The following is a 461,373-nucleotide window of genomic DNA, read 5'->3' as shown; positions in this document are numbered from 1 at the left end:
TCGCCAATCTCCTTGTTGTCCGTGGTAAACACCTTTAGACTTTTAAGGCTACTGGCAATGTCCATAAAATCCTGGGCCTCGGGGTCATCAACCTCTACATCTATCTTAGCCAACAGATTGAACATGCTTTTATTCACCACCACGGAGGTTACTTCGTCCAAATCCTCATATTGATCAAATAGGGACTGGGAAAACCCGGACAGTGGTATAACAGCGATTAATAAAATTAAAATATTCCTTTTCATTGTTTACGATTTAATTATTGTTGTAAATTTTTTGTTTTGCTACTTCAAACTCCTGTAAATAGGCCACTTTTTCTGTACCTTTTCCAAAATTCTCGGCCAAGAGCTCAAAAGCTTTTTTGGTTTCCTGATAGGCATACTCTGCCTGCTGTCTTTCTCTGTACTGGTTACCAAAATAGATGCCAAAGGTCAAAACGGCTACGGCAGCAACGGAAATCCACTTGTAGTAGTTTTTTCTAGGTTTTAATGGAACCTGCTTGGTATAGCGCTCCTCCTTGGCATTGGAAAAGAAATTGAACATGGGGCGGTATTGCTCCAAATGTGCCGCTACATCTTTTTGCGAAAAATAGGTCTGCAATTCCTGTTCCTCTGCAATGGTAGTGGTTGCCTCAAAATACTTTTCCAATAATTTTTCTATGTTATCCAATTCCATAGCTATGTTTTTTTATCAATTCTTGTCGTACTGTTTTTCTTGCCCTGGAAAGTGCCACGCGCACTGCGGTAGGTTTCATTTCCATTAAGGCACATATTTCGTCAAAGTCGTATTGTTCCACATCCCTCAGCTGTAACACCATTTTTTGTTGTTCCGGCAGTTCTTCCATAATGCGCTCCATCCATCCTATACTATCCTCTGCCTCCAGTTGTTTTTGCAATGATGTGCTTTCATCCTGATAATTACTGTGGACCAATTTAAGGTTACTGGCTTGCTTCGACTTTAGTCGGTCAAGGCAGAAATTTTTGGTCATCGTCATGGCGAAAGCTTCTACATTTTTATACTCCGCCATAGATTCATTTTTTGCCCACAGTTTCAATAAAATCTCCTGTGTGGCATCTTCCGCCTCCTCCCTAGAAACCAATAAGCGCTTTGCCAGTCTATATAGTTTATCCTTAAAAGGCATCACCACACTTAAAAATTCGGCTTGTTTCATTAGGTTTTCTTAGTTGTTGTAAGTTTTATTTCCTTGCTTACATTATCTCGACGACGTATATCGAAATTTGTTACAAAAAATTTGTATTCTGATGATATGTAGCTAATTTGTATGCCAATTCATTGTAAGAAATTTAAAATTAATTCTACATATACCTAAGTATAATTGAAGGTGTGGAATGATAATTGATGAATTAACCCAAAATTTTGCTATGAAAAAACTACTGTTCTTATTTGTTGGAGTTGGACTCTTATTTTCTTCGTGTTCCAGTGATGACAATGGGATTGAAAACCCAAATCCGGACCCTCCGGGTACTATAGACAATGCCTTGGCTCCCCAAGCATTTATGTGGAACGCTATGAATCTATGGTATTTTTGGCAAGGTAGTGTACCCGATTTGGCGGATACACGTTTTACAAACAACGAAGAATTCACCAACTTTCTGGCCCAAACACCCAACCCGGAGGATTTCTATTTTGATGTCCTATTGTTTGAGGAAGACCGTTTTAGTTTCCTCAACGAAAACTATGAGGAACTGGTCAATAACCTGTCTGGAGTGTCCAAAAGTAACGGTTTGGAGTTTGGCTTAGTCCGATTTTCTGAAGGAGACGGCCTCTTCGGATATGTTCAATATATTGTTCCCAACTCTGACGCATCAACAACCGACATAAAAAGAGGGGATATATTTACCCGGGTGGATGGACAACAACTGACCCTTGGCAACTATGTAAACCTTTTGTTCAATGGCAACGACACCTTTACCTTGGGGCTAGCCGATATTGTCAACGAAGAGATTGTGGACAATGACACGGAAATTGAGTTGACCAAAATTGAAAATCAAGTAGAGGATCCCATTTTGGTGGCCAAAACTTTGGATATCAATGGCACAAAAATCGCCTATTTGATGTATAACCGTTTCCTGAGCAGTTTTAACGAACAGCTCAATGCTGCCTTCGGACAATTTAAGGCCGAAGGTGCAACTGAGTTGGTCTTGGACATGCGTTACAATCCAGGTGGCTCTGTAAATACTTCCCGGCTGCTTGCCAGTATGATTTACAGCACCAATACCGATGAGCTTTATATAAGACAACGATGGAACGATAAAATCCAGAATCAACTAAGCGCGGAACAACTCGAAGATTACTTTGCCAGCACAACAGGGACTACCGCCATAAACACGCTAAACCTTAGTAAAGTACATGTGATTGCCACTAACAGCTCGGCGTCTGCCAGTGAATTGGTCATGAATGGTTTGGCGCCCTATGTTGAAATTTTTCATGTAGGCGAGACCACTCGAGGCAAAAACGAGTTTTCCATCACCCTTGTGGATGACCCGGACAATAGCTTCATCTATAACAGTGATCGTGAGAATCAAATCAATCCGAACAACAGTTGGGGAATCCAGCCTTTGGTAGGAAGAAATGAAAATGCCGATGGATTTTTCGATTATACCGAAGGATTGGTGCCCAATGAGGTACTAGAGGAGGATTTGGCCAATCTGGGTGTTTTGGGTGATCCCGACGAACCATTATTGGCGAGAGCCATTGAAGAAATTACCGGAGTAACCAGTAAAAGGAGTTTCTCCGTACAAATGCCGGCCAAGACATTTGTAAGTTCTAGAATTGAAACTCCTATGCGTGATAATATGTATCTAGACAAACCCTTGAACATTGGAAAACAATAAAAAAAAAGCGGCCAACCGGCCGCTTTTTCATTTCTTATCTTTCATCGTTCAGTCAATTGGCAATCCACATGTTGGTACTTGTTTTTTAAGTTTTTGGGGATTGTAATGGCTTCCGGATGGAAAATACCCGCCAATAGTTCAATTCCATTAACCAAGGTATTGGCAGATGACTGGGTAAAAAGGTCGAAATCCGCAAGGTAGACCCTGTTTTCTTGCACCGCCCTAAGTGAATCCCAGTCCTTTTTGGCACTTAATAAATGTAATTCCGTCAATGTTCTTTCCACCGTAAATCCACATGGGGCAATTACCAGAATTTCTGGATCGTACCGAACTATTTTATCCCACTGGGTAACAATACTGTCCCCAGACGGATTAGAAAGCATATCAATTCCTCCGGCCAAGCCGATTTGGTGCGGAATCCAATGTCCACAATTAAAAATTGGATCCAGCCATTCCAAGAGCATGACACGTTTGGGAAGCGCTTTGGCAGTTCTGAGTTTATCTACAACTTTATCTATGCGTTTTTGAAGTGCATCAAGATAAGTATAGGCTACTTCCTCTTTTCCCAAGGCCCTAGCTATGGTAACGGCAGATTCAAAAACATCCTCCAAAGATTCCGGACTAATTGAAATCAGCTCTGGCTGTTTGTCCAATTTGGAAACAGCGGCGGCGGTACAAGCCGTATCTATCTGACAGATATCGCACATATCCTGGGTAAAGATGATATCAGGGGCAATTTCTTCCAATATCTGCTCATCTACGTAATAAAGGTCCTTACCCTGGTGTTTGCTGGCGGAAAAAAGAGCATCGATTTCCTTACTGGACAAATCCTTTCCCTCCAAGATGCATCGGACAACAGGCTGTTTTTCCTTTAAAGCCTTCTCAGGGCACTCGAACGTCACCCCAAACAAATGATCATCCAAACCCATATCGTATAACATCTGGGTAACTGCCGGTAAAAAAGAACAAACCTTAATCATCTTTACAAGGTAGTCAATTACAGGTTCAGGTTAAATCCAGCACTTATATTTCTTCCCCGGGTCGTAAATCCAATTACCTCCACAAAATCCTCATTCAACAAATTGGTTCCATTCAAGAAAATCTTAAGTTTCTGCGGAATCAACTGGTGCTCCACATATAGACCAACAAGAGAGAATGCTTCCAATGACACATCGGAAAACGTGGTGAAGTCGGTATCTACGCGCTGTCCTGTATACGCGTAGGTTAAGGAAAGATTGGTGGTTTCACATACTTGATATCCAAGTGCCAGATTCACCTTATGCTTGGGAATGCGAATTGCATTATCACCTTTGCGCTCAGTGAAGGTATAGTTGGCATCTAAACTGAAGACATTGGATGGGTTCCAAGAAGCCTCAACTTCCACCCCACTGGCGTCAATCTCATCAGCAACATTTATACTTGTAAAGTTTTGATCAAAACCTATGGTGTTCTTTTCATTGCGATTAAAATACAGTGAGCTCAGGCGTAACTTGTTGCTGATATAGTATTCCACCCCGCCTTCTAAGGTTCGATTTTCCTCAGGTTCCAAATCTGGGTTGGCTCCGAAATCCCCAAACAGTTGAATCAAGTTGGGCGTGATATATGAGGTTGCATAAGAGCCCAGCAATTTTATATATCCATTTTCGGTGGAAATGGAATAGGATGGATTCACATTGTAGACAAATTGATTCCCATATTCTGAGTGCGTGTTCAACCTTGCCCCGGTATTTAAATTAAATCCAAAGTCCGAAACATAGACCACATTGGCATAGGGGTCCAAGATGGTAAAGTCAGCCTCATTAGTGAAAACTGCTTCATCCTTGAGATAGTTGACACCCAAAATAGTGTGCCATTTATCAGCAATGACATATTTATTGTATACATCCAAAACCAAGTTTTTTCCATCGGAGGTACTCTCCCCAAAAGTACTAACCGACTCATTGAGGTAATCTGTGTAAGCAGCATTCAAATGGACCGACCCCTTGCCATAGACAATTGAAGTGGATAGCCCTACCCTTTCCTGACTAACCTTGGCACGGTTAGGTGCCTCTGCCAAGGCAGCATCAAACTCTGTATTGAATTTGGTCTGGTTTCCATATACCGATAGTTCAAAGTTTTCGGAAAATTGATATCCCAATTTGATGTTAGTTGCAAAATGGGAAAAAACATCTTCCTCATTTTGGGGAGTCACTGCCGCCGAAAGACCGCTTGAATATCGGTTTGAAAAGTCCACTCCATAAGAAAACTTTTCCAAGGTGCCGCTTATCGATGCTCCATTGGCAAAACTGCCCAAATTGTAATTTTGGTCATCTTGATTTTGATTTGTTCCGATGGTGGATTGGAAGTTGCCCGTGATTTTATCAGAGGATTCCTTTTTGGTGGTAATCAAAATTACCGCGGTTGCCGCATTGGTCCCATACAAGGTACTGGCAGCTCCTTTAATAATTTCTATGGACTCGATGTTGGCTGTTGAAAGTAACCTGATATCGTATTCCTGTGAAAATGAAGCAGGGTCTGAAACACGAACACCATCAATGATAACAAGGGCCTGGCGTCCACGCCCCCCTCTGGCAAAAACGCCAAAAACGGAGCCATCCCTACCACGGCTCCCGGTAATCTCGATTCCGCTTTTGGTATTGATCAATTCGCCAACAGTCCTACCCTGATTGCGTTCCAACTCCTCCGCGGTAATTTTAATTACCGTTTTACCCGAGTTTTCCCGTTTCAAGGCAAAACGGGAATCGCTGACCACAACTTCATCAAGTTGTTGGATTTCAAGGGAATCTTGCTGGGTTTGCTGCGCAAAAAGTCCTTGTCCCGCAAAAACTGCGGTGCATAAAATTAAATTTCTTTTTTTCATTTCGTTTAAGTGAATAAACGGGAGAATAGTATGCTGTCCCATACGTAAACTTTTATCCCGAAAGTTTAACAATGTTTGTTTGCCCTCCTGGGCGGATAAAAATTTGGCAGGTCTCCTGACTTGTTGAATGCCATTTTGCCTTCCCATCCTAAAGGACAGTGGCTTTGAAGAAAATAGCACCCCAAAAAGGTATCAAGATGAACTCGATATCAACTTACAGTTGCGGGAACAGTTCCGGATTTGCACCGGATTCCCTTTTAATTGTTTGGGCCAAAGGCCCAAACAAACCAAAATTCGCAGCGAAATTAATGATTCTGTTTAATCTTTTTTCAAAAAAGTTAAATAATCTTACTTTTGGCGTCATGGGACAAAAACGTTTTTCTAGTCTGGTTTTTACATTGATGCTGACCATCTTTATCGTAGGATGCCAAGAAAAAAAGAAGCCTATATCGGTTAAACAAAATGTGGTTCCAAACCAAATTCAGTACGCTACAGGTTTTAATATCAAATCGGAAGGTATCATAACCGTTATCGAGGTAAGCTCTCCATGGCCCGGCTCCAAAAGCACCTTCACCTACGCCCTTGTGCCTAAGGATAGGTTAGCCAGCATTACCCTGCCCAGAGATGCCTATGATGCCATTGTGGCGACTCCCGTGAACCAAATGATAATCACCTCAACTACCCATATCGCCGCCTTGGAAGCACTTGGCGAACTCGATGCTATTGTTGGATTCCCAAACACGGATTTAATTTCTTCGGTCGCAGCCAGAGTCCGAATACAAAAGGGACAAATCGAAGAACTAGGCACCAATGAAAACATCAATACCGAAATAACCCTGGCTCTCAAACCAGAGGTGCTTATCGGTTTTGGCATCAACGATACCAATAAAGCCTATGAAACACTCCATAAATCTGGAATTCCAATAGTTTACAACGGTGACTGGACAGAGGGCACCCCATTGGGCAAAGCTGAATGGATTAAGTTTTTTGCCCCTTTTTTCAACAAAGAATCCCTTGCAGACGAAGTTTTTGAAGGTATAGAAGCCAACTATAAGAAGGCCAAAAAACTGGCGCAAAATGCAATAGAAAAACCCACGGTGCTCACGGGAGGACTTTATAAAGATGTGTGGTATGTAGCTGGCGGAAAAAGCTGGATGGCCCAATTCCTGGAGGACGCCAACGCCAACTATTTGTGGCAAGAAACGCCCAATACCGGAAGTATTGGCTTGAGCCTGGAAGCTGTTTTGGAAAAGGGTGTACAGGCGGATTATTGGTTTAATCCTTCCTTGCATGGCTCTTACGAAGAACTGCTTCAGGCAAATTCCCATTATAGACAGTTCAAGGCATTTGAACAAAAAACGGTGTTCTCCAACGCTATCAACAAAGGAGAAACCGGGGGGTTGTTGTTTTATGAACTGGCCCCACAAAGACCCGACCTTGTGCTGAAAGACCTAATTTCCATACTTCATCCAAAACTTCTGCCAGAACACCAACCCCATTTTTTCATGCCTTTAAACTAAATGAGCATCAATCGGTCATACTATATCTCTTTCGTTTTGATTGCCCTAGCTGTGGTGTTGGCATTTCTTTTGAACGTAAGTTCAGGTTCGGTCTCTATACCCTTTGGAACCATATTAGCTGCACTGTTTGGTACTGAAATGGAATTGGATTCCTGGAACTATATTTTATGGAACTATAGGGTGCCAAAGGCGTTCACAGCTGTTTTGGTGGGCGGCGGCCTATCACTCAGCGGGTTGTTGATGCAGACCCTTTTTAGAAACCCACTGGCCGGACCATTTGTTTTGGGTATAAGTTCCGGAGCCAGCTTGGGTGCCGCATTGCTCCTTATGGGTTTTTCACTGTTATCAGGATTTACTACCATATCGATTTTTAACGATGTGTCGGTGGCCATAGCGGCCAGTGCAGGGAGTTTTTTGGTACTCCTTGTAGTGATGGTGGTGGCCAACCGTATCAAAGATACCATGGCCTTGTTGATCATTGGGCTTATGTTTGGGAGTATAACCTCAGCCATTGTAAGCGTTATGGCCTATTTTACAAGTGCGGAAAATCTGCAACGATTCATTTTTTGGTCCTTTGGAAGCGTTGGGAACCTCTCCTCTCAGCAAGTAGCTCTATTAGCTGCAATAGTGGGATTGGGTTTCATATTGAGTGTAGGGTCCATAAAGCAATTGAATGCCTTTTTACTTGGGGAGAATTATGCCCAAAGTCTAGGGGTTTCCTTGAAAAAATCGAGATTGGTCATCATTTTAGGAACTGGATTGTTAGCTGGGGGTATTACTGCCTTTGCTGGACCGATAGCTTTTGTGGGACTGGCCGTTCCGCATTTAACCAGACAGATTTTTGATACCATGGAGCATAAAATCCTTATCCCGGCCGTATTCCTCTATGGTGCCATTTTAATGTTATTATGTGATACGATTGCGCAATTGCCCAACTCCGCCAATGTGCTGCCCATAAATGCCATTACCTCCTTGGTGGGAGCCCCGGTTGTTATCTGGTTGTTGGTAAGAAAACGTAAATTGTTGTTTTAATGGTTGGAGAAGCTACAAAATATATAAAGGCACATGAACTCGCTATCGGCTATGGGAAAAAGCTGGTGGCCAATAACATAAATTTTGCGCTTGGAACCGGTGAATTATGTGCAATTGTTGGTGTCAATGGAATTGGAAAATCAACCTTAATGCGTTGCCTCGGGGGATTGCAGCCAAAACTTTCTGGGGACATTTCCATCTCGGATAGTGATCTTGCAGCTTTATCTCCCTCGAACCTAGCCAAAACGCTAAGCGTGGTGTTGACTGAACAACCAGCTTCCAAAAATCTCACTGTTCAGGAGTTAATTACCCTAGGGAGACAACCCTATACCAACTGGATCGGCACATTGACCTCTCAAGATAAAAAGTTTGTGGAAGAAAGTTTGGATGCATTCTTGCTTAAGGAACTTCGTTTTAAAAAATGCCACGAGTTAAGTGATGGACAGCTACAACGCGTACTTATTGCCCGGGCTATGGCACAAGATACCCCATTGATTTTGCTGGATGAACCAACCACACACCTTGACCTTTATCATAAGGTCGAGATTCTAAAGCTTTTACAACGACTCGCACATCGAAACAAAAAAACCATCATTTTCACAACCCATGAAATTGATTTGGCCATTCAACTTTGTGATAAAATATTGATTCTGGACGGAAAGACGAATCCATTTGGAACGCCCTGTGAATTGATCGAACAAAAGCATTTTGAGCGCTTGTTTCCTTCAGAAATGGTAGAATTTGACGCAAAAACCGGCTCTTTCAAGGTGAAAAAGTAAGTGGACTATCCCTTCAACTGTCCATAGGAATCTGTTATCTTTATCCTTAGAAATTCATTTCATGAGCAGCGAATTGATTTATGTAATAATAGGGTTGTTAACCTTGGGGATTGGCCTGTTTCTGGGTATGTATATCCAAAAATTGAAAACAAAGTCCAATGAAAGTGTCTGGAAAGAGAGGGAGCAGCAACTGAAAAGTTCGGTTAATTCCTTGAATGAAAAATTGCTTTATAATGATGAAGAAAAAAAGCAATTCCAGCTCGAAAAGGAACAGCAAAGTAATCAAATTGTGCGCTATCAAGCGGATTTGGAAAATCTTCAAAGGGTAAATACGGAGCAAAAGGAAGAGGTTGAAAAGCTACAAGAAAAATTCACCAAGGAGTTTGAGAATCTAGCCAACAAAATACTGGATGAAAAAAGCACCAAGTTTACCGAACAGAACCAAAAAAACATCAAACAGATTTTAACTCCACTTCAAGAAAAAATCCAATTGTTCGAGAAGAAGGTGGAAGCTACCCAAAAAGAGAATATAAGTATCCACTCTGCTTTGAAAGAACAATTGCTTAATCTCCAAAATCAGAACCTGAAAATTACGCAGGAAGCTGAAAATTTGACCAAAGCATTAAAAGGAGATAGCAAAATGCAAGGGAACTGGGGGGAATTGGTACTGGAGCGGGTACTGGAAAAATCCGGATTGGAAAAGGATAGGGAGTATAGTGTACAACAGAGTTTTGCCCGTGAAGATGGAAGCCGGGTAATGCCCGACGTCATCATCCATCTCCCAGATGGAAAAAAAATGGTGGTGGATTCCAAAGTATCCCTAACCGATTACGAGCGATATACAAACGCGGACGAGGAATCCAAGGAAAAACACCTTAAAGACCATATTAGCTCACTCCGTAAGCATGTAGAACAACTTTCGGCCAAAAAGTATGAAGACCTGTACGAAATGGAAAGCCCGGATTTTGTGCTGCTTTTTGTTCCAATAGAGCCTGCCTTTGCGGTAGCAATAAACTATGACAATTCCCTTTATAACAAGGCTTTTGAACAGAATATTGTCATTGTGACCCCCTCAACATTGCTGGCCACCCTTAGGACCATAGACACAATGTGGAGCAATGAAAAACAACAAAAAAATGCCATAGAGATTGCACGCCAGGCGGGAGCGTTATACGATAAGTTCGAGGGGTTTGTAACCGACCTCACCAAGGTTGGCAAAAAAATGGATGAGGCCAAGAACGAATACAGGGGAGCTATGAACAAATTGGTAGAAGGGCGTGGTAACCTGGTCACCAGCATTGAGAAGTTGAAGAAAATGGGCGCAAAGGCTAAAAAGTCCATCCCAGAACCCATCTTAAAACGTGCCCAAGAAAACGATTACGAAGAACCCAAACTTGAATTGTAGGTAATGCGCAAATTTGTTTTCATCTTAATCGCTACTGTACTGCTAGCCGTTGCTGGATATTTTTCATTCGTTTACTATGTTCCCTTCAGTGAGGGTTACCGTTCGGGGGAATTGATTAAGTTCAGTCGGAAGGGCGTGCTAACAAAAACTTGGGAAGGACAAATCAGTCAAGGTATTTCTGGTACAAACATCTTTTCGTTTTCTGTACAGGACAGTGAATCCGAGGTTATTGAGAAAATGAAGGAATACCAGGGACGTTACGTAAAAGTGACGTACAAGGAGCGCTATGCCACGTTTTTTTGGTTGGGAGACACCAAGCATTTTATAATTGATGTTCAGTTGGAAACCTCGCCACATATACAGAATTAAAATGAAAAAGTTTAAAACGGCCAAAGAATCCAGAGTGTCCATTACGGAGTTAATGCTCCCCTCCCACTCTAATTTTGGTGGAAAAGTTCATGGGGGTCACATCCTAAATCTTATGGATCAAATTGCATTTGCATGCGCATCCAAGCATTCGCAGGCCTATTGTGTAACCGCTTCAGTGAATCGGGTGAACTTTCTAAATCCAATTGAGGTGGGTGAACTGGTGACACTTAAGGCCAGTATCAACTATACCGGTCGCACTTCAATGGTCGTTGGGGTTCGGGTAGAATCTGAAAATGTAAAGACAGGGGAAACTAAACATTGTAATTCTTCTTATTTCACCATGGTGGCCAAAGACGATAATGGGAAAAACCTTGCTGTTCCTGGACTTCAGATTGAAGATGTGAACGGACTTAGACGGTTTGCCCGAAGTAAGGAAAGAAAACTATCTGCTTCCGATCGGGATTCAAAATACAGCCCTAGAAAATTTAAGGTCAACGAATACCTTCATGTGCTGGAAGGTGAAAATGTCAAGCTGGATCTTGATTGATCATTGATGCAGCATCGGTATCCAAAAACCAAATCAACTTACCAGTTTCCGGTTGGACCAACGATGCGGGATAAGCTTCAAAACCTTCGGTTTTTTCGAGCACGGATAGCACCTTTTCCGCCTTTCCTGCTCCAGTTACAAGAAACGCCACTTCTTTAGCCCTATTGATTACTTTTCCATTCAAGGAAACTCTTTTTTGCCCCGATTCTGGATGGGTGGCCACCACACAATGGTCCTCTGCATCCCAAAGATTAATTTCATGGGGGAATATGGAAGCCGTATGCCCATCATCGCCCATGCCCAAGACAACCAAATCGAATTGCGGGATATCATCAACTCTATCCAAATTAATTTCCAAAAGATTGGCATACCGCATGGCCTCGGCAGATGGGTCATTCTCCCCAAGTACACGGTGGATGTTCCCAGTTGGCACATCGATTTTGGAAAACAAATGCTCTACGGTCATTTTATAATTGCTCTGGTCGTCCGTGGGAGGAACGCACCTTTCATCACCCCAATAAAAATGGATTTTGTTCCAATCAATTTTAGTTGAATAGTTTTCTGCTAGGATGTCAAAAATAACTTTGGGCGTACTCCCCCCGGATAGTGCCACATGAAATATGTCCTTTCCTTTCACCAAGCTTTCAAAATAACTTGAAAACGCGTTGGCCACCTCCTGTTTGTCCTTATATATTTTTAGGTCCATTGTCCCTTTAACTTTTATTCGTTCTCGACTACGCTTGAACTGACTGCTGCTAATTGTTAATTGTTAATTGTTAATTGTTAATTGAATCTAGCATATCACACAATAGCCGGGGTCATCGGCCAAATCCTGTCCCGGGTTTCGCCAATAGCCCAGGTCATCAATCAACTCATCTGCATTCTCTGGGCCCCATACCCCAGCGGCATATCCGTACATGCGCACATCCTTGCCATTTTTCCAATAATCCAGGATAGGGTCTACAAATTCCCAAGCAGCTTCCACCTCATCGGCACGTGCATAAAGTGTTGCATCGCCCTGCATGGCATCCAACAACAGGCGTTCATAGGCCTCCATAACATAGGTTTGAGCCAGACTTGAGTAGTAAAAATCCAAATTGGCTCGTTCCACTTTAAAGCCTTGGCCAGGTACCTTTACCCCAAATTTCATGAGAATACCCTCGTCTGGCTGGATTCTGATGACCAATTTATTATCTTTACTGTTGACCCCGGAGTCTTTAAAAATTTGATGATGCGGCGTCTTAAAATGGATAACCACTTCGGTTACCTTGGTCGGCATTCGTTTTGCTGTTCGTACATAGAATGGAACTCCATGCCAGCGCCAGTTATCCACATAAAACTTAATTGCGGCATAGGTTTCTGTGGTGGAATTGGGGTCTACCCCGTCTTCTTCCCTATAGCCTTTAACTTTTTGCCCATTGATTTCAGAAGCCACATACTGCGCCCTAATGGTATGGTTCCAAAGTGTTTCTTCATCTTCCATGATGCGCAGGGATTTCAACGCCTTTACTTTTTCATTTCGAATTTCTTCGGGTTGATCCCCTATCGGAGGCTCCATTACAATCAACGAAACAATCTGTAGCAAATGATTTTGGAACATATCCCGAAGCGCTCCGGATTTATCATAATATCCCCCTCTTTTTTCAACACCCACACTTTCAGCGTTGGTAATCTCTACATGGCGAATGTAATTCCGATTCCAAAGGGGTTCAAAAATGCTATTGGAGAAACGGGTCACCAATAAATTTTGAACGGTCTCTTTACCCAAATAATGGTCTATCCGATAAATCTGGGGCTCATCAAAATATTGATGAAGCCCATTGTTCAAATTTCTTGCTGTTTCCAGACTATATCCAAAGGGCTTTTCCACTATCAACCTTTTCCAACCATTATTTTGGGTATTCAAACCTGCATCGGCCAGATTCTGCGCAATGGTTTCATATAATGTTGGAGGTGTGGAAAGATAGTAGATGATATTTCCAGAAGTATCGAATTCCTCTTTCAAGGCTTCAACACGTTTTCTGAGCCCTGTATATTCGGTATCATAGGTCCCGCCTAAGTCTTCGTAAAAAATTCTGTCGGCAAAACCTTGAATGTAATTTTCTTTAAGATCCTCTATTTTTTCTTTCAAATAAGGACTTTCATATACCACCCGATTACGGAATTGTTCATCAGAAAGGTCACTTCTACTTGCACCAAGTACCACAAAATTCTCCGGTAGTTGTCTTGCCACATAGAGATTGAATATGGCGGGAATAAGTTTTCTGGCCGTTAAATCTCCGGAAGCACCAAAAATAACGAGCATTTGGTTTTCAGTCTTTTTCATCTGCGTATACGGGGTTTAGTCAATAAAGCTCAAAATAAGACCAAAGGAAATCACGATTCCATAAAAAATAGTTTGCCAGGCCTTCTTATTTTTGAGCAAGACGAATATAACGTTTATTTTAGGTTCCTAATTGGGCAGTCGCCTACTTATTAATGTCCTAACAAAAGACTTTAAAAAACGCTAAAAAATGGCAGATACGTACGATTTTGGCCTTGTGGGCCTAGGGGTAATGGGACGAAACTTTATTCTCAATGTCGCAGACAACGGTTTCACGGCTTACGGAAATGATTTGGACCAGGAAAAGGTAAACGCCCTTATTGAAGAGGGAGGCGACCCATCAAAAGTCAATGCCACCACGGAGGTTTCCGATTTTGTAAATGCTTTGAGTACCCCGAGAAAAATAATGTTGTTGGTCCCGGCAGGAAAGGTTGTAGATATCGTTATTGAAAGTCTTCTTCCCCATTTGGACAAAGGAGACATCATCATAGACGGAGGGAACTCCTTTTTTACCGATACGGACCGAAGAGAGGGTTATTTGCAGGAAAAAGGAATCAACTTTTTTGGAGCTGGGGTCTCGGGAGGTGCCAAAGGCGCAAGAAAGGGTCCGAGCATTATGCCCGGAGGTTCAAGAGAGGCCTACCAATACGTAAAACCCATTTTTGAAGCGGTATCTGCCAAATACAAAGGTGAACCTTGTGTTGCCTATCTCGGGCCAAAGTCGGCCGGCAACTACGTTAAAATGGTCCACAACGGGATTGAATACGGATTAATGCAATTGACCTCCGAGATTTATGATCTACTGAAAAAAGCTGGTGGACTTACCAACGAAGAACTTCACCAGACATACGCAGCATGGAATTCCGGTCGTCTACAATCATTCCTTGTAGAGATAACCTCGGAAATTTTTGCCCAAAAAGATGATTTGGGAGATGGACATTTAGTCGATAAAATCTTGGATAAAGCCAAACAAAAAGGTACAGGAAAATGGACTTCACAAAACGCCATGGATTTGGGAATACCCGTGCCAACCATAGATATAGCCGTGAGTATGAGGGAGATTTCGGCTCTGAAGGCCGAGCGTATTAAGGCCGATGAACTCTACGGCAGACCTAAACCAGAATCCGTGGTTAAGGATACGTTGGTGAGTCTTTCAGAAAAGGCCCTTTATTTTTCGTTCATCATGACCTATGCCCAAGGGATGCACCAATTGGCAGATGCTTCAAAAGAATACGGATATGAATTACAATTGGGTGAGATTGCCAAGATATGGAGAGCTGGATGTATTATTAGAGCAGCCCTCTTGGCCGATATCACAGAAGCTTTTCAGGCTGACGGCAACCTGCAGAATCTTTTGTTGTCTCCATCTTTTGTAAGCAAAGTTCAGGAGACTGTGAGTGCTGCCCGTGAACTTGTGTCCTACGGGGCAACCAATGGCATTCCGTTACCGGGCTTGTCCAATGCGCTCACTTATTTTGATGCGTACACCAGTGGCCGACTACCCTTAAACCTGATTCAGGCGCAAAGAGATTATTTTGGTTCACATACCTATGAACGTTTGGACCAAGAAGGGATATTCCATACGGAATGGGAGGATTAAAACACCATATACAATTTAGGCTGGTATGCCAAAGCGATTATTAGCACATTTCAACCAGTATGTATCCATTTCGGAGGAAGAATTTATGGATATTCTTCCCTATTTCGAAAGAAAAACAGCCCGTAAAAAAGAAATGATCTCCCGTGCGGGCGTTAGTTGCGATCAAACCTATTTCGTATTGGAAGGCTGCCTCAACATGTATTTTACCACCGAAAAAGGTAGTGAACGTACCGTGCAATTTGCCATAGAAAATTGGTGGCTCACGGATGATTTGGCCTATATAAACAAGCAACCTACCGAATTCAACATTCAGGCTGTGGAAAAGACTGCGTACCTGGTCATATCCCATGACCAACATATGAAACTGTTGGAGCGCTTCCCAAAACTTGAAAAGTACTTCAGGAGCATTTATCAGATAGCGTATGGCGCTTCGTTGATCAAATTCAAGTTTTTACAAGATTTGAGCAAAGAAGAAATCTATTTTCATTTTACGGAGAACTTCCCTGGTTTTGCCCAAAGGGTTCCCCAGTATCTTATTGCTTCTTTCCTTGGACTTACTCCGGAATATGTGAGCGAAATCCGTGCTAAAAGGCGTTCTTAAACCCGTTTAAGTTTTTTGATGCGAGCCTAAAATACCTTAGCATCAAAATTGAAAACGACAAAAATGGAAGAACGAGTTCAAATTAGCGAAGTTGAGCCCAATGCCTACAAAGCCATGTTCGGCTTGGAAGGATATTTGGAACAAGGAGTGCTTAGCAAATCGCATTATAAGCTTATTAAAATTAGAGCTTCCCAAATCAATGGCTGTGCATTTTGCATAGATATGCACAGTAAAGAGGCTTTAAAGTTGGGAGAAGATCAAGAACGGATTTTTTTGCTAAGCGCCTGGTGGAACTGCGATAGTTTTAGCGAGGAAGAAAAAGTTATTCTCCAGCTCACGGAAGAGGTGACCAAAATTCATGAGCATGGCCTATCCGCAGAAACTTATAAAAGGGCAATGGAATTTTTTGATGCCCACTATTTTTCTCAAATCATAATGGCTATAATTACCATCAATGCGTGGAACCGCATCGCCATAAGCACCCATGTTCCAATTCCAGAGTAAGTGCCAATAGGTCAGTCATAGTGCACATAATAGCGTAAAATAATCGCTTTGAGAATAATTTTCAAAACCTCTGACATAGGGTTGACACACCTTGGATGTAGTTTTGTTATCCAATGAAAAATAAATCAAAAAATGAACAACAATCAGCAAGTCATGGAATGGGCTCCATTCACCATCAAAGAGGACGTATCGGAAACCGAACTGTTGGAGGTCTCCAAAGCTTTGCAAACCGATTTTCTTCAAAACCTAAAAGGCTTTGTTAGAAGGGAACTTTTAATAGAGGCAGACCGGAAGTACATTGATGTAGTCTATTGGAAAAACATGGATGCAGCCCGAAGGGCAATGGATGAGGCCAAGAAAAGCCCTGCCTGCTTCGCTTATTTCTCACTCATGGAAGAGGCAGATAACCAACAGCCCAACCAGGGGGTATTTCATTATCAAATCGCAAGCAGCTATTAATCAACAAAGTCCCAATTATGGGACTTTGTTTTTCTTTCACAATTCAAAATGGTGTCACAAAACAAGGATGGACCTATAGTACATGAGGAGTACTTATTGCAAAAAACGCCAGGTAAGGGAGGTTGGACCTATGCGAGCTTGCCATCTGTGGTTCCCAACAAAAAAAATCCCTTTGGATGGGTACAGGTTAGGGGAACTATTGACGACTATTCATTAAAAAAGTACAAACTCATGCCCATGGGAAACGGGAAACTGTTCCTCCCAGTACGCGCAGAAATCCGTAAGAAAATAAACAAACATCATGGGGATTATGTGCAGATTGTGCTGTTTCTAGACGATTCCCCGCTCGAGATTCCAACCGAAATCCTAGAGTGTTTTGCCTATGAGCCCAAAGAGCTGCTTCAGACCTTTACCTCTTTTCGGGAGTGGGAGCAAAAGGCTTACTTGGATTGGATCTACGCGGCAAAACGAGAAACTACCAAGGCCGACCGTATCGCTAAAATGATGCACAGACTTTCTAAAAAGCTCACCTTCCACCAAAAGGAAGAACAAGCTTAAACCAAAATCTTTTAGCAAAATTTGCGTAACCAAATGATTACATATATATTTGTAACCAAACGGTTACTAATTAATGAGAAGAGATGTATTTCAGGCCATTGCCGACCCCGTAAGACGGGACATTATCCAACTACTCTCCAACCAGCAGCTTACGGTCAACGCGGTTGCCGAAAAGTTTGATGTCAGTAGGCCTGCAATTTCCAAACATTTAAAGATTTTGGAGGAATGTGGGATCATTTCCTTTGATCAAAAAGGCCGAGAACGCTATTGTCTCATCCAACCCAAAAACCTTATCCCCGCCTTTCTTTGGATAGATCAATACCGAAATCTATGGGAAGAAAAGTTGGATTCCTTCGAAAACTACTTAAAACAACTTCAAACCAAAAACAAGAAAAATGAGTAAACTAGACAACCCTGCAAATCGTACCCTGACCCTAGAACGAACCTTTGATGCACCCTTGGCCCTAGTATGGGAGGCTTGGACCAATCCAAAACATATTGCTAACTGGTGGGGGCCCAAAGGAATGCAGACCAAGGTACTTGAGCATGACTTTAAGGAGGGTGGGAGTTGGAAATATGCTATGACCATGCCAGATGGAAACGAGTTCATAGCCGAAGGAACATACAAGGAAATTGTTGCTCAAGAACGCATAATCTCGTCAGCGGATTTCAAACCCATGACCGAAGGCGTAGAAATCCAGGCCATTTTTAAGGCCGATGGCGATAAGACCCTTTTTACCTTCCATTGCGTGCACGAGACCGAAGAATATTGCAAGCAACAAGAGCAGATGGGCTTTTACAATGGCTGGGGCTCCGTGTTTGACCGTCTGGGAGAATTTGTACAATCCGCCTAAACCTCATTACTAGGGAATACTTAAAGGCCGCAGCTTGCGGTCTTTTTTCTTTAAATCCGTGAACCCAAAAGGGCCATTCATCAATCCGAATGCAGCATTCATAAATTCTGGTGCGAAAATTCTCATGAAACATCCCATCTTTCCAGAATAATTTCAAGTCCATTTTTATGAAAAAACATAGCTTACTCTTTAAAATGAGTGCACCCTCCATAATCGCTATTGTCATTATTATGATCTCGTGCAAAAAAGATGATGGCCCCACTCCTATTGATCCCATTGTTGGTACTTGGAAACTTACGGGTGCCTCCGTAAATGGAGTCTCCAAACTAGGGAACATCTATAGTTTTGCGCCCTGCGCCGCAGATGATCAATTTGCAATGGCAGTGGGTGCAGCTTCGGATGAAACGGGTAATCTCAGTGTCAACCTGGGTGATGTGGACTGTTATGAGCCCTCCAAAGAAAATCAAGTTGTTGAAGGTGGTAGTTGGGGCTACAAGGAGAACAAAAACAAACTTACCATTACACTACCGCAGGGAACGGGGTTTCCCATTCCGGTATTGGAAATCGGAAATATACAATTTCCTAATGATGACACGCTCACAGGAACCCTATACGCGTTAGATCTGAATATTTTTGCAGAAGCCGAGGACCTCGATATTATACTCACAAGACAATAATAAACAAGCATATGGGCAGAATCACATTGTTTTCCTGTCCTGCCTTTTTCCTTCATATTTGGTTGTTAAAAAAAAATAATTACATTTGTGGTGTTCTAGTTATCTAATACACTATAAATGCTATCGATTAAAAAACTACATTTTGCTTATTCCAATAGCCCCGCCGTGCTCTCCAATATCAACTTGAATTTCAGCACCGGCAATATCTACGGGCTTTTTGGCAAAAATGGTGAAGGCAAGAGTACTTTGTTAAAATTGATGGCCGGACTGCTGTTCCCAATGACCGGGAGCTGCAATCTTCATGGCGAACCGACCAAAAAACGACAACCCCACATTTTAAAGGATGTTTTTCTGGTACCTGAGGATTTTGAACTTCCTTCATTGCGAATAGGACAGTTTGAAAAAATAAACTCTTCATTTTACCCTAGCTTTTCTAAAACTCAGTTTTACGATTTGCTGGAGGAGTTTGGATTATCACCATCAAATACTATTTCCAAATTATCGTTTGGCCAAAAGAAAAAAGTGCTGATTGCCTTTGGTATTGCCACCAATACACCTCTGCTGCTCATGGACGAACCCACCAATGGATTGGATATTCCCTCCAAGAGTCAATTTAGAAAGGTTATGGCCTCTGCCGTGGACCAAGGAAAGTGTATTGTTATTTCTACCCATCAGGTACGAGATCTGCACAGCCTGATCAACCATGTGGTTATTCTTGACGATTCCAAGGTTTGCATGGACCTACCCCTAGAAACTATATCCGAAAATCTGTGGTTTGGTATGACTCCAAAGAAAAACCTAGAAGATGTGATTTATACCGAAAGTACCTTGGGAGGAAGAGCCATTTTGGCCAGAGGGGAACGCGATGAAACCGAAATAGACCTTGAACTTCTTTTTAATGGGGTAATAGAGGCCGGGGTGAAAATTACTGAAAGTATAAATTCAGAAACTCATGCATAAGGGATTTAGCTTCAATAGAGTGTATAAGCTCATCAAAAGGGATTTGGTGCTGTTAAGAGGAGCCCTCACCACCAGCGTTTTGGTTGCCGTTGTTTTGCTGTTCCTGTTTAGTATTTTCAATATGATATGGGACCAGCAACTCAGTACATCAGAATTTTTCGGGATTTTCGGGATTTTCTATATCCCATTGGGATTACTGTTCACATTTGCCTTGTTCCGTGAATTCAATGATTCCAAAAAGAACCATATGTATCTTATCCTTCCGGTATCCATTCCAGAACGTTTGTTTGCAAAATGGTTGACTTCAACACTGATTTATACTTTCGTTTTTTCAGTGATTGCAGTATTGGTGGGGATGTTTGCCATGATAGTCGGCATCATTGTATTCGGAGCCGATTTCACACCGATATCCTTGGTTTCGGTATCCTATTGGGACCTTCTAAAGACCTACTTTTTGGTACAGCCGGTTTTTTTGGTAGGTGCCATTACTTTCAAAAGAAATCGGGTTGGAAAAACAATACTGAGTTTGGGCGTTCTGGTCTTGTGCTTTGCCCTGCTCCATTTCATTTTATATGCTCTTTTCAATTATAGCTTGGGAGTTTTCGAAACCGACGGTCTTGGTTCCGTTGCCTTTGATAAGGCAGGTTCTGATTTTTCCAGTTTGGGGAAATGGTTTTATGTAATCCTGCTTGGACCAGTAATGCTAGCGGTCGCCTACTTTAAAATGACGGAAAAGGAGGTATAACATGGATTTCGACAATAGTAAACCGATTTATTTACAAATAGTGGACTTCTTTTATGAAAACATATTGACGAAAACTTGGCAGGAAGGTGAGCGCATCCCCTCGGTAAGAGAAGTGGCCATGATGGTTGAGGTGAATCCAAACACCGCCATACGTGCGTTCAATCATCTGCAGGACCTTGAAGTAATTTATAATAAAAGGGGGATTGGGTACTTTGTATCGGATACGGGTTATTCCAAGGTTTTGGAAGTCAAAAGAAAGGAATTCAAAGAGCAGGATTTGCCAGATGTATTTAAAAAAATGAAGCTTTTGGATGTCACCTTTGAGGAAGTCAAAAGTGCTTATAACCAACACCAAAATGAAAAAAAGTAACCTCATATTAATCGGGGCTCTGGTCGCGCTGTTCTTTTTTACGTTGCTATTTCAGTTGACGGTGCACAGTCATGTCAAAAAGGAAAAAGCAGCTATAAAACCTGTTGAAATACTGACAAGGAACAGAGACATTGACGAATTCAGCTTCATTACCGCGGACGGACCCGTCACTGTTGTTTTTACACAAAGTCCAACACGGAATTTACAATTAAAGACACCCAACTACTTTATGGATTCCATAAGTACAGTGGTTCAGAACAATATGTTAAGCATTAACTTGGGTAAGGGGTTAAAAAGCAAGGATAGTGTAGTAATACGGATTACCAACTCATCATTGGCCGGTTTACTGTTGCAATCCAAAGCCGTCTTTAATTCGGATGGTGAATTATCGGGAGATTCCCTTTCCCTCGAATTTAAGGATGAGAGTGCAGCCGATATACAACTGAATTACGGTACGATACATTATTCAAACTCATCTACGGGGCAAATCAGCCTAGAAGGCAACTTATCACAAATCAAATTAAAGGAACACATGAAAGAATAAACCACACATCAAAAAACGAACAATCATCAATCATCAATCAAAATTCATCAATCAAGAAACGAACAGTCATGAAATCAACCACTGTTTTAGGTTCCAGGGAACCTATAAAAAGACCACCCAAGTTTAGGCTCTGGTTAATGCGAGGCCTTTATTTTCTAACCTTTATTGGCTTGGCTTACGAAACTTGGGAATATCTGCTTTTTCCAACAGAACCACTGGATTATCTGAGCGGAGTTGCTTTTAGTTTTTGGGCCGCCTACGCAACTTTAATGGGAATAGGAATAAGATACCCTCTAAAAATGTTACCGTTGATTTTCCTCCAATTGGCATACAAGGCCATCTGGGCCTTAACGGTATATCCGCCCATGAAGGCCGCTGAAACCCTAACACCAGCCGGAGAATCATTCTATAGCATCTGCATTACAGCCGTAATCATAGATATTTTGGTCATCCCCTGGGGATATGTGTTTCAGGCCTACATAAAACCTTTCTTTAAGCTAAAAAGAGAACAGGTTTAATACCGGTGACAATCATCAATCATTTTTATTCATCAATCAAAAAACGAACAATCATGCAAACAAATCAAAAGATTGGAAGGACCATTGGCTTCCTATTGCTCATCATAATAGCGTTGGGCATTCCATCAGTAATTTTTAGGGGCCTTTCTTCTTCCTTGGTAAACTCTTCCGACTTTCTCTCTCTGGTTTCTGAAAACGCCATGGAAATGAGAATCGCAGTGCTTCTCGATATCATCGTCAGTGCACTTTGGATTGCCGTAGCCGCCGTTGTTTTTCCTTATCTAAAGAAATTCAACAATCAGCTCGCCTTGGCCTATATGGCCATATGGAGTGTATACTTTGGTATTATCATCTTCAGCAATATCAGTCATTTATCATTGATTTCATTAAGTCAGGAATTTGAGACAATGGGCCAGCTCAATTCGGAATATTTCACCTTGGTCGGGCGACTAAAAGTGGATGATTACTTTTGGGCCCATTTTTTTGGAATCATGCTCTATGCTTCCGCTGCCTTTATTTTCTATTACTTTTTATTCCACAAAAGATATGTGCCCAGGTTTTTATCGCTTTGGGGCATGATAGCAATCTCCATAGTTTTTGTGGCCTGTTGGTTGAATATTTTCGAGGTCGATATCAGCTTTCACTTTTTTAGCCAAAACGGACTCCACATGATTATTCTTATGGGGTGGCTGGTGGCCAAGGGTTTCTCCGAACCAAAAGCACCCTAAAAGACACCTGGATAATCCCTTCTTCTTTCAATTTAAACTTCAAAAACGAACTATTATGAATTCATCTTCAAATACCATACGAACCCGGACCAGAAGTTATACATGGTCAAATAAACTACTCTCATTTTCTGTCCAATTTTGGTTTATTGTGGCAGTCACCGGTCAGTGGATATTTGCTTTCTATGTGGCCCTGTTTTATGGTGGTGCGGCCATAGATAATGATTTTATGCGATGGAACAGGGTTCTTCCACATGGATATGTGGAGGGAGAGACCATGGGTAACATAGCCGTTGGCATCCATCTTTTGTTTGCCGTAATCGTCATGGTAGGAGGTCCACTACAATTTGTTCCAAAACTAAGAACCAAGTTTCCCGTTTTCCATCGCTGGAATGGCCGATTTTATCTAAGTGCGGCGCTGCTTATCAGTCTAAGCGGAGTTTACATGGTGGTCACCAAAGGAACCATAAGCGGTCTGGTTGGCGATATCAGCGTCAGTCTTAATGGAATCCTGATTATATGGTTTGCCGTAATGGCTTTACGAAGAGCAATCCAACGCAATTTTCAATCGCACCGGAAATGGGCACTTCGCTTATTTTTAGTCATGGCCGGGGTATGGTTTTTTAGAATCGGACTAATGTTTTGGCTCTTCGTTCATGGCAAGCCGGTAGGTTTTGACCCAGAAACGTTCCGGGGGCCATTCTTAGTGGCTTTGGGGTTTGGACAATACTTGATACCCCTAATGGTATTGGAACTCTATTTTGCTGCCCAAAAATCCAAATTGGGGTCCGTTAAAACAAGTATGGCCGCAGCCCTTGTTCTATTAACGGTAATTACCGCTTTGGGAACATTTGCTGCGACCATGGGACTGTGGCTTCCTAGGATAAGTTAAATCCTATTATTTGCTCAAATACATTTTTCTGCGGGAGTATAGGTTGTAAAAATCGTCATCCTTTAAGCTATCGATAAACAAGATGCTTTCTCCCGTACTTTTCATTTCCGGACCTAGATTTTTATTTACGTTCGGGAATTTGTTGAACGAGAATACCGGTTGTTTGATTGCATAGCCATCCAAATGCGGTTTGAAATCGAAATCCTTGATTTTCTTCTCTCCCAGCATCACCTTGGTAGCAAAATTCACATAGGGTTCCCCATAGGCTTTTGCAATAAAGGGAACTGTTCTCGATGCACGTGGATTCGCTTCGATAATGTAAACGGTATCATCCTTGATGGCAAACTGGATGTTAATCAACCCAACAGTATTAAGGGCCAAGGCAATCTTTTTTGTATGGTCCTTAATTTGCTGCATAACGAATTCCCCAAGATTGAACGGTGGCAAAGTGGCATTGGAATCCCCTGAATGAATCCCGCAGGGTTCGATGTGCTCCATGATTCCAATGATGTAAATTTCTTCACCATCACAGATAGCATCTGCCTCGGCTTCTATAGCTCCATCCAAATAATGGTCCAGTAGGAGCTTGTTGTTTGGAATACTTCGAAGGAGATCCACCACATGAGCCTCCAATTCCTCTTTGTTGATAACAATCTTCATGCCCTGTCCTCCAAGCACATAAGATGGTCTTACCAACAACGGAAAATTAAGTTCATCAGCCAGTTCCAAAGCCTCATCCGCAGTTTCCGCCACACCAAATCGTGGATAAGGAATGTTGTTATCTTTTAAAAGGGTGGAAAAACTTCCTCGATCTTCAGCCAAATCCAATGATTCAAAGCTGGTTCCAATGATATTAATACCGTATTTATCCAGTTTCTCAGCGAGCTTCAGAGCAGTTTGACCGCCCAGCTGAACTATCACCCCTTCCGGTTTTTCATGACGGATAATATCATAGATATGTTCCCAAAAAACAGGTTCAAAATAAAGCTTGTCCGCGGTGTCAAAATCTGTAGAAACCGTTTCTGGGTTACAGTTGATCATGATGGTCTCGTAACCACACTCTGCAGCGGCCAATACGCCATGGACACAGCAATAATCAAATTCAATTCCTTGCCCTATTCGATTAGGCCCCGAGCCAAGAACAACAATTTTTTTGCGGTCCGTCACTTCACTATCATTTGCCACAAAACGCTTGCCGTCCGCAGTTTCTATTTCTTCCTCAAAGGTTGAATAGTAGTACGGCGTCATAGCCTTAAACTCGGCGGCACATGTATCCACAAGCTTGTATACCCTGTTGATTCCCAACAAGGTACGCTTCTTATGGACTTCGCTTTCATAGCAATCCAACATATGGGCAATCTGGCGATCTGCAAAACCCTTTTGCTTAGCCTCCAACAAAAGGTCCTTGGGCAGACTTTCCACGGTATATTTTGAAATCTCCTGTTCCAGATAGTGCAGCTCCTCATATTGTTTTAGGAACCACATATCTATTTTGGTAATATCATGGATAGTTTTAAGCGGTATACCCAATTGAATGGCATCATATATAACAAATACCCTATCCCAACTTGGAACTCTTAATTTTTGAATGATTTTGTCGTAGTCCTTATATCCTTTGCCATCTGCACCCAATCCATTCCGCTTAATCTCCAGGGATTGTGTGGCTTTGTGCAACGCTTCCTGGAACGAGCGACCAATTCCCATTACCTCACCAACGGATTTCATTTGTAATCCCAGTGTCCTATCCGAACCTTCAAACTTATCAAAGTTCCATCGTGGGATTTTTACAATGACATAATCCAAAGTAGGCTCAAACAAAGCGGAAGTAGATTTGGTAATCTGGTTGTCCAGCTCATCCAAGGTATAGCCAATGGCCAACTTGGAAGCAATTTTTGCAATTGGATATCCGGTAGCTTTAGAAGCCAATGCAGATGAACGGGAAACCCGTGGGTTGATCTCAATGGCAATAATATCCTCTTTTTCGTCTGGGCTAACCGCAAACTGTACGTTACATCCCCCTGCAAAATCACCTATGCTCCTCATCATATGAATGGCCATATCCCGCATACGCTGATACGTTCGGTCGGAAAGTGTCATTGCCGGCGCCACAGTGATAGAGTCACCCGTATGTATACCCATTGGGTCCATATTTTCAATGGCGCAAATGATAACTACATTATCATTTTTATCACGAAGCAGCTCCAACTCATATTCTTTCCAACCCATTAGTGCCTTGTCTATCATCACCTCATGGATGGGAGAGACTTCCAAAGCCCGACTTAAAAGCTCATCAAAATCTTCAGGATCATGCACAATAGAGGCTCCTGCCCCACCCAAGGTAAAAGAAGCCCTAATTACCAATGGAAAGCCAAACTCCTGGGCAATCTCTTTTCCTTTCAGAAAGGAAGTAGCAGAGGCTTGGGGAGGCATTCCAATTCCAATTTTAAGCATCAGCTCCCTGAACTTTTCCCTATCCTCCGTAATATTGATGGCATCAATATCCACGCCAATAATCTCTACGCCAAAATCTTCCCAGATTCCTTTCTCGTCCGCTTCAATACACAAGTTTAGGGCAGTTTGCCCGCCCATGGTAGGCAATACGGCATCTATATTGGGGTGGTTCTTAAGAATCTCAATTATTGACCTGGTATTTAAGGGCTTCAAATACACATGATCCGCCATGGCGGGGTCGGTCATAATTGTAGCAGGATTGCTATTGATAAGGATGGTTTCAATACCGTCCTCACGCAATGATCTTAAAGATTGTGAACCGGAATAATCAAACTCACATGCCTGGCCAATAATGATTGGGCCAGAACCAATAATTAAAATGGATTTAAGGTCTTCTCTTTTTGGCATTCTAAATAGGGGTTGTATTATTTAAAAAAATCTTTCAAATTTCGACAAAAAAAAAGGTGCTAAACTTAAAGAAGTAGCACCTTTGTAAAAAAGTTATTGACAGTCATTATTTTTTATGACGTGGTTCAGATGAAACTGATATTTTCTTTCTTCCTTTGGCTCTTCTTCTAGCTAGAACCTTTCTTCCATTGGCAGTCGCCATGCGCTCTCTAAAACCATGTTTGTTTCTTCTCTTCCTCTTTGACGGCTGATACGTTCTTTTCATTTCGGAACTGTTTTAATGGATATTATAGTAAGGAGGTAAAACTTCCCTAAAAATTCTGGGCGCAAATATACGAAGAGTTTTTACTTTGACAAGTACATCACAAAAATATTTAAATTAGTTTTTACTACTTTTGCCTGCTCTTGATTTCGCCTAAAATTTCAACATAATTATGTTCCACAAAAATATAAAACTGGTCATTGCCGCATTGATTGTTGGTTACTCAGGATATCAATTCGTAGAAGGTTACATCGGTAATGGTATAGCCCTTATATTACTATCATTAGTATTCATTTTTCTGTACTTCAGAAATGAATTTATTCTCATGGCCTTTCTTCGTATGCGCAAACAGGACATGGAAGGCACCCAGAAATGGTTGGGTAAAATAAAGAATCCGGAAGCGGCCCTGATTAAGAAGCAACAGGGTTATTACAATTATCTACACGGTATTATCTATTCGCAAAAGAACCTTACCCAAGCAGAAAAGTATTTCAAGAAAGCATTGAAATTGGGCTTGACCATGGATTATGATGTGGCCATGGCGAAATTGAGCTTAGCCGGTATTTCCATGCAAAAGCGAAGAAAGCGGGAAGCAACACAATTACTGCAAGAAGCTAAAAAGTTGGATAAGAACAATATGCTCACAGAGCAGATTAAGATGATGCAACAGCAGATGAAGAAAATCTAAGAACTAGATTAACATCTACCTGATAAAATCCAGATTTACATATTTCCGTTACCGTCCAGCTCCCGTTTCGAGGTAATAGCCCTTCATTGGGATTTCCACCACGTATTTTTTTCTTGAGCTGTTATTAAGGTGCGGTTCCCGTAGCCATGGGTTGTGACGTTTCAGAATTTTATAGTTTATTTCGTGTAGCTTGGCAAAATCGGCCCAACTGGTCACTGCAGTATCTACTTCCACTGAAAATGTGGGTACAGCCTTATAAAAGTCCTCCTTACCTACATCGAAACCATATTTATCAGGATTGGACAGAATTTCTTTTAAGGCCAAAATCCTGAACACATAGCGACCGGTTTCCTGCCCCAACAAAAGGTCATAGTAATTATCAGCCTTCTGGATTCTCATATACTTTTGAACACCACCCGGGCCGGCATTGTATGATGCAGCAGTAAGCGTCCAAGTTCCAAAGCGTTTCTTCCATTTGTTTATGTACTCGCAAGCGGCTTGCGTGGACTTCTCAATATGATAGCGCTCATCAACATTGGTATTTACTTCCAAACCATATTCCCTGCCAGTTGCTTTCATAAAGTGCCACATTCCGGCAGCACCTTTGGGTGAGGCAACATCTATAAGGGCACTCTCCGCTACCGCTAGGTACTTAAAATCATCCGGAATTCCATTTTTGGCCAGAATGGGCTCAATGATGGGAAAGTATTTATTCGCCCGTTTCATCAAAAGCAATGCGTTTGACTGCCAATAGGTGTTCACCAAAAATTCACGGTCCACCCGTTCCATTACTTCGGGGTCTTCTATGGGTACAGGCTCGCCCGCAAAGTTCAGGTCGCTAGGTATATCAATTGCACTTATTTTATAGCCATCCGAGACATTTTTATCATCTGAGTCCCCGTCTTTTGAAGTACTCAATTCCTTTTCCGCAGCATTCGGGTCGGATTGGGTCGCAAACACAAGACTACCCAAAACGACTACCAATCCAATAACAGCTAAAATATTTTTTATGTGTTTCATGCTTCTCCTCTTTGTATGATAAAGATACTATATAGAACTGCCTTCTTCTAAAATAATTGCAGGAAGGTGTTCATTAAACCAACGTGCCCGATGTATGATCATGGTATGGGTGCCATTTTTAATTGTAATGCAATTGGAGATATTCGTAATCGGAAAAACAGCATCTTTATCACCGTGAATATGGACCAAATTAGAAGGTATGTCCTCTTGTTTCCAGTTTACAATGGCGTCTATGGCCCAATCAATATAACGCTTGTCGCGTACAGAAAGATACTTCTCATAAAGCTCCAACCTTTTGGTGGCTCGTTCGCCAAAAGCATATTTCGCCAATAGTTCTACATTGTTGACCAAACCTGTAGGTAATAACCTATGCACCTTGGTGTATTTGGCAAACAACATTTTTTTTGGGAGTTCTGAATGATGCTTAACCGCCGAAACCACGATCAACTTTTTTACCTTAAGATGTTTGGACATCTCCTGCACCAGCAGTCCCCCAAAGGACACACCAACAAGCACTACTGCTTCGTGAGCGATGAAAGAAGCCATTTTCTGTGCATATTCAGAAAATGTCATTCCCTTTTCCGGGACAAACCATTCCAATTTATAGGTATTAAAGATTTCTTGATCCAATTCCAGGCCATCAAAAATGGTTGGATTGGCAGCCATACCAGGCATCAAATAAATAGGTGTTTTTTGGTTCGACATTATAGAGCTAATGCAATTGGGGCTAGGAAATTAACAATTTTTTGACTAATTTTGTGTCCCTTTTGCAATAAGCCCCGCTGAATTTTGAACAAATAACCAAAAGGGAACATCAATTACCACTTCGGTAATTAGGCTGTGTCAATTTTAAAACAATACTATATGACAGAAATGGAAATTAATGACAATAGTTTCTTGCGCCAATTTGAAACTAGGGTTGATGGTCATTTGGCTAAAATTGAATACTCTTCTCAAGAGCGTAAAGTTTTTCTAACCAAACTGGTCATTCCGGAAGAGATTACCCAAGAAGGCTTCAAAGAAACTTTTATCAAAGCCGTTTTGCATGAAATTCAGGAAAAAAACCTAAGAGTTGTGCCCACCAGCCCTCATATTGCAGGTTTTTTAAGAAAGAACAGACAATACAAGGAGATGCTTCCGGTTGGAATTCGCATCTAAGTAATCAGGAAAATTTATTAGGGACCTCTCCAATCGGAGAGGTTTTTTTATGCCGTTACTTTTTCCGTTACAAAATTAAATCGAAACAAACCGTCTTCATCGATTTGGGTAAGCTCCACTAGATGCAGGGTGTTTACAAGGTCTGGATTCCAAGGAGCCTTTACTTTTACATAGTTTTCCGTAAATCCATGGATATACCCGGATTTATTCTCCCCTTCAAAAAGCACGGTCCTTAAAGTTCCTTGTTGACTTTCGTAAAAAGCCCTTCTTTTCTTCGCTGACAACCCCCTAAGCATTTTACTACGCTTGCTCCTCACCTTTTGCGGAACCGGATTTTCCATTTCAACAGCGAGGGTATTATCCCGCTCAGAATAGGTAAAAACGTGCAAATAAGAGATGTTCAATTCATTCAAAAAGTTGTAGGTTTCTAAAAACTGTTCCTCAGTTTCCCCCGGAAAGCCCACGATCACATCTACCCCAATACAAGCATGAGGCATCACATTTTTGATTCGATTTACCCGATCTACATATAAATTGGTCAGGTACCTTCTTCGCATTTTTTTCAGGACCTCATCACTTCCACTTTGCAATGGAATATGAAAGTGGGGTACAAAAGATGTGCTGGTTGCAACAAAATCTATGGTTTCATTCTTGAGCAGGTTTGGCTCAATAGAAGAGATTCGTAACCTATGAATCCCTTCCACCTTGTCAAGTTCCCGGACCAATTCAAAAAAGGTGTGTTCGTGTTTTTTGTTTCCAAATTCCCCTTTACCATAATCTCCAATGTTCACACCGGTGAGTACTATTTCCTTGATGCCCCTTGCAGCGATTTCAGACGCATTTTTAAGGACATTTTCCAAGGTATCACTTCGCGAAATTCCCCTCGCTAATGGAATTGTACAATAGGTACACTTATAATCGCATCCGTCCTGGACTTTTAAAAATGCCCGGGTTCTATCTCCAATGGCATAGCTTCCCACATAAAAATCAGCCTCATCTATTTCACAGGAATGTACCTCTCCCCTATCATTTTTTGAAAGGTCGTTCAGATAATCGGTAAGCTTAAACTTTTCTGTAGCGCCCAACACTAAGTCCACCCCATCCACTGCAGCCAGTTCTTCAGGTTTCAATTGGGCATAGCAGCCAAGCGCGGCGATAAAGGCATCTGGATTGCCTTTTTGGGCTTGCTTCACTATGGTCTTAAAGCGTTTATCAGCATTTTCCGTTACAGAACAAGTGTTAATAACATAGATATCCGCCCTATCCGAAAAATCCACACGATCAAAGCCCTCTCCTTCAAAACTTCTGGCAATGGTAGAAGTTTCAGAGAAATTGAGTTTACACCCCAGAGTATAAAAAGCTACTTTCTTGCGCATGATTCCGCTTAAATTTTAAGGGAGGCAAAGATAGGAATAAGTTGGAATTAAACCGTTATAAGTTATAGGGTTGCGCCAATTGGCGGTCTAATAATTCCGCCACTTTTGGGTGAGTTCAAAGATATGTTCCAGAATCCGTGCTTCAACATCATCAAATTCCTTTCCCCTTCTGGCCATCATAACTTTTGCGGCCTCAAAAGCCTTTTTAGGCATATAGGTGCTAAAACCCGAGGCTCCGCCCCAACTAAAACTAGGAATAAAATTCCTTGGAAAGCCAGGGACGTAAATATTTGAGTTGACCCCAATTACGGTTCCGGTGTTGAACATGGTATTAATGGCGGTTTTACTATGGTCTCCCATCATTAATCCGCAAAACTGAAGCCCGGTGTGGTCAAATTTTTCCGTGGCATAATTCCAAATTCTAACCTTGGCGTAGTTGTTTTTGAGGTTGGAGTTGTTGGAATCCGCGCCAATATTGCACCACTCCCCAAGCACTGCATTACCTAAATATCCTTCATGACCTTTGCTAGAATATCCAAAAATAACCGAGTTGTTGATTTCCCCACAAACCTTGCCATGTGGACCAACGGTGGTAGGGCCATAGATCTTGGCTCCCATTTTCACGATGGCATTATCACAAAGTGCAAATCCACCACGGACAAGACTCCCTTCCCAGATTTCTGCATTCTTCCCAATGTAAATAGGGCCTTTGGAAGCATTCAGTATACTGTGCTCCACAATGGCTCCTTCCTCCATAAATATATTTTCCGGGGCTATCAATTTATTGGTATCTGATATCTCCGCGCTTTTCCGCCCAGCGGTAATAAGGTCAAAATCCGCTTGAAGAGCTTCTCCATTTTTGGAAAAAATGTCCCAAGTATTATCTACCGTTAAAAGATGGCCTGTAAAAACCTTTACGCTGTAGTTGGAGAAATCGGGTTCGAGGTCGGTACCCTTGGTGCCGTAGGCAATAATCCTATCATTGAATTCAATAGCTTCTCCAGGTTGAAGCGAAAGCACCCAATCGGCCAATTCCTGATTGGGGACCACCGAACTATCTATCACTGTATTTTCGGAAGCACTAACCGTCGGATATTTTTCGGATAGATAACCTTCGGTTTTAAAGCTTGTTTCGGCCTTAAGGTATCTTTCCCATTTTTCGCGGATGGTCAAAATCCCAATTCGTATTTCAGCAACAGGTCTGGTAAATGTAAAGGGAAGCAATGCCGTCCTTCTAGGACCATCGGTAAGAATATAGTTCATAGTTACAGTTTAGTCTGTATAAAAATAAAAAACGCCCCTGATTAAAAATCAAGGGCGCTGTATTATTTATTTGGAAAACCCTATTCGGATTTCTTATCCTCTTTGCTGAACTTCTTGTATTTACTCTTGAACTTGTCAATTCTACCAGCAGTATCAACCAACTTGGTCTTACCTGTATAGTAGGGATGCGATGTTCTGGAAATTTCCAGCTTCACCAAGGGATATTCAACTCCGTCAACGCTAATAGTCTCCTTTGCCTCAGCTGTGGACTTGGTTATAAATACATCATTGTTGGACATATCCTTGAAAGCTACCAATCTATAATTTTCCGGGTGTATACCTTTTCTCATCTCCTTATTACTTAATCTCAGATTTTTCGAGGTGCAAATTTAATCATTTCTTTTTGATTGTCAACCCAAAAAACTTAAAAAAGAAAAAATCTACCTTTAGCTGTAACAAATCCCATGTGGACCGCACTAACATAACGCTATCAACCCTAAAATAAAACAAATGGAAGGAACACCAATCAAAACAGGAAAATTCTCTTTACGATTTGGCCTTATCGGCGGAATTGTGGGCATTGTATTTGGCATTATGCTCTATGTGGCAGACATGCATTACGATCGAAGTTTTACCGTCCAAGCCGTGCAATTTGGAATTTTGGCCGTATTTGTGGTCTTAGGTATTCTTCAGTTTAAAAAAGCCAATGACGGCTATTTGAAAATTGGCGAAGCACTTAAAATTGGTGCAGGTGTTGGACTCATTGCCGCCGTACTGGGAACTCTTTACTTTTTGGTCTTGTCCAATGTAATAGAACCCGATTATATGGCCAATGCCACAGAATTACAGAAAGTTAAGACATTTGAGCAAAATCCCAACCTTACCCAGGAACAATGGGACCAAGGTGTGGAATTTCAAAAGAAGCTGTTCCCAGTTTTTCTAGTCTTTGGATTAGTGATCAGTGCGCTTTTTGGATTGATCGTAGGCCTGTTTACGGGCTTAATCGTCAAAAAGGATAAACCTGCCTACTAACACAAAAAATGCTACTTTTGAAGGGAATTCGACAACGTGACAATGCAGATTTCCATTGTAATCCCTTTACTTAACGAACAAGATTCATTGAAAGAACTACACGATTGGATTGTAGATGTAATGCAGTCCAATCGATTTTCGTATGAAGTCATTTTTATCGATGATGGGAGCACGGATAATTCTTGGGAAATCATTCAAAACCTATCAAAACAAAATGCACAGGTCAAGGGTCTTCGATTTCTAAAAAACTACGGGAAGTCCCAAGCACTGCATGCAGGTTTCAATACTGCCCAAGGGGAGGTGGTGATTACTATGGATGCCGACCTTCAGGACAATCCAGAAGAAATCCCTGAGCTCTATAACATGATTAAAAAAGATGGCTATCAGGTTGTTTCGGGCTGGAAAAAGAAACGCTATGATTCAGTCATCACCAAAAACATCCCCTCCAAACTATTCAACTGGGCGGCAAGGAGGACATCCGGTGTAAAACTGCACGATTTCAATTGTGGTCTAAAGGCATTCAAAAGCGATGTCATCAAGACTATCGAAGTCCATGGTGAAATGCACCGTTATATTCCGGTTCTGGCCAAAAACGCCGGTTTTTCCAACATCACCGAAAAAGTGGTCCAACACCAAGCTCGAAAATATGGAAGCACTAAGTTTGGGGCCGAGCGTTTTATCAATGGTTTTTTGGATTTGATCACCATTTGGTTTGTATCCAAATTTGGTCGCCAGCCCATGCATCTTTTTGGTGCATTGGGGGTGCTTATGTTTTTGGTAGGATTCGGGTTTTCCATCTATTTAGGTGTTGATAAGCTTTTTATAAATCCTGCCGGACGACTCATAACAGATCGCCCTCAATTCTACATCGCCTTGGTGGCCATGATCATTGGAACACAACTCTTCTTAGCTGGATTTTTAGGTGAAATAATGGTGCGTTCCAGAAAAAATGACACTCGCTACACAATCTCCAATAAAATCAACGTTTAAGGGGGCATAATTTCAGATTCTTCGTACTTTTATCCAGCATTAAACTTCATAAATAACCTATGGATTCCATTACCACGACCGCACAAACTTGGCTTAGCGATTTTTTTGATGCCGATACCAAAAAAGAGGTTCAACATCTATTAGAGAACGATACCGAGGAACTCAAAGAACGTTTTTATAAAAACTTGGAGTTTGGCACAGGTGGTATGCGAGGAATTATGGGTGTGGGCACCAACAGGATCAACAAGTACACCCTGGGCAAGAATACACAAGGTTTAAGCAATTACCTAAGGAAAGTACACGGAGATACCGAAATAAAAGTAGTCATCGCCTACGACTGCAGGCACAATTCAGATACCTTGGCCCGCACGGTAGCGGAGATTTTCTCTGCCAACGGCATTAAGGTGTTTTTGTTCTCAGAACTGCGCACCACTCCAGAACTTTCTTTTGCGGTTAGGCACTTGGACTGCCAGGCTGGAATAGTGCTGACAGCTTCCCACAATCCCCCAGAGTACAATGGTTATAAGGTATATTGGTCAGATGGCTGTCAAATTGTTCCTCCCCAGGATGGAGAAATTATCGCTGAAATCGACGCCTTATCTTTTGAGGATATTGAACTCGATGCCAATGAAGACCTTATACAACTCATAGACAAGGATGTGGATGAAGCTTTTTTTGAAGCTTCGGTGGCAAAAGGCAGTTTTGATGCCAAGGGTAAAGAGAACTTCAAAATCGTTTTCACTTCCCTTCATGGCACTTCCATTACAGCCATTCCCGAAGTGCTCAAAAGGGCCGGCTACAATAATGTAACAGTGATTGAGGAACAAGCCAAACCTGATGGAAATTTCCCTACGGTTGAATCGCCAAATCCCGAAGAACCAGCTGCTTTGGCGATGGCCATCAAAAAAGCGGAAGAAATCGGAGCCGATATGGTGGTAGGTACCGACCCTGACAGTGATAGACTGGGAATAGCAGTTCGTAATTCTGAAGGTAGAATAGAATTGCTCAATGGTAACCAGACCATGATTATGATGACCAAGTTTTTATTGGACAAATTCAAGGAGAAAGGATTACGGGGCAATGAGTTTGTAGCTTCTACCATAGTTTCAACCCCAATGATGCAACAAATGGCGAAAACTTATGGGGTGGAATGCAAAACCTCTTTGACTGGTTTCAAATGGATTGGCAAAATGATTAAGGATTTCCCAGATTCTCAATTTATCGGAGGGGGAGAGGAAAGCTTTGGGTACATGGTGGGCGATTTTGTTCGCGATAAGGACGCCGTTACCTCTACCCTATTGGCTTGTGAAATAGGTGCGGACGCCAAAGCCAAGGGCAGCTCCTTTTATCAGGAACTGATCAATTGTTATGTACAGTTTGGGTTCTATAAGGAAAAATTAATCTCCCTCACCAAAAAAGGAATGAGCGGTGCGGAAGAAATCAAGCAAATGCTCATCGACTTTAAAGAAAATCCCGTGGATTCCGTCCAAGGGTCCAAAGTGGTTTGGATAGAGGATTACAACACTTCCATTGCCAAAAACGTACAGACCGGTGCCGAAAAACCTATTGATTTACCAAAATCCAATGTTCTTATTTACGAAACCGAGGATGGCACCCGCATCGCTGCAAGACCAAGTGGCACCGAGCCCAAGGTTAAATTTTACATGAGCACCAACGCCACCTTGGACAAGACTGAGGATTTTAAATCCGTAAATTCGCAGTTGGATGCCAAATTGGATGGCATTGTTTCGGAATTGAATTTATAGTACATGAACTATTTTAAGAAGATTCTCCGTTTTGCGGTGCCCTATCGCAAATATGGCTTTCTCAATATATTTTTCAATATTCTCTACGCACTGTTCAGCGCCTTATCCTTTGCTGCACTCATTCCCATGCTGAATGTCCTGTTCGATAAGACCAAAAGGTTAGACGAACCTCCGGTCTATGAAGGCATTGGAAAAGCTAAGGATTACTTTATGGATTACATGAATTATCAGGTGACCCAATATTCTGGAGATGAACCCATGAAGGGATTGGTATTGGTGGTAGGGCTGGTATTGGCACTCTTCCTGTTGAAGAATGTGTTCAATTACCTCGCCATGTATTTCATTACGTTTCTCCGCAATGGGGTTCTCAAGGACGTGCGTAACAAAATGTACGAAAAGATTGTGGACCTCCCCATTTCCTATTTTTCGGAAAAACGTAAGGGTGACACTATAGCCCGGATCACCTCGGATGTATTGGAAATCCAACATTCCTTTTTGTCCATCTTGGAGTTGATCGTTAGGGAGCCCCTGACCATTATTTTTACCATCATGGTCATGTTTTTGATCAGCGTGAAACTTACCATTTTCGTTTTCATTTTTATTCCCATTGCCGGCATGTTGATTTCACGTATCGGCAAATCACTAAAGCGAAAATCTGACCGTGTGCAAAAGGAACAGGGAGAGTTTTTGTCCATAGTAGAGGAAACATTGGGTGGATTAAGGGTTATTAAGGCATTTAACTCTGAGTCTCGATTTTATAAAACCTTTCAAAAGTCAACAGATCGATTTTTTAAGTTCTCGAATTCACTGTTGAATCGACAAAATTTGGCTTCCCCTACGGGAGAGTTTTTGGGGATTTTGGTCATCGGCATCCTTTTGTGGTTCGGAGGTCGTTTGGTCTTGATAGAACAAAGTTTGGATGCGGCTTCTTTCATCGCCTATATGGGACTTGCCTACAACATACTTACACCGGCCAAAGCCATTAGCAAAGCGTCCTATTCGGTTAAAAAGGGCAATGCAGCAGCAGAGCGTGTCTTGGAGGTTTTGGAATCTGAGAACCCCATTGCTGATAAGGAAAACGCCATTGAAAAATTGGATTTTGAGTCAGGCATAGAACTCAAGGCTATTTCCTTCAAATATGAAGAGGACTATGTGCTGGAAAATTTCAACTTAAAGGTTGGAAAAGGTCAAACCGTGGCCCTAGTTGGGCAATCGGGAAGCGGTAAAAGTACTATAGCAAATTTAGTGACCCGTTTTTACGATGTCAATGAAGGGGAAATTGCCATTGATGGAACCAATATCAAGGATATCAGTAAAAAATCCCTCCGAGACCTTATGGGATTGGTAACACAAGATTCCATTTTATTCAACGACACGGTAAAAAACAATATTGGACTGGGAAAGGAAGGAGCTACCGATGAAGAGATTATCGAAGCTGCCAAAGTTGCCAATGCACACGACTTCATTATGGAGTTGCCCAACGGATACAATACCAATATTGGGGATAGCGGTAATAAGTTAAGTGGAGGGCAAAAGCAAAGGTTGTCCATCGCCAGGGCCGTTTTGAAAAATCCTCCCATCATGATTTTAGATGAGGCCACTTCTGCCTTGGATACAGAAAGTGAGCGTCTGGTTCAGGATGCACTGGAAAACATGATGAAGAATCGGACCTCCATTGTAATCGCCCACCGTTTATCCACCATCCAAAATGCAGATTCCATTGTAGTCTTGAACAAAGGAAAAATTCTGGAACAGGGCACTCATGAAGAATTGATGAAATCCCAAAAAGGATATAAGAAACTGGTGGAAATGCAGACTTTGGGTTAGGTGCAAACTCAAGTTAAAGTTCAAACTCAAAACATCAAATTCCAACTTCTTTTACACCTCAACTTTCACCTTTTACGCTTCGCCTAAGACTCAAAATCAAGCTCAAATCCCAAACTCAAAATCCCTAATTCCAACATCGAACACCTGTCATCTGACACCCATCACCCCAAAAAAATTAAACCTTTTACCTTTACCATAGTCATAGCATCAAATCAACAAGAAATTGATCGCTGAGGAAACCTTAGTCGCTGAGCTAAAACATAAAGAAAGTCAAGCCAGAGCCTTTGAAGTGTTGGTCAACACCTATAAGGAACGCTTGTATTGGCATATCCGAAGGATTGTGCTGAATCATGATGATTCGGATGATGTATTGCAAAATACCTTTATCAAAGTGTACCGTAACATAGATGGCTTTAAAGGGGATAGTAAACTATACTCCTGGATCTACCGAATTGCGACAAACGAAGCTCTGACCTTTTTAAAGCAAAAATCCAGAAAGGCAGGTATCAGTGATGAAGAGTTGAAGACTGCCATGGTAGAAAACCTGCAGTCCGATGTTTATTTTGAGGGCGACGAGATCCAATTAAAGCTTCAGAAAGCTTTGGCCACCCTGCCCGACAAACAAAAGTTGGTTTTTACTATGAAGTATTTTCAGGAAATGAAATACGATGAAATATCAGAGGTGCTTGAAACCTCGGTTGGAGCCTTAAAAACCTCTTACCATTTGGCGGTAAAGAAAATTGAAACGTATCTTAAAGCCGATTAAACCTTTTTTAGGTCTAGGGGTCAAATAAAAAAGATGGGAAAGGATAAAAAAAATAAATTCAAAACTCCGGAAGGTTATTTCGATAACTTGCATGACCGACTTATGGACAGAATCCAACAGGAGGATTCACAAGAGGAAAAGTCCGTGATTCCTAAGTCTGACGGTTTTGCTGTACCCGAGACTTACTTTGAAAACTTTACTCCAAAAGTAATATCCCAACCGGAACCTCAAGAGGTTAAAGTCGTTCAACTTAAATCTTATAAGAAAATATACTACAGCATAGCTGGAGTTGCCGCAGTATTGTTGTTGTTCTTTGGACTCAATTGGAACAAGGCCGATACCCTAACTTTTGATGACTTGGCAAATTCTGAGTTGGAAGCCTATTTTGATGCTACTGATTTCAATCTTTCCTCCTATGAAATTGCCGAGGTTGTTTCCTTGGAACAAATTGAATTATCCGATATACTGGACCAGAATTTGGGCGAGGAGCAGATTTTGGAATATCTGGATGAAAATGTGGAGGATATTGAGGATTTAAACCTAGACTACAATGATTATGACTAAAAAAATACTCATATTAATTTTCAGTTTTGCCATGGGAACCACATGGTTTTATGCCCAGGGTCAGGCCCGTGAACGCATCAAAACCTTAAAAGTGGCATTTATTACGGAGCGTTTGAATCTCACTAGCCAAGAGGCGCAATCCTTCTGGCCCATATATAATGAACATGAGGAAACTTTGGAGCGGATTCGCAGAATCGAGCGTTTGGAACTTCGTTCCCAAATATCAATCATTCAGGATTTATCAGACAATGAGTCTTCTACCTTATTGACCAAGTTTTTGGACGTTCAAAAAGAAAAGCATGAGGCCCAAAGGGAATTCATCTCTAAGATTAAAAATGTGATTTCTCCCAAAAAAACCCTGCTGCTGCTGAAGGCTGAAGAAGATTTTAAAAAGCGATTGTTACAGCAAATGCGAAAACGTAGGGGTGGCGGATAATCCCCTGTTTCGATGAAATACACAAGAAAGGAGCCAATTGGCTCCTTTTTTAATTAAACCTTTCTATAAAACCATGGTCAAAGAACCAGAAACCATAAAAATCTACATTATGAAAGCGTTAAAAACAATATTGATTAGCATGGCACTTTTAGGGACTATGGTAGCCAGTGCACAAAAAGCGGTGGTACGCATATATCCCAAACACGGAACCGTTGTAACCACTATTAAAAAACCTAGGGTTGTAGTGCATAAAAAAACAAATTTTTACTTCGCCGATGGCGTATGGTACAAAGCCCGCGGAAAAAGATATGTGGTTTGCGCCGCCCCAAACGGAATACGGGTTAAAAGACTTCCAAGAGCGCGAAGGGTTGTGGTTGTAAATGGAAGAAAACTCTACAAATATAGAGGTGTTTGGTATAAAAAATCAGGTCGCCATTATGTGGTGGTCAACGTTTAGGTTGGTTTGGTTAGTAGTTAGAAAAGAGCGGCGATATTCTCGTCGCTTTTTTATTTGAATATCAACCTGGCAATTCTATTTCTGCCTGATGCATAGGCAACGGTATCGTTCAAAAAACGAAGAGCGTAAAAGCCTTCATCGCTGAGCTGTTTCCAGTGCTGCCCAGAATCTTGGGAATAGGAAATTCCGGTAAATCCTACCGCCACCAATCCTGCACCATCCGAGTTGGGCAGATACTGCACACAGCTTTTATAGTTGGGTTCCTCCCCATCGGCAACCAATTGCCAAGTAGCGCCCCCATCGCGGGTAATAATTTTATTGGCTTTGTTGGATTGGGGTTGGGTATAGTCCCCTCCAATGGCGAACCCGATTCTTTCATCGTAAAAATTAATGGAATAAATTCCTTCGGCCGGCTTCTCATTGACAATTGGAGTCGCTGTTTTTGACCATGTTTTACCCTTGTCCATAGATTTATAAACAGCACCAGCCGTTGTAGCTACCCACGCACTGTTACCAACAATGGCAATATTGGTGTTGCTGGCCGCAAAGGCCCCTTCACCTTCATCCGCTTCTGGTAATTGAGAGCACGGTAATTTGCTCCAGGTGTTTCCCCCATCCCGTGTTATGATGATGGACAAGCACCCATCCATGCTATCCCCAATGGCTATACCTTCCCTATCGTTCCAAAACTTCATGGAATCATAAAAAACACCTTCACCTTCCTCTTTGTATACCAACTCCATAGTTCCCGAATCTCCAGTTTTATAAAGCAAGGCAGGATTTCCAGCCGAAAGCATAAAAAAGTCCGATGCCGTCTTTCCCACTGCCCTGAATTCAGGATAAAGAGTATCATAGGCTTGTACATTGGCTCGTACGGTATGGGTGATAACATCCACGGTTCCATACACCCCTCCACTCCCAGCAAAAGCCAATGTTTTATCATCCAAAAATTCAATGGCCCTTATACTTACCGAATCTTCAAAAACGGTCTTGATTTTAACTGAGGAAAAGTGTTTTGGTTTTTCCTTTTTTGAACAGGCTGCAATCAAAATAAATACAGTAAGTAATGGGAAGTATTTCATGTAGATGTGTTTGCCCAAATGTAATTGGAATCTTATTAGAAACCATACCTTTGCATTTCTTAATTTTTAGGATGCGATTACACCGAAACCTAGTTTTTGCGGTTATAGATGCGCTGCATTATATTTTTAATGAACGTGGATACGCCGACAAGGTCATTGAAAAAGTACTGAAGTACGATAAGCGCTGGGGTGCTAGAGACCGTGGTTTTATTGCTGAAACCACATATGACATTGTTCGATGGAAGCGGCTTTATGCCACCATCTCCGAAGTCTACGAGCCTTATACCCGAGAAGATTTATTCCGATTGTTTGCCGTTTGGTGCGTATTGAAAGGAATTCGGATACCCGATTGGAAGCAATTGGAAGGTACTCCCGAACGTAGAATCAAGGGAAAATTTGACGAACTTTCAAAAATCCGAAAGATAAAGGAATCCATTCCAGATTGGATGGATGAATTGGGAGAAGAAGCTTTGGGGGCTAAACTTTGGAGTCAGGAAATTACAGCCCTTAACAAGCAGGCCTCTGTAATTCTTCGCACAAATACCCTTCGAATTAAAAGGGAACAGCTACAGATTTTATTGGCCAAAAATGACATCGAAACTGAGCCTATTGAAGGCTATCCAGACGCCTTGGAATTGCCCATACGTAAAAATGTTTTTGCAACGGAAGCATTTAAAGAAGGGTTATTCGAAGTCCAGGATGCCTCTTCGCAACTGGTCGCCCCCTTTCTTGAAGTAAAACCTGGGCAACGTGTTGTGGACGCGTGTGCTGGGGCCGGTGGTAAAACCTTGCATCTAGCATCCCAAATGGAAAACAAGGGCCAGCTTATTGCCCTCGATATCTATGAGAGCAAATTGAAAAAACTTAAAGTGCGGGCTCGCCGAAATGGGGTTCACAATGTGGAAACCAGGGCTATAGATTCTACCAAGGTCATCAAAAAACTGTACAATAGCGCAGACCGCTTGTTATTGGACGCTCCATGCTCCGGATTAGGAGTCTTGCGGCGTAACCCAGATTCCAAATGGAAGTTAGAACCTGATTTTATTACCAGAATTATGGGGGTTCAGCAGGAAATTCTCCAGAACTATAGTAAAATGGTGAAATCAGGCGGACAGATGGTATACGCCACCTGCTCCATTTTACCCCAAGAAAACGCAGACCAAGTTGCTAAATTTCTTGATTCGGAAGCGGGTAGTGGTTTTGAATTTATCAAAGAGCAGAACATTTATGCCTCCAAAAGCGGATATGACGGTTTCTATATGGCCTTGCTCAAGAAACAATGAGCAATTGGCAATGAATAATCTAATATTCGATCCGTCCAAATTCCTAAAGTTAACACATACCCTCCCCATCAACCTTTAACCTCGTGACCATTTACCTTTCCTGCACGGTATATTTGATTTATGTAAATTTGACACATGGCCAAACGTGTTTCCATCGAGGAGTTTTACAACTCAAGTCAAAACCGTATTCCTGAAGGTCTTAAAACAGGGATAGGTCATTTTAACGTATTTAAGTTGGATGAGTTTGCAGGGCCCAAGCCAAAACCAATGCCTTTCAACAGGAGGGATTACTTTAAAATCAGTCTGGTTTCTGGCAAAAGCAGGGTGCACTATGCAGACAAAACCGTACCTGTTGACAAACATGTGTTGGTTTTCTCCAATCCCCAGATTCCCTATAATTGGGAGCAATTGGACGAGCAACTGACAGGCTTTTTTTGTGTATTCACGGAAACTTTTTTTCATCAATATGGGAATTTATTGGGGTATCCCGTTTTCCAACCAGGTGGACAACCTGTATTTCAGTTAACTGATGACGAGGTGAACAGTTTTGCTCCCATATTTCAGCGGATGTTTACTGAAATAAGCTCTGATTATGCTTACAAGTACGACAGTTTAAGAAATTTAGTTTTCGAATTAATTCACAATGCCATGAAGTTGCAACCTGCCAATTCGGTAAGTCATCTTCATAGTAATGCGTCAGAACGCATCGCCTCCTTGTTCCATGAATTGTTGGAAAGGCAGTTTCCCATAGAAAATCCCAACCAACGAATGGGATTGCGTACTCCTTCAGATTTTGCCGACCAACTAAGTATCCATATCAATCACTTGAATAGGGCGTTAAAGGAATCTGGTGAAAAAAGTACATCGGCCCTCATTGCCGATAGAGTGGTTCAAGAGGCAAAGATTCTTATTAGACACACCAACTGGAATATTTCCGAAATTGGTTTTGCCCTTGGTTTTGAGGAAACAGCCCATTTTTCCAATTTCTTTAAAAAACATACCGGTCTCTCCCCACTTAACTTCCGTAAACAGGAAATTGTTTGATTTTCGCAAATTTTAGATTGACACTCGCAAACCAATCCTGATTCCCAACCAGAACTTTGCAGTATTCAATTTTAAAAACAAAAACTATGGATACTAAAATTGCTTTGATTACAGGCGGAAGTCGGGGTTTGGGAAGGGATATGGCCCTCAGAATAGCTGATCGCGGCCTTAACGTGGTTATCACCTACCATTCAAATGTTTCCGCGGCAGAGGAAACACTGGCTGAAATAGAAAAAAGAGGTGTAAAGGGAATTGCCCTGCAATTGGATACTAGGGAAACCTCATCTTTCGGGGAATTTAAAATTCGCTTGAAAAAAGAACTACTGGCAAGCTTTGACTCCAGCTCATTTGATTTTCTGGTCAATAATGCGGGTTTTGGTTATCATGCGTCAATAGCGGAAACTGCAGAAAAAGACTTTGATAATTTAGTGAATGTCCACTTCAAGGGAGTTTATTTTCTAACCCAAACCCTGCTTCCAGTTTTAAATGATGGCGGGGGCATAGTCAATATTTCAAGTGGGCTGGCTAGATTTTCTTTTCCAGGTTATGCCGCCTACGGGGCCATGAAGGGGGCTGTGGAAGTTTTTACCCGCTACCTTGCCAAAGAGCTTGGGGAGCGACAAATTAGGGCCAATACAGTTGCTCCAGGCGCTATAAACACGGATTTCAACAAAGAACGCTTTGAACAAATGCCCCAGGTAGTAGATTACATTGCCAATTTAACCGCGTTAGGACGAGTTGGTGAAAGTGAAGATATTGGGGGAGTCGTGGCCTTTTTATGTACCGAAGAAGCCCGCTGGGTCAACGGCCAGCGGCTGGAAGCTTCTGGAGGTATGTTCGTTTAACAAAAAAAGGCCCCTTTTGGGGCTTTTTTTATTCCCATTTACCAACTAACACGGGATTAAATCCCACTATCAACATAAAAGGTTGAAAACTGCTTTGACTCAACCCAAAAAATCGAGTATAAAACTGTAAATTTGCACTTTCTCAAACCGCTCAATTGATACATTGATATGATTCAATTCTTTGGGGACCAGACCACAAAAGTGTTTGCTGTCCAAACCGCTCAAGAAATTGCACCAGAAGACATTACAAAACTAACATGGTTGTTCGGCAACCAACCTAAGATAAACGCGGCGTCTCTTGACGCCTTTTTTATTGGGCCACGCTCCGCTATGATTACCCCATGGAGCACCAATGCCACGGAAATTACCCAAAATATGGGCATTCCAGGAATTCTTAGAATTGAAGAGTTCCATACTGTGTATAAAAATCATGACGATTACGACCCCATGCTTTTTCAGAAGTATGAGGGCCTTAATCAAGAAATCTATACCATTGACATAGTTCCAGAATCGATTTTGGAAATTGATGATATTGCAGCCTATAATGAAAAAGAAGGTTTAGCGCTAAGTGGGGAGGAAATCGGGTATTTGGAGGAGCTGGCAAAAAAAATTGGCAGGAAGCTCACAGATTCGGAAGTTTTTGGTTTCAGTCAAGTAAATTCCGAGCACTGCAGGCACAAAATTTTCAACGGTACCTTCGTGATTGATGGGGAAGAAAAACCGAGTTCGCTTTTTAAGATGATCAAAAAGACGTCGGAAGAAAACCCCAATGGTATTGTGTCAGCTTACAAAGACAATGTTGCCTTTATAGAGGGGCCCAAAGCAACACAATTCGCTCCAAAAACGGCTGACCAACCTGATTTCTATGAAGAATCCTCTTTTAATTCTGTCTTATCCCTAAAAGCGGAGACTCATAATTTTCCAACTACGGTTGAACCATTTAACGGAGCAGCTACGGGGTCCGGCGGTGAAATACGAGATCGCTTGGCAGGTGGAAAAGGTTCACTTCCCTTGGCAGGAACCGCTGTTTATATGACTTCATACTCGAGGTTGGAGGAAAATCGACCTTGGGAAAAAGGAATGGAAGAACGGGAATGGCTCTACCAAACCCCTATGGATATTCTGATAAAGGCGTCAAACGGAGCCTCTGATTTTGGGAACAAATTTGGGCAACCCCTCATTGCTGGCTCGGTACTTACCTTTGAACATCAGGAGGATGCTCGAAAATTAGGCTTTGATAAGGTAATCATGCTTGCGGGCGGAATCGGTTACGGAAAAAAAGAGCAGGCACTCAAGGACATTCCTAAAAAGGAAGATCGAATTGTAATCCTTGGTGGTGACAATTATAGAATTGGTATGGGTGGTGCCGCTGTTTCCAGTGCAGATACAGGGGAGTTCAGCTCAGCTATCGAGCTTAATGCCGTACAACGCTCAAATCCCGAGATGCAAAAAAGAGCCTCCAATGCCATTCGGGGGCTTTTGGAAAGTCATGATAACCCAATTGTTTCTATACACGATCATGGAGCAGGTGGACATTTGAACTGCCTATCAGAACTCGTGGAAGAAACCGGAGGAACCATCAATACGGACAAACTGCCCGTTGGTGATCCAACGCTATCGGCCAAAGAGCTTATTGGAAACGAGTCCCAAGAGCGAATGGGTTTGGTGATCGGTCAAAAAGACATGGGTCTCCTGGACCGTGTAGCTGCTAGGGAACGTTCCCCCATGTACGATGTTGGCGTGGTTACAGGTGACCATCGGTTCACTTTCACCTCCAAAAAAACTGGTGAAAAACCTATGGATCTAGAACTTTCAGATATGTTTGGGAGCTCTCCCAAAACTATCATGGAAGATACAAGTATCTCCAGAAATTATCCTCCACTAGCATACTCCCTAGAGCATTTCCATGAATACCTTGAACAAGTGCTCCAATTGGAAGCAGTGGCCTGTAAAGACTGGTTAACAAACAAGGTGGACCGCTGTGTTGGAGGCCGGGTTGCCAAACAGCAATGCGCAGGTCCTTTGCAGCTCCCATTGAACAACTGTGGGGTGATGGCACTGGATTTTAAGGGAAAAGAAGGCATTGCCACCAGCATTGGACATTCCCCTGTTTCGGCTTTGGTGGACCCAGTGGCAGGAAGTCGCAACAGTATAGCCGAAGCACTGACCAATATCGTCTGGGCTCCCTTGCAGGACGGAATGCAATCTGTTTCCCTATCGGCCAACTGGATGTGGCCCTGCAAGAATGAAGGGGAAGACGCACGACTCTATGAGGCCGTACAGGCAGTTTCGGACTTTTCTATAGCTCTGGGCATTAACGTGCCCACAGGAAAGGACTCGCTTTCCATGAAGCAGAAATACAAGGATGAAGAAGTAATTTCTCCTGGGACTGTGATTATCTCAGCTGCGGCGCATTGCAATGACCTTAATACCATTGTGGAGCCAGTACTGCAAAATAAGGGCGGGGCTATCTATTATATCAATATTTCACAGGATGGACATAAACTGGGAGGTTCTTCATTTGCCCAAATTCTGAATGAAATTGGAAACGAAGCGCCTAACGTTAAAGACGCAGCCTATTTGAAAAAAGTGTTCAACACCATTCAATCGCTAATCAAAAAAGGTAAGATTTTAGCAGGGCACGATGTGGCTTCCGGGGGCCTAATAACCACCCTTTTGGAAATGTGCTTCGCGGATATTGAACTTGGTGCACAACTCGATTTATCAGGAATTGGTGAATCAGATAGTATAAAATTACTTTTTGCCGAAAATGCTGGGATTGTATTCCAAGCTTCGGATGATTCCATAGAAAAAGAATTGCAAGAAGCTGGAATCAATTTTAAAAAAATTGGTTCTGTCACAAAAGGAAATGAGCTTACCATTAAGAATCATGGGATCGAAATTGGTTTGAACATCGCTTCCCTAAGAGACACTTGGTTTAAAACATCCTACCTCTTGGATGACCAACAAACGGCCAATGGTTTGGCCAAGCAACGTTACAGCAATTATAAAAACCAGTCACTCCAATACCAATTTCCAAGTGATTTTGACGGCGCTTTACCCCAATTGGAGCAACCCCATGGACAACGACCAAAAGCGGCCATTATTCGTGAGAAAGGAAGTAATTCGGAACGGGAGATGGCCAATGCCATGTTTTTGGCCGGGTTCGATGTAAAAGATGTGCACATGACCGACCTTATCTCTGGCCGTGAGACTTTGGAGGATATTCAGTTTATTGGTGCAGTTGGAGGTTTTTCCAATTCCGACGTGTTGGGCAGTGCCAAGGGATGGGCTGGAGCTTTCAAATACAATGAAAAAGCCAACAAGACATTGAAAGATTTTTTTGCCAGACCGGATACCCTTTCCATCGGTATCTGTAATGGCTGCCAGCTGTTCATGGAGCTTGATTTGATCAATCCGGAACACGACGAACATGGTAAAATGACCTACAATGATTCTGGAAAGCACGAGAGCAGTTTTACCTCGGTCAAAATCCAGAAAAACAACTCGGTAATGTTAGGTTCCATGGAAGGAACTACTTTGGGGGTATGGATTTCCCACGGTGAAGGAAAGTTTAGTTTGCCACATCCCGAAGACCAGTACGACATTGTCGCTAAATATGGTTATGAGGGCTACCCGGCAAATCCGAATGGCAGTGATTTCAACACCGCCATGCTATGCGACAAAACTGGAAGACATTTGGTGACCATGCCGCATATTGAACGTTCCACCTTCCCTTGGAACTGGGCGCACTATCCTAAAGATCGGGATGATAAGGTTTCACCATGGTTACAAGCCTTTGTGAATGCCAGAAAATGGGTAGAGGAAAACAACTAGACAACCTATGAAGTGAAATTCACTACATTAGAAAAGTTCCTGTCAAATTGTAGAACGATATAACATTATAATTGTGCCAAACATCATACGCCAAGCTACACTGGAAGACGTTCCCGCAATTGTTGGAATGCTGGCGAATGATAAATTGGGGGCGCAAAGGGAGGATTTCAAAGACCCACTCCCAGATGCATACCTTGAAGCCTTTGATCGCATCTCCAAGGATTCCAACCAAGAATTAATGGTATTGGAGGATAGCAGAACTATGGTAATTGGAACACTCCAGCTTTCGTTCATTCCGTACCTCACCTATCAAGGAGGAATTAGAGCGCAAATAGAGGCTGTTCGAGTTCATGAAAGCTTTAGAGGCCAAGGATTGGGAAAAATGTTGTTCGAGTGGGCCATACAACGTTCCAAGGAAAAGGGTGCTCATGTGGTACAACTTACTACGGATAAAAAGCGACCGGAAGCCTTGGCATTTTATAAATCCCTAGGGTTTTTGGATACCCATGAGGGAATGAAGCTTCATCTAAAAGCTAAAACCTGAATTATGTCTTTTGGTGCCCTTCTTCAAAACGTATCAAAACATATAGAACTTACTGCCATAGAGCAAGAATTATTTACCACCTTTTTGACAGAAAAGAAACTAGAAAAAGGGGCAATCGTTCTAGAGCAGGGTGGAATATGCAATGCCATTCATTTTGTGAATGAGGGAATTCTTAGGGCTTATTTTCTTAGTGAAGAGGGCAAGGAAACCACCGTAATGTTTGCCATTAGCGACTGGTGGATTACCGATATGCATGCCTTTACCACCCACAAAAAAAGCCTACTCACCATTCAGGCTCTTGAAAAGTCCTCAATTTTATCATTGTCAAAGGCCAACTTCGATAAACTACTTATTGAGATTCCCAAATTGGAGCGTTTTTTTCGAATTCTGATGCAAAACGCCTACATCCGTGAACAACTTCGAGGATTGGACAACCTCTCACTTCCAGCCAAACAGAAATACGCCATCTTTATGGAAAAGTATCCTTCCATTGCCAAATTATTGACACAAAAACAGATTGCTTCGTATTTGGGCATCACTCCAGAATTTTTAAGTATTATCAGAGCTGACTCCTAGATTTGAATTTCTTAAACTACATTATTTGTGTTAGGATTGTTTGGACGTTCCTTTACCCAAAATGATTTATTATGATGATTTTAATAGCCGGTCCATATCGCAGCGGCACCAACAACGACCCGGAATTAATGCAAAGAAATCTTGAACGACTCGAGGCCATGGCCCTCCCCTTGTTTCGAATGGGCCATATGCCCATCATTGGGGAATGGCTGGCCCTACCTTTGTTAAAGTTGGCCGGGGCCAAGGCACCCGGAGATGAAGTCTGGCAAGAAATCCAATATCCGGCGGCGCATAGAATGCTTTTGAAATGCGATGCGGTGCTACGTATCGATGGAGCTTCCAAAGGTGCCGACCAAGATGTGGAAGTAGCCAAAAAGCATGGTTTGAAAATTTATTATAGCCTGGATGAAATTCCTATTTCCAGCAGCTAGTGCGGCCAGGTTATTCCAAAAATTCGTTTCTAAATGGATTGGAAAACTTTTCATCCTGAATGAAAAGTTCATCGGTTAGGGTCAATAAAAAATCTTCCAAGGCTTGAATATCATCCTCCGAAAGATTTAGTCGGCGGACATTTCCACCTTGCACCCTAAGTCGGTTATCCAAAGTTGCACTGTTTTGCACCCCAGTATTATAGTGTTCGATTACCTCCCTAAGGGTGGCAAAACGACCATCGTGCATATAGGGTGCCGTAAGAGCGATATTTCGTAGGGAAGGTACCTTGAATTCCCCATTCTGATTATTGTTGTTAGTTACTCCACCCACTCCCAAATCAGTAAAGGTAGCGTCCAAGCCATTGTTCCGGGCGGCATCCCCGACTTGGGCATTGGTATGATGGCATTCCGAGCAGTTGGTCATATTGCTATTAAAAAGTTGTTTCCCCCTATTCTCGGAAGCAGTGAAATTTGGGAAGTTCTGGTTGGGGTTATTGGATTGGGCCAAACCTTCATCAAATTTTGATTGATAAGACACCATGGAACGCACAAATTGGGCAAGAGCCAAAGAAATCCGATTGCTTGTCACCGTCTCATCACCAAAGGCCAATCGAAACAAGACCTGATAATAAGCCTCATTGGCTAGCTTCGATTCCAATTCCTCAAGAGAAAGGCCCATTTCCACTGCATCCTGAATTGGAAGCAGCACTTGGGCTTCCAAACTGGCGGCACGCTCGTCCCAAAAGAATCTTCCATTGTCATAAAACCGGGCGTTGGCAAGCCCCATGGAGTTTCTGCCGGTAAGTCCGCCCTCAAATCCGGTACTAAACTGGTCGGGGTCCGAAAACCCATTTTCCTGAAGGTGGCACGAGGCACAAGAAATAGTGTTGTTGGCAGATAATCTTACATCATAAAACAATACGCGGCCCAATGTAGCACCAGGGTTGGAAACGGGATTGTTGGCCGGAGTGTTATCTTCCCCGTTAAGATTATTGTTTAGAAAAAAATTGGGCAAACCACCATCGTAGATAAAAAAACTATCAGGAAGATCTAGTGTTGTATTTAAAATGGCCAGGTCCTCTTCACTAATATCGCCAACATCCGTCATGGGGTCTGTCGGTTCTTCGTCATTGTTTTGATCATCATCATTTTGAACTGTGTCAGGTAGATCTAGGATTTCCTCGGAATAATCGCTTGAGCAAGAGGCCAAAACAACCATTAAAATAAATGTCACGACATTAAAATTACTTTTCATAATCAGGGGGTTTAGGAATTCTACAAAAAGTAATTTTCTATATAAGCGATAGTATCTGTTCTTATTTTGATGCTTATTTTTCCAAAAACTTGCGCCCTTGCAAAAAATGGGTTTTTAACAAGTAAATAGGCTTCTAATTGAATTTTCCATTTTAAAATCCGGCATCCTTTCCCTATTTTGCAATTACTTTACAGAAACTTACTATGCAAACAGTTACCAGATTATTTGATTTTCCATATTACCAATTGGAAAAATTCCCCCTTAAAAATTCGCTGGTCACCAAATACAACGGCAAGTGGGAAGCTACTTCCACCCAAGCCTATATAGATCAGGCAAATGCCGTGAGCAGGGCCTTGCTGCGAATGGGGGTTAAACCAAACGACAAGATTGCCGTAATCTCCATGAACAACCGAACGGAATGGAACATCATGGATATTGGCATCCTTCAGATTGGAGCACAAAATGTACCGATATATCCGACCATATCAGCCTCCGATTACGAATATGTGCTCAACCATTCCGAAGCCAAGTACTGTTTTGTTTCTTGTGGTGAGGTCCTGGAAAAGGTTTTGGAAGTTTCTTCCAAAATCAAGAATCTAAGGGACGTGTATTCCTTTGACAACCTTGGTAATTGCAAGAATTGGAAAGAGGTTTTGGAACTGGGAGCTGATGATTCCAACCAGGAAGAGGTAGAAAAACTAAAGGCCCAGGTAACACCCAATGACCTTGCCACCTTAATTTATACCTCCGGAACCACTGGTAGACCGAAAGGGGTAATGCTATCGCACGATAATTTGGTCAGCAATGCCATAGAGAGCTCAAAACGGTTTCCCATTGTGGATGGAGAGACCAAGTCTTTGAGTTTTCTACCGCTATGCCATGTATACGAACGTATGCTGATTTACTTGTATCAATACAGGGGAGTGGCCATACATTATGCGGAATCACTGGAAACCATCAGCGACAATCTAAAGGAAACCTGTCCGCATGTGATGACAGCCGTACCACGACTCCTGGAAAAGGTATACGACAAAATAATCGCCAAGGGTGCTGCCCTTAGTGGTATCAAAAAGAAATTATTCTTCTGGGCCGTTGAAGTGGGATTAAAATACGAACCCTATGGTCAGAATGGCTGGTGGTACGAAAAGAAATTGGCCTTGGCCCGTAAACTCATTTTCAGCAAATGGAAGGAAGGGCTTGGTGGCAACCTCAAGTTAATAGCCTCTGGTAGCGCGGCCCTACAACCCCGATTGGCACGTATTTTCAATGCGGCGGAAATGGGTGTTATGGAAGGCTACGGGCTCACCGAGACTTCTCCTGTGGTTTCCGTAAACGATATGCGTGAAAGCGGTTTTAAAATTGGTACCGTAGGTAGGCCTATTGCAAGAACAGAAGTTAAAATTGCCGATGACGGCGAAATCTGCATCAAAGGGCCACAAGTCATGCAGGGCTATTACAAAGACCCAGAAAAAACGTCCGAGGTGCTCAAAGATGGTTATTTCCACACGGGAGATATTGGCGAAGTGGATGCCGATGGCTTCCTAAAAATAACCGATCGTAAAAAAGAGATGTTCAAAACCTCTGGTGGAAAATATGTGGCTCCACAATTGTTGGAAAACCGATTTAAGCAATCCCGATTTATAGAACAGATCATGGTGGTGGGCGAAGGCGAAAAAATGCCTGCTGCACTTATACAGCCCAACTTTGAATTTTTACACGAATGGGCCAACCGTCATGAAGTGACCATTGGTGCCAATTCGGATATCATTTTAAACGACAAGGTAATTTCCCGCATCCAGGAAGAAGTGGATATGGCCAATGAGGAGTTTGCCAAGTGGGAAAAGGTAAAGCAGTTTAGGCTTACCCCAGATGTATGGAGTGTGGACGATGGCCACTTGACCCCCACCATGAAACTCCGCCGCAAAATTGTTAAAGAAAAGTATTTGGACCTCTATAACAGTATTTATGGAGGTTAGAAGTTACTAACTATCCAACCAAAAAAGGAACCCTCCGCTTTGCGGAGGGTTTTTATTTTCCATAATGGTATCGACAAGAAGCAATCATCAACTTCCCATCCTCAAATTTATAGATCAACCGATGTTCAGAAGTTATTCTTCTTGACCAATAACCTTGTAAATCACCCTTCAATGCCTCAGGTTTCCCTATTCCCTCAAAAGGAGTACGCTGGCAAGATTTAATCAGATCATTGATTCTTTGAGCTATCTTTTTATCGGTCCTTTGCCAATATAGATAGTCTGCCCAGGAAGACGCCGACCAGAGTATTGACATTTATTCGATCAAGTCTTTTTGAACACCTTTTCCAGATTCCAATTCCTTTATGGATTCCAAAAGCACATCGCGATTTTTACCGGAGAGCAAATAAGCGGTCTCTTTAAGGGAGTTATATTCGTCCAAGGAAATCAAAACCAAATCCTTGCCGTTCTTACGTTTAATGACAATATCACTGACATCATTGACCACTTTGTCTAACCAATATTTCAGATTGGCTCTAAAATCTGTATAATTTACGGTTTCCATTCCGTAAAGATAATAAAACGTACGCATATAAGTACTTATTTTTAGGGTTGAGGAGCCCTCCACTTTGCGGAAGGTTTTATTTTCCATACCCACACATCCCTGATTTCGCTGCCCGAAATCTTCCCTTCTCAAGAAGGGAGTTTTCTAAAAGGGATCGAATGGTGCTCCCCTCTTGAGAGGGGTTAGGGGTGTGTTGCTATAATATAGCTCTCAATAATTACTTTACAACAATTGAATAAGCGGTTGCATTCATACCTTCGCCGCCTGCTAAATCGATTGCCGAACTATCTTGTCTGCTCCAAAATTTAGCTACCTTATCTATTTCATGCCAACCGGCATAATAGATTTCACCATCGCCTTCGTAAACATAAATTGACTCCAATACCACCCCATTGGTGTCCGACAACATAACCTCATTTCCGTTTTCCCATATAGAGCCATAAGAACTATTTTGGGAATACTGTACCCCACCTATATATTGGTCTCCAGATTCGGTTATAAAAATAGAAGTTGCATAGGAGCCATTTTCTGATGGCAATTCAAAAGGATTGCCGTTTTCCCATAGGGTGCCCTTGCCTCCTTCACTTCCAACAACGTATACATTCCCGCCCTGGACTTCGATATCGTTTGCATTGGAATAGATGCCTTCTTTAGACCATTGCTCTACGACGCCATCAACCAAAACATAGGCTGTCAAGTTTTCGTCACCTGTGGCATATACTGTTCCACTGTCTTCATCAACGGTTATAGCTCTTAAATATCCACCAGCTCCTTCGACCTCATGTAGGGTATGCAACACGTTTCCATTTCTCCACAATACTCCCAATCGCTCATTAAGATTACTATCAAAGGCGGAACCGACCACAAAAACATCACCCGCTTTTGTCACATAAATGCCATGTGCATCTGATTCCAGATAATCTCCCCCAGCCGTTAACGAAAAATCCAATTCACCATTTTTCCATACTGCAGCTGTACTTTTTTCTTGGTCATTATCGTAAATATAACCAGCAGCATATAAATCCCCTGTATCGGCCAAAACCAACTCATAAACCTCTCCCTCATCTCCATCACCCATTTCCAAGGATAGGTATTCCTTATTATTTCGCCATATCTTGGCCATATAATTATCCATTCCTGCAATGAAAGCCGCAGCATTAACAGTGATTTCAGCCGTTGCCGTAAGCTCTCCAATGGTCGCGGTAATAGTTGCCATACCACCTCCCACTGCTTTTAGATTACCTTCCTCGTCAACAAGCACGGAAGCCTTATTATCAGAGTTCCATGCTACCGTCTGCCCTTCAAATTCAGAGCTGTTGGCAATACTCAAAGTAGCCGTATCCAAGGTTTGCAGATTTAATTCTGTTTGGTCCAATACTATAGATGGTCCGGTCAGTACCGTAAACGTTTGCCCACTTGTGGCCTTCTCCCCATCCACGGTAACGGTGATCTTTCCGGTGATATCCCCACTGGGCACAACAGCTACCAATTGGTTAGCTGTGGCACTGTTCAAGGAGGCATTCACCCCATTAAATTGTACTACATTCCCACTAGTGGTGGTGGCAAAGTTTTTACCGTTGATAGTCACGGTTAAACCTACTTCCTGAGATAAGGGCGTAAAATTGGTAATCTCTGGAACCCTGGTTTCCTCCGGAGGGGTTTCATCATCTTTGTTTTTACTACAGGCCAGCACCAAAATACCTGTTGCGGCCAATACTAAAATGAAATTCCATTTTTTTTTCATCATCTTAAATTTTGGAGCAAGTCTATTTTCTTATGATGAAAAAAATGGCTCTAAATTGACGGATGCCCCTTTTGAATTGACGGATAACCTTTTTATGCAAAACCTGCTTTGAAACTAAATTTAATTTATTATGCATGCATAATAAATTTTTGTATATTTGAGAACCAATCCTGTTCTATGAAAGAATTGACCATCGATTATGCCTTAAGGGCCACATGGCAAGCGGTAAGCAAAATGTACAATGAAGAAGCCAAGCACTACGGGCTTACCATGGCCATAGGTTTTACGCTCTTAAGCATCGACCCAAAAAAAGGTACACCCAGCACTGCTTTGGGACCCAAAATGGGAATGGAGGCCACCAGCCTCTCAAGAATCCTAAAGAATATTGAGGAACGGGGATATATCCAACGCAAACCAAATCCAAAGGACGGACGAGGGGTATTGATTCACCTCACCGCTCTTGGGCTGGAAAAAAGGAAGGACTCCAAAGATGTGGTCCTTCGGTTTAACGAAGTGGTTCGGGAACATGTTGCGGAGGAGGATTTGACCAGCTTTTTTAAGACCGCAATGGTGATCAATAAACTGATCACGGATAAGAAAGTATATATAAAATCAACAAATTAATTCCAACATAATACATGAAAAGGCATATCAATAAAGTTGCCGTCATAGGCTCCGGAATCATGGGCAGCGGCATTGCCTGTCACTTTGCCAATATCGGGGTCGAAGTTTTATTGCTCGATATTGTTCCCCGGGAACTTAACGACAAAGAAAAAGGCAAAGGCTTGAGCTTGGAGGACAAAGTGGTGCGCAACCGCTTGGTGAACGATTCCCTGACAGCTGCCCTAAAATCCAAACCGTCCCCTATATATCACAAGAAATTTGCCAATAGGATCACTACTGGGAATCTGGAGGATGACGTTGCCAAAGTGGCCGATGTGGATTGGATCATTGAAGTGGTAGTGGAACGCCTGGATATCAAAAAACAGGTTTTTGAGAACCTTGAAAAGCATAGAACTCCAGGAACGCTGATCACATCCAACACTTCTGGTATTCCCATCAAGTTTATGAGTGAAGGACGCAGCGAAGACTTCCAAAAACATTTCTGTGGGACGCACTTCTTTAATCCTGCGAGGTATCTCAAACTTTTTGAGATCATCCCTGGGCCAAAAACCTCCCCAGATGTCTTGGATTTCTTGAATGGATACGGCGAGCAGTTTTTGGGCAAGACCTCTGTGGTCGCCAAGGACACCCCAGCATTTATTGGTAACCGAATTGGAATTTTTAGTATTCAAAGCCTGTTCCATGCAGTGAAGGATTTGGGCATGACTGTGGAAGAAGTGGACAAGTTGACCGGACCTGTTATAGGTCGACCCAAATCCGCCACCTTCCGTACAGTGGATGTGGTAGGTCTGGATACACTGGTGCATGTGGCCAACGGAATCCATGAAAATTGTACGGAGGATGAGCGATTGGAACTCTTCCAACTGCCGGGTTTCATCAAGACCATGGTGGACAACAAATGGTTGGGAAGCAAGTCTGGACAAGGGTTCTATAAAAAAGTAAAAGACGAGAAGGGCAAGAGTGAAATCTTGACCTTGGATTTGGATACCATGGATTATCGCTCCAAGAAAAGTGCCAAATTCGCCACCCTTGAGCTGACCAAAACCATTGATAAAGTTGTGGACCGGTTTTCGGTGCTTGTTGGAGGAAAGGATAAAGCCGGTGAGTTTTACAGAAAGAGTTTTGGTGCCCTCTTCGCCTATGTTTCGCACAGAATTCCGGAGATCACGGATGAACTATACAAAATAGATGATGCCATGAAGGCCGGTTTTGGATGGGAACATGGTCCCTTCCAGATTTGGGATGCCATTGGCTTGGACAAGGGTTTGGAACTTATAAAAGCCGAAGGATTGGAGCCTGCCGCTTGGGTGACCGACATGAAAGCTGCCGGTGTGGATGCCTTCTATTCCGTAAAGGAAGGGGCTACTTATTATTATAATATCCCTAAAAAAACCTTGGAAAAGGTTCCCGGTCAAGATGCCTTTATCATCTTGGACAATATTAGAAAATCAAACGAAGTCTTCAAGAACAGTGGAGTGGTGATCGAAGATTTGGGCGATGGCATCCTCAATGTAGAGTTCCAGTCCAAAATGAACACCATTGGGGGCGATGTTTTAGCTGGTCTGAACAAAGCTGTTGACCTTGCTGAGAAGGATTTTCAAGGTTTGGTGGTTGGTAACCAAGCTGCAAATTTCTCCGTTGGGGCCAATATTGGAATGATTTTCATGATGGCCGTGGAACAGGAGTACGACGAGCTTAATATGGCCATCAAATACTTCCAGGATACCATGATGCGGATGCGATATTCTTCCATTCCTACCATATCCGCTCCACACGGTATGTGCCTGGGCGGAGGATGTGAACTATCACTGCATGCCGATAAAATTGTGGCGGCAGCGGAGACCTATATCGGCCTGGTGGAGTTTGGTGTGGGTGTGATTCCCGGAGGGGGCGGTTCCAAGGAAATGGCCTTAAGGGCATCTGATACTTTCCGTAAAAATGATGTGGAATTGAACGTGTTGCAAGAGTATTTCCTCACTATCGGTATGGCCAAGGTATCCACATCTGCCTATGAAGCATACGATTTGGGTATCCTCCAAAAAGGCAAGGATGTAGTGGTGGTCAACAAAGACCGACAAATAGCTACGGCCAAGGCTTATGCTAAATTGATGGCAGAAGCTGGCTATACGCAACCCGTGAAACGAAAAGACGTAAAAGTTCTTGGAAAACAGGCCTTGGGAATGTTCTTAGTGGGAACGGATTCCATGGAAGCTGGACACTATATCTCGGAACACGATAAGAAAATCGCCGATAAGTTGGCCTACGTAATGGCCGGTGGTGACCTATCCGAAGCAAGTTATGTGTCCGAACAATATTTATTGGATTTGGAACGCGAAGCCTTCCTATCCCTTTGTACAGAACGAAAAACTTTGGAACGCATTCAACACATGTTGAAAACGGGAAAACCCTTGAGAAACTAGAATTTAGAAAAAGGAGCCAAGACACCGTCTTGATTCTTGGCTCTTACCTCTTATATCGATAAAAAATGAAAACAGCATACATAGTAAAAGCATACAGGACCGCAGTGGGGAAAGCACCCAGAGGGTTGTTCCGTTTCAAAAGACCAGATGAATTGGCCGCAGAGACCATTGAACACATGATGAAGGAATTGCCCAATCTGGACAAAAAACGCATTGATGACGTGATAGTTGGGAATGCCATGCCGGAAGCCGAACAAGGTCTCAATATGGCACGACTTATCTCGTTGATGGGATTGAACATTGATGATGTTCCCGGGGTTACCGTGAACCGGTACTGTGCCTCAGGTTTGGAGACTATTGGGATTGCTACGGCCAAGATCCAATCGGGAATGGCGGATTGCATTATTGCCGGAGGTTCGGAGAGTATGAGCTACATTCCCATGGGTGGATACAAACCTACCCCTGATTACGCCACGGCAAAGGAAGGGAACGAGGATTACTACTGGGGTATGGGATTGACCGCCGAAGCAGTGGCCCAGCAATTTAAGGTATCCCGAGAAGACCAGGATGTATTTGCATATAGCTCTCATATGAAGGCTTTGAAAGCGCAAGAGGAAAACAGGTTTCAAGATCAGATTGTTCCTATAGAGGTGGAGCACACCTTTGTGAACGATGCTGGTAAAAAAGAAACCAAAACCTATACTGTAAACAAGGATGAAGGGCCAAGAAAAGGCACCAACATCCCTACCCTCAACAAGTTGCGCCCTGTTTTTGCAGCTGGCGGTAGTGTTACGGCAGGGAATTCCTCGCAGATGAGTGATGGAGCTGCTTTTGTGATGGTAATGAGCGAGGAAATGGTAAAAGAATTGAATTTGGAACCTATCGCTCGACTTGTGAATTACGCTGCAGCTGGGGTAGAACCCAGAATCATGGGAATTGGTCCGGTGAAGGCCATTCCAAAAGCATTAAAGCAGGCAGGATTGAAGCAGAACGATGTGGAGTTGATTGAGTTGAACGAGGCCTTTGCCTCTCAATCCCTGGCCGTGATGCGAGAGCTGGATTTAAATCAGGAAATCGTGAATGTAAATGGGGGAGCCATTGCGTTGGGACATCCTTTAGGTTGCACTGGAGCCAAGCTTTCCGTTCAACTTTTTGATGAAATGCGCAAGCGCGACATGAAAGGAAAATACGGCATGGTGACCATGTGTGTAGGAACCGGACAAGGCGCTGCCGGGATTTATGAGTTTTTGAATTAGAGAAAAGACTTTTAGAGACAAGAAACAAGATTTATGGGTAGGCATAATTTCAAGAAACTTAAGATATGGGAAGAGGGAATGAAAATAGTTGATGAAACCTACAACTTCATCCGAAACTTTCCAGATCTTGAAAAATACAACTTGACCTCCCAGTTAATCAGATGTGCTGTGTCCATTCCAAGCAATATTGCCGAAGGAACAAGCAAGTCTTCGGAAAAGCATTTGAACAACTATTTAGAAACCAGTTTGGGTTCAACATTTGAATGGGAAACGCAACTGATAATTGCATACCGAAGAAAGTATATCGGGGAAAATAAATTTCTCCATTTGTCAAACAAAATAGAACAATTACAAAAAATGATTTCAGGCTTCCAAAACGGACTTAACAAAAAGTCTTGATTCTTGGTTCTTGAATCTTTTAAATCTTAGTTATCATGAGTACAGAAACCCTAAATAAAGACATCCTACGAGGCGGCCAGTTCTTGGTCAAGGAAACAGATTGCGAAGATGTGTTCACCCTAGAGGATTTGAACGAGGAGCAAAAAATGATGCGCGAAAGCACCAAAGAATTTGTGGACCGCGAACTTTGGGCACATTGGGAACGTTTCGAGAAAAAGGATTACGCCTACACCGAAGAAACCATGCGCAAAGCTGGAGAACTTGGATTATTAAGTGTAGCGGTTCCAGAGTCCTATGGTGGAATGGGAATGGGCTTTGTCTCTACCATGTTGGTCTGTGATTACATCTCAGGTGCCACCGGTTCGTTCAGTACGGCTTTTGGTGCGCATACAGGAATCGGAACCATGCCGATTACCTTGTACGGAACCGAAGAGCAAAAGCAGAAATATGTTCCAAAGTTGGCTTCGGGTGAATGGTTTGGTGCCTATTGCCTTACAGAACCTGGTGCTGGTTCCGATGCCAATTCTGGAAAAACCAAGGCGGTTTTATCCGAGGATGGAAAACATTACAGTATTACCGGCCAAAAAATGTGGATTTCCAATGCGGGCTTCTGCAACCTGTTCATTGTTTTTGCAAGAATCGAGGACGATAAAAATATCACCGGTTTTATTGTTGAAAATGATCCAGAAAATGGCATCTCCCTAGGCGATGAGGAAAAGAAGTTGGGTATCCACTCCTCCTCTACCAGACAAGTCTTTTTCAGTGAGACCAAGGTTCCCGTAGAAAATATGCTTTCTGAAAGAGGCAATGGGTTCAAAATTGCCATGAATGCCCTTAATGTGGGACGTATCAAATTGGCTGCGGCCTGTTTGGAGGCACAAAGAAGGGTCATCAACGAGGCTGCCAAGTACGCCAATGAACGTATCCAGTTCAAAACACCAATTGTGAATTTTGGCGCGATAAAGGCCAAAATTGCTGATATGGCCACCAACGCCTATGCGGATGAATCGGCCTGTTATCGTGCTGCGAAGAATATTGAGGACAGAATTGCCATTCGTGAAGCAGATGGAAATTCCCATCAAGAAGCAGAGCTTAAAGGAGTTGAGGAATATGCCATTGAATGCTCTATCTTAAAGGTAGCTGTGTCAGAACACGTACAGCATACTACTGACGAGGGCATCCAAATCTTTGGTGGAATGGGCTTCAGTGCAGATACCCCGATGGAATCAGCTTGGCGTGATGCGCGAATCTCACGAATTTATGAAGGCACCAATGAAATCAACAGAATGTTGGCTGTTGGAATGTTGGTAAAAAAGGCCATGAAAGGCCATGTGGATTTATTGGGCCCTGCAACTGCCGTGGGTGAAGAACTCATGGGAATCCCATCCTTTGACACTCCCGACTTTTCCGAGCTGTTCTCCGAAGAAAAAGATTTGGTAGCCCGTTTGAAAAAGGTATTCCTTATGGTGGCGGGAAGTGCAGTTCAAAAATTTGGACCAAGCTTGGAAGAGCACCAAATGCTATTAATGTCAGCTGCGGACATTTTGATACAGATCTATTTGGCAGAATCCACTATCTTACGCACGGAGAAAAACGCCAAAAGATTTGGCGAAGATTCTCAAGCAACGCAAATTGCAATGTCTAAATTGTATTTGTATCGTGCTGTTGATATTATCAACCAAAAAGGAAAAGAAGCCATCATCTCATTTGCAGAAGGAGATGAGCAGCGCATGATGCTAATGGGCCTTAAACGCTTTACGAAATATACAAATCAACCCAATGTCGTGGCACTCCGTACCGAAATAGCGGATAAAGTAGCTGCGGATAATGGGTATACCTTTGACTAATTCAAATAAATGCTGAAACAAAGCTTAATTTGGGAACCGCCTCTTTCGAGGCGGTTTTTTTATGGTTTATTTTGAAGCTTTGGGCAATCCCCATAACTTTATCCAATGGATAATGAATTGCTCAAATCCGCATACAATGCTGAGGATTTTAAGGAAATGGGATACCAATTGGTAGACCTTTTGGCCAACCATATACAAAATACCACTCAGGGAGAAAGCGAAAAAACTATCAATTGGAACGAACCGGACAACGAACTTGAATTCTGGAAAGGGTTTTTGAAAAACGGTTCAACTGATGAATTCTTCAAGGAAGTATTACTTCGCACAACACATACCCATAATCCAAAATATGTGGGGCATCAGGTGGCTGCACCAGCTCCAGTTGGAGCACTTACGGGAATGCTTGGTTCCATGCTCAATAATGGAATGGCGGTTTACGAAATGGGTATGTCCCCCACAGCCATGGAACGCATTGTTTGTGACCTGTTAGCTGAAAAATTGGGTTATGATTCTATATCACGTGGTATTCTTACCTCAGGAGGTACATTGGCCAATCTTACCGCGCTACTGGCGGCAAGAAAAGCAAGGGTGGATAATGATGTTTGGAACAATGGACACAACCAACCCTTGGGAATTATGGTTAGTGAAGAAGCCCACTACTGTGTTGATAGAGCAGCTAAAATTATGGGATTGGGTGAACAAGGTATCTTTAAAATCCCGGTTGACTCAGATTTTAGTATGGATATAAGTCAGTTGGAAGCTCATCTACAAAAAGCCATGGAAAAGGGCATCCAGATTTTTGCCATTGTTGGCAGTGCACCCTCGACGGCCACAGGTATTTATGACGATTTGAATGCCATTGCCGAGTTCGCTTCAAAACATAAGCTTTGGTTTCATGTGGATGGAGCACATGGAGGTGCCGCTATTTTTTCCAAAAAATACAAGCATTTACTACAAGGCATTGAAAAATCGGATTCCGTGGTCATCGATGGTCACAAAATGCTAATGATGCCCACTATTACAACAGCTTTGATTTTTAAGGACGGTGCGCATTCGCATTCCACTTTTGCCCAAAAAGCGGATTATCTGCTCACGGAAACAGAAGAGGAAGATTGGTACAATGGCGGCAAAAGAACTTTTGAGTGCACCAAGTCCATGATGAGCCTGCATTGGTTTCTTTTATTAAAAATGTATGGCAAAGATGTATTCGATCAAAATGTAACTGTCCTATATGATTTGGCCAAAGCATTCGCAGAAATCATTAGAGCTAAACAACAATTTGAACTGGCGTTCCAGCCCATGTCCAACATTCTTTGTTTCCGGTTTGCGGATGACAAGCTCAATCCAAAGGAATTGGATGCTCTGAACGCTTCAATACGGCAAGAATTGCTGGGAGATGGGGAGTTTTATCTGGTGCAGACCAAACTCAATGGTATCCATTACCTAAGAACAACCTTGATGAATCCATTTACCACTACTTCTCATTTGGAACAGCTCTTGGAGCGAATTACCCAAATTGCAGAAAAGAAACTGACACAGCCTATCAGCTAATGGATTCCAAAATCTTTTCCTCGCTCTTTTTGCGGGAGAAATTGATGGCGCATTCAATCAAAGCCAAATGGGAATAAGCTTGAGGAAAATTCCCCAACAAGCGTTTCGTCTTAAAGTCGATATCCTCACTAAATAGTCCCAAGTGATTGCTATAGCCCAACAAGCGCTCAAAATGGGCCAGGGCTTTCTCCTCTTCCCCTATCTTGAACAGGCTGTTGATGAACCAGAACGTACAAATGGTAAACGATGAGGATGGCAGGCCAAAATCATCTTCGTTCTTGTATCGGTATAACAGACCATCATTGCTCAGGTCTTCTTCGATGGCCTTAACCGTACTTACAAACTTGGGGTCTTTGGCGTGAATGAACCCATAGGATTCCATTAGCAACACCGAAGCATCCAAATGATTGGAGCCATAAGACTGGACAAACGCATTGACCTCACTGTTCCATGCATGTTCATGGATATCTTCTTTTATTTCTTGCTCAAGGGCCGTCCATTGCTCAATTTTACGGTGCTTTCCGAAAATTCGCGCTACTTTGATAGCTCGGTCCAGTGCTACCCAACAAAGTACCTTGGAAAAGGTGAAATGCCGATCTTCTCCCCTGAATTCCCAAATACCTTTATCCGGTTCACGCCAGTGTTTATTGACAATCCAAACGATTCCCTTGGTAATGCTCCAAAGTTCTTCCCCATTCTCAATATCGTTGCTGAACTTCACCAGCTGCTCATAAATCACATCCATTAATATACCATAGATGTCATTTTGTTTTTGCTTGTACGCAGCATTACCAATGCGAACAGGTTTGGATCCTTTGTACCCGTCTAGATGGTCCAATGTCTTTTCTGTAAGCGTTTTTTGTTTGTTGATACCATACATGATTTGAAGTTTTTCGTCCTTATCGGGCATCAAATCAATAATAAATTGAAGGTATCTCTTTGCAGAATTCTTATGGCCAAGTTCCGAAACCACTTTGATTACCATGGAAGCATCCCGAATCCAACAGAAGCGATAGTCCCAATTCCTGACCTCTCCAATGGTTTCGGGCAAAGAGGTGGTGGCTGCCGCCAAAACCGCTCCAGTTTTATCGTAGGTGAGCATTTTTAGCGTAATGGCACTCCGCATAATTTCATCGTTGAACTGCTTGTATGTAGGAGTTCTATCTACCCAATCCAACCAATAAATCTTGGTGCGCTCCAACTCCAAAGACATTTTTTGGGTTGTGGGTTTCAAAATCTTCTCGTTATAGCAAATAAGGAAATAACCATCTTCCTTTAACACAATTTCATCCCCTGATATCACACTGTTCTTATTGAACGAAGTGTACAAAAAGAGGGTGTCAAATTTTTGTTTGTTGGTAAGGCTCACAATAAAATTGGCCTTTACATGATTGGTGGTATTCCCTTGGGCATATTCCAATCTAGGGTCGTAGTGTACGCTAAATCTGGGTGCCCCAGATATGTGCTTGACATAACGCACAATCTCTGGCGGGGCATTATATTTACCAGTCAGTTTATGGTAACGCGGCATAAAGTCATGCACCTCAAAGGTGTTTTCGCCATCCGAGTAGCGGGTCACCAATATGGCCGTATTTTTGTAATACTCTTGATGTATTTCGTAATTGTATTTGGTTTTAATCTCGAAGCTTCCTCCCTTTTCGTGGTCCAGGAGTTTTGCAAAGACAGAAGTGGAATCAAACTGCGGCAGACAACACCATTCCAAAGAGCCTGTATCTGAAATTAACGCGGCGCTTCTACAGTTTCCAATTATTCCGTAATTTAGGTTATCCATACTAAGGATTTAAAATTCTGTTGGTTAACGTTGGTTTTTTTACCTTCTATTAAATCGAAAAAATAGGAATTTTATTACATTTTAGTCCTAAAATCACCTTTCATGAGTAAAACTATAATTATTTCCAATAGACTGCCAGTTCAATTACAAATAAGTGATGGCGGTCTCACCGCAATTCCTAGTGTTGGAGGTTTGGCCACTGGCATGAAATCAGTACACAGTGGTGGGGAAAGTTTATGGATTGGCTGGTCCGGGCTTACGGAAGAGGATACACCTCCTGCGCTTGAAAAGGACATAGACAAGGCCTTAAAAGAGCATGGATGTGCAAAGGTGAATTTAACGGCTAAAGAAATTGAAGGGTTTTATTTTGGATTCAGCAACCGTACTGTGTGGCCTTTGTTCCATTACTTTATGGAATACACAGAATTTGAGTTGGATTTTTGGGACGTTTACAAGGCTGTGAACCAAAAGTTCGCGGATGCCATAATCGAAAAATCCGATGAAAATGATACCATCTGGGTCCATGATTACCAGCTAATGCTGGTTCCACAGATGGTTCGTGAAAAACGACCCAACACCTCTATAGGGTTCTTTTTGCACATTCCTTTCCCTTCGTATGAGATATTCAGAACACTTCCTTGGAGGGAAGAAGTATTGCAAGGGCTTTTGGGGTCCGACCTCATTGGTTTCCACACCTATGATTACGAAAGGCATTTTTTGAGTTCTGTACGAAGACTTCTTGGACTCGATGTAAGCTTTAACGACGTCTATCTGGACCACAGGGTAATCAAGGTGGATTCATTTCCCATGGGTATCGATTATAAAAAATTCAGGGACGCTGCCCTCCTCCATGGAAAAAACATACACGAAAAAAGGAGCGACCTACAGGTAAAATTAGACGACCATAAGGCCTCGGCCCCAGACACCAAGCTTATCCTCTCCATAGATAGATTGGATTACAGTAAGGGTATTGCAAAGCGCATAAATGCCTTTGAATATTTTCTCAACAAATACCCGGAATACAAAGAAAAAGTGCGCCTGATTATCTTAGCCGTTCCGTCAAGGTCCAATGTTCCGCAATACCAGTTGCTCAAAAAAGAAATCGATGAGCTCGTAGGTCGAATCAATGGGGAGCTATCCACAGTAAATTGGACTCCAATTTGGTACTTCTACCGCTCCCTGCCCTTCGAGAACCTCATTGACCTCTATACATCAAGTGACATAGCCTGGCTTACTCCCTTACGGGATGGAATGAATTTGGTGGCCAAGGAATACATCGCCACAAGAATAGATAAAACTGGCGTGCTCATTTTAAGTGAAATGGCCGGGTCCGCCTACGAAATGAATGAGGCTTTGCTCATCAACCCCAATAATTTTGAGCAGCAGGCAGATACACTAAAGGCCGCCATAACCATGCCCAAAGAAGAACAAATGGCGAGGAACATGTTCTTACAAAACCGTTTGGAACGCTATAATGTTGAGGTATGGGCGAATGAATTCATGCATGCACTCAATAAAAAGAGCGAGGGGGATGATGATGCCTTTGTTTCACAAAAAATGTCACCATCTATTCTAAATAAAGTCACCAAACAATATTCGGAAGCTAAAAAAAGGCTCTTGTTCCTAGACTATGATGGCACCTTGACCGGTTTTCATAAGGATCCCCAAAAAGCCACTCCGGATGATGAGTTGTACCAATTGCTTGATCAATTGCACAATGATAAGAACACCACCTTGTTCCTCATCAGCGGTAGGGACAAACAGACCTTCACCAAATGGTTTTTGGATAGAAAATATAATATGATAGTTGAGCATGGGGTTTGGATTTCAACCGGAGGGGAAGAATTTAAAATGCTTGAAAATGTAAAAGGGGAATGGATGGAAAAGATAAAACCAGTTTTGGAATCTTTTGTGGATAGAACTCCTGGTTCTTTTATTGAGGAAAAAAACTACTCCATGGCCTGGCACTATAGAAATACCGACCCTGATTTTGGCGAAAAAAGGGCTACCGAATTAAACACGGTCCTCACCAGCCTAATTGGGAATGATGGTATCAGCGTTTTGAACGGAAACAAGGTAATGGAGGTGAAAAGCAGCAATGTCAACAAGGGACGGGCTTCAGTCAGAATGATGGGTGAGGATAATTACGACTTTATCTTTGCAATTGGAGATGACTGGACGGACGAATATATGTTTCAGGAATTACCGGAAACCGCGGTTACGGTAAAAGTCGGATTAAAGAAGACCCAAGCCAAATACTACGTAGAAAACACGAAACGAGTTAGGGAACTTCTTAAGGAATTTACAATGCAATGATTCATAAACTGCCCCACATTTTACTGTTTCTAGGATTTTATGCCACTTCGCAGGTCAGCACGGAGGTATACCTGTTCGATTTGAAGGTGGAAGATGGCAATCCTGTTTTGACCAACCCGAAAAACATTTCCAATAACGAAGGCTACGATAATCAGCCCTCGTTTTTAAATGACAACACCCTGCTTTTCTCCTCCACGCGAGCCGACCAGACCGATATTTTGCGTTTCAATATCGAGGGAGGAAGCACTATCTCTTGGATAAGCAACACGCCAACCGGAAGCGAATATTCGCCCCTAAAAGTACCGGGTAAAAATGCAGTTTCCGCCATCCGCTTGGATTTGGATGGTCTGCAGTTGCTTTATGCATACGACCTAAAGAACGGGGAGTCAACACCTATTTTACCCAATTTGAAAGTAGGTTATCACGTTTGGTATAACCCTGATATTATTGTCTCTTCGGTCCTAGTTGCCAATCGTCTGGATTTGGTCGTGAGTAATCTTATAGATGGTTCCAACCGTACCTATCAAAAAAAGGTAGGCCGCTCTCTTCATAAAATTCCTGGAACCGAGCTCATTAGCTATATCAGCAAGGAAAATGAAACTTGGGAAATCAAATCCCTCAATCCGATCACAGGAGCCACTGGGAAAATCGCTGATGTTCCGGAAAACAGTGAGGATTATTGTTGGCTAAATGGGCATACCCTTTTGACCGGAGTGGGTAAATCCATCATGAAACTGGATACAAAATCCGACCAAGGCTGGGAAACTGTAATGCGATTTGACTTGGATGAAATCAACAATATCAGCCGTATGGCCGTAAATTCCAGCGGAACCCGATTGGCTTTTGCCGCTGAGGAGTCACCTGTAAAATTGATCGACCGCCAAGTAAGTACTTTTAACGCTGGTGACCTTTATGGGTTTGTGTCCTGCTATGCTGAAGATGTCCTTGTGCAGCGTTTTCCTGATGACACCATGTACAGAGGCAGGGAAAAAATGACCGAAAGCTACCAACGATTTTATGACAATACGGAAACGGCCAAGGTTGAAGTCGTAAAGCGCATCCGTATCGGCAACACGGTTATTGACGAAGAAATTACCGATGTTGATGGGCGTAAGGGACATCAAGTGGCTATTTATGAGGTAAAAAATGGCCTAATTGCCACCATGCGGTTTATTTTCCCTGACCGGGAAACCAACGATACCGAGGCGGTTGTACAGGAGCAGTTGGACGCCTACAATAACCGGGATATCGATGCTTTTATGGACACTTATTCGGATGATATCAAATTACTTAATTTCCCAAACCAGGTCTTTCAAGATAGCAAGGTAGAAATGAAAGAAGGATATGGTTCCTTTTTTGAGTCCACACCGGATTTGCATTGCGAAATCAAAAACCGAATGGTCATCGGCAACAAGGTAATTGACCATGAATCGGTGACTATAAACGGTTCCCAGATTACTGCAGCAGCTATTTACGAAGTAGAAGATGGTAAGATCAGCAAAGTGACCTTCATCCGGTGATTGAAATGAAATTCCTTTTTTTAACACCGAACCCCGTCATTTTTCATATGTTTTTGGGTGTTTTTTTTTACTTTCAGAACCTATTAAAATGCTCATTCCTTAGATATGGTTTATTTTATTCCCATAATGATTACGACTGTTTTTTACCAGGAATGGTCAAGTATAAAAGGAACATAAAGATATCCACGATTTTCCCTTTCCATACACGAATTTGAATGGGATGGTTAATCCTAAATTGGGGCGAGACAACATTTCGAGGGTAAGAATCGACCATAGCCAGGATTTGAGAGGAACTGTCTCCGGCTAAGGCGCTTCATGGAATTTTAATAGAACTTATTGAAACCGATAAAAATGAAAACAAAACTCATCTTACTTTGTACTTTTTTGGGCATCTCCGTTGGTATGGCGCAAACGGACACCAAACTATACGACATTATCAAGGCGGTATCGTCGGAACGGATAGAAAATGATGTCACCACTTTGGCCAATTTTGGAACGCGACATACCTTGAGCGACACCATTTCCCAAACAAGAGGGATAGGAGCCGCCAGAAGATGGATTAAATCTGAATTCGATAAGACCTCTGCTGGCTGTAATGGCTGTTTGGAAGTGTTTTACCAAAAGGACCTGGTTAAAAAGGGGGAAGGACAACGAATAGTTAAGGATGTCTGGGTTGTAAATGTGGTAGCCATTCAAAAAGGAACCAAATATCCCAACCGATTTATCATTATGAGTGGGGATATCGACTCCCGGGTCAGCGACCCCAATGATTTTACTTCGGATGCGCCTGGAGCCAACGACAATGCCAGTGGTATGGCCGGAACTTTGGAAACAGCACGGGTTTTGTCAAAGTACGCTTTTGAAAATAGCATTATATACGTTGGTTTATCTGGCGAAGAACAAGGTCTGTATGGTGGTAAAGGACTCGCCGCCTATGCAAAAGAAAAAGGTTGGGAGATTATCGGTATCATGAACAACGATATGATCGGCAATATTACCGGTGTGGATGGGGTGGTAAGCAACAGGGATTTTCGAATTTTTTCTGAACCGGTTCCACCAACAGAAACTGAAGAGCAACGAAGGGCCAGACGTTTTTATGGAGGAGAAGTAGATGGTATTTCCCGCCAGTTGGCCCGTTATGTATACAAAACCACCAAAACCTACATGCCAGAAATGAATCCCATAATGGTGTATCGCTTGGACCGTTTTGGAAGAGGGGGACATCATAGGCCATTCAACGATGCCGGTTTTGCGGGGATTCGTATAATGGAGGCCCACGAAAACTATACCCAGCAACATCAAGATATAAGGACCGAAAATGGAATCGCTTATGGTGATGTGCTGGAGCATGTAAATTTTGGGTATGCCAAAAAACTAACAGCTGTAAATGCCATAAATCTTGCCGCAATCGCCTGGGCCCCACCAGCTCCAGAAAAGGTTGAAATCGGCGGTATTGTGGAACCTTCGGCCAAATTGAAATGGAGCAAGGTTGATGGCGCTACAGGGTATAAAATCTACTGGAGGGATACCACCTCTCCCACTTGGAATCACCATGCCTATGTTGGTGATGTATTGGAATTCACCCTGGACGGCATTGTTATTGACAACTTCTTTTTTGGAGTATCGGCCGTAGGTGCCAGCGGGCATGAAAGTCCCGTGGTTTTCCCCAACGCGGTATTTAGATAATATTGAGCCTTGACCTTGAACTAAATCATCTTAAAATGAAACAACTCTATTTTGCAATTCTTGCCATACTAATTCTAGCAGGAAGTTTGAACGCACAAAATTTCACCAGACAGGATACCCTAAGGGGCAGCATCACTCCCGAACGTGCATGGTGGGACCTAAATTATTACGATTTGAACATCAAAGTGCAGCCGGATAAGGAATTCATAGCCGGTTACAACATCATAAGGTATAAAGTCCTGGAAGAATCGGATGTCATTCAAATAGACCTTCAAAAACCGCTAAAAATAGATGCGGTTTCACAGGACAATCAAGAGCTGGACAGGACTTCTGAGGGAAACGCCCATTTTATCCACCTGAAGAAAAAACAAGTACCGGGCGAATACAATGAACTCTATGTGCAATATTCAGGGAAACCAAGAAAGGCGATCAGAGCTCCATGGGACGGAGGTTTTTCATGGAAAAAAGATGAAAACGGAAAACCTTTTGTGGCAACCTCTTGCCAAGGTCTTGGAGCCAGTGTATGGTGGCCCAACAAAGATCATATGTACGATGAGGTGGACAGTATGCGTATTACAGTGGATGTTCCTAAAGGCTTGATGAATGTTTCCAATGGAAGGTTGAGGGATACCTACGAATATGGGGATTATGTGAGTTATAGATGGTTTGTGGCCAACCCCATCAACAATTATGGGGTCAACGTTAATATTGGGGACTATGTACATTTTGGAGAGAAATTCGAAGGTGAAAAGGGAACACTGGATGTGGATTATTACGTTTTACGTGATAATTTGGAAAAGGCTAAGGAACAGTTCAAGCAGACGTCCATGATGTTAAAGGCCTTTGAGCATTGGTTTGGCCCCTACCCTTTTTATGAGGATAGTTTTAAGTTGGTGGAAGTCCCTTATCTGGGTATGGAGCACCAAAGTTCGGTTACCTATGGAAATAAATACCAAAATGGGTATTTGGGAAGAGATTTATCCGGTTCAGGTTGGGGATTGAAATTCGATTTCATCATCATCCATGAGGGTGGACACGAGTGGTTTGCCAACAATATTACTTATAAGGACATCGCAGACATGTGGATTCATGAAGGGTTCACGGCTTATTCGGAAAATCTATACCTAGACTATCATTTTGGTTCGCAGGCGGCTTCGGAATATGTTATCGGAACCCGAAAAAACATTCAGAACGACCGACCAATTATTGGGCATTATAATGTAAACAAATCCGGATCTGGGGATATGTATTACAAGGGATCTAATATGCTGCACACTTTGCGCCAACTTATTGAAGACGATGATCTTTGGCGACAAATTCTCAGAGGGCTTAATAAAGAGTTCTACCATCAGACCGTGACCACGGAGCAGATTGAGAATTATCTGAGTGAAAAAACAAAAAAGGACCTTTCTGCCTTTTTCAACCAGTACCTGCGTACTACAATGATTCCAAAATTGGAATATAAAAAGGATGGAGACAAGCTATCTTATAGGTATGTCAACGTTGTTGAGGATTTTGATATGCCCATCAGGATTTTTGTAGATGAAAAAGAACAATGGTTGTTTCCCAACTCGGAATGGAAGACCGAAAAACTGAAAGGATCGTCCCTAGTTTTTGACGATAACTTTTATATCGAAACACAGAAAATCTGATTTGCCGAAGTTGAGGGAACTTTATTTCAAAAATGACACTGCATGGCGCGATTGGCTCCATGAAAACCATGAATTTTCCGAGGGTATCTATCTGATTTTTTACAAGGTGGACCATGAAATGGAAAGCATGCGTTGGGAAGAAGCGGTTCGTGTGGCCCTTTGCTATGGATGGATAGACAGTACTGTTAAAAGTCTAGGGGATGGTAAAAGAAGACAGTATTTCTGTCCCAGGAAACCCAAAAGTGTTTGGAGCAAGGTCAACAAAGACCATATTGTTGATTTGACCCGTAAAGGCTTAATGCACAATAGTGGGATGGCATCGATTCAAATTGCAAAAGAAAATGGCTCGTGGACCTCTTTGGATGATGTTGAAAATGCCGTGGTTCCCAATGACTTGCAAAAGGCCTTCAATCGAAATAAAAAGGCGTTTGGCAACTTTCAAAATTTTACCCGAAGTCAGAAAAAAAGTTACCTCTACTGGTTGCATCAGGCCAAGCGTGAGGAAACAAGGCAAAAACGTATCAAGGAGATTATCGAAGCATGTCGAAAGAACATTAAATCCAGAAGTACTAGGTAATACACTAGGCCTCCCTACCGTACATGCGATGGTAAACCATGGAGGCCACACCTCCTACAAAGGCAAACCCCGTCAACATCCAAAATACATTTTGATGTCCCTGCTCCTGACCGGGGTGGGCATCCAATAACATCCCATAGGCCGGTCCGGCAAAAATATCAGGGGTATACCCAATAATGGAAATCAGACCTACCGCAGTTCCCGTTAACACCAAGGGAATTTTCCCCTTTTGCATCACTCCAAAATAGAGTGCCCTAGCGGCGTAAACCCCAGCTCCAACAACAAGCACGGACAAAAAGAAAAGATATGGGGTGACATCACCAATAATACCGGAAGCAAACAAAATTCCTCCTAAAACCAATGTCCCAAAACTAAAAACAAGCCAAAGGGTTATTTTAAATCGGTCTACCAAAAGTCCCACCAAAATTCCTGCGGTCGGCCGCAGAAACTGGAAAAAAGTACCCACTCTAGCCGATGCGACCTCATCGTACCGCATCACCTCATTGGCGTACTGAGAAATAATATCGGTGATTTTGTAACCCACATAAGCACATAGGATAATCACCATCAACAACCAGACCGAGGGAATCTTTAAAACTTCTCCAATCTCTTTTTTTGTAATACGCTCCAATTGAATTTCCCGTTCATCCCTCCCGGATTTCATAAAAAACCAGACCAGGATTCCGATGGTAAAAATGACACAACAAAACGTGTAGAGTACATACTGGAATGCTTCTCTCCTATCAGCAAAAGAGCTCTGTTCCGCCTCGGTAATGAACAGGGAAAAGACAAACACTCCGAGTACTCCAAACAATGCACCAGTAAGTCCACGACCACCGTCCAAAAAACCAAAGGCCTTTCCTTGGGACCCCTCTCCACCCCAGACCCGGGTTGCCTTGATCATGGGTGCCCAAAACAAAAATATAGTGGTAAACCCCCAAAAACCATAAAGTGTCTGCAGCAGGCCAAGGCTTGGGTAGGAAGCAAACACAAAGCCTCCTGAGGCCGTCATCCAAAGGGCTATTGCGATCAATTTTCTTGGTGAATACTTATCGGCCAATGGCCCTCCAAAAAGATAGGAGACCATGGCAACAATGCCATATACGCTAAAGCAAAGTCCTAGTTGCGTGTTGTCCAATTCGAACAAATCCAGAACAGTAGGACGAAAAATTCGGGGAAGCACAAAAGGAAGGATGAAAACCGCCTCTCCTGCAAGAATTAGTAAAACCAGATAATACCAGGGAGCTTTTTTGTCCATTGGTTCCAAATATAAGCATCTATAAATACTTTGGACTTACCTATTCCAACGCATAGCTAAAGGACCTTAAAAAGAAACTTTCCCACTGATGAAGCTTTCCCATTTGGCCCTGTCTCCATCAATAGGCATGGTGATAGATTTTTTACCCAGGTTTGTCAAACCTCCTACCGCAGAACCCAAAACAGCCCCCACTAAAGCGAAACCAACCGCATTTTCGGCGGGAGTGGTTACAAAAAACCCGTCATCGTCTGCGATGATCAACCCAAAAATCCCTCCTACGGAAGCCCCTGCAATAGCGCCTACACCAACATTATGTCCGGCGGACCTTTTGGTCTTTACTTGCTGAATGCGTTCAAAAGGTATGCTTTTCATGGTCTTTCTTCCTTGAAGAACAAGATTTTCCTTGGACCAAGAAACCACCGTGCCTTTTGCAATTTTTGTCCCATTCATGTCATAAACCCTCACGAAAAGATTATCGGCCTTCGGTTCTTCCTGACCAAAAGTGACATTCCATAATACAAGCATAAAAACAATGACGGATTTTTTCATTTCAACGGTGATTATTTAATGAGATCAAGAGTAGGGGGAATAAAATCTTGGCCAGATTCCTATTTATTGTTTGAGCACAATCAATAATTCATGTAATTTACTAAAAAATAGATACTTACATAGAAAAAGGCAGTAATTCGGTATTTGAACGATAGGTCTGTACTTTTCTCGCCAGTAAATTGCCGTTAACAAGTTTTTTGGGATTCCACTAGGTGTTTTTGGTATCTTTAGCTGACTAATTGAACCCATAATGAAATACTTCTACACGCTATTGATGCTTCTCGCATCCCTTACCGTTTACACCCAAGAAAAAGATAATAAAGATGATGCCAAATGGGATGTTTCCAATCCAAAGGGTGAATTCAACTACCAAGACCATCAGTTTTCCACGGATGAAGGCACTTGGATGAACTTGGATGTTAGCCCAGATGGCCGTCAAATTGTGTTCGACCTCCTTGGTGATATTTATACCATGTCAATTACCGGAGGTAAGGCAAAGGCACTTCGTACAGGAATTCCATTTGAAATCCAGCCCCGTTTTAGCCCGGATGGCTCCAAAATATCATTTACCAGTGATGCCGGTGGCGGTGACAATATTTGGGTGATGGATGCAGATGGTTCCAATGCCAAACAGATCACCAAGGAAAAATTTAGGCTGTTGAACAATTCCTATTGGATGCCCAATGGCCACTATTTGGTGGCGCGAAAGCATTTTACCTCCCAGCGTTCCCTCGGAGCAGGGGAAATTTGGCAGTATCACATTACGGGAGGTTCAGGTCTGCAGCTCACCAAGCGTAAAAACGACCAGCAAGATGTTAACGAGCCTTGTATTTCATCAGATGGAAGGTATCTGTACTATAGCGAAGATGTATATCCGGGTGGATTCTTTCAATACAATAAGGACCCAAACAAACAAATCTATGTTATAAAGCGTTATGATTTTGAAACGGGTAAAACCATTACCGTAACCGGGGGTCCCGGTGGAGCCGCCAGGCCACAAGTGTCCCCAGATGGGAAATTGCTTGCCTTTGTAAAACGTGTCCGCACCAAAAGTGTATTGTTTCTTCACGATCTGGAAACTGGGGAGGAATGGCCCATTTTGGACAATCTGAACAAAGACCAGCAAGAGGCCTGGGCCATCTTTGGGGTATACCCCAACTTTAGTTGGATGCCCAATAACAAAGAGCTAGTTTTTTGGAACAAGGGCAAAATCCATAAAATCAATATAGATACCCAGGAGGTGACCAATATTCCGTTCTCCGTGGATGCCAATATTAAAATTGCGGAGACCTTACGTGTTGATTCTCCTGTAGCTCCAGATCAGTTTTCGGCGAAGGTCATTAGGCATGCAGTGACCTCCCCTGACCAAAAAACCTTGGTCTTTAACGCGTTGGGGCATTTATGGAGCAAAAAACTGCCCAACGGAAAACCGAAACGGTTGACCAAAGGAGATGATTTTGAATTTGAACCATCTTTTTCGCCGGATGGGAAAACCATTGTTTACGTAACTTGGAACGACGAAGAACTTGGGACTATCCAAAAAGTTTCCGCTTCTGGCGGGACTCCGGTTAAGTTAAGCACTTCCAAAGGGATTTACCGAACACCTTCCTTCAGTTTGGATGGAAATCAAATCACCTATCGAAAAGAACCCGGCAACAATGACCAAGGGAGAAGTTTCGCCAAAAAGACCGGTATCTATACGATGCGAGCTGATGGAAGTAATGTAAAATGGGTCGTAAACGAGGGAGATTATCCCATGTTCGCAAAAGACGGAAACCGCATTTTTTACCAGACGGGTGGAACCTATTTTGGGAATCTGACCAAGGAATTAAAATCTGTGAATAGCAATGGCAAGGATAAAAGGGTGCATGTGAAATCCAAATACGCGAACCGTTTGGTACCCAGTCCCAATAACAAGTGGATTGCCTTTACCAATCTTCACAAGGCATATATAGCGCCTTTGGTAATGAACGGAACGGAAATTGATTTGGACAACAATACCAAATCAGTTCCGGTTTCCCAGATTTCCAAGGATGCTGGAATCAGCTTGCACTGGTCCCAAGACAGTAAAAAGATATTTTGGACCCTTGGGGATGAATATTTTGCCAATTCCATCAAAGACCGCTATACCTTTTTACCCGGCTCTCCAGAAAAAGCCGCTAAAATGGACAGCATCGGCACTAAAATTGGGCTGACTACCAAAACCCATAAGCCTTCCGGGCGAATAGCATTTACCAATGCCAGAATCCTTACCATGGAAGGAGACAAGGTCATTGAAAAGGGCACCATCATTGTGAACGAGAACAAAATTGAATACCTAGGAAATTCGGATGAAGTCAATGTACCATCGAACGCCATTGTTTTTGATGTGGCGGGAAAAACTATTATGCCGGGTATTGTAGACGCTCATGCACATATTGGTGGGTTCCGTTACGGATTAACCACTCAAAAGCACTGGCAACTGTATGCTAATTTGGCTTTTGGGGTGACCACCTCCCACGATCCATCGGCAAATACTGAGTCCATTTTCGCCATGTCGGAACTCATAAAAAATGGAAATATGATCGGTCCAAGATTGTATTCTACGGGTATCATTCTATATGGGGCGGATGGCGACTTCAAGGCCGTCATCAACAATCTTGAGGATGCCCGTTCCGCTATTCGAAGAACAAAGGCCTTTGGGGCAAAATCTGTTAAAAGCTATAATCAGCCCAGACGGGACCAAAGACAGCAGGTAATGCAAGCCGCCAGAGAACTGGGTATCAACGTGGTTCCTGAAGGCGGCTCCACATTTTACCACAACATGACCATGATTATGGACGGACATACGGGAGTTGAGCATAACATTCCTGTTGCCCCAGTCTATAAGGATGTTGTTGAGCTATGGAAAACCAGCAACTCGGGCTACACCCCTACGCTGGTTGTCAACTATGGCGGTGTCAATGGGGAATTTTGGTTTTATCAAAAGGATAAAATCTGGGAAAACGAAAAGCTCTTGAAATACACTCCGAGAGGTTTAGTTGATTCCCGTTCCAGATATCGGACCATGATTCCCGACGAAGAATATGAGAACGGACACATTTTGGTATCTAAAACGGCGACATCGCTTGCCAACGAAGGTGTAAAGGTAAATCTTGGTGCCCATGGCCAGCTGCAGGGTCTAGGTGCCCATTGGGAACTTTGGCTGTTGCACCAAGGAGGACTTACCAATATGCAAGCACTGCAAGCGGCCACAATTAATGGAGCTGAGTATATCGGTGCCGGGAAAGACATCGGTTCCCTAAAGGTGGGCAAATTGGCAGATTTGATTGTTTTGGACGAAAACCCTTTGGAGGACATCCGAAATACCGAAACGGTGCGATACACCATGGTCAATGGCCGTCTTTTTGACACGCATACCATGAATGAAATTGGCAATACCGAAAGTACACGAAGCCAATTTTGGTGGGAAAACAATAAATACAATGCGGCATTTCCCTGGCATGATGAAGCACAGAGTTTTTCACGACCCGGATGTGGATGCCATATAGGTCACAACTAACCTCCAAAAGAAGTGTCATAATTTGAATCAGATGCGTAAAATTGTCTTATTTGCTTTTATTGTAGCCATTTCGTCTTGTAATCGTGCCCAAGAGAAAACCGCAAGGCATGAACTCCTAATCAGTAATGCCAATATTATAGATGTTAGGACCGGGACCATAGTAAAGGAGCAAAATATTGTTATTGACTCTGGTAGCATCACACAGGTGATTGCCGAGCCACAACCCCCGGAAAATTTTGATAAGCACATTGATGCCTCTGGCAAGTATATCATACCAGGTCTTGCTGAGATGCATGCCCATATCCCTCCTACCAAACCGTCCCAAGAACGTTTGGAGGAAATTCTGTTTCTCTATCTCTCCAATGGCATAACCACAATTAGGGGAATGCTTGGAGCTCCATATCATCTTGATTTGAGAACAGCTGTAGCGAATGGAACCGTTTTGGGACCCCGGATTTTCACCTCAAGTCCTTCCTTAAATGGAAATTCGGTGACTTCCAAGGAAGAGGCGGTGGTCAAGGTGACCGCCTATCAAAAGGAGGGGTACGATTTTTTAAAAATCCACCCTGGTATCAAACGTGATGTTTTTGACACCCTGGTCCAAACCGCCAACCATGTCGGCATTCGGTTTGCAGGACATGTTCCGGTTGATGTTGGAATACAGCATGCGCTGGAAAGTAACTATGCTTCCATTGACCATATTGATGGTTTTTTAGAAGGTTTGGTTCCCAAGTCCGAACAGATAAGTCCTGAAGAAAATGGCTTTTTTGGATTTAATTTCACGGCTCTTGCGGATACCACCAAAATTGAATCCCTTGTGAAGCTTTCCAAAGAACATGAGGTTTGGATTGTTCCCACTCAGAGTTTGTTTGAACGATGGTTCTCCCCCACTCCAGTTGACTCTTTAATGCAGCAAGTGGAAATGCAATATATGCCAGCCACTACTTTAACGAATTGGAGAAACCAAAAAATAGCATTTACGGATCCGAATGCTGGTTTTGATGCTGATCAATGGAATCATTTCATCTCGATACGAAAAAAATTATTGAAAGCACTGCAAGATGACGGTCATGGGATCTTATTGGGATCAGACGCGCCGCAGGTGTTGAACGTTCCTGGCTTTTCCATTCATCATGAGATTGCTGCAATGGAGCGAGCAGGTCTTACTCCTTTAGAAATCATTCAATCCGGAACGCTCAATCCAGCTAAATTTTTCGGAATGGAAAATATATTTGGAGAAATCAAGGAAGGTTTGGCCGCTGACCTGATTATTTTGGATGATAATCCATTAAACAAGCTTTCGGCATTGCAGCAAATCACCGGGGTTTTGGTACAAGGAAAATGGCTCTCCAAGGAAATGATCGATCAAAAGTTATCGACAATCGCTAAAAACGCGGCTAATAATTAACGAGTTAGATAAAAACTATCCAAGACCAAAAAAAATTGGCATTCCTTTCTTTGAAAAATAGCGGTCATTAACAACTCATTAAGAAAAGCCCTACTACTTTTCTTTATCTTTAAATCGACTAATTAATTCCCTGAAAATGATTAAAAAATTACTTGCACTCCTGATGCTAGCCGCATCTACTTTTATGTTTTCCCAAGAATTTTCCATGGATCTTGTCCAGGATATGAAGCCAAGAAACATTGGCCCAGCTGGAATGAGCGGACGGGTCACTTCTATAGATGTGGTTCACTCCAACCCAGATATCATGTATGTAGGGACCGCTTCGGGGGGAATTTGGAAATCTACCTCTGGTGGAATAAAATGGGAACCCATTTTTGAAAAAGAAGTCACGGCCTCTATTGGTGCTGTGGCCATTCAACAGTCCAACCCTTCCGTAGTGTGGGCTGGTACCGGTGAAGGCAATCCCAGAAACAGTCTTAACGGAGGCTATGGCATCTTCAAGTCTTTGGACGGAGGTAAGACCTGGAAATCCATGGGATTGGAAAAAACAAGGCATATCCATAGGATTGTTGTCCATCCAACAAATCCAGATATTGTTTATGTTGGGGCCATCGGTTCCCCTTGGGGAATTCACGCTGAGCGCGGGGTCTACAAAACCGTGGATGGAGGAAAATCATGGGAGAAAATTCTCTTCGTAAACAACAAAACAGGAGTCGCAGATCTGGTAATGGACCCTTCCAACCCCAATAAACTTATAGCAGCCATGTGGGAACACAAACGAGACCCATGGTTTTTTAAGTCGGGAGGACCTGGCAGCGGCATGTACATTACTCATGACGGCGGTGCTAACTGGAAAAAAATTACAGATAAGGATGGGCTTCCGGAAGGCGAACTGGGCCGTATTGGTATTGCCATCGCCCACAACAAACCCAATGTGATCTATGCTCTAGTGGAGGCCAAGAAAAATGCCCTGTACAAATCCGAGGATGGTGGTTCGAAATGGAAAAAAATCAATGATAAAAACGATATCGGCAATCGCCCGTTCTACTATTCCGAGATTTACGTAGATCCCGAAAACGAGAACAGGGTTTATTCCATTTTTACTTACGTAAATGTGTCCGAAGATGGCGGAAAGAATTTTACCCAATTAATGCCGGCCTATCAAGTGGACAACGGTGTTCATCCGGACCATCATGCGTGGTGGATCCATCCCAAAAATGGCCAGTTCATGATCGATGGTAACGATGGCGGAATGAACATTACCAAGGATGGGGGGAAAACCTGGCGTTTTATCGGCAACCTTCCCCTAGCCCAGTTTTACCATATCAATGTGGACAATGAATATCCTTATAACGTTTATGGAGGAATGCAGGACAACGGTTCATGGCGAGGACCAGCCTATATCTGGCGCTATCAGGGAATACGGAATGCCTATTGGCAAGAAATTGCCTTTGGAGATGGATTTGATGTCGTCCCTGATTTGGACAACAACCAATATGGATATGCCATGAGCCAACAGGGGTTTGTATCGAGATACGATTGGAAAACGGGCAACAATTATTTGGTCAGACCTACGCCTCCAGAAGCCGATATCAAGCTCCGCTTTAATTGGAATGCAGGAATTGGACAGGATCCTTTTGACAATAGTACCGTGTACTTTGGAAGTCAGTTCGTGCACAAATCCACAAATAAAGGTGAAACTTGGGAAGTCATTTCCCCAGATCTGACAACCAATGACAAAGAGAAACAAAAGCAAAGTGAAAGTGGAGGCCTTACTATGGATGCCACGGGAGCGGAGAACCACTGTACAATTCTAGTGATTGAACCTTCTACAATTGAAAAAGATATGCTTTGGGTAGGTACAGATGATGGTCGTGTGCACTATACCCAAAATGGAGGAGCCAGTTGGACAGAGGTTACTACTAATATCAAAGGTTTACCAAAAGGAAGTTGGATTCCACAAATAAAGGCTTCAAAAACCAAAAAGGGAGAGGCGCTCCTAATTGCGAATGATTACAGAAGATTCAATTATACTCCCTATGCCTATAGAACCAAAGACTATGGCAAGACTTGGACAAGGATCGTGGATAACAATGATGTGGATAGCTATACGCTTGCCATTGTTGAGGATGCGGAAAATCCCAATCTTATGTTTTTGGGGACAGATGACGGACTTTACATCTCTTTCAATGCTGGTAATAGCTGGAAAAAATGGACCGAAGGGTTCCCTACCGTTTCCACCAAGGATTTGATCATACAACCTAGGGAACATGATTTGGTCATTGGTACTTTTGGCAGGGCCGCCTGGGTATTGGATGATATTAGGCCACTGCGAGCTTTGGCTTCCAATTCCTCATTGCTCCAAAAGGAAATCGGTTTGTTTGATAGTCCAGATGCTTATTTAGCCGCTTACCAACAAGCTACGGGCAGCAGGTTTGGTGGAGATGCCCTTTACAATGGAGAAAACAGAAAACGTGGGGCTATGCTGACCTATTACTTGAAGGAAGGTAAAAAGAAACCAAAAAGCTCTGAAAAAGAGGGGGCAGAACAGGCAGAAGCAGACGAGAAACCTAAAAAGGATTCTATCTATTTCAAATTCTATGATGGGGACCGATTGATGCGCACCTTGGCTATCAAAAGACCTGAAAAAGCCGGTTTTCACCGTACCTATTGGGAATTGGATGAAAAAGGTCCAGACCAGCCCTCCCGTAAAATCAGCAAGGACAAAAATGAACGTGGAGGGGTATCGGTAAAACCAGGAACCTATAAGGTAAAAGTTCATTACGGAGATGCCATGGATTCTACTTCCATCACGGTAAAAACGGACCCCCGAATAAACATATCCAACTCCGCGGTTTCGGAAGTTTATGAAATGGGCAAGAAACTGGAAAAATTCACACAAGTGGCGGCAGATGCTGTAAAACAACTTGTTCAAAGTAAAAATCTTGCCAATTCGTTTCAAAAGGACCTAAAGGAAAAGGACAAAGACGCTTTTAAAGAGCAAATCCAAGCTTCTAAGGATATGGTCGCTGAAATTGATTCTATTGTTGCGCTATACATAGGAAAAGAGGATAAAAGGCAAGGGATAACCAGAAATCCTGAGACGAATGTGGTGAGAAGAATCAACTCCGCAGAAAATTATGTGGCCAGCAGAAAAAATGGTGTAACGGACACTGAACGTAGTTTGATAAAATATGCAGAAGATGATTTGAAAAATGCATTGGACAAAACGAATTCCTTTTTCAATAGCAAGTGGAAATCCTATCGAAACAGTATAGAGGCCATTGACCTCTCTCCTTTTAAAGAAACTCAAGTATTTGGTTTGGAATGATGAGAAAAACACTACTAACATTACTTTTCCTGGGATTGATTGTCCAGGTCAGCGCACAACAGCCAGGTGAAGACGAATTTGGAGCTTGGTATATGTATTTTGGAACCAACAAAGTTTCCGAACGTTTCAGTGTTCATACCGAAGCCCAGTTTCGATTTTATGAAACCACCTCCAATTTTAACCAGCTACTGCTCCGAACCGGATTAAACTACCATATAAATCCCAATGCCATTGCAACCGCTGGATATGGCTTTATCTCTACAGATGGCACTTTCTTTGAAGTTCCTGGAGAGCGAAATAGTAGGGAACACCGTATTTTTCAGCAGTTTATTCTTAAGAACAAGGTCTGGGAATTTTTATTTGAGCACCGTTACAGACTGGAACAGCGTTTTATCAATGTCCTGGATATCACCAGTGACCCCGAGCAGGAAGTAAACCGTACCGAACATCGGGGGCGTTATCGACTTCAGGTAACTTTACCGCTAACCGATACCTTTTTCCTTAATTTTTATGATGAGTTATTCATTAACCTCCAAGATGACCTTTTTGGCCAAAATAGGTTGTATGGTGCTTTGGGGATACATATCACGGAAAACAGTAGTGTTCAGTTCGGTTATCTGAGAAATCAATTCGCTAATGCGGTATTTGACCGCTGGCAGATAGGAATCTTCTTCAATCCCGACTTAAGGGGTGTGTTTAAAAAGAAAGCGAACCCGGCCCCTTAAAAGCAGGGCCAGTTCCTTTCGGTTGATTTTAAAATAAACTTCTGACAGCAACTATGGGCCTTCAAAAAGTAACATTCAAAAATAACGATGGACAGACCTTGGTGGGCAGGCTGGAACTTCCGGTTGATAGACATCCTCACAATTTTGCAATTTTTGCGCATTGCTTTACCTGTAACAAGAATCTCTTGGCGGTGCGGCATATTGGAAAGGCGCTGACCTCACATGGTTTTGGTGTACTCCGTTTTGATTTTACTGGTTTGGGCGAGAGTGATGGGGATTTTGCAGACACCAATTTTTCTGGAAATGTTGAAGACTTGGTCGCTGCGGCCCAATTTCTTGAGGAAAATTATGAGGCTCCTACCCTAATCATTGGACACTCGCTGGGTGGAGCAGCTTCCATTTTTGCAGCTTCGGACATACCCTCCATAAAAGCCGTGGCAACGGTAGGTGCCCCTTCCAATCCAGTTCATGTAAAACATTTGCTGCGCAGCGGTGTTGATGAAATTTTGAAAACAGGTAAAGCTGTGGTTAATTTAAGCGGAAGGGATTTCACCATTAAAAAGCAGTTTTTGGATGACTTGGAAACTAAATCCTTGCCGGAAATCGCAAAAGCATTAAGAAAACCGCTTTTAATACTTCATGCTCCACAAGATGATACCGTAGGTATACAAAATGCCGAAGAAATTTATATAGCTGCACATCATCCTAAAAGTTTTGTATCATTGGACGGGGCGGATCATTTGCTGTCCAGGAAAGAAGATAGCCAATATGTTGGCGAAGTTATAGCGGGATGGGCCAAACGCTATGTGGACATGCCAAGCTCAGTTGACACCTTGAAGACCAAACATCAGGTAGTGGCAAGCTTGGATAGTTCGGATGGCTTTACCACCCAGATGAAGGTGGGCAACCATTTTATGACAGCGGATGAACCCGAAAGTTATGGAGGTAACGATTTTGGACCTTCCCCATACGAATTGGTCTCAGCGGGACTTTCCGCATGTACCGTCATGACGATCCAGATGTATGCCAAACGAAAAGGGTGGCCAGTTGATAATGTGGAGGTTCACACCTCTTATGGCAAATCACATGCCGTGGATTGTGAGAACTGTGAAGAGGATAGTGCCAAAATCTACACTTTTAAGCGGGAAATAAAGCTTACTGGTGACCTGGATGAAAAACAAAAAGCACGAATCATGCAAATTGCCGATAAATGCCCCGTGCACAAAACCTTGCATAGCGCAACCCAAGTGTTGAGTACTTTGGTGGAATAAAGGCGTTTTTAATAACGCATGTGAAGAATATCGAAGTAGTCCAATTCCAATTCAATGGCGGCCCTTCGAATTTTGCGCAAAGATTGCACATAATCGGAGTAGGCAATCTCCCCATTGTACCAAAGCTTCTTTAAACGATGGTATCCCTTGCAAAAAGATCGTCTTTTTTTGCAGTAAACCAAAAAATCGATATACTGAGATGGTTGTTGGACCAGCATAAATACGTTTTAAGCAACCCTAGGGGGAAATTGGGTTATATGAAAATAACGCTTGTTTTAAAAGATCATTACTTTTTAGAGTTGATATCCCTATCTTTTTTCCATGAATCATTGAGGTTAAAATCATCAAGTTTGATAACGCTAAAAACCATTCCAAAACAATTGTAAACATGGAAAGTCGTCCGTTCGAGGTTGTAGTCCAAGGTAGCCATAGCATTCCAATTCCCATGGAAATTGCCATTCCCTTTTTGGACAAAGGACAGAGAAGAGTTAAGGTGAAAGCCACCTTTGAAGGGAAATCCCTAGAATTTTTCGCAGCGCTTCAAAAAAGGAAGGAACAAGTTTTTATCATGTTCAGTAAGAATCACCAAAAAACACTTGGCATTTTTCCCAATGATTACTTTCGACTTCAGTTTTTTGAAGACAACTCAAAATATGGGGTGGACATGCCTGAGGAGTTTGAAGCCGTACTTTCCAGTGATTATGAGGCCTCTCAGGTCTTTGAAAGTCTTACCGCTGGAAAAAAACGTGGGATTATCTACATGATCATTCGCTATAAAAACCCGCAAACCCGGATTGATAAATCCCTTATCCTCTGTGAAAACCTAAAAAGGGGCGTTCGGGACAACAAAGAACTACTGAAACCACTTTAGGTTGAAATCAGATTAAATATTCAGTACCTTAGACCAAAACCTAAAAACCCTTAAGATGAAAAAAATACAAGCAATTGCAATGGGGCTTTTGTTGATAGCTGCGACTAGTTGCAAGCAAGCCAAGAAAGAAGCGGAAACAAAGGCTGAAGAGGTGGTAGAGGAGGTTAAGGAAGAAGTAGTCGAGGTAAAATCCATTACTTTTTCAATGGAAGCCAAGAGTGATAGTGAAGTTAGTGGAAAGGTCACCTTTACCGAAGAAAACGGAAATGTGATCATGAAAGCTATGCTTAGTGGACTTTCCGAAGGTGAGCATGCCATCCATATCCATGAAAAAGCAGACTGCTCGTCCGCAGATGGCAAGTCTACAGGTGGGCATTGGAACCCTACCTTCCAACCACATGCCAAATGGGGTGCTGAAGGAGGATACCATAAAGGAGACATAGGCAATTTTGTAGCCGATGCGGATGGGAGCGCTACGGTTGATTTTGCCACCAATGAATGGTGTATAGGATGCGATGACGAAACCAAAAACATTGTTGGTAAGGCGGTAATCGTACATCAGGGAGTGGATGACTTTACTTCCCAACCCAGTGGTGCTGCAGGAGCTCGTATTGCCTGTACCGGAATCATCCAATAAAATAGAAAGATAGGGCCAATTTGGCCCTATTCTTATATTCTGTTAAAATACGTAACCAGTTACGTAAATTGAATTATATTTGTCCTTTTAGCTACAACCTTCCCAATGGAACAAGACTTTTTACAACAATTACGATATTTGGGTTTTACCGCTCGAATAAAACGTTTGAATGAACGTATTGTCTCCAGTACGGTATCCCACTACTCCAACTTAAATATTGATATTGAGCCCAATTGGCATGTTATTTTTCTGCTTTTAAAGGAGAGAGGAAAGCTTACCGTAACCGATATTGCGAACACCTTGGGTTTCTCACATCCTGCCATGATAAAGATTACCCGAAAAATGAAACAACGTGGCTATCTAAACATGTCGAAGGATTCAAAAGATGGACGTAAAACCCTGATTCAACTATCACAAAAAGGGTATAGAAAGCTACCGACTTATGAGCAAGAATGGAACCGTATTCAAGAAGTTTTAGAGGAATTTGTGGGGAACGATTTTTTAAATCAGCTGAACGAGCTGGAGGGTAAGTTGCTCGACCAGGGTTTCAGCGAGCGTTATCTTAAAAAGTTTGGGAACTCCAATTCCGAATCTGTTTTTAGCATTCGTAACGCATATCCCTCCGAATTCAATGCTATTGGAAAATTAATGGTGCAGGTGTATGGTGGGTTGGAAGGTTTCCCAAAAGCTGACGAGCAGCCCGACTACTACCAAAAACTAGCTGATATAGGCAGTTTCACGCAAAACCCGGATGCGGAGCTTTTGGTCGCTACCTCTAATTCCGGTTCGCTTTTAGGTGGGGTCCTTTATTTTGGAGACATGAAATTTTATGGTTCTGGAGGGACGGCCCCTTCTGAAAAAAATGCTTCCGGATTTCGTCTTTTGGCCGTGGATCCTTCCACAAGAGGTCTTGGCATTGGTAAAGCCCTCAGTATTGCCTGCATCAACAAGGCCAAAAAGAAAGGCCATCCTCAAGTCATCATACATTCAACGGCTTACATGAAACCCGCTATCCGGATGTACAAGGGATTGGGTTTTGTTCGTTCCAAGGATTTGGATTTTTCGCAAAACGGGCTTGAAGTATATGGTTATCGATTAAATCTAAAGTAACTTGGTAAGGTGAAATCAACAGGTTTAAATAAAACCGGAGAACTCACCTCCCATTTTTTTAGGAATGAGTACGGAAAACTTGTCGCCGTAATTACCCGTTATTTGGGCAGTGAGCATGTAGAAACCGCAGAAGACATTGTCCAGGATGCTCTTTTACAGGCTACTAAGCACTGGGATCTTCATGGTATTCCCGACCAGCCTAAGGCTTGGCTCTACACTACCGCCAGGAATTTGGCGTTGAATGCGTTAAAACGCAGAAAACATCAGAGGGCTTACACCTTCCATCAAACAAATGGCACTTTCGAAGTGGAGCAATTACCTTTCTCGGAAGAACTTATTGAAGACAGTCAGCTAAAAATGATGTTTTGGTGTTGTCATGATTCCATTCCTGAACATTCCAGAATTGCCTTAATCTTAAAAATTCTTTCTGGTTTCAGTATATCAGAGATTGCCAATGCTTTTTTCTCCAATAAGGAAACTATCAACAAACGTTTGGTTAGAGGGCGAAAACAACTGCGTAATGTTGAACTTGATTCGCCCAACGAACAAGACTTAAATCATCGATTGCAGACTGTTCTCAAAACAATTTATCTGCTGTTCAATGAAGGCTATCTCCCAGCCATTAAAAACCAAACCATCCGTTTTGATCTTTGTCTGGAGGCCATTCGTTTGGCCCAATTGCTTTCGGACAGCCAACTTATACCAAAAAAAGCAGACATTCACGCCCTTTTGGCCCTGATGTACTTTAATGTTGCACGGTTTAAGTCTAGAGTATCGAAAACTGGCGAGTTAATGGATTTAAGAGAGCAAGATCGGTCCAAGTGGGACAAAGAACTCATCCAGTATGGAATTCAATTTTTGGACAGAGTGGTCCACGGTAATACGCTATCTTCTTATGCACTTATGGCCACTATTTCGGCCAACCATTGTGTTGCGGCAAGTTATGATAAAACAGATTGGGAGAGAATCTTATCCCTTTATGACGAACTGTTACTTCTTGAGCAATCTCCTATTGTGCAGCTGAACAGATGTGTTGTCCTGGCTGAAGTTAAGGGAATACCATCAGCTATTACCAAACTGAAGGATCTAGGTACACAGACAGATATTCATCGCTATTATCTCTATCACTTTACTTTGGCGGAATTTTACAAACGTGATCAACAGTGGCTGGCATCCAAACTGGCCTATGAGGAAGCACTAAAACTATCTGAAAATCCCAGGGATCGAGAAATTTTGAAAAAAAAGAAGCAAGCTCTTGTCCCTAATTCGTCTTCCCAATTGTCTTAGGGGCAAATTTTAACTTAAAAGCAAAGACATGAAAGAATTTCTATTACTGATCAGAAGTGAGGAATCCCCTAAAGCCAATCTCTCTCCAGAACAAATGCAGCAGCACATTGAAAAAGTTGGCGGGTATCTGAAACGACTTAGCGAAGAAGGTAGAATGAAATCGGCACAGCCTCTGGAGATGACAGGCACCATGCTATCCTACAAAAACGGAAAAATTGTTGATGGGCCTTATAACGAAACCAAGGAAATCATATCCGGATATTACCATTTATTGGCCAACGACCTTGATGAGGCCATTAGCATTGCAAAACAGGATCCAAGGTTTGAGGAAGGTATTTGGCGGATGGAGATCAGACCTATAAAGCATGTTGAGGGCATCAACTAAAAATGAAAGCGGCTTGCCATGGCAAGCCGCTTCCCTCATCAAATAAACCTAAAAACCAATTATGGTTTTCACAACTTTACGCCAACCCCAAATCCAATGATCCAAGGGTTAATGTCCACATCGGCACCTACGGTGGCACCCAGAGCGGTGGTAGCATTAACGGTGGCGTCCGTATTTAAAAAGAGCTTTTTCACATCCAGGTTCAAAAACCATTTATCGTTCAACATAAAATCGAATCCACCCTGCAAGGCATAGCCAATTGAGGTGTCATAGTCCACGTCATCGGCAACAGGCCCTTCATCAACTCCGTAAAATAAGGTGAGATTTAAACCGGCTCCGAGATAAGGAACGAAGTCACCTCCAGTAAAATGATACTGTCCGGTCAAGGTTGGGGGCAACAACCATACATGACCCAAATCCAAATCGCCAGCTGCCGTGCCTACGGCTTCAACATCATGCTTTGTGGTCGCCAAAATTAGCTCAGCAGACCAATTTTCATTAAAGAAATAGGTGATATCAAATTCTGGAACAACTGTAGTGGATATGGAGGCATCTCCTCCAATCGCTTCAATATCCGCGCTCTCATCAGGCGTTACCACTATACCTCTTAGTCGAAATTGCCATTTTGAAAAATCATCTGTAGGCGCGTCCTGGGCCATCGCCCAATTGCTAATCGCCAGGATGGCCATACATGCAACTAATACCTTTTTTCCCATTTTTCTGTGTTTAAAATTTCTCCAAAACTAATGTGGGAATTCATGTAAGAACATGATCATTATCATTGTATGTCAGTCCTTGCACACCATCCGTAAAATCTTATTCTATCGGGTTACAAATTCCTAACATATTTTTTCGTTTAAATCGTGGCGAATAACACCATAAGTGGTATAATTTGCTTTATTTTATGATGTAAATCAGTTAACCCAATGAACCCTTCTGCCGCAGGATGGATCAATAAGTTTGGGCATCTTGCCAAAAAAGAAGCCACTTACTTCCCAGACTTTACTAGCCTATACCAAGAACTCAAACAAAATGGGTTTGTATATGGCATACACTTGGATATACCAGATTTTATACCAGTAGAACATAAGCTAACAGAGGATGAGATTGCTAAGATAAATCTACTAACGGCCCTCTATTTCACTTTCAAATTTGAAAAGGGAGAGGTTGATTTTGAGCTGTTCGTAAATACTGTATTTCAATATTACCGTTCCTTGGAGGTAGCCAAAATATCATTCTTGAATAAAATCCTTGGAGGCACCCAAACGGAAAATCAGTTGGAAAAACTATTGGATTCCCGCATTTATTTAGGAGGGAATGCTTTTAACCGTGCGTTTGGAAACAGTATCACCAACTCCCTTTTGTACGTCGATGTGCTTATTTTTAGAATTTACCTGAATGGTCATCCTTCCCTTATGGAACATGCGCAATTATTGGAATATGTAACCATGAACATTGCATACCAGGCATTGAATTCTAAAGACGCACACGAGAAAGATGTCAAATTGATGCAATTGTTAGCTTCTTCTTTGACCTATGTTAATCTGAATGAAGCACATTTTGATGGCTCCTACCGAGATCTTTTGAAACATAATTTTACGGATTGTGAAAAGGATTATTTTTTGGATATGGCCTGCTTAACAATTTGGGAAGACCAACAGGTCAGCTATTCGGAATCTGACTATATTTTAGGTTTGGGAAACGACTTGGACAAGACTGAAAAAGAGGTCCAATCTGCCATTGAAAATGTGTTTGACTTTTTTCAAAAAAATAAAGAAAGGGTAAGCTATTTGAACGATAAAAATTTGGCCTCACAATTCTATGACGGCATGTCCAAAAATGTAAGCAAACTCATTTTACGAAACAGTAAAAGATTGAAAAAAGAGCTTACCGAAAGTAAAGAATTGGTCGGATTGCTTTCCAAATCTGCCGTTAAAGAATTGACTTCCGAGGAGAAGAAAAAAGTGCAAAACCAACTACTTGATATTTTTAAAAGTGTCCCTTCGCTCGCCATTTTTATGCTTCCGGGTGGAGCCGTCTTACTCCCAATTTTTATCAAATTAATTCCTAAATTGCTACCATCAGCCTTTGATGATAACCGAGTTGAAGAAAATTAAGGTTTTTCGGGCATATTAGCTGGTATAAGAAAAATTTATAGTTGTTTTTGAAATGATTTAAAGTTTTATAAATCAGATTTATAAGACGCATCATTCTAACCAAAGCTTAAAATCCTTTACACGCTCTCGACTCACAATAATTTCTTGCTCATTAAATCGATTTAGCTTGATTTGCAGCCTAGAATTAGTGTATGAAATGATGTCGTTTATGTGATTGATGTTCACATAGAACTTTCTGCTGACCCTAAAAAATTTCTTTGGCGAAAGTTCATCTTCAAGATGCTCCAAAGTAGTATCCAACAAATAACTCCTCCCCTCCACCGTGGCGGCATAGGTACCCTTGTTCTCGCTATAAAAACATTCCACCTCCTCAGCGTTAATAATTTTGAGATGCTGCCCAACCTTTACGGTGAACCTTTTTTTGTACTCACGTTCCAAAGGGTTGACCAAAAGCTTTTTTATGTCATCAAAATCAACAGAAATTTTCTGGTTTTCGGGTTTGAAATCCCGGTACTTTTTTACTGCCTTTTCCAGGTCTTCATCATCGATTGGTTTTAACAAATAATCGATGCTGTTCAATTTGAATGCCTGAAGGGCATATTCGTCATAAGCCGTGGTAAAAATAATAGCACTTTTCACCTCCACTATGTCAAATATTTCAAAGGACAATCCATCCGATAATTGAATATCCAAAAAAATAAGATCGGGATGTGGATTGGACTGGAACCACGAAATTGATTCTTCCACACTATGCAAAAGGGTGGAGACTCCGACATCTAAATCGGACAATAATCTACTCAACCTTCTTGCTGCCGGTTTTTCGTCTTCTATAATGATTACATTCATTTGGTCAATGTTGAGGTTTGGTTCTATGGGGCTTATAGATCATCCCCATTGATATATTCTTGAATCTTGCGCTGTTCCCATTTCGCTATTAGAGGTCGTCCATAGAGCTTTAGTCCTTGGATTATCAAAATGACCGCCCAGCTAATAGTTATAGTCCAAAATTGCCAGTGCAGGTAGTTTTCAAAGCCTATCTCATGAATTCCACTTTTCTCAATGATCAATGACATGGTGCTATCCTTGACCGCGTACATAATGATATTGACTACGAGAAATACAGCTAAATGTGTATAAAACCCGCTTATTTGCTTTACCCGTTTCTTAGCCCTAAAAAAGCTTGCCTCCCTACTTTCCATTATCTGTATTTATCTATTTCCTTCTTGTCCTCTTCCATATACTTCTCTATCTGCTTTGCCTCCCAGTTTTTACCAAAAAACGGGTTGTAGGCGAAGGTTTTTATGGCATGAAAGCCCAACCCAATTCCCCATGCGGCCAGGGTAACAAAATGTGGCCACTGCCAAAAATCATCGGTATGGTTGTAAATATTGATCAATATAAAGGTGTTAATGACCAAATACACCATAGAATGGATGTAAAACCCTTTGAGGTCCTCTACTTTCTTTTTGGCCCTCTTGTATTTATCTTCATCAAACTGTTCCATAATTATTTCCATTTTTTTGTTTCTCCTTCTTCGTCCGCCATCAATCGTTTTATTTTTTCTTCCTCCCATCGTTTTCCAAAGAACGGGTTGAGCCTAAAGGTTCCCAGAGCTTGGAAAACCAATCCGACACCCCATCCAAACGCGACCCATAAAAACCACATATATTCAAATCCGATGGAGAGGTAATTGATTAAAGCTAGTCCTGAAATGACCAGGATATAAGTCCAAAGATGGCTATAAAACTTCTTGAGCTCGTCCACCCTTTCCTTGGCTCTAATGTACTTACTTTCTTTATTGAGGTCCTGCATTTTAGTTGGTTTTGTGGGCAAATTAAAGATAAGGATTCATTAGGATTCACTGCCATCCATAAACTCCCTGATTTTACGCTCTTCCCAGTCCCGGCCCAAAATAAGGTTACGTCCTGTGGCGTCCATCCACTTGCAAAGCAATCCAATTCCCCAACCCACTGCCGGGAAAATTACCCAGGGAAAGCTTGTGGTGCTGTAATTAAAATAGGCAAGAAGTGGTATTACCACACAATAGGCAATTAGACTTGAGTAAAATGATTTCAAGGCATTTACCTTATCTTTTGCACGTTTGTATCTGTACTCATTAATATCTTCCATTTTTTGCTTGTTTTTAATTATAGACCAAACTTAGGTACTCCATAGGGCTATAAAAAAAGTGGTTGCGTCAATTGTTGTTTTACATGGATGAATTGTACTGTATGCAAAAATATCCAGTCATTGGAAGCAGAAGATAGGTCCGCCTTGCATTGAGATATTGGCCAGGTTAGATATGCAAAATGGAGCATGGGAACGAGGAATTATACCTATATAGGAACCGTAGCCTAAAAATCCTCATTATCCATAAGTTCTTGGATCTTCCTTTCTTCCCAGCGTTTTCCCAAGAAAGGATTATTTCCAAATGCATCCATACCGTGTGCCAAAAGCCCAAAACCCCAGCCGATCGTAGGAAAGAAAGCCCATAAAAAATCGGTAGTCCTATAATTCAACCACCATAAAAAGGGAATAACCAAACAATAACTAATCAAATGCGAATAGAAGTCCTTAATAGCCTTCACCCGTTCCTTAGCTTTCAGGTATCGTTTTTCAGCTATATGGCTCTCCTGCGTTTCAACGACTTTTATTTGTTGGGTAAGAATGGGGAGGGAGACGCTAAAAGTGGAAGGCCCACTATTAATTTTCACCGCCCTATTGGTTAGAATTGCATAACGTTGTTTAATATTCTGAAGCCCTACCCCACTGCTTTTCCGAACTACTTGTTTCTCTTGCAAATTATTACTTACCACCAACATCCCCGATTCTTCTTTTACCGTTAAATGCAAGGGTCGTGAAGAGGTTACCACATTATGCTTTACAGCATTCTCCAACAACAATTGTAGTGACAGTGGTACTATTTTGGCATCGGGCATGCTACTTTTTTCAGGAATTTCAAAAATGATACTCTCCTCAAAACGCATTTTAAGTAGCTTTACATAGGTTCGCGCAAAGTCGAGTTCCTCGTCCACAGTGACCAAATCCTTGTTCTTTTGCTCCAAAACATAACGATAGACCTTGGAGAGTGAAGTTGTGAATTTCTGCGCCTGAACCGGTTCTTCTTCAATCAAACTGGTCAATACATTAAGGCTGTTAAATAAAAAATGTGGGTCCAACTGGTTTTTTAGAGCATCAAATCGTGCCGAAGCTGTACCAGCAATGATTTTTTGTTCTTTAACTCTTTTTTCCTGCCAATTCCTATAAAAATAAAAGGCATGGAAAAACACAGAAATCACAATGGTGATAAGTAGGGCAACCACGTAGTAAATTGCCTTTTCATTGATTATGAACTCATCCCAACTCTCACCCTCAAAACCCAAATTGATAACGATTCGAATCCAGAATATGCCCAACATGGTCAGCACAACACCACCTAATGCACCAATGAGCAATCGATACTTGGCATAACGTTTCCATACTACCTTGTGGTTCAGGTAATCGAAATAAACTCCATTTAATGAGGCCAATACAATGGAGTAAAAGAGATAATAGCCGATTTCACGCAAAAGGCCGATATCCAATGATACCGACCCCCCGGAAAGTGCTCTAAGTCCAATAAATACCCCTGCAATAGCCAATCCAATAAGAATGGATGTCACTAATAACTTACCAATATATTTTAAGGTGTTTTTCATTCGCCGCATTGCTTAAGAACCACTTCCGCGCGGTCCTTGCCCCAAGAGGGGTAAAAGGGAGTATCCTCGCTAAAATTAGCAAAAAGTTCCAAGGATTTTTCAACGTCCTTGCAATATGGTGTAATATCCTTCCCAAAATATTTGGCACTACCCATATCCCATTCTGCTTTTGCCAGTACCACCCTCGGGTTTTCAGGTGCCATGGCCAAGGCCTTTTCATACAGCTGGAAATTTTTTCCCGATAGTGTCATGCCGTAGGTAGCCCCATCATAGGCAATCCAGGCGGTATTGATCAAGGCTTCCAACACCATAAGTTCTGGATTTTCCGGAGAAATCGCATTGGCCAGATCAAGAAACTCTTTCGCCTTTTCCAACTGCTGTGATAGCTTTTCAAAATCCTTTTCACCAAAGGAGGCCAAGGTATTTACGTGGGCTACGTAATAATGGGGTAGCCAATTATCTTGTTCTGCCATGGCAATTCGCTCAAAGAGATTGGAAGCTTCTGTGGTTTTTTGTTCGCCCCAAAGTTGGAATGCCTTCCCCATACCGTTGGTATATTGATCTTGGGCCTGGATTATTCCGGTTACAAACAGCAATGCTAATACAACTAGTTTTTTCATGATATTCAGAGTTTAATGATTTGTTTATTTGTGTTTTGATCTATAGTGAATTTGGCATCCGTCCATTTTGGTGGGCCATAATTGCCACGTGCTTGATTGCTACATCCGTAAACTTCTTTTGGATAAAACCCTAGATATTTATCCAGCTTTCCATTGTTATTTTCGTCATGGTATAGCGATATGGCATATTCGCCAAAAGGGACATTTTTAAAAACCAATTGGCCCTTTCCGTTTTCAATAGTGGTTTCACCTCCCATAAAAACCTCTTCCAACCAACTGTTGGGAGTGTTGTAGAGTCCTACGCGAATCATACCTTCATCATTTTCGATATTCTCTATGGAAACTGTCAAGGTGGCTAAGGATTGTGCCTTTGTCAGAGTCACAAAACTTACGGTTACCATAAGACTTAGGATCAATGTTTTCATTTTTTTTGTTTTTAGTTATGCCCCAAAATTCAGGATACAGGTAGAGCTACCACAAAAAGAATGACCGAATTGTACGAATTGGGGGATGGATTGTTGGGAATGGACAAAAAAAATACCCGATGACCAAAAAAGACCATCGGGTATTTAAACTCAAACCTAAAGTTTACTCCGTGGAGTAATCCTTATAAATTGCTTCCTCAAAGGCTTCCCAATGTGCATCGGTCATCCTTCCAGGAGTGAACAGACAAATACCTGTTGCTCCGTTTTGCATTGATGCTGCAATGGCGGTGCCCAGTTCCTCAGGAAGGAGTCCGTGGTTTTCTGGGTCTTTTTCACTTGTCTTGGTTTCAGGTGTTGGGCAGATGAACAATCCGCTGTAGACCGGTGCACTATTTTTGGCCGCGGCCACTTCTTCTTTGGTCATTTCCCCCACCCATTCCGGGCCTTCCAAGTAAAAATCATTGTAGTTCATAGGATATACAGCATCCAAATCCCATTTGTTCCATTCCTGACGCACCAGTTTTTTTGAGATGCTTGGTCCTGGAAATACGGCCGCGTTTATCTTTTTACCCTTGGAATGTACCACATCGGTCAAACGATTTACAATACTGGTTATAAGATCATATCTAAACTGAACCCATTCCTCAACATTTGGTGGGTCTTTTTCGGCTTTGATATCAATTCCTGTTTTTTCCTTAAAGTTGGATGTGCATTGATCGCAGTAGCAATAATCGAATTGCGGGAATTCCCTATCCATGACCAAACCATATTTATCCCACAGGCCCCTGGCCAAAATCACATCAGGGAACCGAATATAATCCAGATGGATGCCGTCCACTTCCTCCACTTCCGCAACACCTCCGTACAAATCGGCCAAGAAGTTATAGGTTCCTTCCTTGCTAGGACACAGGAAGGTATAGTGCGATACATAGGCAGGTTTATCAAGGGCAGATTCGCCATTTCTATTGACCGCGTACCAGTCCTCCTCTATTTTGGGACTTTTTCCCTGCACCATGGTCGGAATCCATGTATGGAATTCCATCCCAGCCTGTTTTACAAGCTTCCCAACCCTGGCATAGGTTTGAGGGTCATGGCCACCGTTATACATTAATCCATCTATTCCCTTGGCCTTAAAATCCTGAAATTGCTCCAGAAGTTCTTCATCCGAAGCCTCACCAGGGCCTCCCGTCCAAGCATAAACCGGTATTTTGGTTTTTTCCGTAGACGAATCGGTTTCGGCATTTTTGGATTTACATGCCACCACGGTAACACTCATGAATAGAAGTAATAGTAGTCTGTACATTTTTTGGTTTTTGCGTTATCTAGCCTGAAAGTACCCAAACTTTTTTGTTTGCCCACAGATTCTTAGCTAAACGACGTAGTTCTTGACCTAAACACCGATTTATAATCCCATGTTGGACAATTGCTCTGTTAAATTTTGACCCTTTTTAAAAGTATGGTGCAACCCTCACATTTTTCAAATGTCCTTAGGGCAAACAAATCCTGAAAAGGATAAACCTATTCATTAAATCAAAAAACATGACAGAACAAAAACGAAGTCGAAGACTCCCATGGCTATGGACTGGTCTTTGTCTTTTACTGGGCTCGCTTGCGGTCCAAGCACAACAGAATTTTACCATAAGCGGAAACGTCACCGACAAGACCAACGGGGAAACGCTTTTTGGAACATCAATCTTCTTAGAAGGTACCTCAATAGGGGCCATTACCAACGAATATGGCTTTTACTCCCTAAGCGCACCAGCCGGAAAGTATACCTTGGTCTTCTCCCATATGGGGTACAAAGAGATTTCCGTTCCCATTGATCTTACCCAGAACCAAAAGATGGATATGGAGGTCGAGGAATTCTCCACCCAGTTGGATGAGGTAGAGGTCACCGCTGAGGAACCAGAAAGAGCCATTCTGCGCAAGCCGGAAATGAGCGTTTCCAAACTAAACATCAAGACCGTAAAGCAAATGCCAGTGGTCTTGGGAGAGGTAGATGTGATCAAGTCCCTCCAGATACTCCCTGGAGTGACCAGCAATGGTGAGGGATCAAGTGGGTTTCATGTCCGTGGCGGTGCTGTAGACCAAAATTTGGTGCTCTTGGACGAGGCCATTATCTATAATACCTCTCACCTTTTGGGTTTCTTCTCGGTTTTTAATGCCGATGCTGTAAAAGATCTTAAATTGTACAAGGGTGGTATACCGGCCAAATTTGGTGGTAGGGTGTCATCCGTATTGGATGTACGCCAAAAAGATGGTAACAGTAAAAATTTCGCATTAACAGGAGGTATTGGCGCTATTTCCAGTCGTCTTGCCGCGGAGGGTCCCATGTTCAACAACCGGGGTTCATTCTTGGTGGCCGGAAGAGGATCCTACGCCCACCTCTTCCTAAAATTGGCTGGTGAAAAGAACAGTGTGAGTTTTTATGATCTCAACCTTAAAACCAACTATGGCATCGACAAGAATAACAAGTTGTACCTATCCGGCTATTTTGGGCGGGATGTATTCAATTTTGATGGCTCTTTTAGCAGTAGCTATGGAAATGCATCAGGAAATCTCCGCTGGAATCATATATTTAATGACAGACTCTTCTCCAACCTATCCCTAATTTACAGTAAGTACGATTATGAGCTTGGAATCGATGATTTCGAATTTGATTGGATTTCATCCATCAAAAACTACAATGCCAAATATGATTTAAAGTATTATTTCAGCGATGCCTTTAAATTGGATTTTGGTATCAGTACCATTAAGTACGAATTTGATCCCGGCCAGATAAAGCCTACTGGGCCCAACTCTGCCATCAATGAACTACAGCTAGATCAGAAACGAGCTTTGGAAAGTGCCGCTTACATCAATGCCGAGCATAAATTAACAGATAGACTTACGGCACAGTACGGAATCCGTTTCAGTCATTTTAACCGTATGGGCGGGCAGCCGCTTTCCATTTATGCCAACAATCAACCTTTGGTCTATAACAACACCCTACAATTTTATCAGCGTACAGACCCTGTGGACGAGGTCACTTTCAAAAAGAGTGAAAGCATCAAAAAATTCTCCAATCTGGAGCCTCGCCTCTCCCTAGCCTATCAGTTGAACGATTATTCGTCAGTAAAACTAGGCTATTCCAGAGCAGCGCAGTACATCCACCTCTTGTCCAACACCTCATCGGTAACCCCTTTGGATGTGTGGACACCTAGTGGAAAGTACATTGAGCCTCAGTTATCCGATCAATATGCACTTGGGTACTTCAGAAACTTTAAAGATAAAATGTACTCCTTGGAGGCTGAGGTCTACTATAAGACGGTGGATAACAGAATTGACTATATCGATGGTTCCGATTTGATTGGAAACAACACGATTGAAACCGAAATACTGAACGGAGAATCCCGGGCTTACGGGCTAGAACTATTGATGCGAAAAAATGAGGGTAAGCTCACTGGATGGATTTCTTACACCCTTTCCAAATCGGAGCAACGAACCCCAGGAGGTATTGCTGGTGGACCAGGGATAAATAACGGGGATTGGTACAACACCCCATTTGACCGAACTCATGACGTGTCGGTAACGGGTGCTTATCAATTCAACGACAAATGGAGTTTTGGGGCCAATGCCATTTATCAAACCGGAAGGCCAGTAACCTATCCCAATGGCCAATACCAGTATGAGGGAATTTCCGTGGCCAGCTATTCGGAGCGAAATGCCGATCGACTGCCAGATTATTATCGTTTGGACCTTTCCGCAACCTATCGACCCAATAAAAAACCACACAAGCGGTGGAAGGGAGAATGGGTATTTAGTCTCTATAACGTCTTTAACCGTAAAAACGCTGCTTCCATTTCGTTTGGACAGAATTTTGAGACCGGAGCCAATGAGGCTACGCGAACAGCCATCTTCGGAATGGTACCCTCTTTAACCTATAATTTTAAATTCTAACACCATGAAACGCTATTATAAAATTTTAACTTTCATCCTGTTGATTGCAGCAACCTCCTGTACCGATGTTGTTGAGGTGGATGTCCCAGAAGCACCAAGTAGGCTGACCATTGAAGCTTCTTTGGATTGGGAAAAGGGAACCACAGGAAACAATCAGACTATTTTACTGAGTACTTCTACTCCATTTTATGACAATCTTTCACCTGCACCGGTAACCGGGGCGGTGGTAAGGGTTACCAATAATAATTCCGGTGCTGTTTTCAATTTTCAGGACCAAAACGACGGACGTTATACTACCAATACCTTTATTCCTGTTCTGGGCAACTCTTATACCCTAAATGTGACCTACAATGGGGAGCGCTATACCGGCACGGAGACCCTGTTTTCGGTCACCGATATCTCTAGCATTACACAGTCAAAAGAAGATGGAGAGGACGACGAAGTATTGGAGGTCAATGTATCGTTCGAGGATCCGGAAGGCGTTGAAAACTATTATTTCCTTCGTTTTCAAAGTCGTAACGACCGTCTTCCCGAGCTCTTTGATATCAAGGATGAGTTCATTGATGGTAATGAGGCTACCTTCTATTATGAGAAAATTGAGGATGAAGAGGACAATATCAAGGAATTTGAACCTGGAGATATCGTGGATATAAAACTGCTGGGCATCTCCGAAGACTATTACAATTATATGCAACTTCTTATAGAACAATTTGAAAGTGCAGGAAATCCTTTTAGTGCCACTCCAGTGCCATTGGTAGGGAACTGTATAAATGAGGATGATGCAAACAATGCACCCTATGGTTATTTCCGGGTAACCCAGATGGTGCAGGATACGTTCACGTTTGAGTAGTTAGTGTTAGGTTGGTGTTGATCCCAAGGTGCAAATCTTTTTGGCCTTGGGATTTTTTTTTGGCCACCCGGGACTGTAACACTCCTTGATTTTTGATGTCATTGGAATAGCTAACTTCAAAAACCATCCCTTATGAAATTTCAAAGATCCATTCTTGGCTATTCCGCCTTGCTTATTCTCAATCTTTTTTTAAGCTGCAAACACCAGGAAAAAACCAGCGAGACGGAGCCTCCGACCAAAAGTGAGGAAATCCTTGCTGTAGGTACCATAGCTCTTTCGGGGTTGGATTCGCTACACATACAACGAATGGAAGACTCCATTGTCTCCGGGGTATATCCCAACATTCATAGTGTACTTATCTACAAAAATGAAAAGATGGTCTATGAAAACTACTTTGCAGGCAAAGATGAGGTCTGGGGTGAGGACTTGGGAGTTATTGAGCATTATAAGGACAGTTTGCATGATGTGCGAAGTATTTCCAAAAGCATTGTGGCCACTTGCGTTGGACTTGCCTTGCAACAAGGCAAGATTGATAGCATTTCCCAAAGTATTTTTGATTTTTATCCCGAATTTCAGTCCTATAAAACTGGGCTTCGTTCGCAGATTACCGTTGAGCACCTGCTCACCATGACCACGGGAATGGAGTGGAATGAGAATGTTCCCTATACCGATCCTGACAATAGTGAGATTCAAATGACCTCCAGCCCTGACCCCATTGAGTTTGTCCTAAGCAGGCCCATTTTAATTCCACCGGGCAAGGTTTGGGAATATAACGGGGGAACCACACAATTGTTGGCATCCTTAATCGAAAGGGCAACAGGCCAGAATATTCATGAATATGCCAAAGAGAATCTATTTAAACCTTTGGGTATAGCGAATTCGGAATGGACCAAATTTCCAGATATTGAACTGCCAGCAGCAGCCTCTGGCTTGCGCCTAAGCTCCCGTGATTTGATGAAATTTGGTATGCTATATGCCAACGAAGGCCAATGGAGGGGGAACCAAATTTTACCAAAGGACTGGGCCAAGAGGGCTATGGAGCCCCACGTTTGGTTTGGACGAAATGATAACGTAGGCTATGGTTATCAGTTCTGGATTTTCAAGGCCAAGACCATTACTAAAAACTATGACCATCTCATTCCAGCTGCTGTTGGCAATGGAGGACAGCGAATTTATATAGACCAACCCAATCAAATGATTGTGGTGATCACCGCAGGCAACTATAATATTTGGACCATTGAGAACGATTCGGAGGCACTGCTTGTGGATTTCATTTATCCAGCTTTGGGTAAAAAATAGGAATACACAACCCTATCGGCCATAAACCGGCATAACTGCTGTAGGAAAAATTATCGATTTCAATCGTTTTGTTAACAAAAATGAATTATCCACTCTTTTTAATTCGTTCATTATCAGTTTTTTACTATATTAAGGAGTTGGGGATTTAATTCACTCACCCCTTTTGTTCCCCTTTTGAGTTCCCTCCTAAATGGTTCTTTACTTGCAGCATATATGTTGGAAGATTCATGCTGGTTGAAAATAAAGCAAGTTGCCATCCATTAACTGTGGATTTCTAATTCAACTTAATAGTAACACTTTAAATTTCAACCTTATGAAAACAGTACCAACCAAGGTGTTTGTGGCGCTTGCTGCATTCACAATTTCTTTCTCGGCTTTTTGCCAGGAAAAAACCACGCAGGCTTTTTGGGTCCATGAAGACCGGGTCAAGCCATCAATGATCACTGACTACGAAAAAGTAAGCAAGGAGCTCAACGAAGCTTGCAAGACCCATAACATTCAGACCTTAAGCTGGATTACTTCCCAAACCGATGACTTTAGGTATCTTTTTGTTTCCCCAATCGATTCCCTTTCAGATATCTCCAAAGCCTCCAAAGGGTTTGGCGCATTGCGAGAAAAAATGGGCTCGGATGCATTCGACAAGTTGTTCGACGACATGGACAAATGCTATGATTCCCATGGGGATTATGTCATTGTAATGGACAAAAGTCTGTCCTATATGCCCAACGGAATAACCCAGACCCCAGAGGGAATGGACTACAGACGCTTCTACTATTTGCACACAACTCCTGCAGGGATGGCTCCGCTCAAAGAGGCTATAATGAAGGTGAAGGAAATGTATGAAGCCAAGGGCTCCACATCGTACTATAGGATATACCGAAGTGGTTTTGGCAATATGGGTAGTTTTTACATGGTTGCCGTAGCCGCCAAAGATGGCACGGCCTATGAAACACAAAGTGCGGAAAATGATAAATTATTGGGACCAGAAGCCATGGAGGTTTTCGGAGGTGTAATGCAACATATCACTAAAATGGAAGAGTTCTCAGGGAGAATGCGCGCGGATCTTGCCTATTCACCAAACAACTAAACCAATTCGTCTGGATGCAAGGTCATCCAGGCTTTTATCCATCTAAAATTTGAACGAATGAAACAGTTATTTTTTTCTTGCTTTGCGTTGATCCTGATTATCTCCTGCAACCAGGGTCCCACACGCTACACACAAAATTCACCAGAAATTGATACGGTGAAAAATCTCATTGCCAACTACGACGCGAAGAATTACGACACCAGCATGTATGCCGATAGTTCACAAACCCAATATAATTCTTCCAAAACAATGACCGCGGCAGAAACCATGGATTTCCATAGGCAATCGGATGCCAACTACTCCAGCAGGGGATTTGTTACGGAGGACCAAGAGTATGAAATGGTACTTACAGATGACGGTGAAACCTGGGTGAACTGCTGGTTAGAATGGCAAGGCACCCTGGCTGCCAACGGGAAAAAAGTCAAAATACCCATTCACCTGACTTATCGCTTTACATCGGGCAAAATAGTAAGGGAATATGGTTATTGGGATCCAACCGAAGTGGTGCTAACGCTACAGCAACTTGCGGCCGAAGCCAAAATGGCCGAGGAGGAAAACGCTGAGGAATAGTTAAATGGTTTCTTTGCATAAGACGAAGAGGGGCTTTTGCTCCTCTTTTTTTATGTGTTCCCAGCCATTTGAGCGCAGAAAAATCAGAGATTATTGTACTTTCACATGGGCAAAATACTGTGTAAAAACGCAGTATTAAATGTTAGAATATGTACATACCGCACTATTATAAAAACGAAAATCTAGAGGAAATCAAGTCTTTCTTGGAACACCATAGTTTTGGCATATTGGTCAACCAAGTGGATGGAAAGCCATGGGCCACGCACATACCTCTCGAATTGGACAAATCCCCAGACGGTAAGGATATTCTGGTAAGCCATATTTCCAAAGCCAACCCACAATGGAAGGTCTTTGCCAAAGAACCTAAGGTGCTTTGCATATTTAATGGGCCCCATGCGTATGTATCCTCCTCCTGGTACCAAAAAGAGGAAGTACCAACCTGGAATTATATTGCCGTACATGTTTATGGCCAAATTAAAATATTGGATGAGGAAGCTACCATGGACTGTTTACACAAATTAGTGGACAAATATGAAAAAGGCTCCAAAAATCCTTTATCGTTGAATGATTTATCTTCCAAAACCCTGCGGCAGGTCAAAGGTGTGGTGGGATTCGAAATTGAAATCACGGAAATCCAGGCCGCCTATAAGCTTTCCCAGGGAAGGGCTCATGACCATCCAAAAATCACAAAGGAACTTATGGAACGTGATGACCCTGGAAGCAAGTCCATAGCAAAAGAAATGGAAAATCTAGATTCTTAGATAACTCACTCTTATTCGTTATCCAAAAACTTGGTGTCCGCCCAATTGGAATACCTAGGGTTATCCACATGCATAATCCAGATTTCATCTGTGTAAGCACCTTTCATTTTAGATCGATAAGCGGCATAGGCCTGCTCATTTTGATCGTATTTGGCCAGGTATACATAATTCAGGCCATTATCTGGATTCCTAAAATACTTGACGTTTAGCCCTTTCTTTTTGAGGTCATCCATAAAACTTTTGAGGTAGTGTTCGTTTTTGAATACGTTGGCCACAATATAGTGGCCTTTGCCAACTCCATCTAGGTTGATGAACTTTTCGATAGGTCTAAATGCACCACCGGTAAAGGTACCCTTAGGTTTTTCAACTTTCGTTTTTTCAGTTGGGTTGTCCGCCAAGGCAGTATTTGTCAAGGTCGTATTTGTCAAGGTCGTACTCAAAGAATCCAAATCGGCTGATTTGGCCAAATACAGTTTCTGGGCCTGTTGCTCAATATCCGGTCTTTCATTATTGGTCTTACGTTGCACAAGGCGCATTACCATTTCAAAGCGTTTTTCCAAATCCCTTTCCCTGTGCTGTTCCAAAGAGTCCATCTTAAAGATTAATTCGTTGATGATGGCATAGTTATCTTCCTGCTGCGCCTTAAGTTCCTTTACCTGTTCTTCCCAGAAAGCAAGATCTTCCTTGTTCGTTGGTCGTAAGGTGGTTTTGGCATTCAGTTTATTTTTCTTGGCCTTTTTGCTTTCTTTGATATCACCAACAAAGGTCCCTTCAATGGGCTTTCGCTCTTGATCGTCATTGGAGGCCAAAATGTTTTTGGTCATGGTTGGCACGAAGGAGAAAGCAATGGAAATCTCATGCGTCACCCCCAAGTGGGATAGATTCCGATTGACATTTTTTTCAAAGTTATAGCCAAAGGAAAGTCTACGATTTAAGTTAAAACCAGTACCTGCCGAGGCTCCATAGAACTGATCATATCCGCCCTGTAGCCAGCCCAACTTTGGAAGGTCGAGAATTAATCCTCCACCAAAAATAGGATCTTGGGCACCTTCAAAACGAGCCCTTGCCAAGGGCAATAATCGTCCATCCTCAAAAATACCAGCTCCATTTTTAAATTCGTGGGCAAATTGAATATGTCCAGAAAAGGTTTTTTCATTAAACTCGCTTAATGATTTTCCTGTCTTAATGTTGTAATCCACCAAATTCTGTGCAAAGACTCCAAAATCGAACTTCCCCAAAGAAAGGTTGAGCCCGGGTTGAAAAGAAATGATCGAGTTCTGACTCGCATCGTTCAATAGCGGGTCGTCATCCAAAGTAATGGCTCTGTCTGGATCAAAACTGCTGACATAGTAAGGAACATTGACACCAAAGCTAAGATTGCTTTTTTGCCCAAGTTGAATACCATGGGAATAGTTGGCCATGATTCCAAGGTTGGAAATGACCCCTTCCTGCTGGTTGTATAGGCTCACCCCTAAGCCCACCCTTTCATTGAGTCTTCCGCTATAACTTAAAAAATAGTTTTGGTTGTTGTCACTGAAATCCGCTCCTTGGCTTCGGTGAAAGAGGTTCACATATGATTTATCTTCTCGAACCGCGGAAAAAGTAGGATTAATCAAAAATCGATTGAACTTCAACAAGTTTTGAAAGGGTACATCATAACTTACATAAGGATTGCCATCTTGAGCACTTAGGTCATTAAAAAAAAGACAAGGAAGTGCTAAAAATAAAACCCATCTAGAAGAAAATGTATATATGCCTTGGGAGAACAGGGGTAGTCTTACTTCCATAGCTAAATGGTGTTTGTAGGTTAAAGAGCCTGCTTGGTACAGGTTGGTATTTTTTGTTTGGTCTCATTGCAAGATTTGGGTTCTTGTAAGAGTTTTACTATTAACTTAAACGTAATATTAAGCATTTTATCGGCAAAAAACCAATTTTATCGATTAACTGCATTGTTTAAGCGGTAACTCACTTCTTACAACCTAGAAATGAGGTATTTATTGTTGCTAGTATTCAAAAAAGCTAAAGTCATCCTTGTCGTTTTAGAGGTTGAATTTTGGTATTATTTAATTGTTCGTCTTAATTTTATTCCTCAATTATGAGTAAACCCATAACCATAGTTCCATATACTCCGATTTACGCTGAAGCGTTTCGGCGACTTAACGAGGAGTGGATCAAGAAGTATTTTAAAATGGAGGAAATGGACCGAATTTCCCTCCATCATCCCAACACTTATATCTTGGATAAAGGTGGTTATATCGCAGTAGCTCTCCTGGATGAAAAACCGGTGGGGGTCTGTGCACTGATTCCCAGCACCAAAGTTGAATTTGAATTTGAGTTGGCCAAAATGGGAGTTTCCCCCCATGCGCAAGGCAGGGGTATTGGAAAACTATTGGGGCAGCATATCATTGCTAAAGCCAAGCAGTTGGGAGCCAAAAAGATTTATCTGGAAAGTAACCGGGTTTTACTACCTGCGCTCAGTCTATACAGGAAATTGGGTTTTGAAGAGATTATTGGAGCTACCTCGCCCTATGAACGCAGTGATATCCAAATGAAGTTGATACTTTAAAACTCATTTATCTATTTTGGAAATTGCAAGGGTTCCCCAGTTGGAAACTAAAAAAATGAGTTCTGGAATACTCCCTAGATTAAACTCCTTTTTTTAGTCTAACCCAAACGGGCATCAAAGAGTAAAATTTTTATATCTCATTAAAAATGAGTATCTTATAGAGATTATTCTTAATTTTTTTAGTCATGGGAACCATTAAACGATTGAACAAATGGGCCAATGCCCATACCTATTATCCTTTGGATTTAATTCGGATTGCCCTCGGCGTATTTCTTTTTATGAAGGGTATTGAATTTATGACGAACCATGTACAAATGGCGGAGTTGGTCCGACCCTTCCAGGAAATGCCGGGAGGAATGATTCTTCTGCATTATATTGCTCCGGCTCATTTTGTAGGAGGTTTTCTGATTGTTGTGGGCTTACTGACCCGATGGGCCGTTTTAGCGCAAATCCCGATACTGCTTGGTGCAGTATTGACCAATTTCTTAGGGGTCATGAACAGTTCCAATCTGGTCTTGGCAACCCTTACCTTATTGGTTTGTATCTTTTTCCTGTTCTACGGATCGGGTAAACACTCAGCAGATTACTACTTCAAAATGCAGAAGTAAACATAATCATAGATTGTCCAACTGATTGCTCTTTCCATCGGAACTAATGGTCCAGAAAAAGCCAACAAAAAAGAATTGGTCCGCTGCAGGGGTAATAGCACGACGATCAAACACACCATTGACATTTGGTGAATTGGCGTATTGATAGTTATTGATATTCTTGAATCCGAGCACATTGTTTACCGAGAAATACAAAATCTTTTGTTGGTCAATCAAATAGGCCCAGTTTAAGCTTAGGTTGTTGAAGGACCTTGTTTTTTCTGCCATAAACTCCACAGTATTAGGGTTATCATAAGGCCTCCCGGAACCATAGGAATAGGATAGCCCTACTTGGGAACGAAGGTCACTTATAAAGTATTTGGTTACAATGGAAAGATTGTGTTTCGGCGCAAAGTTTGGAGTTGCCCTCTCCATAAAATTTCGATACTCACGTTCTGTATCCAAGTAGGAGTAGGAAACCCAATAATCCAATGATTTTATACTTTTGTTATCCCTCCAGAACATATCCAAGCCTGCAGCATAGCCGCTTCCCGCGTTTAGAAAGTTAGAGTTGAATTGTGGCAACTCCGTATCATAAGTTATTAAATTATCGTAATCTTTGTAATAGGCTTCTGCTCTAAAAGTAGTTCCGTCTCCCAGATGCTGGTAGTTTAAGATATAATGGGATGTCTTTTCCGAATCCAGGTTCTGATCAAATTTAGCAACCTCACTAAGTGGATTTTGGTAAAAATCCCCATAGGCCAATGAAAATTGACCCTTGTTCCCAGGTTTGTAAGCCAAGGAAACTCTGGGAGCCACCTTAACCTCACCCAATAGGGAACTATGCTCCGCCCTGGCCCCCAACTTCATGGCGAACTTATTACTTAGGAAAATATCCGCCTCCGCAAAACCAGCCCATAGTCGGTCGTTATATTCGTTTGTAAAAGTGGTATCATCAGATGCTGTAAAGTCTTCTTCAAAATCCAAGGTAAAATATTCCGAGCCAAAATTAAGGTTGAATCTGCTGCTGAAGTTTTTTCGAACCTTAACTTTTAAATGGGATGCAACCTCCTTGTTGTCGACTACATTATCCTGCAACCCTATGGAGTTGGTGTCCAACGAAATTGCACCACCTGTGGTGAGGCTCCAGTCATTGTCAAGAAAATACTTGTAGGAAGAATTGAAGTAAAGATTGTTGTTTTTAAGTCCAAACTTCACAAAATCCTCAAAATTTATATCCTCCTGTTCAATGTCAAGATTAGCGTGATTGAATCCGGTGTAGAATTTTAACATGCTTTTCTCCCCTTTACTTCTAAAAACCGCCTCTCCGGCTATTGACTCGTATGGACTATTCCATCGTACACCTTGGTCCGAAGGTATTAAAGACTCATAGGGTGCCAAATTGATATAGGATGTGTTGATGCTCAAGGATTGGTCTCCCCAAATTTTGGTATGTCCCAAACCACCACCGACAGACATTAGGGAAATATCGGTTTTATCCTGTGTGGGAACGTCGGTCGTGTTTAAAAGCAAAACACTGGATAAAGCCTGACCATATTCCGCCGAATACCCACCAGTGCTAAAAGTAATGCCCTTAAAAAGAAAAGGCGAGAACCTTCCGCGCGTTGGGATGTTGTTGGCGGTGGCATTAAAGGGCTGAAATACTCGAAGCCCATCAATAAAGACTTGGGTTTCCCCTGCTTCCCCGCCCCTGACGAAAAGTCTTCCATCCTCATTCACAGTAGTAGTGCCGGGTAAAGTTTGCAGTGCTGCAACAAAATCCCCGGCTGCCCCGGCCGTTGTAACAATGTCCAAGGGTTTAAGTACCGAAACCTTGGAGTTGTCACCAGCTTCAAAGGTTCCAGCGGTCAAGGTAACCCCTGAAAGCGCATTTATTGACTCTTGAAGGGCAACCTTTAGGTTTTTAAAATAGGAGATATCACCCACTTCATAGTGTGGGTCGTAGGATAAAATGGAAATAACCAAAGTTTGCGTTCCAAGCTCTGAAGTTTCAAAACTGAACGTTCCATCCTCGGCTGTGGAAGCACCGTCATAGGTACCTTCAATATACACGTTGGCCCCTACAATGGGAACATTTTTGGTATCGGTCACTATACCAGAAACAGTGCTTTGTCCAATGCCGAAATTGAGGCTCAAAAGAAAAAAGAGGAGAAACAGTTGGTTTTTCATGATCATTCGTTATTTGATACCACAAAATTGTTCTCCCAACCTCAAAGGTGCCAATCCAGAATACCCAGTTGTAGAATTTTAATGATGAGTTGCTGGTTATCTCGGATTCCGCTGATCTTATGGATAGGGCGAACCTGTCCTATTTTGTCCTTAGAACTTTTAGCACTACATTTAAATAACTGCTAATCAACCTTTAAACCAAAACCATCAAAAAACACCCCTATATAGTAGTGGTTTTCTGTCTTTGCTTTTTTATGGCGAAGGGACAGCATCTTATAGATAGCCTGCAACAGCTATATCCAAGGGCCGCATCGGATTCTGCACGTATTCTTATTTTAAAGGACATCTCCTGGCAGTATCTCAACAACCGGGGAAACGCTGACCTGGCCAAAAAACATATTGACAGTTTTCATCGCTTGGGAGAAAGAGCAAATTTTGAGTGGGCGGTTTCTTTGGCCAATTACCAGTATGCCGTTTTGGAGCGACAAAAGGGAAACTACAACAAGGCTTTGGAACATATAGAAAAGTACCTGGACTTCCATCAAGGTAAAAATCGCGCCTTTGCAATGGCCAATGGACTATACCAGAAAGCCATTATTCTTGACGACCAAGGAAAGTCAGACCAAAGTTTGGAAATCTATTACTCCATTCTCGCCATCTACGAAGAGGTTGGTGATTCATTTGGTGAAGCCACCACATACAACGCCATTGGGGAAATACAAAAGAACACGGGAAAGAAATCCAAGGCCATGGAAAGTTACGAGAAAGCTTTGGAAATTTTTGAAAGGCTCGATGACAAAACAGAAATAGCCAACTGCCTTTTCAATATTGGGGACACCCACATGCAAAGTCAGGATTATGACAAAGCATTGGAGCACTTTCACAAAGCCCTAAAACTGGACCAAGAAACCCAAAGCGAATGGGGTCAAGCATACGATTATGAGGCTTTGGGCAAGGTATATGCCTTACAAAAAAATTACACCAAATCGCTTGAATACCATAACTGGGCACTGGCACTTCGTAAAAAGCTAAACCAACAAATGGAGCTTTCCATGAGTTACTCCCAGATTGGGGCAGTACAGCTTCAGCAAAAGGCTTATGCCAGTGCAGAACAAAATCTACTTACCGCAATTCGTATATCTGAGGAAATTGGTGCGAAATCGGAACGGCAAAAAAACTATGGATTGCTCTCCCAATTGTACGAAGCAACGGGAGATTTTGAACGGGCTATACATCATATGAACAAATTTGTCAGTGTTAAGGACAGTTTGTTCAATGAAGCCAAATCAAAACAAATTGAAGAGCTGCAAGTTCGATTTGATACCCAAAAAAAACAGGATGCCATTGCCACTTTACAAAAAGATGCGGAAATCAGCGAACTCAAATTAAAACAACAAAAGACGCTTAGGAATATCGTCATCGGAATTTCCATTGCTGCATTGCTGTTACTGTATTTTGCCTTTAACCGCTATAAAAACGCACAACGGGTAAAACGAGCGCAAGAAGAAAAGAAAAGAGCGGTTGTTGAAGAAAGGAAACGGACCGAAATAGAGAAGCAACGGGTTTTGGAACTTCAAAAAATAGATAAGCTAAAGGACGAATTTTTGGCCAATACCTCCCACGAACTACGCACTCCTTTGGTAGGAATCATTGGACTCACTGAATCCTTGACGGATGGTGTAGCGGGCAAGCTTCCGAAAAAGGCCATGGATAATCTCGGGATGATTGCAACCAGTGGGAAACGATTGGCGCATTTGGTCAATGATATTCTTGACTTTTCAAAATTGAAGAATAAAGATTTAGAATTATCCACTAGGCCCGTGGATATCTATGCGGTTTCCAATATTGTGCTGCAACTCAGCCAACCGATGCTTCAAGATAAAAAACTAAAATTGATCAATTCAATTCCCAAGGAAATTTCCCTAGTGGAAGCCGATGAAAATAGACTACAGCAAATTATCCATAATCTTATTGGGAATGCCATCAAGTTTACTCCAAAAGGATATATTACCCTGCTTGCCGAGACCAAGGGAAAAATGCTTTCGGTTACCGTTTCTGATACCGGAATTGGAATTCCTGAGGATAATTTGGACCGAATCTTCAATTCCTTTGAACAAGGCGATGGATCCACCCAACGCGAATACGGCGGAACCGGTCTTGGCCTTTCCGTTACCAAACAATTGGTTGAGCTCCATGGTGGGGAGATTCGGGCAACTTCCGAACTGGGAAAAGGTTCTATTTTCACCTTTACACTTCCCTTAAGTTCCAAGACAAGAAAGAGCCTAAAGTTGGAAAAGCCATCCCCTTCCGATTTTGTACTCCCCTTGAGCACATTGAACGAAGAAAAGGTTAAGATAGTTGGACATCAGTTATCCGATGAGGCACCCCAAGTGCTTATCGTAGACGACGAACCGGTAAACAGGAGGGTATTGGAAAATCACCTAACCGTCGCCGGTTATAAGGTCACTGAAGTTAGCTCTGGTAAAGAGGCCCTAAAGGTGTTGGATGATGAGCATCAATTTAGTCTTGTTCTTTTGGATATCATGATGCCTGAGCTTTCGGGTTACGAAGTGTGCAAAATCGTAAGAGAACACTCTTCGGCCAGCGAACTTCCCATTATCTTATTAACGGCCAAAAACACTGTTGCTGAACTGGTCACGGGTTTTGAAGCAGGGGCCAACGATTATCTCACCAAACCCTTTTCCAAAAATGAACTGTTAAGTCGGATCAAAACACATATCAATCTTAATACCATCCATAAGGCCACTTCCAAATTTGTTCCTACCGAGTTTGTGCAGTCAGTAGGGAAAGAATCAATCACCGAGGTTAAATTGGGAGATCATATCGAAAAAAATGTAACGGTTTTATTTAGTGATATTAGGGATTATACCAGCTTGGCGGAAACCATGACACCCGAACAAAACTTCAAATTTGTTAATGCCTACGTGGGTCGTATGGGCCCCATAATAAAAGATAACAAAGGGTTTGTAAACCAATATTTAGGTGATGGGATTATGGCCATTTTTCCGAAGAACGCAGAGGATGCTTTGGATGCAGCTATTGAGATGCAGCGAACCTTGGCATTATACAATAAACGAAGAGTTGAAGAAAAGGGCTATCAACCGCTAACGGTGGGCATGGGATTACATACAGGGCCACTTGTTATGGGTATTATCGGGGATTCCAAACGAAACGATCCCGCGGTAATTGCCGACACGGTGAACAGTGGTGCAAGAGTGGAGGGCGTGACCAAATACTATGGTGCCAATATTATAATAAGCGAAGGGTGTCTAAAATCGATGAAGGATTCCAGCGGCTTTAACTTTAGATATCTTGGAAAAGTCCAAGTAAAGGGAAAGCAAAAGGCCATGGGAATCTATGAGTGTATCGATAGCGACCCGGTGGACAGTATTACACTGAAATTGGAGTCCCTAAAAGACTATGAAATGGGAATTCAACTGTTCTTCGGTCAAAAATTTGAGGAGGCTTCCGAAAAATTTGAAAAAATATTATCGCTAAATCCGAAAGACAGTGTGGTGGAATATTTTCAAAACAAAGCTGCCATTTATGCCATTTCGGGTGCGCCCGGGGATTGGCAGTCGGTTACGGTAATGAATCAGAAATAACACCTTGAAAAAAAAATGCTGACAGAGGGTGTTTACATTAGCATCAAGGAATTGGTTTTTTCACCTTTCGCCTGCAAGTCTGCATACTTTGCATAACGCTTATCCACAAAACTTTGTGCTGCGCAAATCCAATCATTTTGCTGAACCCGATTTGCGCTAAAAATCGCACCAAACCGCTCTTCCATTACCAAATAATCCTCAATGGGAATATGTGGTGCCGGCGAATCCAGTTGCAGCATTCTATCCCTAGAATGATTGACTCCTGGTCTGCTTCGGTATAACAGCCATTGCCCTGAAGCTACCGCTGCTTTATGGTATTGCCTTGGGTTTTTCATATCGATTCCGTGGGCAGGGCTGTGGCAATAGGCAATGATCAAGGACGGACCATCATGTTTTTCTGCCTCAATAAAAGCCTCAAGGGTCTGCTGCTGGTCTGCCCCAAGAGCTACTTGTGCCACATACACATCTTGATACCCCATGGCCAACATCCCTAAATCCTTTTTTTCCTTGAAGGTACCTTTTGCTGCAAACTTAGCTGATGCACCAAAGGGTGTTGCTTTGGACATTTGCCCTCCGGTGTTGGAATACACTTCGTTATCCAGCACTAAAATGTTCACATTTTTTCCAGAAGCAAGCACATGATCCAGTCCACCATACCCTATGTCGTAGGCCCAGCCATCACCGCCAACGATCCAAACACTTTGTTTTACAAAATCGTCCGCTACCTCCAATAGTTCTTTAGCTATTGTAAATTCCATTTGCTGTAGCGCTATTTTCAGGTTTAAAATATGCTCTCTTTGTTTTGCAATTGACTCATCTGAGTTTTGGGGTTGTTTAAGAATACCCTCCACCAGTTTTGGGTCTAACTGGGGGGCAAGTTCGTCAAGAAGTCTTTTGGCTCGTTTTTCCCTCTGGTCTAAAGCCAATCTGTACCCCAAACCAAACTCTGCATTGTCTTCAAACAAGGAGTTGGACCATGCAGGTCCCCTACCCTCATTGTTTTTCGACCAAGGTGTTGTGGGTAGTGCACCTCCAAAAATAGAACTCGCCCCAGTAGCGTTTGCAATTAGCATACGGTCGCCAAATAACTGGGACATCAATTTTAGATATGGCGCTTCTCCGCATCCATCCGCACCCATGGCATATTGGAATAATGGTTCTTGAAGTTGTTGTTGCGCAAGGTTGGTTACATCAATTTTACTTCTTTCCATTTCGGGCAAGGTTTCAAAGAACGTCCAACCCTGCCGCTTTGTTTCCATTTTTGCCCCGGAGGATTTCATAACCAACGCTTTAGCAGGGCAGGCCTCTACACAGTGGTTACAGGAGTTGCATTGGTCAGGGTTTATCTGCACAGTGTAGTTCAAAAGGTCGAAATCTTCCATCTGTTGCAAAAATCTAGTCGATTTAAATCCAGATGGAGCATCTTCCAAATTATCTTCTGTATAAGCCTTGGTCCTAAGTGCTCCCTGAGGGCAGGCCATACTGCAAGCGCCACATTGCGTACATAAATCTGTATCCCAAACCGGTATCTGTCCATTGGCTTCTCTGTGGTTGAAATGAGAGGTGCCGGTAGGGTATGTACCATCAACTGGGAGTTGGCTGACTGGAATATGATTCCCCTGTCCAGCAAGAAGTTTACCCAATAAACTGCTGGCAAATTCCTTATCCTCTTCGAGTGGAGACATCCTCTCTTCTAATTCCGGTGTATCAATTTGTTGGATCAATTCCCTTAGTTCACCAAAAAGGTGCCTTGGCAAGTAATCATTTAATGCAAAGTAGCAGGCATGAAAACTGGATACTTCATAACCATTTACCGTAAATGTTTTTGGTATCCTCTCCAAATCAACCATGTAACAACTGACATTCTTTCGGATTATGGCTTGCTGAACTGTAACATCAATTGATTTCCATAGCTCTTTCGGGGAAAGCGTGGAATTAACCAAAAGGGCACCTCCAGACCTTAGATTTTGAATGGCCGAATCCTCTATGGTGTACTTGATGGATTCACATCCTACAAAATCGGCGTTCTTTATCAAATAAGGAGCCTTAATGGCCTCCTCTGCTATTCGAAGATGGGAAACACTTCTTGAATTTGACTTTTTGTAATCACATTCCATATACCCTTGAATATGATAATCGGTAGAACTTCCCAAGAGCTTCAAAGTTCCTGAGAACAAGGATTGCGTTTGGGCTTGTTTTGTTTCATAAAACAGTGCTTCGGAAAAAGATGGATTTAGATTGAGGTCGGACTTGACTTTAAGACTCAAATGTGTAACATCGTCCTCAATGCCCACTGTAAAACTGTTCTTTGGGCATGGTAGTTTTAAATTCTCCAAAATTGCCTTGACCATTCCTGGAGTCAACTCTTTGGAGGAGAGTCCATAACGCCCTCCAATTACTTTTGGAAGTGATTTGATTTTAGTGCTATAGACGTGCATCATGGATTGTACAACATCCAGATACAAAGGTTCCCCGCTAGCCCCAGGCTCCTTACAACGATCTAAAACAGCTATGGCTTCGCAGGTTTCGGGAAGACTGTTCAAAAGATGCTTAGTGCTAAAGGGTCGAAACAATCTGACCTTGACCAACCCGACTTTTTCCCCTTTTTGATTTAAATGTTTGACGGTTTCTTCAATGGTTTCAGTGGCGGATGCCATCGCCACAATGACTTGCTTGGCCGCTGGATGTCCTACATAATCGAAAAGTCGATATTGCCTCCCGGTGAGTTTGGCAAAACGGTTCATCTGCTGTTGAACCTCATCCGGGCATACATTATAAAATGGATTGATCGCCTCTCTACTTTGAAAAAAGACATCTGAACCTTGGGAGGTCCCGCGAAGAACCGGCTGATTTGGGTTTAAGGCTCTTTTTCTATGTGCTTCCATATATTTTTCCGGAATCATGGTCCTTATGACCTGATCCGATACCAATTCAATTTTGGAAGTTTCATGGGATGTTCTAAATCCATCAAAGAAATGAACAAATGGAATTCTTGTTTTTAAAGTAGCTGCCTGGGCAATCAAGGCGAAGTCCATAGCTTCTTGAACTGAGCTGGAACCCAGAAAAGCGTATCCCGTGTTTCTTACAGCCATAATATCACTATGATCTCCAAACACAGACAGTGCGTGCGTAGCGATTGACCGGGTAGCCACATGAATGACATTTGGAGTAAGTTCCCCCGCTATCTTGAACATGTTGGGCATCATAAGAAGTAGTCCCTGTGATGCAGTAAATGTGGTTGACAATGCTCCGGTTTGTAAAGCTCCATGCATGGCCCCGGCCACTCCACCTTCGCCTTGCATCTCGTATACTGCGGGAACATCACCATAAATATTTTCTTGTCCATTAGCACTCCATTCCTCCACTAGCTCTGACATTTCGGAGGAAGGTGTTATAGGATAAATAGCACAAACCTCATTGACCCGATAGGCCACATGGGCTGCTGCTTGGTTTCCGTTTACTACAATGTGCTTTGGATGGTTCATCTTTAAAGTATGCTGTGGGAATTGGATTGCAACTAAAATGAGCAAGCCGCTCTTTAAAAGAGCGGCTTGCTTCAATCTTACTTTTCGAACTCGATGGAAACAGGAGTTGGATTGGTAATGATGTCAAAAACTGGGGAGAATTGGGAAAGAGCTCTCAATTGCTCTTCAGAAGCATCGGACTTCACCTTGAACTTCACCGTAATCCCTTCAAATCCTTTACGTACTTCAGGATCTAATCCCAAAAAGCCGTGAAGGTCAACACCACCTTTTAAGGTAGACTCCATTCCCTCAATCTCAATGCCTTGGGCGGCTGCATGGTAAACCATGGCACCAGTCAAACAAGACCCTAGGGCATGCAATACAGTTTCAGCTGGGTTAGGTGCCTTGTCCTGACCTAGAAGTACTTCAACATGGTCGGCTTCCATGGTAAAAGATTCCTTTGCTCTTTCGGTGTGCTCTTGGCCCACTCCATAGTAATCCTTGATGCTGGTCACACAATGTCCGCCATCAATCCAGTTGTTTTTCGCCCTAAACTCGAATTTAGCCAAAGTAGGGTCTTCCTGTACATGGTTGATGGTGTCTACCAATTGATCCACGTTTACTCCGTTCTTAATGTTTGCTGTTGTAATCATTTTTTTAATTTTTAGATTAATTATTTACGTTTGGTTCTAGAGATGCATTTGGTGTGCCAAAAATCATAAATAATTGAAAATGAGAATATTAAAATGATTATATGTTGAAGGAGGACTTACGATATTTCGTTAATTAACGAAATATCGTAAGTGTATTCATGAAATCTCGTGAATTAGACAGGTCGGGCTATACCCAAGGCCTTAATTTTTGATGTGAGCGTTGTTGGGCGCAATCCCAGAAGTTTTGCTGCACCCCTTTCCCCTGAAATCTTCCATTGGGTCAACTTTAGTGCTCGAAGAATATTATCCCTCTCCATGTCTTGCCATTCGGTGGAAGTATAGATTCGGCTCGTTTCGATATCAGAAAGGTCTTTTTGCTTCCCTTTTATATTGGGAATGATGTTTATCCAATCCACTTCGCCATTTTTAGAAACAATTATGGCCCGCTCTACCAAATTTTGAAGTTCCCTAACATTGCCTGGCCAATCATAGTTCAAGAAGAGCTGTTCCTGTCCTTCGGACAGGATCTCCACTGGTTTGTTAAGTTTTCGTCCAGATCTCGCCATCATTTCATTGGCTATAATACAAACATCCTTCCCTCTATCCCTGAGAGCAGGTACTTGAATAGGGAAAACGTTGAGACGATAAAACAAATCTTCCCTGAACTTGCCTTCTTGAGCATACACTAAAAGGTCCCGGTGTGTAGCAGCGATAATGCGAACATCAACTTTAACCGTTTCCGAACTACCCACAGGATCAAATTCGCCCTCCTGTAGCACGCGAAGTAATTTTGGTTGTAAAGCCAATGGCAATTCACCAATCTCATCCAAAAAAATAGTTCCTTTATGCGCCAGCAAAAAACGTCCTTTTCTACTGGCAGTGGCCCCCGTAAAGGCACCTTTCTCATGACCAAATAGCTCACTCTCAATAAGGTTTTCCGGAATGGCCCCACAATTTACCCTGATAAGGGGCTGTTCACTGCGATCACTCTCCATATGAATTGCACGGGCAACCAATTCCTTTCCCGTTCCTGTTTCCCCCTGAACAAGCACAGTGGCGTCCGTATGTGCAACTTGTTCCACAAGGTCCAACACCTTTTTCATGGATCGGTCCCGGGCAATAATTCCATAACCACTGGTAAGTTCCTCGATTTCCTCCTGTAAATATTTGGTTTGATTGCGCAACGAGTTAATCTTGGACTCTGCCTGGACCCTTTCATTGATGTTTCTTAGAATAAGGGTGTAAAAGCTCTCCTTTGCGTTCCCATATCTGCTTATTGTCCCTTCATTCAATGTCTCCATCTCGTTAGACCCGATAACTTTGACCGTTGAGGGTAAATAGGTGTTCATCCCATTATCCTCCCGAGTCAGATCGGATTTTACCAAACCTTCTAACAACTGGGCGCTATCTTCATCCAGAAAAAACAAGATATTCCGCTGTTGCACATCTTCATTTTCCATAATGGCTTGGGCGGACGCATTGGCTAGCACGATACGAAAATTATGGTCGAACATCACTATAGCATCCATGGCACCATTTATAAGGCCCGACATCTTGGAATTGGCCAACTCCAATTCTCTTTTAGAAACGGTAAGGCGTTCCTGTATAATGTCCAATTCTCTATGCCTTTTGATCAGGACCGATAAAATACCCTTGGCAAAACCTCTGTCGCTGCTGATGAGTTCAACGAAATGGGTCGTTTCGATTTTCAATACCGTGGTGTCCCCCATGGCGGTTACCGATGCGGAGCGAGGTTCATCATCAATTAAGGCATACTCTCCGAAGCAATCTGTTTCATTCAATATGATGTACAAATGGTCCTTGTCATGCACCCTCACTTGTCCCTTTAGGATAACGTACATAGCATCCCCAACATCACCTTTACGAATTATGGCATCGTTTATTTCAAAATGCTCTTGTATTAGGTTCTTGGAAAGTTGCATCAAGGAGGTTTTGGACACTTCTGAAAAGAAGGAAACCCCTTTTAGGAAATCTACGAGCTGATGTTGGTCGGAAACGGACATGAAGTACCAGTTGGTTCGGTTTCAACTAAATATACAGAATTGAAAATTAATTGAATTCAGCCCACAACGGAACTTAAACCAAGCTTAGTTTAGAAGAGCAATCTTTCTGGTTCTTATCATAAATTTAATTGATGGTTTTTTATATATTTATTTTAAAAATTTATATTAATGACCATAACCCAATTACAATATGTCCTAGCTGTAGCCGAGCATAAAAATTTCACCTTGGCTGCAGAAAAAAGTTTTGTCACACAGCCTACATTAAGCATGCAAGTGCAGAAATTAGAGGACGAACTGGACATTCTCATCTTTGACAGGGGAAAAAAACCAATCACTATAACTGAAGTGGGCAAAAAGATTGTGGCCCAAGCCAAAAACATCGTTGCCGAGGCAGAACGCATTAAGGATATAGTAGATCAGGATAAAGGGTTTATTGGGGGAGACTATACATTAGGAATCATACCTACCGTAATGCCCACATTACTTCCGATGTTTTTGAATACATTCATTAAAAAATATCCCAAGGTCAACCTTATTATAAAGGAGCAGCCCACAGAAGCACTCATTAGAAATATTTTGGATGGACATCTAGATGCAGGAATCGCGGCTACTCCCTTGGAAATTGAGTTCATCAAAGAGCGTCCACTTTACTACGAACCCTTCATGGGGTACGTTCCCAATAGTCATAGACTAACCGGCCAACAACAATTGGGCACCGAAGATTTGGATGTCAGCGATATCCTGTTGCTTCAGGATGGCCATTGCTTTAGGGATGGGGTCATCAACCTTTGTAAATCGCCAAAAAATCTTCAGGATGAGCATTTTAAAATAGAGAGCGGTAGTTTTGAAACTTTGGTAAGTCTAGCGGATGAGGGTATGGGAATGACCTTGTTGCCCTATCTGAACACTTTGGACCTGGACGATAGAAAGCGGAAGTTCTTAAGACCGTTTAAAAACCCATCGCCTGCCAGGGAAATCAGCCTTATCTATCACAAAAGTGAACTGAAAATTCAAATTACGGAAGCTTTGAAAGATGTGATTTCAAGTATCGTAAAAGGAGCAATCGCCTTCCAAGATGTTAAAATAATTAGCCCATTGGCCAAGAACTAAACATTGAAGGAAAGTAAAAAAAAAGTGCCGCTTGAAGCGGCACTTTATGTTTAAGATTTTATAAGCAGTAATGTGGGTTGCAACTCTGGTTTGTCCAATATATAATATTGCAACCAGATTTTAAGTTCTTCGATTTCACTTGGTAATAACCTTGAAACGGCTTTTTTTAATTCTTTTGCGAATAGCTTAGCATCAAAACTAACTTTTTGGAGAACAGTTTTGGTGTAGTCTAACATTGCTCTGGGCATAGAAATTTTGATTTGGATTAAAAGGTTGTCCTATAAAATTAAGAAAAATCACTTTCTTGTACATGAAGCCGTAGTTAAAAATTAAATAATTTCGTGTTAAAATCGATAACCCGAAAGATACACAAGCAACTAGAAATGAGACTTAAGTTCTTCTTTTTCATTATTTTACCTATCTATTTTGTTGTATCAAGCTGTAGTTCATCCCGTGTGAGGGCCATTAATGAAGTCCTGTGGAGCGAGCCTCTGCAAAACTCCTTTCACGGACTGGTGCTCTACGACACCTCCTTAAACAAAATCGTTTACAATATGAACGGAGGTCGCTATTTTACCCCGGCCAGTAATGTCAAAATAGTTACTCTTTTTACTGGCATGACTTTACTAGGGGATAACGTTCCCACTTTGCGTTATGTTGCCTCAAAGGACTCCATTTTGTTCGAGGGAACAGGTGACCCGGCTTGGCTTCATCCCTATTTTATGGATAGTACGGCCATCCACTTTCTGAAAAAACACAATACGATCACCTGGTATCCCCATAACACGGTAGAAAACAAATTTGGACCGGGATGGGCCTGGGAAGATTACGACGCCTATTTTTCACCTGAAAAAGGTGCACTTCCCCTCTATGGTAATGTGGTAACCGCTTTCCATACAGAGGAACTGAATATTTCTCCACAGTATTTTTTGGAAAAAGTGACCGTAAAGGACAAACCATTTCGTAGGAAAAAGTCGGAAAATCAATTCTACATACCGCCCAATCGAAGCGACACTTTAGAAATTCCGTTTGTTACAAGTGAAGCGCTCACCCAAAAACTCTTGGAAAAGAAATTGGGCAAACCCATTGCTTTGACCACCCATTTTGATGCCGAGGAAAAACAAACACTTTACGGAAAACCATCTGATTCCATTTATAGGCGTATGATGTACGAAAGCGACAACTTTCTTGCGGAGCAGATACTGATGATGGCCTCTTCCACCCTATCCGACACGTTGAGCACTAAAGCTTCCATCGATTTTATGTTGGAAAACCATCTGGCCGATTTGGAGGAGCAACCCAGATGGGTAGATGGTTCTGGGCTCTCCAGGTATAATCTATTTACACCAAAATCTTTGGTACAGATTCTCCAAAAACTCTATCAACAAATGCCCCAAGATCGTTTATTCCATCTTTTTCCATATTGGGACACGAACGGCACTTCAGAAGTTTGGAAAGATGCGGAAGTACCAGCTTTTATCTGGGCCAAATCCGGTTCATTGGGAAACAACTACAACCTAAGTGGCTACCTGAAGACAAAATCGGGGAAACTGCTCATTTTCAGTTTTATGAACAACCATTTCAGAAAGCCATCAAGCGAGATTCGTTCCCAGATGTACCACATTCTTAAACAGGTTTATCAGAAGTATTGATTTTGGACTTGTCCAGTTTTCCTGAAAATTTTTCCATCAGCACCTGAAGTTTTGGTGAAATATGCGTCTTGCAAAAGGGTTTTTCAGGATTTTTATAGTAGTAATTCCAGAACTGATCCTGGGATGGTTTAAAACCTCCAAAACGATACCCTTTGGTCACCAGACTGTTGTTAAAATCCGCTTCTGAATCCTCTATGGATTTTTGGGCCTTTATTAAATCCTTGTCATTAAACGCATAGACCGCCGAACGGTATTTATTTCTGAAAGAGTGATTCCTGGAACTTGCATGGGTGTGGAGATGGATGGCTACCAAATCCTGAAGGGAGATTACGCTTGGATCGTAGTAAACCACCACCGCCTCGGAGAAAGAATCAACTTGTTCTAGTGGTGTTATGAATCCCTGTTCCACCTTGACCACACCTAACAGGGATTGATAAACCGCTTCAGTGCACCAGTGACATCCTCCGCCCAAACCAATTTTTTCAATCTTCATGGGGTATTGGTCGTAAAAGCATTACTCGAATAACGCATGCAACTGGGCATATTGTAATAGCATAATGGTTTTTGCATCCTTGATTTCTCCAGTCCGTATCATTTCCAGAGCCTCTGGAAATGACATTTCCAATACCTCGATATTTTCTGTTTCATCTTCGGCTCCACCCCCATCACCAATCCGCATTCCATCATGATATTGCCCAATGAAAAAATGAAGAATTTCCGTCACCGAGCCCGGAGACATATACGACTCAAAAACTTTTTCAACATCCTCAATCCTATAACCGGTCTCTTCCTCCACCTCCATTTTTATAGTCTCCTCAGCATTCCCCTTTTCAAGAATACCTGCGCAGGCCTCGATCATCATCCCGTCTTCGTTACCATTTAGATAGGTAGGCATACGGAACTGACGTGTAAGCACCACGGTTTTCTTTTCCTTATTATAGAGTAAAATCACTGCTCCATTTCCCCGGTCATACGCCTCCCTTATCTGGGTTTCCCATGCTCCATCCTCCCTTTGGTACTCAAAGCTGACTTTTTTTAAGGTATACCAATTGTCCGACAGGAGCTCTTTTTTGATATTTTTTACGTTTCCGTATTTCACAGGTATTGATTTTTATTGTGGCTTAAATCCCTCCGAACAAAATAATGCAATTAATCCTTAGAATGCTTGTCCAACATGTTTAAAATCTAACAAAATGAAGCTTTTTTCAGGAAGGGTCCTTTGATTTCCTTAGTATCTTTAGGGCAACAACCTTACGCAACTTTTCTTATGCAGTTTATATCGAAGTCATATAACCTTTGTTGTCTACTCGTCTTTTCCCTGGCTTTTTTGGGATGTAATTCAGCCAAAAAAAACGAATCCGATCAGGAAACAATTCCCAGAATTGCAATTGCTGGTCTTGGGATTGAATCCAGCACCTTTTCACCGGCACAAACCCATGAGGAGGCATTTCATACCAGGGTCGGAGATGCGATTTTTGAACGATATCCATTCTTAGCTGCTGATTCCTTAAATAGAAATCGCGCAAACTGGATTCCAACCTTGGTCGGAAAATCCCTTCCGGGGGGCATTGTCACTCGGGAAGCTTACGAATCCTTGGTAAAAAAGACATTGAACATGCTCAAGGAAAATGGCCCTTACGACGGCCTGTTTTTTGATATTCATGGCGCAATGAGCGTCGTGGGTCTTGAAGATGCAGAGGGAGATCTAATTTCTAGAATTAGGGAGGTTATTGGGACCGATGTTCTGGTTTCAACCTCCATGGACCTACATGGTAATGTGTCCCAAAAACTGGCCGAGCATTCGGATTTGATCACATGTTACCGCATGGCCCCACATGAAGATGCCATAGAGTCCAAGAAACGTGCAGTGGATAATTTATTGGAGCGATTGGAAAAAAACTTGGGCAAACCTAAATACAAGGCCTGGGTCCCAGTTCCCATTCTTCTGCCAGGAGAAAAAACAAGTACCCGTATTGAACCAGGGAAAAGTTTATATGCCGAAGTGCCTGGTGTTGCCAATCAGGAGGGTGTAATTGACGCTGCGATTTGGGTGGGTTATGCTTGGGCAGACGAGCCTAGAAATCATGCAGTGGTGATGGTCACTGGTGATGATAAGGAAAAGGTAGGTGAAGGAGCAGAAAAACTGGCCCAGCATTTTTGGGACGTAAGAAACGAATTTGTATTTGTTGCCCCTACCACAACCTTTGAAGAAAGCCTAAAACAGGCCCTTGCTAGTGACAGGCAACCCTTTATGATCAGTGATATGGGCGATAATCCAACCGCCGGAGGCGCTGGTGATGTTACCTGGACCCTCCAACAACTGTTGCAAAGGGAAGAGTTTAAATCCGCAAATGGACCGTCATTGATCTATGCGTCCATTCCTGGTCCAGATTTTGTTCAAGAAGCACTTGAGCTAGGTGTAGGCGGTAAAATTAGTGCTCTAGCTGGTGCAGAAGTGGACAATCGGTTTGCCCCGCCGCTTCAACTTTCCGGAACAATTACCGCCATCAAGGAAGGGGATGTACATGCTGAAACGGAGGTGGTGGTCAAAGTTGGTAGTATGCATGTTATTGTAACCAAAAAACGAAAGCCCTATCATCGGGAAAGTGATTTTACCGAATTGGGACTCAACCCCAGGGAAGCGGATATCGTCATGGTAAAAATTGGTTATTTGGTACCCGAACTATACGACATGCGAGCTGATTGGGTAATGGCCCTGACCCCAGGTGGGGTGGACCAAGATTTGGACCGCTTGGGTTATCAAGATATCAAAAGACCCATGTTTCCGCTGGATAAGGATATGGACACTCCTGATCTTTCCGCGCGATGGATTCGTCTAGCCGACGATTTGGAGTAAATGAATCAAACAGAAACTGTGTTGTTCAGATACCTTCTAAATGGGAGCATCTCCTGATAAACGGAAATGATCTTATCCTTGAAATTGGGCTGAAAGACGTCTTCCCTTTTCAAAACGTGTTCCACGCCAAAAGTCTTGTTCCGGAGGAGCGCTATATGGGGGTGATTATTTGAGAATCCCTTGGGGGCGTTGGTCAATTTTTCATCGTCGTAAAGACCACCAAACAATTTCTTAAATGATGGGCGGTCCAATATAGCCTGAAATTCTTCGCCGTTGTAATCTATCCCTTCCCGTATGCTGCGCAAAGTTTTGGGATCAGGTCTCCAAAACCCACCGGCAAGCAGGCATTGCTTCAATCCCACCTCAACATAGAAATCAGCGGAATTTGGTGCTTTGTCCAATCCAGCTCCAAAATGATCCTTATAAATGGGCTTGTGCGGATGAAACATCAAATTGTTATTAATCCGATTTATACCCTTTTTCCCCGGTGTCGGATAATATTCCTCATCCAGTTCCGCCAAGGTATAATCCAGGTCATCCAACCATTGAATAAATTGAGCTCTTAGGGATTTATACCACTTCCTGTTGGTATCCATCCATTCCTTATTGTTGTTTTTTTGGAGCTGTTCAAGAAAACTGAAAAGTGCTTCGAAATCCATGTTTCGAAAGTAAGAAGTACCCAGTTAGAAACATAGTGAATTGTGCTGAAAACAACTCAGCCTACTTCGTTTAGAACTTATTATCCCCCATCACAATATCTCCCAAGCCCCCCAAAATGCTTCCTTCTCCCTTATCTTTTCCGCCCCTTGGAATGGATGCCAGTACCCTTCCTGCCAAACGACTGAAAGGTAGAGATTGCACGTAAACCGTACCTGGCCCCCTTAAGGTGGCAAAAAACAGACCTTCGCCACCAAAAATGGTGTTTTTGATTCCACCAACAAATTCGATATCATAGTCCACGGTATGCGAAAAACCTACGATACATCCAGTATCTACCTTTAAAACCTCTCCTGGAGCCAACTCCTTTTTGGCCATGGTTCCACCGGCATGGACAAATGCCAGTCCATCACCTTCCAGTTTTTGCATAATGAATCCTTCGCCCCCGAATAACCCCCTTCCCAAACGTTTGGAAAATTCGATACCTACCGAAACACCTTTGGCCGCACATAAAAACGCATCCTTCTGGCAAATGAATTTTCCGCCTTTTTCCGATAAGTCTATTGGAAGAATTTTTCCAGGATAGGGGGATGCAAAACTCACCTGTTTTTTCCCCTGTCCCACATTTAAAAATGCGGTCATAAAAAGACTTTCACCGGTAAGCAATCGTTTCCCCGCGGAAAACAACTTGCCCAATACACCGGAATCTTGATTGGAACCATCTCCAAAAATCGTATCCATTTGGATATCGGTATCCATCATCATAAAACTGCCTGCTTCCGCAACCACAGCCTCTTGTGGGTCCAGCTCTATTTCCACATATTGCATTTCCTCCCCGTAAATTTCGTAGTCTATTTCGTGTGCGTTCATTGTATTGTAGTTTTTATTGACAGTTATTTGTTGAAGAATTTAAGTATTTGTTACAAAACTGTGTCTTTTATAAATGCTATTTTAAATCAATAGAATAAACTCTTACATAGCCAATTTAATTCACCAGTATACTGCTATTAATTGATATGGGCGTGCCAAGCGAAGTGAAACCTTCCAAACGAACATCATAAATACCCGGAACATCTGAAGCAAAGAGCTCTAGGTCCAGGTTTTTTGTTTTGAAATCCAATTGGGGTACCCAGAGTAATTGCAGTCTAAAATCTGGGATTTGTTCCATTTTTGGATCTCCTTGGCCATCGTATCTGGGATGGAAGTATTCTTTTTTGGCCTTTGGGGGGTCCAACATTATGGTTTTCAAAGTATTACCCAAATGGTTTTTGAAAAAATCACCTTCTTTGGTCTCTATTGAAATAATTCCTTTGTAAACCACGGAATTGATTACGCATTCTTTTCTAGATAGTTTAATTCTTTCGACCTTTCTAGCATCATAGGCGATTACCTGCGTGTGATTTTGGACCATTACACCATCAATCAAAATTAGGGGTAACAGGTCAGTCCCGGTGTTATAGTCATCCTCCCTGACCTTAAGCTGCTCCTCACCGTCAGCGTTCCTTTCCACCCATGCGTTGTCCACGATCTCCAGCATTGTCTCCTTGATCGTGGGGAATCTGGTAAAATCATTTAATTGATAGGTTTGGGAAAATTCACGATAAACAGGAGTGAAAGAATTGCTGTTTATTTTATTGTCCAGCTTAACTTCTACAAATGCGTTTTCAACCTGATTGTAAATGTTTCGCTTAAGAATGATTTCTTTCATTTGCGGGGTTATCCTCAGTTTTCCAAATTTGAGCTGATCATAGTTGAAAATAGCCTCTTCCTCAATCTCAATCCCATAGTTTTCTGCACGTTCACCCACGACCTGTAAAAAGCCAGACTCACTTTCGTAGGCTTGCTTCAAATTGAAATAAAATTCCCCTTTGTCATTGGTTCTGGTCATTTTAAGGACAAACTTTTTATCAGGTATGGATAGACCAATCTTTTCTTCCTTGAACAAGCTATTTCCATTTTTGGGTACAATCCTTCCCGAAATAAGTTGCCCTCTTAGTTCTGGTAAAAACTTTTGCCTTGAAAGTTGTGCCGAATTACTTTTTTGGCGAAAAATATGATTCCGGGCTGTGGGCATCAAAGGCCTTCTCAAGGAATCCCTTTTACGAACAGAGATTGAATAATTCCCGCCCAATACAGCTTTGTCCATTGCTTCCAAGGACAGGGTGATACCTTGGCGCCTTCGGTATGCAATTTGATCAAAAGTCATCCTTATCTCTTCCCTGGAAGTGGGTGATTCCGATGTTGCACCTATAGAGTCTTGGACTACTTCAGCTTTCCCTTCCAGCAGCGTGTCTTGATTACTATGATATGGATTTACTATACCAACATCTCCTTGAAAAAAAGTTGCTATCCCGCTATTTAACATCCATTTGGTATAGCCCAACAATTTATAGTTTCCAGAGGGGGTATCTGCAGGCACAAAAAAATCTCCTTGACCACGACCATTGGTCAGCAGTATTTTATGGCGGAACAAAATCTTACCGTCCTCTCCAACCAATTCCACGTAGGCAAGTTTACTTAAAGAACTGGGAAGATTGGTCCCCTTTACCAAAGAATGGACATTATATAAAAGAGATTCCCCAGCAAACAAAAGCGAGGTATTGTAATGAACGAACACCTCTTCTTGGTTTTCCAAATAAGCGGCGCCTTGCTCAGTTTCAGCATCAGTGGATAGTTGTCCGTTTAAAATGGTAAAACCCAATACGGAGCATACGATGATTATCCTATTTAAAATCTTCATTTTTCTATTCTTCCCAAAATTCTGGTATTTCCGTACTTCCCAATACCGTACAATCCCCACATACCCTTGGAACCACGGCAAACTTTCCAGTTGCAGTTATACTATGGTACCTTATGGCATTGGCATCCATAAGCTCTCCAATACTAGGTTCCTCCTCATTAGGCTCCAATGGTGGAACAAAAGGAAAACATTTATCCACATAAGGTGGAAGAGCTTCTTCCGGATAAAAATCCACATAATCAAAAAACAATCTTTCCGATGATATAGAAGCTACATGGAAAAAACCGAGCACGTTTTCTTCAGGTTTATTCACAGAAAATACGTTACCCCTAAAAAACCCTGGTTGTGATGGTGAAAATACATCGTCACCCTCGTTGGCTTCTTGCAATTGCTCAAAATAATTATATGATGCTTCGGTCAGTACCAACTGTTTTACCAAAATGCTATATCTGTGCGAGATGATATAGTTGTCTTTCTGAATAAACCGAACTGAAAACCTAGGAACGCTGTTAGATGTTGTTAGTCTTGGGTTGTTAATATTTATGTTCTGGCTAAGGTTAGTGTTAAAGCAGGTTTTCTCATCCAATATCCGGGCCTTCAGCACCAAGACCGGGCCTTCAAAAGCAAGCATTTGACTGTTCCAATCCGGTGCTATGATTTTATAGGTTTCTTCATATTTATAACGAAAATATTTAGCCGCTTGCGATGGCTCATAATCGACAAATATGTCAATCCCGCCACCATTTTCTTCTGTTGCCCCGGCACTTATTTCACCTATCGGGAAACGCTCGGGTGCCACAACCTGTTCAGAAGCATATTCATCCCCGCTGCTTGTGGTAATCAAAAGTTGGTAGCTTCTACCCTGCTCCGCCGCAAAATCGACATTGGAGGTATACCTACCGGCCGTCGTTTCTTCAAAGGCAAATTCATTTCCCGAGTCATCCACCACCATGACCTTAGCACCTTGCTCTGGTTCGGGGACAAACTCCTCAAAACGAAAGGCCCTACTCAACACTACCTCTTGTCTGCCCATTTCATCAGTAATGGTGGATTCTATGACCAAAGCATCCTCAAAAACCTCTGTTCCCGGTTCAAAGGACTCCACGCAACCGGCCAAAAAAGCTAGCATCAAAATCGCTTTAAAAAACCTAAACAAAACCTGTATTGGGCTCAATCTCATTGCTTCACAAGTTAGAATTTGAAGTTATAGGTGATGGTTGGTATGGGTATGGCAAAGATGGAACTCTTATATGCCTTTATCTGTCCATTCTCGGTCACAAAAAAAACCGAATAAGGGTTGTTGCGTCCCAAAACGTTGTAAATGGAAATGTTCCAAAAACTATGGGCAAACTTCTTGATCTTGTGGTTTCCTTCCACATTAAAACTCAAATCCAAGCGGTAATAATCCGGAATTCTAAATTTGTTCCTGTCCGTATAAAAAGTGTATTCTTGCCCTTCATATACATAGTTGCCCACGGGATAGGTCACAGGTCTTCCAGTTTGATAGACAAAATTTGCAGAAAGGCTAAAACGCTTGCTAAATTTATAATTGGTAACAAGGCTTAGGTCATGGGGCTTATCAAAATTGGACGGAAAAAACTCGCCATTGTTTATTCGTTCCTCTTCGAGTAATCCATCAAACTTTATCAATGACCTGGAATAGGTATACCCCAACCATCCATTGAGTTTTCCGTTGTTCTTCTTGGCCAAAAACTCTATCCCATACGATTTACCCTTCCCTTGAAGCACTTCGGTTTCAACAGTTTCATTCAACAAAAGGTCGGCCCCGGTCTTATAATCAAGGATATTATCAAACTTCTTATAGTATGTTTCAAGGCTTAACTCAAAAGCGTTTTCATTTATATTTTTATGGAGGCCCAGGGCAAATTGGTCGGCTCGCTGAGGTTTTATATTGATGTCGGACAGTTTCCAAGTATCCGTGGGCGAAACTGTTGTATTATTTGAAAGTGTATGAACGTACTGAAATGAACTATTGTATCCCAATTTCAAGGAAGTATTGGGGGCTACAAAGTATCGGGCGGAAACCCTGGTCTCAAGGCCTCCATAGGTTTTGATAACTTCGTTTTCATCAAAGATTTGGGTTTCTATCAATGTGTTTTCGTTTCTGGGCGAGCCATTTTCATATATCCGTTGGGAAGATTCCCCCAAGGCTGCAAAGAGGGAATAACGAAGTCCAGCATTTAAGGATAACTTCTGGTTCACCGCAATGTCATCTGACAAAAAAAATGCCGTTTCAATTCCTCTTTCATCTGGAATAAATACAGACTCGATCACCGTTTCAGAGTTTAGAGGATCTATACTCCCTGGTTCCACATTGTACAACTTTCCTGAAATACCATAATCAATGTTATGGGCATCGTTGTGCAGGTACTTCATTTTTAGTTTCAAAAGGGTTTCGTTAATGCTATAGGCTAGTTTAAAATCGTTGACCGAGTTCACATCGAACTCAATATCAAAATCGTAACCACTATTTGCCAAGATGAGTTCTCCTGTGTTCTTATCATTGAACTTATGGGCCCATTCCAGCGAAACGGCCCTGTTGGTGTACCCGTACAATGAATCCCGAGTGATATTAAAAGCATCATCACTGTAATAACCCATTAGCCTTAAAGTATTGCTTTGGTTTATCTTATGGTTGTACTTGGCGACCACATCGAAAAAAGAAACCTGATTATTTCTCAATTCCTCTTCTTTCAAAGAGCGTAAAATCCATTTTGAATAGGTTGTCCTTCCGCCAACCAAAAGAGAGGCCTTGTCCTTGGCAATTGGTATTTCCAGTGCCAAGTTGCCAGTTACCGGTCCAATTGAAGCTTCTCCAGACAACTTTTTGTCGTTGGCAGTTTTGGTTCGAATATCAAATACCGAAGACAGTCTACCACCAAATTCGGCCGGTATATTGCCCTTGAACACCTCAACATTATCGGAGGTGAAAGGGTTGATGGCCGAGAAAAGACCAAAAAAATGGGTTGGGTTGTAAATAACGGCATGATCCAAAAGAATAAGATTCTGATCGGTTCTCCCCCCTCTAACATTGTACCCGGTGGCCCCCTCGCCTGCACTTGAAATTCCTGGCAAGGTGGTGGCCACTTTAAAGATGTCCCGCTCCCCCAAGACCAATGGAATTTTCTTGATTTCCTTCATCTCAATTTGTACCGCTCCCCCAATGGTCTGATTGATATTCCTATCGCTATTTCCCTGTAAAACCACCTCATCCAACATTTGAAAACTTTCTTCCAACTCAAAGTTTAGGCGACCATTTCCATAGAGGATTATTTTCTGTTGCCTTCCCTGTATTCCCAAAGCACTTACTTCAATGGTGTGGGACCCCAAGGGTATTTCTATGGAGTAATACCCATTTGCATTTGTGGTAGTCCCCTTCCCTGTCCGTTGCACCAATACAGCCAAATCCGATATGGGTTCGTTGGTACCTGCGTTGACGGCAAATCCCTCCAGGGTGGCGAACTGTTGTGATCGGTCCCTTTTTTCCCGACCAATTTTAACAGGCACCTCACCTTCCCGATTTGGCGCTACGTCATTTTTGTTGAAAATTGGCAAAGCATCAGGAATTTCAGGAATTTCGGCGATTGCGGAATCCGTTTTTGAGCTTGTAAAAAAACCTTCTGGAAGCGTATCATAAATGGTATTCCCTCGTGTGAGTATTACCTTATATCTATCCATCAAGAAATAATTGATATCAGTATTCCCTAGCACTTCTTTCAGCACATTCTCCAAAGGGGTATTAGAAAAACTCCCCGAGATGGTATCTTGGACCAACCACTGATCTACATAAAAAAAATGGTAATCTGTAGTTTCCTGTATATGTGATGCAAGCTCTTTTAATGTCCAGTTTTCAAACGTTACCGTTATCCTCCCTCCCGAAGTTTGGGAAACTCCCCAAAAAACGCAAAACAGAAAACAAGTGCTCATTAGGGATTTCATTCTGGAATGGTTGTTTTTTCATTCGAAATCAAATAGTCGACAGTTTGCAGCAATCGGGTAAGGTATGCTTCGTTGCTGGCCTTACTTTTCCGTGGGGAACGACTGTTAAGTTCTGTTCGGAACTGCGGAAATATTTTGAATATGTCTTTTTTTGACTTTATGGTGTAGCAGCTGTTCTTATAAAACAGAAAATACTTGGTCTTATCCACGAATTTGTGAAAAATTCTGTTTTTTCCATACTTGGAAAATTTTTCCTTGTAGTGCTTCTTCAAAAATGAAAAAGATGCATTTTCCTGTAGCACCTCATAAAAACCAGAACCTTGAACTTGTTCGTCCATCCCGCAGCCCATGCTTCTAAACCTGTGCCCATCAATCGTAAATCCTTTTATCCTATCCTTAACAAGCTGCAGCAGTTTTATTCCGGAATCGCTTCGAAGTCCAAGTAACAGTTCGTCTTCATAAATATCATACTTCATGGATATATTAAAATAGGTCTCGTCATCATAAACAATGCTTCCCACCAAGTAATTTGGTGATTCAAAAAACCTATGTGATCCTTTTTCCAAAGCATAGTTTTCCACTGTCAATGTTCCTTCGTATAAATTGGAATTTTCAACTCCGGTAATTCCGTCAAACCAATTATAGTAGTCCTGTTCCTCTTGTTGTAGCTGAGCCATAGAATCGAACCATGTGGCTAGCCACAAAATTGTCAATAACAATTTCTTTTTTGGGAAATGATGGATATATTTTGAAAAACATATGGGCATACAACACCTCTTCTGCACGTGAAAGTTGGAAAATCCACATTTAAGTTAGTGTTTTACCATCCAAGGGCCGTCCTAAATTAGACGAATAACCCTACGGCATAGGATTTCGACAAATCTACAGGCGTAGAAAGATTTGATAAATGAGATAAATCAGTTCTCGGCTTTTGCAGCCAATTGAGAGGATTTATTCAGATTACTTGCCTTTGGCCTTCACGGTCCACTCAAAATTAAACGTGGAGACCTGCACCCCGTCTTGGTTAACTCCCACCGACTTCATCCAAAAGGTCTGCCCCTCCCCTGTTGCTATGGTTTTTTGGATGGCTTCATTGATGAGATGGCCATCTTCGCAGGTAAATGTGATTCTGCCGGTCGCTTTTTTGGTAAAAGTGGCATTGTTGTTGGCCACCAACATGGAAATTTTCTTCCCACTTTTTTTTATCTGTGTAATGACCATGGCCCCGGTACTTAACTCCGCTGCCATCCCTTGAACTGCCCAAAACATGGATTTAAATGGATTCTGATTGAACCATTTATGTTTTACCGATGTAACGGCTTTGTGCTCATCAATATAAGTGAGTCGTACACCGCACCACCATGCCGATGGTAGTTTAAAAAAAGTGAAAGTGTTGAATTTACTGGGTTTCAACGCCATAATGGAGATTTAGTTCATGCTAAAATAACCAAATTATTCTCTACTTCAATTTGTTAAATAAATGTTAATATTTAGTACTTTGTTTTGCATAGTACCATCTTTTGGACATATATTTGCATTGTAAGCTAATAGGTAAACCCGTCTTACAAGTAAAATCATCAGTCAAAAATGGCAACAACCTTAACTAAACACGAACGAAATTTATCAGCGATCATACACGCGTCGACTTTCTCAAAGTACTTTATTCCTTTCGGGAATTTTATACTTCCATTGATTTTGTGGACAGCCAACAAAAAGGACTATAAATTTGTAGCTTACAACGGCAAGCAAGCATTGAACTTCCAAATCAGTATGCTTTTGTACTCCATTATTGTAGGCCTCATCAGCATTCCTTTTTTCATTGGCTTTTTACCGGACTTGTTCGACTGGGATTTCTTTGGATTCCATAGGCTAAGTGAGCTCAACAATCTTAACATTCATCTGAACAGCGATGATTTTAGATTGGGCCGAATTTTCTGGCCTGTAGGCATTACGGGTTTTTTACAAGGCGTATTGGTAGTCGTGAATATCGTTTACACCATTTTGGCCACCATAAGAACCAATGAAGGGGAAACCTTTAGTTACCCCTTCACTATAAAATTCATCAAATAAAAAACATTGGGTTTATTCATCAATCAAAAAACAAAACATCATCAATCAAACATCATCAATCAAACATCATCAATCAAACATCATCAATCAAAAAACGTTTCCACTCCCCTGCTCATCACAGGGGGTCGGTGGGAACAAAGTCGAAATCGATTCGGCATATGAAAACGAACAGTTAATAGGACACCGGATTTGATCCGGCAAAATTAGAACCATGAAATTATGAACATAGAAAACACAAAGGCACAAATGCGAAAAGGGGTTCTGGAGTACTGCATCCTGTCCATCCTCAGTGATAAGGACAAGTATGCCTCCGAGATTCTTGGAGCCCTAAAAGACGCAAAGATGCTAGTGGTGGAAGGCACGATATACCCTCTTTTGACGAGGCTAAAAAATGCGGGATTGCTCAACTATCGTTGGGAAGAATCCACTTCCGGCCCGCCCCGAAAATATTATGCCCTAACCGAGACAGGAAAAGTATTTCTTACCGAACTCAACGGTACCTGGGATGAACTTAGAAATGCAGTCAATCTGGTAACCAACACAAAATAAATCAAGAAATGAACAAGACAGTTAATATAAATCTCGCAAATACCCTCTTCCATATAGACGATGAGGCGTATAACAAACTAAGGCGATATCTGGACTCCATAAAAAGGTCTTTCTCCGGTACGGCTGGGAGCGATGAGATCATAGCAGATATTGAAGCCAGGGTAGCCGAGCTCTTCTTGGAGAAAATGGAGAATGAACGCCAGGTCATCACCCAAAAAGAGGTAGATGAGGTAATCAACATCATGGGCCAGCCAGAAGATTATATGGTGGATGAGGATATTTTTGAGGACGAACCCAAAAAATCATATTCCGAAACACCTCGCAGAACCAAAAAACTATATCGAGACATAGACCAAAAGTATATCGGTGGGGTATGCTCCGGATTGGAATACTATTTAGGTATAGACGCACTTTGGATACGTCTTATTTTTATCCTTTTAGGAGTATTCACTGGCTTTGGAATCATTGCCTATATCTTGCTCTGGATATTGGTGCCAGAGGCGGCCACAACTTCCCAAAAGTTGGATATGACGGGGGAGCCCATCAACATCAGCAATATAGAACGCAAAGTTAAAGAGGGGTTTGATGATGTTGCGGACAAGGTAAAAAACGTTGACTACGAAAAAGTGGGCAACAAGGTCAAGAGCGGCTCCAAGACCTTTTTTGATACCATAGGGGACATCATTATGTTCTTTTTCAAGATCATTGGAAAATTTATTGGTATCCTTTTGATCATTATAGGCGCATCAACACTAATTGGGTTGTTTATAGCCATGTTCACAGTTGGTATATCCAATGCTGTAAATATCCCTGGAATCGATTTCTACGAAATTGTGGGGACAACGGGAGCACCGGTTTGGCTTATGTCACTGCTTATCTTTTTGGCCATTGGTATACCATTTTTCTTCTTGATGTATCTCGGCCTAAAGATCTTGGTGAACAATCTTAAATCTATTGGCAACATTGCCAAGTTTTCACTCCTGGGGCTATGGTTGATAGCGATAGGTACCTTATTTGCCCTGGGAGTTCGCCAAGCTGCGGAATTTGCCAATGTTGGTAGTGTCAACATCAATGACGAGATTGTCATGGAGAGTCCCTCGGATACCCTTAGCATTAAAATGAGAGGTTCCGATTTGGAATTCAATATGGATGATGTGCATTTTGGGCGCATGCGCTTTACCTACGACGAAAATGACAATCGAATCTTGATATCTGATGACGTAGATGTACGTATACGGAAATCCGATGATGAATCTGTTCGTTTGAATATTCGTAAAGATTCCCACGGCAGCACCACATTATCGGCAAGAGATAGGGCCAAACAAATCAATTACGGCTATGAGTTGCTGGCCGGAGAGGTAATTTTGGATGACTTTCTCACTACGGAAACTTCCAATAAAGCCAGGAACCAGGAAGTTACCTCTACGCTCTATATCCCCGAGGGACGGGTCATTCGCTTTGAGGAATCTACAAGGGGACATATTGGGAGAGGTATTAAAAACGATAGGGACTATTACAGAAGTAATATTATAGGCCATACATGGATTATGGGCGAAGATGGAGAACTAAAATGCCAAGACTGTCCAGAAGAGTTACCAACCGACGAAGAAGACGAAGAAGGCGGTAAAATCATTATCGATGAGAACGGCGTCAATATCGATGTAAAAGATCGTAACGACCAGTTTCAAATGAAAATTGACGAAGATGGCATACAAATCAAAACGGGGGACAATTAATACAATTGAAGGTTCCGTTTTGACAATTGAGCAAACATTTTTATTAGACAATAATCAAAAACACGAATTTTAATCAATCAAAAGAAAACAATCATGACAACACTAGCTAAAATCGCAATCGCATTTTTATTGGCCATTTTTGCCTCATCGTGCAAAATGGACATCAGTTTTGGAGATGGCAAACGAGGCAACGGAGAGGTTGTTGAGGAAACCAGAAAAGTAACAGATGAGTTTACCGTGGTATCCGCCTCGGAAGGTCTGGACGTATTTGTAACCCAAGATCAGGATTTCAAAATTTCCGTTGAAGCCGATGAAAACGTTATTGACCTTATCGGAACGGATATTAAAGATGGTAAACTTAGAATCCATGCCATTGAAAATATTGGAAGAGCCACCAAAAAGATTTATGTCTCCTTACCTGTAATTACAGCTTTAAAAAGCTCCAGTGGAGCAGATCTTATTGCCCAGAACATTATAGAGGCTAAAAAGATTGAACTGGATGCCAGCAGTGGTTCGGATCTTCATATAGAACTTAGGGCCATCGAGGTGTCGGCTGATGCCAGCAGCGGAGCTGACATTAAAATTTCAGGAAGCACGGATGCACTTTACGCGGATGCCAGCAGTGGGGCCGATATCAGGGCGAGGGAATTAATTGCAAAAACATGCAATGCCGACGCCAGCAGCGGTTCCGATATCTCAGTTAACGTAACCGATTCCCTAGTTGCTGATGCCAGTAGTGGAGCGGACATCTCATATACCGGTGAAGCCTCCGTGCAAACCAAAAAATCGGTTTCCGGAAGTGTACACAAATACTAAGGATATAGCGATAAGCACAATAACTAAATAGACCAAGCCAATTCCATAAAACCCTAGCAATTGCTAGGGTTTTTTAGTTTTATTCTTAAATGTTTGACAGATAAACAATTAATAAGGTCAAATATTGATTAATTGTTAAAAAAACCATACCTTATATGTGACAATGAAACTTCAACTCTAAACACGCCACAATGAAAAAAATATTCGGATTGGTTTTGTTGATGCTCCTTCTGGTCTCTGCCACAGAGTTTGCGTCCCCAAAACCTGAAGCTATGCACTCAATTGAGGGAACATGGGAACTTCAAAGTTTCTATAACTACGATGATGGAATCAATATTTCAGATACGGTACCGAAGGCAGAGGGATACCGTCAGGTAAAAATGTACTATAATGGGAAAATCATGTGGAGCAGACATTCTCCAAAAGATTCCCTGGATTGGTTTGGTTACGGAACCTACAGAATAACTGCGGATTCACTTATAGAGACACTCGAATATGGCTCCGCACCTATGATGTCTGCCTTGGACACCTTACGCGTATTCCGTTTTGAACTGGAAATGAACGACGACTATTACAGCCAAATAAGTTTTGATGAAGAGGGCAACAGAACCTTTTCGGAAAACTACAAACGTATAGATTAATTGAATTAGCACTCCACTAAAAAAGGCGTCCAAGCTATTGCAGGACGCCTTTTTTACTTATAGGATTGTTGGTTTTAGGAAACCAAAGCTTCTTTACTTTCTATGGCCGCAAGGTAACGTTCCGCATCCAGGGCTGCCATACATCCTGTTCCTGCTGCTGTTACAGCCTGTCTATATTCTTTGTCTTGAACATCGCCGCTAGCAAAAACTCCAGGCTTGTTGGTTTTGGTAGACTTGCCTTCCGTAAGGATATAACCTGTATCATCCATGTCCAGCTGTCCCTTGAAAATATCGGTGTTGGGCTTATGTCCAATAGCGATGAAAAGACCGGTAATCGCTATATCCTCCTTCTCACCTGTTTGGTTGTTGACCATTCGTAATCCTTCCACCACTTGATCGCCCAAGACCTCATCGACTTCCGTATTATATCGCACTTCGATGTTATCCAAGCTGTTTACGCGATGTTGCATGGCTTTGGAGGCCCGCATATAATCTTTTCGAACCAACATGGTCACCTTCTCACAGATGTTGGCCAAATACGATGCTTCTTCAGCAGCCGTATCACCAGCCCCAACAATTGCAACTTCCTGACCTTTATAAAAGAATCCATCACATACGGCACAGGCAGACACGCCTCCACCCCTTAGGCGCTGCTCGCTGGGAATATTTAAGTATTTAGCAGAAGCACCCGTAGAAATAATTACGGTTTCCGCTTCTATCTGCTTACTATCATCCACGGTAATCTTGTGGACACCTCCAGGTTCATCGCTAAAATCTACGGCTGTTACCATTCCTATTCTAACTTCTGTGCCAAAGCGTTCAGCTTGTTGTTGCAATTGCACCATCATAGTTGGACCATCAATACCCTCAGGATATCCAGGAAAGTTATCAACCTCCGTAGTGGTGGTTAATTGACCTCCCGGCTCCATGCCCGTATACATTACAGGTTTAAGGTCTGCTCGTGAAGCATAAATTGCCGCAGTGTAGCCAGCTGGCCCCGACCCAATAATCAACGTCTTAATTCTTTCTATTTGTTCTGACATAATAAAATCTTCAGTTCTCGCATAATTTCCAATACAAAAGTAGGTTTTTTGTGAAGAAACTTACACTTGCCCATTTGTTTGATGGCACCAAGTTGTGCACAAAAATTGTTAGGAACAGGAAGAAGGAAGGGCTTGGTCAAAAAAGGAAAAGAGTCCGGGCTTCGACTCTTTGTCCATGAAGTAGGTCAAGTAAATGTAAAAAGAAAATCTTGTCAAAAACCGCAGGCCAAGGGGCTCAACCTCAACACCCCTCAGCACAACGGATACCTCTTTTGAATTGGGTCAGGTAAGGAACGCTAAAAGTGTTCTCTAAATACTTTTCACCAAATTCTTCGGAGGTTTTATCTTCAGATGTTTTAGGAACGTCATTATTTCTGCAACAAACATACGGTCATGGGGTTTGAAAATACCCTTCCAATGGACGGATGACCCTTTTGCATCCATGGATGCCCCATTTGGATCAACGATTGCACAAATGATCGCAGTATATTTATCATCATTAAATCAGAAAAAATCTCCAAAATAATATCTCAAAGTTCCAGATTATGAAAGAGCACACCTATACGATACATTTAAAATGGATAGGAAGTCAAGAAGTTGGCACCAAGAATTATCACTCCTACAACAGAGATTTTGAGATAACCGCTGAAGGAAAACAACATAGCATAGCAGGTTCATCTGACCCCAGTTTTCGGGGAGATGGTACTCGATACAATCCAGAGGATGTATTTGTTTCATCGTTGGCATCCTGCCATATGCTCTGGTTTCTGCATCTGTGCTCGACCCATAATATTGTTGTGTTGGAGTATACGGATAATGCAATGGGCACCATGACGGAGTCTAAAGATGGAAGTGGAAGGTTTAAGGAAGTTACCCTATATCCTGAAATTGTGATAGATCAAGCTGTCGATGATAACCTAATTCATGAGTTGCATAAAAGAGCCAATAAGATGTGTTTTATTGCTAACTCGTGTAATTTTCCCATTTATCACAGGCCAAAAACTTCGACCAAACAGAACATTCAGTGAACTCCCAGTATTTTGTCCTCTAACCCGGGCATATTTTTCAAAAAGAAAACAAGCCAATACATAAAACGCAAAATGACCTACTTTTATACGAAATCCTCTTGATGGGATCATAGATTTACAAAGTGACTATCCTAAAAAAATATATTACAATTTTCACAAATCGAGAATTCAGGAAGGATTGTAAAGTATCCTTGATAAACCAATTCACTTCCGAAAATGGCTTGGCACTGCAGCTAATATCCTTTCTGATGTTGCTCTTCTGTTTTGAAACGGGGATTGCTCAAAACCTTCTACCTTCTGTTTACAACTATAAACTATCCGAGTATCAAGGAGCTAGCAAGAATTGGGGATTGGACGTTAATTCCCGAGGTGAACTTTTTGCTGCAAATAACAAAGGATTGCTTCACTATGACGGTGAGAAATGGACTCTGAACAAATTACCTAACAATACCATAATTCGATCTGTCGAGATTGTAGGGGAAAGAGTTTTCACAGGGTCCTATGAGGAATTCGGATATTGGACCAAAGACGATTTAGGGATACTGAAATATACCTCCTTGACCCATCTTATTGAAGATCATGAGTTCACCAGTGAGGAATTCTGGGAAATAATTGCATTTGGAGAACAGGTCATTTTTAGGTCTTTTTCCACCATCTACATTTATCAGAATAATAAAATTAAGGTCATCGACCTACCGCAGATTATTTCTGATTTGGTCATTCACAATTCCAGCATAATTGTGGCCGCGGGAACCGAGGGGCTTTTCGAGTTAAAAAATGATAAGCTTTCGCCTTTAATGCATCAAGATGCATTATTGGATAAAAACCTTACCGATATGGTTTCTCTAGGAAACCAATTGTTGATTGGTACAAAACTCGATGGTTGTTATCTGATGAACGATCAAGGCCTAATGGTTTGGGACACTCAATTAAACCAAGAATTAAAACGGCATCAGCTTAATAAAATTTTAAAGTTTAGCGACAGTCAGCTTGCCTTTGGCACCATTAAGAATGGTGTTTATCTGTGGGATACCACCACCGAAACTTCCAAACTACTTAATCGTGAAGCTGGGCTTCTGAATAATACGGTATTGTCCATGCTCCAGTTCCAAGATCAGCTGTGGATGGGGTTGGACAATGGTTTGGCCCGCGCAAAACTGAACAATCCCATTACCTACTTTACAGACTTCTCAGGGTCACTGGGAATGGTATATGACATTGCCCTTTTCAACAATCGTCTTTATTTGGGAAGTAATACGGGGGTATTTTATTTTGAAAACGACAAACTACGTTTTGTGGAGGGATCCCAAGGCCATGTTTGGGACCTTGAGCTTATAAACGGCGATTTGCTTTGTGGGCATAATACAGGCACCTATCGTATCGTAAATAACAAATTTGAGAAAGTATCCGATTTTTCCGGAGGTTATGCTTTTGCCAGGATTCCCCAACAGCAATCTACCCATGTGCAAGGCACCTATAACGGTTTGGTTCGATATAATATGGATGCCCAAGGAAATTGGGAGGTGGTTAAAATAGGTAACTTCGATGATCCCATAAAGCACCTATGTTTTGAAACACCTTATGTGCTTTGGGCTGCACACCCATATAAGGGGTTTTATAGAATTCAATTGGATGATTCCCATGAAAATGTGATATCGATTACCCAATATGAAGATCAGCAAGAACCCAGCGCTTACAATGTAAAGCTTTATAATATCAAGAACCAGATTGTCATTCGGGGCGAGAACTCCTGGTATAAATACGATCCTATTTTGGACCGTATTGTAGCTTTTGAAGAATTTAAAAAATTCAATGATCATGAACTTCTTTCTTTTAACAGGGAACATTTCTGGTTTGTTAATAGGGAGGGCAAAAAGGAAGTTATCCACACAGACCTTAAAAAAGATAGCCTCACCATTTCGGATTTTTCGTTGAATGAAAGACTGGCACCCGACTCCCAGAATATCATAAAAATCAATGATTCTGTTTCCTACATTACCTTAACCGATGGATTTGCAATGGTAAACACCAATATTCTTGATGGTTGGTTAGAAAACATGAAGCTTCCGATACCGCATATTCAATTACTTCAAGATGAGGGGGCTTCCCATCCTGGTTCTGGGCAGAATATAGAAATACCTTACAAGGACTCTCAAGTCATAGCGCTTGAAATATCAGCCTCGGAGTTGATGCAACCCCGCTATCGGTATGAACTTTTAGGCCCTACTAGGTATTCCGAGATAATTGAGGAAGGTTTCGTTCAGTTCCAAAATCTTCCCCATGGAGACTATACCTTTAAAGTATACACTGTGGGCCAAGATAATCAAACCTCCCTGCCTAGAAGCCTTGACTTTCAGATCGCACCACCTTGGTACCTATCCAAACTAAGCCTTTTACTTTATTCGCTTTTGGGTATTGGGATTGTTTTTATGATACGTTTTTACAACAAACGCAAATTCGACAGAAAACAACTGCAATTGGAAGCAACGTTAAAAAAAGAACAAGAGGAACAATTGGCTGTGCTTGAAAAGGAAAAATTGGCAAGAGAGATAAAACTGAAACAAAACGAATTGGCCAGCACCACCTTAAATATCGCAAAAAAGAACGAGATGATTTTGGAGTTCAAGAATATGCTGGTGCTTAATAAGGACAAATTTTCCAACTCCCAACGGTACCGCTCCTTTCTGAAAAAACTTAACAATTCGATTAAGGATAATGATGATTGGAAACGATTCGAAGTTAATTTTAAGGAACTTCACGAAGACTTCTTTGAGCGATTGCTAAAGGCCTACCCCAATCTCACTCCAAAAGACCTCAAGTTGTGCGCTTATCTCAAAATGAATTTATCCACCAAAGAAATTGCCCCATTAATGGCCATATCAGTTCGCGGCGTAGAAATACATCGATACAGATTACGTAAAAAACTGGAAATTGACAGCTCAAAAAGTTTATCAAACTTTTTAATAACCTTCTAAGAAGCTAAATTCCAGAACTTTTCTTACAAATTTACCCTAAAGTCCAATACATCATTACTACATCAAATTTGAATTATTCTTTCTCATTTGACAGCTAGGACTACTGCAATACCCATTAAAATGGACATCTTCAGCCTTTTAAAAAGTGATGTATTTTTTATGTAGCCCGCATATCCCGGTAAAACACCCCTCATTGTTAATTTAGCAAAAACACAACTCAACTTTTAAACGATTATGAAAATTAGAAACGTATTTTTAACAATATTGCTTTTATCGCTCCAAATGGTTGCGTATAGTCAAAGTGATATTACAGTTTCAGGAACTGTTACAGATGCTACTGGCCAACCGTTGCCCGGGGCATCGGTAATTGAAAAAGGTACTACAAATGGTGTGCAAACCGATTTTGACGGGAACTACACCTTAGCCAACGTTGATTCCGAAGGTATTTTGGTCATCAGTTACATCGGCTACCTGGCGATGGAAATACCTGTAGACTCAAGGGCTGTTATCAATATCAGTCTTCAAGAAGACACGCAACTCCTGGACGAGGTGGTTGTTGTAGGTTATGGTACCCAGAAAAAAGCTGATTTAACAGGATCCATTGCAACTGTAAAATCTGAGGACATTGTCCGCACACCTTCTGGCGCTGCCATGCAATCCCTTCAAGGTAAGGTTGCCGGTCTGCAAGTGGTTAGTAGCGGTGCTCCGGGTACAGGTCCGACAATCAGGGTCAGGGGTTTGGGCTCTTTTGTTAATGGTGCTTCGGACCCACTTTACGTGGTAGATGGAGTTTTCTTTGATGATATTGACTTCTTGAATCCCGAAGATATAGAGAGCATTTCACTTTTAAAGGATGCTTCCGCAACTTCTATTTATGGGGTAAGGGCCGCCAATGGGGTGGTTCTCATTCAAACTAAATCCGGTAAGGCAAACCAGAAACCACAAATCACCTATAATGGATACCAATCCGTTCAAATAGCCCAGAATTTGGTGACACTTTCCAATACGGAACAGTTTGCCACCTTGGCTAGGGAGTCTGGTTCGGATGCCGAGGCTCAGTTTATTGAAAACGCTATTCAGCGCTACGGAAGAAGCCGTATAAACCCTGATGTGCCAGCGGTGAACACAGATTGGTACGACCTGATTCTTCGTCATGCACTTCAGCAAAATCACAGTTTTGGCGTCTCTGGGGGAACCGAGGATATTACCTATTCCGTAGGATTAAACTATTTTGAACAGGAGGGTATTCTTAAAATGAAGAATGATTTTGAACGATTCAATATAAGAGGCAAACTGAATTTTGATGTAAGTGATCGACTCAATATTGGTCTGTCAACTCTTTTCAGTAATTCTACAAGATACCGGCCGGAAGAAACTGCATTTGCACTGGCTTATTTTGCGGTACCCGTTATGCCCGTTCTAGATCCTTCCAAAACGGACGCATTTCCCAGACCGTATGCCAATGCGCAGGATTTGGGATACAGGGCCACTCAAAACCCTTTCCCTATAATGGAAAACACCGAGAACAGAAACAAAGGAAGAAATTCCTTGATAACCCTTGATCTTAGCTACCAACTTGTACCTGACAAGCTCACCTTTAAAACGGCTTATTATCACAACTTTGAAACCCTTGAAGTTAGAGAAGTACGACTTCCATTTTTCTTCGGTAACGGAAACGCATTTAGAGAAAATGCCACTTTGATAAAAAGAAATGAAACACTGTCCGAACAGACCTGGGACAACACTTTGACCTATACGGACAGTTTTGACAAGCACAATCTAACCCTTTTGGGAGGTACAGCATTTAGGGATCGCTCTTTTGAACAATTGGAGGTCACGGGCTTGAATTTCCCCAACGGCCCAGGTATAGGAGAAGAATCATACTTTATTGATTTATCGGATACCATAGATGTCAGTGAAGGTGGCGATGGGGATAGGGCCACCGGAGACGATGGATCTAGGGAATACTTCTTCTCCTACTTTGGAAGGGTGGCATATAATTTTGACGACAAGTACCTTCTTTATGGAACGTTTAGAGCGGACGGCACCAACAAGTATCAGGAAAAATGGGGGTACTTTCCTGCCATAGGTGCAGGTTGGGTCGTTTCTGAGGAGTCCTTTTTTCCTGAAAGTAAGGTTTTCAATTATTTAAAATTGCGGGCAACTTGGGGAGAGTCAGGTAACGCCAACGTAGACTCAAGTTCTGGTGGAATTACCTCGGAGGAGGTCACCGCAGCTTTTGGGGATACCCAGTTTTCAGGTTTGGTAACAAGTAGTGACTTTGAGGCCCTAAAATGGGAAGTGACGGAAAGCACAAACTTTGGTGTCTCCGCCAGATTGTTCGACAATCAACTGTCTTTGGAAGCTGATTATTTTCAAAGAGACACCCGAGACGCAGTAATTCCGGTTTCCAGACTTCTGGTACCAGGAACTACAAGACAAAATGTTGGGGAAATAAGAAACACAGGGTTTGAAATTGTACTGAACTGGAACAAACAGGTTTCTGACGATTTTAGTTATACCATAGGAGCAAACTTTGCAACCTTGGACAACGAGGTACTCGATTTGGCAGGTCAGGAGAATTTGACCAGTGGAGGTGATCTTGCCCAAAGAACTGTTGTCGGGGGAACCATAAATCCGTTTTTCGGACTTGAAGTCGCTGGAGTATATCAGACACCAGAAGAAATACAAAATGACCCTGCCGCGCAAACGGCAATAGCAAATGGATTAACGGTTGAACCGGGTGATTTCAGGTTTGTGGACCACAATGGGGACATGATGATAGACGCACAAGATCGGGTCGATTTAGGTTCGTATATCCCGACCTATACTTTTGGGTTCAATCTAGGGCTGAACTATAAAGCATGGGATTTTTATTTGAATGTCATTGGTCAGGGCGGAAATGTCATCGCCAACCAAAGACGCTTTGCAATCAGACAGACACCTGATCCCAATATTGATAGGGACTTTGCCATCAACCGATGGAATGGCGCGGGTACTTCAAATTCTTATCCTTCGGCAAGAGGTATAAGAAATCCTTGGAGCAATCAGTTTTTGAGCAGCTTTTTTGTTGAGGACGGGGATTTTATTCGATTGCAAAATGTCACCCTTGGGTATACCCTGCCAAAATTTGGTGGTGATTTCGATCCCAAGATTAGATTTTATCTAACTGCTGAGCGTCCTCTTACACTATTTGACTATAACGGTTTCACACCAGAGGTTCCAAATGGCAGGGACAACCAAACCTATCCCATACCGGGAGTATACACATTTGGCGTAAATATTACAATTTAAAACAACAGCTATGATATATATGGAAACAAAAAAACTTTGTATGCTTCTTGCCTTTTTGGGCGTCTTAATTACGAGCTGCAGCAGTGAACTAGATCAACCAGAACTCAACAATAACTTTGCAGGAGGCACCGACTTTTCAAAAACCGACGACATGATTTTTTCACTAATCGGTGTATACCAGTCGGTTACCTCCAGGGGCTGGGAACAGCCGTTAGTGGTTTCCACTCGGGGAGACGATGTAAATGCGGCCGGGGACCAACAGGGACTTATCAACCAAGACCGGTATGTCTATGACAATTCATTTTTTGGATCACGAACCTTTTGGGAAACCTACTATGGTGACATTATCACCGCCCATACCGGAATGGAGCAGATTGAAAGGTACCAAGAGTTTGCAGACGAGGATGGGGTAGCCTTAGGCAACCAATATATTGCAGAAATGAAGGTGTTAAGGGCCGTATTGCTTTTTCATCTATCACAGGTCTATGGCGCAGTATTTATTCCGACCTCTTCAGACCTTAATGAATTTGCAAATGTAACCTCCGTACCTACCAAGGATGAAGTTATGCAGCATATATCGGATCAGATGGACGAAGCACTGCCATTTTTGCCTGATATGCGGCCCAATGAACGTACCGATTTACCTGGTGGGGTAACACGTTATACCGCTTTGATGATCAAGGCCGTGGCAAATCAAGAGCTCAAAAATTATCAGGCTGTGGCAGATGCAGCCGGCCAAATTATTACCTCTGGAAAATTCAGCCTATTCAACGATTACTATGAATTGTTCAAAACACCGGGAAAACTCAGCGATGAAAGCCTGTTTGAATTTCAATATTCAGATTTTGGCCAAGGTGAGGGAGATCGCGTTGGTCACCTTTACAATCCCTACGGACCAAATAGTTGGGACCCCTCCATAGCAGGTTCGGGCAGTGGTTGGGGCTTTTTTGAACCCACCATTAAATTTGTTGAATTCATGTTGGACCGTGAAGAGAACGTACGTTTGGAGACCTCGGTATTCTTCTCCCAAAGAGGTATAGATAGTCTAATCGCCTCAACACCCTATACCGAAGCCACTTTACCAGCCTTCGTTTCGCCTACCACCAGGGATGGGGATACCAACACCGCTGATGTACGATCTATATTTTCAAGTGGCAAACACTATTTGCCAACCAATCAACTGATTCCCGGTCGTACGGGATACGGCAGCAATAAGCATTACATCGTTTTTCGCTATGCCGAAACTCTTTTGGTTTATGCAGAAGCACTCTTGCAAGGGGCTTCACAAACTGCCATATCAGCAGATGATGCAGTAAACATAGTTCGATCTAGAGCCGGACAAGACCCATTGAGCGGGGTTAACCTAGATCAACTTGTGGATGAAAAGTACGCTGAACTCTCCATGGAGTGGGGTAAACGTTTTTTCGACATGGTTCGGTTGGAACGGTATGACGAACTAAGTTTTGGTGGTAGAACTTTTACACCCGATAGGACCTTTGTTACCTATCACCAAGATCAAATAGACGAATTTCCAATATTGGGCGATATCGTAAACAATTAAAAATTGTAATGATGAGAACTACGAAAATTTTAGCACAAAGTTTGTTGGCCATACTATTGTTTTATAGCTGTGACCAAGGTATAGATGGACTCACCCAAGTGGATCCCGGAGCGGATGCTTCCGCCCCACAGGTGACAATTAATTATCCCCTGGAGGGAACTACCATAAAAGTATTGGAAGCTGTCACCTCCATCACGGTTGATTTTGAAGTAACCGATGACATTGAAGTTGCCAGCATTCAGGCCTCAATAGATGGCAATCAAATTGCAGCAATGAGCGATTTTTTAGATTACCGCCGAGTCTTGGTCGATAATGTAACCTATGACAATTTAGCTGATGGTAATCATACTTTTAACGTTAGCGCCACGGATTTGGATGGTAAAAACACATCGGTCACGGTCAATTTTGTAAAGGAACCGGCATATGTTCCCTTATACGCCGGAGAAGTCCTTTACATGCCTTTTGATGGGGATTATTTTGATTTGGTAGGACTAAGACCTGCAAACCAAGTGGGTTCCCCAGGATTTAATGGGGAAGGTTTCGTCGGACTCGACTCCTATGCCGGGGCATCAAACTCGCATTTGGAGCTTGCCTCGGAAGGTATGCTTTCAGATGAATTCAGCGCAGTGTTTTGGTACAAAGTAAATGCAGATCCAGACCGTGCGGGTGTTTTGGTCATCGGACCACCGGATACTGAAAATGCTGGCTTCCCGGAAACCCAAAACCTAAGAACGAATGGTTTCCGCTTCTTTAGGGAAAACGCGGGAGGTGAACAGCGATTCAAGCTCAATGTTGGCACAGGAGCCGGTGAAGCATGGTTTGACGGGGGAGATGCAGCAGACCTACCTGCAGATGCCGGTTGGAGTCATATGGCCTTTACCATTTCCCAAAGTAGGGCCACAGTGTACATCAATGGAGAAATTGTGAGTCAAGGAGATTTTGCCGGAGTGGATTGGACCAATTGTGACTTAGTTTCCATTATGTCAGGAGCTCCAAGGTTTACAGGGTGGGGCCACTTATCCGATTTAAGCAATATGGATGAGCTCCGGATGTTCAATAGGGAGCTTTCGCAAAACGAAATTCAAAGCATTATGGCCACCGAGGCCGGAGGTTTTGTGGGCTCTTTTGAAGGTGAAATGTTCTATATGCCCTTTGATGGAGACCTCACAGAAAAATTCTTGGATATCGATGCTTCCACTGTGGGCACTACAGGCTTTGCAGGGGAGAGTGTTGCGGGCAGTGATGCCTACGCCGGTGCTGCAGATTCGTACTTGACTTTCCCTACCAACGGCTTGACAACAGAAGAATTTAGTGCAACCATGTGGTACAAAATAAACGCAGACCCAGATAGAGCAGGAATTCTGGTAATGGGCCCTCCAGATATGGAACGTGCCGAATATCCAGATATCCAAAACCTAAGGACAAATGGCTTCCGTTTCTTCAGGGAAGCGGGTGGTGATGGACAAATCTTCAAATTAAACGTGGGCCGTGGTGACGGAGACTCTTGGTTTGATGGTGGGGCCACCGCTTCCATTCCGTCAGATACTGCGGATTGGGTTCATTTGGCATTTACCATTTCAAATTCGGAATGTGTGGTATATATAGATGGCGAGGTGGTTGCTCAAGGTGATTTTACCGGAGTGGATTGGACGGGCTGCGATATCCTGTCCATTGGTTCGGGAGCTCCCCGATTCAATCAATGGAACCACCTATCCGACCTGAGTTACTTGGATGAGTTAAGGCTTTTCAGCAAGGCCCTTTCACAATCCGAAGTACAGTCGGTAATGAATTTTGATCAATAAAAACGAACAGTAATATTTGAGTTAGTTAGTTTTCAATGAGGTTAGTTTTAATTTCAGCAGTTGTTCTGGCCATTGCATTCGGAGTAGCGGGATGCAATGGTCCCAGGGCATCCAAAAAAGAACCCATAGCCCAAAACGTTTCCAAAAACATCCATTCGGACGCAGAGCTGTTGGATATGGTTCAGCAACAGACCTTCAATTATTTTTGGGATGGTGCAGAACCCATTTCAGGCTTGGCCCGAGAACGCATTCATTTGGACAACATTTATCCCAACCACGATAAAGATATTGTTACCACAGGTGGATCTGGCTTTGGCCTTATGGCCATTCTGGTTGGAGTGGAACGTGGTTTTATTACCCGTGGCCAAGCGCTGGAGCGTTTTGAGAAAGTGGTTGGTTTTCTTGAAAAAGCGGACCGTTTTCATGGTGCATGGCCCCACTGGCTATTGCCCTCGGGTAAAACTGCCCCATTTAGCACCAAAGATGATGGTGGGGATTTAGTGGAAACCGCTTTTTTGATTCAGGGCCTGCTTACGGTAAAAGAATACTTCAAAGATGGGAATGAAAGAGAGGTAGAACTTTGTGCCAAAATTCAAAATCTTTGGGAAGGAGTTGAATGGGATTGGTATACCAAGGGAGGTGAAGATGTACTCTATTGGCATTGGAGCCCTAAATACCAATGGGAAATGAACTTCCCGGTAGGAGGCTATAATGAGGCATTGATCATGTACGTTTTGGCGGCAAGCTCTCCTACCCATCCGATTGGCGAAGAAGTTTATAAGAAAGGATGGGCCAAAAACGGTGAGATCTCCAAGGATACCCTGTATTACGGTCTTCGGACCGAATTAAACCACTACGAACATGATGATGCTCCTGTAGGTCCCCTATTCTGGGCCCACTACTCCTATCTAGGCATGAACCCTAAAGGGTTAAGCGATTCATATGGGGATTACTGGAAGTTGAACGTGAATCACGCTCGAATCCACTATAATCATGCCGTGGAGAACCCAAAAAACTTTAAGGGATATGGTAAAAATTGTTGGGGATTGACGTCAAGCTACTCTCCAAAAGGCTATGCTGGTCATAGACCAGATGAAGACCTTGGGGTTATTTCTCCTACGGCAGCTCTTTCCTCAATGCCTTATACCCCTGCAGAGAGTATGCAATTTCTCCGGTTTATGTACCAAGATCAGGATAGCCTAATTGGAAAATATGGTCCCTATGACGCTTTTAGCTTTCAAGATGATTGGTATCTCCCTAGATATTTGGCCATAGACCAAGGGCCCATCCCAGTAATGATCGAAAACTATCGCAGTGGGCTTCTTTGGAACTTATTCATGACCAACAAGGATGTGCAAAATGGATTGGACAAACTTGGTTTTACATACCCTGAAGCCTCCCAAAATGATTAAACACAACTGCTTTTTTCTACTCACTTTGATAATTGTTTCATGTGGGGGAAGCGATGAGTTTACCTATACCCCCATTGCGGTCCCCGATGATGAAGTTCCACCACCACCTGAACCTGTCATAAGTGATACCGAGTTGCTAGATCTTACCCAGCGCGAAACCTTCAAATACTTTTGGGATTTTGCCGAAAGTAATTCAGGTGGCGCAAGGGAAAGATATCATCCCAATGAGCCTAGCAGGGATGCCCAAGTGGTCACCTCTGGTGGAACCGGGTTTGGATTGATGTCCATTTTAGTAGGAATCGAAAGGGGATACATCTCAAGAGTTGAGGGAGAACAGCGTCTCACCCAACTTTTAGATTTTTTGCAAAACGCAGACCGATTTCATGGCGCATGGTCACATTGGATCAATGGTGCAACGGGAAATGTAATTCCATTTAGCCCTATGGACAATGGTGGGGATTTGGTGGAAACCGCTTTTTTGGTCCAGGGACTTATTTGCGTCAAAGAGTATTTCAAAAATGGCTCTGAAAGTGAAAAAACACTGGCACAACAGGCTGATGACCTGTGGAAAGGGGTAGAATGGGACTGGTTTACACAAAATCAAAATACCCTCTATTGGCATTGGAGCCCCAACTTTGGATTCGACATTAATTTACAGCTCAAAGGGTACAATGAGGTGCTGATAACCTATATATTGGCTGCAGCCTCTCCCGATTATGGCATTTCGAAAGAAGTTTATACATCAGGATGGACATCTGATGGGGATATTACCTCTTCCAATACCCAATATGGATTTCCTTTGTTGGTGAGACATCCGGGCGCACAACAATTTGGAGGACCACTATTTTGGGCTCACTACTCCTATCTCGGCTTAAATCCGAAGGGCTTGGCGGATGATTTTGTCAACTATTGGAATGTCAACCTGAACCATACCAATATCAATTATGCCTATTGCGTTGAAAACCCTAAAAACTTTGAGGATTACGGTGAGGAATGTTGGGGTCTTACGGCAAGTTATTCAAGAAACACTGACGGCGGAATTGGATACAATGCCCACCATCCTGCCAACGATATCGGAGTTATTTCACCGACAGCAGCGGTCGCTTCCATCCCATATACTCCAAACGAATCCCTTAGTGCTCTTCATTATTTCTATCGCCACAAGGACAAATTGCTGGGACCGGCCGGATTCTATGACGCTTTTAGTCCCGAGCATGATTTTTGGGTAGCAGAGGCTTATTTGGCCATTGATCAAGGTCCACAAATTATCATGATAGAAAACTATCGGTCGGGGCTTCTCTGGAACTTGTTCATGCAAAATGAAGATGTCCAAAGGGGGCTGGATTTGCTGGGCTTTCAATACACAAAACCATAATCAAACTGCATCCAATTGCTGAATTGGATAAAAAATCACATGGGCCTCATGAAAATAAATAAATGGTATTCACAACTTTTTTTGGCTGTATTCCTTGTTAGCAGCAGTTTATCAAGTCAGTCTATTTCAGCTATTCCTGAAGTAGAGGCACTGCTAGCCAAAATGACCCTTGAAGAAAAGATTGGGCAACTCAACCTTCTTACCCCTGGAGGTGGCGCTGCAACCGGGGCAGTAGTCAGTAAAAATGTGGAGGCCAAAATAAAGGCTGGTCAAGTAGGTGGACTTTTTGGCGTAGCAGGTCCAAAAAAAGTGAGGCAAGCCCAAGAAATGGCGGTCCACCATTCCCGTTTAAAAATCCCCTTGTTAATAGGTTCGGATGTAATCCATGGCTATAAAACCACCTACCCCCTACCTCTTGGACTATCCTGCAGTTGGGATATGGCTTTGATTCAGAAAGCAGCTCGAATGGCAGCCTCGGAAGCCACTGCGGATGGTATCATGTGGAACTTTTCTCCCATGGTCGATATTGCCAGAGATGCAAGATGGGGTCGAATCGCCGAAGGGGCTGGCGAAGATCCTTATTTAGGGTCCGCCATTGCCAAAGCCATGGTAACAGGCTATCAGGGCAAGGATCTAAAAGCCTCAAACACCATGCTCGCCTGCGTAAAACACTTTGCCTTGTACGGAGCTTCCGAAGCTGGCAGGGATTACCATTCCGTTGATATGAGCAAAATCAAAATGTTCAACCAATACCTTCCACCCTATAAAGCTGCAGTGGATGCGGGTGTGGCCAGTGTCATGACCTCTTTCAATGATGTTCACGGTGTTCCCGCCACAGGGAACAAATGGTTATTGAACACTTTGCTTCGCGAACGATGGGACTTTGAAGGTTTTGTGGTTTCCGATTACACTTCTCTCAATGAAATGATAGCCCACGGGCTGGGAGATTTACAAGCAGTTTCCAAATTGGCCTTAAAGGCCGGATTGGATATGGACATGGTAGGTGAAGGTTTTCTGACCACCTTATCCAAATCGGTTAAAGAAGGAAAGGTCTCGGAAGCTGAAGTTACCCAAGCCTGTAGGCGGGTACTCCATGCCAAATATCAGGCCGGCCTTTTTGAAGACCCTTTCAGATACTTGGATGCCGATCGACCAGAAAAAGAGATTTTAACGCCCAAAAACAGGGCCCTGGCTCGAAAACTGGCAACACGTTCCTTTGTTTTATTAAAAAATCATGCGAACATTTTACCCATAAAGAAAACCACTAAAATTGCTTTGTTAGGTCCCTTGGCCGACAGTAGAAACAATATGCTGGGTACCTGGGCACCAACCGGTAATCCTGAGTTCGCGGTAACGGTCCTTGAAGGGTTCAAAAATGTTGCCCCACAAGCTACGCTTCTTTATGCCAAAGGCGCTAATATTTCTGATGATACCGACTTTGCGAAAAAGGTGAATGTATTCGGACCTAGAATTCAAATAGAAAAACGTTCTTCTGATGCTCTATTACAAGAGGCACTTGAAGTTGCGGAAAAAGCTGATGTTATTGTTGCTGTTATTGGAGAAGCCACCGAAATGAGTGGGGAGGCCGCAAGCAGAACCGATATTTCAATCCCGGAAAGCCAAAAAAAGCTCATCAGAGCCCTTGTGGCCACCAGCAAACCAGTTGCCCTGGTGCTTATGAGCGGTAGACCCCTTACCATTCCAGAGGAGTTCGACCTTCCCGTTGCCATACTACAAGTTTGGCATCCTGGAGTAGAAGCCGGTAACGCCATAGCAGATGTGGTTTTTGGGGATTACAATCCGGCTGGAAAATTGACAGCTACCTGGCCCCGAAATGTAGGTCAGATTCCCATTTATCACAGTATAAAGAACACGGGCAGACCTGCACCCGAGGGAAACTTTGAAAAATTCAAGTCCAACTATTTGGATGTCCCCAATACTCCCCTTCTGCCATTTGGCTATGGATTGAGCTATACCACTTTTGAGTATTCCGACCTAATCTTGGAAAAGAACGAGATTGGTCATGGAGAGCGTTTGGAACTAACTGTAAAATTGACCAATACAGGTAACTTTGATGGAGAAGAAATCGTTCAGCTGTATCTGCGCGATGTGGTCCGGAGCATTACTCCCCCAAAAAGAGAGCTAAAAGGATTCCAAAAAGTCTTTCTAAAGAAAGGGGAACAAAAAAAAGTAGTGCTAACGCTTAAACCAGAAGATTTAAAGTTCTACAATGGAGATCTGAACTTTGTCTCCGAACCAGGTGAATTTGAAGTTTTTGTAGGTACCAATTCGGACTGTAGCCTAAAAAAAACCTTCACTTTAAAATAAAGTAATCATTCTTTAATAATTTGGTTTCATGGGATATAGAATCTTAGTTGCAGGTTTGATGTTATTTTTGGGGTGTAAGCAAAAGGACTCCGCCCAACATACTGACAATAGCGCGCCAAACATCATTTTTATCATGGCGGATGACCATGCATTTCAGGCCATTAGTGCCTACGGTCACGAGCTGTCCCAACTAGCGCCCACACCTAATATTGATCGTCTGGCCAAGAATGGTGCCCTTTTTCAAAACAGTTTTTGTACTAATGCAATCTGCGGTCCCAGCAGGGCAGTGATTCTTACAGGAAAACACAGCCATGCAAATGGGTTTAGAATGAACGGTGAAAAGTTTAATTCAAATCAGGCTACACTACCAAAATACCTTCAAAAGCTTGGATATGAAACGGCCATTGTAGGCAAATGGCATTTGCACGGCGAGCCCAAAGGTTTTGACCACTGGGAAATCTTAAATGATCAGGGTAATTATTACAACCCTGAATTCATTCAGGGGAAGGATACCACCATTATGGAAGGATACGCCACTGATATCATAACGGAAAAAAGTTTGGACTGGTTAAAAGCTCGAACCAATACCAAAAACCCCTTCTTTTTGATGGTGCACCATAAAGCTCCCCATAGGAATTGGATGCCGGCCTTACGCCATGCAAATAGATACGATTCCATTCGCTTTCCGCTACCGGAAACCTATTTCCATTCCTATGAAAATCAAGAGGCAGCGAAACAACAACAACAAACCATTTATAGGGATATGTATGAGGGACATGATCTTAAAATGACCAGAGAATGGGGTAATCCGGAGCTTGCCCATAATCCCTGGACCATTGATTTTGACCGTATGACCCCTGAGCAACGAAAAGCTTGGGACAATGCATATGAAAACAAGAACAATGCTTTTCATGAGGCCCGACTTTCTGGTGAGGAATTAGCACGATGGAAGGGTCAGCGCTATTTGCAGGACTATTTGGCCACTGTAGCAGGGGTGGATGAAGGGGTTGGTAAACTGTTAGACTATTTGGAAGAACATAACTTACACCACAACACCTTGGTGGTCTATACCTCGGATCAAGGCTTTTACCTGGGAGAAAAAGGCTGGTTTGACAAACGATTTATGTATGAGGAGTCGCTCCGAATGCCATTGCTCATGCAGCTGCCTGGAGTAATCGAACCCAATTCAACCGTAGATGCTTTAGTGCAGAACCTGGACTTCGCTCCAACATTTCTTGATTTGGCGGGAGGAAAGCAATTTAGTTCGGAAATGCAGGGAAAATCCTTTAAAAACTTGCTTAACGGTAGTGAAGACGGTTTTAAGGATGCCATTTACTACCATTATTACGATTACCCAGCTTTCCATATGGTCAAAAAACAATATGGAGTACGTACCAAACGATACAAGCTCATTCATTTCTACGATGATATTGATACCTGGGAATTTTACGATTTGGAAAAAGACCCCCAAGAACTCTACAATGCCATCAATGATGATGAGTATACCGCAGAGGTAAAACTGATGCACAAAAAACTGGACAGTCTTCAACTGCATTACAAAGTGACGGAAAAAGAGTTTGAAAAAGCATCAAAAGAAGATATCTTGGAGGCCAACGAATCCTTTAAGCGATTAAGGGGAAATCCAATCCAATGAAAAAAGCCTTTTTATTACTCTCTTTGTTCACCGCCACCTTGGCCATTGGACAATCTTTGGGGGTCATGAGCTATAATATTCGGTATGACAATCCGCAGGATGGTGAGAATCGATGGGACAATAGAAAAGAACATTTAATATCCCAATTGAATTTTTATGCACCCGATGTTTTTGGCACACAAGAAGGCCTACTGCATCAATTGGGGGATTTGAAAAATGGTTTGAATGCCTATGGATACGTTGGTGTTGGGCGTGATGATGGCAAGGAAAAGGGAGAGTTTACTGCCATTTTTTATCATCAAGAAACGGTGGAACTGTTAAAAGACAACACTTTTTGGCTATCCCTTACTCCTGATAAGCCTAGCAAAGCCTGGGATGCGGCCTTACCTAGAATCTGTACCTATTCCCTATTTAAAATGAAAGAAAGCGGGCGGCAATTTTATGTCTTTAATACCCATTTTGATCATATTGGGGAACAGGCAAGATTGGAAAGCTCCCTTTTGATCTTATCGAAGATCAAGCAACTAAATACCGGTGGATTGCCTGTGATCCTGATGGGAGATTTCAATATGGACCCTAACAGTACAGGGTACTCATCAATAACAAAAGAAATGAAAGACTGCCATATTGAAGTGGGTGCAAAAGCCTATGGCCCCGGAGGAACCTTCAATGGCTTTGATATCACAAAACCTACCGACCGTAGAATCGATTATATATTTGTCTCTGATGGATTTAAGCCCCTAAAAAGTGCCATCTTCAGCACCGTGTTCAATGGTTTATACCCTTCAGACCATTTTCCTGTGTATACGGAACTTGATTTCGAGAAGTAGCGGCCTTAAAAAAGTAGTTAAACGAGCTTAAAATTTTAATTTCTCGTCCTTGTCCCAAAGTCCCCAATACGCTCCAACATCCCCTTCATCCCCCACTTTCCAGCTTTCATCAAACGAAGAGAAATAGAATATTTCGATATCTTCTTCTTCAGACCACTTTTGGGTATTCATAAAATACTTCATGAAATTCACAAAGGATGGGAACGCGCCTTCCAGATTTGTTCCTTGACTTGGCCAGCCCGTTTCAGAAATGATTACTTTTTTCCCGTTTCCGGCTCGCTCCGCCTGTCGGAACATATCCTTCATATAAAGTAGGGAATAATCCAAGTCACAACCTTCCCAAAATGGATAACAATTGGCCAAAATTACATCGCAGGCCTCTGTAATTCGAGGACGTTCCCTGAACTCGTAATAGGCATCCACATAGCCCACAGTGGTCTCCGGAATGGCTTCCTTTACCCTGTGGATAAAACTAAGTAATTCATCTTCGGTGAGATCGCCCCGGTACATGACCTCGTTTCCAACCGCGGCTATATCTACGTAACCTCCTTTGGCCAATTCGATCAAACCTGCAACCTCCCTTTCATTAATTTCCGGGTTATCCCCCAGCCATGCACCCACCATGGTCTTTATCCCGTATTCTTTAGCTATTCTAGGTATGGCCTCATTCCCATCCGTACATGAAAAGGATCGAATCCATTTGGTATAGGGCTTAATAATTTTCATGCGTTTATGGATCTGTTCCTCCGAAATCTGATCTCCAGGTTGCTGCCCTTCAGTATAGGGACTAAAACAAAGGCCGTGCATTCCGTCATCTAGAACTTTCCTGCACAATAGTTTGAGCTCTTTTTCACTCTTCCCTGCGTAATCCAGCGAGGCCAGATTTAAAAATCGTTCTGCTTTATATGACATAGTTGTTCTTCAATTGTTATACTTAATTCTATTCGTTGTTCTCCCCTACTTCATATTAAGAGGCTAATTTTTTCTTTTTTCCAATTCCATCCTTATGGCATTTGCGCGTTCTTCTGTAACGTTATAATTGCGCATAATGAGCATTGCTCCCAAGGTTCCCAACATGGGAAAAAAGCAAAAGAAGGCATGAAGTCCATCCACTGCAACTTGCTGTTCCGTGGTAGGTAGATCAGGATTAAACCCAACAACGGCTATAATGACCCCGCCCAATCCCCCGGCAATGGCAAAGCCAACTTTGACCATCCACCAGTAAATGGCTCCAAAAATTCCTTCCCGTCGTTTCCCCGAATTCACTTCATCAATATCAATCACATCCGCGGTCATGGACATCATAATGGTAAACAAACTGCCGATTCCAAATGAAAACAGTGGCAGAGCAATAATATACATCCAAGGCTTACCCGGGACAAAAAGAAAATACAACATGATATATCCCACAACCGAGATGGACTGAGATACCATAAATGCACTTTTCTTACCTATTTTTTTCGACATCCATGTCACAACCGGAATCACAATGAAGGTCGTGCCTAAAGCACCCAAACATCCAAACAAGGCCACCCATATACCTGTTGCACCGGCGTCCCCATTGAACAATTTATATACGATTACGAAATAGGTGAGCGTGGCAACCGTATTGAATGCATTAAAAATTAAAAATGTTGCTCCGCATAGCTTTCTAAACTCACTTATTTTGAAAGCTTCTTTAAAACTGTAGACAATTTTCTTTAGGCTACTCCCAATACTCGATACACTCAAGGGCTCATAGTCTTCGTTCAGGGTGGATTTGCTTTTGATAAAAATTGCAGGTACCGCGGCACACAGTGCACATGGAATTGCCACCCAAACTGCTAATTCCCGAACGGCTACATCTGAAGATGGGAACCAATCCTTGTCATCCATAATGACCCAAAACCAGGGTGCAATGACCCACGCCCACTGACCTATCCATTGTGCTACGGCCATGATATTGGTACGCTCGTGAAAATCATCGCTCATTTCATAGCCCATGGCCACATAGGGTACGCTAAAAAGGGTCAGTCCCAAATAGAATATCGTGGACCAAAGAAAGAAATACCAAAAATTGTACTGTAACGAATTCTCAGCATATAACTGCCACATAAAAATAAAGGCAACGCCCATTAAAATCCCTCCGGCCAGCACATATTGTCTGCGTCTTCCATATTTGGATTTGGTATTATCGGAGATATAACCCATAATTGGGTCGGTAATGGCATCAAAAATTCTTGGAAAAAAATATAACAGGGACCACAACCATCCATTAAATCCCAAGGATTGCACCAATACCACCATAAAAATGGCAAGAATGGCAGGGAACATTTGGTTCGCGAACATACCAATACCAAAGGCCACCTTTTGGCCAAAGGGCACACTGTGGGTAGTTGTATGCATTATATTTTAGTTGATATAGCCATTGAACTTGTTTCCGGATTAATACTTATCGCGCCTATTCGTTTAAAAGACTCCCCGGCAGTTTTTCTTCGTATAAATTACAAGACGTTCCACTTCTTTGGCTCCTGTTGGCATTTCCGCCAACTGTAAACCAGGATAGTCATCCGCTTCTTTCCAATTGGCAATGGTAGTACTAAAAAAGGCAGACGCTTCGGTATCAGCTTCATAAATGATCAAGTCATAAGCTTCACCCTTATCCCCTCCAAAACGGGTAACCACCTGCCATTCACCATCGCGCTTGTAAGAAGTATTTGTGTGATCGGACTGTGGATAATACCGATCATCGGTAGGTCTAATAATCACCCAGATGTCTTTTGAATGCCCTTCGGGGTAAACACCCATAGTCAAAATTCTACAGTCCACGGAATCCTTTTCAATAGGGGAAACTACCTTAACAGCATCCACTGTTCCGCTAATCTTTAATTTATTACCAATGGAAACCTGTTCCATTTGGGTATTGTAATTCACAAGATCTGATGAGTAACTGCCAAAAATGATCATTAAAACACCAATGATCCCAAAGGCCAATACCAGTTTACTACTGAGAAATCCCTCACCTGAATTTCCCTTTCTATTGCCCAACAAAGCAAGGAAAACAAGGAAAATTCCAACTACTACGATTATTATTTTTGTTGACATTATATTATATTTTTCGATTTACCTCTTTACACATTATAACACTCCTCGACGCTCTTCCAACTGCGCTTTAATATCCTTTGCCCTTTCTTCGGACAAGCTATATTTCCACATGACCCAAATGGCCAAAGCCGCCGTAACTACCGGAATTACAATATCGGCAATTCTTAATTTGGTAAGTGTATCTACAGTTTGGGTTGCGGCATTACCGTCAAAACCTATTACCTTCAATACTAAACCTCCCAGAACTAGGGCCAAACCTTGCCCGAGTTTAACAACCCACCAGTACAAGGCTCCAAAAGTTCCCTCTTTCCTTGGCATTCCGTTTAGAAGCTCATCCAAATCGCAGACATCTGCCGTCATACTCATCATGAGGGTAAACAAGCTGCCCAAACCAAATGACATCAAGGGTATTGGAATAAAGGAAAGCCAAATATTTTCTGGAGTAAATGCCCACCATTTCAGGAGATACCCAACGATGGACAGTGCCGTAGAGATAATAAAAGCTTTCTTTTTACCCCATTTTGTAGCCATGGCTGAAACGATGGGAATGACCAAAAAGGCCGATACCAATGCCCCAATTGAGCTAAACCAGGCCGGCCATGTTGAAGTGGCCTCATAACTTCCGTTGAAAATGTAAAAAACAAAAATGAAGAAACTAAAAGATGCAACAATTTGATATCCATTAAAAACCAAAAACGTTGCTCCACACAATTTCATAAATGGCTTGTTCTTCACTGCCTCTTTAATGCTGACGAACAAGTCTTTCAAATTACTAAATATAGAGGTGAAGGTTAACTTTTTTCTGTTGCCCATATGGGAGGCATCTATTCCCCTACAAAATATGGCTGGTAAAAGTCCGAGCAGCAAACAAGCCACTCCAACATAGATTGCCATCGTCCTAACCCCTTCCGCTTGATTGCTAAAAATATCGGGATCGGCAATAATCACCCAAAACCAAGGAACGATCACCCAAGCCAACAGTCCCACTGTTTGTGAGAATGCCATCAAACGTGTCCGCTCGTTGTAATCCGAGGTCATTTCATAACCCAAACCAACTAGAGGGGTGGCGAACATGGTATTTCCAACAAGAAAAACCATTGACATGATCAAAAAGTACCAAAAATTATAGTCGGAGGAATTACCTTCATCCAATTGCCAGAGCAAGACAAAGGTAACAGCACTTAAAATTCCTCCCACAAAAATGTATGGTCTTCTTCTGCCCCATTTAGAGCTGGTGTTGTCCGAAACAAACCCCATTATAGGGTCGGTAATAGCGTCGAAAAAACGTGGCAATCCACCTAGAAGTCCCGCTAAAAAAGGATCCATCCCAAAAGCGGTTAACAAGAAGAACATAAAGAACCCCAAGGCTCCAGGGTAAAGGTTCAAAACCAAGTGCCCAGCCCCAAAAGCGGCTTTCTGTCCCAAGGGGACCCTATCTGTTTTGCTGGTTTTTACGTTTGACATAATTTCAGTTTTAGTTAGTATTAGTTGGTTTAGGCTTCGGGTGTTCCACCAGGAATTATAATGGTTTGCAAGGCCTTTCCACTTATGTTGATTTGTATTGATTCGTCATCCAATGAAAGGGTAAACGATTTAGGTACCTCTTCTTGATTTAGCACTACCACCGCAAATGTTCCATCAGGGTTTTTGGCTGCTGTCACCAACAAACCATCCGCATTCATTTCATGACCTATACGCTGGGCACCCGGCCGAATAAATTTGCTGAAATGGGCCATGGTATGGTACAAAGGCGTAAAATATACCTCATCTGCTTCAGGGTCCACCAATACTGGGGCTACACACCAGTTTTTGAACCAGTTGGGACCGCCTTGACGGTCGAGCACCATGTTCCAATCAATCCAGCCATCCACCCAATTGTTTAGACAGCCAATGATGTCCCTTGCATATCGATAAACTGGAACATATTTGGGGTGCATATGCTTTTGATCTTCCGGAGCCCAATCCCAACCCCAGTCGGTTGCTTCTTTGGACCAGTACCAGGCATCGTCTTTCCACTCTGGTACTTGGGCATCCACACAAGCTTCAGATTGAATCAGATGTTTATGAGGTGCTTTTTCGTGCGCATATTGCAGTGCCTCAGGGAAGACTTCGAAGGTGCTGGCATACCAGTGAATGGCGGTACCGCTAAAGTACTTTGAGCTGGCTTCATCCTTATACATTTCATCAACCCACTCATTTAAATGCTCTCGGTTTTGATCATAGCCCAAAATCTTAACATGGCCTTTACCGTCTGCCCCCAGTTTTGGACCTAGGTGGTTTTGTACAAAGGCTGTCATTTCATCTGGAGTATAATGCATGCTTTCCCAGTTGCTATCATTGCCCAAGGGTTCATTCTCCACGGTAAAGCCCCAAATATCAATCCCTTCAGACTTATAGGCATCCACGTATTTTGAGAAAAAAAGCGCCCAAGTATCATAGTATTCTGGCAGTAGCTTACCTCCTCGCCAATCTTTATTGTCCTTCATCCAGGGCGGAGCGGTCCATGGGGAAGCTAAAATCTTAAATCCATCCTCGGATACGGCAATGGCGTCCTTGATCATAGGAATGATGTCATCCCGGTCTTCTTCAATAGAGAAATGCTCCAAATTCGTATCGCTCTCAACAGGTGCATAGGAATAGTTACTCACTGAGAAATCGCACGAATTCATATGGGTACGAGTTAATGAATATTTGGCACCTTCTTTCCCAAAATAAGCTTCAATGACCTTTTGGCGATTCTCCTTGCTCAATTGGTTTAGCAGATAGGCAGAAGCTTCAGTAAAAGAGCCACCAAAACCTGTTATAGTTTGAAATTTTTTATCTGGTAAAAGACGTATCTCCGGCTCAATTTGACCGTTAATGTCCAAAGTGGTAATTGGGCTCAGTTTGTTTCCGGCAGCAGAGGTTTCATACACTTCCACATTCAACCGGTTTTCTTTGCAAGCTCCTATTACCATGGTTAGAATTAATACATATTTGAGTTTGGACAACATCCTTTTTCGTTTTCATTAAAACCGTCAGTTCCCTAATGAGGGACCACTTGTTCCCTTTTTAGTGGTGGCACCAAAACCTCTGCCATTAAAGCTTCCTTATTTCCGCTATATGATTTGGTAATGGGGTTGCCGTTTCTCGAAAGTCCGTCGAAAACACCCTTGTCCACCAAGTCCCATAATGCATATTTTGCCCTCCCATCTAGAGTAAACAACCCAAAATGATTTTCTGAGCCGTTCTTGTTATGTGAATCCTTCCATTTCTCGTTGAAGGCTTCAAAATAGAAACAAGAAATTCCTTCTGCATTCGTCCATTCCCGTAGATGCTTGTGATATAGGGCTTCTTTGTATTCATCAGTGGCCTTAGAACCCTTTGCGCCATATTGTCCATTGGAAACTGTGGCCCAGCCTGTCTCCCCAATATGAATGGGCTTGTCCACGCCCAAACTTTTCATATGGTCAGATACGGCCCTATATTGGTTCATCGCAAAATCCTTTGCACGTAACATGGCCGCGTCTATTTTTTCAATGTCCGAAAGCTGTTCTTCATTATCTGGAACACCCCAAAACTCAGGATTGTAATGGGTGTTATGATACGCATAGGTATGCATGGAAATATAGTCCACAGCTTTGATCAAGTTAGCCAGATCTTCCGTATGATAGCTAGGGTCTCCCCCACCCCATGAGGCGAAATCGTCTGAACTGGTAATCCAGAGGTCTTTGGAAAGCTTGCCATCCTGCTTTAGCTGCTGCAGATGATTCACCCATTTTAGGATTACACTGGGTTGCACATAGTAGCTAGTTGCCCATCGAACCATGGCCTCGTTACCTACCGCAATGACTTTAATAATGTCAGGATATTGATTTGCCAAAGCCACCGCTCTTTCAATCTCGGCTTCATTTTGTTCGCTTTCCACATTATGATCGGGCTCTTGATCGGTCCATGCGTTCTTACAATCGATCCAGGCCCCAAGCATCACATACATTTCAAAATCTCCATTTTCCTGCTTCAACTCCCGGATAGCGGTCATTAAGTTGGAAGCTTGTTGTAACTGCACATTATAGGTTCTTACAATCTTGATGCCCATGGCGGACAATAATCTCATATCCTCCTTAAGTTCATCGATTGTTGGTTGTATATCGCGTGTAACCTCTCTATATCCGCCGTAGGATATGGCCAAGTAGTCCGGATTACCTAAGATATCTTTAGCTGTCACTTCGTTTTGTATTTGGGATTCTTTTTCTTCAGTTACTTTTTTATTTTCCTTGCAGGAATAGCTCAAAACCAGAGCCACAATTGCAAAGCATATTGATATTAGTGGTCTCATAATACAATTTTATACTTTCATCTTAATCTATTTTCCGTTAGGTTAACACTAATTTGAGCGATATCACCAGTTCTTAGGAACAATTTTTGGCTGTACGGGGCATCTAAGAACAGTTTCTCATGAACGGATTGATTTCCATCCTTATTCATGATGACTATACTTTCTGCCGCAGCCAACTTGTACACTACAGGTACCTGACAATAGGTAAAGCATAATGAGCCTTCATCCAACAGCAACTGTTTTTCCTTTCCAAACACATCTATGTACTGGACGGTTTTGGATTCTTGTAGGAATTCACTTTTTCGAAGCATGCAAGGGTTAAACCCGAGTTTGCCGTCTTGCATAACAATACCTAGTTCTCCAAACCTACTTAGTATATCCTCCTTTACCTGACCGGTCATTCCCGGTTGTTGAGCTCCTTTACCTGCCGGGGTGTGCGAATAGGGATCTGTTGGGAAGGCGCCATACAGTTCTGGGGATTTATGTACCCCAATTCCTTCATTGATTTCATAGTAATGCTCCAATAATCTTCCAATAATCTCCTCGCTGGACCCGGCGTCCACAGCGCTAAAAACACATTCGCTCACAGCTAGTTGCAACTTGGAAACCATATGCCAATAAATTGAGCCAAGTCCTTCGTAACCATAAAAAGTTCCCGACCTTCCGGTGAAAGCTTTGTGATTAAAGACCTCCTCAAAGACATTTAGCGCCAAATCCTTATCGCGCTCTACAAGTTTTTGGTATTTGGTATTGGAAATGGCATCCAAAGCGGATTCCAAGTCTGCCGCGTTTTTGAAGTCTCCATTGAAATGGAAAATACCATTCCCATCCTTTTCAACAATCTGAGTATTTCCTTCTTCAACTAGCGCGGTGAGCAAGGCAGATTGCTTTACGGCATCCCCAGGGATTGTGTTTTTTCTCATGAATGGAGCCAAATCCTTGTTGGGGTAAAGTAAATAACTGTATTGATCAGGTCTAAAAAGCTTGCTGCTCTTCAATGCGTCCAGTACCTTTAAGGTTTCTTCAGGAGAAAGATATCCCGAGCTTAAAACTGCTACCTGGCCCTCCAACATTTCACTTAAATGAGCGATGGATATGGCATTTCCATCTTCTGGCGACATTAAATTGTATGCGTGATACATGCCATCGCTTCGCTTGTTCGCTCGCGTAGAATGCTCCAAATACTCCAGTCCAACTTCAATTAGTTCCTGTATGTGTTTTAGGGAGAGCTCTTTCTTTTTTCCAGTAAAAGTTTGACCATAGATTCCCATTCTATAATCACTTCCTGCCTTACCGAGCCCTGCAACAATTTTAAAGCGGTCTTGGTCGCTGACCGCCCCGGATAGTGTTTGCCTGTGACTTATTAGGGTGTTCAAAACACCTTCAAAGAAACTATGCATCTCCACTGAAATCTTGATATTTTCTTGCGGGGAATTGGACAGGGTCTTTTGAAAAAACGTCAAGAACCTTCTAAGGTAATAGAGCGTTACCATGGATACCCCGTTGCCCACCAATGCATTATTGGCATCGTTCCATTCTGGTCTTTGAGTATTCATCCAAATACCTCCCTCTGGAACAAGATTGGATAATTTGGAAAGCGTTGTTGCCAATATCTTTTCTAAGAAATTTACCCGATGTATGCTTCCAGTCTGATCTACAAGCAGGGCGCCGTCCGCTCCAATATTTTCCCTTTGTTCCCGAATATTCTTATCAGAATCGTGATCAAAATCAATGGTGTCTTTCGGGTTCTTTAGTATTTCGGTAAACTCCTTGATCCTGTATGGCACATTGGCATATACGAATAGGTCCTGATCAAAATAAGCTCTCAATTTGCCTGGATAATGGTCTTCTGCAAACTCTAAGAATTTGAGCAAGTAAATGATTTGATGATCACCCCAATATCCGATATAGGACCATGGGTCATCCGGTTCAATGATTTCCCAGTCAAATCCATCTTTGGTCACCCTATAGGGATTGTAGCCATCAAAAGTAGTGGCGTTCAAAAACTTATGGATCATACTTTCAATAAACTCTGGATATGAATGGGCCAAAGCCTCCCAATTTTGGAAAATATCCCTCCAATTTCCTTCGTAATCCAAAATCTTTGAGCCGTCCTCATTACGCATATTGATGGAAAAACGGTTCCATGGTCTACTGGGGTCTCCATGTCGTCTGCTGAACTTGAGCGGCATATATTCCAAACAAAGTCGAACCAAATCGTTGTCCTTTCCTTGGTCTGACACTTTTTTAAGGTCTGAAAGTTGGAAAGTCTCCGGAAGTGATGCCAGAAGAGTTTTTGCATTTACAAAAACCTTTTTATTCGCATTTTTAAGATAGTTGGTGAAATCCCATTTTTCAATAGTATAAGCATTATCGAAGATTCCTCCTCGCATAATGTTGAACAGAGTGTTCGAGAAATGCCGAGTATCACGTAGTACATCCGTGGTGTATTGAAGACCATCAGAAGCAGCTGTGAGGGATATCAAAGATTGGGTCCCTAGCTCAATGTCTTTTTCCACCTCATTCTTTAAGGCCTCCGCATTCTTAAGCTTTTTGGAAATGTTTATGATGGATGAGTGGTTTTGACTTACATTTAGTACCATCATCCATTCTTTCTCCGTTTGAGGGGCCAACAAAAGCTGGGTATGAAGTAGATATGCTCCTTTTTCTGCCTTTAGATCGGTCTCTTCCTGGACCGAATCGCCTTTTCGAAACTTTTTTAGCTGAAGTGATGAGAGCAGATGGGTAGGATGTTCCAATCCCAAGGACCAAGCAATATTGGCCTTTAGGGCCTCACTGGGTTCCGCTTTGTCCACTATTATTGCGCTAAGGGCATAAATACCAAGCCCAGAATCTTTGATAAGTTCACTTCTCTTATAGGCATCCACAAGATTACTTTGCCGGTTCTGCAAATCGCTCCCAACGCCATACGGCAGTACATTTTGCACACCATCAAGCATGGAAATTTTAACCTCTTCCTCTCCCGTGTTGGCCAAGGTCGATTTTCGTATAAAGCCATACGTGTCGCTTGAATTCCATTCATACCGAAACGTCAATTCCAGATCGTGATTGATCTCCTCAAAAAGGATTTTGTTTCCGTAAACACTTTTATATAGATTCCTTGAAACGCGATATAGACCTTCGTATCGTTCGGAAAAAGGTTCCCACAACTTCGATTTCCCTTTGGCATCGACCCAGAAGATCGTTTTGCTACCGGTTATTTCCGTTGACTCCGTAATCTTGTCATCAGAATAATAGGGAAAAATGGAAAATTCGGAGTTTTTGCGCCCCGCGGTAAGTCCACCATTACTGGAAATAAACATCCAGTGATCAGAGTCGCTTACGATACTCATAAAAAATGGCCGTAGTTCATCGCTATTGGAAATCTTGAAATAATTCTCCCTTCCTATTTGAACCTGTTCCATATTTCTATTGTTATGCTTTTTTTGTCTTTCTGTCAATTGTAGTTCACCAATCATCTTTTGTGTTCTTCTATGATCGAATTAATAATTCCTCAACTTCTTCCAAGGTTTTTCCTTTGGTCTCTATTACAAATCGGTATACAAAGAACATAGCGAGTAAGGAAAATAAGGCATAAATGGCAAAAGTTAAAGTAGGGCCTAGATTTGTTAATTCCCATGGGAATACCTGTGTAACCGAAAAACTCACCAAGGAATTGAAAAATCCAACAACCGAAATGGCAATCCCCTTAATCTTACTTGGGAAAATTTCGGAAATTAAAGTCCACATGACCGGCCCCAAGGATATGGCAAAGGCTGCAACATACAGCAAAATTGCCACTAAGACCAAGGTAGCATTGACCTGAATGAAATTGGTTACTTCATTGCGTTTAAAATCCAAAAACTGTTGGTCATTCAATTTTTTCCGAACCTCGGTAAATAGTGCGGCCTGATTGTCAAAAGTCTTTCCTTCAAAATCTCCCAAGGCTTTATATACCTGATAATCTCCCACTTTTCTCAGTGAGGTATCCCCAAAATGGTAGGTAGCATTTTTAAAGGCAAGTGTTGCCATCAAAAGTGCAACGGTCATCAAGCTGGTACCAATCAACAACAAAGGTTTTCTTCCCAATCTATCGATCAACCAAATCGCAACAAGGGTAAACACTAAGTTGGTGAGCCCTACAACAATGGCTTGTAGAAATGATGAATCTGTGCTGCCGCCGGCTTGTTCGAAAATTGTTGGGGCGTAATAAAAGATAGCATTGATTCCTGTTATTTGTTGGAAAAAAGCGATACCCAAGGCGATTATCATAATGGTGGTATACTTTTTTTTCGTTAGGTCTGTAAATCGTCCGGCCTTTTCTTGTCTGGATTGTCCACGTTGTATTTCCGCGACGGTAATCTCAGCGTATTCCTCTCCTCCTATTTTCATTAGGATTTTTCGGGCCAATTGAATCTTGTTCAATTTTAAAATAAGCCACCTTGGACTTCTGGGCACCGTGAATAGCGAAAGGAAATAAACTACGGCAGGAACGGCCTCTACCCCAAGCATCCATCGCCAACTATCTTCACCGGAGTTCACAAAGAAATAATTTGAAAAATAAGCCACTGAAATACCAATGACTATGTTCAACTGGTTAAAGGATACCAAACTGCCCCTAAGATGTGGAGGTGCGATCTCAGCAATATAAATTGGAGCTATCAAGATAGCACCGCCAATGCCTATACCTCCTAAGATTCTGGCAATTATAAACTCCGTATATCCGGTTGCCAGGGCCGACCAAGTAGCTGAAATGGCAAAGAGGGCAGCAACAATAATCAGAACACGTTTTCTCCCAAACCTATCGGCAAGTGGTCCGGCCAAAATGTTACCGGCCATAGCTCCGAAAATGACGCATCCCACCGCAAATCCTAGCATAGCGTCCGTCATCTCAAAATAAGAGGTGATACCCTTGATGGCACCTGAGATTACCGCACTGTCGAATCCTAACAAAAATCCCCCTAAGGCTACTATTAAACTTATGAGAATAGTGTAGGATCTATTCATTTTAATCACTTGGTTGCTTTGTTTCATCTGTTTGAAATGGTTGGTTTCAATCGCCCAAGTTGAAAATTAGGTGTGAATAGGCCGGGTGGTTTACCCGACCTATCCGATAAAACCTCTTGAGCAAAAAGGCTTTAACAACCCTAATTTTTGCATTATTCCGATGGTCAGAATAACACTTTAATAGATTTATATTTCAGTTACAACTACGTCATCAATAAGTACTTCACCGGCACAAGTTGCCGCTCCACCACATGTAGCTTGAATCAACAGGGATATCCCTTCTTCAATACCAGCATCTGTAGTAAAACTACCTGTGTAGGTCTGCCATACATCAACCGTGCTAACGTCCATGGCGTTACCTAAGTCATGTGAAACAGCTGGATTCGTTGTAAATTCTGAGAAGGCCAATACCTGCAGGATGGATCCGTCAACAAAAGCCGAGGTGATCTTATACCTAAATGTAACCTGTACTCCTTGATTACCAGCTATACTTCCCGCAAATCGTTCTTGTTTCAAGTTCGGCACTTGAGAAGTACCTGTGGTCAGCCTGGCTGAATAAGTACCTGTATTCGCATCCGTATCAATTATAGTCACCGATCCACCACCGGCATTAAGCTGCCAGCAAGCGCCATCCCCGGAGTTAGCCTCAAAACCTCCATTGGATAACAATTCGCCCGTTGGCGGTGCAGGACATGTTGAGCCACCGCCACCGCCATCGTTGTAGAAATAGATATTATCTACATACACCGTTCCTATTACATCTACCACATCGAGAATCAACTGGCTAAAGTCTGTTGGAGTGGCTGTTAATCCTGCAGCTTGAAGATCGGCAATGGTTACGTCTATAGAGTTCCATTGACCTGCTGTAAGGGTAGTCCTTTCATCGGCCTGGGTGTCATTACCCCCACCAAAACCATCTCCACCAAAATCAACCAATCTGGATATGAAGTCAAAGGATGTCGCCGTCCAAACATCGATATGGAAGTTGGTCATACTGGACAGATCTACAGTTTCTGTAAGGGTTTCAACCCCGGCAAAGTCCAAATCAGCGTACAGTTTTGTGTCATCACCAGCAACTTGAACATCAGATACTCCAGTACCACTACTAAAAGCGGCGTAGAAAGTGTCTGCCGTAATGTCGGTATAGGCGTTACTGAAAATGGAAATCACGTCAGCAGCATCCCGAGATGGAGGGGTCGGAGCCGCAGTGGTAGGCGTATCACCTCCGCCAGCACTATCATTGTAAAAATAGATATTGTCCACATATACCGTTCCGATTACATCCACGACATCAAGTATCAACTGGCTAAAATCTGTTGGTGTTGCCGTTAATCCGGCCGCTTGAAGATCGGCGATCGTTACGTCAATAGAGTTCCATTGGCCTGCCGTTAAGGTAGTTCTTTCATCGGCCTGGGTATCGTTGCCACTGCCGAAACCATCACCTCCAAAATCTACCAATCTGGATATGAAGTCAAAGGATGTCGCCGTCCAAACATCGATATGGAAGCTGGTCATACTGGACAGGTCCACATTTTCTGTTAAGGTTTCAACCCCGGCAAAGTCCAAATCAGCGTACAGTTTTGTGTCATCACCAGCTATCTGAACATCGGATACCCCAGTGCCGCTGCTAAAAGCGGCATAGAAAGTGTCTACCGCAATGTCGGTATAGGCGTTACTGAAAATGGAAATCACGTCAGCAGCATCCCGAGATGGAGGGGTTGGAGCCGCTTCTGTCGGCACATCACCTCCACCTGCGATGTCATTGTAGAAATAGATGTTATCAACGTATACCGTTCCGACTACATCAACAATATCAAGTATCAATTGACTGAAGTCCGTGGGTGTCGCAGTTAATCCTGCAGCCTGAAGATCGGCAATGGTTACGTCTATCGAGTTCCATTCACCTGCGGTAAGGGTTGTCCTTTCATCGGCCTGGGTATCGTTACCACTGCCGAAACCATCACCTCCAAAATCTACCAACCTGGATATGAAATCGAATGAGGTTGCTGTCCAGACATCGATATGGAAATTGGTCATCGTTGATAGGTCTACAGTTTCTGTCAGCGTCTCCACACCAGCAAAGTCCAAATTAGCGTAAAGTTTTACCGCATCGCCAGCTACCTGCTCATCGGTCACTCCATCGCCGCTACTAAAGCTGGCAAAAAAGGTATCCACAGCAATATCTGTATAGGCATCGCTAAAGAGGGAAATTACATCCGCCGGATCTCTGGTTGGAGGCGCAGGAGCTGCTTCCGTAGGCGTATCGCCACCTCCCGTAGCGCCCATCTGTTCAATATCATCTATATAGAAAGTTCCTGCCGTGGTACCAGGTCCATCAACGAACATCGTGAATCTAGAAAAACTATCCGAGGAGGTGAAGTCAAAGGACAACATTTCCCATCCAGTACCTCCATGGCTTGCCGACACTTCCGTATCCGCCCCAGTACCCTCTTCCAATTTTACCAAGACATCTATAGCTTCCTCAGCCCAAAAGTTCATTGTAATGGTTTTATCATCGGTAAGGTCAATTGCAGTATTCAAATTAAAAAAGATACCTTCAAACTCCGCCCCAATATTGGTGATTGCACCTACATTTGAAGCTGTATCGTTGGTACCCGAAAGGTCCGGGTTTTCTAACACTTCAAAAGCTGCTCCAGTAAATGTGCCTGCCGTATAGTCTACATTTGCACCATCAAAAGTGATTGGTAAAACAGGTAATGTGAGTGGCTCAGGAACCGAAATTATAATCTCATCCTCAGTGGAATCCGAAGCTCCGGCCGAGTTGGATGCCGTAAGTTGCACCGTAAACGTACCGTTGGCAAATGTCTTTATGGGGTCTATTTCTGTCGATGAGGTACCATCTCCAAAATCCCATTCAAACGAATCAGCATTTTCCGAAATGTTGATAAAAGATACCGTACCGGTGTTTTCATTCAAATCAAAGGTAAAGCCTGCCAGCACCGCTGGAAGGATATTCCCCTCGTCATCTTCTTCACATCCTAGAAAGGATATTGCCAAAATCAATAGCGATAGAATCTTGGCTCTTTTAAGTAATAGTTTCATTGTAGTATGCGTTAGTTTAGTCTTTTCTTAATTATATACTCTTACATAGTCCACCAACATGGTCTGGGGAAATTCTGTTTCTGCATTTGGGGCACCTACGAAAGAGCCTCCAACGGCCAAATTCATCAAAATGAAAAATGGTTTATCGAACACCCAGGGACCTGTCACATCTTCCGGTGTGATTCTGTTGTAGAGAAAGTCGTCCACATAAAAGTTCACATAGTCCGGACCCCATTCAATTCCAAAGATGTGGAAGCCCGTATCAAAGCGATCGTTCTCCAAAATAAACTCCTTGGAAATGGCATCTCCACCTGAATAACCGGGCCCATGGACACTTCCGACCAAAACCGTTGGTTGTTGACCTCGATATTCCATGATATCAATTTCTCCGGCAGCAGGCCAAGGGTTTTCGTCAATATCAGCACCCAGCATCCAAAAGGCAGGCCAAATTCCTTGTCCATAAGGCAGTCGTATCCTGGCTTCAAAACGGCCAAATTTCTGCTCGAAAAGATCTTTGGTCAATAGTCTTGCCGAAGTATATGAGGCCCCTTCGAACGATTCTTGTCGTGCGGTTATTAATAATACTCCGTTTTGTACCTCAACATTGTCTGAGCGGTCCGTGTAGTACTGCAATTCTTGATTTCCCCAACCATCACCGTTCGGACCTCTTCCTATATCATATCCCCAAACCGCAGGGTTTGGAGCACCATCAGAATCAAATTCCTCTGACAACACCAGATTGGTCAAAGTTGCCACAGTCTGATCCTCATCCGTCTCACAGCCGCAAACTGCTAAAAGTAGTACCATCACTAATGCTGGAAGGGTCATACGTTTTTCTATATTGTTTTTAATGAAATTCTTCATCTTCTTTTTCTTTGTTTGAATTAGTTTTCTTATCTGTAGAAATAGATGTTGTCCACGAAAATGTCTGAAATGGTGGAATCTGTTATAAAGAACAGTAGTCCCAATTGAGAACGGTCTGTCAAGCCCACAAAGTCAGATAGTGGAATATCGAAACTTACCCAACCATCGGTGGTCAGTGCATCGCCATTAATGGTGTATTCACCAGATGTTTCATTGTTTCCAACCGAGTTCAACAACTGCAGCCTAATAAAATCGCCTGGAGCAATGGCTTCGTTTACTTTGATATCCAAATGCAGCGTCTCCATGGCCGTAGCGTTGACCGGAGCAACATCCGTAAAGAACCCTATCCCAACAAAATTCAATTGGGTATAATTGATGACCCTATCACCATTTAAATCCAAAGGTGGTGCCCCACCTTGTGTAGTCTGACCATCAGGGATAAAGAATCCGTTGAAATAATCCACTCCAACATTGGTATATGCATCACTAAAAATAGAAATGACATCGCTTGGATCTCTTTGTGGGGGAGTCGGAGCAAAATCAAATGCCCTTGTAACATTCAGTGCAAGGGAACCCGCAGCGGCTACGTTCGCCAAGCTAGCGGTAATTGTTGCTTCACCCGTTCCCACTACGGAAACCTCTCCAAGTTCGTTTGCACGTGCAACATCCACGTTTGTTGATTCAAAATCGAAGTAACCAGGCTTTGCGGTAAGTGTTATATTTTCTCCGGAACCAATATTAAAGGTCTGGGTCAGTCCTTGTATGGTTATTGGAATGCCCAAAAAACCTTCTTGAGCAATATCGGCACCATTTAAGATTGCAGGTCTTGGCTGTGCAATGTTACCAAGTCTTTCGAATTTTACCTCATCCATCCAAAACGTATACCCAAATCCCGCGGTTGCATCCGTTCCAGCTGAAAACCAGAGCATTCCTCTTTCCTCAACCAACTTTGAAGGATCGGGAATGGGAATCACATATTTCACCCAATCGGTACTCAAGGTAACCCCGTTTCGTGTTACTTGGAACTTATTCTCCTCAAAGTCCTGTCCAAAACCAATCTCTCCAATAACTATTCCTCTAGAGGCTTTTGCATAGAAAGTCAAGGCATCATAACCGCTTAAGTCCCTTCCGGCTCCATCTATTCTGAAAATGGCTCCGGCAAAACTTCCTTCAGGGTCGTTTGCATTGGGCACATCTATCCGAATTGATGCCTCGCTTTCAAAACCAACTTCATTATCCACTCTGAATGCCGTTGCCTTTGAATTGAGAAAAGGAAAATAAAAATTACTTCCCAAACCCACTGGGGAATCAGTAAACACGTCAGCCGTTGTGCTAAAGGTTGCAAACTCCACATCATCTGAAAAATCTCTTTCACAACTGTAAAAAACAGCCATACTCAAGCTCAGAAGAAAAACAAATCGTAAGTTTTTATATTTTATATTTTTCATCTTCTTATTTTTTTATTTCCCGATATTGATATGTACATATGTCATAATCTCCCACTCTTGCCCATTGTCAAATCCAACCGTACTTAAAATGGGTGTCGGAGGAAATGTGTTTGGTCGAAGCGCGTTGGGCGAATACCTGGGCGAGAACTCATTTAAAGATCTCCAGGTTCCTCGAATCCCAACTTGGGTGCTGGGCAAAATGAACCAATCCGGTTTGCCCAAGGTCGTTGAAATGTCCAACATCAATTGCAAGGGGTATGTAAGGTTGAAATCCCTGTGGTAATCATAAGGTCCCCAATCGTTGGCTTTCACATGGGTTCGAAATTTCATATTCTTATATATCGCCCTAACATCGGCGCCAAATCTTTTTATGAGTCGATCGCTGTCACCATTGCCCTGTCCATTTCCATAGTAGAAGTTTCCGATGATTCCTAGGTCAGGATTGACCTTGGAAACCATTCTGGAATGAATCTCCCATAGGTCTTGGGCTGGTGCTGAATTGGGAAAAGAAAAAATGGTACGATCGGCCAAGAACCCAATATGTGCATCCATGGTTGTAGGAAGATGACGGTATACAAAGCCCAGGTTCATGGCGAACTTGGCATCTTCAGCCCTATCGTTATCCCACTCGTACATCCAGGTGCCGGGTGTAGGGTCGAAGGTCAACAATAACTCTCCAGCGGTGGTTTCCCTATTCCAACGTACCGAAAAAGGATCGTCAATAATATTTCTTAATCTTCCAGGTGCCTGTACATCTTGGGGGATGGCATCCACTAGGGGTTTTTGCCATAAGAAATTGGGTGCAATCTGGAAATTGCCGGTGGCGTATGTAAATCCGGATAATACATTCACCTGATTTCCACTTCCCGTGTCTCTCAGTTTCCATCCCGTGAAGGTCATAGTTTGATCGCGACCTCCATTAGCAATTAAGCCCATGGCCGCGGTTTGACCGTACCAATTGAATTTACCGCCTTCGTAAGTCATTTTGAATTTACCTCCCCAGTTATCGCTTGCTTGGATTCTATCCTCAAAAACGGTATAGTTCCCGGGGGTACCTCTTACATCTTGAAAGGCTGTACCATTCAGAGGGCTTCCTGCCCAAATACCTCCAATTTCGAAACCAAATTTTCCAATCTCTCTTTCTATGGCAATGGCGGCTCTTTCTGTCGGCCAGGGTGGAACCACACCACTACGTAATTGGTTGATGTCCAAAACACGCCGTCCACTATCATCAAAAACGATATTCGTTTCAAAATCGCGATGGTAAATACCCGTCACGTCAAACTTTCCAATATGTCTTTTATACTTGAAAAGCATCGTTGGATTGGCACCCCACCACAATTGCGGTCCAATTGCAGCTTTGAATCCCTTAAGCACACCTTTTCCATCCACCTCTGCTCCAAGAATTTCACCGTTGTAGATATCGAGGTTTGGCCCGTAGTTGGCTTCTGGATAAAATCCAAAAAAGTCACCTTCGTATCCCCAGTGGTAGTGCCCCGTTCTGTAGAAACCTCTCAAATCGAACTCCTTGGCCTTCCATTCAAATTCAGCTTGGTAAACCCTAATCCTATTGACGTCCTGCACGAGTACGTTACCTTGATCGGTATTCACCTCCAAGGGTCGGGAATTGTTTTCATAAAAAATCTCGTTAATTGGATTTTGGGCCACATTCCCTACAACATTAACATTAACCTCGGCACGCATATTTGGTGCTGGATTCCCCTCTACTCCAATAAAATAGGATTGCATATGATCAAAACCTAACTCGCTTGGAAAGGTGTTAGGGTCGTCCGGATCGGCATTGTCCGGTGTGGTAATCAATCTACCTCCAGTGCTAAAGGTTGCGAACTTGGCCTGTAAATTACTGATTCGAAGCAAATTACTTTGTTCACCTGTCAAAGCGGCCTTATCACCGCGAGCCCTCAATACGGCATCCATAATTTGGATATTGTTGAAATGGTTCTGCAAAAAGTCCATATCAACACCTTCTTCATATGGATTCAGCTGGTGTGCATCCTTCAGCGCGTAATAGGCAGCTCTTGGGTAGAGGTCATAGAGTCCTCTAGGGTTTGTTGCTCCTTTGGCACATATTCCAAACCACTCCTCATTCATATTATTGGCTCCTGGAGAGGCCAAATCCCTTGCGTAACCGCCGTTGGACCATGAAGCATTGTTATCATGGACATCAGCATTCTCTCGGTCATCAAAACCGAATTTCCACCATCCATCACTAAACTGAAAAGTAAATCCACCTATGGAATTGCCCACTTGGCCCAATCCGGCCGCATTTTCGTAAATCTCCTTCCAGTTTTCAAGCATATAATAGGCTTGTGAGTACTGGTCTTCCTTGTTTTCTACTGCGTTAAATGCATCGGCACCAAACTCCGTGAACATTACTGGTTTGTTCAGTTTGTCCTTTACAACCTGAAACATATCACCAAAAGAAGCTCCACGATAAGTATTGGTTCCGTAGATGTCCACATCTTTACATTCCTCTGCAACGATATCAATAAAGAGCACATCTCCATTACAGATGGCCACTGGGTGCGATGCGTCCATAGACTTCATCATTTTCGCAGCCTCGTTCATCAACCTATACATGGGTCTTCCACGACTTTCACCTATAAACTCTATTCTGCCTTCATCATCAGGGAAATCCTCTGTTTCCGCTCCGGCCCAGAACAGTCCATAGTTGTTTTCGTTTCCTAATAGGTATAGCAAAAGGCCGGGAGTATCTTTATAGCCTTCCACCAACTCCTTCATTTCAGACATTAAAAAGTCTGAAGTTGTGGGGTCATCGTAAATGGTTACCGGTGTCCAAACCCCATTCAAGGTCAGTCCGTAGCGTCCGAACGAATGGTTCAACATGGTGTAGATACCGTAGTTTTCGTAGATATACTGAATCCACTTTGCAGGGACACCTGTATATTGACGAATCACATTTACTCCCATGTTCCTGAGTAATGCCATTTCTGTATCCAGACCCGCTTTGATGATATCATCGGGTTTGTTCCAGAAATCCGCGTTCACGGTGTTGGTTCCAATCGGAATGTAATCCCAATTCATACCATTGATCATGAAATCCTCACCGTTCACAACTAATTTCGTTCCTTGCTCATTACTTACAACAGAGACCTTATCGGACTGGGCATACATACCCGTTGCAAACAATAAGAGCAGCAATCTCATTAAATTGTTTTTCATAGTCATGTTTAGTTTTAGTTTGATGTTAGCTTACTAAGGGAGGAAGGTGATGATCGTTGCTTAAACAAAATCGCGCAGATTAAACACAATTCCCCACTTTTGTGAACGTCTAAACTTATCTTAAAAAACTACCGAGTCCATAAAAATGACCTCAACAAAAAATATACATTTCAAAAAATGTTCGCTTTTTTTGTCAAATCGTCAAAAAGTTAGATTTAATGGGGGCTGAGAAGGGAATACAGAAAAGCTGATTTACACACTTTTTGCTCTTTGTATAGGTAATGTTGAGGTAAAAACTTAAAACTGTAGAGGGCTTATAGCTTTAAGATGTAGTCTACTAGGTTATCATCATGCTCCAAGTTCATTTTCTTACGAAGGCGATACCGTTTAATCTCCACGCTTCTTGGTGAAATGTTGAACATTGGGGCAATTTCCTTGGAGGAAAGATTCAAACGCAAATAAGCGCATAACCTGATGTCGTTGGGAGAAAGATTTGGATGTGCCTTTTTTAGTTTCTTGAGGAATTTTCGGTCCGCATTATTGAACGCTTCCTTGAACAATTCCCAATCGTCGTTTTGATTGAGATTCTTATCAATGACATGAATTATGGGTTTCACGGATTCTTTGTCCTCTATACTTGACGCAAGTTGCTCTTTGACCTTTGTGAGCAACTCGTTCTTTTTGATGATACTCATTGTAGAGGCCGCCAATTCGTTACTCTTACTCTTAAACTCTTCCTGAAGTTGTTTGTTTTTAAGCTTTATAATCTCTTTTTCGTTCTGGGCCTTGGTCAATTCCATTTCTCGTTGGTTCTCCGCTATCAATTTCCTTTGTCTACTGTGATAGTAACGCCTGTAGGAACTGTGAATAAGGATAGATCCCAATATTCCACCTATAATGTAAAGCGCCAAAAACAAATTGGAAAGGTACCATGGTCTGGCAATCTTAAAGCTGTAGCTATCCATCTTGTCCGAAATACGTTCGCCCATTTTTGCCCTTACTTGGAAAGTATAACTTCCTGATGGAAGATTCTCAAAAGATACAGATGCGGTCTCGGACCAATCACTCCAGTTTGGATAAATACCTTCAAGTCTATATTGATATTGCGGTTTTAAATACTTGCTGTAATCTGGAACATAATACGTTATTTCCAAACTGTTTTCCTCGCTATTAAACTTTCCTTCACCTGTTGGATCGATAAGACTTTTTTCGGTTTCAATCCTGTTTTTACCTGCCTTCTGAACTGAACCTATAGACACTTCGATCTCGTTCTCTCTAAAATCTTGGACATCTATCGTAAAATAACCTGATCTGGCGCCAAATAGATAGTGGTCATTTTCTGGTAGGGCGGTTGCACTTTCGTACCCGATTATCCCATTGCGGATATTCTCAGTAAGTGGTATTTGATTTATGGTCGGGGTGCTCGCCAACCTACCTTCAGTCACATATCCAATATTTGTATTGGAGAAGGTCCATAGATATCCATTTTTGCGATCCACCAACATTTTACCAGATGTGTAGTCCTTTGCCTTATATAGCCCACTCAGAATTGAGTCCCTGACAAAGGAATTGGAATTCCAATCATATTTAAAAACTCCTTTTTGGTAGGCATAGAGAAGGTCCCCTTTGTACTTTATAATTCCAGAATTGGAACCTAGTATGTCCGTATCCACATTCAAGCTGGTTACGTTTGAAAAGTCCTCCTTTACCTCCAATTTAAAAACTCCCTTGTATTCGTGATTGACGAATATTTGGTTGTCGAATACCTCGAAATAGCGCGCAGAGTGCTCAAAACCATCAATCTTGTTTCTAAGTCGCCACGTATCCGCAACCTTTTCCAAAATATATAGTCCATCGTAATTTCCCTGTAAAAGCAGGTTCTGCTTGTTTTCTAGGGAACCTACCTTCCATGTTCCTTGAACGTTGGATATTTGTCTAGCACTGTTACCGATTACTTGGTAGGTTCCGGTATGATGCCCAACAAAGAGAGTGTCATCAATATTGCTGAGGGACCAAACCTGTCCTTCCGTTCCTTCGATAAATCTAAAATCCTCCTTGGTGTCCAATACTTTATAAAAAAGTCCTTGGTTGGTTCCAAGATACAGTCTTCCATCTTTGATTATAGAGGCATAAACTCCGCCGACCAGACCTTTGCCATCAGGATAGACCCTAAATGGTGAACCAATATTGATGTAGCTAATCCCCACATCCAATCCCAACCAAATATTACGGTCCAAATCTTCGTACAAAGACAAAACCGTATTATTTTGGAGACCGTTAAGTTGGTTTATTTGCTGTATGATGTTTCCATATTCGTCTGTGATGATGAGTCCATGTGATATGGTTCCCAGCGCAAAATTTCCATTATTTAATTGAAGCCCACTGTACAGGCTAATGCCAGAAAGCAGTTTATCAACAGGGACATTCCATTTTTCGAGTTTACCATTGTTGGTTCGAAAAAAGCCATCATCCCTTGTTAAAAAAAGTAGTTCTCTACCTGATGTGAAAATATTGATGATTTCATTGGTTTTTAAGGGCTCTTGATCATAAACCAGTATATCACGTCCATTTTCAATGCGGAATACCCCTTTACCCATTTTTTGGAAATGAATAGTGCGATCCACTTTAAAGATTTTGGGCACGAAGGTTTCCGAATCTATGGTATTGACCCTATCATCGCTGAGATTATAACTATAGATTTTGTTGTGGGACTGGAAAACAATCCAATCTCCAAACTCCAAAATGCCCCAAAACTCCTCGTCCCTAGAAAGTTGGTCCTTTATTTTAGCTGAAAGGCTTGTATACTGCAAGATGCCCACATTGTCCTTTTCCCAAAAACCGAACTCCATGTAGCAGCCAGTATAAATTCTGCTGCCAACTACCTTTACAGATCTTAGGATAGATGCATTTGGTGATGGATATAAAGTCCATCTGGCCCCATCAAACTCCAGGAGACCCTTATTGTTGGCAATATAGATGAGTTTTTGGCTGGATTGGGAAACCGCCCAGTTTTGGCTCTCGGAACTATAATCGGCAGGAGAAAAGTTTTGAATGGGAGGTAATTCTTGTGAAATCCCAACACTCCATAGGAATAGCGCAATGGGCAAAAAAATATTTCGAGGGATGACCACCAAGTTAGTTGCGAGTTAAGTAAGAAGGTCTTGTTTTGTCTAAGTAGAGCTTCTAAAATAAGCTCCATGTCCCCTTATTCGTTAAACAAAAACCTTAGCTGTACCTTTAAATTACACAAAATCCTGGTATGGGCACAAACAAAATTATGTTTTCAACTTCAAAAAATTCTGCAAATGACGACAGCACAGTGCATCAACTTCGTAGCTATGCTATAAAATCAGATTCTAAATAACCTGAAAACCATGGGCATAAGGGTCATCATCATCAATAATTAGGTAATTGTATCCTGTTACTTGTGCCCAGCCTTGAATACTCGGGATAATTGCCTTTTTATCCTGTAAGGTTGTTTCCTTCTGAACTTGTCCTATAAACTTGCTGCCGATAAAGCTTTCATGAATGTACCGCTCTCCAATTTTCAATTTGCCCTTTGTATATAACTGGGCCATTCTGGCCGATGTTCCCGTACCGCATGGGGAACGATCTATGGCCTTATCACCGTAAAACACAGCATTCCGTCCAGAGGATGATGGATCCAGCGTATCACCAGTCCAAAGCATGTGGCTTACATCTCTGATTGTTTCATTCTCGGGGTGCACAAAAGTATTGGGATATTTCGCATTTATGCGATCTCGAACCACCTGCGAAAACTGGATAATTTTACTAGCAGTAAAATCATGTACTCCACTAAAATTAGCTTGTGGGTCCACGATGGCGTAGTAATTACCTCCGTACGCAACATCGAAAAAAACCTCTCCCAGTTCCGGACATTCTACCGAAAGATTTTCGGCCGCGAGATAGGACTTAACGTTGACCAATCTTACCCATTCTACTTTTTTGCCAGTTTGCTTATACTCTATTTCCACTAATCCGGCGGGGGTTTCCAAACGGATTCTTCCTGGTACTTTTGGGGAAACCAACCCTTCTTCAATAGCAATGGTTACGGTACCAATGGTTCCGTGCCCGCACATGGGTAAACAGCCCGAGGTTTCAATAAAAAGAATAGCCACATCATTTTGCGGGTCATGGGGAGGGAACAAAATACTTCCACTCATCATATCGTGCCCGCGTGGCTCAAACATAAGACCTTTTCGAATCCAGTCAAATTCCCTAAGGAAGTGCTGTCGTTTTTCACTCATGTTCCTACCAACAAGAGTAGGTCCACCGCCCGCAACAACTCTAACAGGGTTACCGCAAGTATGTGCATCTACACAAAAAAAGGTCTTCTTCGCCATTTACTGATGTTAGGACTATTTTGTTTTTAGGGAATTGGGCAACAATGTCTTTGGAAACGATTGATAACTCACTGGTCGCACCCACCTTTTAATAGCATCTGCGCCAACCGCCGTGAACCTGGAATCAGTAGAGGCAGGATACGGTCCACCATGATGCATGGACGGGCAAACTTCTACGCCTGTTGGCACACCATTAAAGATAATTCTACCCACTTTTTGTTCCATGGCATCAACCAAAGTCGTAAGATTCAATCCGTCATTGTCCTCAGCAATTATTGTTCCTGTTAACTGACCTTCAAGATTGTTGACTATCTCCACAAGCTGTGCTTCATCCTCAGCCTTAACGACCAAAGAAAAAGGACCAAAAACCTCTTGTCCCATTTGAGGGTTGGCCAAAAAATCGGAGCCGGAAACCATTGCTATTTTGGGGTCGGCATAGTTCACTTGAGCTCCTGTATGGGCAGCCACAATGGACACACCTGACTGATCAATTACCTCTGCGCCATGGGCTTCAAAACCATTTTTAATATTTGGATGCAACATACACTGCGCTTCAACCTGAATGGTCTTATCCGCCAAATCCCGCACAAAATTATCTGTTTCTTCACCCGCTATGGTCAACAATAGACCAGGGCTTGTGCAAAATTGACCTGCTCCCAAGGTAATGGAAGCAGCGTAGGAATCTGAAATTGCCGAAGACCGCTTTGAAATGGCATTCGGAGTAATTATCACCGGATTGACACTCCCCATTTCTGCAAAAACAGGAATTGGTTCCCTCCTTTTTGCGGCCAAATCAAACAAAGCTCTACCTCCACCTAGGCTACCCGTAAATCCCACTGCTTTTACATGAGGATGGTTTACCAAAGACATACCGGCCTCCTTGCCTCCAATAACACTCGAAAACACCCCATTCGGCATTCCTGTCTTTTTGGCGGCCTTGATGATGGCACCAGATACCAACTCTGAAGTACCTAAGTGCATGGGATGAGCCTTTACTATCACCGGACAACCTACGGCTAGGGCACTTGCCGTATCACCTCCCGCAGCTGAAAAGGCCAAGGGGAAGTTGCTGGCGCCAAAAACGGCCACCGGACCCAATGGGACAAGGGTCTTACGTAAATCTGCCTTTGGCATTGGACTTCTATCCGGTTCCGCAGCATCAAACGTATTTTCCCGCCAGTCCTCGTTGGAGATCAAGGTGGCAAAGGAACGCAATTGCCCCACAGTCCTTCCCCGCTCTCCAATGGCCCTACCTTCAGGAAGACCAGATTCCGAAGTATAACAATCAACCAATTCGTGGTCCAAAGCAAGAATTTCATCGGCAATGGCATTTAAAAAAGAGGCCCGCTGCGAGCCTGGTGTCCTTCTGTACACGCTAAATGCCTCCCACGCCAATTGTACAGCCTGACCAATTTCTTCAGAGGTAGCTTCAAAGAAATCTGTTGGGTTTTCAACATTCAGCTTTGGGTTTATGGTCTTATATATAACCTTGCCAAGCGAGCTTAGCCTATCCCCAATGTAATTCTTTCCTGTAATCATTTATGCTATGGTTCTAAGATTTTTATAATCTGGCAAGGTTGGACGATTCTGCATCGCCTTGTCAATAACACCAATGACCCTCGCCCTTTCCGCACCATGAAGTGGCAGCCTTGGAGCTCTTACGTGTTCCGTCCCTATGCCCGTTGCCACTTCGGCCAATTTAATATTTTGAACCAATTGTGGACTAATATCAAGTTCCAGCAACGGAATGAACCAACTGTAAATCTTCATGGCTTCCTCTATCTTTCCTGCCTTGACCAATTCATAAATGGCCACGGTTTCCGCCGGATAGGCGCAAACCAAACCGGCAACCCATCCATCTGCCCCAATGACCAAGCTTTCCAAACCAAGGGTATCTACCCCAGTGAACACTTTGAATCTGTCACCAAAACGGTTTTTCAATCGGATAATATTCGTGATATCCCTGGTCGATTCTTTTATCGCCTGAATATTTTCGCATTCGGTCAACGCATCGAACATCTCCAAAGTTACCTCAATTTTATAGTCGACAGGATTGTTATATATCATTATAGGTAGCGAAGTGCTATTGGCAATTGCCTTAAAATAGGTCACAGTTTCAAAATCAGTAGCCTTATAGCGCATTGGCGGTAACAACATCAGGCCTTCCGCTCCAACCGCTTCTGCATGTTGGGCAACCGCTATAGCATCCGAAGTGCTTTGTTCTGCAATATTAATGATTACAGGTACCTGCCCTTCAACAATGGACAAAGAGGTTTTAATCAGTACCTCCTTTTCTTCGCGTGTTAAGGTGCTGGCCTCCCCTAAGGTGCCACCCAAGATAATACCATGAACTCCTGCCTCCAATTGAGCGCGAATGTTTTTTTCAAACATGACCAAATCCAATTGATCATCAGCTGTAAACTTTGTCGTAACTGCGGGCATAACACCCTCCCATTGTACCATAATAATAGTTATTTGACGCAAAATTAGGTGAGTCAACAGAATCCGTTGGGCCAAAAATTAACCTATACTAATACTATATTACCCAAAATGTAATTAATATTTTGTTTTTTTGATTAATTTAAGTCCAAACAACAAATTGAAGGTCCTCCCTTTTAAAATCCCGAAACCTAAAAATGAGGCCTTGGTCTATCAAGAAGACCGGGAGCACGTCTTTTATAACCAGTTGCACCAGCATGGAGAAATCCAGATTAGTTTTGTGGAAAAAGGTTTGGGTTCCCTAGTTGTGGGAGATACTATAAATGAATACAGGGAAAACGATATTTTGGTTATTGGTGGTTTTCTTCCACATGTATTTAAAAGTGACTCCAAGGCGGCACATCAATCCGTGATGTACACGCTTTTTTTTGACAAGGATGCCTTCGGAGAAACTTTCTTTGACATTCCAGATCTTTCCTCCCTTCAAGATTTCTTTGAAAAATCCAAGCATGGGATGAAAATCCTGTCGAAAAAGGATCATATCATCCCACTCTTTAAGTCCTTGGCGAAGCAAAATAAGGTAGAACAGATGGCCACTTTGCTACTTGTTCTAAATCTAATTTCCAAGGCCAAAACAGCCCCTCTTTCTTCATTTGTCTATAAAAAAATGTATTCTGATGACGAGGGGAAACGAATGGGTGATGTTTTCAGGTTTGCGATGGAAAAGTTTCATGAACCTATCACTTTAGATCAAGTCTCTAATGTAGCCAACATGAGCAAAAATGCCTTTTGTCGCTATTTTAGAAAAAGGACCAATAAGACCTTTTTTCAATTTTTAATTGAAATCAGGGTTGAACAGGCCAGTAAATTTATTTCAAGTGGCGCGGAACTGTCCATTTCAATGATTGCGGAGCGTTGCGGATTTAAGAATATTGCCAACTTCAACAGAAAGTTTAAACAGATAAAGGGATGCACACCCTCCCAATATCGAGCAAAATTCTAGTTCATAGCCACTTACAATTTGTACCTTTAGTGCTCAACTAGTCAACCTTGCCATGTTTAAAAAGTGGTCCACCCTCTTTTTCCTTTGTTTGCTGATTGCAGGCTGTAACCCTAAAACCAACCATGTGGATAAAACCATAATAGTAAAAGAAATCAAATTTGAAGGAAACCCTGATATCCAACAGGTTTCAAAACTATTGGATACGAACACGGAAAGCCATGCGGTAGACCTAGTCAATTGGGAACGCTTTTCCTACCAACCTAAAGTATCTTTTAAGATAGCGCATTGGAACAATAACATCTGGTTAAAATATGAGGTGGTGGAGGATAATATTCTTGCCGAAAAGACACAAACCAATGATTATGTCTCCAAGGATAGTTGTGTTGAGTTTTTCTTTGATCCCTTGGGTGATGGTAGCTATTACAATTTCGAATTCAATTGTATAGGGACAACACACTTGGCTTACGGACCGCAAAGGAAAAAAAGACAGTTTAGCAACCCAGACGATATCCACAAACAAATTCAGGTTCAATCTTCGCTGGGTTCTCAACCTTTTGCTGAAAAAAAGGGTGGGCACCAATGGGAAATTACCATTATTATACCTGCCGAAAGCCTCGCTCATAATCCTCAAATCCAGTTAAAGGGGCTTAGCTCAAGAGCAAATTTTTACAAATGTGGAGATGCAACCTCAGAGAAACATTACCTAAGTTGGAATCCGGTCCATACTAAAAAACCAGACTTCCATCGTCCCGAGTTTTTCGGAAAACTGATTTTTGAATAGGCCCTTTCTCGAGTATCTTTTAATACCGATCCAAAGTTTCAAATCTCTTCTACTTCATATTAAATGGAATAATGGTAGTTGGTTTACGGTTGAACAGATACCTCACAATGACCTTGGTCTAAATCTTTTGCTTCTTGCTTTTTTCGACCATAGATTTAATACTATAACCTAGGTTAGACAGTTTTCCAATTATTTAGGAAAATCATAAAAATGATTTTGATGTCATTTTAAGGTTTTTAATGTCATAATAGTAACAAAGTTTCTCTTCCCTTATCAACTTTGGAATACTTGAAACAATTTTTCGAATATTCGAGAGAAACGCAAATCTAGATTCACATTTTTGACCATTTCCATGAAGGACCAACCAAAACAGCCAATTACCAATGAAATTGCCTATATAAATTTGGTATTTAGGGTACATCCAGCGCTCATATGGGCTTGCCTTGCTCTTTTCTTTGTACAATGTAGCACTGATAAGGGCCCTCCCAATGGTGGTCTTTTCCTTCCTGATGGTTTTGAAGCTGTTGTAGTTGTTGATAGCACAGAGGGAAAAGTACGTCATATGGCGGTTTCTGAGGATGGATATCTATATGCAAAACTTAGGAACTCAAGCGCCGATGGCTCTATTGCGGTCATGCAAGATTCCAATGGAGATGGTAGGGCTGATGCGGTTGAACGCTTCGGCTCGTATCGCACTAGTCAAAAATGGAGTTATGCCACTGCCATGCGCATCTACAATGGCTATCTCTACTTTAGTTCTGAACTTGTTGTGTATCGGTACAAGCTAAAACCAGGAACCCTGATACCCGAGGGGGAGATGGAAATCGTTTTTACGGATGACCATCCCCATGGCAAGCACGAGCATATTGGAAAACCTTTGGCATTTGATGATGATGGACATATGTATATCCCGTTTGGCGCACCCTCCAACGCCTGCCAAGATCCCAAAAGAACACCAGGCGCACCTGGCTTGGACCCCTGCCCACAGTTGGAGGACCATGGGGGCATATGGAAATTTGATGCCAATAAATTAGGGCAGACGCAAAAAGATGGGGTCAAATACGCTACCGGAATCAGGAGTGTAGTCGCAATGGACTGGAATTCCGATGATCAAAATTTATATGTGGTGATGCATGGCCGGGACGATCTTTTGAGGTTATTCCCCAATGTTTATGACCCTTGGCAAAGTGCCCTGCTTCCCTCGGAAGAATTTATTAAGGTAACGGAGGGTTCTGATTTTGGTTGGCCGTATTGCTATTATGATCAAATTCAAGAGAAAAAAGTGCTGGCCCCCGAATACGGTGGCGATGGCAATATCATTGGAAGGTGCGACCAATTTGATGATCCTATTGTTGGATTTCCCGGACATTGGGCTCCAAACGATTTGGTTTTTTACGAAGGAGATGCGTTCCCAGAACACTATAAAAATGGTGCTTTTATTGCCTTTCACGGTTCTACCAACAGAGCACCCTATCCGCAATCAGGATATTTCGTAGGTTTTGTACCGTTTGAAAATGGTCAGCCTTCGGGAGATTGGGAGGTATTTATAGATGGTTTTGCTGGGGTAGACCCCATTGTCAGTGTCAATGATGCACACTTCCGCCCCATGGGAATTGCTTTTGGCCCAGATGGTTCCATGTATGTTTCAGACTCCGTAAAAGGTAAAATTTGGAAGATAACCTTTACTGGAGATAAAGATGGGTTTGGTCTTGACCAGCTTGCGGAAATGGAGCAAAGAAAAACGTTTACCCACATTCGAACGCCGGATAGAATCGCCGATAATTTAATGAAAGATGAAATCGCCGGAGGAGAAAAGACCTATTACACCTATTGCAGTGCCTGTCATCAAAAAGATGGTGGTGGGGCAACAGGAAGATTTCCCCCGATTGCCAACACAGATTGGGTAATGGGAGATAAGGAAAGACTCATAAAAATTGTGCTGGAAGGTATGGAAGGTAGTATTCAGGTCCATGGTGAAACCTATAATGGTGTAATGCCCCAGCATAGTTTTTTATCCGATAAGGAAATTGCCGAGGTATTAACATATATCCGTGCCAACTTTGAGAATAATGCCAGTGCCATAGATTCCATGGAAGTGAAAAAAATCAGAAATGATATACAAGCATCAAGCGGACAATAAAACCAAAGAAACAACCCTGGCTTAAACCCCATATCGATAGAGCCAAAAAAGATATAGATATGTGCAAAAAAAGTAAAATCAAGATTCCGTCCTGCATTCAAAATGCGGCCAAAGTTATGGTTATGTTTTTGGCTATGCTCCCTATTACTGCCCAAGACTATGACTTGCTTATTAAGAATGGCCATGTAATCGATGTAAAAAATGGAGTAGACCAAATAATGGATGTAGCCATTCTAGAAGGCAAGATTGCCAAAGTTGATGCGCAAATTCCACAAAGGCAGGCAAAAAAGGTAATTGATGCCCAAGGGCTTTACGTTACCCCTGGCTTGTTGGATATTCATACCCATAACTTCCATGGAACCGTTCCTTTTGGTTATTTAAATAACAGTTTTGCAGCGCTTCCTCCAGACGGCTTTACCCTTCGCAGTGGGGTGACCACCGTGGCTGATGCGGGTAGTTCGGGTTGGAGAGATTTCAGGAAGTTTAAGGAGCAGGTTGTTGATCGTTCCAAAACTAGAGTATTGGCTTTTTTGAATATTGTGGGCTTGGGAATGAAGGGTGGCGCCATTGAACAAGATGTTTCAGACATGGATGCCAGATTGACTGCCATGGTGGCAAAGCAATTTCCAGATATTGTGGTCGGTGTAAAGCTGGCTCATTATAGTGGGTATAATTGGACCCCGACCGAACGGGCAGTGGAAGCAGGTAAATTGGCCAGCATACCTGTGATGATTGATTTTGGAGGTAGCGATCCTGAACTGCCCATAAAAACCTTGTTTTTGGAAAAATTGAGACCTGGGGATATTTTCACCCATGCCTATGCCCATGTAAATGGTAGAACTCCCATTGTGGACAAAAATGGAAAGGTCAGGGATTTCGTTTTTACCGCTCAAGAACGAGGAATTATCTTTGACGTGGGTCACGGAGGCGGTAGTTTTCTATTCGAGCAAGCTATCCCGGCCATGAAACAGGGGTTAAAACCCAATTCCATCAGTACCGATTTGCATACCGGGAGCATGAACGGTGGTATGAAAACCCAAATTAATGTCATGTCCAAATTCTTGAATATGGACATGCCGCTAAATGAGGTAATCGGCAGTTCCACCTGGCAACCGGCTCAAATCATCCAAAGAGAGGACTTAGGCCATCTCTCAGAAGGAGCTGTGGCGGATGTAGCCATTCTGAATTTGAGAAAAGGGGATTTTGGTTTTATTGATACTAGAAAGAAAAAAATGAAAGGCACTCAAAAACTGGAGTGCGAACTTACAATTCGAGAGGGTGAGGTAGTGTGGGACTTAAATGGCCTGGCCAGCACACCTTGGGATAAATGACAAAACGCAACCAACCAATGAAAAAACAATATAAACTTCTTTTAATTGCAGCATTGCTCTGTTTAGTAGCTACGCTGGTCTTGCTGATTCTCGGACATGGACAACAAACAGGACCAACCGTTGTCCTGTTTTTCCTTTTGTTGGCATTGGGCTTCAGAGGTTCAAAAAAATTAAAGGGGTTCTCCTTTACCATTTTGGTTTTTGCCGCGGTAAGCGTTTCCATGTACTATCCCTCCTATTTTACATCAATTGGAGAGTTCCAGCTTAAATCGTTGATTGTTCCACTTTTGCAGCTTATTATGTTCGGTATGGGGACCGCAATGAGCATTAAGGATTTTGCTGGAGTGGTTAAAATGCCAAAGGGTGTTCTGGTCGGTCTGGTCTGCCAATTTACCATCATGCCTGTTCTAGGATTCACCATCGCAAGTTTATTCGGTTTTCCAGCTGAAATAGCTGCTGGTATTGTACTGGTGGGGTCTTCTCCAAGTGGATTGGCTTCCAACGTCATGGCCTATTTGGCAAAGGCCAACTTGGCACTTTCCGTTACCCTGACCGCAGTTTCAACCGTATTGGCCCCCTTAATGACCCCCCTTTTAATGAAAACTTTTGCCGGGCAATTTGTCCCTATAGATTTTTGGGGAATGATGTTGAGCATCGTCAAAATTGTAATCCTTCCCATAATTCTGGGATTACTCTTCAATTACTTTTTCCATGGTAAGGCCAAATGGCTGGACCGGGCCATGCCCATAGTTTCTATGGCTGGAATTGCGCTCATAATTGCAATCATCACAGCTGCTGGCCGTGATAGCCTCCTCACCATTGGTCTTTTCCTGATTTTGGCAGCTATCATCCATAATATCGCCGGCTATTTCCTGGGATATTGGTCGTGCCGAGTATTAAAAATGAAAGAACAGGATTGCCGAACCATTGCGTTGGAAGTAGGTATGCAAAATGGTGGATTGGCTTCCGGCATAGCCTTGGAGATGGGAAAAGTGGCCACTATAGGCCTAGCTCCAGCAGTTTTTGGCCCATGGATGAATATTTCAGGTTCCTCCCTCGCAACATGGTGGCGCGACAAAGATCCAGATACTGAAACAACCGATTCTGATAAAGAACAAAATGACCCTAATTAAACATTTCGAGATGAAACTACATGATATATTAAGCTTACTCCTGGTTTTTTCGGTACTAGCTGTGGGAAACCTACAAGCACAGACCCTGACCAAAAGTCAAATGGAATTCCTTACACCCCAGTACACAGGCGAACGATTTGACGACGGACGACCCAAAGTGGCAGATGATGTCCTGCAAAGGATGAAAAAGGTAACCATTGAAGAGGCATGGGGTGTTTTACGCAACGAAGGCTACCACAATCAGTTTGAAAGTGGCTGGCAACCGCTACATGACGACGTTCCGGTGATAGGAAGGGCCCTTACGGTCCAATACATGCCAAATAGGCCGGATGTTTCGGACCAAATAAAGAAAAAAGGCAAAGCCGATGGAAGAATTGGGAATACCAATTCTTGGCCTATAGATATGCTTGTGGAAGGAGATGTTTATGTCGCAGACGCGTTCGGTAAAATTGTTAACGGAACCTTGATTGGCGACAATTTGGGAAATTCCATTTATGCCAAATCAAAAAATGGCGTCGTCTTTAATGCCTCTAGTCGGGATATGGAGGGACTTTCAGAAATTGAAGGGTTTAATGCTTTTGTAAGAGGCTGGGACCCATCATTTCTCACCGAAGTGATGCTGCTCAGCATTAATACACCGATTAGAATGGGTGCGGCCACTGTGCTTCCCGGGGATATCGTCTTGGCCAAAAAAGAAGGTGTCATGTTTATTCCGGCCCATCTCGCTGAAAAGGTGGTGGTAACCTCTGAAGTGGTCCGACTTAGGGACCTGTTCGGAATCACCAGACTTAAGGAGGGCAAATACACTCCAGGGCAAATCGACAATAAATGGACCGAGGAAATCGAAAAAGACTTCTCCCAATGGCTTCGGAATCATATTGATGAACTTCCGGTACCAAAGGAACAAGTAAAGGAACTCTTGGAAAAACGCATGTGGTAATCAAAGAATCATACACGAAATCAAATCATTAATTAAAAGCACTATACAATGGAAAAAACTGATAGAAGGTCAGCATTTAAAAAATTAGGAATGGGGGTAGCCGCCCTATTGGGTGCGGGCTCAGTGAAGGCAATGGGCAAAGCACCAGCTCCAAAGAAAGAGGTAGTTGGTGAAATCGTCCAAGACAAAAAAATCCCCTTGTTTTCTGGGGCCGTGAAACATGGAAACACCTTATACGTTGCCGGTAAAGGCGCGCATTTTGAAGGAGATATTAAATCGCACACAGACCATGTGCTCAAAGAAATAGAAAAAGAGCTGGTAAAAAATGGCTCCTCCATGGACAAGGTATTGAAGGTAAATGTGTACCTGCACGATTTGGAGGATTATCATGGCATGAACGAGGTATATCGGGGTCGCTTCGGTGAAAATCCCCCAGTACGAACAACAGTTGCCGTTTACGGTGGTGTTCCCGGAGACTCTTTGGTAGAAATTGACTGCATAGCAGCATTGGATTAACGAATTATAAAAACAAGATCATGCTTACTAGAAGAAAACTTTTAAAGACCCTTTCCAGTGTCCCCGTAGTGGGAGGTTTGGTTGGAACGGGATTGCTCACCACGAATATGATGCACGCCGCTGTGGAAACAACAGCATCACGCAATTTCTTTAAGGAATTGGGAATACGAACCTTCATCAATGCTGCGGGAACCTACACTTCCATGACCGGTTCATTGATGTCCGAGCAAGTACTTTCCGCCATCACTTATGGAGCAACGGAATATGTGGATTTGGATGAGCTTCAGGATAAGGTTGGTGAACGTATAGCCCAATTATTGGAATGTGAATATGCCACGGTAACCTCAGGAGCGTTTGGAGCCATGTCTATTGGTACCGCAGGCGTGCTAAGTGGAATGGATGAAAAAATTGTGGCCAGATTACCCGATTCCTCTGGAATCAAGAACGAAATCATCCTCCAAGAAGCCCATAATATTGGTTATTCCAAGGCATTGACAAATGTTGGCGCTAAACTGGTTTGGGTAAAAACTGCCAAAGATCTGGAAAAGGCCATCAACAAGAATACGGCCATGCTCTGGTTCTTAAATGCAAACACCGAAGAGGGCGAAATAAAAAGGGAGGAATTTGTGGCTCTGGGCAAGAAACACGGCGTTCCAACTTTTATCGATTGCGCTGCCGATGTACCTCCGGTTGAGAATTTATTCAAGTTTACTAAAATGGGGTTTGATTTGGTTGCTTTTTCTGGAGGCAAGGGAATCCGTGGTCCTCAGAGTGCCGGGCTACTTTTAGGCAAACGCAAATACATTGAAGCCGCCAGGATGCATACACCCCCAAGAGGCACCACAATTGGAAGGGGAATGAAAGTGAACAAGGAAGAGGTTCTGGGCATGTTGGCAGCTTTGGAAACCTATTTGAACAAAGATCACGACGCCGAATGGAAGCTTTGGGAAAGTCAGATAAAATTGATTTCGGATAGCGCAAGATCCGTCAAGGGTGTGGAGACTGAGATTCACGTGCCCCCACATGCGAACCATGTACCGTCGCTGCGTATCAAGTGGGATGAAAATGTGGTCAAAATTACTGCTGAAGAGGCACGCAAGAAATTAAAGGATGGGCACCCATCCATCGCCACCGTTGGTAACAAGGATACGATTGGCATCACCACTTGGATGATGATTCCGGGTCAAGAGAGAATCGTGGCCCAAAGGGTGAAAGAAGTTTTGGAAAACGCTTAATTTTATGCAAATCCAATAATTATGAAAAACATATTTCAAGGCCTATTGCTATCCTTGGTTCTAGTTTCGTGTGGCCCTACATCTGAGAAAGCTCCAGAGAAACCGCAAAAGGACACACAAACCCAGGAAACAGATCCCAATTATGATCCAGAGGCGAAACTGGCAGAAATGGGTGTGACACTGAACACCCCATCCGCTCCGGTGGCCAACTATGTAAATGCCGTGCGAACTGGCAATTTGATTTTTCTGGCTGGCAAAGGACCTAAAATGGATGATGGAGAATACATCACTGGAAAGGTTGGAGCTGATTTATCTATTGAAGAAGGTTATGAGGCCGCACGTATTACGGCTCTGAACCAACTCGCTGTGCTTAAGGCTGAATTGGGCAATCTGAACAAGGTAAAACGGGTTGTAAAAGTCCTTGGTATGGTGAATGCCGCACCGGACTTTGTGGACCACCCCAAGGTAATCAATGGCTTTTCCGACCTTATGGTTGAAGTTTTTGGGGCACGTGGAAAACATGCGCGTGCAGCTGTTGGAATGGGCTCTTTGCCCACCAACATTGCCGTGGAGATTGAAATGATCGTGGAAGTAGAGTAAACCTATCCACGTACAAAAAGATAAATGCCCTAGGTGTCTTAAAGATTTATCTAGGGCATGCTATATTCCATAATTTGAATGATTCTAGAATCGATACCCTGCGATTTCCGAAGTGATTCAACTTGATCGATATCCTTATTATACAAGGCCAAAATCAACCCAGCATTCTTGTTGTCGATCGCCGCTGATTTGATTTTATCAAATAGTTGCCCTTGACTGTCTTTTTCTCCGATTTCACCTAGGGCCAATAGTTCAAAAAAGGTGTTTTTGGAAATCTGCTCGGCAGTGCTTTTATAGGATGATACAGATTCAAAGTATGACTTTGCCTTATCGATGTCTCCGAGGTTTTTATAACAAAGCCCAAGGAGATAATCCGGTATACGGTTATCAGGATTGTAAGGTGCCCCAATACCTAAATGCTCGGGCCATTCCTTTGAAGCCTCCAACAATTGAGCGGCCTTATTGAATTGCTTTTTATCCATCAGTTGTTTTGCTAAGAACAGATGTGCTTCACTATAGATTTTTTTACTTTCCGAAGCGTGCTCAAAAGGTAAAATACGTAATCCAGAAAGGACAGATATGGCCTTAGTGTAACTTTGGATGGCGACCAAGGCCCGTGCATAACTCAATCCCACGTTGTAGTTGTCCGGGAATTTCTTGAAGGCCTTCTTTCCTAACTTGGCTGCTTCTTCATTCTTACCACTATCTTGGTGAAAACGGATAAAATCGTCCCAATTTTTCCATGAAGCATTGTCCAAATTTAGTGCGGTAGTATAATCGCTTAGCAAGTCGCCATATGGTTTATCCCATATTTTGGCCCTAAACATATAAAAAGGTGCATAATCGGGTTGATTGCCACATTCCTCCAAGAGTTGTGTTGCTTTATCCCTGAGACCAACGGCTAAATAGTTTTGAGCGAGGTAGTACTTGAACTTCCAACTGTCATGCACACCAACAATCTCTTCCAAAACAGGAATCATTTCCCTCCTATATGGAAAAACAAAGTCAGGGGCAGCCTTATCTACTTCTTCTAACAGAGCATCGCTTTTTTCAATATCCGAATCACGAATCAGAGCAGCCAAAAACAGTTTGGTCTTACTATCTCCCCCATTGATCTTCAATAATTCTTGTGCAACGTCTTTTTGGCCAAGACTTAAATAGCCCAAAGCCAGTTCCAATAAGGTCTCTTTGGCAAATTCGTTCTGGATATCTCCCTGAATGGCGGTTATATCTTTTTCGGCCATTAGCAATTGTTCCAACTTAGCCATATGGTTGATTGGACTTACCTGCTCGATTTGCTGAAGCTGTAAGTCAAGGGCTTCGGTTTGTTTTTGTTTTCGGTAAACGACCAACAAAACCTGACGTGCATTTAAATTATGTGCATTGAAATCCAAGGCCTGAAGCGCATAAGATTCCGCCTGGTCCAAATTGTCCATGCCCAAATAAATTTCGGCCATTTGAGCAAAGGCTACAGAACGATATGCAATGGAACGCGCGGCCCAGCCCAAGGCTTCAAGCGCATTTACAGCATCATTTTTGGCCCTATAGGATATCCCCGCCAAATAATTCACCTTGGAATCATAGGTATCGAGCTGCAACACTTTATTGGCATAACCCAAGGCCTTATCATAGTTGGTTTTTCTATATTCCGCCTCCCCAGAAAGAAGGAGTGCACCGGTATGCGTAGGATCCAAACTTAACAGCTCCCCAAGCTTTTTTTCGGCCAAGTCGTACTCCCGATACTTCATGGCTTCCGAAGCCTTATGGTATAGTTTTTCCATGTGGGAGCGCTGCACTTCAGGTTTGTGCACGAAGTCCCTCTTAAGCAAAGTAACATTTTCTGAGGTGTAGTAGAGCTTGCCATTTCCCAGAACTACCTCGATGGAATCTCCTTGATTACAGCTAATGTCCGTTTCAAAAACTTCCATAGGTTTCATATCTAGTTGTTGACTTACAACTTCCTTCCCATTGACAAAAATCTTGAGAGGTTCATTAAACGTTTGTAGTGCATTGATTCCTATATAAGCTGTGTCCCCATTTCTTTCCAAGTTGAGCACACCATATTCAGATGCGGCCTCCATTCCGCCAATCTGCTTAAAAGGAAACCAGAGTTCTTGCCAAGAATCCAAGACATAGGGGTCAAAACCTACCTGGGAAACCGGATTCTCCGCTCCGGGGAAATACTGATTGAACAAGCGACCTGCCTGAAACTCTATGTATTGTCCATCCGTATCCGTCAATAGATCCTCCCAAATACCTCCTGCACGGGAAAGCGCCCATAACCAAAGTTTTTGTCCTGGCATTTGCTCGTATGAAGACCAATGCCCAAACCCAACTTTTCTATCGTGGTAATAGCCGCCAAAATAATTTTGATAGTCTCCTACTATATGGTAGGATTTGGCGGGGCCAAAATCATTGTTCCTATACATGGCAAGGTTTCGTCCTTGATTGTCAATAGGCCATTTTTGCCAAGTGCCATTATGCTCCAAGTAACCATTTCCGGGAATAAAGAATTCCAAATCATCCGTTGCTACCGCAGCTCCGGTCATCCAGTTGTAGTAGGATTGACTCAACGGGGTTCCGTTATACCATGATGCATTGGTTTCAAAAAATGCCTTATCACCTTCCAGTCGTATTTCCACTTGCCAATAGGTCCTTGAGGGCAAGTCAAAATTACCAACAATACAGCTTACGCTTCCATCTTCATTTTTCTGGATTTTGTAATCCACCGGAGTCGCCGTGGACGGATGGTGTCCGATAATTCCAAAGTTAAATTCGATTCCCCCGGAGGTCCAGGGACCCCTCATGGAGATATTTCTGAATTTAACTACTTCGTTCCGGTACAAGAACTCATTGCCGGTGCTCTTTTCAATGGCACCCCATACTTTCCCGCCAATCTCTGGTAACACATAGACTTCTATGTACTCATTTTCCAATTTGATGACCTTCCAATTCTTTTTTCTCGAATCATGTTCATATCCCTCAAACTTATAGTAAGGAAAGATTTTCGTGTTTTCTGTAAGTATTGGAACAGGGTTGGGAGTGTGGAACCCATAGGTATCCAAACTTCTCGTCTCCTCCGTAATAGTAGCTGTTTGTGCAATCAGGTTGTTGGATGCGCACAGCAAAAATCCAATAAAAGTCGAAACGATATATTTTAAAAGCCCCATATCAATATTTAAAACATTCCACATCAGTGTTATTTTTGACAAAAACCACCAAATTACTTCCATCTGATAGTTTTATATTGGTGATGTCCCTTACCTCTCCATCAATGTTGAGTCCGCTAGAGGCTACATTGACCGGCTCAAAATCACCAGTACCATCTCCTAAGAGCAAGGTGCCCTTGTTTGCATCATACCTGCCATATTTTACCCGGGTACCGAAAAAGTTACCTCCCAGAAGAATATCCTTTTTTCCGTCGTGGTTGAAATCACCAGAGAGCAGTCCATAGACTGGAGCTGTCTGTGTTTCAGTAGGCAGAGCTTTAAACTGAAACTGATCATTCCCTAAATTTTCTAAATAACCGGTGCTAAGGTTTTTGGCCACCAGAGTGGTTGCCCCATCCAATTCTTCCGATGTGAAAATATCAGTTATCCGTTCATTGGCGTAATCCTTATAATTCACATACTTGCTCTTGAGACCATTCAATTGTTCCACCAGGTCATCTTTTGAGAAAGCCGGGTATTCCTCTCCCATGATGTAGGAGCAAAGAACAGGGTCTAGCGATCCATTACCATCAAAATCCTTTACATATAGTGTCGCAGGCTCCGAAAGGGATGCTTTTAACTGGGAGTTTAACCCAAAATTGCCCACAACAAAATCCATATCCCCATCATTATCAAAGTCCTCACCTATAATACTGTTCCAGAATCCTTCTGAATCTTTGTTACCACAGGTTTGGGTAATTTCTTCCAACTTGTTCCCTGAATTGGAAAATACCCGGATGGGCATCCATTCTCCCACAACGATCAAATCAAGATTTCCATCCGAGTTAATATCAGACCATATCGCATCTGTGACCATTCCAGGAAATTTTAAATCTGGATTCACGTTTTCCGTGCCATCGCTAAACTGTCCTTTACCATCATTTATTAAAATGAAGCTTCTAGGTGATTCTGGGTACTCTCCGGGCAGCACCCTTCCTCCCACGAAAAGATCTTGGTCCCCATCAGCATCAAAATCCCCAATGCTAACACAGGAACCACTGTTATACATTTTAGGTAGCGCATTTGGGCTTTTACGGAAATTACCTTTACCATCGTTGATATATAATCGGTCTTGAAGCGCCTCTGACCCTTTATCAAAGGCATTGCCCCCACTGACGACGTAGAGGTCCAAATCTCCATCACCATCAGCATCAAAGAACTCAGCGTCTATATCCTCCGAACCGCCATCCTCTTCCATAAAAGAGGTGTTAATGGCGGTGAAACCGCCTTTTCTATCCTGCCTGAACAGTCCTCCCTGGCTTCCTTTTGCACCACCAATATAAATATCCGATAGGCCATCACCGTCGAAATCTCCCTGGGCAATTTTCGGGCCCTGGGTCGACAACTGATGTGGAAGAAGGCGTTCCCTCTTAAAATCATTGTATTCATTTTCTTGATGACGGTAACGCATAAGACTATCCGCGGCCACCGAAACAAAATGGGTTGATTTTTCGCTTATCTCGCTTTCTAAAATGGTTACGGCATCTGCGTATGAAAGCGTTTGGACGGTGTTGGCTTCTATATCATGGAGTTCCTGAACCTTTCCATCGGGCCATCGTACTGTCAGTTTTTCCGCAACACTATCTTTCCCTAATCCAAAAACAAGGTCATAGGGCATAGAGGATTGGTATCCCCTGCTGGGAATCATTTCTTGGACCATAATATTTTCCCCTGAGTTTACGCTAATCTTTGCTCCAATACCAAAGGTGTTCCATTTGCTTCCCTGCAGTTTGACTTTTAAAAAGTTATGGCCAAGATGTGTCTCGCTATTATTTCTATAGATGAAGGCAGGTTCATCAATGTTATTGATTACCAAATCCAAATCCCCGTCATTGTCCAAATCTGCATAGGCCGCACCATTGGAAAGTGATTTCTGATCAAGTCCCCATTCCGAGTTAACCTTGTTGAATGTCAGGTCTCCATTGTTATGGTACATATAGTTTTCCACCACCGCCGAGGGCATGTTCTCCAGCAACTCTGAAATTGCGGTGCGCTGACCAGTTTTATCCTCATTGAGTTTCTCTTGTACGGCATAGTTGATGAAATCCATGTTGGTATAATCCCGCTTGTACCCATTTGTGATATAGACATCTTTAAAACCATCGTTATCATAATCCGCTGCCAAAGCTGCCCAGCTCCAATCCGTATTTGAAATGCCCGAGAACTGTCCTATTTCAGAAAAAGAGTTGCCCTGATTGTTCAACTGAACCATGTTCCTCATGGTTTGGTGATAAAATCCTGTTTCCGCAAGAAGACTGTGTTTTTCGTAATTGTCTGGACCAGAAACCATTTTTTGCCTGTAGTTATCCTCAGGGAGCATATCCAGCGTAATGATATCGGTATAACCATCATTATTAAGATCTGCTACATCACTTCCCATGGAAAAGAGAGAAGTATGGCCCACGTGGTTTTCCAAATCTTCCGTAAAGGTTCCATCTTGGTTATTGATATAGAGGTAATCTTGTTCGTTGTAATCGTTGGAGATGTAAATATCCAGCCAGCCATCATTATTGACATCAGAAACAGATAGTCCGAGTCCAAAACCAAGAACATTCGAAATCAGTCCGGCCTGTGAGCCCATGTCCAGAAAATAACCTCCCTCATTTTTATAGAGTTTATCCGAATAGGCGGCATTCTTTCTTTTTTTAAGGGTATGAGTAATCCTATCAAAACCTGCGTACTCTTGGGTTGAGTGATTAAGGACGTAGAGGTCAAGATCCCCGTCATTATCGTAATCAAAAAAGGATGCATGCGTAGTGTATCCGGAATCGTCCACACCGAATTGTTCGGCCTTTTCCGTAAAGGTTAGGTCCCCATTGTTGATGAACAACAAGTTTCTCCTTTTGTGCGGGGCCTTTGCGGCCGACCGGCACACATAAATATCCAGAAGACCGTCGGCATTTACATCGGCCATTGTGGTTCCTGTGTTCCAAAGACCTTCAGCAAAAACACCGGCTTCCTTGGCAATTTCCTTGAACTCAAAATTCCCTTGATTAAGATATAAGTGACTTCCGACCATATTTCCTGTAAAATAAATATCCAACAAACCATCATTGTTGATATCTCCAATGGCCACACCTCCTCCGTTATACAGATAACTATATTCCAAAACATTAAACTCTTCGGTCTCCAAGAGTTTGTTTACAAAGGAGATACCTGTTTTTTGGGCGGGCATTTGAGAAAACATGGTGTCAGTACCTGGGTCCAAACAAGATAAAAAAGTAGCGACGAGAATTCCGGCCAAAAAAAGTCTTAAACGAAAACGCTTCATATGTACAGATTAGGTAATATTATGATACCCCAAGAGGAATTATCCCTAGGTAAAGTAATTAAAGAAAAAAATACCAATGCCAGGAACAGCATTGGTATTTTCGCGACTTAAACCTAACTCAAACTAATTTTTTGCATCCCACCATAGTTTGGTAGTCCCAAGGTCTGGGCCACCCAACAAGGTAGAAATTGCTGCGTTAACAGCATCTGTATTGTCAGCGAACTCTGTAGCGGTATAAGTCATTCTTCTAGGAATCTCATCCACCGCTATATTAGGGTTAAGCGTGTTTAATCTGTTGTACAATGTTGGATAGCCAGTTCTTCTGCGCTCAGCATAAGCTTCCTCGCTATCTGGCCATAGTGCTATCCATTTTTGTGTGATGATCTGCTCTAATTGCTCCTCGGCACTACCTCCAGCATTATAGGCAACAGGAACCGTGGAAACGGGACCATCTGTACCATCGATAGCAGCAGGGGTCAAAGCACTTGTTACATAGTCGTCTCCGGAAAGGTTGGTTCCATCATACCCATGTTGCAAGTGTGATTGTGTAATACCCTGATTGTACAAGTCTTCAGCTGTTCCACCAGCAGCCCATCCTTCCAAAGCGGCCTCCGCTCTTAGAAAATAAGCTTCCGAAGCTGTCATCACGATCCAAGCTGGACCAGGATCACCACCTGCGGTATACGGTCCGGCCATATTAGAAGCCAAATCATTGAACGTGGTTGTGGCCTTGGATTCAGCTGTCTGTCCATTTCGCATTCCCTCATATGGGAATTCAACACCCGCCGGGTCATCCGCCGCATCCGGAGTGGCAGCAGGAGCGTAATAGGTAGCAACCCTAGGATCTTGATATCCCTTAAGCACACTTTCCATGTCTGCACTCATACGGAACTCACCCCATTGTGTGATGGTAGTATAACTGTTCGTGAAATTCAAATTGGTTTGGATAAGACCATTGTCATCATTCGATGTCATAACTCCTCCGGCGATGGCTGCTTCCGCATTGGACTGGGATAAACCAGCATCTACATATTTTACCCTCATGGCCAAACGTAGACGTAATGTATTAGCAAACTTGATCCACTTGTCAACATCTCCACCAAAAAGAACATCATTACTTCCTAAGAAGGAGGTTCCACCTGCATTCGCCTGTAAAACTGTGGTGGCTTCTGCCAAAGTGGTAAAAAAGTCAGCATAAATAGCTTCTTGAGAGTCATAAGGAACTTGATTTTCCAAATTGCCAAAATTGGAATATGGGATAGGTCCCCAATAATCGGTAACCCTGTGGTATGCATATACACGCCATACCTTCATCATGGCATTCTCCAAATCAAACTCTAAATCTACAGCTGCATCCTCAGCAAACTTAATGTTTGGAGCAGCCCTACTATAAAAATAGCGATACGCCCCATTAAGCCATCCCCCCACCAAGATGAACTGGTCACTGTCAAAGTTAGGAGCCGTGGTGGCAAAATAATTCGCATACACATCCGAGAATAAGGAATGCCATAACTGGAAAGGTCCTCTTGCACTGTCAAAAGGCAAGAAGTTTGGGGTATACAACGCCCTTTGGAAGAACAGAGGATACTCCGAGGAGGTTATTGCATCCGTGGTAAAGTTTTTCGGATCCGTATTTATTTCCGTAAAATCATCTGTACAGCCCAGCAGGAAAACTCCCAGAACGAAGCCTATACATAATTTAGTTACAATACTTTTCATGTTTTTTCTTTTTAATTACATTTCTTTTTTTTAGAATCCAAAGTTTATCGACACACCAATCTGTCTTGTGGTCGGCAAAGGAAAAGCTGCTGTACCTTCTGCTGTATTCTCCGTACTTGCAAGCAGGTCTGGGTCAAAATTTTCTGCTTTATTGGAAATAAAGAAAAGATTTCTGCCCACCAAGGATACACTGGCTGACGATATAAAGGTCTTTGAAAGCAAACTCTGTGGTACCGTATAACCGATAACCAATTCTCTAAGGCGAACGTTGGACAGGTCAGTAACAAAAGCTTCACCAACCGGGGTGTTACGACCACCTACCCGGTTCCAAAATTCTTCAGCGTTGACGGCTATATTATTCGCCGCACCGCTGGACTGAACAACAGCAGTCTCGCCTGCGAAGAAATTTTCACCAAAGATCAACCCGCCTTCACGGCCTTGAAGGGTTGATTCCAAAACTCCATCACGAGCCAAAATAGCGTCGGTAAAGTTAGTTGCCGTACCTCCTTGACGAATATCTATTAGAGCACTGAAATTAAAGTTCTTATAACGGAAGGAATTACGGATACCACCCAACCAATCTGGGTTGAAATTCGCTACCAATACTTCATCCCTTCCAGGAGTAATCAATGGAAGCCCCAAATCATCGATGAGCACCCTACCCTGATCATCACGTTGGAAACCTCTGGAATAGATATCACCAAATTCACCTCCAACTTCCAAGACATAATCACGAATAAAGTCGCTACTTTCTGTTAAGCGATCAAAACCTTCTGCAATTTCCAGTACCTCACTTTTAAAAGTACCAAAGTTCACATCCAAATCCCAGGTAAAGTCTGGATTGTCTATGATGGTTGCACCAAGAATGACTTCAACCCCAGTATTTTGGATATCCGCACCATTTTGGAAGCGACTGGCGATACCAGATGCCACCGGGGTGGGTGTTGCAAATATTTGATCAAAGGTATTGGTCTTAAACCAGGTAAAATCAAGTCTTAAACGATTCTCCAACCAGCGGGAATCAAAACCTAACTCCAAAGATCTTGTGGTCTCAGGACGCAAATCTGGATTAGGTAATTCCGGATCCAATTCTGCGGTACCAAAAATGATATTCGCTCTTCTAGACAATTGGAACGCGTCTGTATCGTTACCCACTTCTGCCCAGTTGCTTCTTAACTTCAAGAAGCTCAAAGGCCCAAAGTCTGTATCTATCAAGTCGGTGACCACAGCGGTCAAACCTACCGATGGGTAGAAGTAAGAGCGGTTATCCTCAGGAAGAGTGGAACTCCAGTCATTTCTGGCTGTAACATTCAAGAATATGGCGTTCTTATAAGAGAATTCTCCGAAACCATATACAGATTGTTGTTCAAACTTCTCAAATTCCTCTCGTGCCACCGGATTTTGCGTATTACTGAGAGCAAAGAAATTCTCAATGGTAAAATTGGTTCCTTCTCCCCATAGTCTATCTCTCTGAAAGACCCTAAGGTTGGCACCTGCATTTAAATCTATTTTGAAATCATCAGTAATCTGTTTGTTATAGTTGATCAGAACATCACTGTTCCAGTCCGATAACGCTTGCTGTTCATTTCGATAGCTACCAAATTGAGCCACTGTATAGGTATCATTTGAACGCAAAATCTCTGACCTATAGCTATCCCTATCAATTGCGGAACGACCCATGATGTAAAGGTCATCCGTGATTTGATATTTCAGTGACAATAGCCCAAGAACACGTTCTTGTACCCTAGGACGCAAGACGTTATTAATGGTCCAGTAAGGGTTACCTCCACCGTTAAACTGTGGTAGGAAGTAGTGTTGACGGACCTTACCTTCCGGATTCACAAAACTGAAGGCCTCAAAATCCTCAGTTCGTATGTTTCTCGGAGTTTTGTACAAATACCGTACAGGATTGTCAAAACCTTCACCCGTCGCCAATTGGTTGGAAAAGTCATCTCGGATATAGTTCAATTTCACATCGGCTGTTAATTTGTCCGATATTTTAGTATTGATTCTTGTGGATAAACTGTGACGGTTCAAGTCATTGCCGGGAACTATACCACCAGCATCCGTAAATGTATAGCCCAAAAACACATTTGATTTTTCACTATTGATATTGACCCCAATGTTAGTGGCCAAATTATGTCCAACTTGGAAAAAATCATCTACGTTATCCGGTTGTGCCTCATAGGCATAGGTTTGCCCAAATAAGGGATACTCGGGGTTATTGGACCAGTGCGCTACTTGGCTTCCATCAAAACGAGGTCCCCAAGAAGTAGTTGCTTGGGCCCCATAACTTCCTCCGGCTCCCTGACCGTATTCGTTCTGCAATTCCAACAAATTAATAGCGCTAGAGAAGGTAGCCACAAATCCAACTGAGGTGGAAACTCCTTCCGGGGCTCCCTTACCTGATTTTGTGGTAATTACTATCGCACCGTTGGCAGCCCTACTTCCGTAAAGTGCTGCTGCATTAGCTCCTCGAAGTACAGAGATTTCCTGTATATCGTCTGGGCTAATGTTGTTGATATCACCATTTAATAGAATACCATCCACCACATACAGCGGTTGGCTACTTCCGTTAATGGATCGGTTACCCCTTAAGAGCACCTTGGTTGGAGCACCTACACCGGACGCGGATTGCGTCACGGAAAGACCTGCAACCTTACCACTCAAACCTTCCAACACGTTTACAGGGCGTGCCTGTGTAAGCTCTTCCGTTCTTACCTGTTGGTTAGCGTAGGAAAGTGATTTCTCCGATCGCTCAAGGCCCAAAGCTGTTACTACTACCTCATCAAGCTGACTTGCATCTTCTTGCAGGATGATATTGATAGTATTGGATGCACCTACGGGAATGCTTTGGGACAACATCCCCAAGTAGGAAAACACAAGAACACTTCCTTCCGAAACATTTATGGAATAATTTCCATCAAAATCGGTCTGTGTTCCATTGGTAGTCCCTTGTTCCAGAATGCTGACTCCGGGTAAGGGAGCACCATCGGATGACGCCGTGACCGTACCAGTGACCGTTTTTTGTACGGCTTCCTTTTCGACAATTTCCGGGTCTTCCTTAGTCAGTCTGGGAGTAACCGCGATTGTGCTGTTAATCCTTTTAAAATTTAGAGCAGCTTCTTTGCTGATCTGTTCCAATAAACTGTATACGGAATGTGTACCTAGTTCTATGGAAAATCTTGTTTTTCTGTCAACGTCCCGTTCATCATAATTGAATTTGAACAAGGACTGGTTCTCGATTTCATCGAAGACATCAAGTACTTTAACTTGTCGCGAGTTATCCCACTCCAAGTAGATGTCCTTCATGCTTTGGGTGTACCCCTCATTTGCCATTGCAAAATAGCAGAAAACTAGTTGCAAAATAAACATCCGAGAGAGCATGGCGATTGTTTTAGATAGTTTAAATTTCATACTTTTACGTCGGTTTAGTTGATATACTTTAATTGAACTTTTGATGATAAGTTTGTTTCCATTGAAAGTGCCATTTTCTTTGGAGCAAACTTATTTTTTTACGGATAGTTTTTGATTTTCATATGTTTAGTTTAAGTGTTAGCATCGCTTTTATTCAAAGGTTATGGAAATGGACCTTTCGTCTCCCCTATTAATTTCAAAAGAGAATTTCTCCACAAAGGCCATTCGCTCCAGAACGCTTTCCAAACTTTCACTTGGAAATTCTCCGGTATAGTTTATACGTCTATTTAGATTGTTCACGGAGATTTCAACATCATACCAATTCTCCAAGGTTTCCTTAATTTCCTCAAAGCTTGCGGACTTGAAAACCAAAATCCGTTTGGTCCACTTGTAAAAATCCATATCCTTGTAACTGGATATGTCCAACTTACCCTGAGTTGCGTCAAAAGTTGCTTTACCGCCCCGGTCATCAATAATCTCTACTTCCTGTACTTGGGCAACCGAAGCCACCGAAATCTTGCCACTCACAAGACCAACTTCAACTTTTTTGCCTAGAGGAGCCTTAATATTAAAGGAAGTTCCCAGTGCCTTAGTGATCAAACCTCTTGAATTTACCAAGAACGGTTTGGTAGGATCTTTTTTCACTTCAAAAAACGCTTCTCCTTCCAAAAAAATCTCTCTTTCATCCCCGAACTTGGAGGCGTATGATATTCTACTGTTGTTATTCAAGAACACAGTGGACCCATCTGGCAATGTAATCCTAGATTTTTGTCCCTTAAGGTTTTCCTTGACTATCCGTTTTACCGTTTTGTAAGCCGGATGGATTTCTTGGGTAGTTGACATTTTATGCGTAATGGACAAACCAATCAGCAATACCAAAGAGGCGGCAACCTGAAAAGCAACCGTCACCCACTTCTGTTTCTTAAGACCAATTGAGTTATTGGGTTTGCCCAAGACTGATTTTAACAGCTCATCTTGATCCTTATCACCAATCTCATTGGTGCCGGAGCGGAATTTTAAAGAAAGGATAATCTCCTTGGCAGCCAAAACCGTCTTTCTTTTGGACGGATTTGCAGCCAGCCATTTCTTCCAAAAAATATGTGAAGCGGGATCCGGCCTCAGCACCCAATTCCTAAACTCGGGGTCCGCCAAAAAATCCTCTAAATCGTACTCGTGATAATCCATAGGTATTCCACTATTAATTATAAGACTTCATAAAATGTAAAATGACATCAAAAAAAATGAATTTATTTAAATAAATATCATAACTCTCTGATACTATTATCAATAATATCTAAAAAATGTGGAGTTTTCCGCAATCCAATGCTTGATTCGGTAAAGTGCAGACAACATGTATTTAGGTGTTGGAGGTATATGGTAAAAGGTTACCTGCCCACGTGTTTCTTCAGCTCGGAAAGCGACCTATAAACCAAGTTCCTTACGGCGCGGACACTGGAGAAGCCCATCACATCTTTAATTTGGGCATAGGAAAGTCCATTATAATAGAAATAATAAACCACCTCCCTTTGCCTGCGGGTCAATTTATTCAGGGATTCACGAATCAATTCGATTTGTTCTTGTTTAAATTGCCTGTTGATCAACACGCTTTCGTGGGAAGGTGTAAGTAAGAATCCGTATGCGCCCAAAGAAAAGCTTAGGTTCATGCTTTTCTTCCTTTTCTTTTGCTCTGTGATTATTCTATTTCTGTAGCACTTGATTAGGAAAGCCTTAACAGAAACTACCTTATGCAGTTTCGCACGTTTTTTCCGAATATTGATAAAGGTTTCCTGAAGTGTGTCCTTTAACAGATCCGTATCTCCGGAAAATTGTCTTCCAAGATTATATAAGGTCTTGAAATAATGATTGTAAATTCTTACAAATGCAGCTTCACTACCCTCGCAAAATAATTTCCATTCCAAAGTAGAATCGAAATCAACGGGTTCGGACTTCTTACCTAGAAATTCCTTGCCATTGTCATCTTTGTCATAATCTGATAAAAGCCCAGGAAATGATGACATTTTAATGAGAATTAGTTTAGTTGATCATACAATATATAAAAAAATTAAATGGATATTGCTTTTTCATTTTTCCGACCAGGTGGTTTTTAAGATGTAAAACCCACCTAAATTCACCAATTAATTCCTTAACTCTTAGGCCTCACAACTGGCACATTCTTTCTTTTGTTTGAATTTTTGTGCAGCGTTCATACTATGTTGGTAATACAAGGATTTAAGTCCTAATTTCCAGGCAGTTACATGAATTTTATTGATGTCTTTTGTTGGCATATCCGGATGTACTATGATATTTACGGATTGCCCTTGGTCTATATGGGTTTGACGTGCGGCCGCCTGATAGACCACATCCAATTGATCCAACTCCGAATAGGTTCTGAAAATGGCTTTTTCCCCTTCGGATAAAAATTCCAGATGTTGGACGGATCCATCCCGATCACGGATACTTTTCCATATCTCATCCGTGTTTTGTCCTTTTTCTTCTAACAATTCCATGAGGTACGGATTCTTGATCGTTACCTTGATTTTAGCAATATCCTTCACATAAATATTGGACCAAATCGGTTCAATTCCCTGGGAAACCTGCCCCAAAATAAAGGCTGATGAAGTCGTTGGCGCTATGGCATTTAAGGTTGCGTTTCGCCTTCCATATCCTTCAAGGACCTTGGGTTCCCCAAAACGTTCGGCCAATTGTTCCGATGCCTTATAAGATCGCTCTTTTATTTCTCTGAAAATTTCATTGTTCAAGTTGTAAGCTTCCTGACTGTCAAAGGCCATTCTTTTGGACTGGAGCAACGAGTGCCATCCCAGTGCACCCAAGCCAAGAGCTCTATTTTCCTTGGCAAAGTTATACGCTCTTTCCATAAACAAAAAGGTCTGTCGATCATCACGGTTGGCAGAATCCCGATACACCTCCAACTTCTCTATGAATTCGGTAATGACCGCATCCAAGAAATACACCATCGTCTCTACGGCATCCGTATTTTTCCACTTATCATAGTGCAATAGGTTTATACTGGATAAAACGCAAACAAAAGACCAGTCATTATTGGAAGGAAGCATAATTTCCGTGCACAGATTACTGGCATAAATCTGATGTTTTTTATCTTGATACACATCTGCGCTGGCATTGTTGGCATTATCGGTAAAGAAAACATAGGGATACCCCATTTCACCACGACATTGCAGCACTCTGGCCCAAACGGTGCGCTTATCCACATCGCCATCGATCATTTCTTGCATCCAGTCATTGGAGACCGTTACACCGTGGGTAAGCTGTTGGATCGGATTTCCCTCTGTGCCAATTTCCAAAAACTCCATAATATCCGGGTGATCAATAGGCAGATAGGGAGAAAAACGGCCCCTGCGTACGGAACCCTGACTTACCACGTCCACCATAGATTCAAACAACTGCATAATATGGACCGCTCCAGAAGCCTCCCCATTGTTTTTGACCGGAGCTCCTCGATGTCGGATTTTACCAAAATATCCAGAAGTACCACCTCCTAGTTTGGACATCATCCCCACTTCCGATTGGGTGTACAGGATGTTACCCATATCGTCATCGATATGCGAACCAAAGCAGCTGATAGGCAAACCCCGTTCCTTACCAAAATTAGACCATACTGGTGACGCCAAAGAAAAATAGCCCTCCGACATATAGTTATAGAACTTATCGGCATAACCCGGAAGCTGTAAAACTTGCTCGGCCCGTTCTGCAATCTCTCGAATTCGACTTTCTGGCGTGGCGCCTTCCGTTAAGTAACCCGCTCCCAAAAATTTACGGCTGTACTCGTTTAGCCATTTAAAACCTTCAGTATCTGTAGTGGATTTTAGGATTGTGAGTCCCTCTTTTCTGGCGTTTACGAGTTTTTCGGATGTAGTCGTTTCAGTTTTGGTCTTTAGGGTTTCGAAGGTTTTGTTTTCCATATTTTAAAAAAGGTCGTCGCTGGTTATACTTTGTGTTCTTTTACTGTAATTGATGGATCGTTTCACGAAAAAATCACCGTGTTTTGTTCCGATTATTTCGTCATCAAACCATTCTGTTTGTTTCAGGATTTCTTTGTCTATTTCAAAAGTTTTTTCAATACCAATACTCTCCAGTGAGTTATTGAAGCGGTTCTTAATGAATTCGTTCACTACGGCTTTGGGTAAAAAGTCAAGCTCACCGGCTTCAAAAATCCAATCCACAATTTTGCTTTCGGCAACAAAGGCCTCCTCGCACAACTGTTGGATCATATTATGATAGTTTTCATCGAACCATTCTGGATGTTCTTTTTTGATAATGTTTATGATATCAATACCAAAATCCCCATGAATTTGCTCTTCCTTGGACGTGGCCTCTACCACATTGGAGATTCCCTTCAACATATTCTTGTGCTTGTTAAATGCCATTATGATGAGGAACTGAGAGAAAAGGGAAACGTGCTCTATAAAAAGAGAGAAAAGCAATATGGATTCGGAATATTCCTTGTGGTCCTCACTTTTGGCATTTTTTAAGGCGGTTTCCAAATATTGGACCCGTTTCATGATGACGGGCTTCTTTTTGAGTGTCTCAAATTCCTTGTTCAATCCTAATATTTCCAAAAGATGCGAATAGGCATCATGATGTCTGACTTCACTTTCTGCAAAGGTGGCCCCAACCGAGCCGATTTCTGGTTTGGGCATGCGGTGGTAGATATCTCCCCAGAAGCTTTTTACAGCCACCTCTATTTGGGATATGGCCAACATGGTATTCTTTATGGCGCTTCGCTCGACCTCATTCAAACGGGACTTAAAATCCTGTACATCGCTTGTAAAATTGAATTCGGTATGAATCCAATACGAATGGCGAATGGCAGGCACATATTCATACAATTCCGGATACTCATAAGGCTTTAGATTGATGCGTTTTTCGAAAATATCCGACTTTCTACTTTGGGCCTGTTGATTTCTGTAAATGATGTAGGCCTTTGCCACATCCTGGAATTCACTTGCCATCAGTTTTGTCTCTACGATGTCCTGCACCTCTTCCACCGTGGGAACGTAATTGGCATCTTGGCCCTTGCGCTCCAGAAGTGTCGAATGCACTTCCCCTGCAATTTTTTGTGCATCGGTCATTTGCCCATGTTCCACCGCGGTCATGGCCTTTAAAATTGCATTTGTGATTTTGTAAAGCTCAAAGGGTTTTGTGCTAAAATCCCTTTTAGTGATATGAGTAATCTCCATAAAGAACTAGAATAAGGTTGGAATTGTTCTGAATAACCTACCGTAAAATTCACATTTTCTTTACTTGGATTTTACGTAGGTGCCACTAGGTTCTTCACGATCTTATCAACAACACATTTCTTAAAGGGAGGGCGGTAAATTTAAACTCGAGCAACAACCTGAATAAGAGAAACTTAACGGAAATTCACATGAAATAAAATCCAAGGAATTACTTTATACAGATAGTCCGTTTCTAGAAATGATCCACTAAGGCCACAATGCCCTTAAAAGAAATCAGAAGTGAAAAAAATAAGGCCGCAATAAGCCCAATATTGATGAGTAAACTAGTACTAAAACCCTTCATCAGATTTTTGTTGTTTACCAACAGTAGAATCCCCAAAATAACCAGGGGAAGCACAAATACATTAAAAACTTGGGAAAGAATTTGCATTTCAATAGGGTTGGCTCCAAAAACAGGTACAATCAACGCAAACAAACAAGCAATAGCCGTAATGACCTTAAACTGCTTGGAACCTGTATCGAGTTCGCCTGATTGATAATCCGCCAGCAAAATGGGCGCTATTAAAAGGCAGGGGAAAATGGAAGACAGGCCCGCACTCAAGGTGCCAAAAAAGAATAGACTGAGGGCAAACTTTCCGGCCACAGGTTCCAAGGTATTGGCCATATCCAACACTTTGGTAACGGGTTCTCCTTGGTGAAATAAGGCTCCGCTGGCCACAGCCATAACGGCCCCACTAATCACAAATACCAAACATGCAGCTATTATGGCATCCTTTTTTTGTTGTTTTAAGTGGCTAATGGTCCAGCCCTTTCCTTTTACAAACAGGGGCCGTGACAAAAAGGTAGCAGCAGCCATAGTGGTCCCTACAAAAGCGGCTACCATCATTTTTCCACCTTCCATTTGGGGGATGGATGGCAACAAACCTTCCAAAACTTCCTTTGGTTGGGGGTATACCATAAAAAGGGACACCAAAAATGAAAGGCCCATAATGCTCACGAAAATGACCAAGATCTTCTCAAAAAAGCTGTACTTCCCCACCAATAGTAGTGCATACATAATTCCGATGATCAATATTGCTATGGCCAGCACCCCCTCGTATTGATATCCTTCCAACTGTGGAAAATACAGTAATAACAATTCAAATATAATGTTGGCAGATATACCTAGAATACCCATCAAAGAATTCCACTGCCCAAAGGATATTCCTATTATAATCAAAATGGCAATTAGCTTTCCCCATTTCAAATGCTTTTTAAATGCGAAAAGGGCGGTTTCCCCCGATATTAGGGCATAATTACCATAGGTAAACATTAAAATCCCTGAGAAGAAACAACTTAAAAGTAGCACCCAAAGGAGCTGCATCCCGTAGGTGCTTCCGGCCACGATCATAGAGGTAACACTTCCCGTTCCAATGGTATAACCTATAGCGAAAATGCCAGGTCCGAAACCCAGAACCAACGCTAAGATCTTTTGCAGTATCGAATGTTGTTTTGCTGACTGGTTCAACTCCAAAATCCTTAACTAAAAGCTAGGCCTCCGTTGATATCGATATTGTTTCCAGTGATAAAAGAGGCTTCGTCCGAGGACAAATACGCCACCAAATCAGCCACTTCCTCTGCTGCTCCTTCCCTACGCAACGGAGTCACGCTTGCAACCTTTTTTCTGATTTCATCCTTGGTAAAGTCGTCATGGAATTTGGTTCCAATCAATCCAGGGCAAATGGCATTCACACGAATGCCTTTGGGCCCTAATTCTTTGCTCATAGCTCGTGTAAAGGTGGTCACGGCCCCTTTGGAAGAACTGTACAGCGCAGAGCCTCCACCTCCCCCATCTCTGGCGGCCTGGGACGAGATATTGACAATGGACGAACCTTTATCCATCAAAGGTGCAAATGCTTGGGAGACGAAAACTGTGGATTTGAAATTTACATTCATAACCAGTTCGTAAAATTCCTCATCAAACTCTTGTAGTGTTTTACGGGCGAACAAACCGCCCGCATTGTTTACCAAAATATCAATCTTGGACCCAAAGGCTTCCACCACCTTTGCTTTTAAGTTTGCAATATCATTAAGCTTAGAAACGTCTGCCTTTACCGCAATGGCTTCCTGTCCCATGGATTGGATTTTTGCCACGGTTTCCTTGGCTCCGGTATCCGAATTGAGGTAGTTAACCACAACTTTCGCTCCTTCCGCCGCAAGTTTTATGGATATGGCCCTTCCAATATCTCTTGAACCCCCGGTTACCAGTGCTATTTTGCCTTTTAGTTTGCCCATTTTGGTAGTTTAAATTCCTAAACCTTGTCCGCCACCTACTTGGATGGTTTCTGCTGTCATAAACGAAGCGTCATCACTCACCAAAAAGGAAATCACGGATGCCACATCCTCTGGTTGCCCTAACCGACCCAATAAAATATTGTTCTTCCAAGAGGCAAAAACCTCAGGTTTGGTCGATTTTATTTGCGTGTGAAAAGGAGTGTCAATGGTGCCTGGCGACACTGCATTAACTCTTATTCCGTACTCTGCCAAATCTTTGGCCAATGCCCTGGTTATGGCATGTACTGCAGCCTTGGAGGTTCCATAAATTCCTGCTCCTGGTCCACCGGCATTCCATCCGGCGATAGAGGTATAATTTATAATGGAAGCCTTATCTCCTTTTTTAAGAAATGGAATAGCCGCCCTGGAGACAAAAAAAGTGGAATCTAGATTTAAGGCCATAACCCCTCTATAGAATTCAGTGGTCATGTCTTCAAAACGGGATCTTCCACCGAGTCCTCCAGCATTATTGATCAGAGCATCTATCTTTCCATACTTTTCACCAATTGCAGTGATGCTTTTACCGACGGCATCCTCGTCGGTCACATCAAAACCGTAATATTCAGCAGTGATACCCGCTGCGGTAAGTTCTTTTACCCGCTGAGCTCCGGCATCATCCTCAATCCCATTTAAGATGACAGTATAATTGTCCTGTCCGAGTCTTTTGGCGACTTCAAAGCCGATGCCTCCTGTTGCTCCCGTTATTACGGCTACTTTTCCTTTTGATATCATGTGTTGTTTTTATTAATGTGCGTTATATCGAATCGAGTTCGACGGGTTTAATCTTTCTAATCAAAATATATATGGATAGTACTGACAAAGGTGCCAATACTGCTATTATTATGAATGCAGGGGTATAGGAAACCGTAGTGATTTTTGGAATGAGCCAGTTCATGATGATCACTGAAACCGCGGCGATGGTTCCTGCCAATCCTGCCAGCGTTCCTACGGAAGGTCCCTTAAGCAAATCGCTTGATAGGGTTTGGATATTTCCAATGGCAAACTGAAACCCAAAAAGTACCAAGGCCACAATGTAAATGAAGGTCATTGGGTTATTGCCTTTCACAAAGAATATGATTCCCAAAAGGCCCAAGAAAATGAGGAGTCCGCCTATTAAAATTGAGGTTTTTCTAGCGTAGTCAACAGCGTGTTTTTCCATAAGTTTACCACAGAACCACCCGCCTAAAATGCTTCCTGCCATACCCCCGAGGTATGAAATCCAAATAGTGGACCCAATTTCTTCAATGCTAAAGCCAAATTTGGAATTTAGGTATAAAGGCATCCAGCCTACGAACAACCACCAGATAGGCTCTATGAAAAACCGCGAAACCAATACACCCCAGGATTCTTTATAGCTTAAAATCTTATGCAGGGGAAGTCCCTTGTCCTTTTTGTCTTCTTCAGATGGTGCAATCCGATCGGCAAGAATTAGGTTACGCTCCTTTTCTGTGAGCCAAGGATGTTTTTCCGGTTTTGATTTATTAATTACAAACCATGGCACTATCCAGATAAAACCGATAAGACCCAGAATAATAAAGGTGGTTCTCCATCCAAATTGGGCATACAGAAAGGCAATCAAAGCTGGTGCTATAACGCTTCCCAAAGATGCCCCGGCATTGAATATTCCCTGGGCTATGGCCCGTTCCTTAACTGGGAACCATTCGCCGTTGCTTTTTACAGCACCGGGCCAATTGCCTGCCTCACCCAATCCTAGCATGGCCCTAACCACGGAAAGAGACACCAAACCTCTGGCAAAGGCATGCAGTACCGCAGCAGCCGACCAAAGTGTGATTGAAAATACGAACCCTAGTCGCGTTCCAATTTGGTCGTATAACTTACCAGACAGAAATTTTCCAAGCGCATAGGTGATCATAAACACATTGAGCATGACAGCATAATCGGCCTCATCCATGCCCAAATCTTTGCCCATTTCTGGCCACATCACACCAAATGCCGTTCTGTCTATGTAGTTTATTACCGTGGCAACACAAATCAATGCAATTACCCACCAACGTAAGCCTTTTAACTTCATTTCTTATTGTTTTAGAGGAGTGCGCGAGAGTATTTCCAAGGCACAATAGCACAGCGCTATAACCATTTCATCTAATCTCCTGAAAATTAATCATGTAATACGGATTCCCTAACTGATGGAAAACATTATCGTATCTGTTTAAATTTTCTTCCCTCCGAATATTTCAAAACATCAAAAACAAAAGCGTGCAATTTTGTTCTTGACCAATTCAATCTTATGTATTATAGCAATACTGGTATAAAACCTTAAAATGTGTCTTCATCGTTCTCTTGGCCCTTTGCGGGTCCTGGTCTTTTATCGCCTCGAAAATATTTTCGTGTTCCTGAATGCCGTTAAATGATAAGTTGGCATCGCAAACATGGTATTTCTCAAAGTTTGTAATGATTTCGGGAGTTATGATTAACATAAAGGTATTCATCGTACTGTTCTTGCTTGCCTGGGCAATTGCCAAATGAAACAGCAAATCTTCTTCAACCGCATCTTTCCCATTCAGTACTTTCTCCTTATAGGCGTCAAGTGCCGCTCTCATTTTCGCTAAATCTTCTTGGGTTCTTCTTAATGAGGCCAAACGAACTGTTTTAAGTTCCAACAAAATTCGAGTCTCCACCAACGATTTAAAATCTGGGTCTTCCAATCTCAAAATATCTTCCATCATACCGCTCATTGCCACCTTTCCAATATTTGCAATAAAGGTTCCGCTTTGCGGTCGGGATTTCAATATGCCAAAAAACTCTAATTTTTGAATGGCCTCCCTAATATTACTGCGGCTAACGCTGAATTTTTCAGATAACATTCTTTCGGAAGGCAATTTATCGCCTGGTTCCAGATTTTTATATTCGATATAATCTTTTAGCTTGGAAATAATATCCTTTTGAACCTCGTTAATTTCGCTCTTCGTCAGTATTTCGACCCTCATATTTATTATTTAGAACCAGATTGGTTAACCAGATTGGTTTGTTAAATTTATAAAATAAACCTAACATCCTGCAAGTTGTTTTTGTCTTTTTTGGAACAAGTAGACTATTGGTCTAAACCAAAGACCAATAGTCTTACTTTGCCAAACTAAACTAACTCAAATTACCATCTGTTAATGGCCAATGTTTAATAAAAAACTTCTTTAATTTTTAAATCAATATCCAGGATTTTGGGTAATTACTCCTCCGGTTGCAAGTACCTCGGAAATAGGCACAGGAAACAAGTGATAATTGGGATTAACCGCTTGACCCATTTCAGCATCTACCGTACCTGTTCTCACTAAATCAAACCACCTCTGGCCTTCAAAAGCCAGTTCCAGTCTCCTTTCATCCTGTATGCTTTGTCTTACTTCAGCCTGTGTTGTTGCCGTTGAATTTGCCAATCCCGCTCTAGCACGAATCTTGTTTAATTCTGTTAGAGCTCCCGAAGTATCACCATTTTCATTCAACGCCTCTGCAAAAAGCAGAATTACGTCTGCCAATCTCAACTCGATCCAGTCATGGTCTGGCCCACCTGTTTGTGGAAATTTCGGTGAGGCCATAAGCGCTTCGTCGATGGTAACCGCTCGCCTCAAATCACCTGGACTGGCATCAAAGGCAGCAACCAAATCTGCATCAAGTGGCATCAAAGACTTCGTATCAAGTCCGCCGGACCAAGACCAGAACTCGGAGAAACCATATTCATCAACAATCGAGCTCGATACCTGCGTGGCAAAAATGATTTCCGAATTTAAATCATTATCAACGCCAAATATAGTGGCAAAGTCTGTCTGTAATTCTATGTTCGCTGCCGCAGCCCCACTCACAACGCTTGCCAGCTGTGCCTCAGCTTCCACAAAATTTCCGAGATGTACGTATACTTTACCCAAAATTCCCTGGGCCGCTAATCTAGAAGCTCTGCCATTAACAATTTCAACACCTAGGGCAGAGATAGCGTCTTGCAAATCTGGAATGATAACGTTGTTGTATACATCCGCTGCCGGTTGCCTAACCAAAATAGATGAATCATTTGTGGGCGGTGCACTGGACAAATTGACCGTTACATCACCAAAAACCTGAACCAACTTAAAATAAGACAGTGCTCTTAAAAATTTAGCTTCACCAATGTCCGTGTTGTCAGAAGAATTTTCAATTACGTTGTTGGCACTCAAAATAGATTTATACAGCGCGGTATAGAAAGGCCCAAAAAATTGATCCTCCATCGCTGGTAAATCTGCATCAAACTCATCAAACTCAGTAAACGGGGCTTCAAACATAAACGCATTGTCTGCCCTAAAATCCCCCATGACCGCCATTGGCGTAACTGAACCAAGCTGATAGAAATATGCGGCATTCAAAACCCCAGTAAAATCTTCCAAAGAATCGGCACTGGCAATGTTTGGCGGAACTTGGTCCAAATCATTTTCGCATGCCATCGATAGCAGCAATAATCCCAATGTTAATTTATATACTGTTTTCATTTTTTTGCTAATTAAAAATTAAGATTTAAACCAAGTGTGAAGCTTCTAACAATTGGACTTGCTCCTACTTGTACTCCGTATGTGGTTGGACCTAAATAACCGCTATTGGTCGTCTCAACACCTTCAGGGTTAAATGAAGTATAATCGTCTCCCCATAAATACAATAGGTTTGAGGAAGCCAAATAGATCCTGGCAGAATTCATACCTATCTTATTGATCAAATCAGAATTAATGGTATACCCCAATGTGAGGTTTCTTAATGCCACATAGGATGCATCCTGTATTACCGCATCAGTTTGATCTCTGTTTCTGACATAAGGTTGACCGTTGTTATCTGCTAAACCATCATCATCCGCATCAAAACCATCTCGAAGTGCCCTACCCCATTGAGAACCGTAATAAAGCGGGTCGATGTTATAGACATCACCTCCTTGCGCTCCCTGAAATTGAAATGACATGTCAAAATCTTTATAGCTGAAATTACTATTTAGTCCCCAGTAAAAGTCGGGAGTGTTTTGCCCTATTTTTACCAAGTCACCTCCTTCTTCAACGGTTCTTGTTCTATCGATTACGCCATCATTATTTTGATCAACCGCATAGCTCCAGCCACTCTGTTGGTCGGGAAATTCTATTGGGTTGGAGAGGTATTCCATTTCCACTTCACCAGAGGTTTCAATCCCCCACATTTCACCTATTTCTCCTCCTACATAATTTCTAAAAACTGGACCTCTTCCGCTCTGACCGTAAATGGTCTGTGGTAATTCATCAAGTCCACCTAAATCTGTAATTTCCGTATCCACAGTTGATAAATTGGCTCCAAGGCTCCAACTGAAATCTTCTTTTTGCACCAAATTGGCTGTAAGCTCAAACTCCAATCCTGAACTTCTTACATCTCCAGAATTTAGCCTAATCGAAGTTGTTCCCAATACTTCCGAAACACTTTGGTTAATTAGAATATCCTCAATATCGGACGTATAGTAATCCACACTCAAGCGAAAACGGTTTCCCGCAAAACCTAAATCAACACCATAATTAGTCTCTGTATTGGTCTGCCAAGTCAAATCATCGTTGGCTACATCCGATGGTATTAAGAAACCGTTGCCAAAAATAGTTGCACTCGGATTCAATAGACTCAAGGAGTTATAGGCTCCCAAGTCTGAAGTGGTACCTAAAGATCCAGTACTAAATCTCAGCTTTAAAAGACTCCATGCATCGGATTTCCAAAATGATTCGTTGTGAACATTCCAACCAACAGAAAGTGCCGGGAAGGTTTCATATTTGTTATTGGCGCCAAAACGTGAATCACCATCCCTCCGCACAGAAGCAGAAAGCAGAAAGCGATTATCATATGCATAGTTTATCCGTCCAAAAACACTTCTTCTCGAAATGGTCTCGTCTCTCTCGGTTACCGCAATATCTGCGGGTTCTAATAGATTAAAGTTGATGATATCCCCGAAAGGTACATTTGACCCTTGTAGGGCAGTTCCCCTGATGTAGAAGTTTTGAAATTCAAGACCCGCAACCGCTGATATATCATGCTTGCCAATTACTTTTGCGTAATTCAACGTAGTTTCACTCAATATCGAAGATCTCTTTACATCAGTTTGATTTAAAGCGGTTTGTGTACTTCTTGCCCTAGAATCAAACTCCAACCCTCGCCAGAAGTAATCTTGTGTATCCCTTAAGTCACCTCCAAGAACAGTTTTAATGTTCAATCCATCCAGAATACTGTATTGCAAATAGGAGGAGATATTTCCAAAATAGGTTTTTTGATATCGGTCTGTATTGTCCAATTTAGTTGCAGGACCGGCATCACCGGAACCACCAATACCATTGCCACTTCTGCCGTAGTGCCAGTCTTGCGCAGTCATTCCGGGTTCTAATGTATAGATACTACTATTCCATGGGGCATCTGCACCACCTCTAAAACCCGAATCAAAGGATGCAAGTCCCAATGCCTGGGCTTGTTGATCCAACTGCTGAACGAAGGCAATTGACGCTTCGGTATGGTAAATTGGATGAACGCTATATGCCCTTAAAAGATCACGCATATCATGCCCAACAATATCTCTATCAGATATAAAACCGTTGAAGCTGACCCCGGTATTAAACTTATCTCCCAATTTGGCATCGATATTCAACCTTGCATTTACTCTTTCAAAACCTTGGGTAATTGCAACGCCGTCCGTGTTTAAATAACCTACCGAAGCAAAGTATTTCACATCTTCAGTACCCCCGCTCATGCTAAAATCATGATTGGTGCTGAACCCATTTCTGAAGAACCAATCCTCGACACCCACCACATCCGGTGAATCAGCAAATGCATTAAGTCTATAATCAACAATAGCAGGATCTAAATCGGATACATTAAACGTCCCATTAGCAATATTGGCCCTAGCAATTTCAGCGTAGTCTCCAGAGGTAGTTTTAATGTTATCTTTTAGATATCTGCTTGAGACGCTCACATAGGTGTTATAGCTAAAGCTGGCTTTACCGGTCCTTCCCTTTTTTGTAGTTACAAGAATTACACCGTTTGCGCCCCTAGAACCATAAATAGCAGCTGAGGCTGCATCCTTTAGTACTTCCAAACTCGCTATATCATTAGGGTTAACGGTTGCCAAACTACCGGAAATTGGATATCCATCAACTACTATTAGTGGGCTTGAATTACCATTGATTGACGAGGCGGCCCTGATTTGAATTTTTGGATCCGCACCGGGTGCGCCATCTTGGTTCTGAATAAGTACTCCGGAAAGCTTACCTCCCAAGGCCTCATCAACACGTTGCGCTTGAATGGCTGCGATTTCGCCACCTTCAATTTTTGCCACTGCACCTGTCAATGATGATTTTTTTCGTGTTCCATAACCAATAACGACCACCTCGTCCAACTGGCTGGTGTCTTCTTGCATGGTCACATTAATGGCACTTTGGCCATTGAAACCTATGTTTTGTGTTGCAAAACCGATATAGGAAAATTGTAAGGTGTCACCAGAATTAACACTTATACTATAATTGCCATCAAAATCTGTTTGGACCCCATTTGTGGTATTAACGACAATAATGTTGACCCCCGCAATGGGAACATTATTAGTATCCGTAACAGTACCCGTGACAGTAATGTCTTGTGCTAAAAGTTGGATATTGACAAGTAATGCCAAAACCCAAATTAGTTTTGTTTTTAAGTTCATTTGTTCTCAGTTAATTTCAAAAGTTTAGTCAATTGCCTTTCCTTGATAGGGAATGCATAGATGTTCATCGGATTAACACGAAGTGAATGTAAAAGTGTTGAGGAATTTGACTATTTTTGAATTCTTCAAATTATACATTAATCGTGTATTTTTTGAGTTTTACTTCCCTCCCATAAGAAGTAAGATTTAAAAAGGATAGGCGTGCACCTGTCCTTTTTTTTTGTGCTATGTTTTCATGGATTGTGTTTTTTGTTTATTGGTAATCCAAATTGGTTAACCAATTTGGATTACCAAATATATGTTATAAAATCGTTAATGAAAAACGATTTTTTCATTTAAATGTTAAAATTCTATGGATTTGTCTGTTCCTGTGGGTATAATTTCCCATTGTGGAACTTCGATGTCCTAAAAACTTAGGACTGCATAAAATCTTCTCGTATAGGACTGAAGACATCTATCAAGATCCCAGCCTCTGTACAAACCGCACCGTGCATAGCATGAGGCGGAATATAAAATGAATCGCCTCCTTTTAGGGTTTGGGTCTTTCCGTCTATGGTAACATCAAAACTCCCACTTTCCACATAGGTGACCTGGGAATGGTAATGTTCGTGCATTTGGCCTACCGCACCTACTTCAAAGTGCACTTTAACCAACATGATCTTATCGTCATAGCCCATGATTTTTCTTTTTAGTCCTTCTCCAACAACCTCCCAATCCAGGTCTGCTCCTTTTATAAATTCTTTGCTTGCTCCAAATGCTTCCATATTACTTTTATGCTATCGTTAGTCCTAAAGTCGTTAAACTATTTTTATTTTGGCGGCTGCCCTGGTCCCACCGTAGCCTCCCTGAACCACACTTCTGTGTAACAACCGTTTTCATATTGCTTCTGGATGTCTCCACCATAGGTTTCCGCACCTGCACACCAAACCTTATTTGTTTCGGGGCTTTTTCCATTGGTTTGGTTGTAGGCACCTTGTTTAAAGTAACCCAGTTCACCTTTATAAGCTGTAGCCCGTTCTGTTCCATCTTGGCCAATGGGCACAAATAGTCTTTTTACCTGTTCCGGCAGGTCCGATTTGGTCGCATACTCGGATGCGACCAAATTTTTGATAAAGGTTTTAGTTTCGTGATGTTCGCTTTTAAATGTGAGGTACATGATTCCTTTATACACATTTACCTCATAACTGAATTCCTCTCCCAATGCTATCCCATCCTTGGGCTCAGCGGGATAATCATTTATTGCTGTACCAATCTTGGACATGTCATATCCCCAAACCGCGGTGGAATAGTCCCATCTCACCGAATTGTCATCGCCTGCGGTATTAATCTCGTAATTCCAAAAAACGGAACCCTTGGTATGGCCAGGGAATTTTTTATAAAATATCTTTAAAGGTTCATTTTCATGACCTTCTCCACCATGGATTTGTCCCACTACAACTGAATAGGAAGCTGCCACTCTTGCATCTCCAGAAGTGGAAACTTGCATTACCTTGCATGTACCCGTTAGATTTCCCCCTTCTTCCGGTGTCCATTCCCTTTTTTCGTGCAACTCTGTTCTGGTATTGCTGGAGTTCTTTGAAGTAACTCCTGAATTCGGGGTTTTATACACCACCCAACGCCTTGTGCCATCTATGACCGTATAGAAAAAATCCTTTTGTTGGAACTGGGTTAAATCATCTACTTTGGTCCCATCCCCCATCAGTATTTTAAACTTGTCCATAAAGGGAATTACCTCATGTGGATAAACGGTTTTCTTGCTTAACCCGTCGTTGGCCAGAAAATAGCCTTCATTTGAAATGGCATCATCACTGATGATGATGTTGGCTGATTTAAACCATACTTCAGCATAGTTTCCATCCCCATATTGTTTTTGGATGTCACCTCCATGTGTTTCGGCACCCGAACACCAGACTTTATTCACTTTTGGGTCCTTTCCATTGGTCTGATTGTAACAACCCAGTTTAAAAAACAACCCTTCATCCGCGTATGCATTTACCCGCTCTATGCCATCCTGTCCTATAGGTACAAAAAGGTTTTCAACTTGTTCCGGTAGGTCCGAGCGATTGGCATATTCAGTAGCAATAAGATTTTTGACGAATGTTTTGGTTTCATGTCCTTCACTTGTGAATTTAAGATACATGGTTCCCTCCTTGATTTCAACTTCATAACTAAACTCCTCCCCCAAGGCAATCCCATCTTGTGGTTCTGCTGGATAGGTGTTTTCATCCGAACCTACAACAGAAAAGTCATAGCCCCAAATGGGATAAGAGTAATCCCATCGTTTTGAATTATCATCTCCAGCGGTATTTATTTCATAGTTCCAAAAGACGGAACCTTTGGTATGGCCTGGAAATTTTTTATAAAATATCTTAAGGGGTTCGTTCTCATGCCCATCTGCACTATGAATCTGACCAACAACCACAGCGTATGTTGATGCAACACTGGCATCACCTGTGGAGGCCACATTCATGACTTTAAGCGTGGCACTCATTCTGGCGTCCGTCATCGGTGACCATTTTTTCAGCTGTGCCAATTCTGTTCTTGTGTTGTTCGAAGTTCCATGGGTACTACCAGCATTGGGGGTTTTAAAAACCACCCAATCGGTTTTATCATCGCTTGCGGTATAAAAGAAATTCTCATCTTCAAAATTGGTTGCCTGACCAACATTGGAACCATCACCCAAAATCAAATTCCAATGTTTAAAAAATGGAATTACGTCATTCGCGTTTAGCCCAATTTGAGCCCTTTCAGGATTGCTGATATTTTTCTTTTTCCTTTCGGAACACCCAACAAATAATGAAATAAAACCCATTAACAGGACATACTTTAGAAAGGTGGACTTATATGTTTTAAGGCTCTTAATGTTTGGCATAGTCTTTCGGCTTGGTTTACTAAAAGTGTTTTGTTTGGGTTTTATGCAGCTTTATGAAATCGCTGGCACCTTAATAATTTTTTACCTAGTGTTTCTTAGATTCCTATACCGGCAAACTACAATTATGTATTGACAAGGGAAAAGTCCTTCAAATTACAATTGGTTAACCAGATTGGTTTACCAAATATATGTATATTTGAATACTTGACAAATTTTTAACACAAAAATCTCCTTCAGCAATAAAACATCCATGGATAAAACAACTTTAATAACCAACAAATTAAAAAAGGTTAGTACCGCCACGATGGCCACCTGCCTATTTAAGCACGGACTAAAAAATCAATTCATTCATGAGGTAAAACCGCTACATACCAATGGCGCTCCCATGGTTGGACAAGCATTTACCTTACGTTATATCCCTGCACGAGAGGATTTAAACCCAATTGAAGTGTTTAAGAATCCGAAGCACCCACAGCGTATGGCCATAGAACACTGTCCCGAAGGACACGTATTGGTCATAGATAGTCGTAAAGATGCCAGGGCAGCCTCTGCCGGTTCCATTCTGGTGACCCGACTTATGAAAAGAAAAGCAGCAGGCATAGTTACCGATGGTGGCTTTAGGGATTCCGCCGAGATTGCCCAACTAAACTTTCCAAGTTTCCACAAAACCCCTTCAGCTCCCACCAATCTTACGCTGCATCAAGCCATTGCCATAAACGAACCAATTGGTTGCGGAAATGTAGCCGTTTTCCCTGGGGATTATGTAATTGGGGATGCTGATGGTGTAATGGTCATTCCTGCATATTTAGCAGAAAAAGTAGCCGAAGAAGGTTTGCAAATGACTTTATATGAAGAATTTGTGATGGAAAAAGTCCGTAAAGGTAATTCAATAATTGGCCTGTATCCACCTACCAATAAGCAGATAAATATAGATTTTGAGCAATGGAAGAAAAAAGTTGCTCCAAAATAGAGTTGGCACACCATAAAAACATGATTTTCCATCCAATACGCTCTCATATGGCTAGCTGGGTCGTAGAGTCCGTCTAAGGGTAATAAGAGTGCATCGATTGGATTAAATCCAATGTGGAAAGTATTTCATCCGGAAGGTTTGGTTAACTTTAATACATCTCTAAATCCATCAACCATATGACCTTCTCAAAAAACATCTCCGTTTCCCTGTTCGTATTTTTTTTGTTTATTGGCCAACTATGCTCCCAATTAACTGTAGATGCGGATTTAAGAGCTCGTTTTGAATACCGTCATGGCTTCAACAATCTTTTCCCAAATGATGCCGATCCCGCCGCCTTTGTTGCACAACGCTCTAGGCTGAACATTGGATATCAGGAGGAGCTGTTCAAAATTTTTCTTAGCGTTCAAGATGTGAGCACTTGGGGAGATACCAGGCAAATCCTTCCAATTGATGGCAATGATTCATTTTCACTGTTTCAGGCGTGGGGCCAAGTGTTTTTAAACGAACAATGGTCCTTAAAAGCTGGTAGACAGGTAATTTCTTATGACGATCAACGCATTTTTGGCGGGTTGGATTGGGCTATGCAGGGTAGGTTTCATGATGCGGCCCTGCTAAAATTCTCTGATGAGGGATTCGATATGGACCTTGGGTTCGCCTTCAGTCAGGAAGCACAAGTCAACGAAGGAAGCGTATTTAATATCCAAGGTTTTTTCACCTATAAAGCCATGCAGTATGCCTATCTAAAAAAGAAATGGCAAAATAACTCAGTTAGTTTCTTGTTCCTGAATACTGGTTTTCAAAAGTTCACCGGGGTCAACGAAGATCAACCAGACGGCGTTTTTTATCGACACACCACCGGTTCCTACTTTAATTTTCCCATAGAACAAGTGAATCTAAGTGGCAGTTTGTACTATCAATTTGGAAAAGCTAATGCCACAACAGACCTAAGTGCTTATCAATTGCTCATCGAGGCAAGTTACAAACCAGAAAATACTTTATACGGCCTTGGGCTGGAACTTTTAAGTGGCACCGACCAAAACGGAGACAGTAAAAACAAATCCTTTTTCCCTCTTTATGGAACCAACCATAAATTCAATGGTTATATGGATTATTTCTACGTTGGCAACCATGCGAACAATGTGGGGTTGAACGATTTCTACGGTAAGGTTGTTTTTACAACGGGAGAAAAATCCAACTTACTTGTTAAAGGCCACTATTTTTTATCCAATGCCAATCTATTGAATGATGCGGACAAGTACCTAGGTACAGAGTTGGATATCGTCTATACTCAGATAATCTCCAAAGCATTAAAATTCAATCTAGGTTATTCCCACATGTTTGCCTCAGAAAGTATGAGCTTGGTCAAGGGCGGTAGGCCCAACGACAATACCAATAATTGGGCATGGGCACAATTGATCATTGCACCTCGACTTCTGAAAACGGACTTAAAACAAAATTCCAACCAATAGTGCTGGGGTTTTTTCCAACCTATTTTAATTCACAATTCGCCAGTGGTATCCTACAAATGCTTATATTTAAATGTCAGGTATTATGCGGAAATTCTTTAAAAGGTTATGGCCAAATAGGGGCTCAAGATGGCGCACAACAGCTGTTGTGCTTACCGCCAGTATTGTGGGCCTTGGTTTCTTTCTTATGAAAGAAGGCGAGGTCGTGTCCTACCTTTCCGATAATCCCCAAGCCTGTGTAAATTGTCATGTGATGACCCCAGTCTACAACAGCTGGATGCATAGCTCCCATCGTGAATGGGTCTCTTGCAATGGTTGCCATGTTCCACAGGATAATGTTTTTAACGCCTATTATTTCAAGGCGATGGACGGCCTATACCATGCTTCTATTTTTACGGCAAGGGCAGAGCCCGAGGTCATTTTCATGCGAGAAGGATCTCAGGAGGTTGTACAAAACAACTGCGTTCGTTGTCATGTGCAACAGGTCACACAGCGTAAGTACGATGGGTTTATTGAAAATCACAGACAGAACAGAACGGACAGACAGTGTTGGAGCTGCCACAAAGAAGTACCGCATGGGAGAATCCACGGCATGTCCACCATAAAATATAATATTGCTCCATTGCCAACTAATCAAGAAGAACTAGTAATTCCTTCTTGGCTGCAACAGGAAATGGAATCAGAATAAACCGAACGTCATGAAAAACAAAGTACTATTCATTGTTACCGTAGTTGTTGTATTCCTGCTCGGCCTGCTGGCATCAAGCGTAATCAATAGAAAAAGTGAAGCAAAGTACCAATACGTTCCCCAGGTGGATATTGGCGAAAACGAAGTTCGAAATGAGGTCTGGGGAGAGAACTACCCTAAAGAATACCAGTCGTGGCTGCAAACTTCCGAGAGTTCTTTTGCATCCTATCAAGGAGGGTCCGCCATGCGAGATATGTTGGAAGAAGATCCTCGATTGGTGGTATTGTTTGCCGGATATGGTTTTTCAAAAGATTACAACCAAGGTCGAGGGCATTATTACGCCATAGAGGACATTCATAATACCTTGCGTACTGGAGGCCCCAAAGGGCCCGGGGATGGTCCAATGCCTGCAACTTGTTGGACCTGTAAAAGTCCTGATGTTCCAAGATTAATGGATGAAAAGGGAATAGACGAGTTTTACAGCGGTAAATGGGCCGATAAAGGCCCAGAAGTGGTCAATTCCATTGGTTGTGCCGATTGTCATGACCCAAAATCCATGAAGCTTCGTATCACACGCCCCGCTCTGGTGGAGGCATTTGATGCCATGGGGAAAGATATCAATAAGGCAACACACCAGGAAATGCGTTCACTAGTCTGCGCCCAATGTCATGTAGAATATTATTTCAATAAAAAAATACCGGGAAAAGAAGGTGTTCCCTACTTGGTATTTCCTTGGAAAAACGGGATGACAGTAGAAGCAATGGAAACCTATTATGATGACCTTGAATTTACCGATTGGACCCATAAAATCAGTAGGGCTCCCATGTTGAAGGCGCAACACCCGGGCTACGAAACATATCTAACAGGGGTTCATGCCGATCGCGGGGTTTCTTGTGCCGATTGTCATATGCCCTACAAGAGCGAAGGGGGGCAAAAATTTACAGATCACCATCTGCAATCCCCTTTGAACAATATTGCCAATTCGTGCCAGGTCTGCCATAGACAGGAAGCCAAGAAATTAATGACCAATGTTTACGAACGGCAACAAAAGGCAACTGAAAACAGACTGAAACTTGAAGATTTGCTGGTAAAAGCCCACGTTGAAGCCGGAAAAGCTTGGGATTTAGGGGCAACCGAGGAACAAATGAAAGCCATCCTTAACGACATTCGACATGCACAGTGGCGATGGGATTATGCGGCAGCTTCGCACGGAGCTTCCTTCCACTCCCCGGTGGAAACGGCCAGGGTTATAGGTGGAGGGCTCAACATTGCCCAAGAAGCCAGAGTTAAATTGGTTAGGCTTTTGGCAGAGTTAGGTTTTAACCAACCCGTACCCATGCCCGATATAGCTACCAAGGAAAAAGCCCAAGAGTTCATCGGTTTGGATATGGAAAAGTTGGTTCAGGAAAAAGAGGAATTTAAAAAGACATTACTCCCCAAGTGGCTGAAAGAGGCCAAGGCCCGCGAAGATGCCATGGACTCCAAAGAAGTAAGCATGCTAGACCAATAAAACGCTTCAATCCATCCTTTTCCAGATTCTCTCCATGAGGCATCTCTACCGTATTTTTTCCTCACCTCAACTTGCTTTGCTTTTGCTCGTGGTTTTTGCAACGGCAATGGGTATAGCAACCTTTGTTGAAAACGATTTTGGCACTGCTACGGCTTGGGTAAAAATTTATAATGCCAAGTGGTTTGAGCTGGTCATCCTCGGTCTGGCTTGTTGTTTTGCAGCGAATATTTTCAAGTACAAGCTCTGGCGAAAGGATAAATGGGCCATTTTACTGTTTCATTTGGCCTTTATTATTATCATTTTGGGTGCTGGCATTACACGCTATCATTCCTATGGGGGTATTATGCGCATTCGTGAAGGAGCATCATCCAATACCATTATTTCAGACCAGAATTACCTTCAGGTCCATATCTCCAAAAACCAAAAGACCACTCATTTGGAGAAAGAGATATACTTCTCCCCATTGAAGGACAATTCCTTTAGCATGCAAACCCATTTGGATGGGAACACGATAAGGATTTCCCACAAAGAATTCGTGGCGGATGCTACTCCGGAAATAATCGACGATCCCGAGGAGGGTCTTCCCCTATTGCAATTGGTGGTTACTTCTGGCAATGGTCGGGAAACCCTTTTTCTAAAGAAAGGCGAAAAAGAAGAGATTGGAAGTCATAAACACAAAATCGGTTTTGAAACCAAAGGCAGCGATATCATCAATATTTTGGAAAAGGAAGGCGTTTTCCAAGTACACTCACCTCATCCCATGGATTTTTTTGTCATGGCCGGCCAAACCGCGGGTACCATAAAAGAAGATACGCTGCAGACCCTACAGTTGCGGACCTTATATCGTTCTGGAGATTTTTCATTTGTTCCACTTTCGTTTCATCCTTCGGGAAAGATTGCATTGGTAAGTACCTCTGAGAAACCAAAGGACAATGACCAAACAAAGGATGACGCCTTAGCGCTGAATGTCGATGTAAATGGTAAAACCAAGGAAGCAACACTATTGTACAGGGAGGGCTTTTTACCTACCACCCATGAGCTTATGGTGGATGATGTGATATTGTCCCTGTCTTATGGCGCCAAACCCATCAGTACGCCATTTTCCATAAAACTTAACGATTTTCAGCTTGAGCGCTACCCAGGTTCTGAAAGTCCATCGGCCTACGCCAGTGAAGTCACTGTAATTGATGGCGCTATAGCAACTCCATTCAGGATATTTATGAACAATGTTCTAGATCATGGCGGCTATCGTTTTTATCAGGCGAGTTATGACACGGATGAAAAGGGCACGGTCCTTTCGGTGAATCATGACGTTATTGGAACCAATGTGACCTACCTAGGCTATTTTTTAATGATGATTGGGATGTTCTTTACCCTATTCGGGAAAAAGTCTCGCTTTGCTTATATCAACAAAAAGCTTCGCAAACTAAAACGAAAGGAACAACAACTGGTCACCCTGCTTCTTTTTGGATTCCTTTCCCCTCAGCTTCCCGGTCAGGAAAAAAAGGATATCGTTCCCATTTCGGTATTGGTATCGCAACAACAAATTGATCAACAGCACGCTGATCTTTTTGGTCGTTTGATGGTTCAGGATTTGGATGGAAGGATAAAACCCATCAATACACTCGCTTCCGAGTTTTTGCGAAAAGTATCACGTAAACCTTACTACAAATTTAACGGTGAACAACAACGCATCCGCTTGGATGCCAATCAGGTATTCTTGGCCATGCATGTAGCTCCAAAGGCATGGCAGCATATTCCCATTATAAAAATCGATTCCAAAAAGGGAGGTGAGTTCTTTGCAAAACTTAAAATCAATGATGATGATTTCATTGCTTTCGATGATTTAATCAATCCAAAGGGAGAGTACGTGCTTACAAAGGTTGTAGAAGCGGCCAATGCAAAAAAACCTGCAGAACAAAATGAGTTTGACAAAGAGGTGCTTAAGGTTGATGAACGCTTTAATATTCTTTTCAATATTTTTTCTGGGAATTATTTGAAGATATTCCCCAATAGCCTCGACATCAAGGACACTTGGTTCAGCTACACTCATCATTTTGAAGATTTCCCTCCGGAAGATGCGCGTTTTGTGCAAACCATAATACCAAATTATTTCAATGATGTGGTCAAACAACAATGGGCTGCAGCTACCGAAAAACTATCCTATATTGACACCTATCAAGCTACTCTGGGAAATCACATCATACCTAATGACCAAAGGGTAGAGGCCGAATTATGGTACAATCAAATGAACCTCAATTTTTGGTTGTTTCAGGTTTTTTTCACCTTGGGGCTGATCATGCTCTTTTTGGCATTGGCCAAGATTTTTATTCAAAAGTCTGTGATTAACGTTTTATGGAATACGATGATAATCCTTTCTTTGATTGGTTTTCTGGTTTTCACTGGAAATATTATGCTACGATGGTATGTGGCGCAACACGCACCTTGGAGCAACGGGTATGAAATGTTGGTCTTTGTTGCATGGGTGTTGATGTTTTGTGGATTACTTACTTATAGAAAATCTGATTTTGCACTACCGCTCTCTACCTTGTTCACCGGCTCCTTGCTATTTGTTAGTTATTTGGATTGGCTGAGTCCTGAAATCACTAATTTGATGCCGGTACTCAAATCGTTTTGGTTAAAAGTACATGTGGCCACTATCGTTAGCAGCTATGCGCCCTTGGCATTATCGGCAATACTTGGTCTTATGGTACTGCTGTTGATGATTTTCAAAACTAAATCCAAAGGTGCAACTATTGATCTAAAAATCCAGGAGCTAACCTATATCAACGAAATTTCCATGACCATAGGTTTGTTTGTTTTGGCGGTGGGCACCTTTTTGGGAGGCATCTGGGCGAACGAGTCGTGGGGACGGTATTGGGCATGGGACCCAAAGGAAACCTGGGCCTTGATCTCCATAATAATCTATGCCATTGTGCTCCACTTAAGATTTGTCCCCTCATTGAAGAGCACTTATGTGCTGAATGCTGCCAGTGTGATAGCTTTTGGCTCCATAATAATGACTTCTTTTGGAGTCAATTATTACTTATCCGGATTACATAGTTATGCCGCTGGAGACCCACTTCCCATCCCAACTTTTATTTATGTTCTTGCCATCGTTGTCATTTCGGTATGTCTTTTGGCTTATGTTAGAAATGGGCAACATTCAGAACGGGGAAAACTCGAAACTTCCGAAGTCAACTAAGATATCTGCATGCTTATCCCCATAGCAGAATGGATGCAAACCAATATTCGGATTGCCATTTATTCTGATTAACAACAAGAAACTGGTTCCCACCTATTGTTCTTTTTCAGTATCGTTGTGATCAATGTTTGATTCCGTCATCTTTCATTAGCTCAAATCCATAGTCCCTAAGCATGGATATTATGGGAATAGAATTCATGCCCTTTTCGGTTATGGAATATTCCGTACGAACAGGAACTTCTGGTATGACCTCCTTGTTTATAAATCCGTCATTCAATAATTCCTTGAGATTTTTACTTAGCATTCTATCCGATAGATGGGCGATGCTTTCCTTTAGTTCAGAATAGCGCCAGGTCTTATCCTTCAATCGCCAAAGTAAGGGCATTTTATAGGTTCCCCCGATTTTGGCAAACACATATTCCACTGGTGTGTAATACTTTTTGTTGTCCTTTAAGAATTGCGGCATACTTACATTTATGTTAGTTACTAACAAAGATAGCAATTCATCAATAAAATAGGACCTATTGATACTTTTGTGTCAACAAAATAATATTCAAAATGAGATATTCAAGAGCAACTTTTTATTCCTTCGCACTTCTATTTATCGGTTGCGCAGGACAAGTAGAAAAAAAGAAATCCGATACCGACTCAAAAAAACAAATTGAAACAACAACACAGGTAAAAGAAAAAGAAGATTACGTCCATTTTCATGGTGCGCCTTTCAAAGGAAAGATATTGATGGTGGCCAGTAGTCCCACAGTTTCCAAACAAACCGGTTGGCCCATTGGTTTTTGGGCTGCAGAACTCACACATCCGTTACACGTGTTTCAACAAGCCGGCTATGAAGTTGAACTAGTTTCAACGGCGGGCGGCAAATTGGTTATGGATGGGTATTCCGACCCGACCGATGAAAGTGGCTATTCTGCCCACGATGTGATTTCACTTGGTTATATGCAGCAAGAATCTTTTAAAACAATGCTAGAGAACACCAAAAAACTTACCGAGGTCAACGTTAAAGATTTTGATGCTATTTTCTTAGTTGGGGGACAAGGCCCAATGTACACTTATCGGGACAACAAAGATTTGGAAAGACTTTTTGTGGATTTCTATGAATTAAACAAGCCGACCGCCGCTGTATGCCATTCCACTACGCTACTGTTGAAGGCCAGAAAATCAGATGGTGATTTAGTGATCTCTGGTAAGACCTGGACGGGTTTTGCCAATGCAGAAGAGGATTTTGCGGATGAAGCCGTAGGTATGAAAATTCAACCCTACCGTATCGAAGACGAGGCAAAAAAACTGGAAAACACAACCTTTAAAGTAGCGACCCCCTTCGCCTCGTATGCCATTGAAGATGGCAATTTGATAACAGGGCAACAACAAAATTCTGGGGCAGCAGTAGCCAGAATGCTGGTGGCTCAATTATCCGAATAGTCAGCATAAACACAATCGACTAGAAGAAATCAAAGGTTCTAAGCAGCAGTTAAAAACAACATGAAGAACTTTCTAACAAGCCTGATACTGATAATTCCACTCAACAATTGCCTTTCACAGAGTATTGAGATTATGCCAGGTTCCAAACGGATTTTTATAGATCTGCAATGGCTAAAGCCTTTTGATGATAAATACAAATGGACCCTATTCACCAGATCAAGGGCTACAGCAGAATATGGGAACAACAATACGAATCTTTTTACAGGCGCCTATCTAAATTACACCTCCAAGACAGGTGTCGGAGGCACCTTACTTGGAAGAGTTTCCACTACTTCCTCAGGCCTTGATCTCGGGGTTCACTATTTTAAGAATGGTAAAAATTTCATGATTTATGCGCTGCCTGCAATAGCACTTAAATCAGACTTGTCATACAGTTGGTTTTCCATAGTAAGATATACTCCCAAACTGACGGATACCTGGATCTTATATACAAGCTTGGAGTTGTTTTCCAACTTCAATACGTCTGGTCATATAGCCAGTGTACAACGTGTGCGATTAGGGTCAGGTTATCGGGACTGGCAATTTGGTCTAGCCTTGAATCTCGCAGGTATTGGAAAGAATTATGAAAACAAGGATACCAATCCAGGAATATTTGTTCGAAAAATATTTGATTGACTCCTGAATCCAAAAAGAGTTTTGAGTTGACCAAAATTCCCTTTTAAAAAGGTCTATTCGTCTTAGTTGTTCGGGTCTATAGGCATTCATAAAATTAAAAACCAATGAGCTCAATCGTAACCTGTTTGTGCTCATTGGTTTTCGTTTCTTTTTTAAATCAACTCTGATACTTTTCCTTCTTTTTGAATACCATGTTAACACGGTACTTGGCCTGACCACCGATTACTTCTACATCCTTTCCTGAACCAAGACTTATATTGTTCTCTTTGCCATTATAGGCATTGACATACTCAAAGCCAAGTTTGGACATGGCGTTCAATAAATCGGTTTGATTTCTGATTCGAAGTTTTTTCCTGTTTTGAAGTAAGGATTCCAGTTCCTTTAAAACCTTTTCATAATCAGATTTTTTATAATCAATGTTTATATTGATTCCCCCAATAAGTTTGGTATTCTCTGAAGTAACAACCACGTATTCGGGAAGTTCATCAATGCTTACAGAAGATACCGCTTCTACCTTTAATTCTTGAGCTGTAACACTGGCTGACCATACTACCAGCAATGTTAGTCCTACTAAAATTTTGTTTATTGCTTTCATTTTGATTTACTTTTAATTCTTTGATTTTTAATTGTCAATTCTACTTTGATAATAATATTTTGATGTGTTCTATTACTAGACCTGGCTCCTCGAAATTTATACCATGTCCTGAGTCTACCGTACTAATATGAGTAAAGTCAGAGATACCAAAACCTAATTCTTCGTGTGCATCATACCAAGTTTGTCTAGTACCTTCATGAAGTTCATCGGTATCGTTATTATTCTGATCCTGTTTCATACTTGTAAGCACCGTTATGGGTATGTTCGGCAAATCTGTTAAGGTTGTGGCATATGTATCATCTTCTATTAATTCTCTGGCTTCCATTGGTGCTCCATGATTTTCCGTTCCAAAAAGACCTACATAAATTTCATAGACGAAATCTTCTTTAGCTTGATTAAGATTGTGAAAAGATTCATGTGTTGGATCAATAAAAAGGATTGATGCTACTTTATCTGGATTTTTGATTGCATAATCTCTAGCAATTAGTCCTCCAAGAGAATGACAAACGAGTATCACTTTTCTTCCATTTAAATAGGGCTCCACGACCATTTCTAAATCGGAGGTTAAAGTCTCAATATCTCTTGGCCCTGGACCTATTTCGGAATTGTTATAACCTGCTCTATCATAAAGCAATACATCAGATAAATCTCCAATTTCGTCTACAATTCCTGTTGTGAACCACTCGAAAGCACCATAACCAAGTCCAGATTCAAATACAACAAGATATTCTGCATCATTGATTTGGCTATAAGTTTCTAATTTGTGTGTGCCCAAATCGATACTTACCTGCTGTGGTTCATTCCTACTTGCATTCGGTTGCGAATTACCATTGTCATCGTCGTTATTACATGATGAGATAAATAAGATGGACATTATTGCCATCATTGTAATTTTCATTTGATTTTTACTTGTTTTCATTGTAACTGTTCTCATTTTGATTGTTTTCAATTGATTTATTAATATTTAAAATGTGTTATGTTAAAATTCAGGATAGAAGTTCTTCGCTTATTTCAGCTGTAATCACTTCAATTTCGTTCAAAGCTTCTTGATATACCTTGTCCTTTTCTTCCATGATTTGTAGCAGAGCGAGTACTAGATTTTGAAATTTATAAGTGTACAATTCATCAGGGCTCTGAATTTTCCCGTCCGAAAATTTTAAAAGGGGAGTTATACCTGGCACTACATAATTCATCATAGCATCATAATGAATGTTCTCCATTCGATTGATATACAGGTATTTTTCCTCTAGGAGTCGAATCCCATTAATGATATCGTGATTACGTAAGAATTTGATCTCTCCACTGTTTACCAAGGTCTCATAAATATTCCCCTGACGGTCAAAATCGGTATATTGGGTCAGTTTGCGAACAATAAGCCCCAGAGTGTCCATCTTGCTTCTATTATTATCTTCCAGAATTTCGTTGGCGTAATTAAATTGAAACATAAAGCTCTTGTTCATGTTCATTTGCTCCAAAATCAATTCTCTATCGTTCGCTATCTGATTACGTACATTTTCATAATATCGAATCTCAGCATTGCCCTTTATTCGGTTATCGTTCCAGTTATTGACTTGAAAGGCCAAACTTATCCCGATCATGACCAACAGAATTTCCCCAAAGGCATATAGCAGGTATCGTTTCAAGTTTCCCTCTTTGATAAGAGTCTGACGAATTTTTCTGAATAGTTTCATCTTTGTTTTTTAAGGGTTGAACCAATTATTTGTCAAATACGGGGGATTTAGGGAGTGCGTTGGCTAGAACACCTTGTTTCTTTTTTGGCTTCATTCCAAAAACAACTCTCAGAACATTGAATTTTTGAATGAACCAATAACATCCTATAATGAACACCAATGATATTAGGGTTATTAAAATTGCTTGTATTCCATAAGAAACATCCCATTGTAAGACGACATAGCCTACAAAAATCAAGGCAGGCTGATGCAAAAGGTAAAAGGGATAAATGGCTTCATTCAATGCTTTTCGTGATACATGATCTTTGTTAAAGTATCTTTTACAATAGCCGATTGCCGTCAATCCGCAGGACAATGAAATGACCATTTCGGTTATTCCTCGAGAGTAATCCTGAACTATGGAAGGTTCTCCGAAAATCGATGGCAATGAAAAGAGCAATACTGTAAATAGGATTGTTTGATACAAGTACAATCGCCTATCCTTGGTAAGAGCCCTAATTACTTTGTCACTTGTGAATAGGATAAATCCGCCCAAGAAGAATAACAAGTAATAGGAAAAGTAAGCCCAATCATTATAAAGGGCATGGGTGCTGTTTGGAAAATACTGTCTCAAAATAACCTGGGAAATGATAAGAACGGGCAACAGCCAATTCAACCCCATTTTCCTTGAGGCAATGTTTATCAATTTTCCCCTGACCATATTGTAATGTCCACTTTTGGTATAGTTTAAAAATGGCGCTATCAATAAGGATATCAAAAGTAAGTACAGAATAAACCATAAGTGGTGCCATGAGATATTTCCAACTGGATAAGGTCCTCCATCGAACATATGGGGGATGAAATCCAAGAATGAGCCGTATTGGTCAATTCGTTCTATATAGACCATAAGTGGTACTAAAGTGAAAAAGCCGACTGTAAATGGGATATACAGTCTTCTTAATCGCTCTTTCACATATTGCCAAGTTGTTCTATGGCCCATAGCGTAGAATGTTCCGATACCAGAGACCAGAAACAATAGGGGCATGCGCCATAGATGTAACCACCACATTATAGGGTCTAAAAACTCAAATGATTCCGCACTGTTCACGTGCCATTGTTCCGGTCTAAAAATCATTCCAACATGAAAGAAGAATACGCTTATTATAAGTCCGATTCTTAGCCAATCGATAAAATACTTTCTTGGTTTTTTAGGTGTAGCCTGTGTGTACATAACTGTTCGTTCTTTGATTATGAAACAAAGCTATTGTACAACGCCCCCTTCCAACGACCTAGCCTATAAGTACGGTGTTCGTCCTTATCGGAAAGCACATTTTTATATTGTATATCAGTGAGTTACGAATTCCGAAAGGCGGAGGGAGTCTTAGAAGTAATTTTCTTAAAAGCGGAATTGAAGGCGGACTTCGAGTTGTAGCCCACACGTTCCGCAACTTCTTCAATGGTCAGTTTTTTACCCAAATCCGTTTTTAAAATGGCCTGCGCTTCCTTGACACGATAGGTTGCCAAAAGCTCGAAAAAAGACTTACCAATTTTCTCATTTATGACCTGTGAAACATGATGCGGGGTTTCATGAATGGCTTTCGCTAACCCAGACAATGAGGCCGTACTACTTTTAAAGTATTTTTCATTCTCCATTTGGGATAAAATGTTCTCGAGAATGGTATTTTTTTCAGATTCCTCTAAAGATGACTTTATATATTTTAGCGATGGAACTTCTAAAAAGGAAGAAACCTCATTGTAATAGGTAGATTGATTCATGATTTGGATCGCGGTCATAAATATCATAAAAGAAACATAGAGATATATAAAATGGTCACCTACGTCGTCATGAAAAGTATTCTTTACCAGAATAAAGATTATCGTCACGATTATGATATGCAACGAGATATTACGAATAGCCTTAAGGGTTTTGTTTTTCGTCACAAAAATTGACTCTCCCGAAGATTTGGTTTTAAGCAATAGTTTACGTGACCCAAGAATTATGTAAACTACAAAATAAATGCCCGTCAATAGATTTGTATAATTGCGAACGCCAAGGGGATCATCTGAAAAAGTTTGGTTTTCATCTAATCTGGGATAATCCATATCCATTACCTCAAGACTATCATTAAATTTCACCGCATCCGGTTGCAAGAAATAAAACATACAAATGCCAAACCAGAACAGTGAAGGGATAAAATGCACCCAATAATATTTTTTCCCATGGCCATCAAGTTGTGAGTCGATAAATAAATAGAGTAATCCCGCCATTAAAAAGTTCAGTGGCTCAGCAAAATTCGATAACCATAAAAACTTAAAAATATACCCTGTGTAATTCAGCCAGCCTTCCAGCATCGTCAAGGATATGGCGAGAATAAAAAGCCCCATAAAGAGGTTGGGAAGATTGTTGCGTAGTGATTTTTTAATGATGAAGTAGGACACGAATAGGCCAAGAAAAACCCCTAACAGTATAACTAAGGCTATAAAATCAATATGTATAGGAATTTCCATATTATAGTCAAAGTAACGATAATTCCATGGGTGGATGTAAAAGCAGTCAAAAAAAAGATTCCCATGTTAGAATCTGACATTTGCCAAATGGGCTGCAAAATTCAAGATTTATATCCCATGAGAATTGTAACATGTCAATGGTATTATTATATAAGCTATAGATAATCCCACAAAAAGAACCTTTTTGGGACTTATTAGTCAGTTTAGATTTTTGTTATTCATCGTATCTGCCCTCCAACCCAGTCTCGTAAGACGGATAAACATTGGGATTCCAAAAACACTTATAAAATAGGTAACCTTTGGAAGTCATTCTTCCACAAAAACCGCTGTTATTAATGGGAATCTAAAAACAAAAAAAACTCTGGCAATCAAGGGGTTACCAGAGTTTAGTTGTTAAAAAATGTTAAAAGTCGGGATGACAGCACTATGAATAAAAGCACAATCATCTCACTATCAATATTTTGCGTTGACTTTCGCAAGATAGGTAACCGAATAGGTAACTTTTCGAGCTGACTTTCTTGCTTTCATAAAACTAGTGATTAATTGGCTACAACCAGCATTATGGAATACATTTTTAACATCAAAAATGGGCCAATACTTGTAAAAATTGAAGCACCTATGCGTTCCATAAAACTTTAAATAACGAAACTAATAAAAAAGACGAGAAATGGGACTGGGTTAATAATTGTAATTAACTCTTCTGCTGAATCCAATAAAACGGCCGTTAAATATAACTAAAATCACATTAGGCTATGTGAAATAGTCTGAAATCAACTTTTATAATTCAATTTAAAATGTCGCTTAAAATTTGCGACTGTTAAGACCAAGTTTTTCTGGCAAAGTATCTCGTGAAAACCTTACTATCATTCCAAAGTCGCCCTTATTTCTCTATCTTTCATGGTAAGTTTAAGAATTTGCCTCTTTCAGTTCTCTAAATAAAACCACCAAACACGATATGAAGAATTCGAGTAACTTTTCGAAATTGGAACAAATGCAGGAAGAACAACTGCCAGTTCCAAAACATAAACTTCACGACTGGACTCATTTTGCAGGGCTATATGCGGCCGAACATGTGGCAGCAACCGAGTTTGTCATAGGAGCCACTTTTGTTGCCTTAGGTGCCAAGACCATGGATATAGTCATAGGTCTGCTCATTGGAAATATATTGGCCGTATTAAGCTGGACTTTGATTACTTCTCCGATTGCCGTTGACACCCGATTAAGCCTTTATACCTATCTCAAAAAGATTGCAGGCAAGAAAATGTCATACTTGTACGATTGGGCCAATGTGCTCATATTCACGGTTATTTCTGCGGCAATGGTAACGGTCTCGGCAACTGCTGTGCGATTCGCCTTTGATATTCCTGCGCAGCTGAATTGGTATCCCACAAACTTTTGGTTCATATTAATTGTTTTCTTGGTCGGTATGGTTGTGGTCTATGTAGCCATCTATGGTTTTAACGCCGTTTCTGATTTTTCAGGGATATGTGCACCATGGCTATTTACTATGTTTACCAGCGGTGCATTGGTGTTGCTCCCTGCCCTTTCGTTAAGTGTTTTGGAGAAACCGCTTCCTGGTAGCTGGTCTGAATTTGTGGATATTGGGAATCTATCCATATGGACGGGCATAAATAGTGATGGGGAAAGCGGTATAGGATTGGTCGAGGTTATCGGTTTTGGATGGGCTGCAAATACCATTACACATTTTGGCTTAATTGATATGGCTTTATTGCGATTCGCAAAGAAGAAATCCTACGGATTGGCAACAAGTACGGGAATGCTATTTGGTCATTATATTGCTTGGATTGCCGCTGGAATTATGGGAGCTGGAGCTGCTGTGATTTTAGGAAAGACCATTGTGGAGCTTGACCCCGGTGATGTGGCTTACTATGCATTAGGATGGTCAGGTTTTGTGATTGTTATTGTGGCGGGATGGACAACAGCCATCACCAATCTGTATCGTGCAGGATTGGCGGCACAAGCCATATTTTCCAGTTTCTCCCGTCGAAAGACCACCATGGTAGTGGGAATTGCTATGGTTATCATTGCTTGTTTTCCCTTTGTGTTCTCCCAGATACTTCCCTTGCTGACATATGCAGGCCTATTGGTGGTTCCTGTCGGAGCTATTGTGTTTGCTGAACATCAAGTGTTTCCCAGAATCGGATATACACGTTATTGGTCAAAGTATCAAGACTACCTAACCAGCATACCCGCTGTTGCTTCTTGGGGATTGGGGTTAGTATTCGGTTTTGGTCTAAACTTTTTAGATGTCATGTCTTTCTATTATCTATTTATTCCAACATGGTTTTTCACTACTATTTTATATACATTTTTAGCGGGTCGTTATGGTGCCAAAAAAACCTATCCAGAAGCAGAAGCTAAGGAAAAAGAGTTCAATGAACTGGTTGATGAGTACCACGAAAAGTTGGCTGCTGAAGAACCAACCCCACCAAAGGACAATTCTTTATTTACAAAAGCATTAAAAGTCCTAGCGGTGACTGCTTTGTCAATTACTTTAATATTGGCAGCAAAGGTGTTGTTTGGTAGTGCTACGGAAAAGGACTATATCGTCAACCGGGAAACCTTTTATTTCTATGGATTTGTCTGTACGGTTACCTATTTCGTTACTGCGTATTGGGCAATGAAAAGGAATAAGGTGAAAATTGGATCTTAATCTGTAGAAAAGTAGAAATGGAGTTAAATCAGAAAAATCTTGACAATCTTTCAAATCGAATTTCCTGTCCCGAATATGACAGAAAATCATTAGCAACAGGAATTGTCCATATCGGGGTTGGTGGTTTTCATCGTTCGCATCAGGCCTACTACATTCATCTATTGTTACAAAAAGATGATGCTGATAATTGGGCAATCTGTGGTGTGGGTCTACGGGAAGGAGACCGTAACATGTACAATGTCTTAAAAGAACAGGATGGTCTTTATACCTTGGTCACCCAGCACCCCAATGGGGACATTGAAAATGAAATCATCGGTTCTATTGCGGAGTTTCTATTGGCGGTCGATGACCCTCAAGCCGTTATCGATAAATTGGCAAGTGAAACCACTAAAATTGTATCGTTGACCATCACCGAAGGAGGATATAATTTTAATCCATCAACCGGAGAGTTCGATTTTGAAAATCCTGACATACAACATGAACTGAGAAATCCGAATGAACCCAAAACGGTTTACGGCTATTTGACCGCAGCACTCAAAAAAAGACGAGCCAACGGATTCCCACCATTTACAATCATGTCCTGCGATAATATTCAGCACAATGGTGCTGCCGCCCGTAAAATGGTATTGGCTTTCGCAAAAAAACAAGACCCTCAGTTAGCTAGTTGGATAGAAAAAGAAGTCAGCTTTCCGAATAGTATGGTTGACAGAATTACTCCTGTGACTACAAAGGAGATAATAGACTATCTAAAAAATGAATATGATTTGCAGGATAAATGGCCCGTAGTATGTGAGCCTTTCATCCAATGGGTTGTTGAAGACAATTTTTCAAATGGTAGACCACAACTTGAAAATTTAGGGGTACAATTCGTTCCTGATGTGACGCCCTATGAAAAAATGAAGATACGATTGTTGAATGCGGGGCATTCTGTCTTGGGAATAACAGGGGCAATACATGGGCATCCTACCATTGATTCCTGCATGCGCGATGAAACCTTTAGAAAGTTTATGAGAGGCTTTATGGATAAGGAAGTTACCCCTATTTTAGGTTCCATAGAAGGAATCGATATGGAGGACTACAAAGATAACTTAGAAATTCGTTTCGGCAATCCCAATATTAAGGATAGCGTTAGCAGAATCTGCTCAGAAAGTTCGGCCAAACTTCCAAAATTCTTGATTCCAACACTGATTGAAAATTTAGAGCAAGATGGCAGCATTAAATTTGCCACATTTATACTTGCTGCATGGTGCTATTATTCTGACAAAAGAATCAATAAGGATGGAAGGCCTACTGAAATAATTGATGCTATGGCAGTACAACTTCATGAAGCAGCCAGAAAAACCGCCACAGAACCTTTGGCATTTCTAGAGCAAGAATCACTTTTTGGTAATCTTTCCAAAAACAAGCGATTTACTGAGTTGTATAAGGAAATGATTGGGAAAATCTATGGGGACCCCAATATCAAAAAATATATGCAGGATGTTCTTGGCGAGTAGTCCACTAAAATCAACCTTTTTTGGGACTTATTAGTCAGTTTAGATTTTTGTTATTCATCGCTACTCGATTCGAACTTAGTCTTAAAACACCCGTAAACATTGGACTTGCAGAAGTGCTTTAAAATTAGGTAACCGAATAGGTAACCTTTACAAGTCATTTTAGTACAAAATCAACTAATTTACATGGAATACTTAAAACAAAAAAAACTCTGGTAATCAAGGGGTTACCAGAGTTTAGTTGTTAAAAAATGTTAAAAGTCGGGATGACTGGATTCGAACCAGCGACCACACGCACCCCATGCGTGTACGCTACCAGACTGCGCCACATCCCGTGTTCCACCTTCAGTCGAGAATTTCAATACACAAGGTCTTATCGTAGAACATCAACAATACCAAATGACCTCTCCCAAAATCGGAATGCAAAAATATAAATTTTAGTCAATTTATCTTCAGATTACGAAAAACTTGAAAGAAAATTTCTGGAGTATCAAAGTCCGGTCAAAAACTCCCTGATTTCCAAGCAAAATGCTTCTCTAGCTTCTGCTGAGTCATAGGTGGGGTTGAGTAAAAAGTAGCCAATAGTTTGATCTTGGCAAAACTCATCTAAACTTCTACCTGGACTTAGATGATAACTCATTAACAAAGTGTTGTAATCAATTTTATAAGGTTTGGAAACCTCATCATAGCCGTTAAGAAAAAGATTGAGCTGAAAAATGGAATAGTCCAAACTTTTTGATTCGTAGGTTAAAAAAGATGGGGTTTGGAAAGATTTTGATTTATCCATGTAATCGGTTGTTAAAGATTTGGTTCACCCTTGTTAAACTTTAGAAACATAGCAAATCTAACAAACCACAATAATAAATTGCCCCGCTTCCTATTTTATAACAGCTCATTTATCGATTACAAATTTTGGTTAGGTTGTCGCAATCCAAATAAATAAGCTGTGAAACAAAGTTTCAAAGTAAATATAGCCAAAAAACCATTAGGACCTATCTATACAGTGTGAAATGCCCTACATACTGCTGGTTTTCATTGTCGTTTGCGTTGACAACATACCAATAATCACCTGTGGGAAGTGGATAGCCTTCATAGGTTCCATCCCATTTCTTCACCTGATCCAATCTGGCCACTACCCGTCCATAGCGATCATAAATAATTACATCAATATTTGGGAAGAACTCTCTGTTTCTAGGAAACCAATCGTCGTTCAATCCGTCGCCATCTGGTGTAAAGAAAGGTGGGATCTCTGGCATGCCCTCAAAGTTGAATGGCATTACCAAATTGGCCACACATCCATTTCTATCCCGCACCATTACACTAACATTGGCGTCGAAATTAATACTAAAGGTATTTTCTTCTCCATAAGATTCGCCTTGGAAGAAGTATTCGTATCCACCAAAACCACCTGAAGCAATCGCTTTGATTTCATTTGGTCCGATTTTCTCCACTTCCAAAGTCAATGGATCATAGGCATCAATTTCGAACTCCACAAAGGTTACACATCCATTTTTATGATAGATATATACCGTGTGTTCCCCAGGAGACAGGTCTCCAAAGGTTCGCTGCTCGGTTGCCAATAGAATATCGTCCTCATCCAAGGAGAACAACAAATCGTTCAATACAGAGCTGTCCGGAATGGAAACCGTTGCCGTGCTATTTGGGAATATGCCCTCACATCCATACTCCACGATAGGTTCGGCCATCAATTCTATTCCAATTCCGATATCGGCCACTACGTTGGTTTGACATCCGTTGGAATCCCGCACAAAAATCACATAGGTTTCTCCACCTTGAAGATTATCAAAGAATAAGGTGTCGTTCTGTACAAAATCGGCATCATCGGCTGAGTTTACGCTTGTATAGTATGGCGCAGTACCTCCAGTAACTTCCAAAGTCAAGGTTCCGTCCATATCCCCCAGACATATCTCCGGGGTTGTAGAGGCTACACCAGCCAACAACTCCATTGGTTGTGTAATCTCCACTGTTCTGGTTATCGTACATCCCAAATCGTCCTGGATGATTACATCGTAGGTTCTTGGAGATAAATCGTCAAAGGTTTTTCTGTTGGGGTTGGATGGATCATCACCTTCAAAGAATTCACTTAAGGTATCAGAAATCGAATATCTGATGTCGCCGGTTCCACCACTGGCCTCAATAATAATTTGACCATCGGTATCCCCGAAACATGAAACAGGTACAGCTTCCAAGTATTCCAATACCAAAGGCGGTTTAGGTTCTATGATAATAGGGTCTGAAATGGCCTCACAACCTCCACTTTGGGCATACACATAATATGTTCCAGGCGGAAGATCCCTAAAAATACCAGAACTCTGCGCAGTTCTCACCGTGGTTGCTGGAGTAGGATTGGGAGGTGTGTTGGAATTCAACAAAGTATACACATAGCTTCCGATTCCACCAAAAGCCTCCGAACGAATTATGCCTGTAGCCTCACCCGCACAGTTAATGGTAGCGTTGGTCAAATCCAATGCTATGACCAAAGGTGCCGCGGGATCCAAGGAAATCTGGTTTGATTTTTCGAACGGGCAACCATTGGAATTCTGAACGTCATATTGAAATGGTCCAGGGTCCAAAGTTATATCTGCCGTTATTTCAACGCTGGTCAATCCAGCTCCAAAGGGTGTAAACGGGTCAGCTGTCCCAGCCCTTCTATAGAAATAATCCACGCCTACTTCTGGATTGGTTACGGTAAGTTGCATTCTACCCAAATCCCCACAACCAGGAGGCTGCAATTCCACCAATTCAGCTATAACAATCTCCGGATCTTGAACTGTAATCGGAATTGTGGTAAAGCTACAGTTCCAACCATCAAAAATAGTAATGGTATATTCTCCTGCTGATAGGTTTGCAAAATTTGGGGTGGTCTGAAGACCACTATTTGTTCCATCGGTAATCCTGTTCAATTGGTACAAGTAGTTGCCCGCTCCCTGACCGCCAGCCATACCATAGGCCTCTATAATTCCATCATTGTCATTATTACATCGCAAGGGTTGTACTACCTGGATATCTGCGGTGATCGGGGTAGGCAAGGGTAAGTTGACATTCGTTGTTTCCTCACAGCCCCTTAGGTCCCTTATATTGACCGTATAGGTTCCGGTTGACAAATTCTGGAAAATTGGATTCGTATTGGGGTAATCCACAAGAACTGTTGTACCATCTGGTGCAATCAGTTGATACTCATAGGTACCCCAACCTCCATCTCCGGTAGCGGTAATTTCCCCAAAGCCGGGAACATTACAGGTAACTTCCGTGGTTTGAACAGCGGTCACAGAAAGTGGTCTGTCCGGGGACCGTACCGTGGTTACATTACTGACCACATCACAGAATGGGGAAGCGGTTGCCTCTACATGCACAACAAGGTTACCAGCGGGCAAGCCCGTTATGATTTCAGGACTGTTGATCGGTGCGTTGGTATCGAAACTACCTGTGACCCCAGTTGTGGTCTCAACCCCAGAATTATCCCTAGAGAATACTTCGTAGTTATACGTACCGCTGTAATTATTTATGACCAGACTTATCTCACCATCATTCCCGTTAAAACAAGTCACAGGTCTTACCTCTGCAATTACAGCTTCAATAGTGTTATATTCCGGCATATTGATGGTTGCCGTGAGATATGAACATCCACCACTACCAACATCGGTAACGGCAAAAATATAATCTCCAGGAGTAGCTATATCCCAAGTTACCCTATCCGTTCCACCTGAGTTCCTAGCCGGTTCCGATCCAAGAGGCAAAATCTCCACCTCATAATTGCCCGGTCCTTCATTCACAATAATTTCGATGGTACCTGGACTTACCCCCGTTCCTGAAGCATCACATGTGATTTGTCCCACATTGTAGCTGAAGGTAATGTCAGTTGGTGTATTTATACTAACTGTTGTGGATTCCTCACATCCATTTTGGTCCCTTGCAGTAAGGATAAAGGTTTGGTTTGTACCATTATCGATCACCTCAAATGTATTACTGGTCTGAAAGTTTGTCCCATCAAATTGCGGAGTACCATCGTTCAAACTATAAGTATATGGACCTGTTCCTGTTGCCGTACCGGAACCATCGCCATTGGTATCGGTAAATATGGTAATCGTTGCAGTACTAAACTGATTGCTGGATGGATTACAACTAAAATCGGTATTAATGGCATCCACTTGCAATACCGTGGGTTCCAAGATGATGATATTGCCTGAGCGGTCCGAACAACCTCTATCCGAAACCACTTCCACTTGATAGGTATCCTGACCCAAGTTATCGAAAACTGGGGAGCCTTGAGGGCCGGCCATAATCGTAGAGCTGGCACCATCATAAAGTATATAGCTCAATGGTGTATCTGTATCGCTCCCCGGTTGCAACTCAACCGAAATTGTACCATTATTGGCTCCATTACAGGTGATATCCGTACTTGGTGTGGCGGTAATCACCGGAGTGTTCACTGTCGAAACATTAACAATGGCTTCGTCCGAACAAAGTGGCGTGGTATTGGAATTTAAGTCCGTAACCAAAATGTTGTAGTCTCCTGGTAAAACACTGCTGAAGATATTGGAACTTTGTGCCGGGCCAATATTGGCCAATGTTCCGGCGTCCCTAAGCTGGTATTCAAAATTACCACTACCCCCTGTGGTGTTAACTGTGATTTCCCCATCACCAGCATTACAGGTAGGAAATGATGTTGCATCGGCGGAAATTGCGAAGAAATCAAATACTTCGGCGGTAACCGTATTGATACATCCGTTACCATCCCTAACAGTAATTACATAACTACCCGGATTGGGAACCACGAAGTTAACTCCGGTTTGGAAACCACTTCCTATATCATACATAAATGTCTCGTGCGGCAAACCAGAGCCTGTTGATAATGGAGAAGTCACATCAATCTGATAACCACTGGTAGCTGTACATTGGTTCGTAACATCAATGGTTGGATTCGGCACACCAGCTTCTTGCGTTACTGTTCCGGTAACCATGGCTGTGCACCCATTGGCGTCTTGTACATAAAAATCGTAATTGGACGGATAGGGACCTCCAATTTCAAATGTGGTATCCGCTCCAAACACAGTTGGGACCGGATCTCCAGAAGGCACATAGGCATAATTGAAAGGAGTGGCCGAGCCAATACCCCTAACTGTAATAAATGCGCCTGCATTACAAGTGGCCTGTACGTTGTTATCAATTACTATAGATGGCGAACTAAAGCCAATAAATACGAGAGTACTTCCACTACAACCCGTGGTATCGTCTCTTACTATAATTTGATAATTCCCCGGTGCAAGACCAGTAAATGTGTCGGCATAGGGAATCGCAACATTGGTAGAAGAAGTGGGGCCAGAAATGATGGCACCGGTATCTGTATTCTCCAAGGTAATGGTCAAATCCGCAGGACTTGCAATTCCAGTGACCTCATAATCTATTGCACCGCTACCTGCAACATTACAGGAAGCCGTGGTCGCCGTTGCCGTCACTGTAACAGGACTTGGTGCAGTTATCGGCAAGATTTCTTCAATATAGGTACACCCTAAGTTATCTCTGACTTCTACAAAATATGTCACTCCAAAGGTTACAACAGCAGAAAAGTCATGGATATCAACTCCGTTAACGTTGGCAGGTGTGAATGTAGGGTCTCCTACCAATCTAAACTCGTAAGGTGCGGTACCACCTGAAGCTTGAACCCGATAAGAAATAAAGCTATCCGTACATAGGGCTGGTGGTGGGTCCAATGGTGTTAAATCCAAGGTATTCTGATCAATTACCACTTCATCCCTATCTTCACATCCTTGGGAATCCGTGGTTACCACGGTGTAATTTCCAACCGGAAGGTTTGGAAAATTTACCGTTGTACTTCCTGTTCCCGTTGACGAGGCCACCAAGTTACCGGCAACATCCAATAGTACATAATCAAATGGAGCAATTCCGTTGTTGATGGTGGTTGATATGGAACCAAGAACCGAACCAGCTGAACAAACCGCGGGAGAGGGCGTTGCAGTTGCATCTAATGCCGCACTGCCACCTATCGTTACATCATAAGGAGGACTCACACATCCCCTACTATCCCGAATCACAAAACCACCATGGGTACCCGGTCCATATCCAGAAAAGATGTTTTGTGTTGTGAAGGTAGCTCCGTTATCGTTACTAAACTCATAAGGAGGAACACCTTGGGTAGTATCTGGAATCAGTTCAACAATTCCACTGGTATTGTCCCCACATTGCGTATCCGTTCCAACAACAGAACCGGCAATGGTCTCAGGAGGTGTAATGGTTACTACATTCGATTCGGTAGTGCACCCTTGACTATCTGTAACAAGAAACTGGTATGTTGTATCCGAAGTAATGGAACCATCATTAGGTATGTTATACACAAAGGAATTCCCTGTAATATTATTGTTGTCGGAAGTATAAGGGGCACCATTTATGCTCACCTCATAAATATCATAATCACCTCCAGAGGTATATCCGTTACTAATGTTCACCTGAATTTGTGCCGGTGGGCCAGCACAATCCAGTTCTTGGATGGTCGTAGCATTGGCCACCACCTGTGGCTCTATGGTTTGAGTGACCGTGTCCCTACAGTCATTTGCGTCCACAACTTCGATCGTGTAGGTACCGGGGGTAAGTCCCGAAAAGGTATTGCTTACACCAAGTGCACCTCCATTTATTCTGTATTGGTAAGGGGCTGCTCCCAAGGTAGCGTTGACCACTAAAGTGGCTGCAGTAAAATTATCATAACATAAATCCGAAGCACCTAAATCCAATGCCAATGAAGGAGCTTGTAACGATGTCAGGGTAAAACTATCCGTCACCGTACAACCGTTGGCATCAGTTACACTCACTTGATACAATCCATCCTGAGAAAGGTTAGAAAAAACACTGCTGTTTTGAGGTCCCCTTGTTGAAGCATCTGGTTGGGTCAGGGTATATCGGTTTCCTCCCCATCCACCAACAGTATTCACTCGAACTGCACCAATATTTCCGTTCTGACAGCTCATATTGGTAACATCCAAGCTGGAGACCGCAAAAGCTGTTGACGGTTCTTCAATGGTCAATGTGGCTGTATCGGTACAACTTGTTTCCTCATCCGTTACCGTTATCACATAGTTTCCGGCAGCTAAACCGGTGACTGGAATAATACCGCTGTTTTGGGCAGTAAATAAAGTACCTCCATCAATACTATAGCTGTAGGTAGTATTAAAGCCGTCCACCAAGTACCTTCCTTCACCATCAGAGTCGCCAACGCAGGTGACCACTCTAGTCTGCTGGGCCTGTACTCCAATGGAACTAATATCTGTAATGGCATAATTTTCATCGTAGGAACAACCTTCATTGTCCGTAACCCTGAAGGTGTAAGTTCCCAATCCCAGTCCTGTGAAGGTAGCATTGTTACCATTATTTATAGCACTGGCCGCTGGGGCAATAATTTCGTAGGTATAGGGCCCACTTCCTCCAGTCACCACAAGTCCCACCGAGGCGGTAGTTGTAATACAATTCAAGCTGGAGATGGTAAAAGCCAAATCTGTAGGTTTATCCAAGGTATTGAAGACAACATCTGGTAATGGCTGCACACAACCATTCGCGTCCCGGACCAAAGGGGTGTAGGTACCTACCCCTAAATTGGAGAATACGGGATTAGTTCCAAATCCTGCACCTACACTATATTCGTAGGGAGCCGTACCTCCAGAAACACCGGATATGGTGATTTGTCCTCCATTTTCATCTGCACAGGTAGGTACGGTGTCCGGCGTTGCCGTTGCATTGATGTTTGATGGTGTTCCAATAGTTGCAACTTGGGCAGCCGTAGTACAGGTAAAGGTGTCCTGCTCATAGCGTAGGACAATATCATAGGTGCCAGGTGCCAAACTGGAGAAAACATTACTGATTTGGTAGCTTGCCCCGTTGTTGATACTGTATTCGATTTCATAACCAAAGCCATTGGTCACATTTATGGTAATCCGTCCGTCATTGGTACCACCACAATTGGCATCTTCCTCTACAAAATTGAAAAGTGGCGGTGGTATATCTGGTACATTAACAGATGCGCTTCGTTGACAACCATTGGCATCCTCAACCAAAATGGCATAAGTAGCGGCCGTAGTCACCGTAAAGGTGGTTGAACCGGTATAAGGTGCGCTAAAGGCTCCACCATCAACACTAAAACGATATGGTGCCGTTCCACCCGATGTGGTCAAATCCACATCAACAGAAGAGGCTCCACAGCCAAAACTCTCGGAAGCAGTGGCCGAAACATCCAAAGGACTAATTCCATTTCCTATTTCAATAGCTCCTCCGCCTGTGGTAGTGGTTATTGTTTCCGAACAGTCATTGGTCTCTACACGAATACTATAGGTTCCAGAACTTACGTTAGCAAAGGTGTAGGAGTCCGATCCATTTGGACCAAAGGTATCCACGGTAACTCCATTTTTTATCAAGCGATAGGTGTAGAATCCAGGCACTCCAGCTACTTGCACATCAATACTTCCCAGCTCTCCGCTACACAGGATATCATTGGCCGTCACATCAACGGTAATGTCCAAATCTTGAACGTTTACCGTATTTGATGGGAAAACACAGGCACTGGCAGAAACATTTTTAAGACGCACCCAAACCATATAGTTTCCTGCAGTCGTAACATCAAAGTAAGGGTCGTCCTGAAAAGGCCCTGTGGGACCGGCTATACTGTACTCATAGCCTGCAGGAACATTGGTTACCTCCACTCTACCGGGGTTTCCACATACTATGTCTTCTTTTATAAGTTGCGGGTCCAAGGGGTTAAGTGTTGACTTGAAGTAGAAGTACTGTCCCGAATCCACCCTTACTCTAAACTCCCCTGAGGTTGACAAGCTGTAAGTGGAGTTGGTTCCAACTGTATTCCAAGTACAGGCCGCATTTATGGTTGGACAATCATCCACCACTGTAGGAGCACAGGTATTGGTGTCCAATTGCTGCCATTCATAGGAGCCTCCAGACTGACTAAGGCTAAGCGTTCTGACATCACTGGTACCGCAGAGGAAAAATTTGGCCAAGGTACTACCGTCGTTCGGACATACCACTTCCTCGTTCGCACCTTGAATAATGGTCATGAACATGGCGCTGCTGGCAGTTGTTGAAAAATGGGATTCTTTGCGCGCAAATTCCGTTTCGGAAGATTTTGAAATCTTTGCATCCTGAGGTCCAGAAACCGCAGCGACTACCTTTTCAAGTACCCGATGAACCTCTGTTTTTGCTAGTACCGTGGAACCAAATATTGATAGAAACACCAACAACACGGCATATAGCAAATGCCTTGTTTTCTGTGGGAGCATAGGTTAAGTCTTGTTATGGAAGAATACGTCAGATTTGGGGTCTTAATATTCTAGATTGTAATTTTCTAAACTTATATAATTCTCTTTATCTTTCGACTTACAAAAGCCGTCGTTCGTCTATAAAATCTATAATTTCAACGTTAAATTATGAAAAAAAGTGCCATTCTTCCCTATTTTTTCGTTGTAATGCTTACTACATCTTGTGCCCAAAATTCTGACAAGGGCATAAATATTCCCGAAAGCATTGATTTTACTATAGAAGCAGTGGTTGAGGATATCCAAAACCCTTGGGGGATGGTTTTTCTTCCGGATGGTACAATTCTAATCACTGAAAAAGAAGGAAAATTACTACATTTTAACAATGGGAAAACCACTGAAATTGAAAATATACCGGAGGTTTATAGAAGAGGTCAGGGTGGTTTTCTAGATATTGAACTTCACCCAGATTATCCCAAAAATGGCTGGATCTATTTTTCGTATTCTTCCTCTGATGGTGATGGCAAGGGGGGCAACACAGCTATTCTTAGGGCCAAACTTTCAGGAAACAAGCTAATTAACAAACAACTTCTTTACAAAGCTGAACCCAATACGACAAAAGGCCAACATTTTGGTTCTCGGCTGGAATTTGACCGACAAGGGTTTCTTTATTTTTCCGTGGGCGACAGGGGAAATCGGGATAATAACCCCCAAAGTATTGCTCGGGATGGGGGAAAAACTTATAGAATACATGACGATGGTAGTATCCCAACAGATAATCCATTCGCAGACTCTGATACCACTAAAAAGGCCATTTTCAGTTATGGACATAGAAATCCCCAGGGCTTGGCCCTGCATCCGGAAACCGGTGAACTTTGGGAACACGAACATGGCCCACGGGGCGGAGATGAAATCAATAAAATCCAAGCAGGCAAGAACTACGGTTGGCCTGTGATTACCTATGGCATTAACTACAGTGGAACGAAAATAACGAATGAAACTTCCAAAACAGGAATGGAGCAACCAGTTTATCAGTGGACACCTTCCATCGCTCCATCCGGAATGACCTTTGTTAGCTCGGACAAGTATCCAAAATGGAAAGGAAATCTCCTGGTAGGATCACTGGCCTTTCAGTATTTGGAACGCCTAGTGATAGAAAATGACAAAGTGGTTTATCGTGAAAAGCTCTTGGATAGTATGGGAAGAGTACGCAATGTTAGGCAAGCTCCAGATGGGTTTATTTATGTTGGCGTTGAGGGAAAGGGAATCTATAAATTGACACCCCAATAAGCTTTAATTTTCGAGAATTTCCAACGTCTTCGTTGCTTTTTTAGAAACGGATTTCCTCGCATCCTTGGAAAGTCTAACCAAATGGGGTCGCAACCATGCATTTAGGTTATCATCCTTTTTAGCCCATTGGCCCAAGGTTTCCATGGTTTGACTAAGTACAATCCAGTCTTTATGGTTGGCAAGGTTGTTTTGCAGTAAAAGCCTGGCCTTGGACATTTGATCTTGATTCATCCCATCTTCCAACAACAAAAACAATTGCGCCAGGGTCCATTGGGTTGAAGCCTGGTCGATTTGGGAAATTTCATTCAAAAAACGGTTCAAATAAGGTACTAGAAGTTGCTTTTCTTCTTTAGCAATTCGCTTCATTGCATTGGAAACTCTTAGCCTAACCACCTCATCATCAGAAAAATAACAATTAAACAGTTCTTCAAAATATTCGTGGTGCTGTAGTACATCATTGACCACTTCAATGGTATTGCCCAACGAATTGGGGTGCCCTCCAGTTAGCCGTTTTTCAAAGTTCTTCACGGCTTTAAGGCCTCAATAGCCTTTTTTACAGAACCGTATTTTTTTAGGATTTTTTCCGCTTCTTCATAGTCCATTTCCAACTCTTCAACCAAAAAGCGGGTTCCCCTATCCATCAATTTATTGTTACTCAATTGCATGTTCACCATTTTATTTCCCTTTACCCTACCAATCCGGATCATCAGGGCTGTGGAAATCATATTAAGTACCAACTTCTGACTAGTTCCGCTCTTCATTCGTGTACTACCTGTCACAAATTCTGGTCCTACAGCTACCTCTATTGGAATATCGGATTCGGTGGCCAATGGGGAACCTGGATTGTTGGTGATTCCAGCAGTAAGCAAACCATTTGCTTTTGCCTGGCCAATCCCCCCAAGAACATAAGGAGTAGTTCCCGAAGCGGCTATTCCAACAACTACATCATTTTGGTTGATGTCAAATTCTTTAAGGTCTTCCCATGCCTGAATAGTGCTATCTTCTGCAAACTCCACGGATTTTCGAATGGCCTTGTCGCCGCCGGCGATCAACCCGATTACACGATCATGCGGCATTCCATAGGTTGGTGGAATCTCAGAAGCATCCAAAATACCTAAACGACCACTTGTACCGGCGCCTATATAGAAAAGACGCCCGCCCCGCTCAAAACGCTCTGCGGTGGCGTTCACAAGTTCTGAAATTTGGGGAATTACCTGAGCAACTGCATCCGCAACTTTTTGGTCTTCCCGGTTAATATTTTCCAAAATGTTCTGGGTATCCATTTGCTCCAAATTGTCATAATTCGAAGGGTTTTCGGTAATCTTCTTATAATCCATTTTCATTATAAAAGGTGAATCTCTTGATTTCTAAATAGGTTTAAATGTTTGTGACTCGGATCAAGTTCAGTGATCATAGTATGTATGGCATGAATATCGCATGTTTTATAGCGGTGCTGAGAGTTTAGTTTTTCTGAAATCGACAATAATATGGTCTTCTTGGAAGACTTTATTACTGCTTTTTTAACCTGTACAATGTCCCAATCGAACTCCGTGAGGCCATAAACAGAATCCACATATCCAGTTCCTATAAAACTATAATCCACGTGAATCTCTGATAGTTGATGGATAGTACTTGCGCCCATAGAGATTTGAGCATCCTTAGAGACCTCTCCGCCGACTAAAATAACCTTAATATTGGGTTTCAACAAAAGCTCCAACGCCACAGGGAGACTCATGGTAAAACAGGTAAGCTGTATAGTCTCAGGTATCTTGCGAGCCAACTCCACACAGGTGGTACCTCCATCTATAAAAATTACCCCACCGTCCTTCAAAAAACTCACCGCCTTTTCCGCTATTTTTTTCTTTTCATCAAGGGCATAGATATTATCGTTCCTAACCGTGGTATTTGTAAAACCCAAAGCCACAGCACCACCATGAACCTTGCGAAGTTTGTTGCCCGTATCCAATTCCTTCACATCGCGTCGAACGGTATCAATGGAGACATCCAACATATCTGCTATGTCAGTTAACAACACCTTGTTGTGCAAGGCAACTTCATTCAAGATGGTCCGCTGTCGTTCTTCCTTGAGCATATTCATAATCTAGGCTGCAAAGATATATAATTTCAAATTTTGCCGTTTTATTCGGTTTTAAAGTTAATAAATTGTTATTAAATGCAAAAAACAGCATTAAAAAAAGCAAAAAACAGCAAAAATCAATTTTATTTCCTATTTTTGCCCTGTCAATTAGCGATTTAACCACTAAAAAATGGGAATAATCAGTAACACCAACACATTGAAAATCTGGGTTTCATGGAATCAGTAACATTAAAAAAGAAAAGTATGGACATCTCTTATATCCCCGTTGGACGGTTTGAGGAAACACGTTTTGAAAAAATCCACAACATTATCTTCGATAACTCTAGGGAAGGTTCCGCCATAGTGGCCGAAGAGATTGCCGATTTAATTCGTCAGAAACAAGCTGTGGGCAAACCCTGTGTACTGGGACTGGCAACAGGTTCATCCCCAATAAGGGTTTACGAGGAATTGGTCAGGATGCACAAAGAGGAGGGACTTAGCTTTGCCAATGTGACCACCTTTAACCTGGACGAATATCTACCCATGGAAAAGGAGAACAGGCAGAGCTATCATTATTTTATGCATGAACATCTGTTCAACCATATTGATATTGCACCTGAAAATGTGAACATCCCCAACGGCACTGTTACCGGCGATGCAATTATTGAACATTGCTTGGCTTATGAAAAGAAAATCAAGGACGCCGGCGGGTTGGATTTTCAGTTGCTGGGGATCGGGCGAACCGGACATGTTGGTTTTAATGAACCAGGATCCCACTTTAACTCCGCGACTAGGGTAATCACCTTGGATCATATCACACGGGTAGATGCTGCCCCCGCCTTCTTAGGAATCGATAACGTACCAAGAAAGGCCATTACCATGGGGATTGCCACAGTAATGAGCGCTAGACGAATTGTGTTATTGGGATGGGGACAAAATAAGGCAGATATCATCAAGAAGACCGTGGAGGGTGAGATTTCTTCCCACGTTCCCGCAACCTATCTGCAAGAACACAAAAATTGCACCTTTGTACTGGATACAGGAGCTGCCACCGAATTAACCAGGAACAAGACCCCTTGGTTGGTAGACGAATCCTTGGAATGGACAGAAAAACTAACGGCCAAAGCCATTGTATGGCTCTGTGGAAAAGTGGAAAAATCCATATTAAGCCTAACGGATAAAGATTATAATGACAACGGCATGTCGGGGCTATTGACCCAACAGGATTCCTACGAGCTGAACATAAAAATGTTCAACAGGTTACAACATACCATCACCGGATGGCCAGGTGGCAAACCCAAAGCTGACGATACCAACAGACCGGAAAGGGCCCTCCCGGTCAAGAAACGGGTCATTATATTTAGTCCGCACCCAGATGATGATGTCATCTCAATGGGTGGAACTTTTGACCGTCTTGTGGAACAGGGTCATGACGTGCATGTGGCGTATCAAACTTCTGGAAATATTGCCGTATCGGATACCGAGGCACTTAAATTCGCTGAAACCGCAAACTCCATTCAAGTCACTCCCGAAGCTCAAAAAATCATCGACGCCATCAAATCCAAAAAAGAAGCTGACTTTGACCCTGTTGAGGTTCGCAAACTAAAAGGAAATATCCGAAGGGGCGAATCCTACGCCGCCACCAGATACTTTGGGTTGGATGATGCCAACGTACACTTTCTGGATCTACCCTTCTATGAAACCGGTGCCATTAAGAAGAAAGATCTTTCGGACGCCGATGTGAGAATCATGGTCGATATTATCAAAGAAGTTCAACCGCATCAAATTTATGCGGCCGGAGACCTCGCCGACCCGCATGGAACACACAAGGTATGCTTGGATGCTGTCTTTGCTGCCGTAGAAGAGCTAAAGGATGAACCCTTTATGGACGATTGCTGGTTGTGGTTGTACAGAGGGGCTTGGCATGAATGGGACATCAACGAAATTGAAATGGCTGTACCTATGAGTCCAGGGCAGGTATTGAGAAAGCGACTTGCCATTTTCTGCCATCAATCCCAGAAAGACGGGGTGATGTTCCAAGGCAACGACTCACGGGAATTTTGGATGCGTGCCGAAGAACGAAACAAGAATACAGCACAACATTACAAAGCTCTTGGAATGGCGGACTATGCAGCTATCGAGGCCTTTGTTCGCTACAAGTTCAAATAATAAAAGGAAACTTAGAAAAAGAAAAGCCCCGAAATCGGGGCTTTTTTTTGTTTAGAGCAATTCAATGCTTTGTTTGTAAACCTCTAATTGCGGGTCAGATTCATCAAGTTCCGTAATCAACAAATCAACGGCATCCAAACCACAAATCTTATAGCGCTGTTCCGAATTTATTTTTTCGGAAATAGATGGTACCACTACTTTTTTGGAAGCTTTGATCATCGCCTTTTTCACCTGAACAATTTCCCAGTAGAGTTCGGTCACCCCTTCTACCGGATGAATACTATTGACTCCTAAAAAACAAATATCCGCTTTTAACTCGGCCAGCGCGCCAATAGGACTACCCCCCACCGCAATCTGGGAATCCTTGTTGATTTTTCCCCCGATGACAATGATTTCAATATTTGGTTTTGGCAATAGCTGCATTGCTATGGGCAGGCTTGGGGTAAAACAGGTGATTTTGAGATAAGGCGGTATTAGTCTAGCGATTTCCAAATTGGTGGTTCCTCCACTGAGCAGGATTACCTGACCGTCTTTGAGTAGGGAAACGGCCTTTTCCGCAATACGGGATTTCTTTTCCAACGAATAAATCTCCCGATTCACATAGCTATAATGGTTAAATCCCAGGGAAATGGCTCCCCCATGCACCCGTTTCAATTTGTTCTTATCGTGTAATTCCTTGATATCACGGCGGACCGTATCCTGCGAAACCTTGAGAATTTCTGCAATATCTGCAAGCAACACCTTATTGTGTATTCGTACTTCGTTTAGGATTACCTGATGACGTTCTTCCTTAAGCATGGTATGGTTTTATGGCAAAAATACAAGTTTAAACAATTCTTAAAATAATGCAAAAATTTGCTTTGTTTGCAAGTTTTTGCCAAATTTAATTGCAAAAAATTGCAAGAATTTCGATTAATTGCATATTTTTGAGATGAACGCAATTTCGTATTTAACGAAACGAGTACCTAACTACAAGTAATTACTAACTCCCATTTTAAAAAAATGGAAAAAACTCAACCTCATGATTGGAAAAACTTTACGTTCCTTCCTGATTCTGGGCTTCATGGTTTACAGTGCCATGGTATTTTCCCAAAATTCAGGAACTTTTTCAGGGACGGTTACAGACAGTGGTAACGGAATACCGCTCTCCGGTGTTTCAGTGTTTTTGGAGAACACTTCGTTCGGCGCTGTCACGGATTTTGATGGAAACTACAGTTTTCGTGTAGATCTCGCCTCTGGCGATTACACACTTGCTGCTAGTTCATTGGGTTACACCACCCAAAAGATTAATGTAAGTTATTCAGGGGGCGATGTCACCAACAACCTCGCACTCGCTGAAGACCTTCTAAGTTTGGATGAAGTTGTCGTCACCGGAAACCCGGCAGGGGTCAACAAAAGAACCTTGGGGAATGCCATTTCCTCGGTAAAGGCTGAAGACTTGGTAAACAACGGAGCCATTGCAGTTGATCAAGCGATTTCGGGTAAAATATCTGGAGCTTTGGTACAACAAAATTCAGGAGATCCCGCTGGCGGAATCAGCATCAGGCTTAGAGGACCAAGTACCGTTCTGGGAAACTCGGACCCATTATATATTGTTGATGGAATAATCATAAGTAATTCCAGTAACAGCAACGACCTAGTAGATTTAGGAGGCAACTCCCAAAACAGATTAGTGGACTTGAATCCGAACGATATTGAACGCATCGAGGTGATAAAAGGAGCGGCTGCGGCCGCGATCTATGGATCCCGGGCGAGTAATGGTGTTGTTCAAATATTTACCAAGAAAGGAAAGACCGGAGCGCCTAAATTTACTTTGAACACGAATGTTCGTATCAACGAGCTCAGGAAAGAGATTGACTATAATACCGCACCCCTTGCATGGGTAGACCCATTTGATAGGGAGAATTTGGAAACCGTTCCCGTAGAACGTTATAACCTTCAAGATGAATTTTTTGAATCTGGTTTTGGCGTAGAAACATTCTTATCCGTAACAGGAGGAAACGAAAAGACATCGTATTACATCTCTGGCTCCTTCTTGGATAACGAAGGAATCATAAAAAACACAGATTTCCAGCGAATCGGATTTAAGACCAATATCACCCAAAAAGCATTTGACTGGTTGGATATCAATGCAGGGCTTAATTTCACTAGAAGTGTAAGTTCTGACATTCCGAATGGAGGTATCAACGCGGCTTATGGTGCTATCACCGGTTTTGTCTTTAGTGATAACAGCATAAACCCTGCACCAGACGCCTCAGGAGTTTATCCTGTTACTTCCCTTTTGGTTCCCAGGACCAATCCGGCAGAGGCAGTTAATCGCTTTGATTTTGGACAGAAGGTCAATCGGATTATTACAAGTATTGGATTGAACGCAAAGATAACCGACAAATTAAGTGCCAGCTATCTCTTGGGGCTGGATTTCTACAATCAATCGGCAAATGCATTCATCCCGATCAACAACACATCACCAAACGGAAATGGTTTTGCGCGACGTGCGGACATCAACAATTTCCAATACAATAGTGATTTGAACATCACATACAAAACCCCGATAACGGACAATATCAACTCCACTACTACCTTGGGTGGTTCTTGGCAATATGAAGAATTCGATAGAATCGCGATAGACGCCGATGGACTGGCACCTGTTGTGCAAGTGGCCTCGGACGGAAGTATTTTAAGTCAAGGGGAAACCCGTTCCCAAATATCATTTTGGGGATCCTTTTTGCAGCAGTCGTTTAGTTTTAAGGACAAACTGTACGTCAACGGGGCAGTACGTTTGGATGGCGCATCTACTTTTGGGGAGGACGAACGCAACCAGGTATATGCAAAGGCCAGTCTGTCTTATGTAGTGTCCGAGGAAGATTTTTGGGAGAATACTTTTGGTGATGCCTTCAGCACCTTTAAACTGAGAGGCTCTTGGGGGCAAGCTGGTAACCTGACCGCCTTGACCGCATTCCAAAGGTTTACCACCTTGGACCCATCGTCCATCAATGGAACACCTAGTCTAAGACCGGGGACTCAACAAGGAGACCTCAACATTGCACCTGAAAGACAGGAAGAAATTGAATTTGGGTTTGACGCCGGATTCTTGAACAACCGCCTTGGTGTAGAGTTCACCTACTATAAACAAGATGTTACGGATCTTTTGTTGCCAAGGGAACTGGCACCATCGACCGGGTTTGGCTCCCGAATAGAAAATGTAGGTGACCTGGAAAACAAGGGTATCGAAATCCTACTTCGTGGTGCACCTATAAAGACCAACGATTTTAGCTGGGATGTAACCGCAACTTTCTCTCAAAACGATAATGTGGTCACCCGTGTTGCTGGTGGAGGACAATTTGCGCTTGCAGGAAGTTTTGCAACCAATTTTGTCATTGAGGGAGAACCTTTGGGAGTTTTCTTTAGACAGTTTTATGCCCGGGACGCCGATGGTAGTATCTCCTTGGACGAAAATGGATATCCTTTTAGGGGTACCACGGACGACGGTGCTGGGTCCAAAGTAATCGGTGATCCCAATCCCGATTGGTTTGGTTCGCTGATCAATGAATTTGCCTATAAGGATTTCAAACTGAGGGTACAGCTGGATGCGGTACAAGGTTTTGATGTATTTAACTGGAACCGTAGACTTTTGGACAATGTGATTTTTGGAGGTGGCTCCAATGTAGGGCAGGAACTTTTAGGCAACAGACCAAAAGGCTTTGGCGGTGCCCAAGCAGGAATCTTTGAAGAATTCGTGGAAGATGGTTCCTTCGTAAAGCTTAGGGAACTGGCCATTAGTTATGGCTTTACCCCTCCTTTTGAAGGAATTGATAGAATTGATGTTAGTCTAGTGGGACGTAACCTGATTTCTTGGGATGACTATTCTGGATGGGATCCAGAAATTAACACAGCAGGACAAAGTAATGGGGTAAGAGGCTTCGATTTTGCTGGCGTACCCATTCCAAGGACCTACCAACTAGGAATTAATTTTAGTTTCTAAACCTAAAAAAGCTACGATGAAAAACAGTATAAAATATTTAATCGTTTGTATTTCAATTTCTATGGGATTCGTTTCCTGTGAAACTGATTTTGACAATCCAAATGCAGCTACGGAGGAACAAACCTTTTCTTCCCGGGAAGGGATTTTTGCCACCGCAGTGGGCATGCAACAATTGTTTTCCACAACCGGCATTCGTTGGATCGTGGAAACTCCGGCCATAACAGCACGGGAAGGCGGAATTACTACCACCTTTCAAAATATGATTGAATTGGAAGATGGTGGAACCGATTTGCCAAATTTCAATTCCAATGTACAAGGCCTTTGGTCCACCATGCTTAGGGTGATAAAAATAGCAGAGGATATTGAAGCCAACACGGCCAATATAGAACTTGGGGCTGGCACCCAAAGTGGACTTATCGCCCATGCCAAATTGTTCAAGGCCATGGCCATTGGAAGTTTGGCGCAAAATTATGAACAAGTGGTAGTGGCCACCAGCAATAACAATGACGCCACATTCGTCCCAAGGGCACAAGCCTTTGCTACGGCCATTACGTTGTTAGCTGAAGCATCCAGTCAACTGGCCTCTACGGCACCATCGGAGGAATTCACAAATGGAGTTACTTTGGGAAATATTGATATGGGCAATACCATTTCCGCAATGACGGCACGTTATAACCTCTTTGCAGGGAACTATGATGCCGCAATAGCTGCAGCAAATAGTGTGGATATATCCTCCACATCTGTTTTTGCATACGATTCGCAAAACCTGAACCCCATCTGGGCAAGGGTGTTTCAGAATGACGCACCAAACTTTAAACCTAGGGACAATTTTGGGCTTCCTGCGGAATTTGTTTTTGATCCTGCAGATGGAAGGCTTTCCTTTTATCTGGTCGACTTGGATGAAACCAACCAAAATGGATTGCCCATTGAGGATTTGGCAGGTTTCTTCAATGTAAATACAGGATCTTTGCCAGTATACATTCCAGATGAGATGAACCTGATTATTGCGGAAGCCAACCTTAGGTTGGGAACTCCCAACTTAGCCGCCGCCACTACAGCCTTGAATTTGGTGCTTACCGATTCGGACGACCCATTTGGGGTGAATGCCAACCTAGCCGCCTATGCCGGGGACAATACCGCTGATGCGCTTTTGGACGAGGTCTATAAAAATCGAAGGGCCGAGTTGTTTCTGACAGGAACTAGTTTGGAAGACAGCAGAAGGTTCGGAAGACCACAACCAAGTGGTGCGGCCATGAACTATGACGAGGAACGAAATAGGAACTTTTATCCATACCCAGATTTGGAAAGAAACAGTAATCCGAATACCCCGGATGACCCTTCTATATAATTAGCTTTTTTGAGTTTGTTAGTTTTAATTTAATCAAGCAAAAAGGCCTACATTTATTCTTCAGTAGGCCTTTTTTATTTAGTTCAATGCGAAGCATTTTATTCCTTGCCCTCTTAATCCTTGTTACTTCCTGTTCCTCATTAAACAGAAGAACCACCTCCCCGGAAACAGAATTCAGAGGGGTGTGGATTGCTACTGTGGTAAACATTGATTGGCCCAAAAATGGCCTGGACTCCGCAACAAAGCAAAAGGAAGATTTCATTGAGATTTTGGATTTCTATCAACAGCTCAACTTCAACGCCGCAATTGTTCAGGTGCGGACCGCCGGTGACGCATTTTATGAATCCGAACTTGCCCCATGGTCCAAATACCTTACTGGAAAAGAGGGGAAGCCACCATTGGATTTTGAAAATCCGTTGGAATGGATGATCAATGAAACCCACAAACGTGGGATGGAATTCCATGCGTGGTTAAACCCATATCGAGCCACTTTCGATTTGGACACCCTGGCGCTATCTGAAAAACATGACTATCACCAACATCCAGATTGGATGATCAAGTATGGAAAAAAGTATTATTACAATCCTGGTCTACCCAATGTGCAAAACAAGCTTACTGAAGTAATTTTGGAGCTGGTGGATAATTACCAGGTAGATGCCATCCACTTTGACGACTATTTCTATCCGTACAAAATTGATGGCGAAGTATTCAACGACTCCCTAAGCTATAAGGAATATGGCCTAAAGGAACAAAGTTTGGGGGATTGGCGCCGAAGCAATGTGGATTCCCTGATAAAAAAAACGCATTTGGCCATAAAAAAATCCAAACCCTGGGTTCAATTTGGGATAAGTCCATTTGGTGTTTGGAAAAACCAGGATACGGACCCGAATGGCTCTGCCACCAAAGCAGGTCAGACCACTTATGAGGATTTGTATGCAGATCCGCTGCTCTGGGTGGACAAGGGCTGGTTGGACTATTTGGTACCGCAGGTGTATTGGAGCATGGACTATCCTGTTGCTTCCCACCGAATCATCACAACATGGTGGGCCAACAAGACCAACAATACCAATCTATATATTGGAAACGGAACCTATAAAATTAAAAACAACGCAGATAAAGCATGGAAGCGCCGAAACGAAATACCAAAGCAGCTGGACTTTGCCAGGTCGCAATCCAGAATTTCCGGGAATGTGTTTTTCAGCGCAAAATCCCTGCTAAATAAAAATGAAAGGGTCGTAAAATCACTCCAGCGGAAGTTTTATAGAAATCCATCCCAAAACCCTGCTGGCATTGGTAGTTCGTCAAGACGTATTATCGAACCAAGAATTGAAAAGGTTCATATCCGGAACAAAACAGTGGAGATCTGTATTTCCCACAAAGATGCCATACCTAGGTTTGTGAGGCTACACGAATACCACAAAAGCGTTGAGGAAGGAAGTACACAGCTTGTGCAAAAGGTCTATCTTTCAGAAACTGATAGTTCGGCATGCTTTCAGTTCAAACTAAACAAAAAGGTTTACGGCATCTCCATCCGCGATGCGTACGGAAATGAAAGCAAGACCATACCAATTCCCCTAAACTAGAAAAACAATGAGTGTAGCAGAAAAAGACAAAAGAGCCTGGGCATGGATTCCTTTATTGTACTTCACCCAAGGTATGCCCTATATTTTAATTGTCACAGTTTCTGTTATCATGTACAAACGCTTGGGCATTAGCAATGCCGACATTGGGCTATACACCAGTTGGCTCTATCTACCCTGGGTGTTAAAACCGTTATGGAGTCCACTGATAGACCTGAACGGAACCAAAAGAAAATGGTTTTTGGCAATGCAGTTTGTGGTTGGCATAGCATTTTTGGGTATAGGGCTTTCGCTCCCTTCCAATGCTTTTTTCACCATCACCCTGGCGTTTTTCTGGATGGCCGCCTTTGCCTCGGCCACAAATGATATTGCATCCGATGGCTATTATATGCTTGGCCTTACTCAAAAGAAGCAGTCCTTTTTTATTGGATTACGAAGCACCTTCTATAGGTTGGCCATGGTCACAGGGCAGGGTCTTTTAGTGATACTCGCTGGTTTTCTGGAACAGAAGTACGGGGATAATACCAAGGCATGGTCCTTTACTATGATATGTGCGGCCATTCTGATGTTGGTTTTGACCTTATCCAACCTTTTGGCCTGCCCCAAATTTGAAAAGACCTCAAATAAGAACTCTGAAAAGCCATCAAGTTTTTGGGAGGTATTTTATACATTCTTTAGAAAAAAACAGATTGGTTTGGCCCTCTTGTTTATACTTACCTATCGCTTGGGTGAATCCCAATTGGTAAAAATGGCATCTCCCTTCCTGCTAGACACCAAAGAAGTTGGCGGCCTTGCCTATTCCACTGAAGCTGTTGGAACCATCTACGGTACCGTTGGTGTGATCATGCTGTCCCTTGGCGGAATTCTGGGAGGAATCCTAATTTCAAGGGATGGGCTAAAAAAATGGATGCTTCCCATGCTCTTGGCCCTAAATCTTCCGAATCTGCTCTACGCCCTTCTCGCCATTACCCAGACCACAAGTCTGTACGCCGTAGTGGGAACCGTGGTTTTGGAGCAATTTGGCTACGGATTCGGTTTTGCAGCTTTCTTAATTTATCTCATCTACATCGCGGAAGGAGCTTCAAAGACTTCACACTATGCCATCGCGACCGGTTTTATGGCATTGGGGATGATGTTGCCCGGAATGCTCAGTGGTTACATTCAAGAATGGCTGGGGTATGATGGTTTCTTTATTTGGGTCGTGATTGCTGCCCTACCTGCCTTTTTCTTGCTGAGATTTTTAAAGTATCCATCCGATTACGGGAAGAAAACCGCCATTTCCAATGAATAATTCACTTTTAACATACCAAGAAGCAACATCGCAGCTGACGCCCGACCAAAAAGTGGGACAATTATTTATGCCAGCAGCTTTCATCAATGATAGCGAAGAAGAGGTGCAAGGCCTGGAGCATCTGATCCGCACACAGCATATTGGAGCGATCTGCTTCTTTCATAGCAGGGCTAGCGCTGCCACCAATTTTGAGGGCAAAAAGAAAGTGGTCTATAACGAAAACAGTTACGATCGATTAAAACAACTTATAGATCGGTATCAAAAAGCGGCAAAAATTCCCCTGCTGATAGCCATTGATGCCGAGTGGGGATTGGCTATGCGGATTGAAAACACGCCCCAATACCCTTATGCAATCACACTAGGTGCAATCCAGGGCAATGAGGACCTTATTGAACAGGTGGGATGGCAAATTGGAATGGATTGCCTTCAAGCAGGAATACATTGGAACCTGAGTCCTGTGGCTGATATCAACAATAATCCTGAAAATCCCGTGATTGGTTATCGTTCCTTCGGAGACCATAAGGAAAAAGTCTTGAGCAAAGCAAATGCATATCTAAAGGGAATGGCCAAATCCGGCATCTTAAATTCCATCAAACACTTCCCTGGCCATGGGGACACGGCAACAGACTCCCATTTGGGTCTCCCAGTTATTGATAAATCCAAGCAAACGTTGCTTCAGAATGAACTATACCCATTCAAGAGACTTATTGATCAAGGGGTGGATTCGGTAATGGTGGGACATTTGTCCGTTCCCGCCTTGGATGACTCTGGAAATCCTGCTACCACCTCATATCCCATCATCACGGAATTGCTCCGAAACGAACTTGGTTTCGAAGGAGTTGTAATTTCGGATGCATTGAACATGCATGCCGTTTCCAAAAACTACCCTGAAAAGGGAACTCTGGAGGCCGCAGCTTTTCATGCTGGAATGGATATGATGTGTTTTTCCGAGAACCCAGCTGAAGGCATAAGTCAGATATTGTCAAGTGCCGCTCCCGAGCACATCGAAGCAAGTTTTAAAAGAATTTGGGCACTAAAGGAAAAAGCCTTTTCTGAAAAAGGAAAAGAAAACAACATTGAATATCAACTTAGTCCACTGAACAAAAAACTGGCCAAGCAATCACTTACGTCATACATTTCAAACCAAGATACCTTTGCGCAAGTACGAGAGGGACATTTTTTGAATCTCTCCGTTGGGAATCCATACAAAAACCTATTCTCTCAAAAAATTGAAAGTGCATTTGACCAAAAGCATGTCCATCTTTACCCTGAGATTTTGGAGGACATGAAAAACCTTCAGGACGGTGATCAAAAGGTTGTTTTGGCCCTCTTTCCACCAGCAATAAAACCAAAGGACAATTTTGGTTTTTCATCTGAAGTTTTACGCTTGATAAACGAAATTCTGAGCCTAAAAAACACTGTTGCATATCTCTTTGGGAATCCATACGTACTGGATATTTTGGACTGCACCAAAGCTTCTGAGCTTATCATCGTTTACCAAAACTTTCAAGAATTTCAGGAAATAGCGTTTGAGCATTTTATAGGAAATGCAGAGACTCCGGGCAAGCTTCCGGTTCAACTCAAAACCTTGCAACTATGACAGATAAGATTATTTCATCTTGGGAGCAGAATGCCTCTGAATGGATAAAGGTCATGCAGGAGAACAGCATTGCCTCCAGAAAATTCACTAATGCCGCCATTGTTGAAGCTATAAGAGAACTCAATAGCAAAAAATTGGCAGATATTGGTTGTGGGGAAGGCTGGTTGACCCGAAGAATTAGCGGTCTCGGAATTGAGGCTGTGGGTTTGGACGCCATTGAAGACTTGATTTTGGAAGCCCAAAAACAAGGTTCTGAAACTTACCATGTGTTTACTTTTGAGGATATCATAGCAGGTAAAACCATTCCAAGCGGATTATTTGATTGTGCGGTGTTTAATTTTTGTCTTTATCTGAAGGATGGGCTCCCAATATTGCTGCAGAACACTTTGAACCAACTTAGTTCCAACGGAAGTATCCTAATTCAGACCTTGCACCCCTATTTTCTTTTACAAAATGAAATGCCCTATGTAAGTCAGTGGCTGAACGATTCCTGGAAAGGCCTTCCCGGTAATTTTAAGGATGGACATGCTTGGTATGCAAGAACTTTTGAGGACTGGATAGCGGTTCTAGGGCGACTACCGAATTCAAAGCTTTTTATCGAAGAAGTCCTCAACGACGAACAAAAACCTGTTTCTCTTATCATTAAAATACAAAAACGGACATGAGCATTTATAAAGTCTTGGGAATGATGTCGGGTACATCTTTGGATGGGCTGGATTTAGCGCTTTGCCATCTTTGGGAATCCGAGGGGCAATGGCAATTTTCCATAGAGGCGACTCGTGAAATCTCCTATGAAAAAGCACTTTGGGAACAGCTCAAAAACGCGATTCATAGCTCCGAAGAAAAACACGACCAGCTGCATCTTGACTATGGGTTTTGGTTAGGGCAACAAGCCAAAAAATTTATTGAGGACGAACAACTTGAAGTGGATTTTATTGCTAGTCATGGGCATACCTCACACCATCGGCCGGAAGATGGCTTTACCTTTCAACTCGGTGACGGGCAACAGTTGGCTAACTCCAGTGGCATACAGGTGGTTTGCGATTTTAGGACCAAGGATGTGTCCCTAGGAGGGCAAGGAGCCCCTTTGGTGCCAATAGGAGACCAACTACTTTTTCATGAGTATGATTTCTGCCTTAACCTAGGAGGCATAAGCAATATGTCATTTTTAAAGGATGGTAAGCGAATTGCTTACGATATAGGATTGGCCAATATGCCCTTAAACTTCATCACCAGAAAAATGGGATTGGAGTATGATGATAATGGAAAAATGGCCCGCTCAGGCCAACTGGATAATGTTTTATTGGCCAAACTTAATGCTTTGGAATACTATAGACTTCCGCATCCAAAATCAACAGGTTACGAATGGTTCACTTCAGAAATAATACCTCTAATACAAAACTCCAATGCTTCTGATAAAGACCTACTTCATACATTTATCCATCATAATTGCGAGCAAATTGCCCTTCAAGTAAAGGAGCATGCCACAGGCAAGCCACAAAAGCTGTTTGCCACTGGTGGTGGCGCTCTAAACCAGTTCTTTATAGACACCCTTCAAAACGTTCTTGGTGATTACATTGAAGTGGTAGTCCCCAACAAGGAACTGATTGCCTATAAGGAAGCTTTGGTTTTTGCTTTAATGGGAGTGCTTCGTCTTCAAGATAAGACCAATGTGTTAAGTTCTGTAACCGGGGCTGAGAAAGATTCCTGCAGTGGAGTAATTTTTTATCCCGATATCAATTAGCGGGTTACTGCCAATGGTTTGGGCTTTTTGGCAAGCATTACAATCCCCAATGAAACAATTCCACAGATGGCCAGACCTGCGAATAGTGGCCAGACAGTATCTGAGATAAATTCTCCAATAAATGTAGCGATGGGAATGGCCAATAGTGTTGAGATAAATCCATTGATCGCGGCACCTATACCAGCAATATGTCCAATTGGCTCCATGGCTATAGAGCGGTAATTCCCCCACATAAAGCCCAAACAGAAGAATTGTAACGAAAGGAAACCCACCAAAACCACAATGCTAGGATTGGGCATTCCCCAAAACAATACCACATACAGGATGGCAATAAGACAGAAAGCGGTCAAAGCTAAAAGTGATAATTTGCGCATACCAAATCGCATCACCAAGGTTCCATTCATGAACGTGGAAAGTCCGATGGAAATGGCCAAGCCAGCAAAAATATATGGAAATGCCTCCTTAAGGTCATATTGATTTTCAAAAATATGCTGCGAGGAACTCAGGTAAACCAAAAATGCTCCCGTTACCAATCCCGAAATAAAGGTAAAGACGATGGTATCCCGGTACTTAAAGAACTCTCGAACTCCATCCACAAAAACATGTTTGGTAAAGGGAATCTTATATTCCGGTTTTAGGGTTTCAGGCTGTCTCTTCCAGAACCAGATACCCACGATAAGAGCAAAGATTAGCTGAATATAAAAAATCGCCTCCCATCCGAAGGCATCCAATATGAGTTTACCAATGGCCGGAGCAACCACGGGAATCAAAATAAAGAAAGCCACCACAAATGACATGATCTTGGCCATATAATCCCCCTTATAGGTATCCCTAATAATGGAAATGGCCAGCGTCCTCGGTGCTGAAAGTCCAATCCCTTGAAGGATCCTACCGATTACCATAATCTCTAGGGAAGGGGCAAAAACACAGATTGCACTTGCTATTCCGAAAAGTGCAAAACCAAGATAGACCACAGGTTTTCTACCGTAACAATCAGACAGCGGACCAAAAACCAGCTGCCCCACCCCCAGCCCAAGGAAAATCATGGTCACCAACAACTGATTGTCCGTTGAGTTGTGGCTATGAATGGCCTCTCCAATATTGGAAATAGCTGGCAACAGCGCATCAATGGCAAGCGCCACGATGGACATCAAAGCGGCCATCAAGGCGATGAATTCAAAGTTGGGTTTTTGCACGTCTTTTTGCATTCGGCAAAATTACGCATCCCTAAAATTGTGGAGGCTTTTTTTATGAAGTATTTATGTTATGTTTTGACTCGATATTTCTGAATTCGTTAAGCTATGCATTCAGAGCTTGAGAGCCCGTATTTAATTTCTAATTTTATACCATGGAAGCTTTGAAAACATTGGTTGTTGGCTGTGGAAATATGGGAACCTCCCATGCACGCGCCTATTACAAGTTGGATGGATTTGAAATAGCGGGATTGGTGAGCCGTGGAGAGAAAAGTCGTGAACGTCTATCCAAAGAGCTAGGCGGTATTCCCACTTTTCATGACTATGAGCTAGCCTTAAAACAAACCCAACCTGATGTAGTGTCCATCAACACCTATCCAGATACGCATTTTAACTATGTGCAATTGGCTCTTGAATCCAATGCCCATGTTTTTGTGGAAAAACCACTCGCATTAACTGTGGCAGAAGCTCAAAGCCTAGTGGAACTATCCAAAAAGAAGGGCAAAAAAATGGTGGTGGGCTATATTTTGCGTGTACATCCCACTTGGACCAAATTCGTGGAGATGGCCCAAACTTTGGGCAAACCCCTGGTTATGAGAATGAATCTCAACCAGCAAAGCGCCGGGGAGCAATGGTATACCCACAAACAGCTTATGCAGTCCATGTCTCCCATTGTGGATTGTGGAGTCCATTATGTGGATATTATGTGTTCCATGGTACGTTCAAACCCCATCAGTGTTTCTGCTATTGGTGCAAGACTATCCAATGAAGTCGACAGCGAAATGTACAACTATGGGCAGTTACAGGTGCGCTTTGAGGATGGCTCGGTAGGATGGTATGAAGCTGGCTGGGGACCTATGATGAGCGAAACGGCATTTTTTATCAAAGATGTTTTGGGTCCCAAGGGTTGTGTTTCCATAAGTGATGACGATAAGGGAGCATCCGAAGATATTGAGGGTCATACCAAAACCGGCAGTTTGAAATTACACCACAGTGCTCTTGACCACATAGGTAATTTTGCCAAGTCCGATGAACTTATCAATACGTCTAACGAGCCGGATCATGATCAACTTTGCCTTCTGGAACAGGAGTACCTCTTGGATGCTATTGCAAACAATCGTGACCTCACAGACCATCTGGATGATGCCGTTAACAGTCTAAAAATCGTGCTTGCAGCAGACGAATCGGTGAAGACTGGCAAAACGGTTTATTTATAATCTCTTTTTGAGACCAACCCATTATAATGGGATATTCCCGTGTTTCTTTTTTGGGGTCGAAACTTCTTTTTTCTCAAGCATTGCAAATGCCTTCAAAAGTTTACGCCGTGTATTTTTGGGCAGGATTACCTCATCTATGAATCCTCTTCGTGCAGCCCTGTAGGGATTGGCAAACTTATCTGCATACTCCTCCTCTTTTTCCTTCAATTTGGCTTCCGGGTCGTCGGCCGCGGCAATTTCCCTTCTGAAGATAATCTCACTTGCGCCCTTGGCCCCCATCACCGCAATTTCTGCACTTGGCCAGGCGAAATTGAAGTCAGCTCCAATATGTTTGGAATTCATCACATCATAGGCGCCACCATAAGCTTTCCTTGTGATTACCGTTACTCTAGGGACAGTTGCCTCACTCAAAGCATACAACAATTTGGCCCCATGCATTATAATCCCCGACCATTCCTGATCGGTACCGGGTAAAAAACCGGGTACATCCACCAAAACCAGGAGTGGGATATTAAAGGCATCGCAAAAGCGTGTAAATCGTGCCGCCTTCCGAGAGCTTTTCACCCCCAATACACCAGCTAAAAACATGGGTTGGTTGGCAATGATTCCAACGCTTCTTCCACCTAGTCTTGCAAAACCAACAATAATATTCTCGGCATAATCCTTATGGATTTCATAAAAGGAATCCGTGTCAATGATGCCATGGATCACATCATGCATATCGTAAGGCTTATTGGGATTGTCGGGCACTATATTGGATAGTTCCTCCCGAAGTTCCTCTCCGAGTTCAAATTTCCATTTCTTAGGTAATTCTTTATTGTTCTGGGGAAGATAATCCAAGAGTTTTCTAATATCATCCAAACAGGCCGCGTCATTTGACGAGGTCTTATGGGCCACCCCTGACTTTACAGCATGGGTGCTGGCACCTCCCAATTCCTCAGAGGTGACCTCCTCATTGGTTACTGTCTTCACCACATTGGGTCCGGTAACGAACATATAGCTGGTTTCTTCTACCATTACGATGAAATCCGTCATGGCCGGGGAGTAAACCGCCCCTCCTGCACAGGGGCCCATAACAGCCGAAATCTGCGGAACCACCCCGGAAGCTTGGACATTTCGATAGAAGATATCGGCATAACCACCCAATGACTTTACCCCTTCCTGAATTCGTGCGCCACCAGAGTCGTTCAACCCGATAATAGGGGCGCCCACTTTCATGGCTAAATCCATCACTTTGCAGATTTTTTCGGCGTGTGTTTCGGACAGTGCGCCGCCAAAAACCGTAAAATCCTGGGCATAGACGTATACCAAGCGGCCATTGATAGTGCCATAACCAGTTACCACCCCATCTCCGTAGTAGATTTCCTTATCCATTCCAAAGTCCGTGGTCCTGTGTGTCACCAAAATGCCCATTTCCTCAAAGGAACCATCATCGAGCAAATAGTCGATGCGCTCCCGCGCCGTAAGCTTTTTCTTTTGATGTTGCTTTTCAATCCTTTTTTCACCTCCGCCCAAATAGGCCTCGGCTAGTTTTTCGTTTAACTTTTTTATCTTGGAATCCATCGCTATCAGTTTGCAGGTAGTTGTACTATTTTTTGGTCATTCAGGTATTGATACAAAGCCATCAAGGCTGCTACTTCAGCTTCCTTTCTACTTTTTTCTTGGATAGCTTCCGGAGCATAGTAATTCTTAACAAAATGCGTGTCGAAATTCCCGGACCGAAATGCTTCGTGCCCAAATACGAAGGTTCCGAAAGGCAAGGTGGTCTGTACTCCTTTTACTTTATAGTTTTGAATCGCCTCCAACATCAATTCAATAGCTTCCTCCCTAGTTTTACCATAGGCAATAAGTTTGGAAAGCATGGGATCGTAATAAATGGGGATATCCATCCCTTCATCAAAACCATTATCAACCCTTATGCCTTCTCCTTTCGGAAGTATATAGGTTTCCAGGGTACCAACACTGGGCAAAAAATCATTCAAAGGATCTTCTGCATACACCCGAAGTTCCACGGCATGCCCATGAATTTTAAGTTCCTCCTGTTTCATAGGGAGGGTTTCTCCCCTGGCCACTTTAATTTGCAGCTCTACCAGGTCAACCCCGGAAATCAATTCCGTTACCGGATGCTCCACCTGCAATCGAGTATTCATTTCCAAGAAGTAAAAGTTCAGGTCGGCATCCATTAGAAATTCCACCGTTCCGGCTCCCACATAATCGCAAGCTTTGGCCACTTTGGTTGCTGCAATCCCCATTTCGTTTCGCAGTTCCGGAGTCAAAATGGAAGAAGGTGCCTCCTCGACCACCTTTTGATGCCGTCGTTGGACACTGCACTCGCGCTCAAAAAAATGCAGTACATTTCCATGAGTATCCGCCATCACCTGAATTTCAATATGCCTTGGGGAAGTAACGTATTTTTCCACAAAAACGGCCCCATCTCCAAATGCAGAGGTAGCCTCGCTTATGGCCCGTTCCATTCCAGAGGCCAGATCTTTCTCTTTTTCAACGATTCTCATCCCTTTTCCCCCACCACCGGCTGAAGCTTTGATCAAAACGGGGTATCCTATCTCTTTGGCAATGGTCTTGGCTTTGGTAACATCGGTAATGGCCTCATCTATTCCCGGTACCATGGGGATGTCATATTTCTTCACCGCCTCTTTTGCAGCTAGCTTGCTTCCCATGATTCGAATAGCCTTGGATTTAGGTCCAATAAAAGTGATTCCGTTCTTTTCCACGGCCTCAGCAAAGTCCGCATTCTCGCTTAAGAAACCATAACCGGGATGGATTCCGTCGACATGCAGGTTTTTTGCCACCTCTATAATCTTATCCCCCAGAAGGTAGGACTGGTTGGAAGGAGCTGCTCCAATACAAACCGCTTCGTCCGCAAATCGCACGTGGGGGGCGTTCCTATCAATTTCAGAGAACACGGCCACTGTCCGTATACCCATTTTTTTTGCGGTCCGCATTACCCTTATGGCTATCTCCCCGCGATTGGCAACCAATATTTTTTTCATCTTAAGTGTTTATTCAAATTCAATGAGTAATTGTGCCTTGTCCACCACATCACCCTGCTTCACTGCTACATTTTTAATAGTTCCCTTTCTAGGTGAAGTGATAATGTTCTCCATTTTCATGGCTTCCAGGATGAGAAGTTGTTGGTCTTCGACCACCTCTTCCCCTATTTTAGCGGAGATTTCCAAAATTAGGCCTGGCATGGGAGCCGATATGGAATCAATATTTTTTGAACCGTTGACTGCAAATCCCATGTCTTTGATGAGCTGATCCAGAGGTGTTCCTACAATGGTATCGTATTCATTCCCATTGATTCTGATTGTATATGTCCGATTTTGGAAGTCGACCTCCAAAATCTCGATACGATAGGACACACCTTCCTTTAGAAGATGAAAGGTGCCGATCCCGGTCTGGAATACATCCAAACCATCCACTTGGTCCTTCGCTAGTGAAAAATCTAAGTTTCCATTAACATTGACCGTAAAGGAATTTTCCATATAAAAAGTCGTCATAGGTTGTGTATATAAATATAAGATTATGAGCTAATCCCTAGCAAATCTAAGCCCATTAACTTTCAGGATTTATGACAATAATCATTCCCCTATCTCTAAATATGGGCTAACTATGCACTGGTATTGATCCTATGAAAATCTTATCAAATGCTTACTTTTGGGGGTAAACTATTAGGTATGCTGATTTTGGGAATAGCCGGGGGAACCGGTTGCGGAAAAACCACGGTAGTGAACCAAATTGTGGAAGAACTACCAGATAATGAAGTGGGTGTTATTTCCCAGGATTCATACTACAACGATCTTGCACATTTGACCAAAGAGGAACGTGGACAAGTCAATTTTGACCATCCCAATTCCATCGATTTTGACTTGTTGATCAAGCATCTTCAATTGCTTAAGCAAGGAAAGTCGATTGAAAAACCTATTTACTCCTTTGTTGAGGAGACCCGACTGGATGAAACCATACTAACGCCTCCTAGGAAGGTGATGATCGTTGAAGGAATACTGGTACTGAGCAACCCAAAACTGAGGGAGATGTTCGACATAAAAATATATGTGCATGCTGATTCTGATGAACGTCTTATTAGAAGATTACAGCGGGACATTCGGGAACGCGGTCACGACTTGGAAAAGGTTCTCTCCCGTTACCAGACAGCTGTGAAACCTATGCATCAACAGTTTATTGAGCCGTCAAAAGAGTTTGCTGATATCATTATCCCGAATAACCACTACAACACGGTAGCGGTGGATATGGTAAGGACCATAATTAATGAAAGATTGGGGTAAAATGGGCCTAAGTGGGTTAAAAAATAAAAAATGGTTTCGCTTCGCAAGGAATATTTATGTCCTTGTACTGACAGCTTTTGTGATATGGATGTTTTTTTTCGATGCCAATTCCTTGCTCATTCATCGGGAGTTGAATCAAGAAATCAAGAAGTTGGAAAAACAAAAGGAGTTTCTTCAGGGTGAAATAGACAAGGACAAAAAGGTTCTGGAAAAACTTTCGGACAAGGAAGAGCTGGAAAAGTTTGCGAGGGAAAAGTATTATATGAAGAAAGAGAACGAGGAGATTTTCCTAATCGAATACGAGGACAGCCTAAAAACCAAAAAAAATGAGTGATTCAGGTTTGTTTAGCGAATTCCCATCTGTGACCGCCAAACAGTGGAAACAGAAAATCCAGTTCGACCTTAAGGGAGCCGATTATAATGACACCCTAGTATGGGAATCCAATGAGGGTATCAAGGTGAAGCCTTTTTACCATTCCGAAGACCTCGCTGAAAATACCGCTCCTCAACTCAAATCCTCAAATTCTTGGAAAGTTGGGCAAACCATATATACAGGTGATGCCAAGAAAGCGAACACCAAGGCATTGGATGCGTTGCAACGGGGAGTCGAAAGTATCATTTTTGATGTTCCGGACACCGAAGTTGATTTTGGTGCTTTATTGGCTCAAATCGGTGTTTCACGAATACCCTTGCATTTTCGATTTGGGTTTTTGGATTCTAGAGCCATAGAAAACCTATATACCTCAGTTGGAGGAAAAAAGACCAACTTCCATTTGCATACAGACCCTATAGGAAACCTCGCAAGATCAGGGAATTGGCACCATAATCTTCAAAGGGACCATGAAATTCTTGAAACTATTGGACAACAGGCTGTAAAGTACCAAACAGAAACATGGTTGGGTGTTGACCTTTCCCTGTATCAAAATGCCGGTGCCAATGCAGTACAACAATTGGCATATGCCATTGCCCATACGAATGAATATCTGAATCATTTCCAAAAACGTCATGAAAACGGACAAGGCATACCTATAGCAGTCAACTTTACCGTTGCCATCGGCGGAAATTACTTTTTCGAAATAGCAAAGATCAGAGCTTTAAGATGGTTATGGAAAACCCTAAATACCGCGTATTCCTATAACTACAGGAGTCATATATTGGCATTACCCTCCAAACGCAACAAGACTTTGTATGATTACAATGTGAATATGCTTAGGACCACATCCGAATGCATGTCAGCAGTTTTAGGGGGAGCGGACACTGTTTGCAATCTTCCTTACGATGCCCTTTACCATAAGGACAATGAATTTGGGGAACGAATTGCAAGAAACCAATTGTTGCTCTTAAAGGAAGAAAGCTATTTCAAAGATGCCGGCAAGGCTTCTGAAGGTTCCTATTACATTGAAACCTTGACCAAACAATTGGCCGAAAAAGCATGGAAACTGTTCCAACAAATTGAAAGTTCCGGAGGGTTCCTGTCCGAACTTAAAAAAGGAGCTATCCAAAGAAAAATAAAGGAAAGCGCTGATAAAGAGCAAGAACAGTTCAACATGGGACAATTAAAACTCCTTGGTACCAATACCTACCAAAATCCAAAGGATCTTATGAAAACTGAGCTGGAATTATACCCCTTCGTAAAATCCCAGCCCAGAAAAACTTTATTGGTCCCTATTATCGAAAGGCGTTTGGCAGAGGAAATGGAACAAAAAAGATTGGAAGATGAGTAGAAAGGATTTTAGCCATATCACCTTGGCAGGGCAAACTTCTCAAAAGGCAAGTCCTAATTCGGATTTTGCCGCTGGGATTTCTCCCTTTTTACGTGGACCCTATTCCACCATGTATGTCCGCAGACCTTGGACCATCCGTCAGTATGCAGGTTTTTCTACCGCAGAGGAGAGCAATGCATTTTATAGAAGGAATCTGGAAGCTGGGCAAAAAGGTCTTTCGGTGGCCTTTGACCTTCCCACCCACCGAGGTTATGATAGTGACAACGAGCGGGTGGTTGGGGACGTTGGGAAAGCCGGTGTGGCCATAGATTCCGTGGAGGACATGAAAGTGCTTTTTGATGGGATTCCTTTGGATAAAATGTCTGTATCAATGACCATGAATGGTGCAGTTATCCCAATCATGGCCTTTTACATTGTAGCGGCTTTGGAGCAAGGAGTTACTATGGAAAAACTGTCCGGAACCATCCAAAATGATATTCTAAAGGAGTTTATGGTTCGGAATACCTATATCTACCCGCCAGCACCTTCTATGCAATTGGTGGCGGATATTTTCGAGTTTACCAGTCAACATATGCCCAAGTTCAATAGCATAAGTATCTCAGGTTACCATATGCACGAAGCTGGAGCTCCCGCAGCCATGGAACTGGCCTATACTCTTGCCGATGGTATTGAATATATAAGAACAGGAATAAAGGCCGGTTTGAAGATTGACGATTTTGCACCTCGACTATCCTTTTTCTGGGGGATTGGCATGAATCATTTCACGGAAATTGCAAAGATGAGGGCAGGACGGATGCTGTGGGCCAAATTGGTTGAGGAATTCCAACCGCAGAACCAAAAGTCGCTGATGCTTCGTACCCATAGCCAAACCAGTGGATGGAGCCTGACCGAACAAGATCCATTCAACAATGTGGCAAGAACGACCATAGAAGCTATGGCCGCTGCTTTTGGCGGTACCCAAAGTCTACATACCAATGCTTTGGATGAAGCTATAGCCCTGCCAACAGATTTTTCGGCTCGAATAGCCAGAAACACGCAGATTTATTTGCAGCAGGAGACCCATATCACTAAGACTGTGGACCCATGGGCCGGAAGTCATCTGGTGGAGAACTTGACGCAGGAAATCGCCAATGATGCATGGCGACTTATCCAAGAAGTAGAGAAACTGGGAGGGATGACCAAGGCAATCGAAGCTGGAATCCCAAAGATGCGTATTGAAGAAGCCGCTGCAAAAAAACAAGCGCGGATAGACAGTGGGCAAGACACCATTGTCGGTGTTAACAAGTACATCTTGGAGGATGAAGATGAACTACAAATTCTTGAGGTTGACAACGATAAGGTAAGGAAACAACAAGTGTCCCAATTGCAACAAATTAAAAAAACCAGGGACGCCGAAAAAGTCTCCATGGCATTGAAAAATATTGAATTGGCCGCAGGACAGGCGATGAAAAACACTAAGGAGCGTGAAAATTTGTTAGCTTTAGCCATAGAGGCCGCGAAAGTCAGGGCGACCCTTGGGGAAATAAGCAATGCTATGGAAACGGCATTTGGTCGCTACAAAGCGAAAATCCAATCTTTTACAGGCGTGTATTCTAAAGAGATTAAAAACGATAAAAGTTTCGAAAAGGCCAGAAAAATGGCCGATGAGTTTGCTGCCGAAGAAGGAAGACGTCCACGCATCATGATTGCAAAGATGGGACAAGATGGACATGATCGCGGAGCAAAAGTAGTTGCAACAGGTTATGCCGATCTTGGTTTTGATGTGGATATAGGACCCTTGTTTCAAACCCCTAAAGAAGTTGCCAAACAGGCTGTGGAAAACGACGTACACGTGCTGGGTATATCTTCACTGGCAGGCGGACATAAAACCCTTGTTCCCGAAGTAGTGAAAGAACTCAAGGGACATGGACGCGAGGACATAATGGTCATTGTGGGTGGAGTCATCCCCAAGCAGGATTACGACCACCTTTTTGAACATGGGGCAGTTGCCGTATTTGGACCTGGTACCAAGATCAGTGATGCAGCCATTGATATCCTAAAGATTTTGATGGACTGAGAGCACTTAACCATCTAACAATTATAACTTTAACTTTCTTTAACGTCCAATGCCAAGGTTATTCACCTTCTGTTAACAAAATACATTTTTTAGCGTCTTAAATAATCGTATTTTTAGCCCCTAACTTACTATGAAATGGGCAAGATTATTGCTATTGCAAATCAGAAGGGTGGTGTTGGAAAAACAACCACCACAGTTAACCTTGCGGCCTCCCTTGGAGTGTTGGAAAAAAAGGTGCTGTTAATTGATGCCGACCCCCAGGCCAATGCAACTTCTGGATTGGGTATTGATGTGGATGGAGTTGAGAAAGGCACGTATCAATTGCTGGAACATACTATGGGAGTGGATGAGGTCATTATCACCACCGATTCCCCGAATGTGGATCTAATTCCGGCACATATAGACCTTGTGGCCATAGAAATTGAGCTCGTGGACAAGGATAACAGGGAATACATGCTCAAGGAAGCATTGCAAGGTCTGGGAGACCGCTATGATTTTATTTTAATTGACTGTGCCCCTTCACTTGGATTATTGACCTTGAACGCGCTCACCGCGGCAGATTCGGTTATGATTCCCATTCAATGCGAATATTTTGCACTTGAAGGTCTTGGAAAACTGTTGAATACAGTAAAAAGCGTACAAAAAATACACAACAACGACTTGGATATCGAAGGCATGCTACTAACCATGTACGATTCCCGTCTACGACTTTCCAACCAAGTGGTTGAGGAAGTAAAAAAGCATTTTGCGGATATGGTTTTTGATACTATCATCCAAAGAAATGTGAGGCTAAGTGAAGCGCCCAGTTATGGCGAAAGCATTATAAAATATGATGCCAGTAGCAAAGGGGCCACCAATTATCTTAACTTGGCCAATGAAATATTGAAAAAAAACAAGGAGAAAGTTTAAATGGCGAAAGCAACCAAAAAACAGGCTTTGGGAAGAGGCCTGTCCGCCTTATTGAAAGATCCGGAAAATGATATTCAATCCGTTTCCGATAAAAACGCGGATAAGGTCATTGGGAATGTAGTTGAACTGGAAATCAATTCCATTGAGGTAAATCCATTTCAGCCCCGCTCCAATTTTAATGACGAAACACTCAAAGAATTGGCCAGTTCCATTAGAGAATTGGGCATTATTCAACCCATAACGGTAAGAAAGTTGGATTTCAACAAATTCCAACTCGTGTCTGGGGAACGACGTTTCAGGGCATCTAAATTGGTAGGGCTAAAAACGATTCCGGCTTATATCCGTATTGCCAATGATCAGGAATCCTTGGAAATGGCCTTGGTCGAAAATATCCAACGACAAGACCTCGATCCTATCGAAATTGCTTTGTCATATCAGAGATTGATCGATGAAGTTCAGGTTACCCAGGAAAAGCTGAGCGACCGTGTAGGTAAAAAGCGTTCCACCATTACGAACTACCTTCGTTTACTAAAACTGCATCCTATCATTCAAACAGGAATGCGGGATGGTTTTGTAAGCATGGGGCACGGACGGGCACTGATCAACATCGAGAAAAAAAAGGACCAAATCAATATCTACGAAAAAATTGTTTCCGACCAGCTCTCAGTTCGGGAAACGGAGCGGTTGGTAAAAGCCTATAAGGAGTCCAAGAACAAAGATGGGTCGGGTAAAAAACAGTCATCCTCCAACGAAGTCCCAAATTTCGTAGCCAAAGGCATGGATGCTTTAAAATCACACCTTTCTACCAAGGTGGATATCACTACCTCTTCAAATGGAAAGGGAAAAATTGTAATTCCTTTTCATTCCAAGGAGGAATTCCAGCGTCTAAAAAAATTGTTGATTGGTGAATAAGGCATTTTTTCTTTCCTGCTTTTTGTTTTTTTTTCTGCACTTTTCTTTCGCTCAGGAAGACGGGGTACAACCGCCTCCACCTGAAATCGATTCGCTTGCCCAAGACTTAGAGGGAAAGGGCATTACCATTGAAGAGGTTACCTATGAAAAGAAAAGAATAAATCCTCTGGCGCCAAGTAAGGCTGCGTTCTATTCAGCCATTATTCCTGGATTGGGGCAGATTTATAACAAACGATATTGGAAGGCACCCTTAGTGTGGGGAGCCATTGGTACGGGGATTTACGTATACTCCTTCAACAATACCGAATACAACAGTGCCCGGGATGCCTTCAAACGCAGGCGAGCGGGTTTCACGGATGATGAATTTTACGATATTAATGGGGATGGAAGTGGCCCTGACATTTCTTTAGAGGCCTTGCAAGATGCCCAAGAGAGTACGCAACGGGATCGGGATTTGGCGCTTTTGATAACCATAATGCTTTATGCACTCAATGTTATTGATGCCAATGTGGACGCCCACCTGAAACAATACAATGTAGATGAAAACCTGGCCATTGACTTTAAACCTTATTTGGATTTGAATCCACTGACCAACACTCCCAACTATGGAATGGCGCTGGTCGTTAAATTTTAGCCTATGAATATTGGACTTTTTGGATATGGCAAGATGGGCAAAATGATTGAGCAAATAGCTCAACAACGTGGACACGCCATAGTGGCAAAGGTTGATGTGGAAACAGAAGAAATTTCGTTTAAAACCATGGATGTGGCCATTGATTTCAGTACTCCGGATGCGGCCTTTGGAAACATTACGCAATGTTTTGAAAACAATGTTCCGGTCATTTCCGGAACCACCGGTTGGTTGGATAATTACGAAAACGCCTTAGATATCTGTAAACAAAAACAAAGCGCATTTATTTATGCATCCAACTTTAGTTTAGGGGTAAATGTGTTTTTCGAGCTCAATGCCCAGCTGGCCAAAATGATGAAAGGCTTGGATCAGTACAAAGCCAGTATGGAAGAAATCCATCACACCCAAAAGTTGGATGCGCCAAGTGGCACTGCCATCACTTTGGCAGAGGGAATTATTGCTAATACGGAATACAAAGAATGGAAATTGGAAGAACAAGGCGATAAAACCATTCCAATAACCTCCAAAAGAGAGGGTATGGTTCCAGGTACCCATACTATCAACTATGAGAGTTTGGTCGATACGATTGAAATCAAGCATACCGCTCATAACCGTGAGGGTTTTGCGCTGGGGGCTGTTATTGCAGCGGAATGGATCAAAGGGAAAACTGGTGTTTTCTCTATGAAGGATGTGTTAAATCTCAATTAAAATTAGTAACAACAATCAAGACTTGAAGTCTTACAAATAAACTTTTCTATGGACGGAACACAGTGGATCATTTTTATCCTGATTATTCAGGTCATTCACTTCCTTGGGACCTGGAAACTTTATGTGAAAGCGGGCAGAAAGGCTTGGGAAGCTGCCATACCGGTTTATAACGGAATTGTGTTGATGAAAATCATCAATAGGCCATGGTGGTGGGTACTACTTTTGTTTATTCCAATAATTAATCTGTTAATGTTCCCAGTGGTCTGGGTAGAAACCATCAGGAGTTTTGGAAAAAACAAACTATTGGATACTTGGGCGGTACTTTTGACCCTTGGGTTCTACATCTACTATATCAACTATGCCGAGGATGTAGAATACATTAAAGACAGGGACCTTAAGCCAAGAACAGGGCTGGGAGAATGGGTGAGCTCCATTATTTTTGCCATTGTTGCCGCCACCTTTGTCCATACTTATTTTATTCAACCCTATGTAATTCCAACCGGATCTCTGGAGCGCACGCTTCGTATTGGTGACTTCCTTTTTGTGAGTAAATTTCATTATGGGGCCAGAGTACCCATGACAACCTTGGCCGCTCCCATGGTTCATGATACCTTACCACTGCTTAAAACAAGATCCTACATAGCCGATGTTGACCCTGCCACCTACAGGACTTCTTGGAAAAATAAGTTACAATTGCCTTATCTGCGCCTACCCGGATTCAACACGGTCAAGAAAAACGACATTGTGGTGTTCAGCCTTCCATCGGATACCCTTTATCAGTTTTTTAGGGCTGAACGAGCTGTAAAAAAACCCATCGATAAAAAATCCAATTATGTAAAACGATGTGTGGGAACTCCAGGAGATTCACTTTCGGTAGTACAAGGAGATGTGTATATCAATGGAGAAAAATTGATTTTGTCCGATCGTGCCAAGCCTATGTACGAATATTTTATCTATTCTCAGAAAGGGGTTTCCTCAAGACTACTTCTAGATCTTGGTATTGATGAATTCGACCGCACCTATGTATCCAACAACCCCATTAGTGGGAATCAGCAAAGCATCCTGCAGCAAAACGGATATCGCATTTATTCGTCCAACGTCATCATTGCATCAAGTAAGGGTATAGATCCTGCAATGATACGTTCACTTCGCTTATCCCTCAAAGAGATTACTGACCGTAAGCGTAACGCAAATATGACGGATGAAATGGTTGAAAGTTTACGTTCAAGTGGTAAGGTGGATTCTGTGATTAAGACCATGGAGCCAAAAGGTGTTTATGCAGGAGCTTTCCCGCAGAAACCCAACCTATACCCTTGGAACAATGACAATTTTGGCCCCATCTATCTCCCAGAAAAGGGAGCGACCGTTGAGATCAATGCCCGGACCATACCCCTGTACAAAAAAATCATTAGGGATTATGAGTACAATGATGTGAAGGTTTCGGGTCAAAAGGTATTTATTAATGGCGAAGAGGCCAGTTCGTATACCTTTAAACAGGATTATTACTGGATGATGGGGGACAATCGTGATCATTCGGAGGACAGCAGGGCATGGGGCTATGTTCCTGCCAACCATATTGTGGGCAAGCCTGTTTTCCTTTGGTTGAGCTTCGATAATTTCAAGGAGGGACTATTTAATTGGAAGCCTAGATGGGACCGTATCTTTACCACCGTTGGGGGAAGTGGAGAACCGGTTTCCTATTTAAAGTATTTCCTCATGGTCTTGGGCGGTTGGTTTGTATTTGATTTCGTTAGAAAAAGAAGAAAGAAGAAAACAGATTAAATCGTTTAGTCTTTAACCCTACCATTTCCACTGGGGGCCGTTCTAAAAAACTATGTCGAAAATTCTGCTTCATCCCTGCTATTTTCCAAGCATTGCGACTTTTTCCGTGTTAGCTCAAAGAGAGGTTATCTGGGAGGCGTATGATAATTTTCAGAAGCAGACCTACCGCAATCGATGTTATATCTGCACGGATCAGGGAAGGCATATGCTGAACATTCCCATTAAGCATGTTGGAGGAGATGAGGGAAGACAAAAATATCGCGATGTACAACCGGATACTTCAACCAATTGGCAACGACTGCATTGGCGTTCCTTAGAAACGGCATATCGCACCTCTCCTTTTTTTGAGTTTTACGAAGATGAAATAAGGCCACTCTTTCAGCAGCCCTCGAACAACTTGCTCGATTTCAATCTAAATAGCATTACTACCATTGCAGATTGCCTGGGCATCTCCGTTTCAACGGAGCAAACACAAAAGTTTGAAGCTAAACCAAAAGGAATAGCGGATGGGAGATTTTTAGTGATCGCTAAAAGTAGTTTAAATCTCAATAGCGAAGTTTATCCCCAAGTTTTTGAGGATCGTCATGGGTTTATTCCCAATCTCAGCATCCTTGATTTGTTGTTCAATGAAGGGCCAAACTCATTGTTATATCTAAGAAATATGGCCTTAGATTTTCTAGATGCTTAGGTTCTTAGTTCACTATGGTATTCATTTTCTGGTGCCCGTCGCGATTGGCTTTCTTTTTTTTAAGGAACAGAAGATAAAAGTGACCTTAGTTCTTTTAGCTGGAATTGTTATCGATATTGATCATTTATGGGCTGAACCCATTTTTGATGCCAATCGCTGCAGTATTGGTTTTCACCCCTTGCATGGCTATTGGGCCATTTCGGTTTATGTGCTCTTAACCTTGTTTAAGCAAACAAGGCTAATTGGGGCAGCATTGCTCATTCACATAATTGCGGACATTTCCGATTGTCTATTTCTTAAGACGTAGTGTGGCCATAATCGGGTAATGGTCCGATAACCGTTCAGTGTAGTTTTTATGGGCAATAACTTCAAATTCTGGGTCGGTAAGGATATAATCGATTCGTAAAGGAAATCCCTTTAAACTGTACGTTTTACCAAATCCGTTTCCTTTTTCCAAAAAAGAATCGTTTAAACCTCCAGAAACGGTTTTGTACACATGAGAAAACTGGGTATTGTTGAAATCTCCACAAACTATCGTTTTATATGGGCTTTTGGCCCTATGTTCATTTAAAATTTTAACCTGTTCCTGTTGCTTCGCAAATGTGCTCACCAATCGCTTATAGTTCTTTTCGGACTGATCACTTGAAAAAGTTCTTGAGGAAGGAACAATTTTAAAGGATTCTAAATGTGTGTTGTAAACTCTAATGGTGTCGGTGCTCACAACCAAGTCGGCATAAATAATATTATTTGATGTTTGCGGTAAATTCAACGAGCCATTATTTATTATTGGGTATTTCGATAATATTGCCTGGATAGTCCTTTTGACTGTTCTCGAATATGGAGCTACCCTTCGATAAGGATATGTATCCAACCAATCATCACTTGTCTCATTATATTCCTGAATACAAATTACATCGGGGTCCTCTAGTACTATAAGGTCAGATATTTTGGCCTCCACATCGGGTATTCTTAACCATCCATGTTTATTAAATCCCATTACATTGTAACTCATAACTTTTAAATCCGAATCCAAAGGTTCTTTAGATTTCTCCCCGAATCCATAAAAGCTTCCAAAGGATATATATCCAAATAACAAGCTAAGGAAAGAAAGAAGAAATTGTCTTTTTCTTCTCAGCAACCAAAAAACCAAAAAGACCAGATTCAGAAAAAAAAGAAAAGGTACAAATAGGCTTAAAACCGCTAAAAATTGGGTTTCAAAAAAAGATAAGGTACTGGTAAGAAATAGTAAAAAAGCAGTAAATAGGTTTACGGCATAAATTAGTTTATTCCAAATTTTGGATTTTTTCCTCAAACTCAATCTTCTTTACCCGCTTTGAACAAAAAGTCTTTTTCCGATTTTGAAAGACTCTCGTAGCCAGACTTACTTATTTTATCTAAAATGGAGTCAATTTTTCTCTGGTGGGCTGCTTTATCATATTCACTTTGCTTTTTGCCCCTAGATTCGTTTTTCTTATAAACTGTTTTAAGGGGACCTTTTTTCTCCCTTGGTTTAAAAAGCTGCTCAATACCTTTCCAAAGTTTAGTGAATCCCGCACCGATATCGGTGCCATTCAGTAGTTGCCTAGCATAGATATACCCCAATAGCGCTCCTCCCAAATGAGCCAATCTCCCTCCGACATTCCCTCCATAGGGTATCTGAATTAAATCCACCAACACAAAAAATAGACCTACATGCCACAGTTTTACGTTGAAAAAGATAATCCGCACCTCTTGGTTGGGAATATAGGCACAAACAAAAATCAGAATGGCTGTAACCCCAGCGGAAGCTCCTATCAAGGCCGTATTGGAATCCAATAATGTTGGGAAAATATTATAACTAAGGAGGAATACCAGCCCCCCTATAAGGACTCCTAAAAAGTACACGTTGAGAAATCGCTGGTTGTCAAAAAGATTTAGAAAAATGCGTCCTGCAAAGTACAGCATGATCATGTTCCAAAAAATATGACCAAAGCCAGCATGAAAAAAGGAATAGGTTACCAAGGACCAAGGTTGGCCAAAGAATTCACCAAAATCCTTTGGCAACTGAAACCAATCGGATACGGAACTGCCATATAGTGCTTTGGCCAAGCCATCCAGAATAAAGATCAGCACATTGATTGCAATCAGTTTTTCCGCTATGCTTAAACGTGCAAAATTATATTGGACACCGCCCTTAGCCATCTAATCCCATCTGTTTTGGTTAAACTCATTTTTTTTCCAGTACCACATCATCACAAAGCCAATCAACGCTCCCCCGATATGCGCAAAATGGGCAATTCCCGTATTGACATTCCCTATTCCAAAAATTAGGTCTCCCAATAATAACAAGGGAACAAAATACTTCGCCTTTATCGGAACCGGTAAAAATATCAACATGAGCTTTGCCTCTGAATACATAAAGGCAAAAGCTACCAAAATTCCATATATCGCCCCAGAAGCCCCAACGGCTGGGGTATTATAGGCACTTAAAAAATTATCTATGGTACTTCTGGGAGCCAAATTATACCAATCAGGGCTATACTTCCCCTGACTTAAGATATCTAGTACCTGACTTTCGGACATGCCGGAATTGACCAGTGCACTTAGCCCCTCATGAAACAGATAAAAATTAACTCCGGAATGTAACACAGCAGAACCCAATCCAGCGGAAAAATAGAAGAACAAAAACTTGTTTCTTCCCCAGACCTGTTCCAAAGGTGTACCAAAGGCCCATAATGCATACATATTAAAAACAATATGCATTAGACCACCGTGCATAAACATGTGGGTTACAACCTGCCACCATTTAAAGTTTATATTTTCTGGAAACCATAATGACAACCACTGATACATCTGGTCACCATAGATTTGGGTGGCAAAAAACAGGATCACATTAATGATCAAGAGATGTTTTACGGCCTCGGTCAATCTACCCATTAGCTAAATTTTTTATCGATATCCCCTTCGGAGATAATGGTATATGTCAATTTTTGAAAAGGGCTTAAAGCAGGCTCCTTGCATCCGAACAAATCGTTCACCAATGCCAATTGTGATTCCTGATCCAGAACTTCTCCTGTTTTTACTGCCAAATTACGCGATAAGGTCTTGGCCAACATTTCTGCCTGGGACATTGCAGCCTCCTGGTACCCCTCACGGTAATCAGCAATAATGCGATCCAATACCGTGCCAATTCCACTTTCGGAGACCAATATAGGTACCCCTGTTACTTTTACAGTCTCTTGATCCAAGTTTTCAAACGCGAATCCTACATTATTTAAACTTTCACGCACTTCTTTCAAAAGCGATAGCTCCTGAGGCGAAAATGAAAGTTCCAAGGGGAAGAGCAGTTGTTGACTTACCCCTTCCCTAACGGTGATTTCCTCAAGGAATTTTTCAAAAAGTATGCGTTCATGTGCCCTATTTTGATGTACCACCAACATCCCAGATTTAATGGTACTCACCACAAATTTGCGTCGAAGTTGAAAAGTGGTACCCGCCTGTGCTTCTAGCTCATCATCAGAATAAAACGTTCCCTGAACTTCCATTTCTGCTTCAACCGTAAGACTGCTGAAATTATCAGTTTGCTCCGATGTTAGTCCCTCATAAAGGTTCTCCCATCCCTTAACGTTTTGCTTTTGGTAGCCAGATTGACCACCAGAAGATTTCCTTGATTCCTGAAAGGGATTAAATGCAGCATCAACGGTAACTTTGGGCAATACGGCCCCCTTTTCTTTGTATGCATAAGGCGTGTCCAAATTTGGATCATGTTCAAAGTCCAAGACTGGAGCTACATTAAACTGCCCCAAACTGTGCTTGACCGTGGAACGTAGGATGGCATATAGGGTATGTTCGTCATCAAACTTGACCTCTGTTTTGGTTGGATGGATATTGATGTCAATTGATGACGGATCCACATCCAAATACAAAAAATAACCTGGGTATTGGTCTGACTTGATCAGACCTTCAAATGCGGACACTACGGCATGGTGTAAATACGGACTTTTGATGAATCTATTATTCGCGAAGAAAAACTGCTCTCCCCTGCTCTTTTTGGCAAATTCCGGCTTAATGATAAATCCGGATATCCTCACCACTTCGGTCTCTTCCTCAACAGGAACCAAACGCTCCTTCATCCTACTCCCGAACACATGGCTTATCCGTTGTCTATGGTTCGCTACAGGAAGATTGAAAATTTCGGAACCGTTGTTGTAAAAGTGAAATTCAATGTTGGGATGGACCAAGGCCACCCTATGGAATTCATCCGTAATATGTCGTAACTCCACCAGATTGGATTTCAGGAAATTACGACGGGCGGGGATATTAAAAAACAAGTTTTTTACTGCTATCGAGGTACCTTTCGGGGTGGCAACCACCTCTTGGGAAATAATTTTACTCCCCTCGATCTTCAAATGTGAACCCACTTCAAGTTGTTCGGTCCTTGTAAGCATATCTACATGGGCTATAGCCGCAATGGATGCCAAGGCTTCCCCCCTAAAACCCTTTGTTTGCAGATTGAAAAGATCCTGCGCATTGGAAATCTTTGAGGTGGCATGGCGTTCAAAAGAGAGACGGGCATCTGTTTCGCTCATTCCCAGGCCGTTGTCCACTACCTGAATCAAGGCCTTCCCCCCATCTTTAACAATCAATTTAATAAGGGTAGCACCAGCATCAATGGCATTTTCCAACAATTCCTTCACTACGGACGCGGGCCGCTGAACCACCTCCCCTGCTGCGATTTGGTTGGCAACATGGTCCGGTAAAAGTTTAATGATGTCGGCCATTAGGAAGTCAGGAATATGGATAAATCGAAGTCTATAATGTAGAGAAACAGCGCTATTAAGACCACCACAATTATTAGGAAACGAAGCTTTAGGTTTCTGTCACCTTCCGTCTTTAGATCATCCATGGCAGAGGTGATCTTGTTTTTAAGTCCTCTTTGGGTGTGGGCCGTACTTCGGTATTTATCGAGTTTATGTTCCATTTTATAAGGACTTCCTTCGCCTTTATAATAGCGAGGAGAATAGTTATATGTTCGGTTTTTCCTAAGTTTTAGAAAATTTCGCATTTCGTCCTTTTCAGTGTAGACTCAAAGGTACTTAAAATCGAAAAGCAAGTGGAACACGCCATGCCAAAAAATGTTAACACTCCAAAGCTTGGTCCTTGGTTCGAAACTGTCTAAATGCTGGCCATTTTTATGGCGGCAATGGCAGCTTCGGTTCCCTTGTTCCCATGCTTACCGCCACTACGATCTATGGACTGCTGTAGATTATCATCAGTAAGCACGCAAAAAATCACGGGTATATCGTATGCGATATTAAGGTCTTTTATTCCTTGGGCCGTAGCGCTACATACAAAATCGAAATGACTGGTTTCACCCCTGATTACACTCCCAATGGCGATGACGGCATCCACCTTTTGCGAAGTCAACATTTTTTTACAACCAAAAGTAAGCTCAAAACTTCCTGGAACATTCCATCTTAAAATATTGTCTGGAAGGGCACCGCAATCGGTAAGTGCCTCAAAAGCTCCTTGGTAAAGCGCTTCGGTAATGGTTTCGTTCCATTCAGAAACAACAATCCCAAACCGAAGATTCTTCGCATTTGGGATTGCTGCCTTATCGTAAACGGATAGATTTTTATTTTCAGTGGCCATGATGCTAGTTTTGGGCCAGCCCAATCAACACCTCTATTCCATTGGCTTCCTGAGCGGATGAAAATTCATCCTTTATGCGTTCAAAAAATCCAAGTGCCTTGTCTTTTTGTCCTAGGTTCATTGCCAAAACCCCTGCCTTGTAAAGAAAACGTGGGGTAGTATAATCATTGGTACTGTGCGAAACAGCTTTTTCGTAGAAATCCAATGCATCTTCCTGTTGGTTCAATTGGGAAAAAGCATCACCAATTCCACCTTTTGCCATGGCTCCGAGCACCTCATCGTCGGAGGAAAAGCCATCCAATTGCGCAATGGCCTCATCGTACTGCTGCAAATTCAGATAGGTCATTCCTGCTGAGTACTTGGCCAGGTTAGCGGCTTTCGTCCCTTTATATTCCTCTATAATATCAAGAAAACCATACTTACCCTCAGCTCCGTTAAGTGCCAAGGTAAACAGGGAATCCTTTGCGGTCTCGCTGGTAAGCGCTTGATCAAAATATTGTTGTGGGTAAAAAAGCTCATTGGCCGCCGAGGCCTCCTTTGGCTTTTGGATAAACTCATTATAGCCCAAGTAACCCAATACTGCAATTGCGATGGCCCCAATTGCTCCCAAAATATAGTTCTGGTTCCTTTGAACCCAAGCTTCGGTTTTGGATGCACTTTCGTCCAAGGTGCTGAATACCTCTGCTGTTGTGCTGTTCTGCTCATCCAACTGAACTTCCTCTGCCTTGTTTTTTGGTTTAAAGCCTCGCTTCTTGTATGTTGCCATCCTTCATTTTATTAATCGCGCAAAAATAAAGTTTTTATCCAAAACCAAAAGGCAATTTATTCGTTATTTTTGGAATCTTTAATCGCTTTGCGGCCTCTTTAAATTCTTTTAGCCCCTTTAGCTTTTCTATGTTTTTAAAGCATTTATCCTTAGTCAATTATAAAAATTTCGATTCCAAAATTCTAGAATTCGACCCGGTGATCAATTGTTTGGTTGGAGATAATGGTGTGGGTAAGACCAATATTTTGGACGCGATCTATCATTTGGCTTTTGGCAAAAGCTACTTCAATCCTGTTGCCACTCAGAACATCAAACACGGAACGGATTTTTTTGTAGTGGAGGGCACTTTCGAAAAGGAAGAACGAAACGAAAAAATCATCTGTAGCTTCAAAAAGGGTTTAAAAAAGGTCATAAAACGGAACGGAAAGGCCTATGAAAAATTCTCGGACCATATCGGCTTTTTGCCTTTGGTCATCATTTCCCCTTCCGATCGGGATCTTATTATTGAGGGCAGTGATACCCGTAGAAAATTTATGGATGGGGTAATTTCGCAATCCGACAAAGCTTATCTCCAAGACCTTATAAAGTATAATAAGGTGTTGGTGCAACGCAACTCCCTTTTAAAATACTTTACGGCCAATGCCACTTTTGATGGACAAACGCTCTCCATTTATAATGAGCAACTCCATGGACTTGGTAGCTCGATCCATAAAAAGCGTTTGGAATTCATTGAAATCTTTATTCCCATCTTTAAAGAACAATATGCCCATATTTCGGAAAAGGACGAACAAATCATGCTATCCTATCAAAGTCAACTTCAAGAAAAAAGTCTATTGGAGTTATTGGAGGGTGCTGTTGAAAGGGATAGGGCTTTGCAATATACCAGTGTCGGCTCACACAAAGACGACCTCAACTTTACCATTGGAGGGCATCCCATTAAAAAATTTGGGAGTCAAGGGCAGCAAAAATCATTCTTAATCGCTTTAAAATTGGCACAGTTCCACTTCATAAAAGAACAGGCGAAGACCGCACCTATTTTGTTGTTGGATGACATTTTTGATAAACTTGACGAACATAGGGTAGCCCAAATTGTTTCTTTGGTTGACAACGATAATTTTGGTCAACTTTTTATAAGTGACACCCATGCCGAAAGAACGGAAAACGTGCTCCAAAACATTCAGCAGAGCTATAAAATTTTTACCTTGTAGAATGGCCAGAATCCTTTTATACTGTCTTGTTTTCTTTTTGATAGGTTGCGTAGAGCACGCGATCTCTAAGTCGGATCTGCGTCATTTGAACGGATATTGGGAAATAAAGAAAGTGGAATTCCCCGATGGTCAAACCAAGAATTACGGCATGAATCCCAGTATAGATTTTATCCAATTTGATGGTGATCAAGGGTTCCTAAAAAAATTACAGCCAAAATTTGACGGAAGCTATCAAACTTCCAATAATGCCGAAGCGTTTACTTTAGTCGCATCAAACCAAGGTTATAGGTTGCGTTTCGAGCAAGATTCAGATAGCAGGGAGGAAATCTTGGTCCAGCTGGACTCCCTTACCTTCTCCATACAGAATGAAGAGGGCTTAAAATATACATATACCCGTTTTCAACCCATTCAAATTCCAAAGTAATGGCCAAAAGACACAACTCCCACCGCCATTTGAGCGAAGCGTTGAACGAGTTCATTCAGGAAAACAAGCTGCAGAAAGGAATGGACAAAGTGGACGCCCGGGAAGCTTGGGTCAATCTGATGGGAAATGGGGTTAACAATTACACCACTAGCGTAGAGCTTAAAAACGAGACTCTTTATGTATCCCTTTCATCTTCAGTGCTTCGGGAAGAACTTAGTCTGGGCAAAACCAAAATCATGACCATGTTGAATGAGGAATTGGGTAAGGAGCTTATCAAAAAAATAGTGCTACGCTAGAACACCATTTTTCAAATTGTTTTCCATGGATATCGTTACCAAAACCTCAAGATTGCTCATTCAGAAAGCGAATATGGGCGACACAGCCTTTTTCCTTAAACTCTTGAACACACCAAGCTGGATTAAATTCATTGGAGATCGTGGGGTAAAAACCGAGAAACAAGCCGAGGACTATATCCAAAACAGTTTGGTGCATTCATATGAAACCAATGGGTTTGGTCTGTTCAAAATGGTTTTGCGAACCGCACTGGAACCCATAGGAATTTGCGGGTTTATCCAAAGAGATTATCTAGATCACCCCGATATAGGATTTGCCATTTTACCAGAATATGAAGGACAAGGATACACCTATGAAGCCTGTTGTAGCTTAATGGAATACGCAAAAAAGGAACTGAACATAGAAGAGGTTTTGGGAATTACCATGCCCAACAACACCAAATCTCGAAACCTTCTCACCAAAATTGGACTTTTGGAATCCGGAAAGGTAATTCCACCTAGTAAAAAAGAGGAATTGCTATTGTTCTCCAACAAAAAAAGCCACCCTTAACGGAGTGGCCTTTTAATATATTTTGTTGTCCCTTCTTAGAACACCTCTCTGCCCGAGAAGTGGAAAGCTCCTTCTATACCTGCGTTTTCATCGCTATCGGATCCATGAACAGCATTTTCACCAATACTAGTAGCAAATAACTTTCTAATGGTACCCTCTGCCGCTTCAGCAGGATTGGTGGCCCCGATTAAAGCTCGGAAATCATCAACAGCGTTGTCTTTTTCTAGAATAGCCGCTACAATAGGACCTCTTGTCATAAATTCCACCAACTCCCCAAAGAATGGACGTTCCTTATGGATGGCATAGAATTCTTGGGCATCTCTTCTGCTCAATTGCGTGTACTTCATGGCCACAATATTGAAGCCAGCACCGGTTATTTTTTCCAAAATTGCACCAATATGACCGTTTTCAACGGCATCTGGTTTGATCATGGTAAACGTTCTATTTCCAGTCATTTGTTTAAATTTTGCGCAAACTTACTCTTTTTCGTGCAACGGGCAAACGCAAATGGCCGTGATTTGACGCTTTCAAATTACGTTCCACCTTCAATCCATTCTTCGGTCCGATTCCAATAAAGCTTTTCAACAGATCTGGCTATTTTCTCCATGGAACAAAAACAAACTTATCAAGATGAGGACTCTATGATATTATCGTATCTTTGGGCGCATGAATTTAGAGGATATCACGACTGTTAAGTCGATTCTTTCCCAGCCCCAAAAAATCGTAATTATTCCCCACAAAAACCCTGATGGTGATGCCATTGGTTCTTGTTTGGCCCTGCGTGGTTTTTTGATGGCAAAGGGATTTAAAGCGGCGATAATAAGCCCCAATGATTTTCCCAAATTCCTAAAATGGATGCCAGGTTGTGGCGCTATTTTAAACTATGAGAAGGAAAATGCCCAATCCAAAAAACTTCTGGAAGAGGCTACCGTGGTATTCACTTTGGATTTTAACCACCTCTCAAGAACCGGACAATTGGAAACCCCACTTACCGAGAAGGAGGCGGATTTCATTATGATAGACCACCACCAGCAGCCTGCTGATTACGCCAAAGTGACCTATTCCGATGTAAGTATGAGCTCTACCTGCGAAATGGTTTACAATTTCATAGAATTCCTTGGCGACGTGGACCTTATTACCAAAGATATTGCCACTAATCTATATACCGGAATCATGACGGATACCGGCTCATTTAAATACCGGTCCACCTCCAGCAGAACACATCGCGTAGTAGCACACCTCATTGATTGCGGAGCACAGAATATGGAGATTCATCAACAGGTTTTTGACGCCAATTCTCCTTCCCGTTTGCACCTTCTGGGCGTTGCACTAAGCAATATGATCATCCTGCCAGAATACAAAACTGCCTACATCACCTTGTCCCAACAGGAACTGGATGACAACAATTTCAAAAAAGGGGACACGGAAGGTTTCGTCAATTATGGGCTTACCTTGGAAGGTATTATTTTTGCAGTCATTTTTATAGAAAACCGGGAAGAAGGTATCATTAAAATATCTTTCCGCTCCATAGGGGACTTTTCGGTCAACCAGTTTGCCCGAACACACTTCAACGGTGGAGGACATGATAATGCGGCGGGAGGAAGAAGTGAACTGGACATGGAAAAAACCATAGAAAAATTCAATGAGGTATTAAAGACCTATAAAAGTGATTTGAACGCATGAAGCTATTCAAAGTCGCCGTATTGGCATTGTTATTAATCAACTGTGGAGGTCCGGAACCAAGAAAGCCCGTGGAAGTCAAATCCGGAAGTTTCTTCAAGGAATCCGTGGAACGCAACAAGGCACTTCTAGCTCAGGAAGAAGAGATAATCCAAAAGATCATAGCTCAGGATTCTCTTCACCATTACCAGACCAGTCCAAGTGGATTTTGGTATTATTTTGATGTCAAGAACGACACCTCCCAATATCACCCCCGGACGAATGATCAAATCTTGTTTTCGTACAATTTGGTTTCGTTGGCCAACGATACTATTTATTCCTCCGAGGAACTAGGACCCACCTCCTATGTTGTGGACAAGGAACGGTTGTTTACCGGGCTACAAAACGCGGTAAAACTGCTCAAAATAAATGAACGGGCCACTTTTTTATTCCCATCCTTACAGGCTTATGGCTATCACGGAGATGGGAATCGCATTGGTCCACGTACACCGGTCAAATCAACAATTGAACTGCATACTATAATTATTAATCAAGATAGTCTAAATCTAAAACCATAATATCATGAAACAATCCTTTAAGGCCCTTGTGCTATTTTCTCTAGTCCTACTGGGATGTAAATCCAGTAAATATGCTGATTTGGGTGATGGCATCTTTGCTGATATCCAAACAAGTCAAGGGGATATCCTTGTAAAATTGGAACATGAAAAAACCCCGGTAACCGTAGCCAATTTTGTATCCTTGGCCGAAGGAAACAACCCTTTTGTGGCTGATAGCGTCAAAGGCAAAAAATACTATGACGGTATCATTTTTCACCGCATTATCAAAGACTTTATGATTCAGGGAGGTGACCCAACGGGCACTGGAAGGGGTAACCCAGGTTACAAATTCAAAGATGAGTTCAACGATTCGCTCACCCACTCTAAAAAAGGAATCCTTTCCATGGCCAACTCCGGACCAAAAACAAATGGAAGTCAATTTTTCATTACCCATAAGGAGACACCATGGCTTGACGGAAGACATACCGTTTTTGGCGAAGTAATAAGTGGTATGGACGTAGTGGATACCATTGCCAATGTCAAAACCTTACCGGGTGATAAACCGGAGGTGGATGTGATCATGAACAAAGTAGAAATCGTGCGTAACGGCAAAGAGGCCAAAAAGTTTGACGCGGTTCAAATCATGACCGACTATTTTGCCGAGGAGGAAGCAGCTGTTGCGGCCTTTAAAAAAATGGTGGAAGAGTTTGCCAGTGAGTTTGCGTCTCAAAAAGAAAGTGCGGAAGAGCTTCCTTCTGGTTTGCGAATCCTAAAATTAAAAGAAGGTGAAGGCGAGCAGCCCAAAGTTGGGCAAAAAGTATTGGTGATGTATGCCGGATGGCTGCCTGATGGCACTTTATTTGACAGCAATTACGAGGGTATCGCAACTAAATTCAACAAATTTGACCTTAGGAGAAAACAAGGTGGTGGTTATTTCCCCACTCCTATGGATTATAGTCCAGAGGCAAGACTTATCCCTGGATTTAAAGAAGGACTACAATCCATGAAGGTAGGTGACAAAATTCGAGTTTTTATTCCACCGCATTTAGGCTACGGGCCACAGGGTGGTGGACCCATTCCTCCAAATTCCGATTTGATCTTCGATTTGGAAATTACCGGAATCCAAGAATAACAGCAATCGAATACTTGACATAGGCCGGGCAAAATCCCCGGCCTCTTCTTTTGTATCCAAAGCTTTGTTAAGACTGTCGCAAAAGCAAGGTGCTTCTAAATTTTATAGAGTAGTTTAGCGCAACAGAGTTTCATCCAACTTAATTTTGATGCGACCAAGAGTAAAAACAATTATTGCCTGGGCCTTACCACTACAAATTGTCCTGGTAAAATGGATTGGGAGCTATCCCGACCTTGTTGAAAAATACTATAGCGAAGGGATATATCCCCCAATTTCAAGCTTGTTACGGATTCTTTTTGGCTGGATTCCATTTTCCATGGGCGACCTGATGTATCTCGCGCTGTCCCTTCTTCTGGCACGCTATCTATATCGGAAGTGGAAATCGATAAAGAAAAAGCCGTTATTGTTGTTAAAGGATTTGGTCGTGGTACTTTCCATTGTCTATTTTCTCTTTCATCTTCTTTGGGGCATGAATTATTACCGTCAGCCCATTACCTGGAAATTGGGTATTGAAAAAAAATATCATAAAGAAGAATTGTCTGTATTTTGTCAATACCTGATAGAACGTTCCAACTACTACCAATTGGAAATTACTAAAAATCCTGGCGAGCCCGTAAAGATTCCCTACACGAAGAAGGAGATATTCAAAAAAACGGAAACCGGCTATGATTCTTTAAAGCAACATTACCCTTTTCTTGAATATAACCATTCCAGTATCAAATCTTCATTATTTGTAGTTCCCTTAAGCTATATGGGTTATGGCGGATACCTCAACCCTTTTTCCAACGAGGCCCAAGTAAACACCGGCGCACCTGCTTATAGAATGCCCACGGTAAGCGGGCATGAGGTAGGTCATCAATTGGGTTATTCTGCAGAGGACGATACAAATTTCATTGGGTTTCTGGTCACCTCAAAAAACGAGGACCCCTACTTTAAGTACACCGCCTATTCCCATGCTCTTGGGTACTGCCTGTCCGATTTAAAGAGATTAGACCCAGATTTATTTGAGGCCTTGGTCAAGAATCTCCATCCCGGCGTAAAAAAGAACTACAAGGAGGTATCTGATTATTGGGAGCAATATGAAAATCCTTTGGAACCCTTATTCAAGTCCATTTTCAATGCATTTCTCAAAGTCAACAACCAAAAAGAGGGTATAGAAAGCTATAACTCCGTTGTGGGCCTGCTCATCAGTTACCACGAAAAGTACGGGTTCTAAACTTGCTCCGGACCAAAGTTTTCTTACTTACTATCGCTACCAGGCATTTTGGATTCCGCAACTATCGCACCTTCTGGCTTATCATAAAAAGCGTCTGGCTTAGATACCGTGCTTAGGCCAACATTTTCAAAAGAAACCTTGCTACGGGCATCCAAAATCTTAGGACCGTCATAATTATACCAGGTAATGGATTTTGGTAGTGTGAGACCATCAACAGTTTGCCAATCATCATAGCGAATCCACTTCACAATATCTGATATTTCGCCAGTGCGATACGTAACCGTATACCCCAACCAAGCCATCTGACCGGTTTCTGAATCCACATGGATAAAGTATTCATCTTTGGGAGATGTTCCCACTCCTGTCTCGTAAGCGATTCGAATACCCGGATAGCTTTCCCCTTCATATTCCAAATCCTCTGCAGCACTATATACTATGCCATCATCGGCCAATACAAAAGGCATGGCATAAAAGTAGAACATCAAATTATGGTAAAAAACAGGGTCACCTTGATAATTGCCTTCAGCATCCAACAACCAAACATCCGAACCATCTGTTCCCATTGAAAAAGAATCGGTTTCCACTTTATCTTTTCGCGACCAAAGGTCAATGGTATGGGTTTCGGTAATATCTTTCTTGGGAAGGTCGTAGACCAAGGTTCTCTTCACTTTCCAAGTTTCCAACCCGCCATGGGCTTCAAAAACACCTTCCAATAATTCTGGATAATTGGCAGATACTACCTCTGGCTCAACAGGAATTTCTACTTGAGATTCTTCTTTCTTTGTGCTGGTTTTGCAAGCAGCGATGACCATGATCATCGATACAATAAGAGCTTTTTTCATTTTCTTAGTGGTTAATCACCAACTTCGTCGGAAACTGGATGGGCAGATTACAAGAATACGTATTTTTGTGTGGTGAAGGAACACAAATCCATTAGCAGCGCACAAAACCCTTTGATCAAGCGCATACTTCTTTTGAAGGAAAAGTCAAGGGAGCGCAAAAAACAAGGTGTTTTTGTAGCTGAAGGGCTCCGGGAAATTGAGTTGGCCCAAAAAGGAGGCTATAGTATTGAAACACTTCTTTTCTGTCCCGAAATCTTTGAAGGGAATCCCGAATTGTTTACTACAAAGGACCAAAGTCCAGAATACATTAGCTTGTCGCGAAATGTGTATGAAAAAGTAGCGCACCGGGGAACCACCGAAGGTGTACTTGCTTTGATTGGTGGAAAAGACCACGCTTTGGGAAAGCTTCGGTTCAAAAATAGGGAACCACTGATTTTGGTGGCCGAGGCTCCAGAGAAACCAGGTAACATAGGAGCGCTGCTCCGTACTGCGGATGCCGCGGCCTTGGATGCAGTGATTATTGCCAACCCAAAAACCGATTTGTACAATCCAAATATCATTAGGTCCAGTGTTGGCTGTGTGTTCACAACCCAAATTGGAACGGGAACCACTGAAGAGATTATTGCGTACCTCAAACAACAACAAATTAATATATATGCTGCTGCGCTCACAGCTTCCGAAAGTTATGCCGAGTGTGATTTCAAGGGATCCTCTGCCATTGTGGTAGGAACGGAGGCCACAGGCTTATCCGAAAATTGGCTGCAGAATTCCGACCAAAACATCATTATTCCGATGCAAGGTGAAATTGATTCCATGAACGTATCGGTATCGGCGGCAATACTTATATTTGAAGCGAAGCGCCAACGCGGATTCTAGCCTATGGAAAAAACTACCCTGTTCTATGTTATTATTGGTATTTTGGTGATTCAGTATCTTATTCACCAACTTTTGGAATTGCTGAATGCCAAGCGTTTTGCCTCTAAGGTTCCAGAAGAACTTTCGGATATTTTTGACGACAACGAATACCAAAAATCGCAGCAATACAAAAGGACCAACTATAGATTCGGGGCGTTCTCCGATGGATTCTCTTTGGTTGCCACACTATCCTTTCTTTGGTTAGGTGGTTTTGAATGGGTAGACCAGTTCACCCGTTCCTTGACCGATGATATCATTTTAATGGCCCTCATATTCTTCGGGCTCATTTTGCTTGGTAGCAGTATTATAGGTCTTCCATTCTCTTATTACCACACCTTTGTAATAGAAGAACGCTATGGTTTCAACAAAACCAGTAAAAAACTGTTTTTTCTGGATAAATTGAAAGCCGCAATCCTAACTTTGGTTTTTGGTGGAGGTGTACTTTCACTTTTCATTCTTTTTTACCAGTGGACCGGGCCCAATTTTTGGATCTATACCTGGATGTTGATCGGTGGGGTGGTGCTCTTTATGAACCTTTTTTACAGCAGACTGATAGTCCCTCTTTTTAACAAACAGACACCCCTAACTGAAGGATCTTTAAAAGATGCCATTGAAAGCTACGCGAAAAAGGTTGGGTTTGAGCTCAAAAACATTTTTGTGATCGATGGATCTAAACGGTCCACCAAGGCCAATGCCTATTTTTCCGGGTTCGGAAAGGAAAAGCGAATCACTTTGTTCGACACCTTGATCAATGACTTAAGTGAAGAAGAAATAGTTGCAGTGTTGGCCCATGAAGTGGGGCATTACAAAAGAAAACATATCATTTTCAACCTGATGGTCTCATTGGCTCTAACAGGCCTTACACTATATGTGCTGGCATTATTTATAAACAATCCTGATATTTCCCTTGCCATTGGTGTATCCATACCCAGTTTTCATGCCGGCTTGGTAGGTTTTGCCCTGCTGTACAGCCCGATTTCCGAAATTACGGGATTGGCCATGAACTATCTGTCACGAAAGTTTGAGTTTCAAGCCGACGACTATGCCAAAAAGACATTCGCCGCCACTCCCTTGGTGACCTCCTTAAAAAAGCTCTCCAAGAACAATCTCAGCAACCTCACGCCCCACCCCGCCTACGTGTTTGTGCACTACTCCCACCCTCCTCTGGTTGAGCGCATTAGAAATTTAAAGGCATAATTTTTGTTGGTTAGCTATAAAGATTGTGGTAACTTTAATATACTATGACGGAGGCTGCTATTGAAAAAGAGAACAAGGAGATTGCGAAGCAGTACAAAGAATTGCTTCGTATCAGCTATCAAACCTTGACCGATGAGGACAAGAAGTTGATACGTTCTGCTTTTGACGTGGCCGTAGATGCGCATAAGGACCAACGGCGAAAGTCTGGAGAGGCCTATATCTTTCACCCTATTGCCGTAGCCAAGATCGTAGCTTCCAAAATTGGCTTGGACGCCGTTTCCATTGCTTCTGCCCTGCTCCATGATGTGGTTGAGGATACTTCGTACACACTTGACGATATAGAGCGCATGTTCGGGGAAACAGTTGCCCGTATCGTGGACGGCCTTACGAAAATCGCCCACTTAAAAAAAGACAAGGACATTAGTCAGCAGGCGGAGAACTTTAGAAAAATGCTCTTGACCTTACATGACGATGTCCGGGTCATCATCATTAAAATTGCGGATCGCTACCACAATATGCTCACCATGGATGCCATGCCGGAGCACAAGCAGGTAAAAATCGCTTCCGAAACACTATACATTTATGCCCCTCTGGCGCACAGAATAGGGCTTTACAATATTAAAACACATCTGGAGGACCTCAGTTTAAAATATACCGAACCCGAGGTGTACCAAGACATTCAGGCCAAAATTGAGGATACGGAGGAGGAACAATTGACCTATATTGAGGATTTCTCCAATATCATCCGAAATTCGTTGGACAAGGAGGGACTCAACTATGATATCAAGGGTCGGATGAAGTCCATTTTTTCCATCCGAAGGAAGATGAAGGCACAGAATGTGGCCTTTGATGAGGTGTATGACAAGTTTGCCATCCGTATCATCTATAAATCGGACCGAAAGAACGAAAAGTTCCTGGCTTGGAAAATCTATTCCATTGTTACCGATCATTTCACCCCAAACCCCATTCGGCTAAGAGATTGGATCACCTCACCCAAATCAACAGGGTACGAAGCACTCCATATCACCGTAATGGGTCCCAAGGGAAAATGGGTGGAAGTCCAGATTAGAAGTGAGCGCATGCACGAGATTGCGGAGAAGGGTTATGCGGCCCATTTTAAATACAAGCACGGCGAACAAAAGGAACAAGGTATTGAGGAGTGGTTGAACCGATTGCAAGAGGCCCTTGAGACTTCCAATGGAAATGCCGTGGATTTTGTGGAGGAGTTTAAACTGAACCTCTACTCCAAAGAAATATTTGTGTTTACGCCCAAAGGAGACCTTAAATCCATGCCAAAGGGCTCCACACCCTTAGATTTTGCCTTTCACATCCATACCGAGGTGGGCATGAAGACCCGTGGCGCCAGGGTCAATGGGAAATTGGTTCCCTTAGGCTCCATGCTGCAGAGCGGCGATCAGGTAGAAATTATTACCTCGGAAAGTGCCAAACCCAATCAAAGCTGGTTGGACTATGCCCAAACGGCGCGGGCAAGGGCCAAAATCAAATCCTCCCTTAGCGAGGAGAAAAAGAGCATTGCCTCAGACGGGAAGGAAATTCTGCGAAGAAAGCTAAAATCCCAGAAAATCACCTTGAACGAGGATACCGTAAATAAGCTGGTAACCTACTTCAAACTAAAAACAAGTCTGGACCTGTTTTACCGGGTAGGTATTGGGGTCATCGACAATGAGAAAATCAAGGATTTTGCCTCTTCATACCATAACGCCTTCCTGAATTTCTTCAAGAATAAAATTAGAAGAAACCCCGCTCCCAAGGATGTGGACAAGGATGAGATCACCACCAAATATGACATGCTCGTATTTGGAAAGGAAGAGGAAAAATTGACCTACAAACTCTCGCAATGTTGTAATCCTATTCCCGGGGACGACGTTTTTGGGTTTGTAAGCGTCAACGATGGGATCAAGGTGCATACCAAAAATTGCCCCAATGCCATTTCCTTGCAGTCCAATTATGCCTACCGTATCATGAGTGCCAAGTGGATAGATTCCACCCAAGAGGTGTTCTCCGCGGACATCCAGATTACCGGGATAGACAATATGGGTTTGGTGAACGAGATTACCAACATCATCTCTGATAACCTTCATGTGAACATGCGGAACCTCAACTTTAGCGCGGACGGCGGCACATTTTCAGGTAAAATCACCTTGGTCGTCAAAAACAACAGCATCCTCAAAAAACTCATCAACCATTTAAAGCAGGTGGAGGGTATTGACAAAGTATCCAGAATTTAATTTTTAGCTGTACCTTTGTCCTTTAGCATTGGTGAGAAGCTATGGGCAACGACAAAAATCAGGAAATTGTAAAGAATGTGTTCACTTCCTTTTTAGAAGAAAAAGGGCATAGAAAAACCCCGGAACGCTACGCTATTCTTCAGGAAATCTATGAAAGTGATGACCATTTTGATGTGGAATCCCTCTACATTAAAATGAAGACAAAAAACTACCGTGTAAGCCGGGCCACTTTGTACAACACCATTGAACTTTTGTTGGATTGCAAGTTGGTTCGTAAACACCAGTTTGGGAAGAACCAGGCGCAATATGAAAAGTCCTATTTTGACCGCCAGCACGATCATGTGATCCTAACGGACACTGGAGAGGTGGTAGAGTTTTGTGACCCTCGCATCCAATCCATCAAAAAAACCATTGAGGAGGTTTTTGATATTAAGATCAGTAACCACTCACTTTACTTTTACGGAACCCGTAACAAAGAAGAAAACCTAACCGAATAACCAACACACTTCATGGTAGATTTATTGCTTGGACTCCAGTGGGGAGACGAGGGAAAGGGAAAGATTGTTGATGTACTTACCAAAGATTATGATATTATAGCCCGTTTTCAAGGAGGTCCCAACGCCGGGCACACCTTGGAATTTGATGGGATAAAGCATGTTTTGCATACCATTCCGTCCGGGATTTTCCATAAAAACGCCATCAACATTGTTGGAAATGGCGTGGTGATCGACCCGGTCATCTTTAAAAAGGAGCTGGACAATCTTGACAAGTTCAATATCGATATTCTATCCAAGCTATTTATCTCCAGAAAGGCACATTTGATCCTTCCTACCCATCGTTTGTTGGATGCCGCCTCCGAAACCGCCAAGGGAAAGGCGAAGATTGGTTCTACCCTTAAGGGCATTGGGCCAACCTATATGGATAAAACCGGCCGTAACGGTATGCGCGTTGGAGATTTGGAGTTTGATACCTGGAAAAAGAAATACCGAACCCTTGCCGATAAGCACGAGGCCATGATAGGATTCTACAATGTGGACATCCAATACGATCTGGCCGAGTTGGAAGCAGAGTTCTACGAAGGTGTGGAAACCTTGAAGAAACTGCGTTTTATAGACAGCGAAGAGTTTATCTTCAAGGCGCAGGATGAAGGCAAAAAGATTTTGGCCGAGGGTGCCCAAGGCTCCCTGTTGGACATTGATTTTGGAACGTATCCCTTTGTCACTTCCAGCAACACTACGGCAGCTGGTGCCTGTACCGGATTGGGTGTGGCACCCAACAAAATTGGACGTGTACTGGGAATTTTCAAGGCCTATACCACCCGTGTGGGCAGTGGCCCCTTCCCTACCGAGCTGTTTGACAAGGATGGAGAGACCATGGGCCGTGTGGGCAACGAATTTGGTGCTACCACGGGAAGACCCCGTAGATGTGGCTGGCTGGATTTGGTAGCTTTAAAATATGCTGTGCAAATTAACGGGGTAACCGAACTGATGATGATGAAAGCGGATGTATTGAGCGGTTTTAAAACTCTAAAAGTGTGTACCGCATACAAATACAAAGGCGAAGAAATTCAGCACCTTCCATACAACATAGAAAGTGAGAACGTCACCCCCGTATATACCGAAATGAAGGGCTGGGCCAAGGATTTGACGCAATTGACCAAGGCAGCAGACCTCCCTCCTGCCCTGAACGACTATATCGCTTTTCTGGAAAAGGAACTGAACGTGCCCATTAAGATTGTTTCGGTTGGGCCTGATCGCGTGCAGACCATTCATAGATAGGATTGCATGTAACATTTTCCATAGTGATCAGTCTTAACCTAAAACTGGACACCATGGATACTTCAACCTCCAAAAAAACAATGACTTTGGGCAATGCCGCCCTAATTGCCGGATTGGGCCTCTTGCTCATGACCTTTACCGTGCCCTTTGCCGAATTTCATATTTTTCCAAAACTAATAGCAGGTGATGCGTTGGAAACGGCGGAGAACATCGGCCGGGAAAAACTACTTTTTACCACCAGTATTTTTTTGCACCTGATCACCCTGCTCTGCGATATTGTGGTGGCCTGGGCACTCTACCTCTTCTTAAAACCGGTAATGCGGTATTTTTCGCTTCTGGTGGCCTGGTTCCGCCTGATCTATACCGCCATGTACCTGGTGGCCCTGGCCAATCTGGTAAAGATGTTGGCATTTGTGCATGCCTATACTGGGAGTGCCGATGTACAACTGGCACAATCCATACAATTGCATATGGACAGTTTTAGATTGGAATGGTCTTTTGGATTATTGATCTTTGGCGTGTACCTCGTTTTATTGGGGTACTTGGTGCTCAAGGCCAGCTATGTACCAAAAGTTTTTGGGATATTGCTCTTAATTGCCGGTTTTGGGTATGTGATCCATACCCTGGGGGCCTTTATAAGTCCGGAAACCAATTTGGACATTTTGTTCTTTACCTTTTTTGGGGAGTTGGTTTTTATGTTCTGGCTGTTGATCAAGGGCCGGAAGTTAAGGGAAACCATACCTGTTTAGAACCAGCTTGTTTTTTCTGTCGCAAGGCCACAATAATGCCCCGGAGGGCAGAGACCACCCCTTGCACCTCCCGTGGGGTGAATACCTCTTCCTCTATATAAAAGAGCATTTCCAGGTTACGGTCCAGCACCTTGGCAAACTCCTGTGGGGAGCCGTATCGTTCCACAATAAAACGGGAGAGTTGTTTCTTTTGGGTTTTGGTCAGCTTTTCAGTTTTCATAAAGCCAAAGAAAGGCACACGCCTATAAATGTTTAATGCCATATATGACAAGTGCTTAAAAAAGTAGGTTTTATCCACCTATAAAGGAAGGTTATCCATATAGAATGAGGTAAATTGTGGATATAAACGTGTTATTGGTTATTTAAGAAACGAACAAATTGGACATTAGAAAAGCAACAGAAACAGATATTGATAAAGTTTGGGAAATATTCTCAAAAGTTATTGAAACAGGAGATACCTATGTATTCAATCCAAATACACCAAAAGCGGACTTAAAAAAACATTGGTTTGCGGATTATATGGAAACATATGTGATTGAAGAAAATGGACAAATACTCGGAACATATATCATTAAACCCAATCAAATTGATTTAGGAAGCCACATTGCAAATTGCAGTTATATGGTGAACCCAAATTCTCACGGAAAAGGAATTGGGAAAAAACTTTGCGAACACTCTCTCAAGATAGCAAAGGAAAATAACTTTGAGGGAATTCAATTCAATATTGTGGTAAGTACAAATAAAGGAGCAGTTGAATTATGGAAAAAATACGGATTTGAAATAATTGGAACTACACCAAAAGGATTTAGACATTCTGAATTAGGATTGGTTGATACTCACATTATGTACAAGGATTTAAATAAATAAAAATTACCTAAAACAATGGCTATAATTGATTGCGGTAGCTGGTTAAGACCATGAACATTTCTTACTTTTAAACGGCTGGATTCCGAACTTGAAAATCCTAACGGATTTGCTAAGCCAGAATCATAGCCGGACCGTTGCATGCAATTCAAAGTAAAAAGGTGGATGACAAGAAAAGAATTTTAAGGGGTTGCGGACTATTAGGAATTTCAATTTCATAGTAAAACTGGCCATAACATCCTGTATGGGCAATAACCGATCAAGCACTTAAATAAGAAGCTGTTTTTAAAATAGAATAACAAGTGAATTCAATAAAAAAAGAAATCACTTTACCTATGGCAATTTGTAAATCAACAATCCAAAACAAGGTTATTTTTTTAACGACTGTTCTCCTATTCTTTTTACCACCGCTCCTGTGGTCGCAAGAAAAAACAACAAAAGATTCGGAATCAACCGAACCATCTATTGAAAATATGCTATCGCAAATCAATACAGAGGTTGATCCTGAATTTGTTTACAATTACGAACAGACAAAATTTGTCCCTCCTCCAGGTAAAACCCTACTTATTATGGGGCAGACGGTTGAAAGCATTTCAGAATATCTTGAGAATTTTCCCAATCGTAAGATTCCAGGTGGCTGGTCGGCCTATTGGGGAATACCGGAGTTTAAAGGGATTGCGGAGTCCCATAAAAACAATACCGGCACCACACAGAACCACCAAATGTTGGTTGATTGGTTTCCCGATACTGTTGTGCACAGTGCCATGTGGATGGTGGGTAAATGGAATATTGCCACCTTTGCAGGTAAGGGCGATTATGACAAGGTCATTAAAAAATACGCGGCTTGGGCAAAATCCACGGACCGACCTATATACCTGAGGATAGGCTATGAATTTGACGGGCCACATAACGAATTGGAACCCGAGAGCTATGTAAAAGCATACCGGCGAATCGTTGATGTGTTAAGAAAAAAAGGAGCAGACAATATTGCCTTTGTTTGGCATTCATACGCTTCCAAACCATTCAAAGACTATAAGTTATCCGAGTGGTATCCCGGGGACAATTACGTGGATTGGGTAGGTATCTCGGTCTTTGGGCATGCCTATGGAAGTGCCGATTTCGGTCCGTATTGTGATAACGTCTTGAACTTTGCCAAAGAACATGGGAAACCAGTAATGATTGCAGAATCGAGCCCGGTCAAAGGCATTGATAAAGAAAATATTGAGGTCTGGAATCAGTGGTTTGTGAATTTTTTCAGTTTCATCTATAACAAGAATATCAAGGCAGTTAGCTTTATAAACGAAAACTGGCAAAAGTTGTCCATTCCAGGCATTCAGCATTGGAAAGATGCACGTCTTTATACGAATGAAAAAATATCGGAAGCCTGGTTCCAAGAAACCAATAAAGAACGTTATTTGAAGCGATCACCCGAACTCTTTGAGCAATTGGGGTACCCAAAGCACTAATATTAAAAACTCATACTAAAGTGTTCTACTAAAAAAGTCGCTAACATTGGCTTTAACATCAACTAAAACGTGCAACATGAATCTAGACAATAAAATCTTTGTAACGACCGAAAACAAAAGTGGGTTGTCCTCAGATAAAACCATTTTCCATTATTTTCAAAACGGCGCAACAATCACCGCAAAGTACAAAGGAGGGGCAATATTGGAGGGGCATATCATTGGAAAGCAGGCCCAAGATTCAAAAATAGAACTCTTGTACCAATGTCTTACAACCGATGGAGAATTGAAAGCCGGACATTCAAAAGGTACTGTTTCAAAGACCGAAAACGGAAAACTCAAATTGGAATTTGACTGGAACTGGCTGAATGGGGATTTATCCGGTGGAAAATCGGAATATATGGAGCTGGACTAAAAACGGACCACGGTACAATGGACATCCAATACGGGTTTGAACCAATACTCAAAACCGTTTTTTGTTCAGTTCATTTCGTTATCAATAAGTAGTTGTTACAGGTCTGTGATGGGTCGTCTAAAAAACCTTAACCGACCCCAAATTTCCGTAACTTTAAGAAGTCAAAACCCTAATCCTGCCTTCAAAACATCAAGCGCTACGGGTCAAATACAAACTCATGACTTCCAACCAAAAAAAAGGTGTAAAAAGTACAATCTTCGGCATTATTGTTTTGAGTTTTTTTGCTTGCGGTGATATAGCAAAGAAAGAGCAGGATATCAAGGTTCCCAAACAGGAACCGACCAATTGGAAACGTATTGGCCCCGGTGGAGGTGGCTCTACATTTGTTCCAACCTTTTCATATGCAGATGAGAAAGATTTTATGATTCGTTGCGATATGACAGGTGCATATCATACCCAAGATGGCGGTAAATCCTATGCCCAAATCAATTATCCCAACGGATCATATTCCTTTGCATATGACCCAAGCGACCCCAAGGTGCAATTTATTGGGTCAAATACGCTCAATAAATCCATAGACGGCGGAAAAACCTGGAAAAGAATCTATCCTTTTGAGGAGGATATCATACAAGAATCTTTCAGCGGAGACCATGCCAGCTTTACCCTAGCGGTCAAAGAAAGTTCGCTGTTCAACATCTATGATGATACAACAGTTTCCCAATCCCATAGTCCAACAGTAACAAACATTAAAGTAGACCCCAATGATTCCAATACCATTTACTTTAGTTTGGAAAATTTCCTTTTTCATTCACAAGATGGTGGAAAGGATTGGAAAAGATTGGAGTTGGATGGAAACATAGATTTTATCTTCACAAATACCAAGGAACTCAAGCAAGAGGTTCTAGCCTTTACAGCTTCTGGTGTAAATTCTATAAACAAGGAATCCTTGAAGATAACCTCTTTTGAATATCCAGAACCCATGAAACCGGCTTTTTCAATAACGGGGGGCAACATTGCAAATGAAGGCAGGTCTATTTTTTACGGATTGCACAACAAGGAACCCGATCGGGATTTAGGAAAATTGGCACCAACTGCACTTTGGATATCCAGTGATCATGGAAGAACTTGGCAACAGGACAACAGCGTCCTAATCACCAACAAAGGGAATGCGTTACCTACGTATGCCACCCTGGCCGCTGCTGAGAACGACGCCCAAAACGTATATATCGTATCCAACAGCTATGAGGAAAGGAAGGATGACGGAACAAATGCGATTTGGTTTGGAGCCCTAAAATCATCTGATTCGGGCAATTCTTGGCAATGGGTGTGGAAAGCTGGTGGTGGATCTGGTGAATACGGGGTGAGAGATGGTAAGGATGCCTCAAATCTTGAAGATGCCTGGGTACAGAAAGCTTTTGGCAATGATTTTATTCGATTGATTGATGTAGGTGTGGCCCCTAATGATGGCGATGTGGCCATAGTAACCGATTGGTACCGAAGTATGAAAACTGTGAATGGTGGGGAAAGCTGGGAGACCATATATTCCACGAAGGCAAAGGATGGGACTTACCGCTCAAATGGACTGGATGTAACAACTTCCTATGGTGTACATTTTGACCCAATGGACACATCACATATTGCTGTTAGTTATACAGATATCGGATATCACCATTCCTTTGATCAAGGAAAAAGTTGGTCAAGATCTACTAATGGAATCCCTGTTGAGTGGCAAAACACCTGTTATTGGATGGTATTTGATCCCGATGTAAAAAACAAACTATGGTCCGTTTGGTCATCTTTACATGACTTTCCCAGGGGGAAAATGACACGAAATCCCAAATGGAGGGATTATGCTAGAGGAGGTGTTGCAGTGTCTACCGACGGAGGTCGGTCTTGGACTCCAACGAATGGGGGTATGAACTTCGATTCTCCCACCACCTCAATAGTTTTAGACCCAAACTCCCCAAGCGGCAACAGAACACTTTATGTAGCCGTTTATGGCAAAGGCGTTTTTAAATCAATAGATGATGGTAAAAATTGGAAGCTGCACAACAATGGTATAAAAGGAAGCCTTGCTGCCTTTGAACTTACCCTATTGCCCAACGGAACCTTGTATTTAATCACAAGTCCAACTCCACAGCATCTTAACGGAGCATTGGGAAGGGAGGTTTTTATGGGTGCCGTATACAAGTCAACCGATGGAGCCCATTCTTGGACAAATGTCGACCTAGGTGAAAAGACCTTGTTCCCAAATGGCATGACATATGATCCGGAGAATCCTGACCGACTCTATTTGGGTTCATGGTCTGATATCAGTTTGAGCGATATGGTGGGCCGGAAAATAGCCGAGGCAACTGGGGGCAACAACCCAATTGATTTGGATGGAGGTATTCTTATGTCTGAAGACGGCGGAACTACTTGGAAGCGTATTTTCGATAAAAACTATTATGTTTATGATGTTACCGTGGACAAATACAGATCTGGCAGGATTTATTGCAATACTTTCAATCAAGGGGCATATATGAGCGAAGACTATGGCAACACCTGGCAAAAGTTAAGGGACTATGACTTTCATTGGGGACATCGGGTAATTGTTGATGAAAATAACACGGAAAACGTGTTCCTCACCACATTTGGGTCCAGTGTTTGGCACGGTAAACCGGTAACGGATTAAGATAATTAAACAAAACCTGATTGATCAGACAAAGGATGAGCAAATTAAAGTCATGGCAAGAACCATAGGAATTGTTGCACTAAATTAAACCGATTATGGCATCAAAAAAATACGTGGCAAGTGGACAAGGGGAAAACTACAATTATTCACAGGATCACTGTTTTGTCAAAGTCTCATCCAGAGATACCAATGGAGAATTATGTCTGGTTGAAGATACCATCAAACCGGGATTTCACTTAAAAAGACATCATCACAAGATAATGACAGAAGTGTTCTATATGCTTGAAGGTGAAATGGAATTGATTTTCGATGATCAACCAATCGTTTTGCACGAAGGGGATACGATCACCGTACCCCCCAATGTATGGCATGAGGCTAAATGCGCGCAGGGTGGTAAAATGCTTACCATTTTCAAAAATGGGCAGTTCGATGTTTTTTTGGAACAGCTTTCAAAGATGACACCAGATGATTTTACAAATAATCAGTTGATGAAGTCTGTGTCGAATAAATTTGACATTTACGAGGAGTGAAACCAAGTATAAAAAAACGTATTGTGTTTGCTAATCCAACATTATAAGTATGGAAAAAATTATTACTTCCCTTTTCGATGAATTCATTGAAATCCGCTATGTAGCCCTATACAGGGGTGATGAACTTGTTTATAGGCAAAGGCAGGATACCTCTGACAGTTCATCTGGAGAGACAGACAAGTACGAAGAACTATTGGTAAATCCAACCTTGCTCAAATTGACCAGTCAAAGGGGAAATATCGATTGCGGAGGACTAAATCACTTGATTATTGGGTATGGAAATTTCTATCAGGTTGTGAAATCAATGCCCGATGGACATATTTCCATATGTGTTGAACTAACATCGGACCTAAACAAGTTACCCCATACTATTTTTGATTATTTGAACAAAAAGTTTCCAAGTCTTTTGAAAGTGTAAAGACATAGACAACACTGATACTGTTTTAACTGAAAGTGATCCGTTGTTAGATAGCGCCAAAATCGAATAAAAGCAAAACGGGCGGCTTCTGATTGAAATTATCCCGATAAGTACCACGAGTATAAATAAAACCAAAGACAACATGAAAAAACCCAAAAGAGCATTGATGCACCTAATCGCGCCAGTTATTTTAATCCTCACCCTATTCATTTTCTCCTGTTCCGATTCCGACACCTCGGCAAACATCGAACTTTCTTTCCCATCAGAACATTATGATGCCGCCTTGGACGGAAGATTGATTGTATTGATTTCGGAACAAAATGAGACCGAACCCCGATTTCAACTTAGGGATGATTCCAAAACCTGCCAGGGCTTTGGGATGGATGTTACCGACTGGAAACCCAATGAGCCGCTGAAATTTGATATGGAAGCGTTCGGATATCCTATTCATAGTTTTAAAGATCTACCGTCAGGTGAGTTTTTTGTCCAAGTCCTGTTTCACAAATACGAAACCTTCAACCGAGCGGATGGACATGTTGTAAAATTACCCATGGATAGAGGGGAAGGACAACAATGGAACCGGGCGCCAGGCAATCTTTACTCCACACCCCAAAAAATCTCCATAGTCAATGGGAAGTTCCCTGAACTTACCCTAAAACTTGACCAGAAAATACCTCCAATTGCTGAACCTGAGGACACAAAATATGTGAAGCACATAAAAATCAAAAGCAAGATGTTGAGTGATTTCTGGGGAAGGGATATGTACTTGGGAGCTCATGTATTGTTGCCTGAAGGATGGGAAACCCATCCTGATGTTACATACCCTTTGGCAATCATGCACGGGCATTTTCCCAGTGATTTTGGGGGATTTCGAACGACTCCACCCGACCCAAATCTTGAGTCGGACTTTAGCGAGCGATTTAATGTTGAGGGGTATAATCGCATTGTACAACAGGAGGCCTATGATTTTTATAAAACCTGGACAGGTCCCGATTTCCCAAGGGTTATCGCAATCAAAATCCAACATCCCACTCCTTACTATGATGATTCTTACGCCGTTAACAGTGCCGCCCAAGGCCCTTACGGTGATGCAATCACTTATGAACTCATCCCGTATATCGAGAAGCAGTTTAGAGGTATAGGAGAGGGTTGGTCCCGTTTTGTGTACGGAGGAAGTACCGGTGGATGGGAGGCTCTTGCGGTCCAGGTAAAATATCCCAAGGAATACGGGATGTGTTTTGCTGCTTGCCCGGACCCGATTGATTTTAGAGCCTATTGTCTAGTAAATATTTACGAAGATGAGAATGCATACTACAAGGAGGGAACATTCAGAAAAACGCTGGTCGCAGGGCATAGGGACAATTTGGGGAATGTGGATGCTACTTTGCGGGATATGAATTATCGCGAATTGGTATTGGGTACCAAAGGTCGGTCGGGACAGCAATGGGATATTTGGGAAGCTACGTATTCGCCAGTGGATGAAGAGGGCTATCCCAAAAGAATCTGGGACCGCCTAACTGGGAAAATAGACAGGGAGGTTGCCGATTACTGGAAAGAAAACTATGATCTCGCCTATATTTTAAAAAGAGACTGGGCAAAACATGGTAATGACTGGGCAAATAAAATTCACTTGTATTGTGGCGATATGGATAATTATTACCTCAACAATGCGGTATATCTTGCCGAGGAAATCCTATCCGAAACCAGTGCTCCCTATTACAATGGTGAGGTTGACTATGGGGATCGGGCGGAACACTGTTGGAACGGTGATCATGAAAACGGAAACCATATTAGTCGGTTGCGGTATCATCGTATGTTCATTAAAAAATATGTAGAGAAGTTACATACCGTGGCCCCAAAGGGTGCCGACTTAAAAAGTTGGAGATATTAATTTTCTTTCTTCTAAATAAAGTTATAAGGGATTTTCCGTCCAAGCGAAAGCCCAGCAACGGAGTATGCCGGATGAAGGCACGAAATACATTCAAATAACGAAATGAAAAAAGGAATCATAGTACTTGGAAGCTCAAATAGTAAGGGGAACACTCAAAAAATCTGTTCCTATGTCAGTACCTTAACCGACTATCCAATAATAGATTTAAAACAAAAAAACATTGCTGAATTCGATTATGAGTTCCGCAATAGAAATGATGATTTTCATCCATTGATACAAGAAATAGTGGACAACTACGAACTAATCATTTTTGCAACCCCTGTTTATTGGTACAACATGAGCGGAATTATGAAAACCTTTTTTGATAGAATTTCAGATTGCCTAAAAATAGAAAAAGATACCGGGCGGAAGTTAAGAGGGATGCATATGGCGGTAATCAGTTGTGGTTCAGACAAAAACCTAAAGCATGGATTCTATATGCCGTTTACAGAAACAGCAGCCTATTTAGGGATGAACTATTTGTCAGATATACATTGTTGGATTGAAAATGGTTCAATCCCTGAGGTGGTCCAAAAGGAACTAAACGATTTCTCAAAGAGCCTTATACAATGATAGATACCAAAAAATATCTTCAAAGAATAAATTATGCCCAACCCATAAAAGTAACAAGGGATACGCTCTTCCAACTTCAAAGAGCACACCTATTAAGCGTTCCCTTTGAAAACTTGGATATCCACTATGGTATACCAATCACATTGGACACCAATAGTTTTTTTTATAAAATCGTTGAAAGTGGACGCGGTGGATTTTGTTATGAACTTAATGGTCTTTTTAATCAATTGCTGAATGAGCTTGGCTTCAAATCAAGACTGATTTCCGCTCGGACTTATGGAAAAGACAATTCCTATAGCCCTGAATATGACCATTTGGTGTTGTTGGTCACTTTGGAAAACCAAGATTTTTTGGTTGATGTTGGTTTTGGTAAATTTTCTCTTCATCCACTACCGATAACCTTTGGCGAAGTAATATCCGACAGGTACGGACAATTTAGTTTTGACCATTACAACTCCTCCTATATACGAGTCAATGAAATTCAAAACGATTTGGTCTCCCCTCAATATATATTTTCCACTCAGGAAAGGGAGCTAATAGAATTTAAAGCCCGCTGCAAGTACCATCAAAGTTGCAAGGAATCCCACTTTACCCAAAAAAAGGTGATTTCAATTGCCAAAGAAAATGGTAGGGTCACCTTGAACAATACGCAGTTGAAAATTTCACAATCGGGAAAAGAACGGCTTATCGAATTTAATGAAGAAGAGTTTGAATCTAAATTAAAGGAATATTTTCACATTGAATTAGGAACAAATGATAGTAAGAATCTGGGAAGGACAAACTAGGTTGGAGCACTCGGAGGTGTATGCCAAAATTATTGAAGAACGGGACATCCCCGATTACAAAAAAACAAAAGGCTTTGTGAAACTTTCGTTTCTTAAGCGCGATAAGGGCGGGGTCACATATTTTAGACTATTAACCTATTGGACCGATTTAGCCACAATTGCGAACTTCACCGGACCAAATTTGGAAGAAGCCAAATACTATGAAGATGATAGGCAATATTTAATAGATTTCCCTGGAACTGTTAGCCATTATTCGGTGTTTGCAGAATAAGTCCAAAATATTTCTACAATTTGTGATGTATTACCGGTCAAATTCCGACCCAGCCGCTTAGGGCTATTTAATAATCTTATATTTATAACAGCAACATGGGGCAACACATACCGTTCTGATGCTCCGGTCAAATCCTAGTTTTCCACAATGAACGATGCTGAATACTTCTCCCATTTATATGATATAGCGAGTCATCTGAACAAAGAGTTTTCGCTGCATTCAGCCTTGCGCAAATCACTGGAGAAGACAGCTGAAATTTTAGCCATGGACACGGGTTGGATTTGGCTTACGGAGCCCGACAATAAGTCGGTATACCTAGCTGTCTCTCACAATCTGCCGCCAGCACTGGGTAATCATCCCGAACGCCTCTCAGGATGGTGCTACTGCATCAAACAGTACTTGTCCGACGATATGGACCAGGCGATGAACATCAGTGAAATTGCTTGCTCGAGATTGCGGGATATCAGCTCGGGCACCAACGGACTCAAGTACCACGCCACAATTCCAATTATCATGGATAGACAAAAAGTGGGACTCATCAACTTGCTAAGCAAGGAAACCCGGATGCTCGAGGCTAAAGAACTCACCATCCTAAATACCATTGGTGAATTGGTGGGTACCGCCATACAGCGCACCCGGCTGCAGCAGTCCCTAAATCCTGTAATTCCAAACCCTGCAAGCGCTACTATGGAGCGCGTATCCAAGACCGTGTTCTTTCCAAAACTGGAGGTTATAATTTCCTGTTTGGAAAGTGCAAAGAGTGACGAGGCACTTCAAAAAACAAGAGAGCTACAAAAAGATTTAAGTCAACTCCTCAAAGAGACGGCATCCGCTGATCGTACTGAAACATCATCAAAGGAGTTTGCCTATCCAGAAATGCCCATTACCAAACGCGAGCTGGAGGTATTAAAATTGATCAAGGAAGGGCTTACCAATAAACAGATCGGTGAGCAATTATACATTGCGGAACGTACGGTTAAATTCCATATCACCTCCCTCCTTTCCAAACTGAATGCAACCAATAGAACCGAGGCCGTTGACATTGGTCTAAAAAGGGGCCTTTTTAGCATTTAACTTTAGCTATTCTACAGTACACTATACTTTAGTACAGGTATCTTTCTGTACCTAGGGTCGTTTTTTAGCCCATTTGCAGTTTAGACCTTTGTTGGGAACCAAAAAGTAAACAGTATGACACAAAGTATATATTTGGAACACGCCAATATTACCGTCCAAAATCTTCAGGAAGCCATACGGTTCTTCCAGACCGCTTTTCCCCATTTTAAAGTCAGGGGTGGAGGAAATGGTACCAGAGAATGGGTACATCTAGGCGACGACCATACCTATGTTGCTCTAAATCAGGCCAGAGTAAGCGACATAAGGCCAGAAAAAGACTATGATAAAGCTGGAATCAACCACATTGGCTTTGTAGTTCCCAATGTGGAGGAAATAGCCAATAACCTTTTGAGCAACGGCTACAAAAGGGATTTTCCGAAGGAAACGGAACAGTTTAGGATTCGCGATTATTTCGCCGATGCCGATGGCAATCAGTACGAATTTGTACAGTACTTAAGCGAAGTACCTGAGGAAAAAAACAGCTACGCAACTGCAACCTAAAGCAAAAATCAAAAAAGCGTCTTCAGACATGATAATAATAAAAGCGGTTTGGGTGGATACCCAAACCGCTTCTTCGTTAAATTAAAGTATATTGTAAACTGAAGCATGACCAGCAGTTGGCAGGTTACATCATAAAATCCAAACATGACATACAGATCACTGGGTTAGGTCAGACAATTCAAGATTTGACCCCATCTCCAATCATCAAAAAACGTAATCCATGAAACAAAGCATACTTTTATCAATCACCTTAATCGCACTGTTCTCTGCAAGTTGCCAACAAAAAAAGAAAACCCACGCTGATACGCCACTTGAAAAATATGTGGACTCCTTATTTCAGTCAAGTATTGATAGTGCTCAAATAGCCGGTGGATCGCTAATCGTGTTTCAAGAAAACAAGACGCTTTTGAAAAAAGCCTATGGTATGGCCAGTCTGGAACTTTCAGTTCCCATGCCCGTTGATGGGCAATTCGAAATAGGCTCTGTCACCAAGCAGTTTACAGCAGCGGCCATCCTAAAATTGGTTGAGGCCAAAAAACTTGCCTTGAACGATGATTTCACGGATTACCTAGGCTTTGATACCAAAGGGAGAGCAGTTACCATCGCCAACTTATTGAACCATACCTCTGGTATTCCCAGTTATACGGAGATTCCCGAGTTTTGGGATTTATCCATACAACAGCAGCCAAGGGATACCTTGGTGCGATTGGTAGAAGCAAACGAGTTTTTATTCGAACCCAATGAAGCGCTCATATACAATAACTCCGCTTATTTTTTTCTGGGCCTGATCATAGAAAAAGTTAGCGGAAAAAGTTATGAGGAATTTTTAAAACAAGAATTGTTTGAACCCTTGGGTATGGAGAACACCAGCTACTGTTCAACAAGTGAGGTGGTTAAAAACAAGGTCTACGGTTACAACTATACACCTGATGGACTTCAGCAAAAACCCTATTTGAATCATACCTGGCCCTACGCCGCAGGTTCTCTTTGCAGTACCGCCGGAGATTTATTGATTTGGATGAGGGCCTTACATACAGGAAAAGTATTGACAAAACCCATGTACCAATCGTTGATTACTCCGGATCGGTTAGGAGATGGCACTCCGGTTAGCTATGCCAAAGGGTTGGTTAATTTTTTGGATAATGGACACCGTGAAATTGCCCATGGGGGTGGAATAAACGGGTTCCTATCAGAAACAAGATATTTCCCAGATGAAGATTTATATATCATTTGTTTGGTAAACACTACAGGACCTCATGGAGGGAACTTTTTTGCCGATGAAGTAACCTGGAAGCTATTGGAGCGAAAAGAGTTCGATATTGTTGAAGCAGATAGTGATTTTAGTGCTATCGAAGGAACCTATACAGGGCTGATAAGAGGTGCCACCCAATCGCTTGAGATTCAATCTTCCCAAGACGGGCCAACCATTCAATATTTAGGCCAGGAAAGCATTGATACACTAAAAACCTATATTGGAAACAATACCTGGATGAAAGGTAATAACCGAATCACTATAGAGCATAACCAGTATCGCGAAGACAATGTGTATAATTACTATATCCTGAAAAAAGAAAACAACTAATACCATAGCCGTTCGCTACCTATTGACTTATAAATCGTTACTACAAACCTATGCAGACTGTAGACCTGGGCCGCCGCTCATACACACTGGTACAAAATTTTAAAAATGACCCGGAATTACGCCGTAGTTTCAACGAATTGACGGAAACAACCTTTGATTTTAACTTTGAAGATTGGTATCAAAAAGGGTTTTGGGACGACAATTATATTCCCTATGCACTGCTACATAAAAACAAAATAGTTTCAAATGTTTCAGTTACAAAAATTGATTTTGTTATTGAAAATCAGCGAAAATCGGGTATTCAAATTGGCACTGTAATGACAGATCCCGATTACCGTCGTTTAGGTCTGAGCAGGTTCCTGCTGCAATGGGTCATTAGCCAGTGGAAAGATAACTCAGATTTTGTCTACCTTTTTGCCAACGATAGTGTTCTTGATTTCTATCCTAAATTCAATTTTGGAATAGTTGAAGAACATCAGCATTCCATCCAAGTAAACCCTTCAGGAAAAATGCCACCTTTAAAAAGGCTTGACCTAGACAAAAAAGAGGATAGGGAATTACTTATGAATGCCATTAGAACGTCCATTGCGATAGCAAAGGTTTCTGCTAGGGAGAATCTCTCCCTTATTATGTTTTATTGCTTGTGGTTAAAGAAAAACAGCATTTACCATCTTACCGAACTTGATACCGTTGTTATTGCTGATTTTCAAGGTGATACCCTGCACTTGGATGATGTGTTTTCTGGAACCACCATTCAATTAACCTCGGTAATTTCATCAATTGTCAACACATCCATAAAAAAGGTAGTATTGGGATTTACCCCCCTAGATGACATAGGTTATGAAAGAAGTCCCTTAAAATCGGCAGATACTTTGTTTGTCCTCAAGGACAATATCGATTACTTCAATAATGTCAAATGGCGGTTTCCGGTATTATCCCATGCCTGATATGAAAGTGGTTCAACTTAATAAAACATAATAAATGATACGTATCATCTATAACTGGAAGGTAGCACCTGAAAAAAAAGACCGCTTCGTGCAAACTTGGAAAAGCACAACCAATAGAATACATGAGGAAGTAACAGGTGCCAGGGGTAGCTTTATGCTCCAGAATGAAGGGAACCCTGAACAAATAAAGACCATTGCAAGGTGGGATACCCTCAGTGATTGGGAAAAGTTTTGGCAGGATAGCAAAACCAGTCAAATGCAATCCATGCATGAGCTAGGTGAACGAATCTCTGTAGAAATTTTTAGGGAGATTGACGACTTTACAAAGTGATTAAACATGACAGTAGGGATATTCGGTTTTTGGACTGAAACATATTTTGTAGGTTTGACCACATGTGGTAGTTCGAGTACTATAATACATCTGCATGTTTACCCAGTGCTAAAAAGAGCGAATGGATATTAAACTTCAAACCCAAAGATTGCTCCTAAGTCCAATTTCTTTATCGGATTTGGAAAAAATACACGAATTACATTCCCTACCTGAAACGGACAGGTACAATACACTCGGGATTCCGGAAAGCATAGTCCAAACGGAGGAACTCATCAAAGGGTGGATTGAAAAGAATACGAACGGGGATGCCAATTGTTTCACTTTAAAAATAGCACATGTCGAAAGTCAAGAATTTATTGGGTTGATCGCTTTAAACCTGGGTGCACCCAAATTCAAGATAGGTGAGGTGTGGTACAAGCTCCATTCGGATTTTTGGAAAAAAGGATATGCCACGGAAGCGCTGAATAAAATTTTGGAGTTTGGATTTCGCAAACTTGGGCTTCATCGCATTGAGGCGGGTTGCGCGGTGGAAAATCTTGGAAGTATAAGGGTTTTGGAAAAAGTAGGAATGACCAGGGAAGGAAGAAAGCGACAAGTACTCCCATTAAAACAGGGATGGTCAGATAATTTCCATTACGCCATATTGGAGTCGGACTTTAAAAACATATCAGGCTAGTCTCCACATAAATCAAACAATATCACCCCAATTATTTAACAACAATTTACCACGTTTACCCACAATCGTGCAGCCAAAGTTTTATAGTTTTCTTGTTAACCAAGAAATAAGGCGTGACCATACCGAAAGTCTATCTGGGAGTTTTTACCTTTTTGTTTGTTTTCGGGAACCCTAATTGGATTCTTGGTCAAGAAAAGGCAGTTATCATAAAGGGTAAGGTCCAAAGTCTTACCAATGATGTTTCCAATGTCCTGGTTGTTAATCTAAACTCAAAAAAATCAACGATCACAGATGCCCAGGGTGATTTCAATTTGGAGGTGAAATTGGGAGACACCATCCAAATAAGTGCTGTTCAGTATCTGACAAAGGAAATCACAATTACAGAAACTATTTTAGGCCAAATGTCGGTGATCATCAATGTGGTGGATAATATTGTCCAATTAAACGAAGTCACGCTCACTCCCTATAACCTATCCGGAAAATTGATTCTCGATGCTCCAAAACTAGGTATTAAACCTCTAGTTGATGCTTCGGAATTGGGGCTGCCAAATGCCAATTTAAGTATCATGACCCAAAGTGAAAGACTTCTTTTGGAGGCAGATAGAGGTAAATATGCCAGGTTTATGACAGCGGAGGAGAAGACCAAGGAAGTTAATATTTTAAATTACCTCACCATTGGAGTCATTCTAAATCCCCATAAAATCATCAACAGAATTTCCGGTAGGACCAAGTTATTTGAAGATATGGTAGCGAGAGAAGAAAATCTGGTAATCGAAAAGAAAATCCTCTCCATATTCTCAAAAAGAACAATGTCGGAAAATTTTGCTATTCCGAAGGAAAATATTGATGGATTTTTAACCTATTGCCTATCCCAAAAAGATTTTTCTGAACTATCCAATTTAGATGATATGGCTGGGGTTTGGGAGTACCTTAAAACAAAGAGTGAAGCATACAAAGAAAAAGATTCTATAAAGAAATAGGCGCAAACTGGCAATCTCCACGACCAAGAGTGTTTGCCAAACAAGAATAAATCCGCTAAAAACTGGAATAAATACTACCTCCTTTCCCGAGATCAACCTTCTATCTTGCCATTCCGTAATAAGTCTTGATACAAATGAATGGATTCACCCTTAACACAGGAACGGTTATGCCCTCCGTTGGACTTGGTGTACTTTTCGCCAAGGATAATGGCGAAGTTGAAGAAGCTGTGCTTTCAGCACTTCAGACAGGATATCGAAAAATTGACACTGCTTCGGCCTATAAAAACGAGCTGGGAGTAGGAAAAGCTATTCTGGAAAGTGATGTTCCAAGGAAGAACATTTTCTTGACCTCCAAAGTTTGGAATACCGAACAAGGATATGACTCAACTCTAGAAGCCTTCGATAAAAGTCTCAAACGTCTACAGACCAACTATCTGGATTTATATTTGATTCACTGGCCAGTAAAATCCAAATACGTAGAAACCTATAAAGCCCTTGAAAAATTATACAACGACGGAAGGGCAAAAGCTATCGGTGTCTGCAATTTTAACGTTGCGCAATTAGAAAATCTAATGCAAAACTCCAATATAATTCCATCTTTGAACCAGGTGGAAATGCACCCCCATTTGGGTCAAATAGAACTATTGACCTTTGCAAAAAAACATGGGATTCAACTGGAAGCATGGAGGCCAATCATGATGGGTGAGGTTTCCAAAATTCCAGAATTATTAAGCATTGGACATACCCACAACAAGTCAGCGGTTCAGATAGCATTGCGCTGGCAATTGCAAAGAGGAGTGGCCGTTATTCCAAAGTCCACTAATTCTAAACGGATTGCCGAAAATTTTAATCTTTTTGACTTTGAACTCTCACCTTTAGAAATGGAACTTATCGAAAGCTTAAACCAAAATAGACAACTGGGAGAAGATCTTTCGCATTTAGAGTAGCTTATATATTGCAATAAAAGGCTGGTCTAGAGCATTGTCTTCAAAAGGATTTTTATCTATTTTTCTCGCCCATAAAAACATTCGATTCAATGACATTAAGTCCCTTTAAAGAACTAGCTGTCCGCTACCTCCAAAAATATGCAGAGAAAGATTTAGGGGCCATCAAGGGCATGTTTGCGGATGACATCGTCCTCCGTGATTGGAAAATTAGGGTCGAGGGTAAGAATATTGCCCTAAAAGAAACCCAAAAGAACTTTGATGCGGCCGATTCCTTGGTCATAGAAATACTTTCCACTTATGAAGATGAGAATACGGTAGCTGCCGAGCTGAAAATCATCGTGAATGAGTCCGAGGAACTATATGTAGTGGACGTAATTACATTTAACAACTCAGGAAAAATAGCTTCCATTAGGGCCTATCTTGGCAGAGGTGATAACTAGGGTGCTAACAAGGTCTGCTTTTCTCCTACTGTTCACACCAAATTCTAAAACACAAAAAACCTGACGATTCCGGAGGAACAGCCAGGTCTTAAATCGTATTATCAAGCTTTATACGAACTTAAAAATCAGTAGAAGTAGCCCAGTCATAACAGGTAGTGCCAAAAGCAGTCCCACAAAAAACAAGGTTGCTTCCCATCCGACTTTTTTATTGGCGTCCATATTACTCAAAAAGGACATTTTGTTTCCATTCCTGTTCTGTGTTGCTCCAAGTTCAAAAAACAAGGAGTTCTTCTCAATTGCTTTTCTCATAGTTTGCAGTTTTTATTACGATACAAACATAGCTTGGGGCTATTGCCCATTAAACCACAAAATTTGCAGAAAACTGTGCTCATTTACCCCAAAAGAATACCTCTTGGCCACCTGAATTAAAGGTCTTTTGCCTCCATTTTCTTTATACCTAACACTAGAAATAGGAAAGTGTTATTCTACGGATAGCGCTCCAGAAAACGACCAAACCGGCCAGGGGTAAGAACTTCCCAAATAGAGGCTACGGTCCATCCTACCGACATGTGCGCATTGAGATAGCCTTTACCATTTGCTCCATAATCCCAGACGGTATGTTGAATAATTTCCGGCATATAGCCTACCTTACCAACACCCACCATATGTCCTTCATAGGGCAACATTTGGTCCTTTATCGATGAGGTAATCACCTTGGCCATCTCCGAAAATCGTGGTTCATCTGTTTCACGGGCCAACCATTCCAACACATGCGGAAAATCAAATGCCCAAACATCGATATGGTTATTTTCGGTGGATACATTCCCCCAACCCCTGGTCTTGAGGTTGGTTCTGCCCAACAAACTTTCTTTTGGAAAGGGGACATCCCATAGATAATACCAACTCAATCCAAAGTAAGCCGCTTCCTTGGCTAGGGATACATACTTTTGCCTGGATGCGTCATCAGCGGCCAAGGCCAAATGGTAAAAGGATACCGCAGCTATGGCCGCGGCTTCTTTATCTTCACAATTGGCATCCAAGGTAGAGGAAAAATAATCCGATTGTTCAATAATGTTCTTTTCCGCATAACTTCCTGCCATCACCGCGGCTTTCATAAATTCCGGTTCGTTAAAATACCTGGCCGCCATCACCATCGGGGTGATGATACTCTGAGTGCTGCCCGTTGAATTGTCCAAAACCTTAAAATTCGCATCAAATTTCCTTGGAAATCCACCCGTTTTGTCCTGAAGTTCCACTAGGCGGTGCATCAAAGTTTTTATTTGTTGCTCCAACGTAGCCCGTTGAATACCTTGCCGCTTGTCAAAATCCAAAAGGAAAAGAAGGTTCTTAAGGCCTTCGCTTTGTTTTCTTAAGGTATATACATCTTCCGCATTGGTCCCATATACCAACTCCCTAATCAATCCAGTGTAGGTAAACCCATTGGCATAGTAAGAGTCCAACACTTTTCTGGCCAAAGCTATATGTTCCGAATTGTTTTGTTGCACCCCATATTCCAATAAATTGTAGGCATTAGCGAAAGTCTTACCACAAAAGCCAACGGAGAGCACCCCGGTGTTTTCGCAGGTTTTGGTATCGAACCAAAGTCCGGCGAACCCTTTTAAATCTTTTGTTTCGGCATAACTCTCATAAAAGTAATTGCTAAGGACTTCCTTGATTTGGATATCAGTTTTAGTGTTTTCGACCTGACTCGGCTTATAATGATCATAAGTGGTTTCCCAGGTGTTTTTGACCATATCCGAAAAGCGCTCAGCCTTTCCAAAACTTACCGTCCAACTTACTTTGAGTTTTTCTCCTTTCTTCAATGGATAAAATGCCATCCATTTGGGATTCAATTTTAATTTGGACTGATACGAACTAGGACTTTCCAGAAACGGAAAATTACCCCTCAAAAGTGTTTGCTGGTTACTTCCTTTGCCAATCCCAAGGCTGCCTATATCCGTAAGCAATTTGATATTTCCTTGCATGGATTCAGGTTTTTCATCCCGTAAGAGGGAATCCCTACGTTCCAGTTTTACCCATTGGCCATTGTTAGGGTTATACCCAACCGCCAAAGGTGCGCTAAGTCGGTCTTCCCGAAATGACCAGAAATCTGCGGTTTTAAAGGATGGAGCCTTCTCTGGCGACCTTAGATTCCTCTTGTACCAAAATCCCGGCAACAAAAATTCGGCCTCCTCAAAAGTTGTTGAAGCGAGGGTCCAATCCTTTTGCAGGCTTATATCCATATCCGCCTTAGCATGAATCGTATAAGTATAGGTCAAAGAATGCTCTGATTCTGCATCAACCTGCTTTTCTAGTTGGAGAGTGCCCCCATCTGACCCACCCTCTTTATAGACGATCAAGGTTTCACCCTTTTCATTTAGAGCGGATATTTCAAGTGGCTGTTCCAAAATATGTTGTGGCAGTTCAGCCTCGGGACCTTTACAAGCCTGTCCGAAAAGTATAGCAAGCCATAGAGCAGGGTGAGAAATAATTCGCATACCATCCAAGAATTTACAACCACAAGAAATCAAAACTATTTGAAACTGACAGCTAAAAATCGACGGAGGAAAGCTCCCAATGGACAAACGAAATCCCACCTTGCCATAAAATAATGCCAAAGCTTTCTAAATCTTAATTCCCACTTTTGCCAAAAAGCCTACTTTTGGACAAAATTTGAACATTGCGAAAGATTGTTTTTTTCTTTTTGAGCCTGTTTTCATTTTTATCCTTCGCCCAAGAAGATGAGGGTAAGTCCACTGGAAGGCAGATCAACATTGTTTACGGAGCAAACTTCACCAAGGACGAAGCCCAATTTCCAGGAGCGTCAATTTTTAGCAAGGATGATGAACGCCAAGTGCAGTTTGAACACCAGGGTGCCGACCTATGGTGCGATATCGCCATTTTTTATGCGCAAGAAAACCGACTAAAGGCCATTGGAAACATCCGAATGCAACAAGGGGATTCCATTGAAATGAACAGTGGAAAAATGGATTATGATGGGAATACCAGACTGGCCAAGGCCTGGGAGAAGGTGGATTTGACCGATGGAAAAATGACCTTGACCACGGATACCCTTTATTTTGATAGGGAAAACCAACTTTCGTACTATAGGTCTGGGGGCAAAGTTGTTGATTCAGCAAATGTACTTACCAGTATCATTGGGAACTACTTCATGGAACTTAAGAAGGTGCAATTTCGAAAAAATGTACATATAGACAACCCAGAATATATCATAGATTCCGAGCAACTGGACTACTATCGCCAGTCTAAAAACGCCTATATGTATGGGCCTTCCACCATCACCGGCGAGGAATATAAGATTTATTGTGAGCGTGGGTTTTACGACACTACAATTGAACAGGGTTACGGGGTAAAAAACACCCGAATAGACTACAATAACCGAATTATTGAAGGTGATAGTGTTTATTTCGACAAGACCTCGTCTTTTGCCTCTGCCACAAACAACATCACAGTTACCGACACGATCAATCAAGGGGTGGTAAGGGCACATTATGCGGAAGTTTTCAAGGAAAAAGATTCCCTGTTCGCCACAAAGCGGGCAGTGGCCATCAATGTGGTACAGAACGATTCATTGTATATTCATGGGGACACCCTAATGGTAACCGGTAAACCCGAATCCAGGATTATCCGGGCATTCCGAAACGCTAAATTCTTTAAGACCGATCTTGCAGGGAAATGTGATTCCATTCATTCCGAAGAAAAAACAGGCATAACCCAGTTGATCACCGACCCCATTATGTGGAATTTGGACAACCAAATCACAGGGGATAGTATTCATCTTATCTCCGATTTGGAAACGGACCAGTTGGACTCGCTAAAGGTATTGGACAACGCCTTCATTATTTCCTTGGATACGATAAGTAAAACCGGATACAATCAGGCTAAAGGGAAAGATCTCTTTGGAAAATTCATAGAAAATGAGCTCAAAATCATTGATTTGGTCAAAAACACCGAGGTCATCTATTATATGTACAACGATGATCAGGAGCTCATCGGAATTGACAAGACCATATGCAGTAAGATCAGACTGATCATGGCCAACAGCGATATTGAAGACATTACATTCTTTGTAAATCCAGACGGAGATATATTTCCAGATAAGGACCTGCCCAAGGAAAGTAGAAAACTAAAAGGGTTCATTTGGCGTGGGGAAGAGCGCCTGCGTACCAAAGATGACATTTTTGATTTCGACGACAACAATATCACTTTGATTCAAATCCGTGGTATAGATAATCCTGTGGACATTGATACCGAAGAACGGGAACGTAGCGGTAATCTCCCTGCAGAAGAATCCCAATCACCAAATACCAAAGCGGTAAATCCCAAAAAAGTAAAGGTTGAAAAGACCGTAGATTCGTCGCAATAAGAATCGTTAATTTCCCGTTCCAACTTTCGGATGCAAGAGGACTTTCTAAAATATCAGGCGCAAACCACACCGCACCCGTTGGGCCTTCAGGTTTCAAGGGCCGAAGGTAGTTTCATTTATGACGAAACCGGAAACGCCCATCTCGATTTTGTAGCGGGGGTATCCGCCTGTAGCCTTGGGCACTGTCATCCTCGCGTGGTTGAAGCTGTAAAACAGCAAGCCGAACAATACATGCACGTTATGGTATATGGCGAGTACGTGCAACAACCGGCGGTAGCATACACCAAACTGCTGGCTTCCTTGCTTCCAGCGGGATTGGAGACTACCTATTTGGTAAATTCAGGAACAGAAGCCATGGAAGGAGCACTAAAATTGGCCAGACGCTACACAGGGAGGTCGCAGCTTATAGCTGCCCACAAGGCATACCACGGGAATACCATGGGCAGTCTAAGTCTTATGGGGTTTGAGGAACGAAAAAGCGCGTTTCGCCCGCTGGTTCCTGACGTTTCGTTCATTCGGTTCAATAACCTTTCTGATTTACAACATATTTCAGAAAAAACCGCTGCCGTGGTTTTGGAGACCATTCAAGGCGGTGCCGGTTTTATTCTACCCAAAGATGATTATCTGGCCAAAGTAAGAAAGCGCTGTGATGAAGTTGGAGCCTTGCTTATTTTGGATGAAATTCAACCAGGTTTTGGACGCACAGGAAAACTCTTCGCCTTTGAACATTTTAACTGCGTGCCAGATATTTTGGTCATAGGTAAGGGTATGGCATCTGGGCTTCCAGTTGGAGCTTTTGTTGCTTCGAAAAAAATGATGGATTGTCTACAAAACAGTCCTAAATTAGGTCATATCACCACTTTTGGCGGAAATCCTGTTATTGCCGCTGCCAGCTTGGCAACTTTGAAGGAAGTTACTGAAAATCAACTCATTGAACATACACTCCGAAAAGAAAAATACTTCCGTACCCGTTTGGTACATCCTTTGATTAAAGAAATAAGGGGTAAAGGTTTAATGTTGGCCCTATTGTTTGAAAACAAAAAAATTGCTGATTATTTGGTCCTGGAAGCAGCTAAAAACAGATTGGTTCTTTTTTGGTTGCTTTTTGAACCTAAAGCGGTGAGGATATCACCTCCGTTGACAATTTCAATGCAAGAAATAACGCAAGGATGCGACCAAATCATTAGCATTTTAGACCGATATAATGCTGTTGCTGTTAACTAATTTGTTGATAACATACCCCATAAACGGACTTATTGATAGCGCCAAAGGGCTAATTTTAAGTCCATAGTTAAACCAAACACGTTTCTATGGCGTTAGATTCTAACGAAAATCCGGATAAATCCATCAGCAAATTTGAGTCCATGCTCAAGACCGATGATGTGTATTTTTTTGATGCGGAGGACTTCGAAGAAATCATTCACCACTACCTTAACAACGGTAAAATATCCTTGGGAAAGAAGGCTATCCAAATTGGTTTGGAACAACACCCCAACTCCATGGAGCTAAAACTATTACGTGTTGAAGTCTTGGTTTTTGAGGATCAATACGACGTTGCCGAACGCCTATTGGATGAGATTCAGAACATAGACGCCCACAATGAGGAAATCTATATTCAGCGAGCCAATATCCAATCCAAACAGGATAATCACCAAGAAGCGGTCAACCTATTGCTCGATGCACTTCATCTTACGGAAAACAGCTTTGACATCCACTCCCTTCTCGGCATGGAATACCTCTTCATGGATGATTACGAAAAGGCAAAGCGAAGCTTTATGAAATGTGTGGAGTTTGACGATTCCGACTACTCATCACTATACAATGTGGTCTACTGCTTTGAATTTCTGGAAGATTTTGATGGGGCCATCGTATATCTCAATACCTATCTGGAACGAAATCCATATTGCGAGGTAGCATGGCATCAGCTAGGGAAAATCTACCTTAGCAAAAAGATGTTCAAAGAAGCGCTTACTTCGTTCGATTTTGCTATTATTTCGGATGATTCCTTTATTGGAGCCTACTTTGAAAAAGCCAAGGTGCTTGAAAAATTGGGCAGGTACAACGAGGCCATCGAAAATTACGAAACTACCATTTCCATAGAAGATCCAACTTCCCATGCCTACCTAAGAATTGGTAAATGCCATGAAAAATTAGGAAATAATGACTTGGCCAAGTACTACTACTATAATACCGTGCATGAAGACCCTTTGCTAGACAAAGGTTGGTTGGCCATTACCGATTTCCATTTTAAAATGGAGAACTATGAAAAGGCGTTGTACTATATCAACAAGGCCATAAATATAGATGGGGAAAACCCCATCTACTGGAAAAAATGTGCTAAAATTTATTTCGTCCTAAAAAATTATGACGAAGCCGACTTTGCATACAAACAAGCTGTAGATCTCGGAAACTATGAGTTCGACACCTGGAAAAATTGGGCTGAAGTTCTTAAAAACATTGGGGATTACGGCTCTTCCATCCAAGTACTTGTGCAAGGTTTGGAATTCTATCCAGAAAGTGCAGAATTGGTTTACAAATTAGCAGGTGTTTATCTAAAGAACGGGGAAGTTTTAAATGCCAAGGAAAAATTGGCCCAAGCCATGCAAATGGATGTGGAAAAACTTCATCAGTTTGAGGAAGAGTTCCCCGAATTGCAAAAAGTAGTCTGGATTTCCGAAATTAAGAAAACGTCAACCTAAAGCGCACTTTTCCCAACCACTTTATGAAAGAAAGAAAGTTTACGGATTACGTATGGATTACCCTTAAAGGTATGGCCATGGGAGCTGCTGATGTTGTTCCCGGGGTCTCCGGGGGCACAATAGCTTTTATCTCTGGAATCTATGAGGAACTTATCACTTCAATCAACAATATAAACCTATCTCTTTTCAAAGTGCTCAGAAAGGATGGCTTAAAGGCATTTTGGACCAAGGTGAATGGCAATTTTCTATTAGCCCTTTTCTCAGGGATTTTTATCAGTGTGCTTTCATTGGCCAAATTTTTAAGTTGGTTGTTGGAAAATGAACCTATCCTTCTCTGGTCTTTCTTTTTTGGATTGGTTTTGGCAAGCGTCTTTTTTGTGGGAAAGGAAATTAAAAAATGGTCATTGGCTGCTATTATCGTATTTATCCTGGGTGGTTTCCTCGCCTACTTCATAACTGAACTTCCACCCAATGAAAATATTGATAGCCTACCCTATCTTTTCCTATCGGGAGCGTTGGCCGTTTGCGCTATGATTCTTCCTGGGATTTCAGGAGCATTTATCCTTGTACTTCTGGGGTCCTACAAAACCATTTTGGATGCAGTCCATGAAAAGGACATCAAAATCGTTTTGACCGTTGCTTTGGGAGCTGTTTTTGGACTCCTAAGTTTTGCTCGTCTATTGAAATGGATGTTCACTCACTACAAAAACATCACTTTAGCATTACTAACCGGCTTTATCCTAGGGTCATTAAACAAAATCTGGCCATGGAAAAAAGTATTGGAAACCAAGACTTTCGGGGATAAGACTATTGTTGTGGACGATGTAAACGTTTGGCCCTCAGCATTCGAAGGTGAAAATCAGTTAATACTTGCCCTAATCCTAGCCATAATAGGTTTTTCGCTTATTTTTATCCTGGAAAGAACTGCCTCCAGAAAGTAGGGAAAAACACAATTCCGTATGCATCAGCCAAGAACCCTTCTTGACAATTTCTTTTTGGTCATAAAAGGCCTGTGCATGGGCGCTGCGAACAAAGTTCCTGGAGTATCTGGTGGCATTGTGGCCTTTGTGGGAGGCTTTTACGAAGAATTTATTTACTCGCTTCAAAAAGTCAATTCAAAAGCCTTCAAATTACTGTTTAATGGGCGTTTTAGAAGTTTCTACCAATATACAAACGGGCGTTTCCTGCTTCTTCTGATTTCCGGGATGCTCATCAGTTACTTTAGCATTTCCAGAGTTTTGGACTATTTCCTGGAGCAAAAGGAGCTCTATGTCTGGGCAGCTTTTTTTGGGATGATACTTGGTTCCATTCACTATATCGGGAAAGATTTTGACCATTGGAACCAACGCACCGTATTTTCAGGTATAATTGGACTTATCATAGGGATTTCCATTAGTTTTTTAAGTCCGGCCACTCAAAACGACAACCTGTTTTTTATTTTTTTCTGCGGCATTATCAGCGTCTCGGGAATGACTCTTCCAGGCCTTTCTGGCTCATTTATTCTCATCTTATTGGGAAATTATGTCCTATTGCTTGTGGATTCCGTGAATGCACTTTACGATACCTTCTCAGAAGTACTCTCGGGTGATTTTGGTTTTGTGGATAATCCGCAGCGTATGCGTATCCTAACCATTCTTACCGTGTTCACTTTGGGCTCGGCCACCGGATTGGTTACTTTTTCGCATCTTTTGAGTTTTGTATTGAAACGGTTTAAGGCTATCACCACAGCTGTTCTACTAGGTTTTATTACTGGCTCCCTTGGGGTGGTTTGGCCATGGAAACGGACTATGTTTAAAATGGATGCCTCGGGCAACCCTATTTTGGATTCCAACGGGGATAAAGTGGTACTCAATTATGAGCGTTACTTCCCTAATTTGGGGGATTCTGAAACCTGGTGGGCCATATTTTTTGTGATTCTTGGAATTTTGGTTTTATTGCTATTGGATTGGTATGGAAAAAACAGAAAAGAAAGAAAACAGATTCGGACTGCTAGGTAGGAACATTGGCTACTCCTTTTCCCAAGGATATTTCACACAGAAATTTCAGGATTTGGGTCTAAACGACCATAGCTATGAAAATTTTGACCTTGAGACGATAGCGCAGCTAGAATCCCTGTTGACAGAAAACACTTTAAAAGGCCTTAATGTCACTATTCCATATAAGGAGCAGGTTATTCCATTTCTCTCGGAAATCGATGGAAAAGCCGCAGTAATTGGAGCTGTCAACACCATTAAATTCACAAAAAATGGCTTAAAGGGTTTTAATACCGATGCCCATGGGTTCCAGAAGTCGCTTGAGCCCTTTTTAAGACCATACCACACCAGCGCACTTATCTTGGGAACCGGTGGAGCCTCAAAAGCAATACGATTTGTATTGGATCAGCTGGGGATTTCCAACACTTTTGTATCACGGTCTAAAAAAGAAGGGCAACTAGCCTATTCCGACCTCGACAAAAAAGCGATTGAAGACCATCTGTTGATCATCAACTGCACACCTTTGGGAACCCATCCCAATATTGGCGATAAACCGGCCTTGCCCTATCAATTTCTAGGGGACAAACATTTGCTATTTGACTTGATATACAATCCTGAAAAAACAACCTTTTTAAAGGAGGGCGAGTCACGTGGTAGCTCAATCTGCAATGGCTTGCATATGCTGGAGTTTCAAGCGGAAAAAGCTTGGGAAATATGGAATCAAACCTAAAACTCCCTGAAGCACCCTAAAATCACCCATGGCATAGCATAAAACAAGGCCAAAAGAAGAATCACTACTTTTGTTATTGGGTAATATAGTTGTTAACTTGGCTATCATTATCATCAATCCTAAGGAAAATAAACTACTAATGCAGGAAAACGAGCAAAAACTTCAGGAAACTGAAGGAGGTGGTACTGAGCAAAATCCGGAGAGCGAAAAAACAACCATTGAGGAAAGCCCCATTTCTGAACCAAACGCATCCGAAGCCCCAGTACAAAAAGACACGGAAGAGACCCAGCCCATGGAAAGTCCTGACGAGGTGACTGCCGAAAAAGCAACGGCGGACGAATCCACGGAAGAAGCTGAAAAGGTCATCGAAGAAATTGAAGAGTCAAACGCTGAAGATGCTGAAGATGTGGAGAATGAAAAGCGACATCACATCCCATTTCTGGACTATCATTCCATGTCTATGGAAAATTTGGTGGGCGAGCTCCAGCGTCTGGTCAAAAATGAGAAGGTCCAGGCCATTCACAAACATGTCAGTTCCATTAAATACGAGTTTGACCAGAAATTCCAAGAATTTTTAGAACACAAAAAAGAAGAATTTGTGGCCAATGGCGGAAATGCCATTGATTTTAGATATAACTCCGTAGCCAAAAGACAGTTCAATGAGGTCTTTGGTGAGTATCGGGAAAAAAAGGACCAGTATTACAAACAACTGGAGCAAAACCTAAAAAGCAATCTGCAGCGACGTTTAGAGATCATTGAGGAACTCAAGGGACTCATGAACGTGGAGGAGGATATCAACACCACCTATAAAAATTTTAAGGAACTTCAAGAAAACTGGCGGAACGCAGGTCCAGTTCCAAGAAACAATTATAATGATGTGTGGCGTACTTACCACCACCATATGGAAATCTTTTATGATTTTCTCCACTTAAACCGAGAGCTCAGAGATCTCGACTTTAAGCACAATCTTGAAGAAAAATTAAAACTTGTAGAGCGAGCGGAAGCCTTGGCCCAAGAGCCTGATCTCAACAAGGCATTTAGAGAGCTCCAGACCCTGCATAAAATCTGGAAAGAAGATATTGGACCGGTAGCCAAAGAACAGCGTGAGGAGGTCTGGGAACGATTTAGCAATGCCACCAAGGCTATGCACCAACGTCGCCAGGAATATTTTCAAGAGCAAGAGAAAGTCTATGAAAAAAATCTGGTAAAAAAGCAGGAGGTAATTACCGCCATAGCACAAATAGCAGACAATGTAACCAACAACCACCGTGCCCTTCAACAACAGATAAAAGAGGTGGAAGCTTTGCGCGATGCGTTCTTTAAAGCCGGAAAAGTTCCTCAAAAGGTAAACGAACAAACCTGGAGCGAGTTTAAAGAAACCGTGCGGAAATTCAATCGCAATAAGAATGCTTTCTACAAAAATCAAAAGAAGGAACAACTCGAAAATCTGGAGAAGAAAAAAGCGTTGTTGGCCTTGGCAGTCTCTTTAAAAGATAGTGAAGACCGGGAAATGGCCACACCGGAGATGAAGCGAATTCAAAGCGAGTGGAAAAAGATAGGCCACGTTCCAAGAAAGTATTCGGATAAAATCTGGAATGAATTCAAAGAGGCTTGCAACCACTATTTTAATCGCTTGCATGCCCAGAAAAGTGAGTCTCAAAAAGAGGAGTACGAGAATTTCGAAAAGAAAAACTCCTGCTTAGATCGTTTGAAAGCCTTTAATCTTACAGGAGATTCGAAGAAAGATTTGGCAACTTTAAAGGAGTTTATAGCCGAATGGAAACAATATGGGCGGGTTCCCTACAATAAAAAGCACATCAACGGGAAGTTCAATAAAATTGTAGATGCACTATTCCGGAAATTAGGCGTAAGTCGACAAGAATCTGAACTTTTGAGGTATGGTGACAAAATGCAGGAACTCGCGAAATCGGATGATGACTACGCCATCAATAGCGAACGTACCTTTATCCGCAGAAAGATTGATGAAAGCAAGTCTGAAATCCGACAGCTCGAAAACAATCTGCAGTTCTTCTCCAATGCATCCGAAGACAATCCTTTGGTAAAAGAGGTGGTCAAAAACATCAACCAGCACAAAGAGGCATTGGAAACCTGGCAGGCCAAATTGAAAAAGCTCAACATTCTAAAGAACAATCGGAACAAAGAGGCAGAGGAAAGTGCACAGTCCAGTAATGAAGAAGAATAAATAAATAAATAAATTATTCCTATTCGGTGCGTTTACCCTGGTCCGCTAACTAATACTGTTGCACCAAGTATTTGATCAAGTCGGTTGTGGTTACAATTCCCTTTAGCTTTCCATCATCCACAACAGGAACCGCATGGAACTCCTTGGTAGCCAAAAACTCGGCAACTTCCTTAATACTGGTTTGGGGGCTAACGCTCACCACATCCCTTGCCATGACCTGGGAAATCGTAAACAGGTTGTAAACCATGGTATCGACGGTTTCCTCAGTTTCGTCCACCGCATCGGCAAAGCTTATGCGCAAAAGGTCGGTATAGCTTAGCATTCCAAGAATGGTCTCTCCTGAAACCACTGGAATGTGACGGATATTGTGTTTTTTAAACAGCTCCTCTGCGGTAACTAAATCCTCACTAGTGCTAACCGTGACCAAGTTTGTGGTCATTATTTCTGAAACAGGTACTCTTTTTTTCATCACGATAAATTTAAAACTATCATGAAGTTAGCTGGAATACTTGAGCAAAAGGATGATAAATATCAGGCGCTATTTGGCGACGTTGACAGAGCGAGTTTCCCGAATCACCGTTACTTTTACTTGCCCTGGATAGGTCATATCCGTTTGGATTTTTTGTGAAATCTCAAAGGACAGCTCCGCAGCTTTGTCATCACTCACCTTCTCGCTTTCCACAATTACCCGGAGTTCCCTACCTGCTTGAATAGCGTAGGCTTTCTGAACCCCATTGAATCCAAAGGCAATGTCCTCTAAATCTTTCAATCGCTGGATATAGGAGTCCAACACTTGTCGCCGGGCTCCAGGACGTGCTCCACTTATGGCATCACAGACCTGAACAATAGGAGAAATCAGGGTGTTCATTTCAATCTCGTCATGGTGCGCCCCAATGGCATTGCACACTTCTTTTTTCTCTCCAAACTTTTGTGCCCACTGCATGCCAAGAATGGCGTGTGGTGTCTCCACCTCTACTTCGGTGTTTGGCACTTTACCAATATCGTGCAAAAGTCCTGCCCTTTTGGCAATCTTTGGGTTGAGGCCTAATTCGGCAGCCATCACCCCACAAAGTTTGGCTACTTCCCGTGAATGCTGCAATAGGTTTTGGCCATAAGACGATCTATATTTCATTCTTCCCACGGCCTTGATCAACTCGGGATGCAGTCCGTGGATTCCCAAATCGATTACCGTACGCTTTCCAATCTCCGCAATCTCCTCATTGATTTGCTTTTCGGTTTTCTTTACGATTTCCTCAATACGAGCTGGATGAATTCTACCATCTGTTACCAGGCGGTGCAATGAGAGACGGGCAACCTCTCTTCTAACCGAATCAAAGCAGGAAAGAATAATTGCCTCTGGTGTATCATCCACAATAATCTCAACACCGGTAGCAGACTCAAGTGCCCTAATGTTTCGTCCTTCTCGTCCAATAATTCTTCCCTTTACATCATCAGATTCCAGGTTGAAGACCGAAACGCAGTTTTCCACAGCTTCCTCCGTACCTATACGCTGAATGGTATTAACCACTATTTTCCTAGCCTCTTGTTGCGCAGTGAGTTTGGCTTCTTCCATACTACTTTGCAGATAGGCCATGGCATCGGTTTTTGCCGTTTCTTTCAGCGATTCCAGCAATTGACTTTTGGCATCCTCGGCGGAAAGTCCAGAAATCACCTCTAATTGTTGAACTTGACTTTTATGAAGCCTGTCAACCTCAGATTGCTTTTTGTCCAAAATCTCACTCTTATGGGAGACCTCCTTTATCCGGTTTTGTAGTTGATCGTTAAGCTTCTTGTTTTTGGAAAGCTCGTTGCTGATTTGGGATTCCTTGTCCCGAGTCCTTTTTTCAGATTCCGCTATCTTCTTATCCTTGTTGATGATGACCTTTTCATGCTCCGCCTTCAATTCCAAAAACTTTTCCTTGGCTTGGAATATCTTATCTTTCTTAATGTTCTCGCCCTCTTTTTTGGCTTCCCTTACAATGTCTGAAGCCTCCTTCTTGGCCCCGGAGATGGTCTTTGCAGCCTTTCCTTTTTCCATCATTTTGGCAATAGCAAAACCTATTACCAGTCCAACAACGCCGGCTACAACCAATATCATAGTATTATCCATGTTGATAAATGTTTGGTTATAAAAAAAGCCCACATTGGAAGAAGTTCTGTACAAACTCCAAATTACAGGTTTAGGGCTAACAAGCTGCTCAAGGATCCCTATACAGGTAGGGCCTGCTTTTACAACCTAAACTCACCCTTTTTAATTATAATAGTGTTGAGTTTGTCAAAATTTAATTACCAATGTGGGCAGTAACAAATATTTTATTTAAAAGAACTTATTCCCCTAATTTGGAATGTACCAAGTCGTCCAAGGCCTTAAGGCGCTCAAGTACCGCTTTAGTATTTTCCGAACGGTCTATTCCACTTTGCTCAATTTTGGAGGCAAACTGTAAGGCACACATGGCAAGGACGTCTTGCTTATCCCTTACGGCGTAATTCTGCTCAAATTTTTTGGCCAGGTTCTCTATGTTCTTGGCCGCCTTCCGCAATCCTTCTTCCTGTTTGGGGTCTATCGTCAACGGATATACCCTATCTGCAATGGAAAGCTTTATTTTGAGCTTCTCCTCCATAATATCGGTACCAACTAATCTGCAAGCTTGGCTATGCAAACATCAAGTTCGCGTATCAATGTATTTATCTTGAGCTTGGCTTCTGTTTTATTCGTATTACTACCCAGCATTGTGTTTGCCATTTTGAGGGAATTATACTTTTCTTCCCATTCCAAAACAGCGTTTTGTTGATTTTGATTTTCCTCTTTTGCGAGGACCAGTTCTTCTTTTAACTTGGCATTGGCCTTGTGAAGCAGCTCCATCTTATGGAGCAATTTGCTCACTTTGTTTTCCAAAGAATCTACAATCTCTACCAGTTCGCCCATATGCAAACATCAATGCGTATCACACAAAGTTAACCAACCTTAGGTAACCTCGCAATACTTTTGGTATTAATCTTTGGACACGTCCCGGGAGCCCTCTAAACCAAGGACAAAGCCTTTTACCTAACCAAAACATTGGTTACATTCGTATGTAATTATAAATTCTACTATGCGGTTACACTTTTTGGGAATCCTCCTCCTATTCTCCCCCCTACTCTCGTCACAGGAAAAATACCCCCAAGACGCCTTTCAATCCCCATTGGATATCCCTTTGGTCCTTGCTGGAACTTTTGGGGAACTTCGTTCGAACCATTTCCATTCGGGAATCGACATAAAAACACAGCGGAGGCAAGGACTTCCAGTACTGGCCATAGCGGACGGCACGGTAACAAGAATAAAGGTATCCCTTTGGGGTTATGGCAAAGCCCTTTATGTAGCGCATCCCAACGGATATACCTCGGTATATGCCCATTTGAAAAAATTTAGTCCAGAAATAGAGGAATACATTAAAAAACTGCAATACAAAAAACAGTCTTACGAGGTGGAAACCTTTCCAGACTATGGGGAGTTGAAAGTGACAAAAGGCAGCACCATAGCATATTCCGGGAACACAGGTGGATCTTCGGGACCACATCTTCACTTTGAGATTCGAAGCAGTGTCACCGAAAAACCAACGAACCCCTTGCTGTATGGTTATGAAGTCAGGGACGCTACCAATCCCACATTACTTGGACTATATGGATATCCGTTATCCGATGACGCCTTGATCAACAGAAGCGCTAAAAAAATACAACTTAACTACACCAAACAACCTGACGGTTCTTTCCTAGCGGATAAGGTAACAGCTATTGGCACTATTGGCTTTGGTTTTAATAGTTTTGACCGACAAGATATGGCCGCCAACAAAAATGGAGTCTATGCTGTGAAACAAAAAGTAAATGGTAAAGTGGTTTCAGAATACGATTTTGATACTTTCTCCTTTGGAGAGACCCGATATATTAACACGTTAATAGATTATGCCCATTTTGGCAAATACCGCCAACGCATTCAAAAATGCTTCAAAGAAAACCACAACCACCTAAGTATATATGGCACACTTCAAAACAATGGAAAGGTAACCGTTAAGGAAGGGATGTCCTATAACATTGAACTCTTAATTTCTGATATCGAACAGAACGAGGTAAAATTGGTCATTCCCGTGGAGGGGAAAAAGGAAACAGCCGCCATTTCCCGTAAAAATGAGAAAACGGACCATTTTATACTAGCCGACAAACCCAATAATTTTGACCTAGGTGCCGCCAAAGTATATTTCCCGGCCAATACATTTTACGAAGACTTTTACATTGATTTGGAAAAGGGAAAGGACACCGTTAGAATCCATAATAATGAGGTAGCGGCACATAGAAATTTCACCATCAGTTTTGATGCCACCAAATACTCCCAAGCTGATAAAAAGCAGTTGTTCATAGCCCGTTTGGATGAAAAATTAAAACCAAGGCATTCCAGAACTTTTAAAAGAGATGGTTTCTTTACAACCAGGACAAGAACCATGGGCACCTACACCTTAGCAAAAGACACCGTGCCTCCCACCATAAAACCAAGAAATTTTAAGGAAAAGCAGTGGCTTAGCAACTACAGCTATCTCAGTTTGGAGATTTCGGATGACCTCAGCGGTATAAACACGTATTCCGCGACCCTTAATGGGAAGTGGATTTTGATGGAATACGAGCCAAAAACCAAGACCATTACCTATAACTTTGATGACCGGATATTGGACCAAACCCAATGCGACCTTAAGGTCAAGGTAACCGATAATGTCGGTAATTCCAGTACTTTTGAAAGTACCTTTTTCAGAAAATAGTGTTGGCCCGTCTTAAACCCCTTTTTTTTCTTTTAGCCCTATTTTGGGCGTGTAGCCTATTTTCACAAACTGCCACCATAGCTGGAACAGTGTTGGATGGGAACAACCAACCTATTCCCAATGTAAACATTACTGCTGGAGCCCTTGGGACCACCACAGATGCCAACGGCTATTATATCCTTCAATTGATTGCTGAGACAAGTACTACGTTAACCTTCTCCCATTTAGGTCATAGAAATGTAGTGCTCGAAAACCTAATCTTAACCACCAATGAAACTTTCGAGTTCAACCCGGTCATGAAGACCGAAGTAATCCAGGTGGCCGGTGTTGAGGTTTCACCAACAGGTCAGAAAAAAGTGGAGGGCATAGTTTCAATAGCGCCCGAGGTGGTCCGCAAAATCCCGGGTGCAAATGCCGGAGTTGAAAATATTTTAAAACTTTTGCCGGGGGTATCCTTTAATAATGAACTCAGCACCCAATACAATGTACGAGGCGGTAATTTTGAAGAAAACCTCATCTATGTCAACGGCATAGAGGTATATCGTCCTTTTCTTGTGCGTTCCGCCCAACAGGAAGGTCTGTCCTTTGTAAACAGTACTATGACTTCCACTTTGGATTTTTCACCTGGGGGTTTTCAGGCCAAGTATGGCGACAAATTATCCTCGGTCCTGGATATCACCTATAAAATTCCGGTGGAATTTGGACTTCAAATCGAAGGCAGTCTTCTGGGAGCCAGTACCACCCTTGAAACCATTTCTAAGAACAAAAAATTTAGCAGCATCACAGGCCTTCGGTATCGAAATAACAGCCTTTTTGTAAACAGTCAACAAACGGAACGTAATTTCAATCCCACCTTCGTAGATGTTCAAAGTTATCTTACGTATCGATTTTCAAATCGATTCCATCTCAGTTTTCTCGGCACTTATTCCGTGAACGATTATCAAAATGAACCATTGACCCGCCAGACCAATTTTGGAACCCTGAACGACCCTAGGGCCTTGGTGGTTTTTTATGAAGGGCAGGAGAAAAATAGATATGATAGCGGACTTGCTGCTTTAAAGGCTGATTTTGTCGTTAATAACCATACCAAGTTATCCCTAACTTCTTCCTTATATCATACCCAGGAGGAGGAGTTTTCGGATGTAATTGCTTCCTATGAGTTGGGTGAGGTGGACACCAATCTTGGTAGCGAAAACCTTGGCGAGATAACCAACTCAAGAGGGGTTGGCTCCCAATTTAATCGGGCTAGAAACCAACTTGATGCCCTCATTTTCAACTTTAAACACAATGGTATACATAAAAAGGGCAACTCCACGATAGAATGGGGAGTTAAATTTACCCATGAAGATGTTAGGGACCAGTTACGTGAAGCCGAATTTATAGACTCGGCCGGTTTCTTCTTAAGACCCTTTGAACCAGCTTTTGCGAACAACCAACCTGAAGAGCCTTTTGCAGGTGACCTTGTGGCCTTTGAAAGTGCTCAAGCCACGAATTTTGTCATGACCAATAGGGTATCCGGATTTGTTCAGTACAGCAAGCAGGCAAAGATGGGCAGCCATAACATCTATTATAATCTAGGGCTAAGGGCACAGCATTGGACTTTGAGTGGCGAAGGATTCGACACTAACTCACAGACCTTGATAAGTCCAAGGGCACAGTTTTCCATTAAGCCGAATTGGCAAGAAGATGTTCTCTTCCGTTTTGCCATTGGAAGCTACCAACAACCTCCTTTTTACAGAGAATTGAGGGATATAACGGGAAACATAAATCCAGATGTTGAAGCACAAAGGTCGGTTCATTACGTGCTTGGAAGTGAATATAGCACCATACTTTGGGAGCGCCCTTTTACACTTATAGCAGAGGCCTATTACAAGGATATGACCAATATCAATCCGTATACAGTGGAAGATGTGCGGGTAAGGTACGCAGCTCAAAACAATGCCACTGCTTATGCCTATGGGTTCGATTTTAGACTTACAGGTGCATTTGTGCCCGGTGCCCAGTCCTGGGTCAGTGTCGGCTTCTTAAGAACAGAGGAAAACAGAAACGATAGAGGATATATTACCAGACCAACTGACCAGCGTTTGAAATTGGGTGTTCTTTTTCAGGATTATATTCCCAACATCCCCAATTTAAAGCTCTATCTTAATCTTGTCTACAATACAGGAGTTCCTGGAGGCTCCCCAAATGAGGCCGACCCTTACGATTTTCAGAATAGATTAAGAGATTACAGGAGGGCCGATATGGGAATTTCATATATTTTTGCCGATAGAAAAAATCAGTACCCAGAAGGACATTGGTTGCATCGGTTTAAGGAGTTCAGTGCGGGTTTTGAAATATTCAACATGTTCAATAACCTTAATTCCATTACCAACACATGGGTCAGGGATGTGGACACACGAAGTCAGTTTGCGGTGCCAAATTTCCTGACAGGTAGGGTCCTTAACCTAAAGTTTGGCGTACGGTTTTAAACTATTTGAATGAAAAGAATACTACTGCTTTTTGCATTTTTGTGCACCTTCGTCGCATCTGCGCAAAAAAATATCTACGAAAATAGACGGTTTGACGAATTGAGTATGGACCATGAAGAATTGGCCATTATTCCGTTCATAGCCAATTTAGATCTCAAAAGAAGCGTAAATAGGGACGAACTTAGAGAGCTGGCCCAAAAAGAGGGTTATGCCGTTCAAAATGCATTGGAAACCTATTTTTCCAAACGAAAAAAAAGGAAAAGGTTCAATGTTGATTTTCAGAATATTGAAGACACCAATGCCATTCTTGCCCAAAATGGAATCTCCTATGATAACTTGGACATCCACACCATTAAAGAACTCTGTAAGATTCTGGAGGTGGACGGTATCATCAGCGGCAACCTAAATCTAAATATCTTATTGTCCGAAGGTGTACCCACAGATTTTAACCTCTTCGATTATTTTAGCGGTGATGCCAACTACGGAAGAATCGGTGTTAAGGTAAGCGATGGGGATTCTGGTAAACTTTTGTGGAAATACGAAAAGGCCATCACCAAAAAAACAGGTAAGAACACCACGGAACTCATCGACAAAATGATGAGGTTAGCTTCAAGGAAATTCCCTTATGACAAGGAGAAAAAACAACGAAAAAAACGGAATTAACCTGCTGCAAATTCCTTCAGCACACCAATGGTATAATCCAACTCCTCTTTAGTGTTGTATTTGGAGAACGAAAACCGGATAGACGGTTTCTCCAACTCCTCAGCAGGCAACAGCTCAGTAAGCACATGTGAGCCCATACTACTTCCTGATTGACATGCACTACCCTTGGAACAGGCTATTCCCTTCATATCCAAATGAAAAAGCAGAATAAGACCTTGTTGCTTGTCAAAAGGCAAGCGTACATTGGCCAAGGTATACGTACTTTTATCAGTATCCCCAGAGTGCCCATTAAATTCCACTGACGGAATCGCTTCCTTGATTTGTTTCAGAAAATAGCTTTTCAAGTCTTTAACGTATGCCATCTCCTCTTCCAAGAGATCATAAGATTGTACAAATGCTTCCTCCAAACCTACAATGTTATGAAAAGGCTCTGTTCCTGCTCTAAAGCCCCTTTCCTGGGAGCCCCCAAAAATCATGGGCTTCAAACCAGAGTTTTTCCGGATAAACGCAAAACCTACACCCTTTGGCCCGTGAAATTTATGCGCTGCGGCCGTAAAAAAGTCCACATGGGTTTCCTGAACATCCCAGGGGTAATGGCCCACGGACTGCACCGTATCGGAATGGAACAAGACATCGTACTCCTTACAAAGGGCACCAATGGCATCAATGTCCACAATGTTCCCAATCTCGTTGTTAACATGCATTAGGCTGACCAATTTCTTTGATCCGTCCTTCTGGAGCAACTTGGTCAAATGATCCATCTTTGGATTTCCATAGGGGTCCAAATCCACAAACCACAAGGCTATGCCATACTCCTTTTCAAGTTCTTCAGCCGTATGCAAAACCGCATGGTGCTCAATTTTGGAAGTAATAATTGTCTTTACCTCCAAATCACGGACCGCACAACGTAAAATCATATTATCCGCTTCCGTGCCTCCCGAGGTAAAAATGATTTCCGAAGGTTGCGCATTCAAGGTCTTTGCAATCGTCTTCCTGGCCTTTTCAACGGCGGTCTTTGCGGATCGCCCGTAGCTATGGGTGGAGGAAGGGTTTCCATAAAAATTGGCAAGGGCATCTTGCATTTTAACAATTACCTCATCCCTGACCTGGGTTGTGGCAGCATTATCCAAATACACTTTTTGCATGACTTAGCTATCATTTAAAACAAGGTCAAAAATAGGTGAAATAAAGTTAATTTCTTTTAAAGTCCTTACCCTGTTTTCGGTATTAAAATGGAATTGCTTTAACTTTGGCGCATGAGAAAATTTTGCTTCCCAATTCTTTTTGCCGTGCTTCTAACGGCTTGTAGCGATGGAGATTTACAGGTGGACACTATTGATTTTGATTCCACCACACTTCAATTTTGTGATGACCCGGTAGCTACATCGGCCAATATCTTATTCAAAATCAACACTACGGAGGCCCTTATTCTAGAATTACCCAGCGGGGTTTTGGATAATGGGGTGGTTGGTGAGACCATAACCACTACCAGCACGGTTCCAGGACAATCCAAATTGACCTATCGTATTTTTTCAGATGATGTTTCGTCAAACTATTTTTGCGATGACATTCCACCCATCTCTCCCAATGTGGTTCAGGAAATTGAGGCGCAAGATGGAATTGTGAGCATAGAAACCGTATCTGACGCGGACGGGACTAATTTTGTGCATACCATTCGCCTGACCGAAATCTCCTTCGTAGCTGAAAACGGGGAACGAATCACAAATCTGGCCGTTGAGGAGTTCGGAGAGGTCAATACTGTGATTTCCAATTAGGTCTCTTGAAAAATATAAACTTCCGTGGCGCCCAAACCGTACTTTTGATAGTCTGCATCGTAGAATTTAAGACGGTCGTATCGTTTGAACAAATAGTGGAGCTCTTCTTTTAGAATACCTTCTCCCACTCCATGAATAAAAACTACCTTTTGTATTCGTTTGGTCACGGCAAACTCCAATTGTCTTTTGGCAGTTTCCAATTGGATGTTGAGCATATCAAAATTACTGAGTCCTTTAGTAGATTTCACTAGCTGATGAATGTGAAGGTCTACCTCCATTTTGGGAGCGTTTCTTTCCTTGGGCTTTGGGATTGAAGTAATCTTTTTTCGCTTAATCTCTTTTTCTCTTTTTGCCAGGGTAGCTTCGTGATTGGACACTTTTATGCGATCGCCTACTTTCACCAATTGCTTGCTACTGTATCGCATTGGAAAGCCATCATCGGTCTCAAGTGTGATCTCATCGCCGGAAACCTCGATTACATGGCCAGAAATAGCCTCATCTAAAACTTCAACTTTATCACCTACACAAAGATCCGCCATGGGGAAACACACTAAAATATTTTGAAAAGTTTAACAGCAATCGCAAAAATAATAGTAATTTTCTTGGCCATAACCATTACCATGCAATCGCAACTGACCATTGTACTTCTTCACGCCAGGGACTTTATGTTGCCCTGTCTCAACAAGAAACTTACGGGTTTGGATTGTCCAGGGTGTGGCATGCAACGCTCCATACATTTGTTGGCCCAAGGTGATTTTGCCGGTGCCTTTCATATGTATCCCGCCATCTACCCCATCATGGTGCTTTTATTGTTTTTGGTTACCAATCTCTTTCTAAAGTTAAAACACGCCCATCAAATAAAATTTGTTTTGATGTTGGTTACCGCTGGTACCATCATTATCAGCTACGTACTTAAAATGAACAATCTTTTCAATTAAATATTAAATTATGGAACAACAAAAACTCCCAAATTCAACGCTGATTCTGGTTTTCGGAATCGTTTCCATTGTAACCTGTTGTTGCTATGGTATCCTAGGTCTAATTTTTGGAATCATTGCCGTGGTCATGGCTAACAAGGCCACCAAAGTTTACATGGAATCCCCAGAATCATATACAGGCTTCAGCAATGTAAAGACCGGTAGAATTCTAGCCATTATCGGTATTGTATTGAACGTTCTGTACTTGATTTACACCATTTACTTGTTCAGCACATTGGGCATGGATGGAATCCAAGAAATGCAGGAGCAAATTCTAGAACAATACGGAGGTTAACAACAAATAAATTATGAGTCAACAACCCTTACCAGGGGCCAGTACAGTGCTAACAATGGGAATTATTTCCATTGTTGGCACTATATTTTGCTGTGGTCCCTTTGGAGCAATTTTTAGCATTATCGCCTTGGTAAAAGCCAAGACCGCAAACCAACTTTATCTTCAAAATCATGAAAGTTATACCGACTACAGCAATGTAAAGACCGGAAAAATACTGGCCTATGTTGGATTGGCACTTTCCCTGGTTTACCTGATATTGGTTATCCTATACTTTGGATTCATTATCGCAATGATCGGGGCGAGCGATTATAGTGGTTACTAATTAGCGACTTCACTAATAAATTTGAGGCGGTAGAGCCGTAACTCTTCATCCTCATAATCTCCTTCAAACTCCTCAATGGCTTCAGATATGGAATCTGTTTCAGCTTCCAGAAAGTAGTCATGGATTTCCTCTTGTTGGTCTTCATCCAGGATTTCATCAATCCAATAACCAATATTAAGTTTGGTGCCACTGAAGACAATCTGTTCCATTTCCTTGATCAAATTGGGAAGCTCCAGTCCCTTCGCCGATGCAATGTCATCCAAGGGCAATTTGCGATCCACATTTTGGATGATGTAGAGCTTTAAACCAGAATTGGCCCCGGTGCTCTTCACTACCAAATCATCTGGGCGAATGACATCGTGTTCATCCACATATTTTGAAATGAGTTCTACAAAAGGTTTCCCGTACTTTTTGGCCTTCCCTTCGCCAACACCGTGAATATTCAATAGCTCTGGCATACTAATGGGATATTTCAGGGCCATATCGTCCAATGAAGGGTCTTGAAAGACAACAAAGGGCGGGACTTCCATTTTTGCCGCTTCCCTTTTCCGCAGATCGCGAAGCAGTTTCAACAAGTTTTCATCCGCGGCCCCTCCAGAAGATTTGGCGGCAGTAATGATAGCATCGTTTTTAGCTTCGCTATACTCATGGTCTTTGGTCATTAAAAAAGAGCATGGTTTTTTTAGAAACTCCTCTCCTTTTGGAGTCACGTGCAAAATCCCGTATTGCTCAATTTCCTTTTTTAGCAAACCAGCCACCAACACTTGTCTGGTCAATGCCATCCAGTAGGGTTCATCCTTCTCCTTTCCAATACCGAAGAATTCCTTTTCATCGGTTTTATGCGATGAAATCATTGCATTGACCTTCCCCACCAACACCTTTACAATTTCCTTGGTCTTAAACTTTTCCTTTGTTCCTTGGACCACACTCAACAGTTTCACTACCTCATCCCCTGCTTCCTCTTTTGGCTTTGGGTTACGGGTATTATCGTCCATGTCGGCTCCATCTCCATTGACTTCGTCAAATGCTTCTCCAAAATAATGGAGTATGAATTTTCTGCGCGACATAGAAGTTTCGGCATAGGCGACAATTTCTTGTAAGAGGGCATTTCCTATCTCCTGTTCCGCAACGGGTTTTCCAGACATGAATTTCTCAAGTTTTTCAACATCCTTATAGGCATAGAAGGCCAAACAATGGCCCTCACCCCCATCCCGTCCGGCTCGTCCGGTTTCCTGATAATAGCTCTCTATACTTTTGGGTATATCATGATGGATTACAAAACGAACATCGGGCTTATCAATTCCCATTCCGAATGCAATGGTAGCCACTACCACGTCCACTTCCTCCATCAAGAACATATCCTGGTATTTGGAACGTGTCTTGGCATCGAAGCCTGCATGATAGGGCACCGCACTAACCCCATTCACCTGAAGAACCTGTGCAAGTTCCTCCACCCGCTTTCTGCTGAGACAGTATACAATCCCTGATTTCCCCTGATTCTGTTTTATAAATCTTATAATATCGGCGTCAACGTTCTGAGTCTTCGGTCGCACCTCATAGAAAAGGTTGGGACGGTTGAACGAAGCCTTAAAAACTTTGGCATCCGTCATGCCTAAATTTTTGATAATATCCTCCTGCACTTTGGGCGTGGCGGTTGCCGTAAGCCCTATTATGGGAATATCATCCCCCAGTCGGTTAATGATGTTTTTAAGATTGCGGTATTCCGGTCTGAAGTCATGCCCCCACTCGGAGATACAGTGTGCTTCATCCACTGCCACGAAGGAGAGCGGCACACCTCTTAAAAACTCAATATTTTCTTCTTTGGTAAGCGATTCAGGAGCCACATACAACAATTTAGTGACGCCGTTGGAAATGTCTTCTTTCACCTGTTTTACCTCCGTTTTGGTCAATGAGGAGTTTAGAACATGGGCAATACCATGGTTTTCCGAAACCCCTCGGATGGCATCCACCTGGTTCTTCATCAACGCAATCAATGGGGACACCACTATGGACGTACCCTCCTGCATAATAGCCGGAAGTTGATAGCACAACGACTTTCCACCTCCAGTGGGCATTATTACAAACGTGTCATTCCCATCAAGTATATTCTGAATTACTTTCTCCTGAAGTCCTTTAAACTGTGAAAAACCAAAATACTTTTTTAGCGAGGAGTACAAATCGGTATTAGTGGAACCCATTTCCGTGTGTTCTATTTTAATCAAGCAACCTAATTTTGAGGCCGAAACATTCTAATTTTGGGAAGAAGAAGTAATCTGTCTTCCGTAAATGGTCAGTAAGAGATAGTTTGTTTAGTTTTGTAATCTTAAATATAAGACATTCTTTTAGGAATACAATTAGATAATCTGTTTATTACCTTGAGCGATACCCAGTCTATTTTATCCATTGCAAAAAGAACCCTGGAAACGGAAAGCAAGGCCATTCTCAACTTGGTCGATTTTCTAGATGATCACTTTGCCGAAGCAGTTCAGTTCATCCTTCAATCCCAGGGAAGGGTTGTAGTTTCCGGAGTTGGAAAAAGTGCCATTATTGCCTCCAAGATTGTGGCCACCCTCAATTCAACGGGAACTCCTGCAATTTTTATGCACGCCGCAGATGCTATTCACGGCGATTTGGGCACCATTCAAAAAAATGATGTGGTAGTCTGTATCTCAAAAAGTGGAAATACCCCAGAAATAAAGGCTTTGTTGCCCTTGATTAAAATTGGCAAGAACAAACTCATAGGCATTACTGGGAATATGGATTCCGTTCTGGCCAAACAGGCCGACTTTGTTCTGAGCACCTACGTGGAAAAAGAGGCCTGCCCCAATAATTTGGCTCCCACAACAAGTACTTCGGCCCAACTAGCCATGGGAGATGCCCTCGCGATCTGCCTGCTTGAACTTCGTGGGTTTAGCAGTGCCGATTTCGCCAAATACCATCCCGGAGGTGCGCTAGGGAAAAAATTATACCTAAGGGTCGCCGATATTGTGGTAAACAATCAGGTTCCGAAAGTAGACATACATTCAAGTGTGAAGGAGGTCATTGTAGAAATCTCAGAAAAAATGTTAGGGGTAACAGCCGTACTTGAAAACGGTAAGGTTGTTGGCGTGGTCACGGATGGGGATATTAGAAGAATGCTTCGCAAACACGACAATATTGGAGAATTGACCGCCGGGGATATCATGACCAAGGACCCGAAGTCCGTGGATACCGATACCTTGGCCGTAAAAGCCTTAAAAACCCTTCAGGACAATGGTATTTCGCAGCTACTTGCCTTTGAAAATGGAACCTATGCTGGAGTGGTACATATCCATAACCTCATAAATGAAGGTATTCTGTAATGACGAAAAAGATTGAACACCCCAACGAGATGTCCTTTTTGGACCATTTGGAGGAACTGCGCTGGCATTTGATCAGATCTACCGTAGCCATTGTCATTGTGGGATGCGGAGCCTTTATCATGAAGGATTTCATTTTTGATACTATCATTTTCGGTCCTAAAAAAATGGACTTTCCTACTTACCAATTTTTCTGTAGAATTGCCAACTTCTTTGGAGTCGACTCAGAATTTTGTGGGGAATCGTTGCCATTTACCATCCAGAACCGAACGATGGCCGGGCAGTTTTCCGCGCATATCTGGACTTCTATCTGGGCGGGAGTCATTATTGCCTTTCCCTATGTACTTTGGGAGGTCTGGCGCTTTATAAGCCCTGGCCTGCATGAAAACGAAAGAAAGTATTCCAGAGGGTTTATTTTAGTCGCATCATCATTGTTTTTTCTTGGGGTTTTGTTTGGTTATTATGTAGTGGCCCCCTTGTCCATCAACTTTTTGGGGACCTACCAGGTCAGCCAGGAAGTATCCAATGAAATTGATATCAGTTCCTTCATCGCTACGGTACGTTCATCCGTAATTGCCTGTGGTATTATGTTTGAACTTCCCATCATCATCTTCTTTCTGACCAAAGTAGGGTTGGTTACCCCCGAAATTTTGAAAAAATATCGAAAAATAGCGCTTGTCGTTGTCCTCATATTGTGTGCAGTAATAACCCCTCCTGATGTCACCAGCCAAATCATTGTGGCTATACCGGTATTGTTGTTATACCAAGCGAGCATTTATATTTCAAAGGTTGTGGTCAAACAAGAAGCTAAAAAAGCTAAGAAAAATGCCAAATAAAGTAGAAGAATTCAATGCCTATCGTGCCAGAATGAACGAAAAGTTGTTGGCAGAAAACAACAAGCTCATCAAACGTATCTTCAACTTGGACACCAATGCCTATATGGCCGGAGCCTTGGATGTAAAAACCAAGGAATTGCTTGGCCTGGTCGCATCAGCCGTGCTTCGGTGTGATGATTGCGTAAAGTATCATTTGGAAAGCTCCAAAAAAGAAGGAGCCACCAAGGAAGAAGTCATGGAAACGTTGGGAATTGCCACCTTGGTTGGCGGTACCATTGTTGTCCCTCACTTGAGAAGGGCTTATGAGTTTTGGGAGGCGTTGGAAGAAAGCGAAACCTAAAAAAATCCCAAAGAAGACCAGCTAAAAACAGAATATGTTTAGTTTTGGCGCATTCATATGAAGTTAAGAGCCGATAATATTATGAAGGCCTATCGGGGCCGAAAAGTTGTAAAGGGTATTTCCTTGGAAGTCAATCAAGGGGAGATTGTTGGACTTTTAGGTCCAAATGGCGCTGGAAAAACCACTTCTTTTTACATGATCGTGGGACTGATCAAACCCAATGGGGGAAAGATCTTTCTAGATGATATGGAAATCACAACATTCCCCATGTATAAAAGGGCCCAAAATGGGATTGGTTACTTGGCTCAGGAAGCTTCTGTATTTCGGAAACTGAGCATCGAAAAAAATATTTTAAGCGTGCTTCAGCTCACCAATTTGAGTAAAAAGGAGCAACACATGAAAATGGAATCGCTTATTGACGAATTTGGTCTTGGACACATTCGGAAAAACCGGGGTGACCTTCTTTCTGGAGGAGAACGCCGTAGGACCGAAATAGCTCGCGCATTGGCCACAGACCCCAAATTTATCCTTTTGGACGAGCCTTTTGCCGGAGTGGACCCCGTTGCAGTGGAGGACATTCAACGTATTGTGGCCCAGTTGAAAAACAAGAACATTGGCATTCTGATTACCGATCACAATGTGCAAGAGACCTTGGCCATTACGGAACGTTCTTATCTTATGTTTGAGGGTGGTATTCTCAAGGCCGGGGTACCAGAGGAACTGGCCGTTGATGAAATGGTAAGGAAAGTATACTTAGGTCAAAACTTTGAGCTCCGAAAAAAGAAACTGGACTTTTAGCAAACAGCTCCCAATTCTATTCCTTTTTGTTCTGAAAAAAGGATGCAGCAATATAAAAAAACACGATTATCGGGATGGCCAGAAACTGTAGGGTGATTAACAGCACCAAGCTCCCTATCAGAAAAAGATAACGGACCGAATTGTCCCTGAAGCTCCAGTTAGTAAATTTTAAGGCAAACAGCTCCATTTTGGAATTTAGCAGGTAGGCACTTACAAAAGTCAATCCAATCAAAAACCATTGATTTAGAATGATACCGTTAAGCGTGTCGTTGTTGTGAAACAATAATATCAATGGTAGGGACAAAATCAAAAGTGTATTTGCCGGGGTGGGAAGTCCCACAAAAGAAGATACCTGATTTTCATCGATGTTAAATCGGGCCAAACGATACGCAGAGGCCATTGTAATAACAAATCCCAAGAAAGCTATTGGGGATGCATCAAGTCCTATAAAATTGGCTCCCGAACCCCATCCTGAAGTTTGCGACATTTCCAATAATTGAAACATAACAATCCCAGGCACCACCCCACTGGTCACCATATCCGCCAAGGAATCCAATTGTACCCCAACCTCGCTCTGAACATTCAGGGCACGGGCAGCTAGCCCATCAAAAAAATCAAAAAAAATACCGATAAAAACGAAAAGAGCGGCCATATCCAGTTGGTTCATTACGGCAAACATGGCAGCCACACAACCACTAAATAGGTTCAGCAAGGTTAAAAAATTGGGGATATAAGACCTCATAAGGTTTAGGATTTTGGTAAAAATAAGCTAAAAAAGAAACTGTTGGATTTTCATGGCACTACCTGTCCGATTTATTCTGATATTTGCGCTCATGAAGTCACAAATGAAACTACGGGTTTTCTTTTTGGCACTCACACTTCTGTTTGCGGAACGAATGTTTTCGCAAATTCCCTCACTCACTGAAAAATCCCAAATAAGCTTATTGACCTGTGCAGCGGGAGATGATTTAATCTCCGCATTCGGGCATACCGCATTTCGTGTTCAAGATTCTGTCCTGGGTATTGATGTGGTCTATAACTATGGTACTTTTGACTTTAATCGACCGAACTTCTATCTCAACTTTGTCAAGGGCAGATTGATTTTTTCATTGTCAAGAAGAAGGTTCGATAGATTTCTATTTCAATATGAAATGGAGAGAAGATGGATAAGGGAACAAATACTTAACCTAAGCTTAGATGAAAAAAATGCATTTTTCACTTATTTAGAAAACAACTATCTACCCGAAAACAGAGATTATCTTTATGATCCATTGCTAAATAATTGCTCAAGTGTTGCAGGTGATATTCTTAAAGAACTTTATGGGGATAACATCGTTTTTGAAGGTTCCCATTTGGAAAAACAATATACGTTCAGGCAATTGGTACGGCAAAACCTGAAGTTAAACTCATGGTCCTCCTTTGGTATTGACGTGGCCTTCGGCTCGGTGGTGGATAGGACGGCTACCGTGCAGGAGCATATGTTTTTGCCTTACTATGCCATGGAACAAATTAGGAACACCAGAAAAGATGGCAAACCGCTACTAGAAAGGGAACGGACTGTCCTAGATTATACAGAGATAGAGCAAAAGAACTTCTTCCCCTTGTCTCCATTGTTTTGGTTTGGCCTCCTGTTTTTGTTTACGCTTGCAGTCACTTATCTGGATCATAAGCACGGCACAAGAAGTAGATGGCTCGATTTTTCGCTTTTTACCTTAACCGGACTAATCGGAACTTTCCTAGTATTGCTCTGGGTAGCTACAGATCATACCTCAACACCCAGAAATTTCAACATTCTTTGGGCCTTCCCCTTGAATCTGTTCGTTTCCTATGTTTTTGTTTTTAAACAGCAACTTCCCAGTTGGTTTTTGAAATATTTATGGACCGCGCTTGGACTTTTGGCTTTGCTGCTGATAGTATGGTTGGCGAACGTCCAAATTTTTTCCCCAGTGTTGATTCCCTTACTTTTGACCCTTGCCGTGCGGTACGTTTATCTTTTGAAGTTTGTCCAAAAGTAGTATCCTCAAAATTTAACTGAATGAATCTTCTCACCGTTGAGAACATATCAAAATCTTATGGCGAATTGGTCTTGTTTTCCAATCTTTCTTTTGGAATCAATAAAGATCAAAAAATAGCCTTGATCGCCAAAAATGGTAGTGGGAAAACCTCCATACTCAATATTATATCAGGAAAAGATCGTTCCGAAACCGGTCAGGTGGTCTCTAGAAAAGGAATTAAAATTTCGTTTTTGGAACAGGAGCCCTATCTGAATCCAAATTTGACCATTGAAGAGACTATTCTAAGCACCGAAAATGAAACCTTATCGGTAATTGCGACTTACGAAAAAGCAGTTCTAGATCCAGAAAATACCGAAGCTTACCAAAAGGCATTTGAAGCCATGGAGAGACTTAATGCCTGGGATTTTGAAACCCAGTACAAGCAGATTCTTTTTAAGCTTCATTTAAATCAATTAGATCAAAAGGTGAGTGAGCTCTCGGGTGGACAAAAAAAGCGGTTGGCTTTGGCCAACGCCTTATTAAACAAGCCGGAACTACTGATTTTGGACGAACCGACCAACCACTTGGACCTTGAAATGATCGAATGGTTGGAAGCCTATTTCAGTAAGGAAAACATAACGCTGTTCATGGTGACCCATGATCGTTATTTTTTGGAAAGGGTCTGTAATGAGATCATTGAACTGGACAATAACCAACTGTATAGCTATAAGGGCAACTATTCCTACTATCTGCGGGAAAAAGAGGCAAGAGCCGAGCGCGAGGCCGTGGAGCAGCACAAGACCAAACTATTGTTCAAAAAAGAGCTCGACTGGATGCGTAGACAACCCAAGGCACGCACCACAAAATCCAAATCCCGCATAGATGACTTCATGCAGATCAAGAAAAAAGCGCATCAAAGAAGACAGGAGCATCAGGTGCAATTGGAGTTGAACATGGAACGTTTGGGCAGTAAAATCCTAGAATTGCACAACGTTTCCAAAACCTATGGCGAAAAAACCATTCTGGACAAACTGGATTACAGTTTCACCAAGGGAGAACGTGTTGGGATCATTGGTCAAAACGGTACCGGTAAGTCCACCTTTTTGAATATTATTACTCAAAAAGAACTTCCGGACGGGGGCAAGGTCGTTGTTGGTGACACTATAAAATTTGGCTATTACACCCAAAAAGGCATCTCCATAAAAGAAGGACAGAAGGTTATTGATGTTATACGGGAATTCGGGGATTACATCCCCTTGAAAAAAGGAAAACAAATCTCAGCCCAGCAATTGCTGGAACGCTTCCTATTTGATCGCAAAAAACAGTACGATTTTGTGGAAAAACTAAGCGGAGGAGAACGCAAACGCCTGTATTTGTGTACCGTACTTATCCAGAATCCCAATTTTTTGATTTTGGATGAACCCACTAATGACCTGGACATTGTGACGCTCAATGTGCTGGAGAGTTTTCTGCTGGATTTCCCTGGGTGTCTCGTAGTAGTTTCGCACGATCGTTACTTTATGGATAAGATCGTGGACCATTTGTTCGTATTCAAAGGAAGTGGGTCCATCGATGACTTTCCCGGCAACTATTCCGATTACCGTGCCTACGAAACCAGCAAAACGACCGCAGAACGGGAAGCCAAAAACAGTGAAGGAGAAAAAACGGTTAAGACCTCTTGGAAAGAAAAGGATTCAACCAGAAAATTATCCTATCTGGAGCAAAAGGAACACAAGCAATTGGAAAAGGAAATCCAGAAGTTGGAAAAACAAAAGGAGGTATTGCAGAACAAATTTGTTGATCCTGATTTGGATGGAGATACCATTGCCCAATTGTCCATTGAACTTAAGGAACTATCCGATTCGATAGAAACCAAAACCGAGCGATGGTTTGAACTTTCGGCAATTTTGGAAGGGTGATGGACAAAATTTTATCCTATATCGGTTTTCTTCGAAAATCCACCAATGAGCACGGGGTGCATTCCCCGTTTGTCTTTAAGTACGTTACCCAGTGTTTAAATGTTAGAAAACGATGGCACCATGATAAATCCATCAATGTCCTACTAAAAACGATTTCGTACTTCCAAAGCCAAAGTATTGCCGTTTTGGATGATATTGAAGCCGCTAAAGTAGTGATGGACACCTTCCCCCAACTACAACTCAACCCAAATTTGTTCGACCTGGTTTATACAAAAGACCTCGATGTGTTTCAATTCGAGCAGCTACTTTCCAAAGGAAAAGTTCATAACGATAGTGTTATTTTGGTTGATGGTATTTATCAAACGCCTGCACAAAAAAGGCGATGGAACCAACTCATACAACTGTCCGATATTACGGTAAGTATTGATATGTACAACTTGGGAGCTCTTTGTATAAGAAAGGAACAAGAAAAGGAACATTTCACCATCCGGATTTAAAAAACTAATTTTAAGTATGGAAACTGCGACAACAGATTACACCATTTGGTATGCGCTAGGGATTTTGGGGTTGATTTATCTCGTTGTGCTATTTAGAAACAAAAGGGGCACAAAACGAAGAAAATCCCGAAAGTTTATGGAAGGTAAAAGACGCCATGACAATCGCAGGTAACGATTACCAATGACCACCCTTAAACTGCCCGAAATTCTTGAATACTAATTGTCCATTGATTGCTAAAAAATGAAAATCTATACCAAAACCGGTGATAAAGGCACCACGGCACTCTTTACGGGTAAACGGGTTCCCAAACACCATATTCGCATAGAGAGCTACGGCACTATAGACGAACTGAATTCCTTTTTAGGGCTGCTCCGAGATCAGAATATGGATTCCCATTCCAAAGAAATTTTGTCCCATATACAGAACAAATTGTTCACGGTAGGTGCTATTTTGGCCACTGAACCCACCAAGGACAACCGTCTAAAAATCCCACGAATTTCCGAAGAAGACATCCAAATATTGGAAAAAGAAATGGATGAAATGAATGAACAACTTCCGGAAATGACACATTTTATACTTCCAGGAGGGCACACCACCGTGTCATACTGTCATATTGCCAGAACGGTATGTCGCAGAGGTGAGCGCATGGTCTCCTACTTGAATGAAGAAGAGCCTGTACCAGAAAATTTATTGTCATACATTAACCGGCTTTCCGACTATCTCTTCGTATTGGCACGGAAGTTGTCAAAAGATCTACACGCGGAAGAGGTCAAGTGGGTTCCCGAAAAATTGGAAGAATAAATCCTAATTTTCTGCGTTTCAGATTAACACGCCAAAAATAATTTTCAAATAAATTCGATTTTACTTGACAAATTCGGTTTAAAAATTATTTTTGCAAAAAATTAAAATCAAACCGTTACTATGTACTGGACATTAGAATTAGCTTCATATTTAAGTGATGCGCCTTGGCCAGCCACCAAAGACGAATTAATAGATTATGCCATCCGAACCGGAGCTCCGCTGGAAGTTGTAGAGAATTTACAATCCATGGAAGAGGAAGGTGGTGAAATTTACGAGTCCATCGAGGAAATCTGGCCCGACTATCCTACCGAGGAAGATTACCTTTGGAACGAGGATGAGTATTGATCTCCCAGATAAACAAAACGTATTAAAAAGTCTCTTCTGAGGCTTTTTTTTATGTAATTTTGACAGCCTTGTAAAGGTTTCCATGCCGCCCTGGACAATGGAACAACTTTTGCAATCCAAAAGAAAAATTATTCATGAGCTTTATTAATTCCGTTCTAAAGGTTTTCGTTGGGGACAAATCCGAAAAAGACGTAAAATCATTGCAACCTTTGGTGAAAGAGATAACATCCTTTGAACAACAACTGGAAGGATTATCACATGACGAGCTGCGACAAAAAACGGCCTCATTTAAATCTCAAATAGCAGAAGACTGCAAAGCAATCAATGATCAGATAACCGCCTTAAAGGAAGAGGTGGAGCAGTCCACAGATATTGATAGAAACGAAGAGATCTATACCGAAATAGATAAGCTTGGCGAAGAGGCTTATAAAATTTCCGAAAAAACACTGAACAATATACTTCCCGAGGCATTTGCGGTTGTCAAGGAAACAGCAAAGCGTTTTGCCAATAATGAAACCTTGACCGTAACCGCTTCGGAGTTTGATCGAAGCCTCTCCGGTTCCAAGGATTATGTGACCCTGGAGGGTGACAATGCCATATGGAAGAATTCGTGGGACGCCGCGGGAAAAGAGGTTACCTGGGATATGGTCCATTACGATGTGCAATTGATTGGAGGTATAGCCCTGCATCAAGGAAAAATTGCCGAGATGCAAACAGGGGAAGGAAAAACCTTGGTGGCCACTCTCCCCCTCTACCTTAACGCACTATCTGGAAAAGGCTCCCATTTGGTTACCGTGAACGATTACCTAGCCAAAAGGGATAGTGCCTGGATGGCTCCTATTTTCGAATTCCATGGACTTTCTGTGGATTGCATAGACAAACATCAGCCCAATTCCGAAGGAAGAAGGGCTGCTTACAATGCTGATATCACCTACGGAACCAACAACGAATTTGGTTTTGATTACCTAAGGGACAATATGGCCCATACCCCTGGGGATTTGGTTCAACCTCCACATCACTACGCCATTGTGGATGAGGTAGATTCCGTATTAATTGATGATGCAAGGACTCCTTTGATCATTTCGGGACCCGTGCCAGAGGGTGACCGTCACGAATTCAACGAGTTAAAGCCAAAGGTTTCCGACATTGTACAGAAACAACGTCAGCACCTAACTGGAGTTTTGGCCGAGGCCAAAAAGCTTATCAAGGAGGGGGATACTAAGGAAGGTGGTTTCCTATTGCTTCGAGTTCACCGTGGACTCCCAAAAAATAAAGCCCTGATTAAATTCCTAAGTGAGGAAGGTGTAAAGCAATTGCTTCAGAAAACTGAAAACTTCTACATGCAGGACAATAATCGGGAGATGCCCAAGGTAGATGCCGATTTGTTATTCACTATTGACGAAAAAAACAACCAGATTGAATTGACCGACAAGGGGGTCGACTACATTTCTGGAGACCAGGATAAGGATTTCTTTGTGATGCCCGATATTGGTGGTGAAATCGCCAAAATTGAGCAGCAGGAACTGGAAATTGAAAAAGAAGCCGAACTCAAGGAAGAACTCTTTAAAGATTTTGCGGTAAAAAGCGAGCGTATCCATACCATGAGCCAATTGCTCAAGGCCTATACGCTTTTTGAAAAGGACGTGGAATATGTGGTAATGGACAATAAGGTGATGATCGTAGATGAGCAGACCGGACGTATCATGGACGGTAGACGTTACTCAGACGGATTGCACCAAGCCATTGAGGCCAAGGAAAACGTGAAGATTGAGGCCATGACCCAAACCTTCGCTACAATTACGTTGCAGAATTACTTTAGGATGTACAACAAATTGGCGGGAATGACCGGTACCGCGGTTACCGAAGCCGGGGAATTCTGGGAAATCTACAAGTTGGACGTTATGGAAATTCCGACCAATAGGCCTATTGCGCGTGATGACCGCCATGATTTGATCTACAAGACCAAACGGGAAAAATACAATGCCATTATTGAAGAGGTTACAGACCTTTCCAAATCTGGCAGACCTGTATTGATCGGTACCACCTCGGTTGAGATTTCGGAATTGTTGTCCAAGTTACTTAGCGTGCGTAAGATTCCGCACAATGTATTGAACGCCAAACTACATAAAAAAGAAGCTGATATTGTCGCCGAAGCTGGAAACGCAGGTATAGTTACCATTGCCACCAACATGGCGGGACGTGGAACGGACATCAAACTAAGCGATCAGGTAAAAGATGCCGGGGGTCTGGCCATTGTAGGTACGGAACGCCACGATTCTAGGCGTGTGGACAGACAGCTTAGGGGACGTTCAGGTCGTCAAGGAGACGTGGGAAGTTCGCAGTTTTATGTCTCTTTGGAAGATAATCTAATGCGTTTGTTCGGTTCGGACCGGGTGGCCAAAATGATGGACCGCATGGGCTTGGAAGAAGGAGAGGTTATCCAACATTCCATGATGACCAAATCTATTGAGCGCGCCCAGAAAAAGGTGGAGGAGAACAACTTTGGTATCCGGAAGCGTTTGCTGGAGTATGACGATGTAATGAACGCACAAAGGGAGGTCGTATACAAACGTAGACGCCATGCCCTTCAAGGAGAGCGGTTAAAGGTGGATATCGCCAACATGATCTACGATACCTGCGAGGTCATTGCCGACACCAACAAAGCTGCTGAAGATTATAAAAACTTCGAGTTTGAGCTGATCAAGTACTTTTCGATTACTTCTCCCATCACGGAAGAGGAATTTAGAAAATTAAGCTTTCAGGATATTGCCAATCAGGTGTACAAGGCGGCCTATGAGTTCTATCAGCAAAAAATGGAACGCAGCGCCACTGTGGCATTTCAGGTCATTAAAAAGGTATATGAAGATCAGACCAACAAGTTTGAGCGTATTGTGGTTCCTTTCACGGATGGTATAAAGACGCTCAATGTGGTCACCAACTTGGAAGCGGCCTATACCAGTGATGGGAAACAATTGATCACTGATTTCGAGAAGAATATCTCCTTGGCGATTATCGATGATTCTTGGAAAACACACCTTCGTAAAATGGATGAGCTAAAGCAATCCGTGCAGTTGGCCGTCCATGAACAAAAGGACCCATTACTTATTTACAAGTTTGAAGCCTTTGAGCTCTTCAAAGAAATGATTGACAAGGTGAACAAGGAGGTTATTTCCTTCCTTTTCAAAGGGGAGCTTCCATCCGAAAACACCAATCAAATCCAAGAAGCTAGAAGTGTAAGACGGCCAAAAGAAAATCTTAAGACCTCAAAAGAGGAAATCCCAAATAGTGATGAATTGGCAGCGCAGAATCGCGCCGCAGGTCAAACCCAGGGAAGAAGACCCCAGATTACGGAGACCATTGTTCGTGAGCGACCAAAAATTGGAAGAAACGACCGGGTGACCATTAAAAATGTCATGTCGGGAGAAAGCAAGACCGTAAAATATAAACAGGCCGAGCCTCTTATCGATCGGGGCGAATGGGTCTTAGTGGAGGACTAATCCGAAAATCGGGAAAACCTTAAACGACAGTCGATTATGGCTGTCGTTTTTGATTATATAAAAAACATAATTAGATTTATAGCCCAAACACCCCCGTAAAGAGCTACTTTTACTGTCTAAATAAACCATCACAGTAAAGGAAAATAACCGTACCACACGCCTATGAATGCGCCCAATGAGGACAAACGTCGTCTACAGGACAAAATTCAGTTGATTTTAAAGGTCAACCACAATTCCATTCTTACGTCTATTGCTTTTGGGTTGGTCTGTATGTTCTTCCTTGATATCAAAGGGGTAATCCCTTTTGTGTGTTTTGGCTATGCCTTGCTCAACTTCATCAATACTTTTCTTTATAGCAAGCATAAAAATTTGACGGCCACCTATAATGTCTCGTCAATTTTGGCTATGATAGGAGGAATACTCATCACCATATATAGTGGAGGAATTCAAAGTCCGTTCATTTTGGTTCTGGCCATAGTAGTTTTCGCTGGCTACGTTACTACGACCATGTACGGACAATTCTATTTAATAGTTAACCTTATTGTAGTTACGCTCATATTCTTATACGATTTAGGAGATTTTAAACTGTCCGAAAATACGGTTCCAGAAGCTTCCAGAAGATGGTTCGCCTTTCTTAGTGTCATTTTTGCGGTGTATTTATTAGGGGGCGTTTTTGGAAAGAACCTGTTGCGCGCTCATCATAAGTTGTACAAATCCCGGCGGGAGGTCCAAGAACGGATAGATGAAAAAGAAACTCTTTTGAAGGAGGTGCACCATCGGGTCAAAAACAATCTGCAAACGGTTTCCAGCTTGCTAAGTTTGCAATCCAGGGCCATTGCCGATGAAAAAATAAGCAGCATCATAAAAAGTAGCCAAAACCGTGTGGTATCCATGGCCATGGTTCATGAGATGCTTTATAAACGAGACGATTACCTATCTAAAATAGAGCTGCGTCCCTATGTAGAGGAGTTGTGCAATTATCTGGTACGATCGGTTAAGGGGAATACAAACAAGATCAAGGTAAGCCTTCATATGGATGATCATAAACTCAGCATTGACACGGTCATTCCCTTAGGGCTTATTATTAATGAGACCATCACCAATGCCCTTAAATATGGAATCACGGAAGATCAGGCCGGTGAAATCCTAATATCCCTACGCAAGCTTTCCGATAAGCGATATGAAATGCAATTAGGGGATAATGGTGCCGGATATTCAGAAGATATTAATCCAGAAACCTCTAAATCCCTTGGCCTAAAACTGATTTATAATCTGGCCAGACAACTCAGGGGAACCATAAGTCGGGATACGGAGAAAAAAGGCACCTACTACATCTTGGAATTCGAAGAAATTATAGAGGAATTCAACTCTGTTGACTAAAGCTTTTCCTATCTTTAGAAGATTAACCTAATCTTCCAAAGTATGTTGAAAAAACTATTTCTGGCTGTACTTTTTACAAGTTCCTCCCTAGCAGCTCAAGACTACTTCTTTAAAAAATTTCATCCATTTAATTCTGACATTCCATCACCCGAAGCATTTCTGGGTTATCCTATTGGAGAACACCATACTCGGCATGATCTAATAGTCGCCTACCTCACCAAACTGGCTGAAACATCGGATAGGGCCAGTATCTATGAATATGGAAGAACCCATGAAGGCAGAAAACTGGTTATTCTTACTGTGACTTCTCCTGAGAACCATAAGAATCTGGAGCAGATTAAAACACAACATCTGCAATTTGTGGACCCGGCGAAAAATGCCAATAACTATGATGAGGTGCCCATTTTTGTCAATTTAGGGTACAATGTGCACGGAAATGAACCATCAAGTTCTGAAGCTGCCCTTTTAATGGCCTATACACTGACCGCTTCCAATAATCCGGAAATACTAAATTACTTGAACAATGGTGTCATCTTCATTGACCCTACCATCAATCCCGATGGGCGCGATCGTCACACACAATGGGCTAATATGTATCAAGGAAGTCCTATGGTGGCCGACCCCCAGGATGCAGAACACAATGAGTACTGGCCACGGGGAAGAACTAACCATTATTGGTTTGATTTGAACCGTGATTGGCTTCTTGGTATTAATCCCGAAAGTCGTGGAAAATTAACTTGGTACCACGAATGGTATCCCAATGTGGTTACGGATTTTCATGAGATGGGTTCCCAGAGCTCCTATTTCTTTGAACCGATGAAGGACAACGCTTCCTTGAATCCAATCATGCCCAAGGAAAACTATGTTGAACTCAACAACCTTTTTGGCAACTATTTTGCCAAGGCATTGGATAGTATAGGCTCCTTTTATTTTAGTAAAGAGGTTTTTGATGGCACCTACCCAGGGTATGGCTCTTCCTATCCAGATTTACAAGGCGGACTGGCCCTTTTGTTTGAGCAAGCCAGTTCTAGAGGTCATAAACAGACCACTGCCTTTGGAGAGATCACCTTCCCTTTTACCATCCGAAATCAATATACGTCTAGTGTCGCAACTGTAAAAGCTGCAATAGAAAACAAGGCGTATCTGAGAAAATACCAGCAAAACTTCTTTAAAAGCGCGCTTGGAAATGCTTCCAAAAGCAGGATCAAAGGGTATACCTTTAAGGATGAGCATGATCCCAACAGGGTGAAGGCCTTTGTGGACAAGTTGTTGTTACACAAAATAGACGTCTATAAATCCGGTGAACAATTTGTGGTACCAACCCAACAACCACAATATAGAATGGTACAAACCATGTTTGAAACCTATGAAAAATATCGTGACAGTGTGTATTATGATGCCTCCGCTTGGTCCGTGGCCAATTTCTACAATATGAAATACAAGGCAACCTCCTCCTTAAATCTGGGAGAAAAGGTGGTTTCAACCTCCGATTTAATCCAGGCGACTTCGGTCCCAAAATCCGAATATGCCTATATCATTGATTACGATGATTATAATGCTGTGGCAGCGTTGAATTTCCTGCAATCAAAGGGATTGGTGGTTTCGGCCTCCTTCAAACCCTTTACGGCCAAGACAACGGCTGGGAACAAAAGCTTTAATTACGGGGCCTTGGTTATTCCTGTGAGTCTACAAAAAAAGGATTCCAACGATGTATTCAAATTGATACAAGAGGTCCAAAACCGTTTTGAAGTTCCCACTTACGCCGCACATACGGGCTATAATGCGGCCGGTATTGATCTAGGTAGCCGATATGTTGATGCTCTAACAAAACCAAAAGCAGCCATGCTTATCGGAAATGGGGTACGATCTTATGAGGCTGGTGAAGTTTGGCATCTTTTGGATACGCGAGTAGGAATGCCCATCACCAAAATCCCAATGCGAAACCTTGGTTGGGCCAATTTGGATAAATACAATACCCTGGTAATGGTTTCTGGTAGTTATGACCTATCCGAAAAACAACAGGATAAAATAAAGGATTGGGTAGGCAAGGGAAATACCCTAGTTACCATTGGAACGGCTTCAAAATGGGCCATCGACAAAAAACTGGTTGCAGAGGAATTTACCGAAAAAGAAAAGGATACCACCAAAGCTGTCGTCCGCAAACCGTATGTAAATGCTCCAGAAAATCTGGGCAAGGAAAGCGTTGGCGGTGCTATCTTTAGGGTAGATTTAGATGTAACCCACCCCTTGGCCTTTGGTTATCATGACGCATCTATCCCCGTTTATAAAAACAACAGTGTTTGGATATCACCCAGTAAGAACGAATATGCCACAGTGGCCAAATACTCCAAAAATCCGCATATTGATGGTTTCATCACCAAAGAGAATATGGAAGACAAGCTTAAGCCTTCAGCTTCTTTAATCGTTAGCAAGCTGGGAAGTGGTCGCGTCATATTGTTTGCAGACAATCCCAATTTTCGGGGTTCGTGGTATGGTACCAACAGACTGTTCTTAAATGCCCTGTTCCTTGGTAATAAAATTGAAATTCCAGAATAACCATACAACATGAAAAAATTACTCTCTTTATTGATACTGTTCCAAGCTTTTTCAGGGGTTGGGCAAGATAGCATGAGCGAAGGTCCTTTCTCCCAACTGATTATCCGTGGAGTAACGCTTATTAATGGTAACGGTGCCCCACCAAGGGGACCCATCGATATCGTGGTGGAGAATAACAAGATAGTCGATATCCAAGTTGTTGGCTACCCAGGGGTAAAAATCAAAGAAAGTAAAAGACCACAGCTCAAACCCGGAGGAAAAGAGCTTCAATGCGAAGGAATGTATTTGTTACCGGGCTTTGTGGACATGCATGGCCATATAGGCGGTGTGGCCCAAGGAGCAGATTATGACTATGTATTTAAGCTATGGATGTCACACGGAATCACCACGGTTAGGGAACCAGCTGGAAGAGGTGTGGACTGGGCCTTGGACTTGAAACGAAAAAGTGAAAAAAACGAAATCATTGCACCAAGAATTCAGGCGTATACCGCTTTTGGGCAAAACTCCGGTAATTTTAATCCCCTGAACGATGCTCCAATAAGCACGCCGGAACAAGCCAGAAAATGGGTGCGTGCCAACGCCCAGAGAGGGGCTGATGGCATTAAATTCTTTGGTGCGCCACCAGAAATTATGTCGGCCGCTCTAGATGAAAACAAAAAGTTGGGATTGCGATCAGCCTGTCATCATGCCCAGTTGGATGTGGCCCGATGGAATGTACTCCATTCCGCGCGAGCGGGTTTAACCAGTATGGAACATTGGTATGGATTGCCCGAGGCCCTGTTTGAAGATCGGACCGTTCAGGATTATCCGTTAGGTTACAACTATCAAAATGAGCAACATCGTTTTGAAGAGGCTGGAAAACTATGGAAACAGGCCGCAAAACCTTTTTCTGACCATTGGAACAAGGTTATGGATGAACTCATCAGCCTTGATTTCACACTGGACCCTACCTTCAATATTTACGAAGCCAGTCGTGACCTACATAGAGCACGCAGGGCGGAATGGCACGAGGATTACACCTTGCCATCACTTTGGGATTTCTACCAGCCGAGTAAAATATCCCATGGTTCGTATTGGCATGATTGGGGAACGGAACAGGAAGTCGCTTGGAGGGAAAACTACAAGCTATGGATGACCTTTGTAAACGAATATAAGAATCGAGGAGGGCGTGTTACCACGGGCTCCGATTCGGGATTTATTTTTCAATTGTATGGCTTTGCCTATATCCGGGAACTGGAGTTGTTTCGGGAGGCCGGATTCCATCCCTTGGAAATCATTCAATCTGCAACACTCAACGGAGCCGAGGCACTTGGCTTGGCTGATAAGATTGGTACAGTGGAAATTGGAAAACTAGCGGATTTCGTTGTAGTTTCCGAGAATCCTCTAAAAAACCTAAAGGTTCTCTACGGCAATGGAGCCATAAAACTTACAGATGATAATCAGGTTGTGCGTGTGGGTGGTGTCACCTACACTATTAAGGATGGGATTATTTACGACGCAAAGGCGCTTTTGCGAGACGTAAAGAGAATAGTATCGCAGCAGAAACAAAAATTAAACTACACAATAAAGCAGCCGGGATTAAAATAGCGTACATATTTTATGGGGTTTTAACGATTGGTGAATACGAAAATAATAGAATGTCTGTGGCAAATGCTTAAGAATCGGTGTGTTGCGATTTAATCCGATTAAGCGTTTTTGGGTCTTGGTTTTGCCTTCTTTTACGAAATGAAAAAACAACCGAGGCAACTACAAAAGCCACACTAAGGAATAACGTAAAAGGGATAGCAATTTCCAATATCATGATTAAGCCAATTTAGCTTTGTTCCTTTTTGTTCTAAAAGAAAGAGCTTTTTTGATTCTGGAATTCTTGAACATGTACAAACGAGCAACTTCAGTTTCCTTTTCAGTTTGCTCCTGAATCTCAACATTCAATTCAACACCTTCGGTAATGACATCTACCTTAACTTCTTTAGAGATGTCTTGGGCCATAGCTAAAGTTCCGAAGAAAACTACTGTGATGATGGTTAATACTGCTTTCATGACTTGGGTTGTTTTTACATGGTAAATTTACCTTCGACCCTCCCCTGGCCCGGATTTTCATCGCTTAACCTCCATTTTTTTTCGGTGTCGGAACTTTTTTCGGCTGAAGTGTATTTTATCCTCGATGAAAGTTTTTATGCCAAAATACAGGCTACCGAAACCATGTGCATTTCATCGATACTCCCAGTCGCAGCATACTTTTCAGAGCGTGCAGTTGGTCTGGTTTTTTGGTAAGGACGTCGAGAGAAGACCTTGCCCTGAACCCATAGTTTTTATAATTTCAGGGCATTTGAAAGTCAGAATAGGTCATTTTAAAGTGCGTGGGTCTGAAAATACCATTTAAGGCCATCTAAATTTTAGAATGAGATTTATAACCTTAAACAGAGCAGTGATTTTTTTATGAAAGGGATTCCAAGCTAGATCAAATTGCCACTATGGATATCGTACGAGGTTCTCCATTAACCGAAACTATCACAATTTAATCTTAAGATTTGGTTGGACTAGTAATTTGACACTTTGAATTCCGACCTAAAACCCAAACCCATTATGAAGATGATAAAGATTGCACTATCAGCTCTTTTGCTTATCGCAACAACAAGCTGTCAGCCCGAGACAAAAAACACTAATACCACTCAAGTAGTTACTCAGGAGGCTGTCAAGGAAGTAATTGCCGACCCGGTTGACCTCCAAAACTACGAGACGGCATACTTTGCCAGCGGATGTTTTTGGTGTGTTGAGGCTATTTTTGAAAGTGTAAAGGGAGTTGCAGAAGTGTATTCTGGATATTCAGGCGGTCCTGAAAAAAATCCCACCTATGAACAAGTGGCCTACGGAAGAACCCGGCATGCGGAAGCCGTGGAGGTCTATTACGATCCCGAGGTCATCTCGTTTACCCAGTTGGTTCAGGTATTTTTTGGTTCGCATGACCCTACTTCCCTTAATCGGCAGGGGCCGGATAGGGGTGCCCAATACCGTTCCATTGCATTTTACAAAAATGAAGAGGAGAAAAAGATCATTACCGATTATATCGAACTGTTGGAATCCAAGGAAGTTTATGGCCGACCTATTGTAACACAAGTGAAGGAATTTGAAACCTTTTACAAAGCTGAGCCGTATCATCAGGACTATGAAAAGCGTAATCCCAACAATTCTTACATAAGAAATGTTTCTATTCCTAGACTGAACCGGTTTAAGGAGAATTTCAAATCGTATCTCAAGGAGGAAGCCCATTAGGCAGAATCCAATATCTGGGCCAGGAAAGTACTTGTAGCGTAGGTTGATTATGGGAAAAAGGTGTATCTATTCCTTTAGCACCACCTCACTATACTTGGAGTTGATGTTAATGGCCTTGTCCGTTTTGTTGCTGATATGATAACCTTTATGCACATTGGTATTGTAATTCTTTGATGAGCCAATGGCCAACACCTTGGGATACTCAAAATTAGAGGTGGTTTCATTTACATAGATGGAAAAGGGCACAGATGGAATCTTAAAGTCCACTTCCCCATTTTCTACGGTGATATCGATATTGGAAAACCCATCGGCCACAGAATTGATTTGAAGTGCCCCAAGATTATTGGTCACAAAGACTTTGTCTTCCAAGCGATCTATGGTCACTTGGGATGAAACCGAGTTCAACCGCAACTCCTTCACTTCCCTTAAGTCTACCCTATCCGAGTAATCCGTCTTTAACTGGCCATAATTCCATTTTTGTACCACTACTGGAGAGTAAGACGCTCTAATGTTCGTTCTATCCCCATCTATGGTGGAGGCCAGCAAGCTTGCATACGACAAGCTTGCATTTAGATTCTTGGTGTTTGCGGCCAATTTCACCTCCCCGTGCCTAACATTCATTTTTAGTTTGACCGACTTGGGCATTTTAATCTTGATTCGCTTTTTGACCTTATACTGCTTTTGCTCCCCATCTGAAGAAAAGTAGAAAATATTGGAATCGTCATCGCTGTGAATGCTAAAGGTTCGGGTGGTAGAGTGCGTACGCCTTACTTCGTCTCTTTTTTCGCGCATCTCGGCCCGTGCTTCTTCCCTAGCCTCTCTAGCTTCTTCCCTTACGGCCCTAGCTTGCTCACGGGCTTCCTCTCGCTGCTGCCTAAGTTCATCCCTTTGCTGCAATAGCTCCGCACGTTCCTGCTCCCTTTCTTTGGATCGCTGTTCCATTTTTTCCCCCCATTCCTCTATTTTTTTCTGATAATTCTTATCAAAATTCTTATCAAAATCCTTCTTCCATTCCTTTAGATATTTATCACCATCTTTCTTATAGGCATCGTAGTCAAACTCCGTAAACGGAATTGGAGGTAACGGGGGTAATTCCGGAATGATCATAACTTCCGGCAATTCGGGAATCTCCAACTCTTCAAAAAGAGGTTCAATTGCTGGCATTTCTGGCACCACAAACTGAAAATCGCCTGGATGTGAGCCTGCTGCAAAAACCCCATAACTGGCACTCCCGGTCCTCACTTGAATTTCCTTGCTGTTCCCTAGAATCTTTATTACATCCTTTTCAAAGAAGTCCTTGGCCTCTTCATCCGTAGCGCCTTCCAGTTCAACCTCCGCTGTGATTTCCACTTCGTCCTTTGCCCATGTCTCAAACTCAATATCGGCATGACTTGTATCAATATTCAACACTGTTTGATCATTTACATTGAACGTTTCCGTATAAGTCTTGGTCTTTTCCTGCGCCTGGCCAACGCATACAGCCAGAACAAGCAGAACGACATTACATAATATTAGATGATTCCTGTTCATTTTTTGATGATTTTAATTGATTCAACTTAGTTTTCAGCTTCTGCAACAGTTGCAGCCGAAGCTGTAGATTTTTTATCAGGGCATTAATGGTCTGGTCATTTGGACCAATTTGATTGAGCTCTTCATTCAAAAGGGCATATTCTGCATTCAATTCGGATAATTTGTCCAGATATCCATTTATAAGTGTCTTATTGTCCCCATCAAACTCCAACCCAGAAAGTTCAAGATTGATATTGGTCACGTAGTAGTTCTCAATTTTCTTTAGGTCAGGGGATAAATCACCCAAAGAAATTGTCTGGACTTCTGTGTCATTCTTTTGCACCACCTGGGTTTCTGGGCCTGATTTAATCTTATTTTCCAAAGAACTGATATAAATTCCCAGTCCGAGAAGCACCACGATGGCAGCAGCTACCTTCAGCCAGAAAAAATTGTTTATGGTTTTCCGTTTTGCTCCAATGGGAAGTTCTTTCTCCAGCCTATCCATAAACCGCTGCTCGTGGCCGCGTTTCATTTCGATTGGTTGTTTTTTGCGTTCTTCCGCGAACATTTTTCTAAGATCCTGTGCCATACGTCATTTTTTTAAGTATCTCCTTTAATTGTGCCTTGCCCCTTAGTAAACGGGTTCTGGAGGCAGTATCCGAAATTCCAAGGATTTGTGAAATCTCACCATGGTCATAGCCTTCAACAAGGAACAGTTGTACCACATACCTATACTTCTCAGCCAGAGTTTCTATTGCTTCCCTTACCGTTTCCAACGCTATTCCATCCTCCACGGTCCAATCATCATCTTCCGCAACCTGTAGGTAATTATCTTTAAATTCAACCATTTTCTGGTTTTTCGATTTTAAAAAATCAATGCTTCGGTTTACCACTATCCGTTTTAACCATGCGCCAAAAGTGACCTCACCCCTGAACTGGTGAATCCGCTGAAAGGCCTTTATAAAAGATTCTTGCAGCACATCTTCCGCATCATCTGGGTCCTTCACAAAACGAAGGGCCACGCCATACATACCATCACAATATTGGCGGTACAGCTCCATTTGGGCTTTGCGGTTGTTGGACTTGCATTGTTCTACCAGTTCAATTTGAAACATGGTGGGCTTCGGTTTGGTGTTTTGTTGTTGTAATAAAGACGGAGGAAAAATACCGTCGTTGCAAAATAGTTCAGTTTTAAGGCATTTTAACAAAAATAAAGGTGTTCAGGCTGTAACAAGATTTCTAAATTGCAATAACAATCCAAGCTAAACACACGCAACACGTTTAAACTTTTTAACTTAGCATGAAATCACCTATTTACCAGCAGTGCCGAACAAGAAGAAGACCTCTGAGCATACCGTATCCAGAATAAAACAGTTGCGAAAGCAGGAGATTTCTGTGGAGCAATTGACTGAAGGTATTTTTGCAGGGGACAAAACCTTCCTGTCCAAAGCAATCACCCTTTTGGAAAGTTCCAATCCCAACCATTTTGAAAAGGCCAATGCCATTATAGAAAAATGCCTGGCCAAGCCCAATAGCAGTATTCGTATTGGAATAACTGGTGTGCCGGGTGTGGGAAAGAGCTCATTTATTGAGGTTTTTGGTAAAGCACTTACAGGCCTCGGAAAAAAAGTGGCCGTGCTTGCGGTGGATCCCACCAGTTCACTCAGCAAAGGCAGCATCCTGGGCGATAAGACAAGGATGGAAAGTCTTTCCAAGGATACCAATGCCTTTATTCGCCCATCACCATCCGGTGATTCCCTTGGCGGGGTGGCCAGAAAAACCAGAGAAAGCATCATATTATGTGAAGCAGCTGGTTTTGATACCATTCTTGTGGAAACTGTTGGTGTCGGACAAAGTGAAACTGTGGTGCACAGTATGGTTGATTTTTTTCTATTGCTAAAATTATCAGGTGCTGGGGATGAACTTCAAGGGATAAAAAGGGGCATCATGGAAATGGCCGATGCCATCGCAATTAACAAGGCGGATGGCCATAATCTGGAAAAAGCCAAGTTGGCCGAAACCGAGTTTAGAAGGGCCCTACATCTATATCCTCCCAAAAAGAACGGTTGGACCCCCAAGGTAATACGCTGTTCAGCGATGGATAATACGGGTATACGGGAGATTTGGTCGATGATTCAGGATTTTGTAGAACGTACAAAGGTCAATGACCATTTTGAAACCAACAGAAAAGAACAAAACAAGAATTGGTTTCTTCAGACGGTAGACCAACAATTGATGCATTTTTTCTATCAGAAAGATTCTTTTAAGACCCAGCAAGCAAAGATGCTCAAGGACGTGGTGGACAGCAAAATATCACCTTTTTATGCCGCCAAGACTTTATTGGATGGACTAAAAAAAGAACTTAAATAAAAGAAGTAAATTTGCGCAGATCATAAGCCAATTCATGAGCACCGTTACCGATTCCCTTCTTTCCATTGTGGTTCCACTTTATAATGAAGAAGATAATGTAGTTCTCCTGACCCAAAAAATCCATGAAAGCCTTGAAGGGTATAACTATCAGATTGTCTATGTTGACGATTTTTCCAAGGATAAGACCCGTAAAGTCGTTAAGAACATGGATGACTCCAAGGTGCATCTGATCGAACTCAAAAAGAACTACGGGCAGAGCTTGGCCCTTGCCGCTGGGATTGATTATGCAGAAGGTGAGTACATTATTACCATGGATGGCGACTTACAGAATGACCCCTCTGATATTCCAAAAATGTTGGAAGAAGCCATTGGCGGAGAATACGATGTTATTACGGGAATCCGTCAAAAAAGAAAGGATTCCTTAGTAAAAAAGATTCCCTCTAAAATTGCCAATTTTTTAGTTAGAAGAGTTACTAAACTAGACATCAAGGACAACGGATGTGCCCTCAAGGTCTTTACGAAGGACATTGCAAAAGGGTTGAACCTGTATGGGGAAATGCATCGGTTTATCACGTTGTTGGCCCATTTGGAGGGTGCACAGATCAAACAAGTGCCAGTGAAGCACCATGCACGACATGCCGGTGTATCCAAATACGGTTTGGAGCGGGTTTTCAAAGTGGTGGCCGATATGATGTTGTTGTTGTTCATTAGAAAGTACTTCCAAAGGCCCATACACCTATTCGGAATTTTTGGTGTACTGTTGATCATTCTGGGCATCTTTATCAATATCTATCTGCTTATTGTTAAACTTGGCCTTGGCGAGGACATAGGCAATAGACCCCTACTAATATTTGGAATGATGTTCATTTTAGGAGGAATTCAATTGTTCACTATTGGTATAGTCATGGAATTGCTCATTCGCACCTATTACGAATCCCAGCAGAAAAGACCTTATCGGGTCAAAAAAATAAGCATAGGTGACGGAAAAGCTGCGTAAAAAGCTACTTACAGCTTTAAAAATTGTGATCAGTGTTGCCCTGATCTATTTTATTTTCACCAAAATAGATTTTAAGGAAGTTGTAGGCACCCTGAAGGATAGCAACCCGTGGTATCTATTCCTTGGAATTTTATTGGTTGCAAGCTCAAAAGCCATTGGTGCATTACGACTTAATCTTTACTTTCATCAAATTGGCGTGAAACTGACCCATCTAAGCAATTTCAAACTTTACCTGCTTGGAATGTTCTATAATTTGTTCTTACCCGGCGGTATTAGTGGAGATGCCTATAAAGGTTACGTCATCCAAAAGAAATACAAGGCTGGGACCAAGAAAGTTGTTGCCGTGCTTTTTTTGGACCGACTTAGCGGACTACTTGCAATATTTATTTACTGTTGTGTGCTAGCCATACTTTTGAATCATCCGTTGTTTGAATCGCTCATATGGCTTATTTTGGGAGGTATTCCTTTGGCTATTTTTGTTTTTTGGTGGCTTATTAGAAGATTCTTCCCATATACGCTTCCCGTTTTCTGGAAATCCTTTGGTTTTTCCCTATTGGTTCAAGGCACCCAAATGATCTGTATTCTTTGTATTCTTAAATCCCTATCCATTGATTGGGGCATATTCGAATATCTTTTTGTGTTTTTGATCTCTTCCATTGTATCCGTGATTCCGTTGACGATAGGGGGAATAGGCAGTAGGGAGGTTACATTTTTATATGGGGCCAAATGGTTGGGGCTGGATGCCAATACTTCCATAAGTATCAGCTTTATATTTTTTCTTATAACAGCCCTAGTTTCATTTTTTGGGATACTGTTTCACTTCAAAAAACCTGAATTGGAAGTGGGGAACTAATCCAATTGTACCAAATGCATTTTGTTGAGTTTTTTCTCCCTCGTATGTGGGTTAAGGAATTTGAGCTGTAATCGGGTTATTCTAAATTGGTCCACCGTTATCTGTTCATGCCAATGAAAACCAGAATTCAAGAGGGTCTCCAATTCCATATCATCCGCATAAATCCAGATACCGGTCTTATTCTCCAATTCTGGTAACGAAATGATTTTCACGGGGTATTGATTGTAAAAGTCAAGAGCCCATGTATGACGGGTTGTAATTTTGTAAATATCATCATGGGGTATATCCAGTTCCTTTACCCTTTCAGCCATATTGGAACCTCCTTGATAGGCCAGCAATCTAGGATAAAAATGCAAATTCAATACTGCATTTAGCAATAAGGAACTACACACAGATAGTGTGATGATCCGCATATAGTAAGCTTCACGCTTCAAACAGAAATAGGTAATGATTCCCAAGCAGGCAATGAGCAGGACATAATAAAACCCCTTTTCAAACTTAAAAACGTGGAAGCAAAGTAGAAGAACGCCAATAAACACAATGCTCAGGATAAAATATTGGATGCCCAACAAAATCTTGATCATCTTTCGCTTGGAGTTCTTATAAAGATCATGCAAATAAGAAGCCGATAAGATGGCGTAAAGCGGAATTAAAATATTCATATAATGCGGAAGCTTAAACTGGGCGAAGCTTATCAACAAAAACAGGATGGAAATTCCTCCCACCGTCATAAATTCCAGCTTCGGGTTAAAAGCAAAGTTCGTCTTCCAAAATTCCCTCACTCTACACCAATACGCAATCAAAGCCAAAACTGTCCAGGGAAGAAAGACCCATAGAAAGGTGTGAAAAAAGAAAAAGAAGTCATTGCTATTCTTGCCTACTCCCGCTCCGCTCATCCGTTCAAAACTCTGTTCCCAGAAAATAAAGAAAATACCACTTCGGCCGTTTCTCCCTCTAATCACTTTTTCCGGATGCAAATCAAATTGCAGATAGTACGCATATAACATGGGCGCAATCGTCAGTCCAAAAACAAGGATTGCCAACAAAAGTTTCCAGCTGATCAAGCGATGCCACTTTTTAGTGTAGGACAAATGGCAAATCAATGAAACTCCAATAACAACCAAAGCAATCTGTCCTTTGGTGGAAAAAGCCATCCCTGCGCCAAATGCGCCAAGGAGGATATGCAGCAATTTATCTTTTTCAACAAACAGGGCCAACTGCCAAATGGCAAAAACGGAAAAGCCAGTCAATACAGCATCTGTACGGACATCTATTCCGGATAGGACAATGGTCTGTGCGGTTAAAAATATAAGGGCGGAAAATCTGCCAACATCTTTATTATACAAGAGTCTACCAAGTCCATAACAGCTGTATGCACCAAGAAAAATGGCCAAAACACCCGGTATTCTGTAAGCCCAATCGTGAATGCCAAAAAGTTTGTAGGAGAAGGCCGCCAGCCAATAGTGCATATGCGGTTTATCAAGATATTCCTCTGTACCCTTAATCAAGGTAAAGAAATCATTTTCCTGCACCATTCGCATTGCCATAACCGCAAATTGTGCCGAGTCGTTCTCAAAAAGGGTCACAAATAGTCCGGCTATGTATAACAAAACTATTAGGGCAAGCAAAAACCAATACCTGGTAGATGAAATCATGTACCCAATTTTTGAAAGGCAAATATAGTCAACTTGGAAAACACCCACCCGAAAAGGGCTCCCATGGCCATACCGGTCACTACATCCAATGGAAAATGTACTCCTATGTAGATACGACTATGGCCTATAATAAGCGCCCAAAATATCAGGAACATACCTATAAACGGGACTTTCTTTCTAAAAAGAAGCGTGAAGTACATTGCAGGGGCGAACGAATTGGCCGCATGGGCAGAAAAGTAACTGAATTTTCCACCACAATAACTTTTTACTAAACGCATGACCCCGCTTATCTCGGCATCGTGACAAGGTCTCAATCGGCCAACACCATACTTAAAGAAATTGGATAGTTGGTCCGTACAGGTAATGAGCAATGCTACAGCCGCCAATACCACAAGGGTTCTTTTGGGACCAAAGTTTCGATATACCAGATACAACAAAAACAAGTAGAGGGGCGCCGAATTTCGGGTTCTGGTCATGAACATCCAAAATCCATCCCAGGTCGTGGTTCCCAGACTATTGAGATACAGAAAAAGCTCCTTATCAAGTTCAACGAGTTGCTCCAGCATGTTATGAATCGTATCTAGCTACTTCCCTATCATAAAATGCCGTCGCCGCCTCAATTAAACTTTCTGCCTCCGTTGACAGCTCTTGCTCATCTTCCTTGGAAAATTCCTCCAGCCATTCCACCTCATCATTTTCCAAATTGATGATAAAGCGAGGATATTCGGTATGCACGATAAAAATAGAACTTGGGTAGTCGGTATTATCACCTAAAAGAAACTTGGGTAATTCCATTTATAGCAGTTTGTGTATTGCTCTTAATTAGCTGTTAATTAACTTCTTGGTCAAATAATTGAATCGAATATACAACATTACGGCCGATGCGGTAAGTCCCAGCAAAAGTCCCATCCAAATCCCGGAACTTTTATATTCTGTATGGAGTCCAAAGTAATAGGAAACCGGAAAACCAATAAGCCAGTAAGCAATAAAGGTAATTACTGTGGGTATCTTAACATCCTGTAGACCTCGTAAAGCTCCCAAAACCACAACTTGTATACCATCGGATATTTGAAAAAATGCGGCCACCAGCAACAGTTTGGCCGCAATAACGATCACCTCTGTATTGTCCATTTGATTGACCACATCATCCACATCCAAATAGATGGTAGGCAACCAATATCTACCCAACAAGAACAAGGCCGCGAAGACCACGTCCAGAATCAAAGTGAGAAAAAATATAGACTGGGCAATTCGTCTTAACTCGGAAAAATTTTGCAATCCTTTCTGGTTGCCGACCCGCACCATAGCGGCCACGCTTAAGCCCATCCCGACCATAAAGGTCATACTGCTCAAATTCAGTGCAATTTGGTTAGCTGCTTGGGCATTTTTACCTAAAACTCCACTTAACCATATAGCGGCAGTAAAAATGGCCACCTCAAAAAACATTTGTAGGGCCGATGGAAACCCGAGACTAATAATCTTGTTGATGACTTTCTTTTCTATGACCTTGAAGTTAAATCCAGTAACATAAGACTGAAACTTCTCTTTTCGCTTGAGCAGAAACCAAATGTATCCCACCATAATAAATCGTGATGCCAAAGTGCCGATGGCAGCTCCCACAATGCCGAGTTTCGGAAAGCCAAAAGAACCAAAAATCAGTAAGTAATTAATGACAATGTTCACCACGTTTGCCAATACTGTAGCGTACATGGGATACTTGGTTTGGGAAAGCCCTTCGGAAAATTGTTTGAACGCCTGAAATACAATCAGAGGTACCAACGAAAATGCGACCAACTCCAAATAGGGAATGGCGAGTTCCACCACCTCAGCAGGTTGTTGCATATAGTTTAACATGGGCTTGCACAGCAGGATGATACCAAACAACGAAAGCCCCAACAAGGTGCACAACACCAAACCATGCTTCAACGCCCGCTTTCCAGCGGCTTGATCTCCAGCGCCATCCGCTTCGGCAACCAACGGGGTAATAGCCGTGGAAAATCCAATTCCCAGGGACATGGCTATAAACACAAAACTGTTTCCCAGGGAAACCGCTGCCAGCTCGGCGGTTCCAAGTTGCCCAACCATGATATTATCCGCAAAGGCTACAAAAGTATGACCCAGCATGCCCAATATTACGGGATAGGCCAGTCTTAGGTTGTATGCAAATTCTCTGGTATAATTGGAAAGCACTTGCTCAAATTAGGAAGCCAAAGATACTGTTTACCTCGGCCCTAAACGAACAGATTTTGGTTTTTAATTACTCCTGAAATGCTGTCTCCAGAATAGCCTGCATTTGCGGATAATCTTCATCCATATCCCCATACATTTTTCGTTGTTCCAACAGCTCCTTTTTCATGCTTTGTATAACTTTTTCGTACTTCTCCTCATTCACGGCGTTATGAAGTTCCTTCGGGTCTTCCTTCAGATCATAAAATTCCCATTGGGCCGGAGTAGTCTCTTTTGAGGTCCCCTGTTTGTCCAAGTCCTGTCCATAGAAAAGAGCAAGCTTGTACCTGTGGTTTCGAATTCCAAAATGGGCTGGTCTATGGGGGTGGTGCAACCAATATCTATAATACATGCTTTGTCTCCATGCTGCCGGAGGGTTTCCCTCTAGGATTTCCCTAAAACTTGTTCCCTGCATATAGTCTGGTCGCTCTAAACCTGCATAGTCCGCAATCAAGGGTGCAAAGTCAATATTGAGGATAATGTCATCTATGCGTTGTCCCCCTTTTATTTTTTTGGGATATCGGATGACAAAGGGCATTCTAAGGGATTCCTCGTAAATCAACCGTTTGTCAAAAAAACCATGTTCTCCCAAGAAATAGCCTTGGTCCGCTGTGTATACTACAATGGTATTGTCCGCTACACCTTCTGCCTCGAGGTAATCCAAAAGCTTGCCTATATTGTCGTCGATAGCCGCGCCGCAGCGTAGAAAGTCCTTCACTAATTTCTGGTAAATCTTTTTGCGCTTTTGAATACTGTCCAGACCATCCAACGGGTATGGTAGACCAGGATAGCTCGTCCAAAACTTCTCAGGGTTTTTTGTGGCCTCATCCCATCTTACTCCCAACCGCTCCAAAATTTGTCCGCCAAAAGTCCTTCCTGTAGTTTCTTTTCCCCAATCCAACAGAGATTCAGGCTCGGGCATTTCCATATCCTCATAAAGGTGGGCAAAACGTTCTGGGTATTCGAATGGCTCGTGGGTTGCCTTAAAGTTGCAGAACATTAAAAAGGGTTGGTTTTTATCGCGTTTTTCCAAGTGTGAAATGGTCAAATCCGTAATCACATCCGTAGAAAAACCTTTATGGACGGTTCCTTGTGTGCCATCATGCCCATCGACCCAGTTTTCCTTGGTTTTCATAACCGGGTCCCAATACAATCCCTGCCCTGGTAATACATTGAAGTAATCAAACCCTTCTGGTTGGCCCACCAAATGCCACTTTCCAATGATTGCCGTTTGATATCCATTTTGTCCGAGGGTCTTGGCAATGTTTGGATGTCCTTTCGGCAATGGTTCACTCAACGTATACACCTGGTTCATATGACTATACTGGCCAGTTAGGATACTTCCCCTGCTCGGGGTGCAAATGGAGTTGGTGCAAAAGGCATTGTTCAGGACCGCACCTTCCCGCGCCAAACGCTTTAAATTTCCATTCTGTGCATAATCGGCCAAAATACCGCCATAAAGTCCCCAAGCTTGGGAGGTATGGTCATCAGAAAGGATGAAAAGAATGTTGGGTTGTTCCGGGGTTTCTGTTTTCGTCCCGGATTTACAAGAAAATAGGAGCAGAACCACTAAAAAAAGTGAAGAACGCTTTACTAGGGTATTGGGTTTCATTACAAAATGCTTTTATGGCTGGAGCATAAAGCTATTGAAAAAAATCACACCTTTTTGGCTTCCTCCCAGAACACATCCATCTCGGCAAGTGTCATTTCCTTAAGGGTCTTCCCAGATTCCTTTGCCTTGTTTTCCAAATATTGGAATCGTTTGATGAATTTTTTATTGGTGCGTTCCAGGGCATTTTCAGGATTAATATCCAAAAATCGAGCATAATTGACCATGGAGAAAAGCACATCCCCAAATTCAGATTCCAAACGATCGGGGTTCCCTTGTTTTAATTCTTCCTGAAGTTCGGAAAGTTCTTCCTGAACCTTCTCAAAAACCTGTCCTGGCCGCTCCCAGTCGAAACCTACTCCTGCAACCTTTTCCTGTATTCTATTGGCCTTGACCAAGGCCGGAAGGCTATTCGGAACACCTTCAAGCACACTCTTTTTTCCTTCTTTCAGTTTTATATTTTCCCAATTCTGTTTGACTTCCTCTTCATTCTCCACAGTGACATCACCGTAAATATGAGGATGTCTGTTGATGAGTTTCTCGCAAATTTCGTTGGCAACATCTGCAATGTCAAAATCATGGGTTTCGGACCCAATTTTTGCGTAAAAAATAATGTGCAGCAATAAATCACCCAGTTCTTTTTTCACCTCTTCCAAATCGTTATCCAGAATTGCATCACCCAATTCGTAGGTCTCCTCTATGGTCAGGTGCCTCAAAGTTTGCATGGTTTGTTTCTTATCCCACGGACATTGTTCCCTTAACTCATCCATGATCGTCAGTAGTCTATCTAATGCCTTCAGCTGCCCAGATCTTGCGTTCATCTATAAAATTTTATCTAAAAGTACAAAGACCATACTTTAGGACATACTGGATTTTTGGGTAATTTTAGAGTCTTTCATCTAATTATCAACAAATCCTAATACAACTATGAACTACGGCATTAAAACGTACTTGATTTCTTTAATAAGCTTGTTTTCCTTTGTTATCGTACTTGGGCAAAAAGAGCTTCCTTTCAAAAAAGAAGTGGAGGAAATCCAAGCCGGGCTAAAGGATTCGTGGGATATCTCCAAAATGACCATTGTGTTTACCGGTAGTTCCAGCATTAGAATGTGGAAAGACCTTCAAGACCGTTTTCCCGGGAGTCAAATCCTTAATACGGGTTTTGGGGGTTCCCAATCCTCCGATCTGGAGCATTATCTGGATGAACTGATTCTGGATTACAATCCCCAACAGGTATTTATTTATGAAGGGGACAATGACATCAATGCCAAAAAGAGTCCTCGAGATATTGTGGGGACTTTGGAAGATATCCTTGAAGAGCTTAAAGAAAGAAAGCCGGACCTGGACATTGTACTGATCTCTGCAAAGCCAAGTATTTCCAGATGGCACCTGAAACGAAGGTATATGAGATTGAACAAAAGGTTGAACAAATTGGCGTCCCAGACCAGCGGGGTCAGATTTGCAGATGTTTGGTCGGTTATGCTGAACAAAAGAAAACTGAAAAGAGATCTTTTTATTGAAGACGGACTTCATATGAACACCAAAGGCTATGATATTTGGTATGATGTCCTTAAAGATTATGTAAACAACAACACCTTATAATTATGCTACGTAAAGCACTTTTGGTTCTAATCTGCGTGATGGGCATTGCTGCCTGTCAACCAAAAAAGGAACCCATCAATTACCCGAAAACAGACTTGGCACAATCGGCCCTTATTCCAAAACCTTTGGATGTAGAGGCAACCCACAGCGCTTTTGGACTTGACCAAGCTACCGCTATCCAAACTTCTGAAACCGACCCACAATTTGTGGATGTGGGCCGCTTTCTTTCAGAAAAAATCAAGATAAAAACCGGTCTAGACCTTCCAGTTAATCAAACGGATAGCGAAAATGCTCCCGATCGTTTGGTTTTGATCAATCAATCTGACAGTGGAGATCTGCAAGGACCTGAATCCTATCTACTTGAAATAAAAAATGATTCTGTAGTACTTAATGCAAAAACGGCTGCGGGCGCTTTCAGAGGTATTCAAACCCTTCGCCAACTGATTCCGGAAGTTACTAACGATACCTTGACCGAACATTCTATGTGGTTGATTCCATCAGGGAAAATTACGGATACCCCAAAATTTGAATATCGGGGAAGTATGCTTGATGTGGCACGTCATTTCTTCACCGTTGAGGAGGTTAAAAAATATTTGGACATCTTGGCCTATTACAAGTACAATGTGCTTCATCTGCATCTTTCCGATGATCAGGGTTGGCGTATTGAAATTAAATCATGGCCCAAACTTACCGAGGTAGGTGGTGCTTCAGAAGTGGGTGGTGGACCAGGCGGATTCTATACCCAAGAACAATACAAGGATTTGGTCGCCTATGCCGCTGAGCGACATATTACCATTATTCCGGAAATTGACATGCCAGGACATACCAACGCCGCTTCTTTGAGCTACCCATTCTTAAACGGAAATGGAAAACCCTTAAAATCATATACTGGAACCAGGGTTGGTTTCAGCACTTTTGATGCCCAAAAAGATACTGTATATGCCTTTTTGGACGATGTGATTCGTGAGGTGGCCGCTATTTCGCCTGGGCCTTATTTTCATATTGGCGGGGATGAAAGCCACGTGACCAAAAAGAACGACTATATCACCTTTGTGGAGCGAGTTGAAAAAATAGTGCAGAAGCATGGGAAAAGAGCTTTTGGCTGGAATGAAATTGCCCAAGGAGATATTGATTCCACTACGGTCATCCATTTATGGAACGAACCCCATAGTGCATTGAAGGCTGCTAAAAATGGATCTAAAGTGGTATTGTCCCCAGCGGAGAAAACCTATTTGGATATGAAGTACGACTCCGTTTCCAAGTTTGGCTTAACTTGGGCAGGTCTCATTCCTGTTGATGTTGGTTACAAATGGGATCCTGAAACCTATATGGAGGGACTCCCTAGAGCAAGTATTTTAGGGCTTGAGGCTCCATTATGGTCGGAAACCATAAGTAATAGCGAAGAGCTCGAATATTTAGCATTTCCGCGCGCAATAGGATATGCCGAACTGGCATGGTCAGCGGAAGAGCATTGCAATTGGGAAGATTACAGGGAACGGTTGGCTAAACAAGTTCCTTATCTAAATAGCATGAAAGTCAACTATTATCCAACCAAATTGGTGGATTGGGAAAAGTAATGTCTATTCCTCTTCATCAGAAGTCACCGCGACTTCTTCGTCCTTAGGGTCGGAGAAGTCGGTGATTTTGTTCTCCAATAGCAAATTGTACCACTGCACAATTTTTTTGATATCACTGGCATACACACGGTCCTCATCATAATTGGGAAGGATTTCAAAGAAGTATTCCTCCAATTCAATTTTTGCGGCCTTGTGGCTAATTGAAGTTTTCTTCCCTCCTTCTTTCTCCACTATTTTCTGAAAAACCTCACGCAAAGGGACTTCCTCCTCCAAGGTATAAATGGCGATTTCAGATAAAACACTTACGTTGTTTCGCATTCCAACAGAAACACGTTTTCCGTCCAACAGCGATTCACCAACAAAACCAGAACGGGTCTGAGTTAACAACTTGTAAAGTCCAGGTCTTCCTGCAATTGATAAAATTTTATCCAGAGCCATATTTTCGTTTTATGCGCGCAAAATTATGCTTTTATCCCAAACGTCCTTTTTTTTAACGTCCTTTTTTGATATTGGGAAATTTCATTTTGTAATCAACGTTGATCTTTCCTTTGGAAATCTTGTCCAAACGACTTTTTAACAGCCGTTTTTTTAGCGAGGACAATTTGTCCGTAAACAGAATACCTTCTATATGATCGTACTCATGTTGAATAACCCTCGCCAAAAGCCCTCCATAGGTTTCTGAATGGGATTTGAAGTTCTCATCCAAGTAGTTAATGGTAATCTCGGGTTTCCGCTTTACATCTTCTCTTATATCAGGAATACTTAAGCATCCTTCATTAAAATCCCATTCCTCGCCTGCTTCTTCCTCAATTTTGGCATTGATGAACACCTTCTTAAATCCATTTAATGCTTCCTGGTCCTCAAGGCTCAACTCTTCATCATCCGCAAATGGTGATGTATCAACCAAGAACAACCGAATGGGAAGACCTATTTGGGGAGCTGCCAATCCCACACCGTGGGCATTGTACATGGTATCCCACATATTTGTAATCAGTTCCTTTAATTTTGGGTAATCCTTAGAAATGTCCTTGGCAACTTTCCGCAGTACAGGTTCTCCGTAGGCAACAATGGGTAAAATCATAAATCAAACTCTATTAAGGTAGGCCTGAAGGATGAGCGTGGCGCTAATTTCATCTATCAAAGCCTTGTTTTGGCGTTTTTTCTTCTTCATACCACCGGCCACCATGGATTGCATGGCCATTTTTGAGGTGAACCGTTCATCCTGTCGATCAATTGGGACTGTCGGAAAGGCTTTTCCCAACTTCTGCAAAAATGGTTGGATCAATTCCTCAGATTCGGATGGAGTGTTGTTCATTTGTTTGGGCAAGCCTACGACAAAACGCTCCACAGATTCTTTCTCAAGATAATTTTTAAGAAAATTGAGCAAATCTTTGGTTTCCACCGTGGTCAGTCCAGACGCTATCAATTGCAGCTCGTCAGTGACCGCAATACCAGTTCTTACCTTTCCAAAATCCAAAGCCAAAATCCTTGCCAACACCAAATTTTTCGCAAAAATAAACCTAAAAATGTTATGCCGTTAAAATAAGGGTGAATATTCTGGCGGCACGATTATCTTTGTCAAAATTTTAATAGACATGCTGCAGCTTAGAAAACGTATTGAAGATGCCTGGGACAACAGGGATCTGCTAAAAGAAGGGGAAACCCAAAAGGCCATACGGGAGGTGATAAATCTCATAGATTTGGGTGAGCTGCGCTGTGCCGAACCTGTTGCCGACGGATGGCAAATCAATGAATGGGTTAAAAAAGCCGTAGTCTTATACTTTCCCATACAAAAAATGGAAGTTTTGGAAGCCGGTATTTTCGAGTATCACGATAAGATTCCCTTAAAAAGTGGATACCAACAAAAGGGAGTCCGCGTAGTGCCTCACGCAGTAGCCAGACATGGTGCTTATATATCTTCTGGTACCATTTTAATGCCGAGCTATGTAAACATAGGTGCTTATGTAGATGAAGGCACTATGGTGGACACTTGGGCCACAGTTGGGAGCTGTGCCCAAATTGGCAAAAATGTCCATCTGAGTGGTGGAGTGGGTATTGGAGGTGTTCTAGAACCACTGCAAGCTGCACCTGTAATCATAGAGGACAATGCATTTATTGGGTCCAGATGTATTGTTGTTGAGGGAGTACGGGTAGAAAAAGAAGCTGTGCTTGGAGCCAATGTGGTACTTACCGCTTCTACCAAAATCATAGATGTTACCGGAGAAAAGCCCATTGAATTAAAGGGTAGGGTGCCAGCCCGTTCGGTGGTGATACCGGGAAGTTATACGAAGCAATTTGCTGCTGGCGAATATCAGGTTCCCTGTGCCCTGATTATCGGAAAAAGAAAAGAAAGCACGGATAAGAAAACATCTTTAAACAATGCTTTGCGGGAGCATGATGTAGCGGTTTAGAAAAGAAATGCGGAAGGGTATAATCGATACAAGCTGAATACCAATTCTTTATATCCATCAACATATCCACATATCATTGCATCAAAAAAAAATTAATTTGGCAAGCAACCAATTACACTTTTGCCATCTTTTACATACAAAACCACCTACCTTTTTAAAATTTCATGGAGTATTTATGAGGAATTCGAAAATCGATTCGGTGTAAGAAAATTACATAAGGAAACAATTTTCTCCTTAAAATTTTGTTATAATTTTGTAACTACCAAACCCTGTACCAATAAATATGGCTGGATTGAGCACCCCAAAGCAAAAGTTATCCGCGCTAGTAATTACGTATAATGAAATGGGCTACATTGAAAAATGTATTGATTCCGTTTCATTTGCAGACGAGATTATAGTGGTGGATTCGTACAGTACCGATGGAACTTATGAATACCTTCAACAACGTCCCAATGTGAAGGTCATCCAACATCCCTTTGAAAATTTTACGGCACAAAAATCCTATGCACTACGACAGGCTTCGAACAACTGGGTTCTATTCGTGGATGCCGATGAGGTGGTCAACAAAAGGCTGCAAAGTGAAATTGTTGAGACCATAAACAATCCTAAAGCGTGTGCAGCATATTGGTTCTATCGTAAGTTTATGTTTCAGAATGAACCATTGAACTACAGTGGTTGGCAAACTGACAAAAACCATAGGCTTTTTCAAAAAAGCAAGGCCAAGTATACTGACAAGAAATTGGTGCACGAAACCTTGGAAGTGGATGGGACATCCTGCATCCTAAATGAAAGACTCACCCACTATTGTTACAAAAATTATGAAGATTACAAGGGCAAAATGCTTCGCTACGGCCAATTGAAGGCCAAAGAATCTTTTTACAAGGAAAAGCATTTCAATTATGCCCTGTTGATCATAAAACCTTTTTGGAAGTTTTTCAACCATTACGTTATCCGACTTGGATTCTTGGACGGTAAGAAAGGTATTATTATCTCTTACTTGAATGCCTTAAGTGTTTTGGAGCGCTATCGTGAACTTAAGCGATTGGAAAAGAAGAATGAGCTTACCTATTATTTGGTAATGCCGTGATGACTCCACACTGATTTAGTGCTTTTGGTTTCCCTTCGGATAGCCTTGTTCTTTGATAGGGCCTCTTCATTCCTATAACCGCGGTCATGATCTAGGTGTACGCAAACTGCACTATAGCGGAGCTGCTTGGCTTTAATTCCAAAATTCACCATACGCTCGCCCATTTCGCGATCCTCACCGCCATACTGCATCCGCTCGTCAAAACCATTAACGTTTAGAATATCCTGTTTCCATGCGGATGAGTTGTGGCCATTCCAGCTTGGATTAGTAGGCGTAAACGCATTTAAAAGCTTGGAAATAAACCCATTTGCAGTAAGCTTATTGTTCTTAAAGGTTTGAGGGATTCCCTTTTCCTTAAGCCATTGGATGTTAAAACAGTTCTGCTCTAGTATATCCTGTTTTGTTATGGCCAAGGATATGTTCATAGGTAACATATAATAGCCCCCTGAAATAAAAGTTGAAGGTGCTTTGTTGATATAATGAACTTCCACAAAATCTTCTCTGGGAATGCAGTCCCCGTCGGTCATAATAATATAGTCCGCTTCGGTAGCCACAATCGCCTTGTTAAGAATTCTGCATTTCTGAAAACCATCATCTTCCTGCCAAACATGCTTGATGGGATAACTTAGCTGGTTTCGTAGTTCCTCTATCCTTTTCCTGGTAGCGTCTGAAGAACCATCATCAGCAATCACAACCTCAAAATCCTTGTAGGTCTGACAGTCGAAACCCCAAAGGACTTTTTCAAGCCAATCAGGTTTGTTATAGGTGCTTATAATTACGCTCAGGGCAGGCATTAACTAGAGTTTTTAGTACTTTTGCAAATGTAGTTTTTTGAGGTACATCCTCCACACAATTCCTATATTTTCTATGCAACGAACCTATGTTGGGTCTACAATATACCATATTTATCTATCCCTGATACATATCCTAAAAGACTCTAATGGGTCCGTTGATGATTACGGGGACAACCTGCTTTTTTTGGTGGAGAGCACCCCTATGATAGAAACCCTTATCCCCAATCTGAAAAAACGATTTTTCAGGGATGTCCATATCATTTCGGAGCGCAGAGACCACGTAAAAGACTTGGGTAAATTAAATTATTCCGTGAGAAGGAAATCCAAACTGATTCCCTATCTGGAAAACAGACATCCTACGTTAAAAAAGGAAAAGGAGTTCATTAAAAATTCAGAACTCTACCTGTGCGATACGGATTCGTCAAAGAGTTACTTCTTATACGAATTTGGAAAGAATAGGGATATAAACATGATTGAAGATGGCGCCAGGACCTATATTAAACGTCACTCGACCTTTGAACAGTTTCTAAAAACCTTCATAACCAAAACACCCATTGGCGGTGGGTTCGATAAGGAGATAAAAACAATTTACGCCCAATTTCCAAGAAAATTACCTAAGGCATTGCAAGGGAAATCCAAGGAACTCAATATCAAAAAAGAAGTTGCCCTTTGGTCCAAGACACTTAAAAAAGAGGTGTTTGACATTTTTTTGAATTCAGGCTCCCTAGAAATACCAAATAAGAACAACGCCCTCATTCTCACCCAACCTATCTCAGAGGACAAGGTCATTAAAAATGAGGCGGTAAAAATTGAGATTTACAAGGATGTGGTTTCAAAAATTCCCAAGAATATGAACATCATCTTAAAAACCCATCCCAGGGAACTAACAAAATATAAAGAGCATTTTAAGGATATAACCGTTTTGCCCGCGCTCTTCCCCATAGAAATCCTTGGCCTAAAGGAAGGTTTTCACTTTGAGCAAGGCTACACACTTTTTTCAACCGCACTGTCCAACCTAGAAATAGTAAAGGAGCGCTTTTTCCTAGGTAAGGATTATTTGGATAAATTTACCGTTGGCGCCACAAGGGATTTGATAAAAAATATGGAGATCCCATCTTAAACCGCAACAAATGAAGATAAAAACCATAGGCTTTATTCCACTACGGAAAGATTCCAAGGGTATTCCGGGGAAAAATAAAAAGAAACTTTTGGGAAGACCTCTTTTTTCTTGGGCACTCACAGAGGCCATCTTCTCCAATCTTGACGAGGTTTATGTGTTCACCGATGACGAGGAAATCATTTCCTACATTGGCAAAAACTATTCCTGGAGCAAAAAAGTAAAGACCTTAAAAAGGTCCCCTGAAAATGCTTCGGATACGGCCAGTACAGAATCTGCCATGCTTGAGTTTTCTGGTTTAATAGATCACAATTATGATATCTTCTGTCTACTGCAGGCCACTTCCCCCCTCACCCAACGTGACCATATCAATCAGGCACTGCAGGCGTTACAGAAAGAGGGCAAAGATGCGGTCGTTAGCGTGGTGCGTACACACCGGTTTATTTGGTCGGAAGATGGAAAAAGTATTAACTATGATTATACCAAAAGACCTAGAAGACAGGACTTTGAAGGGCTTTTAATTGAGAATGGGTCCATTTATGCAACCCACAAAAAGGCACTGTTGGAATCAGGCAACCGATTGAGCGGAAACATTGGCATCATCGAAATGCCGGAAGATACGCTTACAGAAATTGACTCTGAGACCGATTGGCAAATCATTGAACAATTATTGATCTCTCGGTTTAAAGGGGAAAAGAAACCACAACAGATCAAACATCTAATCCTAGATGTGGATGGTGTTTTTACCGATGGTAGAATCGTTTACAATGCTGAGGGTGAATTTTCAAAGACCTTCGATATGCGTGATGGAATGGGACTGGAAATCATAAGACAGCACAATGTCAATGTGATGGTCATGACTTCCGAGAATTCCGAAACCGTAGCTCAACGCATGAAAAAGTTGAAGATTTCCGATGTGTTCCTTGGGGTCAAGGATAAATTCTCATTTCTAGAAAACCTAAGAAATGAACGGAATCTAAGCCCACAGGAAATCGCTTACATTGGAGATGATGTCAACGATATGGCCAACATGTTAAGGGTAGGATGGTCCTTTTGCCCCTCCAATGCCACAAAACCTATTAAGCAAATTGCTGACATAACCTTGAATAATGCCTCAGCGCAGGGAGCCATACGTGAAGCCTGCGAATTTATCATAAACTACAATCTAAGATTTAATGACCTATAAAGAACCCTATATCATTGCCGAAATTGGTTGCAACCACAAAGGCGATATGAAAATTGCCAAAGAATTGATCTATATGTCCAAAATCTTTGGTAATGCCAATGCTGTAAAGTTTCAGAAAAGGAACAACAAAGAATTGTTGACGGAAAAGCAGTATAACGAGCCCCATCCCAATCCTGTAAACTCGTACGGTAGCACTTATGGAGAACATCGGGAGTTTCTTGAGTTTGATGTGGAACAACATCGAGAATTAATGGCATATTGTAACGAAGTGGGCATTACCTATTCCACTTCGGTTTGGGAGACCACCTCGGCCAAGGAAATTTCTAGCCTAAATCCTGAATTCATAAAAATCCCATCCGCGTGCAACAATAACTTTGAAATGCTGGGATGGCTGTGTGATAATTATGAAGGAGAACTGCATGTGTCCACAGGGATGACCACCAAAGATGAAATTTCCACCCTTATCGATTTTTTTGAAGAACGAGGTCGGGCAAAGGATTTGGTGGTGTACAACTGTACCTCTGGATACCCAGTTCCTTTTGAGGATATTTGCTTGCTTGACATCCTGAAGCTTAAGGAGCAATATGATTCACGAGTTAAGAGCATTGGGTTTTCTGGCCACCATCTGGGTATTGCGGTCGACGTGGCGGCTTATACATTGGGTGCCCATATCATTGAGCGTCACTTCACACTGGACAGAACTTGGAAGGGAACCGATCATGCAGCGTCCTTGGAACCTATGGGACTTCGAAAATTATGTCGTGATCTTAGGGCAACCCACAAAGCACTCACTTACAAATCCAAGGACATTTTGGATATTGAAAGTGTCCAACGGGAAAAACTCAAGTACAAGAAATAAATGAAACCTGATTTTTTACCCGAAATGGACAGCGCATTTAACACGCTGCAAGATGGCGGGTTGATCCTCTACCCAACGGACACCGTTTGGGGCATTGGCTGCGATGCCACCAACCCGGAAGCCGTTAAAAAAGTATACGCGCTGAAACAAAGGGAAGATAGCAAGGCGTTAATCTGCATGGTGAGCAACCAGGCCATGTTGGAACGGCACGTAAAAGAGGTCCCTGAGGCAGCTTACGACATCATTGATCTGGCCACCAAGCCCACAACCATTGTATTTGACGAACCACAAGGTATTGCCAAAAACCTTATTGCCGAAGACAATACCATTGCAATCCGTGTAGCCTCGGATAAATTTTGTCAATACCTTATCAATAAATTTAGGAAACCAATTGTATCGACCTCCGCCAATATTTCAGGATTTCCAACACCAAAATCTTTTAAGGAGATAGCACCAGAAATTTTAAAAGGAGTGGACTATGTGGTAAATTTGCCGGACGAAAACAAAAACCCTTCCCCATCATCAATTATTAAATTGGGTAATGATGGTTTGGTCAAGGTAATCCGGGAATAAAATGACGCAGGAATTCCACAAAGAAGCCATACAACATCCCATTTTTGAGCTTATCGGAAAAACTTCAGAAGAGCTGGGCATGGATGCCTACGTTATTGGTGGTTTTGTGCGGGACTATTTGCTGGACAGGGGCAGCCCAAAGGATATTGATATTGTTGCCATTGGCAGTGGTATAGCACTTGCCGAAAAGGTAGCCTCAAAATTGGAAGGAAAGCCGCAAGTAGCAGTTTTCAAAAACTTTGGGACCGCCATGATAAAGCACCAGGGATTAGAACTGGAATTTGTTGGTGCCCGAAAGGAAAGCTACCAAAGGAACAGCAGAAAACCCATTGTGGAAGATGGCACGCTTCAAGATGACCAGAACAGGAGGGATTTTACCATCAATGCCATGGCTCTCTCTCTAAACCCAACAGATTTTGGCACACTACTCGATCCCTTTGGCGGAAGGCTCGACCTGGGTAAGAAATGCATCAGAACTCCTTTGGAACCAGGTATAACCTATTCCGATGACCCTTTACGGATGATGCGGGCCATTCGTTTTGCTGCCCAATTGGATTTTAATATTGAGCTGGAATCGCTAAGAGCAATCACCTCACATAAAGACCGGATTAAAATTGTATCCGAGGAACGGATCGTAGACGAGCTCCACAAAATACTGCTTAGCAAAAAACCTTCCCTGGGTTTTAAGCTAATGCACCAAACCGGACTCCTTCACCTTATACTTCCAGAACTGACCGCATTACAGGGCATTGAGGAAATTGAAGGACAAAGGCACAAGGACAATTTTTGGCATACCTTGGAAGTAGTGGACAATATTGCAGAGACCACCGACAATCTATGGTTACGTTGGGCGGCATTGCTACATGATATTGGAAAAGCCCCCACTAAGCGTTTTCACAAAAAAATTGGATGGACGTTTCACGCACATGAGTTTGTGGGCTCCAAAATGGTGTACAAACTCTTTAAACGATTACGGATGCCCTTGAACGACAAGATGAAATTCGTTCAAAAAATGGTGCTGATGAGTTCAAGGCCCATTATTCTTTCCGAAGACCATGTGACCGATTCTGCGGTGCGCAGATTAGTCTTTGACGCGGGGGAATTTGTGGATGATCTTATGACCTTGTGCGAAGCGGATATCACCACAAAGAATCCAAAAAAACAAAAGCGTTACAAGAACAATTTCCAAATTGTTCGTCAAAAGATTGTGGAGGTGGAAGAACGAGATCATGTTAGAAACTTTCAACCCCCTGTTACCGGAGAGGAGATTATGGAAACCTTTAACCTAAAACCTTCGAAGGAGATAGGTATTTTGAAAGACGCCATAAAAGAGGCCATTTTAGAAGGTGAAATTCCAAATGAACATGGTGCTGCTTTCGCTTATATGCTTGAAAAAGGAAAAAAAATGAACTTGACACCTAAAAATGACAAAATCTAACAGACCTATAATTTATTGGTTATTGACTGGGTGCGTATTAGTTTTCATCATGGTGGTCGTTGGTGGTATAACACGGCTGACCCATTCCGGGCTTTCCATGTCCGATTACAACCTCATCAGCGGTACGCTCCCCCCTATGAACGAACAGGAATGGCAAGAGGCCTTTGAGCTCTACCAACAATTTCCTGAGTACCAAAAACTGAATTATCATTTTACACTAGAAGATTTTAAAAGTATCTATTTCTGGGAATGGCTCCATCGCGTAATTGGAAGGTTTATCGGCATCGTATTCATTGTTCCCTTCTTGTTCTTTTGGATAACCAAAAGATTGGATAAACCCATCCTAAAAAAGTGTTTTCTTCTGCTTTTCCTAGGGGGATTTCAAGGTTTTCTGGGTTGGTATATGGTAAAAAGCGGTCTGGTGGACCGCCCGGATGTATCCCATTATAGGTTGGCTGCTCATTTAACTACTGCCTTTATCACCTTTGCCTACAGCCTCTGGGTCGCCCTAGACCTAGTTTTCCCAAGCAAAAAGCAAATCGAAAAGAGTATTCGAAATCTTGTTCGTTTCGCCCTCGTTGTTTTATTGCTTCAGATTGTGTGGGGAGCTTTCGTGGCAGGCTTGGATGCTGGCTTTATACACAATCATTGGCCCTTAATGAGTGAAGGAAAGGTTATCCATGAAACTGTTTATATTGAACAACAGCCCGTCCTAAAGAATTTTTACGAAGGAAAGAGTGGAGTTCAGTTTATACATCGGTATTTGGCCTATGTAGTTGTGGCTTTCGTGTTACTTATTTGGTACAAGACCAAAGATAAAGCCCTAACCAGATTTCAACAAAATGGGGTGAAATCCCTTTTGATCCTGGTTACCCTGCAATTTATTTTGGGTGTATTTACCCTAATATGGGCGGTACCCCTTTGGCTTGGCGTCCTGCACCAGGTCGGCGCTTTTTTTCTTTTGGCCGGCATGACGTTTACCTTACACCGATTCACAAAATAAAATAGTATTTGTTGTAACTTTGACCCTATTTTAATTTTTGCTGATGATTTATAAAATCAGGGTAATTCTTGATGCCGAAGAAGATATTTTTAGAGACTTGGAAATTGAAGCCTCCGATTCTCTGGAAGAGTTTCATAACGCCATAACCCAGGCCTTTGGTTTTGGTGGAAGTGAAATGGCATCCTTTTACACTTGTGATGAGGAATGGAACCAGGATGAGGAAATTGCACTTTTTGATATGGGTGAAAATGGTTCCGATGTACGCTTGATGAACGAGACTTCCCTAGATGATGTACTGACTGAACAAAACCCAAAACTTATTTACGTCTACGACTTTTTAAGTATGTGGACATTTTTTATTGAGCTTGCTGATATTGTCGAAAAAGAAAATGGACGAAGCTATCCCAATTTACTGTTCAGTTTTGGGGAGCTTCCAGATTCCCCTCCGGAAAAAAAGTTTGAATCCAAGCCTTCAGTGGACTTTGACGATTCGTTCGACAGCTATGATGACTTCGACTTTGATGAAAACTGGAACTAAAGCTCAAATTCAAGTCCAAAACTCAAACCCATGATTTAGAAAATCATTAAATCTTAGCCTTTTACCTTTTAAACCCTTTTTCCGAAATGCTCAACTTTTATTCTGCCCAAATCGAAAATCTTTCCCTGCACAGTGTAGGTAACAAAAGCAAGAACGAACCTATCTTTTTATCCCAAGAGCCCTTTTCGCTCAATGATGAAATGGCGGGAGTGCTTAAAGAGTACTTTTTTAAGCCTTTTCGAGAAAAAGAGGAAAATTATTTTAGATTTTCCCACGAGGCAGATCTAGAGTTTAATGAAGTGTACCAATCGGTTGAGGCACTTCTTAAACCTTCGTCAGACTTTCATGAATTATCCAAGAAAATTACCACCCATCTTTACGAACAATCCAGTCACCCCCACATTAAAAGTGGTGAGGTATATGTAGTTCATTTTTCCGATATGGTCATAGACAACCAAAAAACGGAGGCCATTGGTATTTTTAAAAGTGAGCTGAAGCACGATTTCCTTCAATTTGCCGAAAAAGGTCAAAATTTGGAGATTTTGATCCGCCAGGGCATCAACATCAACAAGTTGGACAAAGGTTGCATTGTCTTTAACGTAGAACAAGAAGAGGGTTATAAAGTACTTTCGGTGGATAGCAATCGTTATGATGCGAAATATTGGTTGGAGAATTTCTTGGGATTGATTCCATTGACCGATGAAAACTTTTATACCAAAAACTACCTAAAGTTCTGTCAAAACTTTGCCAAGGATGTGGTATTGCCCGCGGAGGACAAACAACAGGAAGTGCTTTTTATGAACAGGGCCGTAAATCATTTCGCAAAGAACGATGCCTTTGAGGAAAGCTCATTTTTGAACGAGGTGATGGAAAACCCTGAGCTTATTCCCGAGTTCAAACACTATAAGGTTGAAAAAGGACCCAAATACAGTATCGAGGATGTTTCCAACTTTGACATTGCCAACAAAGCCGTTTCCGATGCCCGAAAAAAAATTAAGAATGTCATTAACCTGGATACCAATATTCAGATTAAGATGGACTTCATCAACCCGGAATCTGCTGAAAAATTTGTAGAGAAAGGATGGGATGAGGAGCGACAGATGTACTACTATCTAGTGTATTTCAATAAGGAACAAAAGAGCTAGTCTTAACAGAGGTTCCGGTTCTAACTCAAATTCAGGTTTAGGTTTTGGTTTAGGTTCTAGAAGTATGTAGATTTCTTATTGTCATTGGCAAACAAACCAATCTAAACAAAATCAAACCTCCTGATTTCAGACATTTGCACCCTAGGCATCAAAAATGGTGCTCATATTTACATCCTGGTAATTGCGTCTTACAAAATCCAAAGCAAGGGATAGCACTTCTCCCATTGTTTTGCACCGCTTAAAACCCATGTCCTTTGTAAGCTCGTATATCTGCAACTTTAGGTCATTAATGTTTTCATCAAGCGAAATATGGTCTGTTTTGCTAATACTTACCAAACGCTTGATGCGATTACCAGAACTGATGATGCGTTTGGCCACTATGGAACGCTCTTCTATTTTATACTGATCAACAGAGTATTTCTGCAGTTTGGTGCGGACCAACTCCACCATCTGAAAGTTTTCCTTGAAAAACTGTGGTCGGTATACCTTAAGTTTTCCCTCAAAACACTGTTGATCAAAATCAATGGCCCTGATTTTATAGACTACATGGTCAAAATCGTGTACGGGTACAATCACATAGTTGTAGGAGCGCATATCTCCCAACAACCGAATCATACAGCGTTCATTAAACTTGACGAACTCCTTGGCCAATTGTGCCTTTTCGGCTTCCGTGCATTTGGGCAACATGTCTTCTATAAAAACATCTCCTGGAATTCCTGCAATATGCTCCTCGATCAAGGTGTCGCCATACACTAAAAAGTTTAGGTTATAGGGCGAAAGCATATGTTCCAACTCCAACCCATAAACGCGGGACGCATCTGTTTTTTTTACGTAGAAATAGGTGTAGTTATCATTTAGGATATTCCGGATCTTAATACGAAATGGTTTGGAGTTCCCAAAAGTACAGTAGTCCACGGCATCCACATTGAGATATTCCAGAATACGATCTCCACCATCAGAATGTAAAATGGAATAGACCTTTTTAAGACTTAAATCGATTTCCTCGCGTTCAAAATCGGAATAGTATACCCTAACCCAAAGTGTATCGGCTCCTTCCGAGTCATAGACCACCACAGAACCAGAAAAGCGTAAGAGGTCTTCGTAAAAAATTGGGATTTCTATCTTGCGACTATACCGGTGCAGGTATCCATCCAACTTTTTGTTGACCGGATACGCTGGTTTTTTCTTGGACATCAACTTTTCTTCGGACATTCTTTCCCTAATTTGTAACAAAATTGGCTATACCTCGTCAAGTTACTATAAACTAATCAAAAAACGATTCCGTCTTGGAAACAATACTGACCGTACAAAATCTAACCAAAAAATTTGGTTTTCTCACGGCCGTGAAAGATTTGTCTTTTACTATCGAAAAAGGCAACGTATACGGCATTTTAGGCCCTAATGGAAGTGGTAAATCCACTACTCTTGGGATTATTTTGAACGTGGTCAATCGCACCGCCGGGGAATTTAGCTGGTTCGATGGAAATACTTCCACCCATGAGGCCTTAAAAAAAGTTGGGGCCATCATAGAACGGCCCAACTTCTATCCATATATGACCGCCATCCAAAACTTGAAATTGGTTTGTAAAATCAAGGAAGTTCCGGATACTAAAATCCAGGAAAAATTGGAACTGGTAGGACTATGGGACCGTAAGGACAGTAAGTTCCGGACCTATTCCCTTGGAATGAAACAACGTTTGGCCATAGCTTCGGCCCTGCTTAACGACCCTGAAATACTTATTCTTGACGAGCCCACCAACGGCCTTGATCCGCAGGGCATCCACCAAATAAGGGAGATTATAAAAAAGATTGCAGCCCAAGGCACTACCATACTCTTGGCAAGTCATTTGTTGGACGAAGTTGAAAAAGTGTGCTCCCATGTAGTGATCCTTCGCAAAGGGGAAAAATTGTACGCAGGACCGGTTGACGGCATGTTGGCAAGTCATGGGTTCTTTGAACTTCGTACCAAAGACCTGGAAAAACTGGAAAGCCTACTGGAAAAGAATGCCAGCTTTGGAAAAATCACTAGAGAGAATGGCACTTTAACAGCTTTTCTAAAAGAGGAGATGAATGCCGAGGAGCTCAATAAACTCCTTTTTGAAAAAGGCTTGGTGCTTTCCCATTTGGTAAAACGCAAAGAAAGTCTGGAAGAGCAATTTTTAACCTTGACCAAAAACAACTAATCAAAAAACGAATGGTACGTTTACTTCAAATAGAATTCATCAAACTTTGGAACAATAGGGCCAGTAAGATTCTCATCACTTCTTATTTTCTGTTACTGACATCAATCGCCTTGGTTGCGGCCATAAAATTTGATATTGGCCCCGTACAGTTTCATTTGGCAGACCAGGGTATTTTCAATTTTCCTTATATCTGGCATTTCAACACCTTTGTCACCGCCATCTTCAAATTGTTTTTGGCCATTGTCATCGTCTCTATGATGGCCAACGAATACAGCAACAAAACCATCAAACAAAACCTAATCGATGGTTTGTCCAAAAAGGAGTTTATTGCATCCAAGTTTTTGACCGTCATCTCATTTTCCCTTATTTCCACAGTTTTCGTTTTTGTGGTATCCATGATTTTAGGACTAGTGTATTCAGATTACAATGAAATCTCCATTATTTTCTCTGATCTGGAGTTTCTAGTGGCCTTTTTTGTAAAGCTGGTGGGGTTCTTCTCGTTCTGTCTGTTCTTGGGGATTTTTGTAAAACGCTCCGCTTTCGCCTTAGGGTTTCTTATCCTATGGGTAATTCTGGAACAAATGGTGTTTGGTTTGTTGGGTTGGAAGGTCACCAGCTGGGAAAGTGCCAAAATGATTAAAAGTTTGTTTCCTCTTGAATCCATGGCAAATCTAATCAAGGAACCCTTTTCCAGGCTTTCCGCTGTTCAAAATATTGGTCAGCAGATTGGGGAAAACATGAGTTTTGATTATCAGGTCTATTGGTATGAATTTTTAATTGTTATCCTTTGGACTGCGATTTTTGTCTATTTGTCATACGCATTGTTGAAAAAGCGGGATTTATAGTATCTTGTCAGGTACTGTTATCCTTTGAATGCTATATAGATATACTCTTTTTATACTGTTTGGGGTGCTTTCTTGTGGGGTTTTTGCACAAGGGGAAACTTCCAATTGGTATTTTGGGAACGGTGCGGGAATCCAGTTCAACAATGATGGTAGCGTTACTCCGTTGAACGACGGCAGACTCAATACATTTGAGGGCTGCACCACCATTTCCGATGCCATTGGCAATCTTCTTTTATATACCGATGGTATTACAGTTTATGATCGTACCCATAACGTAATGCAAAATGGTCGTGGACTTTACGGAGACCCATCAAGTACCCAATCCGCTATTGTGGTCCAGAAACCACAAGACCCCAACATACTTTACATATTTACTGTGGACACTGCTGTGTTTGAAGGTGATCCTGATAGAGGCATGAATTATTCTGTGGTCGATATGACCATGAACGGTGGTGATGGTGCAGTTATCCAAAAAAATGTAAACCTCCTGGCCGATTGCTCTGAAAAGATATCGGCCGTTATCAAAAATTGTCAGGATGAATCCATTTGGGTGGTAACCCTGGGTACTGAAAATGGAGGGCTTGGTGCTTTCGACACTTTTCATGCCTTTGAGGTAAGCGCTACGGGTGTAAATACCACTGCGGTTAAAAGTAAATTTGCTGGTCTGGAAATATTTGACCCCAGAGGTTATCTTAAATTTTCTGCTGATGGCACCAAATTGGCCTGCGCCAACTCGGCCTCGGGGCTATTTTTATATGATTTTGATGCTACCACAGGGATATTATCAAACCAACAGAATATTGGGGTGAGTGCCCCCAACAAGTTTCCCTATGGTGTGGAATTCTCCCCTAATCAACAATTTTTGTATACCCACACCTCCAACAATGCTCCCGCAGACGAGGTGGGCACACATTCATCTTCCTTAGTGCAGTACGACCTTACCGCACCGAATATTCAAGCTTCAGAAGTTGAAATCGACCGAAGGTCTATTTATCGTGGAGCCCTTCAATTGGGTCAAAATGGAAAAATTTATAGGACCATAGCTGAAAATTACCTTACAGGGACCTCCTATTTAGGGGTCATTGAAAACCCTAATGCAAAGGGGGATGCTGCCAACTACCGACACAATGCGGTTTTCCTGGGACCGGATAGGGCGACCCAAGGTCTTCCACCTTTTATTCAGTCCTTTTTCGACCGGGTGGCCATCATTAAAAATGCTGATGGAACGAGCAGCACTTCGCAAACCATATGTTTCGGGGAACCATTCACGTTGGAATCCGAGGTTATTCCCGGTGCCACATACAACTGGGAAAAGGATGGCAGCCCTCTGGCAAATAGTGGAAATACCTTTACCATAAATACCGCCGATATCACAGATTCTGGTCGCTATAGCCTAGAGATAATGCCCGCCGACCCAAGTGAATGTCCCATTGTTGGGGAAGCATTTATTTTAGTGAATCCACTACCAGATAATCCATCTCTGTTCTTGGCGCAGTGCGATATCGTCACGAATGGAGCTCCTGACGGATTGACCACGTTTAACCTTGAACAGGCGATTTTTAATTCGGATTATACTTATACCTTTTACGAATCATTGACAGATTTGGGCAGCGATAGTGCCATAGTGAACCCAATTGGCTACACCAATTCCAATCCCTACAATCAAACTATTCACTATAAGGTTGTTGATTCCAATGGCTGTGAAAATACGGGCGAATTGAATTTGGAGGTTAGGGACATCATCATCAATCTGGGAGACGAAAAAGTATTCTATACCTGCGATGAAGTTCCAGAAGATACTTTTTTAGAAGGGTTTTTCGATTTAAATGCGATTCAAGACGATGAATATGCCAGTGTAGATGTGGTTTTCTATGCCAATCAAGATGATGCAAGTTTGGAGCAAAATCCCATTTCAGGAGATTACCTCACTGGTTCGACCAACATTTTTGCGCGAATTGAAACCGGAAATGAATGTGAGGATATAGATCTAATCAATCTGGTGGTAAACCCCACACCATCTTTCGAATTTGAACAAGAAATAATCTGGTGTACCGACGGCCCACCATTAACCATTCAAGCACCGGGAGGGTTCGATCTCTATCAATGGTATCGGCTGGATGGCGCCAATATCGTGGCTCTTGGCAATAACAAAGAACTTGACATATCTGCCGTAGGCAATTATATTTTGGAAATTGGCTATCAATACAATACCGCTGAAGGCATATTTGAATGTTTCAACACGACTGATTTTGAGGTTGTGCCTTCCAATATTGCTTTTATCCAAGATGTTGATGTAACCGACCTCACTGACAATAATATGGTAGAGGTCATGGTAACCGGAGATGGAGATTACGAGTATTCCCTAGATGGGGTAAGCTATCAAGATTCCCCCATCTTCGAAAACGTGGAACCTGGTTTTGCCACCATAAGTGTGCGGGATAAGAACGGATGTGGTATTTCGGAACAGTTGATTTCCGTTATTGGATATCCCAAATTTTTCACGCCAAATGGCGATAACGTAAACGATACTTGGCAGCTCATTGGCGTTAATGAGGAATATCAGTCTGAAACCCTGATATCTATTTATGATCGTTACGGAAAACTAATGGCCCAGGTAAGTCCAAAAACAAGCGGTTGGAACGGAACCTTTAACAACCGTCAACTTCCATCATCAGATTATTGGTTTAAAATCAATTTAGAGGATGGGAGGGTTTACCAAGGGCATTTTGCGTTAAAAAGATAGGTTTATGGTCAGGAAATATTTAATTTAAAGGGTTTGATTTTGGTCAAATGTTAAAAAAATTGCTTTACATATTGGTCTTTCTGGTCAGCTTGACCGGATGGTCCCAAGACTGTCCCGACTTGCTTTTTCCGGTTGATGGAGCCACCAATGTCCCTGTAGATGCTACCATAGCTTGGGAATCATCGGACGGGGTTCCAGGATATCGGATTCGCTTGGGAACCACTCCAGGTGGTGCTGAAATATCAGAACAATCCGTAGGGAGTTCCACCTCCTATACGCCTAATCTGGGTCTACCTGAAAACACCACAATCTATGTGACCATCATTCTGGATTTCTTATTTCAGGGAAGCAGTGATATTGTGTGTAGCAGTCAGTCCTTTGTAACTGAAGATGTCACCACCGTTCCGGATTGCACCTCCTTTAGAAACCCTTTGGATGGTGGCACCAACGTTAGTGTATTCACTAACCTATCCTGGAACTATGCCCCGAGAGCAACAGGATACTATGTAACACTGGGTACCACTCCTGGCGGAAATGATATCTTACCACAGACCGATGCTGGAAATACGCTCTTTTTTGACCCTCCAGGAGAATTACCTGCTACCACTTTGATTTATGCGTCAGTGGTTCCTTTTAACGAAAATGGGAGTACCTCCAGCTGTTCCGAAATCAGTTTTAGAACAAGGGATTTAGCCCCCATTCCAGGTTGTACATCACTGGTGACGCCTTTTAGTGGAGAAACGGATGTTCCGTTGACACCGTTGATCGAATGGCTCCCCGTACCTGGAGCAACCGGTTATCGTGTTACCATTGGATCTACACCGGGAGGAGCAGATGTTTTGGACAACAACAGTTTTAGTAGCAATTCCACTTTTGTGCTCAATTTTGAGCCCAACCGTACCTTTTTCATAACTATAGTTCCCTTTAATGATGCAGGTAGCGCCATTGGATGTGCCCAAGAAAATTTTTCCACGCTATTGGGGTGTGGTCCCTATCTAGACCCTGATTCTGGAGAATTTGTGACTTTAAATCCAGTCTCCGATTTTCCGGATACCCTTTCATTTTGTGAAAACGAAACTCCTTTTTTAGTAACAGCTCCCGATACCGGAGATGGCTATCGTTGGTACCAAGTTGACCAGTTTGGGAACGAAACCCTTCTATCCGACACCAACGAGGTAATGCTCACTGAGAATGGAACGTATCGTTATGAGGTATACAATGAAGTGATTCAATTTGGTGAAATTATCGAGTGCCCCACTTCCAAGGAATTCCAGGTGGTATCATCCGAAATTCCGTCAATAAGAACCTTGATTCCGGTAGAAACTGCTACAGGGTTCCGAATCACCGTAGAAGCTACTGGAAATGGCGATTATGAATACGCCATAGACAACCGGGACGGACCCTATCAGGACAGCAATGTATTCGGTGATGTCCCTTCCGGCAGTCATGAGTTTTTTGTCCGTGATAAAAACGGATGCGGAATCGTAAGCGCACCCTTTATCCAGGATTTAACGGTTGAAGGTTTTCCCAAATTTTTCACGCCAAACGGGGATAATGTGAACGATTTTTGGCAATTCATCCAACCCAAAGAAGCAGAGATAGTTGTTCTTCAGAGCATTAGAATCTTTGATAGGTACGGACGATTACTTTCCGTAATCACCCAAAACTCACTGGGTTGGGACGGTAATTTTGGAGGAAGACCTTTGCCTGCTGGAGATTATTGGTTTGCTGCAACCGATGAAACAAATAGGGAAATAAGAGGCCACTTTGCCTTAAAAAGATAAACTCATTTTACTTCATTTTCGCTACTCCCTTTAGTATTTTTATAGGATGAAATTTCAGGTCGTATCCGAATTTGAACCTACGGGTGATCAACCTCAGGCCATTCAACAATTGGTACAAGGTATAAACGAAGGGGAACCCCATCAAACATTGCTCGGGGTAACGGGCTCTGGAAAAACCTTTACCGTGGCCAATGTAGTGGAACGTGTGCAACGCCCTACATTAGTATTGGCACATAACAAAACCCTGGCAGCACAACTGTATTCAGAGTTCAAGCAGTTTTTCCCCAAGAACGCGGTAGAGTATTTTGTATCGTATTACGACTACTATCAGCCCGAGGCCTATATACCCACCAGTGGATTATATATTGAGAAAGACCTTTCCATTAATGAGGATATTGAAAAATTAAGACTGAGTGCCACGTCCTCCCTGTTGTCAGGCCGGAGGGATGTTTTGGTAGTGGCTTCTGTATCTTGCCTTTATGGCATTGGAAACCCTGTGGAATTTCAAAAGAACGTAATTTCCATCCAGCGCGATCAGGTCATTTCGCGAACCAAATTCCTTAAACTTTTGGTACAGAGCCTATACTCAAGAACTACAGCTGATTTCAGAAACGGAAATTTCAGGGTGAAGGGAGATGTTGTGGATGTATTTCCAGGTTATGCGGACCATGCCTTTAGAATACACTTTTTTGGAGATGAAATCGAAGAAATAGAGGCATTGGACCCCTTCAACAATAAGGTAATAGAAATCTATGACTCCTTGAACATTTATCCGGCAAATATGTTTGTCACATCTCCGGATGTCCTCCATAACGCCATTTACCAGATTCAGGATGATTTAGTGAAACAGATTGACTATTTCAAGGACATTGGAAGGCCCTTGGAGGCAAAACGCCTTGAGGAACGCACCAATTTTGACCTGGAAATGATTAGGGAACTTGGGTATTGTTCTGGAATCGAGAATTACTCAAGATATTTGGACGGACGTGAACCGGGAACACGACCTTTTTGCCTCCTTGATTATTTTCCGGATGATTACCTCATGGTGATTGACGAAAGTCACGTTACCATTCCACAGGTACACGCCATGTACGGAGGAGATCGCTCAAGGAAGGAAAATCTGGTGGAGTACGGTTTTCGGCTTCCCGCAGCAATGGACAATAGGCCACTTAAGTTCGAGGAGTTTGAAGCGTTACAAAATCAAGCCCTTTATGTTAGTGCCACCCCAGCTGATTATGAGTTGCAATTGAGCCAAGGGGTATACGTAGAACAGGTCATTCGGCCTACGGGCCTGTTGGATCCCATTATAGAGGTTAGGCCAAGCATGAACCAAATCGACGATTTGGTAGAGGAAATTCAACAGCGCGTTGAACTGGATGAACGCACCTTGGTGACCACGCTCACCAAGCGTATGGCAGAGGAATTGACCAAGTATTTAGCCCGAATCGATATACGGTGTCGATATATCCATAGTGATGTGGACACCTTGGAACGCGTGGAAATCATGCAAGATCTAAGAAAGGGATTGTTCGATGTGTTGATCGGAGTAAACCTGCTCCGTGAGGGATTGGATTTGCCAGAAGTTTCCCTGGTAGCGATTTTGGATGCCGACAAAGAAGGGTTCCTGCGAAGTAACCGTTCCTTGACGCAAACGGTGGGACGCGCTGCCCGGAATTTAAACGGAAAGGCCATCATGTATGCGGATACCATTACGGAAAGCATGCAGAAGACCATTGATGAAACGAATTATCGGAGGGAAAAACAAATCAATTACAATGAGGAGAACAACATCACGCCAAAGGCGCTGAACAAAAATCTCGATAATGCCTTGGCCAAGAACTCTGTTTCAACTTATCATTTTCAAAAGGAAGAGTTAAGGGCCGCCGAACCCGACTTGGAATATTTGACCCCGGAGCAAAAGGAAAAATTGATCCGTGAAAAACGAAAGGCCATGGAAAAAGCGGCCAAGGATTTGAACTTTATGGAAGCCGCCAAGTTAAGGGACGAAATAAAAACACTTCAAGCACAGGAATAAAAGAAAGCGCGCCCCGACGAAGCAATGTCAGAACGCGCTATCAAACTAACCAACTAAACCAACCATCATGAAACACCCAAGTTGGTGTGCTTCAAAATCGTTACTTACCTTACCCTATAGAAATCAATCGTTTGGGTTCTGGCAGAGCTTCTTCTTTTTTAGGAAGACTTACCCGTAACACTCCAGCCTCGTATTTGGCATCGATCTTAGACCCATCAACGGTTTCAGGAAGCGTAAAAGCTCTTTTAAAGGAGGTAAAAGAGAACTCTTTTCGGGTGTAATTATCTTTTTCTTCGTTGTTTTCGGAAGTAATCTCACTGGAAATGATCAAAATATCGTTTTCCACCTCCACTTTAAAATCTTCTTTCTTACCCCCGGGAACAGCAAGTTCCAATTCATAGCCATCCGCATTATCCTTGATATTAACTGCCGGAGCGGCTACATTCCAATTCTCTGTACCTCCAAACCAATCAGGTCTTAAAAAGTCATTCATTAAGGCTGGAAAAAACAGATTATTTCTTTTTACTATACTCATGGTGATTCAATTTTTTATTAAACATGTAAATCACCCTTGTATAGTCAAATCCCATACCAACATCATTTAGATGTCATTTTGGCATTTTCTTAACAATTAATACTGACAATATGTCCTAGTTGTAGTGCGCTTTGAAGATATTGATCAACACATCCACCGGAACTACTTTGTCTGGATAGTTGTGCATGACCTCTAAAACCTGCCATATGGCTGAGGGAGGAAGTCCCATGGCCAAGCCAATGTTGTGGAGGGTTTGTATTTCTTTTTTATGCTGCTCCCGGTCGATATTCATCAAAAGCAACAATCTATGGAACTGCACAATTCGTTCCGCCTGTGATTTAAGAATCACTTTAGGGGATTTTTCCTTAAGCAGGGCATCAAAGGCTTCTTTTTTAACCCCAAGATTGGTAGCCACACCTAACAAAAAATTGTATTCAGAATCCTTCAGGGAATAATCTACCCTTGCAAAGGCGATCATCTCTGAAAGTATGCTCAATTTTTCCTCGTACGTCCCCATCTTTTAGGTTGTTGGTTCTAAATCCTTATACCATAACTCCAAAAGCCGGGACTTTAGTACATTATTAGGATAATTAACAATAAAAAAGGCAATGTAGAAACTACATTGCCTTTTGGTTATCTTGTTGATTGAAAGGTTATCCCAATACTTCCTTCACCTTGTCCGCTGCTTCTTGGAACTGAACGGCAGAATGTACGGCCAGTCCAGAATTATCAATGATTTCCTTGGCCAACTCGGCATTGGTACCTTGGAGTCTAACAATAATAGGCACTTTAATGGCATCCCCCATGTTTTTGTAGGCATCAACCACTCCTTGTGCTACCCTATCGCAACGCACGATTCCACCAAAAATATTGATAAGAATGGCCTTAACGTTTGGGTCTTTTAAAATGATTCGGAAAGCCTCTTCCACTCTTTTGGCATCGGCCGTACCCCCAACATCCAAGAAATTTGCAGGTTCGCCACCGGCCATCTTGATCAAATCCATAGTGGCCATGGCCAATCCAGCACCGTTAACCATACAACCTACATTTCCATCTAAATCCACATAGTTCAATCCAACCTCTCGAGCTTCAACCTCAATTGGGTTTTCCTCGCGAAGGTCGCGCATCTCAGCATAGGTTTTTCTTCTATACAATGCATTATCGTCAATGGACACCTTGGCGTCAACTGCCATGATTTTATCATCGGATGTCTTCAATACTGGGTTGATCTCAAACAAACTGGCATCACTCTGCTCATAAGCCTTGTATAAGGCGGAAACAAACTTCACCATTTCCTTGAAGGACGCCCCTGAAAGGCCAAGATTGAATGCTATACGTCTCGCCTGAAACGGCAACAATCCTGTTGCTGGGTTGATTTCTTCAGTAAAAATTAGGTGTGGTGTCTTTTCTGCTACCTCTTCGATATCCATACCCCCCTCGGTGGAATACATAACCATGTTTCTTCCAGAAGCCCTGTTCAACAATACAGACATATAGAATTCATTGGTTTCACTGTCGCCCGGATAGTATACATCCTCTGCCACCAAAACCTGATGCACTTTCTTTCCTTCTGCAGAAGTCTGGGGTGTAATCAGGTTCATGCCAATGATACTTCCTGCCAATTCCTCTACTTCCTTTAAGTTTTTAGCCAACTTCACACCGCCACCTTTTCCACGTCCTCCGGCGTGAACCTGAGCTTTGATCACATGCCAACCTGTACCGGTTTCCTGTGTTAGTTGTTTAGCGGCATCAACAGCCTCCTTGGCATTGCGGGCAACGATTCCACGCTGGATTCGTACACCAAAACTGGCTAAAATTTCTTTCCCTTGGTATTCGTGAAGATTCATCTTTGAACTGACTTTAATTTGCCGACAAAAATAGGGAACGCCATTGACAAATTGAAGATCAAAAGGAATTAATAGCCATAAAAGTGATTAAGCCACTTTTCCATTCCCAATTCAAACTGGATAAAACCTGATTCTGTTTCAATAAAATTACCTAACCCTTGAAATTCTTGAAATCCAAAGGGTCAAAATTTTTAAAATGGCCATTCATTTCGATAAGGGTCTTTGTTCGATTTACCTCGGTCAGTACCGTGGTGGTGGTATCCAAATGTTTCTTTATAAACAATAACCTATCGGTCTCTTTTGCTATCTGCAGCAACTCGTACTCCTGTTCAAACGAAAGTCCCATTTTGTGCGCCAAGGAAAAGCTATTGAATTGTTTCGGTTCAATTTTGGTGAAGGGTACATCCATCAATTGGTACAACGACTCCAATTTATCCAGGACTTCCTTGCGCAATTCTTCATCCGCTGTATATTCCACATCCAAAAACTCTATCTCGCCTCCAGCATATAGTTTGTCCTCCAATTGTTGTTCAAAAGTTAAAACCCTAAAAACCTGCCTTGCAACACAAACCACATCCATCTCCCCACCTTCATAAGTGGTTACCACTTCCACAAGTTGCACCTCTGTCCCAAAGGCGATGGTGTTGTCTATAAATACCGGGATACCAAAGGTAATCGCCTCGTTCCTACAATCGTTGATAAGCTGTTTGTAGCGTTCTTCAAAAATGTGCAAGGGAACCGTCTCTCCTGGAAAAAAAACCGATTGTAATGGAAACAGGGGTAATTTCATGCTGCTAATTTGCTTTAAAAGTACAATGCCCAGGGATAAGGCGCAAGCCTCTGTTTTTACGTATTGTTATTTTTACAACAAATTGTTATATTATTATGAATTGAAAAGATTATTCTTGTTTGGATTGATCGTAAGGTTTAGATTTGTTTTGAAAGATATTAGTAGCTTATGAATTCCCTTAATTTATTGAAGGTTGCAGAAGAATTTGGAGCACCGCTCTACGTTTACGATGCCGAGAAAATATCCAATCAATTTAAGCGATTGACCAAGGCATTCACAGGTGTTGGCCAACTGCGATTAAATTACGCCGCCAAGGCATTGTCCAACATTTCGATTCTAAGGTTGATGAACAATCTGGGCACCGGACTTGATACGGTTTCCATTCAAGAGGTAAAGTTGGGGCTCATGGCCGGATTCAAACCAGAATCCATCATATATACCCCAAACGGGGTCTCTTTGGAGGAAATTGAAGAAGCTGCAGCTCTGGGTGTTCAAATCAACATAGACAATCTTTCTATTCTGGAGCAGTTTGGAAGCAAACATCCCGATGTGCCCGTTTGTATTCGAATCAATCCACATGTAATGGCGGGAGGAAACTCCAATATTTCGGTAGGACACATTGACTCCAAATTTGGTATTAGCATTCATCAGATTCCGCATCTGTTGCGTATTGTTGATTTGACACAAATGAACATCAACGGAATCCACATGCACACGGGAAGTGATATTTTGGACATCGATGTATTCCTTTACGCTTCCGAAATCTTATTCGAAACGGCCAAAAATTTTAAAAACTTGGACTTTATAGATTTTGGGAGTGGATTTAAAGTCCCTTATAAAGAGGGAGATATCCAGACCAATATTGAAGAATTAGGTAAAAAACTAACTACAAGGTTCAACCAATTCTGTGAAGAATATGGTAAAGAACTTACGCTTGCCTTCGAGCCTGGTAAGTTTTTGGTGAGCGAAGCGGGTTACTTCTTGGCCAAGGTAAATGTGGTGAAACAAACCACCTCCACCGTCTTTGCAAGTGTTGATTCCGGCTTCAACCACCTGATTCGACCAATGCTGTATGGTGCCGCCCATGAAATCGTCAATATTTCAAATCCCAAGGGAAGGGAACGTTATTATTCCGTTGTGGGCTATATTTGTGAAACGGACACTTTTGGAAGTAACCGAAGAATCAATGAAATTTCTGAAGGGGACATCCTCTGTTTCAAGAATGCTGGAGCTTATTGTTTTACCATGTCCAGCAATTACAACTCTCGCTACCGCCCAGCGGAAGTGTTATGGTACAAGGGAAAGGCCCATCTAATTCGGGAACGGGAAACCTTCGATGATATTCTTAGAAATCAGGTGGACGCGAAAACCTTGTTTGAACAACCAAAAGCCGAGGCTATAAAATAGTATGGATGTATTGGCCATATTGATTTCGATTATTCTGATTGTATTGGCTATACTTCATTTTTTTTGGGCATTATATGGCATTAAGGAGCCTGAAGCCGTTGTTCCAACTCCAATAGGAAGTAATCAGGTGAAAACTCCAAATAAAATTATGGCTGCGCTTGTTGGCATTATTTTGCTAGGATTTGCCTTTGTGTTCATCAATAAAATTATCCATTATTTGGACTACTCATGGTTGCGATATGTTGCTATTGGCGTAGGTGTCATTTTTATTGTTCGTGCCTTCGGGGATTTTAAGTATGTAGGATTTTTCAAAACCGCCAAAAACAGCAAATTTTCAGCACTGGACACGCGCTACTATTCACCGTTGTGCCTATTAATGGGATTTCTAATCCTCCTCCTAGAATGGTTGGGTTAACACTATTTTGGCATAATTTTCGTTAGTTTTGTTAGGGTCGAAAGACCAAACCCAATAAAATAACGGAATGATGCGTGCAGATTTTACCTACTTAACCCGATTTTTTTTAATACTATTTTTATTTTCTGGGACTATTTCCCAAGCCCAAAATGTAGAATGGCTTAGCTGGGAAGAGGCCGTAGAGCGCTCACAAAAAGACGCCCAGCCCAAAAAGCTCTTTATTGATGTCTACACGGATTGGTGTGGATGGTGCAAGAAAATGGACAAGGATACTTTCCAAAATCCCGAGGTCGCTGCCTATATGAAAGACAACTTTTATATGGTGAAATTGGATGCTGAAGGAAAGGACCCCATAGAATTTCAGGGTAAAACCTTTAAGTTTATCCCTTCTGGAAGAAGGGGTTACCATGAATTTGCGGCGGCATTGTTGCAAGGAAAAATGAGTTACCCTACTGTGGTTTTCTTGGATGAAAAATTGAATATGCTCTCCCCTGTTCCCGGATATCAGAAGGCAAAGCCATTTATGCAGATTGCCCGTTATTTTGGCGATAACATTTACAAGGAAAAGGACTGGCAGGCCTACGCAGGGAAATAAATTCTTCTTTTACCTGCTATAATTCGGACTTTCTTTGGTAATGGTTACATCATGAGGGTGACTTTCGTTGATACCACTGAATGTTATTTTGACAAAGCGACCTGTTTCCTTTAAGGTTGCAATATCCTTTGCTCCGCAGTAGCCCATTCCAGCTCTAAGACCGCCAATAAACTGGTGCATGCTTTCATACAGGTCACCTTTGTATGGAACCCTTCCGACAATACCTTCCGGAACCAATTTTTTGATATCATCCTCTACATCCTGAAAATATCGGTCTTTACTCCCTTCTTTCATGGCCTCTACGGAACCCATTCCCCGATAGGATTTAAACTTACGACCTTCATAGATGATGGTCTCTCCCGGAGATTCCTTGGTACCCGCCAATAACGACCCCAACATCACCGTGTCTGCGCCGGCAGCTATTGCTTTGGGAATATCACCTGTGTATCGAATTCCACCATCGGCGATTACGGGAACACCTGTTCCCTTGATTGCCGTGGCCACTTCCAAAACCGCAGAGAATTGAGGAAATCCAACTCCTGCAACAACGCGCGTGGTACAAATGGAACCAGGTCCTATCCCTACTTTGACCGCGTCTGCCCCTGCTTCCACTAAGTACTTGGCAGCCTCGGCCGTAGCAATATTGCCAACAATGACCTCTAAATCTGGAAATGCTTTTTTCACCTCTTTCAAAACCCCTACAACGCCCTTGGTATGGCCATGGGCAGTATCGATTACGATGGCATCCACACCAGCATTGACCAATGCCTCAGCGCGATCAACCGCATCTGGAGTTACCCCGATTGCCGCTGCAACCCGCAATCTACCGTATTGATCTTTATTTGCGATGGGCTTTTGCGAAAGCTTGGTGATATCCCTGAACGTGATAAGTCCAACCAAAATATTGGCGTCATTAACAACAGGAAGCTTCTCAATTTTGTTTTTCTGGAGAATCACCTCGGCCTCTGATAAGGAAGTACCCTCACCAACGGTAACCAAACCTTCGGAGGTCATGACCTCTGTAATGGGGCGATCGTTGTCCTTTTCAAACCGAAGATCGCGATTAGTCACTATCCCTTGCAGTTTTCCGTCTCCATTTACGATGGGTATTCCTCCGATACTATGTTCCTTCATATTCGCTTTGGCATCTTTTACCAAAGCTGTCAAGGGAAGGGTAACCGGGTCCATGATCATTCCACTTTCAGCACGTTTCACCTTTCGCACTTTTATGGCTTGCTGCTCAATGGTCATATTTTTGTGCAACACTCCAATACCTCCTTCTTGGGCCATGGCTATAGCCATTTGAGATTCGGTAACCGTATCCATAGCCGCTGAAACTACCGGCACATTAATAGTGATGTTTCGAGTAAACTTGGTTTGGATATTGACTTCGCGTGGTAGAACTTCTGAGTATCCCGGTACAAGGAGAACATCGTCATATGTTAGTCCTTCGCCGACAATTTTATTAAGGTGGGCTTCCATTGCAATTACGGATTAATTGCGTGCAAATATACCATAATTTAATTCAATGATCGGAGCGGGGCTTTTCCTTAACATTTTTTAATTATTTTTATTTAGACTGATTATAAATAATTTATATCTTTGGCACCAAATGCGGTTAACTATGTGTCTGTCCCTTCGAACCTTAAAAAGAACCAAAAACGGTGTATTGAGCTTTTGTAATCAAAGCAAATTGTTTCAGCTGGTTTTCAACAACCTTTGTTTTGAGTTTTATGAATGGGAACTGGACGCATTTCGCAAACACATTTCCGAACTTGATACGGCTTACTGGGAAAAAATGGTTTCCTATGCCCCTACCCCACGGAAAATTCCCATTCCAGTTGGCAATAAATGCTTCGTTATCCTCATGGATACCCAAGAGGTTATTGAGCTTAGGATGCTGCTTGGCCTAAACAAAAGCAAGGTTACATTTTTACATCCTTGGGAGATTAACTACAGACATATCGAAAATTGATTCCCTATTGTTCATGGAAACCACTAGGTTTGGGAACGGAATTGGATTCAGCCTTTTACTTCTTTGGTACTGCGCACTGGAACAACACCAATCCCGCTGAAATTGTAAATGTCAACGTCATAAGTACTCCTGAGGCAATAACGACATATCGCATCCAAGAGACTCCCATCCACATCAGATAAATCCCCCCAAAGGTTAGGACAGCTGAAAAAAATGGTTCAATGGTCAAAAAAAGTTTCCACTTTTTGGGCAACTTGGCCAACCAAACCAATCCACCCAACAAAAAGAAGATAAATGACATGGAAAGGATATGTGTATGAACAATCGTCAGCATTTCACGTTCCCCTTTTTTGAATTTCATTACTTCTGCCCCCTCATCAGCCTCATTCCCCAAATAATTCTCTTCCACACCGGCCGGCGCAGTGGAATCAGTTTGTTTCACGAATAGGAGTCCCGTAAAAAAGCCTATGGAAAGTACAACAACAAAAGCTGCTATAAATAACCTTATTTCTCCCGGAAAGGTCTTCAAAATGCCATTATACATCATTGGTATCCTTCTTTAGGTATTGACCAATTACAATTTAATCTGAAGGGTGGTATAAAAAGTCCTTGGTTCTGCTGGAATGATTCCCGGTCCTGGGTACCCGGTTGCCCTTCTGGTAAAATAGCTGTTATCCAGCACATTGTTTATACCTGCCTCCAATCGGAATTTCTTAAAGGTATAGGATAGGGAAACGTCCATGATATCATAGGCTGGAATGGTTCCTTCAATACCCCGTTGATTATCATTTACATCTTGCGGAGCGTTGGTGGCATCGGTAAATTGTTCGGACAAATAAGTGTACTGCAGACTTCCCAAAAGGTTTCCATATCCAAAACTAAGCCCTGTTTTAAGATTTACCTTGGGAATGAATTCCACCTCATTTCCTTCCACATTATTCTCATCCGAAGATAGATACTCGGAATTTGTAAGCGCCAGATTTGCAAAATAATTCAATCTAAGTTTTTCATGGGCAGTAAATAATAATTCCTTCAAACTTAAATCGGCGAAACCCTCAAGTCCGTACATAAATGCCGTTCCTATGTTTCCGCGAAAACGAACTATTCGACCTGTTTCCACCAAATCCCCTTGTGCATTAACCCTGGTTTCGTTCCGAAGCACCTCCCCCAGTCTATCATCGTATAACAAGCCAAACGCACTGACATCGTAGTTCAAAAGTTGCCCTATCCGACCTCTTGCCCCTATGTCGGCCGTAAAGCCATCTTCATCCGAAATATTCTCATCCACTTGGAATGATGGATTGACCACTCGTATATCATTAAAGGTCACGGAACGATAGTTCTGAGAAAAATTGGCATATAACTCGGTATTGCCATTAAGTTTGTACGAAGCCCCAAGGCCAAGTAACAAAAAGCTTCGTTCAAAAGTTCTGTTATCCGGAATTTCCTCATTCAGCAATGGATTTCCCGCCAAGTCCAGCACAATGTTCCTGAAACTTCCCTCACTTTCGGTCTTGATATATTCAAATCGGAAACCTGGTGTCAATGAAAATTTGCTGGATAGATTAAAAATATTCTCGCCAAAAACGGCCAAATTCAAATTGGGGAAATTAAATTGGGACTGTCGTTCGTAATTAGGGAACTCCTCGGCAGCAAACTCAAATTCCGGAGTATCCAGATTGTTACCTGGCCCCTGCCTTTGGTCATTGTCCGATTGATAGTACTTTGCTCCCAGCAAGAGAACAGCGTCCTTCTCTTTGAGTTTATAGCGGGTCAACAAACGCCCTTCCGCTCCCCAATTCTGAAAATTATCTTGAAGCAGTTCCCTAGGCTCATTGGGGTCGTCCGACTGGGAAACACGGTTGGTTCTGAAACCCAAAGCATTTCGTGTGGCATCAAGAGTGAAGAGGTTAAGGCTAAAATCAGTTTTAGCAGAAAATTGATGGTCCAATTTTAAAGAAAAGAGCTTCCAATCCACATTAAACCAGTTTCTATCTCTATTACTGAAAGAGGGGTCCTCCAAAAATTGAACATCGGTAAGTCCTCCTGGTTGCTTGGTCAAATAGTTGAAAAAAGTGGTTTCGAATGTCAATTTGGTCTTATCTGATAATTGATATCCAAAGTGCCCGAAAAAATTTCGGCTATTAAAATTAGTGTTGGGCCTAAACCCGTTCCCTTCTTTGTAATTAAAATAGGTATAATAACTAAAGTCGCCCAAGGTGCCACTTAGACTGTTGAAACTGGTAAACAGGTCATAGGACCCCACGGTTTGTCTTGAAACCAGTTCCAATTTCTTGGATGGATTAGGTCGTTTAAACTTGAAGTTCACAAGACCTCCAAATTGTGGACCATACTGCAAAGAAGCTGCCCCACGAACCACTTGGATTTCGCTAAGGGCCTCTGCTGGGGGTGTATAGTAACTTTCCGGGTAACCTAGGGCATCAGCGCTAATATCATAGCCATTTTGCCTCACATTAAAATTAGCCGTGCGATTTGGGTCTAGTCCCCTTCCACCGATGTTCAATTGCAGGCCAGCATCCCCATTTTCGTAAATATTTAAACCTACGACCTGTCCATAAATCTGTCGGGCATTGTTGGCCGCCAAGTTTCCGGTGAGGTTTTCAATAAGTACTACCTCACTTTTTTTTCCGGCAAAAATTGCTGTCCCTTCAACTTTTTTTAGTTGTTGTAGCGCAAATACCTTTTCCCTTTCCTTGGTCAATACCACTTCCGAGAGCTGTTCGCCCAAGGGTTGAAGCGATAGTGCTTTGTTCACATCTCCCTGGACATCAACGGTCTGTTCCTTGACCCTATGACCGAAGGCAAAAACCACCACTTTGTATGTACCGGAAGGTACGTCCGAGAAATAAAAATTCCCGTTTTCCGAAGTTGTTTCCAATAGTTGAAGTTCGCTAATGTACACCTCGGCCAGGTCTATTGGGTTGGCTTCAACATCGGTGACAACCCCAGTAAAGTTGTGCTGTCCCCATGCTGAAGTACCTAAAAACACTAAAAAAATAAAATTCCTAAATCCCCTTGATTTCATCCTTAAATGGTAATATCCAAGTTTTATGTTTAAATGAGTCCCTTTCCTGGGTCAAATCCACGTTTGGGTCAATGTAGGGTTGGCTAAGTCTACCGTTTAGGGCTACAAAGCATTCTACATATACCGCTAAGTTTTTATGTCCGTCTTCTTCAAAATGATCCTTTAAAAAATGGGCATATTCAACAATGAAATCAGGTTGAAAAGACATTTGTTTTTCTTGGAAGGGGGTCAAAAAATCACGGTTGTCCACATAGAACCACTTACCAGTTTCCTTATTTACAATTTTAAATTGTGCATAACCTGATTTTTCCATCAGCATGACCCGCCATGAAAACCGATACCCCTCTTCGGTCCAAAACAGTTCTCCCGGATAGAGTAAATACCTCCACGGAAATAGCAACTGAACACCAAAGAAGATAACTAGTATTGTATGCTTAAGACGTTGGGTAAAAGTCGTCCCATATTCTAAGACCTTCCCATTATCATATTTTGCCTTGTTGATTTTGAACCATCTGGATAAAAAACCTAGAATCTTATGGTGCAGCTTTGGGTCAAAAAATATAAGGGCCGAAACGATCATGATATAGGGAAACATACCAATAGGGAACAACACACGGGTAACAACATGGAAAAAAACCACTAAAAAAAAGCCCAGATAGCGGGTTTTGGCGAACAACAACAAAAACGGAATGGCCAAATCGTAGAGTGCGCCTCCCCAGCTAAAACCGTAATGAATCCATTCTTTGCCCATTAGGTCGCCTATTAGGGGAATATCAAATTTTGAAGGCAACCATATTTTCAGTGGCATGGCCTCTATCAACCAATCCGAATTGAGCTTGGCAATCCCTGCATAGAAATATACCACTCCCAATAACAACTTAACACTATCAACAGTCCATCTAGGAATACGCTGAAAGGCTATTTTAGGATTTTTCCGAGCGTCTAGGGAAAAGTAGGCATTAACGGGCAAGAAGAACAACAAAAAGGAGAGCGCACTAATAAAGTAGTAATGGTTCAGATAAGTAGTTTTGTCCATGAGCTCTATATAGGTAAAGGACAAAAAGAAAAATAGCACGGAAGTACGGTATTTATACCCTAGGGCAATACCTACAGCGGCAAGGGCACAAATGACAAAAAGTACGTAAGTGAGTGATCCTATGGGTTTCACCCACTCAAAACCGTAATAGGAAAAATGGAAAGCAGGTTCCAAATACAGCTTTTCTATCCATCCATAGGCCCAAAACCGAATAATGCTGCCCAACATCATTAGGCCAAAAAAAATGCGAAAGACCGCCAAAGGGGCGGCCTCAACATCTTTGTTTAGGTATGTACTAAAGTTTAAAGGCATTAATCTCCATCTGCATCAACAAAATCAATACTAATGCTCATGGTCGATACCATATCCACTTTTAGCAAAGGCACCACAGCTTGTACCTGATCATAGGCCAAAAGCATATTGGTTGGTGGATCATTGTTTTCTATTTCTTCACGAAATGTACCTAACTCCCCAACAAGGTCTCTTGCTTCGTTAATTTGATCGTTGATCAGCTTGGTTAAATCCTCCCCATCCTTTACCGTGTTAAGGTCATCAAGATAAGAGGCCAAACTTTCCCCTGTGGTCGCCGAACCAAAATGCTTCCCATTAAAAAAATCTTGAACCGCACTTAGACCTTCTAGAAACAAGGCCTTACTAACATCCCCTTTATGAAAGGCCTCAAGGTTTTGCGGTAGAAGACTATTGGAGAAAACTCCCAATGGAATTCCCATTTTCCCTGCTCGGAGGAATTTTTCGTAATAGAAAATAAAGTCGTTTACGAAGCGATCTACGGAAGCCGTGGCAGACGACCCATCGTTGGAAACAAAGGTATTTCGATATGAACCTTCCCATTGGCCTACGACATCGTCTGTCAGCGACATCATATCCGACAGTATGGCATTGATGAAATCTTCTGTATTGGCAGCATCTGTACCGTTGGTCCAACGTTCCAACAAATCCGTATCGTTGGCATCTAAACCATTGAGGAGGTAATCCAAGGCTCCAAAACCCTTGGCATCTCTGTTTGCCGGAAGCGAAAGGTCAAAAGTTCCTGTCGTCAGGAATGAATCGATCAAATCGGTATCAGCGGGATAGGTGTTCATGTTCAATCTATATCCTGCCGACTCAGCTGGGCCAATCTCAAACATGGATACCCATTGCCAAGCTGTGTGAGCATCCAACCAAGCAACTCTAAAGTTTGTTAGATTCTCTTCCGTCTTATCAGCTGTAAAAGTGTTATATGCTTGTTGAAGTTCCGAAAGTTCCGATTGAAAAGCCTTGTATGAGGGAATAATGATATTGTCTGCCCAATTGGTCAACATGGCTCCACGGTCAAAGGTCACGGGAATCATATCATCACCGCCACCCATATCGTCATCGGTAGGTGGATTATCTGAAGACCCATCAGAAGAGCATGCCCAGATGGCCAAGGCTGCGATAAACAGAACATACCATTTTTTTCTCATCAACAATTATTTTTATTTATTCTAATTAAATAGGGGCCAAATATAGCAAAAGAGATGGCGTAGAACAAAATACCCATCTCTTTTTATTGAACTACTTAAAAGTCGAAACCTAAATATAAATTATTAGCTTCCTGCTTGCTCCACGGTGAAACTAAATCGTTCGGCTATAGATTCTGAAATCGCATCTAAGGTGGCAGGTTCCACATCCCAAAGTCCATTGGCTCCATCATCCATTAAATCGGCTAGGAAGGCATCCACCTCGGTCTTTGTAAAATATGGGTCGGTCGATCCTGGTTTGCGAGTAAACTGTAGACTATAGATAAAGCCATAACCCTCGGACAAATCGTGGAAACCACCGCCATAATCGGGATCCATTTGATCCAATGCGTTTTTACCTTGCTGCAAGTAATACACCGCGCGCACTCCGATTACTTGTGAAATCAATTCACGAAGTACATCCGCCTGCTCGTTTCGCACATCGTAATCTTTGGCTACGATTGCTGCCCTACCCAACTTCAACGCTTGGAAAATATCGTCAGTGATACCTGCGAAGTCATCATCTCCTTCTACACGACCAATATATTTGTTCAAAAAACTATCATCATCTCCAATGGTTGGTCTGGGATCAGTAAGGTCAGCAGCGGTGCCAAATGCATAGCCGTAAGCTTCATCCCAATCATGCTCCATATCAGTATAATTTTTTCCATCCACCAAGGTTTCCGCATCGTTGGCGTCAGCAAAAGCATCCAATACATTTGAACTGGTATAGTTGTTCAATATTTGGTCCACCATCAAGGCGCCAATAAGCGATTTATTGAACAATTGATTCATTTCAAGTCCTTTTCCGGTAACATATCTTGTGGAAGAACCATCTGCAAGCTGACCAGCGGTACCTGCCGCCGCCGCTGTATTCCAGTTTGGGTACACTTCGTCCACTTGGGTTTGGATCCAACCTTCAAAATCTGCCCTGATCAATGCCTGATCGGTGGCATTGTTGGAAAAGAAATCGAATGATGCAGCTGTTTTGCTACGCACACTTTTGTCCGAAGCATTCAATTCGGCATTGAAGAAATCGTTGTTCCCCTCCTCATGAGCAAACATTGCATTCATAACTGTTGCCAAGGTATTCTCGGCCTTAAGTGTGTCAATAATTTCCTCTGCCATTAGAATTCTAGTGGTTTGTCCAGTAAAACTCACAGAGCTTTCACCGTTACGCTGGAATACATAGGTTGCCGGGTTATCAATGGATGCCTCACAAGGTTGGCAAGCAGTTCCTCCACAATCCACTCCTTCTTCATCGCCATTCATTTCTCCATCCGTGCAAGTTGCAACCGGATCTACAGGATCATTATCATCACTAGAACAGGAAGCTGCAAGCGCAAGAGTCAATCCTAACACAAAAAGTCTTTTCAATACCATTTTTAAAGTTTATTTAGATTAGATATAAATAGTAAGATAGCGCAAATATATCCCCCCTTTTTATTCAATGCAAATTTTATTTAGATTTAATTTAAATAAAATTAAAGCTTAACATTGTGGTAATGCGGAATGATGAAAACGAGGTCAGTGATACATCGAAAACAGTTCTGTCGCCTTGTTGTACGCGGCCTCAAAAACCATCCAATTCACCCCTGTTTCTGCCTTTTGGGCAGTGAAGTATGACAACATCTTTTCGGTGGGCATGTTCCCGGTTAGCTCATCTTTTGCCATTGGGCAGCCACCAAAACCTTGCACCGCTCCGTCAAATCTTCGGCAACCGGCCTTATAGGCCGCATCTACCTTTTCGTGCCATTTGGTGGGGGTTGTATGCAAGTGTGCCCCAAATTCTATTTCCGGATATTTGGGAATCAGGTTGGAAAAAAGATAATCAATGACCTCCGGCGTGGAACTTCCAATGGTATCCGATAACGACAGAATCGTGGCTCCCATAGCCGAAAGTTTCTCCGTCCACTCCCCAACTATTTCAACATTCCATGGATCGCCATAAGGGTTTCCGAATCCCATGGATATGTAGGTGACCACCTGCTTGTTGTGAGCTTGGGCCAATTCCAAAATCCGCTGCAGTATTTCAACGGATTGAGCAATGGTTTTATGGGTGTTCCGCATCTGAAAGTTTTCAGAAATGGAAAACGGATAGCCCAAATAAGTGATTTGAGGATGTTTGCACGCATCTTCAGCCCCTCTTGTGTTCGCCACTATGGCCAGAAGTTTGCTCTCTGTTTTGGACAAATCCAAACGACTCAGCACCTCGGCCGTGTCCGTCATTTGAGGAATGGCCTTGGGAGAGACAAAGCTTCCAAAATCAATGGTATCGAATCCGCAGCCCAATAGCGATTGAATATATCGCACCTTTTCATCCGTTGGAATAAAGGTCTTTATGCCTTGCATGGCGTCCCTTGGACATTCTATGAGTTTGATTTTGGACATAAACCGCCCCTAAAATTACCATTATTTATCCGATAGCAGGAGATACGCCGCTATTCCCACAAAAACAACAATTTGCAGCCATTTGAGGTAGACTCCGGTTTTTGGGTTCCGATGTAAAAAACCCGAAATATTTCCTGCCAACAGGGCAACCAATCCAAAGATGATAAAGGCAACCAGCATAAAAAGCAGGCCCAGTACATAAAACTGAATTACCGGACTGAGCGATTCACTAAAAAGAAAACCGGGAAAAAAAGCAAGAAAAAAAATGGTCACTTTGGGATTCAGGACGTTCATCACAAAGCCTTTCCAAAACATGTCTGGATGATTTATGCTAGATTCCTGTTGACCTTCCAATGAGATGGTTGCATCGCTTCGAAAAACTTTAACCGCCAAATACAGCAGATACAAGGCTCCAAAAAGCTTAATCCCAAGAAATAACATATCGCTTCTCTTGATGATTTCAGAAACCCCGAAGGCGAGCAAGCTGGTATGCACCAAGCAACCACTAACCAATCCTAAAACTGTTACCAAACCCGCTTTAACCCCATTGGATATGCTTTGAGCAAGAACAAAAATATTATCCGGGCCAGGTGATATGGCCAAAGCGGCTGAAGAAACCATAAAACCAATCAAGATGCTATAGTTGATAGTTTCAAAAAACAAGGGGTAATGACCCAACATGCTAGGATTTTTGCGCCAAGATAGCCTTATTAATTTTTTTGATCAAGGAAGGGCCTTCGTACACAAAACCTGTATAGAGTTGCACCAAATCAGCTCCTGCTTCAAGTTTTTCCAGGGCATCTTCGGGGGTATGGATACCGCCCACACCAATAATAGGGAACGCCTTCCCGCTTTTTTCCGATAAAAACCGAATGACCTCCGTGCTCCTTCCGGTCAATGGTCTTCCGCTCAACCCACCTTTTTCCTCGGTCTGAATCAAGTGGGACTTAAGTCCCTTTCTATCAATGGTGGTATTGGTAGCTATAACACCAGCGATTTTGGTATTTTTTACAATATCAACAATGTCCAACAACTGGTCATCACTCAAATCCGGTGCAATCTTGAGCAAGATGGGCCGCTCTTTGAGCTGAAGCTTTTTGGCCATCTTGGCATTTTGTTTATTGAGTTTCTTTAGCAACGCAGTCAATGGTTCCTTATCCTGCAATTCCCGGAGTCCCGGAGTATTCGGCGAGCTTACATTTACCACAAAATAGTCTACGTGCTCAAAAAGTGCCTCAAAACAAATTAAATAATCTTTTATGGCCTTATCATTTGGTGTAAGCTTATTTTTGCCAATATTACCGCCAATTAACACCCTATGCTTCTTTTTTAGCTGCTCGGCAGCCTCAAATACACCCTTGTTGTTAAATCCCATTCGGTTGATAATCGCCTGATCTTCCAACAATCTGAACAATCGTTTTTTAGGATTCCCCGCTTGCGGTTTAGGGGTCAAGGTCCCAATTTCCACGAAGCCAAATCCAAAATTCGAAAGTTCATTGTATAAAATGGCATCCTTGTCAAATCCTGCCGCAAGGCCAACGGGATTTTTGAATTTTAAGCCAAATACCTCGCGTTCCAACCGAGGATCATTGAATCCAAACAGTTTCCGAAAAAGAGGTCCAAATCCCAATCTGGAAAGCACCTTCACCGCCTTGAACGAAAAATGGTGGGCAGTTTCAGCATCAAGGAGAAAAAGTATGGGTCGGATGAGGAACTTGTACATTGGGAAAATTTTGGACAAAAATATAAACTCTACCTACAGAATTTTAGAAATCGGTTATTTTTCGTTGTCTGACCTATTCACATAAATTGGACGCAGTGTCAATTGATTGCAGAGTTCGATATATAAGTTGTATTGTGCTTCGTTGAAAATGGTAAGCAGGCGCTTGTCCAACATTCTGAGGTTTTGTTTCATACTATCCAACAAATCCCTGTATTTGTATGACATGGCCATCAAGTCCTCTGGGGAAGCCTGTGCCTGTCTCTTAAGAAGATATTTGGCCTGGTCCTTTAGAATATCGTTTCTGACCTTCAGTTCGGCCGACCAGTTTTCCAAGTTTTCCTTTTGGGACTCACTCAGTTGGAATACCTCAGTGATGGTTTCATCATCTTGCCCGCCGATGCCAAGAAAACATTCCTGTTGCCCATAAGCTGACCAGCCCAGGCACATCAAAAAAGAAAGTACTATAGGTTTCAATTGATTGGTTTTTAGCAATTGGGGAATTTAGGTTTTCAATTATAGATTTTGCTAAAATCACGATTGAATAAACATTATTTTTGATGAAACGCACTTTAATGGAGAAATTACTACCCCGTTTTTTAGAATATGTATCCATCGATACCCAGAGTGATCCCTATTCAAAAACAACCCCCAGTACAAAAAAACAGTGGGATCTGGCCAAGAAATTGGTTCTGGAGCTTCATCAAATTGGAATGCAGGAAGTGGCCATTGATGAACACGGGTATATCATGGCCACGCTCCCCAGCAATGTTGACCAAAATGTACCCACTATCGGGTTCATATCCCATATGGATACCACTCCAGATTTTAGCGGTAGAAATGTAAAGCCACAGATTATTGAAAACTATGATGGCAAGGACATTGTCCTTAACAAAAACAAAGATTTGGTGCTTTCCCCAAATTATTTTGAAGATTTAGAACTCTATATCGGTCAGACCCTAATTACTACGGATGGCACCACCTTATTGGGTGCAGATGATAAAGCAGGGATTGCCGAAATTATTACCGCCATGGAATATCTTGTGAACCACCCAGAAATTAAACATGGTGAGGTTCGCATAGCCTTTACCCCGGATGAGGAAATTGGAAGGGGAGCGCATAAATTTGATGTGGAAAAATTCCGAGCCGAATGGGCCTACACCATGGACGGTAGCCAAGTAGGGGAATTGGAGTATGAAAATTTTAATGCAGCCGGAGCCAAAATTGAAATTGAAGGTAAAAGCGTTCATCCTGGTTATGCCAAGGGAAAGATGGTGAACGCAACAGGAATTGCCAATGAAATTCTAAGTCTTCTTCCCCCTAGAGAAGTGCCAGAGCATACTTCGGACCTGGAAGGTTTTTTTCATGTGTACAGGGTCAAAGGTGAGATTGAAAGCGCCGAAATTGAATTGATTATTAGGGACCATGATGCTTCCCATTTCGAAGCCAGAAAACAGCTTTTGAAGGATATCACCGAAAAATTGAACAAAAAATATGGTAACTGCGTCCATTTGACCATAACGGACCAGTATCGGAACATGCGCGAAAAGGTGGAACCGGTCTTCCACATTGTTGAAATTGCTCAGGAAGCCATGGAGTCATTGGGCATAGAACCTATTATAAAGCCCATTCGAGGCGGAACAGATGGTTCTCAACTAAGTTTCATGGGACTCCCCTGCCCCAACATTTTTGCTGGAGGCCATAATTTCCATGGTAAATACGAATATGTACCTTTAGAAAGTATGGAAAAGGCGGTAAAGGTCATTGTGAAAATCTGTGAGCTGACCGCCGTTCAAATACGAAAGGGTCGAAAAAAGGGCAAAAATTGAGATCGGTTTCAAAATGCGCCTTCACTAAATGACCCTATCTGGTCTATCCGCTTACTTGTTGGGCAGCATCCAACCGTTGTGGTATTCATTTTGAAGAAGCGCATTGGCCTGCTCATTTCCAAACTGCCGCTTTTCGGAATCCCAGAACAAACGTTGACCAGATTTATAAGCCACATTGCCCATATGACATACCACCGCGGTATCATAGCCTACTTGTATTGGGGCATTCAATATGGCGGATTTTCTGCTTTTCACCGCTTCCAAAAAATTGGCCGTATGTAAATCCAAGCCATTGGCCTCGACGGTTTGTAAAGGAATTGCTTCCATTTTTGGCCCGTTATTTTGGTTCCAATTGGGCCTATCCTTTTCAGGAATCACTTCCCAACCTCCCCGATTCAAAACCAAGGTACCGTTGTTTCCAATAAAGGCAATCCCATGGTCACGGCCATAATTTCCGCCATCAATGCCTGTCGCGTGTTCCCAAAGCAGTGAAAATCCATCAAACTCATAAACTGTCTGTAGTGTGTCCGGGGCCTCCTGAGCGTCATTTGGGTAGGCAAATTTTCCTCCCAATGCCATGACCGATTTTGGATTGGCGACTTTCATTCCGTACAGTGCATAATCAATAAGGTGCACTCCCCAATCCGTCATCAATCCCCCGGCATAGTCCCAAAACCATCTAAAATTAAAATGGAACCTGTTTTTGTTAAAAGGTCGTTCCGGCGCGGGACCCAACCACATCTTATAATCTACCCCATCCGGTACTGGACCGTCTGGGACCTTTGGAATCGACTGCATCCACCCTTGATAGGCCCATGCTTTCACCAAACGTATTTGACCCAATTTACCGGAATGGACAAAATTGATGGCGTCCACAAAATGAGGTTGGCTTCGCTGCCATTGCCCAATTTGAACCATACGGTCACTAGTATTGACCTTGTTAAGCATAGCATCACATTCTGCTATGGAGTTGGCAATGGGCTTTTCACAATAGACATCCTTTCCGGCATCTACGGCATCCAACAATTGAAGACAGTGCCAATGGTCCGGAGTACCTATAATCACAACATCCAAATCCTTGTCCTCCAGCATTGCTCGATAATCCCCGTACCACTTCGGTTTTTTGATTTCGGCTTTCCCAAGAGCTTCGGTTTTTGCAGCAAGGACATTCTTATCCACATCGCAAAGGGCCACAACTTCCACTTCGCTATTTTTTAAGATGGACAACAGATTGGCAAAGCCCATACCATTGCAACCGATCAATCCCACCTGAATTCTATCGTTGGGGCTGGTTTTTTTTCGGATAGTGGCCAAGAGTTCTGGCGGAAATAATAATGAAGCTCCTATTCCAGCTGTAAGCAAGGAGCCTTGTTTGATAAATTGTCTGCGATTGCCCATGATGGTAGATTTTGACCTTAAAATACAAAAAGCCCCTTGAAAAACTTCAAGGGGCTCAGTATCTTATTGTTGGGAACCTAATTATTTCTTGGCGGGCGCAGCTAATTTTCTACTCATCTCCATTGAAATGGCGGAGCGATCAAATTTAAGTCTCCCGGCCATGGTTTCAATTACACAGGAAAAATCCTTGTCGTTGAGTTCCACTATTTTTCCGTGAAGACCACTTTTAGTGATGATACGATCTCCTTTTTTAAGTTCCGAAGCAAACTTTTTCTCATCCTTCTGACGCTTGATCTGTGGGCGAATCATAAAAAAGTACGCTACCACGAAAATCAGCATCAAAGGTAAAAACTGTCCTATATTTTCCATTTGAGGTTTTTGGTTCTATCTATTTTACAGGGCCTGCCTGAGCTGCGTTCTTTGGGTTTACGAACGCTTTAATTCGCAATAGCTCAGTACCCTTGTCCGTATTGGCCGTTACGGTCACCGTTTTGGTCACCTGGTTCTGGCCAGACCCGTTGAACTTCACCAAAAGCTCGCCTGTTTCTCCTGGGGCAATAGGTGTGTTCTTTGGGTATTCGGGAACGGTACAACCGCAGCTACTCTTAGCATCGGTAATAATCAAAGGGGCATTCCCGGTATTGGTAAATTTAAAGGTTGTTTCTTGTGCTGTACCTTGGGTAATGGTACCAAAATCGTGCTCTTGTTTTTCAAAACTCATAACTGGAAGCTGCTTTTGAGCCTCATCCCTGTCAGATGCATTCTCCACGTTGTCGGCAACTATCTTGTTGGATGCCTTATCCTTGCAAGAAATTCCCACAAGGCCAACAGCTAAGATCAAACTTAAAATTGTTGTTACTCTTTTCATATTAAAAAAATTATTTCTTCAAAATTAATCAAATTAAAATTTACCGAAGTCCCCGTCCCATTTTTTGTAGTTGACCTGTGGATTTATATTCTTTAGCCAATTTATCCAACACGCCATTTATAAAGATGCTGCTTTTGGGGGTGGAATACTCCTTAGCGATTTCCAAGTATTCATTCAATGTAACCTTCTCCGGAATAGACGGGAAATTGAGCAATTCACAGATGGCCATTTTCAGGATAATGGAATCTATTTCCGCAATTCGGTCGTTGTCCCAATTGGGCGTTTTTCCTTCAATTTCCTTTTCCCATTTGGCATCGTTCAACAAGGTCTTGGTCAACAAATCATTGGCATAGACCATATCTTGCTCATCCTTGAGCAAGGATGGAAGGAAGAAAGAATCGTTGGAAGATTCCGATGCTTTTTTCAACCTCTTCACCAAAAAGGTGTTTACAATCGGTATATCATCAACCCAGGTTAACTTATCATCCTCGAAATACTCATAAATCTTCTCGTTTGGAGCGATGATATTTCGATACAACTGTATGACCACACCCTTGTCTTCCTCATATCCATTTTCGGAACTTGACATATATGCTTTGTAGATGTCGCTGGCCACAACCTCCTTGTAGACAATCTTTATATACTCCTCGTTGAGGTACCAGTTGTTCAGTTTTCGCTTGGAAAGTTCTTTTTGAAGTAAAGCGTTGCCGCCAATCTGGGCCAATAGTTTGTTGTTAACAAACCTTGATGGGTCTGGATAGCCGTCTTCCTCCGTTGCCAAATACTTTTTTGAAGCATGTGCCGCATGCTTTTCAGCCAATTTCTGCAGCTCAATTAAAAGGCTAAGTATCAAAAGATAGAGCACATACATGTTCTCTATGCTCACTTTTAGGAACTTTTCCTGTTTCTCCAAAGAATCGTCCTTGGACTGGATCAGCGCATAAATACACTGCATCACTTTTACTCTGATATGCCTTCTGGTAAGCATTTTTAAAGAACTTTTAAAGTCGTTTGTTGGCTTTTACTGCGCAAAAGTAATCTTATATTTCAATCCATCCTATGAAAGTTGTTTTCTTATCAGTTTTATAACATTTACTTTGTGGGCAATCCCATATATTTGCTGAATTGTCATCAAAGAAAGACCGCTAAAAACCAAGCTTTCCCCTCCTATGAAGGAACTCAAACACCTCAATAAGTATTTCAAAAAATACTGGTTCAAACTCTTTATTGGGATTCTGATCACCATTATTGCGCGTGTTTTTTCCCTGATCATGCCCTCTTATGTCAACAAATCAATTCAGGCCATCGAAGGCTTCGTTGGCAACACTATTTCCAAAAGTGCCGCCAAGGGATTGTTGTTCGAATACATTCTGATCATTGTAGGTGCCGCCCTGCTATCCGGGCTTTTCACCTTTTTAATGCGCCAGACCATTATCAACGTCTCCCGTTATATCGAATTTGATCTCAAAAATGAGGTTTTCGATCATTACCAAAGACTCAATCTAAGTTTTTATAAAAAAAATAGGATCGGGGACTTAATGAATCGAATCAGTGAGGACATCAATCAGGTCCGTATGTACGCGGGACCCGCAATCATGTACGGTATCAACACCCTTACCATGTTCGTGTGCATCATTCCCTTGATGTTTATTAAGGCACCTACTTTGGCAGCCTACACGCTAATTCCACTGCCTATTCTGTCCGTTTTGATTTATCAGATTAGTAAGATTATCCATAAACGTAGCACAAAGGTGCAGGAATTTTTATCCAGCCTGTCCACCTTTACCCAAGAGTCGTTTTCAGGGGTAGCGGTCATTAAAGCATATGCCTTAGAGCCCAAAATTAATGCCGAACTGGAAGATTTGGCCCAGGAGGGTAAGGATACCAGTATGGACTTGGCCAAGGTAAATGCATGGTTCTTCCCCTTGATGATTTTGCTCATTGGCATCAGTAATATTTTTGTGATCTATATCGGCGGAAAGCAATACATCAATGGTGATATCGCCTCCATAGGGATCATTGCCGAGTTTATTCTCTATGTGAACATGCTTACCTGGCCAGTGGCCATTGTGGGGTGGCTCACCTCCATTATCCAGCGCGCTGAAGCTTCCCAAAAAAGAATCAATGAATTTTTGCACGAACAACCTTCTATCCAGAACGAGGTCGAAATAGCAACGCCGGTAACGGGCGCCATCGAATTCAAAAATGTATCCTTTACCTATGAGGACACCAATATTACAGCACTTAAAAACATTTCGTTCCAAATCAAAGCTGGGGAAACTGTGGCTTTCCTAGGAAAAACGGGTTCTGGTAAATCCACTATTCTGGATTTGGTATCGCGTTTGTACGATGTTTCTTCAGGAGAAGTTCTTATAGATGGTACTCCAATCCGAAACCTCAACCTGAACAGCCTTAGGAGTGCTGTTGGGTCAGTTCCCCAAGATGCCTTTCTTTTCTCCGACACTATTGAGAACAACATTAAGTTTGGGAATGAGAATGCATCTTTTGATGATATTGTTACTGTGGCCAAAAAAGCGGTAGTCCACGAAAATATTGAGGGCTTCACCCAACAATACAACACCATTTTGGGAGAACGTGGAATTACCTTAAGTGGAGGTCAAAAGCAACGTGTCTCCATTGCCAGGGCTTTACTTAAAGACCCACAAATCTATCTTTTTGATGATTGTCTTTCCGCTGTGGACACAGAGACAGAAGAAGAAATCCTCAACAATTTGAAGGAAGTCTCCGAAAATAAAACAACCCTTATTGTTAGCCATAGGGTGTCATCCGCGAAGAACGCGGACAAGATCATTGTGCTGGAAAATGGTGAAATTATCCAGGAAGGAACCCATACCGAATTAAACAATACTGATGGGTATTATAAAGAGCTCTACCTGAACCAACTCTCTGAGAAAGAATAGGAAAAAAGTTGCTGGATTAGCATTTTTTTTACATTTTTGGTAGAATTATTCACTATTGCACTAAACACACTTGACTATATGAGGGAGAAAGACATAATGGATCAAGAAGAGATTTACTCCAAAGTCCTAAGAGCCGGAAGAAGAACTTACTTTTTTGATGTAAGGAGCACAAAAGCCGGGGATTACTACCTAACTATCACAGAGAGCAAGAAGTTTACCCATGACGACGGCTCTTTCCATTACAAGAAACATAAAATCTATCTGTATAAAGAAGATTTTACCGCATTCAAGGAAATCATGGAGGAAATGATGGATTACATCATAGATGAAAAAGGTCTAGAGGTCATTTCAGAGAGACACCAAAAAGATTTTAAAAAGGAAGAGGAAACACCTATCAGTGAAAATGGAACCACTGAAAACTTTACCGACGTGGATTTTGATGATATTTAAGTCCTAAACCTTTAAAAAAACCATAAAACGGCCTGCAATGCGCAGGTCGTTTTTTATTTTTAGTGCTGACTAATTCTAATACGATCTTATGAAACATCTCTACTTTCTGTTGTTGGCCATTTTTAGCGTACAATTATCCGCCCAACAGGTAAATCTGGATTACTATGTGCCGCAGAACGTAAGCTATGACGTCAACATACCCAAGCCAGCCCATGTGATTGGCCATGAAGTGGGCGAATGGCATGTGACCCACGACAAGTTGGTGTTTTATATGAAGCAATTAGCAGCTTCCAGCAATCGCATCACCATCGAAGACAGGGGTAAAACATTTGAGGGAAGGCCCCTTCCTTTGCTTACCATTACCTCTCCCAAAAATCATCAAAATATTGAGTCCATCAGGCAACAACATCTTCAACTCACCGAAGGGAACGGGAATTTGGACACCTCCAATATGCCTATTGTGGTCTATCAGGGCTTTTCCATCCATGGTAATGAGCCCAGTGGCTCAAACGCTGCTCTGGCGTATGCCTATTATTTGGCCGCCGCTGAGGGCCCTGAAGTTGAAACTATGTTGGACAATATGGTTGTTTTGCTAGATCCCTGTTTTAACCCCGATGGGTTACAACGTTTTGCGTATTGGGCCAATGTCCATAAAAGCATCAACCTGAACGCGGACAACAATGAAAGGGAGTACCATGAGGTATGGCCCGGTGGCCGAACCAACCACTATTGGTTTGACATGAACCGTGACTGGCTTCCGGTGCAACTGCCCGAGAGTCGAGCACGCATTGAAACCTTTCACAAATGGATGCCCAACATCTTGACCGACCATCATGAAATGGGCACCAACTCTACCTTTTTCTTTCAGCCTGGTGAGTCTTCGAGGGTGAATCCTTTGACACCGCACATCAATCAAGATTTGACTCGGGAAATCGGCACTTACCATGCCAAGGCCTTGGACAAAATAGGTTCCCTCTACTATTCCGAAGAAAATTATGACGACTACTACTACGGCAAAGGTTCCACCTTTCCTGATGTTAACGGTAGCATTGGAATCCTGTTTGAACAAGGAAGTTCCAGGGGTCACATTCAGCAAAGCGAAAATGGCATCTTGACCTTTCCTTTCACAATAAGAAATCAATTCACCACGGCTGTCTCTACCGTGGAGGCTGCCAAGAATATGCGAACAAAACTGTTGAATTACCAGCAGAAATTCTATCGCGACATGAAAGGGGAAGTCAGTCGAAATAGAACCAAGGCCATTGTGTTCGGCGATAGTAAAGATGCTGCCAAGACCTATCATTTGGCCGAAATTCTGAACCGACACAAAATAAAATTTCATGAACTGGCAAATGATGTTACCATCTCGGGCAAAAATTATAAAAAGGGATACAGTTATGTTGTTCCAATGAACCAGAAGAATCCTAGATTGATCCAGGCTATGTTCGAAAAACGAACCACATTCAAGGACAGCTTATTCTATGATGTATCCGCATGGACATTTCCATTGGCCTTTAATTTGGATTATGCCGAGCTCAACTCCCTTTCCAATGCAGGGCAGGAGGTCACGGATTTTAAAGCGCCGCAAGGCGGGGTCAGTCAAAAGAGCAATTATGCCTATTTATTTGAGTGGCACGAATACTATACGCCAAAAGCGCTGAACCAAATAGTACAGAAAGGATTACGGGCCAAAACGGCCAAGTCGCCCTTTACCCTAGATGGTAAAACCTATGATTATGGCACCATAATGGTCCCCGTTCAAAACCAAAAGTTGGATGCCGACGCACTTTATAATTTTCTATCAAAAGTTGCCAAAGAAAGTCATATTAAGATTACGGCGGTCTCCACCGGGCTTACCAGAGGGATTGACTTGGGAAGCAACGATTTTGATCCTGTAAAAAAGCAAAAAGTTGGACTTTTGGTGGGTGATGGTGTGCGCTCCTACGATGCAGGTGAAATATGGCATTTGTTCGATACCAGATATGATATGAAAATCACCAAACTGGATACCCGCTATTTTGATTCTGTGGATTTGGACCAATACACCGATTTGATCTTACCTAGTGGCTGGGGCAATAAAATTTTGGATAAAAAAGGAGCAGACAAAATCAAAGCATGGGTGAAAGCAGGCGGAACCGTTATCGGTTTCCGAAATACCGCGCATTGGATGAACACCCATGAATTACTGAAAGTGAAATTGAAGAAGGACACTTTGGTGGCCAAGAACATCCCTTTTGATCAAAAGAACGACTATACCGGTGCACAAGTTACGGGTGGGGCTATTTTTGAAACCAAGATAGACCGTTCACACCCAATAAACTACGGATACAAGAACAATAAATTGGCTATGTTCCGAAACACCAATATCTACTTGGAACCGGAAAAGAACAGTTATGACAATCCCATTCAGTACACCAATGACCCATTATTGAGCGGGTACATTTCCGAGGAAAATGCCGAGTTGATCAAAAACAGCGTTCCCTTTAAAGTTTGCAAAATGGGCAAAGGCCGAGTGATTATGTTTACGGACAATACCAACTTTAGGGCTTTTTGGTATGGCACCAATAAGCTTTTGATGAATGCCATTTTCTTTGGGGATATGATGTAGCGAAATGGCCAATTGAGGATTTTAAATGTTGAATATAATGTTCGACAAGACTACACATTCATTTATGGAAAAGAAAAACAGCGTGTTTATAGGAACCAGTTTGGACGGTTATATTGCCGACAAAGATGGCGGACTGGACTGGTTGGATATGATTCCGAATCCTGATGGGGAAAGTATGGGTTACTATGAATTCACGGCAAATATTGATGCACTGGTCATGGGGCGCACGACTTTTGAAACTGTTGTTGGTTTTGATGTGGAATGGCCGTATACCAAACCCGTTTTTGTCCTCAGCAATACAATGGATTCCATTCCCACGAGTCATGAAGCGAAAGCATTCTTGGTGAAAGGACCCTTGACAGATGTTTTGGAACAAATCCATCAAAAAGGATATCACCACCTCTACATTGATGGCGGTGCTACCATTCAAAGCTTTTTAAGGGAAGACTTAATTGATGAAATCATCATTACCACAATTCCCATTTTGCTGGGCGGTGGCCATTCCCTGTTTGGCGTACTGACCAAGCCCTTGAATTTTGAGTTGGTTGAGTCCAAGGTGTTCCTAAACCAATTAACTTGTCGACACTACCGTAGAAAACGACACGGCTAAGTTTTGCGACTTGAAAATAGTAATTGGAGTTAACCAGAAACCAAACTGAATTCACCACTTTAGTTTGCGTTGACGCTCTCTGTTGTTTTACTATCTTTAACCTATCCCCAACTGTCATTTGAAAACCAACAATTAAGTATACATGCGGATAAAGACGTTTTCAATCCAGATCTTCAGTTTGGCTTTTGCACTGACCATTTCCACTTCGTTTGCACCTGTGACCGAAGATAGTTTTGGGGTAGTAAAGGAAACACAATCCTTGTCATTCAATACAGATGGCCTGTTCAATGCTGAGTTCTTTGACTACATTTTTAGAGGGCAGTTCGAAAATGTAAAACTAACTCGGGAAGACAATCAATTTTTGATGCTTTTTGAGCAATACCTTCGAACTTTTGGCAGGCAATGCCCAAACAACCTACCTTCTTCCAAGGTAGAAATCATGAATTGGGTCTGCGCCACTGAGGAAGTAATCACTAACGGCTATGGTATCGAAACCAGCAGAACCTGCATCGACTGGACCACTGTGGGTTCCGGCTTATATGCAAGAAGAGACTTATACGCAGCCAAACTCAGCGTGGAAAAAATCCAGAGCGCGGAGGTATTTCGCAATACCTTGGCCCAAATGGCCGATCCCAATGCAATAGGTAATTCTGTGGATATGATTCATAAGACCAACGGCATACGAAACGACATGGCACAACTTTTCAGCCTAAACCGATGTGATAGCCCTGGGGTGCGCAGGTTTGAGGAAAATCTAAAGGCATTTGCGCTGAACCAGCCGGGAATTCGTATGAAAGAAGCCAGCAAGTACACCACAATGAAAGTATCGGGAGGTCCTACCGGAAGTCAAAACCTTTCCAGGCTAGTGGATGACCTCGTAACCAACCATTCAAAAACCTGGGCATTCAATAGGTACGTCTCGGGAAGTATTTCTGGTCTCACCGTCCAATCCAAAGATAGCCAGGGAAGACCAAGGGAGTTAAATGCCAATTACAGATATAAGGGTTTTGGTGCCAGCGCAGCAGGATCGGTCCGGGTCACCTTTGACAATGGATTACCCAAATGTATTTATTTCTTTGACTTTCCAAACAATTGTAAAACACCAAACAGCAGTATCGTTGCCTCCTATGCGCAAGGCAATTACGCAAACTGAAAAAAAACACAAATGCCATGGCAAGAACCCCCAGTAATATGTTGGCCTTGGGCACCAAGGCCCCAGATTTTAAACTTACAGACACGGTAAGCGACACGGAATTAACGCTTCAAGAACTGAAGGGTGAAAAAGGAACGGTTGTAATGTTCATCTGTAACCACTGCCCTTTTGTGATCCATGTGAACCCGGAAATTTCCAAATTGGGAAAGGAATATCAGGCAAAGGGAATCGGCTTTGTGGCCATTTCCAGTAACGACGTGGTCAATTATCCGCAGGATGCGCCACATCTTATGAAGCAAAATGCAAAAGATGAGGGTTATTCCTTCCCCTATCTTTATGACGAGACCCAAGAGGTGGCCAAGGCCTATGACGCGGCCTGTACCCCTGATTTTTATCTGTTTGATGCAGATTTGCAGCTGGTGTACCGTGGTCAACTGGACGATTCAAGACCAGGGAACGGCATGCCATTAACAGGTAACGATCTCAGAAATGCAATGGATGCCCTTCTTTCAGGAAATGAAATCAATAGTAACCAAAAACCAAGTATTGGGTGCAACATCAAATGGGCCGATAATCAGTTCTAAATTATTGTTATGCGAATTACTACAACAGAAGCCCTGAATAAGTTGACCGCGCAAGAAAGTCCATTTAAGATGCTTTTCACACATGGTTCCCTGGAAGTGGAGATCTATAAACCCGAAAAAGTAGACCTTCAACAACCGCATACCCGGGACGAGATATATGTGGTGATTTCCGGCACCGGAGAATTCCTGAACAATGGTGTCCGAACCAATTTTGGCCCTGGGGATTTCCTCTTTGTACCAGCTGGGGTCGAGCATCGCTTTGAAAACTTTACGGATGATTTTTCTACCTGGGTGTTTTTCTATGGCCCTGAGGGTGGGGAAAGCCCATAATTTGTTTGTATGGAGATTGTTTTAGAACCGCTTGTCCAATCGACAATAAGCACTTATGTTTCCGTAGGAACACAATCCTACAAGGAACATTATCTGCATCTATGGGAAAATCAGGACCCCGCTCCCTACATCAGCAGAAGTTTTACCCAGCAGGTGGTAAAGGAGGATATGGCGAATCCCAATCTAAGGCATTTCCTAGTCAGGACCGGTGAATGCGTTGCCGGTATCGTTAAATTGGTATTGGATTCGCCCTTGGACGAGCATAGTTCCAAACAGAGCTTGTTAGCTCAAAAAATATATCTCCTTAAAGCCTACTCCGGTCAAGGTTTGGGTAAAAAAGTATTGACCCAAATTGAAGCGTATGCCAAAGCGTTGGGAAAGGAGATTTTATGGTTGGATACCATGCAGAAGGGGAGTCCCATTCAATTTTACCTCAAAAACGGGTTCAAAATTAAAAAGGAAAGTGAACTTACCCTGCCCCATGCGGTTCCCGAGGAAAAACCGATGTGGGTGCTCACCAAACAGTTGTGATTACCAACCTTCTCGTTGGATCAAATTTGCAATGTGTGTAAAATGATGACTGCCATGCCAGGCATATCGACCAATATTTTCTTCTAAGGTGGTTTCCTCATTTCCATCAGGGTGGGTGAACTTTCTCTGAAGTTGTTCCCTAGTAAGCCCCTTTAACAAATACACCAATTTAACATGTACGGCCCGCAAATGATCTAATGACATTTGGATAGGGGCAGATTGTGTATCGAACAGTTGGGCCCATTCTTTTTCAAAATAGGGTTTGATAGTTGGATTATCCTCTGTTAACCCCCATTTAAAACGAATGTAGCTATTATGATGGCTGTCTGAAATATGATGCACAAGCTGTCGTACCGTCCATCCTCCTGGCCGGTATGGGGTTCCCAATTGTTCTTCGGTCAATGGAGAAACCATGTTTTCCAATCGCTCCGGGAGATGCTCCAGAGCCGTTATCCATTCATCCAAATGTTTATCCGTAATTGTTTCAGGTGCCTTAAACGTTCCTATAGGATACCGTAATTGTTCCATGCTATCTTTTTCCATACGCTAAAAGTAGCAAACTTTATTCTTGAAAAAATCACAAATCATGATGAAAATCATTTGGCATACCCAAACTTTAATACAGTTTTAACTGCCTCAGAATGGGCATGAAAAACAATCCACTAATTTTGTGTGGAATTATTATATCAATTAAAAAAACAATATTTATGGCAACTCTTCGATTGGGCGATATCGCTCCCGATTTTACAGCAGAAACCTCTCAAGGCACCTTGAACTTTTATGAATATTTAGGTGATGGATGGGGCATTCTTTTCTCGCACCCAGCAGATTTCACTCCTGTTTGCACCACAGAACTTGGAACCGCCGCCAAGTTCAAGGATGAATTTGAAAAACGCAATGTAAAGATGATGGCCTTGAGCGTGGATGGTGCCGCATCCCACGCAGAATGGATCAAGGATATCAACGAAACACAAAATACTGTGGTCAACTTTCCTATTATTGCCGATGAGGACAGAAAGGTTTCCGATTTATACGACATGATCCATCCCAACGCCGACGACACCTTAACTGTACGTTCTGTATTTATCGTAGGACCGGACAAAAAGGTGAAATTGATTTTGACCTATCCAGCTTCCACGGGTCGTAATTTTTACGAATTGCTTCGCGTTGTGGATTCGCTTCAATTGACGGCCTATCACAAGGTAGCCACTCCAGCAAATTGGGAAAGCGGAGAAAAAGTAGTTGTTAGTCCTGCCATACCTACGGCAGAGGCCAAGGAACTATTTTCCAAGGGTGTGGAGGAAGTTAAACCCTACTTGAGATTAACCCCTGATCCAACGGTTTAATCGCTTGGTTTCGGAAAAAAATCAAAAAAACCTTAAATCCGAATAAATTAAACGTACCTTCGCGGCTGATTTAATTATTTAACATTTAACAATGAGTAAAGGAACAGTAAAATTCTTCAATGATTCCAAAGGTTATGGATTTATCACCGAAGAAGGTTCAAACACAGATCACTTTGTACACGTTTCAGGTTTAATCGATGAAATTAGAGAAGGTGACGCAGTAGAATTCGAACTACAGCAAGGTAAAAAAGGATTGAACGCCGTAAACGTACAAGTTATAGATTAAGGTAACAGCACACTTTTTTATACAAACCCAGGCCTAGGCCTGGGTTTTTTCTTTCCAATTTTGTTTAAGGATTACGCAACCTATTCTACTTTTTTAATCTAATTCTTAAACAAACACTGTTTCCCCTTCAACCATTAAACATAAAATTACGATGAGCACCTTCTTTGTAATCCTGTCCATTTTATTGGCCGTCAATCTCATTTTACTGCTGATCAGCGTCAACAGTTCAAAAAAATAGTACAATATAGTAGGGTATTTCTCCGTTGAGTTGTTAACAGACTGAAAGTAGATTAAACACAAAACCATTAAACAATCCTCAAATGGGCACTTTTTTTACGGTATTACTCTTACTATTGTTACTGAACCTTTGCTTATTGCTGGTCAGTGTGAACAGAACAAAATAAAAAAGCCTCCGTACGGAGGCTTTTTTTATGCTTTCGAAGCAGGCTGGCCCTACTTTACATCCATTAACTCTACATCGAATATCAACGTAGCATCCGGAGGAATAACCCCACCAGCTCCAGCACTGCCATACGCCAATTGGGAAGGTATTACAAAACGGGCCTTGTCGCCAACCTTCAACAGACCAATTCCTTCGTCCCAACCAGGAATTACCTGACCAACACCCAAGGTAAAATCTATGGGTTGATTTCTGCTGTATGAGGAATCGAAAACCTGTCCGTTGGTCAAACTTCCCTCGTAGTGAACGGAAACCGTCTTTCCCTTTTCAGCTTTGATCCCACTACCCTCTTGGATCATTTTATATCGAAGGCCGCTTTCGGTCTTTTCAAAACCAGCAGCCAATTTTTCCATTTCGGCCTCGGCTTTGGCCTTAGCTTCTGCAATTCGTCTTTCTCGTGCACCTTCGAAAGTTCGGAACGCCTCAATCGCATTCCAAGCTTCAGCTTCAGCACCTACTCTTACAATTTCCAACGTATCAATGCCGTCTCCCTGGGCAATAGCATCCACAACCTCTTGTCCATGTGCGACATGTCCGAAAACCGTATGCTTGTTGTCTAACCATGGCGTGGCCACATGGGTGATAAAAAACTGGCTTCCATTGGTTCCAGGCCCTGCATTGGCCATGGATAACACACCTGGCCCTTCATGCGTAAGATCATCATGAAACTCATCGTCAAACTTATAACCTGGATCTCCTGTTCCGGTGCCTTGGGGGCATCCGCCTTGGACCATGAAATCAGCAATCACCCTATGGAATTTAAGTCCATCATAATAAGGTTTCCCTTGCGGTTTGGCTGAATTTTCCATATTTCCCTCGGCCAAGGCCACAAAGTTACCTACCGTTCCAGGAGTTTTATCGTGGGTCAATTTTACCAAAATTTCCCCTTTTGTAGTATTGAATTTTGCGTAGATTCCGTCTTGCATTCTTCTTGATTTTTAGATTATTCGAACGTAAAGGACTTCGAATTTAAGGCTGCAAAGGTAGGGGTTTTTATGTGGCTGGCGCAACTTTGATAGCGTAAGTACTATATTCGTGGAGAAGTTTTATATTCCTATTGTTTACGGTTTCCCATACAATTTAAGTTAAGGGGAAGCGTTGAGTTTCCACAACCCTTTTGTTATTCGCGGAATCCAGATAACTCCGCACTTGTCATCAATATTTGCACTTATGAATTTATCCAAATTAAGCTTTTGTTTTCTTCTTCTATACGCTCTTATGTGTTACAATTGTTCTCCAGAAGATGGAGAAGACGGCACATCAGGGGTCAATAGTCTAACAGTCTTATACGACGAGCCTGAAGGCGCCAATTGTCCATACGGTGGAGTTAGGATAGAAAACGGACTTGATGCTAATTCCAATACTTCGCTCGATGCGGAGGAGGTTGTATCCACCACGTATCTCTGTGATGGTTTCAACAGTGATTTTCAGGATGAGGGTAGGATAGTTTTGTTCAGCAGTGGTTCTGGCGCTTCGGGAACAAGTTCGGTGGAGGGCAGAAAAATGGGCGAAATCATTCAGTTTGACAAAGCAAATTGGCCCAATGCGTCCTCAATTTTTTATGTTGCTTGGATATATTCCGAAAGTTCCAGCAATAGCTGCTTTGTAGAATTATATAATGACACTGACGGAGAAGTTATTGCAAATAGCGTCTTAACCAACACCGCCACACAGTACCCCGGTATTTTAATGGTTTCAGAAAACCTAATTTCCGAAATACCTGATAAGGAAATTGATATCTCCATAAGGTTACGTACACAAAATGAAGGCACCACAGTTTATATGGGCAGAAAGGCCGAACTAGTCATAAGACGATAACAACATGCAATTTGAATCTATTATGAGACAGTATCTAGTAGTTGGATATTTACTTATTGCCCTTGCTCTCCTCATCAGTTGCCAACCTGAAGATGGCGAAGATGGAGTGTCGGGCTTGTCCTCAATTACCCTATTTTCACAGGAAACTCCAGGTGACAATTGTCAATTTGGAGGAATCAGGATTGACACAGGTTTGGATTCTAATTCCAATTTCACTCTTGAATCTGGCGAAATAGGAGACACAAAATTTGTCTGTGGCGGAATTGAGGACCCAATTTCAAAAGAAACAAGAATAGTCTTGCACAACAATAATTCGGGAGCTTCAGGAACCTCTGGAGATAATATAAATGTCTATCCAGCAATCATAAAATTTGACAAAAGAAGTTGGGATAACCTAAGCTCCATCATTTACACAGCTAGTATAAAGTCCGATAATAGCGGAAACCGTGCTATTGTTGATCTGTACGATGCCACAAATTTTGAAATTATTGAAAACACTGAACTTTCCACCTCAAGTACGGAATATGTGAACGTAATCTCGGATAACTTGTTGGACGCCTTTCCTGAATCAGAAATCGACATTCATTTAAGGTTAAAATCTGAAAACGTAACCGACGACAACGTTTGGATATCCAATAAGTCCGAACTAATTATCAAACAGATAAACCAATAAATTTTTGCTGCTCAAGCGTTCCGTTTAGATTTAGCTAAACCGATTAGGACTTACCCTTTAATCTTTTTGTTTGGAATCGTCCCGTATTTATCTATCAAATACACCAAACTGGCCATGGTAGCTGCACCAAGTTCAAGTTCACGTTTGTTTACATGCTCAAAAGTGTCGTTTTCCGCGTGGTGATGGTCAAAATAACGCTGAGAGTCTGGACGAAGGCCTGCCAACACCAGATCTTGGTCCATTAATGGTCGAATATCCGCACCACTATAGCCTTCCACGAACATGTGGATAAGATAAGGTTCGAAAAGACCAGCCCAGCTTTGTATTTGTTTCAAATTTTCATCGGAACAATTAAAGGAAAAACCTCTGGGAGTAAAACCTCCGGAATCACTCTCTAGCGCAAACACGTGCTTTTCATTTTTCCGGCGGGCCACCTCGGCATACTTATTACCGCCTCGAAGCCCGTTTTCCTCATTCATGAACAGTACTACACGGAGTGTTCGTTTGGGTTTATAACCAGTTTCCTTCAGCAAGCGAAGAACATCCATGCTCTGGACACAACCGGCGCCATCATCATGGGAGCCATCCCCCAAATCCCATGAATCCAAATGTCCTCCAACTACCATTACCTCATTAGGATATGTTGAACCCTGGATTTCACCAATAACATTATAGGATTCCACATCGTCCAACTGCTTGCAGTTCTGTTTGAAATAAAACTTGATGTCTGGATTTAATTTAAGTGTAGTGCTAAGCAATTCGGCACCTTTTGTGCTTATCGCAGCAGCAGGAATCCGCTCCGAAACCGGGGTGTCTCCATAACTCATGGAACCGGTATGTGGATAATCATCCAACCTTAAGGTCACTGAACGTACGATTACTCCTAAAGCCCCAAACTTTCCAGCTTCCGCTGCTCCGGCATACCGTTGATCGACACATCCAGAATATGAGGCAAAGGTGCTGATCAACTTGGGGTCCATTGGCCGATTGTAAAAAACAATCTTCCCCTCTATATTTTCACGCCCTACTTTTTCGAGGTCTTCTATCCCCTGAACTTCAACAATATTGGCTTTGATCCCAACATCTGGGGTTGCCACTGAACCTCCAAGGGCACAAATGGGAACATTGGTGGTTACTCCAGGCTTGGTCTCAATGAACGCAAATTCAGGGGTACCCCGCACCCATTTTGGAACCATTACGGGTTGTAACCATACACGATCTAAACCAAGGGAGTCTAATTGTTCCCGGGTATAATCAACCGCTTGCTGCGCTTGAACGGAACCGGAAAGTCTTCCTCCAATCTGGTTGGAAAGATGGTTCAACCAGTCATAGGCCTTTCCATTGGTAAGCGCCTTATCATAGATGGCCCTTAGTTGTCTTTCATCTTCGGATTGTGCAAAAAACGGAGTGCTTATAACTAAAAGAAGTAGGAGTAGGGTTGTTCTCATTCGGTTTCTTTTTCAAGTTCGTGTTTGAAGGTTTCTAAATTAGCTTTTATTTCGTCATCCAGTTCAGGTTCCTCAATATCTTTGTACTTTTTTAACGCTTCCAGAAGAATGGAAGCTACAATAACCCGGGCAGCTTTTTTGTTGTCCGCAGGAATTATGTGCCAAGGTGCATTCGTTTTGGAAGTTTTATTAATAGCTTCCTCATAGCATTCTTGGTATTGTTCCCAGAGTTTGCGCTCCTTAAGATCTCCTGGCGAGAACTTCCAGTTCTTTTCCTTGAGTCGAATACGCCTCAGCAAACGTTGCCGTTGTTCCTCTTTGGACAGATGAAGGAAAAACTTGAAAATCAAGGTTCCATTTTCAGCAATATGCTTTTCAAAATCGTTGATTTGCCTATACCTGTTTTCCCAGAAGGTCGAGTCGATATCTGAAACGGTATCAACTCCTGGGATGTCCTCACCGAGTATGTATTCTGGATGCACCTTGGTCACCAGTACATTTTCATAGTGAGTTCTGTTGAAAACACTGAATTTACCACGTGCAGGCAGGGCTAGGTAATGTCTCCAGAGATAGTCGTGCTTGCGTTCCAGTTCCGTAGGCACCTTAAAACTATGTACTTCCACTCCCCTGACATTAAAATCTTTGAAGACCTCTCGGATTAGGCTGTCCTTACCGGCAGTGTCCATTCCCTGAAGACAGACCAAAACTGCGTATTTTCCGTGGGCGTAGAGTTTATCCTGGAATTTGCCTAAATCCTCGCGGATATTCTCCAATTCCTTTTTCAGGGCCTTGTCCGAGCTGTTAAAATCTTCATATGTATCTATTTCTTTGAGCTTGACCTCTTGTTTTACCCGATATCGCTGTAAATCTCTGTTTTCCATGGGAATGAATATAGTTTTTTTTGTCCATTCCTTCAACCATCGACCAAAAACTGCCGTTCATCGATCCTATTTACATCTTATAGTTGAAGTTCGTGTTTTATCGATTTTATTTACCTTTAGCAGATTCTTCACCTAACTTCGTAGGAAACATAAGACGCACTGTCCCAAATCAAGCGTTATGAAAACAAGAAAGATTATCCTACTTATAGTCTTTATCTTGGGCGTAATCAGCCTTTTGATATTGTCTTCCTTTATCTCGCGCAATGCCTGCGAGTATGCCAACTCCAATTTGGAATACATTAAAATTAAGACCGAAGAGGCTATTACTGCGGAGAATTTTGAACAATCCAAGTACTTTTCCTTTAAAGCGCTAAACAGCATTGAAAAAACAAGATCCAATTTTATAGACTGTGGCTGCGACGGCACTATAGAAAGCCTCGAAGCAGCCTTGTTTTACCTTAAGGAATCTACAAAAGCTACTAGTTTCAGAACTTCCAAAAAAGAATTGCACAAAGCATTGGAGCACATCGCAATTGGGACCAAGGTGTTGGATATTTTTGAAGAGGAGGCCGTAAGTGCCTACGGTAACGATATTTTGTTTTTAAATACCAAGGATGCCCTTAAGCATCAGGGAGGCATTGTATTGAACGAAGAAAACACGGTCAAAAAACAGGTGCATACCTGCCTATTGGGTTTTGAATCCTCTTTGGACAAGGTGGTTACTGGCGTTGAATGTAAGGAAGCTCATCAATTTATCTCCCGCATACACAATGAGGCCATTGAAACTCTTCTAGACACAGGGCTTTCCGAGCATAAAAAACAATACCATCAAAGAGTAAAGACCATTACCATGGGCGCTCTAAAACGCCTTGGAGATTGTGGTGCAGGCAGTTTACTTGCTGGCAAATAACTTCACATCTTCCTCGGAAATTTCCTGACCTCCCAAAATAATCAGCCGTTCCACTACATTTCTGAGCTCCCGAACGTTTCCGGTCCAATCATAGCTTTTCAGCAATTCCATTGCCTTTTTGGAGAATTCCTTAGGTGCCGTACCTTGCTCCGACGAGATTTTATTGGCAAAATGCTCCATTAAAAGAGGAATATCATTCCTTCGGTCGTTCAAAGCCGGAACCTTGATTAAAATAACCGCCAATCGATGATATAAATCTTCCCGGAATTTTCCATCTGCGATTTCCTTTTTTAAGTCTTTATTGGTTGCCGCCAACACACGAACATCAACCTTGATATCTTTATCTGTTCCGACCCGGGAAATCTTATTTTCCTGCAAGGCCCTGAGCACTTTAGCTTGTGCGGAAAGACTCATGTCACCTATTTCGTCCAAGAAAATTGTGCCCTTATTGGCTGCCTCAAATTTACCTGCCCTATCCTTTACGGCCGAGGTGAACGCTCCTTTTACATGCCCAAAAAGCTCACTTTCTATAAGTTCGGAGGGAATCGCTGCGCAATTGACTTCAATAAATGGAGCTGACGAACGTGGACTTTTTTGGTGCAACCAGTGGGCCACCAATTCCTTTCCGGTTCCATTCGGACCCGTAATCAGTACTCTGGCATCGGTTGGTGCCACTTTTTCAATCATATCCTTAATAGCCCCAATCTCCTTGCTCTCCCCAATCATTTCATAGTTTTTGGAGACCTTCTTTTTCAATATTTTATTTTCTACGACAAGTTCCTTCCGGTCTAGCGCATTTCTGACGGTGGTAAGTAAGCGATTCAGGTCTGGAGGTTTAGAAATATAGTCAAAGGCACCCAAACGCATGGTGTTTACGGCCGTGTCCAAATCGCCATGCCCAGAAATCATGATAAAGGGTATTTCCGGTTTAATCTTCTTCGCTGCCTCCAGTACTTCAACCCCGTCCATCTTCGGCATCTTAATATCGCAAAGCACCAAATCAAAGTCTTCTTTCTTGATTACCTCCATGCCCTTAAGGCCATCCTCGGCCTCTTGGACATTATAAGTATCACTTTCCTCACTCAATATTTTTATCAGCACTCTCCTGATTGCCGCTTCGTCCTCTATAACCAGTATTTTAGGCATACGTTTCTATTTAAAAAATTCCAATCTTGAACCCTGTCCGAATATAAAGATTTGATTCGTTATTCAGTAAAAAAACATCCCCTCTATCATCGTTTCGCAACTTTCCTTCCTGCTCAATGGAACGACCTGCCAACACATACAAAGCCATACGTTTTGAAATGTTGTACTGATAACCAAACGCCGTGACCAAAGCGGACAGAGAAATTTTGGATGCAATCTGACTATCTGGCAAAACGATATTGTTTTGGATATTTATAAAGTATCCATCCAAGAATAGTGCCATTTCCAAAGTGTGCTTTTTGGCAGGGTGGTATTTGAAGCCAGAGCGCGGTATGCCCAAAGTATAAGACCAATTCGGGTGAAATCGGCGATAGTAGCTGATCAAGGGCAAGGGAATAGGCAAACCCGTGGTACTATTGTAAGACAATCCCAGAACAATGCGATAGGGTTTATCGGCTGTGGGGTTTTCCTTCCAGAATGTAGCTGTGGCATTGAGGAAAAAATCATCGCTGATGGTGCGCTCGGTAAAATTTGAAGCCAGTCTGGGGGTTAATATGGTGACAAGGTTCCAGTTTTCATTCCATTTGGTTATATAGCCCAGATTCAAATCGACCACGTGAAAGCGGTTGAGTTCACTTTTGTCAAAACCAAAATCACGTGCGTAGCCAACATCAAGTTTGTTGTACTCAAGTCCTGTTATCAAGTAGTCTTTTTTGGCATTGACCTGTATGGGCAAATTGAAAAGAAACTTATAGCGCTGGGTCTTTATTCCAGTATCATTTTCTGGGATATTCAGATATTCCACCCTAAGAATGTCGGAACTTTGTGTGAATCCGTAAAGGGCACAAAACAGCAGGAGCACACCGGTAAGCATCTCTTTAACAGGAGAATATGTACAATTTGCCGCTATTCTTGAGGTTTTTGCTGCTGAATAATATGGACATCCCGCTGCGGGAATGGAATAGTAACGTTGTTTTCCCTGAATTTGGTATTGATCTTATATCTGATCTGACTTTTTATCCGTAAGCCCGCAAAACTATCATTGGTAAAAAAATTGAGGGAAAACACCAAGGCCGAATCTCCAAAATCATCAAACAGCACAAAGGGCTTTGGATTCTTCAACACCTGTTTTTGGTCAACAACGACCTCTTCCAACAATCGGGTCACCAAATCCACATCGCTTCCATAGGCCACGCCTACTACCACCCTTTCCATAGTGGTTCTATGGTTCTGTGTATAGTTAAAAACAATATCGCTAATGAACTTATGGTTTGGAATGATCACCACCTTGTCATCTCTGGTAATCGCCCTTGTTGTTCTTAGTTTTATTTCGAAAACCTTACCTACCTTCCCATCTACTTCAACGATATCACCGACTTGCAGTGATTTATCGACTATAATAAGTATCCCGCCAAGAATATCTTGGAACAGTTCCTGTAAGGCCAGTCCCAGACCAACAAAAAGTGCGGCCGAAGCGGTTATCACCAAGGTTATATCAATACCTCCAGCGCTTAAAGTGATTAAAAGAACTACTACATAAATCACATAATTGGCAAACTTGAATACACTGGAGAACTTTTGGCGGTCCTCTGTTTCCATTTTACGCGTCAACAGGTACCGGAGCCATTTGAGGAGTAGTCTGGTGATTACGAGGGTTACGGCCAAAATCAGGAGAAGTCCAATAGTGAGATGAATGGATTTTGAACCTTCGCCCAAATGGATACCCATGTTAAGGAACTCCTTGATAGAGCCCCAAATGTCTTCTTGGATGATTTCTTTTATTTCATTTGTCCCTTCCTGAATCATGAACTTAATATCGTAACCATTTGATCAATTCTTTGTATGTGGGGCGTTTTCCGTACATCAATATTCCTACCCTATAGATCTTCGCGGCAAGTGAAACTATGGCCAAAAAAGTTCCTATAAGCAGTATTATGGACGCCAATAATTGCCACAAAGGTACACCTCCTTCTCCAATACCCGCCGGAAGCCTCATCAACATAACAATAGGTGATGTTAAGGGAAAAAGCGAGAAGGCCACTGCAATGGGTCCGTGCGGGTTGCTGAACACCGAAAAGAAACCGACATATATGGCCAACATGAGTGGAAGTATTACAGGGAATACAAACTGCTGTGTATCCGTTTCGTTGTCCACTGCCGCCCCAATAGAAGCATAAATGGAGCTGTATATCAGGTAGCCAAGAATAAAATACAACAGAAAACATCCAATTAGGAGCAACCATGGAATATTCAGGATTTCCCTAGCGTAAAGTAGTGTGTTCTCATCTAAGGGTGTTGACAGTTGTGACATTCCATTCATACCGCCAGGGGTGGCCTGAACCTCATTGATTACTGCCATCATATCAATTCCGGAAATAGCTACCACCAATAACAACAGCAGCGAGGCCGAAATTAGCCATATCACAAATTGTGTTATTCCTGCCAAGGAAGTACCCAATATCTTTCCCAGCATTAGCTGAAATGGTTTTACAGAGGAAATAATGACCTCTATGATTCTGCTGGTCTTTTCCTCTATGACACTTCGCATAACAAAGGTGCCATAAATGATAATGAACATCATAATGGCATATCCAAATCCTCCTCCTATGAAAGCCTTTATTTCGTTAATGCCCTTTACACTCTTCTCTCCTTCAAAAGTGGCCAAATTAAGTTCGAAGGGTTTTTCAACAGAAGAAAAGAGGTCTGCGGTAACCCCTAGGTCTCCAAGCCGTTTTTGACGCAATTTTCTCTGAAAAATAGCTTCTATTTGTTGGGTCAAATGTGTATTGGGATTATCCTTGGCAAACAAGTGGGCGGACCCGGTTATTTTTTCCAGATCAATCCCGTTTGGGATATGGAGCAAACCATAATAGCCCAAAGCCAAGGTAGAATCTTTTGCCTCCTGAAGTGTAATTCCATTGAAATGAACAAATGACATATTATCGGTCATTCTAAACTCATTATGCAGCATCGTACTTTCGTTCAGAACTGATATAACCCGTTTTTCACTATCATTCACCTTGGTCAAGTAGGCAATGAGGACAATCATGCCCACAATCAGAATTGGACTTAATATGGTCATAACGATAAAGGACTTGTTACGAACCTTGGCCAAATACTCTCGCTTAATAATCAATCCAAGTTTACTGGCCATTATCCCTATTGTTTACAGTTTGGATAAAAATATCATTGGCTGAAGGAATGGTTTCCTCAAAATGGTTCACGTTGGCTTCTTTGGACAGCTGCGACAAGATTCCTGTTGTTTCGGCAGTTGGCAACTTAATGGTAAAGTCAAGTTGGTTTTCCCTGTTATCATAACTTGAAGATATAATTTGATGTTGTTCTTCCAGTTTCTTTAAAAACACCTCCGCATTATGTTCTATTTCCAGCCCCACGGAATAAATGTTGTTTTTATAGGTTTTTTTGATTTCCGAAAGCTTACCGTCCAATATTTTCTCCGACTTATGGATAAGGGCAATGTACTCACATAGCTCCTCAACAGATTCCATTCTGTGCGTCGAAAAAATTATAGATGTTCCTTGGTTTCTTAGCTGTAATATCTCGTCTTTGATGATATTGGCATTTATGGGGTCAAATCCACTAAAAGGCTCATCAAAAATCAGCAATTTAGGTTTGTGGAGCACGGTAACAATAAACTGTATTTTCTGAGCCATTCCTTTGGAAAGTTCTTGGATTTTCTTGTTCCACCAGTCCCCGATATCCAAGCGGTCAAACCAATACTTAAGTCGCTTCCTTGCCTCAGTTTTGGACAGGCCTTTGAGCTGGGCCAAATACAGAGCCTGATCACCAACCTTCATGCTCTTATAAAGGCCCCTTTCCTCTGGCAGATATCCTATTTGTGCAATATGTTCCGGCGAAAGTGGCTTTCCATTGAACAAAACCTCTCCTTGATCTTGATATGTGATTTGGTTTACAATACGGATGAAAGTGGTCTTTCCTGCCCCATTGGGCCCAAGCAGTCCATAGATGCTGTTTTCCGGAATTTCAAGTGATATGTTGCTCAAGGCTTGATGGTCACCATAGGATTTGGAGACGTTTTTGGCAACAAGGATGTGCTCCATGTATAGTATTTTTCCAAAGATATGTATTTGGGCAAAAAGACCCCAATACCCCTAAAAACAAAACCCACCCTTAAATAAATCTAAGGATGGGAAAAAAATTGCTATGAAAAAGAAAATTAGATATTGGTTTCCCAACATCAGTTTCAAATATACGTTTTTTATTTAAACAGAAAACTTTTATTCCGTTCTTTAAGAAAACATATCCTTTACTTTTTCAAAGAACGACTTATCTGATTTTTCTGGTTTAGGGGTGAAATTTTCATCGTTCTGCATACGTTCAAAGAACTCTTTTTGTTCTCTGTTCAGTTCTTTTGGAGTCCAAACATTCACATGCACCAAAAGATCTCCACTTCCATAACCATTAATGCTGGATATTCCCTTTCCGCGCAATCTCAATATCTTTCCCGATTGGATTCCGGGTTCCAATTTAATCCGCACCTTACCCCCGACGGCATCAATTTCTTTAGAACTTCCCAAAACCGCTTCGGAAAAACTAATATAAAGATCATAGTGCAAGTTATCACCTTCCCTTTTCAGGGTGCTGTGCTCAACAGTTTCTATAGCCACTAACAAATCACCTGGAACCCCATTTCCCGGTGCATCGTTCCCTTTTCCGGAAACTTTAAGCTGCATCCCATCTTCCACTCCAGGTGGAATCTTTATAGAAACGGTTTCTTCTTCTACCGTCAATCCTTGGGCATCAGCGCCGGCCGGACGTTTATCGATAGATTGTCCCGCCCCGCCACAAGTGGTACAAGTGGTCGCAGTCTGCATTCTCCCGAGGATGGTATTGGTAATTTTGGTTACCTGCCCACTTCCGTTGCAGGTAGGGCATGTTTTATAGGTAACTCCATCTGCCTGAACCTTTCTACGAACCTTTACTTTTTTCTCTACTCCATTTGCAACTTCTTCCAAGGTCAATTTAACGCGTATGCGTAAGTTGCTGCCCTTGACCCTGCGTTGTCCTCCACCAAAACCACCAAAGCCACTAAAACCGCCACCGAAAGCACTTCCAAAGATGTCTCCAAACTGGCTGAAAATATCTTCCATGTTCATCCCTCCGCCGCCAAATCCACCGCCTGCTTCAAAGGCGGCATGGCCAAATTGGTCGTACTTGGCCCGTTTGTCCGGGTCGCTCAGCACTTCATAGGCCTCAGCAGCTTTCTTGAACATTTCTTCAGCCTTAGCATCTCCGGGGTTCTTATCGGGATGAAATTCAATGGCCTTCTTTCTATAGGCCTTTTTAATTTCAGCCGCAGATGCACTTTTGGAAATACCCAATATGTCGTAAAAGTCCTCCTTCATATCCTATTAGTTACCAACAACCACTTTTGGGTGTCTTATGATGCGTTCGCCAAGCCTGAAGCCTTTTTCCACGACATCAATTATTTTTCCTTTCATCTTTTTATTTGGTGCAGGTATCTGGGTTATCGCATCGTGCACCTCAGCATCAAATGCATCTCCAGCAGCCACTTCAATCTGTTCCAGGCCCTTGCTCTTAAGGGTCTCCTTAAGTTTATTACTTATTAGCTCCACACCCTTGAACATTTCCTTGTCCTCAGATTTGGAAAGTTCTTTTAACGCGCGGTCAAAATCGTCCATAACCGGAAGCAAGGAAACAATCACTTCCTGCCCCGCTGTTTTGAACAAATCCATTCGCTCTTTTGAAGTTCTTTTTTTGAAGTTTTCAAACTCGGCAAATAACCGCAGGAACTTATCTTTTTCTTTCGCCAATTCAGCTCGCAATTGGTCTTCCACAGCAACTTCCCCTTCTTCTTCCATATTCGCTTCTGCTGAGGTTTCTTCGTTCAGTTCAGGATTTTCAGCCACTTGGGAGTCGTTTAACTCTGCTTCCATTTCCTCAACCTTACCTTTCTTGCTCATATATTGATTGTTTTTTCTTTTTTGAAGTGGCAAAAGTACTGCCATTTGTCCAAAAATGTCAAAATGTCACCAGAAAACACAAAAAAATCCGTCAAAGGCGGATATACTTAAAACAATGGGGATAACTAGGCTAATCCGTTGTGCATATTGGATGTCTGGGACTCTTCTTCCTTAATATTTTTTCCATATAGATTTTCCAGTGCAGCTTCCAAATTGGGGTAACGGAAATCAAAACCTTTTTTCTCTATACGTTTGCTACTAACCCTCTGACTTGCAAAAAGTAAATATGACATCTCACCCAACAACCCCTTCATTACAAACTTCGGAATATTTGGAAGCCAAATAGGTCGGTCTAACACCTTGCCCAAGGTCCTTATCATTTTGGATTGGGTAACCGGATTGGGAGCTACTCCATTGAAGGTGCCCTTGAGATTATTTTCGATTAGAAAAACAAACATTTCAGCCAAATCCTCAATATGGATCCAAGATTGCCATTGCTCTCCACTCCCAAAGGCAGCACCTACAAATGCCTGTACTGGTCTTGCCATTTTAGGCAATGCGCCACCGGAGTTGGACAATACAAGACCAATCCTAACTTTTGCAGTCTTAAAGTCAAAATCCCCAAATCTATCCGCAGCTTTTTCCCATTCACCAACAACTTTACCTAAAAAACTAGAATCTATTTGCTTTTCAGGCTCATCATAAAAATGAGTAAGGGAGTCTGGGTAAATTCCAATGGCGGAAGCTGAAACAAAAGAAGTAATTCCGGTATTGTCCACTTGCTTCAATCCTTTGCGAAGTGTTGTAAGACTATCAATTCTGCTCTCCAGTACTTTTTTCTTGTAGGCCTTGGTCCACCGGTTGGATATACTTGCCCCAGCCAAATTGATAATGGCCGAAACCCCTTTCAAGCTATCCAAATCCATTTCACCGTTTGAAGGGTTCCAATAGTACCCATGATACCCCTCCGATGTGGTAATTTTGTTTTTATTTCTGGTCAAGTAATTGACCTCTACATCTTTGGAACGCAAAACCTTCACAATGGCCTGCCCCACCAATCCTGTCGCTCCAGTTACCAACACCTTCATACCGTCACTTTTTACAAATTTAGTCGATTAAAATCCGGAATATCATGGCTTTACCTTAGGTTTAACAGAATTGTTGAAGTTCAAATCCCTCAAAAACAGTTATTGAAATTCATCCTGCAAGTTTTTTAGGGCTTTATGGCACGTAGCATCTCACGCTTACCTGGAGGGCCCGGAAGGCGTTCCACCTCAAAACCCACCGCTTGCAAAGCCCTTCTTACACTACCTTTGGCCGAATAGGTCACTAGTACACCTTTCGTCCGTAAGGCCAAAAACATCTTGGCAAATACATTCTCGGTCCAAAGGTCCGGTTGTACTCTGGCCCCAAAAGCATCGAAGTAGATAAGGTTGAACAAATTTTTCTGGTCGATATCCCTAAAATCCTTTTTTTGTTTCGTCAGTTTAAATATGTCCGAAATGAAAGCCTGTTCATCCCATGACGCCTGATGCATATTTTGAAAAATGGATTTAAGTTGGGGTACCTGCAATTGATCACAATATTCCAATGCCTCCACTTCCTGTAAAGTTACCGGATACGCTTCCACGCCTACATATTCTATATCCAGATTTTTCCTTGCAGCTTCTTTAAGTGTTATTAATGCGTTTAGGCCTGTACCAAAGCCAATCTCCAAGATGTTCACCTTACCTTCAGGGAAAAGGCGAAGTCCATGTTCTATAAAGACATGATACGCCTCTTGAATCGCTCCGTGTTTGGAATGGTACTGCTCGTTCCAATCCTCAATTTGAATGGTTTTGGAGCCGTCTGCCGTTGTAATAATCCTTCGTTTCAACTCGTCTTCTGAATAAATACTGAAAATCAACAAATTAATTCCCTTGAACATTGCATAACCAACACCAATAATGTTAAATACATTAGGGATTGCAAAAATCTTGATATTTCAGAAACAAACTGTTTAAATTTAAGTGAAATGTAAGCAATGCTAAGGCTTATTGTTTAATTTTATACGTTCAAATTCTTTGAATATGGAAACAATGACGAAAAACGTTTCGGTAGAAAAATCCAAGACTTCCAAAATTAGTGAGGTAGATTTTAATAACCTTTCCTTTGGAAGCGTCTATACAGACCATATGCTGGTCTGTGATTTTGTAAATGGTGCGTGGCAGACTCCAAAAGTGGTCCCTTACCAACCCATTACGCTGGAGCCTTCTGCCAAAATTTTCCATTACGGACAGTCCATATTTGAAGGAATGAAAGCTTATAAGGATGAGAACGGAGACGCTTGGTTGTTTAGACCTTTGGAAAACTTCAAACGCCTGAACAAGTCAGCGAAACGCTTGGCCATTCCAGAGCTTCCGGAAGCCTATTTTATGGAAGGCCTAACCACACTGTTGCAGGTGGAAAAGGATTGGATTCCACAAAATCCAGGAAGTTCACTTTATGTTCGTCCGTTCATTTTAGCTTCAGGAACTGGTTTTCATGCCTCTCCTGCTGATGAGTATAAATTTATCATCGCTTGCGCCCCATCTGGAGCATATTTTTCTGGCAAGGTTAAGGTATTGATAGAAGAAAACTATTCGCGAGCCGCCAACGGTGGAGTGGGATATGCCAAGGCTGGGGGTAATTACGCGGGTCAATTCTATCCCACACAACTTGCTATAGAAAAAGGGTATAACCAGGTAATCTGGACAGATGACAATACCCATGAGTACATAGAAGAGGCCGGAGCCATGAATATTTTCGTCCGAATCAATGACACTCTAATCACTGGCCCTACGAGCGATCGTATTCTTGATGGCATCACCAGAAAGAGCATTTTGGAAATCGCTGAAGACCAAGGCATCGCTACAGAAGTGCGAAAAATAACGGTAAGTGAAGTTGTTGAAGCTGCCAAAAATGGAAGCTTAAAAGAAATGTTTGGTGCTGGCACAGCAGCTGTCGTCTCCCCTATTGCGGGCTTCGGCTATCAAGGCACGGACTATGAGCTTCCAGAACTTGATAACAGCTATGCTACCCAACTCAAGACCTATATTACGGACATCCAATACAATAGGACAGAAGACAAGTTTGGATGGAGGTATCCAGTAGAATAAAAAAAAAGCGCCGAGATCGGCGCTTTTTTTAATTGTTGAGAATACCTTCGATATCGGGTTTAAAATAATTGGGGCCTTTTAAGACTTTACCATCCTCACGATAAATGGGTTTGCCATCGGCTCCCAGCTTACTCATATTACTGCGTTGGATTTCGTTAAAAACCTCTTCAATTTTATACTGCATACCGTGTTCCAAAATAGTTCCGCAAAGAATATAGAGCATGTCCCCCAAGGCATCGGCCACTTCAATCAAATCCCCTTCATCTGCTGCCTCCAGGTACTCCTTGTTCTCCTCATCCATAAGATTGAATCTTAATTTATTTTTCTCCTTCCCAAGATTGGCCTTTGGTTGTTGCAGCACTCCAAGACCAAAGGAATTATGGAACAATTCCACCGCCTTTATTTTACTTTTCATTATACTTTGTTTGATTTAGCTTTGCATAAAAATATAAATATGTTCAGCACAGGACAATTAATTTTTGCCGGGCTTTTTGTTATCGTTTTTGTTGCGGTGATCATTTCCACCTATAAAAAAGATAAGGCATGGCATAGAAAAAACTACAAAGGGGTAAAGTGGGTGTTGATTTCGTTTATACTATTCGTAATAATGCTGGCCCTGATCAAACATTTTCTTAAAAATTAACTCCAAAGTTGACTAGACCACAAAAATTCAACTGTTTACAACTTTAATCAGACTACGGCTCGGACGATATAGGAAAAGACGTACTTTTGTAATGCACTAGATAGCATAACCAATGATTACATTTTTCGGCCTCTTATTTGTTTTGCTCGCAATCAACGCTATCCTTCTGATTTTTAGCGTAAACGGTGCAAGCGAAAGATTTAGAAAACCAATTCAAAGAATTTCGGAAAAATCGGTCACCAAACTTCTCCCCCGCGACCGTTCCGAAACCGAGTACAAGAAAGCAGTATAGTTTGTACCTTTAAGGTATGAAACAGGTTCTTCTTGTTTTTTTAGGAGGGGGTTTGGGTAGCGCTTTGCGTTACTTGATTTCCAAACCACTTAATATTGTACTTCAAAATTTCTTTTTAGGTACCTTCTTGGTAAACATTGTGGGATGCTTTCTCATAGGTATCATTCTTGGGGTGTCTTCAAAAAACAATCTATTATCACCAAATAGCACCTTATTCCTAGCTACTGGTTTTTGTGGTGGATTCACCACATTTTCCGCCTTTGCCTTTGAAAAGCACAGTTTTCTAAAAAACAGTGAACTTTTCAACTTTTCCCTGTATACAATCGCAAGCATTGCCATTGGCATTTTAGCGGTTGCTCTTGGTCTATGGATTTCTAGATTGGGCAACTAGTTATATTCTCCCATCAAACTTTCCGTTTTGTTAATTTCTTAACATTCTCTTAAGAATCATAACTATTCTTCCGAGGCATACTCATCATTTGGGTCTAGACCACCCGCGAAACACACCAAGTACACAATAAAATCAATTTTTAAATTTGATACCCCTAAAATAATAGGGGTATTATTCAAATAATAATAAAAATAAGCCGGTATACCCCTATTTTTTGATGGTCATATATGAATTGACATATATTTGAACATCAATTAACTACTTAATTATGAAAAAAGTCGAGGCAATTATTAGAAAATCCAAATTTGATGAGGTGAAAAAAGCACTTCATGGAATTGAGGTCAACTTCTTCAGTTACTGGGATGTAACAGGGGTTGGAAATGAAAAACAAGGCCATGTATATCGTGGTATTTCCTACAGCACATCAGACATTCAAAGAAGGTACTTGGTCATTGTGGTATCTGATGACTTCTTACAACGTACAGTGGATACATTATTGGAATCTGCCTCAACGGGCAATGTAGGGGATGGCAAAATCTTCGTTTCCGATGTGATTGAAGCTTACAGAATCAGAACCAAGGAAAGCGGCAGTGCCGGAATTAACTAATCAAACTAACCTTAACTACAATATTTAAAGATTATGGACGCAGGATTATTTACAGCGAATAACGTATGGATGATGATTTGTACCGCCTTGGTGTTTTTTATGCACCTTGGGTTCTCCTTCTTGGAAATTGGTCTTACTCGTCAAAAGAATACTGTAAACATTCTATTCAAGAATGTGTTTATTATATGTGTTGGACTCCTATTATATTATATAGGTGGATTTAATTTAATGTACCCAGGATTTGAGGACGGCGACGCAGGCTTCCTTAAATTTGCCGGGTTTGGAATCGCAGCCCCTGAAAATGGAATGACACCAGAGTACGCCGATGGCGGATATACTTGGTGGACAGACTTCTTATTCCAAGGTATGTTCGCAGCAACAGCCGCCACTATTGTTTCTGGAGCCGTTGCGGAAAGGGTAAAACTTAAAAGTTTTATGCTATTCACCATTATCTACGTTGGATTGATTTATCCGATCGTAGGTTCTTGGCAGTGGGGTGGCGGATTCCTTTCTTCCCTTTCCTTTGGTGAAGCTGAAGGTTTCTACGATTTTGCTGGTTCCACCTTGGTACACTCCGTTGGTGGATGGGGTGCCTTGATCGCCATCTATTTATTGGGTTCACGTATCGGTAAATTTGGTGAGGATGGAAAAGTAAAGGCCATCCCCGGTCACAACCTTCCATTGGCCGCCGCAGGTGTTTTGATTCTTTGGTTGGGCTGGTTCGGGTTTAACGGAGGCTCCGTTTTGTCCGCGGATCCCGCTTTGACTTCCTTGGTATTGGTGACTACATCACTTGCAGCAGCGGCCGGAGGGGTATCAGCCTTCCTTGCCTCCTTGTTCGCTTACAAAAACTATGATTTGACCATGTTCCTAAACGGAATTTTAGGTGGGCTCGTAGGTATCACAGCAGGAGCGGATCAGATGTCCCCAAATGAAGCCGTGATTATCGGTTTGATCGCGGGCATTGTTATTGTAGCGGGAGTTGCCCTAATCGATAAATTGAAACTGGACGACCCAGTTGGTGCCGTTGCCGTTCACCTGATCTGTGGGATCTGGGGAACCTTGGCGGTTGGAATCTTTGGGGACCTTGCAGGGTTCGATCAATTCTTGGTTCAATTGGCCGGAGTTGGGTCAGCGGCAGTGTTCTGCTCCCTAACTGCATTTATCATCCTATTTACCATCAAAAAAGTATCCGGAATCCGAGTGGATGAGAAAGAGGAATTGGAAGGACTGGACATCCATGAACATGGAATGGATGCCTACGCAGATTTCCGAATGAATCAACATTAATATAAAAGGCAACGGAGCGTTTGGCAGAACGCTCCGTTTAAAATAACCTTTTTCAAACTACAAACTCTAAATACAATTAAATGCCCTGAAAGGGCACCTAAAATCTTATAGATTATGAAAACGATTATCAACACAAAATACATAAAAAATTTAGCTTTCGCCACCCTTGCTCTTGTATCGCTGAGCACCTTTGCACAAGAAGAGGAAGAAGCCAAACCAAAATTTGAATTTAGCGGAACAGTGGATGCTTACTTTCGAGCTAACCTGAATGGCTTGAACAAAGTGGTCCCCAATACCGCAGTCCCCGGTGCGGATTTTCAGCCCACTGCTCCTGGAAGTTCTTTTGCCAACGACCCAGGTTTTGCCCTTGGCATGGTCAATCTTATTGCTGGTTACGAAGGCGAAAAAGTTGGTTTTGTAGCCGATTTGGTATTTGGCCCACGTGGTGAGGATGCTGTTTTTGGATCCCCTTTTGGCTCCCCAAACATTGTGAACCAATTATATGTGTACTGGAATGTAAGTGAAAGTACCACATTGACCTTTGGTAACTTCAATACCTTTTTGGGATATGAGGTAATTTCACCAGCCGCCAATTTCAACTACAGCACTTCGTACATGTTCTCTTACGGTCCGTTCTCACATGCTGGATTGAAAGCGGATTTTGATCTAGGAAATGATTGGAGCGCTATGTTGGCCATATTGAACCCGACGGATTTCACAGATATCAACCCTTTCGGCGAAATCTCTTTTGGTGCCCAGCTAGGTTACTCCGGACAATACTTGAACCTACTTTATGGCAAGCAAGGTCCTAACGAAGTCTTTGACGGTGCGGCATTGGTGGACACCGATGTAAAGTCATTGTTCCAAATAGACTATACCGGTGGTTTTGATTTATCCGAGGACTTCTTCCTTGGCATTAATGCTACCTACCAAGATACAGATGGAGCTGGTTTCTATGGCGCGGCCCTATATCCCCAATTGACCACTTCCGAGAATTTTGCCATCGGGTTGAGGGGTGAATATTTTGCTACGATGGAAGGGTTTGGAAACGCTACCGGAATAGGCGCAGATGCAGATGGGGATGCCAACGTATTTACGGTTACCCTTACCGGAAATGCTAAGGTGGGTGATTTGACCATCATCCCTGAAATTCGATTGGACAGTACTTCAGAAGAGGTGTTTCTAGATAGTGACCTAGAGCTGAACGACAGCTTGGCTTCATTTTTACTAGCGGCAGTATACTCTTTCTAGAACCAAAAAAACACTTTTAATGCTAATAGAAAGCCTTACTCCTCCATGGATTAAGGCTTTTTTATTCCTTGGCAAAGTCTTTCACTCCTGCCCTCACATTAGTTCTCAAATAATTTTGCCTTGGCACTAGGGGGCAGGAGTACTTTTTATTGTACACGCAATAGGGATTGTAAGCCTTGTTAAAATCAATTAAAATGGAATCTCCTTCTGGAATTCTCAAGTCGATGTAACGACCGCCACCATAGGTAGTTTCACCATTGGTTTCATCCAAAAACGGCAGGAACAGATAATCCTCAAAGCCTTCCTCTGGCATTTCCCTGCTTTGGTAAATTTCCAACTTTCTTTTTGCCCCATTCAATTCAAAATGGGCAACGGCATAAACCGCTTCATTTCGTTTCTCATCAGTAGTTGTAGACATCAAAAACGGAATTGCTTCCGGTGTTCGTTCCAATTTGGCCAACACCATATAAGTAGTGTCCGGATCAAAAAAGTCCAACCCCTTAAAGTCCTTTCTGAATCTATCTGGGAGCGGGGAGGTTTCCGGGTCTTTGAAAGAAGCATTAGTTTTCTCCTGGAAGTCCAAAATATCCTGCATTTTTTTTGATTCTGTCACAGTGTAAGAATCTTCAGAATGGTATTTTTTGTCCGATTTACACGCAACACCCACAAACAATAGCAGCAATAGACCGTATTTCATTTTCTGTTTTATTTACCGTAAAAGTAGTAGAAATGAAATTGAATGGTACCTTAGCAGCTATCATCTTATCTAGAAAAACCATGCGCTACACAAGTTTATTAATTGTCCTTTTAACGCTTCTTTTTTCCTGTGCCGAAAAACCAGCACAAAAAGAACAGGCAACAACGCCTCAACGGCTATTCCCAAAATTGGAGGCAAATAGATATAATGTAGCCTTTCTTATTATGGACGGGGTATACAACACAGAGTTTACTGCCCCATATGATATTTTTCAACATACACAATATCGGGAAAACATCAAGGCGATGAACACTTTCACGGTAGCCAACACTCTACAACCGGTAACCTCATTTGAAGGCGTCAGAATTCTACCAGACTATGATTACACCCAGGATTCCATCCCAAGAGTTGATATTTTAGTGGTACCCAGTGCAGAGCACCATTTGGATTCCGATTTAAAGGATACGGTGATGCTGGATTTTGTTAAAAGAATTAGCGGAAAAGCCCAGTTTGTAACCTCACATTGTGATGGTGCATTTGTATTGGCCCAAACCGGCATATTGGATCAGGTGGCTTCCACCACCTTTCCCAGTGATATTGCAAAGTACAAGACCATGTTCCCACAGTTGGATGTTAAAGACAACGTACTCTTTGTGCATGACGGTAAGTTCATAACCTCAGCTGGGGGTGCCAAAAGCTTTGAGGCAGCTCTTTACCTTTGTGAATATCTTTACGGAAAGGAAATTGCTGAATCCCTGGCTGGCGGTTTGGTCATTGATTGGAATCTGGAGGAAGTCCCAAGGTTTATTGCTCCTCAATAGTGTATCTGGCATCTTTAAGGTACTGGGCCACCAGCTTATTGAATTTGGCATCTATCCTAAGTAATGCGGTATCCTCTAGGGAATACAATCGTTCCTTGTCCTGAAACCCTTTCTTGAGTGCCTCTTCCAAATAAAATAATGCCGTACCAAAGTCCTCGTTCTTAGCACTCAAAGAAATGATCTTTAGATAAAAGTCAAAATTTTGAGGCTCCAAAATGGTTTTAAGCATGTAAAGAAAGGCCAATGCATCCTCATCTATCAAATCCTCAGCATTTACAATATCGATATTGTCCTCTGCAAGTGCATTGACGTAGCCCAGTAGACGAGAACCCATTTCCCGTTCAAAAACAATTGGGCTATCCAAGAACTTGTTGAGCTCGTCCATTTGATAATTCCACCATCCCAGATTGTTGAAGTTATGACTTACCAAATCTTCTTCCATATAATAGAGATAATCCTCCTTTAACAAGGACTCCTTTAAAAAAGCGGCATTTTCCGCCCGTTTCATCGTCCTGAATTGTTTGTCTCTTCGTAAGTTTTTCTGAATCAACCTTAGCGAATCCAAGTTTTTGTGCGCACCATATATGGACATCATCTCCCCCAAATGCTGTTCAGCGTGCAGTAACTTCCCAGAATTCTTAAGCTGGTTCACCTTAACAACATCCTGTCGGAAAGCTTTCTGGACATAGGACGAATCCCTCGGGGTATTGCCCTTGGCCATTGC

Annotated in this window: 401 protein-coding genes, 1 tRNA gene, 1 other RNA gene and 1 riboswitch (2 of these 404 running past the window's edge); of the genes, 234 read left to right on the top strand and 169 right to left on the bottom strand. The window is 42.2% G+C overall.

Going from position 1 to position 461,373, the window contains the following annotated elements; genetic code table 11:
* The 3 genes in view from BUC10_RS02330 to BUC10_RS02320 are tightly spaced (at most 10 nt apart) and all read right to left on the bottom strand, a layout consistent with a single transcriptional unit that may run on beyond the window.
* Window positions 1–245: the beginning of a DUF4252 domain-containing protein gene (locus BUC10_RS02330; protein ID WP_073176288.1), read on the bottom strand. The gene continues 295 nt to the left of window position 1, outside the view; 245 of the gene's 540 nt are visible here — the first part of the coding sequence; the start codon lies at window positions 243–245; its stop codon lies beyond the left edge, outside the window.
* A 10-nt stretch (window positions 246–255) separates the two neighbouring features.
* On the bottom strand, window positions 256–675 hold the full coding sequence (locus BUC10_RS02325; protein WP_073176287.1) for a hypothetical protein: 420 nt from the start codon (window positions 673–675) through the stop codon (window positions 256–258).
* Entirely contained in the window at window positions 662–1,171 is a 510-nt protein-coding gene (locus BUC10_RS02320; protein WP_073176286.1) for an RNA polymerase sigma factor, read from the bottom strand. Before BUC10_RS02320 ends, BUC10_RS02325 begins: the two co-directional genes overlap by 14 nt.
* A 211-nt stretch (window positions 1,172–1,382) precedes the next feature.
* Here BUC10_RS02320 and BUC10_RS02315 point away from each other — a divergent pair, with 211 nt between their 5' ends.
* Window positions 1,383–2,855 (top strand): S41 family peptidase, encoded by a 1,473-nt coding sequence (locus tag BUC10_RS02315; RefSeq protein ID WP_073177074.1) that lies wholly within the window; start codon window positions 1,383–1,385, stop codon window positions 2,853–2,855.
* A 41-nt stretch (window positions 2,856–2,896) separates the two neighbouring features.
* Here the strand turns inward: BUC10_RS02315 and BUC10_RS02310 are convergent, their stop codons facing one another.
* Complete coding sequence (locus BUC10_RS02310) at window positions 2,897–3,835, bottom strand: ABC transporter substrate-binding protein (RefSeq protein WP_073176285.1); 939 nt, start codon at window positions 3,833–3,835, stop codon at window positions 2,897–2,899.
* A 17-nt stretch (window positions 3,836–3,852) separates the two neighbouring features.
* A complete protein-coding gene (locus BUC10_RS02305; RefSeq protein WP_073177073.1) occupies window positions 3,853–5,715 on the bottom strand; it encodes a TonB-dependent receptor plug domain-containing protein in 1,863 nt (620 codons plus the stop codon).
* 88 nt (window positions 5,716–5,803) lie between these two features.
* Window positions 5,804–6,022, bottom strand: a riboswitch (cobalamin riboswitch).
* A 55-nt stretch (window positions 6,023–6,077) separates the two neighbouring features.
* On the opposite strand from BUC10_RS02305, the gene BUC10_RS02300 reads away from it, so the two are divergent.
* The 6 genes from BUC10_RS02300 to BUC10_RS02275 all read left to right on the top strand — a co-directional run bounded on the left by BUC10_RS02300 (window position 6,078) and on the right by BUC10_RS02275 (window position 11,367).
* Window positions 6,078–7,235, top strand: a complete 1,158-nt coding sequence (locus tag BUC10_RS02300; protein ID WP_073176284.1) for an ABC transporter substrate-binding protein — start codon at window positions 6,078–6,080, stop codon at window positions 7,233–7,235.
* On the top strand, window positions 7,236–8,267 hold the full coding sequence (locus tag BUC10_RS02295; RefSeq protein WP_073176283.1) for an iron ABC transporter permease: 1,032 nt from the start codon (window positions 7,236–7,238) through the stop codon (window positions 8,265–8,267).
* Window positions 8,267–9,046: an ABC transporter ATP-binding protein gene (locus BUC10_RS02290; RefSeq protein WP_073176282.1), complete on the top strand. Its 780-nt coding sequence runs from the start codon at window positions 8,267–8,269 to the stop codon at window positions 9,044–9,046. Before BUC10_RS02295 ends, BUC10_RS02290 begins: the two co-directional genes overlap by 1 nt.
* 61 nt (window positions 9,047–9,107) lie before the next feature.
* Entirely contained in the window at window positions 9,108–10,451 is a 1,344-nt protein-coding gene (locus BUC10_RS02285) for a DNA recombination protein RmuC (RefSeq protein ID WP_073176281.1), read from the top strand.
* Window positions 10,452–10,454: 3 nt separating this feature from the next.
* Window positions 10,455–10,820, top strand: coding sequence for a 6-phosphogluconate dehydrogenase (locus BUC10_RS02280; RefSeq protein ID WP_073176280.1), 366 nt, complete (start codon window positions 10,455–10,457; stop codon window positions 10,818–10,820).
* Between the two features lies 1 nt (window position 10,821).
* Window positions 10,822–11,367, top strand: a complete 546-nt coding sequence (locus BUC10_RS02275; protein ID WP_073176279.1) for an acyl-CoA thioesterase — start codon at window positions 10,822–10,824, stop codon at window positions 11,365–11,367.
* Here the strand turns inward: BUC10_RS02275 and pgl are convergent.
* Both pgl and zwf read right to left on the bottom strand, forming a co-directional pair.
* Complete coding sequence (gene pgl / locus BUC10_RS02270; RefSeq protein ID WP_073176278.1) at window positions 11,348–12,073, bottom strand: 6-phosphogluconolactonase; 726 nt, start codon at window positions 12,071–12,073, stop codon at window positions 11,348–11,350. The genes BUC10_RS02275 and pgl overlap by 20 nt on opposite strands.
* Window positions 12,074–12,160: 87 nt before the next feature.
* Window positions 12,161–13,693 (bottom strand): glucose-6-phosphate dehydrogenase, encoded by a 1,533-nt coding sequence (gene zwf / locus BUC10_RS02265; RefSeq protein ID WP_073176277.1) that lies wholly within the window; start codon window positions 13,691–13,693, stop codon window positions 12,161–12,163.
* Window positions 13,694–13,880: 187 nt separating this feature from the next.
* Between zwf and gndA the strand changes: the two genes are divergently transcribed.
* The 15 genes from gndA (at window position 13,881) to BUC10_RS02190 (ending at window position 23,697) form a co-directional block, all read left to right on the top strand.
* Window positions 13,881–15,290, top strand: coding sequence for an NADP-dependent phosphogluconate dehydrogenase (gene gndA / locus BUC10_RS02260; RefSeq protein WP_073176276.1), 1,410 nt, complete (start codon window positions 13,881–13,883; stop codon window positions 15,288–15,290).
* 25 nt (window positions 15,291–15,315) lie between these two features.
* Window positions 15,316–15,891, top strand: coding sequence for a Crp/Fnr family transcriptional regulator (locus BUC10_RS02255; protein ID WP_073176275.1), 576 nt, complete (start codon window positions 15,316–15,318; stop codon window positions 15,889–15,891).
* Between the two features lie 63 nt (window positions 15,892–15,954).
* Window positions 15,955–16,395: a carboxymuconolactone decarboxylase family protein gene (locus tag BUC10_RS02250; RefSeq protein ID WP_073177072.1), complete on the top strand. Its 441-nt coding sequence runs from the start codon at window positions 15,955–15,957 to the stop codon at window positions 16,393–16,395.
* 132 nt (window positions 16,396–16,527) lie between these two features.
* The gene (locus BUC10_RS02245; protein ID WP_073176274.1) at window positions 16,528–16,854 is read left to right on the top strand and encodes a hypothetical protein; all 327 of its coding nucleotides are present in this window, start codon (window positions 16,528–16,530) and stop codon (window positions 16,852–16,854) included.
* Window positions 16,855–16,902: 48 nt separating this feature from the next.
* The gene (locus BUC10_RS02240; protein WP_073176273.1) at window positions 16,903–17,412 is read left to right on the top strand and encodes a DUF1905 domain-containing protein; all 510 of its coding nucleotides are present in this window, start codon (window positions 16,903–16,905) and stop codon (window positions 17,410–17,412) included.
* Between the two features lie 73 nt (window positions 17,413–17,485).
* On the top strand, window positions 17,486–17,815 hold the full coding sequence (locus BUC10_RS02235; protein ID WP_073176272.1) for an ArsR/SmtB family transcription factor: 330 nt from the start codon (window positions 17,486–17,488) through the stop codon (window positions 17,813–17,815).
* Entirely contained in the window at window positions 17,808–18,266 is a 459-nt protein-coding gene (locus BUC10_RS02230) for an SRPBCC family protein (protein ID WP_073176271.1), read from the top strand. The genes BUC10_RS02235 and BUC10_RS02230 overlap by 8 nt, the downstream gene beginning before the upstream one ends.
* 167 nt (window positions 18,267–18,433) lie before the next feature.
* Entirely contained in the window at window positions 18,434–18,943 is a 510-nt protein-coding gene (locus tag BUC10_RS02225) for a hypothetical protein (protein ID WP_131819031.1), read from the top strand.
* A 117-nt stretch (window positions 18,944–19,060) separates the two neighbouring features.
* Window positions 19,061–19,903 carry an ABC transporter ATP-binding protein gene (locus BUC10_RS02220; protein ID WP_073176269.1) on the top strand — a complete coding sequence of 281 codons (843 nt, stop codon included), beginning with the start codon at window positions 19,061–19,063 and terminating at the stop codon, window positions 19,901–19,903.
* Window positions 19,896–20,648 (top strand): hypothetical protein, encoded by a 753-nt coding sequence (locus BUC10_RS02215; RefSeq protein WP_073176268.1) that lies wholly within the window; start codon window positions 19,896–19,898, stop codon window positions 20,646–20,648. Before BUC10_RS02220 ends, BUC10_RS02215 begins: the two co-directional genes overlap by 8 nt.
* A gap of 1 nt (window position 20,649) precedes the next feature.
* The gene (locus BUC10_RS02210; protein ID WP_073176267.1) at window positions 20,650–21,018 is read left to right on the top strand and encodes a GntR family transcriptional regulator; all 369 of its coding nucleotides are present in this window, start codon (window positions 20,650–20,652) and stop codon (window positions 21,016–21,018) included.
* Entirely contained in the window at window positions 21,005–21,562 is a 558-nt protein-coding gene (locus BUC10_RS02205) for a GIN domain-containing protein (protein WP_073176266.1), read from the top strand. Before BUC10_RS02210 ends, BUC10_RS02205 begins: the two co-directional genes overlap by 14 nt.
* 68 nt (window positions 21,563–21,630) lie before the next feature.
* Window positions 21,631–22,080, top strand: coding sequence for a hypothetical protein (locus BUC10_RS02200; protein WP_131819030.1), 450 nt, complete (start codon window positions 21,631–21,633; stop codon window positions 22,078–22,080).
* 53 nt (window positions 22,081–22,133) lie between these two features.
* On the top strand, window positions 22,134–22,808 hold the full coding sequence (locus BUC10_RS02195; protein ID WP_073176264.1) for a DUF4386 domain-containing protein: 675 nt from the start codon (window positions 22,134–22,136) through the stop codon (window positions 22,806–22,808).
* A gap of 55 nt (window positions 22,809–22,863) precedes the next feature.
* The gene (locus BUC10_RS02190; protein WP_073176263.1) at window positions 22,864–23,697 is read left to right on the top strand and encodes a DUF2306 domain-containing protein; all 834 of its coding nucleotides are present in this window, start codon (window positions 22,864–22,866) and stop codon (window positions 23,695–23,697) included.
* A gap of 6 nt (window positions 23,698–23,703) precedes the next feature.
* Here the strand turns inward: BUC10_RS02190 and carB are convergent, their stop codons facing one another.
* Both carB and rpmH read right to left on the bottom strand, forming a co-directional pair.
* Window positions 23,704–26,556, bottom strand: a complete 2,853-nt coding sequence (gene carB / locus BUC10_RS02185) for a carbamoyl-phosphate synthase large subunit (RefSeq protein WP_073176262.1) — start codon at window positions 26,554–26,556, stop codon at window positions 23,704–23,706.
* A gap of 106 nt (window positions 26,557–26,662) precedes the next feature.
* Entirely contained in the window at window positions 26,663–26,821 is a 159-nt protein-coding gene (gene rpmH, locus BUC10_RS02180; RefSeq protein WP_073176261.1) for a 50S ribosomal protein L34, read from the bottom strand.
* Window positions 26,822–26,990: 169 nt separating this feature from the next.
* On the opposite strand from rpmH, the gene BUC10_RS02175 reads away from it, so the two are divergent.
* The gene (locus BUC10_RS02175) at window positions 26,991–27,506 is read left to right on the top strand and encodes a hypothetical protein (RefSeq protein WP_073176260.1); all 516 of its coding nucleotides are present in this window, start codon (window positions 26,991–26,993) and stop codon (window positions 27,504–27,506) included.
* Window positions 27,507–27,554: 48 nt separating this feature from the next.
* Here BUC10_RS02175 and BUC10_RS02170 read toward each other — a convergent pair whose 3' ends face one another.
* Together BUC10_RS02170 and BUC10_RS02165 are read right to left on the bottom strand one after the other, a co-directional pair.
* Complete coding sequence (locus BUC10_RS02170; protein ID WP_073176259.1) at window positions 27,555–28,526, bottom strand: lytic transglycosylase domain-containing protein; 972 nt, start codon at window positions 28,524–28,526, stop codon at window positions 27,555–27,557.
* Window positions 28,527–28,553: 27 nt separating this feature from the next.
* Window positions 28,554–29,231: an alpha/beta fold hydrolase gene (locus BUC10_RS02165; protein ID WP_073176258.1), complete on the bottom strand. Its 678-nt coding sequence runs from the start codon at window positions 29,229–29,231 to the stop codon at window positions 28,554–28,556.
* Between the two features lie 159 nt (window positions 29,232–29,390).
* On the opposite strand from BUC10_RS02165, the gene BUC10_RS02160 reads away from it, so the two are divergent.
* A complete protein-coding gene (locus BUC10_RS02160) occupies window positions 29,391–29,684 on the top strand; it encodes a GNAT family N-acetyltransferase (RefSeq protein ID WP_073176257.1) in 294 nt (97 codons plus the stop codon).
* 47 nt (window positions 29,685–29,731) lie between these two features.
* Here BUC10_RS02160 and mtaB read toward each other — a convergent pair whose 3' ends face one another.
* The 3 genes from mtaB to BUC10_RS02145 form a co-directional block, all read right to left on the bottom strand.
* Window positions 29,732–31,060, bottom strand: a complete 1,329-nt coding sequence (gene mtaB, locus BUC10_RS02155) for a tRNA (N(6)-L-threonylcarbamoyladenosine(37)-C(2))-methylthiotransferase MtaB (protein WP_073176256.1) — start codon at window positions 31,058–31,060, stop codon at window positions 29,732–29,734.
* Between the two features lie 87 nt (window positions 31,061–31,147).
* On the bottom strand, window positions 31,148–32,323 hold the full coding sequence (locus BUC10_RS02150; protein WP_073176255.1) for a GlmU family protein: 1,176 nt from the start codon (window positions 32,321–32,323) through the stop codon (window positions 31,148–31,150).
* Between the two features lie 80 nt (window positions 32,324–32,403).
* Window positions 32,404–32,673: a type B 50S ribosomal protein L31 gene (locus BUC10_RS02145; RefSeq protein ID WP_073176254.1), complete on the bottom strand. Its 270-nt coding sequence runs from the start codon at window positions 32,671–32,673 to the stop codon at window positions 32,404–32,406.
* A 160-nt stretch (window positions 32,674–32,833) separates the two neighbouring features.
* Between BUC10_RS02145 and BUC10_RS02140 the strand changes: the two genes are divergently transcribed.
* From BUC10_RS02140 to BUC10_RS02105, 8 genes are all read left to right on the top strand, one after another.
* Entirely contained in the window at window positions 32,834–33,355 is a 522-nt protein-coding gene (locus tag BUC10_RS02140; protein WP_073176253.1) for a DUF4199 domain-containing protein, read from the top strand.
* A gap of 42 nt (window positions 33,356–33,397) precedes the next feature.
* Window positions 33,398–34,345 carry a glycosyltransferase family 2 protein gene (locus tag BUC10_RS02135; protein WP_073176252.1) on the top strand — a complete coding sequence of 316 codons (948 nt, stop codon included), beginning with the start codon at window positions 33,398–33,400 and terminating at the stop codon, window positions 34,343–34,345.
* Between the two features lie 59 nt (window positions 34,346–34,404).
* On the top strand, window positions 34,405–36,111 hold the full coding sequence (locus BUC10_RS02130; RefSeq protein WP_073176251.1) for a phospho-sugar mutase: 1,707 nt from the start codon (window positions 34,405–34,407) through the stop codon (window positions 36,109–36,111).
* A gap of 3 nt (window positions 36,112–36,114) precedes the next feature.
* Complete coding sequence (locus tag BUC10_RS02125; protein ID WP_073176250.1) at window positions 36,115–37,938, top strand: ABC transporter ATP-binding protein; 1,824 nt, start codon at window positions 36,115–36,117, stop codon at window positions 37,936–37,938.
* A gap of 223 nt (window positions 37,939–38,161) precedes the next feature.
* Window positions 38,162–38,704 carry an RNA polymerase sigma factor gene (locus BUC10_RS02120; RefSeq protein WP_073176249.1) on the top strand — a complete coding sequence of 181 codons (543 nt, stop codon included), beginning with the start codon at window positions 38,162–38,164 and terminating at the stop codon, window positions 38,702–38,704.
* Between the two features lie 33 nt (window positions 38,705–38,737).
* Window positions 38,738–39,268 (top strand): hypothetical protein, encoded by a 531-nt coding sequence (locus BUC10_RS02115; RefSeq protein WP_073176248.1) that lies wholly within the window; start codon window positions 38,738–38,740, stop codon window positions 39,266–39,268.
* Window positions 39,261–39,704 carry an ABC transporter G family protein gene (locus tag BUC10_RS02110; RefSeq protein ID WP_073177071.1) on the top strand — a complete coding sequence of 148 codons (444 nt, stop codon included), beginning with the start codon at window positions 39,261–39,263 and terminating at the stop codon, window positions 39,702–39,704. The genes BUC10_RS02115 and BUC10_RS02110 overlap by 8 nt, the downstream gene beginning before the upstream one ends.
* A gap of 109 nt (window positions 39,705–39,813) precedes the next feature.
* Complete coding sequence (locus BUC10_RS02105) at window positions 39,814–40,161, top strand: DUF6515 family protein (protein ID WP_073177070.1); 348 nt, start codon at window positions 39,814–39,816, stop codon at window positions 40,159–40,161.
* Window positions 40,162–40,211: 50 nt separating this feature from the next.
* Here BUC10_RS02105 and BUC10_RS02100 read toward each other — a convergent pair whose 3' ends face one another.
* Window positions 40,212–41,243 (bottom strand): WD40/YVTN/BNR-like repeat-containing protein, encoded by a 1,032-nt coding sequence (locus BUC10_RS02100; protein WP_073176247.1) that lies wholly within the window; start codon window positions 41,241–41,243, stop codon window positions 40,212–40,214.
* 71 nt (window positions 41,244–41,314) lie between these two features.
* On the opposite strand from BUC10_RS02100, the gene BUC10_RS02095 reads away from it, so the two are divergent.
* From BUC10_RS02095 to BUC10_RS02065, 7 genes are all read left to right on the top strand, one after another.
* Complete coding sequence (locus BUC10_RS02095) at window positions 41,315–42,526, top strand: RsmB/NOP family class I SAM-dependent RNA methyltransferase (protein ID WP_073176246.1); 1,212 nt, start codon at window positions 41,315–41,317, stop codon at window positions 42,524–42,526.
* Window positions 42,527–42,661: 135 nt separating this feature from the next.
* A complete protein-coding gene (locus BUC10_RS02090; RefSeq protein ID WP_073176245.1) occupies window positions 42,662–43,570 on the top strand; it encodes a helix-turn-helix domain-containing protein in 909 nt (302 codons plus the stop codon).
* A gap of 86 nt (window positions 43,571–43,656) precedes the next feature.
* The gene (locus BUC10_RS02085; protein ID WP_073176244.1) at window positions 43,657–44,415 is read left to right on the top strand and encodes an SDR family NAD(P)-dependent oxidoreductase; all 759 of its coding nucleotides are present in this window, start codon (window positions 43,657–43,659) and stop codon (window positions 44,413–44,415) included.
* A 168-nt stretch (window positions 44,416–44,583) separates the two neighbouring features.
* Complete coding sequence (purL, locus tag BUC10_RS02080) at window positions 44,584–48,252, top strand: phosphoribosylformylglycinamidine synthase (RefSeq protein ID WP_073176243.1); 3,669 nt, start codon at window positions 44,584–44,586, stop codon at window positions 48,250–48,252.
* A gap of 73 nt (window positions 48,253–48,325) precedes the next feature.
* Window positions 48,326–48,796 carry a GNAT family N-acetyltransferase gene (locus BUC10_RS02075; RefSeq protein ID WP_245812755.1) on the top strand — a complete coding sequence of 157 codons (471 nt, stop codon included), beginning with the start codon at window positions 48,326–48,328 and terminating at the stop codon, window positions 48,794–48,796.
* A gap of 3 nt (window positions 48,797–48,799) precedes the next feature.
* A complete protein-coding gene (locus tag BUC10_RS02070) occupies window positions 48,800–49,372 on the top strand; it encodes a Crp/Fnr family transcriptional regulator (RefSeq protein ID WP_073176242.1) in 573 nt (190 codons plus the stop codon).
* A 71-nt stretch (window positions 49,373–49,443) separates the two neighbouring features.
* On the top strand, window positions 49,444–49,803 hold the full coding sequence (locus BUC10_RS02065; protein ID WP_073176241.1) for a TIR domain-containing protein: 360 nt from the start codon (window positions 49,444–49,446) through the stop codon (window positions 49,801–49,803).
* Between the two features lie 10 nt (window positions 49,804–49,813).
* On the opposite strand, the gene BUC10_RS02060 is transcribed toward BUC10_RS02065, so the two are convergent.
* Window positions 49,814–51,058: a cytochrome-c peroxidase gene (locus tag BUC10_RS02060; protein WP_073176240.1), complete on the bottom strand. Its 1,245-nt coding sequence runs from the start codon at window positions 51,056–51,058 to the stop codon at window positions 49,814–49,816.
* 203 nt (window positions 51,059–51,261) lie between these two features.
* On the opposite strand from BUC10_RS02060, the gene BUC10_RS02055 reads away from it, so the two are divergent.
* Window positions 51,262–53,034 (top strand): AMP-dependent synthetase/ligase, encoded by a 1,773-nt coding sequence (locus tag BUC10_RS02055; protein ID WP_073176239.1) that lies wholly within the window; start codon window positions 51,262–51,264, stop codon window positions 53,032–53,034.
* Between the two features lie 52 nt (window positions 53,035–53,086).
* Here BUC10_RS02055 and BUC10_RS02050 read toward each other — a convergent pair whose 3' ends face one another.
* The 3 genes from BUC10_RS02050 to BUC10_RS02040 all read right to left on the bottom strand — a co-directional run bounded on the left by BUC10_RS02050 (window position 53,087) and on the right by BUC10_RS02040 (window position 55,343).
* The gene (locus BUC10_RS02050; protein ID WP_073176238.1) at window positions 53,087–53,347 is read right to left on the bottom strand and encodes a Txe/YoeB family addiction module toxin; all 261 of its coding nucleotides are present in this window, start codon (window positions 53,345–53,347) and stop codon (window positions 53,087–53,089) included.
* Window positions 53,348–53,728, bottom strand: a complete 381-nt coding sequence (locus BUC10_RS02045; protein ID WP_245812754.1) for a type II toxin-antitoxin system Phd/YefM family antitoxin — start codon at window positions 53,726–53,728, stop codon at window positions 53,348–53,350. It abuts the gene before it with no gap.
* A gap of 85 nt (window positions 53,729–53,813) precedes the next feature.
* Window positions 53,814–55,343: an IPT/TIG domain-containing protein gene (locus BUC10_RS02040; RefSeq protein WP_073176237.1), complete on the bottom strand. Its 1,530-nt coding sequence runs from the start codon at window positions 55,341–55,343 to the stop codon at window positions 53,814–53,816.
* Window positions 55,344–55,517: 174 nt separating this feature from the next.
* Between BUC10_RS02040 and BUC10_RS02035 the strand changes: the two genes are divergently transcribed.
* The 6 genes from BUC10_RS02035 to BUC10_RS02010 all read left to right on the top strand — a co-directional run bounded on the left by BUC10_RS02035 (window position 55,518) and on the right by BUC10_RS02010 (window position 63,437).
* Window positions 55,518–55,964 (top strand): MarR family winged helix-turn-helix transcriptional regulator, encoded by a 447-nt coding sequence (locus tag BUC10_RS02035; RefSeq protein ID WP_073176236.1) that lies wholly within the window; start codon window positions 55,518–55,520, stop codon window positions 55,962–55,964.
* Between the two features lie 14 nt (window positions 55,965–55,978).
* Window positions 55,979–58,384, top strand: a complete 2,406-nt coding sequence (locus tag BUC10_RS02030; protein ID WP_073176235.1) for a 3-hydroxyacyl-CoA dehydrogenase/enoyl-CoA hydratase family protein — start codon at window positions 55,979–55,981, stop codon at window positions 58,382–58,384.
* 65 nt (window positions 58,385–58,449) lie between these two features.
* Window positions 58,450–59,640, top strand: a complete 1,191-nt coding sequence (locus tag BUC10_RS02025) for an acetyl-CoA C-acyltransferase (RefSeq protein WP_073176234.1) — start codon at window positions 58,450–58,452, stop codon at window positions 59,638–59,640.
* A 33-nt stretch (window positions 59,641–59,673) separates the two neighbouring features.
* A complete protein-coding gene (locus BUC10_RS02020) occupies window positions 59,674–60,039 on the top strand; it encodes a four helix bundle protein (RefSeq protein ID WP_073176233.1) in 366 nt (121 codons plus the stop codon).
* A gap of 35 nt (window positions 60,040–60,074) precedes the next feature.
* Window positions 60,075–61,886, top strand: coding sequence for an acyl-CoA dehydrogenase family protein (locus BUC10_RS02015; RefSeq protein WP_073176232.1), 1,812 nt, complete (start codon window positions 60,075–60,077; stop codon window positions 61,884–61,886).
* A gap of 105 nt (window positions 61,887–61,991) precedes the next feature.
* Window positions 61,992–63,437 (top strand): pyridoxal phosphate-dependent decarboxylase family protein, encoded by a 1,446-nt coding sequence (locus BUC10_RS02010; protein WP_073176231.1) that lies wholly within the window; start codon window positions 61,992–61,994, stop codon window positions 63,435–63,437.
* Here the strand turns inward: BUC10_RS02010 and BUC10_RS02005 are convergent.
* Complete coding sequence (locus BUC10_RS02005; RefSeq protein WP_073176230.1) at window positions 63,430–65,229, bottom strand: glycoside hydrolase family 15 protein; 1,800 nt, start codon at window positions 65,227–65,229, stop codon at window positions 63,430–63,432. The genes BUC10_RS02010 and BUC10_RS02005 overlap by 8 nt on opposite strands.
* A 102-nt stretch (window positions 65,230–65,331) precedes the next feature.
* Here BUC10_RS02005 and BUC10_RS02000 point away from each other — a divergent pair, with 102 nt between their 5' ends.
* The 5 genes from BUC10_RS02000 (at window position 65,332) to BUC10_RS01980 (ending at window position 72,980) form a co-directional block, all read left to right on the top strand.
* The gene (locus BUC10_RS02000) at window positions 65,332–67,545 is read left to right on the top strand and encodes a bifunctional alpha,alpha-trehalose-phosphate synthase (UDP-forming)/trehalose-phosphatase (RefSeq protein ID WP_073176229.1); all 2,214 of its coding nucleotides are present in this window, start codon (window positions 65,332–65,334) and stop codon (window positions 67,543–67,545) included.
* Complete coding sequence (locus BUC10_RS01995; RefSeq protein WP_073176228.1) at window positions 67,542–69,065, top strand: nuclear transport factor 2 family protein; 1,524 nt, start codon at window positions 67,542–67,544, stop codon at window positions 69,063–69,065. Before BUC10_RS02000 ends, BUC10_RS01995 begins: the two co-directional genes overlap by 4 nt.
* Before the next feature lie 351 nt (window positions 69,066–69,416).
* Window positions 69,417–70,751 (top strand): M28 family peptidase, encoded by a 1,335-nt coding sequence (locus BUC10_RS01990; protein WP_073176227.1) that lies wholly within the window; start codon window positions 69,417–69,419, stop codon window positions 70,749–70,751.
* Window positions 70,752–70,786: 35 nt separating this feature from the next.
* Window positions 70,787–72,403, top strand: coding sequence for a M1 family metallopeptidase (locus BUC10_RS01985; RefSeq protein WP_073176226.1), 1,617 nt, complete (start codon window positions 70,787–70,789; stop codon window positions 72,401–72,403).
* 1 nt (window position 72,404) lies between these two features.
* Window positions 72,405–72,980: a YdeI/OmpD-associated family protein gene (locus BUC10_RS01980; protein WP_073176225.1), complete on the top strand. Its 576-nt coding sequence runs from the start codon at window positions 72,405–72,407 to the stop codon at window positions 72,978–72,980.
* A 4-nt stretch (window positions 72,981–72,984) separates the two neighbouring features.
* Here the strand turns inward: BUC10_RS01980 and BUC10_RS01975 are convergent, their stop codons facing one another.
* Window positions 72,985–74,238: an MFS transporter gene (locus tag BUC10_RS01975; RefSeq protein WP_073176224.1), complete on the bottom strand. Its 1,254-nt coding sequence runs from the start codon at window positions 74,236–74,238 to the stop codon at window positions 72,985–72,987.
* A 66-nt stretch (window positions 74,239–74,304) separates the two neighbouring features.
* On the bottom strand, window positions 74,305–74,787 hold the full coding sequence (locus tag BUC10_RS01970) for a hypothetical protein (protein ID WP_073176223.1): 483 nt from the start codon (window positions 74,785–74,787) through the stop codon (window positions 74,305–74,307).
* A 250-nt stretch (window positions 74,788–75,037) separates the two neighbouring features.
* On the opposite strand from BUC10_RS01970, the gene BUC10_RS01965 reads away from it, so the two are divergent.
* The 5 genes from BUC10_RS01965 (at window position 75,038) to BUC10_RS01945 (ending at window position 85,063) form a co-directional block, all read left to right on the top strand.
* Window positions 75,038–78,328 (top strand): amidohydrolase family protein, encoded by a 3,291-nt coding sequence (locus BUC10_RS01965; RefSeq protein ID WP_073176222.1) that lies wholly within the window; start codon window positions 75,038–75,040, stop codon window positions 78,326–78,328.
* A 31-nt stretch (window positions 78,329–78,359) separates the two neighbouring features.
* Window positions 78,360–79,736 carry an amidohydrolase family protein gene (locus tag BUC10_RS01960; RefSeq protein WP_073176221.1) on the top strand — a complete coding sequence of 459 codons (1,377 nt, stop codon included), beginning with the start codon at window positions 78,360–78,362 and terminating at the stop codon, window positions 79,734–79,736.
* Between the two features lie 139 nt (window positions 79,737–79,875).
* The gene (locus tag BUC10_RS01955; protein ID WP_073177067.1) at window positions 79,876–83,067 is read left to right on the top strand and encodes a VPS10 domain-containing protein; all 3,192 of its coding nucleotides are present in this window, start codon (window positions 79,876–79,878) and stop codon (window positions 83,065–83,067) included.
* Complete coding sequence (locus BUC10_RS01950; protein WP_313784420.1) at window positions 83,064–83,792, top strand: DUF2490 domain-containing protein; 729 nt, start codon at window positions 83,064–83,066, stop codon at window positions 83,790–83,792. Before BUC10_RS01955 ends, BUC10_RS01950 begins: the two co-directional genes overlap by 4 nt.
* 53 nt (window positions 83,793–83,845) lie before the next feature.
* On the top strand, window positions 83,846–85,063 hold the full coding sequence (locus BUC10_RS01945; protein ID WP_073176219.1) for a bifunctional alpha/beta hydrolase/OsmC family protein: 1,218 nt from the start codon (window positions 83,846–83,848) through the stop codon (window positions 85,061–85,063).
* An 8-nt stretch (window positions 85,064–85,071) separates the two neighbouring features.
* Here BUC10_RS01945 and BUC10_RS01940 read toward each other — a convergent pair whose 3' ends face one another.
* Window positions 85,072–85,281 (bottom strand): hypothetical protein, encoded by a 210-nt coding sequence (locus tag BUC10_RS01940; RefSeq protein ID WP_073176218.1) that lies wholly within the window; start codon window positions 85,279–85,281, stop codon window positions 85,072–85,074.
* 170 nt (window positions 85,282–85,451) lie between these two features.
* Between BUC10_RS01940 and BUC10_RS01935 the strand changes: the two genes are divergently transcribed.
* From BUC10_RS01935 to BUC10_RS01910, 5 genes are all read left to right on the top strand, one after another.
* On the top strand, window positions 85,452–85,934 hold the full coding sequence (locus BUC10_RS01935) for a YdeI/OmpD-associated family protein (protein WP_073176217.1): 483 nt from the start codon (window positions 85,452–85,454) through the stop codon (window positions 85,932–85,934).
* A 55-nt stretch (window positions 85,935–85,989) separates the two neighbouring features.
* Entirely contained in the window at window positions 85,990–86,571 is a 582-nt protein-coding gene (locus tag BUC10_RS01930; RefSeq protein WP_073176216.1) for a superoxide dismutase family protein, read from the top strand.
* Window positions 86,572–86,676: 105 nt separating this feature from the next.
* Entirely contained in the window at window positions 86,677–87,681 is a 1,005-nt protein-coding gene (locus tag BUC10_RS17660; protein WP_084732508.1) for a GNAT family N-acetyltransferase, read from the top strand.
* Between the two features lie 9 nt (window positions 87,682–87,690).
* Window positions 87,691–88,968, top strand: a complete 1,278-nt coding sequence (locus BUC10_RS01915) for an RNA polymerase sigma factor (protein ID WP_073176215.1) — start codon at window positions 87,691–87,693, stop codon at window positions 88,966–88,968.
* Between the two features lie 28 nt (window positions 88,969–88,996).
* Entirely contained in the window at window positions 88,997–89,353 is a 357-nt protein-coding gene (locus tag BUC10_RS01910; protein ID WP_073176214.1) for a YciI family protein, read from the top strand.
* A gap of 68 nt (window positions 89,354–89,421) precedes the next feature.
* Here BUC10_RS01910 and BUC10_RS01905 read toward each other — a convergent pair whose 3' ends face one another.
* Window positions 89,422–90,069, bottom strand: a complete 648-nt coding sequence (locus BUC10_RS01905) for an OmpW/AlkL family protein (RefSeq protein ID WP_073176213.1) — start codon at window positions 90,067–90,069, stop codon at window positions 89,422–89,424.
* Between the two features lie 210 nt (window positions 90,070–90,279).
* On the opposite strand from BUC10_RS01905, the gene BUC10_RS01900 reads away from it, so the two are divergent.
* Window positions 90,280–91,470 carry an LETM1-related biofilm-associated protein gene (locus tag BUC10_RS01900; protein ID WP_073176212.1) on the top strand — a complete coding sequence of 397 codons (1,191 nt, stop codon included), beginning with the start codon at window positions 90,280–90,282 and terminating at the stop codon, window positions 91,468–91,470.
* A 90-nt stretch (window positions 91,471–91,560) separates the two neighbouring features.
* On the opposite strand, the gene BUC10_RS01895 is transcribed toward BUC10_RS01900, so the two are convergent.
* The 9 genes from BUC10_RS01895 to BUC10_RS01855 all read right to left on the bottom strand — a co-directional run bounded on the left by BUC10_RS01895 (window position 91,561) and on the right by BUC10_RS01855 (window position 97,516).
* Window positions 91,561–92,316: a LytR/AlgR family response regulator transcription factor gene (locus tag BUC10_RS01895; protein ID WP_073176211.1), complete on the bottom strand. Its 756-nt coding sequence runs from the start codon at window positions 92,314–92,316 to the stop codon at window positions 91,561–91,563.
* Window positions 92,317–92,348: 32 nt separating this feature from the next.
* The gene (locus tag BUC10_RS01890) at window positions 92,349–92,669 is read right to left on the bottom strand and encodes a 2TM domain-containing protein (RefSeq protein ID WP_073176210.1); all 321 of its coding nucleotides are present in this window, start codon (window positions 92,667–92,669) and stop codon (window positions 92,349–92,351) included.
* Window positions 92,669–92,986 carry a 2TM domain-containing protein gene (locus BUC10_RS01885; protein WP_245812750.1) on the bottom strand — a complete coding sequence of 106 codons (318 nt, stop codon included), beginning with the start codon at window positions 92,984–92,986 and terminating at the stop codon, window positions 92,669–92,671. Before BUC10_RS01885 ends, BUC10_RS01890 begins: the two co-directional genes overlap by 1 nt.
* Complete coding sequence (locus BUC10_RS01880) at window positions 92,977–93,282, bottom strand: 2TM domain-containing protein (RefSeq protein ID WP_073176209.1); 306 nt, start codon at window positions 93,280–93,282, stop codon at window positions 92,977–92,979. Before BUC10_RS01880 ends, BUC10_RS01885 begins: the two co-directional genes overlap by 10 nt.
* Window positions 93,283–93,321: 39 nt before the next feature.
* A complete protein-coding gene (locus tag BUC10_RS01875; RefSeq protein ID WP_073176208.1) occupies window positions 93,322–93,600 on the bottom strand; it encodes a 2TM domain-containing protein in 279 nt (92 codons plus the stop codon).
* Window positions 93,601–93,824: 224 nt separating this feature from the next.
* Window positions 93,825–95,168 carry a 2TM domain-containing protein gene (locus BUC10_RS01870; protein ID WP_073176207.1) on the bottom strand — a complete coding sequence of 448 codons (1,344 nt, stop codon included), beginning with the start codon at window positions 95,166–95,168 and terminating at the stop codon, window positions 93,825–93,827.
* Complete coding sequence (locus BUC10_RS01865) at window positions 95,165–95,788, bottom strand: hypothetical protein (RefSeq protein ID WP_073176206.1); 624 nt, start codon at window positions 95,786–95,788, stop codon at window positions 95,165–95,167. The genes BUC10_RS01870 and BUC10_RS01865 overlap by 4 nt, the downstream gene beginning before the upstream one ends.
* 5 nt (window positions 95,789–95,793) lie before the next feature.
* The gene (locus BUC10_RS01860; RefSeq protein ID WP_084732507.1) at window positions 95,794–96,213 is read right to left on the bottom strand and encodes a DUF2141 domain-containing protein; all 420 of its coding nucleotides are present in this window, start codon (window positions 96,211–96,213) and stop codon (window positions 95,794–95,796) included.
* 163 nt (window positions 96,214–96,376) lie between these two features.
* The gene (locus BUC10_RS01855; RefSeq protein ID WP_222843709.1) at window positions 96,377–97,516 is read right to left on the bottom strand and encodes a glycoside hydrolase family protein; all 1,140 of its coding nucleotides are present in this window, start codon (window positions 97,514–97,516) and stop codon (window positions 96,377–96,379) included.
* Between the two features lie 236 nt (window positions 97,517–97,752).
* Here BUC10_RS01855 and BUC10_RS01850 point away from each other — a divergent pair, with 236 nt between their 5' ends.
* The 6 genes from BUC10_RS01850 to BUC10_RS01825 all read left to right on the top strand — a co-directional run bounded on the left by BUC10_RS01850 (window position 97,753) and on the right by BUC10_RS01825 (window position 104,719).
* Complete coding sequence (locus BUC10_RS01850) at window positions 97,753–100,152, top strand: TonB-dependent receptor (RefSeq protein WP_073176204.1); 2,400 nt, start codon at window positions 97,753–97,755, stop codon at window positions 100,150–100,152.
* A 4-nt stretch (window positions 100,153–100,156) separates the two neighbouring features.
* Window positions 100,157–101,002 carry a DUF4249 domain-containing protein gene (locus tag BUC10_RS01845; RefSeq protein WP_073176203.1) on the top strand — a complete coding sequence of 282 codons (846 nt, stop codon included), beginning with the start codon at window positions 100,157–100,159 and terminating at the stop codon, window positions 101,000–101,002.
* Window positions 101,003–101,134: 132 nt separating this feature from the next.
* Window positions 101,135–102,301: a serine hydrolase domain-containing protein gene (locus BUC10_RS01840; protein ID WP_073176202.1), complete on the top strand. Its 1,167-nt coding sequence runs from the start codon at window positions 101,135–101,137 to the stop codon at window positions 102,299–102,301.
* 313 nt (window positions 102,302–102,614) lie between these two features.
* Window positions 102,615–103,388, top strand: a complete 774-nt coding sequence (locus BUC10_RS01835; protein ID WP_073176201.1) for a hypothetical protein — start codon at window positions 102,615–102,617, stop codon at window positions 103,386–103,388.
* 57 nt (window positions 103,389–103,445) lie between these two features.
* Window positions 103,446–103,958 (top strand): nuclear transport factor 2 family protein, encoded by a 513-nt coding sequence (locus BUC10_RS01830; RefSeq protein ID WP_073176200.1) that lies wholly within the window; start codon window positions 103,446–103,448, stop codon window positions 103,956–103,958.
* Window positions 103,959–104,107: 149 nt separating this feature from the next.
* Complete coding sequence (locus tag BUC10_RS01825; protein ID WP_073176199.1) at window positions 104,108–104,719, top strand: FMN-binding negative transcriptional regulator; 612 nt, start codon at window positions 104,108–104,110, stop codon at window positions 104,717–104,719.
* 11 nt (window positions 104,720–104,730) lie between these two features.
* On the opposite strand, the gene BUC10_RS01820 is transcribed toward BUC10_RS01825, so the two are convergent.
* The gene (locus BUC10_RS01820; protein ID WP_073176198.1) at window positions 104,731–106,506 is read right to left on the bottom strand and encodes a PorP/SprF family type IX secretion system membrane protein; all 1,776 of its coding nucleotides are present in this window, start codon (window positions 106,504–106,506) and stop codon (window positions 104,731–104,733) included.
* Between the two features lie 308 nt (window positions 106,507–106,814).
* Here BUC10_RS01820 and BUC10_RS01815 point away from each other — a divergent pair, with 308 nt between their 5' ends.
* Window positions 106,815–107,285 carry a GNAT family N-acetyltransferase gene (locus BUC10_RS01815; protein WP_073176197.1) on the top strand — a complete coding sequence of 157 codons (471 nt, stop codon included), beginning with the start codon at window positions 106,815–106,817 and terminating at the stop codon, window positions 107,283–107,285.
* Between the two features lie 185 nt (window positions 107,286–107,470).
* On the top strand, window positions 107,471–107,893 hold the full coding sequence (locus BUC10_RS01810; protein ID WP_073176196.1) for a DoxX family protein: 423 nt from the start codon (window positions 107,471–107,473) through the stop codon (window positions 107,891–107,893).
* Window positions 107,894–107,899: 6 nt separating this feature from the next.
* Here BUC10_RS01810 and BUC10_RS01805 read toward each other — a convergent pair whose 3' ends face one another.
* Complete coding sequence (locus BUC10_RS01805) at window positions 107,900–110,062, bottom strand: TonB-dependent receptor (RefSeq protein WP_073176195.1); 2,163 nt, start codon at window positions 110,060–110,062, stop codon at window positions 107,900–107,902.
* 254 nt (window positions 110,063–110,316) lie between these two features.
* Here BUC10_RS01805 and BUC10_RS01800 point away from each other — a divergent pair, with 254 nt between their 5' ends.
* Window positions 110,317–113,688 (top strand): ATP-binding protein, encoded by a 3,372-nt coding sequence (locus BUC10_RS01800; protein ID WP_073176194.1) that lies wholly within the window; start codon window positions 110,317–110,319, stop codon window positions 113,686–113,688.
* A gap of 32 nt (window positions 113,689–113,720) precedes the next feature.
* On the opposite strand, the gene BUC10_RS01795 is transcribed toward BUC10_RS01800, so the two are convergent.
* The 3 genes from BUC10_RS01795 to BUC10_RS01785 all read right to left on the bottom strand — a co-directional run bounded on the left by BUC10_RS01795 (window position 113,721) and on the right by BUC10_RS01785 (window position 119,829).
* On the bottom strand, window positions 113,721–117,173 hold the full coding sequence (locus BUC10_RS01795) for a 4Fe-4S binding protein (RefSeq protein WP_073176193.1): 3,453 nt from the start codon (window positions 117,171–117,173) through the stop codon (window positions 113,721–113,723).
* Window positions 117,174–117,250: 77 nt separating this feature from the next.
* On the bottom strand, window positions 117,251–117,805 hold the full coding sequence (locus BUC10_RS01790; protein ID WP_073176192.1) for an OsmC family protein: 555 nt from the start codon (window positions 117,803–117,805) through the stop codon (window positions 117,251–117,253).
* Between the two features lie 173 nt (window positions 117,806–117,978).
* The gene (locus BUC10_RS01785) at window positions 117,979–119,829 is read right to left on the bottom strand and encodes a sigma 54-interacting transcriptional regulator (protein WP_073176191.1); all 1,851 of its coding nucleotides are present in this window, start codon (window positions 119,827–119,829) and stop codon (window positions 117,979–117,981) included.
* A 168-nt stretch (window positions 119,830–119,997) separates the two neighbouring features.
* Here BUC10_RS01785 and BUC10_RS01780 point away from each other — a divergent pair, with 168 nt between their 5' ends.
* Complete coding sequence (locus BUC10_RS01780; protein WP_073176190.1) at window positions 119,998–120,939, top strand: LysR substrate-binding domain-containing protein; 942 nt, start codon at window positions 119,998–120,000, stop codon at window positions 120,937–120,939.
* Between the two features lie 50 nt (window positions 120,940–120,989).
* Here BUC10_RS01780 and BUC10_RS01775 read toward each other — a convergent pair whose 3' ends face one another.
* Complete coding sequence (locus BUC10_RS01775) at window positions 120,990–121,187, bottom strand: hypothetical protein (protein ID WP_073176189.1); 198 nt, start codon at window positions 121,185–121,187, stop codon at window positions 120,990–120,992.
* A gap of 135 nt (window positions 121,188–121,322) precedes the next feature.
* Between BUC10_RS01775 and BUC10_RS01770 the strand changes: the two genes are divergently transcribed.
* Window positions 121,323–122,591, top strand: a complete 1,269-nt coding sequence (locus tag BUC10_RS01770) for a D-alanyl-D-alanine carboxypeptidase (protein WP_073176188.1) — start codon at window positions 121,323–121,325, stop codon at window positions 122,589–122,591.
* Here BUC10_RS01770 and BUC10_RS01765 read toward each other — a convergent pair.
* On the bottom strand, window positions 122,566–123,084 hold the full coding sequence (locus tag BUC10_RS01765; protein WP_073176187.1) for a peptide-methionine (S)-S-oxide reductase: 519 nt from the start codon (window positions 123,082–123,084) through the stop codon (window positions 122,566–122,568). The genes BUC10_RS01770 and BUC10_RS01765 overlap by 26 nt on opposite strands.
* Window positions 123,085–123,105: 21 nt before the next feature.
* Window positions 123,106–123,690 carry a GDP-mannose pyrophosphatase NudK gene (gene nudK, locus BUC10_RS01760; RefSeq protein WP_073176186.1) on the bottom strand — a complete coding sequence of 195 codons (585 nt, stop codon included), beginning with the start codon at window positions 123,688–123,690 and terminating at the stop codon, window positions 123,106–123,108.
* Between the two features lie 168 nt (window positions 123,691–123,858).
* On the opposite strand from nudK, the gene BUC10_RS01755 reads away from it, so the two are divergent.
* Complete coding sequence (locus BUC10_RS01755) at window positions 123,859–125,448, top strand: M81 family metallopeptidase (RefSeq protein WP_073176185.1); 1,590 nt, start codon at window positions 123,859–123,861, stop codon at window positions 125,446–125,448.
* 5 nt (window positions 125,449–125,453) lie between these two features.
* On the opposite strand, the gene BUC10_RS01750 is transcribed toward BUC10_RS01755, so the two are convergent.
* The 7 genes from BUC10_RS01750 to BUC10_RS01720 form a co-directional block, all read right to left on the bottom strand.
* Complete coding sequence (locus tag BUC10_RS01750) at window positions 125,454–126,107, bottom strand: DUF2461 domain-containing protein (protein ID WP_073176184.1); 654 nt, start codon at window positions 126,105–126,107, stop codon at window positions 125,454–125,456.
* A 70-nt stretch (window positions 126,108–126,177) separates the two neighbouring features.
* Window positions 126,178–126,975, bottom strand: a complete 798-nt coding sequence (locus BUC10_RS01745) for a TIGR00266 family protein (RefSeq protein ID WP_073176183.1) — start codon at window positions 126,973–126,975, stop codon at window positions 126,178–126,180.
* A gap of 115 nt (window positions 126,976–127,090) precedes the next feature.
* Window positions 127,091–128,845 (bottom strand): hypothetical protein, encoded by a 1,755-nt coding sequence (locus BUC10_RS01740; RefSeq protein ID WP_073176182.1) that lies wholly within the window; start codon window positions 128,843–128,845, stop codon window positions 127,091–127,093.
* 4 nt (window positions 128,846–128,849) lie between these two features.
* Window positions 128,850–129,974: a DUF4249 domain-containing protein gene (locus BUC10_RS01735; RefSeq protein WP_073176181.1), complete on the bottom strand. Its 1,125-nt coding sequence runs from the start codon at window positions 129,972–129,974 to the stop codon at window positions 128,850–128,852.
* 62 nt (window positions 129,975–130,036) lie between these two features.
* A complete protein-coding gene (locus BUC10_RS01730; RefSeq protein ID WP_073176180.1) occupies window positions 130,037–132,805 on the bottom strand; it encodes a TonB-dependent receptor in 2,769 nt (922 codons plus the stop codon).
* A complete protein-coding gene (locus tag BUC10_RS01725; RefSeq protein WP_073176179.1) occupies window positions 132,802–133,482 on the bottom strand; it encodes a hypothetical protein in 681 nt (226 codons plus the stop codon). The genes BUC10_RS01730 and BUC10_RS01725 overlap by 4 nt, the downstream gene beginning before the upstream one ends.
* Before the next feature lie 283 nt (window positions 133,483–133,765).
* Window positions 133,766–134,224 (bottom strand): DUF4442 domain-containing protein, encoded by a 459-nt coding sequence (locus BUC10_RS01720; RefSeq protein WP_073176178.1) that lies wholly within the window; start codon window positions 134,222–134,224, stop codon window positions 133,766–133,768.
* Window positions 134,225–134,392: 168 nt separating this feature from the next.
* Here BUC10_RS01720 and BUC10_RS01715 point away from each other — a divergent pair, with 168 nt between their 5' ends.
* The 5 genes from BUC10_RS01715 (at window position 134,393) to BUC10_RS01695 (ending at window position 138,617) form a co-directional block, all read left to right on the top strand.
* A complete protein-coding gene (locus BUC10_RS01715) occupies window positions 134,393–134,875 on the top strand; it encodes a DUF4870 domain-containing protein (protein ID WP_073176177.1) in 483 nt (160 codons plus the stop codon).
* Window positions 134,876–135,094: 219 nt separating this feature from the next.
* The gene (locus BUC10_RS01710) at window positions 135,095–135,424 is read left to right on the top strand and encodes a PadR family transcriptional regulator (RefSeq protein ID WP_073176176.1); all 330 of its coding nucleotides are present in this window, start codon (window positions 135,095–135,097) and stop codon (window positions 135,422–135,424) included.
* A gap of 8 nt (window positions 135,425–135,432) precedes the next feature.
* Complete coding sequence (locus BUC10_RS01705) at window positions 135,433–137,160, top strand: PspC domain-containing protein (protein ID WP_073176175.1); 1,728 nt, start codon at window positions 135,433–135,435, stop codon at window positions 137,158–137,160.
* Window positions 137,161–137,253: 93 nt separating this feature from the next.
* Window positions 137,254–137,976 (top strand): head GIN domain-containing protein, encoded by a 723-nt coding sequence (locus BUC10_RS01700; protein WP_073176174.1) that lies wholly within the window; start codon window positions 137,254–137,256, stop codon window positions 137,974–137,976.
* Window positions 137,977–138,167: 191 nt separating this feature from the next.
* Window positions 138,168–138,617, top strand: coding sequence for a hypothetical protein (locus tag BUC10_RS01695; protein ID WP_073176173.1), 450 nt, complete (start codon window positions 138,168–138,170; stop codon window positions 138,615–138,617).
* 74 nt (window positions 138,618–138,691) lie between these two features.
* On the opposite strand, the gene trxB is transcribed toward BUC10_RS01695, so the two are convergent.
* The gene (gene trxB / locus BUC10_RS01690; protein ID WP_073176172.1) at window positions 138,692–139,660 is read right to left on the bottom strand and encodes a thioredoxin-disulfide reductase; all 969 of its coding nucleotides are present in this window, start codon (window positions 139,658–139,660) and stop codon (window positions 138,692–138,694) included.
* Between the two features lie 545 nt (window positions 139,661–140,205).
* Here trxB and BUC10_RS01680 point away from each other — a divergent pair.
* The 10 genes from BUC10_RS01680 (at window position 140,206) to BUC10_RS01635 (ending at window position 157,919) form a co-directional block, all read left to right on the top strand.
* Entirely contained in the window at window positions 140,206–140,688 is a 483-nt protein-coding gene (locus BUC10_RS01680) for an OsmC family protein (RefSeq protein ID WP_073176170.1), read from the top strand.
* Between the two features lie 248 nt (window positions 140,689–140,936).
* Window positions 140,937–143,663 carry a helix-turn-helix and ligand-binding sensor domain-containing protein gene (locus tag BUC10_RS01675; RefSeq protein WP_073177063.1) on the top strand — a complete coding sequence of 909 codons (2,727 nt, stop codon included), beginning with the start codon at window positions 140,937–140,939 and terminating at the stop codon, window positions 143,661–143,663.
* Between the two features lie 234 nt (window positions 143,664–143,897).
* Window positions 143,898–146,957, top strand: coding sequence for a SusC/RagA family TonB-linked outer membrane protein (locus BUC10_RS01670; RefSeq protein ID WP_073176169.1), 3,060 nt, complete (start codon window positions 143,898–143,900; stop codon window positions 146,955–146,957).
* 40 nt (window positions 146,958–146,997) lie between these two features.
* Entirely contained in the window at window positions 146,998–148,518 is a 1,521-nt protein-coding gene (locus BUC10_RS01665) for a RagB/SusD family nutrient uptake outer membrane protein (protein WP_245812748.1), read from the top strand.
* A gap of 8 nt (window positions 148,519–148,526) precedes the next feature.
* Window positions 148,527–150,320, top strand: coding sequence for a LamG-like jellyroll fold domain-containing protein (locus BUC10_RS01660; protein ID WP_116465732.1), 1,794 nt, complete (start codon window positions 148,527–148,529; stop codon window positions 150,318–150,320).
* 35 nt (window positions 150,321–150,355) lie between these two features.
* Entirely contained in the window at window positions 150,356–151,732 is a 1,377-nt protein-coding gene (locus BUC10_RS01655; protein WP_073176166.1) for a glucoamylase family protein, read from the top strand.
* Window positions 151,725–153,107 (top strand): glucoamylase family protein, encoded by a 1,383-nt coding sequence (locus BUC10_RS01650; protein WP_073177062.1) that lies wholly within the window; start codon window positions 151,725–151,727, stop codon window positions 153,105–153,107. The genes BUC10_RS01655 and BUC10_RS01650 overlap by 8 nt, the downstream gene beginning before the upstream one ends.
* A gap of 48 nt (window positions 153,108–153,155) precedes the next feature.
* A complete protein-coding gene (bglX, locus tag BUC10_RS01645; RefSeq protein WP_073176165.1) occupies window positions 153,156–155,435 on the top strand; it encodes a beta-glucosidase BglX in 2,280 nt (759 codons plus the stop codon).
* A gap of 28 nt (window positions 155,436–155,463) precedes the next feature.
* Window positions 155,464–157,089 carry a sulfatase family protein gene (locus BUC10_RS01640; protein ID WP_073176164.1) on the top strand — a complete coding sequence of 542 codons (1,626 nt, stop codon included), beginning with the start codon at window positions 155,464–155,466 and terminating at the stop codon, window positions 157,087–157,089.
* Entirely contained in the window at window positions 157,086–157,919 is an 834-nt protein-coding gene (locus tag BUC10_RS01635) for an endonuclease/exonuclease/phosphatase family protein (RefSeq protein WP_073176163.1), read from the top strand. The genes BUC10_RS01640 and BUC10_RS01635 overlap by 4 nt, the downstream gene beginning before the upstream one ends.
* Before the next feature lie 27 nt (window positions 157,920–157,946).
* On the opposite strand, the gene BUC10_RS01630 is transcribed toward BUC10_RS01635, so the two are convergent.
* The 16 genes from BUC10_RS01630 to BUC10_RS01555 all read right to left on the bottom strand — a co-directional run bounded on the left by BUC10_RS01630 (window position 157,947) and on the right by BUC10_RS01555 (window position 185,734).
* On the bottom strand, window positions 157,947–158,831 hold the full coding sequence (locus BUC10_RS01630) for a glycoside hydrolase family 17 protein (RefSeq protein WP_073176162.1): 885 nt from the start codon (window positions 158,829–158,831) through the stop codon (window positions 157,947–157,949).
* 63 nt (window positions 158,832–158,894) lie between these two features.
* Window positions 158,895–160,304 (bottom strand): MFS transporter, encoded by a 1,410-nt coding sequence (locus BUC10_RS01625; protein ID WP_073176161.1) that lies wholly within the window; start codon window positions 160,302–160,304, stop codon window positions 158,895–158,897.
* 63 nt (window positions 160,305–160,367) lie between these two features.
* Window positions 160,368–161,003 carry a hypothetical protein gene (locus BUC10_RS01620; protein ID WP_131819029.1) on the bottom strand — a complete coding sequence of 212 codons (636 nt, stop codon included), beginning with the start codon at window positions 161,001–161,003 and terminating at the stop codon, window positions 160,368–160,370.
* Window positions 161,004–161,036: 33 nt separating this feature from the next.
* Window positions 161,037–162,467: an MFS transporter gene (locus BUC10_RS01615; RefSeq protein ID WP_073176159.1), complete on the bottom strand. Its 1,431-nt coding sequence runs from the start codon at window positions 162,465–162,467 to the stop codon at window positions 161,037–161,039.
* Window positions 162,468–162,496: 29 nt separating this feature from the next.
* Complete coding sequence (locus BUC10_RS01610; RefSeq protein ID WP_073177061.1) at window positions 162,497–163,960, bottom strand: glycoside hydrolase family 30 protein; 1,464 nt, start codon at window positions 163,958–163,960, stop codon at window positions 162,497–162,499.
* A 68-nt stretch (window positions 163,961–164,028) separates the two neighbouring features.
* The gene (locus BUC10_RS01605; protein WP_073176158.1) at window positions 164,029–165,321 is read right to left on the bottom strand and encodes a glycosyl hydrolase family 17 protein; all 1,293 of its coding nucleotides are present in this window, start codon (window positions 165,319–165,321) and stop codon (window positions 164,029–164,031) included.
* A 17-nt stretch (window positions 165,322–165,338) separates the two neighbouring features.
* Window positions 165,339–168,746, bottom strand: coding sequence for a hypothetical protein (locus BUC10_RS01600; RefSeq protein WP_116465745.1), 3,408 nt, complete (start codon window positions 168,744–168,746; stop codon window positions 165,339–165,341).
* A 67-nt stretch (window positions 168,747–168,813) separates the two neighbouring features.
* Window positions 168,814–170,328, bottom strand: coding sequence for a sugar porter family MFS transporter (locus BUC10_RS01595; protein ID WP_073177060.1), 1,515 nt, complete (start codon window positions 170,326–170,328; stop codon window positions 168,814–168,816).
* Between the two features lie 186 nt (window positions 170,329–170,514).
* Window positions 170,515–173,391, bottom strand: a complete 2,877-nt coding sequence (locus BUC10_RS01590; RefSeq protein WP_073176156.1) for a PKD domain-containing protein — start codon at window positions 173,389–173,391, stop codon at window positions 170,515–170,517.
* Between the two features lie 27 nt (window positions 173,392–173,418).
* Window positions 173,419–174,255 carry a glycoside hydrolase family 16 protein gene (locus BUC10_RS01585; protein ID WP_073176155.1) on the bottom strand — a complete coding sequence of 279 codons (837 nt, stop codon included), beginning with the start codon at window positions 174,253–174,255 and terminating at the stop codon, window positions 173,419–173,421.
* Between the two features lie 29 nt (window positions 174,256–174,284).
* Window positions 174,285–175,703, bottom strand: a complete 1,419-nt coding sequence (locus tag BUC10_RS01580) for a carbohydrate-binding protein (RefSeq protein WP_073176154.1) — start codon at window positions 175,701–175,703, stop codon at window positions 174,285–174,287.
* 12 nt (window positions 175,704–175,715) lie between these two features.
* Window positions 175,716–178,907: a glycoside hydrolase family 2 TIM barrel-domain containing protein gene (locus BUC10_RS01575; protein WP_073176153.1), complete on the bottom strand. Its 3,192-nt coding sequence runs from the start codon at window positions 178,905–178,907 to the stop codon at window positions 175,716–175,718.
* Between the two features lie 314 nt (window positions 178,908–179,221).
* Window positions 179,222–182,014: a helix-turn-helix and ligand-binding sensor domain-containing protein gene (locus BUC10_RS01570; protein ID WP_084732503.1), complete on the bottom strand. Its 2,793-nt coding sequence runs from the start codon at window positions 182,012–182,014 to the stop codon at window positions 179,222–179,224.
* A gap of 249 nt (window positions 182,015–182,263) precedes the next feature.
* Window positions 182,264–183,271 carry a 4-hydroxyproline epimerase gene (locus BUC10_RS01565; protein ID WP_073176152.1) on the bottom strand — a complete coding sequence of 336 codons (1,008 nt, stop codon included), beginning with the start codon at window positions 183,269–183,271 and terminating at the stop codon, window positions 182,264–182,266.
* 15 nt (window positions 183,272–183,286) lie between these two features.
* On the bottom strand, window positions 183,287–184,810 hold the full coding sequence (locus BUC10_RS01560) for an aldehyde dehydrogenase (NADP(+)) (RefSeq protein ID WP_073176151.1): 1,524 nt from the start codon (window positions 184,808–184,810) through the stop codon (window positions 183,287–183,289).
* Window positions 184,811–185,734 carry a dihydrodipicolinate synthase family protein gene (locus BUC10_RS01555; RefSeq protein ID WP_084732502.1) on the bottom strand — a complete coding sequence of 308 codons (924 nt, stop codon included), beginning with the start codon at window positions 185,732–185,734 and terminating at the stop codon, window positions 184,811–184,813.
* 136 nt (window positions 185,735–185,870) lie between these two features.
* Here BUC10_RS01555 and BUC10_RS01550 point away from each other — a divergent pair, with 136 nt between their 5' ends.
* From BUC10_RS01550 to BUC10_RS01510, 9 genes are all read left to right on the top strand, one after another.
* Window positions 185,871–186,713, top strand: coding sequence for an AraC family transcriptional regulator (locus BUC10_RS01550; RefSeq protein ID WP_073177057.1), 843 nt, complete (start codon window positions 185,871–185,873; stop codon window positions 186,711–186,713).
* 124 nt (window positions 186,714–186,837) lie between these two features.
* Window positions 186,838–187,494, top strand: a complete 657-nt coding sequence (locus BUC10_RS01545) for a carbohydrate-binding family 9-like protein (protein ID WP_165614840.1) — start codon at window positions 186,838–186,840, stop codon at window positions 187,492–187,494.
* A gap of 352 nt (window positions 187,495–187,846) precedes the next feature.
* Window positions 187,847–189,634, top strand: coding sequence for a PQQ-dependent sugar dehydrogenase (locus tag BUC10_RS01540; protein ID WP_084732500.1), 1,788 nt, complete (start codon window positions 187,847–187,849; stop codon window positions 189,632–189,634).
* Window positions 189,635–189,693: 59 nt separating this feature from the next.
* Entirely contained in the window at window positions 189,694–190,965 is a 1,272-nt protein-coding gene (locus tag BUC10_RS01535; protein ID WP_245812747.1) for an amidohydrolase/deacetylase family metallohydrolase, read from the top strand.
* A 17-nt stretch (window positions 190,966–190,982) separates the two neighbouring features.
* Complete coding sequence (locus BUC10_RS01530) at window positions 190,983–192,098, top strand: bile acid:sodium symporter family protein (protein ID WP_073177053.1); 1,116 nt, start codon at window positions 190,983–190,985, stop codon at window positions 192,096–192,098.
* A gap of 10 nt (window positions 192,099–192,108) precedes the next feature.
* The gene (locus tag BUC10_RS01525) at window positions 192,109–193,038 is read left to right on the top strand and encodes an RraA family protein (protein WP_073176150.1); all 930 of its coding nucleotides are present in this window, start codon (window positions 192,109–192,111) and stop codon (window positions 193,036–193,038) included.
* Window positions 193,039–193,086: 48 nt separating this feature from the next.
* The gene (locus BUC10_RS01520; RefSeq protein WP_073176149.1) at window positions 193,087–193,554 is read left to right on the top strand and encodes a RidA family protein; all 468 of its coding nucleotides are present in this window, start codon (window positions 193,087–193,089) and stop codon (window positions 193,552–193,554) included.
* Between the two features lie 20 nt (window positions 193,555–193,574).
* Window positions 193,575–194,789, top strand: a complete 1,215-nt coding sequence (locus BUC10_RS01515) for an aminotransferase class V-fold PLP-dependent enzyme (protein WP_073176148.1) — start codon at window positions 193,575–193,577, stop codon at window positions 194,787–194,789.
* Window positions 194,790–194,810: 21 nt separating this feature from the next.
* Entirely contained in the window at window positions 194,811–195,389 is a 579-nt protein-coding gene (locus tag BUC10_RS01510; RefSeq protein WP_073176147.1) for a RidA family protein, read from the top strand.
* Window positions 195,390–195,439: 50 nt separating this feature from the next.
* On the opposite strand, the gene BUC10_RS01505 is transcribed toward BUC10_RS01510, so the two are convergent.
* From BUC10_RS01505 to BUC10_RS18045, 17 genes are all read right to left on the bottom strand, one after another.
* The gene (locus BUC10_RS01505) at window positions 195,440–198,583 is read right to left on the bottom strand and encodes a DUF5107 domain-containing protein (RefSeq protein ID WP_073176146.1); all 3,144 of its coding nucleotides are present in this window, start codon (window positions 198,581–198,583) and stop codon (window positions 195,440–195,442) included.
* Window positions 198,561–201,869: a VCBS repeat-containing protein gene (locus tag BUC10_RS01500; RefSeq protein WP_073176145.1), complete on the bottom strand. Its 3,309-nt coding sequence runs from the start codon at window positions 201,867–201,869 to the stop codon at window positions 198,561–198,563. Before BUC10_RS01500 ends, BUC10_RS01505 begins: the two co-directional genes overlap by 23 nt.
* Window positions 201,870–201,992: 123 nt before the next feature.
* A complete protein-coding gene (locus BUC10_RS01495; protein WP_073176144.1) occupies window positions 201,993–203,588 on the bottom strand; it encodes a SusD/RagB family nutrient-binding outer membrane lipoprotein in 1,596 nt (531 codons plus the stop codon).
* Between the two features lie 30 nt (window positions 203,589–203,618).
* Window positions 203,619–207,005, bottom strand: a complete 3,387-nt coding sequence (locus BUC10_RS01490; protein WP_222843708.1) for a SusC/RagA family TonB-linked outer membrane protein — start codon at window positions 207,003–207,005, stop codon at window positions 203,619–203,621.
* Between the two features lie 150 nt (window positions 207,006–207,155).
* On the bottom strand, window positions 207,156–208,190 hold the full coding sequence (locus BUC10_RS01485) for a FecR family protein (protein ID WP_073176143.1): 1,035 nt from the start codon (window positions 208,188–208,190) through the stop codon (window positions 207,156–207,158).
* Window positions 208,191–208,390: 200 nt separating this feature from the next.
* Window positions 208,391–209,023 carry an RNA polymerase sigma factor gene (locus tag BUC10_RS01480; RefSeq protein WP_073176142.1) on the bottom strand — a complete coding sequence of 211 codons (633 nt, stop codon included), beginning with the start codon at window positions 209,021–209,023 and terminating at the stop codon, window positions 208,391–208,393.
* Window positions 209,024–209,155: 132 nt separating this feature from the next.
* Window positions 209,156–210,946 (bottom strand): ribonucleoside-diphosphate reductase subunit alpha, encoded by a 1,791-nt coding sequence (locus tag BUC10_RS01475; RefSeq protein WP_073176141.1) that lies wholly within the window; start codon window positions 210,944–210,946, stop codon window positions 209,156–209,158.
* Between the two features lie 3 nt (window positions 210,947–210,949).
* Window positions 210,950–212,224 carry a ribonucleotide-diphosphate reductase subunit beta gene (locus tag BUC10_RS01470; protein WP_073176140.1) on the bottom strand — a complete coding sequence of 425 codons (1,275 nt, stop codon included), beginning with the start codon at window positions 212,222–212,224 and terminating at the stop codon, window positions 210,950–210,952.
* A gap of 232 nt (window positions 212,225–212,456) precedes the next feature.
* On the bottom strand, window positions 212,457–213,683 hold the full coding sequence (locus BUC10_RS01465; protein ID WP_245812746.1) for an Nramp family divalent metal transporter: 1,227 nt from the start codon (window positions 213,681–213,683) through the stop codon (window positions 212,457–212,459).
* Between the two features lie 59 nt (window positions 213,684–213,742).
* Entirely contained in the window at window positions 213,743–214,498 is a 756-nt protein-coding gene (locus BUC10_RS01460) for an SDR family NAD(P)-dependent oxidoreductase (RefSeq protein ID WP_073176139.1), read from the bottom strand.
* Window positions 214,499–214,507: 9 nt separating this feature from the next.
* Window positions 214,508–215,269, bottom strand: coding sequence for an SDR family NAD(P)-dependent oxidoreductase (locus BUC10_RS01455; protein WP_073176138.1), 762 nt, complete (start codon window positions 215,267–215,269; stop codon window positions 214,508–214,510).
* A gap of 22 nt (window positions 215,270–215,291) precedes the next feature.
* On the bottom strand, window positions 215,292–216,569 hold the full coding sequence (locus BUC10_RS01450; protein WP_073176137.1) for an MFS transporter: 1,278 nt from the start codon (window positions 216,567–216,569) through the stop codon (window positions 215,292–215,294).
* 214 nt (window positions 216,570–216,783) lie between these two features.
* Window positions 216,784–217,485 carry a FadR/GntR family transcriptional regulator gene (locus tag BUC10_RS01445; protein WP_073176136.1) on the bottom strand — a complete coding sequence of 234 codons (702 nt, stop codon included), beginning with the start codon at window positions 217,483–217,485 and terminating at the stop codon, window positions 216,784–216,786.
* A 213-nt stretch (window positions 217,486–217,698) separates the two neighbouring features.
* Window positions 217,699–219,003: a RagB/SusD family nutrient uptake outer membrane protein gene (locus BUC10_RS01440; protein ID WP_073176135.1), complete on the bottom strand. Its 1,305-nt coding sequence runs from the start codon at window positions 219,001–219,003 to the stop codon at window positions 217,699–217,701.
* Window positions 219,004–219,014: 11 nt separating this feature from the next.
* Entirely contained in the window at window positions 219,015–222,191 is a 3,177-nt protein-coding gene (locus BUC10_RS01435; protein ID WP_073176134.1) for a SusC/RagA family TonB-linked outer membrane protein, read from the bottom strand.
* A 413-nt stretch (window positions 222,192–222,604) separates the two neighbouring features.
* Window positions 222,605–222,955: a cupin domain-containing protein gene (locus BUC10_RS01430; RefSeq protein ID WP_073176133.1), complete on the bottom strand. Its 351-nt coding sequence runs from the start codon at window positions 222,953–222,955 to the stop codon at window positions 222,605–222,607.
* A 44-nt stretch (window positions 222,956–222,999) separates the two neighbouring features.
* Window positions 223,000–225,063 carry a polysaccharide lyase family 7 protein gene (locus BUC10_RS18045; protein WP_084732498.1) on the bottom strand — a complete coding sequence of 688 codons (2,064 nt, stop codon included), beginning with the start codon at window positions 225,061–225,063 and terminating at the stop codon, window positions 223,000–223,002.
* Between the two features lie 250 nt (window positions 225,064–225,313).
* On the opposite strand from BUC10_RS18045, the gene BUC10_RS01420 reads away from it, so the two are divergent.
* The 5 genes from BUC10_RS01420 to BUC10_RS01400 all read left to right on the top strand — a co-directional run bounded on the left by BUC10_RS01420 (window position 225,314) and on the right by BUC10_RS01400 (window position 232,902).
* Window positions 225,314–226,033: a ribonuclease activity regulator RraA gene (locus tag BUC10_RS01420; protein WP_073176132.1), complete on the top strand. Its 720-nt coding sequence runs from the start codon at window positions 225,314–225,316 to the stop codon at window positions 226,031–226,033.
* A gap of 176 nt (window positions 226,034–226,209) precedes the next feature.
* Window positions 226,210–227,502: an alginate export family protein gene (locus BUC10_RS01415; RefSeq protein ID WP_073176131.1), complete on the top strand. Its 1,293-nt coding sequence runs from the start codon at window positions 226,210–226,212 to the stop codon at window positions 227,500–227,502.
* 82 nt (window positions 227,503–227,584) lie between these two features.
* Window positions 227,585–228,187 (top strand): cytochrome c nitrite reductase small subunit, encoded by a 603-nt coding sequence (gene nrfH, locus BUC10_RS01410; protein WP_084732551.1) that lies wholly within the window; start codon window positions 227,585–227,587, stop codon window positions 228,185–228,187.
* Between the two features lie 10 nt (window positions 228,188–228,197).
* Entirely contained in the window at window positions 228,198–229,697 is a 1,500-nt protein-coding gene (gene nrfA, locus BUC10_RS01405) for an ammonia-forming cytochrome c nitrite reductase (protein WP_073176129.1), read from the top strand.
* A 34-nt stretch (window positions 229,698–229,731) separates the two neighbouring features.
* A complete protein-coding gene (locus BUC10_RS01400) occupies window positions 229,732–232,902 on the top strand; it encodes a cytochrome c biogenesis protein (RefSeq protein WP_073176128.1) in 3,171 nt (1,056 codons plus the stop codon).
* 121 nt (window positions 232,903–233,023) lie between these two features.
* On the opposite strand, the gene BUC10_RS01395 is transcribed toward BUC10_RS01400, so the two are convergent.
* Window positions 233,024–233,368, bottom strand: a complete 345-nt coding sequence (locus BUC10_RS01395; RefSeq protein WP_073176127.1) for a winged helix-turn-helix transcriptional regulator — start codon at window positions 233,366–233,368, stop codon at window positions 233,024–233,026.
* A gap of 92 nt (window positions 233,369–233,460) precedes the next feature.
* Here BUC10_RS01395 and BUC10_RS01390 point away from each other — a divergent pair, with 92 nt between their 5' ends.
* On the top strand, window positions 233,461–234,336 hold the full coding sequence (locus tag BUC10_RS01390) for a type 1 glutamine amidotransferase domain-containing protein (protein WP_084732497.1): 876 nt from the start codon (window positions 233,461–233,463) through the stop codon (window positions 234,334–234,336).
* A 60-nt stretch (window positions 234,337–234,396) separates the two neighbouring features.
* A complete protein-coding gene (locus BUC10_RS01385; RefSeq protein ID WP_131819028.1) occupies window positions 234,397–235,011 on the top strand; it encodes a hypothetical protein in 615 nt (204 codons plus the stop codon).
* 157 nt (window positions 235,012–235,168) lie between these two features.
* On the opposite strand, the gene BUC10_RS01380 is transcribed toward BUC10_RS01385, so the two are convergent.
* The 5 genes from BUC10_RS01380 to BUC10_RS01360 form a co-directional block, all read right to left on the bottom strand.
* Window positions 235,169–235,606: a hypothetical protein gene (locus BUC10_RS01380; protein WP_073176125.1), complete on the bottom strand. Its 438-nt coding sequence runs from the start codon at window positions 235,604–235,606 to the stop codon at window positions 235,169–235,171.
* Window positions 235,607–235,646: 40 nt separating this feature from the next.
* Window positions 235,647–236,540 carry an alpha/beta fold hydrolase gene (locus tag BUC10_RS01375; RefSeq protein WP_084732496.1) on the bottom strand — a complete coding sequence of 298 codons (894 nt, stop codon included), beginning with the start codon at window positions 236,538–236,540 and terminating at the stop codon, window positions 235,647–235,649.
* A gap of 52 nt (window positions 236,541–236,592) precedes the next feature.
* A complete protein-coding gene (locus BUC10_RS01370) occupies window positions 236,593–237,297 on the bottom strand; it encodes a DUF6090 family protein (RefSeq protein WP_073176124.1) in 705 nt (234 codons plus the stop codon).
* A 25-nt stretch (window positions 237,298–237,322) separates the two neighbouring features.
* Window positions 237,323–238,507: an acyltransferase family protein gene (locus BUC10_RS01365; protein ID WP_073176123.1), complete on the bottom strand. Its 1,185-nt coding sequence runs from the start codon at window positions 238,505–238,507 to the stop codon at window positions 237,323–237,325.
* Between the two features lie 122 nt (window positions 238,508–238,629).
* Window positions 238,630–239,784: a helix-turn-helix domain-containing protein gene (locus BUC10_RS01360; protein WP_073176122.1), complete on the bottom strand. Its 1,155-nt coding sequence runs from the start codon at window positions 239,782–239,784 to the stop codon at window positions 238,630–238,632.
* A gap of 955 nt (window positions 239,785–240,739) precedes the next feature.
* On the opposite strand from BUC10_RS01360, the gene BUC10_RS01355 reads away from it, so the two are divergent.
* Both BUC10_RS01355 and BUC10_RS01350 read left to right on the top strand, forming a co-directional pair.
* Window positions 240,740–242,458, top strand: coding sequence for a purine-cytosine permease family protein (locus BUC10_RS01355; protein ID WP_073176121.1), 1,719 nt, complete (start codon window positions 240,740–240,742; stop codon window positions 242,456–242,458).
* A gap of 17 nt (window positions 242,459–242,475) precedes the next feature.
* A complete protein-coding gene (locus BUC10_RS01350; RefSeq protein WP_073176120.1) occupies window positions 242,476–243,954 on the top strand; it encodes a mannitol dehydrogenase family protein in 1,479 nt (492 codons plus the stop codon).
* Between the two features lie 258 nt (window positions 243,955–244,212).
* Here BUC10_RS01350 and BUC10_RS01345 read toward each other — a convergent pair.
* The 3 genes from BUC10_RS01345 to BUC10_RS01335 form a co-directional block, all read right to left on the bottom strand.
* Window positions 244,213–244,286 (bottom strand) — tRNA-Pro (locus BUC10_RS01345).
* A 155-nt stretch (window positions 244,287–244,441) separates the two neighbouring features.
* Window positions 244,442–244,738 carry a hypothetical protein gene (locus BUC10_RS01340; RefSeq protein WP_073176119.1) on the bottom strand — a complete coding sequence of 99 codons (297 nt, stop codon included), beginning with the start codon at window positions 244,736–244,738 and terminating at the stop codon, window positions 244,442–244,444.
* Between the two features lie 205 nt (window positions 244,739–244,943).
* The gene (locus BUC10_RS01335; RefSeq protein WP_073176118.1) at window positions 244,944–253,262 is read right to left on the bottom strand and encodes a T9SS type B sorting domain-containing protein; all 8,319 of its coding nucleotides are present in this window, start codon (window positions 253,260–253,262) and stop codon (window positions 244,944–244,946) included.
* A gap of 147 nt (window positions 253,263–253,409) precedes the next feature.
* Here BUC10_RS01335 and BUC10_RS01330 point away from each other — a divergent pair, with 147 nt between their 5' ends.
* Window positions 253,410–254,528, top strand: a complete 1,119-nt coding sequence (locus BUC10_RS01330; RefSeq protein ID WP_073176117.1) for a PQQ-dependent sugar dehydrogenase — start codon at window positions 253,410–253,412, stop codon at window positions 254,526–254,528.
* A 3-nt stretch (window positions 254,529–254,531) separates the two neighbouring features.
* On the opposite strand, the gene BUC10_RS01325 is transcribed toward BUC10_RS01330, so the two are convergent.
* The 3 genes from BUC10_RS01325 to BUC10_RS01315 are packed head-to-tail and all read right to left on the bottom strand — an operon-like array spanning window position 254,532 to window position 256,620.
* Entirely contained in the window at window positions 254,532–255,056 is a 525-nt protein-coding gene (locus BUC10_RS01325; protein ID WP_073176116.1) for a hypothetical protein, read from the bottom strand.
* Window positions 255,053–255,865, bottom strand: a complete 813-nt coding sequence (gene murQ, locus BUC10_RS01320) for an N-acetylmuramic acid 6-phosphate etherase (protein WP_073177040.1) — start codon at window positions 255,863–255,865, stop codon at window positions 255,053–255,055. The genes BUC10_RS01325 and murQ overlap by 4 nt, the downstream gene beginning before the upstream one ends.
* Window positions 255,866–255,870: 5 nt before the next feature.
* Entirely contained in the window at window positions 255,871–256,620 is a 750-nt protein-coding gene (locus BUC10_RS01315) for a DeoR/GlpR family DNA-binding transcription regulator (RefSeq protein WP_073177042.1), read from the bottom strand.
* Between the two features lie 219 nt (window positions 256,621–256,839).
* Here BUC10_RS01315 and nagB point away from each other — a divergent pair, with 219 nt between their 5' ends.
* The gene (gene nagB, locus BUC10_RS01310) at window positions 256,840–258,774 is read left to right on the top strand and encodes a glucosamine-6-phosphate deaminase (RefSeq protein ID WP_073176115.1); all 1,935 of its coding nucleotides are present in this window, start codon (window positions 256,840–256,842) and stop codon (window positions 258,772–258,774) included.
* 51 nt (window positions 258,775–258,825) lie between these two features.
* On the opposite strand, the gene BUC10_RS01305 is transcribed toward nagB, so the two are convergent.
* A complete protein-coding gene (locus tag BUC10_RS01305) occupies window positions 258,826–259,572 on the bottom strand; it encodes a DeoR/GlpR family DNA-binding transcription regulator (RefSeq protein ID WP_073176114.1) in 747 nt (248 codons plus the stop codon).
* Between the two features lie 223 nt (window positions 259,573–259,795).
* Between BUC10_RS01305 and BUC10_RS01300 the strand changes: the two genes are divergently transcribed.
* The 7 genes from BUC10_RS01300 (at window position 259,796) to BUC10_RS01270 (ending at window position 270,319) form a co-directional block, all read left to right on the top strand.
* Window positions 259,796–262,756: a SusC/RagA family TonB-linked outer membrane protein gene (locus BUC10_RS01300; protein WP_073176113.1), complete on the top strand. Its 2,961-nt coding sequence runs from the start codon at window positions 259,796–259,798 to the stop codon at window positions 262,754–262,756.
* Between the two features lie 16 nt (window positions 262,757–262,772).
* A complete protein-coding gene (locus BUC10_RS01295) occupies window positions 262,773–264,104 on the top strand; it encodes a RagB/SusD family nutrient uptake outer membrane protein (protein WP_073176112.1) in 1,332 nt (443 codons plus the stop codon).
* 86 nt (window positions 264,105–264,190) lie between these two features.
* Entirely contained in the window at window positions 264,191–265,687 is a 1,497-nt protein-coding gene (locus BUC10_RS01290; protein ID WP_073176111.1) for a glycoside hydrolase family 10-like protein, read from the top strand.
* 7 nt (window positions 265,688–265,694) lie between these two features.
* Window positions 265,695–266,975 carry an MFS transporter gene (locus BUC10_RS01285; RefSeq protein ID WP_073176110.1) on the top strand — a complete coding sequence of 427 codons (1,281 nt, stop codon included), beginning with the start codon at window positions 265,695–265,697 and terminating at the stop codon, window positions 266,973–266,975.
* Window positions 266,968–268,575: a glycoside hydrolase family 3 protein gene (locus BUC10_RS01280; RefSeq protein WP_073176109.1), complete on the top strand. Its 1,608-nt coding sequence runs from the start codon at window positions 266,968–266,970 to the stop codon at window positions 268,573–268,575. Before BUC10_RS01285 ends, BUC10_RS01280 begins: the two co-directional genes overlap by 8 nt.
* Window positions 268,572–269,240, top strand: coding sequence for a class I SAM-dependent methyltransferase (locus BUC10_RS01275; protein WP_073176108.1), 669 nt, complete (start codon window positions 268,572–268,574; stop codon window positions 269,238–269,240). Before BUC10_RS01280 ends, BUC10_RS01275 begins: the two co-directional genes overlap by 4 nt.
* Window positions 269,237–270,319, top strand: coding sequence for an anhydro-N-acetylmuramic acid kinase (locus BUC10_RS01270; RefSeq protein WP_073176107.1), 1,083 nt, complete (start codon window positions 269,237–269,239; stop codon window positions 270,317–270,319). The genes BUC10_RS01275 and BUC10_RS01270 overlap by 4 nt, the downstream gene beginning before the upstream one ends.
* On the opposite strand, the gene BUC10_RS01265 is transcribed toward BUC10_RS01270, so the two are convergent.
* Window positions 270,316–271,527, bottom strand: a complete 1,212-nt coding sequence (locus BUC10_RS01265; RefSeq protein WP_073176106.1) for a multidrug effflux MFS transporter — start codon at window positions 271,525–271,527, stop codon at window positions 270,316–270,318. The two genes, BUC10_RS01270 and BUC10_RS01265, sit on opposite strands and share 4 nt — an antisense overlap.
* 140 nt (window positions 271,528–271,667) lie before the next feature.
* Here BUC10_RS01265 and BUC10_RS01260 point away from each other — a divergent pair, with 140 nt between their 5' ends.
* Window positions 271,668–272,729, top strand: coding sequence for a Gfo/Idh/MocA family protein (locus BUC10_RS01260; protein WP_073176105.1), 1,062 nt, complete (start codon window positions 271,668–271,670; stop codon window positions 272,727–272,729).
* Between the two features lie 21 nt (window positions 272,730–272,750).
* Here BUC10_RS01260 and BUC10_RS01255 read toward each other — a convergent pair whose 3' ends face one another.
* Genes BUC10_RS01255 through BUC10_RS01245 form a run of 3 tightly spaced genes read right to left on the bottom strand, consistent with a single transcriptional unit; the run spans window position 272,751 to window position 276,250 of the window.
* A complete protein-coding gene (locus BUC10_RS01255; protein WP_073176104.1) occupies window positions 272,751–274,292 on the bottom strand; it encodes an acyl-CoA carboxylase subunit beta in 1,542 nt (513 codons plus the stop codon).
* Between the two features lie 5 nt (window positions 274,293–274,297).
* Entirely contained in the window at window positions 274,298–275,740 is a 1,443-nt protein-coding gene (locus BUC10_RS01250; protein WP_073176103.1) for an acetyl-CoA carboxylase biotin carboxylase subunit, read from the bottom strand.
* Between the two features lie 9 nt (window positions 275,741–275,749).
* Entirely contained in the window at window positions 275,750–276,250 is a 501-nt protein-coding gene (locus BUC10_RS01245; RefSeq protein WP_084732495.1) for an acyl-CoA carboxylase biotin carboxyl carrier protein subunit, read from the bottom strand.
* 177 nt (window positions 276,251–276,427) lie between these two features.
* Here BUC10_RS01245 and udk point away from each other — a divergent pair, with 177 nt between their 5' ends.
* From udk to BUC10_RS01190, 11 genes are all read left to right on the top strand, one after another.
* A complete protein-coding gene (udk, locus tag BUC10_RS01240; RefSeq protein WP_073176101.1) occupies window positions 276,428–277,036 on the top strand; it encodes a uridine kinase in 609 nt (202 codons plus the stop codon).
* A 1-nt stretch (window position 277,037) separates the two neighbouring features.
* Window positions 277,038–277,370, top strand: a complete 333-nt coding sequence (locus BUC10_RS01235; protein ID WP_073176100.1) for an FtsB family cell division protein — start codon at window positions 277,038–277,040, stop codon at window positions 277,368–277,370.
* Window positions 277,363–278,760 (top strand): methylmalonyl-CoA mutase subunit beta, encoded by a 1,398-nt coding sequence (locus BUC10_RS01230; protein WP_073176099.1) that lies wholly within the window; start codon window positions 277,363–277,365, stop codon window positions 278,758–278,760. The genes BUC10_RS01235 and BUC10_RS01230 overlap by 8 nt, the downstream gene beginning before the upstream one ends.
* Window positions 278,753–280,816 carry a methylmalonyl-CoA mutase gene (scpA, locus tag BUC10_RS01225; RefSeq protein ID WP_073176098.1) on the top strand — a complete coding sequence of 688 codons (2,064 nt, stop codon included), beginning with the start codon at window positions 278,753–278,755 and terminating at the stop codon, window positions 280,814–280,816. Before BUC10_RS01230 ends, scpA begins: the two co-directional genes overlap by 8 nt.
* 135 nt (window positions 280,817–280,951) lie before the next feature.
* The gene (locus tag BUC10_RS01220) at window positions 280,952–281,725 is read left to right on the top strand and encodes a ParA family protein (protein ID WP_073176097.1); all 774 of its coding nucleotides are present in this window, start codon (window positions 280,952–280,954) and stop codon (window positions 281,723–281,725) included.
* Window positions 281,726–282,637, top strand: coding sequence for a ParB/RepB/Spo0J family partition protein (locus BUC10_RS01215; protein ID WP_073176096.1), 912 nt, complete (start codon window positions 281,726–281,728; stop codon window positions 282,635–282,637).
* On the top strand, window positions 282,630–283,271 hold the full coding sequence (locus BUC10_RS01210) for a DUF5683 domain-containing protein (protein ID WP_073177038.1): 642 nt from the start codon (window positions 282,630–282,632) through the stop codon (window positions 283,269–283,271). The genes BUC10_RS01215 and BUC10_RS01210 overlap by 8 nt, the downstream gene beginning before the upstream one ends.
* 3 nt (window positions 283,272–283,274) lie before the next feature.
* A complete protein-coding gene (dapB, locus tag BUC10_RS01205) occupies window positions 283,275–283,976 on the top strand; it encodes a 4-hydroxy-tetrahydrodipicolinate reductase (protein ID WP_073176095.1) in 702 nt (233 codons plus the stop codon).
* Between the two features lie 48 nt (window positions 283,977–284,024).
* Complete coding sequence (lepB, locus tag BUC10_RS01200; RefSeq protein ID WP_073176094.1) at window positions 284,025–285,758, top strand: signal peptidase I; 1,734 nt, start codon at window positions 284,025–284,027, stop codon at window positions 285,756–285,758.
* 52 nt (window positions 285,759–285,810) lie between these two features.
* The gene (locus BUC10_RS01195; RefSeq protein ID WP_073176093.1) at window positions 285,811–286,446 is read left to right on the top strand and encodes a WbqC family protein; all 636 of its coding nucleotides are present in this window, start codon (window positions 285,811–285,813) and stop codon (window positions 286,444–286,446) included.
* Entirely contained in the window at window positions 286,439–286,753 is a 315-nt protein-coding gene (locus BUC10_RS01190) for a DUF6122 family protein (RefSeq protein WP_073176092.1), read from the top strand. Before BUC10_RS01195 ends, BUC10_RS01190 begins: the two co-directional genes overlap by 8 nt.
* Here the strand turns inward: BUC10_RS01190 and BUC10_RS01185 are convergent.
* The 7 genes from BUC10_RS01185 to BUC10_RS01155 form a co-directional block, all read right to left on the bottom strand.
* Complete coding sequence (locus tag BUC10_RS01185; RefSeq protein WP_131819027.1) at window positions 286,736–287,458, bottom strand: endonuclease/exonuclease/phosphatase family protein; 723 nt, start codon at window positions 287,456–287,458, stop codon at window positions 286,736–286,738. The two genes, BUC10_RS01190 and BUC10_RS01185, sit on opposite strands and share 18 nt — an antisense overlap.
* 302 nt (window positions 287,459–287,760) lie before the next feature.
* Complete coding sequence (locus BUC10_RS01180; RefSeq protein WP_073176091.1) at window positions 287,761–288,627, bottom strand: rhomboid family intramembrane serine protease; 867 nt, start codon at window positions 288,625–288,627, stop codon at window positions 287,761–287,763.
* Window positions 288,628–289,362 carry a rhomboid family intramembrane serine protease gene (locus BUC10_RS01175; RefSeq protein ID WP_073176090.1) on the bottom strand — a complete coding sequence of 245 codons (735 nt, stop codon included), beginning with the start codon at window positions 289,360–289,362 and terminating at the stop codon, window positions 288,628–288,630.
* Window positions 289,362–291,206 (bottom strand): DNA mismatch repair endonuclease MutL, encoded by a 1,845-nt coding sequence (gene mutL / locus BUC10_RS01170; RefSeq protein WP_073176089.1) that lies wholly within the window; start codon window positions 291,204–291,206, stop codon window positions 289,362–289,364. The genes BUC10_RS01175 and mutL overlap by 1 nt, the downstream gene beginning before the upstream one ends.
* Window positions 291,206–291,406 carry a riboflavin synthase subunit beta gene (locus BUC10_RS01165; protein WP_313784275.1) on the bottom strand — a complete coding sequence of 67 codons (201 nt, stop codon included), beginning with the start codon at window positions 291,404–291,406 and terminating at the stop codon, window positions 291,206–291,208. Before BUC10_RS01165 ends, mutL begins: the two co-directional genes overlap by 1 nt.
* Window positions 291,407–291,600: 194 nt before the next feature.
* A complete protein-coding gene (gene ribH / locus BUC10_RS01160) occupies window positions 291,601–292,077 on the bottom strand; it encodes a 6,7-dimethyl-8-ribityllumazine synthase (RefSeq protein WP_073176087.1) in 477 nt (158 codons plus the stop codon).
* Between the two features lie 4 nt (window positions 292,078–292,081).
* Entirely contained in the window at window positions 292,082–292,843 is a 762-nt protein-coding gene (locus tag BUC10_RS01155; RefSeq protein ID WP_073176086.1) for a tetratricopeptide repeat protein, read from the bottom strand.
* A 128-nt stretch (window positions 292,844–292,971) separates the two neighbouring features.
* On the opposite strand from BUC10_RS01155, the gene recF reads away from it, so the two are divergent.
* The 4 genes from recF to BUC10_RS01135 are packed head-to-tail and all read left to right on the top strand — an operon-like array spanning window position 292,972 to window position 295,318.
* Window positions 292,972–294,051, top strand: a complete 1,080-nt coding sequence (gene recF, locus BUC10_RS01150; RefSeq protein ID WP_073176085.1) for a DNA replication/repair protein RecF — start codon at window positions 292,972–292,974, stop codon at window positions 294,049–294,051.
* Window position 294,052: 1 nt separating this feature from the next.
* Entirely contained in the window at window positions 294,053–294,475 is a 423-nt protein-coding gene (locus BUC10_RS01145; protein ID WP_073176084.1) for a lipocalin family protein, read from the top strand.
* Complete coding sequence (locus tag BUC10_RS01140) at window positions 294,475–294,771, top strand: DciA family protein (protein ID WP_073176083.1); 297 nt, start codon at window positions 294,475–294,477, stop codon at window positions 294,769–294,771. Before BUC10_RS01145 ends, BUC10_RS01140 begins: the two co-directional genes overlap by 1 nt.
* A gap of 25 nt (window positions 294,772–294,796) precedes the next feature.
* Window positions 294,797–295,318 carry a GNAT family N-acetyltransferase gene (locus BUC10_RS01135; RefSeq protein ID WP_073176082.1) on the top strand — a complete coding sequence of 174 codons (522 nt, stop codon included), beginning with the start codon at window positions 294,797–294,799 and terminating at the stop codon, window positions 295,316–295,318.
* Window positions 295,319–295,353: 35 nt separating this feature from the next.
* On the opposite strand, the gene BUC10_RS01130 is transcribed toward BUC10_RS01135, so the two are convergent.
* A complete protein-coding gene (locus BUC10_RS01130; RefSeq protein WP_073176081.1) occupies window positions 295,354–295,773 on the bottom strand; it encodes a nucleoside-diphosphate kinase in 420 nt (139 codons plus the stop codon).
* Window positions 295,774–295,984: 211 nt separating this feature from the next.
* On the opposite strand from BUC10_RS01130, the gene BUC10_RS01125 reads away from it, so the two are divergent.
* From BUC10_RS01125 to BUC10_RS01110, 4 genes are all read left to right on the top strand, one after another.
* Window positions 295,985–297,001 carry a DHH family phosphoesterase gene (locus BUC10_RS01125; protein WP_073176080.1) on the top strand — a complete coding sequence of 339 codons (1,017 nt, stop codon included), beginning with the start codon at window positions 295,985–295,987 and terminating at the stop codon, window positions 296,999–297,001.
* Window positions 296,998–297,555 carry a gliding motility-associated peptidyl-prolyl isomerase GldI gene (gldI, locus tag BUC10_RS01120; protein WP_073176079.1) on the top strand — a complete coding sequence of 186 codons (558 nt, stop codon included), beginning with the start codon at window positions 296,998–297,000 and terminating at the stop codon, window positions 297,553–297,555. Before BUC10_RS01125 ends, gldI begins: the two co-directional genes overlap by 4 nt.
* Before the next feature lie 4 nt (window positions 297,556–297,559).
* On the top strand, window positions 297,560–298,666 hold the full coding sequence (locus BUC10_RS01115; protein WP_073176078.1) for a peptidylprolyl isomerase: 1,107 nt from the start codon (window positions 297,560–297,562) through the stop codon (window positions 298,664–298,666).
* A 148-nt stretch (window positions 298,667–298,814) separates the two neighbouring features.
* Entirely contained in the window at window positions 298,815–299,882 is a 1,068-nt protein-coding gene (locus BUC10_RS01110; protein ID WP_073176077.1) for a DUF3810 domain-containing protein, read from the top strand.
* 23 nt (window positions 299,883–299,905) lie between these two features.
* Here the strand turns inward: BUC10_RS01110 and BUC10_RS01105 are convergent, their stop codons facing one another.
* A complete protein-coding gene (locus BUC10_RS01105; protein WP_073176076.1) occupies window positions 299,906–300,724 on the bottom strand; it encodes a DUF6503 family protein in 819 nt (272 codons plus the stop codon).
* 72 nt (window positions 300,725–300,796) lie between these two features.
* On the opposite strand from BUC10_RS01105, the gene BUC10_RS01100 reads away from it, so the two are divergent.
* From BUC10_RS01100 to BUC10_RS01075, 6 genes are read left to right on the top strand one after another with little or no spacing between them, the layout of a single operon-like run.
* Window positions 300,797–301,600: a TrmH family RNA methyltransferase gene (locus BUC10_RS01100; RefSeq protein ID WP_073176075.1), complete on the top strand. Its 804-nt coding sequence runs from the start codon at window positions 300,797–300,799 to the stop codon at window positions 301,598–301,600.
* A 3-nt stretch (window positions 301,601–301,603) separates the two neighbouring features.
* Window positions 301,604–302,836, top strand: a complete 1,233-nt coding sequence (locus tag BUC10_RS01095) for a M48 family metallopeptidase (protein ID WP_073176074.1) — start codon at window positions 301,604–301,606, stop codon at window positions 302,834–302,836.
* A 44-nt stretch (window positions 302,837–302,880) separates the two neighbouring features.
* The gene (locus tag BUC10_RS01090) at window positions 302,881–305,085 is read left to right on the top strand and encodes a RelA/SpoT family protein (protein WP_073176073.1); all 2,205 of its coding nucleotides are present in this window, start codon (window positions 302,881–302,883) and stop codon (window positions 305,083–305,085) included.
* A gap of 41 nt (window positions 305,086–305,126) precedes the next feature.
* Window positions 305,127–305,582 carry a Fur family transcriptional regulator gene (locus BUC10_RS01085; protein ID WP_073176072.1) on the top strand — a complete coding sequence of 152 codons (456 nt, stop codon included), beginning with the start codon at window positions 305,127–305,129 and terminating at the stop codon, window positions 305,580–305,582.
* A gap of 12 nt (window positions 305,583–305,594) precedes the next feature.
* Entirely contained in the window at window positions 305,595–306,863 is a 1,269-nt protein-coding gene (locus BUC10_RS01080; RefSeq protein WP_073176071.1) for an adenylosuccinate synthase, read from the top strand.
* 53 nt (window positions 306,864–306,916) lie between these two features.
* Window positions 306,917–307,612, top strand: coding sequence for a DUF4386 domain-containing protein (locus BUC10_RS01075; protein ID WP_073176070.1), 696 nt, complete (start codon window positions 306,917–306,919; stop codon window positions 307,610–307,612).
* On the opposite strand, the gene BUC10_RS01070 is transcribed toward BUC10_RS01075, so the two are convergent.
* The gene (locus BUC10_RS01070) at window positions 307,575–307,874 is read right to left on the bottom strand and encodes a hypothetical protein (RefSeq protein ID WP_073176069.1); all 300 of its coding nucleotides are present in this window, start codon (window positions 307,872–307,874) and stop codon (window positions 307,575–307,577) included. The genes BUC10_RS01075 and BUC10_RS01070 overlap by 38 nt on opposite strands.
* A gap of 116 nt (window positions 307,875–307,990) precedes the next feature.
* Here BUC10_RS01070 and BUC10_RS01065 point away from each other — a divergent pair, with 116 nt between their 5' ends.
* From BUC10_RS01065 to BUC10_RS00975, 19 genes are all read left to right on the top strand, one after another.
* A complete protein-coding gene (locus BUC10_RS01065; protein ID WP_073176068.1) occupies window positions 307,991–308,479 on the top strand; it encodes a GNAT family N-acetyltransferase in 489 nt (162 codons plus the stop codon).
* 470 nt (window positions 308,480–308,949) lie between these two features.
* Entirely contained in the window at window positions 308,950–309,942 is a 993-nt protein-coding gene (locus BUC10_RS01060) for a glycoside hydrolase family 26 protein (protein WP_165614839.1), read from the top strand.
* Window positions 309,943–310,018: 76 nt separating this feature from the next.
* Window positions 310,019–310,354, top strand: coding sequence for an avidin-fold protein (locus BUC10_RS01055; RefSeq protein ID WP_073176066.1), 336 nt, complete (start codon window positions 310,019–310,021; stop codon window positions 310,352–310,354).
* A 217-nt stretch (window positions 310,355–310,571) separates the two neighbouring features.
* Window positions 310,572–313,028: a WD40/YVTN/BNR-like repeat-containing protein gene (locus BUC10_RS01050; RefSeq protein WP_073176065.1), complete on the top strand. Its 2,457-nt coding sequence runs from the start codon at window positions 310,572–310,574 to the stop codon at window positions 313,026–313,028.
* Between the two features lie 95 nt (window positions 313,029–313,123).
* The gene (locus BUC10_RS01045) at window positions 313,124–313,558 is read left to right on the top strand and encodes a cupin domain-containing protein (RefSeq protein WP_073176064.1); all 435 of its coding nucleotides are present in this window, start codon (window positions 313,124–313,126) and stop codon (window positions 313,556–313,558) included.
* A 49-nt stretch (window positions 313,559–313,607) separates the two neighbouring features.
* Window positions 313,608–313,976, top strand: a complete 369-nt coding sequence (locus BUC10_RS01040; RefSeq protein WP_073176063.1) for a hypothetical protein — start codon at window positions 313,608–313,610, stop codon at window positions 313,974–313,976.
* Window positions 313,977–314,118: 142 nt separating this feature from the next.
* Entirely contained in the window at window positions 314,119–315,867 is a 1,749-nt protein-coding gene (locus BUC10_RS01035) for an alpha/beta hydrolase-fold protein (protein WP_073176062.1), read from the top strand.
* A 102-nt stretch (window positions 315,868–315,969) separates the two neighbouring features.
* Window positions 315,970–316,479, top strand: coding sequence for a flavodoxin family protein (locus tag BUC10_RS01030; protein ID WP_073176061.1), 510 nt, complete (start codon window positions 315,970–315,972; stop codon window positions 316,477–316,479).
* Complete coding sequence (locus tag BUC10_RS01025) at window positions 316,476–317,264, top strand: arylamine N-acetyltransferase family protein (protein WP_084732493.1); 789 nt, start codon at window positions 316,476–316,478, stop codon at window positions 317,262–317,264. The genes BUC10_RS01030 and BUC10_RS01025 overlap by 4 nt, the downstream gene beginning before the upstream one ends.
* Complete coding sequence (locus tag BUC10_RS01020) at window positions 317,233–317,535, top strand: antibiotic biosynthesis monooxygenase (protein WP_073176060.1); 303 nt, start codon at window positions 317,233–317,235, stop codon at window positions 317,533–317,535. Before BUC10_RS01025 ends, BUC10_RS01020 begins: the two co-directional genes overlap by 32 nt.
* 147 nt (window positions 317,536–317,682) lie before the next feature.
* Window positions 317,683–318,609, top strand: coding sequence for a LuxR C-terminal-related transcriptional regulator (locus BUC10_RS18040; protein WP_073176059.1), 927 nt, complete (start codon window positions 317,683–317,685; stop codon window positions 318,607–318,609).
* Window positions 318,610–318,723: 114 nt separating this feature from the next.
* Window positions 318,724–319,149 (top strand): VOC family protein, encoded by a 426-nt coding sequence (locus BUC10_RS01010; protein WP_073176058.1) that lies wholly within the window; start codon window positions 318,724–318,726, stop codon window positions 319,147–319,149.
* Between the two features lie 220 nt (window positions 319,150–319,369).
* Window positions 319,370–320,731, top strand: a complete 1,362-nt coding sequence (locus tag BUC10_RS01005) for a serine hydrolase domain-containing protein (protein WP_073176057.1) — start codon at window positions 319,370–319,372, stop codon at window positions 320,729–320,731.
* A gap of 50 nt (window positions 320,732–320,781) precedes the next feature.
* Window positions 320,782–321,678, top strand: coding sequence for a GNAT family N-acetyltransferase (locus BUC10_RS01000; RefSeq protein ID WP_073176056.1), 897 nt, complete (start codon window positions 320,782–320,784; stop codon window positions 321,676–321,678).
* Window positions 321,679–321,712: 34 nt separating this feature from the next.
* Window positions 321,713–322,009 (top strand): antibiotic biosynthesis monooxygenase family protein, encoded by a 297-nt coding sequence (locus tag BUC10_RS00995; protein ID WP_073176055.1) that lies wholly within the window; start codon window positions 321,713–321,715, stop codon window positions 322,007–322,009.
* Between the two features lie 121 nt (window positions 322,010–322,130).
* Window positions 322,131–322,685: a GNAT family N-acetyltransferase gene (locus BUC10_RS00990; protein WP_073176054.1), complete on the top strand. Its 555-nt coding sequence runs from the start codon at window positions 322,131–322,133 to the stop codon at window positions 322,683–322,685.
* 113 nt (window positions 322,686–322,798) lie between these two features.
* Window positions 322,799–323,665, top strand: a complete 867-nt coding sequence (locus tag BUC10_RS00985; RefSeq protein ID WP_073176053.1) for a carboxypeptidase-like regulatory domain-containing protein — start codon at window positions 322,799–322,801, stop codon at window positions 323,663–323,665.
* Between the two features lie 134 nt (window positions 323,666–323,799).
* Window positions 323,800–324,612, top strand: coding sequence for an aldo/keto reductase (locus tag BUC10_RS00980; protein ID WP_073176052.1), 813 nt, complete (start codon window positions 323,800–323,802; stop codon window positions 324,610–324,612).
* Window positions 324,613–324,701: 89 nt separating this feature from the next.
* Entirely contained in the window at window positions 324,702–325,052 is a 351-nt protein-coding gene (locus BUC10_RS00975; protein WP_073176051.1) for a nuclear transport factor 2 family protein, read from the top strand.
* Between the two features lie 108 nt (window positions 325,053–325,160).
* On the opposite strand, the gene BUC10_RS00970 is transcribed toward BUC10_RS00975, so the two are convergent.
* Together BUC10_RS00970 and BUC10_RS00965 are read right to left on the bottom strand one after the other, a co-directional pair.
* Window positions 325,161–325,361, bottom strand: a complete 201-nt coding sequence (locus tag BUC10_RS00970; RefSeq protein WP_073176050.1) for a hypothetical protein — start codon at window positions 325,359–325,361, stop codon at window positions 325,161–325,163.
* Between the two features lie 176 nt (window positions 325,362–325,537).
* Complete coding sequence (locus tag BUC10_RS00965; RefSeq protein ID WP_073176049.1) at window positions 325,538–327,550, bottom strand: hypothetical protein; 2,013 nt, start codon at window positions 327,548–327,550, stop codon at window positions 325,538–325,540.
* A gap of 182 nt (window positions 327,551–327,732) precedes the next feature.
* Between BUC10_RS00965 and BUC10_RS00960 the strand changes: the two genes are divergently transcribed.
* The 7 genes from BUC10_RS00960 (at window position 327,733) to BUC10_RS00930 (ending at window position 337,044) form a co-directional block, all read left to right on the top strand.
* Window positions 327,733–329,439 carry an OstA-like protein gene (locus BUC10_RS00960; protein ID WP_073176048.1) on the top strand — a complete coding sequence of 569 codons (1,707 nt, stop codon included), beginning with the start codon at window positions 327,733–327,735 and terminating at the stop codon, window positions 329,437–329,439.
* Window positions 329,440–329,469: 30 nt separating this feature from the next.
* A complete protein-coding gene (locus BUC10_RS00955; RefSeq protein ID WP_073176047.1) occupies window positions 329,470–330,663 on the top strand; it encodes an aspartate aminotransferase family protein in 1,194 nt (397 codons plus the stop codon).
* Between the two features lie 86 nt (window positions 330,664–330,749).
* Window positions 330,750–332,138, top strand: coding sequence for a tetratricopeptide repeat protein (locus BUC10_RS00950; protein WP_073176046.1), 1,389 nt, complete (start codon window positions 330,750–330,752; stop codon window positions 332,136–332,138).
* A 23-nt stretch (window positions 332,139–332,161) separates the two neighbouring features.
* On the top strand, window positions 332,162–333,079 hold the full coding sequence (locus BUC10_RS00945) for a polyprenyl-phosphate transporter (RefSeq protein ID WP_073176045.1): 918 nt from the start codon (window positions 332,162–332,164) through the stop codon (window positions 333,077–333,079).
* 18 nt (window positions 333,080–333,097) lie between these two features.
* Window positions 333,098–334,135, top strand: a complete 1,038-nt coding sequence (locus BUC10_RS00940) for a DUF368 domain-containing protein (protein ID WP_073176044.1) — start codon at window positions 333,098–333,100, stop codon at window positions 334,133–334,135.
* Entirely contained in the window at window positions 334,089–334,841 is a 753-nt protein-coding gene (locus BUC10_RS00935; protein ID WP_073176043.1) for a shikimate dehydrogenase family protein, read from the top strand. Before BUC10_RS00940 ends, BUC10_RS00935 begins: the two co-directional genes overlap by 47 nt.
* Before the next feature lie 139 nt (window positions 334,842–334,980).
* A complete protein-coding gene (locus BUC10_RS00930) occupies window positions 334,981–337,044 on the top strand; it encodes a DUF349 domain-containing protein (RefSeq protein WP_073177033.1) in 2,064 nt (687 codons plus the stop codon).
* A 49-nt stretch (window positions 337,045–337,093) separates the two neighbouring features.
* Here the strand turns inward: BUC10_RS00930 and BUC10_RS00925 are convergent, their stop codons facing one another.
* The 5 genes from BUC10_RS00925 to BUC10_RS00905 form a co-directional block, all read right to left on the bottom strand.
* Window positions 337,094–337,513 carry a CBS domain-containing protein gene (locus BUC10_RS00925; protein ID WP_073176042.1) on the bottom strand — a complete coding sequence of 140 codons (420 nt, stop codon included), beginning with the start codon at window positions 337,511–337,513 and terminating at the stop codon, window positions 337,094–337,096.
* A 69-nt stretch (window positions 337,514–337,582) separates the two neighbouring features.
* Entirely contained in the window at window positions 337,583–339,154 is a 1,572-nt protein-coding gene (gene rny / locus BUC10_RS00920) for a ribonuclease Y (RefSeq protein WP_073177031.1), read from the bottom strand.
* A 52-nt stretch (window positions 339,155–339,206) separates the two neighbouring features.
* Window positions 339,207–339,316, bottom strand: a non-coding RNA gene (ssrS, locus tag BUC10_RS00915) — 6S RNA.
* Window positions 339,317–339,371: 55 nt separating this feature from the next.
* The gene (locus BUC10_RS00910) at window positions 339,372–339,665 is read right to left on the bottom strand and encodes a cell division protein ZapA (RefSeq protein WP_073176041.1); all 294 of its coding nucleotides are present in this window, start codon (window positions 339,663–339,665) and stop codon (window positions 339,372–339,374) included.
* A gap of 14 nt (window positions 339,666–339,679) precedes the next feature.
* Window positions 339,680–339,970 (bottom strand): hypothetical protein, encoded by a 291-nt coding sequence (locus BUC10_RS00905; RefSeq protein WP_073176040.1) that lies wholly within the window; start codon window positions 339,968–339,970, stop codon window positions 339,680–339,682.
* A 166-nt stretch (window positions 339,971–340,136) separates the two neighbouring features.
* On the opposite strand from BUC10_RS00905, the gene BUC10_RS00900 reads away from it, so the two are divergent.
* From BUC10_RS00900 to BUC10_RS00890, 3 genes are read left to right on the top strand one after another with little or no spacing between them, the layout of a single operon-like run.
* On the top strand, window positions 340,137–341,828 hold the full coding sequence (locus BUC10_RS00900; protein ID WP_073176039.1) for a M23 family metallopeptidase: 1,692 nt from the start codon (window positions 340,137–340,139) through the stop codon (window positions 341,826–341,828).
* Window positions 341,829–341,830: 2 nt separating this feature from the next.
* A complete protein-coding gene (locus BUC10_RS00895; protein WP_073177030.1) occupies window positions 341,831–344,299 on the top strand; it encodes a TonB-dependent receptor in 2,469 nt (822 codons plus the stop codon).
* Window positions 344,300–344,308: 9 nt separating this feature from the next.
* Window positions 344,309–344,962: a hypothetical protein gene (locus tag BUC10_RS00890; RefSeq protein ID WP_073176038.1), complete on the top strand. Its 654-nt coding sequence runs from the start codon at window positions 344,309–344,311 to the stop codon at window positions 344,960–344,962.
* On the opposite strand, the gene BUC10_RS00885 is transcribed toward BUC10_RS00890, so the two are convergent.
* Window positions 344,959–346,107: a cysteine desulfurase family protein gene (locus tag BUC10_RS00885; RefSeq protein ID WP_073176037.1), complete on the bottom strand. Its 1,149-nt coding sequence runs from the start codon at window positions 346,105–346,107 to the stop codon at window positions 344,959–344,961. The two genes, BUC10_RS00890 and BUC10_RS00885, sit on opposite strands and share 4 nt — an antisense overlap.
* Window positions 346,108–346,218: 111 nt before the next feature.
* Between BUC10_RS00885 and BUC10_RS00880 the strand changes: the two genes are divergently transcribed.
* Window positions 346,219–346,737 (top strand): hypothetical protein, encoded by a 519-nt coding sequence (locus BUC10_RS00880; protein ID WP_073176036.1) that lies wholly within the window; start codon window positions 346,219–346,221, stop codon window positions 346,735–346,737.
* On the opposite strand, the gene BUC10_RS00875 is transcribed toward BUC10_RS00880, so the two are convergent.
* On the bottom strand, window positions 346,734–347,276 hold the full coding sequence (locus BUC10_RS00875; RefSeq protein ID WP_073176035.1) for a Smr/MutS family protein: 543 nt from the start codon (window positions 347,274–347,276) through the stop codon (window positions 346,734–346,736). The genes BUC10_RS00880 and BUC10_RS00875 overlap by 4 nt on opposite strands.
* Before the next feature lie 81 nt (window positions 347,277–347,357).
* Between BUC10_RS00875 and BUC10_RS00870 the strand changes: the two genes are divergently transcribed.
* The 3 genes from BUC10_RS00870 to BUC10_RS00860 are packed head-to-tail and all read left to right on the top strand — an operon-like array spanning window position 347,358 to window position 348,331.
* Entirely contained in the window at window positions 347,358–347,675 is a 318-nt protein-coding gene (locus tag BUC10_RS00870) for a DUF2752 domain-containing protein (RefSeq protein ID WP_073176034.1), read from the top strand.
* Window positions 347,676–347,685: 10 nt separating this feature from the next.
* Window positions 347,686–348,009, top strand: coding sequence for a CCC motif membrane protein (locus tag BUC10_RS00865; protein ID WP_073176033.1), 324 nt, complete (start codon window positions 347,686–347,688; stop codon window positions 348,007–348,009).
* Between the two features lie 13 nt (window positions 348,010–348,022).
* Window positions 348,023–348,331: a CCC motif membrane protein gene (locus BUC10_RS00860; RefSeq protein ID WP_073176032.1), complete on the top strand. Its 309-nt coding sequence runs from the start codon at window positions 348,023–348,025 to the stop codon at window positions 348,329–348,331.
* Here BUC10_RS00860 and recQ read toward each other — a convergent pair.
* Window positions 348,328–350,529 carry a DNA helicase RecQ gene (gene recQ / locus BUC10_RS00855; RefSeq protein WP_073176031.1) on the bottom strand — a complete coding sequence of 734 codons (2,202 nt, stop codon included), beginning with the start codon at window positions 350,527–350,529 and terminating at the stop codon, window positions 348,328–348,330. The two genes, BUC10_RS00860 and recQ, sit on opposite strands and share 4 nt — an antisense overlap.
* Window positions 350,530–350,706: 177 nt before the next feature.
* Between recQ and BUC10_RS00850 the strand changes: the two genes are divergently transcribed.
* Genes BUC10_RS00850 through lptB form a run of 4 tightly spaced genes read left to right on the top strand, consistent with a single transcriptional unit; the run spans window position 350,707 to window position 353,643 of the window.
* Window positions 350,707–351,672, top strand: coding sequence for a KpsF/GutQ family sugar-phosphate isomerase (locus BUC10_RS00850; protein ID WP_073176030.1), 966 nt, complete (start codon window positions 350,707–350,709; stop codon window positions 351,670–351,672).
* Window positions 351,672–352,505: a twin-arginine translocase subunit TatC gene (gene tatC, locus BUC10_RS00845; RefSeq protein ID WP_073176029.1), complete on the top strand. Its 834-nt coding sequence runs from the start codon at window positions 351,672–351,674 to the stop codon at window positions 352,503–352,505. Before BUC10_RS00850 ends, tatC begins: the two co-directional genes overlap by 1 nt.
* Entirely contained in the window at window positions 352,495–352,845 is a 351-nt protein-coding gene (locus BUC10_RS00840) for a carboxymuconolactone decarboxylase family protein (protein ID WP_073176028.1), read from the top strand. Before tatC ends, BUC10_RS00840 begins: the two co-directional genes overlap by 11 nt.
* Before the next feature lie 57 nt (window positions 352,846–352,902).
* Window positions 352,903–353,643, top strand: a complete 741-nt coding sequence (gene lptB, locus BUC10_RS00835; protein ID WP_073176027.1) for an LPS export ABC transporter ATP-binding protein — start codon at window positions 352,903–352,905, stop codon at window positions 353,641–353,643.
* Between the two features lie 16 nt (window positions 353,644–353,659).
* On the opposite strand, the gene BUC10_RS00830 is transcribed toward lptB, so the two are convergent.
* The gene (locus tag BUC10_RS00830) at window positions 353,660–354,385 is read right to left on the bottom strand and encodes a CDP-alcohol phosphatidyltransferase family protein (protein WP_073176026.1); all 726 of its coding nucleotides are present in this window, start codon (window positions 354,383–354,385) and stop codon (window positions 353,660–353,662) included.
* Window positions 354,386–354,437: 52 nt separating this feature from the next.
* Between BUC10_RS00830 and BUC10_RS00825 the strand changes: the two genes are divergently transcribed.
* From BUC10_RS00825 to BUC10_RS00785, 9 genes are all read left to right on the top strand, one after another.
* Window positions 354,438–355,658, top strand: a complete 1,221-nt coding sequence (locus tag BUC10_RS00825) for a lipoprotein N-acyltransferase Lnb domain-containing protein (protein ID WP_084732492.1) — start codon at window positions 354,438–354,440, stop codon at window positions 355,656–355,658.
* A gap of 20 nt (window positions 355,659–355,678) precedes the next feature.
* Entirely contained in the window at window positions 355,679–357,556 is a 1,878-nt protein-coding gene (locus BUC10_RS00820; RefSeq protein WP_073176024.1) for an ABC-F family ATP-binding cassette domain-containing protein, read from the top strand.
* Window positions 357,556–358,053: a hypothetical protein gene (locus BUC10_RS00815; protein WP_073176023.1), complete on the top strand. Its 498-nt coding sequence runs from the start codon at window positions 357,556–357,558 to the stop codon at window positions 358,051–358,053. The genes BUC10_RS00820 and BUC10_RS00815 overlap by 1 nt, the downstream gene beginning before the upstream one ends.
* Before the next feature lie 241 nt (window positions 358,054–358,294).
* A complete protein-coding gene (locus tag BUC10_RS00810; RefSeq protein WP_073176022.1) occupies window positions 358,295–358,855 on the top strand; it encodes a cob(I)yrinic acid a,c-diamide adenosyltransferase in 561 nt (186 codons plus the stop codon).
* 120 nt (window positions 358,856–358,975) lie between these two features.
* Window positions 358,976–359,200: a DUF2795 domain-containing protein gene (locus BUC10_RS00805; RefSeq protein ID WP_013551418.1), complete on the top strand. Its 225-nt coding sequence runs from the start codon at window positions 358,976–358,978 to the stop codon at window positions 359,198–359,200.
* 134 nt (window positions 359,201–359,334) lie between these two features.
* A complete protein-coding gene (gene secA / locus BUC10_RS00800; RefSeq protein ID WP_073176021.1) occupies window positions 359,335–362,697 on the top strand; it encodes a preprotein translocase subunit SecA in 3,363 nt (1,120 codons plus the stop codon).
* 162 nt (window positions 362,698–362,859) lie between these two features.
* On the top strand, window positions 362,860–364,077 hold the full coding sequence (locus tag BUC10_RS00795) for a sensor histidine kinase (RefSeq protein WP_073176020.1): 1,218 nt from the start codon (window positions 362,860–362,862) through the stop codon (window positions 364,075–364,077).
* A 42-nt stretch (window positions 364,078–364,119) separates the two neighbouring features.
* A complete protein-coding gene (locus tag BUC10_RS00790; RefSeq protein WP_073176019.1) occupies window positions 364,120–366,633 on the top strand; it encodes a M14 family zinc carboxypeptidase in 2,514 nt (837 codons plus the stop codon).
* Window positions 366,634–366,642: 9 nt separating this feature from the next.
* The gene (locus tag BUC10_RS00785) at window positions 366,643–368,220 is read left to right on the top strand and encodes an amidohydrolase family protein (RefSeq protein ID WP_073176018.1); all 1,578 of its coding nucleotides are present in this window, start codon (window positions 366,643–366,645) and stop codon (window positions 368,218–368,220) included.
* A 216-nt stretch (window positions 368,221–368,436) separates the two neighbouring features.
* On the opposite strand, the gene BUC10_RS00780 is transcribed toward BUC10_RS00785, so the two are convergent.
* The gene (locus BUC10_RS00780) at window positions 368,437–368,673 is read right to left on the bottom strand and encodes a hypothetical protein (RefSeq protein WP_073176017.1); all 237 of its coding nucleotides are present in this window, start codon (window positions 368,671–368,673) and stop codon (window positions 368,437–368,439) included.
* 546 nt (window positions 368,674–369,219) lie between these two features.
* Here BUC10_RS00780 and msrA point away from each other — a divergent pair.
* Window positions 369,220–369,906: a peptide-methionine (S)-S-oxide reductase MsrA gene (gene msrA, locus BUC10_RS00770; RefSeq protein ID WP_073177029.1), complete on the top strand. Its 687-nt coding sequence runs from the start codon at window positions 369,220–369,222 to the stop codon at window positions 369,904–369,906.
* Window positions 369,907–369,972: 66 nt separating this feature from the next.
* Here the strand turns inward: msrA and BUC10_RS00765 are convergent, their stop codons facing one another.
* Genes BUC10_RS00765 through BUC10_RS00755 form a run of 3 tightly spaced genes read right to left on the bottom strand, consistent with a single transcriptional unit; the run spans window position 369,973 to window position 372,530 of the window.
* Window positions 369,973–371,436: a DNA-binding protein gene (locus BUC10_RS00765; protein ID WP_073176015.1), complete on the bottom strand. Its 1,464-nt coding sequence runs from the start codon at window positions 371,434–371,436 to the stop codon at window positions 369,973–369,975.
* Window positions 371,408–372,004, bottom strand: coding sequence for a hypothetical protein (locus BUC10_RS00760; protein ID WP_073176014.1), 597 nt, complete (start codon window positions 372,002–372,004; stop codon window positions 371,408–371,410). The genes BUC10_RS00765 and BUC10_RS00760 overlap by 29 nt, the downstream gene beginning before the upstream one ends.
* A complete protein-coding gene (locus BUC10_RS00755; protein WP_073176013.1) occupies window positions 371,988–372,530 on the bottom strand; it encodes an RNA polymerase sigma factor in 543 nt (180 codons plus the stop codon). The genes BUC10_RS00760 and BUC10_RS00755 overlap by 17 nt, the downstream gene beginning before the upstream one ends.
* A gap of 208 nt (window positions 372,531–372,738) precedes the next feature.
* Here BUC10_RS00755 and meaB point away from each other — a divergent pair, with 208 nt between their 5' ends.
* The 3 genes from meaB to BUC10_RS00740 are packed head-to-tail and all read left to right on the top strand — an operon-like array spanning window position 372,739 to window position 375,635.
* Window positions 372,739–373,785: a methylmalonyl Co-A mutase-associated GTPase MeaB gene (gene meaB, locus BUC10_RS00750; RefSeq protein WP_084732491.1), complete on the top strand. Its 1,047-nt coding sequence runs from the start codon at window positions 372,739–372,741 to the stop codon at window positions 373,783–373,785.
* Window positions 373,786–373,819: 34 nt separating this feature from the next.
* Window positions 373,820–374,782, top strand: coding sequence for a glycosyltransferase family 2 protein (locus BUC10_RS00745; RefSeq protein WP_073176011.1), 963 nt, complete (start codon window positions 373,820–373,822; stop codon window positions 374,780–374,782).
* A complete protein-coding gene (locus tag BUC10_RS00740) occupies window positions 374,763–375,635 on the top strand; it encodes a lysylphosphatidylglycerol synthase transmembrane domain-containing protein (protein ID WP_073176010.1) in 873 nt (290 codons plus the stop codon). The genes BUC10_RS00745 and BUC10_RS00740 overlap by 20 nt, the downstream gene beginning before the upstream one ends.
* Here BUC10_RS00740 and BUC10_RS00735 read toward each other — a convergent pair.
* From BUC10_RS00735 to mazG, 6 genes are all read right to left on the bottom strand, one after another.
* Window positions 375,632–377,290, bottom strand: a complete 1,659-nt coding sequence (locus BUC10_RS00735) for an ArnT family glycosyltransferase (RefSeq protein WP_073176009.1) — start codon at window positions 377,288–377,290, stop codon at window positions 375,632–375,634. The two genes, BUC10_RS00740 and BUC10_RS00735, sit on opposite strands and share 4 nt — an antisense overlap.
* Window positions 377,287–377,856, bottom strand: coding sequence for a phosphatase PAP2 family protein (locus tag BUC10_RS00730; protein ID WP_073176008.1), 570 nt, complete (start codon window positions 377,854–377,856; stop codon window positions 377,287–377,289). Before BUC10_RS00730 ends, BUC10_RS00735 begins: the two co-directional genes overlap by 4 nt.
* A 1-nt stretch (window position 377,857) precedes the next feature.
* A complete protein-coding gene (locus BUC10_RS00725) occupies window positions 377,858–378,085 on the bottom strand; it encodes a hypothetical protein (RefSeq protein WP_073176007.1) in 228 nt (75 codons plus the stop codon).
* 27 nt (window positions 378,086–378,112) lie between these two features.
* On the bottom strand, window positions 378,113–379,480 hold the full coding sequence (locus tag BUC10_RS00720; protein WP_073176006.1) for an MATE family efflux transporter: 1,368 nt from the start codon (window positions 379,478–379,480) through the stop codon (window positions 378,113–378,115).
* Window positions 379,481–379,547: 67 nt separating this feature from the next.
* Window positions 379,548–381,128 (bottom strand): sulfatase family protein, encoded by a 1,581-nt coding sequence (locus tag BUC10_RS00715; RefSeq protein ID WP_073176005.1) that lies wholly within the window; start codon window positions 381,126–381,128, stop codon window positions 379,548–379,550.
* Between the two features lie 44 nt (window positions 381,129–381,172).
* Entirely contained in the window at window positions 381,173–381,946 is a 774-nt protein-coding gene (gene mazG / locus BUC10_RS00710; protein ID WP_073176004.1) for a nucleoside triphosphate pyrophosphohydrolase, read from the bottom strand.
* 106 nt (window positions 381,947–382,052) lie between these two features.
* Between mazG and BUC10_RS00705 the strand changes: the two genes are divergently transcribed.
* Complete coding sequence (locus tag BUC10_RS00705) at window positions 382,053–382,727, top strand: SGNH/GDSL hydrolase family protein (protein WP_245812743.1); 675 nt, start codon at window positions 382,053–382,055, stop codon at window positions 382,725–382,727.
* A gap of 2 nt (window positions 382,728–382,729) precedes the next feature.
* Window positions 382,730–384,304, top strand: coding sequence for a beta-N-acetylhexosaminidase (locus BUC10_RS00700; protein WP_073176003.1), 1,575 nt, complete (start codon window positions 382,730–382,732; stop codon window positions 384,302–384,304).
* A 3-nt stretch (window positions 384,305–384,307) separates the two neighbouring features.
* Here the strand turns inward: BUC10_RS00700 and BUC10_RS00695 are convergent, their stop codons facing one another.
* Genes BUC10_RS00695 through ruvX form a run of 3 tightly spaced genes read right to left on the bottom strand, consistent with a single transcriptional unit; the run spans window position 384,308 to window position 385,799 of the window.
* On the bottom strand, window positions 384,308–384,742 hold the full coding sequence (locus BUC10_RS00695) for a DUF5606 family protein (RefSeq protein ID WP_073176002.1): 435 nt from the start codon (window positions 384,740–384,742) through the stop codon (window positions 384,308–384,310).
* Between the two features lie 52 nt (window positions 384,743–384,794).
* Window positions 384,795–385,385, bottom strand: a complete 591-nt coding sequence (gene def / locus BUC10_RS00690) for a peptide deformylase (protein WP_073176001.1) — start codon at window positions 385,383–385,385, stop codon at window positions 384,795–384,797.
* 3 nt (window positions 385,386–385,388) lie between these two features.
* A complete protein-coding gene (ruvX, locus tag BUC10_RS00685) occupies window positions 385,389–385,799 on the bottom strand; it encodes a Holliday junction resolvase RuvX (protein WP_073177024.1) in 411 nt (136 codons plus the stop codon).
* A gap of 100 nt (window positions 385,800–385,899) precedes the next feature.
* Between ruvX and BUC10_RS00680 the strand changes: the two genes are divergently transcribed.
* Both BUC10_RS00680 and BUC10_RS00675 read left to right on the top strand, forming a co-directional pair.
* Window positions 385,900–386,715, top strand: coding sequence for a 2,3,4,5-tetrahydropyridine-2,6-dicarboxylate N-succinyltransferase (locus tag BUC10_RS00680; RefSeq protein ID WP_073176000.1), 816 nt, complete (start codon window positions 385,900–385,902; stop codon window positions 386,713–386,715).
* 283 nt (window positions 386,716–386,998) lie between these two features.
* The gene (locus BUC10_RS00675) at window positions 386,999–387,802 is read left to right on the top strand and encodes a glycosyltransferase family 2 protein (protein ID WP_073175999.1); all 804 of its coding nucleotides are present in this window, start codon (window positions 386,999–387,001) and stop codon (window positions 387,800–387,802) included.
* Here BUC10_RS00675 and BUC10_RS00670 read toward each other — a convergent pair.
* On the bottom strand, window positions 387,784–388,596 hold the full coding sequence (locus tag BUC10_RS00670) for a glycosyltransferase family 2 protein (RefSeq protein ID WP_073175998.1): 813 nt from the start codon (window positions 388,594–388,596) through the stop codon (window positions 387,784–387,786). The two genes, BUC10_RS00675 and BUC10_RS00670, sit on opposite strands and share 19 nt — an antisense overlap.
* Before the next feature lie 73 nt (window positions 388,597–388,669).
* On the opposite strand from BUC10_RS00670, the gene BUC10_RS00665 reads away from it, so the two are divergent.
* The 8 genes from BUC10_RS00665 (at window position 388,670) to BUC10_RS00630 (ending at window position 396,455) form a co-directional block, all read left to right on the top strand.
* The gene (locus BUC10_RS00665; protein WP_073175997.1) at window positions 388,670–389,716 is read left to right on the top strand and encodes a glycosyltransferase family 52; all 1,047 of its coding nucleotides are present in this window, start codon (window positions 388,670–388,672) and stop codon (window positions 389,714–389,716) included.
* A gap of 10 nt (window positions 389,717–389,726) precedes the next feature.
* Window positions 389,727–390,899, top strand: coding sequence for an acylneuraminate cytidylyltransferase (locus tag BUC10_RS00660; RefSeq protein ID WP_313784220.1), 1,173 nt, complete (start codon window positions 389,727–389,729; stop codon window positions 390,897–390,899).
* Window positions 390,889–391,758 (top strand): N-acetylneuraminate synthase family protein, encoded by an 870-nt coding sequence (locus BUC10_RS00655; RefSeq protein WP_073175996.1) that lies wholly within the window; start codon window positions 390,889–390,891, stop codon window positions 391,756–391,758. Before BUC10_RS00660 ends, BUC10_RS00655 begins: the two co-directional genes overlap by 11 nt.
* Window positions 391,759–392,331 carry an L-threonylcarbamoyladenylate synthase gene (locus tag BUC10_RS00650; protein ID WP_073175995.1) on the top strand — a complete coding sequence of 191 codons (573 nt, stop codon included), beginning with the start codon at window positions 391,759–391,761 and terminating at the stop codon, window positions 392,329–392,331.
* 1 nt (window position 392,332) lies between these two features.
* Window positions 392,333–393,769, top strand: coding sequence for a CCA tRNA nucleotidyltransferase (locus BUC10_RS00645; protein ID WP_073175994.1), 1,437 nt, complete (start codon window positions 392,333–392,335; stop codon window positions 393,767–393,769).
* Window positions 393,756–394,772, top strand: a complete 1,017-nt coding sequence (locus tag BUC10_RS00640; RefSeq protein ID WP_073175993.1) for a COX15/CtaA family protein — start codon at window positions 393,756–393,758, stop codon at window positions 394,770–394,772. The genes BUC10_RS00645 and BUC10_RS00640 overlap by 14 nt, the downstream gene beginning before the upstream one ends.
* A gap of 43 nt (window positions 394,773–394,815) precedes the next feature.
* The gene (locus tag BUC10_RS00635; protein ID WP_073175992.1) at window positions 394,816–395,310 is read left to right on the top strand and encodes an IS1096 element passenger TnpR family protein; all 495 of its coding nucleotides are present in this window, start codon (window positions 394,816–394,818) and stop codon (window positions 395,308–395,310) included.
* A gap of 86 nt (window positions 395,311–395,396) precedes the next feature.
* Window positions 395,397–396,455, top strand: a complete 1,059-nt coding sequence (locus BUC10_RS00630) for a nucleoid-associated protein (RefSeq protein ID WP_073175991.1) — start codon at window positions 395,397–395,399, stop codon at window positions 396,453–396,455.
* Between the two features lie 141 nt (window positions 396,456–396,596).
* Here the strand turns inward: BUC10_RS00630 and BUC10_RS00625 are convergent, their stop codons facing one another.
* Window positions 396,597–397,667 carry a hypothetical protein gene (locus tag BUC10_RS00625; RefSeq protein ID WP_073175990.1) on the bottom strand — a complete coding sequence of 357 codons (1,071 nt, stop codon included), beginning with the start codon at window positions 397,665–397,667 and terminating at the stop codon, window positions 396,597–396,599.
* Window positions 397,668–397,741: 74 nt separating this feature from the next.
* Here BUC10_RS00625 and BUC10_RS00620 point away from each other — a divergent pair, with 74 nt between their 5' ends.
* Genes BUC10_RS00620 through uvrB form a run of 5 tightly spaced genes read left to right on the top strand, consistent with a single transcriptional unit; the run spans window position 397,742 to window position 406,045 of the window.
* The gene (locus BUC10_RS00620; RefSeq protein WP_073175989.1) at window positions 397,742–398,638 is read left to right on the top strand and encodes an ABC transporter ATP-binding protein; all 897 of its coding nucleotides are present in this window, start codon (window positions 397,742–397,744) and stop codon (window positions 398,636–398,638) included.
* An 11-nt stretch (window positions 398,639–398,649) separates the two neighbouring features.
* A complete protein-coding gene (locus BUC10_RS00615; RefSeq protein WP_073175988.1) occupies window positions 398,650–399,483 on the top strand; it encodes an ABC transporter permease in 834 nt (277 codons plus the stop codon).
* 28 nt (window positions 399,484–399,511) lie between these two features.
* On the top strand, window positions 399,512–402,226 hold the full coding sequence (locus BUC10_RS00610; protein ID WP_073175987.1) for a T9SS type B sorting domain-containing protein: 2,715 nt from the start codon (window positions 399,512–399,514) through the stop codon (window positions 402,224–402,226).
* Between the two features lie 59 nt (window positions 402,227–402,285).
* On the top strand, window positions 402,286–404,010 hold the full coding sequence (locus BUC10_RS00605) for a T9SS type B sorting domain-containing protein (RefSeq protein WP_165614838.1): 1,725 nt from the start codon (window positions 402,286–402,288) through the stop codon (window positions 404,008–404,010).
* A 46-nt stretch (window positions 404,011–404,056) separates the two neighbouring features.
* Window positions 404,057–406,045 carry an excinuclease ABC subunit UvrB gene (gene uvrB / locus BUC10_RS00600; protein WP_073175985.1) on the top strand — a complete coding sequence of 663 codons (1,989 nt, stop codon included), beginning with the start codon at window positions 404,057–404,059 and terminating at the stop codon, window positions 406,043–406,045.
* Between the two features lie 109 nt (window positions 406,046–406,154).
* Here uvrB and BUC10_RS00595 read toward each other — a convergent pair whose 3' ends face one another.
* The 4 genes from BUC10_RS00595 to BUC10_RS00580 all read right to left on the bottom strand — a co-directional run bounded on the left by BUC10_RS00595 (window position 406,155) and on the right by BUC10_RS00580 (window position 409,217).
* The gene (locus tag BUC10_RS00595; protein ID WP_073175984.1) at window positions 406,155–406,580 is read right to left on the bottom strand and encodes an Hsp20/alpha crystallin family protein; all 426 of its coding nucleotides are present in this window, start codon (window positions 406,578–406,580) and stop codon (window positions 406,155–406,157) included.
* A 115-nt stretch (window positions 406,581–406,695) separates the two neighbouring features.
* Window positions 406,696–407,097 carry a hypothetical protein gene (locus BUC10_RS00590; RefSeq protein WP_073175983.1) on the bottom strand — a complete coding sequence of 134 codons (402 nt, stop codon included), beginning with the start codon at window positions 407,095–407,097 and terminating at the stop codon, window positions 406,696–406,698.
* A gap of 136 nt (window positions 407,098–407,233) precedes the next feature.
* Complete coding sequence (gene sucC / locus BUC10_RS00585; protein WP_073175982.1) at window positions 407,234–408,427, bottom strand: ADP-forming succinate--CoA ligase subunit beta; 1,194 nt, start codon at window positions 408,425–408,427, stop codon at window positions 407,234–407,236.
* Between the two features lie 151 nt (window positions 408,428–408,578).
* Complete coding sequence (locus tag BUC10_RS00580) at window positions 408,579–409,217, bottom strand: LON peptidase substrate-binding domain-containing protein (RefSeq protein ID WP_073175981.1); 639 nt, start codon at window positions 409,215–409,217, stop codon at window positions 408,579–408,581.
* A gap of 168 nt (window positions 409,218–409,385) precedes the next feature.
* Between BUC10_RS00580 and lysA the strand changes: the two genes are divergently transcribed.
* The 3 genes from lysA (at window position 409,386) to BUC10_RS00565 (ending at window position 411,634) form a co-directional block, all read left to right on the top strand.
* Window positions 409,386–410,624, top strand: a complete 1,239-nt coding sequence (gene lysA, locus BUC10_RS00575; RefSeq protein ID WP_073175980.1) for a diaminopimelate decarboxylase — start codon at window positions 409,386–409,388, stop codon at window positions 410,622–410,624.
* A 1-nt stretch (window position 410,625) separates the two neighbouring features.
* Window positions 410,626–411,039 (top strand): DUF3995 domain-containing protein, encoded by a 414-nt coding sequence (locus tag BUC10_RS00570; RefSeq protein WP_073175979.1) that lies wholly within the window; start codon window positions 410,626–410,628, stop codon window positions 411,037–411,039.
* Window positions 411,040–411,109: 70 nt separating this feature from the next.
* Window positions 411,110–411,634 carry a thioredoxin family protein gene (locus BUC10_RS00565; protein ID WP_073177021.1) on the top strand — a complete coding sequence of 175 codons (525 nt, stop codon included), beginning with the start codon at window positions 411,110–411,112 and terminating at the stop codon, window positions 411,632–411,634.
* Between the two features lie 9 nt (window positions 411,635–411,643).
* On the opposite strand, the gene guaB is transcribed toward BUC10_RS00565, so the two are convergent.
* The gene (guaB, locus tag BUC10_RS00560) at window positions 411,644–413,116 is read right to left on the bottom strand and encodes an IMP dehydrogenase (protein ID WP_073175978.1); all 1,473 of its coding nucleotides are present in this window, start codon (window positions 413,114–413,116) and stop codon (window positions 411,644–411,646) included.
* Window positions 413,117–413,258: 142 nt separating this feature from the next.
* Between guaB and BUC10_RS00555 the strand changes: the two genes are divergently transcribed.
* Window positions 413,259–413,609, top strand: coding sequence for a DUF6686 family protein (locus BUC10_RS00555; RefSeq protein ID WP_073175977.1), 351 nt, complete (start codon window positions 413,259–413,261; stop codon window positions 413,607–413,609).
* Between the two features lie 55 nt (window positions 413,610–413,664).
* Here BUC10_RS00555 and BUC10_RS00550 read toward each other — a convergent pair whose 3' ends face one another.
* From BUC10_RS00550 to BUC10_RS00510, 9 genes are all read right to left on the bottom strand, one after another.
* Window positions 413,665–414,156 (bottom strand): hypothetical protein, encoded by a 492-nt coding sequence (locus tag BUC10_RS00550; protein WP_073175976.1) that lies wholly within the window; start codon window positions 414,154–414,156, stop codon window positions 413,665–413,667.
* Window positions 414,157–414,183: 27 nt separating this feature from the next.
* Entirely contained in the window at window positions 414,184–416,655 is a 2,472-nt protein-coding gene (locus BUC10_RS00545; protein WP_073175975.1) for a TonB-dependent receptor domain-containing protein, read from the bottom strand.
* Window positions 416,636–418,003 carry an HTTM domain-containing protein gene (locus BUC10_RS00540; RefSeq protein WP_073175974.1) on the bottom strand — a complete coding sequence of 456 codons (1,368 nt, stop codon included), beginning with the start codon at window positions 418,001–418,003 and terminating at the stop codon, window positions 416,636–416,638. Before BUC10_RS00540 ends, BUC10_RS00545 begins: the two co-directional genes overlap by 20 nt.
* Window positions 418,003–419,157, bottom strand: coding sequence for an imelysin family protein (locus BUC10_RS00535; protein ID WP_073175973.1), 1,155 nt, complete (start codon window positions 419,155–419,157; stop codon window positions 418,003–418,005). The genes BUC10_RS00540 and BUC10_RS00535 overlap by 1 nt, the downstream gene beginning before the upstream one ends.
* 123 nt (window positions 419,158–419,280) lie before the next feature.
* Window positions 419,281–420,576 carry a DUF4856 domain-containing protein gene (locus tag BUC10_RS00530; RefSeq protein WP_084732489.1) on the bottom strand — a complete coding sequence of 432 codons (1,296 nt, stop codon included), beginning with the start codon at window positions 420,574–420,576 and terminating at the stop codon, window positions 419,281–419,283.
* 144 nt (window positions 420,577–420,720) lie between these two features.
* Window positions 420,721–421,584, bottom strand: coding sequence for a hydroxymethylglutaryl-CoA lyase (locus BUC10_RS00525; protein ID WP_073175972.1), 864 nt, complete (start codon window positions 421,582–421,584; stop codon window positions 420,721–420,723).
* Window positions 421,585–421,605: 21 nt separating this feature from the next.
* Entirely contained in the window at window positions 421,606–422,265 is a 660-nt protein-coding gene (locus tag BUC10_RS00520) for a LysE family translocator (protein ID WP_073175971.1), read from the bottom strand.
* A 1-nt stretch (window position 422,266) separates the two neighbouring features.
* Window positions 422,267–423,307: a quinone-dependent dihydroorotate dehydrogenase gene (locus BUC10_RS00515; RefSeq protein WP_073175970.1), complete on the bottom strand. Its 1,041-nt coding sequence runs from the start codon at window positions 423,305–423,307 to the stop codon at window positions 422,267–422,269.
* A gap of 54 nt (window positions 423,308–423,361) precedes the next feature.
* Window positions 423,362–423,781, bottom strand: a complete 420-nt coding sequence (locus BUC10_RS00510; protein ID WP_131819026.1) for a hypothetical protein — start codon at window positions 423,779–423,781, stop codon at window positions 423,362–423,364.
* An 83-nt stretch (window positions 423,782–423,864) separates the two neighbouring features.
* Between BUC10_RS00510 and pepT the strand changes: the two genes are divergently transcribed.
* Complete coding sequence (gene pepT, locus BUC10_RS00505) at window positions 423,865–425,133, top strand: peptidase T (RefSeq protein ID WP_262493176.1); 1,269 nt, start codon at window positions 423,865–423,867, stop codon at window positions 425,131–425,133.
* 51 nt (window positions 425,134–425,184) lie between these two features.
* Here pepT and BUC10_RS00500 read toward each other — a convergent pair whose 3' ends face one another.
* The 4 genes from BUC10_RS00500 to nusB all read right to left on the bottom strand — a co-directional run bounded on the left by BUC10_RS00500 (window position 425,185) and on the right by nusB (window position 428,387).
* Window positions 425,185–426,531: a Gfo/Idh/MocA family protein gene (locus tag BUC10_RS00500; protein WP_073175968.1), complete on the bottom strand. Its 1,347-nt coding sequence runs from the start codon at window positions 426,529–426,531 to the stop codon at window positions 425,185–425,187.
* Window positions 426,532–426,612: 81 nt separating this feature from the next.
* On the bottom strand, window positions 426,613–426,900 hold the full coding sequence (gene yajC / locus BUC10_RS00495; RefSeq protein ID WP_073175967.1) for a preprotein translocase subunit YajC: 288 nt from the start codon (window positions 426,898–426,900) through the stop codon (window positions 426,613–426,615).
* Between the two features lie 19 nt (window positions 426,901–426,919).
* The gene (locus BUC10_RS00490) at window positions 426,920–427,399 is read right to left on the bottom strand and encodes a DUF1573 domain-containing protein (RefSeq protein WP_073175966.1); all 480 of its coding nucleotides are present in this window, start codon (window positions 427,397–427,399) and stop codon (window positions 426,920–426,922) included.
* 40 nt (window positions 427,400–427,439) lie between these two features.
* Window positions 427,440–428,387 (bottom strand): transcription antitermination factor NusB, encoded by a 948-nt coding sequence (nusB, locus tag BUC10_RS00485; RefSeq protein ID WP_073175965.1) that lies wholly within the window; start codon window positions 428,385–428,387, stop codon window positions 427,440–427,442.
* A gap of 181 nt (window positions 428,388–428,568) precedes the next feature.
* On the opposite strand from nusB, the gene BUC10_RS00480 reads away from it, so the two are divergent.
* The 8 genes from BUC10_RS00480 (at window position 428,569) to BUC10_RS00445 (ending at window position 436,586) form a co-directional block, all read left to right on the top strand.
* Window positions 428,569–430,320 carry an ABC transporter ATP-binding protein gene (locus BUC10_RS00480; RefSeq protein ID WP_073175964.1) on the top strand — a complete coding sequence of 584 codons (1,752 nt, stop codon included), beginning with the start codon at window positions 428,569–428,571 and terminating at the stop codon, window positions 430,318–430,320.
* 78 nt (window positions 430,321–430,398) lie between these two features.
* Window positions 430,399–430,770: a PUR family DNA/RNA-binding protein gene (locus BUC10_RS00475; protein ID WP_073175963.1), complete on the top strand. Its 372-nt coding sequence runs from the start codon at window positions 430,399–430,401 to the stop codon at window positions 430,768–430,770.
* 88 nt (window positions 430,771–430,858) lie between these two features.
* The gene (locus tag BUC10_RS00470) at window positions 430,859–433,378 is read left to right on the top strand and encodes a M14 family zinc carboxypeptidase (protein WP_073175962.1); all 2,520 of its coding nucleotides are present in this window, start codon (window positions 430,859–430,861) and stop codon (window positions 433,376–433,378) included.
* A gap of 64 nt (window positions 433,379–433,442) precedes the next feature.
* Window positions 433,443–433,988 carry a dihydrofolate reductase family protein gene (locus BUC10_RS00465; protein ID WP_073177016.1) on the top strand — a complete coding sequence of 182 codons (546 nt, stop codon included), beginning with the start codon at window positions 433,443–433,445 and terminating at the stop codon, window positions 433,986–433,988.
* Window positions 433,989–434,130: 142 nt separating this feature from the next.
* Window positions 434,131–435,141 (top strand): hypothetical protein, encoded by a 1,011-nt coding sequence (locus BUC10_RS00460; protein WP_073175961.1) that lies wholly within the window; start codon window positions 434,131–434,133, stop codon window positions 435,139–435,141.
* Window positions 435,142–435,158: 17 nt separating this feature from the next.
* Entirely contained in the window at window positions 435,159–435,725 is a 567-nt protein-coding gene (locus BUC10_RS00455; RefSeq protein WP_073175960.1) for a thioredoxin family protein, read from the top strand.
* A 9-nt stretch (window positions 435,726–435,734) separates the two neighbouring features.
* Entirely contained in the window at window positions 435,735–436,055 is a 321-nt protein-coding gene (locus BUC10_RS00450; RefSeq protein ID WP_073175959.1) for a cupin domain-containing protein, read from the top strand.
* A gap of 9 nt (window positions 436,056–436,064) precedes the next feature.
* Window positions 436,065–436,586 carry a GNAT family N-acetyltransferase gene (locus BUC10_RS00445; RefSeq protein ID WP_073175958.1) on the top strand — a complete coding sequence of 174 codons (522 nt, stop codon included), beginning with the start codon at window positions 436,065–436,067 and terminating at the stop codon, window positions 436,584–436,586.
* Here the strand turns inward: BUC10_RS00445 and BUC10_RS00440 are convergent, their stop codons facing one another.
* On the bottom strand, window positions 436,587–437,129 hold the full coding sequence (locus BUC10_RS00440) for a YfiT family bacillithiol transferase (protein WP_073175957.1): 543 nt from the start codon (window positions 437,127–437,129) through the stop codon (window positions 436,587–436,589).
* 164 nt (window positions 437,130–437,293) lie between these two features.
* On the opposite strand from BUC10_RS00440, the gene BUC10_RS00435 reads away from it, so the two are divergent.
* Together BUC10_RS00435 and BUC10_RS00430 are read left to right on the top strand one after the other, a co-directional pair.
* Window positions 437,294–437,932: a peroxiredoxin gene (locus BUC10_RS00435; RefSeq protein WP_073177015.1), complete on the top strand. Its 639-nt coding sequence runs from the start codon at window positions 437,294–437,296 to the stop codon at window positions 437,930–437,932.
* 91 nt (window positions 437,933–438,023) lie between these two features.
* A complete protein-coding gene (locus BUC10_RS00430; RefSeq protein WP_055397609.1) occupies window positions 438,024–438,218 on the top strand; it encodes a cold-shock protein in 195 nt (64 codons plus the stop codon).
* 453 nt (window positions 438,219–438,671) lie between these two features.
* On the opposite strand, the gene BUC10_RS00425 is transcribed toward BUC10_RS00430, so the two are convergent.
* On the bottom strand, window positions 438,672–439,604 hold the full coding sequence (locus tag BUC10_RS00425) for a peptidylprolyl isomerase (RefSeq protein ID WP_073175956.1): 933 nt from the start codon (window positions 439,602–439,604) through the stop codon (window positions 438,672–438,674).
* Window positions 439,605–439,896: 292 nt separating this feature from the next.
* Here BUC10_RS00425 and BUC10_RS00420 point away from each other — a divergent pair, with 292 nt between their 5' ends.
* Window positions 439,897–440,496 (top strand): DUF7151 family protein, encoded by a 600-nt coding sequence (locus BUC10_RS00420; protein ID WP_073175955.1) that lies wholly within the window; start codon window positions 439,897–439,899, stop codon window positions 440,494–440,496.
* A 22-nt stretch (window positions 440,497–440,518) separates the two neighbouring features.
* Entirely contained in the window at window positions 440,519–441,169 is a 651-nt protein-coding gene (locus tag BUC10_RS00415; RefSeq protein WP_073175954.1) for a DUF7151 family protein, read from the top strand.
* A 50-nt stretch (window positions 441,170–441,219) separates the two neighbouring features.
* Here BUC10_RS00415 and BUC10_RS00410 read toward each other — a convergent pair whose 3' ends face one another.
* A complete protein-coding gene (locus BUC10_RS00410; protein WP_073175953.1) occupies window positions 441,220–442,617 on the bottom strand; it encodes a M20/M25/M40 family metallo-hydrolase in 1,398 nt (465 codons plus the stop codon).
* Window positions 442,614–443,498, bottom strand: coding sequence for a PPK2 family polyphosphate kinase (locus BUC10_RS00405; protein WP_073177014.1), 885 nt, complete (start codon window positions 443,496–443,498; stop codon window positions 442,614–442,616). The genes BUC10_RS00410 and BUC10_RS00405 overlap by 4 nt, the downstream gene beginning before the upstream one ends.
* 178 nt (window positions 443,499–443,676) lie before the next feature.
* Between BUC10_RS00405 and BUC10_RS00400 the strand changes: the two genes are divergently transcribed.
* On the top strand, window positions 443,677–444,408 hold the full coding sequence (locus BUC10_RS00400; RefSeq protein WP_131819025.1) for a hypothetical protein: 732 nt from the start codon (window positions 443,677–443,679) through the stop codon (window positions 444,406–444,408).
* Here BUC10_RS00400 and BUC10_RS00395 read toward each other — a convergent pair.
* The 9 genes from BUC10_RS00395 to mnmC2 all read right to left on the bottom strand — a co-directional run bounded on the left by BUC10_RS00395 (window position 444,391) and on the right by mnmC2 (window position 453,396).
* Window positions 444,391–445,554 (bottom strand): sigma-54-dependent transcriptional regulator, encoded by a 1,164-nt coding sequence (locus BUC10_RS00395; protein ID WP_073175951.1) that lies wholly within the window; start codon window positions 445,552–445,554, stop codon window positions 444,391–444,393. The genes BUC10_RS00400 and BUC10_RS00395 overlap by 18 nt on opposite strands.
* Before the next feature lie 10 nt (window positions 445,555–445,564).
* Entirely contained in the window at window positions 445,565–446,428 is an 864-nt protein-coding gene (locus BUC10_RS00390) for a DUF6268 family outer membrane beta-barrel protein (RefSeq protein WP_073175950.1), read from the bottom strand.
* Between the two features lie 32 nt (window positions 446,429–446,460).
* Window positions 446,461–447,360, bottom strand: coding sequence for a mechanosensitive ion channel family protein (locus BUC10_RS00385; protein WP_073175949.1), 900 nt, complete (start codon window positions 447,358–447,360; stop codon window positions 446,461–446,463).
* Between the two features lie 4 nt (window positions 447,361–447,364).
* Entirely contained in the window at window positions 447,365–448,708 is a 1,344-nt protein-coding gene (locus BUC10_RS00380; protein WP_073175948.1) for an ABC transporter permease, read from the bottom strand.
* Complete coding sequence (locus BUC10_RS00375; RefSeq protein WP_073175947.1) at window positions 448,698–449,636, bottom strand: ABC transporter ATP-binding protein; 939 nt, start codon at window positions 449,634–449,636, stop codon at window positions 448,698–448,700. The genes BUC10_RS00380 and BUC10_RS00375 overlap by 11 nt, the downstream gene beginning before the upstream one ends.
* A 189-nt stretch (window positions 449,637–449,825) precedes the next feature.
* Window positions 449,826–450,941 carry a molecular chaperone DnaJ gene (dnaJ, locus tag BUC10_RS00370; protein ID WP_073175946.1) on the bottom strand — a complete coding sequence of 372 codons (1,116 nt, stop codon included), beginning with the start codon at window positions 450,939–450,941 and terminating at the stop codon, window positions 449,826–449,828.
* Between the two features lie 6 nt (window positions 450,942–450,947).
* Window positions 450,948–451,520, bottom strand: a complete 573-nt coding sequence (locus BUC10_RS00365) for a nucleotide exchange factor GrpE (protein ID WP_073177013.1) — start codon at window positions 451,518–451,520, stop codon at window positions 450,948–450,950.
* Between the two features lie 125 nt (window positions 451,521–451,645).
* Window positions 451,646–452,608 carry a TIGR01777 family oxidoreductase gene (locus tag BUC10_RS00360; protein ID WP_073175945.1) on the bottom strand — a complete coding sequence of 321 codons (963 nt, stop codon included), beginning with the start codon at window positions 452,606–452,608 and terminating at the stop codon, window positions 451,646–451,648.
* Between the two features lie 125 nt (window positions 452,609–452,733).
* Window positions 452,734–453,396: a tRNA (5-methylaminomethyl-2-thiouridine)(34)-methyltransferase MnmC2 gene (mnmC2, locus tag BUC10_RS00355; RefSeq protein ID WP_073177012.1), complete on the bottom strand. Its 663-nt coding sequence runs from the start codon at window positions 453,394–453,396 to the stop codon at window positions 452,734–452,736.
* A gap of 193 nt (window positions 453,397–453,589) precedes the next feature.
* On the opposite strand from mnmC2, the gene BUC10_RS00350 reads away from it, so the two are divergent.
* Window positions 453,590–454,657, top strand: a complete 1,068-nt coding sequence (locus tag BUC10_RS00350; RefSeq protein WP_417935122.1) for a branched-chain amino acid aminotransferase — start codon at window positions 453,590–453,592, stop codon at window positions 454,655–454,657.
* A gap of 28 nt (window positions 454,658–454,685) precedes the next feature.
* Here BUC10_RS00350 and BUC10_RS00345 read toward each other — a convergent pair whose 3' ends face one another.
* Window positions 454,686–455,072: a pyrophosphohydrolase domain-containing protein gene (locus BUC10_RS00345; protein WP_073175944.1), complete on the bottom strand. Its 387-nt coding sequence runs from the start codon at window positions 455,070–455,072 to the stop codon at window positions 454,686–454,688.
* A 39-nt stretch (window positions 455,073–455,111) separates the two neighbouring features.
* Here BUC10_RS00345 and BUC10_RS00340 point away from each other — a divergent pair, with 39 nt between their 5' ends.
* The 5 genes from BUC10_RS00340 to BUC10_RS00315 all read left to right on the top strand — a co-directional run bounded on the left by BUC10_RS00340 (window position 455,112) and on the right by BUC10_RS00315 (window position 459,131).
* A complete protein-coding gene (locus tag BUC10_RS00340) occupies window positions 455,112–455,300 on the top strand; it encodes a hypothetical protein (protein WP_073177010.1) in 189 nt (62 codons plus the stop codon).
* Window positions 455,301–455,608: 308 nt separating this feature from the next.
* Window positions 455,609–455,983: a fluoride efflux transporter CrcB gene (gene crcB / locus BUC10_RS00330; protein ID WP_073175942.1), complete on the top strand. Its 375-nt coding sequence runs from the start codon at window positions 455,609–455,611 to the stop codon at window positions 455,981–455,983.
* A gap of 268 nt (window positions 455,984–456,251) precedes the next feature.
* Window positions 456,252–456,590, top strand: coding sequence for a P-II family nitrogen regulator (locus BUC10_RS00325; RefSeq protein ID WP_073175941.1), 339 nt, complete (start codon window positions 456,252–456,254; stop codon window positions 456,588–456,590).
* Window positions 456,591–456,623: 33 nt separating this feature from the next.
* Window positions 456,624–457,880 (top strand): ammonium transporter, encoded by a 1,257-nt coding sequence (locus BUC10_RS00320; RefSeq protein ID WP_073175940.1) that lies wholly within the window; start codon window positions 456,624–456,626, stop codon window positions 457,878–457,880.
* 114 nt (window positions 457,881–457,994) lie between these two features.
* Window positions 457,995–459,131 carry an outer membrane beta-barrel protein gene (locus BUC10_RS00315; RefSeq protein WP_073175939.1) on the top strand — a complete coding sequence of 379 codons (1,137 nt, stop codon included), beginning with the start codon at window positions 457,995–457,997 and terminating at the stop codon, window positions 459,129–459,131.
* 61 nt (window positions 459,132–459,192) lie between these two features.
* Here BUC10_RS00315 and BUC10_RS00310 read toward each other — a convergent pair whose 3' ends face one another.
* On the bottom strand, window positions 459,193–459,828 hold the full coding sequence (locus tag BUC10_RS00310; protein ID WP_073175938.1) for a DUF1684 domain-containing protein: 636 nt from the start codon (window positions 459,826–459,828) through the stop codon (window positions 459,193–459,195).
* Between the two features lie 32 nt (window positions 459,829–459,860).
* On the opposite strand from BUC10_RS00310, the gene BUC10_RS00305 reads away from it, so the two are divergent.
* Window positions 459,861–460,649: a DJ-1/PfpI family protein gene (locus BUC10_RS00305; RefSeq protein ID WP_417935121.1), complete on the top strand. Its 789-nt coding sequence runs from the start codon at window positions 459,861–459,863 to the stop codon at window positions 460,647–460,649.
* Here BUC10_RS00305 and BUC10_RS00300 read toward each other — a convergent pair.
* A protein-coding gene (locus BUC10_RS00300; RefSeq protein WP_073175937.1) for an alpha/beta hydrolase crosses the window boundary here: on the bottom strand, window positions 460,633–461,373 show its 3' portion. The gene runs 675 nt beyond the window's last position; the window shows 741 of its 1,416 coding nt (coding positions 676–1,416); the start codon falls outside the window, past its right edge; its stop codon occupies window positions 460,633–460,635. The two genes, BUC10_RS00305 and BUC10_RS00300, sit on opposite strands and share 17 nt — an antisense overlap.

The organism is Flagellimonas flava (assembly GCF_900129665.1).
GTDB lineage: Bacteria > Bacteroidota > Bacteroidia > Flavobacteriales > Flavobacteriaceae > Flagellimonas > Flagellimonas flava.
This window is presented reverse-complemented; position numbering and strand designations above follow the sequence as displayed.

Excerpts from the sequence above, each read along its gene's own strand:
- BUC10_RS02325 (WP_073176287.1), bottom strand. The coding sequence starts at position 675 with ATGGAATTGGATAACATAGAAAAATTATTGGAAAAGTATTTTGAGGCA.
- BUC10_RS02320 (WP_073176286.1), bottom strand. The coding sequence starts at position 1,171 with ATGAAACAAGCCGAATTTTTAAGTGTGGTGATGCCTTTTAAGGATAAA.
- BUC10_RS02315 (WP_073177074.1), top strand. The coding sequence starts at position 1,383 with ATGAAAAAACTACTGTTCTTATTTGTTGGAGTTGGACTCTTATTTTCT.
- BUC10_RS02310 (WP_073176285.1), bottom strand. The coding sequence starts at position 3,835 with ATGATTAAGGTTTGTTCTTTTTTACCGGCAGTTACCCAGATGTTATAC.
- BUC10_RS02305 (WP_073177073.1), bottom strand. The coding sequence starts at position 5,715 with ATGAAAAAAAGAAATTTAATTTTATGCACCGCAGTTTTTGCGGGACAA.
- BUC10_RS02300 (WP_073176284.1), top strand. The coding sequence starts at position 6,078 with ATGGGACAAAAACGTTTTTCTAGTCTGGTTTTTACATTGATGCTGACC.
- BUC10_RS02295 (WP_073176283.1), top strand. The coding sequence starts at position 7,236 with ATGAGCATCAATCGGTCATACTATATCTCTTTCGTTTTGATTGCCCTA.
- BUC10_RS02290 (WP_073176282.1), top strand. The coding sequence starts at position 8,267 with ATGGTTGGAGAAGCTACAAAATATATAAAGGCACATGAACTCGCTATC.
- BUC10_RS02285 (WP_073176281.1), top strand. The coding sequence starts at position 9,108 with ATGAGCAGCGAATTGATTTATGTAATAATAGGGTTGTTAACCTTGGGG.
- BUC10_RS02280 (WP_073176280.1), top strand. The coding sequence starts at position 10,455 with ATGCGCAAATTTGTTTTCATCTTAATCGCTACTGTACTGCTAGCCGTT.
- BUC10_RS02275 (WP_073176279.1), top strand. The coding sequence starts at position 10,822 with ATGAAAAAGTTTAAAACGGCCAAAGAATCCAGAGTGTCCATTACGGAG.
- pgl (WP_073176278.1), bottom strand. The coding sequence starts at position 12,073 with ATGGACCTAAAAATATATAAGGACAAACAGGAGGTGGCCAACGCGTTT.
- zwf (WP_073176277.1), bottom strand. The coding sequence starts at position 13,693 with ATGAAAAAGACTGAAAACCAAATGCTCGTTATTTTTGGTGCTTCCGGA.
- gndA (WP_073176276.1), top strand. The coding sequence starts at position 13,881 with ATGGCAGATACGTACGATTTTGGCCTTGTGGGCCTAGGGGTAATGGGA.
- BUC10_RS02255 (WP_073176275.1), top strand. The coding sequence starts at position 15,316 with ATGCCAAAGCGATTATTAGCACATTTCAACCAGTATGTATCCATTTCG.
- BUC10_RS02250 (WP_073177072.1), top strand. The coding sequence starts at position 15,955 with ATGGAAGAACGAGTTCAAATTAGCGAAGTTGAGCCCAATGCCTACAAA.
- BUC10_RS02245 (WP_073176274.1), top strand. The coding sequence starts at position 16,528 with ATGAACAACAATCAGCAAGTCATGGAATGGGCTCCATTCACCATCAAA.
- BUC10_RS02240 (WP_073176273.1), top strand. The coding sequence starts at position 16,903 with ATGGTGTCACAAAACAAGGATGGACCTATAGTACATGAGGAGTACTTA.
- BUC10_RS02235 (WP_073176272.1), top strand. The coding sequence starts at position 17,486 with ATGAGAAGAGATGTATTTCAGGCCATTGCCGACCCCGTAAGACGGGAC.
- BUC10_RS02230 (WP_073176271.1), top strand. The coding sequence starts at position 17,808 with ATGAGTAAACTAGACAACCCTGCAAATCGTACCCTGACCCTAGAACGA.
- BUC10_RS02225 (WP_131819031.1), top strand. The coding sequence starts at position 18,434 with ATGAAAAAACATAGCTTACTCTTTAAAATGAGTGCACCCTCCATAATC.
- BUC10_RS02220 (WP_073176269.1), top strand. The coding sequence starts at position 19,061 with ATGCTATCGATTAAAAAACTACATTTTGCTTATTCCAATAGCCCCGCC.
- BUC10_RS02215 (WP_073176268.1), top strand. The coding sequence starts at position 19,896 with ATGCATAAGGGATTTAGCTTCAATAGAGTGTATAAGCTCATCAAAAGG.
- BUC10_RS02210 (WP_073176267.1), top strand. The coding sequence starts at position 20,650 with ATGGATTTCGACAATAGTAAACCGATTTATTTACAAATAGTGGACTTC.
- BUC10_RS02205 (WP_073176266.1), top strand. The coding sequence starts at position 21,005 with ATGAAAAAAAGTAACCTCATATTAATCGGGGCTCTGGTCGCGCTGTTC.
- BUC10_RS02200 (WP_131819030.1), top strand. The coding sequence starts at position 21,631 with ATGAAATCAACCACTGTTTTAGGTTCCAGGGAACCTATAAAAAGACCA.
- BUC10_RS02195 (WP_073176264.1), top strand. The coding sequence starts at position 22,134 with ATGCAAACAAATCAAAAGATTGGAAGGACCATTGGCTTCCTATTGCTC.
- BUC10_RS02190 (WP_073176263.1), top strand. The coding sequence starts at position 22,864 with ATGAATTCATCTTCAAATACCATACGAACCCGGACCAGAAGTTATACA.
- carB (WP_073176262.1), bottom strand. The coding sequence starts at position 26,556 with ATGCCAAAAAGAGAAGACCTTAAATCCATTTTAATTATTGGTTCTGGC.
- rpmH (WP_073176261.1), bottom strand. The coding sequence starts at position 26,821 with ATGAAAAGAACGTATCAGCCGTCAAAGAGGAAGAGAAGAAACAAACAT.
- BUC10_RS02175 (WP_073176260.1), top strand. The coding sequence starts at position 26,991 with ATGTTCCACAAAAATATAAAACTGGTCATTGCCGCATTGATTGTTGGT.
- BUC10_RS02170 (WP_073176259.1), bottom strand. The coding sequence starts at position 28,526 with ATGAAACACATAAAAAATATTTTAGCTGTTATTGGATTGGTAGTCGTT.
- BUC10_RS02165 (WP_073176258.1), bottom strand. The coding sequence starts at position 29,231 with ATGTCGAACCAAAAAACACCTATTTATTTGATGCCTGGTATGGCTGCC.
- BUC10_RS02160 (WP_073176257.1), top strand. The coding sequence starts at position 29,391 with ATGACAGAAATGGAAATTAATGACAATAGTTTCTTGCGCCAATTTGAA.
- mtaB (WP_073176256.1), bottom strand. The coding sequence starts at position 31,060 with ATGCGCAAGAAAGTAGCTTTTTATACTCTGGGGTGTAAACTCAATTTC.
- BUC10_RS02150 (WP_073176255.1), bottom strand. The coding sequence starts at position 32,323 with ATGAACTATATTCTTACCGATGGTCCTAGAAGGACGGCATTGCTTCCC.
- BUC10_RS02145 (WP_073176254.1), bottom strand. The coding sequence starts at position 32,673 with ATGAGAAAAGGTATACACCCGGAAAATTATAGATTGGTAGCTTTCAAG.
- BUC10_RS02140 (WP_073176253.1), top strand. The coding sequence starts at position 32,834 with ATGGAAGGAACACCAATCAAAACAGGAAAATTCTCTTTACGATTTGGC.
- BUC10_RS02135 (WP_073176252.1), top strand. The coding sequence starts at position 33,398 with ATGCAGATTTCCATTGTAATCCCTTTACTTAACGAACAAGATTCATTG.
- BUC10_RS02130 (WP_073176251.1), top strand. The coding sequence starts at position 34,405 with ATGGATTCCATTACCACGACCGCACAAACTTGGCTTAGCGATTTTTTT.
- BUC10_RS02125 (WP_073176250.1), top strand. The coding sequence starts at position 36,115 with ATGAACTATTTTAAGAAGATTCTCCGTTTTGCGGTGCCCTATCGCAAA.
- BUC10_RS02115 (WP_073176248.1), top strand. The coding sequence starts at position 38,738 with ATGGGAAAGGATAAAAAAAATAAATTCAAAACTCCGGAAGGTTATTTC.
- BUC10_RS02110 (WP_073177071.1), top strand. The coding sequence starts at position 39,261 with ATGACTAAAAAAATACTCATATTAATTTTCAGTTTTGCCATGGGAACC.
- BUC10_RS02105 (WP_073177070.1), top strand. The coding sequence starts at position 39,814 with ATGAAAGCGTTAAAAACAATATTGATTAGCATGGCACTTTTAGGGACT.
- BUC10_RS02100 (WP_073176247.1), bottom strand. The coding sequence starts at position 41,243 with ATGAAATACTTCCCATTACTTACTGTATTTATTTTGATTGCAGCCTGT.
- BUC10_RS02095 (WP_073176246.1), top strand. The coding sequence starts at position 41,315 with ATGCGATTACACCGAAACCTAGTTTTTGCGGTTATAGATGCGCTGCAT.
- BUC10_RS02090 (WP_073176245.1), top strand. The coding sequence starts at position 42,662 with ATGGCCAAACGTGTTTCCATCGAGGAGTTTTACAACTCAAGTCAAAAC.
- BUC10_RS02085 (WP_073176244.1), top strand. The coding sequence starts at position 43,657 with ATGGATACTAAAATTGCTTTGATTACAGGCGGAAGTCGGGGTTTGGGA.
- purL (WP_073176243.1), top strand. The coding sequence starts at position 44,584 with ATGATTCAATTCTTTGGGGACCAGACCACAAAAGTGTTTGCTGTCCAA.
- BUC10_RS02070 (WP_073176242.1), top strand. The coding sequence starts at position 48,800 with ATGTCTTTTGGTGCCCTTCTTCAAAACGTATCAAAACATATAGAACTT.
- BUC10_RS02065 (WP_073176241.1), top strand. The coding sequence starts at position 49,444 with ATGATGATTTTAATAGCCGGTCCATATCGCAGCGGCACCAACAACGAC.
- BUC10_RS02060 (WP_073176240.1), bottom strand. The coding sequence starts at position 51,058 with ATGAAAAGTAATTTTAATGTCGTGACATTTATTTTAATGGTTGTTTTG.
- BUC10_RS02055 (WP_073176239.1), top strand. The coding sequence starts at position 51,262 with ATGCAAACAGTTACCAGATTATTTGATTTTCCATATTACCAATTGGAA.
- BUC10_RS02050 (WP_073176238.1), bottom strand. The coding sequence starts at position 53,347 with ATGTCAATACTCTGGTCGGCGTCTTCCTGGGCAGACTATCTATATTGG.
- BUC10_RS02040 (WP_073176237.1), bottom strand. The coding sequence starts at position 55,343 with ATGATGAAAAAAAAATGGAATTTCATTTTAGTATTGGCCGCAACAGGT.
- BUC10_RS02035 (WP_073176236.1), top strand. The coding sequence starts at position 55,518 with ATGAAAGAATTGACCATCGATTATGCCTTAAGGGCCACATGGCAAGCG.
- BUC10_RS02030 (WP_073176235.1), top strand. The coding sequence starts at position 55,979 with ATGAAAAGGCATATCAATAAAGTTGCCGTCATAGGCTCCGGAATCATG.
- BUC10_RS02025 (WP_073176234.1), top strand. The coding sequence starts at position 58,450 with ATGAAAACAGCATACATAGTAAAAGCATACAGGACCGCAGTGGGGAAA.
- BUC10_RS02020 (WP_073176233.1), top strand. The coding sequence starts at position 59,674 with ATGGGTAGGCATAATTTCAAGAAACTTAAGATATGGGAAGAGGGAATG.
- BUC10_RS02015 (WP_073176232.1), top strand. The coding sequence starts at position 60,075 with ATGAGTACAGAAACCCTAAATAAAGACATCCTACGAGGCGGCCAGTTC.
- BUC10_RS02010 (WP_073176231.1), top strand. The coding sequence starts at position 61,992 with ATGGATAATGAATTGCTCAAATCCGCATACAATGCTGAGGATTTTAAG.
- BUC10_RS02005 (WP_073176230.1), bottom strand. The coding sequence starts at position 65,229 with ATGGATAACCTAAATTACGGAATAATTGGAAACTGTAGAAGCGCCGCG.
- BUC10_RS02000 (WP_073176229.1), top strand. The coding sequence starts at position 65,332 with ATGAGTAAAACTATAATTATTTCCAATAGACTGCCAGTTCAATTACAA.
- BUC10_RS01995 (WP_073176228.1), top strand. The coding sequence starts at position 67,542 with ATGATTCATAAACTGCCCCACATTTTACTGTTTCTAGGATTTTATGCC.
- BUC10_RS01990 (WP_073176227.1), top strand. The coding sequence starts at position 69,417 with ATGAAAACAAAACTCATCTTACTTTGTACTTTTTTGGGCATCTCCGTT.
- BUC10_RS01985 (WP_073176226.1), top strand. The coding sequence starts at position 70,787 with ATGAAACAACTCTATTTTGCAATTCTTGCCATACTAATTCTAGCAGGA.
- BUC10_RS01975 (WP_073176224.1), bottom strand. The coding sequence starts at position 74,238 with ATGGACAAAAAAGCTCCCTGGTATTATCTGGTTTTACTAATTCTTGCA.
- BUC10_RS01970 (WP_073176223.1), bottom strand. The coding sequence starts at position 74,787 with ATGAAAAAATCCGTCATTGTTTTTATGCTTGTATTATGGAATGTCACT.
- BUC10_RS01965 (WP_073176222.1), top strand. The coding sequence starts at position 75,038 with ATGAAATACTTCTACACGCTATTGATGCTTCTCGCATCCCTTACCGTT.
- BUC10_RS01960 (WP_073176221.1), top strand. The coding sequence starts at position 78,360 with ATGCGTAAAATTGTCTTATTTGCTTTTATTGTAGCCATTTCGTCTTGT.
- BUC10_RS01950 (WP_313784420.1), top strand. The coding sequence starts at position 83,064 with ATGATGAGAAAAACACTACTAACATTACTTTTCCTGGGATTGATTGTC.
- BUC10_RS01945 (WP_073176219.1), top strand. The coding sequence starts at position 83,846 with ATGGGCCTTCAAAAAGTAACATTCAAAAATAACGATGGACAGACCTTG.
- BUC10_RS01940 (WP_073176218.1), bottom strand. The coding sequence starts at position 85,281 with ATGCTGGTCCAACAACCATCTCAGTATATCGATTTTTTGGTTTACTGC.
- BUC10_RS01935 (WP_073176217.1), top strand. The coding sequence starts at position 85,452 with ATGGAAAGTCGTCCGTTCGAGGTTGTAGTCCAAGGTAGCCATAGCATT.
- BUC10_RS01930 (WP_073176216.1), top strand. The coding sequence starts at position 85,990 with ATGAAAAAAATACAAGCAATTGCAATGGGGCTTTTGTTGATAGCTGCG.
- BUC10_RS17660 (WP_084732508.1), top strand. The coding sequence starts at position 86,677 with ATGGAACAAGACTTTTTACAACAATTACGATATTTGGGTTTTACCGCT.
- BUC10_RS01910 (WP_073176214.1), top strand. The coding sequence starts at position 88,997 with ATGAAAGAATTTCTATTACTGATCAGAAGTGAGGAATCCCCTAAAGCC.
- BUC10_RS01905 (WP_073176213.1), bottom strand. The coding sequence starts at position 90,069 with ATGGGAAAAAAGGTATTAGTTGCATGTATGGCCATCCTGGCGATTAGC.
- BUC10_RS01900 (WP_073176212.1), top strand. The coding sequence starts at position 90,280 with ATGAACCCTTCTGCCGCAGGATGGATCAATAAGTTTGGGCATCTTGCC.
- BUC10_RS01895 (WP_073176211.1), bottom strand. The coding sequence starts at position 92,316 with ATGAATGTAATCATTATAGAAGACGAAAAACCGGCAGCAAGAAGGTTG.
- BUC10_RS01890 (WP_073176210.1), bottom strand. The coding sequence starts at position 92,669 with ATGGAAAGTAGGGAGGCAAGCTTTTTTAGGGCTAAGAAACGGGTAAAG.
- BUC10_RS01885 (WP_245812750.1), bottom strand. The coding sequence starts at position 92,986 with ATGGAAATAATTATGGAACAGTTTGATGAAGATAAATACAAGAGGGCC.
- BUC10_RS01880 (WP_073176209.1), bottom strand. The coding sequence starts at position 93,282 with ATGCAGGACCTCAATAAAGAAAGTAAGTACATTAGAGCCAAGGAAAGG.
- BUC10_RS01875 (WP_073176208.1), bottom strand. The coding sequence starts at position 93,600 with ATGGAAGATATTAATGAGTACAGATACAAACGTGCAAAAGATAAGGTA.
- BUC10_RS01870 (WP_073176207.1), bottom strand. The coding sequence starts at position 95,168 with ATGAAAAACACCTTAAAATATATTGGTAAGTTATTAGTGACATCCATT.
- BUC10_RS01865 (WP_073176206.1), bottom strand. The coding sequence starts at position 95,788 with ATGAAAAAACTAGTTGTATTAGCATTGCTGTTTGTAACCGGAATAATC.
- BUC10_RS01860 (WP_084732507.1), bottom strand. The coding sequence starts at position 96,213 with ATGAAAACATTGATCCTAAGTCTTATGGTAACCGTAAGTTTTGTGACT.
- BUC10_RS01855 (WP_222843709.1), bottom strand. The coding sequence starts at position 97,516 with ATGTACAGACTACTATTACTTCTATTCATGAGTGTTACCGTGGTGGCA.
- BUC10_RS01850 (WP_073176204.1), top strand. The coding sequence starts at position 97,753 with ATGACAGAACAAAAACGAAGTCGAAGACTCCCATGGCTATGGACTGGT.
- BUC10_RS01845 (WP_073176203.1), top strand. The coding sequence starts at position 100,157 with ATGAAACGCTATTATAAAATTTTAACTTTCATCCTGTTGATTGCAGCA.
- BUC10_RS01840 (WP_073176202.1), top strand. The coding sequence starts at position 101,135 with ATGAAATTTCAAAGATCCATTCTTGGCTATTCCGCCTTGCTTATTCTC.
- BUC10_RS01835 (WP_073176201.1), top strand. The coding sequence starts at position 102,615 with ATGAAAACAGTACCAACCAAGGTGTTTGTGGCGCTTGCTGCATTCACA.
- BUC10_RS01830 (WP_073176200.1), top strand. The coding sequence starts at position 103,446 with ATGAAACAGTTATTTTTTTCTTGCTTTGCGTTGATCCTGATTATCTCC.
- BUC10_RS01825 (WP_073176199.1), top strand. The coding sequence starts at position 104,108 with ATGTACATACCGCACTATTATAAAAACGAAAATCTAGAGGAAATCAAG.
- BUC10_RS01820 (WP_073176198.1), bottom strand. The coding sequence starts at position 106,506 with ATGGAAGTAAGACTACCCCTGTTCTCCCAAGGCATATATACATTTTCT.
- BUC10_RS01815 (WP_073176197.1), top strand. The coding sequence starts at position 106,815 with ATGAGTAAACCCATAACCATAGTTCCATATACTCCGATTTACGCTGAA.
- BUC10_RS01810 (WP_073176196.1), top strand. The coding sequence starts at position 107,471 with ATGGGAACCATTAAACGATTGAACAAATGGGCCAATGCCCATACCTAT.
- BUC10_RS01805 (WP_073176195.1), bottom strand. The coding sequence starts at position 110,062 with ATGAAAAACCAACTGTTTCTCCTCTTTTTTCTTTTGAGCCTCAATTTC.
- BUC10_RS01800 (WP_073176194.1), top strand. The coding sequence starts at position 110,317 with ATGGCGAAGGGACAGCATCTTATAGATAGCCTGCAACAGCTATATCCA.
- BUC10_RS01795 (WP_073176193.1), bottom strand. The coding sequence starts at position 117,173 with ATGAACCATCCAAAGCACATTGTAGTAAACGGAAACCAAGCAGCAGCC.
- BUC10_RS01790 (WP_073176192.1), bottom strand. The coding sequence starts at position 117,805 with ATGATTACAACAGCAAACATTAAGAACGGAGTAAACGTGGATCAATTG.
- BUC10_RS01785 (WP_073176191.1), bottom strand. The coding sequence starts at position 119,829 with ATGTCCGTTTCCGACCAACATCAGCTCGTAGATTTCCTAAAAGGGGTT.
- BUC10_RS01780 (WP_073176190.1), top strand. The coding sequence starts at position 119,998 with ATGACCATAACCCAATTACAATATGTCCTAGCTGTAGCCGAGCATAAA.
- BUC10_RS01775 (WP_073176189.1), bottom strand. The coding sequence starts at position 121,187 with ATGCCCAGAGCAATGTTAGACTACACCAAAACTGTTCTCCAAAAAGTT.
- BUC10_RS01770 (WP_073176188.1), top strand. The coding sequence starts at position 121,323 with ATGAGACTTAAGTTCTTCTTTTTCATTATTTTACCTATCTATTTTGTT.
- BUC10_RS01765 (WP_073176187.1), bottom strand. The coding sequence starts at position 123,084 with ATGAAGATTGAAAAAATTGGTTTGGGCGGAGGATGTCACTGGTGCACT.
- BUC10_RS01755 (WP_073176185.1), top strand. The coding sequence starts at position 123,859 with ATGCAGTTTATATCGAAGTCATATAACCTTTGTTGTCTACTCGTCTTT.
- BUC10_RS01750 (WP_073176184.1), bottom strand. The coding sequence starts at position 126,107 with ATGGATTTCGAAGCACTTTTCAGTTTTCTTGAACAGCTCCAAAAAAAC.
- BUC10_RS01745 (WP_073176183.1), bottom strand. The coding sequence starts at position 126,975 with ATGAACGCACACGAAATAGACTACGAAATTTACGGGGAGGAAATGCAA.
- BUC10_RS01740 (WP_073176182.1), bottom strand. The coding sequence starts at position 128,845 with ATGAAGATTTTAAATAGGATAATCATCGTATGCTCCGTATTGGGTTTT.
- BUC10_RS01735 (WP_073176181.1), bottom strand. The coding sequence starts at position 129,974 with ATGCTAGCTTTTTTGGCCGGTTGCGTGGAGTCCTTTGAACCGGGAACA.
- BUC10_RS01730 (WP_073176180.1), bottom strand. The coding sequence starts at position 132,805 with ATGAAATCCCTAATGAGCACTTGTTTTCTGTTTTGCGTTTTTTGGGGA.
- BUC10_RS01725 (WP_073176179.1), bottom strand. The coding sequence starts at position 133,482 with ATGGCTCAGCTACAACAAGAGGAACAGGACTACTATAATTGGTTTGAC.
- BUC10_RS01720 (WP_073176178.1), bottom strand. The coding sequence starts at position 134,224 with ATGGCGTTGAAACCCAGTAAATTCAACACTTTCACTTTTTTTAAACTA.
- BUC10_RS01715 (WP_073176177.1), top strand. The coding sequence starts at position 134,393 with ATGGCAACAACCTTAACTAAACACGAACGAAATTTATCAGCGATCATA.
- BUC10_RS01710 (WP_073176176.1), top strand. The coding sequence starts at position 135,095 with ATGAACATAGAAAACACAAAGGCACAAATGCGAAAAGGGGTTCTGGAG.
- BUC10_RS01705 (WP_073176175.1), top strand. The coding sequence starts at position 135,433 with ATGAACAAGACAGTTAATATAAATCTCGCAAATACCCTCTTCCATATA.
- BUC10_RS01700 (WP_073176174.1), top strand. The coding sequence starts at position 137,254 with ATGACAACACTAGCTAAAATCGCAATCGCATTTTTATTGGCCATTTTT.
- BUC10_RS01695 (WP_073176173.1), top strand. The coding sequence starts at position 138,168 with ATGAAAAAAATATTCGGATTGGTTTTGTTGATGCTCCTTCTGGTCTCT.
- trxB (WP_073176172.1), bottom strand. The coding sequence starts at position 139,660 with ATGTCAGAACAAATAGAAAGAATTAAGACGTTGATTATTGGGTCGGGG.
- BUC10_RS01680 (WP_073176170.1), top strand. The coding sequence starts at position 140,206 with ATGAAAGAGCACACCTATACGATACATTTAAAATGGATAGGAAGTCAA.
- BUC10_RS01675 (WP_073177063.1), top strand. The coding sequence starts at position 140,937 with ATGTTGCTCTTCTGTTTTGAAACGGGGATTGCTCAAAACCTTCTACCT.
- BUC10_RS01670 (WP_073176169.1), top strand. The coding sequence starts at position 143,898 with ATGAAAATTAGAAACGTATTTTTAACAATATTGCTTTTATCGCTCCAA.
- BUC10_RS01665 (WP_245812748.1), top strand. The coding sequence starts at position 146,998 with ATGCTTCTTGCCTTTTTGGGCGTCTTAATTACGAGCTGCAGCAGTGAA.
- BUC10_RS01660 (WP_116465732.1), top strand. The coding sequence starts at position 148,527 with ATGATGAGAACTACGAAAATTTTAGCACAAAGTTTGTTGGCCATACTA.
- BUC10_RS01655 (WP_073176166.1), top strand. The coding sequence starts at position 150,356 with ATGAGGTTAGTTTTAATTTCAGCAGTTGTTCTGGCCATTGCATTCGGA.
- BUC10_RS01650 (WP_073177062.1), top strand. The coding sequence starts at position 151,725 with ATGATTAAACACAACTGCTTTTTTCTACTCACTTTGATAATTGTTTCA.
- bglX (WP_073176165.1), top strand. The coding sequence starts at position 153,156 with ATGAAAATAAATAAATGGTATTCACAACTTTTTTTGGCTGTATTCCTT.
- BUC10_RS01640 (WP_073176164.1), top strand. The coding sequence starts at position 155,464 with ATGGGATATAGAATCTTAGTTGCAGGTTTGATGTTATTTTTGGGGTGT.
- BUC10_RS01635 (WP_073176163.1), top strand. The coding sequence starts at position 157,086 with ATGAAAAAAGCCTTTTTATTACTCTCTTTGTTCACCGCCACCTTGGCC.
- BUC10_RS01630 (WP_073176162.1), bottom strand. The coding sequence starts at position 158,831 with ATGTCATATAAAGCAGAACGATTTTTAAATCTGGCCTCGCTGGATTAC.
- BUC10_RS01625 (WP_073176161.1), bottom strand. The coding sequence starts at position 160,304 with ATGCATACAACTACCCACAGTGTGCCCTTTGGCCAAAAGGTGGCCTTT.
- BUC10_RS01620 (WP_131819029.1), bottom strand. The coding sequence starts at position 161,003 with ATGTCAACAAAAATAATAATCGTAGTAGTTGGAATTTTCCTTGTTTTC.
- BUC10_RS01615 (WP_073176159.1), bottom strand. The coding sequence starts at position 162,467 with ATGTCAAACGTAAAAACCAGCAAAACAGATAGGGTCCCCTTGGGACAG.
- BUC10_RS01610 (WP_073177061.1), bottom strand. The coding sequence starts at position 163,960 with ATGGTAATAGGAGCTTGCAAAGAAAACCGGTTGAATGTGGAAGTGTAT.
- BUC10_RS01605 (WP_073176158.1), bottom strand. The coding sequence starts at position 165,321 with ATGAGACCACTAATATCAATATGCTTTGCAATTGTGGCTCTGGTTTTG.
- BUC10_RS01600 (WP_116465745.1), bottom strand. The coding sequence starts at position 168,746 with ATGGAACAGGTTCAAATAGGAAGGGAGAATTATTTCAAGATTTCCAAT.
- BUC10_RS01595 (WP_073177060.1), bottom strand. The coding sequence starts at position 170,328 with ATGAATAGATCCTACACTATTCTCATAAGTTTAATAGTAGCCTTAGGG.
- BUC10_RS01590 (WP_073176156.1), bottom strand. The coding sequence starts at position 173,391 with ATGAAACTATTACTTAAAAGAGCCAAGATTCTATCGCTATTGATTTTG.
- BUC10_RS01585 (WP_073176155.1), bottom strand. The coding sequence starts at position 174,255 with ATGAAGAATTTCATTAAAAACAATATAGAAAAACGTATGACCCTTCCA.
- BUC10_RS01580 (WP_073176154.1), bottom strand. The coding sequence starts at position 175,703 with ATGAAAAATATAAAATATAAAAACTTACGATTTGTTTTTCTTCTGAGC.
- BUC10_RS01575 (WP_073176153.1), bottom strand. The coding sequence starts at position 178,907 with ATGAAAAACAATTTAATGAGATTGCTGCTCTTATTGTTTGCAACGGGT.
- BUC10_RS01565 (WP_073176152.1), bottom strand. The coding sequence starts at position 183,271 with ATGGCGAAGAAGACCTTTTTTTGTGTAGATGCACATACTTGCGGTAAC.
- BUC10_RS01560 (WP_073176151.1), bottom strand. The coding sequence starts at position 184,810 with ATGATTACAGGAAAGAATTACATTGGGGATAGGCTAAGCTCGCTTGGC.
- BUC10_RS01555 (WP_084732502.1), bottom strand. The coding sequence starts at position 185,734 with ATGGTACAATGGGAGGGTGTTATGCCCGCAGTTACGACAAAGTTTACA.
- BUC10_RS01540 (WP_084732500.1), top strand. The coding sequence starts at position 187,847 with ATGAAGGACCAACCAAAACAGCCAATTACCAATGAAATTGCCTATATA.
- BUC10_RS01535 (WP_245812747.1), top strand. The coding sequence starts at position 189,694 with ATGTGCAAAAAAAGTAAAATCAAGATTCCGTCCTGCATTCAAAATGCG.
- BUC10_RS01530 (WP_073177053.1), top strand. The coding sequence starts at position 190,983 with ATGAAAAAACAATATAAACTTCTTTTAATTGCAGCATTGCTCTGTTTA.
- BUC10_RS01525 (WP_073176150.1), top strand. The coding sequence starts at position 192,109 with ATGAAACTACATGATATATTAAGCTTACTCCTGGTTTTTTCGGTACTA.
- BUC10_RS01520 (WP_073176149.1), top strand. The coding sequence starts at position 193,087 with ATGGAAAAAACTGATAGAAGGTCAGCATTTAAAAAATTAGGAATGGGG.
- BUC10_RS01515 (WP_073176148.1), top strand. The coding sequence starts at position 193,575 with ATGCTTACTAGAAGAAAACTTTTAAAGACCCTTTCCAGTGTCCCCGTA.
- BUC10_RS01510 (WP_073176147.1), top strand. The coding sequence starts at position 194,811 with ATGAAAAACATATTTCAAGGCCTATTGCTATCCTTGGTTCTAGTTTCG.
- BUC10_RS01505 (WP_073176146.1), bottom strand. The coding sequence starts at position 198,583 with ATGTGGAATGTTTTAAATATTGATATGGGGCTTTTAAAATATATCGTT.
- BUC10_RS01500 (WP_073176145.1), bottom strand. The coding sequence starts at position 201,869 with ATGAAGCGTTTTCGTTTAAGACTTTTTTTGGCCGGAATTCTCGTCGCT.
- BUC10_RS01495 (WP_073176144.1), bottom strand. The coding sequence starts at position 203,588 with ATGAAAAGTATTGTAACTAAATTATGTATAGGCTTCGTTCTGGGAGTT.
- BUC10_RS01490 (WP_222843708.1), bottom strand. The coding sequence starts at position 207,005 with ATGAAATTTAAACTATCTAAAACAATCGCCATGCTCTCTCGGATGTTT.
- BUC10_RS01485 (WP_073176143.1), bottom strand. The coding sequence starts at position 208,190 with ATGGATTATCACGAGTACGATTTAGAGGATTTTTTGGCGGACCCCGAG.
- BUC10_RS01480 (WP_073176142.1), bottom strand. The coding sequence starts at position 209,023 with ATGTCATCATTTCCTGGGCTTTTATCAGATTATGACAAAGATGACAAT.
- BUC10_RS01475 (WP_073176141.1), bottom strand. The coding sequence starts at position 210,946 with ATGGAAAACAAAACCTTCGAAACCCTAAAGACCAAAACTGAAACGACT.
- BUC10_RS01470 (WP_073176140.1), bottom strand. The coding sequence starts at position 212,224 with ATGGAGATTACTCATATCACTAAAAGGGATTTTAGCACAAAACCCTTT.
- BUC10_RS01460 (WP_073176139.1), bottom strand. The coding sequence starts at position 214,498 with ATGGGCAAACTAAAAGGCAAAATAGCACTGGTAACCGGGGGTTCAAGA.
- BUC10_RS01455 (WP_073176138.1), bottom strand. The coding sequence starts at position 215,269 with ATGATATCAAAAGGAAAAGTAGCCGTAATAACGGGAGCAACAGGAGGC.
- BUC10_RS01450 (WP_073176137.1), bottom strand. The coding sequence starts at position 216,569 with ATGAAGTTAAAAGGCTTACGTTGGTGGGTAATTGCATTGATTTGTGTT.
- BUC10_RS01445 (WP_073176136.1), bottom strand. The coding sequence starts at position 217,485 with ATGAGGGTCGAAATACTGACGAAGAGCGAAATTAACGAGGTTCAAAAG.
- BUC10_RS01440 (WP_073176135.1), bottom strand. The coding sequence starts at position 219,003 with ATGAAAACAGTATATAAATTAACATTGGGATTATTGCTGCTATCGATG.
- BUC10_RS01435 (WP_073176134.1), bottom strand. The coding sequence starts at position 222,191 with ATGAACTTAAAAACAAAACTAATTTGGGTTTTGGCATTACTTGTCAAT.
- BUC10_RS01430 (WP_073176133.1), bottom strand. The coding sequence starts at position 222,955 with ATGGAAGCATTTGGAGCAAGCAAAGAATTTATAAAAGGAGCAGACCTG.
- BUC10_RS18045 (WP_084732498.1), bottom strand. The coding sequence starts at position 225,063 with ATGCCAAACATTAAGAGCCTTAAAACATATAAGTCCACCTTTCTAAAG.
- BUC10_RS01420 (WP_073176132.1), top strand. The coding sequence starts at position 225,314 with ATGGATAAAACAACTTTAATAACCAACAAATTAAAAAAGGTTAGTACC.
- BUC10_RS01415 (WP_073176131.1), top strand. The coding sequence starts at position 226,210 with ATGACCTTCTCAAAAAACATCTCCGTTTCCCTGTTCGTATTTTTTTTG.
- nrfH (WP_084732551.1), top strand. The coding sequence starts at position 227,585 with ATGCGGAAATTCTTTAAAAGGTTATGGCCAAATAGGGGCTCAAGATGG.
- nrfA (WP_073176129.1), top strand. The coding sequence starts at position 228,198 with ATGAAAAACAAAGTACTATTCATTGTTACCGTAGTTGTTGTATTCCTG.
- BUC10_RS01400 (WP_073176128.1), top strand. The coding sequence starts at position 229,732 with ATGAGGCATCTCTACCGTATTTTTTCCTCACCTCAACTTGCTTTGCTT.
- BUC10_RS01395 (WP_073176127.1), bottom strand. The coding sequence starts at position 233,368 with ATGCCGCAATTCTTAAAGGACAACAAAAAGTATTACACACCAGTGGAA.
- BUC10_RS01390 (WP_084732497.1), top strand. The coding sequence starts at position 233,461 with ATGAGATATTCAAGAGCAACTTTTTATTCCTTCGCACTTCTATTTATC.
- BUC10_RS01385 (WP_131819028.1), top strand. The coding sequence starts at position 234,397 with ATGAAGAACTTTCTAACAAGCCTGATACTGATAATTCCACTCAACAAT.
- BUC10_RS01380 (WP_073176125.1), bottom strand. The coding sequence starts at position 235,606 with ATGAAAGCAATAAACAAAATTTTAGTAGGACTAACATTGCTGGTAGTA.
- BUC10_RS01375 (WP_084732496.1), bottom strand. The coding sequence starts at position 236,540 with ATGAGAACAGTTACAATGAAAACAAGTAAAAATCAAATGAAAATTACA.
- BUC10_RS01370 (WP_073176124.1), bottom strand. The coding sequence starts at position 237,297 with ATGAAACTATTCAGAAAAATTCGTCAGACTCTTATCAAAGAGGGAAAC.
- BUC10_RS01365 (WP_073176123.1), bottom strand. The coding sequence starts at position 238,507 with ATGTACACACAGGCTACACCTAAAAAACCAAGAAAGTATTTTATCGAT.
- BUC10_RS01360 (WP_073176122.1), bottom strand. The coding sequence starts at position 239,784 with ATGGAAATTCCTATACATATTGATTTTATAGCCTTAGTTATACTGTTA.
- BUC10_RS01355 (WP_073176121.1), top strand. The coding sequence starts at position 240,740 with ATGAAGAATTCGAGTAACTTTTCGAAATTGGAACAAATGCAGGAAGAA.
- BUC10_RS01350 (WP_073176120.1), top strand. The coding sequence starts at position 242,476 with ATGGAGTTAAATCAGAAAAATCTTGACAATCTTTCAAATCGAATTTCC.
- BUC10_RS01340 (WP_073176119.1), bottom strand. The coding sequence starts at position 244,738 with ATGGATAAATCAAAATCTTTCCAAACCCCATCTTTTTTAACCTACGAA.
- BUC10_RS01335 (WP_073176118.1), bottom strand. The coding sequence starts at position 253,262 with ATGCTCCCACAGAAAACAAGGCATTTGCTATATGCCGTGTTGTTGGTG.
- BUC10_RS01330 (WP_073176117.1), top strand. The coding sequence starts at position 253,410 with ATGAAAAAAAGTGCCATTCTTCCCTATTTTTTCGTTGTAATGCTTACT.
- murQ (WP_073177040.1), bottom strand. The coding sequence starts at position 255,865 with ATGGATTATAAGAAGATTACCGAAAACCCTTCGAATTATGACAATTTG.
- BUC10_RS01315 (WP_073177042.1), bottom strand. The coding sequence starts at position 256,620 with ATGCTCAAGGAAGAACGACAGCGGACCATCTTGAATGAAGTTGCCTTG.
- nagB (WP_073176115.1), top strand. The coding sequence starts at position 256,840 with ATGGAATCAGTAACATTAAAAAAGAAAAGTATGGACATCTCTTATATC.
- BUC10_RS01305 (WP_073176114.1), bottom strand. The coding sequence starts at position 259,572 with ATGCTTAAGGAAGAACGTCATCAGGTAATCCTAAACGAAGTACGAATA.
- BUC10_RS01300 (WP_073176113.1), top strand. The coding sequence starts at position 259,796 with ATGATTGGAAAAACTTTACGTTCCTTCCTGATTCTGGGCTTCATGGTT.
- BUC10_RS01295 (WP_073176112.1), top strand. The coding sequence starts at position 262,773 with ATGAAAAACAGTATAAAATATTTAATCGTTTGTATTTCAATTTCTATG.
- BUC10_RS01290 (WP_073176111.1), top strand. The coding sequence starts at position 264,191 with ATGCGAAGCATTTTATTCCTTGCCCTCTTAATCCTTGTTACTTCCTGT.
- BUC10_RS01285 (WP_073176110.1), top strand. The coding sequence starts at position 265,695 with ATGAGTGTAGCAGAAAAAGACAAAAGAGCCTGGGCATGGATTCCTTTA.
- BUC10_RS01280 (WP_073176109.1), top strand. The coding sequence starts at position 266,968 with ATGAATAATTCACTTTTAACATACCAAGAAGCAACATCGCAGCTGACG.
- BUC10_RS01275 (WP_073176108.1), top strand. The coding sequence starts at position 268,572 with ATGACAGATAAGATTATTTCATCTTGGGAGCAGAATGCCTCTGAATGG.
- BUC10_RS01270 (WP_073176107.1), top strand. The coding sequence starts at position 269,237 with ATGAGCATTTATAAAGTCTTGGGAATGATGTCGGGTACATCTTTGGAT.
- BUC10_RS01265 (WP_073176106.1), bottom strand. The coding sequence starts at position 271,527 with ATGCAAAAAGACGTGCAAAAACCCAACTTTGAATTCATCGCCTTGATG.
- BUC10_RS01260 (WP_073176105.1), top strand. The coding sequence starts at position 271,668 with ATGGAAGCTTTGAAAACATTGGTTGTTGGCTGTGGAAATATGGGAACC.
- BUC10_RS01255 (WP_073176104.1), bottom strand. The coding sequence starts at position 274,292 with ATGGATTCCAAGATAAAAAAGTTAAACGAAAAACTAGCCGAGGCCTAT.
- BUC10_RS01250 (WP_073176103.1), bottom strand. The coding sequence starts at position 275,740 with ATGAAAAAAATATTGGTTGCCAATCGCGGGGAGATAGCCATAAGGGTA.
- BUC10_RS01245 (WP_084732495.1), bottom strand. The coding sequence starts at position 276,250 with ATGACGACTTTTTATATGGAAAATTCCTTTACGGTCAATGTTAATGGA.
- udk (WP_073176101.1), top strand. The coding sequence starts at position 276,428 with ATGCTGATTTTGGGAATAGCCGGGGGAACCGGTTGCGGAAAAACCACG.
- BUC10_RS01235 (WP_073176100.1), top strand. The coding sequence starts at position 277,038 with ATGGGCCTAAGTGGGTTAAAAAATAAAAAATGGTTTCGCTTCGCAAGG.
- BUC10_RS01230 (WP_073176099.1), top strand. The coding sequence starts at position 277,363 with ATGAGTGATTCAGGTTTGTTTAGCGAATTCCCATCTGTGACCGCCAAA.
- scpA (WP_073176098.1), top strand. The coding sequence starts at position 278,753 with ATGAGTAGAAAGGATTTTAGCCATATCACCTTGGCAGGGCAAACTTCT.
- BUC10_RS01220 (WP_073176097.1), top strand. The coding sequence starts at position 280,952 with ATGGGCAAGATTATTGCTATTGCAAATCAGAAGGGTGGTGTTGGAAAA.
- BUC10_RS01215 (WP_073176096.1), top strand. The coding sequence starts at position 281,726 with ATGGCGAAAGCAACCAAAAAACAGGCTTTGGGAAGAGGCCTGTCCGCC.
- dapB (WP_073176095.1), top strand. The coding sequence starts at position 283,275 with ATGAATATTGGACTTTTTGGATATGGCAAGATGGGCAAAATGATTGAG.
- lepB (WP_073176094.1), top strand. The coding sequence starts at position 284,025 with ATGGACGGAACACAGTGGATCATTTTTATCCTGATTATTCAGGTCATT.
- BUC10_RS01195 (WP_073176093.1), top strand. The coding sequence starts at position 285,811 with ATGTCGAAAATTCTGCTTCATCCCTGCTATTTTCCAAGCATTGCGACT.
- BUC10_RS01190 (WP_073176092.1), top strand. The coding sequence starts at position 286,439 with ATGCTTAGGTTCTTAGTTCACTATGGTATTCATTTTCTGGTGCCCGTC.
- BUC10_RS01185 (WP_131819027.1), bottom strand. The coding sequence starts at position 287,458 with ATGAGTTACAATGTAATGGGATTTAATAAACATGGATGGTTAAGAATA.
- BUC10_RS01180 (WP_073176091.1), bottom strand. The coding sequence starts at position 288,627 with ATGGCTAAGGGCGGTGTCCAATATAATTTTGCACGTTTAAGCATAGCG.
- BUC10_RS01175 (WP_073176090.1), bottom strand. The coding sequence starts at position 289,362 with ATGGGTAGATTGACCGAGGCCGTAAAACATCTCTTGATCATTAATGTG.
- mutL (WP_073176089.1), bottom strand. The coding sequence starts at position 291,206 with ATGGCCGACATCATTAAACTTTTACCGGACCATGTTGCCAACCAAATC.
- BUC10_RS01165 (WP_313784275.1), bottom strand. The coding sequence starts at position 291,406 with ATGGAACATAAACTCGATAAATACCGAAGTACGGCCCACACCCAAAGA.
- ribH (WP_073176087.1), bottom strand. The coding sequence starts at position 292,077 with ATGGCCACTGAAAATAAAAATCTATCCGTTTACGATAAGGCAGCAATC.
- BUC10_RS01155 (WP_073176086.1), bottom strand. The coding sequence starts at position 292,843 with ATGGCAACATACAAGAAGCGAGGCTTTAAACCAAAAAACAAGGCAGAG.
- recF (WP_073176085.1), top strand. The coding sequence starts at position 292,972 with ATGTTTTTAAAGCATTTATCCTTAGTCAATTATAAAAATTTCGATTCC.
- BUC10_RS01145 (WP_073176084.1), top strand. The coding sequence starts at position 294,053 with ATGGCCAGAATCCTTTTATACTGTCTTGTTTTCTTTTTGATAGGTTGC.
- BUC10_RS01140 (WP_073176083.1), top strand. The coding sequence starts at position 294,475 with ATGGCCAAAAGACACAACTCCCACCGCCATTTGAGCGAAGCGTTGAAC.
- BUC10_RS01135 (WP_073176082.1), top strand. The coding sequence starts at position 294,797 with ATGGATATCGTTACCAAAACCTCAAGATTGCTCATTCAGAAAGCGAAT.
- BUC10_RS01130 (WP_073176081.1), bottom strand. The coding sequence starts at position 295,773 with ATGACTGGAAATAGAACGTTTACCATGATCAAACCAGATGCCGTTGAA.
- BUC10_RS01125 (WP_073176080.1), top strand. The coding sequence starts at position 295,985 with ATGAATTTAGAGGATATCACGACTGTTAAGTCGATTCTTTCCCAGCCC.
- gldI (WP_073176079.1), top strand. The coding sequence starts at position 296,998 with ATGAAGCTATTCAAAGTCGCCGTATTGGCATTGTTATTAATCAACTGT.
- BUC10_RS01115 (WP_073176078.1), top strand. The coding sequence starts at position 297,560 with ATGAAACAATCCTTTAAGGCCCTTGTGCTATTTTCTCTAGTCCTACTG.
- BUC10_RS01110 (WP_073176077.1), top strand. The coding sequence starts at position 298,815 with ATGCGACCAAGAGTAAAAACAATTATTGCCTGGGCCTTACCACTACAA.
- BUC10_RS01105 (WP_073176076.1), bottom strand. The coding sequence starts at position 300,724 with ATGAAAAAAGCTCTTATTGTATCGATGATCATGGTCATCGCTGCTTGC.
- BUC10_RS01095 (WP_073176074.1), top strand. The coding sequence starts at position 301,604 with ATGGAAAAAACTACCCTGTTCTATGTTATTATTGGTATTTTGGTGATT.
- BUC10_RS01090 (WP_073176073.1), top strand. The coding sequence starts at position 302,881 with ATGACGGAGGCTGCTATTGAAAAAGAGAACAAGGAGATTGCGAAGCAG.
- BUC10_RS01085 (WP_073176072.1), top strand. The coding sequence starts at position 305,127 with ATGGGCAACGACAAAAATCAGGAAATTGTAAAGAATGTGTTCACTTCC.
- BUC10_RS01080 (WP_073176071.1), top strand. The coding sequence starts at position 305,595 with ATGGTAGATTTATTGCTTGGACTCCAGTGGGGAGACGAGGGAAAGGGA.
- BUC10_RS01075 (WP_073176070.1), top strand. The coding sequence starts at position 306,917 with ATGGATACTTCAACCTCCAAAAAAACAATGACTTTGGGCAATGCCGCC.
- BUC10_RS01070 (WP_073176069.1), bottom strand. The coding sequence starts at position 307,874 with ATGGCATTAAACATTTATAGGCGTGTGCCTTTCTTTGGCTTTATGAAA.
- BUC10_RS01060 (WP_165614839.1), top strand. The coding sequence starts at position 308,950 with ATGCTATCGCAAATCAATACAGAGGTTGATCCTGAATTTGTTTACAAT.
- BUC10_RS01055 (WP_073176066.1), top strand. The coding sequence starts at position 310,019 with ATGAATCTAGACAATAAAATCTTTGTAACGACCGAAAACAAAAGTGGG.
- BUC10_RS01050 (WP_073176065.1), top strand. The coding sequence starts at position 310,572 with ATGACTTCCAACCAAAAAAAAGGTGTAAAAAGTACAATCTTCGGCATT.
- BUC10_RS01045 (WP_073176064.1), top strand. The coding sequence starts at position 313,124 with ATGGCATCAAAAAAATACGTGGCAAGTGGACAAGGGGAAAACTACAAT.
- BUC10_RS01040 (WP_073176063.1), top strand. The coding sequence starts at position 313,608 with ATGGAAAAAATTATTACTTCCCTTTTCGATGAATTCATTGAAATCCGC.
- BUC10_RS01035 (WP_073176062.1), top strand. The coding sequence starts at position 314,119 with ATGAAAAAACCCAAAAGAGCATTGATGCACCTAATCGCGCCAGTTATT.
- BUC10_RS01030 (WP_073176061.1), top strand. The coding sequence starts at position 315,970 with ATGAAAAAAGGAATCATAGTACTTGGAAGCTCAAATAGTAAGGGGAAC.
- BUC10_RS01025 (WP_084732493.1), top strand. The coding sequence starts at position 316,476 with ATGATAGATACCAAAAAATATCTTCAAAGAATAAATTATGCCCAACCC.
- BUC10_RS01020 (WP_073176060.1), top strand. The coding sequence starts at position 317,233 with ATGATAGTAAGAATCTGGGAAGGACAAACTAGGTTGGAGCACTCGGAG.
- BUC10_RS18040 (WP_073176059.1), top strand. The coding sequence starts at position 317,683 with ATGAACGATGCTGAATACTTCTCCCATTTATATGATATAGCGAGTCAT.
- BUC10_RS01010 (WP_073176058.1), top strand. The coding sequence starts at position 318,724 with ATGACACAAAGTATATATTTGGAACACGCCAATATTACCGTCCAAAAT.
- BUC10_RS01005 (WP_073176057.1), top strand. The coding sequence starts at position 319,370 with ATGAAACAAAGCATACTTTTATCAATCACCTTAATCGCACTGTTCTCT.
- BUC10_RS01000 (WP_073176056.1), top strand. The coding sequence starts at position 320,782 with ATGCAGACTGTAGACCTGGGCCGCCGCTCATACACACTGGTACAAAAT.
- BUC10_RS00995 (WP_073176055.1), top strand. The coding sequence starts at position 321,713 with ATGATACGTATCATCTATAACTGGAAGGTAGCACCTGAAAAAAAAGAC.
- BUC10_RS00990 (WP_073176054.1), top strand. The coding sequence starts at position 322,131 with ATGGATATTAAACTTCAAACCCAAAGATTGCTCCTAAGTCCAATTTCT.
- BUC10_RS00980 (WP_073176052.1), top strand. The coding sequence starts at position 323,800 with ATGAATGGATTCACCCTTAACACAGGAACGGTTATGCCCTCCGTTGGA.
- BUC10_RS00975 (WP_073176051.1), top strand. The coding sequence starts at position 324,702 with ATGACATTAAGTCCCTTTAAAGAACTAGCTGTCCGCTACCTCCAAAAA.
- BUC10_RS00970 (WP_073176050.1), bottom strand. The coding sequence starts at position 325,361 with ATGAGAAAAGCAATTGAGAAGAACTCCTTGTTTTTTGAACTTGGAGCA.
- BUC10_RS00965 (WP_073176049.1), bottom strand. The coding sequence starts at position 327,550 with ATGCGAATTATTTCTCACCCTGCTCTATGGCTTGCTATACTTTTCGGA.
- BUC10_RS00955 (WP_073176047.1), top strand. The coding sequence starts at position 329,470 with ATGCAAGAGGACTTTCTAAAATATCAGGCGCAAACCACACCGCACCCG.
- BUC10_RS00950 (WP_073176046.1), top strand. The coding sequence starts at position 330,750 with ATGGCGTTAGATTCTAACGAAAATCCGGATAAATCCATCAGCAAATTT.
- BUC10_RS00945 (WP_073176045.1), top strand. The coding sequence starts at position 332,162 with ATGAAAGAAAGAAAGTTTACGGATTACGTATGGATTACCCTTAAAGGT.
- BUC10_RS00940 (WP_073176044.1), top strand. The coding sequence starts at position 333,098 with ATGCATCAGCCAAGAACCCTTCTTGACAATTTCTTTTTGGTCATAAAA.
- BUC10_RS00935 (WP_073176043.1), top strand. The coding sequence starts at position 334,089 with ATGGAAAAAACAGAAAAGAAAGAAAACAGATTCGGACTGCTAGGTAGG.
- BUC10_RS00930 (WP_073177033.1), top strand. The coding sequence starts at position 334,981 with ATGCAGGAAAACGAGCAAAAACTTCAGGAAACTGAAGGAGGTGGTACT.
- BUC10_RS00925 (WP_073176042.1), bottom strand. The coding sequence starts at position 337,513 with ATGAAAAAAAGAGTACCTGTTTCAGAAATAATGACCACAAACTTGGTC.
- rny (WP_073177031.1), bottom strand. The coding sequence starts at position 339,154 with ATGGATAATACTATGATATTGGTTGTAGCCGGCGTTGTTGGACTGGTA.
- BUC10_RS00910 (WP_073176041.1), bottom strand. The coding sequence starts at position 339,665 with ATGGAGGAGAAGCTCAAAATAAAGCTTTCCATTGCAGATAGGGTATAT.
- BUC10_RS00905 (WP_073176040.1), bottom strand. The coding sequence starts at position 339,970 with ATGGGCGAACTGGTAGAGATTGTAGATTCTTTGGAAAACAAAGTGAGC.
- BUC10_RS00900 (WP_073176039.1), top strand. The coding sequence starts at position 340,137 with ATGCGGTTACACTTTTTGGGAATCCTCCTCCTATTCTCCCCCCTACTC.
- BUC10_RS00890 (WP_073176038.1), top strand. The coding sequence starts at position 344,309 with ATGAAAAGAATACTACTGCTTTTTGCATTTTTGTGCACCTTCGTCGCA.
- BUC10_RS00885 (WP_073176037.1), bottom strand. The coding sequence starts at position 346,107 with ATGCAAAAAGTGTATTTGGATAATGCTGCCACAACCCAGGTCAGGGAT.
- BUC10_RS00880 (WP_073176036.1), top strand. The coding sequence starts at position 346,219 with ATGAGAAAATTTTGCTTCCCAATTCTTTTTGCCGTGCTTCTAACGGCT.
- BUC10_RS00875 (WP_073176035.1), bottom strand. The coding sequence starts at position 347,276 with ATGGCGGATCTTTGTGTAGGTGATAAAGTTGAAGTTTTAGATGAGGCT.
- BUC10_RS00870 (WP_073176034.1), top strand. The coding sequence starts at position 347,358 with ATGCAATCGCAACTGACCATTGTACTTCTTCACGCCAGGGACTTTATG.
- BUC10_RS00865 (WP_073176033.1), top strand. The coding sequence starts at position 347,686 with ATGGAACAACAAAAACTCCCAAATTCAACGCTGATTCTGGTTTTCGGA.
- BUC10_RS00860 (WP_073176032.1), top strand. The coding sequence starts at position 348,023 with ATGAGTCAACAACCCTTACCAGGGGCCAGTACAGTGCTAACAATGGGA.
- recQ (WP_073176031.1), bottom strand. The coding sequence starts at position 350,529 with ATGGGTTCCACTAATACCGATTTGTACTCCTCGCTAAAAAAGTATTTT.
- tatC (WP_073176029.1), top strand. The coding sequence starts at position 351,672 with ATGACGAAAAAGATTGAACACCCCAACGAGATGTCCTTTTTGGACCAT.
- BUC10_RS00840 (WP_073176028.1), top strand. The coding sequence starts at position 352,495 with ATGCCAAATAAAGTAGAAGAATTCAATGCCTATCGTGCCAGAATGAAC.
- lptB (WP_073176027.1), top strand. The coding sequence starts at position 352,903 with ATGAAGTTAAGAGCCGATAATATTATGAAGGCCTATCGGGGCCGAAAA.
- BUC10_RS00830 (WP_073176026.1), bottom strand. The coding sequence starts at position 354,385 with ATGAGGTCTTATATCCCCAATTTTTTAACCTTGCTGAACCTATTTAGT.
- BUC10_RS00825 (WP_084732492.1), top strand. The coding sequence starts at position 354,438 with ATGGCACTACCTGTCCGATTTATTCTGATATTTGCGCTCATGAAGTCA.
- BUC10_RS00820 (WP_073176024.1), top strand. The coding sequence starts at position 355,679 with ATGAATCTTCTCACCGTTGAGAACATATCAAAATCTTATGGCGAATTG.
- BUC10_RS00815 (WP_073176023.1), top strand. The coding sequence starts at position 357,556 with ATGGACAAAATTTTATCCTATATCGGTTTTCTTCGAAAATCCACCAAT.
- BUC10_RS00810 (WP_073176022.1), top strand. The coding sequence starts at position 358,295 with ATGAAAATCTATACCAAAACCGGTGATAAAGGCACCACGGCACTCTTT.
- BUC10_RS00805 (WP_013551418.1), top strand. The coding sequence starts at position 358,976 with ATGTACTGGACATTAGAATTAGCTTCATATTTAAGTGATGCGCCTTGG.
- secA (WP_073176021.1), top strand. The coding sequence starts at position 359,335 with ATGAGCTTTATTAATTCCGTTCTAAAGGTTTTCGTTGGGGACAAATCC.
- BUC10_RS00795 (WP_073176020.1), top strand. The coding sequence starts at position 362,860 with ATGAATGCGCCCAATGAGGACAAACGTCGTCTACAGGACAAAATTCAG.
- BUC10_RS00790 (WP_073176019.1), top strand. The coding sequence starts at position 364,120 with ATGTTGAAAAAACTATTTCTGGCTGTACTTTTTACAAGTTCCTCCCTA.
- BUC10_RS00785 (WP_073176018.1), top strand. The coding sequence starts at position 366,643 with ATGAAAAAATTACTCTCTTTATTGATACTGTTCCAAGCTTTTTCAGGG.
- BUC10_RS00780 (WP_073176017.1), bottom strand. The coding sequence starts at position 368,673 with ATGAAAGCAGTATTAACCATCATCACAGTAGTTTTCTTCGGAACTTTA.
- msrA (WP_073177029.1), top strand. The coding sequence starts at position 369,220 with ATGAAGATGATAAAGATTGCACTATCAGCTCTTTTGCTTATCGCAACA.
- BUC10_RS00765 (WP_073176015.1), bottom strand. The coding sequence starts at position 371,436 with ATGAACAGGAATCATCTAATATTATGTAATGTCGTTCTGCTTGTTCTG.
- BUC10_RS00760 (WP_073176014.1), bottom strand. The coding sequence starts at position 372,004 with ATGGCACAGGATCTTAGAAAAATGTTCGCGGAAGAACGCAAAAAACAA.
- BUC10_RS00755 (WP_073176013.1), bottom strand. The coding sequence starts at position 372,530 with ATGTTTCAAATTGAACTGGTAGAACAATGCAAGTCCAACAACCGCAAA.
- BUC10_RS00745 (WP_073176011.1), top strand. The coding sequence starts at position 373,820 with ATGAGCACCGTTACCGATTCCCTTCTTTCCATTGTGGTTCCACTTTAT.
- BUC10_RS00735 (WP_073176009.1), bottom strand. The coding sequence starts at position 377,290 with ATGATTTCATCTACCAGGTATTGGTTTTTGCTTGCCCTAATAGTTTTG.
- BUC10_RS00730 (WP_073176008.1), bottom strand. The coding sequence starts at position 377,856 with ATGCTGGAGCAACTCGTTGAACTTGATAAGGAGCTTTTTCTGTATCTC.
- BUC10_RS00725 (WP_073176007.1), bottom strand. The coding sequence starts at position 378,085 with ATGGAATTACCCAAGTTTCTTTTAGGTGATAATACCGACTACCCAAGT.
- BUC10_RS00715 (WP_073176005.1), bottom strand. The coding sequence starts at position 381,128 with ATGAAACCCAATACCCTAGTAAAGCGTTCTTCACTTTTTTTAGTGGTT.
- mazG (WP_073176004.1), bottom strand. The coding sequence starts at position 381,946 with ATGAACGCAAGATCTGGGCAGCTGAAGGCATTAGATAGACTACTGACG.
- BUC10_RS00705 (WP_245812743.1), top strand. The coding sequence starts at position 382,053 with ATGAACTACGGCATTAAAACGTACTTGATTTCTTTAATAAGCTTGTTT.
- BUC10_RS00700 (WP_073176003.1), top strand. The coding sequence starts at position 382,730 with ATGCTACGTAAAGCACTTTTGGTTCTAATCTGCGTGATGGGCATTGCT.
- BUC10_RS00695 (WP_073176002.1), bottom strand. The coding sequence starts at position 384,742 with ATGGCTCTGGATAAAATTTTATCAATTGCAGGAAGACCTGGACTTTAC.
- def (WP_073176001.1), bottom strand. The coding sequence starts at position 385,385 with ATGATTTTACCCATTGTTGCCTACGGAGAACCTGTACTGCGGAAAGTT.
- BUC10_RS00680 (WP_073176000.1), top strand. The coding sequence starts at position 385,900 with ATGCTGCAGCTTAGAAAACGTATTGAAGATGCCTGGGACAACAGGGAT.
- BUC10_RS00675 (WP_073175999.1), top strand. The coding sequence starts at position 386,999 with ATGGCTGGATTGAGCACCCCAAAGCAAAAGTTATCCGCGCTAGTAATT.
- BUC10_RS00670 (WP_073175998.1), bottom strand. The coding sequence starts at position 388,596 with ATGCCTGCCCTGAGCGTAATTATAAGCACCTATAACAAACCTGATTGG.
- BUC10_RS00665 (WP_073175997.1), top strand. The coding sequence starts at position 388,670 with ATGCAACGAACCTATGTTGGGTCTACAATATACCATATTTATCTATCC.
- BUC10_RS00660 (WP_313784220.1), top strand. The coding sequence starts at position 389,727 with ATGAAGATAAAAACCATAGGCTTTATTCCACTACGGAAAGATTCCAAG.
- BUC10_RS00655 (WP_073175996.1), top strand. The coding sequence starts at position 390,889 with ATGACCTATAAAGAACCCTATATCATTGCCGAAATTGGTTGCAACCAC.
- BUC10_RS00650 (WP_073175995.1), top strand. The coding sequence starts at position 391,759 with ATGAAACCTGATTTTTTACCCGAAATGGACAGCGCATTTAACACGCTG.
- BUC10_RS00645 (WP_073175994.1), top strand. The coding sequence starts at position 392,333 with ATGACGCAGGAATTCCACAAAGAAGCCATACAACATCCCATTTTTGAG.
- BUC10_RS00640 (WP_073175993.1), top strand. The coding sequence starts at position 393,756 with ATGACAAAATCTAACAGACCTATAATTTATTGGTTATTGACTGGGTGC.
- BUC10_RS00635 (WP_073175992.1), top strand. The coding sequence starts at position 394,816 with ATGATTTATAAAATCAGGGTAATTCTTGATGCCGAAGAAGATATTTTT.
- BUC10_RS00630 (WP_073175991.1), top strand. The coding sequence starts at position 395,397 with ATGCTCAACTTTTATTCTGCCCAAATCGAAAATCTTTCCCTGCACAGT.
- BUC10_RS00625 (WP_073175990.1), bottom strand. The coding sequence starts at position 397,667 with ATGTCCGAAGAAAAGTTGATGTCCAAGAAAAAACCAGCGTATCCGGTC.
- BUC10_RS00615 (WP_073175988.1), top strand. The coding sequence starts at position 398,650 with ATGGTACGTTTACTTCAAATAGAATTCATCAAACTTTGGAACAATAGG.
- BUC10_RS00610 (WP_073175987.1), top strand. The coding sequence starts at position 399,512 with ATGCTATATAGATATACTCTTTTTATACTGTTTGGGGTGCTTTCTTGT.
- uvrB (WP_073175985.1), top strand. The coding sequence starts at position 404,057 with ATGAAATTTCAGGTCGTATCCGAATTTGAACCTACGGGTGATCAACCT.
- BUC10_RS00595 (WP_073175984.1), bottom strand. The coding sequence starts at position 406,580 with ATGAGTATAGTAAAAAGAAATAATCTGTTTTTTCCAGCCTTAATGAAT.
- BUC10_RS00590 (WP_073175983.1), bottom strand. The coding sequence starts at position 407,097 with ATGGGGACGTACGAGGAAAAATTGAGCATACTTTCAGAGATGATCGCC.
- sucC (WP_073175982.1), bottom strand. The coding sequence starts at position 408,427 with ATGAATCTTCACGAATACCAAGGGAAAGAAATTTTAGCCAGTTTTGGT.
- BUC10_RS00580 (WP_073175981.1), bottom strand. The coding sequence starts at position 409,217 with ATGAAATTACCCCTGTTTCCATTACAATCGGTTTTTTTTCCAGGAGAG.
- lysA (WP_073175980.1), top strand. The coding sequence starts at position 409,386 with ATGAATTCCCTTAATTTATTGAAGGTTGCAGAAGAATTTGGAGCACCG.
- BUC10_RS00570 (WP_073175979.1), top strand. The coding sequence starts at position 410,626 with ATGGATGTATTGGCCATATTGATTTCGATTATTCTGATTGTATTGGCT.
- BUC10_RS00565 (WP_073177021.1), top strand. The coding sequence starts at position 411,110 with ATGCGTGCAGATTTTACCTACTTAACCCGATTTTTTTTAATACTATTT.
- guaB (WP_073175978.1), bottom strand. The coding sequence starts at position 413,116 with ATGGAAGCCCACCTTAATAAAATTGTCGGCGAAGGACTAACATATGAC.
- BUC10_RS00555 (WP_073175977.1), top strand. The coding sequence starts at position 413,259 with ATGTGTCTGTCCCTTCGAACCTTAAAAAGAACCAAAAACGGTGTATTG.
- BUC10_RS00550 (WP_073175976.1), bottom strand. The coding sequence starts at position 414,156 with ATGATGTATAATGGCATTTTGAAGACCTTTCCGGGAGAAATAAGGTTA.
- BUC10_RS00545 (WP_073175975.1), bottom strand. The coding sequence starts at position 416,655 with ATGAAATCAAGGGGATTTAGGAATTTTATTTTTTTAGTGTTTTTAGGT.
- BUC10_RS00540 (WP_073175974.1), bottom strand. The coding sequence starts at position 418,003 with ATGCCTTTAAACTTTAGTACATACCTAAACAAAGATGTTGAGGCCGCC.
- BUC10_RS00535 (WP_073175973.1), bottom strand. The coding sequence starts at position 419,157 with ATGAGAAAAAAATGGTATGTTCTGTTTATCGCAGCCTTGGCCATCTGG.
- BUC10_RS00530 (WP_084732489.1), bottom strand. The coding sequence starts at position 420,576 with ATGGTATTGAAAAGACTTTTTGTGTTAGGATTGACTCTTGCGCTTGCA.
- BUC10_RS00525 (WP_073175972.1), bottom strand. The coding sequence starts at position 421,584 with ATGTCCAAAATCAAACTCATAGAATGTCCAAGGGACGCCATGCAAGGC.
- BUC10_RS00520 (WP_073175971.1), bottom strand. The coding sequence starts at position 422,265 with ATGTTGGGTCATTACCCCTTGTTTTTTGAAACTATCAACTATAGCATC.
- BUC10_RS00515 (WP_073175970.1), bottom strand. The coding sequence starts at position 423,307 with ATGTACAAGTTCCTCATCCGACCCATACTTTTTCTCCTTGATGCTGAA.
- pepT (WP_262493176.1), top strand. The coding sequence starts at position 423,865 with ATGAAACGCACTTTAATGGAGAAATTACTACCCCGTTTTTTAGAATAT.
- BUC10_RS00500 (WP_073175968.1), bottom strand. The coding sequence starts at position 426,531 with ATGGGCAATCGCAGACAATTTATCAAACAAGGCTCCTTGCTTACAGCT.
- yajC (WP_073175967.1), bottom strand. The coding sequence starts at position 426,900 with ATGGAAAATATAGGACAGTTTTTACCTTTGATGCTGATTTTCGTGGTA.
- BUC10_RS00490 (WP_073175966.1), bottom strand. The coding sequence starts at position 427,399 with ATGAAAAGAGTAACAACAATTTTAAGTTTGATCTTAGCTGTTGGCCTT.
- nusB (WP_073175965.1), bottom strand. The coding sequence starts at position 428,387 with ATGCTTACCAGAAGGCATATCAGAGTAAAAGTGATGCAGTGTATTTAT.
- BUC10_RS00480 (WP_073175964.1), top strand. The coding sequence starts at position 428,569 with ATGAAGGAACTCAAACACCTCAATAAGTATTTCAAAAAATACTGGTTC.
- BUC10_RS00475 (WP_073175963.1), top strand. The coding sequence starts at position 430,399 with ATGAGGGAGAAAGACATAATGGATCAAGAAGAGATTTACTCCAAAGTC.
- BUC10_RS00470 (WP_073175962.1), top strand. The coding sequence starts at position 430,859 with ATGAAACATCTCTACTTTCTGTTGTTGGCCATTTTTAGCGTACAATTA.
- BUC10_RS00465 (WP_073177016.1), top strand. The coding sequence starts at position 433,443 with ATGGAAAAGAAAAACAGCGTGTTTATAGGAACCAGTTTGGACGGTTAT.
- BUC10_RS00460 (WP_073175961.1), top strand. The coding sequence starts at position 434,131 with ATGCGGATAAAGACGTTTTCAATCCAGATCTTCAGTTTGGCTTTTGCA.
- BUC10_RS00455 (WP_073175960.1), top strand. The coding sequence starts at position 435,159 with ATGGCAAGAACCCCCAGTAATATGTTGGCCTTGGGCACCAAGGCCCCA.
- BUC10_RS00450 (WP_073175959.1), top strand. The coding sequence starts at position 435,735 with ATGCGAATTACTACAACAGAAGCCCTGAATAAGTTGACCGCGCAAGAA.
- BUC10_RS00445 (WP_073175958.1), top strand. The coding sequence starts at position 436,065 with ATGGAGATTGTTTTAGAACCGCTTGTCCAATCGACAATAAGCACTTAT.
- BUC10_RS00440 (WP_073175957.1), bottom strand. The coding sequence starts at position 437,129 with ATGGAAAAAGATAGCATGGAACAATTACGGTATCCTATAGGAACGTTT.
- BUC10_RS00435 (WP_073177015.1), top strand. The coding sequence starts at position 437,294 with ATGGCAACTCTTCGATTGGGCGATATCGCTCCCGATTTTACAGCAGAA.
- BUC10_RS00430 (WP_055397609.1), top strand. The coding sequence starts at position 438,024 with ATGAGTAAAGGAACAGTAAAATTCTTCAATGATTCCAAAGGTTATGGA.
- BUC10_RS00425 (WP_073175956.1), bottom strand. The coding sequence starts at position 439,604 with ATGCAAGACGGAATCTACGCAAAATTCAATACTACAAAAGGGGAAATT.
- BUC10_RS00420 (WP_073175955.1), top strand. The coding sequence starts at position 439,897 with ATGTGTTACAATTGTTCTCCAGAAGATGGAGAAGACGGCACATCAGGG.
- BUC10_RS00415 (WP_073175954.1), top strand. The coding sequence starts at position 440,519 with ATGAGACAGTATCTAGTAGTTGGATATTTACTTATTGCCCTTGCTCTC.
- BUC10_RS00410 (WP_073175953.1), bottom strand. The coding sequence starts at position 442,617 with ATGAGAACAACCCTACTCCTACTTCTTTTAGTTATAAGCACTCCGTTT.
- BUC10_RS00405 (WP_073177014.1), bottom strand. The coding sequence starts at position 443,498 with ATGGAAAACAGAGATTTACAGCGATATCGGGTAAAACAAGAGGTCAAG.
- BUC10_RS00400 (WP_131819025.1), top strand. The coding sequence starts at position 443,677 with ATGAAAACAAGAAAGATTATCCTACTTATAGTCTTTATCTTGGGCGTA.
- BUC10_RS00395 (WP_073175951.1), bottom strand. The coding sequence starts at position 445,554 with ATGCCTAAAATACTGGTTATAGAGGACGAAGCGGCAATCAGGAGAGTG.
- BUC10_RS00390 (WP_073175950.1), bottom strand. The coding sequence starts at position 446,428 with ATGCTTACCGGTGTGCTCCTGCTGTTTTGTGCCCTTTACGGATTCACA.
- BUC10_RS00385 (WP_073175949.1), bottom strand. The coding sequence starts at position 447,360 with ATGATTCAGGAAGGGACAAATGAAATAAAAGAAATCATCCAAGAAGAC.
- BUC10_RS00380 (WP_073175948.1), bottom strand. The coding sequence starts at position 448,708 with ATGGCCAGTAAACTTGGATTGATTATTAAGCGAGAGTATTTGGCCAAG.
- BUC10_RS00375 (WP_073175947.1), bottom strand. The coding sequence starts at position 449,636 with ATGGAGCACATCCTTGTTGCCAAAAACGTCTCCAAATCCTATGGTGAC.
- dnaJ (WP_073175946.1), bottom strand. The coding sequence starts at position 450,941 with ATGAAGGAGGACTTTTACGACATATTGGGTATTTCCAAAAGTGCATCT.
- BUC10_RS00365 (WP_073177013.1), bottom strand. The coding sequence starts at position 451,520 with ATGAGCAAGAAAGGTAAGGTTGAGGAAATGGAAGCAGAGTTAAACGAC.
- BUC10_RS00360 (WP_073175945.1), bottom strand. The coding sequence starts at position 452,608 with ATGAAGGTGTTGGTAACTGGAGCGACAGGATTGGTGGGGCAGGCCATT.
- BUC10_RS00350 (WP_417935122.1), top strand. The coding sequence starts at position 453,590 with ATGGAAACAATGACGAAAAACGTTTCGGTAGAAAAATCCAAGACTTCC.
- BUC10_RS00345 (WP_073175944.1), bottom strand. The coding sequence starts at position 455,072 with ATGAAAAGTAAAATAAAGGCGGTGGAATTGTTCCATAATTCCTTTGGT.
- BUC10_RS00340 (WP_073177010.1), top strand. The coding sequence starts at position 455,112 with ATGTTCAGCACAGGACAATTAATTTTTGCCGGGCTTTTTGTTATCGTT.
- crcB (WP_073175942.1), top strand. The coding sequence starts at position 455,609 with ATGAAACAGGTTCTTCTTGTTTTTTTAGGAGGGGGTTTGGGTAGCGCT.
- BUC10_RS00325 (WP_073175941.1), top strand. The coding sequence starts at position 456,252 with ATGAAAAAAGTCGAGGCAATTATTAGAAAATCCAAATTTGATGAGGTG.
- BUC10_RS00320 (WP_073175940.1), top strand. The coding sequence starts at position 456,624 with ATGGACGCAGGATTATTTACAGCGAATAACGTATGGATGATGATTTGT.
- BUC10_RS00315 (WP_073175939.1), top strand. The coding sequence starts at position 457,995 with ATGAAAACGATTATCAACACAAAATACATAAAAAATTTAGCTTTCGCC.
- BUC10_RS00310 (WP_073175938.1), bottom strand. The coding sequence starts at position 459,828 with ATGAAATACGGTCTATTGCTGCTATTGTTTGTGGGTGTTGCGTGTAAA.
- BUC10_RS00305 (WP_417935121.1), top strand. The coding sequence starts at position 459,861 with ATGAAATTGAATGGTACCTTAGCAGCTATCATCTTATCTAGAAAAACC.